The organism is Pedobacter terrae (assembly GCF_900100705.1).
Classification (GTDB): Bacteria; Bacteroidota; Bacteroidia; order Sphingobacteriales; family Sphingobacteriaceae; genus Pedobacter; species Pedobacter terrae.
On record NZ_FNCH01000001.1, the window covers coordinates 367,848 to 724,660 of the forward strand.

Annotated in this window: 304 protein-coding genes, 3 tRNA genes, 2 other RNA genes, 4 pseudogenes and 1 riboswitch (1 of these 314 only partly in view); of the genes and pseudogenes, 156 read left to right on the forward strand and 157 right to left on the reverse strand. The window is 38.3% G+C overall.

The genetic code is table 11. The features are described from left to right. A protein-coding gene (locus tag BLR60_RS01600) for a nucleoside phosphorylase (protein ID WP_090496303.1) crosses the window boundary here: on the forward strand, positions 1–424 show its final stretch. The gene continues 437 nt to the left of window position 1, outside the view; 424 of the gene's 861 nt are visible here — the last part of the coding sequence; its start codon lies off the left edge, out of view; the stop codon is at positions 422–424. Positions 425–887: 463 nt separating this feature from the next. Here BLR60_RS01600 and BLR60_RS01605 read toward each other — a convergent pair whose 3' ends face one another. Together BLR60_RS01605 and BLR60_RS01610 are read right to left on the reverse strand one after the other, a co-directional pair. Continuing rightward, positions 888–1,283, reverse strand: coding sequence for a DUF1398 domain-containing protein (locus BLR60_RS01605; protein ID WP_090496304.1), 396 nt, complete (start codon positions 1,281–1,283; stop codon positions 888–890). Between the two features lie 3 nt (positions 1,284–1,286). Continuing rightward, positions 1,287–2,336 carry an aldose epimerase family protein gene (locus BLR60_RS01610; protein WP_090496305.1) on the reverse strand — a complete coding sequence of 350 codons (1,050 nt, stop codon included), beginning with the start codon at positions 2,334–2,336 and terminating at the stop codon, positions 1,287–1,289. A gap of 75 nt (positions 2,337–2,411) precedes the next feature. Here BLR60_RS01610 and BLR60_RS01615 point away from each other — a divergent pair, with 75 nt between their 5' ends. The 3 genes from BLR60_RS01615 (at position 2,412) to BLR60_RS01625 (ending at position 5,923) form a co-directional block, all read left to right on the forward strand. Then, positions 2,412–3,584, forward strand: a complete 1,173-nt coding sequence (locus tag BLR60_RS01615) for a galactokinase (RefSeq protein WP_090496306.1) — start codon at positions 2,412–2,414, stop codon at positions 3,582–3,584. Positions 3,585–3,640: 56 nt separating this feature from the next. Continuing rightward, positions 3,641–4,171 (forward strand): RNA methyltransferase, encoded by a 531-nt coding sequence (locus tag BLR60_RS01620; RefSeq protein WP_090496307.1) that lies wholly within the window; start codon positions 3,641–3,643, stop codon positions 4,169–4,171. Positions 4,172–4,582: 411 nt separating this feature from the next. Beyond that, complete coding sequence (locus BLR60_RS01625) at positions 4,583–5,923, forward strand: OmpA family protein (RefSeq protein WP_090496308.1); 1,341 nt, start codon at positions 4,583–4,585, stop codon at positions 5,921–5,923. 143 nt (positions 5,924–6,066) lie between these two features. Here the strand turns inward: BLR60_RS01625 and BLR60_RS01630 are convergent, their stop codons facing one another. Beyond that, complete coding sequence (locus tag BLR60_RS01630) at positions 6,067–7,368, reverse strand: DEAD/DEAH box helicase (RefSeq protein WP_090496309.1); 1,302 nt, start codon at positions 7,366–7,368, stop codon at positions 6,067–6,069. Between the two features lie 870 nt (positions 7,369–8,238). Here BLR60_RS01630 and BLR60_RS01635 point away from each other — a divergent pair. After that, entirely contained in the window at positions 8,239–9,255 is a 1,017-nt protein-coding gene (locus BLR60_RS01635; protein ID WP_090496310.1) for a S66 peptidase family protein, read from the forward strand. Positions 9,256–9,419: 164 nt separating this feature from the next. Continuing rightward, on the forward strand, positions 9,420–9,506 hold the full coding sequence (locus BLR60_RS01640; protein WP_090496693.1) for a type II toxin-antitoxin system YoeB family toxin: 87 nt from the start codon (positions 9,420–9,422) through the stop codon (positions 9,504–9,506). A 48-nt stretch (positions 9,507–9,554) separates the two neighbouring features. Here BLR60_RS01640 and BLR60_RS01645 read toward each other — a convergent pair whose 3' ends face one another. Then, on the reverse strand, positions 9,555–10,871 hold the full coding sequence (locus BLR60_RS01645; protein ID WP_090496311.1) for a nicotinamide mononucleotide adenylyltransferase: 1,317 nt from the start codon (positions 10,869–10,871) through the stop codon (positions 9,555–9,557). Between the two features lie 385 nt (positions 10,872–11,256). Next, on the reverse strand, positions 11,257–11,691 hold the full coding sequence (locus BLR60_RS01650) for an Hsp20/alpha crystallin family protein (RefSeq protein WP_090496312.1): 435 nt from the start codon (positions 11,689–11,691) through the stop codon (positions 11,257–11,259). A 76-nt stretch (positions 11,692–11,767) separates the two neighbouring features. On the opposite strand from BLR60_RS01650, the gene BLR60_RS01655 reads away from it, so the two are divergent. Next, entirely contained in the window at positions 11,768–12,259 is a 492-nt protein-coding gene (locus tag BLR60_RS01655; RefSeq protein WP_090496313.1) for an acyl-CoA thioesterase, read from the forward strand. Positions 12,260–12,428: 169 nt separating this feature from the next. On the opposite strand, the gene BLR60_RS01660 is transcribed toward BLR60_RS01655, so the two are convergent. Together BLR60_RS01660 and folB are read right to left on the reverse strand one after the other, a co-directional pair. Further along, complete coding sequence (locus BLR60_RS01660; protein ID WP_090496314.1) at positions 12,429–13,832, reverse strand: FAD-binding oxidoreductase; 1,404 nt, start codon at positions 13,830–13,832, stop codon at positions 12,429–12,431. A 1-nt stretch (position 13,833) separates the two neighbouring features. Beyond that, positions 13,834–14,202, reverse strand: a complete 369-nt coding sequence (folB, locus tag BLR60_RS01665; RefSeq protein ID WP_090496315.1) for a dihydroneopterin aldolase — start codon at positions 14,200–14,202, stop codon at positions 13,834–13,836. A 114-nt stretch (positions 14,203–14,316) separates the two neighbouring features. Here folB and BLR60_RS01670 point away from each other — a divergent pair, with 114 nt between their 5' ends. The 5 genes from BLR60_RS01670 to BLR60_RS01690 all read left to right on the forward strand — a co-directional run bounded on the left by BLR60_RS01670 (position 14,317) and on the right by BLR60_RS01690 (position 19,320). After that, complete coding sequence (locus tag BLR60_RS01670) at positions 14,317–15,507, forward strand: acyl-CoA dehydrogenase family protein (RefSeq protein WP_090496316.1); 1,191 nt, start codon at positions 14,317–14,319, stop codon at positions 15,505–15,507. 2 nt (positions 15,508–15,509) lie between these two features. Further along, the gene (locus BLR60_RS01675; RefSeq protein ID WP_090496317.1) at positions 15,510–18,158 is read left to right on the forward strand and encodes a DUF3857 domain-containing protein; all 2,649 of its coding nucleotides are present in this window, start codon (positions 15,510–15,512) and stop codon (positions 18,156–18,158) included. Further along, on the forward strand, positions 18,145–18,525 hold the full coding sequence (locus tag BLR60_RS01680; RefSeq protein WP_090496318.1) for an SRPBCC domain-containing protein: 381 nt from the start codon (positions 18,145–18,147) through the stop codon (positions 18,523–18,525). Before BLR60_RS01675 ends, BLR60_RS01680 begins: the two co-directional genes overlap by 14 nt. Before the next feature lie 162 nt (positions 18,526–18,687). After that, complete coding sequence (locus BLR60_RS01685; RefSeq protein ID WP_090496319.1) at positions 18,688–18,903, forward strand: hypothetical protein; 216 nt, start codon at positions 18,688–18,690, stop codon at positions 18,901–18,903. 225 nt (positions 18,904–19,128) lie between these two features. After that, a complete protein-coding gene (locus BLR60_RS01690; RefSeq protein ID WP_088302624.1) occupies positions 19,129–19,320 on the forward strand; it encodes a pinensin family lanthipeptide in 192 nt (63 codons plus the stop codon). A 39-nt stretch (positions 19,321–19,359) separates the two neighbouring features. Here the strand turns inward: BLR60_RS01690 and BLR60_RS01695 are convergent, their stop codons facing one another. The 4 genes from BLR60_RS01695 to BLR60_RS01710 are packed head-to-tail and all read right to left on the reverse strand — an operon-like array spanning position 19,360 to position 27,037. Next, positions 19,360–21,255, reverse strand: coding sequence for a lanthionine synthetase LanC family protein (locus tag BLR60_RS01695; protein WP_090496320.1), 1,896 nt, complete (start codon positions 21,253–21,255; stop codon positions 19,360–19,362). Positions 21,256–21,260: 5 nt separating this feature from the next. Beyond that, complete coding sequence (locus BLR60_RS01700; protein WP_090496321.1) at positions 21,261–22,142, reverse strand: thiopeptide-type bacteriocin biosynthesis protein; 882 nt, start codon at positions 22,140–22,142, stop codon at positions 21,261–21,263. After that, positions 22,135–24,807, reverse strand: a complete 2,673-nt coding sequence (locus tag BLR60_RS01705) for a lantibiotic dehydratase (RefSeq protein ID WP_090496322.1) — start codon at positions 24,805–24,807, stop codon at positions 22,135–22,137. The genes BLR60_RS01700 and BLR60_RS01705 overlap by 8 nt, the downstream gene beginning before the upstream one ends. A gap of 25 nt (positions 24,808–24,832) precedes the next feature. Then, positions 24,833–27,037, reverse strand: a complete 2,205-nt coding sequence (locus BLR60_RS01710) for a peptidase domain-containing ABC transporter (RefSeq protein WP_167354662.1) — start codon at positions 27,035–27,037, stop codon at positions 24,833–24,835. Between the two features lie 84 nt (positions 27,038–27,121). Here BLR60_RS01710 and BLR60_RS01715 point away from each other — a divergent pair, with 84 nt between their 5' ends. Genes BLR60_RS01715 through BLR60_RS01725 form a run of 3 tightly spaced genes read left to right on the forward strand, consistent with a single transcriptional unit; the run spans position 27,122 to position 32,263 of the window. Beyond that, positions 27,122–28,567, forward strand: coding sequence for an ABC transporter permease subunit (locus BLR60_RS01715; protein WP_090496324.1), 1,446 nt, complete (start codon positions 27,122–27,124; stop codon positions 28,565–28,567). Further along, positions 28,554–29,978, forward strand: coding sequence for an ABC transporter permease (locus tag BLR60_RS01720; protein ID WP_090496325.1), 1,425 nt, complete (start codon positions 28,554–28,556; stop codon positions 29,976–29,978). Before BLR60_RS01715 ends, BLR60_RS01720 begins: the two co-directional genes overlap by 14 nt. Before the next feature lie 32 nt (positions 29,979–30,010). Continuing rightward, positions 30,011–32,263 (forward strand): TonB-dependent siderophore receptor, encoded by a 2,253-nt coding sequence (locus BLR60_RS01725; protein ID WP_090496326.1) that lies wholly within the window; start codon positions 30,011–30,013, stop codon positions 32,261–32,263. Between the two features lie 70 nt (positions 32,264–32,333). On the opposite strand, the gene lysA is transcribed toward BLR60_RS01725, so the two are convergent. Beyond that, a complete protein-coding gene (gene lysA, locus BLR60_RS01730; protein WP_090496327.1) occupies positions 32,334–33,500 on the reverse strand; it encodes a diaminopimelate decarboxylase in 1,167 nt (388 codons plus the stop codon). A gap of 318 nt (positions 33,501–33,818) precedes the next feature. Beyond that, complete coding sequence (locus BLR60_RS01735; protein WP_090496328.1) at positions 33,819–35,132, reverse strand: aspartate kinase; 1,314 nt, start codon at positions 35,130–35,132, stop codon at positions 33,819–33,821. Between the two features lie 263 nt (positions 35,133–35,395). Here BLR60_RS01735 and BLR60_RS01740 point away from each other — a divergent pair, with 263 nt between their 5' ends. Then, a complete protein-coding gene (locus BLR60_RS01740) occupies positions 35,396–37,132 on the forward strand; it encodes a phospho-sugar mutase (RefSeq protein WP_090496329.1) in 1,737 nt (578 codons plus the stop codon). A 290-nt stretch (positions 37,133–37,422) separates the two neighbouring features. On the opposite strand, the gene BLR60_RS01745 is transcribed toward BLR60_RS01740, so the two are convergent. Beyond that, the gene (locus BLR60_RS01745; RefSeq protein WP_143009003.1) at positions 37,423–38,133 is read right to left on the reverse strand and encodes a hypothetical protein; all 711 of its coding nucleotides are present in this window, start codon (positions 38,131–38,133) and stop codon (positions 37,423–37,425) included. 280 nt (positions 38,134–38,413) lie between these two features. Between BLR60_RS01745 and BLR60_RS01750 the strand changes: the two genes are divergently transcribed. The 10 genes from BLR60_RS01750 (at position 38,414) to rnpB (ending at position 45,181) form a co-directional block, all read left to right on the forward strand. Further along, positions 38,414–38,623 (forward strand): hypothetical protein, encoded by a 210-nt coding sequence (locus tag BLR60_RS01750; RefSeq protein WP_143009004.1) that lies wholly within the window; start codon positions 38,414–38,416, stop codon positions 38,621–38,623. 544 nt (positions 38,624–39,167) lie between these two features. Then, positions 39,168–39,452: a hypothetical protein gene (locus BLR60_RS01760; protein ID WP_143009005.1), complete on the forward strand. Its 285-nt coding sequence runs from the start codon at positions 39,168–39,170 to the stop codon at positions 39,450–39,452. A gap of 239 nt (positions 39,453–39,691) precedes the next feature. Continuing rightward, positions 39,692–40,462, forward strand: a complete 771-nt coding sequence (locus tag BLR60_RS01765; protein ID WP_090496334.1) for an MbnP family protein — start codon at positions 39,692–39,694, stop codon at positions 40,460–40,462. Positions 40,463–40,488: 26 nt separating this feature from the next. After that, the gene (locus tag BLR60_RS01770) at positions 40,489–41,499 is read left to right on the forward strand and encodes a cytochrome-c peroxidase (RefSeq protein WP_244155560.1); all 1,011 of its coding nucleotides are present in this window, start codon (positions 40,489–40,491) and stop codon (positions 41,497–41,499) included. Further along, entirely contained in the window at positions 41,462–42,439 is a 978-nt protein-coding gene (locus tag BLR60_RS01775; RefSeq protein ID WP_090496335.1) for a transporter, read from the forward strand. The genes BLR60_RS01770 and BLR60_RS01775 overlap by 38 nt, the downstream gene beginning before the upstream one ends. A gap of 10 nt (positions 42,440–42,449) precedes the next feature. Next, positions 42,450–42,881 (forward strand): hypothetical protein, encoded by a 432-nt coding sequence (locus BLR60_RS01780; RefSeq protein WP_090496336.1) that lies wholly within the window; start codon positions 42,450–42,452, stop codon positions 42,879–42,881. A 115-nt stretch (positions 42,882–42,996) separates the two neighbouring features. After that, complete coding sequence (locus BLR60_RS01785; RefSeq protein WP_090496337.1) at positions 42,997–43,257, forward strand: YHS domain-containing protein; 261 nt, start codon at positions 42,997–42,999, stop codon at positions 43,255–43,257. A 158-nt stretch (positions 43,258–43,415) separates the two neighbouring features. Continuing rightward, positions 43,416–44,066, forward strand: a complete 651-nt coding sequence (locus tag BLR60_RS01790) for an SCO family protein (protein WP_090496338.1) — start codon at positions 43,416–43,418, stop codon at positions 44,064–44,066. Between the two features lie 133 nt (positions 44,067–44,199). Continuing rightward, complete coding sequence (locus tag BLR60_RS01795; protein ID WP_090496339.1) at positions 44,200–44,628, forward strand: c-type cytochrome; 429 nt, start codon at positions 44,200–44,202, stop codon at positions 44,626–44,628. A gap of 170 nt (positions 44,629–44,798) precedes the next feature. Continuing rightward, positions 44,799–45,181: RNase P RNA component class A (rnpB, locus tag BLR60_RS01800), an RNA gene on the forward strand. Here rnpB and BLR60_RS01805 read toward each other — a convergent pair. Further along, positions 45,181–46,062, reverse strand: coding sequence for a polyphosphate kinase 2 family protein (locus BLR60_RS01805; RefSeq protein WP_090496340.1), 882 nt, complete (start codon positions 46,060–46,062; stop codon positions 45,181–45,183). The genes rnpB and BLR60_RS01805 overlap by 1 nt on opposite strands. Positions 46,063–46,203: 141 nt before the next feature. Here BLR60_RS01805 and BLR60_RS01810 point away from each other — a divergent pair, with 141 nt between their 5' ends. From BLR60_RS01810 to BLR60_RS01820, 3 genes are all read left to right on the forward strand, one after another. Next, complete coding sequence (locus BLR60_RS01810) at positions 46,204–48,660, forward strand: transglycosylase domain-containing protein (RefSeq protein WP_090496341.1); 2,457 nt, start codon at positions 46,204–46,206, stop codon at positions 48,658–48,660. Between the two features lie 175 nt (positions 48,661–48,835). Beyond that, a complete protein-coding gene (locus BLR60_RS01815; protein ID WP_090496342.1) occupies positions 48,836–52,009 on the forward strand; it encodes a peptidase MA family metallohydrolase in 3,174 nt (1,057 codons plus the stop codon). 817 nt (positions 52,010–52,826) lie between these two features. After that, positions 52,827–53,303 (forward strand): hypothetical protein, encoded by a 477-nt coding sequence (locus BLR60_RS01820; RefSeq protein ID WP_143009006.1) that lies wholly within the window; start codon positions 52,827–52,829, stop codon positions 53,301–53,303. A 116-nt stretch (positions 53,304–53,419) separates the two neighbouring features. Here the strand turns inward: BLR60_RS01820 and BLR60_RS01825 are convergent, their stop codons facing one another. Beyond that, complete coding sequence (locus BLR60_RS01825) at positions 53,420–53,770, reverse strand: GIY-YIG nuclease family protein (protein ID WP_090496344.1); 351 nt, start codon at positions 53,768–53,770, stop codon at positions 53,420–53,422. Between the two features lie 132 nt (positions 53,771–53,902). Between BLR60_RS01825 and BLR60_RS01830 the strand changes: the two genes are divergently transcribed. The 4 genes from BLR60_RS01830 (at position 53,903) to bioD (ending at position 57,017) form a co-directional block, all read left to right on the forward strand. Further along, the gene (locus BLR60_RS01830; RefSeq protein ID WP_090496345.1) at positions 53,903–54,679 is read left to right on the forward strand and encodes an XRE family transcriptional regulator; all 777 of its coding nucleotides are present in this window, start codon (positions 53,903–53,905) and stop codon (positions 54,677–54,679) included. Positions 54,680–54,759: 80 nt separating this feature from the next. Continuing rightward, on the forward strand, positions 54,760–55,212 hold the full coding sequence (locus tag BLR60_RS01835; protein ID WP_090496346.1) for a hypothetical protein: 453 nt from the start codon (positions 54,760–54,762) through the stop codon (positions 55,210–55,212). Between the two features lie 74 nt (positions 55,213–55,286). Then, the gene (locus tag BLR60_RS01840; RefSeq protein ID WP_090496347.1) at positions 55,287–56,408 is read left to right on the forward strand and encodes an aminotransferase class I/II-fold pyridoxal phosphate-dependent enzyme; all 1,122 of its coding nucleotides are present in this window, start codon (positions 55,287–55,289) and stop codon (positions 56,406–56,408) included. After that, a complete protein-coding gene (bioD, locus tag BLR60_RS01845; protein WP_090496348.1) occupies positions 56,409–57,017 on the forward strand; it encodes a dethiobiotin synthase in 609 nt (202 codons plus the stop codon). Positions 57,018–57,068: 51 nt separating this feature from the next. Here bioD and BLR60_RS01850 read toward each other — a convergent pair whose 3' ends face one another. From BLR60_RS01850 to BLR60_RS01885, 8 genes are all read right to left on the reverse strand, one after another. Further along, positions 57,069–57,764, reverse strand: a complete 696-nt coding sequence (locus tag BLR60_RS01850; RefSeq protein WP_090496349.1) for a GDSL-type esterase/lipase family protein — start codon at positions 57,762–57,764, stop codon at positions 57,069–57,071. Between the two features lie 25 nt (positions 57,765–57,789). Continuing rightward, the gene (locus tag BLR60_RS01855; protein WP_090496350.1) at positions 57,790–58,689 is read right to left on the reverse strand and encodes a glycerophosphodiester phosphodiesterase family protein; all 900 of its coding nucleotides are present in this window, start codon (positions 58,687–58,689) and stop codon (positions 57,790–57,792) included. Between the two features lie 191 nt (positions 58,690–58,880). Continuing rightward, a complete protein-coding gene (locus BLR60_RS01860; RefSeq protein ID WP_090496351.1) occupies positions 58,881–60,290 on the reverse strand; it encodes a calcineurin-like phosphoesterase C-terminal domain-containing protein in 1,410 nt (469 codons plus the stop codon). Between the two features lie 67 nt (positions 60,291–60,357). Continuing rightward, positions 60,358–61,998 carry a DUF5689 domain-containing protein gene (locus BLR60_RS01865; RefSeq protein WP_090496697.1) on the reverse strand — a complete coding sequence of 547 codons (1,641 nt, stop codon included), beginning with the start codon at positions 61,996–61,998 and terminating at the stop codon, positions 60,358–60,360. 22 nt (positions 61,999–62,020) lie between these two features. Beyond that, positions 62,021–63,586, reverse strand: coding sequence for a SusD/RagB family nutrient-binding outer membrane lipoprotein (locus BLR60_RS01870; protein WP_090496352.1), 1,566 nt, complete (start codon positions 63,584–63,586; stop codon positions 62,021–62,023). Between the two features lie 11 nt (positions 63,587–63,597). Beyond that, positions 63,598–67,095 carry a SusC/RagA family TonB-linked outer membrane protein gene (locus BLR60_RS01875; protein ID WP_244155561.1) on the reverse strand — a complete coding sequence of 1,166 codons (3,498 nt, stop codon included), beginning with the start codon at positions 67,093–67,095 and terminating at the stop codon, positions 63,598–63,600. A 118-nt stretch (positions 67,096–67,213) separates the two neighbouring features. After that, positions 67,214–68,218: a FecR family protein gene (locus tag BLR60_RS01880; protein ID WP_090496353.1), complete on the reverse strand. Its 1,005-nt coding sequence runs from the start codon at positions 68,216–68,218 to the stop codon at positions 67,214–67,216. Between the two features lie 301 nt (positions 68,219–68,519). Next, positions 68,520–69,086 (reverse strand): RNA polymerase sigma factor, encoded by a 567-nt coding sequence (locus BLR60_RS01885; RefSeq protein ID WP_090496354.1) that lies wholly within the window; start codon positions 69,084–69,086, stop codon positions 68,520–68,522. A 498-nt stretch (positions 69,087–69,584) separates the two neighbouring features. Between BLR60_RS01885 and BLR60_RS01890 the strand changes: the two genes are divergently transcribed. From BLR60_RS01890 to BLR60_RS24760, 6 genes and pseudogenes are all read left to right on the forward strand, one after another. Continuing rightward, positions 69,585–70,343 carry an ROK family protein gene (locus BLR60_RS01890; RefSeq protein WP_090496355.1) on the forward strand — a complete coding sequence of 253 codons (759 nt, stop codon included), beginning with the start codon at positions 69,585–69,587 and terminating at the stop codon, positions 70,341–70,343. A gap of 87 nt (positions 70,344–70,430) precedes the next feature. Next, positions 70,431–71,846, forward strand: coding sequence for an NADP-dependent phosphogluconate dehydrogenase (gene gndA, locus BLR60_RS01895; protein WP_090496356.1), 1,416 nt, complete (start codon positions 70,431–70,433; stop codon positions 71,844–71,846). A gap of 29 nt (positions 71,847–71,875) precedes the next feature. Continuing rightward, complete coding sequence (zwf, locus tag BLR60_RS01900; RefSeq protein ID WP_090496357.1) at positions 71,876–73,390, forward strand: glucose-6-phosphate dehydrogenase; 1,515 nt, start codon at positions 71,876–71,878, stop codon at positions 73,388–73,390. 109 nt (positions 73,391–73,499) lie between these two features. Then, positions 73,500–74,225 (forward strand): 6-phosphogluconolactonase, encoded by a 726-nt coding sequence (gene pgl / locus BLR60_RS01905; RefSeq protein WP_090496358.1) that lies wholly within the window; start codon positions 73,500–73,502, stop codon positions 74,223–74,225. 45 nt (positions 74,226–74,270) lie between these two features. After that, positions 74,271–74,585 (forward strand): annotated as a pseudogene (locus BLR60_RS01910) (DUF5655 domain-containing protein); the annotation flags it as partial. Between the two features lie 41 nt (positions 74,586–74,626). Beyond that, positions 74,627–74,785: a hypothetical protein gene (locus BLR60_RS24760; RefSeq protein WP_167354663.1), complete on the forward strand. Its 159-nt coding sequence runs from the start codon at positions 74,627–74,629 to the stop codon at positions 74,783–74,785. A 78-nt stretch (positions 74,786–74,863) separates the two neighbouring features. Here BLR60_RS24760 and BLR60_RS01915 read toward each other — a convergent pair whose 3' ends face one another. The 3 genes from BLR60_RS01915 to BLR60_RS01925 all read right to left on the reverse strand — a co-directional run bounded on the left by BLR60_RS01915 (position 74,864) and on the right by BLR60_RS01925 (position 78,476). Further along, positions 74,864–75,745 (reverse strand): Ppx/GppA phosphatase family protein, encoded by an 882-nt coding sequence (locus tag BLR60_RS01915; RefSeq protein ID WP_090496359.1) that lies wholly within the window; start codon positions 75,743–75,745, stop codon positions 74,864–74,866. Further along, positions 75,745–77,805 carry a polyphosphate kinase 1 gene (ppk1, locus tag BLR60_RS01920; protein ID WP_090496360.1) on the reverse strand — a complete coding sequence of 687 codons (2,061 nt, stop codon included), beginning with the start codon at positions 77,803–77,805 and terminating at the stop codon, positions 75,745–75,747. Before ppk1 ends, BLR60_RS01915 begins: the two co-directional genes overlap by 1 nt. Before the next feature lie 101 nt (positions 77,806–77,906). Next, a complete protein-coding gene (locus BLR60_RS01925) occupies positions 77,907–78,476 on the reverse strand; it encodes a hypothetical protein (RefSeq protein WP_090496361.1) in 570 nt (189 codons plus the stop codon). Between the two features lie 75 nt (positions 78,477–78,551). On the opposite strand from BLR60_RS01925, the gene BLR60_RS01930 reads away from it, so the two are divergent. From BLR60_RS01930 to BLR60_RS01945, 4 genes are all read left to right on the forward strand, one after another. Next, the gene (locus tag BLR60_RS01930; protein ID WP_090496362.1) at positions 78,552–79,043 is read left to right on the forward strand and encodes a YajQ family cyclic di-GMP-binding protein; all 492 of its coding nucleotides are present in this window, start codon (positions 78,552–78,554) and stop codon (positions 79,041–79,043) included. Between the two features lie 127 nt (positions 79,044–79,170). Continuing rightward, positions 79,171–79,617, forward strand: a complete 447-nt coding sequence (locus tag BLR60_RS01935; RefSeq protein ID WP_090496363.1) for a GNAT family N-acetyltransferase — start codon at positions 79,171–79,173, stop codon at positions 79,615–79,617. A 61-nt stretch (positions 79,618–79,678) separates the two neighbouring features. Continuing rightward, a complete protein-coding gene (locus tag BLR60_RS01940; protein WP_090496364.1) occupies positions 79,679–80,275 on the forward strand; it encodes a DUF4142 domain-containing protein in 597 nt (198 codons plus the stop codon). Positions 80,276–80,530: 255 nt separating this feature from the next. Beyond that, a complete protein-coding gene (locus BLR60_RS01945; RefSeq protein ID WP_090496365.1) occupies positions 80,531–82,132 on the forward strand; it encodes a S8 family peptidase in 1,602 nt (533 codons plus the stop codon). 318 nt (positions 82,133–82,450) lie between these two features. Here BLR60_RS01945 and BLR60_RS01950 read toward each other — a convergent pair whose 3' ends face one another. The 6 genes from BLR60_RS01950 to recQ all read right to left on the reverse strand — a co-directional run bounded on the left by BLR60_RS01950 (position 82,451) and on the right by recQ (position 90,336). Then, positions 82,451–84,574: a xanthine dehydrogenase family protein molybdopterin-binding subunit gene (locus BLR60_RS01950; protein WP_090496366.1), complete on the reverse strand. Its 2,124-nt coding sequence runs from the start codon at positions 84,572–84,574 to the stop codon at positions 82,451–82,453. Between the two features lie 2 nt (positions 84,575–84,576). Then, positions 84,577–85,560: an FAD binding domain-containing protein gene (locus tag BLR60_RS01955; RefSeq protein ID WP_090496367.1), complete on the reverse strand. Its 984-nt coding sequence runs from the start codon at positions 85,558–85,560 to the stop codon at positions 84,577–84,579. Continuing rightward, entirely contained in the window at positions 85,557–86,180 is a 624-nt protein-coding gene (locus BLR60_RS01960) for a (2Fe-2S)-binding protein (protein WP_090496368.1), read from the reverse strand. The genes BLR60_RS01955 and BLR60_RS01960 overlap by 4 nt, the downstream gene beginning before the upstream one ends. Before the next feature lie 339 nt (positions 86,181–86,519). Beyond that, positions 86,520–87,239: a YqjF family protein gene (locus BLR60_RS01965; protein WP_090496369.1), complete on the reverse strand. Its 720-nt coding sequence runs from the start codon at positions 87,237–87,239 to the stop codon at positions 86,520–86,522. Then, positions 87,239–88,051: a 3-deoxy-8-phosphooctulonate synthase gene (kdsA, locus tag BLR60_RS01970; RefSeq protein ID WP_090496370.1), complete on the reverse strand. Its 813-nt coding sequence runs from the start codon at positions 88,049–88,051 to the stop codon at positions 87,239–87,241. Before kdsA ends, BLR60_RS01965 begins: the two co-directional genes overlap by 1 nt. Before the next feature lie 95 nt (positions 88,052–88,146). Continuing rightward, entirely contained in the window at positions 88,147–90,336 is a 2,190-nt protein-coding gene (gene recQ, locus BLR60_RS01975) for a DNA helicase RecQ (protein ID WP_090496371.1), read from the reverse strand. A 91-nt stretch (positions 90,337–90,427) separates the two neighbouring features. Between recQ and BLR60_RS01980 the strand changes: the two genes are divergently transcribed. Both BLR60_RS01980 and BLR60_RS01985 read left to right on the forward strand, forming a co-directional pair. Further along, a complete protein-coding gene (locus BLR60_RS01980) occupies positions 90,428–91,396 on the forward strand; it encodes a KpsF/GutQ family sugar-phosphate isomerase (RefSeq protein WP_090496372.1) in 969 nt (322 codons plus the stop codon). Positions 91,397–91,411: 15 nt separating this feature from the next. Next, a complete protein-coding gene (locus BLR60_RS01985) occupies positions 91,412–92,503 on the forward strand; it encodes a mannose-1-phosphate guanylyltransferase (RefSeq protein ID WP_090496373.1) in 1,092 nt (363 codons plus the stop codon). Positions 92,504–92,791: 288 nt separating this feature from the next. Here BLR60_RS01985 and rlmB read toward each other — a convergent pair whose 3' ends face one another. Then, positions 92,792–93,556, reverse strand: a complete 765-nt coding sequence (rlmB, locus tag BLR60_RS01990) for a 23S rRNA (guanosine(2251)-2'-O)-methyltransferase RlmB (protein ID WP_090496374.1) — start codon at positions 93,554–93,556, stop codon at positions 92,792–92,794. Between the two features lie 200 nt (positions 93,557–93,756). Here rlmB and dnaB point away from each other — a divergent pair, with 200 nt between their 5' ends. Continuing rightward, a complete protein-coding gene (gene dnaB / locus BLR60_RS01995) occupies positions 93,757–95,319 on the forward strand; it encodes a replicative DNA helicase (protein WP_090496375.1) in 1,563 nt (520 codons plus the stop codon). A gap of 271 nt (positions 95,320–95,590) precedes the next feature. On the opposite strand, the gene chrA is transcribed toward dnaB, so the two are convergent. Next, positions 95,591–96,808 (reverse strand): chromate efflux transporter, encoded by a 1,218-nt coding sequence (chrA, locus tag BLR60_RS02000; RefSeq protein WP_090496376.1) that lies wholly within the window; start codon positions 96,806–96,808, stop codon positions 95,591–95,593. Positions 96,809–96,844: 36 nt separating this feature from the next. Further along, positions 96,845–97,180, reverse strand: a complete 336-nt coding sequence (locus tag BLR60_RS02005; RefSeq protein ID WP_090496377.1) for a tetratricopeptide repeat protein — start codon at positions 97,178–97,180, stop codon at positions 96,845–96,847. A gap of 130 nt (positions 97,181–97,310) precedes the next feature. Here BLR60_RS02005 and BLR60_RS02010 point away from each other — a divergent pair, with 130 nt between their 5' ends. The 5 genes from BLR60_RS02010 (at position 97,311) to BLR60_RS02030 (ending at position 102,553) form a co-directional block, all read left to right on the forward strand. After that, positions 97,311–98,048, forward strand: a complete 738-nt coding sequence (locus BLR60_RS02010) for an electron transfer flavoprotein subunit beta/FixA family protein (RefSeq protein WP_090496378.1) — start codon at positions 97,311–97,313, stop codon at positions 98,046–98,048. A gap of 108 nt (positions 98,049–98,156) precedes the next feature. After that, entirely contained in the window at positions 98,157–99,125 is a 969-nt protein-coding gene (locus BLR60_RS02015; RefSeq protein WP_090496702.1) for an electron transfer flavoprotein subunit alpha/FixB family protein, read from the forward strand. A gap of 100 nt (positions 99,126–99,225) precedes the next feature. Further along, positions 99,226–99,843, forward strand: a complete 618-nt coding sequence (locus BLR60_RS02020) for a bifunctional nuclease family protein (protein WP_090496379.1) — start codon at positions 99,226–99,228, stop codon at positions 99,841–99,843. A 185-nt stretch (positions 99,844–100,028) separates the two neighbouring features. Further along, entirely contained in the window at positions 100,029–101,408 is a 1,380-nt protein-coding gene (locus tag BLR60_RS02025; protein ID WP_090496380.1) for a nucleoside permease, read from the forward strand. A gap of 17 nt (positions 101,409–101,425) precedes the next feature. After that, positions 101,426–102,553 carry a DUF3667 domain-containing protein gene (locus BLR60_RS02030; protein ID WP_090496381.1) on the forward strand — a complete coding sequence of 376 codons (1,128 nt, stop codon included), beginning with the start codon at positions 101,426–101,428 and terminating at the stop codon, positions 102,551–102,553. Between the two features lie 70 nt (positions 102,554–102,623). Here BLR60_RS02030 and BLR60_RS02035 read toward each other — a convergent pair whose 3' ends face one another. The 8 genes from BLR60_RS02035 to BLR60_RS02070 all read right to left on the reverse strand — a co-directional run bounded on the left by BLR60_RS02035 (position 102,624) and on the right by BLR60_RS02070 (position 109,267). Beyond that, positions 102,624–103,913 carry a citrate synthase gene (locus tag BLR60_RS02035; protein ID WP_090496382.1) on the reverse strand — a complete coding sequence of 430 codons (1,290 nt, stop codon included), beginning with the start codon at positions 103,911–103,913 and terminating at the stop codon, positions 102,624–102,626. A 133-nt stretch (positions 103,914–104,046) separates the two neighbouring features. Then, complete coding sequence (locus BLR60_RS02040; protein WP_090496383.1) at positions 104,047–104,577, reverse strand: DUF3347 domain-containing protein; 531 nt, start codon at positions 104,575–104,577, stop codon at positions 104,047–104,049. 96 nt (positions 104,578–104,673) lie between these two features. Continuing rightward, a complete protein-coding gene (locus BLR60_RS02045) occupies positions 104,674–105,222 on the reverse strand; it encodes a hypothetical protein (RefSeq protein WP_090496384.1) in 549 nt (182 codons plus the stop codon). A gap of 150 nt (positions 105,223–105,372) precedes the next feature. Then, positions 105,373–105,879 carry a hypothetical protein gene (locus BLR60_RS02050; RefSeq protein WP_090496385.1) on the reverse strand — a complete coding sequence of 169 codons (507 nt, stop codon included), beginning with the start codon at positions 105,877–105,879 and terminating at the stop codon, positions 105,373–105,375. A 106-nt stretch (positions 105,880–105,985) separates the two neighbouring features. Next, positions 105,986–106,924 carry a tRNA (adenosine(37)-N6)-dimethylallyltransferase MiaA gene (gene miaA / locus BLR60_RS02055; RefSeq protein ID WP_090496386.1) on the reverse strand — a complete coding sequence of 313 codons (939 nt, stop codon included), beginning with the start codon at positions 106,922–106,924 and terminating at the stop codon, positions 105,986–105,988. Next, on the reverse strand, positions 106,924–107,706 hold the full coding sequence (locus BLR60_RS02060) for a PDDEXK family nuclease (protein ID WP_090496387.1): 783 nt from the start codon (positions 107,704–107,706) through the stop codon (positions 106,924–106,926). The genes miaA and BLR60_RS02060 overlap by 1 nt, the downstream gene beginning before the upstream one ends. 51 nt (positions 107,707–107,757) lie before the next feature. Beyond that, the gene (locus tag BLR60_RS02065) at positions 107,758–108,120 is read right to left on the reverse strand and encodes a hypothetical protein (protein WP_090496388.1); all 363 of its coding nucleotides are present in this window, start codon (positions 108,118–108,120) and stop codon (positions 107,758–107,760) included. Positions 108,121–108,172: 52 nt separating this feature from the next. Then, positions 108,173–109,267 (reverse strand): MBL fold metallo-hydrolase, encoded by a 1,095-nt coding sequence (locus BLR60_RS02070; RefSeq protein WP_090496389.1) that lies wholly within the window; start codon positions 109,265–109,267, stop codon positions 108,173–108,175. A 213-nt stretch (positions 109,268–109,480) separates the two neighbouring features. On the opposite strand from BLR60_RS02070, the gene BLR60_RS02075 reads away from it, so the two are divergent. Beyond that, a complete protein-coding gene (locus tag BLR60_RS02075) occupies positions 109,481–110,497 on the forward strand; it encodes a LacI family DNA-binding transcriptional regulator (RefSeq protein ID WP_090496390.1) in 1,017 nt (338 codons plus the stop codon). 21 nt (positions 110,498–110,518) lie between these two features. Here the strand turns inward: BLR60_RS02075 and BLR60_RS02080 are convergent, their stop codons facing one another. After that, positions 110,519–111,454: a helix-turn-helix domain-containing protein gene (locus tag BLR60_RS02080; protein ID WP_090496391.1), complete on the reverse strand. Its 936-nt coding sequence runs from the start codon at positions 111,452–111,454 to the stop codon at positions 110,519–110,521. A 102-nt stretch (positions 111,455–111,556) separates the two neighbouring features. Here BLR60_RS02080 and BLR60_RS02085 point away from each other — a divergent pair, with 102 nt between their 5' ends. Continuing rightward, positions 111,557–113,629 carry a TonB-dependent receptor plug domain-containing protein gene (locus BLR60_RS02085; RefSeq protein WP_090496392.1) on the forward strand — a complete coding sequence of 691 codons (2,073 nt, stop codon included), beginning with the start codon at positions 111,557–111,559 and terminating at the stop codon, positions 113,627–113,629. A gap of 24 nt (positions 113,630–113,653) precedes the next feature. Beyond that, positions 113,654–114,712: an HmuY family protein gene (locus tag BLR60_RS02090; protein ID WP_090496393.1), complete on the forward strand. Its 1,059-nt coding sequence runs from the start codon at positions 113,654–113,656 to the stop codon at positions 114,710–114,712. A gap of 366 nt (positions 114,713–115,078) precedes the next feature. On the opposite strand, the gene BLR60_RS02095 is transcribed toward BLR60_RS02090, so the two are convergent. From BLR60_RS02095 to BLR60_RS02110, 4 genes are all read right to left on the reverse strand, one after another. Beyond that, complete coding sequence (locus BLR60_RS02095) at positions 115,079–115,258, reverse strand: hypothetical protein (RefSeq protein ID WP_056096518.1); 180 nt, start codon at positions 115,256–115,258, stop codon at positions 115,079–115,081. Positions 115,259–115,441: 183 nt separating this feature from the next. Then, positions 115,442–116,026: a biliverdin-producing heme oxygenase gene (locus BLR60_RS02100; protein ID WP_090496394.1), complete on the reverse strand. Its 585-nt coding sequence runs from the start codon at positions 116,024–116,026 to the stop codon at positions 115,442–115,444. Positions 116,027–116,101: 75 nt separating this feature from the next. After that, positions 116,102–116,521 (reverse strand): response regulator, encoded by a 420-nt coding sequence (locus BLR60_RS02105; RefSeq protein WP_090496395.1) that lies wholly within the window; start codon positions 116,519–116,521, stop codon positions 116,102–116,104. Further along, positions 116,522–118,735: an ATP-binding protein gene (locus BLR60_RS02110; protein WP_090496396.1), complete on the reverse strand. Its 2,214-nt coding sequence runs from the start codon at positions 118,733–118,735 to the stop codon at positions 116,522–116,524. A gap of 142 nt (positions 118,736–118,877) precedes the next feature. On the opposite strand from BLR60_RS02110, the gene BLR60_RS02115 reads away from it, so the two are divergent. Further along, positions 118,878–119,246, forward strand: a complete 369-nt coding sequence (locus tag BLR60_RS02115) for a response regulator transcription factor (RefSeq protein ID WP_090496397.1) — start codon at positions 118,878–118,880, stop codon at positions 119,244–119,246. A 3-nt stretch (positions 119,247–119,249) separates the two neighbouring features. Here BLR60_RS02115 and BLR60_RS02120 read toward each other — a convergent pair whose 3' ends face one another. Genes BLR60_RS02120 through BLR60_RS02125 form a run of 3 tightly spaced genes read right to left on the reverse strand, consistent with a single transcriptional unit; the run spans position 119,250 to position 120,609 of the window. Beyond that, the gene (locus BLR60_RS02120) at positions 119,250–120,059 is read right to left on the reverse strand and encodes a mechanosensitive ion channel family protein (RefSeq protein ID WP_244155563.1); all 810 of its coding nucleotides are present in this window, start codon (positions 120,057–120,059) and stop codon (positions 119,250–119,252) included. Between the two features lie 18 nt (positions 120,060–120,077). Continuing rightward, positions 120,078–120,227, reverse strand: coding sequence for a hypothetical protein (locus BLR60_RS24765; protein ID WP_167354664.1), 150 nt, complete (start codon positions 120,225–120,227; stop codon positions 120,078–120,080). Positions 120,228–120,240: 13 nt separating this feature from the next. Next, complete coding sequence (locus BLR60_RS02125; RefSeq protein WP_090496399.1) at positions 120,241–120,609, reverse strand: SpoIIAA family protein; 369 nt, start codon at positions 120,607–120,609, stop codon at positions 120,241–120,243. Between the two features lie 137 nt (positions 120,610–120,746). Here BLR60_RS02125 and BLR60_RS02130 point away from each other — a divergent pair, with 137 nt between their 5' ends. Continuing rightward, positions 120,747–121,865: an alpha/beta hydrolase gene (locus BLR60_RS02130; protein ID WP_090496400.1), complete on the forward strand. Its 1,119-nt coding sequence runs from the start codon at positions 120,747–120,749 to the stop codon at positions 121,863–121,865. 123 nt (positions 121,866–121,988) lie between these two features. Here BLR60_RS02130 and ku read toward each other — a convergent pair whose 3' ends face one another. Then, the gene (ku, locus tag BLR60_RS02135; RefSeq protein WP_090496705.1) at positions 121,989–122,759 is read right to left on the reverse strand and encodes a non-homologous end joining protein Ku; all 771 of its coding nucleotides are present in this window, start codon (positions 122,757–122,759) and stop codon (positions 121,989–121,991) included. A gap of 216 nt (positions 122,760–122,975) precedes the next feature. Here ku and BLR60_RS02140 point away from each other — a divergent pair, with 216 nt between their 5' ends. After that, the gene (locus BLR60_RS02140) at positions 122,976–125,246 is read left to right on the forward strand and encodes a glycosyltransferase (protein WP_090496401.1); all 2,271 of its coding nucleotides are present in this window, start codon (positions 122,976–122,978) and stop codon (positions 125,244–125,246) included. Positions 125,247–125,739: 493 nt separating this feature from the next. On the opposite strand, the gene BLR60_RS02145 is transcribed toward BLR60_RS02140, so the two are convergent. Then, positions 125,740–127,206 carry a glycoside hydrolase family 130 protein gene (locus tag BLR60_RS02145; protein ID WP_090496402.1) on the reverse strand — a complete coding sequence of 489 codons (1,467 nt, stop codon included), beginning with the start codon at positions 127,204–127,206 and terminating at the stop codon, positions 125,740–125,742. Positions 127,207–127,353: 147 nt separating this feature from the next. Between BLR60_RS02145 and BLR60_RS02150 the strand changes: the two genes are divergently transcribed. Further along, positions 127,354–128,454, forward strand: a complete 1,101-nt coding sequence (locus tag BLR60_RS02150) for a sensor histidine kinase (RefSeq protein ID WP_090496403.1) — start codon at positions 127,354–127,356, stop codon at positions 128,452–128,454. On the opposite strand, the gene BLR60_RS02155 is transcribed toward BLR60_RS02150, so the two are convergent. Continuing rightward, positions 128,440–129,543: a metallophosphoesterase gene (locus BLR60_RS02155; RefSeq protein ID WP_090496404.1), complete on the reverse strand. Its 1,104-nt coding sequence runs from the start codon at positions 129,541–129,543 to the stop codon at positions 128,440–128,442. The two genes, BLR60_RS02150 and BLR60_RS02155, sit on opposite strands and share 15 nt — an antisense overlap. 89 nt (positions 129,544–129,632) lie before the next feature. On the opposite strand from BLR60_RS02155, the gene BLR60_RS02160 reads away from it, so the two are divergent. The 3 genes and pseudogenes from BLR60_RS02160 (at position 129,633) to BLR60_RS25380 (ending at position 132,589) form a co-directional block, all read left to right on the forward strand. After that, positions 129,633–130,589, forward strand: coding sequence for an alpha/beta hydrolase (locus tag BLR60_RS02160; RefSeq protein ID WP_090496405.1), 957 nt, complete (start codon positions 129,633–129,635; stop codon positions 130,587–130,589). Positions 130,590–130,649: 60 nt separating this feature from the next. Next, on the forward strand, positions 130,650–131,852 hold the full coding sequence (locus BLR60_RS02165; RefSeq protein WP_090496406.1) for a DUF763 domain-containing protein: 1,203 nt from the start codon (positions 130,650–130,652) through the stop codon (positions 131,850–131,852). 59 nt (positions 131,853–131,911) lie between these two features. Continuing rightward, a pseudogene (locus tag BLR60_RS25380) lies at positions 131,912–132,589 on the forward strand (DUF763 domain-containing protein). A gap of 549 nt (positions 132,590–133,138) precedes the next feature. On the opposite strand, the gene BLR60_RS02175 reads toward BLR60_RS25380, so the two are convergent. Together BLR60_RS02175 and gltB are read right to left on the reverse strand one after the other, a co-directional pair. Further along, positions 133,139–134,605, reverse strand: coding sequence for a glutamate synthase subunit beta (locus tag BLR60_RS02175; protein ID WP_090496407.1), 1,467 nt, complete (start codon positions 134,603–134,605; stop codon positions 133,139–133,141). 3 nt (positions 134,606–134,608) lie between these two features. Beyond that, complete coding sequence (gene gltB, locus BLR60_RS02180) at positions 134,609–139,108, reverse strand: glutamate synthase large subunit (protein ID WP_090496408.1); 4,500 nt, start codon at positions 139,106–139,108, stop codon at positions 134,609–134,611. A gap of 415 nt (positions 139,109–139,523) precedes the next feature. On the opposite strand from gltB, the gene ffs reads away from it, so the two are divergent. After that, positions 139,524–139,623: signal recognition particle sRNA small type (gene ffs, locus BLR60_RS02185), an RNA gene on the forward strand. 91 nt (positions 139,624–139,714) lie between these two features. Further along, the gene (fsa, locus tag BLR60_RS02190; protein ID WP_090496409.1) at positions 139,715–140,374 is read left to right on the forward strand and encodes a fructose-6-phosphate aldolase; all 660 of its coding nucleotides are present in this window, start codon (positions 139,715–139,717) and stop codon (positions 140,372–140,374) included. A 1,486-nt stretch (positions 140,375–141,860) separates the two neighbouring features. On the opposite strand, the gene BLR60_RS02195 is transcribed toward fsa, so the two are convergent. Next, positions 141,861–142,367, reverse strand: a complete 507-nt coding sequence (locus BLR60_RS02195; RefSeq protein ID WP_090496410.1) for a D-glycero-alpha-D-manno-heptose-1,7-bisphosphate 7-phosphatase — start codon at positions 142,365–142,367, stop codon at positions 141,861–141,863. Between the two features lie 665 nt (positions 142,368–143,032). Between BLR60_RS02195 and BLR60_RS02200 the strand changes: the two genes are divergently transcribed. From BLR60_RS02200 to BLR60_RS02300, 21 genes are all read left to right on the forward strand, one after another. Next, a tRNA-Lys gene (locus BLR60_RS02200) sits at positions 143,033–143,105 on the forward strand. 356 nt (positions 143,106–143,461) lie between these two features. Beyond that, complete coding sequence (locus BLR60_RS02205; RefSeq protein ID WP_090496411.1) at positions 143,462–143,797, forward strand: hypothetical protein; 336 nt, start codon at positions 143,462–143,464, stop codon at positions 143,795–143,797. 692 nt (positions 143,798–144,489) lie between these two features. After that, entirely contained in the window at positions 144,490–145,308 is an 819-nt protein-coding gene (locus BLR60_RS02210; protein ID WP_244155566.1) for an alpha/beta fold hydrolase, read from the forward strand. Beyond that, on the forward strand, positions 145,295–147,337 hold the full coding sequence (locus BLR60_RS02215; RefSeq protein ID WP_090496413.1) for an ATP-binding protein: 2,043 nt from the start codon (positions 145,295–145,297) through the stop codon (positions 147,335–147,337). Before BLR60_RS02210 ends, BLR60_RS02215 begins: the two co-directional genes overlap by 14 nt. A 7-nt stretch (positions 147,338–147,344) precedes the next feature. After that, positions 147,345–148,460: a sensor histidine kinase gene (locus tag BLR60_RS02220; protein WP_090496414.1), complete on the forward strand. Its 1,116-nt coding sequence runs from the start codon at positions 147,345–147,347 to the stop codon at positions 148,458–148,460. A 19-nt stretch (positions 148,461–148,479) separates the two neighbouring features. Next, a complete protein-coding gene (locus tag BLR60_RS02225; RefSeq protein WP_090496415.1) occupies positions 148,480–148,839 on the forward strand; it encodes a response regulator transcription factor in 360 nt (119 codons plus the stop codon). Next, entirely contained in the window at positions 148,839–149,939 is a 1,101-nt protein-coding gene (locus BLR60_RS02230; protein WP_090496416.1) for a HEAT repeat domain-containing protein, read from the forward strand. The genes BLR60_RS02225 and BLR60_RS02230 overlap by 1 nt, the downstream gene beginning before the upstream one ends. Continuing rightward, positions 149,926–151,353 (forward strand): glycosyltransferase family 2 protein, encoded by a 1,428-nt coding sequence (locus BLR60_RS02235; RefSeq protein WP_090496417.1) that lies wholly within the window; start codon positions 149,926–149,928, stop codon positions 151,351–151,353. Before BLR60_RS02230 ends, BLR60_RS02235 begins: the two co-directional genes overlap by 14 nt. Positions 151,354–151,390: 37 nt before the next feature. Beyond that, positions 151,391–152,650: a YaiO family outer membrane beta-barrel protein gene (locus BLR60_RS02240; protein WP_208600549.1), complete on the forward strand. Its 1,260-nt coding sequence runs from the start codon at positions 151,391–151,393 to the stop codon at positions 152,648–152,650. A gap of 128 nt (positions 152,651–152,778) precedes the next feature. Then, positions 152,779–153,522 carry a glycoside hydrolase family 16 protein gene (locus tag BLR60_RS02245; protein ID WP_244155577.1) on the forward strand — a complete coding sequence of 248 codons (744 nt, stop codon included), beginning with the start codon at positions 152,779–152,781 and terminating at the stop codon, positions 153,520–153,522. A gap of 1,584 nt (positions 153,523–155,106) precedes the next feature. Next, on the forward strand, positions 155,107–155,991 hold the full coding sequence (locus BLR60_RS02250; protein ID WP_244155567.1) for an alpha/beta hydrolase: 885 nt from the start codon (positions 155,107–155,109) through the stop codon (positions 155,989–155,991). Between the two features lie 122 nt (positions 155,992–156,113). Beyond that, complete coding sequence (locus BLR60_RS02255) at positions 156,114–157,016, forward strand: SDR family oxidoreductase (RefSeq protein ID WP_090496421.1); 903 nt, start codon at positions 156,114–156,116, stop codon at positions 157,014–157,016. A gap of 44 nt (positions 157,017–157,060) precedes the next feature. Then, on the forward strand, positions 157,061–157,975 hold the full coding sequence (locus BLR60_RS02260) for a helix-turn-helix domain-containing protein (RefSeq protein ID WP_208600550.1): 915 nt from the start codon (positions 157,061–157,063) through the stop codon (positions 157,973–157,975). 376 nt (positions 157,976–158,351) lie between these two features. Beyond that, on the forward strand, positions 158,352–160,052 hold the full coding sequence (locus BLR60_RS02265) for a ribulokinase (RefSeq protein WP_090496423.1): 1,701 nt from the start codon (positions 158,352–158,354) through the stop codon (positions 160,050–160,052). Then, on the forward strand, positions 160,049–160,750 hold the full coding sequence (locus tag BLR60_RS02270; RefSeq protein WP_090496424.1) for an L-ribulose-5-phosphate 4-epimerase: 702 nt from the start codon (positions 160,049–160,051) through the stop codon (positions 160,748–160,750). The genes BLR60_RS02265 and BLR60_RS02270 overlap by 4 nt, the downstream gene beginning before the upstream one ends. 380 nt (positions 160,751–161,130) lie before the next feature. Further along, positions 161,131–162,624: an L-arabinose isomerase gene (gene araA / locus BLR60_RS02275; RefSeq protein WP_090496425.1), complete on the forward strand. Its 1,494-nt coding sequence runs from the start codon at positions 161,131–161,133 to the stop codon at positions 162,622–162,624. A 463-nt stretch (positions 162,625–163,087) separates the two neighbouring features. Next, positions 163,088–163,852, forward strand: a complete 765-nt coding sequence (locus tag BLR60_RS02280; RefSeq protein ID WP_090496426.1) for an SDR family NAD(P)-dependent oxidoreductase — start codon at positions 163,088–163,090, stop codon at positions 163,850–163,852. Between the two features lie 34 nt (positions 163,853–163,886). Continuing rightward, a complete protein-coding gene (locus tag BLR60_RS02285) occupies positions 163,887–164,741 on the forward strand; it encodes a fumarylacetoacetate hydrolase family protein (RefSeq protein ID WP_090496427.1) in 855 nt (284 codons plus the stop codon). Between the two features lies 1 nt (position 164,742). Beyond that, a complete protein-coding gene (locus BLR60_RS02290; RefSeq protein ID WP_090496428.1) occupies positions 164,743–165,072 on the forward strand; it encodes an L-rhamnose mutarotase in 330 nt (109 codons plus the stop codon). A gap of 12 nt (positions 165,073–165,084) precedes the next feature. After that, positions 165,085–165,906 carry an amidohydrolase family protein gene (locus tag BLR60_RS02295; RefSeq protein ID WP_090496429.1) on the forward strand — a complete coding sequence of 274 codons (822 nt, stop codon included), beginning with the start codon at positions 165,085–165,087 and terminating at the stop codon, positions 165,904–165,906. Positions 165,907–166,252: 346 nt separating this feature from the next. Continuing rightward, the gene (locus BLR60_RS02300) at positions 166,253–167,422 is read left to right on the forward strand and encodes an alpha-hydroxy acid oxidase (RefSeq protein ID WP_090496430.1); all 1,170 of its coding nucleotides are present in this window, start codon (positions 166,253–166,255) and stop codon (positions 167,420–167,422) included. Positions 167,423–167,802: 380 nt separating this feature from the next. Here the strand turns inward: BLR60_RS02300 and BLR60_RS02305 are convergent, their stop codons facing one another. Then, positions 167,803–168,954 carry an aldose epimerase family protein gene (locus tag BLR60_RS02305; RefSeq protein WP_090496431.1) on the reverse strand — a complete coding sequence of 384 codons (1,152 nt, stop codon included), beginning with the start codon at positions 168,952–168,954 and terminating at the stop codon, positions 167,803–167,805. A 201-nt stretch (positions 168,955–169,155) separates the two neighbouring features. Between BLR60_RS02305 and BLR60_RS02310 the strand changes: the two genes are divergently transcribed. The 6 genes from BLR60_RS02310 to BLR60_RS02335 all read left to right on the forward strand — a co-directional run bounded on the left by BLR60_RS02310 (position 169,156) and on the right by BLR60_RS02335 (position 173,566). Next, complete coding sequence (locus BLR60_RS02310) at positions 169,156–169,827, forward strand: HAD family hydrolase (RefSeq protein ID WP_090496432.1); 672 nt, start codon at positions 169,156–169,158, stop codon at positions 169,825–169,827. Between the two features lie 2 nt (positions 169,828–169,829). After that, positions 169,830–170,528, forward strand: a complete 699-nt coding sequence (locus tag BLR60_RS02315) for an NUDIX hydrolase (RefSeq protein WP_090496433.1) — start codon at positions 169,830–169,832, stop codon at positions 170,526–170,528. A gap of 208 nt (positions 170,529–170,736) precedes the next feature. Continuing rightward, positions 170,737–170,809 (forward strand) — tRNA-Lys (locus tag BLR60_RS02320). A gap of 248 nt (positions 170,810–171,057) precedes the next feature. After that, a complete protein-coding gene (locus BLR60_RS02325; protein WP_090496434.1) occupies positions 171,058–172,275 on the forward strand; it encodes a site-specific integrase in 1,218 nt (405 codons plus the stop codon). Between the two features lie 80 nt (positions 172,276–172,355). Continuing rightward, complete coding sequence (locus BLR60_RS25025; RefSeq protein ID WP_208600551.1) at positions 172,356–172,859, forward strand: DUF6922 domain-containing protein; 504 nt, start codon at positions 172,356–172,358, stop codon at positions 172,857–172,859. After that, positions 172,817–173,566, forward strand: a complete 750-nt coding sequence (locus tag BLR60_RS02335) for a nucleotidyl transferase AbiEii/AbiGii toxin family protein (protein ID WP_090496435.1) — start codon at positions 172,817–172,819, stop codon at positions 173,564–173,566. The genes BLR60_RS25025 and BLR60_RS02335 overlap by 43 nt, the downstream gene beginning before the upstream one ends. Here the strand turns inward: BLR60_RS02335 and BLR60_RS25390 are convergent. From BLR60_RS25390 to BLR60_RS02365, 7 genes and pseudogenes are all read right to left on the reverse strand, one after another. After that, positions 173,540–173,752: pseudogene (locus BLR60_RS25390) on the reverse strand (relaxase/mobilization nuclease domain-containing protein); the annotation flags it as partial. The gene BLR60_RS02335 and the pseudogene BLR60_RS25390 overlap by 27 nt on opposite strands. Next, positions 173,742–174,119 carry a plasmid mobilization protein gene (locus BLR60_RS02340; protein ID WP_090496436.1) on the reverse strand — a complete coding sequence of 126 codons (378 nt, stop codon included), beginning with the start codon at positions 174,117–174,119 and terminating at the stop codon, positions 173,742–173,744. The gene BLR60_RS02340 and the pseudogene BLR60_RS25390, both read right to left, overlap by 11 nt. Positions 174,120–174,393: 274 nt before the next feature. After that, positions 174,394–174,699 (reverse strand): hypothetical protein, encoded by a 306-nt coding sequence (locus BLR60_RS02345; RefSeq protein ID WP_090496437.1) that lies wholly within the window; start codon positions 174,697–174,699, stop codon positions 174,394–174,396. Continuing rightward, on the reverse strand, positions 174,696–174,959 hold the full coding sequence (locus tag BLR60_RS02350) for a helix-turn-helix domain-containing protein (RefSeq protein WP_090496438.1): 264 nt from the start codon (positions 174,957–174,959) through the stop codon (positions 174,696–174,698). The genes BLR60_RS02345 and BLR60_RS02350 overlap by 4 nt, the downstream gene beginning before the upstream one ends. An 18-nt stretch (positions 174,960–174,977) precedes the next feature. Beyond that, a complete protein-coding gene (locus BLR60_RS02355; RefSeq protein WP_090496439.1) occupies positions 174,978–175,250 on the reverse strand; it encodes a helix-turn-helix transcriptional regulator in 273 nt (90 codons plus the stop codon). Positions 175,251–175,427: 177 nt separating this feature from the next. After that, on the reverse strand, positions 175,428–176,177 hold the full coding sequence (locus BLR60_RS02360) for a hypothetical protein (RefSeq protein WP_090496440.1): 750 nt from the start codon (positions 176,175–176,177) through the stop codon (positions 175,428–175,430). A 116-nt stretch (positions 176,178–176,293) separates the two neighbouring features. After that, positions 176,294–176,548, reverse strand: coding sequence for a hypothetical protein (locus BLR60_RS02365; RefSeq protein ID WP_090496441.1), 255 nt, complete (start codon positions 176,546–176,548; stop codon positions 176,294–176,296). A gap of 72 nt (positions 176,549–176,620) precedes the next feature. Here BLR60_RS02365 and BLR60_RS02370 point away from each other — a divergent pair, with 72 nt between their 5' ends. Further along, complete coding sequence (locus BLR60_RS02370) at positions 176,621–176,869, forward strand: hypothetical protein (protein ID WP_090496442.1); 249 nt, start codon at positions 176,621–176,623, stop codon at positions 176,867–176,869. A 21-nt stretch (positions 176,870–176,890) separates the two neighbouring features. Here the strand turns inward: BLR60_RS02370 and BLR60_RS02375 are convergent, their stop codons facing one another. From BLR60_RS02375 to BLR60_RS02390, 3 genes are all read right to left on the reverse strand, one after another. Then, entirely contained in the window at positions 176,891–178,024 is a 1,134-nt protein-coding gene (locus BLR60_RS02375; protein ID WP_090496443.1) for a hypothetical protein, read from the reverse strand. After that, positions 178,011–179,963, reverse strand: a complete 1,953-nt coding sequence (locus BLR60_RS02380; protein ID WP_090496444.1) for an AAA family ATPase — start codon at positions 179,961–179,963, stop codon at positions 178,011–178,013. Before BLR60_RS02380 ends, BLR60_RS02375 begins: the two co-directional genes overlap by 14 nt. Positions 179,964–180,679: 716 nt before the next feature. After that, the gene (locus tag BLR60_RS02390; RefSeq protein ID WP_143009007.1) at positions 180,680–181,078 is read right to left on the reverse strand and encodes a hypothetical protein; all 399 of its coding nucleotides are present in this window, start codon (positions 181,076–181,078) and stop codon (positions 180,680–180,682) included. Between the two features lie 183 nt (positions 181,079–181,261). Here BLR60_RS02390 and BLR60_RS02395 point away from each other — a divergent pair, with 183 nt between their 5' ends. Continuing rightward, entirely contained in the window at positions 181,262–183,553 is a 2,292-nt protein-coding gene (locus BLR60_RS02395; RefSeq protein ID WP_090496447.1) for a hypothetical protein, read from the forward strand. Positions 183,554–183,986: 433 nt separating this feature from the next. Here BLR60_RS02395 and BLR60_RS02400 read toward each other — a convergent pair whose 3' ends face one another. Genes BLR60_RS02400 through BLR60_RS02415 form a run of 4 tightly spaced genes read right to left on the reverse strand, consistent with a single transcriptional unit; the run spans position 183,987 to position 189,376 of the window. Further along, entirely contained in the window at positions 183,987–185,948 is a 1,962-nt protein-coding gene (locus BLR60_RS02400) for a leucine-rich repeat domain-containing protein (RefSeq protein WP_090496448.1), read from the reverse strand. 6 nt (positions 185,949–185,954) lie between these two features. Next, positions 185,955–186,365 carry a hypothetical protein gene (locus BLR60_RS02405; RefSeq protein WP_090496449.1) on the reverse strand — a complete coding sequence of 137 codons (411 nt, stop codon included), beginning with the start codon at positions 186,363–186,365 and terminating at the stop codon, positions 185,955–185,957. Beyond that, the gene (locus BLR60_RS02410) at positions 186,337–187,920 is read right to left on the reverse strand and encodes a hypothetical protein (RefSeq protein ID WP_090496450.1); all 1,584 of its coding nucleotides are present in this window, start codon (positions 187,918–187,920) and stop codon (positions 186,337–186,339) included. Before BLR60_RS02410 ends, BLR60_RS02405 begins: the two co-directional genes overlap by 29 nt. Then, positions 187,907–189,376, reverse strand: a complete 1,470-nt coding sequence (locus BLR60_RS02415) for a hypothetical protein (RefSeq protein ID WP_090496451.1) — start codon at positions 189,374–189,376, stop codon at positions 187,907–187,909. The genes BLR60_RS02410 and BLR60_RS02415 overlap by 14 nt, the downstream gene beginning before the upstream one ends. Before the next feature lie 1,015 nt (positions 189,377–190,391). On the opposite strand from BLR60_RS02415, the gene BLR60_RS02425 reads away from it, so the two are divergent. The 5 genes and pseudogenes from BLR60_RS02425 (at position 190,392) to BLR60_RS02440 (ending at position 195,239) form a co-directional block, all read left to right on the forward strand. Further along, the gene (locus BLR60_RS02425; RefSeq protein WP_143009008.1) at positions 190,392–191,246 is read left to right on the forward strand and encodes a hypothetical protein; all 855 of its coding nucleotides are present in this window, start codon (positions 190,392–190,394) and stop codon (positions 191,244–191,246) included. Positions 191,247–191,792: 546 nt separating this feature from the next. Continuing rightward, a pseudogene (locus tag BLR60_RS25170) lies at positions 191,793–191,954 on the forward strand (gfo/Idh/MocA family oxidoreductase); the annotation flags it as partial. Next, positions 191,920–192,387, forward strand: coding sequence for a hypothetical protein (locus BLR60_RS02430; RefSeq protein WP_208600552.1), 468 nt, complete (start codon positions 191,920–191,922; stop codon positions 192,385–192,387). The pseudogene BLR60_RS25170 and the gene BLR60_RS02430, both read left to right, overlap by 35 nt. Before the next feature lie 588 nt (positions 192,388–192,975). Continuing rightward, the gene (locus tag BLR60_RS02435) at positions 192,976–193,779 is read left to right on the forward strand and encodes a porin family protein (RefSeq protein WP_090496454.1); all 804 of its coding nucleotides are present in this window, start codon (positions 192,976–192,978) and stop codon (positions 193,777–193,779) included. A gap of 29 nt (positions 193,780–193,808) precedes the next feature. After that, positions 193,809–195,239 carry a hypothetical protein gene (locus tag BLR60_RS02440; protein ID WP_090496455.1) on the forward strand — a complete coding sequence of 477 codons (1,431 nt, stop codon included), beginning with the start codon at positions 193,809–193,811 and terminating at the stop codon, positions 195,237–195,239. Positions 195,240–195,542: 303 nt separating this feature from the next. On the opposite strand, the gene BLR60_RS02445 is transcribed toward BLR60_RS02440, so the two are convergent. The 5 genes from BLR60_RS02445 to BLR60_RS02465 form a co-directional block, all read right to left on the reverse strand. Further along, positions 195,543–196,520, reverse strand: a complete 978-nt coding sequence (locus tag BLR60_RS02445; RefSeq protein ID WP_090496456.1) for a PorP/SprF family type IX secretion system membrane protein — start codon at positions 196,518–196,520, stop codon at positions 195,543–195,545. 1 nt (position 196,521) lies between these two features. Beyond that, complete coding sequence (locus BLR60_RS02450; RefSeq protein WP_090496457.1) at positions 196,522–197,448, reverse strand: T9SS type B sorting domain-containing protein; 927 nt, start codon at positions 197,446–197,448, stop codon at positions 196,522–196,524. A gap of 24 nt (positions 197,449–197,472) precedes the next feature. Beyond that, positions 197,473–198,219, reverse strand: coding sequence for a hypothetical protein (locus BLR60_RS02455; RefSeq protein WP_090496458.1), 747 nt, complete (start codon positions 198,217–198,219; stop codon positions 197,473–197,475). Between the two features lie 17 nt (positions 198,220–198,236). Next, the gene (locus BLR60_RS02460) at positions 198,237–200,816 is read right to left on the reverse strand and encodes a DUF11 domain-containing protein (RefSeq protein ID WP_143009009.1); all 2,580 of its coding nucleotides are present in this window, start codon (positions 200,814–200,816) and stop codon (positions 198,237–198,239) included. Between the two features lie 658 nt (positions 200,817–201,474). Then, positions 201,475–203,622 (reverse strand): GH92 family glycosyl hydrolase, encoded by a 2,148-nt coding sequence (locus tag BLR60_RS02465; protein ID WP_090496460.1) that lies wholly within the window; start codon positions 203,620–203,622, stop codon positions 201,475–201,477. A 220-nt stretch (positions 203,623–203,842) separates the two neighbouring features. On the opposite strand from BLR60_RS02465, the gene BLR60_RS02470 reads away from it, so the two are divergent. Next, the gene (locus tag BLR60_RS02470; RefSeq protein ID WP_167354666.1) at positions 203,843–206,131 is read left to right on the forward strand and encodes a glycoside hydrolase family 95 protein; all 2,289 of its coding nucleotides are present in this window, start codon (positions 203,843–203,845) and stop codon (positions 206,129–206,131) included. Positions 206,132–206,161: 30 nt separating this feature from the next. Here the strand turns inward: BLR60_RS02470 and BLR60_RS02475 are convergent, their stop codons facing one another. The 3 genes from BLR60_RS02475 to BLR60_RS02485 all read right to left on the reverse strand — a co-directional run bounded on the left by BLR60_RS02475 (position 206,162) and on the right by BLR60_RS02485 (position 209,181). Beyond that, positions 206,162–206,353: a hypothetical protein gene (locus BLR60_RS02475; protein ID WP_090496462.1), complete on the reverse strand. Its 192-nt coding sequence runs from the start codon at positions 206,351–206,353 to the stop codon at positions 206,162–206,164. Then, the gene (locus BLR60_RS02480; RefSeq protein ID WP_244155568.1) at positions 206,337–207,536 is read right to left on the reverse strand and encodes a GAF domain-containing sensor histidine kinase; all 1,200 of its coding nucleotides are present in this window, start codon (positions 207,534–207,536) and stop codon (positions 206,337–206,339) included. Before BLR60_RS02480 ends, BLR60_RS02475 begins: the two co-directional genes overlap by 17 nt. Positions 207,537–207,756: 220 nt before the next feature. Next, entirely contained in the window at positions 207,757–209,181 is a 1,425-nt protein-coding gene (locus BLR60_RS02485) for a glycoside hydrolase family 125 protein (RefSeq protein WP_090496464.1), read from the reverse strand. 271 nt (positions 209,182–209,452) lie between these two features. On the opposite strand from BLR60_RS02485, the gene BLR60_RS02490 reads away from it, so the two are divergent. Further along, positions 209,453–210,640 (forward strand): acetyltransferase domain-containing protein, encoded by a 1,188-nt coding sequence (locus BLR60_RS02490; RefSeq protein ID WP_090496465.1) that lies wholly within the window; start codon positions 209,453–209,455, stop codon positions 210,638–210,640. 25 nt (positions 210,641–210,665) lie between these two features. On the opposite strand, the gene BLR60_RS02495 is transcribed toward BLR60_RS02490, so the two are convergent. The 3 genes from BLR60_RS02495 to mutS all read right to left on the reverse strand — a co-directional run bounded on the left by BLR60_RS02495 (position 210,666) and on the right by mutS (position 214,557). Further along, positions 210,666–211,133, reverse strand: a complete 468-nt coding sequence (locus BLR60_RS02495; protein WP_090496466.1) for a TlpA disulfide reductase family protein — start codon at positions 211,131–211,133, stop codon at positions 210,666–210,668. Positions 211,134–211,345: 212 nt separating this feature from the next. Continuing rightward, positions 211,346–211,873 carry a C40 family peptidase gene (locus BLR60_RS02500; protein WP_090496467.1) on the reverse strand — a complete coding sequence of 176 codons (528 nt, stop codon included), beginning with the start codon at positions 211,871–211,873 and terminating at the stop codon, positions 211,346–211,348. Positions 211,874–211,944: 71 nt separating this feature from the next. Continuing rightward, positions 211,945–214,557, reverse strand: a complete 2,613-nt coding sequence (gene mutS / locus BLR60_RS02505; protein WP_090496468.1) for a DNA mismatch repair protein MutS — start codon at positions 214,555–214,557, stop codon at positions 211,945–211,947. Positions 214,558–215,188: 631 nt separating this feature from the next. Between mutS and BLR60_RS02510 the strand changes: the two genes are divergently transcribed. Beyond that, on the forward strand, positions 215,189–215,503 hold the full coding sequence (locus BLR60_RS02510; RefSeq protein WP_090496469.1) for an HPF/RaiA family ribosome-associated protein: 315 nt from the start codon (positions 215,189–215,191) through the stop codon (positions 215,501–215,503). A gap of 106 nt (positions 215,504–215,609) precedes the next feature. Here BLR60_RS02510 and BLR60_RS02515 read toward each other — a convergent pair whose 3' ends face one another. The 4 genes from BLR60_RS02515 to BLR60_RS02530 all read right to left on the reverse strand — a co-directional run bounded on the left by BLR60_RS02515 (position 215,610) and on the right by BLR60_RS02530 (position 219,351). Then, on the reverse strand, positions 215,610–216,335 hold the full coding sequence (locus BLR60_RS02515; RefSeq protein WP_090496470.1) for a menaquinone biosynthetic enzyme MqnA/MqnD family protein: 726 nt from the start codon (positions 216,333–216,335) through the stop codon (positions 215,610–215,612). A gap of 160 nt (positions 216,336–216,495) precedes the next feature. Beyond that, complete coding sequence (locus BLR60_RS02520) at positions 216,496–217,119, reverse strand: histidine phosphatase family protein (protein WP_090496471.1); 624 nt, start codon at positions 217,117–217,119, stop codon at positions 216,496–216,498. A gap of 96 nt (positions 217,120–217,215) precedes the next feature. Continuing rightward, a complete protein-coding gene (gene mqnE / locus BLR60_RS02525) occupies positions 217,216–218,409 on the reverse strand; it encodes an aminofutalosine synthase MqnE (protein ID WP_090496472.1) in 1,194 nt (397 codons plus the stop codon). 447 nt (positions 218,410–218,856) lie between these two features. Continuing rightward, the gene (locus BLR60_RS02530; RefSeq protein ID WP_244155569.1) at positions 218,857–219,351 is read right to left on the reverse strand and encodes a hypothetical protein; all 495 of its coding nucleotides are present in this window, start codon (positions 219,349–219,351) and stop codon (positions 218,857–218,859) included. 124 nt (positions 219,352–219,475) lie between these two features. Between BLR60_RS02530 and BLR60_RS02535 the strand changes: the two genes are divergently transcribed. Then, positions 219,476–220,591, forward strand: coding sequence for a trans-sulfuration enzyme family protein (locus BLR60_RS02535; protein ID WP_090496474.1), 1,116 nt, complete (start codon positions 219,476–219,478; stop codon positions 220,589–220,591). A 48-nt stretch (positions 220,592–220,639) separates the two neighbouring features. Here BLR60_RS02535 and BLR60_RS02540 read toward each other — a convergent pair whose 3' ends face one another. Beyond that, positions 220,640–221,659 (reverse strand): hypothetical protein, encoded by a 1,020-nt coding sequence (locus tag BLR60_RS02540; protein WP_143009011.1) that lies wholly within the window; start codon positions 221,657–221,659, stop codon positions 220,640–220,642. Positions 221,660–221,863: 204 nt separating this feature from the next. Then, positions 221,864–221,974: riboswitch (SAM riboswitch) on the forward strand. A 260-nt stretch (positions 221,975–222,234) separates the two neighbouring features. On the opposite strand from BLR60_RS02540, the gene BLR60_RS02545 reads away from it, so the two are divergent. From BLR60_RS02545 to BLR60_RS02555, 3 genes are all read left to right on the forward strand, one after another. After that, complete coding sequence (locus tag BLR60_RS02545; protein WP_090496476.1) at positions 222,235–223,566, forward strand: O-acetylhomoserine aminocarboxypropyltransferase/cysteine synthase family protein; 1,332 nt, start codon at positions 222,235–222,237, stop codon at positions 223,564–223,566. Positions 223,567–223,596: 30 nt separating this feature from the next. Next, complete coding sequence (locus tag BLR60_RS02550; protein ID WP_090496477.1) at positions 223,597–224,655, forward strand: homoserine O-acetyltransferase family protein; 1,059 nt, start codon at positions 223,597–223,599, stop codon at positions 224,653–224,655. A 132-nt stretch (positions 224,656–224,787) separates the two neighbouring features. Beyond that, positions 224,788–226,032: a homoserine dehydrogenase gene (locus tag BLR60_RS02555; RefSeq protein ID WP_090496478.1), complete on the forward strand. Its 1,245-nt coding sequence runs from the start codon at positions 224,788–224,790 to the stop codon at positions 226,030–226,032. A gap of 75 nt (positions 226,033–226,107) precedes the next feature. Here BLR60_RS02555 and BLR60_RS02560 read toward each other — a convergent pair whose 3' ends face one another. From BLR60_RS02560 to BLR60_RS02575, 4 genes are all read right to left on the reverse strand, one after another. Then, positions 226,108–226,452, reverse strand: coding sequence for a hypothetical protein (locus BLR60_RS02560; protein ID WP_090496479.1), 345 nt, complete (start codon positions 226,450–226,452; stop codon positions 226,108–226,110). A gap of 2 nt (positions 226,453–226,454) precedes the next feature. Next, positions 226,455–227,255, reverse strand: coding sequence for a type II toxin-antitoxin system antitoxin SocA domain-containing protein (locus BLR60_RS02565; RefSeq protein WP_090496480.1), 801 nt, complete (start codon positions 227,253–227,255; stop codon positions 226,455–226,457). A 112-nt stretch (positions 227,256–227,367) separates the two neighbouring features. Continuing rightward, the gene (locus BLR60_RS02570; protein WP_090496481.1) at positions 227,368–227,817 is read right to left on the reverse strand and encodes a hypothetical protein; all 450 of its coding nucleotides are present in this window, start codon (positions 227,815–227,817) and stop codon (positions 227,368–227,370) included. A gap of 35 nt (positions 227,818–227,852) precedes the next feature. Further along, positions 227,853–228,623, reverse strand: a complete 771-nt coding sequence (locus BLR60_RS02575) for a queuosine precursor transporter (protein WP_090496482.1) — start codon at positions 228,621–228,623, stop codon at positions 227,853–227,855. A 198-nt stretch (positions 228,624–228,821) separates the two neighbouring features. On the opposite strand from BLR60_RS02575, the gene BLR60_RS02580 reads away from it, so the two are divergent. The 6 genes from BLR60_RS02580 (at position 228,822) to BLR60_RS02605 (ending at position 235,096) form a co-directional block, all read left to right on the forward strand. Next, positions 228,822–230,048 carry a multidrug effflux MFS transporter gene (locus BLR60_RS02580; RefSeq protein WP_090496483.1) on the forward strand — a complete coding sequence of 409 codons (1,227 nt, stop codon included), beginning with the start codon at positions 228,822–228,824 and terminating at the stop codon, positions 230,046–230,048. A 181-nt stretch (positions 230,049–230,229) separates the two neighbouring features. Further along, positions 230,230–231,375: a methionine aminotransferase gene (locus tag BLR60_RS02585; protein WP_090496484.1), complete on the forward strand. Its 1,146-nt coding sequence runs from the start codon at positions 230,230–230,232 to the stop codon at positions 231,373–231,375. A gap of 20 nt (positions 231,376–231,395) precedes the next feature. Next, positions 231,396–232,199 (forward strand): nitrilase family protein, encoded by an 804-nt coding sequence (locus tag BLR60_RS02590; RefSeq protein WP_208600553.1) that lies wholly within the window; start codon positions 231,396–231,398, stop codon positions 232,197–232,199. Between the two features lie 159 nt (positions 232,200–232,358). Next, complete coding sequence (locus BLR60_RS02595; RefSeq protein WP_090496485.1) at positions 232,359–233,393, forward strand: glycosylasparaginase; 1,035 nt, start codon at positions 232,359–232,361, stop codon at positions 233,391–233,393. Between the two features lie 31 nt (positions 233,394–233,424). Then, positions 233,425–234,309 (forward strand): YegJ family protein, encoded by an 885-nt coding sequence (locus BLR60_RS02600; RefSeq protein WP_090496486.1) that lies wholly within the window; start codon positions 233,425–233,427, stop codon positions 234,307–234,309. Positions 234,310–234,325: 16 nt separating this feature from the next. Next, on the forward strand, positions 234,326–235,096 hold the full coding sequence (locus BLR60_RS02605; RefSeq protein ID WP_244155570.1) for a copper homeostasis protein CutC: 771 nt from the start codon (positions 234,326–234,328) through the stop codon (positions 235,094–235,096). 57 nt (positions 235,097–235,153) lie between these two features. On the opposite strand, the gene BLR60_RS02610 is transcribed toward BLR60_RS02605, so the two are convergent. The 3 genes from BLR60_RS02610 to BLR60_RS02620 all read right to left on the reverse strand — a co-directional run bounded on the left by BLR60_RS02610 (position 235,154) and on the right by BLR60_RS02620 (position 237,413). Beyond that, complete coding sequence (locus tag BLR60_RS02610) at positions 235,154–235,546, reverse strand: DUF983 domain-containing protein (RefSeq protein ID WP_090496487.1); 393 nt, start codon at positions 235,544–235,546, stop codon at positions 235,154–235,156. A 148-nt stretch (positions 235,547–235,694) separates the two neighbouring features. Beyond that, entirely contained in the window at positions 235,695–236,276 is a 582-nt protein-coding gene (locus BLR60_RS02615) for a Crp/Fnr family transcriptional regulator (protein ID WP_090496488.1), read from the reverse strand. Positions 236,277–236,426: 150 nt separating this feature from the next. Further along, complete coding sequence (locus BLR60_RS02620) at positions 236,427–237,413, reverse strand: D-alanine--D-alanine ligase (RefSeq protein WP_090496489.1); 987 nt, start codon at positions 237,411–237,413, stop codon at positions 236,427–236,429. 200 nt (positions 237,414–237,613) lie between these two features. On the opposite strand from BLR60_RS02620, the gene BLR60_RS02625 reads away from it, so the two are divergent. From BLR60_RS02625 to BLR60_RS02650, 6 genes are all read left to right on the forward strand, one after another. Continuing rightward, positions 237,614–238,384 carry a PASTA domain-containing protein gene (locus BLR60_RS02625; protein ID WP_090496490.1) on the forward strand — a complete coding sequence of 257 codons (771 nt, stop codon included), beginning with the start codon at positions 237,614–237,616 and terminating at the stop codon, positions 238,382–238,384. A gap of 17 nt (positions 238,385–238,401) precedes the next feature. Beyond that, positions 238,402–239,457: an endolytic transglycosylase MltG gene (gene mltG / locus BLR60_RS02630; protein ID WP_090496491.1), complete on the forward strand. Its 1,056-nt coding sequence runs from the start codon at positions 238,402–238,404 to the stop codon at positions 239,455–239,457. Further along, positions 239,457–239,861, forward strand: coding sequence for an acyl-CoA thioesterase (locus BLR60_RS02635; RefSeq protein WP_090496492.1), 405 nt, complete (start codon positions 239,457–239,459; stop codon positions 239,859–239,861). The genes mltG and BLR60_RS02635 overlap by 1 nt, the downstream gene beginning before the upstream one ends. A 12-nt stretch (positions 239,862–239,873) precedes the next feature. Continuing rightward, positions 239,874–240,863, forward strand: coding sequence for a YihY/virulence factor BrkB family protein (locus BLR60_RS02640; protein WP_090496493.1), 990 nt, complete (start codon positions 239,874–239,876; stop codon positions 240,861–240,863). 94 nt (positions 240,864–240,957) lie between these two features. After that, positions 240,958–241,042 (forward strand) — tRNA-Ser (locus BLR60_RS02645). Positions 241,043–241,532: 490 nt separating this feature from the next. Continuing rightward, positions 241,533–242,081: a phage integrase SAM-like domain and Arm DNA-binding domain-containing protein gene (locus BLR60_RS02650; RefSeq protein WP_167354667.1), complete on the forward strand. Its 549-nt coding sequence runs from the start codon at positions 241,533–241,535 to the stop codon at positions 242,079–242,081. 166 nt (positions 242,082–242,247) lie between these two features. Here BLR60_RS02650 and BLR60_RS02655 read toward each other — a convergent pair whose 3' ends face one another. The 6 genes from BLR60_RS02655 to BLR60_RS02680 all read right to left on the reverse strand — a co-directional run bounded on the left by BLR60_RS02655 (position 242,248) and on the right by BLR60_RS02680 (position 249,042). Beyond that, positions 242,248–243,102, reverse strand: coding sequence for a lantibiotic dehydratase C-terminal domain-containing protein (locus BLR60_RS02655; RefSeq protein WP_090496495.1), 855 nt, complete (start codon positions 243,100–243,102; stop codon positions 242,248–242,250). After that, positions 243,102–243,869: a glycosyltransferase family 32 protein gene (locus BLR60_RS02660; protein ID WP_090496496.1), complete on the reverse strand. Its 768-nt coding sequence runs from the start codon at positions 243,867–243,869 to the stop codon at positions 243,102–243,104. Before BLR60_RS02660 ends, BLR60_RS02655 begins: the two co-directional genes overlap by 1 nt. A gap of 16 nt (positions 243,870–243,885) precedes the next feature. Continuing rightward, on the reverse strand, positions 243,886–246,480 hold the full coding sequence (locus BLR60_RS02665) for a glycosyltransferase (protein WP_090496497.1): 2,595 nt from the start codon (positions 246,478–246,480) through the stop codon (positions 243,886–243,888). Positions 246,481–246,597: 117 nt separating this feature from the next. Then, the gene (locus BLR60_RS02670) at positions 246,598–247,200 is read right to left on the reverse strand and encodes a hypothetical protein (RefSeq protein WP_143009012.1); all 603 of its coding nucleotides are present in this window, start codon (positions 247,198–247,200) and stop codon (positions 246,598–246,600) included. Between the two features lie 8 nt (positions 247,201–247,208). Then, positions 247,209–247,973, reverse strand: coding sequence for a hypothetical protein (locus BLR60_RS25030; RefSeq protein WP_090496499.1), 765 nt, complete (start codon positions 247,971–247,973; stop codon positions 247,209–247,211). Positions 247,974–247,998: 25 nt separating this feature from the next. Beyond that, positions 247,999–249,042, reverse strand: coding sequence for a glycosyltransferase family 2 protein (locus BLR60_RS02680; RefSeq protein WP_090496500.1), 1,044 nt, complete (start codon positions 249,040–249,042; stop codon positions 247,999–248,001). A 263-nt stretch (positions 249,043–249,305) separates the two neighbouring features. On the opposite strand from BLR60_RS02680, the gene BLR60_RS02685 reads away from it, so the two are divergent. Genes BLR60_RS02685 through glf form a run of 3 tightly spaced genes read left to right on the forward strand, consistent with a single transcriptional unit; the run spans position 249,306 to position 253,985 of the window. Beyond that, positions 249,306–251,537 carry a peptidase domain-containing ABC transporter gene (locus tag BLR60_RS02685; protein WP_090496501.1) on the forward strand — a complete coding sequence of 744 codons (2,232 nt, stop codon included), beginning with the start codon at positions 249,306–249,308 and terminating at the stop codon, positions 251,535–251,537. A 14-nt stretch (positions 251,538–251,551) separates the two neighbouring features. Continuing rightward, complete coding sequence (locus BLR60_RS02690; RefSeq protein ID WP_090496502.1) at positions 251,552–252,862, forward strand: putative HlyD family type I secretion protein; 1,311 nt, start codon at positions 251,552–251,554, stop codon at positions 252,860–252,862. 4 nt (positions 252,863–252,866) lie between these two features. Continuing rightward, a complete protein-coding gene (gene glf / locus BLR60_RS02695; protein WP_090496503.1) occupies positions 252,867–253,985 on the forward strand; it encodes a UDP-galactopyranose mutase in 1,119 nt (372 codons plus the stop codon). 945 nt (positions 253,986–254,930) lie between these two features. Here glf and BLR60_RS02700 read toward each other — a convergent pair. Beyond that, positions 254,931–255,761 (reverse strand): IS982 family transposase, encoded by an 831-nt coding sequence (locus BLR60_RS02700; RefSeq protein WP_090496715.1) that lies wholly within the window; start codon positions 255,759–255,761, stop codon positions 254,931–254,933. A gap of 638 nt (positions 255,762–256,399) precedes the next feature. Then, positions 256,400–256,609: a winged helix-turn-helix transcriptional regulator gene (locus BLR60_RS25175; RefSeq protein ID WP_262502242.1), complete on the reverse strand. Its 210-nt coding sequence runs from the start codon at positions 256,607–256,609 to the stop codon at positions 256,400–256,402. A gap of 240 nt (positions 256,610–256,849) precedes the next feature. Here BLR60_RS25175 and BLR60_RS02710 point away from each other — a divergent pair, with 240 nt between their 5' ends. Further along, the gene (locus BLR60_RS02710; protein WP_167354668.1) at positions 256,850–257,353 is read left to right on the forward strand and encodes a dihydrofolate reductase family protein; all 504 of its coding nucleotides are present in this window, start codon (positions 256,850–256,852) and stop codon (positions 257,351–257,353) included. A 242-nt stretch (positions 257,354–257,595) separates the two neighbouring features. Here BLR60_RS02710 and bla read toward each other — a convergent pair whose 3' ends face one another. The 5 genes from bla to BLR60_RS02735 form a co-directional block, all read right to left on the reverse strand. Then, positions 257,596–258,459 (reverse strand): subclass B3 metallo-beta-lactamase, encoded by an 864-nt coding sequence (gene bla, locus BLR60_RS02715; protein WP_090496505.1) that lies wholly within the window; start codon positions 258,457–258,459, stop codon positions 257,596–257,598. A 24-nt stretch (positions 258,460–258,483) separates the two neighbouring features. Next, the gene (locus tag BLR60_RS02720; protein ID WP_090496506.1) at positions 258,484–259,662 is read right to left on the reverse strand and encodes a serine hydrolase domain-containing protein; all 1,179 of its coding nucleotides are present in this window, start codon (positions 259,660–259,662) and stop codon (positions 258,484–258,486) included. A gap of 112 nt (positions 259,663–259,774) precedes the next feature. After that, on the reverse strand, positions 259,775–260,566 hold the full coding sequence (locus BLR60_RS02725) for a hypothetical protein (RefSeq protein WP_090496507.1): 792 nt from the start codon (positions 260,564–260,566) through the stop codon (positions 259,775–259,777). Positions 260,567–260,590: 24 nt separating this feature from the next. Further along, complete coding sequence (locus BLR60_RS02730; protein WP_090496717.1) at positions 260,591–261,220, reverse strand: carboxypeptidase-like regulatory domain-containing protein; 630 nt, start codon at positions 261,218–261,220, stop codon at positions 260,591–260,593. A gap of 13 nt (positions 261,221–261,233) precedes the next feature. Continuing rightward, positions 261,234–261,821, reverse strand: coding sequence for a hypothetical protein (locus BLR60_RS02735; protein ID WP_090496508.1), 588 nt, complete (start codon positions 261,819–261,821; stop codon positions 261,234–261,236). Positions 261,822–262,040: 219 nt separating this feature from the next. Between BLR60_RS02735 and BLR60_RS02740 the strand changes: the two genes are divergently transcribed. Genes BLR60_RS02740 through BLR60_RS02750 form a run of 3 tightly spaced genes read left to right on the forward strand, consistent with a single transcriptional unit; the run spans position 262,041 to position 265,232 of the window. Then, positions 262,041–264,044: a tetratricopeptide repeat-containing sensor histidine kinase gene (locus BLR60_RS02740; RefSeq protein ID WP_090496509.1), complete on the forward strand. Its 2,004-nt coding sequence runs from the start codon at positions 262,041–262,043 to the stop codon at positions 264,042–264,044. Next, complete coding sequence (locus tag BLR60_RS02745; protein WP_090496510.1) at positions 264,037–264,666, forward strand: response regulator transcription factor; 630 nt, start codon at positions 264,037–264,039, stop codon at positions 264,664–264,666. Before BLR60_RS02740 ends, BLR60_RS02745 begins: the two co-directional genes overlap by 8 nt. A 29-nt stretch (positions 264,667–264,695) precedes the next feature. Continuing rightward, positions 264,696–265,232, forward strand: coding sequence for a hypothetical protein (locus BLR60_RS02750; RefSeq protein ID WP_090496511.1), 537 nt, complete (start codon positions 264,696–264,698; stop codon positions 265,230–265,232). Between the two features lie 59 nt (positions 265,233–265,291). On the opposite strand, the gene BLR60_RS02755 is transcribed toward BLR60_RS02750, so the two are convergent. Beyond that, positions 265,292–266,269 carry an NmrA/HSCARG family protein gene (locus tag BLR60_RS02755; protein WP_090496512.1) on the reverse strand — a complete coding sequence of 326 codons (978 nt, stop codon included), beginning with the start codon at positions 266,267–266,269 and terminating at the stop codon, positions 265,292–265,294. A 96-nt stretch (positions 266,270–266,365) separates the two neighbouring features. Here BLR60_RS02755 and BLR60_RS02760 point away from each other — a divergent pair, with 96 nt between their 5' ends. Continuing rightward, positions 266,366–266,749 (forward strand): winged helix-turn-helix transcriptional regulator, encoded by a 384-nt coding sequence (locus BLR60_RS02760; protein WP_090496513.1) that lies wholly within the window; start codon positions 266,366–266,368, stop codon positions 266,747–266,749. A 29-nt stretch (positions 266,750–266,778) separates the two neighbouring features. On the opposite strand, the gene BLR60_RS02765 is transcribed toward BLR60_RS02760, so the two are convergent. Next, positions 266,779–267,471 (reverse strand): response regulator transcription factor, encoded by a 693-nt coding sequence (locus tag BLR60_RS02765; protein ID WP_090496514.1) that lies wholly within the window; start codon positions 267,469–267,471, stop codon positions 266,779–266,781. After that, positions 267,458–268,912: a sensor histidine kinase gene (locus BLR60_RS02770; RefSeq protein WP_090496515.1), complete on the reverse strand. Its 1,455-nt coding sequence runs from the start codon at positions 268,910–268,912 to the stop codon at positions 267,458–267,460. Before BLR60_RS02770 ends, BLR60_RS02765 begins: the two co-directional genes overlap by 14 nt. Positions 268,913–270,017: 1,105 nt before the next feature. Between BLR60_RS02770 and BLR60_RS25395 the strand changes: the two genes are divergently transcribed. Further along, the gene (locus BLR60_RS25395; protein ID WP_394333547.1) at positions 270,018–271,406 is read left to right on the forward strand and encodes an outer membrane beta-barrel family protein; all 1,389 of its coding nucleotides are present in this window, start codon (positions 270,018–270,020) and stop codon (positions 271,404–271,406) included. Between the two features lie 259 nt (positions 271,407–271,665). Here the strand turns inward: BLR60_RS25395 and BLR60_RS02780 are convergent, their stop codons facing one another. The 13 genes from BLR60_RS02780 to BLR60_RS02840 all read right to left on the reverse strand — a co-directional run bounded on the left by BLR60_RS02780 (position 271,666) and on the right by BLR60_RS02840 (position 286,475). After that, positions 271,666–272,367 (reverse strand): sulfite exporter TauE/SafE family protein, encoded by a 702-nt coding sequence (locus tag BLR60_RS02780; protein WP_090496517.1) that lies wholly within the window; start codon positions 272,365–272,367, stop codon positions 271,666–271,668. After that, on the reverse strand, positions 272,364–272,792 hold the full coding sequence (locus tag BLR60_RS02785; protein ID WP_090496518.1) for a FixH family protein: 429 nt from the start codon (positions 272,790–272,792) through the stop codon (positions 272,364–272,366). The genes BLR60_RS02780 and BLR60_RS02785 overlap by 4 nt, the downstream gene beginning before the upstream one ends. 123 nt (positions 272,793–272,915) lie before the next feature. After that, positions 272,916–274,295, reverse strand: coding sequence for a cytochrome c oxidase accessory protein CcoG (ccoG, locus tag BLR60_RS02790; protein ID WP_090496519.1), 1,380 nt, complete (start codon positions 274,293–274,295; stop codon positions 272,916–272,918). Then, the gene (locus BLR60_RS02795) at positions 274,279–275,247 is read right to left on the reverse strand and encodes a cbb3-type cytochrome c oxidase N-terminal domain-containing protein (RefSeq protein WP_244155572.1); all 969 of its coding nucleotides are present in this window, start codon (positions 275,245–275,247) and stop codon (positions 274,279–274,281) included. Before BLR60_RS02795 ends, ccoG begins: the two co-directional genes overlap by 17 nt. After that, complete coding sequence (locus tag BLR60_RS02800; protein WP_090496520.1) at positions 275,234–275,416, reverse strand: hypothetical protein; 183 nt, start codon at positions 275,414–275,416, stop codon at positions 275,234–275,236. Before BLR60_RS02800 ends, BLR60_RS02795 begins: the two co-directional genes overlap by 14 nt. A 3-nt stretch (positions 275,417–275,419) precedes the next feature. Beyond that, the gene (gene ccoN / locus BLR60_RS02805; protein WP_090496521.1) at positions 275,420–277,561 is read right to left on the reverse strand and encodes a cytochrome-c oxidase, cbb3-type subunit I; all 2,142 of its coding nucleotides are present in this window, start codon (positions 277,559–277,561) and stop codon (positions 275,420–275,422) included. A 72-nt stretch (positions 277,562–277,633) separates the two neighbouring features. Then, a complete protein-coding gene (ccoS, locus tag BLR60_RS02810; RefSeq protein ID WP_090496522.1) occupies positions 277,634–277,813 on the reverse strand; it encodes a cbb3-type cytochrome oxidase assembly protein CcoS in 180 nt (59 codons plus the stop codon). Then, entirely contained in the window at positions 277,810–280,194 is a 2,385-nt protein-coding gene (locus tag BLR60_RS02815) for a heavy metal translocating P-type ATPase (RefSeq protein ID WP_090496523.1), read from the reverse strand. The genes ccoS and BLR60_RS02815 overlap by 4 nt, the downstream gene beginning before the upstream one ends. Positions 280,195–280,206: 12 nt before the next feature. Next, the gene (hemN, locus tag BLR60_RS02820; protein ID WP_090496524.1) at positions 280,207–281,553 is read right to left on the reverse strand and encodes an oxygen-independent coproporphyrinogen III oxidase; all 1,347 of its coding nucleotides are present in this window, start codon (positions 281,551–281,553) and stop codon (positions 280,207–280,209) included. 2 nt (positions 281,554–281,555) lie between these two features. Continuing rightward, positions 281,556–281,981, reverse strand: a complete 426-nt coding sequence (locus BLR60_RS02825; RefSeq protein WP_090496525.1) for a Rossmann-fold NAD(P)-binding domain-containing protein — start codon at positions 281,979–281,981, stop codon at positions 281,556–281,558. A 412-nt stretch (positions 281,982–282,393) separates the two neighbouring features. After that, positions 282,394–283,425: a response regulator gene (locus BLR60_RS02830; protein ID WP_090496526.1), complete on the reverse strand. Its 1,032-nt coding sequence runs from the start codon at positions 283,423–283,425 to the stop codon at positions 282,394–282,396. Positions 283,426–283,434: 9 nt separating this feature from the next. Then, entirely contained in the window at positions 283,435–284,637 is a 1,203-nt protein-coding gene (locus tag BLR60_RS02835; protein WP_090496527.1) for a PAS domain-containing sensor histidine kinase, read from the reverse strand. A 56-nt stretch (positions 284,638–284,693) separates the two neighbouring features. After that, positions 284,694–286,475: a hypothetical protein gene (locus tag BLR60_RS02840; protein WP_090496528.1), complete on the reverse strand. Its 1,782-nt coding sequence runs from the start codon at positions 286,473–286,475 to the stop codon at positions 284,694–284,696. Between the two features lie 276 nt (positions 286,476–286,751). Between BLR60_RS02840 and BLR60_RS02845 the strand changes: the two genes are divergently transcribed. Continuing rightward, entirely contained in the window at positions 286,752–287,765 is a 1,014-nt protein-coding gene (locus BLR60_RS02845) for a zinc-binding alcohol dehydrogenase family protein (RefSeq protein WP_090496530.1), read from the forward strand. 63 nt (positions 287,766–287,828) lie between these two features. Here the strand turns inward: BLR60_RS02845 and BLR60_RS02850 are convergent, their stop codons facing one another. Beyond that, complete coding sequence (locus tag BLR60_RS02850; protein ID WP_090496531.1) at positions 287,829–288,218, reverse strand: response regulator transcription factor; 390 nt, start codon at positions 288,216–288,218, stop codon at positions 287,829–287,831. A gap of 42 nt (positions 288,219–288,260) precedes the next feature. After that, complete coding sequence (locus tag BLR60_RS02855; protein WP_090496532.1) at positions 288,261–289,025, reverse strand: DeoR/GlpR family DNA-binding transcription regulator; 765 nt, start codon at positions 289,023–289,025, stop codon at positions 288,261–288,263. Positions 289,026–289,182: 157 nt separating this feature from the next. Between BLR60_RS02855 and BLR60_RS02860 the strand changes: the two genes are divergently transcribed. From BLR60_RS02860 to BLR60_RS02880, 5 genes are all read left to right on the forward strand, one after another. After that, on the forward strand, positions 289,183–290,751 hold the full coding sequence (locus BLR60_RS02860) for a glycerol-3-phosphate dehydrogenase/oxidase (protein ID WP_090496534.1): 1,569 nt from the start codon (positions 289,183–289,185) through the stop codon (positions 290,749–290,751). 37 nt (positions 290,752–290,788) lie between these two features. Continuing rightward, positions 290,789–292,279: a glycerol kinase GlpK gene (gene glpK, locus BLR60_RS02865; protein WP_208600554.1), complete on the forward strand. Its 1,491-nt coding sequence runs from the start codon at positions 290,789–290,791 to the stop codon at positions 292,277–292,279. Positions 292,280–292,431: 152 nt separating this feature from the next. After that, positions 292,432–293,172, forward strand: coding sequence for an MIP/aquaporin family protein (locus BLR60_RS02870; protein WP_090496538.1), 741 nt, complete (start codon positions 292,432–292,434; stop codon positions 293,170–293,172). Between the two features lie 461 nt (positions 293,173–293,633). Beyond that, complete coding sequence (locus BLR60_RS02875) at positions 293,634–294,311, forward strand: 3'-5' exonuclease (RefSeq protein ID WP_167354669.1); 678 nt, start codon at positions 293,634–293,636, stop codon at positions 294,309–294,311. Further along, positions 294,301–295,752 carry a DUF294 nucleotidyltransferase-like domain-containing protein gene (locus BLR60_RS02880; RefSeq protein ID WP_090496542.1) on the forward strand — a complete coding sequence of 484 codons (1,452 nt, stop codon included), beginning with the start codon at positions 294,301–294,303 and terminating at the stop codon, positions 295,750–295,752. The genes BLR60_RS02875 and BLR60_RS02880 overlap by 11 nt, the downstream gene beginning before the upstream one ends. A gap of 430 nt (positions 295,753–296,182) precedes the next feature. Here the strand turns inward: BLR60_RS02880 and rplT are convergent, their stop codons facing one another. The 10 genes from rplT to BLR60_RS02930 form a co-directional block, all read right to left on the reverse strand. Continuing rightward, positions 296,183–296,527, reverse strand: coding sequence for a 50S ribosomal protein L20 (gene rplT, locus BLR60_RS02885; RefSeq protein ID WP_025144714.1), 345 nt, complete (start codon positions 296,525–296,527; stop codon positions 296,183–296,185). A 75-nt stretch (positions 296,528–296,602) separates the two neighbouring features. Then, entirely contained in the window at positions 296,603–296,803 is a 201-nt protein-coding gene (gene rpmI, locus BLR60_RS02890; protein WP_029279105.1) for a 50S ribosomal protein L35, read from the reverse strand. 29 nt (positions 296,804–296,832) lie between these two features. Next, positions 296,833–297,402 (reverse strand): translation initiation factor IF-3, encoded by a 570-nt coding sequence (gene infC / locus BLR60_RS02895; protein ID WP_051691975.1) that lies wholly within the window; start codon positions 297,400–297,402, stop codon positions 296,833–296,835. A 17-nt stretch (positions 297,403–297,419) separates the two neighbouring features. Further along, the gene (thrS, locus tag BLR60_RS02900; RefSeq protein WP_090496544.1) at positions 297,420–299,345 is read right to left on the reverse strand and encodes a threonine--tRNA ligase; all 1,926 of its coding nucleotides are present in this window, start codon (positions 299,343–299,345) and stop codon (positions 297,420–297,422) included. A gap of 117 nt (positions 299,346–299,462) precedes the next feature. Then, positions 299,463–299,954 carry a hypothetical protein gene (locus tag BLR60_RS02905; protein WP_090496545.1) on the reverse strand — a complete coding sequence of 164 codons (492 nt, stop codon included), beginning with the start codon at positions 299,952–299,954 and terminating at the stop codon, positions 299,463–299,465. 6 nt (positions 299,955–299,960) lie between these two features. Next, the gene (locus BLR60_RS02910; protein ID WP_090496720.1) at positions 299,961–301,052 is read right to left on the reverse strand and encodes an acyltransferase family protein; all 1,092 of its coding nucleotides are present in this window, start codon (positions 301,050–301,052) and stop codon (positions 299,961–299,963) included. A 189-nt stretch (positions 301,053–301,241) separates the two neighbouring features. Further along, on the reverse strand, positions 301,242–302,141 hold the full coding sequence (locus BLR60_RS02915) for a hypothetical protein (protein ID WP_090496547.1): 900 nt from the start codon (positions 302,139–302,141) through the stop codon (positions 301,242–301,244). Between the two features lie 907 nt (positions 302,142–303,048). Then, entirely contained in the window at positions 303,049–303,786 is a 738-nt protein-coding gene (locus BLR60_RS02920) for a (Fe-S)-binding protein (RefSeq protein ID WP_090496549.1), read from the reverse strand. A gap of 22 nt (positions 303,787–303,808) precedes the next feature. Continuing rightward, positions 303,809–305,116: an MFS transporter gene (locus BLR60_RS02925; RefSeq protein ID WP_090496551.1), complete on the reverse strand. Its 1,308-nt coding sequence runs from the start codon at positions 305,114–305,116 to the stop codon at positions 303,809–303,811. Positions 305,117–305,269: 153 nt separating this feature from the next. Then, positions 305,270–307,168 (reverse strand): RecQ family ATP-dependent DNA helicase, encoded by a 1,899-nt coding sequence (locus BLR60_RS02930; protein ID WP_090496553.1) that lies wholly within the window; start codon positions 307,166–307,168, stop codon positions 305,270–305,272. Between the two features lie 115 nt (positions 307,169–307,283). On the opposite strand from BLR60_RS02930, the gene BLR60_RS02935 reads away from it, so the two are divergent. The 3 genes from BLR60_RS02935 (at position 307,284) to BLR60_RS24630 (ending at position 311,912) form a co-directional block, all read left to right on the forward strand. After that, the gene (locus BLR60_RS02935) at positions 307,284–308,252 is read left to right on the forward strand and encodes a PDDEXK nuclease domain-containing protein (RefSeq protein WP_090496554.1); all 969 of its coding nucleotides are present in this window, start codon (positions 307,284–307,286) and stop codon (positions 308,250–308,252) included. 16 nt (positions 308,253–308,268) lie between these two features. Further along, complete coding sequence (locus BLR60_RS02940) at positions 308,269–311,496, forward strand: amidohydrolase family protein (RefSeq protein ID WP_244155573.1); 3,228 nt, start codon at positions 308,269–308,271, stop codon at positions 311,494–311,496. A 152-nt stretch (positions 311,497–311,648) separates the two neighbouring features. Further along, positions 311,649–311,912, forward strand: a complete 264-nt coding sequence (locus BLR60_RS24630) for a hypothetical protein (protein WP_143009013.1) — start codon at positions 311,649–311,651, stop codon at positions 311,910–311,912. Between the two features lie 218 nt (positions 311,913–312,130). Here BLR60_RS24630 and BLR60_RS02945 read toward each other — a convergent pair whose 3' ends face one another. Further along, a complete protein-coding gene (locus BLR60_RS02945; protein ID WP_090496556.1) occupies positions 312,131–314,341 on the reverse strand; it encodes a B12-binding domain-containing radical SAM protein in 2,211 nt (736 codons plus the stop codon). A 241-nt stretch (positions 314,342–314,582) separates the two neighbouring features. Between BLR60_RS02945 and BLR60_RS02950 the strand changes: the two genes are divergently transcribed. Continuing rightward, the gene (locus tag BLR60_RS02950) at positions 314,583–315,299 is read left to right on the forward strand and encodes a hypothetical protein (protein WP_143009014.1); all 717 of its coding nucleotides are present in this window, start codon (positions 314,583–314,585) and stop codon (positions 315,297–315,299) included. A 47-nt stretch (positions 315,300–315,346) separates the two neighbouring features. Here the strand turns inward: BLR60_RS02950 and BLR60_RS02955 are convergent, their stop codons facing one another. Continuing rightward, positions 315,347–316,537 (reverse strand): BaiN/RdsA family NAD(P)/FAD-dependent oxidoreductase, encoded by a 1,191-nt coding sequence (locus BLR60_RS02955; RefSeq protein WP_090496560.1) that lies wholly within the window; start codon positions 316,535–316,537, stop codon positions 315,347–315,349. A gap of 54 nt (positions 316,538–316,591) precedes the next feature. Between BLR60_RS02955 and BLR60_RS02960 the strand changes: the two genes are divergently transcribed. Further along, positions 316,592–317,731, forward strand: a complete 1,140-nt coding sequence (locus tag BLR60_RS02960; protein ID WP_090496561.1) for a 5-(carboxyamino)imidazole ribonucleotide synthase — start codon at positions 316,592–316,594, stop codon at positions 317,729–317,731. A 91-nt stretch (positions 317,732–317,822) separates the two neighbouring features. Continuing rightward, on the forward strand, positions 317,823–318,341 hold the full coding sequence (gene purE / locus BLR60_RS02965; protein WP_090496563.1) for a 5-(carboxyamino)imidazole ribonucleotide mutase: 519 nt from the start codon (positions 317,823–317,825) through the stop codon (positions 318,339–318,341). Between the two features lie 68 nt (positions 318,342–318,409). On the opposite strand, the gene BLR60_RS02970 is transcribed toward purE, so the two are convergent. Next, positions 318,410–318,973, reverse strand: a complete 564-nt coding sequence (locus tag BLR60_RS02970; RefSeq protein WP_090496724.1) for a YqgE/AlgH family protein — start codon at positions 318,971–318,973, stop codon at positions 318,410–318,412. A 46-nt stretch (positions 318,974–319,019) separates the two neighbouring features. On the opposite strand from BLR60_RS02970, the gene pdxH reads away from it, so the two are divergent. From pdxH to BLR60_RS02990, 4 genes are all read left to right on the forward strand, one after another. After that, a complete protein-coding gene (gene pdxH, locus BLR60_RS02975) occupies positions 319,020–319,670 on the forward strand; it encodes a pyridoxamine 5'-phosphate oxidase (protein ID WP_090496564.1) in 651 nt (216 codons plus the stop codon). Between the two features lie 93 nt (positions 319,671–319,763). Next, entirely contained in the window at positions 319,764–320,657 is an 894-nt protein-coding gene (locus BLR60_RS02980; protein WP_090496566.1) for a 3-hydroxybutyryl-CoA dehydrogenase, read from the forward strand. A 32-nt stretch (positions 320,658–320,689) separates the two neighbouring features. Continuing rightward, positions 320,690–321,712 carry a Holliday junction branch migration DNA helicase RuvB gene (gene ruvB, locus BLR60_RS02985; protein ID WP_090496568.1) on the forward strand — a complete coding sequence of 341 codons (1,023 nt, stop codon included), beginning with the start codon at positions 320,690–320,692 and terminating at the stop codon, positions 321,710–321,712. Between the two features lie 410 nt (positions 321,713–322,122). Further along, positions 322,123–323,631, forward strand: a complete 1,509-nt coding sequence (locus BLR60_RS02990; RefSeq protein WP_090496570.1) for a bifunctional GNAT family N-acetyltransferase/carbon-nitrogen hydrolase family protein — start codon at positions 322,123–322,125, stop codon at positions 323,629–323,631. Positions 323,632–323,692: 61 nt separating this feature from the next. Here the strand turns inward: BLR60_RS02990 and BLR60_RS02995 are convergent, their stop codons facing one another. Next, complete coding sequence (locus tag BLR60_RS02995; protein WP_090496572.1) at positions 323,693–323,899, reverse strand: hypothetical protein; 207 nt, start codon at positions 323,897–323,899, stop codon at positions 323,693–323,695. A 136-nt stretch (positions 323,900–324,035) separates the two neighbouring features. Here BLR60_RS02995 and queG point away from each other — a divergent pair, with 136 nt between their 5' ends. Further along, positions 324,036–324,971: a tRNA epoxyqueuosine(34) reductase QueG gene (gene queG, locus BLR60_RS03000; RefSeq protein ID WP_090496574.1), complete on the forward strand. Its 936-nt coding sequence runs from the start codon at positions 324,036–324,038 to the stop codon at positions 324,969–324,971. Between the two features lie 370 nt (positions 324,972–325,341). On the opposite strand, the gene BLR60_RS03005 is transcribed toward queG, so the two are convergent. Beyond that, on the reverse strand, positions 325,342–327,201 hold the full coding sequence (locus BLR60_RS03005; RefSeq protein WP_090496576.1) for a M1 family metallopeptidase: 1,860 nt from the start codon (positions 327,199–327,201) through the stop codon (positions 325,342–325,344). A gap of 87 nt (positions 327,202–327,288) precedes the next feature. Continuing rightward, a complete protein-coding gene (locus tag BLR60_RS03010; RefSeq protein WP_090496578.1) occupies positions 327,289–328,242 on the reverse strand; it encodes a 3'-5' exonuclease in 954 nt (317 codons plus the stop codon). A gap of 183 nt (positions 328,243–328,425) precedes the next feature. Here BLR60_RS03010 and BLR60_RS03015 point away from each other — a divergent pair, with 183 nt between their 5' ends. The 3 genes from BLR60_RS03015 (at position 328,426) to BLR60_RS03025 (ending at position 333,455) form a co-directional block, all read left to right on the forward strand. Further along, entirely contained in the window at positions 328,426–330,399 is a 1,974-nt protein-coding gene (locus BLR60_RS03015; RefSeq protein ID WP_090496580.1) for a transglutaminase family protein, read from the forward strand. A gap of 1 nt (position 330,400) precedes the next feature. Beyond that, complete coding sequence (locus BLR60_RS03020; protein ID WP_244155574.1) at positions 330,401–332,308, forward strand: DUF3857 domain-containing transglutaminase family protein; 1,908 nt, start codon at positions 330,401–330,403, stop codon at positions 332,306–332,308. A gap of 361 nt (positions 332,309–332,669) precedes the next feature. Continuing rightward, positions 332,670–333,455 (forward strand): murein L,D-transpeptidase catalytic domain family protein, encoded by a 786-nt coding sequence (locus tag BLR60_RS03025; RefSeq protein ID WP_090496583.1) that lies wholly within the window; start codon positions 332,670–332,672, stop codon positions 333,453–333,455. Here BLR60_RS03025 and BLR60_RS03030 read toward each other — a convergent pair. Beyond that, positions 333,452–333,904, reverse strand: coding sequence for a hypothetical protein (locus tag BLR60_RS03030; protein ID WP_090496585.1), 453 nt, complete (start codon positions 333,902–333,904; stop codon positions 333,452–333,454). The two genes, BLR60_RS03025 and BLR60_RS03030, sit on opposite strands and share 4 nt — an antisense overlap. A 201-nt stretch (positions 333,905–334,105) precedes the next feature. Here BLR60_RS03030 and BLR60_RS03035 point away from each other — a divergent pair, with 201 nt between their 5' ends. Next, complete coding sequence (locus tag BLR60_RS03035) at positions 334,106–335,959, forward strand: DNA topoisomerase 3 (protein WP_090496587.1); 1,854 nt, start codon at positions 334,106–334,108, stop codon at positions 335,957–335,959. A 1-nt stretch (position 335,960) separates the two neighbouring features. On the opposite strand, the gene BLR60_RS03040 is transcribed toward BLR60_RS03035, so the two are convergent. From BLR60_RS03040 to BLR60_RS03055, 4 genes are all read right to left on the reverse strand, one after another. Continuing rightward, complete coding sequence (locus BLR60_RS03040; RefSeq protein ID WP_090496589.1) at positions 335,961–337,874, reverse strand: AAA domain-containing protein; 1,914 nt, start codon at positions 337,872–337,874, stop codon at positions 335,961–335,963. A gap of 69 nt (positions 337,875–337,943) precedes the next feature. Beyond that, a complete protein-coding gene (locus BLR60_RS03045; protein ID WP_090496591.1) occupies positions 337,944–338,327 on the reverse strand; it encodes a DUF3037 domain-containing protein in 384 nt (127 codons plus the stop codon). Then, on the reverse strand, positions 338,305–339,096 hold the full coding sequence (locus BLR60_RS03050; protein WP_090496726.1) for a HipA family kinase: 792 nt from the start codon (positions 339,094–339,096) through the stop codon (positions 338,305–338,307). Before BLR60_RS03050 ends, BLR60_RS03045 begins: the two co-directional genes overlap by 23 nt. Positions 339,097–339,583: 487 nt before the next feature. After that, positions 339,584–339,772 carry a hypothetical protein gene (locus BLR60_RS03055; RefSeq protein ID WP_090496593.1) on the reverse strand — a complete coding sequence of 63 codons (189 nt, stop codon included), beginning with the start codon at positions 339,770–339,772 and terminating at the stop codon, positions 339,584–339,586. Positions 339,773–339,884: 112 nt separating this feature from the next. Here BLR60_RS03055 and BLR60_RS03060 point away from each other — a divergent pair, with 112 nt between their 5' ends. Genes BLR60_RS03060 through BLR60_RS03070 form a run of 3 tightly spaced genes read left to right on the forward strand, consistent with a single transcriptional unit; the run spans position 339,885 to position 341,252 of the window. After that, positions 339,885–340,265, forward strand: coding sequence for a hypothetical protein (locus BLR60_RS03060; protein ID WP_090496596.1), 381 nt, complete (start codon positions 339,885–339,887; stop codon positions 340,263–340,265). A 44-nt stretch (positions 340,266–340,309) separates the two neighbouring features. Continuing rightward, complete coding sequence (locus BLR60_RS03065) at positions 340,310–340,513, forward strand: KTSC domain-containing protein (RefSeq protein WP_090496598.1); 204 nt, start codon at positions 340,310–340,312, stop codon at positions 340,511–340,513. A 1-nt stretch (position 340,514) separates the two neighbouring features. Then, on the forward strand, positions 340,515–341,252 hold the full coding sequence (locus tag BLR60_RS03070) for a DNA-formamidopyrimidine glycosylase family protein (protein WP_090496600.1): 738 nt from the start codon (positions 340,515–340,517) through the stop codon (positions 341,250–341,252). A 202-nt stretch (positions 341,253–341,454) separates the two neighbouring features. Here BLR60_RS03070 and idi read toward each other — a convergent pair whose 3' ends face one another. The 4 genes from idi to BLR60_RS03090 form a co-directional block, all read right to left on the reverse strand. Next, a complete protein-coding gene (idi, locus tag BLR60_RS03075; protein WP_090496603.1) occupies positions 341,455–341,991 on the reverse strand; it encodes an isopentenyl-diphosphate Delta-isomerase in 537 nt (178 codons plus the stop codon). Continuing rightward, the gene (locus BLR60_RS03080; protein ID WP_090496605.1) at positions 341,992–342,828 is read right to left on the reverse strand and encodes a phytoene/squalene synthase family protein; all 837 of its coding nucleotides are present in this window, start codon (positions 342,826–342,828) and stop codon (positions 341,992–341,994) included. Then, complete coding sequence (locus tag BLR60_RS03085; RefSeq protein WP_244155575.1) at positions 342,825–343,721, reverse strand: MerR family transcriptional regulator; 897 nt, start codon at positions 343,719–343,721, stop codon at positions 342,825–342,827. Before BLR60_RS03085 ends, BLR60_RS03080 begins: the two co-directional genes overlap by 4 nt. 189 nt (positions 343,722–343,910) lie before the next feature. Then, positions 343,911–344,186 (reverse strand): hypothetical protein, encoded by a 276-nt coding sequence (locus tag BLR60_RS03090; protein ID WP_090496610.1) that lies wholly within the window; start codon positions 344,184–344,186, stop codon positions 343,911–343,913. Between the two features lie 448 nt (positions 344,187–344,634). Here BLR60_RS03090 and BLR60_RS03095 point away from each other — a divergent pair, with 448 nt between their 5' ends. The 4 genes from BLR60_RS03095 (at position 344,635) to BLR60_RS03110 (ending at position 347,971) form a co-directional block, all read left to right on the forward strand. Next, on the forward strand, positions 344,635–344,988 hold the full coding sequence (locus BLR60_RS03095; protein WP_244155578.1) for a response regulator: 354 nt from the start codon (positions 344,635–344,637) through the stop codon (positions 344,986–344,988). 10 nt (positions 344,989–344,998) lie between these two features. Continuing rightward, positions 344,999–345,628 (forward strand): hypothetical protein, encoded by a 630-nt coding sequence (locus BLR60_RS03100; RefSeq protein ID WP_090496614.1) that lies wholly within the window; start codon positions 344,999–345,001, stop codon positions 345,626–345,628. Positions 345,629–345,756: 128 nt separating this feature from the next. After that, a complete protein-coding gene (locus BLR60_RS03105; RefSeq protein WP_090496616.1) occupies positions 345,757–347,130 on the forward strand; it encodes an exonuclease domain-containing protein in 1,374 nt (457 codons plus the stop codon). A 424-nt stretch (positions 347,131–347,554) separates the two neighbouring features. Then, a complete protein-coding gene (locus BLR60_RS03110) occupies positions 347,555–347,971 on the forward strand; it encodes a VOC family protein (protein WP_090496618.1) in 417 nt (138 codons plus the stop codon). Positions 347,972–348,041: 70 nt separating this feature from the next. Here the strand turns inward: BLR60_RS03110 and BLR60_RS03115 are convergent, their stop codons facing one another. The 4 genes from BLR60_RS03115 to BLR60_RS03130 are packed head-to-tail and all read right to left on the reverse strand — an operon-like array spanning position 348,042 to position 351,136. Beyond that, the gene (locus tag BLR60_RS03115) at positions 348,042–348,356 is read right to left on the reverse strand and encodes an aminotransferase class III-fold pyridoxal phosphate-dependent enzyme (protein WP_244155576.1); all 315 of its coding nucleotides are present in this window, start codon (positions 348,354–348,356) and stop codon (positions 348,042–348,044) included. A gap of 46 nt (positions 348,357–348,402) precedes the next feature. Next, the gene (bioA, locus tag BLR60_RS03120; protein WP_090496622.1) at positions 348,403–349,704 is read right to left on the reverse strand and encodes an adenosylmethionine--8-amino-7-oxononanoate transaminase; all 1,302 of its coding nucleotides are present in this window, start codon (positions 349,702–349,704) and stop codon (positions 348,403–348,405) included. Positions 349,705–349,710: 6 nt separating this feature from the next. Beyond that, entirely contained in the window at positions 349,711–350,163 is a 453-nt protein-coding gene (locus BLR60_RS03125; protein WP_090496624.1) for an NUDIX domain-containing protein, read from the reverse strand. Beyond that, on the reverse strand, positions 350,150–351,136 hold the full coding sequence (locus BLR60_RS03130; protein WP_090496626.1) for a cation diffusion facilitator family transporter: 987 nt from the start codon (positions 351,134–351,136) through the stop codon (positions 350,150–350,152). The genes BLR60_RS03125 and BLR60_RS03130 overlap by 14 nt, the downstream gene beginning before the upstream one ends. A gap of 114 nt (positions 351,137–351,250) precedes the next feature. Here BLR60_RS03130 and BLR60_RS03135 point away from each other — a divergent pair, with 114 nt between their 5' ends. Continuing rightward, on the forward strand, positions 351,251–352,447 hold the full coding sequence (locus BLR60_RS03135; protein WP_208600555.1) for a pyridoxal phosphate-dependent aminotransferase: 1,197 nt from the start codon (positions 351,251–351,253) through the stop codon (positions 352,445–352,447). Positions 352,448–353,414: 967 nt separating this feature from the next. Here BLR60_RS03135 and BLR60_RS03140 read toward each other — a convergent pair. After that, complete coding sequence (locus tag BLR60_RS03140; RefSeq protein ID WP_090496628.1) at positions 353,415–354,659, reverse strand: ABC transporter permease; 1,245 nt, start codon at positions 354,657–354,659, stop codon at positions 353,415–353,417. Positions 354,660–354,860: 201 nt separating this feature from the next. Here BLR60_RS03140 and queA point away from each other — a divergent pair, with 201 nt between their 5' ends. Together queA and BLR60_RS03150 are read left to right on the forward strand one after the other, a co-directional pair. Next, complete coding sequence (gene queA / locus BLR60_RS03145; RefSeq protein ID WP_090496630.1) at positions 354,861–355,910, forward strand: tRNA preQ1(34) S-adenosylmethionine ribosyltransferase-isomerase QueA; 1,050 nt, start codon at positions 354,861–354,863, stop codon at positions 355,908–355,910. 58 nt (positions 355,911–355,968) lie between these two features. Then, complete coding sequence (locus BLR60_RS03150; protein WP_090496632.1) at positions 355,969–356,634, forward strand: 2-C-methyl-D-erythritol 4-phosphate cytidylyltransferase; 666 nt, start codon at positions 355,969–355,971, stop codon at positions 356,632–356,634. Positions 356,635–356,813 lie beyond the last annotated feature (179 nt).

Sequence of the window (356,813 nt, forward strand, 5' to 3'; positions counted from 1 at the left end):
TCAGCAATTATCTGACGATGAACAACTTTTGCTGGATGATATCAAGACTCACTTTAGTAAACTCAACAATATCAATCCTTACTTAACTGCTGCAGATGATGGCCTGTTAAATACGATTGGAAAGGATATGGTTCATGGTATTACCATTACTGCACCTGGTTTTTATGCTCCGCAGGGTAGAATCGTAAGGGCGAAAAATGCGGTTCCGGATTTTATCGGCTTAATTAATAGTTTTAAGCGCAACCAGCACCGCATTACCAATTTAGAAATGGAAACAGCTGGAATTTACGCTCTGGCTAAAGTTTTAGGGCATAAAGCACTCTCCGTTAATGCTATTTTAGCCAGCAGGGTAAAATTCGAATTTAGTAACGAACCGAATAAAATTGTAGAAAAAGCAATTAAAACGGTATTGGAAAGGATTTAATTAGCTAAGTTCTACAATTAATCTTCCTTTTTTGTAGAAAACTTTAATTATAACACTCGTCATCCCGAATTTATTTCAGGGTCTTTCCTGTTAATAAAATATGACCGAGAAGTAGCTGCAAAAAATTGAAAATAATATTTCTTACCTATAAAATGAATTCACGATGACGAATGGGTATAGCAATTTGAACATCATAAAAAGGAGCCTGCCTCAAAATACAGATTCAATAATAGCAAGAGAATTAAATTTGGCGATGTCGTCATGCTCAGCTTGATCCGATAGCTATCGGATGGGCATCTTAATGCTTTGGTATGAACTTATTTAGTTGCTGTTCTAGCGCATTAAGATTAGCTTCGCTGAGCACTTCGTGGTTCCCGTTTTCACGGGAATGACGCCCTTTCAAAATATTATTCTGCCAAAAATCTCCAAAATCATTTCGGAGACAGCCTTTATTTAATATTTTCTAAACCTGAGGAATATTTTCCTTTACCAGTTCATTCCCTTCGGCATCTACATAAGTACAAGTCATCTCATCCAGATCTGTAACCCATTTTTCTACCCCCGCATCTGCAGCCTGCTTACAAAATGTAAGATAATCGGTTTCACCCTGTTGATGTACTTTTAGCGCATGTTCCAGTTTTCCTGCAGACGATTCTTCATTGATTATTAAAGTTGGGTACTCATCTGGACTTACTTGCTGCGCATTATCCTCATCATCAAAATAAATAGCCAAGCCATTACTTACGTAAACATCATTCCGCTTCACGCCCAATTCCTTAATTTCTTTTATAAACTGCGGAAGATCTGCGCCAGACTTAACTTTTGATGTTGCTGCCTGTATATTTTCAATGGTAAACATAACTTATTTATTTAATGAAACTTTGTAAATTGTTGTTTGCGTATACAGTTCATCTGGTCTTAAAATCGTACTCGGGAAGGTTGGGATATTAACTGCATTTGGATGATGTTGCGTTTCAACACAAAAGGCATCAAAACCATTATAATCTTTACCACCCTTTCCATTTTTTACTTCCAAATATTTTGCGGTATATAAATGCGCTACCGGTTCTGTCGTATAAACGCTTAAAACTAAACCGCTTTCTTCTTCAATTGTTTTGCTGGCCAGTGACAAATCGCCATAAATCTTATCCAAAACAAAAGTTTGATCGTAACCTTCATCTTTATTCCAATCTTGCCCCATTGCTTTTGATTTAGTAAAATCTAACGGTGTGCCTTCAACAGGGATTAGCTTTCCCGTTACCGAATAATTATCGTCCTGCTCTAAATAGTGCGATGCAAAAATCTGTTGCTGATGGTTTTTAACATTTCCACTTTCAGGAGCCAGATTAAAATAACCATGGTGCGTTAAGTTTATTGCAGTAGCTTGATCTGTTTCTGCTTCATAACTTAAAATCAATTCATCATTTTCGGTGAGTTCGAAAGTTAAATCAACAATCAGGTTTCCCGGAAAATTCTCTTCTCCATCTACGCTTTCATATTGCAGGGTAACCGATGATTGCGGTCCATCCATAATTTCAACAATATCCCAAACTTTTTTATCAAAGCCTACTAAACCACCATGAAGCGTATTCTCGCCGGCATTTTGAGCCAACTGATAGGTTTTATCATCAATGCTAAATTTTCCATTTTTTATGCGATTGGCATATCGGCCAATTATAGCCCCTAAATATGGGTATTTTGCCAAATAAGCGGGGTTTAAGTATTCGTCAAATGTATCAAAGCCGAGAACGATATCCTGGTTTTCACCTTTCGCATTCTTCACTACAAATTGGTTGATAATGGCGCCATAATTAAATATTTTGACGTAAGTACCTTTGCTATTGGTAAGTTCGATTGCGATAACTTCTTCGCCATCAATAATTTTTCCGGTTGGTATTTGCTGAACGCTCATAAATTGTAACTTAGGGCTTTTGTTTTCAAACAAACATACCATTATTAATGCTTTTTATAAATATATTTTAGCCCAATGAACATTAACCTACAGGAAAAATTTGCAGCGCAATACCATAAAAATGCCGAAGCTATTTATTTTACACCTGGGCGGGTTAACCTGATTGGAGAACATATTGATTATAATGGTGGCCTGGTTATGCCCTGTGCCATCTCTTTAGGCACCTGGGTAGCCATTGCACCAAACAACGAAGGTAAATTCAGGTTTAAGAGTTTAAACTTCGATTTAGAAGCAACAGTAAACAGCAACACGGTAAACGATAAGAATGGTACTACCTGGGCGAATTATCCTGTTGGGGTAATTAACGAATTTATAAAAGACGGCAGGGAAATCAATGGTTTAGACTTTCTCTTTTACGGAAACATTCCAATCGGATCAGGACTTTCTTCTTCCGCTTCTATAGAAATCGCTACTGCCTATGCACTAAATACCTATTTAAATCTGGGTTACGATAAATTAGCACTTGTTAAAATCGCCAAACGTGTAGAGAATGATTTTATTGGTTTAAATTCTGGTATAATGGATCAGTTTGCGGTTACTTTCGGAGAAGAAGATAAAGCCATTGTTTTAGACTGTGATACCTTAAAATACAAAATGGTTGATGTTGATCTGGGCAATTATGTTGTGGCCATCATTAATACCAATAAGCCGCGCGAACTGGCAGATTCAAAATACAATGAACGTGTTGCAGAATGTCAGGCTGCATTAAAGTTACTAAATGAGGAAATTACACTTCACTATCTTTGCGAACTTAATGCAGAAAAGTTTGCGTTACACAGCCATTTAATCAACGATGAAACCCTATTAAACAGGGCTACACACGTAGTTAAAGAGAACGACCGCGTGCATTTAGCCGCTAAAGCATTAAGCGGAGGTGACTTAACGGCTTTTGGTCGATTAATGTATGCTTCTCATGAATCTTTGCGAACATTATATGAAGTAAGCGGAAAAGAATTGGATGCGGTAGTAGATTTCTGTTCGGATTATAAACATGTAATTGGTGCCCGTATGACGGGTGCCGGATTTGGTGGCTGCGCAATAGCTTTGTTGGAGAAAGGTTATGAAGAAGATTTTGCAAAACACTTAACAGATTATTACGTAGATAAAATTGGTTATCCTGCTACAATTTATGTTAGCAATATTAGTGATGGTCCACATTTAGTAACAGATACAATCGGACAAACATAGATTTAAATATTTCCAAATTGGTGTAATCTATTAATCGGTGTAATCTTTTTAAAATAATGAGAAAATTAAAATTAGACGAGTTAAACCGTCCGGATATTGAAGCTTTTAAAACACAGGAGAAATTGCCTGTGGTAGTCGTTTTAGATAATGTGCGTAGCATGCACAATGTAGGTTCGATATTCCGAACCGCAGATGGTTTTGCACTTGAAAAAGTAGTTCTTTGTGGCATTACTGCACAGCCACCCCATCGCGAAATCGAAAAAACGGCTTTAGGTGCCACGCAATCTGTTGATTGGATTCATTATGCTGATACCGTGCAGGCAGTTGATGCGTTAAGGAGCCTGGGTTATGAAATTGTGGCTATTGAGCAGGCCGAAAATAGTACCATGCTGAATACTTTCAAGCCCGATCCCAATAAAAAATACGCCCTAATATTCGGTAATGAAGTTGATGGCGTTAGTGATGAAGTAATGGCTAAAATTGACGAATGCATTGAAATTCCGCAATTTGGCACTAAACACTCTTTTAACATCGTAATTTCTGCAGGGATCGTATTTTGGGATTTCTTCGCTAAATTAAGGTTATGATATCTTCAATTTGATTATTATCTCATAGCTTACCAAATGCAAAACCTAATAGGTGATTTATTCTCCTTTCACCATAAATAGTCTCAAATAGTTTATCAATATTTTGTACAACCCAGGTATATAGGCTAATCTTAAAATAGATAGATGACCCATAATTAGGGAAAAAAGCTATCTGTTAAATAAAATTTTACCGGGGAAATATTGATCCCAGAGCCCATAATGTATAGTATTTTATACAGTAAACTATAGGGCATTAACCATTACGTAACTTTTTTGTGAAATAAAATTAACATACTAATATTCTGATAATATGTCATTTGCGTAAAAAACATGTTATTTGGCAGGATTTTTTCTTAGACTATGCAAAACAGTATGATAGAAAAACTGTTAAGAGACTAAAAATATAATAACATGAATACGAGAATTACAAAATCAACAATGTTGGTTGCATTATTAGGTTTATCATCACAATTATTTGCCCAGGACACACCAACAACTACAAGTACTACAGGACGTTTCTCTCCTAAAGATTTCCGTACCTGGTCAATAGGTGTAAATGGAGGTTTGCTAACCCCAAGAACTATTTTTGGTAATGCTAACCACCAATTTCAAACTCCGGTAGAACACATCGGTTACGGTGGTTACATTAAAAAACAAATTTTACCTCAATTAGGCATTCAAGCAGATTTCCTTGCAGGTAAAGTTGAAGAATTAAGAATTGCAAATGGTGTTGATGCTGCTGGAAATACTACCTATGCTGCAAATACTGGTTACAAAACAAATATCCAATGGTCTGGAGCTTTATCAGCAGTTTGGAATGTTGCAAACATTAACATTAATAATGAAAATGCGGTAATTATCCCTTACTTGAAAGCGGGTGCAGGTTACATGTCATCTGGTGCTACTACTATGCCAGCTAATACGCAAGACGCAGGTTATTACAGAGAAGGCTGGTTTGTACCGGTAGGTGCCGGTTTGAAATTGGGTGTTGCGAAAGGCATTAATGTAGATTTAGGTTACGATGTAAATTTTGTTAAATCTGCTAAATTTGATGGCGTTAACACCGGTGGTAATGACAGATTTGCTTATGCACACGCAGGTTTAGAATTTGCTTTAGGCAGTAAAGAAAAACCTCAGTTACAAAATTACAGTTCATTAGCAAACTTGCGTAAAGAAAGTGCTGAAGAAAGTACAGAATTAAGAAGAGCATTATCAACAGCTGAGCAAAATGCACAACGTGATAGAGAGCAATATGCTAAAGATCTTGGCGATGATGATAATGATGGTGTAGCAAACAAATTTGATAAATGCCCTGGAACTGCTTCAGGTACAGTTGTTGATGGTTCTGGTTGCCCAATCAAAGTTCAACGCCAAATCATTAAAGAAACTAAAGTTATTACTGAAGAAGACCGTAAAGTAGTTAGAGATGCGATTTCTAACTTAGAGTTCGATTTAGGTAAATCAACTATCCGTTCTAAATCATATTCAACTTTAAATCGCGTTGCTGGTTTATTGGTAGACAAAAACTTTAGCTTAAAATTAGCTGGTCACACTGATAACACTGGTGGTAGAGAGTTAAACTTACGTTTATCTAAAGACAGAGCTGAATCAGTAAAAGCTTATTTAGTATCTCAAGGTGCAAATGCATCTAGAATTGAAGCTACAGGTTACGGACCTGACCAACCAATTGCAACAAACAAAACTGCAGATGGCCGTCAACAAAACCGTCGTGTAGAGTTTACTTTATACTAGTCGTAAATAACGGTTAACTTAAAAGCTCCTCAGATTAATTTCTGAGGAGCTTTTTTATTTATTAGAAATCGTCATCCTGAACTTGTTTCAGGATCTTTATTGGCGGAATAGGCCCTGAAATAAATTCAGGGTGACGCCTTTCATTAAGACAATCCCTTTTTATTCTTATAAGTCATTTTGGCTTTAGCGCCAGCACTGTAATTGTAGTTTTTTAAATTGCTGGCTTTCTTTTCGTGAAATGCTGCACCACGCTCAGAAGATTCATCATCTTCTTGTGCACCTTTCTTTTTCTTTGGTTTATCCGCAGCATCAACCACTTTCAAATTTTCTGGCAATTCCATTACCTCGAGTTTCTGGCCAATAGCCTGCTCGATTTTTTTTACTTCAATCAATTCAATATCTGTAGAAAATGTAATAGCTACCACGTCTTCATTACCATGCTTAACAATGCGCTGAATTAAAGTTTCTTTTTGCTCCGGCAATTCAAAGTGAAAGATGAAAGGTATTCCTTCGATATTAAGTTCGCCTAAATTTTCATTGGCTACAATTAAAACCCTGGCTTCTGGATTATTTTTAAAGTCTTCAATATCATCATAACCTTTATCATCAAAAAATAGCGACCGGTAAATGCTGATCTCACCTTCTTTATGCTGATTAAAGTTTTTATAGACTGTTTGTGCGGTTAAACGAGTGTTGACGAAAACCACAACTTTATCAAAAACCTCCGTATCGCTCAATAACAAAGTTAATAGATTTAGCTTTGTTCTGAAATTCGGTACATGATAAAGCATCTGCTGGTAAACCTCTGCCTGCTTCTCACCTATTTCATCTACCTCAATGGTGGCAGCCGAATCTTTCATAAAAGGCGAAATCATATGATTCAATTTTTCGTGCATTACCTCTGTAAATACCACATGCTGAGATTTATAAGCACTATTTGCTAATTCTACAACGGGTAATTGCAAGCCCTTTTTAACAATAAGCTCTGCATTATCTACGATAAACAATTGTATTTTATTGGTGTTGAGGGCGAGCTTTAAATACAATGCCCGGGCACGATCTGGTACGGCAACAATAATATCGCATCCATCCGTAATCTCATTCATTTGCGTTTCAATGGTACCCCGGCTATCAATTCCTAAAATTCTGAAAGTGCTGTTGCGGTTCAATAGTTTAAACTGTTCCAAAACATGGTCTACATGCTCAACGTCAGGTACTAAAATCAATGCTCTTGGTGCTTCCTCAAAAGCATATTTCAACTTCATTAAAGTAGCTAAAACATAAGTTGTTGTTTTTCCCGAGCACTCCGGTCCCACCGCTATAACATCCTGGCCACCTAAAATGCGCGACATTGTTCTGGTTTGGATTTCTTTTGGAGTTAAAAATCCTGCATCAGTCATGGCCGCTACAAGTGATTTGCTAAGTTTTAATTTATCTAAAGACACGATTACTATTTTAATGTTTGAACTACAAATATCCTTAAAATAATTATCTTTTCTAATATTGAATTCAACTGCATTAAATAGACGTTAAATGCGTCTTGATACAACACTCATCAGTATCCATAGCACTTTACCCTGATTCTGCTTAATCAGGCAAGATTGGTGATCTTATATTTGTTTTGTTGTTAGCATAGGCTATCCGCGATGGGTAGCCTTTATCTTTTTATTTAGTTTGCTGTCATCCCGAGAGATAATTTATTTTACAAAAATCAATTTGGTTGACAGTATTAATCCACGCGTAAAAATCCCTTAAGTTACGTCCTTTCGAGCGGAGTGCAACGCAATCGGGAAATCCAACTAAATGGATCTCTTTCCAGAACGTTCGTGACTATGCTACAGTCAAAATGACGACCTTTCTATCGGTGTCCTGTCTGTATAGCACCGCGAAAGATCTCGACTAAATATGCTAACTTTTTGATTATTTAGAAGCGCAGTTTCAGTGCCTATGGTTAGGGGTTGGTCCTGCTGTACACTGCAATCTTTTTGGAAATGTATTCACAAATACAATATGGTTTAGCCAAAAAGTATTTCCGCTTCCATCAGGGCTATTTAGCAAATACAGTGATTCAGAAAAGTAATGGCTACACAGAAAGTTCTTTCATGAACAATGGGTATTAGATGATAAAATTTTTTTCAAATCCCAAAAACATTTTATTTTATTTGGGGTTATTTATATAATTCACATTATACTAATCTTTTACAGATTAATTTGTTTGGTTTAAAAAAGGGATTTATGGATATAAATCCCTTTTCTTTTTATGCCATAATTTTAAACCCTATATTTAGCCATATCAATTTCACTACCCTATTTAGATGAATAGAAAACATTTCCTTTCTTCGTTTATTGCGGCTACTACCATTCTTCCGAGCTTGAGAACTTTAGCTATTGAAAGTGAAAATTCGGGGTTTAAAATTCCTCCATATTTAAAACCTGGAGATACTATTGGAATTAGCAGTCCGGCGGGATACATTACACCGGAACAGATCCAGCCTTCGGTTGTACAAATGCAAAGTTGGGGTTTTAATATGAAAATTGGAAAAACCATTGGCAAGCGCGATTTTACTTATGGTGGAACGGATGAAGAAAGGTTGGCTGATTTTCAGGAAATGTTGGATGATCCGGGCATTAAAGCCATAATGTGCGCCCGTGGCGGTTATGGTTTCGTACGCATTATCGATCAGCTCGATTTTTCGGAATTTAACAGAAACCCCAAATGGATTATCGGTTTCAGCGATATCACAGTGCTGCATTGCCACCTCGCCAAAAATTTTGGCATTGCTTCTATCCATTCTAAAATGTGCAACAGTTTTCCTGATGATTGGGCTAAAGCGGAGCCCATACAGATCGAAACGATCCTCTCGATAAAGAACGCTTTGATTGGTGAAGAAATGGGTTATCATGCTCCATCAAACAGCAATAACCGTTTTGGGAAGACTGAGGCAATATTGGTTGGTGGTAACCTGAGCATTATCGAAACACTTGCCGGCAGTCCATCAGATTTAGATACAAAAGATAAAATCTTATTTATAGAAGATACCGGCGAATACCTCTACAGCATTGATAGAATGTTATGGAACTTAAAACGAAGCGGCAAACTTAGAAACCTTAAAGGATTAATTGTTGGCGGTTTTAAAGTTAAACCCGATGATGCAGGTGAAGAATTTGGCAAAAGCATTTACGATATTGTGCTCGAAAAGGTAAAAGAATACACCTACCCTATTGCATTCGATTTTCCTGTTGGTCACCAACGGAATAATTTTGCGCTCAAATGCGGTGCGAAGCATGTATTTATGGTAAATGAAAATGGCTCGGTATTGCGGACGTTTTAATTGCATCACCGCACTGATAAATTTATGCCTTTTATTTAGCGACTAATTACGGTTAAAATAATTTTGTATTTTAATAATAAAGTATTATTTATGACTATAATCGCACATCCTAAAAATTAAAAGCAAGAGGCCGCAATTGAGGCTGTCCTAAAAGCTTTCCTGAAATATTAAAGTTTGAACTATCAGGACTTTGGTCACGACGGATTAATCAAAAAGATCATTTAATTTATAAAATGGACGAGATACTATAACGTTACTATAATCTCAGCATAAGGCCCCACTACAGTAACAAATAAATCCTAAGCAGTTTTTACTTCATCTTCATTGTAATCCCTAATATCTGTAATATAACCATTAATCAATAGAAAATCGAATAATGGTTTAGCTTCCGGTGTAATCGGCATATTCTGCGTTGTAATTACCTGATTAGTCTTTTTGTCCAGGAAAGGATAAGCAAATAACCGCACATTGGTATTAAACATATCGTTTACGTAACTCAACAACTGACCGGAATAGTTGTCACCGGGGAAGTTTTTAGCATTAAATACGAATTTTAAGTTATTAATGTTTGTCGCTAAGCCAACACTTTTTGGCTTACACCTGGCCAGGTACTTGGCAAGGCGATTGTGACGGGTAAAATTAGAAACGATCACAATATTTCCGGTGTCGCACATTTCCTGCGTACGTCTAGCTACGGTTTCTAAATCGATATCATCTGGTGTTTCTTGCGTATCGGTTAAAACATTGGTTGCTAAAACCTCAATCATTACTGCCAGGTTGCCCTCTTCTACTTTATTGGTACGTTTAAACTGATCTGTAGCTTTATTAAAAAGGTTAAAGTTAGGTAATGACTTTTGGCCGTATTTGGTCCTTAAAATCATGATATCCTTTTTGTACAAAAGATCTTTAGCTTGGCGGGGATGTGCATCAGCATCGAAAATGGCTGCTGCTGAGAAATCTTTCATAATCATATACAGATTAAGTAAGATATTGTCTACTCCTGGAAATGCCGGACCTTTAACCGAAATTAAATCGATTTCTACCGACCCGATGGTTAAATTGTCAGCCAGGGATTCGACCATTATTTTGGGGTTCTGATAATAATAGAAAGCGGCATAAAGCAAGTTTACTCCAATAATACCCAGCACACGCTGTTGCATATTTACGTCGGTATCTAACAAACGGACGTGAAAGAATATTTCGTTAGGTAAACCTCCCGGCTCATTTTGAAACCGGATTCCCACCCAACCATGCGGTTCGTTGGTGCGTTTATAATTTAACGTAGTTACAGTATCAGCAAAGGCAAAAAAAGTACGGCTTTCGTATTTTTCGCCTGATAAACGCTCGTTGAGTAAGCCAAATTCGTGGTCCAGCATTTGCAAAAGGCGGTTCTGGCTAACATAACGACCATTTGTTTCTGCTCCATAAATGGCATCGCTAAAAGTCATGTCATAAGCCGACATGGTTTTGGCTACTGTTCCAGATGCTGCACCAGCATTAAAAAAGTTTCTAGAAACTTCCTGTCCCGCTCCAATTTCAGCGAAAGTGCCATAAATTCTCGGGTCAAGATTTATTTTAAGTGCTTTGCGTTTAGTATCCAGAATTTCTCTTTCCATGCCGCGAAAATACAAAAAATTGAGGTTAAGCTAATTTTAAGTCTGTAACTTAAAATCAATCTAAATACTTAGATAACTCCATAGCCTCTAGCTAGCCTTATTTCGAGTAAAGTGTAGCAGAATAGAGAACCTAATACCTTTATTCAGTTGATAGATTGAGTTTTGCTGAGCATTGCGTGGTTCTCCACTTCGGTCGAAATGACGACCGTTTAAAAAAATAAGGTTAATGCCATCCAGCATTAACCTTATAAAACCTAAACCTAAACTTAAATTATTATGAAACCTGCATCAGTCACCAATCGCATCTACAACAATACCTGGATGCAAGCTTCATAACCTTTTAAAACTAAACTATTATGAAAAATCCTCTACTGAGAATATTTTATTATGATACTACAATTTCTCTGTGCTGTAATTTAGCAGTATCTTTTTTGCTGATATTGATTGATAAAATACCATCTTTATATTCAGCGGTGATATTATCACCATCGGCAGTATCTGGTAAATTAAATGATCTGGCGAATGAGCTGTAATCAAATTCTTTACGTGTAAAATCTTTAGCTACCTGGGTTTCATCTTTTTTAACCTCTGCCCAGACAGAAAGCGTGTCTTTTTTTAAATTAATCTGAAAGTCTTCTTTTTTCAAGCCCGGCGCAGCCAACTCAATTACATATGCAGCATCATTTTCATAAATATTTACATTTGGAGATTTATCAACCATTTTGTTTTTACTTACGGCATCGCTAAACAATGACTCAAAAACATTGTTAAAGTAAGGAGCAGTGTTGCGGGTTCTGTTGTTAAAATTTACAAGTGTCATATCGCTTATTCTTTAATTTTCTAATTTTTAAATTGATAATTCATTCTATTCAACTTATATACCAATTCAAATATTTATGATTTTTAAGACATTTTGGCAAAATAAATCTAAATCGAAAGACAAATTGACAGAAATTAGAGCGTTTTCAGACAAATTCAACTATAAAACCAATATTCATATGCGTTTTATCGATTTTGATTTGATGGGCCACGTAAATAACTCGATTTACTTTACTTACCTCGAAATTGCCAGAACCAAATATTGGGAAGAAATTATTAAATGGGATTGGAAAAAAACTGGAATCGTAATTGCACATGCCGAACTGGATTATATTTTACCAATTGTAATGAACGATAAAATTGCCATCCATGTGAAAACATCAAGGATCGGTAGTACGAGTTTTGATTTAGAATATCAAATTGTTAAACTTAAGGGAAGTGAAGAGATCATTTGCAGCAAAGGAAAAACGGTGTGTATAGCGATAGATTACGCCACAGGCAAACCGACAGCAATTCCGGAAGAAGAAAAACAGAAAATGCTGGGTTTTGAGCAGTTGAGTAATAAATAGTTGTCTTACCAGACTTGTTTACTAAGTTATAAACTCAGTTTTATTCATGAATCTGTAGAGACGCTGTGCTTAACTCTACGGACATAAGGGGCGTCATGCTGAACGTGTTTCAGCATCTTAAAAACAGTAATTAGCAAGGCCCTGAAACAAGTTCAGGGTGATGGATAAATTAATCAGGCATAATCTTCCCAGGGTTTAATATTCCATTTGGATCGAAAACATTTTTAATTCCCCTCATTAAATTAAGGTGGATTTCTGAGTACTTAATCGGCATAAATTCCTTTTGAACCAGGCCTATTCCATGTTCGCCGGATAATGTCCCACCTAAAGCGGTTGTGAGTTCAAATATTTCAGCAATACCAAATTTGAGTTTGTTCGTCCAGTCTTCATCACTCATGCCCGCCTTAATAATATTTACGTGCAGGTTACCATCGCCTGCATGTCCGTAACAAACACTCTCAAAGCCATATCTGGTACCAATTTCTTTAATACCGTTAACCAGCTTTGGTAAGGCCGCGCGGGGAACAACTGTATCTTCTTCCTTATAAACCGAATTTGATTTAACCGATTCGGCCATTGTTCTGCGCATCCGCCACAATTCCTCTTTTTGTGTTGCAGTATCCGCAAATAAAACTTCGGTACAGTTATGTTCTTCTAAAACCACATTTGTTTTCTCGCAATTTTTAAAAATATCATCCAGGTCATCCCCATCAAACTCAATCATTAACAATGCCGCTACATTATCTTTCAAATCAAATTTAATATCGTCGAATTTGATTACCCACTCCACTCCTTTCCGTTCCATAAACTCCAGGGCTGATGGGGTAACTCCTGCCCTGAAAATGGCTGAAACTGCCGCGCAAGCATCTTCATTTGTACGGAAAGAACCCATCATTAAAACAGATTGGCCAGGTTTTGGCAAAAGCTTAGTGACAATTTTGGTCACTACACCTAAGGTACCTTCCGAACCGATCATTAGTTGGGTCAGATTATATCCTGAAGCATATTTAAGTGTATTCGCACCCGTCCAGATGATCTCGCCATTAGGTAAAACTACTTCCAGATTTAAAATGTACTCGCGTATGGTACCATATTTTACCACCCTGGGGCCGCCAGAACCATGCGCTACGTTACCACCAATAAAACAAGATCCTTTACTGCTGGGATCAACCGGGTATAAGAGACCTTTTTCGGCTACTGCATTAATGAATTCCTCCGTAATCACTCCTGGCTCAACAGTAGCCTGTAAGTTTTCGGTATCAATATCCAGTATGGCTTTAAACTTTTCCATTGATAAGGAAACCCCGCCATAAATTGGCAAGGCAGCTCCACTTAAGCCGGTGCCGCCTCCCCGGGGAGTAACCGGAACATGATGAGCATTGCAGATCTTTAATATGGCTGAAACTTCTTCTGGCGTAGTGGGTTTTACCACAACCTCGGGCTGATAGCGCAAATCTTCGGTCTCATCATGGCTATAATTATCCAGACTTTCTGCATCGGTAAAAACTTTATCAGCACCAATTGCTGAAGTGATTTCTGCTAAAATTTCGGTATTTATACGGGTAAAATTCATTTTAATCGGCTGCTGAATAACTAAGTTTAACAAATGAATGGCCTATTTGTCCGGGCATCGGCGGATTAAGCTTTTTCATACTTACATCAATCTTTTCTACAAACGGATACCGTTCCATCACTTTTATGACGATATTATTCAAAACGGTTTCCAACAGCTTTTGGGTATTTTTCATTTCCACTTTGATAATGCTGTTCAGGTCTTCATAATTAACGGTTTGCGCCAGTTCATCGTCAAAACCTGTCGGCGTAAATTCGGTTGTTAAGTCAATAATAAAATGATTTCCAGTTAGTTGCTCTTCGGGATAATAACCATGCAAAGCAAAGCATTTTACATCTTTTAAAGCTACGGTTTGTTTAAAACGGCTCATTTATTTTCTTTAAGCTGCTAAATTAAATTTTTATTCATGAATATAATGCCCATTGTCGTAAATTGTTACCTTTGAAATGGACGCTGTTCCTTAACCAGAATAACACGAAATTACATGAGCAAATCAGTAAAAAAAGACCTGTATGAGGCGCCAGACTATTATTTATTGGATGAATTGTTAACCGATGAGCACAAATTAATCCGTGCTACGGCCAGAGATTGGGTAAAAAAAGAAGTGAGTCCAATTATTGAAGATTATGCACAAAAAGCAGAATTTCCAAAACATTTAATAAAGGGCCTTGCTGATATTGGTGCTTTTGGCCCTACCATTCCGGTTGAGTATGGTGGTGCCGGGCTGGATTATACGGCATATGGGATTTTGATGCAGGAAATAGAACGTGGTGATTCAGGCATTCGGTCAACCGCGTCTGTTCAGGGCTCATTAGTAATGTACCCCATTTATGCTTATGGAACTGAGGAACAACGAAAAAAATATCTTCCCAAACTAGCTAGTGGCGAAATGATGGGCTGTTTTGGTTTGACAGAACCAGATCATGGCTCCAATCCGGGTGGTATGGTAACCAACATTAAAGACGCTGGCAGCCATTATATTTTAAACGGCGCAAAGATGTGGATTAGCAATGCACCTTTTGCTGATATTGCTGTGGTTTGGGCAAAAGATGAATCCGGCAAAATCAGGGGTATGGTGGTAGAACGTGGAATGGAAGGATTTTCAACCCCTGAGACACACCATAAATGGAGCTTGCGTGCATCGGCAACAGGTGAATTGGTTTTTGATCATGTTAAAGTCCCAAAGGAGAATGTTTTTCCTGAAATCAGTGGATTAAAAGGTCCGTTAGGTTGCTTAAATCAAGCGCGTTATGGTATTGCCTGGGGCGCTTTGGGTGCAGCAATGGACTGTTATGATACTGCTTTGCGTTATTCCAAAGAGCGTATTCAATTCGGTAAACCTATTGGTGGTTTCCAGTTGCAACAAAAGAAACTGGCTGAAATGGTGACCGAAATTACCAAAGGTCAATTGTTGGTTTGGCGTTTGGGTGTATTGAAAAGTGAGAACAGAGCATCGGCCGAACAAATATCTATGGCCAAAAGGAACAGTGTAGAAATTGCACTGGATATTGCCCGGAATGCCCGCCAAATGCTTGGCGGAATGGGTATCACCGGCGAATACTCGATTATGCGCCATATGATGAACCTAGAATCCGTTGTGACTTATGAAGGTACACACGATATACACTTACTAATTACGGGAATGGATGTGACCGGATTAAACGCTTTTAAATAAATATGATTAAAAAAATTACGCTCTTATTTTGCATTCTTTTAGTGGCCAATTTCGCTTTTGCACAAAAAGAAAAGGTTGTTGTAAATGCGAAATTGCCTGATTGGCTACAAACAGTAAAGGTGGTAAACAGTAAACCCGTTTACAAAAATATTCAGGATGGATATTATCTTTTTCTTTTTGAGAAACAGAACAATTTAGAAACAAAAGAACAGTATTCGCACATTATAAGAGAAATCAGTAATGGTACAGGTGTTCAAAATGGTTCTGAAATATCTGTTTCTTATGATCCAAGTTATGAAAAGCTCGTATTTCACAAATTGACGATCTGGCGCGACAATAAACCAATAGATAAACTCATTTTACAGAACTTTAAAATCCTGCAAAATGAAAAAGAATTATCACGGTTTATATACAGTGGCTTATATACGGCTTACTTAATATTGGATGACATTAGAAAGGGTGATCGGATTGAATACGCTTACACGATCAGAGGAAGTAATCCCGTGTTTCCTAAGTACTCTAACACCATTTATTTCGAGGGAAGCAGTCAGATTGTTAACGTTTATAATAACATCATTTTCAAACCAGGCAGAAATATCCGGACTAAGAATTTTAATAGGGTACCTCCTTTAAAAAGATCTGTTGTAAAAGGCCTAAATGTTTTTGAATGGCAAAATTCAATGTCAAAAACCTACCCAGCCAATGATTTTGAGCCTTCAGATTTTGATCCGTTTGCAAGGGTTCAAATATCAGAATATAACAATTGGCAGGAAATTGTAGATTGGGGACTGAATTTACAGCAGTTTAACACTAAAAATTCTCCTATTATAAACGAAAAAGTAGCAGAATTAAAACTTAAAGCCAAGGGAAATAAGGAAAAGTATCTTGAACTGGCAACGAGATTTGTGCAGGATGAAATAAGATACATGGGCATTGAGATCGGTGAGTATTCGCACCGCCCAAATAGTCCGGAAAAGATATTAAAGCAACGATATGGAGACTGCAAAGATAAATCAACTTTGTTATGTAATTTATTAAAAGCCAATGGTATTAACGCATATTCTGTATTTCTTAATACTTATCTTAAGAAAGAAACCGCATCATTGTTACCTAGTCCCAGCGTTTTTAATCATGAGACAGTCGTTGTAGAATTTGAGGATAGAACAATTTACATCGATCCAACGGTTGCCAATCAGCGTGGACCTATTTTTAGTAATTACTTTCCGTACACCGCGAAAGTTTTGGTAATAAAAGATGGAAATAAAGAATTAACTGAAACGGCTCAACAGAACCTTGGTAAACTAAAGTCATTAGTCGTTTTTAATGTTGGCGATACGGCTGGTACAAGCAAATCTACGCTTCGTATTACCAGCGATTATTCGAACAATTATGCTGATAATTTTAGAGAAAATTTAAATAATGAGGGAGCAGATAATATTGAAAAATCTTATGTAAAGTATTATTCAAATCTTTATCCTGGTTTAACCATAAAAGATCCGATTGAGATCAAAGATAATGAAGCTGCAAATATAATATCTGTAACTGAAACGTATGAAATAGATAGTTTATGGACACGCAGCGAAACTGATCAATCGAAACGTTTGGCTTATTTTTATGGAGATTTGATCAATGACCAGATTATATCGATCAAGAAATTTAGAAATGCTCCGCTTTCGTTAAAATTTCCATGTACCATTGAACAGGAAGTAAGGATTATCCTGCCTGAAATTTGGAGTTTCGAGAATGAGAATATAAATATTGATAATGAGAATTACAGGTTTGTATACAGTGCAAACGCAAAATTCAATACTTTAACACTAACTTATTATTACCAAAATTTCACTCCTATTTTACAAACTAATAGCATAAACGGTTATATAAAGGATAGTAAAGAAATACTTAATACACTATCTTATGGCATTTATTGGGGTGGAGAAGGCACTGTTGAAAATGAAGGACTAAATCTCAAATTACTTGGAATCGGATTTATAGCACTTTTACTCTCCATATTTATTGCTATTTATCTTTATACCAGAAAAACTGAATTTAATCTGGATTCAATTAAAAATGCATGGAGATTAGGGGGCTGGTTAGCTATACCAGGCATCGGCATTACAATAAATCCACTGATTATACTGGTTGCGGCATTAAAGCAGGATATTTATACCGATAAGATCTGGCAGGGCATCCAACTAAATGCGCATTCGCTTTTACTTAATATGTCGGTAATATTTACAGTTGTATTTAATGTGATGTTATTTGTTTTTAGCATTTTTATATTAGTATCTTTTTATAAGCGAAGAGATTTTTTTCCAAAATATTACATTGCCTTCCTTATTTTTTCATTCTTGATTACTTTATTGGATACGATAGCAAGTATTTATATTAATAAGCTGGTAAATAACGAAATTTTGGGCACTTCAGAATTTTATTCTGTATTAAGAATTGGTATTTTTGCTGCCATTTGGATCGCCTATTTCATAAAATCGGAACGTGTTAAACAAACCTTTGTATTTTCTTATCCCGATTCGGACTGGAGAGATGCAGTAATTCAGGATTTAAATGAAAATTTCAGCCATCAGAATTTAAAAAAGCAAGAAATTATTGAACAGCAAAAAACAATAGAAACAGTAGAAAATGAAAGACTTTAAAAAATATATCTACATACCCGCCCCGCCCGAAGAAGTTTATTTAGCCCTTACCAAAGACATCAGCATGAAACTATGGACTGGTGCCGAAGTAGAGTTTGAAGAAGTGCCAGGAACTGAATTCTCTTTATGGGATGGTGATATTACAGGTAAAAACATCGAATTTACTTATGGCAAGCAAATTGTGCAGCAATGGTATTTTGGAGAAGAAAATGAACCTTCTATCGTGACGATCAAACTTCACGAAGATGGGAAAGGAACTTCACTGGAATTTCGGCAAACCAATATTCCTGATGAAGACTATAAAGATTTTACAGAAGGAATCCAGGAGTATTATTTAGGCGGATTAGTTGATTTCTTTGAAGAATAAATCGAAAATGAAAAATAAAGTACTTTGTTGTACATTAAACGTTTTTCTGTTCCCTGGAAATGGCATATCATGTTAATTATGCGCAAAAAATAAGCGTTGGCTATTCATTTCAATAAAAACATATTAATGCGATCGCTGTTCTGATAATAAAAAGCAAATATTATGAACAGAACATTAGGAATTATATTAATGGTTGTAGGTATTGCCATGCTCATTTGGACTGGATTCTCTTATACTAAAAAAGAAAAAATTGTTGATGCGGGCCCTATTCAAATATCGGCAGATAAAGAAAAGTCTGTGAATTGGCCACCCTATGTTGGCGGGATCATTTTAATTGCAGGTGTTTTTGTATTCATCGCATCTGGAAAGCGAAAATAACTCAACTGTCTTTTTTATCTCTTCATTTTCTTCCTGTCTCCTGTTGAGCAAACACCTTCAGTTTGTAATAAATCTGGTTGCCTAAATTTTATTGCAACAATGTAGCGATAAATATATATTTTATTTTGCAACATAGTTGCAATTGATTATCTTAGTACTGTTGCAACCGGGGATAAGCCGAAACCCCGTAACCACCAGTAGGCATCATATTTAATCACTTATTTTATGAAAAATCAATCAGAAAAAATCACATTGAGCTTAGAAGACCTTCAGTTAGAAAGTTTTGTAACCAGTATTGACAGTGAAGTTGCGATGCGTTTATCGGGTGGTTTAGGTAATGTATCAGAACCTACGCACACTGAACAAACAGATGACCATCATACCCCACCGGTAAGATGCACCACGGTAATCTGCTAGTTAATTAATTTAATTTCAAGGCGCCAAATGGCGCCTTGTTTATTCCTCTACACATAAAAAACCACTCTTTAACAACAGGCGGATTTGCAATACAATTTTTTGACTGATTTGTTCCTTTTCAGTAGTTGGTTTAAAATATCCGTGGGTAATTTCATCAATTAATTGGGATGTTTTCATTTTCCTGTTAACCAAAGATTCAACGATGATGGCTGAAAAGGTTCCGATTTTAATTTCTTCAACACCACTTTCATGGCTATATAAAAGAAGCATATTACCGTTTTCATCTTCTCCGAAATATCTTACATGATCATTTAGTTTTAAAGTCAATGCAATGAAATCGGAATCTGATTTTTGACTGGCACTTTCTGCGTTTTTCTTAAGGTGAATGTTTTGTTGCTGATAACTAAAATAACCTTTATGAAGTTTCCATAGCTTCAATAGCGCTGATTCCAACCGGAATGATTGTGCGATTGATTCATGCACTCCCGCCATCTGGCTGATTCTGACAGCTAACACATCACTAAATTCATCAATATTCTTTACTTCATACAATGCACCAATGCGGATACCTAACAGATCAAGTTTTCCAATAGTTCTTTTGAAGTATGACGAGAAAATCTTCCGTTTAATATCAACCATTGAGAATCGTCTTTCCAGATTAATTATTTTCGCAGGTTTGGGTAAAGTAGGTTTTGCGACTGAATCGGATTGATCGCCAGCTATCAGTTGTAAAAGCACATAACCTACACCGGCTTTTCCGGAGAAAAGACCATAATCATCTGGTCCACATGATAGGTACTCGTTGTAGCTGTTTGTTTTTCGATATTGTGTAATGGCTCCTTCAATCATATCACAAATATGATCAGCTATTCCCTCTCTGTCGTTATTGCACATCAAAAACGGAATCATTCCGCTGTAGCCGCTTACCAAAGTGAAATCTGGCCGGGGTTTGTTTTGAAGATCTGATAAACATTTTTCAAGTATGCAGTTACACTGCTTCGAATAAAGCTCTTTTTGAGTAAGCTTAAATGCAAGACTCCTTGATAAACCTACTCCCGCCGCTCCATGTGCCCAGGCATTTGCCCCTGCCATATCTGAAATAAAAGTTTCCAGTTGCCAGAGATGTGCGCCTGGTTTGGAAAGTTCATAATTGCCTATCCGCAAATCAAGCCAGTTATTTGCCGGGGCATGATAATACTGCATTTCATAAGCCAATGCTTCTTCCGCCAGATACAACAAACCTGGTTCATCGAAATACATGCTCAATTGCATGAGACAATATGCAATACCTGATGCGCCATGAGAAAACCCGGTCATGCTATCGTATGCCTTTTTCGATTGATGATAATCCCATTTCAAACCCGACCCTGATACCCTTGCTTCCTGAATTAACCGGTCTAAGAGCAAATGGATCAATTGTAAAACTTCTCCATTTTGGCTGTGGTGATAAAGTAGCGTAAATACCAGTAAATTACCTGTATAGCCACTTAATAAATCTGCTTTCAGTAATTGCGCACTAAGTTGAGTGTGGTTGGATAATGTCAAAAACAATGCATTATCCAGATATTTCTGAATTCCGGTTGCTTCGTAAATCTTTAAATTTGTATAAATTACTCCACCAAGTCCGGTGTAGAATGCAAAGAATTTGGGTTTGAGGATGGCTTCAGATTTCATCATTCTGTTCATCATTTTATCAATTAAACTGATGTGCGCTTCGCTTTGATCGAAACGATAAAGTTCAAGAAAGAATAAAGCAATGCCACAATTGCCATTAAAAATGTCATAGCTTTCCTGAAAGTCATATTCATCCGGATTAATGTAATAAGGCGTGGGCCACCAGGCTTCATCTGCGGTTTCCCTTTTATTCAAAAGCAAATCATTCTTTAATTCATGAAGATGATTGGTGAAAACTTCAATCTGAGCGGCTGTAAACATAGATTTTAATTTGAATGGTACACTTGAAAAATATATTCGATGCAGGTTTTGATCACATACATCAGGTAAGCTTCTTCCTGATTGGCAATGCCCAGGCGATTATTGGTCATGTGCATCAGGCTTGAAACGATTTCCTGGAACTTAAATTCATCAAATTCTGCTGTTTTATACTGATCCATAACTTTCTGGCTGCACGTCATATACTTTGCTAAATCATCATAAAGACTGTTTGCGGCAAGTTCTTCCCAGAAAGAGGCAGCTGCCAGGCAAACTGTTTCTTTTTTGGATAAAAATGCCTGTTCAAATTGGTGAAGCCAAAAGGCTTTTTCATGATCCCCGGAAAAATCTGGCCGATAAAGTTTAGGTAACCATCCGTTTATAAAAAAATCGCATAGCCTGATGATTTTTTCAGGCTTTAATCCGGCACAGAATAACAGAACAAGATGAAGCTTTACCGCCTCTAAAGTAACCTGACTGCTATTTTTCCTAATCAGTAACCAGTTTAAAACATAGGCAGATGATGCGGCAAAATGCTGTTCTGCCCAGGTAATACTTTCCACGTTCCCATAACGGATAATCTCCGGATCGTACTTCATGGAAAGAACTTTTTCCACCTGGAAAGAAGTGCTTTGAAATTGACAAAGATCATTGCTTAAAGAACTGCTAATCTGCTCATGGTAAAACGAGTTGGCATGAAGTCTCAACCGAATATGACTCCCTCCTTCCCAATATCGGATAAAGAACCAGGGCGAACCTGCAAAAAAACAAAATTTCCATTTACTGATGAAGGGCGCAATGGCCTGTATTAAAAGCTCATCAGCATTTCCGGCATAATAAATATGCAGACTGAGCCAGGTATATTTGGTTGATTTGATTGTGCTATCCATTATACCACTGAATTAAATATTCTTTAACTCCACTTTCCATAGGTACCGGAAGCACTTCTTCTATGGTAATGTTATTTCCAGCTCTTGCCAAAAGTCGTTTAAACATCGACACAAACAGCGGCTTATCTAAAGCTAAATATTGTGGTTTATAGTCATCATGCAAGCCTTCCTTTTTGTTGATTTCGCCATCTGCAGTTTTGTTTTGGAAAGCGCGTTTTCTTAGAAATAAAAAGAAATTTGATGGTATTTTATATGATTTGAACCAGTTATGTAGGCGAATAAAATATTCAAAATCCGTCTCTGTTTGTTGCTGAACAGGAATTACGGCAGTTTTTATTCTCCATGTTTTTCTCCTGATGATTAATGTTTCTTCAAATGTGATCCTCGGAAGCAGGTAAACGTCTGGCGCTGAATCTGCAAACCTGCCTTGATCATACTGATCTATCAGCTGGATAAAAGGCTGTAATGAAATCCTTGCATCAGGATTAAAGTGCGCCAATAACTGGTATAAGTTGGAACGGTTATAAAAAGATTCCAAACTCAAATCATAACTGTAGAGTTCATGATCATTCAGCCATAGTTTAAGGGTGTTCGAATCCGAATCAAGGCAAACCCTTAAATCACCAACATTAATTTGCTGATCTGCAGGATAGATATTATTTCCAGAGGGAAGCGTCAGCTCGCGACTAAGCAAGGGAGGGTGAATGTTTGCGTTAAAGGTTGAGGCATCATTTAGTTCAGCTTTAATAACTCCTGGATTTAATGACTCATTTTGAGCGATAAAATCTTCCTGTATTTTTGAATCAAACAAAGACAGAAATCTTCCGCTTACCTTTCCCATCCCAGGTAAAAGTGAATTGATTACCCCGTAAAGCTGAACTCGTTCCCCGCACGCATAAAATTGTACAAAAGCGCCTGCCGATAAAATTTTCCCAAGATCAGATTGAACAGGTAAGTCTGCGAAAAAATCAGCGGTTAGGTTTAATGTATCATCTAAAATCGTTTGTTGCGCCAATTTGGCAAGAACAGCTGTTTTCCAGGGCATTGGATCTGCTAATGCCTGGTTATTCTGGTTTACCTGCTCCTTTTCGGGCTTTTTAATATAAAAATAGTAATCCCGGTAAAACTCGGTTATTTTTATCTTTTCATGTTCAGGATAGTGTTTAATATAAAAATCGCGCATCTTGATCCGCTCTTTTCGCATCACATCAAGCGGCAGCAGAAATTTGGCAAGCGCATTCGTTTTAGAAACAAACTCCGCTATCTCTTTTTCAGGCAATACTTCAGTTACATCTGTAAAACAATCTTCAAAAAAAATATTGCGTGCCGAAAAATAGTAAGGAATAAAGTTGTTCGTTAAAAAAGCCTCTTGGTTTTGAGATTCTTTTTCTCCGATGATTTTTTTCTCTTCAGCACTCGTATAGTAAGGTAAGTTTGCTTCTTTCTGTAATGGAAGAAAAGTGCTGTTTACTGCTCTTTCTGCCTGCTGTAAAATCACATGGCGTTCATCAGTTCCTGCTGCTGCATAGCTTTCGCGATGGACTTGCAATGTTTCGAAAAGGCTGATTAAAGACTTTAACGAGTGGTTTTTCTCTGGTACAGATTTAAAAAATGCCCATAGTTTTACATCCCAGTTTTCCTCCATCCCTGAAAAGCCAAAGCCTGGCTCGAACAAGCCGGTGTCGATCAATTTTATGATATAAGCTTTAATGCTTTCGTGGCTGGCATTTTCTACATGATCTGACAGATATTTTATTAATTCTGCTATAGTAACTGACTGGTAGTTTTGATGAAAGTAATTGACAATCAACAGTTGCAAGCCATTTGCAGGCAATTGTTGAAAGGATTCAATGTTATTGAAATTAGTTAGGAATTGTATTTTATCACGTTTAATTTCTGCTGTGATATTAATTTTCAGCAATAAATATTCATTCAATAACGGATGTTGCCTCAGTATGGATCGCAAGTATTCGAAGAGAATATTGTTGAGCTTCAGCTTACTCTGCACCTGAGGGTTTTTATTTGAATGGTTTACAGGATGAGTACTAGTGGTCATCACGCCAGTAAAAGTAAAGCTGCTAAATGGCGAAGTTTTGAAAGCCATCCGGCTGAGATACCGCAATAAGCTAAATTCCATTCGCAGTTCTTTTTGTTTAAAATTTTCCGGATCTTTTTTTACAAAACTTTTGAGTTGGGTATAAAGCACCGGGCTGGATAACATTAAGCCATTTTGCAGCGCCGGGTTTAATACCATTTGCTGAACAATTTTTTGATGTAATGTTGATTCGTGATTAAATAGCTTCTTGTTTACCTCAAAAAAATTGTTGATCAGGGATTCATTTAACAGGTAAGCTTCAAAATATTCAGATAATGATTTGGCATTCAAGCCTTTGATAAGCGTCGATTGTGCTGCATCTACCCGCTTGTTGTTAAATATTTTCCTTTTAAGATTGATTAACTGTTGCCTTAACTGATCGTCGGTTTGTTCACTGATGATTGGAAATAAGGCATCACATAAAGTATTTTTTAATTCTTCCCTTCTTTTGAGGTAATCATCGTGTGTTTCTATCAGCTTTTTGCCTTGATTAAATGTAAGTTGATTGAATACATCGTGGTTAAGATTCGCATATCGAACCAAGGAATAAGGGAAAATTCTGACTGACATAAGATGGATTATAGTTAATGGAAGATCATTGGCCGAGTTCAAGTTGATTTTTGATCAGGTGGTAATAGTGTCCTTTGATTTGAAGTAGTTGCTGATGTGTACCAACTTCTTTAATTTCACCTTGCTGAAGCACCACAATTTGGTCTGCATTTTTTACCGTGCTGAGCCGGTGAGCAACGATCAGCACCGTTTTACCCTGAAAAAAAGTATTGAGATTATTTACGATGGAAAGTTCATTCTGTGCATCTAATGAATTAGTGGCCTCGTCAAGAAAAACATAATCCGGATTACGGTAAATCATCCTGGCGATTAATAAGCGTTGTTTCTGGCCTTCACTTAAGCCAAATCCATCTCTACCCACTACGGTTTCATAGCCGAAGGGCATTTTCAGGAAGAAAGCATGCATATTGGCCATTTTAGCTGCCTCATGAAGACGATTAAAATCTTTAACTTCCGCACCTGCGAAAATATTATTGGCGATGGTATCCATGAAAACATACCCATCCTGCATCACTACACCGCAATATTTTCTCCATGATCTGGCATTAATGGCTTCGATTTTTTGCTTGCCAATTTTAATACTCCCTGCGGAAGAAGCATAAAATTTGAGTAACAGTTTAATTAATGTTGTCTTCCCGCTGCCACTGGTACCCACAATAGCCGTTACTTTTCCAGCTGGAATTTTCAAACTGACATTTTTTAATACTTGCGCACTGTGCTTGCCCCCGTATTGGAAAGATATCTGATCCAGCACGATATCTACTGGTCCATCCTCATTCAATTCCTCATCTACGCCAAAATCTTCTTCAGTTTCTTGTTGCACTTCATCTATACGCAATAAACTGAATGCTGCATTTTGCGAAACCCTCGAAAACTCCACCAACTGGTTTACCGGAGCATTTAGCTGTCCACAGATATAAGTAATGGCCAGCATGCCACCCAATGTTACCTGATCATGGATCACCAGCATGGCTGCAGCATAGGTGATCAGCACGTTTTTTACCTCATTAATAAAAGCACCAACACCCTGCATCCGCTGATCAAGTTGCAATGCTTCAAGTTTGAGATCGAAAGATTGATCTTGTAATCCTTCCCAAAGCTGTTTTTTTTCTTCTTCACTCCCAGTTAATTTGATTTCCTGCATGGCATAGAAAATTTCCAGGAGCAGTTGCTGGTTAGCAGATAGTACCTTGAATTTTTTCTGATCGATCATTTTTCGCTTCTGTTGAAAAGAGTTAGACCAGATTACGCTGATGCCAGCGCCGACAATAAATAGCAGAAAAATCTGCCAGTTGTAATGCAGCAAAACGCCACCAAGTACAATTAAGGTAATTGCCGATAAAATAAAATTGATGAGTGAATTGGTTAGAAATTCCTCTATGCGTTGATTATCGTTCACGCGCTGCATATTGTCTCCTGCCTGCCGGTTATCAAAAAATGAGAAGGGCAATTTCATCAGTTTTGCCAGAAAATCTTTAAGCATGGTGATGCTGGTTCGGGCACCAATTCTAAATAACAATCTTCCCCGAACAAAATCCATCAGCATCCGGCCAGAAAAAAGCATCAGCTGTCCTAAACAAATCAGTAATAACAAATTGGTATTTTTTCCTTGAATTCCCTTATCTACAATCATTTGGGTTAGCAAAGGGATCACGAGCGAGAAACCACTGGCCAGCGCCAAACTCACCGCTATCGGGAACCAGCCTTTTCGGTGTAATTTTAGGTAAGGAATCAAGTTCCACAATGAAGTTTTATGCTCCGGCTTGCTATCCATTTCATGAAATGAACGGGTTGCCTCTAATAACAATACCCGGCCAATCTGTGTATCATCATTAATATTCCAGCCCGATAAAAATGCAGCCGTATCTAATTTTATTTTGCTGTTAAGCGCCGGGTCTGCAAGATAGACTGATTCATTATTTACTTCATAAACCACTACATAATGTTCTTTTTGCCAGTGCACTATGCAAGGCATAGGTAATCTGTGTAGTTTATTATATTCCAATTCGGCAGCCATGGTTTTGAAGCCAATGTTCTCTGCGGCATCAATTAAATCAAGCATTGTAGTGCCCTGCTTCCCAATTTTGCAAAGCTTTCTTAAATGCTGCATGGAAAAATTCTTACCGTGATAGCGAGCAACCATTTTAAGGCAAACCGGGCCACAATCCATGGCATCTGGCTGCTTATAAAACGGGTACTTTCTCCTGCGGATAAAATCTTTAAGCATCATAAATTTTAAAAACCGTAAATGCAATGTTGTTGCAAATATGTAAAATATAATGCAACTTTGATGCATTATTAAATTAATCTTTTAATGAAAAAAAACAACACTGCCATTTGGCAGATGCTGATAAAAAAAGAGTTACTGGTGATTTACCGGAACAAGACAATGCTCATCTCCACGGTAATGATCTGGACACTTTTTGTCGCGGCTGCCATTTGTACCTATTTAGATTATCAATCGGCGCACAAACAAAGAATTGAGGCCAATACAATTTTCAGCCAGCAATGGGCGCACCAACAACGCAATCCACATGATGCCGCACACTTTGGCACCTACCTTTTTAAATCGATTAATCTGTTAAACGTATTTGATACAGGCCTAAATGATTATACCGGGAATACCTACCGTATTGAAGCCCATGTGCAACACGAACCTGATGCGGCAAATGCGGAAGGAAATGATAGTTCCATGCGTTTCGGCAGGCTCACACTTGCTTTGATTTTGCAATTGCTCATTCCGTTGCTCATCCTTTTCATCACAGCAACCAGCATGACCACGGAAAAAGAACAGGGTACATTGAAAATGCTGCTGGCTCAGGGATTAAGCACTTCAAGGTTAATATGGGTTAAGGTAATTTCAAGTTACCTTTTTATCGTAACGGTGGTTTTACCAATTTTTTTACTGATGACCATGATGTTATTAGCTTCTCCCGGATCTGACATACTGCTTACCAGATTACTTTGGATGATATTAGCATTTCTATTGTATTTTTTATTCATTGCCTTGCTGGGCATATTGATTTCAGCCTGGAGTGGTAATTCTGGAAAAGCAATTTTAACTGCGTTGAGTTGCTGGATATTAATGAGCATCATTTCGCCGAAATTACTCACCGGAATTGCCGATCATAGCTATCCGCCAATGTCTCGCGCCGCTTTTACTGAGCTTGTTGAACAGGGCTACAGAAAGGGGCTTAACGGCCATGACCCCTATGCAGAACGTGGGGAGCGTTTCGTTAAAAATATTCTTAAAAATTACCACGCAGACTCCGTTAGTGAACTTCCATTTAATATTGAAGGTTTAACATTTCAATACCATGAGGATTATCGTAATATGGTGTTTAACCATTATATGGCGCAGGTAGCGCAACAGTTTGATAAACAACAGAACTTTTTAACAATAGCGGGAGTCTTTGATCCGTTTATCTCCATCAAACGGATTTCCATGGCCCTCTCTGGTACCGACTATTATCATCACCAGTACTTTTTTAAACAGGCCCAAACTTACCGCAATCATTTAATTAAAAAGCTGAATCTGCAGCTGGCCATGCACAGTAAAGATGTAAAGGGAGAGTATATCTTGGGTCCTAAGTATTTTGCACGACTTCAAAACTTTGATGATCAGCTTCCACCTATCCATCACGTGATCCAGTTAAACCAGATTGGCCTATATGCTATAGCCGGATGGATTCTGCTGCTCGCCGCATTGCTTCAGTTTATTGCTTCACGTTCTCTAGCCCGTTATTATGAACTTGCTTAAAATCGTATTTACGTTTGAACTGCGTATGCTTCGCAGACAGCGATTGGTATTGTGCTTAATTGCTTTCTTCTTTCTAACGGGTCTTTACAGCATCTATGATGGTTACCATTTAACCAAAAAACAACTTACGGCTATAGATAGTCTGGAACGAAATTACGATCAGAAATTTAATGAGCTGGCTAAAAATTTTACGGCAGATACCACTACATCAGCAGGAAAAACCAGCTATGCACAGGCAGGAATTCCATCTGTGATTGAATACCGGAATCCACTCAATGCGATACACAAACCTGCAACACTATCGTCACTATCTGTAGGACAAAGGGACATATTACCTTATTATGAAGTGATTACCAGAAAACGAAATGCAGTAAATGCGCCCAATGCTGAAATTACCAATCCGGAAATGCTGGCCGCCGGAAACTTCGATCTCGCCTATGTGATTATTTACCTTTTTCCATTATTGGCTATCGCATTATCGTATAATACCTGGTCAAAAGAGAAAGAACAACAAACTGATCGCCTATTGGCTGTTCAGGGAAAGCATCTTGAACGCATCATCGTTTATAAACTTGGCTTTCGTTTTACCGTAGTGGCTTTACTGGCCTGGTTGCTGAGTGCTATCGGAATCATAAGTGACTCGCAGCTCAGCTCTTTTAACCTGACTACTTCTTTATTATGGTTTTTTGCCGTTACAGTATATCTGGCATTCTGGTTTTCGACCTGTTTACTGCTGATCAAACTCGGTAAAAGTTCTGCTGTGAATGCGCTTTACCTACTGGCTGCTTGGTGCTTCTTTCTCCTGGTATTGCCGGCCATTACCAATGCCTTTATTCGCCAGATATATCCTATTCCATTAAAAATGGATGAAGCCGTTGCTTTAAGGGAAAACAGCGAAGCCATTTGGGCAATGCCTAAACAAGCACTTATCGATACGTTTTACGCTAATCATCCAAATTATAATTCCTTAAAAAGTGCTACGGATACCAGCGATAACAGCACCGTTCGGTTCAGTGCCTATTATGATCTTCTAGGAAGGAAAATGACTTCGGTGATAGCACGTTACAATCAGTATCCGCGAAAGCAAAATTTGATTTCAGCTAAACTAAGTTGGATTAATCCGGCTACGAAAACACAATACTTACTGAACTCAATAACAGAAAGTGGCCTGACGGATTATTTATCTTATCAAAACCAGGTAAATCATTTTCAAAAAACTTGGGTCGATTTCATGACAGATTATATCATTCATAATAGAACTTTAAGCCTGGCTGACTTACACCATCTTCCCGAATTTAAAATGCAACCGGCTCCGGGAAAGAACACAAATATCTTAACAGACATCTTTGGGTTGCTGATTATCTCCCTATCTATCCTATTCTTAAGTACAAAAATCAAATTACCATTATAACAAAATTACCATCAGTTTAATAAATCACAGAAATGAAGAAAAAACTTTACTTGTTATTAATCATCCTTATTTACATTCCCCAGCTATTTGCACAACAGCAAAGCAAAACGAAATCTACCTTAGATTCTAACAGAACGCAACAGTTGAGAGAAATTAGTATTGCTGGAAAAAAAGCTGTTAAACTACGAAAAGACACCTTATCTGCAGCCTTGAGAATGCAGATTCCACTTCTTCAGATGCCCCAGAACATTATTAGTATTTCCGCTGCATTGATACAACAGCAAGGAAGTTTTCAATTAAAAGACATGGCTAGGAATGCCAGCGGAATCTATTTCGGATACAACAGTTCGCCTTTTGACAATTCTGCTTCCATTAAAATCAGAGGATTTAATGCCGCTACCACCATTAACGGGATGCCCAGCCGACTAGTGCTTGGTGCAACACTTGACGATGAAGCGCTAATTGAAAATCTGGAATTTATTAAAGGTCCGGCCGGATTTATCAGTGCTGTTGGCGAACCCGGTGGAACATTAAACATTTCTACCAAAACACCAAAAGAAAAGTTATTGAATGTGCAGCTTACGGGAGGTAATTACAACCTTTTCAGATCCACCGTTGATGTTGGCAGCAAAGCTTTAGATAAAGGGTTTTCTTACCGTTTCAACGCAGCATATCAGCGGCAAAATTCTTACCTGAACAATATGAAAACGGAGAAATATGTGATTGCTCCGGTAGTTCAGTATAACTTCAGCCTACGGACTTATGTCATTGCCGAATATAACTACATTCGCGGTGAAGTAAAAAATGGTTCATCGATTAATAAACTTCGCCAGGATAAAGATGTACTTCAAGATCCGATTGGCGTAAATTACAGCGCGGGCATTGGCCTTCCGTTGAGTGTTGCACAAACACATACGGGCAGATTTGTAGCCGTTCATAAATTCAACTCGAACTGGCAGTTAACTTCCCAGTCTAATTATGTGAAGGCTCCTTCTACGCAATGGTATATGGTTTCATCAAATAACAGAACTTCAATCAGCTTTGATGATGCGGGTAAAACTAAGCGTATATCCAGCAATTCTAATTTGTTAGGTGAAACCTATAACACCAACCTATTTCTTAATGGTAAATTTAACACCGGGCAGTTTAAACATACACTTTTGGTCGGTGGCGATTATACTAAAGGAAAAGATTCACTTTCAACCTATTATGGAACCAGTCCTATCGCGTTCGACCGCAACAATCCGAATTATGATGTAGACCCAAATACGGTAGCTGTAACCAAAAGATCCATCAGGCAGGAAAATAACATTCATTACACTGCGGCATACGTTTATGACAACATTGCCTTAGATAAATTTCTACTGACTGTTGGAGCGCGGTATACGGAATACAGAAATCAGAATATTTTAACCACCACAAAAGGTCCACGTACGCCTGATCAATACAAGCAACATGCCTTTTCACCTCGTTTAGCACTAACTTTTACTCCTGATTCTACTTCTTCCATCTACTTTTTGTATGACCAATCTTTTGTTCCGCAAACGGGTCAGGTAGTAACGGAAACTGCGGCCAGTGCAACCGCAGGACAGCGGACAGTTACTGGAACAAGGCCTATAGACCCTCAATTCGGAAATAGCTTCGATCTTGGTTTTAAGAAAAAATGGTTTAATGGAAAGCTGCTGACCACCATAAATGGTTTCCACTCAGCAAAACAAAATGTATCTGCTAGGGACTTTAGAAGTTACACCTCTGCTGCGGGCGCTATAGCTTATTACCTGCAATTGGGTGAAGTAGTAAGTAACGGGGTTGAAGTTGACGTGATTGGAAACATCACCGATCGCCTTTCATTAGTGGCGAATTACACCTATGTAGATGCTAAAATTACCAAAGACAATAACCTTGATCCTACGCCAGACAATCCCTCTATTGTAGGACAAAAAATGCCTGATGTGCCTCAACAAATTTTTAATACCTGGATTCAATACAGTATTCCATTGAAGGGATATAATAAAATTTCACTGAGTGCCGGCCAAACCAGTATTGCAAAACTATCTGCAATTAGTCAGCGTGATGTTTTCTTGCCCAATTACACCAAGTTCGATGCTGGGCTGAGCTTTACAAATCCGAGGTATTGGGTTAGGGTAATTGCAGATAACCTGGCGAATAAACGTTATATTTCTTCCGGAGATATTACAACTGATTTCCCATATACCGGAAATAACTATTTCTTTGTTGAAGGAGAGCCCTTTAATATCAGGTTTTCTGTTGGCCTCAGGTTTTAACACCTTTTTTCCTAAATAAAAAGATCGCCGATACGTTTGCAGCATTTGCTTCATGTATCGGCGATTGATATTAGATTTCGTTACTATAAACCGATCTTATGGTATCCCTAAGGTTATATTTCGAGGCCATTACTTCACCATAAGCACCTGCACTACGGATGGCAAAAATATCACCTCTGAAAGATTCGGGCTGTTCCACTTCTTTACCAAAACAATCAGTACTCTCGCAGATCGGTCCAACAATGTCATATTTAACTGAGATTTGAGATTTGATATTTGAGATTTGAGACAAATTTTCGATTTTATGATAGGCTTGATACAATGCCGGACGCATCAATTCTGTCATGCCTGCATCTAAAACCACAAAGTTTTTCTTCTTTCCGTTTTTAATGTACAATACACGGGTAATTAAAGATGCTGATTGGCCAACCAGGGCCCTACCTAATTCAAAATGAACTTCCTGATTTGGTTTTACTGCTAAGAAATCTTTAAATATTTTGAAGTAAGATTTAAAGTCCGGTATCTGATTATCAGGGTTATAGTAGTCTATACCTAAACCACCACCAACATTTAAAACTTCTACAACAAAACCTTTGTCTTCAAACCAGGTACAAAATTCATTTACGCGGACACAAAGGTTTTTATAAACATCCAGATTGGTAATCTGTGAGCCGATATGAAAATGAATGCCGATAAATTTCAGGTTTGGAGAGGCTTTTAAGGTATCGGCACATTCGGGTAAATCCCATGAGTTGATCCCAAATTTATTTTCATCTAAACCTGTCGTAATATTATGATGTGTATGTGCATCAACATTTGGGTTAATGCGGATGGCTACCTGAGCAATTTTACCTTTTTTAGCGGCAAGTTCATTTAATACCGCTAATTCCTGGATAGATTCTACATTAAAACAGAAAATATCAAGGTCAAGCGCCTCATTAATTTCTTTATCAGATTTACCGACTCCGGCAAAAACGATTTTTTTATTGTCGAAACCTACTTCAACTGCTCTTCTTACCTCGCCAGCACTTACACAATCTGCACCAAAACCAATTTCTTTGACCTGGTTTAACAGTACAGGATTGAAATTTGCCTTTAATGCATAATGGATATGAAATTGATATGGAGCTGCTGCATCTGCACAAGTGTGCAAGGTTTTTTGTAACAGATCGGTGTCGTAATAGTAAAAAGGCGTTTCAATATTGTTAAACTTTGATATATCTTTATCGGCGAACATGTTCAGATTCCTTATTATAATTTTAATTTTATTCTTTGGGCTAATTTATTTTGGTAACTACCTGGATTTAAAGCATGGAAGAATTACCCGTAAACAATACAATGGAAAAATCCGATTTTTTATCGTACTACTTCTTATTGTACTGTTTCTTTTATTTATCAAAAAATGAAGATAGCAGCAGCCATATTTATCGTTCTTATTCTTTCTGCCGGATTGTATAACTCTTACAAAAAATATAGAAACGGATTATTACCAGCAAACTTTCTGGCTCTTCATTGCCTTATCGGATTGCTGCTTGTAATAGGTGCTTTTTTCCTCTTATTCGAATAATCTATTGTGTAAGCTTCTTAGCGCTTCTGTCTTATATTCACTCAAAATTAAAAGCGAAACATTATAGTTACTTCCACCGTAAGAAATCATGCGGATCGGAATATGTTTTAAACCTTCTAAAACCCTGCTCGCAAAACCATGTTTCTCTGAACCGAAATCGCCCACTACACATACAATACTGTGGTTGGTATCTACCTCAACGGTTCCAAAACTTTCCAGTTCTTCGATAATCTGTGGTAAATGCGCTGTTTCATCAATGGTTAACGATACGGCCACCTCGGAGGTGGTAATCATATCAATTGGTGTTTTATAACGTTCAAAAACCTCAAAAACCCTGCGTAAGAAACCATAAGCAAGCAACATGCGGCTTGATTGGATGCGGATTGCCGTGATACCATCTTTGGCAGCTATTGATTTAATCCTGCCTTTTTCGCTATCATGGGTAATTAGAGTACCGGCAGCTGAAGGTTCCATTGTATTTAATAAACGAACCGGAATTTTATACTTTTGGGCAGGGAAAACAGACTGCGGATGCAAAATCTTTGCGCCAAAGTAAGCCAGCTCCGCTGCTTCATCAAATGATAACTGGGCGATTGGTTTGGTACCTTTAACAATGCGCGGATCGTTGTTGTGCATGCCGTCGATATCTGTCCAGATCTGAACTTCTTCAGCCAGAATTGCGGCGCCTAACAGTGATGCGGTATAGTCACTTCCGCCACGACGTAGGTTATCTACTTCGCCAAAACTGTTGCGACAGATGTAGCCTTGCGTAATGAATAATTTATTGTCTTTATGCTGCTCCAATAACGGCATTAAGTGTTTCGTGGTAAACGGAATATCAGGTTCATTATCTTCATCAGTTTTCATAAAATCCAAAGCAGGTAACAATACCGATGGTACGCCAATAGATTTTAAATAAATATGATATAAAGTGGTAGATAGTAACTCACCTTGGGCCAACACTACTTTTTCCTCAATTGAAGTGAAAATATCATTTGCTAATCCAGCTAAGAAACTGAAATGATAATCAATTACTTCATTACCCTGTTCCTGAAATTCCGCAGCAGGCAATAACTCAACAACAAAAGTTTTATATTTTTGATATAGATTTTCAACACACTCACTTCCCTTCTGCTTATCTCCAGCTAAAAAATAATTTGCAATTTCTACTAAACTGTTTGTAGTCCCAGACACGGCTGATAAAACTACAATCTGTTCTTCATTTGGATTAATGATATCCAATAACTTCGTCATGCGCTCAGGACTGCCTACAGAGGTACCCCCAAATTTTAATATTTTCATCTGTTTATAAATTGTTTTTACCTATAATTAAAGGACAGCAACCTAATTGTTTTTGCAACTATTTTAAAAAAGTTACAATCGCCTCACATTAATACTGGATTTTCTTTATTATTGTATCGGGGCGTGAAATTAAGCAAAAGCAGCTTAAAAGCAACACCCTCAACAAAATAAAATTTGGATGAGTTGAAATAAATGAGTTTCAACGAAACATCATTCAATAAAATTTGTTCAACACCAGATATTAAATTAAAAATAAAAGTTCAATGCAAGCAATTGACCAATCAACGCAAGCCACAATTAATCAGTGGTTAAGTGGGAATTATGACGAAAATACCAAGGCAGAAATTCAGGCCCTTGTAGATAAAGATGCAACTACCGAGTTAACGGATGCATTTTATAGAAGTTTAGAGTTCGGAACAGGCGGTTTACGCGGCATTATGGGTGCAGGTTCTAACCGTATAAATAAATATACCATCGGAACGGCTACCCAGGGCTTGGCCAACTACTTAAATAACAAATATCCGAATGAGAAAATTAAAGTGGCCATTGCACATGATAGCCGCAACAACTCTGATTATTTTGCAAAAATTACTGCAGATGTGTTCTCAGCAAATGGCATATATGTATACTTTTTTTCTGCATTAAGACCAACACCAGAGCTTTCTTTCGCTGTGCGCCATTTCGGCTGCAAAAGTGGAGTAATGTTAACCGCTTCGCATAACCCTAAAGAATATAACGGTTATAAAGCTTACGGTGCTGATGGTGGCCAGTTCACCTCTCCAGATGATAAGTTGGTTATTGATGAGGTAAATAAAATTAAAAGCATAGATGAAGTAAAATTCGACCGTATTGATGCCAATATTCAACTGATTGGCGAAGAGGTTGATAAATTGTATTTAGATGGTATTACTGCACTTTCAATCTCTCCCGAAGCAATCAAAAGGCAGCATGATCTAAAAATTGTGTACTCTCCTATTCACGGAACAGGCATTACATTAGTTCCAAAAGCTTTAGCGCAGTTTGGTTTTACAAATGTTACCATTGTTGAAGAGCAAAGTACACCAGATGGCAATTTCCCAACGGTGGTGTATCCTAACCCTGAGGAAAAAGATGCATTAACCTTGGCAATGAACAAAGCAAAGGAAATTGATGCTGATTTAGTTTTAGCAACCGATCCTGATGCTGACCGCGTGGGTATCGCTGTAAAGGATAATGATGGCGAATGGGTATTGCTTAATGGTAACCAAACGGGTAGTCTGTTAATTAATTACTTACTATCAGCCTGGCAAGACAGTGGTAAGTTAGATGGTAATCAGTTTATTGTAAAAACCATTGTAACCTCGAACCTGATCGAAGAAATTGCCAAAAAGAAAAATGTAGAATACTACAATACCTTAACCGGATTTAAATACATTGGTCAATTAATGACCGAATTGGAAGGTAAGAAATACTTTATTGGCGGTGGTGAAGAGAGCTACGGTTACCTGATCGGTGATTTGGTACGCGATAAAGATGCGGTAGTTTCTGCGGCTTTTATCTCTGAAATGACGGCATACTATAAAGATAAAGGCGCTAGTTTATACAATGCCCTATTGGATATGTATGTAGAATATGGCCTTTATAAAGAAGATCTGGTTTCGCTGACCAAAAAAGGTAAATCAGGTGCCGAAGAAATCAAAGCCATGATGGTTAAATTTAGAGAAAATCCTCCTGCAACATTGGGCGGCTCTAAAGTATCGGTATTAAAAGATTACGAATTAGGACAGGAAACAGATTTGGCAACTGGAAAAGTAACCAAACTGGATTATCCTACTTCAGATGTGTTACAGTTTATTACCGAAGATGGTAGCATTGTTTCTGCACGCCCTAGTGGTACTGAGCCTAAGATTAAATTCTATTGCAGCGTAAATGCACCTTTAGCAGATAAAAAAGATTTTGATTCTGTTAATAAGCAATTAGAAGAAAAAATCAAAACAGTTATGGCTGATTTACAGGCATAATTTTAACGATTAATTATATTTGTATTTATCGCCTTAAGCCTGCCGAAACGCCTTTTAAACATTCACAAGAGGTTCTTCGGCAAGCTACCACTGACAGATCCGCTAGTGCGGTCGTATTCCCGCGCATACGGGAATCTTGATGCAAGCGCTTTAAGATTCCCATCCGATAGCTATCCGATCAAGTTGGGACGATTTCTTTTTTAGAGACTTTTTTGAACTTCACTGGTCTTAGCATCTTGCTAAGACCTTTTAATTCTTATAGAGGTACGGATTAGTACGGAGGATTCCGATCAATCAATTAACTCTTTAACATTTTTCTTAGAAATATAAATAATAGCAGGTTCGTTTTTTTCAGCTGAAGCAAATTTTCCGGTTGTTTTATCATATATAGCCCTGGTGGCTGAAACATATAATCGCCCCGCCCCGTCTACATGTATATTGGTAATCTGATTATCAAAAGGAACTGAAAGTATTTTTGAAAATCCATTAGTAAATACCTCTATATCACTTTTCAAAACATAACCCGAACCGTTTGCTGGTTCACCTTTAAAAGGTTCTATATTTTCTTTCAGCTTGAATTTAATCTGATTATTTAAAGAAACCGTCGCGAATTCCTGCGCTCTTTGTTCAGAGACATTATATTGACTACATCTTTTCCAGGTAAAACCTTTGTCTAGTGTAAAAAACTGGCTAAATGTAGCAAGCAATTGATTGTCTTTGTTTTTAAGACTATTGGCCTCTAGTGCAAAAATTGTATCTCTAACTGATAAAAATCCATAAATAGGCTGATGATTAATTTTTGTTTTCTTCCATGTCTTAGCCTTATCGGTAGTTTGATAAATCTCGGTAAGGGTAGATACCATTAAAGTATCATCAATGTTGCCGTAAATGGCATGAGCCTCTTTCCCGTTGGCAATTTCGACCCTGGTCCAGTTTGGATCGTTAAAAGTTGGTGGTGCCACAGGAAGTTCCTTTTTGGCGCAAGATGATAATACTATCATTAACGCGATAGTTTTAAATAATTTCATAGGTTTCATTTTTGTGTACGGCAAGATAACTTAAATTACTTTTAAACTAAACAATGGCTACGATCATCAAGGAGTTTTTCAAGTTTTTGCTCAACTGATTACTAAATCAGCGCTAAGATGATTGAGGAGTTTTCCATTCCTTCCATAAATTTTTGGACAAAGAATGAGATAAATCATGATAATATATTTTATGCGTTTAAATCCCAATAAAAATAGATTGCTTATATATTTACAAGTTCAAAAAGTTAGAATCATGACAGCAATAATTTTGAAAAACAATATAGAGCAACGCAAAATTGATGCGTTATTAGACTTTTTAAAGTCATGGGATATCGATGCAGAATTAAAAACTACTGATAAATTGGAACCATCCGATGCAGCGGAGTTTTCGTTATCTCAAGGCATTTGGAGTGATTATGATGTTAACTCGGAAGAACTTAGAGATCAAGCCTGGAAAAGATAATGGCTCTTTTTGATACAAATATCTTTATTGAAATTTATAAAGGAAATTTTAGTGTTATCGAAACTGTAAAGAGCATTGGCCAAAACTGCATTGCAGTTTCAGATGTTACCTGTGGAGAATTACTATATGGAGCAAGAAACAGAAAGGAATAAGTTTAATCAGAAAAGATATAGATAGTTTGGTGGTTCTGCCCATTTCTTCTCCAATATCAAAACAAGCAGTAAAATTAATAGAGCAATTTTCTTTATCACACAATCTTAATCTGCCAGATGCGCTAACTGCATCTACCGCAATGTTTCATGATTTAGAGCTTTACACATTAAATCTCAAAGACTTTAAATTCATTGAAAATATTACCTTATATCAGGTAAAACCTCACCTATAATATTAAAATCAGTCACTTTTTTATTTTTCTTTGCTGCAATCAATTTCTTTAATACTTTTGCAGCGCAATACCATGTTCAAAAAAATCTTAATATATCTGATCATTACATGCACTGTTAGCAACGGTTTCATGCAGCTGGTGATTTATTCAGGTTATCAAATGAACAAAGAATATATTACCAGTGTATTTTGTATAAACAAAGCACATCCTGAACTGCATTGTGATGGACAGTGTTTCCTGGCTAAAAAGCTGAAAGATTTAGACGGTAAAAACAAACAGGTACAAGAAAACCTGAAAAGAGTTGTAGAAGCTGAGCCTCAGTTTCAAACAATAGCAATAAATCACTATCTCCCTTATTTCTTCATCACTTCAGAAAGTCTTTATATCGAAAAACCGGTTAAAGATCTTTCCATTTCTATTTTTCATCCACCGAAAACGGTTTAAGTAAATTCTTTTGTTTTTACGTGTTGGTATCGATCTCGTACAGTTTTAAGTATTACATCCTGAGCGAAGCCAAACCTTAAAACCCGTAAAAACAGTCATCATTTCTGATGAAGTGTGGTCGTGAATTTCCGGGATAACTATCTAATGGTATAGATTCCGCGACTACATTATTTTCCGTTCGAAATGACGACCTGGCCCAGGCTAACACAAATTATTTTCACTTATCCAATTTTCTAAAAATGAAATTATCACCATACTTTTTGGCATTGTTATGCCCTATAATCCTATTATCTTCCTGCAAAAAAGACAGCAATGAGGTTACTGCAGATGCTAAATCTACATTCTCAATCGAGTTTGAAAATCAGGTAAACGGAAGTCCGTTAGTTTTAAATACCACTACGTACCAAAATGCCAAAGGCGAAGATTTTAAAATCAACGTATTTAAATATTATGTAAGTAATATCAAATTAAGCAAAGCCGACGGAACGACTTATCTTATACCTGAAAGCTATTTTTTAATCGATGCTTCAAAAGCAGAATCAACAAACATTACTTTGAAAGATGTACCTGTTGGAGATTATACCAAAATCGAATATACTATTGGAGTAGATTATGCCCGTAATTTTGCTGGTGCCCAAACAGGAGCTTTGGATCCAATAAATGGCATGTTCTGGACATGGAACAGCGGCTATATTTTTGTTAAATTGGAAGGAACGTCGCCACAATCGCCGGCAACGGGAAATACACTTACTTTTCACATTGGGGGTGTTACCGATCCAAACAATACGATCAAAACATTTGCTACCGAGATTAATGCCGCAAATCCACTTCGTGTACGTACAGATGGCAAACCAAACATGCACTTTATTGTGAATGCTGCCGCGTTATTTACAGGTAAAACAGATATTAGTTTCTCGACCTTGTATTTCACTATGGGGGGAGCAAATTCAGTAATTGTGGCCAATAACTATGCGAATGGCCTATTTCGTTTAGATCACATTCACAATTAATGTTAAGGAAAATAACTGTCTTCGCAATGCTTCTGTTAAGCATTGCGTTGATGTATGCCTGTAGTAAGAGCGAGGATGAGGTAACGCCGGAAGAAGAGAAAATTGCTTTTTCGGTTCCTTCCAACTTTCCAGCTCCGGCATATAATTTTGAAGACAATAAATTAAGTAACGCAGGATTTGCACTGGGTAAAAAATTATTTTATGATGCCAGATTATCTGCAGATAAGAGCGTTTCCTGTGGAAGTTGCCATCAGCAATTTGCAGCCTTCACTCAACTTGATCATAAGGTAAGCCATGGTGTAAACAACTGTCAGGGAAAGCGTAATACCCCGCCCCTTTTTAATCTGGCCTGGCAAAAAGCATTCTTTTGGGATGGTGGTGTGAAAAACATCGAAACCTCTCCTTTGAATGCCATTACAGACGCCTGCGAAATGGGCACGGATATCCAGACCATCGTTGCATTGCTAAAAAATACGGCGCCATATCCTGATTTATTTAAACAGGCTTTCGGTTCAACAGAAATCAACTCACAGCTCATTTTGAAGTCGATTGCCCAGTTTACAGCGGTGTTGGTTTCTGGTAATTCAAAGTATGATCAAGTAATCCGTAAAGAGGCTGGCGCTTCATTTACAGCTTCGGAACTTGCTGGTTACAATTTGTTCAAAGAAAAATGTACTTCCTGTCATGCAGAGCCGTTTTTTACTGATTTTTCTTACCGAAGTAATGGGTTGGATTTGATGAGTGCAGATGAAGGACGTTCACACATTACAGGCTTAGCTTCAGATTTTGGAAAGTTTCGCGTACCTACTTTGCGCAACATCGAATATACCAGTCCATATATGCATGATGGCCGTTTTTACAGTTTGGATGAGGTATTGGAGCACTACAATTCTGGCGTTAACGCATCTACCAATCTCGACACCCAATTGAAAAATGGCATTCCGCTAAGCACTACAGAAAAAGAGCAGATTAAAGCATTTTTAAAAACATTAACAGACAATGAATTTATCAAAAATAAATTATTCGCTGAGTCGTAAATTATTAATTATAATTTTAGTACTCACCAGCAGCCAGGTAATTGCCTGTGATATCTGTGGCTGTTTTATGGGCATTACGCCCTATTATAATCGAAACAGCATCAGCCTTTTATACCGTTACCGTTCGTTTAATGGTTATGAAGGGCAATCACATTCTCTGTTCCCGAATGGCGGAAATTTCTTTATTCCAGCCCGAAGCCAGGATTCACCCATAACAAATCATGCGGGCAATCCCAGTGACTATGAGCTTTATCGCTCGTTAGAGATCAGGGGGAAATATTTCATCAACAGCAAACTGGAAGTTAATGCCATTTTACCTTATGTTTCCAACAGTGAGCGTTACAACGGCTATACCTCTTCTATTTCAGGTCTTGGTGATATCAATTTATATGCAGGTTATCATTTGGTGCAGAAACTGGAAGATAATTTTAAACAACAGTTAATTGCAGGAGCCGGTATAAAATTACCAACCGGAGAAAATAATTTAAAAAATACGGAAGGCATCCGCTACTCTTCGCTGATGCAGGCTGGAACCGGTAGTACTGATGGTTTTGTGTATCTGAATTATATGGTTGGATTGGGCAAATTTGGTGCCAGCCTGAACACATCATACAAGGTAAACGGAACCAATAGTCGCGATGAAGGCATTGCGAACAGTACGACCAGTTTCTTGAATATCTTTTACGTCCAAAGAATTGGTAAGGATGTTCAGATCATGCCATCTGCACAGTTTTTTTATGAGTATTCTGGTGGCGAAAAGTATAAAGGCCAAAAAACAGGTGAGCACGTAATGAATAACCTAATGGGTGGTGCAGGTATTGATGTTTTTTATAAAAATGTGTCGTTAAATGCCGGATTACAAAAGAATATCTGGGAAGCCGAAACCGATCATCCGATGAGTGCAGGCAAAGTATACGTTGGAATTTCTTACAATTTTTAAATTACAGAATATGAAAAGATTAAATATGGCAATACTAGGTTTGTTAACCGTTTTTTTTATTGCTTGCAAAACTGAGCCGGACGCTAAAGCGGTTCGCCAGGAAGTATTAAATATCCACGATAAATTGATGAATGATGGCGAGAAAGTTATCAGGAATAAAATGAAGTTAGATACACTTTTGGTTTCAAACCGGATAAAGCTTTCACCGGATTCGGCTGCGTTAAAACAAAAAATTGTTAGCTTAATCACACAATTAAATGCTGCTGATGAAAAAATGATGGATTGGATGCATTTCTTTAAAGATGAATTTAAAGGAAAAACCGCACAGGAAGATCTTGACTATTATAAAGCAGAAATGGTAAAAATCAGGGCGGTTGAAGATAGTTATATCAAAGTAACTAAAGCATCTGATTCATTGATAAGCAAATATAACGTAAAATAAAAAATAGTCCCGAGTCGGAAGTCTGAAAGTCAGGAGTCTGAAGATATGGAGCTTAGCAGTTCATCTGTCAAACTAAATCTTTAGACTGCCGACTTTATGCTAAAACAAATTCAAAATGAAAAAATCAATCTCAGCAATAATCCTAATTGGATTAGCAACATTAGCGCTAAAATCAAATGCTAATAATATAATCGACCATCCAAAAGCAAATCTGATCGATTCAGCAAAAAAAGTAGTAACAGATCCTGTCTGCAAAATGAAGGTGAAAGCTGGTGCATCAAAAAATGCAGTATATCATAAAGTTACCTATTATTTTTGTTCAGAAAGCTGTAAGCAAAAGTTTGTGGCAGAGCCCGCCAAGTACATGAAAAAATGAGTTGCGTTCAGGAGTCGGAAGACCGAGGTCGGAAGAGATAAAGCCATAGGTTTTAACCGTCTGAACTTTCAATTTTCTGACATCTGACCCCGGACTTCATTAAACAATTAATTTCATAAGAAAAATACCTCGTATATTTACATTTTTAAAATAACATCATGAATAAAATCACTATTTATTTAGCTACGTCTCTACTGGCTGTTTCTATATTTACGGCATGCAAACAAGAAAAAAAACTTCCATTTTATGGCGAGCGCCATGCTGAAACCGTTAAAGATGCCACTGGCAAAGAGAAAATAGATACCGTTTACCAAACCATTCCCGATTGGTCTTTCCTGAACCAGGACAGCGTGGTCACAACAAATAAAGCAACAGATGGCAAAATTTATATAGCCGATTTCTTTTTTACTTCGTGTACAACCATTTGCCCTACTATGCACCGTAATTTAATGACAGTTTATAATGACTTTAAAACCAATCCAGATGTGATGTTTGTATCACATACGATTGATTTTAAATATGATAAGCCTCATGTTCTGAAAAAATATGCTCAAAAACTAGGTGTGGATGGTCCAAAATGGCAGTTTCTTTATGGTACTAAAGATAGCGTGTATACTTTGGCCGAAAAGAACTACTTAGTTGCTGTTGGCGAGGATAGTACGGCTAAAGACGGTTATATTCATCAGGGGTATCTGGTTTTGATTGATAAAGACAGACGGATCCGTGGAGCTTATGATGGTACCAAAGCAGATCAGGTAGAACAATTAAAAAAAGATATTCCAGTTTTATTGGCGGAATATAAAAAGTAATAATCTAAGTCGTCATCTCGACTGACCGTAATGGGGAGACCTATCTATCTAGCCATTAGATTCGCTGAGCACTCTATGCTTCTCGGCTCCATTTAATTCAGCTCGACATGACGATTTTTACAACAAAACATCTATGCGCAAGTACATCATTAGTTCAATTTTTTTTCTTTTTATTACAGGCATCGTTGTTTCCTGCCAAAATCAGGAAACCATCGATTTGCAAAATTATATGTCTAACGGAAAAGATATCTATAAAAATAAATGTCAGAACTGTCATGGTGAAAACGGTGAAGGTTTAGGTCAGCTGGCACCTCCATTAACTGATTCTGTATTTCTAAAGGCAAACAAATCTCGTTTGGCCTGCATCATCAAAAATGGCGCCAATGAATCTTTAATCGTTCATGGTAAAGAATATAAAGAAAAAATGCCAGCTTTCCCCGAACTGGCAGATATCGATGTGGCGCAGGTAATGGTTTATGTTACCAATTCGTTTGGTAACAAACAGGGATTTGTACCTTACTCCCAGGTTTCAAAAGATTTGCAGAATTGTAAAATTCCTTAAGTATTTATTTCAGGGTCTTATGGGTATCCACATCGATGCTGACCACGAAGTAGCTACAGGGCAAATGAAAACAATATCTCTACCTGTAAAATAAATTCATCATAACGATATCCAAAGATAAATCTTTACATTTTTCGCCTTTGTGCTTAAAAAAAACCATCTTTGCACAAAATGCAGGTTGTTCTATCGCTGTTTCGAATAAAATCGGAAGAGAGGAAAGTCCGGGCAACGCAGGGCATCCCGCTTTCTAACGGAAAGGGGTTCAGGAATGAAAACCTGGGCTACGGATTAGTGCAACAGAAAATATACCGCTACGGCTTCACGTCGTAGTAAGGGTGAAAACGTGCGGTAAGAGCGCACGAGCATTGCAGGCGACTGTAGTGGTTTGTAAACCCCGGGAGTTGAAAGACCAAATAGGCTAACGTACGTAGGGCTGCCCGTCCGATGTTAGTGGGTAGGTCGTTAGAGATAAACGGCAACGTTTATAGTAGATAAATGATAGAAATCCTGAGCAATCAGGAAACAGAACCCGGCTTATAGACCTGCATTTTTTTATTCACCTAATAAAATACGCTTGGTTTCTCCGAGTTTAGCTTCCTCCTCCTCATCTAATACAGGAAATTTCAGATCAAGGCTTTTCAACTTATCTTCAATAATTTCACTTATTGTAAGCCTTGCAAACCATTTCTTATCTGCAGGTATGATGTGCCAGGGAGATGCGATTGTACTGGTTTCGTTAATTGCATCCTCATATGCATCCATATATTTATCCCACAAAGCCCTTTCTTTAATATCTCCCGAAGAAAATTTCCAGTTTTTAGCAGGATCATCAATACGTTCTAAAAAACGTTTTTTTTGTTCATCCTGGCTCACATTTAAAAAGAACTTCAAAATTACCGTGCCATTGTCTGTTAAATGTTCTTCAAAATTTTTGATACTCTGATAACGCTGTTGCCAAAAGCTTTTGTTGATCTTCTTAACATCATGAAAACCTGGAATATTTTCACTTAAAATGTACTCCGGATGCACTTTGCAGACCAAAACGTTTTCATAATGCGAACGGTTATGGATCCCTATCCTACCGCGTTCTGGTAAGGCTTTATAATGTCTCCACAAAAAATCGTGGTCATATTCTTCTGGTGTAGGTGTTTTAAAACTATAAACCTGACATCCTTGCGGATTTAATCCGCTCATTACATGCTCAATCGCACTGTCTTTACCAGCCGCATCCATCGCCTGAAAAATAATCAGAACAGCATGTTTTCGGGAAGCATACAATTTCTCCTGTAAGTGATTTAACTCTATTTTCGAATTTATCAGTGCATCTTTAGCTTTTTCTTTGTTATAACCGCCTGTAAAATCAGTTTTATGGTTTTTCAATGAAAATTTCTTATCCCCTTGTACAATTAATCCTTTAAATTCGTTTTTCATCATTATATATTATTTTTAGCTAAATCGAAGCATCGATAATTTAAATATAGAACTAAAAAATAAGTAAATTAAATACGTTAATTTGCATATAGAGTTTTTTATATTTAACGCCACAGCTTTTACCTAAAGATTATCTTATCCAATATGTTTAAAGAGATAAAAAACAAGTACTTACGTTATTTTGCAATAGTTTTATTTTTTATAATAATTTTCTTTTCCGCCCTGCAATTAAACTTTTTATGGTTATTTGGTTATTCGCCAAGTGTTCGTGATATAAAAGCACCTACCCTGCGTGTGGGTTCGGAGCTGTACACTGCCGATGGAAAACTGATTGGCAGATACTTTAAAGAAAACAGAACGCCCGTAAATTATGATGATATTGCACCTAGCGTAATACATGCGCTGGTTGCTACAGAAGATGTACGTTTTTATAAACATTGGGGTATTGATGTGCAAGCCGTTGGCCGCGCTGTTATAGGTTTTGGAAAAGATGGCGGTGCGAGTACCATTACCCAGCAATTGGCGAAAAATCTTTACCGTACACGTTACAATAAATCGCAGGGGTTATTGATAAAAATACCTTTGGTAAGAACCTTGATTGTAAAGCTAAAGGAGTGGATGACAGCGGTAAAGTTAGAAGCTAACTACTCTAAAAATGATATCATTACCATGTATCTGAATACCGTATCTTTTGGTAACAATACCTATGGTATAAAAACCGCCAGCCGGATTTACTTTGATAAAGAGACAAAAGATTTGGCTACTACAGATGCGGCTATGCTTGTGGGCATGTTAAAGGGTACTACATTATATAATCCAACCAAAAATCCTGTAAAAGCCTTAGAAAGAAGAAATGTGGTACTTGCGCAAATGAACAAGTATAATTACCTCAGCAAAGATAGCTTAACACAACTATCAAAGGAGCCTATTAAACTAAAAGAAGGTAAAATGCAGGATGGTAGTGATGGCGATTCTTATTTGAGGGCAGCTGTGGCGAAATATTTAGAAAAATGGTGTACGGATAATGGATATGACCTTTATGAAGATGGATTAAAAATTTACACCACTATTGATTCGAAGCTTCAAAAATATGCAGAAGAGGCTGTTGCAGATCAGATGAGGATTTTGCAGCGCAGATTTTATAGCGTATGGGGAAACGAAGATCCATGGTATGATTCAGAAAAAAAGAAGGTCGATTATCCGGACAGAGCGATGAAAAACCTGCCGATTTATGCGCTTTTGCAAAAGAAGTTTCCTAATCATCCGGATTCTGTTACCGCCTATTTCAATAAAAAGAAAAAAATGCAGATTTTCACCTATAAAGGCGATCGCGATACCTTATTCTCTACTTTAGATTCCATCCGTTATTATGGGAAAATCATGAATACCGGAATGATGACCATGGAGCCTGCAAGTGGTAAAATTAAAGTTTGGGTGGGTGGTATAGATCATAAGTTTTTCAAGTACGATCACGTTAATCAATCTAAACGTCAGGCAGGTTCAACCTTTAAACCATTTGCTTATCTAACGGCTTTAGAACAAGGGATGAGTCCTTGCGATAAATTTACCGACAAACCGGTTAAAATCGCTTATCAGGATAAGGGTGAAACAAAATATTGGGAGCCTAAAAATGCCGATTACAGTGTTTCTTACCGTGAAATGAGTTTACGATGGGCAATGGCAAAATCAGTAAATACGATTACTGCACAGGTAACCGAAAAGGTGGGCTGGGATAATGTAGTTAAGTATGCGCATGAGTGCGGCATTGACAGCCATTTAGAGTCTGTACCATCTGTAAGTTTAGGCTCAAATGATGTTACTGTTTACGAAATGGTAAAAGCCTACGCTACATTTATGAATAAAGGGATTAAAACAGACCCTATTTTAGTAGAAAAAATTACCGATCAGGATAACAATTTAATAGATGAATTTAAGCCTAAAACAAAAAGGGTTTTAACTGAAGAAATTGCCTGGTTAATGACTTATATGTTCCGCGGTGGCATGGAAGAACCAGAAGGCACTTCACAAGCACTGTGGGAATGGCCAGATTTGTTCAGAAAAAACAATCAGATTGGTGGTAAAACAGGTACTTCATCTGATTATGTAGATGCCTGGTACATGGGACTAACCAAAGATTTGGTCACCGGTGTTTGGGTGGGCTGCGATGAAAGAACGGCGCACTTTAAAAATGGCGAACAGGGAGAAGGATCGAGAACGGCCTTACCAATTTTTGCCAGGTTTATGGAAAAAGTATACCTCGATCCAAACTCAGGTTATACTTACGGACCCTTCCCTAAAGCAACAGTTGATATTACCCGTACTTACAATTGTCCTAGTCCAACAATTGTTAGGGATACTACATCAACTGACAGTGTAGCTGTTGATTCTACTGATTTTACTGTTCCCACCGAAATACCAGTTACTACTGAACCGATAAACAATGAACCTGATGTTAAAAAAGAAGAAAAGAAAGCAGAGCCTGCTCAAAGTCCCGTTACCCCTACGGTTCCACTTACCAGAAAAGAAGAACGCGAACTGAGAAGAAAACAACGTCAGGAAGAAAAGGAAAAAAAGAAAAACGAAGAAACCAATCAGCAATAGTTTTTTTGGATCGAAACAACTAGAAATAGTTCACTATGTATGTGAAATAGATAATAGGATTTTAAAAAATTGTTAAATTTTTAATACTCTTTTAAACAATTATTACTTTTATTTCCAGATTTCTTACCATTTCATTTTCGTAAATTTTTGAACAATTATTACTAAAACCACATATATGAAAATAGGCTCTACTTTATTAAGGCGATATTTTTCTTTATTGCTTTTGCTTATTCTTTCTTTTTCAGTTAAAGCCCAATACTTCGGACAAAATAAAGTAAGGTATAAAAAACTAGACTTTAAGGTTTTACAAACACCCCATTTTGAGATCTATTATTATATCAAAAACGATAAACTTTTAAAACGTTTTTCGCAAGATGCCGAAACCTGGTACAAAATGCACCAGGAGGTTTTTAGAGATACTTTTTTAAAGAAAAATCCTATAATCCTATATAATAACCACCCCGATTTTCAACAGACAACTGTGCTTAACGGCGAAATTGGAATTGGTACAGGTGGAGTAACCGAGGCATTAAAAAATCGGGTAATTATGCCGGTTATGGAGCTAAATAGTCAAACCAGGCACGTGTTAGGCCATGAACTTGTTCATGCTTTTCAATACCATCTCCTGCTGGAAAAAGATTCGATTAGTTTAGAAAACGTTGGACAAACGCCACTATGGATGGTTGAAGGGATGGCCGAGTATTTATCAATCGGAAAGAAAGATGCATTTACTTCCATGTGGATGAGAGATGCCATGTTAAACCGTGATATTCCTTCATTAAAAGATTTAACCAATTCTAATAAATATTTTCCTTACCGTTATGGTCAGGCATTTTGGACCTACATCGGTTCACAATACGGCGATACCACGATTGTTCCACTGTTTAAGAATACTGCAAAATATGGCTATGAAAATGCGATCAGGTATACCTTCGGCTATGATGATAAAACATTATCGGGCTTATGGAAAAACTCCATCGACGCACATTATAAGCCAATGTTGAAAGCCGATAGTTCGCAGATCAAAATTACAGGTACAAAAATTATTGATAATAAAAATGCAGGCAATATGAACGTTGCCCCTGCCCTAAGTCCCGATGGAAAATATTTGGCATTTATGTCTGAGAAAGATCTTTTTGGTATAGATTTATTTCTCGCAGATGCTAAAACCGGTAGGATTATCAGAAAACTCAGCAGCCAGATCTCCAATGGTCACATTGACGATTTCAACTTTATAGAATCAGCCGGTGCGTGGTCGCCGGATAGTAAACAATTTGCCTTTAGTATCTTCAGTCATGGTAAAAACCAGATGATGATCATTAATGTCTCAAACGGAACTACAGTTTCTCAAACGGCAATGGGTCAGGTACAACAGTTTGGTAATTTAACCTGGTCACCAAATGGAAAAGATATTGCTTTTTCGGGTATGGTTGAAGGGCAGAGTGATATATTTTCTTATAATCTCGATACCAAGGCAGTTACCCAGATCACTAACGATGTATATTCTGATTATGCCCCAAATTACTCACCTGATGGTAAAAAACTGGTATTTTCGTCAGATAGAGCAGCCATTCAAGCCAATGTTACTAATGCCGTGTTACCAATAAACCTTGCCGTTTATGATATTACGACTAAAACGGTCAGCAATTTGGACGTTTTTCCGGGAGCCAATAACCTGAATGCACAGTTTTCTTCAAATAGCCAAAACATCTATTTTTTATCAAATAGAGATGGCTTTAGAAATTTATATAAATACAACTTTGCCGATAATACTGTTGATCAATTAACTGATTATTTTACAGGAATTAGTGGAATTACCGAATTTTCGCCTGCAATTTCTGTCTCTACAACTGATGATATTGTATACAGCTATTATCGCTACCAACGTTATACTTTGTATAATGCTAAGCTAAGCAGTTTCAAGGCGAAAAGGATTGGCAATCAGGAAGAAAATTTTGATGCCGCTATCCTTCCACCTATGGAGAACATTGGTGTAAATATTATCAATTCTAATTTAAATAACTTTGACCGTTTCGAGAAAATAGTGGCTGATTCGATGAAAACGGTACCTTATAAACCAAAATTCAGGTTAGATTACCTGGCAAATAGCGGTGTGGGTGTTTCAACCAGCCGTTTTGGGACTGGTGCTTCTGGTGGTATTGTAGGCATGTTCAGCGATATATTGGGTACGAACCAGATTATAGCTAATTTATCGGTAAATGGAGAAATTTACGATTTTGGTGGCTTGGTGGGTTATATTAATCAAAAAAGCAGAATCAACTGGGGTGCCGCCGTTTCGCATATTCCTTACGTATCTGGTTTTAGATCTTATGGTTATCAAAATATACCCACAAGTGATAATACGACTATAAATGCCCTGGCAGACAGAACAGACATTATCAGGACTTTCGAAGATCAGCTGCAGGTTTATGGGGCCTATCCATTTAGTAAAATACATCGGTTTGAGTTGGGCGGTGCATTTTCTCATTATAGTTACAGGGTAGATCGATATAGTAATTTTTATAATTCGGCCGGGAACTATATTGGTTCAGACCGTAGCAGGATTTCTAACGATGTAGCTTCTAATGATTACGGTATTCCATTTAACTCTTTTACGCTATATCAAATAAATGCAGGCTTTGTTGGAGATAATTCAATATTTGGGCTTACTGGTCCACTCGATGGTTTCAGATATCGTGTAAGTGGCGAAAAATATTTTGGTACTTATAATTTTGCAGGTGTAACGGCCGATCTTCGTAAATATTGGAGGGCTAAACCGGTAACTTTTGCGGTAAGAAGTTATAATACCTTAAGAATCGGTAAAGATGCAGACAGGCTTTATCCGATGTATCTGGGTTATCCTTATCTGATCAGGGGTTATGAATCAAACTCTATTTATAAAAGCACTTCCGCTCGATCAACAGGATCTTTTGATATTAACCAGTTAACAGGAAGTAAAATAGCTGTATTTAACTTCGAAGTTCGTTTGCCATTTACAGGACCTAAAAAGTTAGCTGCTATACCTTCTAAGTTTTTGTTCACCGACCTGAATTTATTCTTCGATGCGGGATTGGCCTGGACCAACGATACTAAAGTGAAGTTTAAAAGTGAACCAACTTACACTACTGAACCTGTTTTAGATGCAAATAAACAACCTACAGTTGACGATAAGGGAAACCCGGTTACTTATCAGGCTACAACAGAGCGTGTGCCAGCAATGAGTGTTGGTATATCTTTGAGGGTGAATGTTTTTGGATATTTTGTATTAGAACCTTATTATGCGATCCCTTTTCAAAGAAAAGATGTTAAAACCGGAGTATTTGGTTTAACGTTTGCGCCAGGATGGTAAGAATTGAATGATGACTGATTGGATGATTAAGTAAATGGCATTTTCTTTTAAATTAGATGAAATGGAAATGACTATACCATGTGTTACCTATTAAAGACTATAAAATGGAATATATGGGAGAAGGGAGATTATTAAGATTATAACAAATAGTGAAGATCCATATTTAAGAAATGAAGAATCATTATTTTTAAAATATGGAAAGGGTGGAATATCTGTACCCGGCATCACACTATATCTTCCAGGAGGTAGAAATTTAGAAACCCAGGGATTTATGATGTGAAGTAATATAAGAATAATGATATGATAATATTGGTTTTATTTATTCAGATAGCCAGTATAATATTTTATTTCAGAATCATAGCGGAGAGTTATACTGACCATGAAAGTATTTGGGAAAGGTGGCTTTGGTATCTTGTAACGGGGCTTAACCTACTTTTTATCTTTCGTTTTATTTTTGTACAGATTAATTTTTCTTACGGATGGTACGACTAAATTATGGAATTTATTTCATTAGGGATTTCTCTATTTATAGTGATTCCAACTTTACTATACTACCTCATAAAGCGTAATAGATACAAGAAAAATTAATATTATAAGGATTTATGTTGTAAAGTAATGTGAAAATCTTCTATTATCGTAATTAAATAATGTAAAGCGATTACTGCTTACAACCCAAGAAAATATGAAATTTTTCACTCCTTTTTTACTCAGTTGTAGCTGTCTGTTTGCTCTTTCTTGTCAGAACAAGTCAGAAGATTCTATATTATATAAACTGCTTCATACTGAATATACTCATGATACTATAAATACCGTAAATATGCCCGATAATTTAGGTGTCATATATAAATTAAAAACTGAATTAGAAAAAAATGATGTAGAATTAACCACATATACAACTGATAAATCAAAAGAAGAGTATAGCTTTATTTTCGATTGTGTGAAGCATATTCAATATCATATTAATATGAAAGGGATGCGGGTTTACTCAATTAAAACTAGGTCAAAAAAAACCAAGTATAATCGGAGAACAAAGATCAATCGAAGTAATAAAAGTTTTTCGAGCTATTATTACAATTTTCACATTCGTATTTATGAATTTAAAAATAATGAAATTGCCAAAAAACAATTTGAAATTTTAAATAATGCTTCCAAGTCTGGCGAAGGATATTGTAATCGTAATTTTAACACTCAGTTTGTTTTGAAAAAGAATGAAATATTTGAGTTCGAAACAATGGATGATAAATCAATAAGTTTCATGAATAAATATATCATGTTTATAGATGATAAACTATAATTATTGCTTGAATGATGAGGCTCAATAATCCTTTTCATTCAAGCATTTTTTTTAACATATTTATAAATCATGATTTCTGATAAAATTCAATCTGTAAACATCAACCTTAAAACTAACTAAGACAGGCTTGTAAATGATAACTTAACCTGGTTATTGATATTCCGGTGTAAAAGAATATTTTCGAAATCAAGGCCTATAGTTAAATCAATCCAATCTGGATTACAAGATCTTACCAGGCGTTCTTTCTGCATACGTGTAAACCGGCTTATTGACTTAAAACGCACCAAAGCCTGTGCTTCTGTTTTAAACTCCTCAAAATAAACCAGGCGGGTTAATTGTTGCCCATTATCAAAAAACAAGTTTGGCATCTGTTTGTAGAAATCCAGTGTCTTTATTAAATCAGAGCTCATGCCCACGTGCATACTTGTACGATTTCTGTCGGTAACGATATAAACAAACTTTTTCATGATCTTATGTTTAAAATTAAAACTAAACTAATTAGTATGTGTTCTTGCAAATCAAAATAATATTACTAACTTTATGAGCATAAAATTACTAACTATTTTAGTAATTCCAAATTTATTTTAAAATTTATTTTTATGTCAAATATTTCAAATAATTTAAAGTACCTCAGAAAGAAAAAAGGCCATACGCAGCAGAATTTCGCTGATATCATGGAAATCAAGAGATCGCTTATCGGTGCTTACGAGGAAGACCGTGCGGAACCTAAATATGATTTGCTAAAAAAAATAGCCGAATACTTTGATCTTACTATTGATGAATTCATCAATGAAAAAATATCTGACAGCTGGAAGCCTAAACCAAAAAGCCAGGGATCTAACTTAAGGGTACTGAGCATTTCTGTTGATCAGAAAGACCGCGAAAATATCGAACTGGTTCCGGTTAAGGCAAGTGCCGGTTATTTAAACGGCTTTTCAGATCCTCAATATATAAGCGATCTGCCTAAATTCCAACTCCCTTTGGCTGCATTAAGACAAGGCACTTTCAGGGCTTTCGAAATCATGGGCGATAGTATGTTACCTGTTCAACCAGGAAGTGTAATTATTGGCGAGTATATGGATAACTGGAATGAGGTAAAAACCGGCGAAACTTATATTGTGATTAGCAAAAATGAAGGTGTAGTATATAAAAGAGCAGGTAACCGTTTCAGAGAAAACAAAGATTTGAAACTGATATCCGATAATAAAGTCTACGATGCCTATACCATAGCCGCTGATGATATCCTGGAAATCTGGAAAGCTAAAGCCTATATATCAACCTCATTGCCTGAACCTGCACCAGACCCAACTATGGAAACCTTGACGCAAATGATGGCGCAGATGCAGAAATCAATTTCCCAATTAAATAAAAATTAACATTTTTTTAACATGTGCCGGTTAAACCCTTTGTGCTTTTATCTATCTATTGATTTAACAAACACATAAAAACACATCACATGAAAAAGGTAATTTTAACAGTAGCAATTGCAGTAATGGGCTTAACCGCTGCATTCGCTCAAGACAGTACAAAACACGCAAGAAGGGCAATGCCTAAAATGACTGCCGAGCAAAGGGCAGAAAAAGTAACTTCCAGATTGCAGAAACAATTGAGTTTAACCACTGATCAAAAAAGCAAGATTTACGCCATTGAGTTAGAAAATGCAAAGAAAATGGAAGCCTGGAGATCTGCTGATAAGGGTGACATGAAGGGAAAAATGAAAGAGCGTAAAGCAGCAATGGATGAGCAAAAAACTAAAATAGATGCCGTTTTAACCGCAGATCAAAAAACTAAAATGGATGCGTTTCGTGCCGAAGCGAAAGAGAGAGGTGAAAAAATGAGAAAAGGCATGGGTGACAGAGGTAGAAAAGACAAAGCACCGGTAGTTTCTAATCCGCCTGCACAAGGATAAATTTTAAAAACAGTAATTAATTATATTTTTGAAAGCGTTTCGATTATTCGGGACGCTTTTTTTACTTTTGAGGAATGCGTAAAATTGAACAGTTTATTGGCGGTAAGCTTCAGGAGCGGAAAGATCAGCTTTCGATCAGGAATTTATCAACAAACTCCCCTCCTGTTGATTTTTGTTCTAATGATTATTTAGGTTTTGCCAGATCTGGTGAATTACAGCAGATGATCAACGCTACCCTGGCGTCAATACCTAATTACCTGAATGGCGCTGGTGGTTCGAGATTATTAATTGGAAATACACATTTTACAGAAGAAACTGAACAATTTATTGCCGATTTTCACCAGGCCGAAAGTGGATTGATCTTTAACTCTGGTTATGATGCCAATGTTGGGCTCTTATCCAGCATACCACAACGTGGCGACACCATTATTACGGATGAATTGATTCATGCGAGTATTATAGATGGCTGTAGATTAAGCCATGCTACGCGTTTTAAGTTTCATCATAATGATATAAATAATCTGGAAGATAAACTTAAACTCGCCAAAGGGAACATATTTGTGGTGGTAGAAAGCGTTTATTCAATGGATGGAGATATTGCACCATTATTAGCGATATCTGATCTTTGCGAGCGTTATTCTGCCAATCTGATCGTAGATGAAGCCCATGCCACAGGCGTTTTTGGTGAAAATGGACAAGGATTAATCAATCAGCTTAACTTAACGGATCGGGTATTTGCCTGCATTGTAACTTTTGGAAAAGCCCTGGGTGTGCATGGAGCTATTGTTTTAGGTAGTAGAAATTTGCGGCATTACCTTATTAATTTTGCCAGATCATTCATTTACACCACTGCGGCCCCGATTCATAATATTGTTGCAGTTAATTGTGCCTATCAGCACTTATACCGAGTTGACCTGCAGCCCATCCATCAAAAAATTGCTTTATTTAGAAAATTATTAAAAGAAGATCAGATCGAGGCCATTGATAGCGAAAGTACCATCCAGGGTATTCTGTTTTCATCAAACGAAGCAACCAAACAGGCTGCTGTCATCTTGCAAAGCAAAGGTTTTGATGTACGGGCCATATTAAGCCCAACGGTAGCATTAGGCAAAGAAAGGCTCAGGATCTGCTTGCATACCTTTAATACTGATGAAGAAATTATTTCATTGGTTAATCATCTTAAAGAATTAAATTAAATGAATAAATATTTTGTCACAGGCATTGGAACAGGCATCGGAAAAACATTAGTAAGTGCTATTTTAACCGAAAAACTAAAAGCCGATTATTGGAAACCGATCCAATCTGGCGATTTAGATACCAGCGATAGTATAACAATAGATCGTTTAATTACTAATACACAAACGGTTATCCATCCCGAAAGTTATAGATTGACACAACCCCTGTCGCCGCATTTATCAGCCAGGTTGGATGGTGTTCACATTGATCTGAATAGGATCAATATGCCTTTAACCGATAACAACTTGATTATTGAAGGCGCTGGCGGTTTGATGGTACCTTTAAATGAAAACGAACTCATTGTAGACCTGATCAAGAAGCTGGAAGTAGAAGTGATATTGGTTTCACAAAATTACCTGGGCAGTATTAACCATACCTTATTATCAGTCAGTCTGCTAAAACAATACCAAATTCCGATTAAGGGTATCATTTTTAACGGAGATGAAAATAAGGAGACCGAAAGATATATTCAGCAGTATAGCCAGGTAAAAGCATTGGGCCATGTGCCTCAATTAAGCCATATTGACCAGGATCGGGTAACAATTGCCGGCGATTATATCTCGCTTTAAAGCTTCATAAATTAAAAGATCTCGCAGATTTTAAAATCTGCGAGATTTAAATTAACGTTCCGTTAAGTAGCCGCTTTTTTTTAGAAAATCAGCCCAAATCTGATATCCGGCAGGAAGAAGATGTAGACCATCTTTTGTAAGCTCTGCCTTTAAATGTTTATTCTGATCAATAAAATTTGGGTACAGATCGATCACGATTACATTTTTAGCTTCAAATTTTCTGATTTCATCATTAAGCCAAAGAATATGCTCGTCTTTGCCATAATGTTTCTTAAACTTTTCGAAAGCAGTATTAACAGGTAATAGTGTATTGAAATAAATTTTTGTTTTCTTCGATCCTTTTCTGATTCTGGCCGTCATGGTTTTATAATTCCTTAAGATCACGCTATCCGGAATGTCCCTGGAGATGTCGTTAATACCGATTAAAATAAAAATCTTCGCCGGCTTACCCTCAATCACATCTTGCAAACGATCTAATACACCAAAGGTAATATCGCCAGAGATACCCCTGTTTTTAGCCTGTGGAAGATCTAAAAGTTTAGCCCAGTCTGCTCCGGCAGTGATGCTGTTACCTAAAAAAATAATATCTTTTTTTGATTTTGGATCTGCTTTAAACTTAGCCACCAGTTCAACGTATTTAGCCGGACGGTAGGTACTGTCCCATTTAACCACCTGGGCAGAAGCTGCTGTGAAAATAAAAATAAATAAAATATTGGTGACTAGTACTCTATTTAAAAGTGGTTTCATCTTATTTTTTTGTAATACTGAAATACTATTTCGCCTGAACTAAAATATTAGGATAATCGGAAATAATCCCATCTACATGTAAAGCTTTTAATTTTTGAATGTCGGCTAAGGTATTAGCTGTCCAAGGTATAATTTTTACGCCATCGGCATGTGCCTTTTTAACCAGTTCTTCATTCACCATTTGCCAAACCGGACTTAAAATAAACGGCTTGAAACCCAAATCGGCCATATTTTCTTCGTACGTTTTTTTATTGGCCACCAGGAAAGAAGTTTTTATTTTGGGGTATTTCTCATGGATAATCTGGATAGTCCTTTTATCGAAAGATTGGATCACTACAAAATCAGCGATCTTTTTCTTTAAAATTACATCCATCAAAAGTTTAACAAATTCTTCAGGTTTAGGATTGGTAATCCCATCACCGCTTTGGCTGCATTTAGTTTCAATGTTATAGAAAAAGGGCTTTCGTTTATTTTTTTTAATATCTCGCTGTACGGCATCAATCAGATCAGCGAGTAAAGGTAAATTCGTTTTTACTTTTACTTGCTGAGGAAAAAGATCGTAATATTTTGTTCCTAAATCAAATTGTTTAATTTCAGCATAATTCATTCCGAAAATCGGATATTTCCTGGCATCAGTTGCTGGGATATCCTTTCCATCAGGTGTAAGCATAAAAGCCGGGCTCAGGTAATCATCATGGGTTACCACTACTTTACCATCCTTTGAAATATGTGTATCCATTTCCAGGGTGGTAATACCATCGATTTTCACGGCATTTAACATGGCTTCAATGCTATTTTCAGGCATTAAGCCACGTCCGCCACGGTGTGCTTCAGCACTAAACGCGGGGAATTTAACTTCTTGAGCATTTGATTTTAATGCCCATGAAGCCAGAAGAATAATTATTGCTGTTTTTTTAAGGTTCATATCAAAAAAGGAATTTTAAAAGGTCTTAGGAAGTTAATTAACTGTCGGATGGTAACATCCAACAGCACAATACATTAATTTATGAGCATTTTTGGTGGCGTCAGATGTTGCATCTGACGCGATTGATTAAAGAAATTAATTTTAAAGATGGCTAATTGTCGGTACCTCTTTCCGCATGGCCAGCATGATTATCAAGCATCAACTTCTGCTTCAAATTTTTCTCCGAAACGATCGGTGGCTACTACTTTTACTTTTTTAACTGCAGGTTCAAAATGTGCCAAAAATAAATGATCTGTAGACTCTGGTTCAACAAATGGCCTGGGGTTTGGTAATTTATCGCCTTTGTACAATTTTACCGCTAAAGGATCAAATCCATCCTGAATAGCCAGATTACCCATCGCTTTTCCATCTAAAAAATATTCTACTTTCCATTCCGGATCATAATTCCAGACATTAGCGATCAATCTTTTCTGATTGGTTAGGGTATCTACATAAATGCTCAACTGTTTTTTCCGGTCTTCGCCCGTTGATTTATAATACCATTTTAAATCTGTTCCATTTACCTCGTAAACGCCATAACCGCGCGGTGTTCCGTCGCCACAAATAGGCCCCGTCCACCAACCTCCACACACTGTGCCATGGTTATGCTCATAAATACTATTTTTAATTACATTTTTATTAAAATGCGTATGACCCGACATAATATGCACGTTTTTGAAATCTTTCAAAACAGCATAAAAATCATCATTGTTTTTTACAGAGTTATGTACAGGAATATGCAGACAAATGATAATTAGGGCATCTTTTGGAACAAACTGTAGATCTTTTGCCAGCCATTCTAATTGTGTTGGCGTAATGTATCCATCATAAGTACGCTCTGCACCCAGATAACGTACATCATCTAAAACCACATAATGCGCCTTCCCCCTATTAAAAGAATAATATGTAGGTCCATAATGCGCCTGAAAAGTACGATCAGAGGTATCATCGCCGCCCATGCGGTAGTCCATATCGTGGTTGCCAAGGCACTGGAAAAAAGGAATCCCGATCTGCGCAATAGCTTCATCGTAAGCTGAAAAAAGTGCTAAGTTATCCCATACCAGATCACCTACGCCAATGCCATGAACAGGGGTTTTACCCATTCCTTTTACTACCTCACGGGTATCCGGCACTGAAGTTTCCATCATCTGCTGAACATCTTTTTTATTCTTTACCTGTGGGTCTGCCCAAATGATAAAGTTATGTTTATTGTCGTTCTGCTTTAAGGGTTTAAGGTCGAAGTTTAATTTACCTGCTGCATCTGGTTTGTAATAATGACGGGCAATACTGCTTTCGGTTTTAAACTCATAACCCGAGGGTGTACTGATCCAGACAAAACGAGCCAATTCGTGAAGTTTAATCTCATAGTTGCCGCTTTTATCGGTTTGTACCACGCTGTAACCATCGGAAATGACCACACCAGCTACGGCTTTACCTTTGCTGGTTACGGTACCGCTAACAAGTCCATCAACAGAGAATAGTGATGAAGGAAAGGATTTTAAGCTAACAAATAAGGTAGAGGTTAATAAAGTTGATTTTTGTATAAATGATCTTCTGTTCATATTGATGTAAGAATGGGATTATAAACTACACAGAAAACCTAAAGGCTTTCTGTGTAATTAGGATAGTTTATTTTAATCTGGTAGGCGGAATGGTATCTGTGCGGATATATTCTCCCGTTACCCCATTTATAATCTTTATCAAAGATGTTCCTTCAATGTCTTCGATGGTTGATGAGGTACTAAGATCAATATCAGATTGACTTCTGGCTTTAACCCATTTACCAAGCGACGGATTATAAACACCACCAAGCTTATTCCAAAATCCCTGATCGGCAGGTAGCTGATAATTAAAGCACAGGGTATTTACGCCACTTCTGTAATAAGGCTGAGGGGCAAGCGTAATGGGGTTTATCTTATCATAGAAATCGGTATTGGCGATCTTATAACCTACTGAAGGCGCATTGTACAAACTTCCTCCACTACCTATAAAAATCACATCTATCGGGGCAGTATTAACATCAACTTTAGTGCCTTCAAAAATGGCAAAACCTGATGCATTACCCGAATTTGCAAATAAACCAGATGTATACAAGCCAAAACCATCGCCATTACCTGCAGGCGCTGTTGCAGGAGTCGCTACCGTGTAATTTTTAGCCTTGATCCAATTTGCAGATGCAATCGATTTTGATTTTGATCCATTGATCATTTTTGATGATCCGCCAACATAAAAGAAGGTGCCTTTAGCTGCTTTACCGGAAGTCAGATCAAATTTATAGGTTCTTGATACTAAACCTGCTGGTGTTTTTAATGCATCTGCACCGGTTGCCCATCCTTTGGTCGGAAACACGCCTGTTGGTGATGATGCGCCTGCATTATTTGTGACCACTACACAGAATGGCGTTATGGAAAAATCAATATCCCTGGTGGCCATAAACTGCATATATTCGTAATTTCCATCAGCACCTTCCGCATCAGCCATGTAACCTGTAATAATAGCCGATGCGATATCTGGAGTAGCGCTTAAGGCAATAGCATCTTTAATGGTACGCATTCTCTGGTGTGGTTTTAATGCGCCGTTAGCGGCAACACTATTAAAAATGATTCCGTAATAATTTCCGTTAAAATTAAGTCCGCCCGAATTTGCAAAAGTTGCGGTTGCTTCGGTATGCAAGGTGAAATTATCGAAACCATCATTTATGGTTTTATCACCTGCATAGGTATCATTAGGGCCGGCGCCAGGCTCAAATCCAGCTTTTACAATGGCCACAAGCGTACTTTCATAATCATTTGGTTTAGCCAGAATAAAACTGCTGCCTACCCTGTTGGGTGGGATGGGTACATTAGATGCAATTTTAGTAACGGCATTGGCCTGAACACCGGTAACCTGCAAAATTCCATCTACTCTTTTCAATACTGCACCTTCAACTTTTATGCCCACAGAATCGCCAGGGACATATTTAGCGGCATCAGCACCAATTGAAAGAGAAATACCTCTTATTAAACCTAAGCGGCGTTTATCTTGTATAATAAGCAACCCTTCTGGCAGGTTTTTACCTGAATGATCTGATATGACCACACCGGTTATGCTGCTTGAACCAAACATGTTTTCTTTTGTAAGGGTAACATCTGATCCTTTGTACAGGTTTCTTAAATCGTACAATGGTACATAATCACCAATAACACCGCCAGGATAATTAGATTTTTTACACGCAGACCACATCAGAGCCAGCGAGAGAAAAGTTACACTATAAAATATTATCTTTTTCATTTCGATCATTTTTAATTATTGGTTACGGTTTCTGCCACCATACGTTCGTATTAATTGCATCGGGGCCTTGTTGTGCTACTGCCAACTGGTAATTTGTTGGGTTAGCAGATTGTACATAAACCGGATAGGTCATTCTGGCCGGCATTGTACCACCATTTCTTAATCCAGGCCCTTTTGGTAGAACCGGATGCCCGGTACGACGGTATTCGAACCATTGTTGCATATCAACCAAAAACAGCGCGAAATATTTCTGTAAGTGGATTTGTTCCATTTTGCCTTCGGTAGATTGTGTATTGTCCCAGTCTATATCCGCATCAGTAACATATTTGGTAAAGGCTGCCGATGTAGTTGAAGTGGTAAATGCAGGTACCCAATAATTTATGGCATTGGCAATGCCTGCGTTATAGTAGTTTGCTGCTGATCCATTGATCCAACCTTTTAGTGCAGCTTCTGCTAAAATGAACTGAAGCTCCGCGTAGTTCATCAAAATACCTGTTTTAGATGATTGTTGTAAAGATTTAGCGCCATATGTACCGCTGCCAAGAGCCTGATCATATGAATAAAAATAAGCCTGCTTAACCACGCCTGCACCAACGGCATAACCACTTGGCACACCCGAATAACCCTGAAGCCCCTGGGCAATCCCTAATCTGTTTGCGCCACCATCGCCGTTTGGTGAATTAGCATCGATACGCGGATCGGCCCAATCTCTTAAATGCTCAATAAAAAAGCTGCCAATCGCAGGCGATCTGAAATCCTGCACCCTCACCGCATTTACATAGGGATTTACATAGGGATCGGTTCCCGTTAAACCTGTCCAAGGTAAAGTTGCCGATTCGCTGTTGTTGGCCATCACAGGGTAGTTGCCCGGGTTGGTATCTACAATTTCTTTAATTTTGGCAATTGCCTGCGCAGAAACTTCAGATTTGCCCGATACCCTCAACAATAACCTTAAGTACAGCGAATTACAAAACTTACGCCATTTAGCCACATCGCCTTTAAAAACAGGATCGCTTGAAGGTGCAATGGCTTTTCCTGCGCTTAACAAGGTATTGGCTTCTTCAAGTTTTTTAAACATGTCCAGATAAATATCCTTTTGTTTATCGAATTTTGGTTCTAAAACGCCAGTATTTCCTTGATTGGATTCAAAATAAGGGATATCACCATAAGTATCAGATAACATGGAATAAACCCATGATTGGCAGACCAAAGAAATCCCCTGGTAAGATTTATTTTCCATTCCGGGTTTGCCAGCTAATTTATAAATATCTTTAAAGTTGGTGAGCTGAACATACCAGGCATTCCATAAATAATCAGAAAAGGTGCTTCTGTATTCGTACCTGAATACGGTTCCATCACCATCACTGATACTTACGGTTACCTGCATCAGTTCGTTGTTAAAATTACGGTTGCGGATCATTCCGTAAGTTAATGTATTAACGAGAGCCGGTGCCAACAGTTTCTCAGGAGTGGTTGATGTGATATTGATCGGATCAGTGTTCACTTCCTGAAAATTCTTATCACATGAGGAAAGTGTAGTTGCCGACACCACCAAAGCTGCAATAATTTTATATAGATTCTTTTTCATATTTTAAAAGATTATATGCCAATTGATAAATTGAAACCAAAAGTTCTGGTCGATGGAAACTGACCGATCTCAAATCCGGTAACGATATCAGAACCGCTAAGCGTTCCAAATTCCGGATCGAACATTGGCCAGGGCGACCAGATGAAAAGGTTACGGCCATAAACGCCGAAAGTTGCAGAGGATAGACCGATCCTTTTCAGAAAACGCGCATTAAACCTATAATTTAAAGAAGCTTCCCTGAATTTAATAAAATCGGTACTAAATGTACTGCCCTCGGCATTATCAGCACCAGCATGCGAGCGGTAATATTCGTCAATATCATAAGCAACAGTGGTATTTGAAACGTAAGAGCCATCGGCTAATTGGACTACGCCATTACCTACAATACCGTTATACCTACCTGGCAACGTGCTGGTTAATTTACCTTGTTCAACCAATTTGTAATTTAACAACGAGTGTGCAACAGCGCCAACCTGTGCATCGAACAACACGCTTAAACTGATGTTTCTGTAAGCAAAGGTACTTCCGATACTGAATTTGTATTTAGGCATGGTATTACCAAGGTAAACCACATCATTCGTTATTTTTGCAAAACCTGTTGTGGCATCATAAACCACATTGCCCTGCGGATCGCGGACATACCCCCTGCCGTATAAATCGCCCATGCTTCCGCCAACTTTTGCTACAATCTGTCCGCCGGCTACAGGACCGGTACGGAGAATGATCGAACTATCTGTTAAGGCTTTGATTACATTTGAATTTGAAGCAAAAGTGGCGTTCATTGTCCATTTAAAACCGCCTTTTGTAACCACTGGTGTTCCGTTTAAGGCTACCTCAACACCCGTATTATTTACCTGCCCCGCGTTGATCAATGCCTGGTTATAGCCAGTCGAGCGGTCAATAATTCTGGTTAAAATCTGGTTTTTGGTATTTCCCGCATAAACAGCAACATCAAAACCCAACCTGCCTTTAAACAAACTTACTTCGGTACCTACCTCGTAAGTGGTCGTTTTTAATGGTTTTAAATTTTCGTTTGGTAAAATGGTTGGGTTTACAAGAGCGCTATCAGGATAAGTACCGTTCGATGCAAGAGAATAAGTATAGGCTGTACGATAAGGTGTGGTACCACCGCTACCTACCTGCGAAACTGAAGCCCTTAATTTAGCAAAACTAATTGCTTTAGGCAGTTTAAAGAATTCGGAAAGCACGAAACTGGTGCTGATTGCCGGGTAGAAAAAGCCAACATTATCGGTTCTGGTGGCGGTAGCCAATACACTGCTCCAGTCTTTACGTCCGGTAAGCTCTACATACCAGTAGTTTTTGTAGTTGGTAGATAAAACCCCGTAAAAACTATTGATTCTGTATCGGCTGGTATCGGGAATAGAAATTAATGAATACAGGTTGTTGGTTAACTCGTAAATATTTGGTACGGTCAAGCCATCGGCACGTAAATCCGATTTATTGTATTTGTTCCTAAGCTCGCTACCACCCAATGAAGCATTGATGCTGAAATTTTTATTGATTTTTTTATCATACCTTAACAAGAAATCAATATTGGTTTCCTGCGCATTAATCTGCTGTTGACGCGTTGAACCTTTAGGTAAACGACTTCCCGAATCGTAAGGACGGTCTTGGGCACGGTGTTCGTTTGAATAATCAATACTAGACCTCAATAATAGGCTTAACTCTTTTGTAAACTGGTAACTGGCCTGAATATTTGCTGTTACATTATTACGTCCGGTTCTATTGATAAACTCGTTAACAACCGCATAGGGGTTTTCCGGGAACGAACTGAACGGATATTTGATTACTTTATTTTCCTGTCCATTTGCCCAATAATTTTTAATCCAATCCAGGCTGGCATTCGGTTGCCAGAAAATAAACCAATACATTAACGATTGATTACCATAACCTGCACCAGGTAAGTTATCGCTAAACCGGTTACCATAATTGATTTTAGTGGCAATTTTTAATTTAGAGGTAACATCAGTATTGGTTGATAAAGTAAGTGTGGTACGCTCTATCCCGGTATTAGGTACAATCCAGGTATTGTTCTGGTTGGTAACAGAAAAACGGGCGGTGGTGTTTTTGTAACGGCCATCTAAACTCAATGAGTTGGTTAAATTTTCACCTGTGCTAAAGAAATCCCTGATCTGGTTTTTATAAGGTACCCAAGGTGTGCGGGTTTTGCCGGTGGTTTGTGTAATGGGGTCGTATTGAAAAAACAGCTGTCCATCGAAACGTGGTCCGTAGGCAGAACTGGTTCCGCTTGTGCTCGCACCATCTGCAGTTGTACCATACGAATAATAGGCTGCACCATCTACTCCCTGGCCATACTCATATTGCAGATCCGGCCAACGGTTAACTTCTTCGAAAGATCCGTTGGAAGTAAATCTGATATTTACTTTTTTATGTTTTGAATTACCTGATTTAGTGGTAATAATAATGGCTCCATTTGCGCCACGCTGGCCGTACAAAGCTGCGGCTCCGGGACCTTTTAATACGGTAACACTTTCAATGTCCTCTGGGTTGATGTCGTTTATAGAGCTTCCATAATCAGCCGGCATGTTATCACTTCCGGTACCATAAACGCCGTCAGAACTGTTGGCCGTACGTCTACCCCCACTGTTGTTGATGACTACCCCATCTAAAACAATCAACGCTTCATTATCACCTGTGAGGTTATTCTCCCCACGTAAAATGATTTTGTTTGAACCCGCCGGGCCACTATTTGATCTGATTAAATTTAAACCGGCAACTTTGCCCGAAAGGGCATCTGTCCAGTTGGTCGAAACAGCTTCCGTTAACTGGTTGCTATCAATTTTGGTTACTACATATCCCAAAGCTTTTTCCTGCCTTTTAATACCTAAAGCAGTAACCACTACTTCATTTAGTGAATGGTCAGCCTGGACCAATTTAAAGTTAATATTAGTTGTTCCACCAACGTTAACCTTTACTTGTTGTCTTTTGGCAATTTCATAAGATATAAACCTCGCCTCAACCGTATAAATACCCTGGGCAACATTAAAACTATATTCGCCATTGTTATTGGTTTGTCCAACCGCGTTAAGTTCAATAATTTTAATGGTAGCCGCTGGAATAGGCTCATTGTTTTCATCAACAACTCTACCGTTAATTTTACCGGTATTGATTTTTTTTGCTGTAATGAGGATGTTGCCTGCGCCACTCGCTTTATAGGTAAAAGGCATTCCCTTTAAAAGCAGATCGAGTACTTCATAGAGCGATCTTGTCCCGCGCGAAACATACACTCTTTTCTGATCATCAAGTTGGTTGTTATTATAGGCAATGTGATTGCCGCTAAGCTTTTCTAAAGTTTCAAAAGCTTTTTTTAATGTTATACCATCCGCTTCGAATAAAAACTTTTTATCACTTTGTGCATAGGTATATAGAGAGAAAGAGAGCAGATTCAACATTATGATGGTTATAATCACCATAATTTTTGAGGGATACTGATGGAAGTTTTTAATCCACCGGGTATTAATTTTCATAACTTTACTAAGTTTTACTTTGTCAAATGAGTATACAGTTTGTAAGGCTTGAAATGTGTCCAGCATTTCGGGCCATTTTTTCGGTTTAGTAATTTTATATCATATCTATCTTTATAGTTTATCGTTCATAAATGATTACTTTGTTTTCATAGATGGTATATTTTGAGTTAGATAGCTTAGCAATTACATTCATAATCTGTTCTACCGAACATTTATCGAATTTTGCAGTAAGCTTTACACTTTTTAAAGCTTTTGATCTAATTTCGATATCAAGATCGTACTCACGGGCAATCACCTCCGCAATTTCGCTTAGGGGTTTATCGTAAAAAAAGATTTTGTATTCCCTCCAGCTATCAAAATCGATTGCATTTACATGCTTTTTGGTAGCCTGTCCATTATTTTCATTCACGCTAAGTTGTTCATTTGGTAAGAGGAACTGTACAGGTGCTGTTTTATCTTTATTTTTAAATAACACCCCCACTTTACCTGTTTGCACCGTGATGGTGACATCTTTTAAAGATGGATAAGCATTAATATTAAATGAAGTACCCAGAACGGTAGTACTTACTTTTCCAGTTTTTACTATAAAAGGCTGCTTGCTGCGGTGCTGCACATCAAAAAAAGCTTCTCCTGATAAATAAACAATACGCTTGTCTGTATTAAAATTTAGTGCGTAGCGGATTTTACTATCGCCGTTTAAATAAATGTTGGAACCATCGGGCATGGTTACCAGTCTTTTCTGCCCACGTGGATTGTAAATTTCATGGTATGCAATAACTTCCTGTTCTTTTGAATGAAAATTATTAAAATAAAGCACTGGTAACAAAGCGATCACCATGATTGCGGCGGCTATGGTTAAGTACTTCCGGTAACTGATTTTTTTTACAATTGGCGGGTGTACCGAACTATTTTCAATATGTTGTTGAATGGCCGACCAGTTTTTTTGCTGATTAACGGCTTTGTTCAGCGAATAATCTGCTGCTTCAAAGGCCTGTAAGGTTTCCCTGAAAATCTGTTGATTCTCCTCGCTGCTTCCTACCCAGATCAGTAAATCAGTTAAATCTTCACTGCCAATGGTTTTCTTGCTGTAATGTTCTATTAATTTGTAATAACGTTCGTCCATTTAGTAATGCTGTTCTGCATGTAAGACAGATTATGGGATGCGCATACGTAGCGAAAAAGATCAAGTTATTGTTAACAAATCGTTAAGTGTAAAGAGTTGTTTATAAACCTCAGTCAACTATTAAGTTAAAGGGCTGTCTTATCGAGAAAATCTGAATGTTTTTCAATGAGAAAAGATAGGCCAGCGTTGCAGCGTCTTATAGCCGTGCCATTTAATACATCCAGATGAAAAAAATGTGATCCGCTTTTATCACATTCAGGTACCGTAACCTGTTACCAAAATCTTAGCGAAGTATAGCAAATTAAATAGCCGATCGGTCGGCAGTGAGCGATCTAAAGTTTTTGACGGCTTGGTATAATAGGGTTTCTACCGTTCTTACAGAAATATCCAGTACATCAGCAATGATAGTTTTTTCGAGCATGTCGATGCGGCTCATTAAAAGCACTTCCCTTTGCCGATCTGGCAAAAGGTTAATTAGCCCTATAATTTCGCAATAGGATTCTCTGCTGGTTAGCTGTTCGTGAGGGTTTAAATAGGAGTCCGGATAGTCAAGTGTATCATCACGATCGGTGATACTTAAAACAGGGAGCTTTACACGTTGAATTTCATTAAAGGCTAAATTTTTAGCTGCGGTGAACAGGTATTTTTTGACTGACCTGATCTGAAGATCATTTTTTTTATCCCAAAGCTTCATAAAAAGATCAGCAATAAGTTCTTCAGCCTTATTGTAATCTTTAATGTAAATAGAGGTAAATTTGCATAAAGCGGGATAATACCTGTTAAAAAGTGTTTCTAATGCCAGGCTGTCCCGATTTGCCACTAAAGACATTAAATCTTCATCACATTTACTTAAATATACATCCTTCATCTTGCCAGCAAAAGTAGCCCGGCAACGTTACGGTAATATTAAATAATCTTTTCGTTTAGGTTACCTATGTATTAATTGTGTTGGATTGGCAGTTTAAAACGTGTTTCTTATACAGGTTATTCAAAGAAAAATTACGTTTGGGAATGATCAATCCTACAAAAGGAAATATTAAAAATTCAATAATATTAAAATTGTAGAAGAGATAACCAAATACCAATATCAACCTGAAGCATTCGAGGTCATACATCCACTTGCGCTGTTCTAATAAGGCCCCAATATTAATGAGTGTCACCAAAATAAAAATCAATATGGTGTGATTAATATATTTTCTAACCAGCCCAATTTACCGTCATAACAATTTATATCTTTTCGTTTAACGAAACAAACTTAAATATATGGATCTTATCGTTTAAATTATCGCAATAAATTAATCAAACTTCATTTAATGTTTGCCATTTTAATTTATTTGTAGAACTTCGGAATTATAAATACAAAATTATGGCTACAGAGAAAAAAGCTGCAAACAACAATATATTATCTATTGATATAGGTGGTACAAGTATAAAAACGGTTCTTTTGGATGAAAGTGGGATGATGCTTACCGAATATTTAAAAAGTAAAACGCCACCAGAAGCTACTCCTAAAGATATTGTTTCAGGTATTGTTGAATTAATTAAGTCTTTTCCTGACAGCTATAATCGCGTATCAATTGGTTTTCCAGGTTATGTTAAAAACGGTGTCGTTAAAACCGCACCTAACCTGGCTAAAAATAAATGGGCAGATGTTGATCTCGCACAACGTGTTGCCGATGTGTTAGGCCATCCTGTACGTTTAGTGAATGATGCCGACCAACAGGGTTTAGGCGTAGTTGATGGTAAAGGCTTTGAAATCGTTTTTACAGTGGGTACAGGTTTTGGAACAGCACTATTGTTTGATGGTGATTTGCTCCCCCATTTAGAACTGGCGCATTTTCCGATCAATAAAGAAGAGGATTACGACGATTATATCGGGAATAAGGCTTTTGAAAAAATTGGTGTTGACCGCTGGAATAAGCGGTTAAAAAAGATCATCGAAATTTATAAAACCGTTTTCAATTATGATACATTATATATTGGCGGTGGCAATTCTAAACACATAGACTTTAAATTAGAAAGCAATATTAAAATTGTAACCAATAGAGACGGCATTAAAGGAGGTGCTAAACTTTGGAAACTGGCCGATAAGTATAATATTTTCACTGTTGAGCCCAAAAAATAATTGAGGTTTTATTACAATCATTTAACAACAATAACATCAATATTAATTTGTAAACCCTAATTTTGGGTATATTCTAAAACACAAAAAATGGCAAATAACGATTCTGAAAAATATAAATTGGGAATGATCGGGTTAGGCACAATGGGCCGTAACCTATTATTAAACATGGCTGATAAAGGCTTCTCGGTAACCGGATACGATAAAGATACCAAAATGATTGCTAAGCTCGAAGAAGAAGGCAAGGCACATCATTTAGAAGGCTTTAACGATATTGAAAGCTTTATTTCGAGCTTACAAACCCCGCGTACCCTGATTTTATTGGTGCCAGCAGGCCCGATTGTAGACAGCGTTATTGCCGAGTTAAAACCACTTTTAAGCAAAGGCGACATCATTATTGATAGTGGAAACTCTCATTTTACCGATACCAACCGCCGTGTTGATGAGTTAGAGAAAGATGGTCTACACTTCTTCGGAATGGGTATTTCTGGTGGTGAGGAAGGTGCACGTTTTGGTCCGAGTATGATGCCCGGCGGCGATAAACAAGCATACAATGTAGTAAAAGATGTTTTTGATGCTGTAGCTGCAAAAGTAGGCACAGACCCATGTGTAACCTATATAGGTCCTGGTGCTTCTGGTCACTTTGTTAAAATGGTACACAATGGTATTGAATATGCGATTATGGAGCTTATTGCCGAAGTATATGGCATCCTAAAAAATGGCTTAGGGTATTCAAATCAAGAAATTTATAAAGTATTTAAAAAATGGAACGAAGGCAGGTTGCAATCATTCTTACTGGAAATTACAGCCGAAATTTTCTTATTTAAAGATACCGAGACGCAAAATGATCTATTGGATCAGATCAAAGATGAAGCGCGTTCAAAAGGTACCGGAAAATGGACTTCGGAAGTTTCAATGGAACTTCAGTTACCTATACCAACCATTAACGAAGCTGTTTCTAACCGCGATTTGTCTAAATTTAAAGCCCTTAGGGTTTCGCTGGAAGATGCCTTTGGCAAAAAAGACGCTAAAATTGACGTGACTGTTGAGGAGCTGGAAGATGCATTTTACTTCTCGATGATCAGTGCTTATGCTCAGGGAATGCATTTATTGGTTCAGGCATCAAAAGAATACCAATACGATTTACAATTGCAGGAAATTGCCAAAATCTGGCGTGGTGGCTGTATCATCAGAGCTAAATTCTTAGAAGATATTTATCAGGCTTATGATAAAAACAATGCTCTTGAGCATTTATTTAGTGATGCAGGTATTCAGCACATCATTAAAGGCACCTTAGCTGGTACACGAAAAACAATTGGTGCCTGTATCAGTTCGGGCTTGGGTATCCCTGCCTTTGCTTCTACCCTAACCTATTTCGATACGATTACTACAGGTAGAATGCCTTCTAATTTAATTCAGGCACAAAGAGATTTCTTTGGCGCACATACCTTTGAGCGTATTGATAAAGAAGGCGTATTCCATGCCGATTGGAATAAATTATCTTAACCTATTACACTCACGAACAAAAACATAAAATGAAAGCCAAAACCGCATTAAACCCGACCATTTTTGTAATATTTGGTGGAACAGGCGATTTAAATAAAAGAAAATTAGCACCTGCCCTGTATAACCTGTTTATGGAGGGCTATATGCCTGATCAATTTGCCATTATAGGTACAGGAAGAACCGAATTTACCGATGATAGTTACAAAACTGCATTGGAAGAAGCGGTGAACGAGTTTTCACGTACCGGAAAAGTTAAAAAAGATAAATGGGAAAATTTCGGAAATACGATTCACTACTGCCCTACTGATTTTGCAGAGCCAAAAACTTTCGAAAACCTAAAAGCGGCAGTAGAAAAATATCAAAAAGAGTTTGGTGCAGGTACACAGGTTATTTTTTACCTTGCAGTAGCACCTAATTTCTTCCCTATTATTGCAGAATGTTTGCAGAAATATAAACTGACGCAAGATGAAGACAATAGCCGTATCGTTATCGAAAAACCTTTTGGCCATGATTTAGAATCAGCAAAAGAACTAAATGCCCTATTGAGCACTATTTTCACCGAAAAGCAGATTTATCGTATTGATCATTACCTGGGTAAAGAAACGGTACAAAACATGATGGCTTTCCGTTTTGCCAATGCCTTGTTCGAGCCATTATGGAACAGGTCGTATATCGATCACGTTCAGATTTCGGTAACTGAACAATTAGGTGTGGGCGATCGCGGAGGTTATTACGAAGGTTCTGGTGCCTTGCGGGATATGATCCAGAATCACCTCTTGCAATTACTTTGTTTGGTGGGAATGGAAGCACCAATTAATTTTGATGCCGATGAAATCAGGAACCGTAAAGTGGAGGTTTTAAGAGCAATGCGTCCTTTTTCTGCTGAAGATATCCGTTTTCACACCGTTCGCGGTCAATATAGCAAAGGCTGGGTTGAAGGTAAGGAAGTTCCGGGATACCGCCAGGAAAAAGGTGTTGATCCTCACTCTAATACCGAAACTTTTGCTGCAGTGAAATTCCATATCGATAACTGGAGATGGCAAGGTATTCCTTTCTATTTAAGAACAGGAAAACGGTTAAACCAAACTTCATCATTAATCACGATCCAGTTCAGAGATGTTCCACATCAGATTTTCTCTTCAGATGTAACTGAAAACTGGCAACAAAACAGGTTGGTTATCAGCATACAGCCGGAAATGAGTATCCGTATGCAGGTACAGGCTAAAAGACCTGGTTTAGATATGGTATTAAACCCTGTTGATATGGTATTTGACTATAAAGGAACTTACGAGGGCGATACACCAGAAGCCTACGAAACCTTATTATTGGATGCCATGATGGGTGATCAAACCTTATTTATGCGCGGCGATCAGGTAGAAGCTGCGTGGGAATTGGTGATGCCTATTTTAAACACATGGGAAAGCAAAAAATCAATCAACTTCCCTAACTACCCTGCCGATAGCTGGGGACCGGAAGAAGCGGAAGCACTTATTGCAAGAGATGGTTTCCATTGGTTTAACCTGCCATTAAAGAATAAAGAATAATTTATCCACTGCGCGTCACCCTGAATTTAGTTCAGGGCCTTTTCAAATAGACGCTGAAATAAATCCGATAGCTATCGGATCAGCATGACGACTTTATTATTGATAAAAAATGAATCTACTCATATATAAAACATTAGAAGAACTAAACCAGGACCTGGCAGATTATGTAATTAAAATTGCAGAAATGTCTATCGAAGAAAACGATCGCTTTAATTTTGTACTTACAGGCGGTAGTTCTCCTAAAGCACTTTACCATTTTTTGGCCACCGAAGGGCAGCACAGAATTGATTGGGAAAAAGTATACTTCTTTTTTGGCGATGAACGTAATGTTCCGGCCAACGATGATAACTACAATGGACTAATGGCCAAAAAAACGATTTTAGATCCGTTAGGGATTAAAGAAGATCATATTTTTTACGTAGATACTACTTTGGCTCCGGAAAAAGCAGCTATTGAATATAAAAAAGCAATCGACAAGCATTTTAATGGCGAAGATCCAGTTTTCGATTTAATTCTATTGGGCATGGGCGATGATGCACATACGGCTTCAATTTTTCCGCACACTACTTTGGTGAAGGATGAAGAAGTAAATGTAGCGGCTGTTTATGTAGAAAAACTAGATACGTATCGCATTAGTTTTACTGCTGCATTGATTAACAAAGCAGATAATATTGCCTTTTTAGTGTTCGGTGAGAATAAAGCTGAAGCACTTAAACATGTAATTGGCGATGCGGAAAAAAATCCTGATCTGTACCCTTCTCAGCTAATCGATCCGATTGACGGTAAATTAACCTGGTTTACCGACGTAGCTGCAACGAAATTATTGGAAGATTAAGAGATGATGTTTTCTGAAGAAAAACATTTGTAAGACTTCTTAAACGGAAAAACGGAATATACCTTAGGTTTATTCCGTTTTTTTATGGAGCAATTGACCAAAATCGGCGAAATTAATCTTCATACTACCAGATCGATGATAGCCATCGAATCCAGAATACCTTTTGCATACATTACACAGTTGGGGAAAAACTTTATTCATTTAGTTATTCCTTGCAGTCAACCTTATGAAGATAACCTTTGCTTCACTAAGATTGTACAGGTACCAGGAACGAAGCAGTTTAACCACCATTTGAGAATTTATTTCAAGGAAGATATTAATGACGAGGTGAAAGATTTTTTGAAAATGGCTATGGGATGAGTGACGTCAATATGAGTTTGTTTTAGGGTTATGTACCTAGAATGAAATTATATCTCAGACAGATCCTGAAACAAGTTCAGGATGATGAGGCAGAGAGAGTTTTCTTCAGGTTTTATCATTCTACACCAAATTCGTCATTGCGGGAAGGCTTTTTAAGCAGACGAAGCCTGCCTGCTGCAGACAGGCAATCTTTATATTAAGGATGATAGGATAGATTTCCCCGCCTGTACGGGCGGGCGCTACGGCCTAAATGACGGATCTGATGGAGTAAAATGGTTTTAATCCAGCTTCTCCTCTATAAGCAATTTAATAATTCCATCAGCCATACCCACTTTAGGTACATAAATCTGTTTTATACCGGTCCATTTCATTAAGGTCAGGTAAATCTCGCAGGCCGGGATAATTACATCTGCACGATCAGGGTTTAAACCCAGTGTATGAATCCTTTCTTTCAGCGAATAACTGGTTAATTTGTTATACATCGAATTCAGTTTCTGCAAGGATAAAGGTGCATTTTCCTTTTCATCAGACATGCGGAACAATTTATTGATATTACCGCCGGTACCAATGCCAGCTAAATGCTTATAGGCTTTGGTATGCTCTTTTACCCAATCTTTCATTTCTTCCCAGGTTTCTTCTTTATCCTGGTTGTCAAGCATTCTGATTGTGCCAATATTAAAAGATCTCGATGCCTCGGGCGTACCATTTACAAAAACAGATAACTCGGTACTACCACCACCCACATCAATATACAGGTAATTTTTATTTTCATCTAACTCTTCCTCTATATGGTTGGCATAAATAATATTGGCTTCCCGCTGCCCCTCTATAATCTCTAAAGTAATATCTGTTTCTTTTTTGATCAGTTTAACAATATCTTCACCATTTCGCGCCTCGCGCATGGCAGACGTTGCACAGGCTAAATATTCAGAAACATGGTAAACATCCATTAAATTTTTAAAAGCAGTCATCGTTTTAACCAGGTCTGCAGATTTTTTCTCCGAAATATATTGATCCAGGAATGCATCGTCGCCCAATCGGAGCGGCACACGTATAAGGGTGTTTTTTTTGTACTTATATTTCCCGTCTTGTTTGCTAATATCGGCAATGAGTAACCTCACGGCATTCGAACCGATATCTATAGCTGCGTATCTTAACATTATGATTGATGCTTGGTTTTTAAATAATTGTAGATGTCTACCTGCGCCCTTATCTTTTTACTTAATCTGTTTTTATGGTATCTGTTATTGTTTAAGGCATTAATTTGCCTCGATTTGGTATTATCTTGTAGCTGCAGGTCGATAATGTCTTGTATCTCCTGTTTCACATCATGATCCAGTACTGGAAAACCAACCTCAACACGATGTTCGAAATTCCTGCTCATTAAATCTGCAGAAGATAAATACATATCGTTTTTGCCATTATTACCGAAGATATAAACCCGGGCATGCTCCAAAAATTTATCAATAATGCTGATAGCAGTAATATTTTCGCTAAAGCCCTTTACACCGGGCACCAAACAGCAGATCCCGCGGATAATGAGCTGAATTTTAACTCCGGCATTACTCGCATCATAAAGTTTGGAAATAATGCCTTCATCAGCTAAACTGTTTACTTTTAACATAATATAAGCAAGTTTGCCCTGCTTGGCATTTCTGATTTCGCGATTGATAAAATTAACCAGTTTAGAGCGGCTCTCCAGAGGAGAAACAATCAGGTACTTGAAGCCCTTGGTTACGGTACGCTTGCTCAAAGCATCAAAAAGTTTAACCAGATCGTTGGTGATTTCTTTCCTTGCTGTGAAAATGCTATGATCGCAGTATAAACCTGCAGTTTTTTCATTAAAATTTCCGGTTGCCAGGTTTGCGTAGTATACAGGTTTATCTTTTTCGATCCGTTTAACCAGGCAAATTTTAGAATGTACTTTGTAATCCGTTAAACCATAATTTACTTTAACCCCTTCTTCCATTAAGCGACTTGTCCAGTAAATGTTAGCCTGTTCATCAAAACGGGCTTTAAGTTCTAATAAAACAGAAACAGCTTTACCATTTTTGGCGGCGTTGATTAAGGCGTTGATTACTTTCGAGTTTTCTGCTAACCGATATAAAGTAATCTGTATTTCGGTTACTTTCGGATCAATTGCTGCCTCACGCAAGAACAAGATGATATAATCGTATGATTGGTATGGCAGGTTTACCAAGTAATCACGCTTTGCAACTTTATTAAACATGCTTTGCGTTCTATGCAGGTCGTGAACCTTAAGCGGTATGTTCGGCGCATATTCCAACTCTTTTTTGCCCACATTCGGGAAGGCAATAAAATCGCCAAACTTGTGGTAGCGGTTTCCCGGAATTAAACTTTCAGCTTCCAGCTTGAGCTTATTTACCAGTACCGTAAGCATGTTCAGGGGCATGGCCGAATCATAAAGCAAACGCATGGGTTTGCCTTTTTTGCGCTTCTCTAAACTGTTTTTTAAATCATCAATAAATTTATCATTAATGTTTTTATCAATATCCAGTTCGGCATCACGTGTTAACTGAATGGAATAAGCCTCTAAATTATCGTAAGTAAAAACATAAAATATATCGTCCAGGCAATACCTGATAATGTCTTCTGCAAGAATAATAAACTTTAAGTCGTTTGTTTCAGGCAGCACCAAAAACCGGGGTAAATTTGGTGGAATTTCAATAAGCGCATATTTCTCTTTAACCTTTGTGTCCTTTTTGGAAAGTTTAACAAAGAAATACAGATAACGGTCTTTCAATTCTGGAAAGGGTTTATCCATATCCAGCATGATAGGAACCAGGTTAGATAGAATCTTATCCCTGAAATGATTTTTTACGAATTCTCCCCTGCTCACATTCAGTTGAGTATCGTTTAATATAAAAATCCTGTTTTGAGCGAGTTCATTAATTAAAGTAGCCTGAAAGAGCTGGTCGAACTTTCTTTCCTGTTTTACAACAATATTTTTAATCTCGTTAAGAATTTTTTTAGGATTAAAGCCCAAAAGTGCCTTCGCCTTATCATTCAGATTAGTTAACCGGGTTATGGTGGCTACTCGTACCCGATAAAACTCTTCTAAATTGGAAGAAAATATAGATAGAAATTTAATCCGTTCAATCAGCGGAACAGTTTCGTCAGCCGCTTCTTGCAGTACACGTTCATTAAAGTAAAGCCAACTAATTTCACGGTTAAAAAATGGGATTTTCTTACTGGTCATTTAAAAAAAATAAAAAATCCCTGCCAAAACAGGGATGTTCAAAACTGCACATTAATTTGTTAAATCGATGTTAATTCATTTACATGTTAACGTTAACAAATTTATTTTTTAGCTGGTGTTTTTACAATTTTCTTAACTGCAGGAGTCGCTTTCGCAGCTGTTTTTTCCGCAATCTCAGTCGCTTTTTCCGGCGCTTTGCCTGCTACTTTTTTAGTCGTTTTAGCGGCTTCATTTACAGCTTCTTTAGCTATTACTACAGGTTTCGCCAAAACTTTCTCTGCTTTTTCTTCCGTTTCTATTGTCGCAACTTTAATACTTTGTACTACCGGCTTCGCTTTTGCCAGCGCTTTTTTTACCACTTTTTCAGCAGATTTCTCAGATTTACTTACCGCTTTGGCAACAGGTTTTTTTACTTCCTTTGCTTTCTCTTTGGATGTCTGTAATAAATCATCAATTTTTTGCCCCACATCAGCTTTTACAACAGTAAATTTTTTAGTTAGTTTTTTAGCTACCCGCTTACTGGCTTTACCCACCTCCGTACTAATTTCAGATACATCATGACCTAAACTTTTAATTACAGCTAAGAATTGGGTAGTAATTGATTGTTCAAGTTGTTTTATAGCTTCTTTTTTTATAATCTTTTTTTCGGACTTCGGCTTAGTGGTTTTCATATTATTTTCGTTTTTTTGTGAGACTGGATTAATTTCTATTAAATCTACTTATTTTTTTACTTTAAAGCTAAAACCATGCCTTCTTTTGATATTGTAAGTAAAGTTGATGCGCAAACATTAGACAACGCCATTAACAATGCTAAAAAAGAAATTCTTAACCGATTCGACTTTAACGGATCAAAAAGCACGATCGATCTGGATAAAAAAACAAATGTAATAACTATTGTTACTGAAGACGATATGCGCCTGAAAGCTATTGAGGGGTCTATCATTTCACGGATGATGAAGCAGAATTTAGATCCGAAAAGTTTAAACTTTGGTGATGAGCATCAGGCTTCTGGTAACATGATCAGAAAAGAAATCAGCATTAAAGAAGGTTTAGATAAAGAAGCAGCCAAAAAAGTGGTGGCCAAAATCAAGGCGAGTGGTTTAAAAGTTCAACCTGCTATCATGGATGATCAGGTTCGGGTTACGGCAAAGAAAATTGATGATTTACAGGCCGTGATCAGCCTTTGCAGGACTGAAGATTTTGATCAGCCATTACAGTTTATCAATATGCGCAATTAGAAAGCTTAACTGTCTAAACTGGTTAATAGTTTAACTGCGGAAGAGGCTTAGGAAAACTAGCTAATTCTTTAAGTGCTTTTGAAAGAATTCATTCATTTAATCATTCAAAATTCAATCATTAATCAAAATGGAAATCAGCGAAAACGGCTTTATATTTTCCGATCAAAAGGCGCTTTTAGATATCGAAGCAATACATAATTATTTAAGCAACGAATCCTATTGGGCCAAAGGTATTCCCTTAGCTACTGTTAAACGATCTATAGAAAATTCACTTTGCTTTGGCATTTATAAAGATCAGGAACAGGTAGGATTTGCGCGCTGGATCACTGATAAGGCAACTTTTGCCTGGCTCTGCGATGTTTATGTTAAAGAAAACTACCGCGGCTTGGGTTTATCTAAAAAAATGATGTCGTTTATGATTTTCCATCCAGATTTGCAAGGCTTGAGGCGTTATCAACTGGCTACATTGGATGCTCACGGACTCTATGAGCAATTTGGCTTTTCAGCGATTCAAAATCCGGAAAGACAAATGGGCATCGTGATTCAGAACGCATATGATCAGGGAGCAGAATAGATAAAAAAAACCTTTTTTAAACTCTCTTGTTTTCCATACAAATCAAAATATAAAGGAAAACATGAAAAAGATATTTTTATTATCCACCGCTTTTGCATTAGCGCTTTCATTTCAGGCTTGCCAAACTGCAGACAAAAAATCGGCAACGACTAAAGACAGCGTTTCTGGCGATACAACTATGGTAAACGGTAACCACGTAGCCGGATCAGAGAGCACTGAATCGGGTGTCGATGAGGCAGGTGCAACATTTTTAAGGAAGGCTGCTGTAGGCGGTATAATGGAAGTTGAAGCAGCTAAAATTGCGGCTAAAAATGCACAAAGTGCAGAAGTAAAAGATTTTGCGGCCAAAATGCTTACCGACCATACCAAAGCTAATGCAGAATTAAAAGCTTTGGCAATAAATAAAAAAGTGATTACGCCTGATGCCTTACCAGCTGATGAACAGATTCATTTGGATGGTATGAAAAAAATGACCGGTGCAGCGTTTGATAAACATTATATGGATATGATGGTTACCGATCATGAAAAAACAGTTGCCTTATTTAAGCAAGGTACTGAAAACCGCGACCAAAGTATTAAAGAATGGGCAGCAAATACCTTAAAAGTAATTGAATCACATAACGAAATGGCCAAGAAAATTGTGGCTGGTTTAAAATAGATTATTAAGGTATCTTTATATTTAGTAGTCGTCATGTCGAGCGGAGTGCACGAAGTTGGGAAATCTTTTCAAATAGATCTCTCCCCGCCTGTACGGGCAGGCATTACGTAAAGCTCAGTTCGGTATGACGGCTTTTTTTATTGGGAACCTGCCTTAAGGAGTGCGAAAATATGCCAAAAAGTATTTAATTTGAATACAATTTCTTTCAATAAGAAATTAAAATTAACTTTCGCCGTTTAATACGAAAATACATAAATGAATAAGAGTAAAATTTTCAGAGTGCTGTTCGGTATTGCGCTCGCTAGTGTGGTACCAACTTTGGCCAATGCACAAAAAGCCAATTGGCAAAATCTCGACCTTAAAAGTGATAGCACATTCGGAATCAGTACCGAAAAAGCATATAAAGAACTTTTAAAAGGTAAAAAATCTGTTAAAGTTATTGTAGCGGTAAATGATGGTGGTGTAGAGGCTACACACGAGGATTTGAAACGGATTATGTGGGTAAACACCAAAGAGATCCCCAATAATGGCAAGGATGATGACAAAAATGGTTATATCGATGATGTTAATGGCTGGAATTTTATTGGCGGACCTAAAGGATCTGTCAATTTCGAAACTTTAGAGTTAACCCGTTTGGTTCGTCGCGATCAGGTGCGTTTTGCTAATACCACAGATGCGAATGTAGCAGAAAAAGATAAAAAAGATTTCGAAGTTTTTAAAGCAGAAAGAGCCGATTTGGAAAAACAATTAGCAGAGGCTAATGAAAATCTGGCAGGTATTACGGGTTTTAAAAATGCTTTAGATGGTGTGGTAAAGAAAATCGGTAAAGAAAATCCAACTGCAGAAGATTTTAAAAACTTTAAACCTACTAATCAAGTTGAAGGCAGAATCCAAAATGTATTGAGTCAACAATTAGAAAAAGGCAGTTTTAAAGATTTTTACGAAGATCAGATCGTAGAAGGTTTGGATTATTACACACGCCAGGCCAAATACAACTTAAATATTGATTATGATCCACGTTCCATTGTTGGCGATGATCCTAACAATGCTAAGGAGCACTTTTATGGCAATAATGATGTTGCAGGTCCTGATGCTATGCACGGTACGCACGTAGCAGGTATTATTGCCGCAGATAGAACCAATAAACTTGGTATTTTAGGCGTGGCCGATAATGTTGCTATTATGGGGGTTCGTTGTACGCCAAATGGTGATGAAAGAGATAAAGATGTGGCTAATGGAATCCGTTATGCGGTTGATAATGGTGCCAAGGTAATTAACATGAGTTTTGGTAAAGCTTATAGCTGGGATAAAGCCATAGTTAACGAAGCGATGAAATATGCGGCATCTAAAGACGTATTGATTGTACAGGCTGCAGGTAACGAAAATAAAAATATCGATGTAGAAAATAATTTCCCTAACCACAAAGATTTAGATGAGAAAACTATTGCATCATGGATAACAGTTGGTGCTTCTGGCCCTAAAGATGACGAAACACTAAAAGCAAGTTTCTCTAACTTTGGTAAAGCACAGGTAGATGTTTTTGCTCCGGGTGTACAGATTTACTCTACTGTACCAGGTTCTAAATACAAAAACTTAGACGGAACCAGTATGGCCTCTCCTGTTGTGGCAGGTTTAGCTGGTTTAATCCGTTCTTATTATCCAAAATTAACGGCAGCGCAGGTAAAAGAAATTATTGTAAAATCGGTTACTAAGGTGGATCACAATGTTGAGTATGCCAAAGGTGAAGGACCAGATGCACAGAAAGTTTCTGTTCCTTTTTCCGACCTTTGTATTAGTGGCGGAATTGTGAATGCTTACAATGCATTAAAATTAGCAGCAACTTATTCAGGTAAGTAAGTCTATAACTATCCTGTTTGTCATTCTGAGCGAAAGCGAAGAGCGGACGAACAAAAAATGCGTTCCATTGAAAAGTGGAACGCATTTTTTGTAGATTAAAACAAAATTCTACCTCGAAGCCTAAAGAAGTCAAGTTTTTTAAACCCGAACTCTGTTTATAAAATTAGGCTCAACCAATCCACCATGATGAATTCATTCTACAAGTAGAAATAGCGCTTTCAAATGCCTTGCATCCTTTAACAGAAAGACTTTGAAATAAATTACCTCCGGTGAGCTCGCTAAAGGCTCGGTTCAGGGTGACGACCGCTTAGCGAATGACTACGCCAATATCTTATCAGGTGTGATGGGTAATGTCCTAATCCTCTTACCAGTGGCATTAAAAACGGCATTAGCCACCGCTGCAGAAAAACCGATCAAAGCAATTTCGCCCATACCTTTTGCCCCCATCGGATTAATGTAGGGATCGGGTTTATTAATAAAATTAACATCGATTTCCGGTACATCGGCATTTACCGGTACATGGTAATCAGCAAAGTTGTTATTGATGTATCTTCCATAACGGTGGTCGATTATTGATTCTTCGGTTAGGGCCATACCTATTCCGCCCACTGCACCACCGACCATCTGGCTTCGGGCTGTTTTCGGACTTACAATAGTACCTGAATCGCCAACAGAAACAATTTTATTGATCTTCACTACTCCTGTTAAGCTATTTACCTTCACCTGTACAAAATGAATGGAGAACGAATACATGGAGTAGCTATCTTTTTCTTTCCCGCTCTGGCTCTCTTTGGTAATTTCTATTTGAGGGAGATTATTCTTTTTTAATACATCAACAAAATTAGATGTAGCATCCATATTTGAATTTGCTGCCAGTTCTGCAATGGTTGACTTTAATGCTACGCAAACGTCATTCACGGCCGAGCCTACTGTAGATAACGTAGCTGACCCGCCTTGACTTGGTGCTGGTGGTAAGGATGAATCGCCCAATTCGAACGTAATTTTATTCACAGGAATATTCATTAATTTATTGGCAATTAAAGTCATGCCGGTTCCTGTTCCGGGACCAATATCGCTGGTTGCACTTTGTAAAAGCAGCGATCCATCGGCTTTCAAAATTCCTTTTACGCTGGCTTTACCCCTGTTGGCATTAAATACACCAACACTTACCCCGTAGCCTGTTTGCCATGGTCCTTCAAGCAAACTACCCGGTTTGTTTTTCCGGTTGCGCCATCCTATTTTATCTGCCCCTATTTTATAGGCTTCTTTAATATTTTTGCTGGAAAAGGGTTTATTTTTTTGCTGATCGGTTTCAGGATCGTTTTTAATCCTAAAATCCAGTGGATCCATATCTAGCGCATGCGCCATCTCGTCAATCGCGCTTTCCAATGCGAAAGCACCTGTGGCCTCACCCGGTCCGCGCATCCAGATTGGTACACCTAAATCAACAGGTACAATGACATAAGAAGTATTTACATTATCACATTGATACATAAATTTCGCCATGTTCACTACACCTTCAGTAAAGTTCTCATAAGTAGATGTCTCCCCGTAGGCTCTATGCGTAATGCCTGTTAATTTACCATCCTTATTGGCACCTAACCCAATGGTTTGTATGGCCGCTGGCCGATTACCCACCATGGTAAACATCTGCATTCTGGTAATCACCACTTTTACGGGTTTGCCAATATGTTTAGAGGCCATTACCGTTGCAATTTCCAGCGGCCAGGTCCGCAGGGCCATGCCAAAGCCACCACCCACAAACTCCGAATTTACCTGGATATTTTCCATCGGAATTTTAAAAACGTTTGCAATAGTACCCTGCGTAGCTTTTACACCTTGTGTTTTGGCGTAAACAGTGAGCTGGTTATTTGGTCGCCAATCGGCAATAATCCCATGTAACTCCATAGGATTATGTGTTTCAATGGGTAAAAAGTATCTTTCTTCGAGCTTTACCTCTGCAGTTTTATAAGCATTTTCTTCACCACGTTTATAATCAGCCTGTCCCTGTAGTTTTTTAGCCTTTGGATCTTTAAGTGCTTTTTCGAAATCGGTATTAAATGTTTCATTAGCGTAGGTGGCTTTAACCAATGAAGCAGCATAAGTTGCCCTTTCAAAAGTATTCGCAACAACGATAGCTATAGGTTGTCCGTTATAAAAAATCTTATCGGTATAGAAAATCTTCATCTGCGGGCCACTTTCCTGCTCATAAGCAGCAGCCGATGGTTTATTCAGGTGTGAAATCACAGCAATAACGCCCGGAGCTTTTTCGGCGGATTTGGTATCAAGTGAAGTAATTTTTCCTTTGGTAATGGTACTGGTTACCAAAACACCATAAGTTAAACCTGGTAATTCATATTCGGCAAAATACTTGGCTTTTCCGGTTACTTTTAAGAATCCATCTACGCGATCGTTCTCATCTTTTAACATGTTCTTTTCCATAACTAGGCTTTTGATTTTGCAAGGTTCAACGCTTCAATAATCGTATTAGGTGCCAGTTTTAATTTGAAGTCGTTACCTCCAAAGCCTTTAGCATCCTTCATGGCCAATTGTGCCGCCTGCTCAAAATTCGTTAAGCTAGCTTCTTTTCCTTTTAAAAAAAGCTCAGATGCCGTTAAACGCCAGGGTTTATGTGCCACCCCACCCATGGCCAACCGAACATCAATAATTTTATTATCGACGGTTTCAAAAGCTGCCGCTACCGATACCAGTGCAAAAGCATAAGAAGCCCTATCCCTAACTTTAAGATAATGGTAGTTTTTAGCCAGATTATTAATAGGAATCTCCAAACCGGTAATCATTTCATCAGCCTTTAAGTTATTGTCTAATTGGGGTGTATCTCCAGCTAAGCGATGAAACTCTTTAAATGGAATTTTGCGTTCGCCTTTTGCATTTGCCAATATCACTTCAGCGTCTAAAGCAACTAAAGCGATACACATATCGCTGGGATGAACCGCAATACATTGGTCTGATGTTCCAAAGATAGCATGCATGCGGTTAAAACCTTCCATAGCTCCACATCCGGTTCCGGGTTGGCGTTTATTACATGGCATTTCGGTATCATAAAAATATCCACAACGTGTACGCTGCATCATATTACCGCCAACAGTAGCTACATTTCTCAACTGCGCCGATGCGCCTGCCTGTAAAGCCCATGAAAGTAAAGGTAGTTTTTCTTTAACCAAGGCATGGTCTGCAACCGCTGTATTGGAAGTCAGCGCACCAATGTAGATTTTATTTCCCACCTGCTTGATTTCTTTCAGCGGGACGTGGTTGATATCAATGAGTTTTTCTGGTGCGGTAACACCTCTTTTCATCAGATCGATTAAGTTGGTACCACCTGCAAGAAATTTTGCGTTTTTATCTTTAACTAATAAAGCAATTGCCGATTTTACTGTGGTTGTTCTGAGGTATTGAAAATTGATCATATGGTTTGACCTCCTTCCTTAACTTCAATAATTGCATCAACTATGTTTGGGTAAGCGCCACACCTACAGATATTTCCACTCATGTATTCACTTATTTCTGCCCTGGAGTTAGTGTGGCCTTCGCGGACACAAGCTACGGCCGACATGATCTGGCCAGGTGTACAGTAACCGCATTGGAAACCGTCGTGTTTGATAAAGGCAGCCTGCATAGGGTGTAGCGTATCGCCATTTGCCAAACCTTCAATCGTGGTAATCTTCTTTCCCTCATTCATTACCGCTAAGCTCAGGCAAGCGTTTATCCTTTGTCCATCTACATGAACAGTACAGGCACCACATTGGCCATGGTCACATCCTTTTTTAGTACCTGTTAAGTGTAATTCTTCGCGCAGATAATCTAAAAGTGTTACCCTAGGCTCAACTATTGTTTGATAAGCCTTATTGTTTACCGTAAGCTTTAGTGGGATTTTCTCAAAAAGCTCAGCGAAACGTTCGTCAGCATTATTTTCGGCTGCTTTGATTGCGGCACCGGGCGTTAGTGCAATAGCCGTAATTACTGAACTTTTTTTAAGGAAATCGCGCCTGCTATCGCCTTGATTTGGTTTCTGATCGGAAGATTTCATAGTTGGATATTTATAAATGGATGCATTCCCAGAATCTTCTTTATTATAAATTCATCGATAAAATTACCTCGGTTCTCCGGTATTTCCATCTTTAAATTTAATATAAAAATTAAAGTAATTTCCTTTAATTTGATAGGTAAAAGAAAAGTTACGCCCAGGAGATAACATTAACAAATATAATAACCAATTATGCCGCTTATTGTTCGAACTTGTGTACTACAATATTGCTTCTTATGCGTCCGAAATACACTTGAGCGCATTTTTGGTTTCACGAGAAAATTAAAGCAAATTTAGCGTGGTCATTATCACGCATTTGATTCAAATGATGATAAAATTAATCTAAAATTGTTTTCCCTTAAGCACCTTAATTTCTGATCCTTCTGCTAAGAAAACAGAATCTGGCTGGGCATGATTTAAGAAAGCAAAATCATCTCCATAATTTATTCCAAAATCGGCATTGATTTTATAACTTTTCACGGGATAGGCTTGCCAGCGCGGATGTTCTACCCCATACTCCGATATTTTGTTGTGACCAATGTTGGTATAACCCCAGTAATGCTCTGTGATAAATTCTTCTTCGCTACCCGGTCTAATTTCTTCTGCCTGGGCATCTGCAATTACCTTAAAATTATTCCATGTTTTATTTTTCCAGAGATAATCCACCTCAAGCTCGTTTTCCTTCGCTATCCAAACATGTTTCATTGGTAAAGTTTGGTAATTTTCTTTATAAATGGTATTTGCAACAAGTGTTATTGCGGGTAAAGCGACAATTTCTTTAACAAACACAACTCCTCTTTTCCATTCTTTACCGTCTTTAAACCGAACATAAAAGCGCAGGTTAACTTCCTCAAAATTGGTATGGAATGGAATATTAAAGCCTCGTAACTTTACATTAACAAACATAAAACCAACCAAGCTAACGTAGTATTTCCCTTGCCAGGTATCCAGTTCAGTATATGGAGGAAGATATTTTAAAAGAATTTGCTGATCAACCGCATATTGCGCAAGTGCCAACTTACGCCATTCTGCAGTTAAGAAAACCCCTTTGTTAGCCGCCATTAGATAACAGCTTGTCTTAAGCGAACTAATTTGATTAAAGTTTCTTCAAGCAAATCAAGGTGAAGCATATTGGCACCATCTGATTTCGCATTTGCAGGATCAGGATGTGTTTCTATGAATAAGCCATCTGCACCAACTGCAATGGCTGCTTTGGCAATGGTAGAAATGAGTTCTGGTTTACCACCAGTAACACCGCTGCTTTGGTTAGGCTGTTGTAAACTATGTGTACAGTCCATTACTACCGGCACACCAAAACTTTGCATTTCTGGTAAACCACGATAATCTACAATCAGGTCCTGGTAACCAAAGGTATTGCCCCTATCCGTTAAGATGACTTTATTGTTGCCAGCTTCTTTTACTTTTTCGACAGCAAATTTCATTGATCCAGCCGATAAAAACTGGCCCTTTTTTACGTTAACTACCTTTCCGGTTTCGGCAGCAGCAATTAACAAATCGGTTTGGCGGCATAAAAATGCAGGAATCTGCAATACATCCACATAAGCAGCAGCCATAGCTGCTTCACCGCTTTCGTGAATATCGGTAACTGTTGGCACACCAAATTCTCTACCAATTCTTTCTAAAATCCTTAAGGCTTTTTCATCACCAATGCCCGTAAAAGAACTCCCTTTGCTCCTGTTTGCCTTGCGGTATGAACCCTTAAAAATATATGGAATCTGCAGTTTATCGGTAATCGTAATAATCTTATCAGCGATTCTCATGGCAATATCTTCGCCTTCAATAGCACATGGACCAGCCATTAAAAAGAAATTTCCCGAATCTGTATTTTTTAATTTATCTAAATAGTTAAGCATAGTTGGGGTATGAGGTATGAGATTTGAGATGTGAGATGTGAGATTTGAGAGGTAAGTTTTTCTCAAATCTCACATCTCAAATCTCACATCTGGTTTTAGTTTCCTAATTCTGACATGAATTTAATCCGCATCAATTGAATTTCTTCTCGGGTGTAATCGGTTTCACCCAGTTCATTAAGCGCTTCATCTATAGAATCGCTTTCAGCTGCTCTGAAATAGTCAAAAACCTCATCCTGTCTATCATCGTCAATTACTTCATCAATGAAATAGTTCAGGTTAAGTTTAGTACCAGAGTTTACAATCGATTCTACTTCTTTCAGGATTTCTTCGTAAGTGATGCCTTTGGAATCAGCAATGTCTTCCAAACCAATCTGTCTGTCTATATTTTGGATAATTGAAACTTTCATCTGCGATTTATTGGCCTGCGTTTTAATAATCAGATCAATAGGCCGTTCGATATCATTATCCTCCACATATTTTTTGATCAATTCGATAAAAGGTGTCCCGAATTTCATGGCTTTACCCGAACCTACACCAGAAATCTGGCGAAGCTCTTCCATCGTAATGGGATAATGCGTACACATTTCCTCTAAAGATGGATCCTGGAAAACCACAAATGGTGGCACACTTTTCTGTTTCGCAATTTTTTTGCGTAGCTCTTTCAGTAAAGACAGAAGATGGGTATCCAAAGCACCTGAACCTTGTTTTACATCATCGTCATCATCGTCGGTGCCGTTTTCTATTGGTTCATTCAGTATAAATTTCAGGCTATAAGGATTAACAATAAAATCTCTTCCCTGCTTGGTTAACTTTAATAAACCGTAATTATCGATATCCTTAAAAAGGAAATTATTTAAAACCGCCTGGCGGATAATTGACTTCCACATCAATTCGCCATCTTCCTTGCCAATTCCAAATTCAGGAACCTTACTGTGTTCGTATGCGATGGTTTGTGCTGTTTCTAAGCCCAGGAAAACGTTTAGCAAGTGTGCATCGTCAAATTTCTCTCCGGATTTCTCAATAAACTTTAATAAGGTAGATAACTGACTTTCGGCATCGAACTGTTTTTTAGGCTTTTTGCAGTTGTCGCACATGCAGTTACAGCCAGTTTCGTTAAAGTTTTCGCCAAAATAGTGAAGAATTTGCTTACGGCGGCAAACGCCAGATTCTGCATAATCAATCACCTCCTTTAATATCTGCGTACCAATCTCTCTTTCAGAAACTGGTTTATCTTTCATAAACTTGGCCAGTTTATCTACATCTTTTTGAGAGTAGAAAGCAATACATACCCCTTCGCCACCATCACGTCCGGCCCTGCCCGTTTCCTGGTAATACCCCTCCATGCTCTTCGGCACATCGTGGTGAATGACAAAGCGAACATCGGGTTTGTCGATTCCCATACCAAAAGCAATGGTTGCAACAATTACCTCGGCATCTTCCATCAAAAATTTATCCTGCGTTTCTGCCCTAACCTTTGGATCCAGGCCTGCATGATATGGTAATGCACTTATTCCGTTAAGGTTTAAAGCTTCGGCCACTTCCTCTACTTTTTTACGGCTAAGGCAATAGATAATTCCTGATTTACCCGGATTAGACTTGATGTATTTAATAATCTCTTTGGTAATATCTCGTTTAGGGCGGATCTCGTAAAATAAGTTCGGCCGGTTAAATGAAGATTTAAACAATGTTGCTTCCGTCATACCCAGGTTTTTCATAATATCCTGTTGTACTTTGGGCGTAGCAGTGGCGGTTAGTGCAATAATTGGAATATTATTCCCTAAACCGGCAATAACCTGTTTAATCTTGCGGTATTCTGGCCTGAAATCATGTCCCCATTCAGATATACAATGCGCTTCATCAACGGCAACAAAAGAGATTTTAATCAGGTTTAAAAAATCAATATTATCCTGTTTTGCCAAAGACTCTGGCGCAACATACAATAATTTAGTCTGACCGCTTAAAAGGTCAGATTTAACTTGTGTAATTTCAGATTTGTTTAAGGATGAATTAAGAAAGTGAGCAATACTGTCATTTCCACCAAAAGCCCTTAATTGGTCTACCTGGTTTTTCATTAATGCAATCAATGGAGAAATCACAATTGCTGTTCCCTCGCTCATTAAAGCGGGCAACTGATAGCAAATAGACTTTCCTCCGCCTGTAGGCATAATCACAAAAGTATTATTGCCTTCTAAAATATTGGTAATGATCGACTCCTGATCACCCTTGAAATTATCAAACCCGAAGAAATTTTGTAGGTTATCAAATAACGACTTTTTCACGTCCATTTTGTGTAATAAAATATGCGATGCTATTTTTGTATCCAAAATAACATAATTTTACAAGAATTTCAAGTATTAACAAACAATTATTTTCTCTTTGAAAAGTAAAAAATCTATAATCCAATCAGCTATAGGCACTTTAGCGCTCGAAGCAGCAGCAATATTAAATGTTGCCAGGAATATTAACGACGATTTTGAAAAAGTTGTATCAAGCATTTTAAATGGCAAAGGTCGGGTAATTGTAACGGGCATAGGAAAAAGTGCAATCATTGCGCAAAAGATTGTGGCTACTTTTAATTCAACTGGTACACCTGCCATTTTTATGCATGCTGCAGATGCTATTCACGGCGATCTTGGGATGATCCAGGTGGATGATATCGTGATCTGTCTTTCTAAGAGTGGAAGTACGCCAGAAATTAAAGTGCTTATCCCCTTATTGAAAACATCGGGCAATCTTCTGATTGGGATGGTTGGGGAATTAAATTCTTTTTTGGCTGAGCAGGCTGATCTGATTTTGAATACTTCTTTTGAAAAAGAAGCCTGTCCACATAATTTGGCGCCAACAACCAGTACTACTGCGCAATTGGCATTGGGCGATGCCTTAGCCATTTGTTTGTTAGAATGTAGAGAATTTAATGAATCAGATTTTGCAAAATATCATCCGGGCGGTTCATTGGGTAAAAAACTGTATTTAAAAGCTGGTGATTTGGCGCTGTCCAACGAAAAACCTGCTATACCCCCATCTGCTTCAGTTAAAGATGTACTGATAGAAATTAGCAAAAACCGTTTGGGAGCTGTAGTTGTTGTAGATAGCGATGATAAGGTGCTTGGCATTATTACCGATGGCGATATTAGGCGGATGTTGGAAAATAACAGTAGTATTGCAGACTTAAAAGCAGAAGACATCATGGGCAGAACGCCTAAGAGCATACAATTTGACGCCTTAGCTGTTGATGCCTTAGCTATTATTAGACAAAACAATATAACCCAGCTGTTAGTTCTGGAACAAAATACTTACTTTGGCATCATCCATTTACACGATCTTTTAAATGAAGGCATTGTGTAATTTTTAAATTATAAAATGAATAAAGACTATTATGCATTAATTATGGCCGGTGGCGTTGGAAGTCGCTTTTGGCCGGTAAGCAGAACGGAGTATCCAAAACAGTTTATCGATTTTTTCGGTGTTGGAAAAACGCTCATTCAAAGTACTTACGAAAGGTTCCTAAATATCTGTCCTCCTGAAAATATATTTATTGTTACCAACGAAATCTATTCTGATCTGATTAAACAACAATTACCGCTGTTAACAGATAACCAGATTTTAGCCGAGCCTTTAATGAGAAATACAGCACCTTGTATTGCTTATGGAAGTTTAAAAATAGCAGAGTTAAATCCTAATGCAACCATTGTAGTTGCACCTTCAGATCATACCATTGCCAATATTGATGGCTTCGTAGACTCTATTGAGCAATCTTTAGAAGCTGCATCAAAAAACGATTGTTTAATTACCTTGGGAATTAAGCCTAACCGTCCTGATACCGGTTACGGATATATTCAGCATACCGATTATGTGCTTAATACCGATACTGATCTGCATAAAGTTAAAACCTTTACCGAAAAGCCCAATTTAGAATTGGCAAAATCATTTTTGCAGAGCGGCGATTTCTTATGGAATGCAGGTATCTTTATTTGGTCGGCTAAAGCGATTTTGAATGCTTTCGAAAAACACCTGCCAGATATGTATGAGATATTTAATGTGGGAAGATCTGAATTGAATAAAGCCAGCGAAAAAGAATTTATTAACAATGCCTATCTTCAATGTACCAATATTTCAATTGATTTCGGAATCATGGAGAAAGCAGAAAATGTTTACGTGCTTCCATCTGATTTCGGCTGGTCTGATTTAGGAACCTGGGCCTCCATTTATGAAATGGCTGAGAAAGATTATGTAGGTAATGCGGTTATCCCTTCAGAACAAGTTTTGATGTTCGATTCATCAAATTGCATGGTGAATGTTCCAAAAGATAAACTGGTGATCTTACAAGGACTGCATGATTACATTGTGGTTGAAAACAATAACATGCTCATGATCTGCCCAAGAAATGAAGAACAAAAGGTTAAAGAGTTTGTGGCAGAAGTTAAATCCAGATTTGGAAACAAGTTTATATAGAGCGGTATAAAGTGAGAGGTAAAATGGATGATGTGCATAGTTTCATCATCCATTTTGCATTTTAACATCTTATTTTAACTTTATAAAAGATCCTGAAAAAAGTACCATTGTCAGAATCCATTAGGGCGGTCGTCATTCTCGCGCAGGCGGGAATCTTAAAGCAATTGCACCCATCTCACCTTTTCCATTAAATTTTGCTGATAGATCCTGAAACAAGTTCAGGATGACGGATTTGGTTGGATATAGATAGCTGAAACGAATTCCATCATCCATCTCCCCTTTTACATCTTACATCCTCTGTCTAACTGCTTCGTATAAAATTACCCCGGCAGCTACCGAAACATTTAACGATTCGATTTTTCCGGCCATTGGTATTTTAGCCAAATGATCGGCTACCCTTAAAAGATCATTAGATATTCCTTCATCTTCTGAGCCCATTACAATTGCTGTAGGCATGGTATAATCTGGGGCATAAATAAAATCATTGGTTTTTTCGGTACAAGCTACAACTTGTAAGCCACTTTCCTGCAGAAATAAGCAGGTTTTGTGCAGGTTGGCATGGCGACAAATCGGAATGCTGAATAATGCACCTGCAGACGTTTTAATCGCATCAGCATTAATCTGTGCCGCATTTTTTAGTGGAACAACAATGGCATGAACACCTACACAGGCAGCTGTACGTGCTATGGCGCCCATATTTCTAACATCAGTTACACTATCTAAAACCAAAATTAACGGTACTTCACCTTTTTCGAAAACTGCAGGAACAATATCCTCAATATTTTGGTAGGTAATTGGAGAAATTACTGCAATTACACCCTGATGATTTTTCTGCGACATGCGGTTCAGTTTCTCCACCGGAACCGAGTTTAAGGGAATTAAAGTATCTTTTAGAAGGGCTTTGAGTTCCAGGAAAAGTTCGCCTCCCAGACCGCGTTGCTGATAAATGGTTTCAATGTCTCTTCCTGCTTTAACGGCTTCTATTACGGCCCTAATGCCAAATACAAACTCATTATTCTCTTTTGCCCGTTGCGGTCTTCTAAAATTATCCATGTTTCGAAATTGTTAGGCAAAAGTATTCAAATAAAATGTTTTAGCCCTAAACAATGTGTTCCTTATTAACATTTAATTGTTTAAAAATTTTTACGGCACCATAAATCCGATAAAATTTAATCTGATTATGCTTCAATTTGTTAACAAACAGCTAGTAACTAATTCAAACAACCGCATCAAAATTTGATTACTTTTGTGGAATGAGTATCGATAACGAACAAGGCGGAAAGAACAGTATGACTGCTAGAAAAAGCAGGTTAAGTAATACCATAAGTTCACAGGGGAAAATTCCTCCACAGGCATTGGATCTGGAAGAAGCCGTTCTTGGGGCATTAATGCTCGAAAAAGATGCACTTTCTGCTGTAATTGATGTTTTAAAACCTGAGGTTTTTTATAACATTGCCCACCAGAAAATTTTTGAAGCAATCCATATTCTATTTCAGAAATCGAAGCCGGTAGATATTTTAACCGTAACTGCCGAGTTGCGTACTTTAGGTTCTCTGGAAATGGTAGGCGGCGCTTATTACATTACGAGTTTAACCAACCGTGTTGCTTCTGCAGCGAATATAGAATTCCATGCACGTATTATTTCTCAGAAATACATTCAGCGTGAGCTGATCAGAATTTCGACCGAAATCATTACAAATGCCTACGAAGATACTACTGATATTTTCGATCTTTTAGATCAGGCGGAGAAAGGCCTTTTTGAAATTGCCCAGAATAACCTGCGTAGAGATACGCAAAAGATGGACGATATTATTAAACAGTCGTTAGCTACGCTTGAAGAACTTCGTACTAAAACTGATGGTTTAACAGGGGTGCCAACAGGTTTTACCGGATTAGATAGAATAACTGGCGGATGGCAAAAGCAAGATTTAGTTATTATTGCGGCCCGTCCGGCGATGGGAAAAACGGCTTTCGTACTAACTTGCGCAAGAAATGCCACTGTAGATTTTGCAAAACCTACTGTCGTGTTCTCGCTGGAGATGTCGTCAGTTCAGCTGGTTAATCGTTTAATTTCCGGAGAAGCAGAAATTGAGCAGGAAAAAATCAGAAAGGGAAATCTACAGGAATGGGAATGGCAGCAGTTACACAGTAAAATTGGCCGTTTAACCGAAGCTCCCCTATTAATTGATGATACGCCTGCACTGAATATCTTTGAATTCAGGGCAAAATGCCGGAGATTAAAATCGCAATACGACATCCAATTGGTAATTGTCGATTACTTGCAGTTAATGCATGGTAAAGGCGAAGGAAAAGGCGGTGGTAACCGTGAGCAGGAAATTGGTAGTATTTCAAGAGCGCTAAAATCGGTTGCTAAAGAATTAGATGTACCGGTGCTTGCCCTATCACAATTAAGTCGTGCGGTAGAGAGCAGGCCAGGTTTACAGGGAAAGCGACCAATGTTATCCGATTTACGTGAATCGGGTTCAATTGAGCAGGATGCGGATATGGTATTATTCTTGTACCGACCTGAATATTACGGCATTACCGAAGATGAGCAGGGAAGGTCGCAGGCTGGTATCGGTGAGGTGATTATTGCAAAACACCGTAACGGTGAAACCGGAATTGTACCACTTAAATTCGTGGGTAAGTTTGTGAAGTTTACGGATCTGGAAGATGATTTTAATGCGCCACCAAATTCATTTGCTGCAGATCCTTCCGCTGGAATGTATCCCTCACAGGATTTTGAAAAACAAAGCAACGTGATTATACGTCCTTCTAAAATGGACGATTATAGTGATGATGATCCACCTTTTTAATCCTCTTTATCCTCTTTGATCGTCATTTCGAGCGAAGTGCAGCTTAGTCGAGAAATCTATAACATGGTTCAAAGATTTAGTCTGTAATGGAATGGTTAACTCAATCAAACTCTTCTCATTTCAGAATCAAATTATAAAAGAATCCCTTGCAATTTTACCAATTGCAAGGGATTTTTATGCCTAAAGGCTTTTTTTACAAATCAAAAAGCAAGCCTGCATTAAAACTTGATCTGTTCAATCTGATCTGGTAATTTTAAAACAATGTTCCTGATTAAAGGATGTATCCAATAAGAATACCTGCCAATACAATAATCGGCGGACTTACTTTAGTGAAATTAAGCAATAGAAATGTAGCGAGCATAATACCCAAAAACAACCAGTTAAAGCCCATTGGTATTAGTAATAGTACAAAAGCAGCAATAATAAATCCAACACTAACGGCATTGATTCCGGAAAGACTATGGCGGATTCTGGAAATTTTTTTCAGGTCATCCCAAAAAGGTACAATAAATAGCACAAGAATTAGGCCTGGTAAATTAATCCCGATCACACCAATCAATCCGCCTAAAATCTGACCCCATAATCCATATCCAAAATTCTTCATGCTTAACGCACCTAAGTAGCTGGTAAAAGAAAACGTTGGACCAGGTAAGGCTTGCTGTAAGGCAAAACCCGATAAAAACCCGGATGAAGGCAGGTAATGTTTCATCTCTACAAACTCGGTAAACATTAAAGGAACAAGCACCTGCCCTCCTCCAAAAACCAATATCCCGTTACGGTAAAAGTTTTCGAGTAAACGGATAGGTAAACTGAAGGGAGAAGTTCTGTTTATAATTGCGCCTACCAATGCGAACAAAAGTAAAGCACCAAGAAAATAGATCAGTTTACGGGGGTTGATATTTGAAAAAAGTTTAACCCTTAATTCTGTTTCTTCTTTCGGTGTCTCAATAGCCGAAGAGATCATTCCGCCTATTAATATGGATAATGGAAATACATAGGCATTTTTTAAAACCAATGTAGCAATAACCGAGGCAATGGCCAAAAATATGGAAACCTGTGAGGATAAAACCTTTTTGCCAAGTTTCCATGCACCATAAGCTACAATGCCCAGTGCAATCGGCTGAATATATGCTAAGATATAGGTAAACTTTTGCTTTTGATCAAGCAAGGCATAACTGATTGCTGCAAAAGTCATTACAGTTGCCGTGGGCAATATCCAGATCAGGAAAGTAATAATGGCCAGTTTAAGCTTTCCAACTTTCCAGGCTATTCCAACCAGGGTTTGTGTAGATGCGGGGCCAGGGAGTACCTGGGCCAATGCATTTAACTCCAAAAGTTCCTCTTCTGAGATAAATTTGGTGCTATGAACAAAATATTTGAGTAATAAAGACAAGTGCGCCTGCGCCCCTCCAAAAGAGGTGAATGTAAAAAAAACAACATTCCTAATAAACAGCCACTGCTTTTTGGCAGCGATAGGTTTGTTTTGCATTAATTTAAACTGATAACTGTTAACTTGAAAACTGACCTAATCATCCTCATAATCCAATCCGGCAGCTGTATTATAAGCGCCCTGTAATTCAGAAAAAGCATGCATATCTCTTTTATTTCGGGCGACCTGCATTCCCTTTTGATAAATTTCGATTGCTTTCTCTTTTTGGTCGTCTTTTTCCAATAGCTTGCCTAAATGATAGTAAGTACCTACGTAATCAGGATGTTTATCGGTTAACTGAAGGTAAAAAGAATAAGCCTTTTCTTTATCATTTTGAGTGTTATACTCTGTGGCTAAGGCATATAGTATAAATGGATCGTTAGGATCGCTTTCTAAAAATTCCAATAACTTACTTAAACGGGTGGATGACATTTTATTTCCTTGCTTTTTTAATTAAATTTGCAGAAAGACCTTATATAATAATCATATCGTATATGGACTGATCAATAGTTAAACAATTTTAGTTCGAGATCGTTCATAACAATAAAACCACTATTAACATATGAAAATATTAGTTTGTATCAGTAACGTGCCAGACACAACAACAAAAATAACTTTTACTAATGATAATACCGAATTCAATACGTCAGGAGTTCAATATATTGTTAATCCGTATGATGAAATCGCTTTATCACGTGCAATTGAGTTAACGGAAGGTGGAAAAGGAACGGTAACAGTAATCAATGTTGGCGAAGCAGCTAACGATCCAACCATCAGAAAAGCATTGGCCATTGGTGCCGATGATGCGGTTAGGGTAAATGCAGCTCCCAGAGATGCTTATTTCGTGGCTAAACAAATTGCAGCATATGCAAAGGATAAAGATTTTAATCTTATTTTAACAGGTCGCGAATCAATTGATTATAATGGTAATCAGGTTGCCGCTATGGTAGGAGAATTTTTAGATATTCCTTCAGTATCTATTATCAAAAAATTAGATATCGATGGCGATAATGCAACGATAGAAAGAGAAATTGAAGGTGGTAAAGAAATTTTAACTGTTTCAGGTAAATTTATTGCCAGCTGTGCTGAAGGTGTAGCGGAACCTAAAATTCCGAATATGCGTGGTATTATGAGCGCCAGAACCAAACCATTGAATGTGGTAGATGCGGTTGATGCTGAAGCAGTAACCAAAGTAACTAAATATGAAACCCCTGCTCCGCGTGGAACCGTAAAATTAATTCCTGCAGATCAAACGGAATCATTAATTGACCTTTTACATAGCGAAGCTAAAGTAATCTAGTTACTTGGCAGGTTGCAATGTTCAGTTGCCAGTTTATAAAGAGATAATAAATAAAATTAATTCATTGTAAAATTAAATTCCCAAATGAGGGAATTTCGGGATAAAAATATGTCAGTATTAGTATATGTAGAACAAGCTGAGGGTAAATTTAAGAAATCTGTTTTTGAAGCCGTATCTTATGCCAAAGCCATTGCCGATCAACAATCAACCAATTTAACTGCTATTTCTATTGGCGATGTAGCCGACAGCGAATTGAAAGAATTGGGTAAATACGGTGCATCAAAAGTGTTGAATGTAAGTGCCGATCAATTAAAGACGTTTGTAAATCAAGCTTATGCAAGTGTTATCGCTGCAGCAGCTGAAAAAGAAGGTGCAGATATCATAATCTTATCTAATTCTTTCTCTGGTAAAGGTTTAGCTCCACGTATTGCAGTAAAACTTAAAGCAGGTTTAGCAGATGGTGCAGTAGAATTACCAAGTACTGATGGTAAATTTTCAGTTAAGAAAACAGCTTTCTCTGGTAAAGCATTTGCTATTACCGATTTAACATCAGCTAATAAAGTGATTGCTTTAAATCCTAACGCATTTGGTGTTAAAGAAAACGCTACCGATGCAACGATAGAAAACTTTACTGCAGATGTTAAACAATCAGATTTAGGAACGGTTATTAAAGAGATTGTTAGGGCAACTGATAAAGTATCATTACCTGATGCAGAATTAGTGGTTTCAGCTGGTAGAGGACTGAAAGGACCTGAAAACTGGGGTATGATCGAAGAATTAGCGGGTTTATTAGGGGCTGCTACTGCCTGTTCTAAACCGGTATCTGATGCAGACTGGAGGCCGCATTCAGAACACGTTGGTCAAACCGGTATTGCGATTAGTCCTAACCTTTACATTGCTATCGGTATCTCTGGCGCTATTCAACATTTGGCTGGTGTGAGTTCATCAAAAGTAATTGTTGTAATCAATAAAGATCCGGAAGCGCCTTTCTTTAAAGTGGCAGATTATGGTATTGTAGGCGATGCTTTTGAAGTTGTACCCAAATTAATTGAAGCATTAAAAGCACATAAAGGATAGTATATTATAGACCTTATAGGTTTTTAAACGGCGTAGCCCTCAATGAGGCCGTTGAAAACGTAAATACTCCGAATTAAACCTATAAGGTCTTACCACAAATATGAAAAAAGTTAAATTAGATATTGTAGGTTTATCTTACAGCCAGACCCAATCTGGTGCTTATGCCCTGGTTTTAGGAGAAGTAAACGGACGCCGGCGCTTACCGATTATTATCGGTGCATTTGAAGCTCAGGCTATAGCGATAGAAATTGAGAAGATGACCCCTAGCAGGCCATTAACACACGATTTATTCAAATCAATGGCTGATACTTTTCATATCAATATCAAAGAAATTATCATATACAATTTGGTTGACGGTGTTTTTTACGCAAAATTAATTTGTAGCGATGGTAAAAATACACATGAAGTTGATGCCAGAACATCTGATGCTATTGCTTTGGCTGTTCGGTTTAATGCCTTGATTTACACTTACGAATTTATTTTGGCTTCTGCAGGAATTGTGATAGAGGGTAATGACTTTCTTTTCCTCGAAAATATGGATTCTATTGCAAAAGAACCTGAATCCGATAACTTACCAAGTTCAACAAACCAGCAACCGGGCTTCGGTGATTTAACATTGGAAGAACTTCAACAAAAATTACACGATGCTATTGCCGAGGAAGCTTATGAAAAGGCAGCAAGGTTGAGAGATGAATTGAATAAACGCAGTAAATCTTAAGATCAGCATATCTTAGGTGTTATCCTGTTAAAATCGCCCCTAATTTTTTCTCCAATCACATTTGTAAAAGCTAAATTCTAAAACGAGCCAGATTATTTAAAATAATTTAGGCTCATTTTGGATTATCATTCAAAATAGTTCTATATTCAGCTTTTACTTTCAATCATTCAAACTAAAATATTATTATGAATGTTAAGTTTCGCTTAACGATAATGAGTTTCATGCAATTCTTTGTGTGGGCTGCCTGGTTAATTACAATTGCAAATTATTGGTTTGGAACAAAGCAATGGGACGGGGCAGACTTTGGAATCATTTTCTCTACAATGGGTATTGCGTCGCTATTTATGCCTACCATAACCGGAATTTTAGCCGATAAGTGGATAAATGCAGAAAAACTTTATGCCATTTTGCATCTTCTATATGCGGCAACCATGTTCTACCTGCCTCAGGTGAATGATCCACATACTTTTTTCTGGGTAATACTGGTAGCCATGTGTTTTTACATGCCAACCATAGCCTTAAGCAATTCGATAAGTTACACCACTTTAAAAAACGGTAATTTCGATGTGATCAAAGACTTTCCGCCCATTAGGGTTTGGGGTACCATTGGTTTTATTGCGGCCATGTGGATTACCAATTTAACCGGTAATAAAGCTAGCGCCAACCAGTTCTACATTGCAGGCATAAGCGCCTTATTATTGGGCGTATACTCCTTTACATTACCAGCTTGTAAGCCTTTAAACTTAATTAGCGATAAGAAAACATTTGCGCAAAAACTTGGGCTTGAATCTTTTAAGCTTTTTGCCGATTACAAAATGGCTTTATTTTTTATCTTTTCCATGTTTTTAGGTGCTGCATTACAGTTAACCAATGCTTATGGAGATGTTTTCCTGGATGAATTTAAATTATTTCCTGTTTTTGCAGAGTCATTTGTAATAAAATATTCTACGATCATCTTATCAATTTCGCAAGTTTCTGAAACGCTTTTTATTCTGGCCATTCCTTTCTTTTTGAAAAGATTTGGTATTAAATGGGTTATTGCCATTGCCATGTTTGCCTGGGTACTTCGTTTTGGTTTATTTGCCTACGGAGATCCATCAACAAACCTTTGGATGATTATCACATCATGTATCGTGTATGGAATGGCATTCGATTTCTTTAACATCTCGGGATCGCTATTTGTAGAGACATCAACAGCACCGAAAATACGCTCCTCTGCACAGGGTTTATTTATGATGATGACTAATGGCTTCGGTGCCGTATTTGGTAGTTTGGTTTCAGGCTGGATGATTAGCCGTTTCTTTACCACTTATTACCATACTATTGGTTCGCTCTCTAAATATGTTAAAAGTGATGCAGACAATGTACACCTGCTCAAATTTCTTAAAAATAAAGGAATAGATGTATTGCCAAACGGCGATTTGAGCAGGGCTTTGGATGTAAAAGACTGGCATAACATCTGGCTAACTTTTACCATTTATGTACTGGTTATTGCCATTGTTTTTGTGGTGATATTTAAACATAAACATACCCGGGCAGAAGTAGAAGCCATTAACCATTTATAATTTGCGATTAACCTCTTATGTCAGCTGGTAAATATAGAAAAGAACACAATTGCTTAAACTGCGGTGCTCATGTTGAGAAACATTATTGCAGCGATTGCGGTCAGCCAAATTTAGAATTAAAAGAAAGTTTCTGGGCTTTTATTAGCCATAGTATTGCACATTACTTTCATTTTGACAATAAGTTTTTTCAAACGCTTGCCCCGCTCCTAACCAAACCCGGTCAGGTTACACTCGATTATTTAGCAGGCAAAAGAGCACGGTACATTAATCCGGTAAGCATGTACATTTTCGTATCAATTGTTTACTTTTTAGTGGCTTATTCGCCAGAACATGTTGAAAGAGAAAATAAGCACAAGCCTGTTACTGCTGCTCAATCTCAAAAAAGAAAAGCCACACTTGATAGTGTACAAAAAGTACTTAAAGATGCTGGAATAGTTAACACTGGCACTGGCATAATTAACAAAACCACATCTAAAATCACTGAAGATTTTGATCGTGAAGATTTTAAAAGTTTAAGTTTTAAAGATCAGACGATTACTTTGGATAACCTTAAAAAGCATAATAAAGCTAAAAAATCAGATTCGCTAACTGAAGTAATTTCAAAATTTAGTAAAATTCATGATGACCGTAACGACAGTACATATGCGGCATATTTAGCGAGACAAAAAATACTTCAACCTCAGGATAAGGATAATTGGTTTGACAGGTTGATAAAAAAACGTGCCATTACAATTGGGGAGAAATCAGAGGTTATTCAAGAAACTTTGGAGCATAACCGTCCAAAACAATACTTTTTGCTGATGCCACTCCTGGCATTGTTTATCATGTGGAATTTTAGAAGAAATCATATCTATTACCTTGATCACTTGATATTTACAATACACGGGATGACTGCTTATTTCATTGTATCAATATTAACAAGGCCATTTATTAAGTATGTTTTTGGAACCGAAGGTATAATGTTTACCATTATAAAATTTGGCGTATTTGCTTGGATTTGCTGGTATATGTTTAACGCTTTAAAAGTATTTTATCAACGTAAAAAGGTTATAGGCAAAATGTTCTTGATTGTCATCCTTTATTACGTGTCACTTAAACTTACAGAAATGGTTATGCTAAATTTAATTTATTACGTGGCCACCTAGATGAAACTATAAGACATAAAAAAAGCTTCAGAAATTTCTGAAGCTTTTTTTATGAATTTGTGAATATAAATTATTTCCTGTCTTTAAGCTCAACAAATTCCCTATCGGTTTCGCCAACGTAAATCTGACGTGGACGGCCTATTGGCTCCTTATTTTCGTGCATTTCTTTCCATTGTGCAATCCATCCAGGTAAACGGCCTAAAGCAAACAGAACGGTAAACATTTCAGATGGAAAACCTAATGCGCGGTAAATAATACCCGAATAGAAATCTACATTCGGATATAACTTACGGTCGATGAAATATTGATCAGTTAACGCTGCTTCTTCTAATTTTTTAGCAATTTCTAAAATCGGATCATCAATACCTAAGTTTTCTAAAATATCATCGCAAGCTTTTTTAATGATTTTAGCTCTTGGATCGAAGTTTTTGTAAACCCTGTGTCCAAAGCCCATCATGCGGAATGGATCATTTTTATCTTTCGCTTTTGCAATCCACTTCTCCGTATCGCCGCCGTCAGCTTTAATCAATTCAAGCATATCAATTACCGCCTGGTTAGCACCACCATGCAATGGTCCCCACAAAGCTGCAATACCAGCAGCAATTGAAGCATATAAATTACAATCAGAAGAACCTACAATTCGAACTGTAGATGCTGAACAGTTTTGCTCGTGGTCTGCATGCAGAATTAGCAATTTGTTCATCGCATTAACAACAATTGGGTTCACATCATAATCTTCTGTACGTTGCCCAAATGTCATCCAAAGAAAATTGGTTACATAGTCATATTTATTTTTTGGATAAATAAGAGGGTGACCCAATGATTTTTTATAAACGAAAGAAACAATGGTTGGGAATTTAGCCAGGAGTTTAATAATGGTTAAATTCTGCTCTTCTGCCGTTTGATTTGGTTTTAAACATTCCGGATAGAATGTAGATAATGAGAAGATCAGTGAGCCCAGTTGACCCATAGGGTGAGATCTTGATGGATAACCATCAAAAAACTTCTTCATATCCTCATGAATCAGCGTATGCTGACTGATATCAGCCTGTAAATCTTCCAGTTGCTGCTGCGTCGGAAGATCACCGTAAATGATCAGATAAATTACTTCTAAAAAACTCGACTTAGCCGCAAGTTCTTCAATAGAATATCCCCTGTATTTTAAAATGCCTTTTTCACCATCTAAAAAAGTGATTTTACTTTTTGTAGAACCAGTATTTTTAAAACCAGTATCTAAAGTTACGAAGCCTGTTAAATCTCTTAATTTAGAAATATCAATGGCCTTTTCATCTTCTGTTCCTGTTATTACTGGCAATTCTACTGTCTTACCATCAACTTTTATCTCTGCAATATCTGACATATTATTGTATTGTGTTTATAGCTTTCTAAATTATATAAAATTAATATACATGCATAACAAATCTGTTAAATTAATATGAATAATTGGTCAAAATGAAGTAACAATCATGCTTAATTTAACTGATGTTCAGCAGTTATTTTGCTTTAATTTCTTCGGCAACTCTACCGCATTCCAACATCTCATTACCATAATAAGGGTTTTTAATTTCCTTTTCTGTTGATAGCCAGTCTCCTCCATCTCCTTTATTCGCCATTGGGCAATGTTGAACATATATTGTGCCTTTTTCTATTTCTGCATTTTTTAGTAAAGCGATGATATCGGCACTTAAAACGGTGAAATCTTTACGTTGTACAACCAGGTTATTACTTGATGCAATTTTTTGAGCTATTTCTGCAGTTGGTTCACAACCCTCATAAGCAGCTAAACTGTTTTTTAATACGGCAGCAGTTTTTTGCGCGCTTGCAGCATCAGATTTTACCAGCGCATTTTTTAAATCTACATAATTTGTAAATATGGCTAGTTTCTTTTCGTCTTTTATCGAAACCTCATTTTTAACAGATGCAGCATCAGTTTTGGTGGAGTCTTTGGTTTCTGTAGATTTTTTCTCTGCCTGACTGCAGGCCATTAAAGTAGTAAGTATGGCTATCCCGAATATTTTTTTCATGGTATTTGGTTTTCGGTTCAAAATAGCAATTAATATGGTAAATAAACAAAAAAGTCCCAATTTTCATCGGGACTCTAAGATTATATGATGTTTGAATTATAATTTAAAATTGTAAGCCAATCTTAATGCATACTGGCCTGTTTTTCTAAAATAGGTTGCTGACGAACTATCGTTTACATAACCTTCATATCTAACACCAGCATCAAAACCGCCGAACTCATAACCTAAACCACCGGAATAGATAAAGTTCGTTTTGCCACCATCTTTTATAGCAAAGCCTGCACCAGCTTCTGTTGCCAAATACATTCTTTTAATTGGGAATACTTTAACACCGCCTTTAGCAGGAATAAAATCAACATCAATAGCATTATTTTTTGCCATTAATTTGGTGTAACCACCTGAAGCAGTAAGGGCAACATATGGCGTTAAATCCCACTGCAATTTTAAATCAGCTCCATAAGCATAATCCATTGGTGATTGATCACGAAAGAGTCCACCGTTAACACCAACTCCAATTTTAAAAGCCATTCCTTTCGGAGCCGGATTTGGATCAGTTTCTGTCATGGTTTGCGCTTTTAATGTAGTAGTTGCAAACACGGCTACAGCAGTGGCTGCTGTAGCGAAAATTTTAGTAATCGTTTTCATATTCGATAAAATTAAGTTAATACTAAGGTTTTGATAGATATACGTAATATGATTTCATTCGGATTTACTAATTTTCATTTTTTTCAGAAATAATAATAAATAAAAAAAGCCCCAGCGATAGCTGGAGCTTTAAGTATAAGGTAAGTGATCTTACAAACTAAATCCGTAAGCTAAACGAATACCCGCAAATCCCATACTTCCATTATTTGAATAACCCTCATATTTAGCAGCTAGATCTAAGCCATTGCTCCATGAATATCCAATAGCAGGAGAATAAACAAACGAAGTTCCCGAACCTTTTTCGGTTCCAAATCCAGCGCCAAGTTCAGCTAATCCATAAGCACCAGAGCCTGAATCGTTAAAGAAATATTTAGCGCCAGCTTTTACAGGGATAATTCCAAAACTTCCACCACCATAAGAGTCTTTTCTAGAAAAGTTATTATAACCCGCAGTTACAGGAATTGATAATTGTTTGTCAACATTAAATTGGTATCTGATATCGCCACCAATAACCAAACCTACGCCAGTTGTTGTTCCAGCCCCTACATTAAGTCCTATACCTAAATTTCTAGGAGCTGTTTGAGCATTAGCATTTGTAGTAAAGAGTAAAGCCACGACAGCTGCTGAAGTAGCAATGATTTTAGTAATTGTTTTCATTTTAAGCTATTATTTTTGAGTTAAATTATATGCTTCAACAAATACAAAGGTTGTGCCAAAACGGCTTTTTTGATGTAATTTAGGGGATAAGTTATCTTAAAATGACCTATCTTGTTAAATTTTCATTAACTGAAACTTTTTCAAGGATTTTCTGTTTTAGAAGGTTTGTCGATTCAGATGCATCAAGCCAAATAATCTCTACACTGTCCTTTTCCATTTTTCTAAAGAAGGTATTTTGTCTTTTTGCGAACTGACAAATGGCGGTGCCAAGTTTTAATTTTAACTCTTCAAAGGTTGATAATCCATCAAGGTAATTCACAATAAATTTGTATTCCAGTCCGTAGAAGATTAATATATCTTTACTAATGCCCTCTTTCAGTAATTCCATTACCTCTTCTATTAAGCCGGCTTTGAATCTTTCGTCCAGTCTGTTTAGAATTTTAGCCCTGGTTACTTCAACTTCATTCTTCAACCCGAAAATAACCGGTTTAAGCACTGGTCGGTCTACAGTTTCCAATGTGTGATCTTTTAAATAATCTGCTATTTCTAAGGCCCGGATCAATCGTTTTTTTGATGATAGATCAACATGATCAGTACTTGGGCTCTCCATACTTTGCAAAGTTAAAATCAACTCTTCCTTTGATAATAAATCTAACTGATCTCTCAAGGGTTGATTGACGGGAACTGCAGTATATGGCTGACGCTGCAAGAGGCTGTGGATATACATGCCTGTTCCGCCACAAAGGATGGGCATGCTTTTTTTTTGCGTTATGGATTCGAATGCCTGGTAGAAATCGTTTTTAAAAGCATCTACATGATAACGTTCGCCAGGTGGTAAAATATCAATTAAATGATGTGGAATGGTTTTGCCATTGATATGGTACTCTTGCAGATCTTTGCCGGTGCCAATGTCCATTTGTTTAAATACCTGACGGCTATCTGCACTAATAATTTCTCCATTTAAAGCATCCGCTACGCTTACAGCCAGTTTGGTTTTCCCGGAAGCGGTGGCTCCTAAAATGATGATAAGATTATGCTGATCCATTAAAATTGGAGAATAAATTTTAAACTTCCTGTATTAAACACCTCCTGTGCAAAAGCCTCATCAGCTTTTTTTAGCTGGCGGGTGAGATTTTCATCCAGCACATAAATCTGCGGTTCCAAAACGGCCGTTTGCATAAAACCTAATTTAATATAGGCCTCTCCTGCCGACCAGTCGCGATCTGCATAAGTCATCAAGTCGTTAGGTTGATATGTCACTGCAAAAAAAGAAATGAGTTTACTTAATCCACCCGTAATGGAATAACCCGCTTTAACTGCAAACCTGATCAATTCTGCAGATTTGTAATTTTCGGTATGGTTCATTTTGCGTAATGCCGAAAAAGTTGCAACAGCTACCAGTTGATCTTTTTCAAACAAACCAATTTTGTAACGGCTGCTAACAGTGCCCTGCAAATGATTTTCAATTAAAAAAGTATCGGCAACTGGTTTGGTAATTTTTGCTATTCTGGTTTTTCTACCGTGAATGCGGCTATTTTTGCCAAGCAAAGATTTTATTCTTGCTAATACCTGATCTGGTTTTGCTAACCACAGGTCTTCCCAAAGGTGAATAAGTTTTAAGCCTTTTTGATAATGTCTTTCTTGCAGTTCAATAAGGTCTTGTGGAATAAAGCTGTTTTTTAAACAAACCAGATGGATGATGAGTTGATGATCAATCCGCAATAACCGAAATCCGGCTTCTGTAAAAAAAAAGCACCCAATTTTATGATCAGCAAGAGCCAAGCTAAATTGATGGTGCCAGTTATTTTCAAAAGTTAAATTATTCAATCAGTAGAATGTTATTCAGAAATATCTACTGCAAATTTAACCATCAGATTGTTAAATCCATTCTTTTTCTTTAAAGTTCGTATGGATAATCTCGATTAAAGTTTCTACTTCCTTTAACTTTTCATCATCAAGTGCCGAAATTTTTAACCCCGCTTTCTTATCGCCAAAATCGGATAGATGATGGTTTTCTGCAGAAAATTCATCTGTATTGATTTTAACTTCCACTGCATCCCCGTTGATATAAACACCTGCAAAAAAACGCTCAGTTATTTTTTCTCCGCTTAATTCAATATTTTTTTCACTATACAGATCGTATCCGTTTTCCGAATTTTCGTGCACCGTATATCCGCGGGTGGCATAGGGTTGTAATCCGGCTCTAATGGTCTGAAAAATTTCTACAAGATCGGTTTTCATAATGGTATTTGATTTTGATATTAAACACGCCAGTACAGTTATTGTTTAGTTTTTATTCTTTTAGCCACCAATTTTCAGTCGGTAAATATTCGTTCAAAATAATGGTTTCGCCCAATTTTGGGGTAACCAATGGAAGCTGTTTTGCCGCTGCAGCTAAAACCACCCTTTTAACAGGTTCGTTCCAGGGGTGCATGGCTAAGCTAAATTTACCCCAATGCACCGGCATTAAAATTTTCGCTTTTAAATCAATTGCAGCCTGTACCGTTTCTTCAGGAAACATATGGATATATGGCCAATAAGCATTGTACTGTCCGCATTCAATTAAGGCTAAATCAAAAGGACCGTGCTCCTCACCTATTTTGGCAAAGTGTGTATCATAACCAGAATCGCCGCCCAAAAAAAGTCGGAAATTATCAGTTTTTAATACGAAGGCCGACCAAAGTGTCTGATTCCTTTTAAACTTTCTCCCGGTAAAGTGCCTGGCTGGAACTGCTGTTAAATGCAGATTGTTAAACAATGTTATTGATTCGTTCCAGCTCAGTTCACTTATCTTTTCTCTATTAATTTTCCAATGCTCCAGATGTGAACCTACGCCAAGAGAGGTAACGATGCTTTTAACTTGTGGTGAAATTTTTAAAATACTCTCATAATCCAAATGATCATAATGATCATGGGTGATGATGAGGACATCTATATTTTTAAATTCTTCAGCCTTCACAATATTTGTACCCAAAAAAGCCTTACTTCCGATAAATGAAAATGGAGAAGGGGTTTTGCTGAATATAGGATCAACCAGGATCCTTCGACCGTTTATTTTAATCAGGTAAGATGAATGTCCAAACCAGATAATTTCAGGTGCATTTCCCTTCGGACCGCCATTTATGTTAGGTGAAATGCATGGAAGCGCTTTACCTGGAGCCTTGTTTGGATGTTTTTCGAAAAAGAAAGCATTTAAGATTTTAAAAAAGCTTACACCTTCTGGCTGCATTAAGGTTATTGACTCGTTTTGCAGGGCACCATCGCGATAATTACTGAGGTTGCGGATTTTTTCTAGCCGTAATCCCTTAGGCAAACGCCCAAAAACCGGAAGATTGGTTATAATGAGGAATGCGATGACTATAAAAAGTAAAATGTATATGATGATCATTTTTGAATTAAAAGCAGCCAAAATATGAATATGATTTTAAAAATGAAGTCGCCGCTGTATATATGACGTGTGGATTACAGGTTGAGGATGAACTCTTCCCATTCTTTGTCAAACAAGGCTTATGAAAGAAAGTAAAAAAACAACGCAAACGTTTGATTAATTTTGTATCATTTTATATTGAAGCAATTTTAATGTAGTAGTTTAGTAGGCATCATGCAGTCGAAACCAACAACCATCAAAGAAATAGCCAAAATCTTAAATATTTCTCCATCCAGTGTTTCAAGGGGACTGCACGATCATCCGAGCATTGGTGCGGTTACCAGAGATAAAATTAAGCAGCTGGCCAAATCGCTAAACTACGAGCCTAACAAGGCAGCCATTCTTTTTCAAAAAGGAAAAACCTATACCATTGGCGTAATTTTACCAGAGCTATCAGAACACTTTTTTTCCATCGCAATTTCTGCGATTGAAGATGAAGCGATCAAGAAAAATTATACAGTAATTTTTGCCCAGTCGCACGATCGTTATGAGCAGGAAGTAAAGCTTGTTGAAAAAATGAAGAATCAACGTGTTGATGGTTTATTGGTATCCATCAGTAAAGACACTTCTAATTTTGATCATTTCGAAACACTCAATTCTTTTAATATACCGGTTGTATTTTTTGATCGGATACCACCGTTTAAGAATGTGCATTACGTTGCCTGTAGCTTAGAAACTGCAACAGTTAAGGCAGTTACCTATCTTTTAAGGAAAGGACACCGGAGCATAGGAATGATTAACGGGCCCAATACTTTATATGCGAGTGATGAGCGCAAAGATGGCTATAAACTGGCCATTACCTCTAACCGCTTAAAATTCGATCCATCATTGATCTTAAATTGCGATTTGACTGAACAGGGTACCATAGATGCAGCCGAAAAGTTTTTAAACCATAAAAGAAAACCGACGGCTATCGTCGCCTTTAATGATTATGTGGCGCTATTTCTGATCAAATACCTCAAAAAGCTAGATATAATTCACAATTTTGATATTGTGAGTTATGCAAATTTGCCTATCATCGGTTATTTGGATCATTCACCTATAGCATCGGTAGAGCAATATCCGTATTTGCAGGGTCAGAAGGCTACAAATATTCTATTGGATCTTATTCATAGCCCTAATGTTAAACACCAGGCCTATTACAATACGATTGTAGATGCCGATCTGATTATAAATGATGTAAGAGGATAGACAAACGTTTGTGCTGCATTTTTAGGTTTTGTTTAAACTTCCTGGTAAAATATGATATTGCTTTTTAAAAGCGGTAATGAAATGTTGCGCATTTTTATAGCCTACCAAAAAAGAAACTTCATTTACCGTTTTCTTTTCTTTGGATAGCAGATGGTGGGCTTTTTCCATTCTGATTTTATACAGGTACCCAAATACCGTATGTCCGGTTAGTTCTTTAAAACCTATTTTAAGCTTATAATCATTAATCCCTACTTTACGGGATAACGCTATTAAAGAATTCGGTTTTTGTAAATCGCCCTCCACCAATTGTTTGGCTAGCATAATTTTTTCTATATCATCTTCTTTTATTACGCGCGTTTCCTTTTTTAGTAGTTGATTAAAATATGCAATGATCAAGTCGAATATTCTGGCTTCCAGAAATAGGCGTTTTATCCTCCCCTCGTACCTGGGCTGGATGATTTGCTGCAATACCAATCCGATTTCCGGTTTAATTGATTTTTGGATTGCCGTTTTGATATTGTAAATAGGTTCTTTGCCTGTTACCCGGCAAAAATACTGCTCTGTGAGCTGTATGTAAACGTATCTCGTTTTTTCTTTTATATTAAATATAATAGAATTAAACCGACCCACATTAAAATCCTGCTCATTTTTAACCAGCGATAAAAAATTAGATTGTCTATCGCTATTACAGTAACTCATCGCACCGCTCAAACAAAATAAAAGACCGATATGCTGTGGAGAAGATTCAAAGAAAAAGCGCTGATCCATTTGAGGATCAATCTCGGCAATGGTAATATGAACCCCACTAAACCATTTTAGGATTATCTTTAAACTGAAACGATCTGTAGCGAGTTCCGTTACCGTTTCTTCTACATCTTTAACCCCATTAAAATTTTCAAGGTATTTATACTCATAAATAACTTTTCGTTTCGGGTACGTTGAGAGTTTAATTTCCATATTTATTTAATCCGTTTAGCGGTATTAATTATCCGTTTAACGTTATCTGCTATTAGTGATTATCTACAAATTTGCATAATTATTTATAATTAGTCTAAATAAATGAAAACATATTTGTCAATCGCTTTATCACTTTATGGATTTATTGCTGTCGCTCAGGAAACTAAAGTGGATACAACGAAGGCAAATGATTTAAAAGATGTGGTAATTACCGGGCAGTACGGTCCACAGACCTTAAGAAATTCGGTGTACAATGTGAGAATGATCAGTGCAGAACAAATTAGTTTAAGGGCAGCAAGCAATGTACAACAGATTTTAAATACCGAACTCGGTTTTCGGTTTAGCAATGATTTAACCTTAGGTACAACTGATGTTTCTTTAATGGGGATGACGGGCAGAAATGTAAAAATACTTTTAGATGGCGTACCCATGGTAGATAGATCAGATACACGGGAAAGTTTAAATCAGATAGATATTAATACGATTGAACGCATTGAGATTGTAGAAGGACCAATGTCTGTAGTGTATGGAGCTGATGCATTGGCCGGTGTAATCAATATCATTACCAAAAATCCGGGTAAACAGTTCTTAAATTTATCAGCACGGGTTCAGGAAGAGACTGCAGGCAAAGAGTATGAAGTTTTATCAGGAAAGGGAAATCATCTGCAGCACATCACTGCCAATTGGAAGAACAACAATTGGAGTTTGCTGGCAGGTTTTACCCATAATGATTTTGGTGGCTGGAATGTAGCAGACAAAAAGGCTACCATACAAGAAGTTGCCGCAGTTACCAACCGGTGGAAACCAAAAGAACAATATCTGGCCAATACTAGAATAGGTTACCGCCGTCATCATTTCAGCATTTGGTATCGTTTGGATGGACTGACGGAAGATATTGATGTGCGGGCTGGTTTAAACCCGAATAGTTATAAGGGATTGCTACAAACTTATCGCACAAACCGCTATACCCAACAGCTTCAATCCGCATATAAAATCAGCAATAAACTGCAGCTGTCGGCTATTGCAGGCTTTACCAAACTCGATCGTGCCACTAAAACGGTTATCCACGATTTTACCAATAATACAGAAGTATTATCAAATGGTGCAGGCGAACAGGATATTGCCAGGTTTAATTCTGCCATTTTTAGGGGAACAGCAGTTTATATCTTAAATAATTTGGTATCATTTCAACCGGGTTTCGAATATAATCGTGATGCTGCCAGCGGACAAAGAATAAGTGGTTCGCCTGTAATTAATGATTATGCCGCTTTTGTTACAGCTGAAATTAAATTGGGGGAGATAATAAACATCAGACCGGGATTGCGATTTATCAAAAACTCCGTTTACGATGCACCTCCGGTAATTCCATCACTAAATGCGAAATTGATGTTAACCAAGAACCTTGATCTGCGTTTGGCTTATGCGAAAGGTTTTCGTTCACCAGCCTTGAGGGAATTGTATTATGATTTTGTAGATGCCAGTCATAATATTTGGGGCAATCCCAATTTAAAAGCAGAAGAATCGAACAGTTTTAATGGCTCTTTGGTGTGGACAGGCGCTCGCGACCAGCGTGTCGAATTCCGCACTACTTTAACCGGATTTTATAACCTGGTTAAGAATAGGATTGATTTTGGCTTATCTCCTACTAATAATTCCATAACCACTCTAATCAATGTGTCTAAGTACAAAACCGCAGGTGGCACTTTGGATAATGCGCTCACTTTTAGAAAAAGTTTGCAGGTTTCGCTTGGGCTATCCTATATCGGCAGATATAATGAGTTAAGCGAGAACGATCACCTACAAACGCCTGAATTCGCCTGGGCTACAGAAGTAAATTCGAATGTTACTTATACTTTTCCAAAGATTAGCGGAAGTATCAGCTTATTTTACAAATATACAGGTAGCTTACCAAGCTATCAGCTTTCTACAGAAAACAATGCCTCTACGGCAAAACTAGTAAAAATTGGTTCTTTCCATACAGCAGATTTAATGCTGAACAAAAACCTGTTTAAATTTTTAACCATTAATGCAGGTATTAAAAACCTATTTAATGTTACACAATTAACCAACGGTTCAACCGCAACTGGTGGGGCACATAGTACGGGTGGTGATGTTCCATATAGTTATGGTCGATCGTATGTGCTTGGGCTAACCTATAACTGGAATAAACTTTAACCATAATAACATAATTAAAACAAGATGAATAAACTTAACTTAATGATCGCATTTGCTGTTGTAATGATAACTTTTACAGCCTGTAAAAAAGATTCGGATGAACCTATTGTGGTTGTTCCGCCATCCGATGGCAGTACTTTAACGCTTAATGGTAAAACAGCAGAATCCAATTACACCAACATTGTATATGTAGATTTTAGTACCGATAAGCAAATTGCTGTTGATCGGAAAAGCTTTAACATTGGCTTAACTTCTGATGGTAAATTTAGAGTTGTGCTTAACCCTTCTTATCAAACGACTGCAACGGCAACATCTAAAACTGATATTAACGCTGTTACATTGACAGATCCAGGAACAACAGTTAATTTAAATCATGATATCATGGATCCGCTTACTGTGTCGCTGGTTGATTATTGGGATGGAAATATCACTAAAACAGCTTTCGCTGAAGTAAGTGCTACCGAATCCGAAAACAAGGTTTATTTATTAAGCTACGAAGGAAATAAGGATAAAGACAAATGGTTTAAATTAAAAGTTACTCGTAATGGATCTGGTTATAAAGTTCAATATGCCAAACTAAACGAAACTGTAATAAAAACTTTGGATGTACCTAAAAGTGCTGATTATAACCTGGTTTTTGTTTCATTAGAAAACAATAAAGTTGTTCAGGCTGAACCAGCAAAAAGTGCATGGGATATTTCATGGAGTTATAGTACTTCAAATTCTGGCTTAGGCTCGCCTTATTGGGTTCAGGATTTTGTATCCATTAATAATTTAGGTGGGGTAACAGCTGCAATGGTTTCTAAAAAAGATAGCTACGCGACATTTGTTGAAGCTGATTTGGCTGGTATAACCTTTCTATCTGTAAAAGATGTAATTGGAACAAATTGGCGACTTACACAACCAAGCACAGTTAATGGTATTACAATGCCAATAGGAGTAAAATCAGATACTTTTTTCCTTATTAAAGACGGATCTGGAAACGTTTACAAGCTTAAATTCAACAGCTTTACTTCTAACGATGGCGGCACGCGTGGTATGCCAGTGATCGAATATAAACTGGTTAAGAAAGGTTCGATTTAGGCTAAGGCTTATACCTATAAAAAATATGTTTTGTTAGTTGGATAGATGCTCTCCGCGATGGGGAGCTTTATCTTTTTAGGGGCTTTTGTGTGTTACAGATCCACGAGGTTTAACCATAAAAGACCGTCATTGCCAGCGGAGTGCAACACAGTCGATAAATCTATCTGGATATCTCCGTTGCACTTTAGGAGATGATGGCCGCTTTAAAGTCAAAAAAGGCCCTGAAATAAGTTCAGGGTGTCGTTTCGGAAGACTTATGAGGTCTCGCCATCGCACCTCCCTTTTAGACCTCGTCATACGAATCTGTTACAAACGCAAAAGGGTTCTGGCATACCAAAACCCTTTTTGTTTCATACTCGCGAAATATTATTTTCCAGAGTTTTTCTTTTCAGTTACTTCTGCACGGATTTCTTGTGCTAAAACTTTAAGATCTTGCATTGCTTTACGCACACGAGTACCAGCAGCTGCATTGCCAGCATTATAAAATTTTTCTACATCTGCTTCGATAGCAGCAACAGCAGCTTTAACTTTTGAGAATTTTTCCATCGCTAATTGATGTTTTAAGGTTTAAAAAATTTATTTTTTTTCAATAATACATATTTACCTCGAATTAACAACAGAAAGCAAATTTTTATTTAAAAGAAGTTTTGCACATTTTCACAATCAAAAAAATGCCCTGACACTTATTGTAGCCACATTTTTAATAATTTCAAGTCAAAATATGGTTACTTACGCAATTTGCTCAGCGAGGCTGATCAGGTTATTGAAGGTTTTGTTGGCACTATTGATACAGCGTTGGTAATCGGCTTCTTCCACCCGCTCATTTAATACGCTAACAAAATTTTTCCATTTTGTGCCAAGCTCCTCACCATAAATACCATAATAATTTAAGCCATTTTCGTGGTTTTTAAAATTCGGATTGGCTAGAATATGCCTTTTAATTACATTACCGCCTAATGTTGCCCCTTCCAATACATATAATGCGCCTAAAACTTCTGCTGTATTTTTTTTAGGAACAAACAGTTCAAAAGCTAATTCCGGCAAGGTTAAACTGTTTATATTCCAATAATCTAAGTCTTTTGTTAAAGCGTTCAGTTTCAATCGATCTTTCATTTCCAGTTGCTCCGCAATAGCTGCGTCAAGCATATTTGCTAATTCATTCTCTAACCTCTGGTGAATAATATAATTAATGGTTAAAAGCTTTTTATACTGATCTATACTTAAAGAATTATTCATAATCTCGTTAACGAACATTAACGATTCTAATGTTTTATGGTTCTGTGCAGTTTCGGTTCTTAATAAATTGGCAATCATAAAGGGGGATCTTGTTTTGAAATAGAAAAGATCCGGACTTCATAGCCGAATCTATCTATATAATTTTATTATATTTTAATTTAACCTCAAATGTCGGTTAAACCAAAAGTCGTGTACCGAATGCACACATTTAACCAGGTTCTCGTAACCATCGGGTTTGGTAAGGTAGGCATTGGCCCCAAATTCTATTGATGCTTTTACATCGTCAGGATTATCAGATGTAGAAAATAAGATAACGGGTATTGTTTTCAGATAAGGAATATCCCGTATAAATTTTAATAAATCCAAACCAGATAAGCCTGGCAAATTCAGATCAAGCAAAATTAATTTTGGTTTAGTTTTATTTTCTGCAAAATGCTGCAGTTTTTTTAATGCTTCTGCCCCATCTTCAACTATAGTTAGATTTAATGTATCCTTCACTTCATGTACAGCACTTTGCATAAAAAACGCATAATCTATATCATCCTCTACATAAAATATATCTGGTGTTTTCATTTATCTGTTTTTAAAAGCTACAAAAAAAGTTGATCCTACATTTAGCTTACTCTCAAACCAAACCCTACCGTGATGTTTCTCTATAATCCTTTTTACTATAGCAAGTCCCACTCCGGATCCTTCAATATCCTTTACATTATCCATACGCTTAAAAAGCTCAAAAACTCTGTCGTAATAACGGTTATCAATTCCTATACCATTATCTTTTACCGAATAGATAATCTCTCCTCCATCTATATACGCAGAAACCTCTACTTCTGGTTTGCTGGCCGCCGAAGAGTATTTAACAGCATTTCCGATTAGGTTTGTAAAAACCTGCGTAATCATGGTTTTATCTCCTTTTATATTTGGGAGTTGTCCTAAAGTTAACGTAACATGATCTGCTTTATAGGCCGACCATATTTCATTTTTGATCTCTTTTAATAGCAATTCTACATTAACTGTCTCAAAGTTAATTTCAGAACGGCCAACCCTTGCTAAATTTAAAATTTCCTTAATTAACAAGTTCATTTTATCGGCACCCACCAATATTCTGCTTAACATTTTTTTACCTCCCTCATCTATGCTCTTATTTTTAAGCATCAGCTCTGCGTAGGTTTTAATAGAGGTAAGTGGTGTTCTTAAGTCATGCGATATGGTATAACTAAACGTATCCAATTCTTCGTAAGCGGCCTGCAGCTTTTCATTCAGTAATCTAATTTCGTTCGCCTTTTTATTAATATCTGAAATAATAATTTCGCGGATCCTTAATACCGAGGTAATTTCTTCAGCCATCCATTTTTCAGAAGTATTGTTAACTACTTCCGACCAGATTTCGAATGATTTGCGTGGAGACAGGCTCATCAAACCATTTTCTGAGGATACTACGGGTTTATCTGGATTTCCGGCCCAGTTTACATTGCTAATCATTTCTGGTTTGAACCAAATGATCATTTCGCCCATTTCTTTGTTGATCACACAGGACAGAATGCCGGAAGCTATGGCTTTATATTTCTTGGCAGGAGAAAATATTTCAGATAAACGATGTGTATAGTATATCGACTCGTCGTTTGTAATTTTTAGCCATTCTGCAAGTTCTCTTATATCTTCTTCTAGCGGTACATTTCCAATCGCTCTGAGTTCTTTTTCAAAAATGATTGCCACTCCGGTAGCTTTTGTCGCATCTAAAATGGTTCGCTTGTGGGTGGTTATGGCTTCGATTAAATACTTGTCGCGGTTTAAATGCTCTGAAAGTATATTTGCAGTACTTTTAAATTGTTCAATAATCTTTGCATCTTCTTCTTCCTGACGATATTCAAGTGCTGAAGAAAGAATTTGTCCGATGAGTTTGGCACCTTCCCGTGCCTTATAATCTATAAATTTAGGGCTATAATTATGGCAGGCAATTAAACCCCAAAGCTCACCATGAGAAATTAAGGATATGCTAAAACTAGAATGAACACCCATATTTTTCAAATACTGAATGTGGATGGGCGATACCGCCCGTAAACCTCCGTTTGTTAAATCAAGCGATTCATTTTCTTTAAACGTAATAATTTTCGAATCGGCTATACTCACATCGGCAATTAACCTGGTTAAATTTAGTTTATACAACTCCCTGGCCTGCTTTGGAATATCAGATGCGGGGTAGTGTAAGCCAAAAAATGATTCTAAATCTGCTTCTTTTTCTTCTGCTACAACTTCGCCATGGCCATCTTCTAAAAATTTATAGACCATAATACGATCGTAATTGATCAGCCTTTTTACCTCTTTGGCTGCGCCCTTTAACAAGGCAAAAATGTTTTTTCCCTGAAGCATGGATGAGGCAGAGCGGCCAATGGAACTTTGAATATCAAACTGTAATGTAACAGGTTCAAACTCCAACAACCAATCGTTTGTTGAAGAGGAAATAATGAGGTAAAATGGCTTTCCGTTAATTTCCAGGGGATGTGGACTGATGGCATCGAAACTTTTACGGATGATACCAAGCTTTAGCAAGTCTTCAATATTGAAGGCCGAATCTTGTTGCTTAATCAAATCATTTAACTCAGCGAGCGGTTTATTTAATAAGCTTTTAGCCTCTTTTTTTAAAAAATCTCCTGTATTCTCACTGATATAGGCAATGGTAGTGCTATTCTTATCAACAGCTACAAGAAAACCATGTGATTGAATTTTACCCGGTATATGGATCGGCTCATGATCACAATTAGTTAGGTCTACAGAAAATTTAGTCATGTGTGTGATATTGCAGCATATTTAATCTCGCAAATTAACGAATATAAAGCCAAATTTTAGAATGTCTCTAATTTGATAAATTCGGATTTGAGATTTATTTTTTATTATATATTTGTTTGAAATTAAAAAAATCATTTAAACTTTGGCAAAGAAAAATATTTTGGTAATCGAAGATAACCATGCAATCCTAGATGTTATCACGCTTATTTTAGAAAGCGAAGCTTTCAATGTTGACGGATTAAACAAAGGTGCAGATTTCATCAACCATGTCCTGGAATTTAATCCAGACGTAATAATTATGGATATAATGCTTCCTGACGTTGATGGAAGGGTGCTTTTAAAGGAACTTAAAGATGCTGAAGCAACAAGGAATATTCCGGTTTTAATGATCTCTGCCCGTTACAACGCAAGCAATTATACAGTTGATGGATTAGAAGCAGATGACTTTATGGCCAAGCCCTTTAACATCGATGAGTTGATGGATAAAATCTATGCTTTGTTAAAAAAATAATTTTTATTCTGGCATACCTGGTAGTCTTACTCCTCCGAGTTTTAAGTTTTTCATTAATGCTTCCAGAAAAGCAAGTTTAGTATCTGTAAATCCATGAGCTTTTATCCAAACATTTAAATTTGCTTTAAAGCCGTTATCTTCCAAACTAGATACACCAATCCTCCGTTCAGGAGTTTTTAAACAGTCACTAAATTCATCAACTGTTTGATTAAAAATGGAAGCAACTTGTTGGTAATCTATTCCGTAGCTAAATTTAATTTCCACATCTAATCTCCTGGTGCCTTCTCTACTGATATTGATGATCACTTCATTGGATAGTTTACTGTTAGGGATTACCACGGTTCTGTTATCAAATGTTTTAACAATAGTATAAAATATTTGAATTGAAGTAACTGTCCCTTCCTGGCCTTGCGCAATAATATTGTCACCAACAACAAATGGTTTCAGTAATAAAATTAACACTCCACTGGCAAAATTCTGAAGTGTACCAGATAAAGCTAAACCTGCTGCAACACCAATACCACCAATAAGCACCGTTAAAAAAGTAAGCTGAATGCCAACAATCTGCATTATGGTAAGTACGAGCAATACACGTAAAGTAATGAGTATTAAACTGGTTAAAAACGGTCGTAATGATGGGTTGATATCCTTACGGTGCATACCACCCTGCATCCATTTTCCCAACAGCTTAATTAACCACAAGCCCAAAATGAGCAGTATTATACCTAAAATTAGGGAAGGTCCCTTATCAATTATCCAATCGTAAGCTTTATCGTAAAAATGATCAATATTACCAGTATCAATCTTCATCATAGTATTCGCTATATCTTATTACTCCTTTTGTTTGGCTGACTTTTCTTTAGTTACATCAACTTTTTTGGCATCTTTAGCCGATGTAATTTTATCGTTAGCGCCTTTAGCTTTTGCATTTTCCGGTGCAGTAGCCTTGCTACTTTCTGCCGATGTTTTAGAATTTTTCATATTTTTTTTATCGTTAATCTTCAGCATTGAGCCAGGCTTTCGCCTCTTCTATTTCTTCTGGTTTAAAGCCTTTAGATTTGCCAGGCGTGGCGATGGTGAAAACATCAGTAAACCACTCTACTCCTTTTTCAGCACTTACAACTGCAATTTTTTTCCATTTATCGAAGTTTTGTAAGCCCGCTTTAACATCTTGCACCCATGCACCGGCTGTAAAGTTTTTAACATCAGTTTCTAACACCAATAAATACCTGATTTCTTTAAACCGATCTGCGGTTCTTTTCAAACCTGTTAATAACACACTCTTTATATCTTCACTGGTCACTTCTCCTGTGGCTCTTACGCCAAAAATATGATCTGGTAATCCTGTTATTTCCGTTAGCATCACTATAGTTTATTTAAGAACATATTAATCGCTCAAGAAGTTTGCCATTTATTAAAATTCAGAAATTTGTATGATCGCAAAAACACTTGTTGCAACGATTGTGTTATAGAGCCATATTTAAAAAATAAAATAACGTTATGAAAACCAACTTGTTGAAACCTATTATCTTTTTTTGCGGAACGGCCATTTTTCTTTCAGCATGTACTAGTGAAACAGAAAAATCTACTACTGCAGATTCGACTATAACTGATTCTACCAGAAATGCGGCACTAAAACCTGTGGGACCTGCGCCAGAATGGGGGAAAACCATAAAACCTGAAATGCAGGTGATAATAGAGAAATTAAGCAGTTATGGGGATAAACCCTTAGAAACTTTAAGTGCTACTGATGCGCGTAAGAATCATGCACCAACCGATGCGGTAATGGATTTGATGAAACAGAATAACATGGTTGTTCCTGTTGCTACGGTAGATACAGCAGGTAGGGATATCGATGTTGAAGGAGGTAAAATCCATTTACGCATTTACACTCCGAAAACAGGGAGTGGACCACACCCACTTATTGTTTATTATCATGGTGGTGGCTTCGTTATTGCTAATGTAGATGTTTACAATGCTTCAGCCCAGGCTTTAGCTGAACAGGTTGGTGCAATTGTAGTTTCTGTAGCTTATCGTTTAGCTCCTGAGAACAAGTTTCCTACGGCTCATAACGATGCATTTGCAGCTTATGAATGGGCAATAAAAAATGCGGTAGACTTAAAAGCAGACCCGGCCAAGATTGCAGTGGTTGGCGAAAGTGCAGGTGGAAATCTGGCAGCAAACGTTTCCATTATGGCCAGAAATAAACACATTATGCTTCCTGTACATGAAGTTTTGATTTATCCTATTGCCCAGGCAGATATGAATACGGAATCTTATACAATGTATGCAAATGCAAAACCTTTAAACAAAGCCATGATGAACTGGTTTACGGAAAAATACCTGAATAGCATGATTGAAGCGCAAGATTCCAGGATATCATTAATTAATGCAGATTTAAAAGGACTTCCGTCAACAACCATTATTACGGCCGAAATAGATCCTTTACATGATGATGGCGTAATGTTGGCTGCTAAACTGAAGGCTGCTGGTGTAAAGGTTAACGCTAAAAATTATGAAGGGGTAACACACGAATTTTTTGGGATGTCGCCTCTTGTGCCGGAAGCAAAAGCCGCCCAGGCTTATGTCGCCGAACAATTAAAAGCTGCTTTTAAGTAAAGTGAATAGCATTGAAGTGAAAAACACTTCAATGCTATCTTTTACGGCGCTACGCATAAAAGCGTTGAACACTCCCAAACCCCCAGCTCCCAATTCTCAACTCCAAACCGGACTCCCAACTCACTATGCTCCTTTCTTCGAGCCCAAGCTCTGCATCAACTGATCGTATAAATCATCACTTGAAGCTTTTTGAGGTTTCATCTTTTTAACTGTAGCTCGTTTTCCTTTAGCTTTTGCTTTAATAATTTTCAATAACTCATTGCTGTAATCATCTTTAAAAGTACTCAGGTCAAATTTCGAGCTATACTGTTTAATCAGCGCCAATCCCACATCCATTTCTTTTTTGGTAATGCTGATATCATCAACTTTATTAATCTCAGATAAGCTCCTGATTTCCTGATTAAACCTGATTTTTGTGATGACAATAACATCTTCCATGGGATGAATCACACAAAGATTTTCAGTATTCCTGAGTACAAACCTGGCCACACCGGCTTTGCCGGATTTTTGTAATGCTTTCAGTAATAAACTATAAGCTTTTCTTCCCTGTTTTTCAGGCTCCGTATAATAAGACGTTTCGTAATATATGGGATTGATATCTTTTATATCAACAAAATTCTCTAACTCAATAATCTTCGTTTTCTCAGGCGCAGCCTCTTCAAAATCGTGCTTATCCAATATCACATACCTGTCTTTTAGAAAGTAACCTTTCACAATTTTGTCGTAAGGCACCTCTTTATGGGTATTTTCGTTCACCCTCAAAAATTTAATCTTCGCCTGATCACGTTCATCAAGCATATCTAAATCAAGGTTACTATTCTGGACACCGGAAAACAACTTAACCGGAATGTTTACCAAACCAAATCCAATCGAACCTTTCCATATTGATCTCATAGCTAAATGTTTAAATTTATCTATTAACATGTGTATAAAACTTATTGTTTTGAGTTTATTGAGAGCAAAACGTCTAAACAACAAACTATTTAAATTATATAATGTTAATTAATTATCAACCTTACTGAAATACTTGTGAAACCATCATTCTTTTTCAAAGTAATAAAGGGAATAGAGAGATCATGATTGTAATTACCATTGAAAACATTTAAAAAGATGAAAATAGCCTATATTTCTACCTATCCGCCCCGTGAATGTGGCTTAGCTACCTTCAATCAAAATCTGGTTAATGCTTTAAGTTTAAATCCTACTTACGATGCCAACAAGAGTTTTGTCGTTGCGATGAATGAGTCGGATGATGTGAACGAACACCAATACCCAAGCGAAGTAAAATTTGTTATCCGACAACAAAACCAACAAGATTACCTGGAGGCTGCCGATTTTATCAATAACAGTGATGTAGACACCTGTATCATTGAACATGAATTTGGCATATACGGTGGCAATAGTGGTGTGTTTTTACTTTCACTAATTAATAGGTTAAAAAAGCCGTTCATTACCATTTTACATACGGTTTTAAAAGAGCCGAATTTTATGCAACAAACCATTATCAAGGAGATTGCAGCTAAATCGGCTAAACTGGTGGTAATGAGCAAAAAGGCAGTAATGTTTTTAACCAGTATCTATCAGATTCCGAAAGCTTCTATTCAATTGATAGAACACGGTGTGCCGGATTTAGAGCCTATTGTAAATAATCAAATTGCACAAAGTGAATTATTTAAGGGTAAAAAAGTGCTTTTTACATTCGGTTTAATTAGTAGAAACAAAGGTTTAGAAACAGTAATTAAGGCGTTACCAGATATTGTAGCCAAACATCCTGATGTTTTATATATGATTTTAGGCAACACCCATCCTGGTGTAGTAAAACATAATGGCGAAGAATATCGCGACAGTTTAAAAGCACTGGCGAAGGATTTAGGCGTAGAAAAAAATATTGTTTTTGTTAATAAATTCGTTTCGGAAGAAGAACTTCATCAGTATTTAACAGCATGTTGTTTATACATTACACCTTATTTAAACGAAGCGCAGATTACGAGTGGCACTTTATCTTACGCTATTGGTGCGGGGGCGGCGGTAATTTCTACTCCGTACTGGCATGCACAAGAGTTGTTGGCCGATAACAGAGGTAAATTGTTTGATTTCAAAGATCATCATAAACTGGCAACTATTGTTAATGACCTTTTGGGTGACAACGATAAATACCAGGAACTGAAAAAAAATGCTTACGAATATGGATTAAATCTGCGTTGGCCAGCTATCGGAAGCATTTATCTTAATGTATTGAATGAGGCCTTATCAGCCGAGGTTAAAGCGAAAAGAGCGATTCCGCCGATTATAGATGTAGAAGGAATGCCGGCTTTAAATTTAAACCATATTGCCTTACTTACAGACGATACCGGAATTATTCAACATGCTCGCTTCGGTATTCCAAATTTAAAAGAAGGCTATTGTATTGATGATAATGCAAGGGCATTAATTATGTCTTTAATGGCTGTTGAGCAGGATAAAAACAAAAGGGCGTTATCTTTCATGCCAATATACCTGAGTTTTATCCAATACATGCAAACCGAAGATGGAAATTTCAGAAACTTTTTAAGTTTTAACAGGCAATACTTAGATGAAGTAGGTTCTGAAGACTCTTTCGGCAGAACCATCTGGGCATTAGGATATTTAGTCTCCAGTGCCCCAAATAATTCGTATCGCGAATTTGGTCGGGAATTGTTCTCTCATTCGATAAAACACTTTAAAGAACTTAAATATTTAAGAGGAAAGGCTAATACAATTATCGGTTTATCTTATTACTTACATGCAAATCCCGGAGATGAACTGATTAGCCAGGAAATTAATATGCTTGCGGCTGCATTAGTGGCCTCTTACAAAGACAATAAAGATGGCGGCTGGCACTGGTTTGAAGACATTTTAACCTACGATAATGCAATTTTACCTCTTGCACTGCTTCATCATTACGAAGTTACAGGTAACAAAGAATCATATCAGGTTGCCATGGAGAGCATTGAGTTTTTAAATAGTTTTTCTTTTGAAAACGGATACCTTAATCCTGTTGGAAATGACGGCTGGATGAAAAAACATGGTCAAAACCCGATTTATGATCAACAGGCTATAGAAACAATGGCTATGGTTTTATTGTATGCAAAAACTTTCGAGGTAACCAAAGATGATCAATACCTGAATTTGATGCATATGAGCTATAAGTGGTTTTTAGGCGAAAACAGCCTTCATATCCCTTTATACGATTATGAAACCCATGGTTGTGCGGATGGATTACAGTTTAACAGTGTAAATAGAAACCAGGGTGCAGAAAGCACATTGGCCTATTTCATCTCACATTTAGCTATATTAAAAGCAGCTGAAGTTGAATACGAAACTTTATCCTCGCCATTAATGGAGGCAAATAAAATTAGCTAGCATTTAGACTACCTGTGAAATATTAAAGCTGATTCCTTCCGAATCAGCTTTTTCTTTGTATTCTCTTTTTTTATATTGGAGAGCCAAGGCCAATCTACTTTATATTTAATTTCGTGTTTCAGTATTTATTATAAAAAATATCAGACTGCATCAAATTTTACCTCTAATTTGTCATGTTGAGGCTGTCGAAACGCCTTTGATACCTTCATAATAGTTCTATCACTACTTATGCCGAAACTTCGGAAAGCTACCATTAACAGAATCCTTTAGTGTGGTCGTCATCCGATGGTTATCGGATCTCGTGCATGCGGGATGCTTAAAGCGCTTGCATTAAGTCCCATCCGATAGCCATCAGATCAAGTTGGGAATGACGATCTCTTGAGGATATTATCTAATGAATGTATCTGTTAATCATATTGATTTTGATAGCATAAATTAGTCCTTAGGATGCCATTTACGCTATTATCTAATAGCGTAAATGGCACTTGCAAAATTAATTGTTCTCTAATAACCTGTTTAATAGCAATTCTAAATTAACCGTAGCAAATGATGAACTGTAATCTGATAAACCATAAGGTATAATCAATTCACCATTACTGATGATGGATCCGCAGGAGTAAACCACATTTGGCACATAACCCTCTCTTTCATCATTATTCGGGATAATTAATGGCTCTTTCAGGTGTCCTATTTCAATACTAGGATCTTCCAGATCCAGCAAACTTACACCAATGCAGTATCGCCGCATTGGTCCCACTCCATGTGTAATAACAAGCCAGCCTTTCTCTGTTTCTATAGGTGAGCCACAATTCCCGATCTGCACCAGTTCCCAGTCATAGCGGGGTTGCTTTAAAAGAACAGGGTTTTCCCAAACATTTACCTTATCAGAAAACATCAGGTAATTGTTCCATCCATCTATCCGGCTCATCATCACATATTTCCCATTAATTTTTCGCGGAAATAATGCCAGATTTTTATTTTGTGCACCATCACCATAAAGCGGAATCACTTTAAACTCGTAAAAATCTTCGGTTTGAACGAGTTTAGGGATAATTAGAGAGCCATCAAAAGCAGTATAGGTGGCATAATACAGTACTTTCCCATCATCTTTAATAAATTTAACAAAACGCGCATCTTCAATACCTTTGCGTTCAAATTCTGAAATAGGGAAAATTACACGATCAGAAATATCGGTATCTTTTGAAAAAGTAATGGTGTGATAGGTGTCTGATAACCAAAGTATTTTATCGTACTCAATTAGGCGTGATGGATTTTCCTGATATAAACTTTTAGAATCTTTAATGATATTGCTTAAACTGGTGTATTCAAATTTATCATCAAGTTTCGATTCAATTTCTTCTAAAACAGCGGGATCAATCTGTGCATAAGCCGCCTTTTTCAGGAATAATTTCTTGACATAAATGGCATTTTTTACGACCTCTGCCTCATCAACATAATTACCAACCGGTAACACCTGGATGTTATTATTTTTATCAATTAAGGCACGGCGGAAAACAATTGATGAAATGTGCCCCTCGCCTACAGCCCTAAAGCTGATAATTACTCTTTTTTCGCCTTCAACTAAATCAGTTTGATCAGGATCATCAACAATGCTCGGATTAAAAAAAGCGGCCGATTCTATTGAATATTCATGTGTAAAGTAAGCACCAATCAACAATCTGGTGTATTCATCAATATCTTCGAATGACGTGCCTAAGGCTAAAAATTGTTTTTTTAATTTTTTACAATGTCTGGTTAAGATTTTGGTAATGTTCCGGTGTCTTTTAGAATACTCTTGCAGTATAGGCGATATTAATGAAAATACTTTATCGTCCGGAAATTCTAAAACCTTACGGATTACTTCTAATGCTCTCTCCTCTCCATTAAAAAAAAAACGTGCAATAACTCTCTTTGTATCTGGGTTTACCTTAACAGGTTTACGTTCTATGTATAATCTCATTATTTATCTGTTTTTGATGTTAATTTTTAATGCTTTCTGCTCCATAATCTCCAACCTTATAACAACTAAATTTAACGATTAATTGTTTATGGTATTGTACATAATTTCTACCTTTAGCTATTCATCTATTTATTAAGTGTACCAAAAATGCAATACGAAAAAGCAGAGCGAGATATTTTTTCAAATGAAGCCATGCGTTTGAAAAAGCTGGATAATTATGAGATTTTAAATACCCATGCCGAAAATGCTTTTGACCAGATTTCGAAATTGGCTGCAGAAATATTTGACGTACCATTTTCCGGCATCTGCTTTGAAGGCAATGGTTGTTTTTTCGTAAAATCCGAGCTTGGTGGATCGGCTCTGGAAATTATTCAGGATCGGGACAGCGCCAGATTTGCTTTTTTTGCTTCAGTGCCAATCGTATCGGCTGATGATTATCGTCTTGGTTTGATTTACGTAGCGGATAATAAATTTAAATCTGCTGACGCAAGGCAGTTAAACATGCTACAGCATCTAGCTGATATGGTTGTGGAAAAATTGGAGTCAAGAATGGCGATTAGAAGAACTTTAAGGGCTTATGATGATCGTTTGCATGTGCTTGTTCATGATCTTAAAAACCCAATGACCACAATCACACTTCAATCTGAATTACTGGGACGTATTCCTGGTATTGACGACAAAACATCTTTAATCGCTGGTAAGATTAATATGCAATCGAAAAAAATGATTGATAATCTGAATGGTATTTTAAGCGCCGCCCGGAAAGAAGTAACTTCATTTAAACCTAAAAAAGATAAAATAGATTTAAAGCAGATACTGGAAGAGGTAAAACAAGAATTTACGCTATCGCTAGAACGCAAAAATCAAACAATTTTGATCGATATTCAGGAACCTGTTGAGGTTTTTGCTGATGCTGATAAAATTGCTATGGTTTTTAGTCAGCTGATCGATAATGCGATCAAGTTTTCGCCAATAGGGAATGAAATTCTTATAACCCATCAAATTGCTGATAATGAGATAACTGTTTTGATCAAAGACACTGGTGTGGGTTTAACTGAAGAAGATTTGGAAAAAGTTTTCCTGAAATTTGCTCCATTGACTTCTGTAAGCACTAGTCGTGAAAATAGCTATGGATTGGGATTAATTACTGCCAATGCACTTGTTGAAATTCATAAAGGGAAATTATGGGCAGAAAGCGAGGGAAAAGATTTGGGCGCTACTTTCTACGTTACGTTACCCATCAAATAGGTTTAAATCTGATAAATCACTGATTTTCATTTCTTCCAGTAAAATCCTTTCGGGTATAGCATTTCTATGGTAAGACCATTTGATCAATCTGATAAAACCATCAGCTATTTCAATACCCGTGATATCGCCATCACTAAAACAACAGCATCCGCTGTTAAAATACCCAGGCTTGTATTTACCGAAAAGTGGGGCTTTATCTCCTTCTTTTATCCTTTTATGAAGCTCGGCATTTAAAAAAGCAACATCACTGGCATTTCTCTCTTTTTCGGCTTTGTTTAGTTTTACATAAATCCGTTCCAGATGTGTTAACGAGGCGAACACTGGCTGGTGGGTGTGCCCGGTAATTAAAGCAATATTTTCCCTGGTCATTACCCAATCGTACACCAAAGTGTTGTGCACTGTTTTAAGCTGATTATCGTACGCGGGTGTATTAAGGTTAATTTGAAGGTACGACTGTAACGGTGCCCATATGGTACTTACAAACCATTTACTAAACCAGTTTCCGTCACTCTGTAAGTCGCCCTGGTGCCCGTGCGTGAGGAAAATATCAAGTTTACCTTCTTTTAGGGGCATCCTTAATATCGCACCTTCATAAATACGAATGACTTCTCCGTATATTCTTTTCAGGTTAAATTGAGATAAAGGATCGTTGTCCCAATACAAATCGTGATTGCCAAATATTTTGGTGAAATGATTTTTGCCAATAAAGGCTTTCTCTGCTTCGAATGTATCTTTATTGTGTTTTATTACCGATTCGAGTAAATTCTCCCAAAGTTCCTCGCTATCACCCAAATTTATATAGTGGAAATCCTGTTGATGATAGTATTCAAGCGCCTTTAAGTAATTCTTTTCGGCTAAAGTGAAATCATCTGCATCATCGCGGGCACCTTTATGTTGATCTGATAAAACGATGAATTTATCAGTGTCTGTAACTTCGAAAATCAGTCCCCGTTTTCCAGGGCTGAGGTTAATAGTCTCATAAAGTTTATTTAAAGCTTCATGGATGCGTTTACGGTTAGGGTTTGAACCAAACTTATTCGACATGCGAATAATCCAGGCACTAAGTAAACGTTGTAAAAATTTTCGCATTAATCTGGTGCCGCATTAAAGTTTAAACTTAACAAAATATAAGTTCAAACGTTTCATCGGCGGCTAAACTATTCCATATATTTACCTTTATGAAATTTCTAACCTTAATTTTCATGTGCTGTTTTACCGTAAGTCAGGCGCAAAAAATACCTGCTGATACTTCATTCAGTATATATTCTACGTATATTAAAGAAAAAAAGAAACGCCCTTATATTACTATTGCTTATCCGTTAAAAATGGGTAATTTTAAAGTCAAGCGCAATATTGTTTATGTCAAATATCCAACAGGGAATTTATTGCTGGATGTAATTTATCCAAAGAAATCTAAAAAATCAACACCCGCAGTTTTGTTTGTTTTTGGTGGTGGGTGGCGTTCTGGTAATCGTGCCCAAAACATCCCATTGGCTCAGAAAATGGCGCAAAACGGTTATGTTGCCATTACTACTGATTATCGCTTATCTACCCACGCACAATTCCCGGCAGCAGTTTATGATTTGAAAAATACAGTGAGATGGATAAAAGCAAATGCGGCAGAATTTAATATAGATACCAATAAAATTACGGTAGCCGGATTTTCTGCAGGTGGGCAATTGGCTGCTTTAATTGGTACAACCAACCATGATCCTCAGTTCGAGAATGAAAAAATAAATAACCACAGTAGTAACGTCCAGGCTGTAATTGATATAGATGGGATACTGGCTTTCGATCATCCTGAATCTGCTGAGGTGAGTACAGATCCTAACAGGAAATCTGTTGCGGCGATTTGGCTTGGTGCAGATTTAAAGGAAAATCCAAGGTTATGGCATAACGCATCACCGTTAAATCATGCTGGTCAAAATTCCGTTCCAATACTATTCATCAATAGTTCTACTGCCCGATTTCATGCAGGTAGAGACGATTTAATTGCAAAAATTAAGCCTTTTGGTATTTATTCTGAAGTACATACACTTCCGGATACACCCCACCCCTTCTGGTTATTTAATCCCTGGTTCGAAGAGGTTTCCAAAATAATGATCAAATTTTTAGATCAGCAGTTTAAAGATTAAATTTAACTGGTTTCTAACTAAATTTCAATTTAACAAAAGATATTACTAAATTTGTTAGTATTGAAACGATCAGGAAGCGCAGATTTACCATTGCATTACGGCCATGTTCCCCCTTGGCTGGCACAGCGCATGTCTACACTTGGCCTCGCAATTACAGAAGCTATTCTGATGGAATATGGTAAGGCAGAAGTAATACGTCGATTAAGCAGTCCGTTTTGGTTCCAGAGCCTGGGTGCAGTAATGGGGATGGATTGGCATTCTTCAGGAATTACCACATCAGTAATGGGTGCGTTAAAAAAATCGATTAATCCTTTATCTAAAGAGCTGGGTATCTACATTTGCGGAGGCAAAGGAAAGCACAGCAGGGAAACCCCAAATGAACTTTTAAAAATTGCCGATAAAACAGGTTTAAATGGCACAGAATTGGTCCGGGCGAGTAAACTTAGCGCGAAAGTGGACAATACAGCCATTCAGGATGGATTTCAATTGTATCTTCATAGTTTTATTTTAAGCAGTGAAGGCGATTGGGCCGTGGTGCAGCAAGGCATGAGCGATAGCAGCTCAACAGCAAGAAGATACCACTGGCATTCTAAAAACTTAAAATCTTTTGTAGAGGAACCACATACAGGGATCTGTGGCATTAACCAGGGGCAGATCCTGAATCTAACGGCTACCAATGCTGATCAGACAAGGCAAAGCATGATGAGTATTACAGCGGAATCGCCCACACGGATGCTTAATGAAATACAAAAGTTAGTATTACCCAATCATCATGAAGTAAAAGCAAAAGATGTAGATTTAAAACGTTTAGGAAGCATATTGTGGCTGGCACAGGAAAAACAACCAAAAGACTTTGAGGAACTGTTATTACTGGAAGGCATGGGCCCAAGAACGCTACAATCTATGGCTTTGGTGAGCGAGGTGATTTACGGCACTCCTTCCCGGTTTACTGATCCTGCACGTTATTCTTTCGCGCATGGTGGTAAAGACGGTCACCCCTTCCCTGTTCCGGTAAACGTTTATGATGAAACAATAAGTGTTTTGCAAAAAGCAATTGATAAGGCGAAGATTGGCAATACTGATAGGCAACAAGCAATAAAATCACTTCATCAAATTGCCCGCAATGCTGAAAAAAACTTTATACCTAGTATGGATTTTGAAAAAGTGATTCAAAAAGAACGCGCTGAAAGCTGGAAATATGGTGGTAGAACAGTTTTTGGGAAAGAAAAACCGCCAATAAATGAGCAGTTGAAGTTGTTTTAAACTTTAAAATAATCCTCGTTTGCAACGAGGATTAGTGAGATTCGCATTTGTAATGCGGAATGAAACTTAATGGCGATGAAATCGCCTTTCTCATCCATCCTCGTTGCAAACGAGGACGATATGGACAGATCCTGAATCTAACGGCTACCAATGCTGATCAGACAAGGCAAAGCATGATGAGTATTACAGCGGAATCGCCCACACGGATGCTTAATGAAATACAAAAGTTAGTATTACCCAATCATCATGAAGTAAAAGCAAAAGATGTAGATTTAAAACGTTTAGGAAGCATATTGTGGCTGGCACAGGAAAAACAACCAAAAGACTTTTAGGAACTGTTATTACTGGAAGGCATGGGCCCAAGAACGCTACAATCTATGGCTTTGGTGAGCGAGGTGATTTACGGCACTCCTTCCCGGTTTACTGATCCTGCACGTTATTCTTTCGCGCATGGTGGTAAAGACGGTCACCCGTTCCCTGTTCCGGTAAACGTTTATGATGAAACAATAAGTGTTTTGCAAAAAGCAATTGATAAGGCGAAGATTGGCAATACTGATAGGCAACATGCGATAAAATCACTTCATCAAATTGCCCGCAATGCTGAAAAAGACTTTATACCTAATATGGATTTTGAAAAAGTGATTCAAAAAGAACGCGCTGAAAGCTGGAAATATGGTGGTAGAACAGTTTTTGGGAAAGAAAAACCGCCAATAAATGAGCAGTTGAAGTTGTTTTAAACTTTAAAATAGTCCTCGTTTGCAACGAGTATTAGTGAGATTCGCATTTGTAATGCGGAATGAAACTTAATGGCGATGAAATCGCCTTTCTCATCCATCATCGTTGCAAACGAGGACGATATGGAGCCGAAGAATTTTTCCAAACACCATTTTTTCTCACGACATTAATAAATCTGTGTTCAGCGCATTTATTATCTGTTGTTAATTCATTCCGTGGTCTCCGTGTTTCCGTAGCGAAAAATCATTCACAACTAAACGGATGATGGATGCTGAAACAAGTTCAGCATGACGACCACAGATAATAAACGTTTGTAATGAGGGCAATATCATCCCTTAAAGAATCGTCATCCTGAATTTATTTCAGGATCTATCCAATAATTATATGTCAACAAGTATTCATTCCGTGATTTCAGTACGTCCGTGGCAGAGAATTAATTAACTACTAAACAGCATAATAGATACTGAAACAACTTCAGTATAACGGCCTCATAAAAACAAAAAAGGTCGTGGTTTGCACCACGACCCAAAAAATATAAATTTAAAACCTATTTAAGCATATGCCACTGCATCTTTAGATGCCAGTTTAGTTGCGCCCATTAAGTATTCATCTACCTTGCGGGCAGCTTCTCTACCTTCTGAAATGGCCCAAACCACTAATGATTGTCCGCGGCGAACATCACCAGCAGCAAAAATCTTGGCAATATTGGTTTGGTAGGTATATTCAGATGCCTTTACGTTTCCGCGGTTATCCAACTCCACACCTAGTTTTTCAATTAAACCTTCCTTTTGAGGATGCAAAAATCCCATGGCTAACAGCACGAGTTCACATGGAAGATCCCTTTCGGTACCAGCAACTTCTTTGAATGTAACCGGACGCCCGTTCGCATCAATTTCCCATTCTACATCAACTACTTTTAATGCTTTAAGGTTGCCTTTATCATCAGCGATAAAGTTTTTAGTATTAACGGACCATGCTCTTTGCGCACCTTCTTCATGAGAAGAAGTATTTTTTAACAACATCGGATAATTTGGCCAGGGCATGTGATCGTTGCGTACCTGAGGAGGCATTGGCATAATCTCGAATTGTGTAACTGATTTTGCTCCATGACGGTTTGAAGTACCGATACAGTCAGATCCGGTATCACCACCGCCAATTACAATTACATTTTTACCGGTAGCCATAATATCTTCTGCTTCGACAGCTCTGCTTGCTACACGTTTATTTTGTTGTTTCAAAAAGTCCATTGCAAAATGCACGCCTTTAGCCGAACGGCCATCAATGGGTAGATCGCGTGGAATAGTTGAACCGCCTGCCAATACAATCGCATTAAAATCGCGCAACAAAGTACCTATTTCTACATTTTCGCCTACATTGGCATTGCATTTAAAAATGATGCCTTCTTCTTTCATCAAATCAATACGGCGATCTACCACATTTTTCTGTAGTTTAAAATCTGGAATCCCATATCTTAATAAACCACCCGGGGTATCATCCCGTTCGAAAACGGTAACTTCATGTCCAACTTTATTTAACTGAGCAGCAGCGGCTAAGCCTGCAGGACCTGAACCAATTACGGCCACTTTTTTACCCGTTCTGATTAAAGGTGCCTTAGCTTTGATAAATCCTTTTTCGAAAGCAATCTCAATGATGTGCTTTTCAATTTCCTCAATAGAAACCGGTGGCCGGTTAATACCTAATACACATGCTGATTCGCAAGGCGCCGGACAAATTCTACCGGTAAATTCTGGAAAATTATTGGTGCTTAATAAAATATTGGTCGCTAATTCCCATTTTTCCTGATAAACAGCGTCATTAAATTCTGGTATCACATTACCCAGCGGGCAACCTGATTGGCAGAAAGGTACGCCGCAATCCATACAACGGGCAGCTTGATTGTTTAATTCTTGTGGAGGTAAACTATTTAAAAATTCACCATAATGTTTTACACGCGTTGCAGCCGCTTCTCTGGTGGGTGCAACTCTATCGTATTCTTGAAATCCTGTTACTTTTCCCATGGCCTAGTGTGTTTTTACTTGTTGGTTACGTTTGCTTAAAACTGCTTTGTATTCTTTAGGGAATACTTTTACGAAATGAGCCGATTGAGTTTTCCAGTCGCTTAAGATAAACTCAGCTACCCTGCTATCTGTTAAGCGGATATGTGTTTTAAGCAAAGCTAAAATACGCTCTTCATCTTCTGCCTGAAGTGGATCTAAATCAACCATTTCTTTGTTGCATTTGCGTTCAAAGGTTCCATTGGCATCATAAATCCAGGCCACGCCACCACTCATACCAGCAGCGAAATTGCTTCCAGTGTCACCCAGAATCAGCACTTCACCTCCTGTCATGTATTCGCAACCATGATCGCCTACACCTTCAACAACGGCTGTTGCACCAGAGTTACGTACGGCGAAACGCTCACCCGCTTTACCACGGGCAAATAGTTCACCAGAAGTTGCACCATACAGGGCCACGTTACCGATAATAATATTTTGCTCGGGAACAAAAGTTGAGTTTGAGAAAGGATAAATAGCCAGTCTCGCACCTGATAAACCTTTACCTACATAATCGTTCGCCTCACCTTCTAATGATAACGTTACCCCACGGGTATTAAAAGCGCCGAAACTCTGACCGGCAGAGCCGACAAATTTGAAGTTGATCGTATCTGGAGGTAAACCAGCACCTAAATGAACTTTTGATATTTCATTCGATAACATGGTACCTATTGAACGGTCAGTATTTTTCACCTCAAAGCTGGCAAATATAGGTTCGTTATGATCAATAGCAGGTTGTGCCGCAGCAATTAACTGATGATCTAAAACCTGGTCTAAACCATGGTCCTGACTTTCTGTATTATAAAGAGGCAGACCATTTTCTTCCGCTTTGTATAATATGGCGGATAGATCAAGGTGCTTCAATTTCCAGTCTTCGGCAGGCAGTTCGCGTAATTTTAAAATATCAGCCTGGCCAATCATTTCGTTAATGGTTCTGAAACCTAGTTCAGCCATGATCTCACGTAATTCTTCAGCAAGGAAATAAAATAAGTTCACCACATGGTCTGCATCACCGGTAAATAACTTTCTTAACTCCGGATCTTGTGTTGCTACACCAACCGGGCAAGTATTTAAATGGCATTTGCGCATCATAATACATCCCGAAGTAACTAAAGCTGCTGTAGCAACTCCCCACTCTTCTGCACCCAATAATGCTGCAATGGCAATATCTCTACCTGTTTTAAGCTGACCATCTGTTTGTAAAACGATACGGTTACGCAGCTTGTTTTTAACTAAAGTTTGGTGTGCTTCTGCTAAGCCAAGTTCCCAAGGCAAACCAGCATGCTGGATAGAGGTGAGCGGCGAAGCACCGGTACCACCATCGAAACCAGATACCAGAATTACATCGGCATGCGCTTTGGCGACACCAGCAGCGATAGTACCTACACCAGCCTTAGAAACCAGTTTCACATTGATCCTGGCTGCGCGGTTGGCATTTTTCAGATCGTAAATTAACTGTGCTAAATCTTCTATCGAATAAATATCGTGGTGTGGAGGAGGCGAAATTAAACCTACACCTGGCGTAGAGTGGCGGACTTTCGCAATCCAATCATCTACTTTATGTCCAGGTAACTGCCCACCTTCTCCTGGTTTAGCACCCTGAGCCATTTTAATCTGTAACTCATCAGCATTGGTTAAATAATAGCTCGTTACACCAAAACGTGCAGAAGCAACTTGTTTAATTGCTGAACGCATGCTATCGCCATTTGGCAATTTGGTATAACGCATTTCATCTTCACCGCCTTCTCCGGTATTGCTCTTTCCGCCGATACGGTTCATGGCAATGGCTAAAGTAGAGTGTGCCTCATGAGAAATGGAACCGAAAGACATAGCTCCCGTTGCAAATCTTTTTAAAATGGCTTCAGTTGATTCTACTTCATTTAAAGGTACAGATGGGCGGCTATAGTTAAATTCGAACAATCCACGGATGGTGTAAGCCTGTTGTGTTTGCTCATTCACCAATTTAGAGTATTGTTTGAAGATATTGTAATCGTTTTTACGTGTTGCGTTTTGTAATAAGTGGATCGTCTGCGGATTAAACAAATGCGCTTCACCTTTACGGCGGAATTTATAAGTTCCGCCTGCTGGCAATAAGTTTTCGGTTTGTGTTACCGGGCCAAAACTGCGGTGATGTTTAATTAACGTTTCTTTGGCAATTTCATCCAGCCCTAAACCACCAATACGTGAAACTGCACCGGTGAAATAAGTATTCACGACTTGTTTATTTAAACCTAAAATTTCGAAAATCTGTGCACCTTGATAAGACTGCAAGGTAGAGATGCCCATTTTAGAGAAAATTTTAAGTAATCCACTGTTTACGGCGTAGATATAGTTTTTAGTCAACTGCTCAACTGATAAACCTGACTCATCTTTAAACTCATTAATGGTTTCTAAAGCCAGGTAAGGGTTGATTGCGGTAACACCAAAGCCCAATAGCGTAGCAAAATGATGTACCTCCCAAATATCACCAGCCTCTATTACAATACCTACTGCACCACGGTATCCTTTGCGGATTAAATGATGGTGTACTGCCGAAACCGCCAATAAAGAAGGCATTGCAGCATGTTCAGAATCGATAGCTCTATCGGTTAATACAATCACCTGGAAACCATCCTCAACCGCGTCAACGGCATAACGGCACAAACGGTCTAAAGCTTTTACCATAGCGCCAGGTTTACCATCAGCCCTGAAATAAGTCTGTAAAGTTTTCGCCTGGAAAACACCGGTATCAATACTTCTTAATTTCTCTAATTCCTGGTTGGTTAAAATCGGATGTTTAATGGCAACGCAATGTGCCTGTAATGGATTTTCTTCCAAAAGATTGCCGTTACTACCCATAAAGCTGGCCAAACTCATCACCACCTTTTCACGGATCGGGTCTATCGGCGGATTGGTTACCTGGGCAAATAATTGCTTAAAATAAGATGATAAGTGTTGTGGACGTTTTGATAATATAGCCAATGGTGTATCTGTACCCATTGAACCGATTGGTTCTTTGCCTTCAATGGCCATTGGTTTAAGCAAAAGATCTATATCTTCCCTGCTGTAACCAAAAACCTGCTGATATTTAAAAATAGACTCGGTAGATAAACCGGTGAACATTACACGTGGCTCAGGTAATTCCTCCAAACGGATCTGGTATTGATTAATCCAATCGCTATAAGGGCTTTTACCACAAACTTCTCCTTTAATTTCGTTATCGCTGATAATTCTGCCCTGCTCCATATCCACCACGAACATTTTGCCAGGCGTTAAACGGCCTTTTTCAATAACCGTACTTTGGTCGATGGCTAATGCACCAGCCTCAGATCCCATAATTACACGGTCATCAGAAGTGATGGCATAACGCGAAGGACGGAGGCCATTACGGTCTAAAGTAGCACCAATTAATTTACCATCGGTAAAAGCAATGGCTGCAGGCCCATCCCATGGTTCCATTAAAGTGGCGTGGAATTCATAAAATGCCTTTTTAACAGGATCCATATCTTCGTTTCCATCCCATGCCTCTGGCACCAACATCATTAATACATGAGGCAGGCTTCTCCCTGAGTGAAGCAACAATTCAATAACATTGTCTAAACAGCCTGAATCTGAATTGGTTTCGTCGATTACAGGCAATAGCATATCCAGTTCTTCTGGTGTGAAGTAAGCAGAAGCAAAAGACTTAACACCTGCTCTAAACCAGTTTAAGTTTCCCTGCAAGGTATTGATCTCCCCATTATGTGCGATAAAGCGGAAGGGTTGAGCTAACCTCCATGAAGGGAAAGTATTAGTCGCAAAACGCGAGTGAACCAAACCTAAAGCAGAAACCATGCGCTTATCGGTAAGATCGGTAAAATAGGTGCGTACCTGTAATGAAGTTAACTGACCTTTGTATATAATGGTTTGTGCGGAAAGCGAAACAATGTAAAAATCTTTACCACCATGAACGGTATTTACAATCAGTTTGATCAGGTAATTTTTAAAAACATAAAGTTTGCGTTCGAAATCTGCACCTGGTGCCACCGCGTATGGGCGGGCAATAAATACCTGCTCAATTTCCGGCTCAACGGAAAGGGCCATGTTGCCGATATCTGTTGTGTTGACATCAACTTTTCTAAAACCTAAAATTTCAAGGCCTAGCTTTTCAGCCGCACGGTAAATTAGTTCTCTGCATTCTTCTCTGGATCTGATATCCTTAGGCATAAATAACATACCCACACCATAATTATTGGTTTCTGGTAGGCTAAAGCCCGCTTTTAAACATTCGTCGTAAAAAAATTCGTGAGGAATCTGAATCATAATACCTGCTCCATCGCCTGTATTTGGTTCTGCTCCACATGCCCCTCTATGATCTAGATTCTCTAAAATAGTAAGTGCATCAGAGATGATTTGATGCGATTTCCGCCCTTTCACATGCGCAACGAACCCAATACCGCAGGCATCGTGTTCAAATTGCGCATCGTACAATCCACTGTTTGGTTCCATTCTTTGCTCGTTAGTTGTTAGTGTATAGGAAACACTAAGTTAGCAAAAACATACATTAAATTACAGAGTTGTTATGATTTTTAGGATAATTTTAGCCCTTAAGCAATTTAAAGTATATATATTAAAAAAATGACAATAGAATAGGTGTATTTTTGCTTAATTAATAATGAAGACATTTCGTATCAAATATGGTTTTTGAGCGTGAATTCTAAGTAAATCGTTTTAAATATAAGGTTTATTTAGAAGTGCGGTAGTTGCATAGCAAAGCCTATCCTGTAATATCATTAAATGGCATTTCCTCCAATCATTACGGATTTTAATTTTATTAATTTACTAATCAGCTACATAGCTTAAAAGTGAAAAAAAATGCAAAAATGCATTTTGGGAAACAACTTCTTTTTCTACCTTTGTGGCCGGGCAAGTCTTTTACGACCAGCTCCCTTTGAACTCCCCCAGGGTGGGAACACAGCAAGGGTAGAAGGTTGTAGCGGTGCGATAGAAGGTGCTTGCCCTTTTTTTACCCCCTTAATCCCCTGAAGGGGGGATACTAAATTCTTCAGGGGTTCTAGCAGCAGAACCTAATAATCATTTTAAGAATTTATAAACATGAAATTTTTTATTGACACAGCAAATCTTGATCAAATCAAAGAAGCGCAAGATCTTGGCATTTTAGATGGCGTAACCACCAACCCTAGCTTAATGGCTAAAGAAGGTATTACCGGCGAAGAAAATGTAATTAACCATTATAAAGCAATTTGCGATATCGTTGACGATAATGTAAGTGCAGAAGTGATTTCGACCACTTTTGATGAAATTATTAAAGAAGGTGAAGCGCTGGCAGCTTTAAACCCGAAAATTGTAGTTAAAGTTCCAATGATTAAAGATGGTGTTAAAGCCATTAAATATTTCTCTTCAAAAGGAATCAAAACCAATTGTACTTTAATTTTCTCTGCCGGACAGGCTTTATTGGCGGCTAAAGCAGGAGCTACTTATGTTTCTCCATTTCTGGGTCGTTTAGATGATATTTCCAGTGATGGTTTAGTTTTAATTGAAGATATCAGAACTATTTTTGATAACTACGGTTATGAGACCCAAATTTTAGCAGCATCAATCCGCGGACCATTGCACATTGTAAACTGTGCTAAACTAGGTGCTGACGTAATTACTGCACCGTTAGCAGCTATTGTTGGTTTATTAAAACATCCGTTAACCGATAGCGGTTTAGCTACATTTTTAGCTGACCACGCTAAAGCGGCGGGTAAATAAGTTTGGAGTATTGAGCTTGGAATGTTGAGTTCCAGGCACATACAAAAGTCCTGAATTAAGTAATAATTTAGGACTTTTTTGTTTAATAAATTTAATGAATAAGAATTCCTTAGGGCTTGCTACCTGAGCATTTTGCTTATTCCAAACTCCAAACGCCAGACTGGGCTACATATTTTCTTTTCAATACTTTAGTTAAAGTCTTTAGTCCTAAGTCTTATGTCGGATTTCCGGTTTAAGGCTTAGGATTTTTTTGTTATGGACATTTTACAAAATCTTAATGGGTAAGTGTGTGGAAGGATTTCGTAAGTATGAGTAGGAAAATCGTAATAGAATTTCAGTAGCTTACGACTGACGAAGTTACCCACCACTCCTTCCCTTTCTAAACTCCATCGGTCATTGCGATTTTTTGGAGAGCAGAAGCAGTGCGAATCGGTTTGTAAAGTCCTGCTTTCATTGTATTCCGGTAATTTTTTGATAATGATAAATATTCGGAAACCGGAATGCCATTTCAATCAGGTCTAGGTGGCCAGGGCATCTTACGAAATCTCAAAGGGTCAGCGCGTGGAAAGATTTCGCAGGTATGAGGTTGGGAAGCCTAATAGGATTTGAGGAGCTTTTGACTGACGAAGTATTCATCGGCTCCTTCTCCTTCTAAGCTTCGTAAGTCATTGCGATTTTTTGGAGAGCAGAAGCAGTGCGAATAGGTTTGTAAAGTCCTGCTTTTCATTATATTCCGGTAATTTTTCGATAATGATAAAATATTCGGAAACCGGAATGCCATTTCAATCAGGTCTAGGTGGCCAGGGCATCTTACGAAACCTTAAAGGATCAGCGCGTGGAAGGATTTCGTAAGTATGAGGTGGGGAAGCCTATGAGGATTTCAGGAACTTTTGATTTACGCCGTTACTATTCACTCCCTCCCTTTTCTAACTTCGTAACTCATTGCGATTTTTTTGGAGAGCAGAAGCAGTGCGAATCGGTTTGTAAAGTCCTGCTTTTCATTATATTCCGGTAATTTTTCGATAATGATAAAATATTCGGAAACCGGAATGCCATTTCAATCAGGTCTAGGTGGCCAGGGCAGCTTACGAAATCTCAGCGGGCAAGCGCGTGTAAGGATTTCGTAAGTATGAGGTGGGGAAGCCTATTAGGATTTCAGAAACTTCTAACTGACGAAGTATTCATCGGCTCCTTCCCTTTCTAAATCTGGTAAGTCATTGCGTTATTCTGCGTTAACGATGGAAACGGCATCCTTTTTGGACGCCATCCTGAGCGTAGTCGACCGGCAGCCAAAAAGATACAGTGTACAGCGTGTTAAAACGCCCAAATCATTAGAATGGATAATGTAAGATGGATGATGTAAGGTGGAGATAGGCAAATTGCAGGTTACATCTCCCATATTACATCCTTTTCTGACCATTAAGAAGTTCAGATCATTAATGTTGGTATGGGCGATTTGCTTACTCCAAACTCCTAACCCTGAACTCTAAACTAAAGATTCTCTTTTCAATACCTCTTTCACCTTCTCATAACTGATCTGCTCATCCGGTTCAATCAATATGCCCTTCACTCCTGCCCCATTTGCGGCATCTACGTCTCTTGGTTTATCGCCGATCATCACAGATTGTGAGGGATCAATATCGTACATATCAATGGCATCTAAAATCATTCCTGATGCGGGTTTTCTACATTTACACTCCCCGCCAACCGTTGGATGATGCGGGCAATAATAAAAGCCGGCAATATCAGCCCCTTTAGCCAAAAAAGCATTACGCAGCATTTGGTGCATAATGGCCAGTTCCTGCTCGGTATAGCGCTTTAAAGCAATACCGCCCTGGTTTGTAATTACAATCAACAAATAACCCTCATCGAACAGTTTTTTTAATACAGGGATTTGGTAATCTAAGATTTTAAAATCTTCCACACGGCAGATGTAATCGTATATTTCGTGGTTAAGTACACCATCGCGGTCGAGAAAAATAGCTTTGTTCATTATTGAGATATGAGATTTGAGAAATGAGATTTGAGACTCAGATCTCGTTTTATAATTCGCCAAAATAACTGAAAATTAAGGACAAAAGAAAGCCCGAATTTAATAAAGCCCGGGCTTAATCATTATTTTAATGATCTAATTATTTCAAGTTTAACCCTGCTGTATGCCCTCTAATTGCGAAATATAAGATGTATAAGTAACAAGAAAATACGGTTAAAAGATAGGCCAATTGAAAGTTAACATATAATTTTTCATTTAAGAAGCCATATCATAAAGGCATTAAAGCTCCTCCTTCAATTCCCATAATCATAAATAATGACCGGTTTTGGTCTCCGTGTTGGGATTGGTTTTGTTGTTTTTAGCATAAAGTTTGGTTCGGTTTATTTGTTTGGACCAGACTAAACAATAATTTTTAATAAATATGGATCACAGTTTCGTAATTTAAATTTAATATTTCTCTTTAAACTGAACTCATTCTGGATGTATAAATTTAGGCTAAGCCTAGGAAAAATTATCAAATCTATTCAAAAATAGAAAGGCCGAATAATTAATTTACCTATAAATCAATACACTAACACCTTTCAGTATTTTTTATTTGCATGAAACAGTCTGTAACCCTATATTTGCACCACTTTAAAGAAAACGGTTAACGTTTATATAAAGTAGATTCCGTAGCTCAGCTGGTAGAGCATTACACTTTTAATGTAGTGGTCCTGGGTTCGAATCCCAGCGGGATCACAGAAGATAGTATCAAAACTACGTAAAAGCTTGCAAATCAAATGATTGCAAGCTTTTTTGTTTTACCGGAAACACCAAAATATGCAATAAATCGCATAAAAAAAGTGAGTGATTCGGTGAGTGGTTTTACAGAGTGGTATACTCACTAGAAATGACGTAAGTTATTGACTTACATAAAGTTCAATCATTGAACGACTTGATACGATTAGACTGCAAGGCTAACTTTGTTAACTTTAAATCAGTCGATTATGAAAACTAATTTCAGTCTGCTCTTCTACCTGAAGAAACCAAAAAACTATCTTAAAGGTGCTGTTCCTGTTTATCTAAGGATTACCGTTGACGGAAAACCTGTGTAAATGTCCGCCAGCAGAAAATGTGAACCGGAATTGTGGAACACCAAAGCGGGTCACATGATCGGCACAAAAGAAGATGCCAAAACCTTAAATTCCTATCTCGACAAAATGAAAGCAGGTGTCACCGCTGCCCATACTTCTTTATGCCTAGAAGACGCAGAGATATCCGCTGAAAGCGTTAAATGCAAGTATCTGGGCAAGGCCGAAAAAATGCACACCATTATGGAGGCCATTAAAATCCACAACACAAACATGGCCGCACTTGTGGAGAAGGAAGATTATGCGGAAGGAACTTTCAATCGAGCGAAGATATTTTTGGAAAGTTGTAAGCTTCTCTAGTATCTCCATATCCAGCGCATGGCTTGGATTAAATGGGTTTTTATGCTCAATAAAATTAATACGCCGTAAACGATCTGCCACACATAGCTCGATGGATCACCCAGGCTTTCATCGGACAGATTCTACGCAGGATACGTTGAGTTCTCAATAAATAATAGTTAATAATGCCAGATAGAAGCATTGAAAATCGTCTTCAACACTATCATCTATATTATAGGCCAAGTTCTCAAGAATATCATCTTGTTTAAATCGCGCCTAAGTCTTTTAGTTCATCGCTTCTTTTTTCGAAATGTAAAAAATGGGAAAAGTTCATTAAATTGAACTTTTCCATCAAATAACCCATTGGAAATTTCGAACCATTTTATCAAATATTTGAAACGGTTAGAAAGCAACTGACTTAGGAAGAAAACCTTCGATTTCATGTGTACCTGCTCGATTAAAGATCAAGGCCCCTCATGTATCATACCGACCCAGTCAAGTATATTTTAGCTGTAAGCTTAGTCGTAATGATGTAGAAATAACTAAATGAAAGCATGCACTTTCAAATGTCATTCTGTTGATAAACCTACGGGTTATAATGAAAGCGATTTGCTATCAGTATTGAATAAACCGTAAAATTAATTTGTTTATTTATTTAGGGTTCCCTAACTTACATGCATCGGTATACATTATTTAATTTAGAGACACTAACTTTGGAATTACCAACGTCACTTGTAAACAAATACAACTTAAAAGTTGAGGGGAATCTGGAAGCAGCCCAAACTTTAGTTTTTGCACATGGGTTTGGAACAGACCAGACATCCTGGCGCTTTGTTAAGGAAGCTTTTTCGGAGAATTATCGTCTGGTATTATATGATAATATAGGTGGTGGCAAGTCTGATCCAAATGCCTTTAGTCCGATTAAATATCAGGAGCTTAACACCTATGCCTCCGATTTGCTTGAAATCGTAAACGTTTTGAACCTGAAGAGTGTAGTACTAGTTGCACATTCTGTAAGCTCAATGATTGGGATTTTAGCAGCAATAAGGAATCCCGCAGCTTTTTCAAAATTAATTCTTGTCGGTGCATCTCCACGTTACCTGAATGATGAAGACTATGAAGGCGGATTCTCCAGAGACGATTTAGACGTGCTTTTTAAATCAATGACAGCAAACTACTATGCCTGGGCAAGTGGGTTTTCATCTGTAGCAATGCGTAATTACGAAAAACCCGAACTCGGCAAAGAATTTGCCAGCACGCTATCTGAATTACAACCAAATGTAGCATTGTCGGTTGCTAAGGTTATTTTTCAGTCGGATTGTAGATTAGCGCTACCAACGCTCAAAAATAATGTCCTAATTATACAGATGAAGAACGATGTTGCGGTGCCTGAGGCAGTTGGACGTTACCTCCATACACATATTGAGCACAGTAAGCTACTTGAAATTGATGTAGAAGGCCACTTTCCCCAGTTGAGTGCTCCAGATCTGTTGAGTGTAGCGATCGAATCATTCTTAAATGAACAAAATTAATCAAACATTCTGGCTTCGACAGATAGTTGAGTACATGCGATGCCTGGATCAGGTAGAGAATGCTGATGCAAAAGATATCCTTGATACGCCGCTACGGAAACTTCAGGAGCTATCTTCTGCCAATAATATTTTCTTTATCGAGTTGAAAGATGCAGTAACCGCTATTGTTACCTATGCTTTTCCTGGCCCCGCTTCGCTGACTATGATTGATCCGAGCCTTTTTGAGAATATATCCGGGACAATGCCGATATACTTAAATGGCGTGCCATTTTCGGAGCTAAATACTAGAAATAGTGAAATGGGAAGTACTATAGTCCTTCCGCTAATGAACTCTAATCCTCGCAGTTGTGTAGTCTTGATATGGCATGAACCAATTAAATTCAGTCCAGAATTTAAAGAGTTCATTGAAATATCCTACTCGGTGTTGCGACGTGTAGCAAGGATATCAGCGGCTTTTTATTCCATTGAGCAACTTGAAGTCTATTTTAACGCAATTCTACAGACTGTACCACAAAGCATCATATTTATCGACGATTCTGGCAGCCGAAGTTGGGTAAATGAAAATGCTTCACGACTGCTTGATTTGCCTTCGGGCATCATAGAACCGGGTTTGTTGCATAGCAAAATGCAATCGTTCAGAAGTCTTGCAAGTAACAGAGAAGAAATTTTTGAGCGCGGAATGGAGATTTTTCAGTTGGGTCGAAAGGTTACAGGCGATTGGAAATGGATCTATTCAGATCCTGAACCTCGCGTACTAAATGTTTACTGTACCCCTGTCGAATCTAAAAGTATACAAGGAGTATTGTGGATGTTCGATGACATCACAGATAAACACTTTGCTGATCAGGAAATACACGATCTTAACATCAAGTTAAAGCTGGCGAGTGATTACAAATCACAATTTCTGGCCAATATGTCTCATGAACTCCGTACCCCTTTAAACAGCATTATTGTTTTGGCTGACCTGTTATCAGAAAATAATGAATGTAATTATACCAGCAAACAAGTTGGTTATGCTAAGATAATTTCGAATGCAGGTAAAGATTTGCTATACCTCATCAATGACATTCTCGATCTTGCAAAAATTGAAGCGGGCAAGATGGACCTGAATTTTGAAGCTGAAAGCACCAAGGAAATAGTGCAGAGTGTTCAAGGGCTATTTACAGAGGTTGCGCACTCAAAAAATATAAACTTTAGTATAAAGGTATCACCGTTGCTACCGAACTTTATAATGACAGACCGGTTGCGGCTTGCTCAGATTTTTAAAAATTTGCTTTCAAACGCTTTCAAGTTTACTCCGGAGGGCGGAAGTGTAGAATTCAGTCTCGACTGTAAACCTGAGAAAAATATTTTAGTGGTGCGGGTTTCAGACAATGGAATCGGAATCGACAGCAACAAGAAAAATGAGATATTTGAGGCCTTTAAACAAGCAGATGGGACTACGAGCAGAAACTTTGGAGGCACCGGGCTTGGTCTTTCCATAACCAAAGAACTGGTGTGGCGATTTGATGGAAATATTTTAGTTGAAAGTGCACTTGGGCTCGGAAGTACATTTATTATAGAGATGCCTTTAAAGAGAGCCGAGGAAGTAATGGCCGATCAGGTTCCATTGCCAGCAAGTTCGGTACACCCAATAAGTGAACCTGATCCAACCAAATATCAGGAATTAAACCAGAGGAGAATTTTAGTTGCAACTGGTGATATCCGTGAGGTTTTCTTATTCAATACAGCTTTGACAAATTGTGGGGCTTTCGCCAAACATGCTTCGTCAGTAGAAGAACTTAAACAAGAGCTGCTGATAGAGAACCCGGAAATTATCATTCTGGATTTAAACGTCTTCAGTGTTGATGCGGGTGCATTAAAAGCACAATTACGTAATGAGAGACAAGCATTGAAAATTATTGCACTTTCGGCCACTGCCCTCCAACCAGAAGAACTTGTAAGTGCAGAACTGGATGCAGTGCTTCATCGCCCGGTAGATGCATTACATTTGTTAAATACAATAAAACATTTATTAAAATCTACATAACACAGCTATGTCAGCAAGGAAATTTCCAATTCTGCTGGTGGATGATATCCCGGCTAACTTAGAGGCACTTGAAGGTATGCTTCAAAGTGAAACCAGAACGTTTCTAAAAGCGGGCAGTGGTACTGAAGCCCTACAGCTCGTAATGAAGAATAAAGATATCGGGCTGATATTACTTGATGTACAAATGCCAGATATGGACGGGTTTGAAGTGGCCCATTATGTTAAATCTTATAAACCCTCTAGTCTGGTACCCATTATTTTTGTTACGGCTATCAGCAAAGAAGAAAAATTCATTATGAAAGGCTACGATCGCGGAGCAGTTGACTACTTGTTCAAACCGCTGAACGTAGATATCACTCGATCGAAAGTTGAAGTATTTGAAAAATTATACTTGTTTCAAAGGGTGCTGCTAGACAGCTTAGCCGAGAACGAGCAGGTAAATAGCAAACTTCAGCGATTTACCAACATTGTAGCCCACGAACTAAAATCGCCACTAACCGGAATGATCTCCTTAGTGGAGTTACTACTGGAGGATGAACGGCTGTTGGTCTTGGATGGTATTCCAGAATACTTAAACTTACTATCTAATGCTGCTATGCGGTCTTCAGAGATGATCGACCATCTTTTGCAAGACTCGAAGGTGGCCAATGCTAAAGTTGTTGTGGAGATGGTAGATACCAATGATCTTGTGTCAGAAATGATAAAATTACTATTTACCACCAGGCCAGCGGAAACAATTATTCATGAAACGCTTCCTGTATTTCAAACGAACAGATTAAAACTACAGCATGTATTCCATAATTTGATCAGTAACGCTATAAAATACAATGATAAACAAACTATTAAAATCGAAGTAGGAAGTATAGAGAAAGAGCGTTTTTATGAATTCTTTGTGAAGGATAATGGTCGCGGGATCAAAGAAGAAGATTGCAAAAGAATCTTTGAACTTTTTGAAACTGCAGGTCCATCAACGGAAAGTGAAACAGCCACAGGGGTCGGTCTGAATATTGCAAAGATGTATGTTGAAGAACAAGATGGAAAAATCTGGGTCGATTCCTCACCAGGAATAGGAAGCTCCTTTTACTTTCAATGGAAAAAGGCTGATTCAAATAGCAATAATTAAACCCTTAACATGTATAATTATGAAACTTCTTATAATTGAAGACGACGTACTCATCAGAAAAACAGTAGAAATGAAATTTCGTAAGGAAGGCTTCGAGGTAGTTGCTGCCATTGATGGCAAAGACGGGATGGAGAAATTTAAAACCATAGATCCTGATATCGTACTAACAGATATCATGCTGCCTTATATAAGTGGGTTGGAGATTGTACGTGCGATAAAATCAGGGCCTGATAAGCCTATACCCGTGATTGTCTTTTCTACCATGGGGCAGGAAGCGATGGTAGAAGAAGCTTACCGCTTAGGTGCTGATGAATTTGTGAAAAAGCCCTTCAGTCTGGCCGAACTTGCAATTAGAGTTAAAAGACTAACTAAAAATTGATGTCAGCTAAAGATTTATTTGGTTTAATTAAGGAAAGCAATACATTCACATGGCTTATTATGGCTTCCGTGCTTTTTTTTTCGACCGCTCTGATGATCATTCTGGCCACACTCCTTTACCAGATTATAAAAAGAAAACGCCTTAATAGTCGGCAGTCTTTAGAAGACACCCTCAACGATTGGATTGCTAAAGTATTAGCATTTGAAGATGAATTCTTACCAATGCCTGAGCAGCTATCTGTCTATTTTAAAAACACTGAATATCACCCTTATATTACAGCACAATTAATTGTAATCAGAAAAAACATTTCTGGGACTGCATTACATAAAATCATTAATGTTTATGAGCAATCTGGACTAAAAGCAAGTTCGGTGGAAAAACTGCGAAGTAATTCCTGGCAGGTCAAGGCACTTGGAATCTATGAACTGTACATGATGATGCAGAAGGATATGCGAGTTGAAATTAGTAGATATACCAACAGCAAGGATGATTATGTACGTGCGGAAGCACAAACAGCCATGATAAGTTTTGAAGGCTTTTCAGGCTTAAAATTTTTGGATACCCTAACAAGGCCACTAACGGAGTGGCAGCAGCTGAAATTAACCGAACAACTTCTAACATTGAATACGGAGCAAATTGTTGGTTTGGAAACATGGCTCCAGTCGAGCAATGCCCAGGTGGTTATTTTCGCATTGAAACTAGCGGCTAATTTTCAGCAGCTGCAATTGCATGAGGCAGTTGTGAATTGTTTGTCCCATGAACACGAAAAAGTAAGAGCAGAAGCTATTTTTACCCTTACCAAAATAGCAGATATTTCAACACCAGACCGGTTAATTGAACAATATGTTACTGAAACTGATTTTAATAAGCGAAACATACTTATTTCGTTACGTTCCATCTCTGGTGATGAGCAGTCCATCTTTCTTCAGGAACAGTTGAACAATGCTAACAATGAAATCAAGTTGCTTGCTGCCCTTGCCCTATTAAATACCTGTACGCATGCAGAACAGATCCTGATGGAAAAAGCGAAGCACCAGCAAGATCCCTACCGTATGATTTTTTTGCATGCTAAAAGAGAACTAACGTATGATCTGGATTAATCTGATTTCCGGTGTACTGACGGGAACTATTCTTGTATACTCCGTTGCATTATTAGTTTTTTATACTTTTATTGCCTTGTATTCAATCGGCGACACAAAGCGATACCTATATAAAAACGCATTTACTGATTACCGCCTGTTAGCCTCGTCGGCTCAATTTCCTTCGGTGAGCATTTTGGCGCCTGCTTATAATGAATCGGCGACGATTGTAGAGAACGTTAAGTCGCTCCTTTCACTTTATTATTCTAATCTGGAGGTTGTGATTATTAACGACGGCAGTAAAGATAACACCCTGGAAACTGTTATTCAGGCATACGACCTGGAAATAGTTGATTTTTATGTCAATTATAAAATTCCAACAAAAGATGTGCGAGGGGTTTATAAAAGTCGCAATCCGGTCTATAAGAACTTATTGGTGGTCGATAAGGTCAATGGTGGAAAAGCAGATGCGCTTAATGTAGGTATAAACACGTCCAGTCACGATTATATTATTTGCATTGATGTAGACTGTGTACTTGAGCAGGATGCAATTTTGAAAATGATGAAGCCGTTTCTTGAGGAAACGGATCAAAAAGTTATTGCCTCGGGCGGGGTAGTTCGTATTGCAAATTCTTGTGTGATTGAAGATGGTAAACTCATAGAAGTTCGATTGCCGGAAAGTTATTTAGCCCGAATGCAGACACTGGAATATATCCGTGCATTTCTTTTAGGACGTATGGCCTGGTCGCGATTAAACGGGCTTTTGTTAATTTCAGGCGCCTTTGGCGCATTCGATAAAGCCCTGGCAATTAAGGCCGGAGGATATGATGTGAATACAGTTGGTGAAGACATGGAGTTAGTGGTACGCATGCGCCGGATGATGGAGGAAGCAAAGCTACCCTACCGGGTAACTTATATTCCTGACCCACTTTGCTGGACTGAAGCCCCTACTAACAAACTTATTTTAGGAAGACAACGGAATCGATGGACAAGAGGCACTATAGAAACGCTAAAGTTTCACCGGGTAATGTTTTTCAATTATAAGTATGGCGTACTTGGACTCCTCAGCTATCCCTACTGGTTTTTCTTTGAAATGCTGGCGCCTGTAGTGGAGTTCGTTGGGTTTTTCGCTTTCATCATACTAACATTATTAGGCCTGATAGATTGGCACATGTTTGTTGGCTTACTACTATTTATTTTAAGTTTCGGGTACATGTATTCAACCTTTGCTATATTCATTGAAGTTGCCACATACAATCAGTACAAAAGATTGAGAGATACCGGAAAACTTATTTTAGCTGCGTTTTCAGAGCCGTTCTATTTTCACCCTTTTGTGGTCCTATCTGCAATCAGGGGTTACCTGGACTTCATCAGAAAAAAGCATAGTTGGGGGGAAATGACCCGACAGGGATTTAACACTAAAAAGAATAGCTGATCCCGAATCTGGTAAAAATGACTTAAAAAGACGATATATGTTTGAAAAACTGAGCCTATTTGGATATTATATAATGCTCCTGCTGAATTTACTGGTCGTTCTGCCAGGTAGAGCACAGCAGCAAGACGAAGGAAAAGAGGTGCTTTTTGAACAAGCAAAGAAGGCCGCATTCGATCAGAAAGATTATAATAAAGCAATTGAACTCACGAAAAGAGTACTTGCAAAAAATCCTGAGGTTATCGAGTATACCATTTTCTTGGGGAGGCTTTACACCTGGAGCGAAAAGTTGGACAGCGCCCGCAAAACATTCAGATATGTCTTAGAAAAAATGCCAGCACATGAGGATGCCACTTTAGCTTATGGAAACCTGGAGTACTGGAATAGTAACCCTGCAATTGCTTTGAAAATAATTGAACCAGGCCTTCGGGCCTCCCCAACATCAAGTTCGTTATTGCTATTGAAAGCACGGGTACTTCATTCTTTGAACCGAGCTCCTGAAGCCGGCCTTGTTCTTTCGCAATTGTTAAAAATCGATCCGAAGAACTCAGAAGCAAGGGCATTGGCAAACATTATTAAGGAAAAAAGTTCACTAAACAAGATTAACCTAAGCTATGATTACATTTATTTTGACGAACAATTTGAGGATCCCTGGCAAATAGCAAGTGTAGGATATGCGCGTCAGACCAAATTAGGCGCGATAGGAATTAACCTGAATTATGCCAATCGATTCAATGATAATGGTTTTCAGGCAGAACTGGAAGCTTATCCCAAAATATCCAAAACCTTTTACGGCTATGTATCGGGCGCCTATTCTGCGAACAAGGGGGTCTTCCCCGGATACAGGGCTAGCTTCTCCTTATTTGCAAACCTACCTTCCGCCTTTGAAGGGGAAGTTGGTGTCAGGTTTATACATTTTAGTCAAACAAACACCATATACACTCTTGCGCTGGGAAAGTACTACAAGAATTACTTGTTTAACATACGGACATATCTTACACCATCTAAAAACAATATTGCACAGGCCTACTCAATGAACGTCAGGTACTACTATGGAGGTGCGGATGATTATTTAAGTGTAAGCGCAGGAACTGGAATCTCACCTGATGATACCCAGAATAATGTGCTTCTAGATTCCAGTTACCAGCTTAAATCTACAAATCTCTCAGCAGCATATCGGCACGCGATAAATTTTAAAAACGTCTTCAGTATTGGTTTGACCTGGTTCAATCAAGAATATAAACAACAGAAATGGGGAAATCAGTATAACATTAATTTAACTTATCAGTTTAGATTATAAGAATGATTAGCAAAGCTTATTTTAACCTACTGGGGTGAAACACTAATTCTTTTTATTGTATCATGGTAGTAGCTTAGTTCGCAATGTCCGTATTAAATTCCTTTAAAATAGTAATTGTATTGTTGCTTATGATAGTCGCTTCTACATCTTTTTCGCAAGAATTATTTGACAACTTTAGTGGCGAAAAGCTGGATCGCTCCATTTGGAAAGCTGCAAATCGGAAATGGGGCGAGCATGAAGCAGGTATCAGTCACGGAGGAGTGGTACCTGCTAATGTGTATTTGAAAGACGGGAAATTGGTGATTTGCGGAAATGGAGATCTGTATACGGGAGCTGTTAAAGGCCATGGACAGTCTCAACGCGTCGGCGGCGCAATATCTACAAGAAGGCGATTTGGACCTGGACGGTATGAGATTTGTGCAAAAATTGTTCCTAAGCTTGGTGTACTATCAGCATTCTGGACATTTTACTATAAAAACAGAGACATGAACCATGAGATTGATATAGAAATTCCAGCTATTGATTCATCAGGAAATTATAATCTCAATTGGGGAACTTTCGCCAGCTGGAAGGGCCTTTCTGCGGGCGACAATGGCAGTATTAATAAATATCTGGGAAATATAACCGATGGTAACTTCCATATATTTCGGTTCGATTGGTTTGCAGCAACAGATGGTGAGCCATCAAAAGTAAATTGGTATGTAGACAACAAATTGCTTTATACGTCTTCTGAATCAATTCCAGATAAACCGTCACATTTCTGGGTAGGGGTTTGGTTTCCCTGGTGGATCGGTTCGGCCGATTTCGAGACAGAATTCATGTTTATAGATTGGGTAAAAATAAGTGCTATCTCCCAAATGTCAGGTAATTAAAAGTGAGTGATTTGTAAACCGGCATTGCGCCGCCTTTGTAGTTCTTGCAGTGTTTATAGCTTTTTGACACCGTAATTTGTAAACCTCAGAGGAATGGAACCAAAATCTGCGTTTAGAACACTTCGAAGATATTTGATTTCACCCTAAAAACACAAATGCCGCTGTACTTATCGTATGGCGTATTGTAGACCCAGACTTACTAAGGTCGAGCCATCAAATTTTATGGACATAAACATGTACGCTATCAATTCCTTAATTCCGAATCGCTGACTAGAAGATTTAGAATCTTCTAGTCAGCGATTCGATCCCGGCGTAGGTTCCCCTACTGGTGACCGAACCAATCTTCGTTTCCATGCGGTATAGCCATATAAAAAATAGGCGAAAACCAAAAAAAACTATCTGCTATAAAGAAGGGTCGTACACCAAGTCCGAGTCGAATCTAAAAAATAAGATCATTGAATCTAGATTTACATTTTTTAGTATAAAATGCTATATTTATGTATAGCATTTGCAGCTATTCTCTATTAAATAAAAGGTGCGTTATTCGGGGAGTTCTGATTTCAAACCACTCAAAAATATTGCAAACGTTGATTTTTACACGAGGTGTAAATCCCAGCGGGATCACAGAAATCCTCCAACGAAAGTTGCAGGATTTTTTGTTTAAAAGGATTCCGCTATGCTAAAATCCCAAAGTCGTTTTTGCCCCTACCCGGGCTGCTCCGACACAGCGATACACCCACTAAACCTTAGGCTAACCTTCTCTTTACCTCTTATTAAGTTATTGTTTACCTGCCAATTGAAAGCGAGGTAAATCTTCAACCGATCTGATCTAAACCAGGGCTAAAACTCAACCGAAGTAAGTGTAAAGTAGCATGCAAGCAAGTACGAAGCAGACCTGGCCGGAAGGTGGCCTAAACGTGGGGTAAATGTGGCGTGAAGGTGGAATGGGAATATTCTTTTTGGAGTTTTTTAATCAGACGGATCGATTTGGATGATCATCCCTTTTTGATTATCCTAATATACTAAAATTATGGCTAGCCAAAATGGAATGATTAAAATTAATGGACAAGGGATGTTTTTTTATCGGCTTTATGTTTGTTGAAAAAAGATTTCTGAACCACAGCTTTATGGTATTTCATCAACGGGTTAACGTGAGGCTATATCAAAAATATTTATGCTGGCCCACTAAGCAAATAATATTTTGAGACGTTGTCATTCCCAATTTATTCTTTGATAACTTTCTCTCCAGGTACGGTGATATAAGGTATTGTCGTGATTACCGGAAGACGAAACTGCAGCTTTATAAAAATCAGGGTAAGTTCCCCATGCAGCTACAGCCATTCTTGTACATCGGTGAAAACACTGCCGCAAACTATACCTTTGAAATAAACGGGATGGATAGGCTTAGTAAGTAAATCAGCACACTTTTTAACTGTCTTAAATCAGCTTAATGAGCATGTTTTGCCTACCCTAAATTAATCCAAAACCGAAAGTCAATCACATATTTTTCCAAATTGAGTGAATAGATCTGAAGAAATTCTTAATTTTCAAAAAAAATCTAATCAACAAAGCGGATTGTTCTTAATGAAAATAAAATTGTACGCCTATAAAATATTGCTCTTTACATTGCTCATTTTTTGTAAACTAATGGCTTCAGGGCAAATGACAAACCAAAAGTTGGTAAGCACTAATAAACCTTTTGTTTTAGGCCACATAGATGAAATCCAATCAAAAGCATTAGCGGAGAAAAGAATCCTGAACATATATCTTCCCGAAGGTTATAAACAATGCGACACCACAAAATATCCGGTAATCTATTTGCTTGATGGTTCTGCTGATGAAGATTTTATTCATATCGTTGGGCTTGTACAGTTTAACAGTTTCGAATGGGTAAATCAGGTGCCAAAATCAATTGTGGTAGGCATTGCTACAGTTGATCGTAAAAGAGATTTTACTTTTCCAACATCGATTGAGCGCGATCAAAAAAGCTACCCCACTACCGGCCACTCTGATCAATTTATTTCTTTTATCGAAAAAGAACTTGAACCTTATATCCAGTCAAAGTATAAAACGAATTCCAATAAAACCATTATTGGTCAATCTTTAGGAGGTTTGCTTGCTGCTGAAATTTTAATTAAAAAACCTATACTTTTTAATCAGTACATCATCATTAGCCCTAGTATATGGTGGGACAATGGCTCCTTGTTAAACCAGGAATCAAAAATCAACGGAAGTAATTTTAATCAGCAGACTAAGGTTTATATTGCGGTTGGGAAAGAAGGTTTAACACCAACCGAAGTACCTCGGGTAATGGAAGTTGATGCAAATTTGCTGGCCGAAAAGATCAAAGGTTTTAAAAATGTAAAAGTGTATTTCGACTATTTACCACAAGAAAACCATGGCACAATCATGCATCAGGCGGTTTCCAATGCTTTTAAATTTCTATATCCTATCGCTAAAAAGGATTAGTACCAGTTAAATGCTTCACGATCAATATAGACAGTAAATCACTTTCGGCTACAAGAAACTACTTTTCGGCTACAAGCGTGCAGAAACCAAACCTGAACTTTGTTTCATTAAATGATATCAAGATGAAAGTATTTGTTACAGGTGCTACAGGTTTCGTAGGAACCGCCGTAGTACAGGAATTATTAGCCAACGGGCACCAGGTTTTGGGTTTGGCCCGCTCGGAAGAATCAGAAAAAAAATTGCTTGCAGCCGGGGCAGAAGCACTGCGTGGAGATTTAAACGATTTTGAGGGTTTAAAATCAGGCGCTATCGCCTCGGATGCAGTGATTCATTTAGGGTTTGTCCATGATTTTACAAAATTTGAAGAAATGTGTAAACTTGATGGAAAAGTGATTGAAGCCATAGGTGAAGCTTTAATGGGAACAGATAAACCGTTTCTCATCACGTCGGGAACTGCACTTTTTTCAAAAAACGGAATTACAACTGAAAAAGATCTTTCTGTAAACAATCCTTATCCCCGAATCGCAACAGAAAATGCAGCTGATGCTGTAGCCGCAAAAGGTGTAAAAGTTGCCGTGATAAGACTCTCACCCTCCGTTCATGGTAAGGGAGATGTAATTGGTTTTGTTCCAACCTCCATTAATATTGCAAAAGCGAAAGGAAAGGCTGCAATGATTAATGATGGTCGTAATTTTTGGCCGGCTGTTAATGTTCTGGATGCAGCTAAATTGTACCGGTTAGCCCTGGAAAAACCTTTTATAAGCGGAATAAGATATCATGCAGTTGCCGAACAGGGAATTCCGTTTAAAGAAATTGCAGCTTTTATCGCCGAAAAATTGCAGCTCCCAATTGTTTCCTTAACAAATGATGAAGCAGCAGCACATTTCGGCTGGTTTGCACATTTTGCAAAACTTGATAACCGGACTTCAAGTGAAGCAACTCGGGCAGCTTTAGGCTGGACTCCTCAATACCCAACTTTGATGGAAGATTTGCAAAGTGGTGTTTATTTCCAGGAGGTAAAATAGCCTGTACCTTTTAAATTCATTAAATTTGATTAAATATTAAACTGATGTCTGATTCGCCAATAAGAATAAAAACCATCTCTCAATTCCATACTTTACGTGGCCTCCCAAAGCCCAAACATCCGCTCATCAGTGTGATTAATTTTGAAGATATGGCGCCGGCCCGGGAAAGTGTGAAGCAGCGTTTGATGTTTGATTTTTATATGATTTCTGTCAAAAGAGATATGGATCATAAATATAGGTACGGACAGCAGGATTATGATTTTGATGAAGGTGTAATGTTCTGTATGGCACCACATCAGATACTAAGTGTGATACGGGAAGAGAATGGCAAAAATCCGTCCGGATGGATGATGATGATCCATCCGGATTTTCTATGGAATACCCCATTGGCGGGCGCGATCAAGAAATATGAATTTTTTGATTATTCCGTTAATGAAGCCCTATTTTTATCGGAGGAGGAAGAGATAAAAATTCAGCAGATCACTGATAATATCAAACAGGAATACCAAACCAACATTGATCAATTCAGTCAGAACATTATTATTTCTCAGCTGGAAACACTTTTGAATTATTCAGAGCGGTTTTATCAGCGACAGTTTATTACGCGTCGCAAATCGCATCATCAATTTTTAGAACGACTGGAAATACTGCTCAAAGATTATTTTGAAGGAAATAATCTCAAAGAACATGGCTTGCCAAGTGTTCGTTTTCTTTCCGAAAAATTCAATATGTCGCAATACTACATGCGGAGTCTTTTGAGAACGTTAACCGGACAAACTACCCAACAGCACATCCACGAAAAGCTCATAGAAAAAGCCAAAGAAAGACTCTCTACAACTGAACTTTCCGTGAGTGAAATCGCTTATGAATTAGGTTTTGAGCATTCTCAATCTTTTAGTAAATTATTTAAAGCTAAAACTGATATTTCGCCGCTCGAATTCAGGAAGTCCTTGAATTAAAATGATGCTCATTCCTCTGGTTACTTACAGCAGTAAAAGGTCTGATTTTTTTACTATAAATGTTTGCATTGAGATTAGATATCTGTCAAAAGGAATCGTCAATCTGCATGCTCATAACGGCAGAATGCAAGGTAATATCCCGCTTCTCACGGCAAGAGAAACGCAGCGACCATTTTTAGACAGTTTTCAATGCTTATAAATTCGCTATCCTATTCCAAAAAAGGAGTAATCTTTAAAAAATGCCTAAATTAATAGCGCTGGAATTCTATAATTAATCGTACTCCCGTTTAGGTAAAAATTGATGTTTTTAATTAAAAGAATAATTAAATTTTTTAATTCAAATAAATAAACGTTAATTAGACATTTATTTATTGTTATGAGCAAAGCAAACTATGTAATTGGAGTAGATTATGGGACTGATTCTGTCCGGTCTGTTCTAGTCGATACCGCAGATGGAAAAGAAATTTCGGCCTCTGTTTTTCTTTATCCGAGATGGCAGAAAGGTTTATATTGTAAACCCGCTGTTAACCAGTTCCGTCAGCATCCCTTAGATTATGTTGAAGGTTTAGAACATACCATAAAAGATTGTTTAGCCAAAGCCGGCGGTGCAGAAATTGCATCTCTGGTAAGAGGTATTTCAGTTGATACCACCGGTTCCAGCCCAGTTGCAGTTGATGCCACAGGCACTCCCCTGGCCTTAACACCTGGTTTTGAAGAAAACCCAAATGCCATGTTTGTGCTTTGGAAAGACCATACAGCAGTTAAAGAAGCGGCAGAAATTAACGGGCATGCTACCCAGTTCAAAACCAATTATTTAAAGTATGTGGGCGGAATTTATTCGTCTGAATGGTTTTGGGCAAAGCTATTACGTACCTTAAGGATAGATCAGTCTGTTCGGAATAGTGCGCAGTCTTGGGTAGAGCATTGTGATTGGGTGCCGTTTTTACTTTGTGGAGGCAAGGATGTGACAACGATGAAAAGAAGTCGTTGCGCTGCCGGACACAAAGCCTTATGGGCCGAAGAATTTAACGGCCTGCCACCAGAAGATTTCTTTAGCAGTCTGGATCCGCTTTTGGCTGGTTTCAGAGATAAATTATTTAATGATACCGACACTTCTGATGTTGCCGCAGGCAACTTATGCGAAGAGTGGGCAAACAAACTGGGCTTAAGTACCGATGTAGTAATTGGTGTAGGCGCTTTTGATGCACACATGGGCGCAGTTGGCGGACAAATTGAACCTTATTATTTAAGTAAGGTAATGGGTACCAGTACCTGCGATATCTTAGTGGCACCTAACCAGGATTTGGATGGTAAATTGATTAACGGGATCTGTGGACAGGTTAACGGTTCTGTAATTCCGGGTATGGCAGGTTTAGAGGCAGGTCAATCTGCTTTTGGCGATGTATACGCCTGGTTTAAAAATTTAATCAGCTGGCCATTAAACCATTTGCTAACTGAATCTGCATTGATTGATGAAGCTACGGCGATTGCGCTAAAAGAAGAGCTGGAAGCTAAGATTATTGCCAATTTAAGTAAACAGGCTGAATCTTTAGACGACGAAGACTATGCAGAACTGGCTGTAGATTGGTTAAACGGCAGAAGAACACCAGATGCCAACCAGGAACTAAAAGGTGCCATTACCGGTTTGGGCTTAGGTACCGATGCTCCGCGGTTTTTCCGCGCATTGGCAGCAGCAACCTGTTTTGGTGCCAAAGCCATTGTAGATCGTTTTAAAGAACAGGGCGTACCTGTAAAAGGTATTATTGGCATTGGTGGTGTGGCTAAAAAATCAGCTTACATTATGCAAATGATGGCCGATGTACTCGAAATGCCTATCCGTATTCACCGTTTTGAACATACCTGCGCTTTGGGTGCGGCCATGTTTGCCGCAGTAGCAGCCGGCATCTACCCCAATATTGAGGCTGCCATGCAAGCCATGGGTACTGGTTTTGAAAAAGAATACAAACCTAACGCAAAAAAGCAAAAGCTTTACCGCCAGCATTACCAGCAATATTTAGGCCTTGGCCGTTATTTGGAGAAATACAGCAAAAAAGACGTTAAACCTTATTTATCATGAGCAACTATCAGGATATAAAGCAACAGGCTTACGAAGCCAATATGCAGCTGCCCAAATTGGGCCTGGTACTGTTTACATTCGGTAATGTAAGTGCTGCAGACCGCTCAAAAGGCGTATTTGCGATTAAACCCAGTGGTGTACCTTATGAAGATTTAACACCTGACAAAATGGTGATTGTAGATTTTGACGGGAATACGGTTGAAGGTACACTTCGCCCCTCTTCAGATACAAAGACCCATGCGGTTTTGTACAAACACTGGGAAGATATTGGTGGCGTAGTGCATACCCACTCTACTTACGGTACCGCATGGGCACAGGCACAAAAAGCCATCCCAATTTTTGGTACCACCCATGCCGACCACTTAACGGTAGATATTCCATGTGCGCCGCCAATGGACGATGCCATGATTAAGGGCAATTACGAATATGAAACGGGTTTCCAGATTATGAATCATTTTGAAAGTCTGGGCTTAAGCCATAAAGAAGTAGAAATGATTTTAGTAGGCAACCATGCACCTTTTACCTGGGGCAAAACGGCCGAAAAAGCAGTTTACAATAGTGCAGTGCTAGAGGCCGTGGCACAAATGGCTTTGTTAACCCAACAAATTAATCCACAGGCACCTAAGTTGAAAGATTCGTTAATTGAGAAACATTATGAGCGTAAGCATGGTGCCGGAGCTTATTACGGACAGCAGTAGTGAGTTTGGATTCTTTAGTTTGTAGTGGTGAGCATTTGAAAAACCATTGCAGTGGTGCGCGGGTAACGACGTCCCTGCCATACGCTGTAGTCCGATGAAACCCTCGAAACAAGCAGGCACACCCTAAATTAAATACAAAAAATTGCTTAAATCGGGAGCTGCCGCTACTGTCGGTTTAGTATGGTAAGGTATACCCGGGTAACCTAAACCTGATTGGAGTGAGCATGAGCCTTACCGCAGGTGGGCGAATAAAACGCAAAGCAGGACTATCCTAACCGATGAAAACAGGAGCCGACTTTACTAAAAAAGAAAAGAATATTTCGGTGTTTAGGAAAAAACCGATAGTAAAAACAAAAATTTAAAAAACAACATAAAGCATAATGATTGATTTAAAAAAATTACAGGTTTGGTTTATTACCGGCACACAACATTTGTACGGTGAAGAAACCTTAAAACAAGTAGCAGAACATGCACAGCAAGTGGCTGATTCATTGAACCAAAACCAAGATATCTCTGTTTCGGTGGTTTACAAGCCAATTGTAAAAACAACAGAGGAAATTTTTGAAACGTTACAACAGGCCAATATTGATGAAAACTGTATTGGGGTAATGACCTGGATGCATACCTTCTCGCCCGCCAAAATGTGGATCAGGGGCTTAAATGTATTGCAAAAACCTTTGCTCCACCTGCATACCCAATTTAACCGTGATATTCCCTGGAATACCATTGATATGGATTTTATGAACCTGAACCAGAGTGCACACGGCGACCGCGAATTTGGCTTTATGGTTTCGCGTATGCGTAAAGACCGTAAAGTGGTGGTTGGGCATTGGCAAGATGAAGAGGTAGCCAAACAAATTGATACCTGGTGCAGGGCTGCGGCCGGATGGAACGATTGGCAGGGCGCTAAATTTGTACGTTTTGGCGATAACATGCGCTTTGTAGCCGTTACCGATGGCGATAAAGTGGAAGCAGAAATGAAATTCGGTTTTTCTGTAAATACTTATGGTATTGGCGATTTAGTAGCCGTGATTAATGGAATTGATGAGGAAGCTATTCAGGCTTTGTTAAATGAGTATGAAGCTACTTATGAAATGGCTGATGATTTGAAAGCTGGTGGCGCAAGACATCAATCGGTTTACGATGCAGCTAAAATTGAGTTGGGATTACGTAAGTTTTTGGTTGATGGCGGCTTTAAAGGTTTCTCTGATACCTTTGAAGATTTACATGGAATGATTCAGTTGCCAGGTATTGCAGCGCAGCGTTTGATGGCGGATGGTTACGGTTTTGCCGGTGAGGGCGACTGGAAAACTGCAGCTTTGGTACGTGCATGTAAGGTAATGGGCGCTGGTTTACCAGGTGGAAATGCATTTATGGAAGATTATACGTATCATTTCGATCCGGCAAATGCAATGGTATTGGGTTCGCACATGCTGGAGGTTGATGCCAGTTTAGCTTCAGGAAAAGCAAGTTTAGAAGTACACCCGCTTGGCATTGGTGGTAAGGCCGATCCGGCTCGTTTGGTATTTAACGTAGGTGGTGGCGATGCGCTTAATGCTTCGTTAATTGATATGGGTAACCGCTTCCGTTTGCTGGTAAATGAAGTTAAAGCTGTTGAAGCGGAAAATGACCTCCCTAACCTACCGGTAGCACGTGTGCTTTGGAAGCCACTTCCGGATATGAAAACGGGTTGTGCAGCATGGATTTATGCCGGCGGAGCACACCACACCGCTTATAGTCAAAACTTAACTACCGAGCACTTATCAGATTTTGCCAATATTGCCGGTTTGGAATACATCAACATTGGCGCCGATACTAAAATCAATCAATTCAGGAATGAATTGCATTGGAATGAGGTATTTTATAAAGGCTAAGCTAAACAAACCTTAAATTATAAAAAGCCGATAATGATCTAAATTATCGGCTTTTTTTTAGCAATTATACTCTGAATTTCTTTGCCGCGATCAAATCGCTGTTCCCGTTCATCCGCGTTACAAACGCGGACGATTTTATTATTCTTATGCAATCGTCATCCTGAACTTCCGCCAGGCCAGTCGGACGGGTGTATCAGGATCTTTAAATGAATATGCTCATTTTATAGATGCTGAAATAAATCCGATAGCTAGCTATCGGATCAGTATGACGTCATTGGGTTAATTTATGGCTAAAATTTAATTTTCCATACTCAACAGTAGTGAAATATTTATTTTAAGCTGCCCTTTTCGATTGGATTATCCAGAACGGTGTATGACAATATTTGTTAATATTTAGGCAAGAAGATAAAATTTTTAGTAAAGAATATTTATTTTATTTGTAATCTAATCATTTATCATACACATGTTTTCACTCAAAAATAAAAAAGCGGTAGTTACAGGAGGCGGAAGTGGAATTGGCAGGGCTATAGCAACTATATTGGCTAAGCAGGATGCCGAAGTTCACATCATTGAACTGGGGATTGCACAAGCAAAAGATACACTCGATGAAATTGAAGCAGCCGGTAAAATGGCTTTTAGTTATGCATGCGATGTTTCAGATCACCAGGCGGTAAAAACTGTTTTTGAGCAGATTGGAAGTATTCATATTTTAGTCAATAACGCGGGCATTGCGCATATTGGCAAAGCCGATACTACTGAAGAAAGTGATTTCGACCGGGTAATGCGGGTAAATGTTAAAGGGGTTTACAATTGCCTATATGCTGCTATTCCACAAATCCGCTCGGCTGGCGGAGGCGTAATCATCAATATGGCCTCTATTGCCGCCTTAGTAGGCTTGCCAGACCGTTTTGCTTACAGTACCGCGAAAGGTGCGGTAAAAGCCATGACCATGAGTGTAGCCAAAGACTATATCGGCGAAAATATCAGGTGTAATTCTATTTCTCCGGCAAGAGTACATACGCCCTTTGTAGATGGTTTTTTGCAGAAAAACTATCCGGATCACATTCCTGAAATGTTCGAAAAATTATCCAAAACCCAACCGATTGGCCGTATGGCTAAACCTGAAGAAATTGGTGCACTTGCTTTATATCTATGTAGCGACGAAGCTGCGTTTATTACCGGTTGTGATTACCCGATTGACGGTGGATTTACAACCTTGAACAATTAATATTATTTTTAAATACAAAATATAAATTCTTAACATGAAATTAATAAGATTTGGCGAAGCAGGAGCAGAAAAACCGGGCGTAATTATTGGTGATAATTACTTTGATGTATCTGCATTGGTGAGCGATTATAACGAAGCTTTTTTTGGTGGAGATGGTTTAGAAAAGCTAAAATCAGCTATCGCATCTGTTGATTTGCCACAAATAGATAAAGGCGTACGCTTAGGCCCGGCTTTGACCCGCCCATCCAAAATTGTCTGTGTAGGCTTAAACTATAAAGATCATGCCGCCGAAACCAATGCGCCTATTCCAACCGAGCCCATTTTGTTCTTCAAAGCTACATCAGCTATTGTCGGCCCGAATGATGATCTGATTATTCCTAAAAATAGTAAAAAAACCGATTGGGAAGTGGAACTAGCTATTGTTATTGGCAAAAAAGCCAGTTACGTAACCGAAGAAAATGCTTTGGATCATATTGCAGGTTATGTATTGCATAATGATTATAGCGAGCGCGAATTCCAGATAGAACGTAATGGACAGTGGGTTAAGGGAAAAAGTGCCGATACTTTTGCGCCAATCGGGCCATTTATTGCCACACAAGATGAAATTGCAGATGTACATAATCTACGCCTTTGGTTAACTGTTAACGGCAAAACGTTACAGGATGGCAATACCTCAAACCTGATTTTTAACATACCCTTTATGGTTTCATACATCAGCCAGTTTATGACCCTTTTACCGGGAGATGTGATTACCACAGGTACACCCGCTGGTGTAGGTTTAGGGCAAAAACCAGCGCCCTGGTATTTAAAACCTGGTGATGTGGTAGAGCTGGGTATTGACGGTTTAGGAACCAGCAAACAAATAGTTAAAGCTTACGCTGAAAATTAATATGAATAGATATTGCCTGGCACTTGATCTGGTTGATGATCCAAAGCTTATCGAAGAATACAAGCAATATCATCAGTCGGTTTGGCCAGAAATTAAAGAAAGTATCAGCTCTTCCGGAATCGAAAACACGGAAATATACCTCACAGGTAACCGCCTGTTTATGATTATGAAGGTAAATGAAAGCTTTTCATTCGAAGCCAAAGATACAGCCGATCTGGCTAATCCGAAGGTACAGGAATGGGAAACCCTGATGTGGAAATTCCATTCTTCTTTACCAGGGGCTAAACCTGGCGAAAAATGGATCTTGATGGACCAGATATTTAAATTGTAATACCATTATAAAATGATTGATACCCACGTACATTTTTGGAATTTCGATCCGGTTAGAGATAACTGGATTAACGACGATATGAAAATCATCCGCAAGGATTTTGCTCCCGAAAATATTTTGGATATTTATAGTGAGTTAAATATTAAGGGATGTATTGCCGTACAGGCGAGCCAGTCGGAAGAAGAAAACCATTTTCTCCTGAAACTGGCAGCGCAGCATGAAATTATAAAAGGTATTGTGGGCTGGGTTGATTTGCTTAATCCCCATCTGGATGAGCGTTTAAGCTACTGGCAAAATTATAAGACCATTAAAGGCTGGCGACATGTATTGCAGGCCGAGAACCGTGATTTTATCCTGAATCCTGTTTTTATTGCTGGCGTTAAGCAGTTAAAAAAATACAACTATACGTACGATTTGTTATGCTACCACAATCAATTGGAAGCCATTATACAGCTGGTTGATCAAATTCCCGATCAGCCATTTGTACTAGACCATTGCGGCAAACCGGATGTAAAAAGTCAGGATTTAAAGAAGTGGACAGCAAACATCAACACTTTGGCTGCAAATCCACATGTACAATGTAAAGTATCAGGCCTTTTAGCCGAAGCTGATTGGCAAAACTGGACGGAAAAAGAACTATTCAATTGCTTTGATGTAATATTTGAAGCGTTTGGCCCTGAACGCGTCATGTATGGTAGCGATTGGCCGGTCATGCTGATTAGCAGGCCTTACCAGGAGTGGTTTAATCTGGTCAATAAATACACAGAAAGATTTACCGTTGCGGAAAGGAGACTAATCTTTTCCGATAATGCGAAAGCTTTTTATCGGGTTTAATATGCTTGATTCTTATAATTGCCGTCATCCTGAACTTGTTTCAGGAACTATTAAATTTAGTAAATAGGAAATAAGCATGAAAGATGCTGAAACAAGTTCAGCATGACGAACCTCGCCTGCTTGGATGCTTTTGAAAAGAGTGTAATTCAACCTCATTACAAAGCACTGTATTAGGATATCATATTTTATGGTGTAATTCTAATTATTCCTTACTGGTGTAAACAAATAATTAATGATATCCAAAACCGATCGATACAAAATAGCAGATAGTGCAGGATGGAAAATATCATACAAAACATTAGTTTTCATTTTTTAAAACACCATCTGACCAACACCATATTTAATTATGAGTAAAAAGATTACATTCCCCTATAATCCTCAATTCCCTTCTGTAGCCGATTTAAGAAAAAAAGCAAAATCAAGAATCCCTAAATTTGCTTTTGATTACCTGGAGGGTGGTTGTAATGAGGGACTTAATTTATCGAGAAACGAGAGCGACTTCGATAATATTTACCTTAAACCAAATTATTTACGTGTTGGTGGAGATATTGATATGTCGGTCGAGCTTTTTGGACGTAAATACAGCACGCCTTTTGGTATTTCACCTATCGGTTTACAAGGTTTAATGTGGCCGAATGCACCTGAAATTTTAGCTAGGGCTGCCGCTAAAGCCGATATTCCGTATACTTTGAGTACGGTATCAACGAGTAGTATCGAACGCATTGCAGAGGTTTCGGAAGGAAAAGCCTGGTTTCAGCTCTATCATCCTACAGAAAATAAATTAAGAGACGATATTTTATCACGTTTAAAGGCGGTCGAATGTCCGGTTTTAGTGGTGCTGGTAGATGTTCCTGCTTTCGGTTTAAGGTATAAAGAAATTAAAAGTGGTCTTTCCATACCGCCAAAAATGTCGGCAAGTAATATTTTACAGGCTTTCGCAAGACCGTTGTGGGGCATTAAAACACTGCAGCATGGCATCCCCTCTTTTGCGACCTTGAAACCATACATGGAAAAAGGAATGGATATGTCGCAACTGGGACAGTTTATGAACCGAACGTTTACCGGTAAAGTCGACATCGAAAAGGTTTCGGCCATCCGCGAAATCTGGAAAGGACCATTGGTATTAAAAGGCATAGCCACCGATGAAGATATGCAGGCTGCTATTCAAATTGGTGTTGATGGGGTAATTGTTTCCAATCATGGTGGAAGACAGATTGATGCGGGTGAATCATCGATCAACTCTTTAATTAAACTCGCCGGAAATGATGCCTATAAGTCAAAACTGAAGATCATGCTGGATGGCGGAATCCGTTCGGGGGTTGATTTAGCCAGGGCACATGCGGTAGGTTCTGAATTCAACTTTATGGGCCGTCCGTTTATGTATGGCGTTGGCGCTTTAGGTGATGAAGGCGGTGAACATACGATCAATATGTTTAAAACCCATTTATACCAGATTATGCAGCAACTTACGATAGAAAAAATCTCTCAATTCCCTGAAAGGTTATTGGAAGTATAAACGTCATTTATTTATCTTTATTGGCTCTCAATGTGTTTCGGTTGGTGTGACACTAACCGATAGGTGAATAAATAAGTACCTCCCGAGGTCGTCATTTTGAGCGGAGTGCAACGCAGCCGAGAAATCTTTCTCTGTAGATTCTCTCATTTAATTGTTGTTGTATAACTAATAACTAATAACTAATAGCATTTTGTTAGTCAATTACCTTAATGCTTAGGTAGCTAAGCGTTAGTGATCATTGTCTCAAAACACCTCTGTTTATTTCATTGGCTACCGCGATGTGTTTCGGTCGGTATAATACTGATAGATAATAAAAAAAGACCTCACAGATTTTAAAATCCTGCGAGGTCTATCATACAATAAATCCTTAAACAATAACCTTATTTCGAGAACTTATAAGTTGTACTGGTTTTATAGGTTTCGCCCGGTTTAAGTACGGTTGAAGCAAAATTAGGATGGTTTGGTGCATCTGGGAAATGTTGTGTTTCTAAACAGAAAGCCGAACGGTGCGGGTAAGATTTACCACCTTTACCATCTTTATCAGCGCCTGTTAAGAAATTGCCACTATAAAATTGTAGGCCTGGCTCGGTAGTAATAACGGATAAAACAATACCTGTTTTTGGGCTTTTAACTACAGCAACAGGTGTTTTACCATCATGATGGGTTAAAGCAAAGTTATGGTCGTAACCTTTACCAAATTTCAACTGTTCATCCTTATCGCCAATCTGTTTGCCAATCAATTTTGCTTTATTAAAATCGAAAGCAGTACCTGCAACAGGTTGTAATTTTCCAGTCGGGATTAATGTTGAGTCGACCGGCGTATAAGTGTTGGCATCAATCATCAGTTCGTGATCCAAAATTGTACTGTCACCTTCGCCGTTTAAGTTAAAATAAGCGTGATTGGTTAGATTTACAATAGTTGTTTTATCTGTAGTGGCTTCATAATCAATTTGCAGTGAATTGTCGTCAGTTAAAGTATAAATCACCTTAACATCCAATTTGCCAGGATAACCTGCTTCACCGTCATTAGAAACATAGGTCAACTCCAGTTTTGTGCTATCCAGTTGTTTGGCATCCCATACTTTGCCAAAAAAGCCATCAGTACCACCATGTAAGGTATTAACCCCATCGTTAAGCTGCAGCTGGTATTCTTTTCCTTCTAAAGTAAATTTGCCTTTGCCAATACGGTTTCCGTAGCGGCCAATCAGGGCGCCAAAAAACGGTTCGCCTTTTTTACGGTAAGCACCTACACTATCATAGCCCAGCACTACATCCGTTAGTTTATTGCTTTTATCGGGCACCAGCAATGAAACTATCCTTCCACCGTAATTGGTAATCGATACCGAAGCTCCCTGTTTGTTTTTCAACGTATAAAGTTTAACTGCTTTACCATCAATGGTGGTGTTGTATTTTAATGAGTCTTGCTGTGTGCTGCTTGTTGCACCTTTATCGGCTTTAGGGTTACAGGCGTTAAAAGCAAGGGCTAAACATAAGGTAGCCAGTGGTAATGCCTTAAGAAATGGTTTTTTCATCAGTTATTATTTTTTTAAGTTGATGAAGCGATCGTGATTTTTACTTAGCAAAACTCCTGATGCTTTCATATAGATTTATTTTTGGTTCCAGCTAAAGTAGTAAAAAATAATTAACGTCAGGTTAACGATTATCATATTATTTCTGTTAATATTGATCCTCATTCCTTACATCAAAAAAAAATCACATAATTTAGCAAGCATATGCGCGATTTAAATTTCAGCCCTAAAGCTTTTCTCTTCGATTTAAACGGAACCATGATCGACGACATGGAGTATCATACCCTGGCCTGGTACGGTATCATGACCGAAGATTTAGGTGCAGACCTGGATTATGCAAGTGTGAAAAAAGAAATGTATGGTAAAAATCACGAAGTGCTGGAGCGCGTTTTTGGTAAAGATAAATTCAGTCCTGAAGAAATAGAACGTCTTTCAGTAGATAAGGAAAAGCGCTACCAGGCAGGTTATTTACCGCATTTGTCTTTAATTGCTGGGTTGGACAACTTTTTGGAGCGCTCTAAGGCTGCAAAGATTCCGATGGCCATTGGCTCGGCAGCTATTCCTTTTAATATTGATTTCGTGGTAGATGGTTTAAACATCCGCCATTACCTGGAAGCAATTGTAAGTGCAGACGATGTGCAACTGAGTAAACCCGATCCGGAAACCTTTTTAAACGCTGCAGCTGCACTTGGTGTTGCACCGGCCGATTGCCTGGTTTTTGAAGATGCCCCTAAGGGTGTAGAATCAGCTTTGAACGCAGGCATGCAATGCCTTGTATTAACCACTACGCACACTCTTAAAGAATTTGACGGTTATCCAAATATTTTGGGCTATATTAACGATTACAACGATACTAAATTAAATCTGCTTTTTTAAACATGGGAAAATATTTAAATCAAAAACCTGTACTGGTCGCTGTTGACTGCATTATTTTTGGTTACGACGGTGAGCAATTGAAACTTTTGGTTATTAAACGGGCCATCGAGCCAATAAAAGATCAGTGGAGTTTGATGGGCGGTTTTATCGGCGAAAATGAAAATCTGGATGGCGCCGCGAAACGGATCCTCCTGGAGCTTACCGGCCTGCATGACGTATATTTAGAGCAGCTGCACGCTTACGGTAGTCCCGACCGCGATCCGATTGAACGTACGGTATCGGTAGTATATTTTGCCCTGATTGATATTAATAAATACAGCAAGCAGATTAATGATCAATATCATGCCGAATGGTTTAAGGTTAAAGAGGTACCAGAACTGATTTTTGATCATAACGATATGGTTAAAGCAGCGATGGATAAAATCCGCTACCAGGCTGCCCTCCACCCTGTTTTGTTTGAGTTATTACCAAAACGTTTTACCATACCACAATTGCAGGCTTTATATGAACAGGTTTACGATGCCCCAATTGATAACCGCAACTTTATCCGTAAAATAACGGCCAGTGGTTTGCTTATCAAACAAAATGAAAAAGATAAATCGAGTTCCAGACGTGGTGCTTTCTACTTTAAGCTCGATAAAAATAAACATAAAGCGCAGTTTCAGTCGTTTTTGAACTTTATACCCAAAGGAGCTAAATAAGAAATTTCAGTTTTATTAACCGTCATTTTGCTATTTGATAATTTTTATTTAAAAAGGAAAAAAATATTTTCTGACTTAGCATTTTTAAAATCAAGGGATTACAAATATATCACCTAATTTTAACGCTAAAGACCAAAAACATTTTATAAAAACATTTGCAAAGAAAGGATTTATCTCTATATTTGCACCTCCTTAAACAAAAGGAAATGATTCCGTAGCTCAGCTGGTAGAGCATTACACTTTTAATGTAGTGGTCCTGGGTTCGAATCCCAGCGGGATCACACCAAAGACTATCAAAACGTATAAAACCCTGCAATCGCACGATTAGCAGGGTTTTTGCTTTTAGGGAATTGCCAAAAATCGCATGAATTCACAAAACTTTGGTGAGTGATTCGGTGAGTAAGGCAAAACGGTTAAATTGACTCACCGAATGGTATATAACCATCTATTGAACAGGTTGTTATAAACTGAACATCTTGTGTAGATTTAGTTGCAAAGCTATATTTGTTTCACCTTTAATCGTTAGATTATGAAGACCAATTTTAGCCTGCTTTTCTATCTGAAAAAGCAAAAGAACTATGTGAGTGGAAATGTGCCTATCTACATGAGGATTACCGTAGAGGGAAATCGTGCAGAGATGGCCACCAATCGGGACTGCGATCCCAAAAGATGGAATGCCAAGGGCGGCCGAGCCATCGGCTCAAAAGAAGAGATCAAGGTGTTGAACACCCATCTTGACCAATTGCAGAATGCAGTCTATTATGCCCATCAACGTGTTTTCGATATGGGTTTGCCGATTACCGCCGATACCATCAAATCAAGTTATCTAGGTACGCTTATTAATTCACATACCCTATTGGAAGCGGTTGCCGATCATAATTTAAAGATGGAACAGCTTGTAGGTAAAGATTATGTGCGTGGCACATTGAACCGTTATAAAGTTTTGGAAAGACACCTTAAGGTTTTTATCCCTTTGAAATATGGTGTAGCCGATATGGACATTAGAACTATCGACCAAGCATTTCTCAACGGATTTGATCATTACCTAAGGTCTGATAAGAACTGCGCGAATAATTATGTGGTAAAAAACATCAAAAACCTCGGGAAAATCCTTCGCATCTGTATGGAGAATGAATGGATAGATAAATCACCATTTACAGCTTATAAAGGCAAAACGAAGAATGTTGACCGCTTTTATCTGAACAAAGAGGAATTGGCTCATATCGCGGGAAAAGAGTTTTTATCTGAGAGATTGAAGCAGGTAAGAGATGTTTTTATCTTCTGCTGTTTTACTGGTTTGGCTTATGTCGATGTCTTCAAACTGAAACAGGAGAATATCAGAAAGGGAATTGATGGCGACCGATGGATCTTTACCAATAGGCAGAAAACCAAAACAAGATCGTCGGTTCCGCTACTGTCAACAGCCGTTGAGATTGTCGACAGGTACGCAACCAACAAAGTTTGCCTTAATAAAGGCTTGCTTCTTCCTGTTCCCAGCAACCAAAAGATGAACGAATACCTTAAAGAAATTGCTGACCTGTGCGGAATTGAGAAAAAACTTACCTCACACATTGCCCGCCATACTTTTGCGACCACGGTTACCCTGTTGAACGGTGTACCAATAGAGAGCGTTTCAAAAATGCTTGGACACACCAATATCAGGACTACACAGCATTATGCTAAGATTTTGGATATCAAGGTAAGCGAAGACATGGCAGTGCTAAAGAAAAAGTTAGCTATGATATAAATCAATAAATTTAATAATCACAGCCAACTGACAAATATTTAAAAATATTAGGCATTAATTCCTGTTTTGATTAGATTTGTATGATGTTAAAGGAATTGAACAAAAGAGTAATCGTTGTGCACTGGAAAAGATTTGCCAGTACAGATATCGATGTGTTTTCAAGCCTCAAGGGATTTTGCGACAGCTACCCAACCTATAACTATCATACATTGAACAACTATCTTTCGAAAAAAAAGGTTCCATTCGAAAACGATGAAATCAAAATTGAAAGACATCCACTGATACAAAAGGTCAGAAGACCAGACCTTCCAAAGGTACTGTTCTGGGACTTTGATTTCGAGAAACTGGACTGGAGCAGGAGTTACAAAACGGTTATCGAACGGGTGCTTGATAAAGGCAATACAATGGATTGGGAGGAGATGATCAGGTTTTATGGTAGAGAAAACGTAATCCGAGCCCTCAAAGAAGACATCACCTATCTTTCTGATATGACCATGGAGGCCGTTTGTAAATATTTTCAGTTGGAAAAAGAAAAACTCAGATGTTACACAAAGAAACAGTTACACCAGGGACACTGGATCTAATCCAGACACTGATGCAAGACCATCAGCTCAATTCCTTTTACCTTGTAGGTGGTACCGCACTATCTTTAAGGATCGGACACAGGGAATCCATAGATATCGACCTTTTCAGCTCTTCGGATTTTGATGGTGATGGACTCGCCGTACACTTAAGGAACAGCTATGGCGCAGATGTAAAACGCCACAAGGGCAACTATGTAAGTGGTAGTATTGGCGAAGTTGATTTTGATTTTATCTCGCACAAGTATCCATCTATCAGACCAATAGAAACCATTGAAGGCATAAGGATGATGTCCAATCAGGACATATCGGCCATGAAGATCAATGCAATTGTAAATAGCGGGCAAAGGATCAAGGATTTTATCGATATGCATTACCTGTTAATGGAAATGCCTTTGAATGAAATATTGGATTACTACTGCCAGAAATACCCAAATGTCGACCCTAACACTGCTAAGTCGTCTCTAATGTACCATAACGATATCGACTTTAATGTTCCAGTAAAACTGATAGACGGAAAGCTAAAATGGCAGGATGTGCAGAAAAGTATTTTAAAGGCAGTACGTGAATACACAAGTCTACTAGAAAGCAGGGAATTGTACCGTAAGCTTCAGGAAACAAAAAACACCCATCTTCTGCATATACTCTTTGGCATGTTCCAACATGACCTTATCGGTCAGTTTGGGCAGGTCTTCCCTACTCCAACTTAAAACCAGATGCCTAACCGCCTTGCCCATTTCCGGCCTCATTTTTCTTTGCAGGTTAAAATCATTGGTTAGCGTGGTGGCGTTCTGCATCCTTACACCCTCGGCAAAAAGAATTTTTGCTTCGGGCTTATCCACGATGTAGCGGATACAGCCCCCGAAGCTTCTTCCTGTAATTGGTTTACCGATCATGGCTGTTGAGTTTGGTTAATAATTCTTCGATCTGCCTGATCAGCGCCTGGCATTTTAAAGCCAGCGTAGGCAAGCCTTCCACATGGGCAAGGTGGGTCAACTGGTTGAGGTTATTCGCCATTCCTGCTAACATCCTGAACCATCCGCTTTCCTCGGGGGTAAAGCGGGGGAAAACCCTGGCACTCTTTGCCGCTCTGCGGAACCATTCACTTGGTTTCAGCCCTGCATTTTTCGCCCGTTGCCCTATCAGTTGTTTTTCTGTAGGGGTTAACCGGATCATGAGCAGATCACTACGGCTGATCTTTTTTTTAGGTCTGCCAGGTACCCTTTTTTTCTTTAGTTCACTATTGGCTGTCGCTGTTTTCATCCGCTATTTTCCTTTCAAAATCTGTGGTAGATCCTTTCTTAATTCCTTTTTTTAACCGACCAACGGGAGCGAGTCCGGGGCATCCCTTTAGGGTGAATCCGGGTTTTTGTATAGGAAAAACATTAACTCGCTCCCTACAAAGCGCATAAGTTTGACGTGCTAAAAGCTTCGGCAAATCTTAGCGGTTTCCATGCCCTGATGGCTCCTGTAAGGGGCGTCAGGACTCAAACTTCGCCGGGATTTCCCGGCTCCTTTTTTTGATCTGCTGCCCTAATCAACCGGGTGGCCAGTAAACCAGGCTGCCCCTGATCGGGTGGTAAGATGGCTGGTAGCGTATGTAACCAAATGCATCTAGTTCTTTGATGCATTTGTGGTATGTGGCAATTGATGCAATCCGGCTATAGGCCATCAGCTTTTTGCGGGTAACGGCAAAGGGACTGGCAAATCCGCCATGATGCCAGCAGACAAAAAGTGCGGCAAACAGGCTGACATGGGTGGCCAACATCCGGCTGTCTGCCGCCATGCGCCTGATCAGTTTGCTGTAGTCCGCCGTCTTGTTATGGATGCCTGTTTCTGTCATTGGTTACCTCCCTCTAGTAACCTGGTAATGTCTTCCAGTTTGTAATACATCATGCCTCCAATCTTTGTAAATCGTAGCGTACCGTTAATGCGCAGGTTTTGCAGGGTTCCCGGTGAGATGTTCAGCAGCTTGCGCACTTCGGCGCTTTTTAGCCATTGTTTACTTTGCCTGTCTTCCGGTTTAATGAGCTGCCTGATCTCGGCCAGCATTTCAGTCTTTAACTGTTTTAAATCTTCCTTAGTGATGATCTCCACGTGCATAATAATTCCCTCCTTAAATTAATCTGTAATGTCTTGTTGCATGATTTTAAGCACTTCGCTTTTTTTGAAATACACACGCCTGTGCAGGCGTAAAAAGGGCAGCCCCTTTTTCATCCATTCGGAAAGAGTAACCAGAGAAACGCCTAATTCGCCTGCTAGTTCCTGTTTGGACAATAGGCGTTCTTCCTGTTCCTGCCTGGAACTGCCGCCCGTTTTAAAATGCTCTTGTAATTCTGCCCGCAATGCATCCCGGATGCACTGGCTAAGGGCTTGTTCATTGATAATCTCCATAGCCTTTGTTTTGGGACAAAAGAATGCTATGGAAATGGCTTACCTGTACCATAAAGATTTTTATGGTAACTTGAGGATGTTTAAATTAAGTTGGTATTCAATCGCAATAAACTTAATATCAAATTGATACGATTTTAAAGTATAAAAGATTTACGATCATCTATGAATGCTTTTTTCCTATCTTTTTTTAGGTTTTATCTCAAAAATCTTCTGATCCATTGGAACAAGGCGGGTTCTCCCGCTAGAATTTTCCCTGTCTTTTGAAAAATAACTGCGTACCCGTTCCATGTCCAGCTCCTCTTTATCTACCCGAAAATACTTACATATCATCTTGACCCATACAATCGGAAATTTTGTAAGCATCAGCTTCTCTTCCTTGATTTTGAGATCAATCAATTGGTTAAAAATGTCATAAAGGGTCAACAGATGACCTTTAGGAATATCAATATATTGTTTGGTTTCCAGCTTTTTTGCAGTACTTAGATCATTTTTTAATTTGGCAATTTCCGATTGTTGCTTCCTGATTACTTCGTGCTGATCGGCGATAATTTCAGGGAGGGTCTTTTGGGTATGCCACTGGTCAATGGAGCGAAGATACTTTTGGAAAGTTGTAAGCTTATCTAGTATCTCCATATCCAGCGCATGGCTTGAATTAAAGGGGTTTTTACGCTCAATAAAATTAATACGCCTTAGCACAATCTGCCAGACAAAAGTGAAAAATTCCTCTTCACCATCTGACTTTTTTCCTAGAAAATAAACAAGGTGATATTGATAAAATGCCCGATATTCCAGTTCGGGTAATGTAAATAGTTTTTTGATGAAAAGATTATCCTCGAATCCATTTTTCAACCCCGTGAAAACACCTATATCATATGGATGGGGATTGAGGTTAAAGGCTTCGTGCGGTTTGAAATATTTATTGGGCATGGTTTCCGGCTTAGTTTTTTTAATGAATTATAATCATTTTCTACTTAAACTTGGCATTTATTAAACATTGTCAATAAGATAGTATACTTTATTTGGCAATTGATCATTGATAATAACTAATAAGTACTGAAACCATTTATCCTCATGTGCAATCTCCTTAATAGTTTATCCCAGTTTTGCTGTATGAAAAGACCTGGTTTATTGGCCGTCATAATTCGGTTTTTAATAATAACAAGAAAGCCAAGATATGACATCAATAATCCTTCATTAAAGGCATCTGCTTTATAGCAAAGCACTGCGTTTCTTAATAAATGTTTGGCATTATCCGGAAAAAGCCCAACTTCAATCCATCCTTCAATTTTAAGCTTCATATTGTTTTATATTAGCTAAAATAAAAGAAGTTTCCATGATTAAGAATTCTTAATTATTTATAAATTGGCGATATGAACGTATTTCAAAAAGAATGGATCGAATTACTGATCAAACAAGATTTCCCAGAATGGAATATTGGTGAAGATGGAAATGATATTTTGGTGAAAATTCCGGACAGCCAGGATCTACAACTTGTAATAGACAATTTCCCAGAAACAATTTTGGCTATACAAAGTGAAATCACAAACCCACCACGAAGACTTAAGTTTTTAATTGGCAATTCTAAGACTAGTGGTTCATTCGAAATTAACCCTAAATAATAATTAAATAGCCTTTAGAGGCTATTTAAAAAATTCAGGAATAACTTGCCCTAATACGTCTTTTGTGAGTTTTGCCATGGGTCTTTTATTATAATCATGTTCATGGTAATAATTCCCAAAATAGAACTGGTAAAATTCAGACTTATTAGTGCTTAAGGTGCCAAATAGTTTTTTCAATGAATTTGCCTGACCTCTGCTGTAGACATCGGCTTTGTGTACCAATTCACCAACAATATCGGTGTGTGCATTGTAGACATCCTCAATCTTGAAGAGATTGTTATTACCCTCAGTTGAAGCACTTCCAAAAATTTTTCTCCTTTTGGGATTAAAATTTGACATCGCGTCCTGTAAAACCACTTTGTAATTCCTAGAATCACTAATATTCGGATATAAATCTGAGATCACAATTCTAAAAAGCGCATCAGAACCAAATCCATCTAAGTAAGGATGTAAGTGAGTATCATGCATTATTGTAGTTGCATTCTTTAAAGTACAGTTACAATAATAACAAGACGGGATCAGGTTATAAAAGTTCAGCGGAAGAAACGGGTGTTTAGACTGTGAGAAAAAATGATCATAAGTTGGACGGATAATCTGTTGCCCACCTTCCTTCATCACCGTATTAATGTAAACCCTGTTACAATATGGGCAAGCATTTAAGCCAAGCTTGGTCGAAATGTCATAAGAAAAAGCACCAAACAAATCGTAATCAAGAATGATATTAAGGAATTTGAAAATAGTTAAATCATCATCTTGCTTATTAATGTTAAAGTATGCCTGCAAAGCTAAATCCTTATCATAGGCTTCCAGCGGTTCCACCAAAATAAGTTCTTTAAGGTTACCCTCATCCTTTAAAAAGGCTAAAATATCATAGAGTTTCTGAGGATTGGCAGTAATCCAAGGTTCAACATTTGCAGGTATTGCTAAGTTATGATCGGATGCTCTCTTTATTTTTAGCGTTAAAAAGAAAGATAAGATTGAATTTTTAGTATTACCATTTACGGGTGAATCTATTACCTCCTGAAAATTAATTTTTTGAGTAAAATAATCAAGCGCAATCTCTACGAATTCAATACGAGTGTTAATCTTAGGTATTATAGCCTTATAATACGTATTAGCGATATCTTTTAACGCCAGATGTTCAATTTTGATCATTTTTCTTCTGGTTTCTAATGCTCTTTAACATATCGAGTTCGGTAGAACGCGATTCAATAATTTCATCTATAAGATTAAAATCAGCTTTAGAAGCTACCAGTTCAAGTATCTTGGTCTTTAAAAACTGCTCACCAATTAGGTTAACTTTGTTTTTATAAACTTTATGATATTTTTCTCTCGTAATTTTTCTTGTCTTTTTAATCTCCTTAATCAATCCCTGGATATACTCCCTTGCATGTTCACCCATCAACCCATCCTGTAAGAAAAATGAATTGGTAAACAATTCGTGAATGTTTGCTCCAAGTGTTTCTGTTTGAATTTCATCGCTTGGCAGGCCACAATTGCCAGAGTCATCTTTTCGAAGAAAAACTAAATTCTGTTTAGGAAGATCAGAAACTATAAAAGGTGAATGTGTTGTTAATATAATTTGAACCTGATTCTTTGCAAACATAATTTTTACACAATCTAACAGCCAGGTCAAAAAGAATTTTTGCCATTGGGGGTGAAAATACAATTCCCCTTCATCAATCAGTAGCATCAAAGGTTTATCTTTTACTGCCCTCTTTATTTCATGCAAGCGGGAAAAGAAATTTAGTTGAGCCTCTTCGCCAGCACTCAGGCCATCGTAGCCCCAACTGTAATTTAAGAAAATGATATCTTCCGTATGTTTTAATTGAAATACATTGAATATAAGACCTAAAAGATTATAATCTATTTTAAATACAAAACTTTGCAAATCTTTTAAATAGAGATTATCATCAATCATGGTAGCCTTATCAAGGGCATTCTGTAATTTTTTACCTAAAATCTGATGAACAATCTCCACCTGCTCGTCATCCTGCTTTATCTGTAGTCCATCCATGAATTTTCGAATCTCAGGAAAAACCTCCTCTGCATTCTCAACCAAGTCTTTAAGTGCATCCTTAACCGCATCTCGGCCTTTAAAATTCTCATCTTTTAGGATATTATGACGGATCGAATGATAGAATGCACATAAATAAAGTATGTCTACAAAGGCTCTTTTTTTATCCAAATCAACATACAACTGATTGGTCGCTTTTTTGTGAAACGCGGCCAGTCCAGCATTATTAAAATATAAGCTATGCTGCCCGTCGTTGTCAATAAGATAATCGTAATCATCAAAGTTAAAGCTAATGGTCATTTTTTCTGGAAGATTTAGCTTATGAATCAATACAGCATTAGCTGGTGCGGCTAAAAAGCGAACATTACTTTGTAGCTCCTCATTATAGAAATCAGTTAAATGGGAATGATAAAGTAATATCTTTTTGTCAATTTTAGCTGGTTTTTGAATTGCTTTGTTTTCAAGCTTGGTAACCTGTTTATTTAAATACTTATCAAGTAAGAACGTGGTAGAATAATTCTGAATCCCATGATAAATGCTTTCAGGATGCCTCTCAAAACTATTGGTAACATAACCACAAGCCATGTTTTTAAACTCGAAATTAAGTCCGTTAACACGGCCATGATCATCAGCCATACGGTTAATATTATAGGGCCTGGGGTTTTCAAATTTATATTTACCGGAGGCCTGATTTGTCGTTTTTAAAGTTACTGGTAGCGCCATCATTTCCTCTACACCTCCTTTTTGATAAAAATAGGTAGAAACGACTTTTGATTCTGGATCTAAAAAGGAAAAGATTAATGGACACGTTAAGCGTGGCAGACGACCATACAACATTTTTATACAATGCATTAACGTCGATTTTCCAGATCCATTTTTTCCAACTATTCCAGTTACACTAATGGATGCTCCTTCAAAAATATCCTGGTAATCTTCATTTAATGTAATATCGATATCGAACCAATATCCATTGTCATTAGGCTTCGGGGTAATAGTAAAGTTAAGATCAGAACTGAAACTGAATCCTTGCTGTTTAATCTTTCTATAGTCAAGAATCCAAAGGTATAAGAGCCGCATAATTAAATATTTTTGTTATTCTCAAATGTAGACATCTAAACCAAAATTTACTAATTGCTATCTTAAATTATGTTGCCATTACCAGTCGGAGCATTTGCTATAGCTATCGAATCAAAATCTTTGTTTATGTATGATATAAACTCTTTATTACGAAATATGTAAAAACGAACTCTCAAAATACTTTAGAAAGGATGGTAGCTACTGCCGGGAGTCGAATAAAAAAACAAGCTTACCCATTTAGATACAAACTGTTATATTTAGATTATAGCATTTGCAAACAAAAGTTTTTTGAAAAAAAAGGGGCATTATTTGGGGAGTTCGAATTTCAAAGCCAATTAAAGATATTGCAAACGTTGATTTTTACACGAAGTGGAAATCCAGCGGAACAAAAAAAACAAAACACTGTAAGTCAATAACTTACAAGTACTTATTTTATACAGTCAATTTCAATGACAGTTTTAATAAATATATCTCATCAATACTCTATTATCTTAAGATAATATTTTCGCATTTTATTATTCAAATTGTATACGTTAGGAGCTAAACTAGGCTACCAAAACAAATTATGTGATTATATCCTGCATTAAAAATCCCTTTATCAATCTGAATATCTCCTATATGCATTTCGATTCAAAGCTTTGTAAGATTATTAGCTAAATTTGAGGCTAACAATAATAAAATCACTAACCCACATATTAATCAAATATACTTTACTACTATTTAAATTCTATCAGATCACCTGTATTAGAAAAGCGATAATCGAAACGGCCAAGACGCAATACTACGTCACCTGTTCCATTGCCGCTGATGACCTGATAACGTCCATAATTAATTTCCTGAAATGCCAACCTAGTTATCGGATACCCATAATGACAAACTCGGATCATATGGAGGTTAACCAAACCGCTATCATAGGTATGCAAGGGAATGAATTCATTGCCAAAAGCGTTAGGAATTGCTGACCAGGCCTTGGATTGGATATTGATTTCCTTTTGCGCACCAAAATCGTCGCCCGACCGGTACTTATAAGCAGCACGGGCCAGAATATCATAAACCGTTTTATTGACCTGTTTTAATTCTTTAAGCGTAGGCAGAGGCGTCACCTCCCTATTCAACGGCCTGTTCGAAAGGACGCTGCATGAGACCACTTAACCAGCAATAAAAATACACGGTAAAAGACCCATAGCTGATATGGTGCTTTTTGTTTCTTCTTGCTGAAGTTTTTAAGAAAACATTTGGACAGAGTTTATTTTTATATCAAATTTGTTAAAAATTTAACTCTCCAAAACATTAACGTTATGACGCTCACAATCTCTGGTCACTTACAATTGTTAAGTACCGAAAATACGGGTACAATTGCTGCATTAAATGGGCAGCAAAAAGTACTCGCCACCACCTCTACTACTGCCGACGGCCGCTTTACGCTGAATGCGGTGATTACTGATCCCGGATGCAGATTATATGGTTTTCCAGGACAATCGTTAACCGATGACGCCATCGCTTCAACGCTACAAACAACAGGCGCGGTGCATTATGAAGCCCTGATTCCTGAGACCAGATCTCCCTGGATTACTTTATACCTGAATGCGGGCTCATCCATGGTAGCTGCGGCCCACAGAGCCAATGTGGAGGAAAACGAAGTACAAAAAAAGGTAAAATCTTTACTTTTCGGGGAAGCTGTTGGTTTATTTATGCCCGGATATACTGCCGATTTCATTGCACACATTGCTCATCCTGAAGTTTTCGATGCCAGTCTGTTCCTGTCAAAATCGTTGGAGGCAGGCGGACCAGACGCCCTGTCAGATCAATTGCTAAATCAAACTGATCCAGAAAAGAATGGAACACCACTGTTCGCAACACCAAAGGCAGCATCTGTGGGGACAGAAGCGCCGATATCAGCAACTGAAGCCCCTTCAGCTATTATAATTCCGCCTTCTGCCACCTGGGCATGTAATGTTCCACAGTGGATGGATACATTGGATGCTGAAGGTGGGGTATATACAGACACGATGACCACCCTATCCGAAGTGTCTGATGGTCTTGCCGCGAGCGTCGGAACTGAAGCTGCCGGACTTAGCCTGAAGGATCTGGCAACCAACATCGGTAAATCAGCCGCAGGAAGTCTGGTTTCTTTCGCAGCTTCCCAGCTTTTTGGCCTGTTGGAAGGATGGATTTTTGGACAACCTGTAAATCCGGTATTGGAAATACTGCAAAACATCTCAAAACAATTGCAAACGGTGATCAATAACCAGATACAAATGCTGAATGACCTTAATGCAATTATGAATGTATTGCACACCATCCAGCAAAATGCCATTTTAGAACACTTAACTCAGCCGCTAACCACGATTCAGACGAACGTACAAAACGCGTATAATTTTAGTATCAGCAGCAATTCCGGGGTCCCGTCTGCAACGCTGACAACCGCTGCCGGTAACATCACCGACCCCAATGTGGGGGTCATCTGGGCTTTGCAGGACATGCACAATCTGATTACCGGGGCCAGCGGTGAGATGCCACTTCCCCAAGCCGTATTTCAGTGTTATCCAAAGCTAGCCAGTGTTAACGGACTGAACCAAAATTTCCTTTCTAATGAGAACTTTTATTTAAAGATACAAGGCCTGTATCACTACTATGCAAGTGTCCAAACTCAGGGCGTTCAATTGGTCATGCAAGCGTACAATTATCTGGAGAACCAAAGTATTTCTAACAATAGTACCCCATATCCCGCAAGCCCCTATGCAATCAGTTATTACAACAACTGGCTCATCGGTGGATCAACAGCAAACGGTGCAACACCGAACCTGGTCATCCAGCGCGAGGGGTATCGTTCCTGCTTTCAAACCTATTATCAAAACTTTCAGGGATATATGGGTGCACTACCGGATGATATGGCAATTTGCCTGATTCCGCATTCCCGCGGACAAGTAGCCCCTATTTACTACAGCATTGAAGGGGGATTTTTGGTGCTTGGCTATGTGTCGTATTTATTGCGAATCTGGACAGGTGGGACAAACGTACTTGATAATCAGCAGTTTGGAACACTTGGAAACTGGGGGTTGCCAGCGGTTTTACAGAACGCTTTTCACTATCCATCTCCGCAAGATCTTAAAAATATGTTAGGACAAGGCCTGGGCAGTGGGTTTTACAACGGAAATTATTATTCTTACCTGCACGATCAGGGTTTTACAGACGATTCGGCAACATATGGCACTAATTATTTCCAGCAGGTTACCATATGGACGAATACCTATGGCAATTATTATTCGGGCAATTTCTGGCGATATAATTGGCCTTCATGGACACCCGCCTATAACCCGATCGATATTCATAACGTCAAGCTCCAAATGGAAGGTATGACACCTCCCCCACCACATTATTGCGGGATTCAAGGTACGCTGCCAATCGGCATACAATTACAAGGAAACACGACAGGTAATTTAAATACAGGTTTTTATTCTTCTAATCCATACCATCCGCATCAGGACGCGGCGGCCTGGGACGCACCAACCAACCAGATTTACGGTGGGTTGATCGTTGCTGAGGTCAGCACTTTTACAGGTGAACCTCATCCTAGCTTAAAAGCATAAGATCACTAATAAAGTGGTTCGAGTTTTGTGCCCAGCGGGTTCACATCTAGGGACAAGTCAGAAAACATCTGATTTGTCCTATTTTTTTGCCTTGTAAAGTCTTTTCAAACAGCAAAATAATACTCCATTGATTCTCAGGAGTAAAAACTTCTAAAAGTGATTATTCTAGTCAAGTAATGTCAATGACGATTGGTTAGAACGCACTTCTCGCTTCTTTCAGATTATAGAACTTATTATTGATAATCTGAAACGATTAACAGCCGTGCTAGGGCCGCAGATGGAGTTGGTTACATACGCGTGGTCAAATCGAATCCTTATTTTGCAGTTCTATCCATATTAGGCGTATGTATCAATTTGTTCCCGTAGGCACTAAAGGCTTGGAGGGTATAGTCATCAGGAACTTAATTTTTTTTAAAAAAAAAGGGATTGGATTTTAGGAAACGAAATAACCAAAACTAGTGTAAAAAATCTTTCCTTTTGCGATGCTGATCACATATTTAAGGTGATCTAGTGTTAAATTGGGGATACCACTAAGCCTCAATATAACCCCAAACTTCATATGAACTATATCATCGGGAATTAGACCCACATTGGTACTATTTAAGTTGATCTCGGTTATCGCCGTTAAAGGAATGATAGCTTTAGGAAATGTTTTGAGCTGGGTAACGGCCAAATTTAAAGTTTTTAAACCATCTAATTCGGCAAATGTTTCGGGTAAGGTTTCCAGCTTGCTATAGCTTAAATCGATCTCTTTCAAGTTTTTCAAGTTTCCAATGCTATTAGGAAGGGTTTTCAGGCTGGAAGATTGCGCGTTGAAATAGCTAAGTTGCAATAGATTGCCAAAACTCTCCGGTAGTGATTCAGCTTTTCCGCCGAGCATTAAATTGTTCAGTTTACTCAAATTTCCAAAGCTGTTAGGTAGCTTGGTAAAACTGCCATGAAGCGTTAAACGTTCGAGGTTAGGCAAATTGCCAAAGTTTTCGGGTAATGATTGAAGCCCGGTTCCGTTTATTGATAGCGTTTTTAAAACTGTTAGCCCGGCAAACGAATCAGGCAAGCTCCTTAGTTTATTGCTCGTGATTTCGAACGTCTCTAATTTTTTTAAGTTGCCAATGCGCGATGCTAGCACGACATCTCCACTAGCTGAATCATCAAAATTCAGTCTAAGGAAGGTTAATGCGGTGCATTCTGCCAATCGCTGAGGAAAGGCGGAACTTCTGCATACGAGCTCAACATGTTGCAGTGCTTTGAGTTCTCCAATATCTTCTGTTAATGCATTAATTATTGTTTTCAAGGTTTTTAGGCTGGACAAACTTCCTAACGTGCCATTAAAATTGACATAGCCGGCATGTAAAACAGAGAATGTTTCGAGCGCCTTTAAATTTGCGAAAGATTTCGGTAAGATAATTTCGTTATAAGGAGATGCGGTGTTTCTTGGCGAAAAGATCAATGTTTTGAGTTTGGCAAGGTTCCCAAAATTTTCTGGAAATACCGTACTTTGCCCCATGCCATCCATACTTAAGTCTTCTAAATCTCTGTAATACTCACCAAAAATCTTGGGGATTTCGGCTAAGCTTGATCCGCCCAGAGTGAGCTTCCTGAGCTTTGTAAATGAGGTTAAGGCCGGGTAAACATTTGGCTGCTCGAAGATCCAGGCGATTCCTGATGCCTGGAGATATAATTCCAATACATTGCCCTGGTTATCTTCAATAACCCTGCCGTCGCCGCGGGATAGCTGCAGTTCAAAAAGGCCCTCATCCTGTGTATAATTTCCAGTTTTAAAACCTGTCTGATACTTAAAGGTTTTACCTGCATAAATATAGGTGTAAGTAGCGGTATAGTGGGTGTTTGCAAAGGCATGTATTTCTATACTCGGTTTTTTGTTTGCAGGCTCGGCTAAACCATCAAAGGATCTGGATATCAGGTAACCGTAAGACCCTTCGAACGACCAGGTGCCTCTGTATTTTGGATTTACAGATAAGGTCCGTATTGTTTGAAATTTACTGGAAGTTTCATCCTTAATCTCGATTGCTGGTTCTGGTATCTTAACCTTGGTTTGAAGGACACTTTCGGTTCCATCTTTGGCCCAATGTTTCCATTCCAACACATATTGTTCCCCCGGAATTCCCTTGAATTTGCTAAATGGGCTATTTTTCTGTTCGATAACGACAAAATTGGCCACGACTAAGCCGCTTATTACCTTCCATTCGCCCCGTTCGCCGCTTTGTAAAACCCTCGCATTCAAACTCACACTGAAATCTTCTAGGGCAACTTCAGAGGGTCTTACTTCAGGAACATATTTATCTTGAAGTACCATTACTTGTTCTTCTTTACTGCAGGATTGAAGAATAACCAGGAAAATTACAAAGACAAGTTGTTGAAATTTTAATTTCATGAGCGTTTAAGGATTAGTACCAAAAGAATAAACATCAGAATAAGCTTCCCTGGAAGTATTTGCATCTTTTACTAAAATCTGATAAAAATAAGTTTTGTTGGGAGTCAAATTATTAATGAAAACTCCATATCGATTTAAACTCATTTGATAAGCATTTGTCTGAATCGTTTGAGCATTTTGAATAATCATAGCCTTGCTTTCTGCAACTTTTACAATAACTTCGGTGTAAGGGAATTCTTGTAAAGTAAACTGAATATTATAGGCACCATTGGTATAGGTTACCACTGGATTTACCTGTGCAAAAGCATCAATAGTAACCTCAACAGGCTGTTTTTTGCAGGATCCTAAAACCAGTAGAAAAAAGAGGACGTATATGGCCCGACCGTTTCTAACGGCCTTTGTTAATGGAGATTTCATAAACCTTTTGATCTGCGAAAATATGATGCTTGTTGTTATAGTTGAACAGCCCACTGATGGATATACTGGAAAAGCTGTTTTTAACGTACACTTGATAAAGTTTTTTCTCTGTGAGATCGAATATCTTATAATCGTCTGCCGCCACTGCGAGTAAAATCTTTTGATTGTAGTCGCACACGTATCTCACATTAAAACGCTCTGGAGAAACATCCGTTCCTGCTTGGTAAAATGGCTCTAGCGTAAACTGATCTGTTATTTTGAAAATAGCAAACGTAGCGCTCAGCTTGTAACCCTGGTCATACACTGGTTTAAGCCCCAATAAATACAGCTGATTATTGATTGATATGAAATGATAGTTTAGTATCGGTGTACCTAGTCCAGGCAATTTATCGAAACGCTCAGTAGTTTTATTGTAATGATAAAGATAATCGTCTATTTTACTTGGTGAACCTGGCGATACGATGCCATTGTTCATAATACTGAAGGTTAGATAAAGCTCACCTTTATGGGTAAAGTATTCGCTGTTCAGGATAGTTCGGCTGGTATTGGGATAATGGTACTCCTTAAAAGCAAATATAGCCCACTTACTCGTCGCAGGTTCATAAGCACAGCCTTGGGGATAGTTGTAATAGTCTGATATATTCGCAGGATTGGGTGCGTATCCTCTGGCTATTGGAGGAAAAAAAAGCTTTCCATTAAACTCAAAGGCGGTAGGCAGCGCAAGATAAGGATCGATGTTGCCAGGAGGAATAGGTTCTATAACCGACATCCGCTGCTCTGGATCATTCCATTTTACAACCTGCTCGCCATAAAAGTAATAAAGTTCATTTTGAAACACCGAAGGTGGATATCCCCGCAAACTCGTCAGCTGAAGATTCATCCAATAACGGTCGCCATTATAAACAAAGGGAACTGATTGCCAAAACACCTCTTTTCCTTGATAAGTAGCCTGTACAGGATAGTTCACATTTTCTACTGAAAACGTACCTTGAATAACGATCCTATAGCGCGTACCCGATATATGTACAGGATATTGTAGCTGAGTTTTATTGAGCATCACCGTAAATTCCAATTGAGAAAGATTAATATTCTGCAGGTTTTCTCCCTCAATTTCTAGGTTAAAGTTACCTTGATCATCATAACTTATACTTGGACTGGAAATGTGGAATGCAAATCTGGCAGCTTCTTCTGATAGTGTTTTGATATTATACTCTTTACTGTCAGGTATTTCGGTACCATTAACTTTAAAATAAACCTTAATCGCATACTCTGTATTGGCCGACAAATCTTGAAGTGATAATTTTAATCCCTCCTTAGTACGGACGGCCGGCACCCGCTGTGTGCTACTTGGATTGCCTTTTTTATAATAAATAACGCCAGTTGCTTCATACCCAAAACTCGATAGGTTATAGCTAATGTCGATCTGGTTGTTGGTAATAGATGCTACAAAAACATGCTCTACCGAAATTCCTTCGCTAGCTGGTTTTGCATCTTTCTTACACGACCAGCATGCAAATAGCAATGCTAATATCAAAAATGACCTATATTTTCCCATTGAGACCGGTTTTAATAAAAATGAAATTTTTGTTTGTGTACGTATAAGTAGTAAAGTAGTTTAAGAAGATGTTGTAAGTTCCATCGCTATTGTCCGTAATGCCGCTCACTGCATGATAGGGAAGATCAGTGTAATTCACTTTAGACTTGATGTTCATAGAGCTGTCTAAAATATATATGGCCGAATAAGAAACGAATCCAGAGCCTGTGCGCTGACCTAATATTACCACCTCACCACTCGCGTTTAAAAAAACCTTTTTAGCTAAAAGCCCGTCTGATGTTTGATTCTTCTTGATCACATTTCCTTCGCTGTCGAACTTAAAAAACCTCAGAAAAGCATAATCATTATTGTGCCCAACCAGGTATAAATTGTCTTCCTTATCTATTGCCAAAGAAGTCATGTTAAAGCCCCAGTTAGATTCGCCCGGAAGGGTACCATCAAACAAAAAGCTTTTGACAAACAAACCCTGAAGATCACATTTATGAATACGTATATTGGGATACCTGTCGCTGCGGTCAACAAAAATATAGTAGATGTTTTTCTTGGAATCTACCTTAATGTCAATTATACTTCCTATTTTATCGGTATTCTCTCTGATCCAGCTTAATGCTAACGTATTAGGGTTTATGCACAAGAGTGTTCCTTGTTGTGTGCCAATAAGTAGTTCTTGGCTTGAGTTATAATAAATACACTGGAAAATCAGTTTGTTGAGGGTAGTACCATATGATTTTCGCTCAATAATTTCGCCATTGGTGGTAGAAAACTTGATTAGAAAATCCCCTAGCGCTAAAATCGCTTCTTGTTCCTCATGGTGTAGTATCAGTTGCCAGGCGGCATATATAGAGGGGGTGTTGTAGTTCTTGGGTGAAAGTAGTTTATACCAAAGCATGTTGCCCTGCGCATCAGTTCTGAAGATGAGGATCTTATTGGACTCATCGTCGAAATAAGTGTCGTGACTGAGATTTTTAACCAACAGGTGACCACCATCTGAAAACCTTTGAACTGCGGTTGCACCGCCTATCGACGAAAAACTATGCAAATTGTATTCTCGGTAAGTGCTTAATTGATCGGTGCTACGACTCAATGTGCTAGTAGTTATAACCTGAGATACTTCCTGACCATCAGCAGTTGATGCTACAACTTTAAGAGTGTACTTTTGACCACTCAGCAAATTGATCGCGCTGTATTTTGTTGTGCTGATCCCCTCCATCACTTTCTTGTCATCTACATAAATAGCATAACTAACAGGCTTGTAGTATGAGTTTTTTACCGGTTTCCATTGCAGCTCTATAAACTGGTAACCTGCGCCAGAAACTTCAATATTTAAGGCAGAAAAGTCTTCAGTATGCTGAACAAAAACATCTTCTTGCACAAGTGCAGTGTCCTTCTTACAGCCTAATTGTATAACTACTGCGAATACGAGCAGAATGAGAAAGATTCGCGAAGGAGTGATCATATAGAGCGTTAACTTTGGTTTGGTTATTTCAACAAAAATAGAAAATTATTTGATTTTTTTCAGGGAGGAATTTGAATGGAAGCGACTAAGTTGATTGGGTATTTCGGCAAGTGACGGATCAAGCGGAAAAGTTGGGGGATTATAAAAAGAATCTGTTTTGTCTTCTGCCCCTGAACAACTGCTGCAACTCTTATTACCTGAAGTTTTACTTGATTATTTCAATCTTAAAGAGGTCGGTTCAGATGGTGGGATGCTGTGCATCTTCGTGGAAGAAAAGAAATATCATTCCCGAAGAATACCTCAAAGAAAACCTTTACGCTAAAGGCAACAGGATGCGTTTTCTCTATCTGCTATCCCAGCAAGGAATATGCATAGTCGCTAGTTTCCAATTTTGACATAGTTATAATACAATGTCTTTTTTGAGCGATATGTTGATGAAGTTGGATACCTGTACAGCGGGTATTGCTCATGCTGGAATTGACAGAACGATGAATGATCCGGCGCTATCTTACCTTGTTATCAGGAAGAAGTGAGAAAGATTTTTAAGCTTAGGTATCATCAATGCTTAATAATGGGAAAGACAAAGTTTTCACACACTAATTATGAAAGAGCTTTGATCAAATCTGCAACTGCACTCACTTGATGGAGTAACTTAGCATTAGGGTAAAAAGACGGGATAAATATGGGAGAAACACCCTAACTATTGCTATAACCCTTCTTTAACTTCACATTATCCATTTAACAAATCTCAAAAATATGACTGAAACCCAGATTACCAGAATTGTCATTGAAGAAATTGACATTCTCAGCAACTTCACTGAACTTGACATCAAAGCGTTGTATAGTCCTCCGGAAACGGACCCTAAACTATCCAAATTTTTCTCCGCTTCATTGAAGTCAATCTTAGCTCCAAATCTTAAGCGACGTATGCGTTTTATTAAGAGCACCGAACTCACAAACGATCTATTTGTATCGATAAAAACGATTAACCAGTTAGTAAAAGCAATAAAAAACTATGACACATCTAACATTTAGAAATAAGCGGAATTTGCTTTTTGCAATAGCGTTACTATTCTCGTTACCAAGCATGTCGCAGGATAGAATATTTTCTATAGGCTATACGAAAAATTTCATTAGTAGCGATTCTTCCAATGTATCTTTCACAATTGATCTAAATAGGATTCCGGGAAAATCAGAAGGTCCCGGCACCTTCTACCTAATTAACATCCCGGCATTAGAAAAACTAAACTTTTTTGTAAAACCGACGGCGGATGTTAATCTTGGCAGCTATACTACCTTGACGGCAAATAATGTTTCAATAGGTCTCCCTCTTGGTTTTTCAAGAAAGCTTAATAAAGATACTCCTAACACAACATGGGGTACACTATGGGGTAGCTTTGAAATTGGTCCGGATTTTATAGCCGACAAAACTTTTAACAATTATCTGTACTATCTTTCTCCGGGATTCGCACTTAATTACAGTTATACAAGTACAAACGAGACAGTTGTTGACTTTGGTGTTGGTTTCAAGTATGGATTTGGTAAACGACTTCAAAGTGTAGAAACAAAAGCAACTAACTCTTATGGAAAATATGTCATTCCAATTGGGTTAGCACTTAATGCTTTTAAAGCAAAAGACGATTCTTATCATCATTTAAAACTATCAGGAATTTACAAGTACAACCACATTTTGAAAGATGAACTAAGTATTGGCACAGGCAAAGACAAAAATTATTTACAGTTTAAACTAGATTACTATTTCATGAGTCAGCTAGGAATTAATGTTACCTACACATCCGGTTATGAGGAACCTTTGTTTAAGAAGGTCAATTCTTTAGCTTTTGGTATAACGTTCGCTCGAAAAGGGTAAATGTATTTTGTGATTGGTTATCAAAATGACTATAGGTAATTATACCTTCTCTAACAGCCACTATGTAAATCGAGTGGCTGCTTTTTTTTAAACGATTTCGGTTTCATGGAAAATTTCCTCCAAAGTCTTGCTGGCACTATTACAGACTTTAGAGGTAACACGGCGCAGTACAGTGTACATCAATTAACGTCAAGGTTTTTATAATCTCCATACTTACAGCCTGAAAACAACATATTTATCCATTTCTTTACTTGTCGTTTCAGTGATAATATTTTTGATAACCCACTATCAAATCGTAGGGTAATATCCCCTGTTGAATGTCAACCTTACTCTTTTGCATTTAATATAGTGCAGTAGCCTAGAATCACTTAGCATTTTTGGCCGAGTTCGGGGTTTTGCGGGGACTGAGCCAATCCCAGTGGAATCACACAAATTTTCGTTAGTTCTTAGGCTCCTGCCGGCGTCGATTTATGCCATGTGGCTTGGGCCTGCAAATAAAGAGCATTCAATGCCAGCAGATATCACTTCAATTTTCGATGGTTTTGGGATTATGTCGGTGGGTTAATGACCGACTGGGGTGTGCATTTATTGGATTATGGCTTGCTGGGTATGAATTCACCTGTACCAAAAACCATATCTGCACTAAGTGGCCGCTTTGCCTATAATGATCTGTATGAAGAAACTCCTGATACGCTCTACCTTATATGAGTATGACAAGTTCAACATGGTATGGGATTCTGCCATGTGCATCGATAACGGCTCTTATAATCGCAACCATTGGATTGCATATATCGGTAACAACGATGCGCTGATTCTCAATAGGCAAGCCTGGGAGGTTATTGAAGAAAAGGTAAGCTGCAATAAAGTGAGCAAGCCTTTTGTTAAATCCTCAGATAATGGACTGGACAATCATATGGTTAATTTCTTTAGTGTGGTCAGGTCCAGGAAAAAAGAAGAACTGAACTGCTCTGTACGGGATGCTGCACATGTAGCTACCGTTGCCCATATGGAAAATATTGCCTTCAGAAGCGGACAAAAATTATCATGGAACAATGTCAAACACCAGTTTACAGACCAGCAGATCGACGATAAATACCTGCTGGCAAATGATCACAACGGTTACAGCTTACCCAAAGTTTAGCGTTACAATTTAAACAGGATTTATACTTCATTTGATGATACCGCAGACCAATAGACCCGATTCAAATTCAGGCTACACACAAGCAGCGGTTTTTCAAGTATCATCAGCCGTTTTTCCTGACTTAAATGGTGGAAACAGCTCCTTTCCAACATCTATAAATGATTAAAAGTGCGAGAACATATCTAATAATTATGTTGAACACCTTACATGCTCACTACTGACAATTAATAAAAAGGCTGCTTTGAATAAGTAGTCCTTAATGGGATCGACATACGGAACCGCAAAAAACTCCGGTTTTCTGGTATGATGAATATGTGTTCTAAAAATGCACTAAAATGCAACCATCATGCACTAGGGCTCCTATAGAACACGAATAAGGATCGGAGGAAGTTGGGATTTCTTCGCGCTTAAAGAATACGCGGGATAGAAACAACCAGGCATTGAGACACATCTGCTACCTCGATACGCTGCAATTAATACAACACTATTTTAAAAAATCAGCAAGTAAAAAAATAGAAATCTTAAAAATAAAGCATCAACTATATTATTTAGAAATTTTTTCTAACTTCGCCGACCAAACAAAACTTAATGCGCCCTCTAATTCCAAAGTTGCAATTTTTTGCAATTTGTAAGCTTTATTCCGCTTCTATACTAGGCTTCGTCTCCGTTTTTTCATTTCTTAATACCGCTAATGCTCAAAGCAAGGCTGATACGACTATTGTTGAATCTACCCTTTCTAAATTCGAGATTGGTATTGCCGGAGGACTCACGGTAAACAAATTTAGCAACGGTCAGCCACAAACCGGCATTAATACCGGATATGTTGCCGGAGTGCTGGTTACCTACAATATTTATAAACAATTCAGCCTTCAGTTGGAAGCCAATTTTATTCAACAGGGCGGCCAATTATTAACTTTTAAGGACGACACACGATTTGGGTTGCCGGAAGATTTCACGACAAAAAATGTGAAAAACAGTTCCGTGCACTTAAATAGCCTGAATATACCATTGCTTCTCAGATATAGCATTCCGTTAAAGAAGGATTGGAAACCTGCCGTATACATTGGTGGCAGCTATGCCTATAATTTTAATGCAACAGCGCGCTATCAGAAAACCGGAGATTTATTGCCTGGTGAAGACATTATTTCCACTGTATCAGACTCAGAAAATGTAACCAGCAGGTATAATAGAGATAGAATTAACTTACTGATTGGGGCAGATTTGCGTTTGCCATTATTTAGCAAGGTGAAATTACTATTAGAATTCAGGTACCTCGCTGGCGCAACTCCGGCAAGAGAAAGTTATTCTTATATGGAGAAGGTTGGTTTCGGAAGCGATATCAGATCCAACTCTTTTGTATCCAAACTTGGCCTCCTCATTCCGGTACAGTAACCGAAAAATCTTAATCCAGAACTATTTATATGAAATTAAAATTTACCAGACTATTTTTAGTCGTCCTGGCACTCTATGCCACAGGTTGTTCAAAGGACGAATTTTCAGAAGCAGATGCAATTGCTGCTCAAAAGGAATTACTTTCGCTAAAATACCAGCATGAACTGGATTTAGAGACTTTAAAACAGAAAGGTGCGAACGCACTTCAGCAGTTGATTAACACCGCTGCGCTTCAGCAATTAAAATTGAATGATAGCCTTGCCCGTACAAATGCTATTGCTGCTGCTAAACAAGATTATAGTGTTGCGGTTACTGATGTAGTGACCAATGCTCCGGTTGCTGACGCGGATGTAATTGTTTCATCAGAAGGAAAGCTTTTCTCAACCAAAACAAGTGCACAGGGTATAGCTACTTTTACTTCTTTATACTTGTTCCCCACCAGTACATTCCTAATCACCAAAACGGGCTATGCAGCCACGCAGATTATGCGTAAGGACATCACTTTAGGAACGGCCAAATTGTGGAATACAGCTGAATTATTAAATGAAATTTCCGGAACGTTATACATTGATACTGACTTAACGAATACTACACCAGAAAAAGTTGGTGCAAATGTATTGGTTACTGCATCTACATCTGTGCCTAATGGATTCAATGGTAACTATAGTGTACAATTTCCAACGTATACTACGGCAACGGGTACTTACTCGCTAAAGTTACCTGCCGCTCCGGGGGGATATTCGCTTAGTTTTGCACAAGTAGAAGCCGACCAGAAATTGTATGTGTATGGTACAGAAGATAATGATATCAATGCTACGCCTTTTCAATTGCCTTATGCAGCTTCCATTAAAACCTATTTTAACGTTAATTCTTATGGTGCAAATGTTCCAAGCATTGTTAGTCCGCTCTACCTGAAGTTTCCGAAAGACAAATTGGGCAGGGAACTTTACATCCAGATAAATGGGAACTACAACAATACTGCTTACTTAAGCGCTGTTACCGACGGCTACCAGTTAGAGCGCCTTAACATCTCCAATTATAATTATTATAATGGCATTTCATATGATTTGAACCAAAGCACGTTTGACGCAAATACAAAATTAGATGTTTCTGTTGTTGACATTACAGGTAGTCTTGTTAAAAGCCAACCACTTCTAGGTGCTACAACTAACATTGCTGGAAAACTGGTGCTGACCAGTTCTCCAGAAGGTGGATATGGATACGTTCATTTGAGAAGAGATGCAGCTGGCCAGATCGTAGCGAACGCTAAAGGCTTATTTTCAAGAGCTACTCTTTATGATACTTATCAAAATTTATATGTTTTGACTTTTAATTCTGGTTTGAACTTCACAACAAATTCAGGCACCAGTTTAAACTACCTCCTACCTAATAAAGGAGATAAGAAAATAGTCAACTTCTACTATGGCTCAGGCGAAAGCAGAGTTAAGAGGGTATATTAATCTATTATTGTTTTGAAAATTTCAACCCCTGTAAGTACCCACTCGCAGGGGTTTTTATTTACTAAAAAGTTTTTCGATAGTGAGCTGGGGTAAGTGATACGTCCAATATCCAGTCGCCCGTATCAAGATATTTTTTTTTGGTTAAATCCGCAATTAATTGGTTCGGGTTTTGTAACAACAGGTTCACACGATAACCTTCTTCAACTTATGGAGAAGGTTTTTGTTTTAAGATGCTTATTAATCGTTGATAGCAGAAACAACTCATGATACCGTCTGTTGTTTCAATGTATTCACTCCATAGTTTTAAAAATAGCAGAAATTCAACTGTCTCTCTTTTAAAGTAAAAAAATTATAACTGATAGAAATTTCATGCGTAGAACCTGCATAACCAGCCAAATTGCTCATGCTATGATCGTAAGAATAGCCTAACCTTAAACGTTGGCTGATAAATATTTCTGTCATCCCGATAAGCGCATTATTGTTGCGGAGATCACCTTGCAATGCTGGCTTGTTATAAAGTTTAATCCCGGTTCTATACCCTGCGCCAAGCCAAACCATTTGCTTAAACAAGAAAAAAGCATTTATATCCAGTACAGTTGGCCCTTTAATATCATCCTTAATTAAAAAGAAAGGTTTAAAGTCTATCAAATATTTCTCTATCGGAATTAAGGTCCCTCCGGTTAAATAATAATGTGGTTTAGGTGTTGGAAAGTTATAGTCTAGAGATTTTTTATCTAAGATATATTTACCTATTAAATTGTTGACTGATGCGCCTATATACATTTTAGGTGTAGAGAAAAACACCCCTGCATGCATGTCTGGAAGTATTTGTTTAACCGTACCGGTTGGAATATAATTATCAAACAGATCCCTGGGATTTAACCTATCTCCATTTAAGCCAGATTGCATAACGCCAATACCCAATCCGAAAGCAAGTTTTGAAGTTTGCTCTTCATTAATAGGTATCCGATAGGCATAACTGGCAAATGCAGATATGGTTTTCTGCGCACCCAACTGTTCTGCACTCATTATTAAAGATAACCCCACTCGCTCATTTGGCATTAAGGCATCTGCAGCAAATGAAAAACTTTCGGGTGCACCCTCGATGCCAGTCCATTGGTTTCTGTGAGTGGCATTTATATTTACCCGTTCCCGATAGCCAGCGTAGGCCGGATTGATATAAATGCCATTGAAAATATATTGGCTATACTGTGCATCTTGTTGGGCAAAGCATTGAGCTGACACACACAACAATAAAATAAACTTTGCTAATTTCCACATATCAATCTTTTATCAATGTTATCCAACCTGTAGTACTTCTTTCGCTTCCATCTTTTGCTTTGATCTTTAATAAGTAGTAATAAGTACCCTCATTTAAACCATTTCCATTCCAGTCATTTTTATAAGCGCCTTTACTATTATAGACCTCATTGCCCCACCTATTAAAAATAAATAAGGTATGATTTGGATATAGCTCCAGCCCATCGATAATAAAAACATCATTTTTGCCATCACCATTTGGCGTAATTACATTGGGTACCACCACTTCCTCAATAATCTCTTTCACATCTGTAGATACATTGTTTGCCAAATTTGGATCCGGCTCCACAGCAGTTACATTTGCTGTATTTATTACCTTTCCTGCTTTAATTGCCGCAGTTTTTAGCGACAAAACTAATTTTTGATTATTTGCCAAAGCAGGAATTTTCCAGGAGATCAACTGATCAACTACTGTAACTTCTCCAGTCGGCTCTCCTGTAAAACCTAAGTATTTCAAGTTTCCAGGTAATCTATCTATCACTTCTATTCCTGTAGCAGTAGTATTTCCATTGTTCTGTACTGAAATTTGATATTCAAAGCCTTCACCCGGCCCGACATATCGCGTTTCAGAAATTTTGCGGACTTCTAAATCTGCATATTCAATTATTAACAAAAAGCCATCCGACAAGTCAGATCTACATCCCTCAGTACTTATAGAAACCACCTGGTATAAACCCGACACACTTGCGGTGTAAGTTGCCCCTGTAGCATTGGCAATAGGCCTCCCATCTCGATACCATTGGAACGAGTAAAGTCCAGCTTGATTTCCTACTGCAAAATTGATTGATGAACCCAAACGGATTCGAACAACATTAGGATTTGTTTGTGCAAATGCCCAGTTTGTTAGGAGTAGGAAGAATGCCAGTAATATGTACCGTTTGATGTTCAAACTAGTGATCTGTAATAGTCAACATTATTGGATAACGATGGTAGGTTTAACAGGTTTTGGCGTTACCGTTACAGTTTGTGGTGCGGTAGCTGTAACCTCACACCCTCTATTATCGCCAGATTTGAGCACACCAGTATTGGCCGTAGTTAATACATATTTTACCGTAGCGTTAAATACATAAGTACCAGCAACAGTAGTATTAAGGGTAAATTTGTTTACATCTGTTTTCGAACCATCATCAGCACCAATTCCAGAAAGCGGATTTACATTAGTTCCGTCCTTAGTAGCCGACCAAACGTAAGCATACTCTATACCCGCAGGCAATGCTTGTCCGGGTGTAGTAGCCGTTGCAGTGATTATAGAGCTTAAACTAGAATTTTCACCACAATAAGAAGTATTGTTTGCAGTAAGAGCCAGCGTTTTGCCTGGCAGTTGATACACTTGAAAAGGAGCAGATACCTCTCCAAAACAACCAGCTGAAGATTCTATCATACTGGTATAATTATGCACACCAGTGGCAAGATTGTTTGGTGTTACATAATTAGTTTCGTTAGCTGTTCCATTAAAGGTTTTAGTAGCTACTTCAGTACCTTCTAAATACCAATGGACTTTGTCGCCAGCTGATAAAGTACTTTCTTCTGGGGTGTGAAGGGTTGCAGTTCCTCCATCACACAAATAAACTGGATAGTAAGTTTGTGCCTCACTCTTTGCATTTACACTCAAAAGGATAATAAATGCAGCAAAAATTGATTTGATAAACGTTGTTTTCATTGTTCGGGTGATTTTTATTAATTGTTTAACTGAATATGTGCTTTGTTAGGTTTAGGTAGAATATTTACGGTTACGGCTAGATTTTTTGCCTGACTACAGTTTGTTGTTAGATCTTTAACCGATAGTAATTGGTAGGTAAATGTGCCGGTACTACTTAAAGGTATGACAACCGTTGCTGTAGCTGAATTTGAAGATGTGGTAATGGTTTGTACAGTACCATTGTTAACCGTGTAGCTAAATTCATAAGCACCCAAAGCGCCGGAACCAATAAAACTGATTGCTGGGTTATCATTCGCATCAACGCAAACGCTCAGAGGACCATTTGCTGTAGCATCCGGCAAGGTATTAGCCCTTATAATTACATTAGTTTGGGTTCTTTTAGTGTTTAATGTTTTGATATAAAATGTTTGTATACCAGCAGAAGATAGGCTACCGCTTATTGTTCGGTTTCCTGAAGCGTCTTGTAAACTCAGTGCCGTTGGTAGCGTTGAGTTTTCAAATTGTGTTCCATCGGCAGATAAAGGATAGCTTACAGGCACAATATTATTTCCCTGGCATACCTCTTGCCCATTAACTGTATTGTATTTGATGTTGTTACATAAGCCAATGCCAGAAGAAGCTCCGTTTAAACATTCTTCATCTGCGTTTACCGGGCCTGAAGCGTTATTGCCTGTAGCATCTGGATCGGTTAAATCGGCAGGCCTTAATATGCTTGCCTTTGTGTTGCTAAATGTTTGATCATAACTTCCTGTAAAAGTAGCTACAACAATAAAATCGATAACAGCCTGGTTAGGCAAGTCAAGCAATGCGGTATAGCCTTGTGCGGTAGTTATACCATTATTTACAGTTACGCCTACACTTGCATTTGCTGTTGTTACCAGGCCAATGGTTAACCCCGCTGGTACTGCAATCGATAAATTTGATCCGTTAGCAGCTGAAGGACCATCATTTTGAACCCTAACCGTATAAGTGATGGTTCGATCCGAAAAATACTTAGCTAAATCTGGATTAACTGACTCTATTTTTAAGTCTGCTTTTAGTATTTCTATATTAACTAACTGCGTTGTTTTTCCACTTTCTATATATGTCCAGGTATCCATTGAACGGCTATCCCCAAATTGATTTGCGGTACTATAAGCACCAAACTTATGCCCATTCGTATTACTACTTACACCAGTTAAATTCGTTACCGGATTAGAACTATTACGGCCGGCTACACCCGCATTAGTGATGTTTACATCATCCCAATAAACAATATCACTGTATTCTGCTGGATTAGTATTGGCAGGATTTACATTATAACTGGTATTGTTCTCTATTAATTCGATAATAATTCCCTGTGGATTGATTTCCATGTCTATGTATGGAAAATGAACCTCAGCCGACCTTAAGAACGTTTGCACCAATGGGGTAATAGGACCTGGTGGTACTAAATTTCCATTACCGTCTTTAACATCCCAAAATATTTCATTATAACCTTGAGCAGCAGAACCATTAATAACACGACTGGCACTATTGGCTATCGGAATGGTAATCTGGTAACTACCTGATGAAGAAGCCGTGAAGGATATTTTCGCTCCTTTATAGCTTATTTTGCTATCGGTTCCTTCAACACCGGTAAATTTTAAATCTGTAATGATTGGTAAAACAGCAATTTTCTTGAGCCATGTAGTTTGGTTTGCCGCAGTAATATAAGCTGCGCCTATTGGCGGTAGATCAGCATTGGGCTGATTATAGAAAATTTTATGTGTTTTATTTAAAGCATCATCAGGAGTTCTGGGATCATGAAGCCCAGCAAGAGCGTCCTGCGTAGATGCATCTAAACTTTTGTAAGTAGCTACCCCATTTACAGCAAAGCCATTGTTATTAGAAAAAAAAGTAAAAGCCCAACCGTTATTACCATTGGTTTTTACGCGATAGGCTCTCCCATCTTCGGTAAGAATATAATTGGTTACATTAAATCCTTTTGCACTACTCGTAAAGTTGTTATTAATACCAAGGTTTAGCACATTGGTATAAACCCGACCTTTAAGCCAGCCCGAATTTTCCGAATTTCTTACCGAAACATCCCAAGCAGCTATATAATTTGCTGTGTTACCCGTTGCCTGGGTCCAATTCGCATTTGCTGAAATATCGGGCGCGGTGATATCGCTACTATTACCATTTCCTACCGGCGCTACAAATTCTACTTTCCAAACCCCTTCATTTGCTGCAGTAACTACAACCGTAATTGGTGTATAGCCACCAGCACCTAATGGTCCTGCTAACTCTGCTGTTCTACTGGAAATACGACCCACGCCACCCGTTGCGACATTATAAGTAACGATAGTTCCATTTGGCGAAGTGACGATTATTTGTCCATTGTTTATTCCCAGGGCACTTGAGGCTACTGCAATTGTCTCGTTTGCTTTGGCATAAACAAAGTGAGCTCCTTTAGTTTTAAAAGGATACCTGTCTGTGAAATTAACATTGTCGGTGTTTGCATATAAAAATGCCCTATTACCTATTGCTCCAGCTGGGTAAAGATCCTTACTGCCTTCTGCAGCAGATTTTAAAGTACAAAGAGAAAGTAATAAAAAAAGTAAGCCACACAGCAAAAGCCGTGCAGTTAAGGAGGATAGCTTTAATATGTCTAAACGCCTGACACAATACATAATTCAAATGAGTATGCACTACAAGAGCGTGACTGTTGTAAAATAAACATAGAAAAAGGGATGTGGGTAAATCGTTAATATACTACACAAAAAAGTATAAATTTGAATTGGTAAATATATTCTACAATTTGGGGAAATAAAAGTAATTATGTAGAATGTATTACCCAATTATCTGTTATACAATTTCGATAATGAGATAAAAATATACATTATATTACTTATTCTAAGCATATGATGTTATTTATAATTTTTGGCACGATATATATTAACATAAACCAATCATTGGCACTTTCTTAAGTTGCATTGTTTTCAAAAAAAAAGAGGCTGCTCTCGCAACCTCTTTATAGCTTATCTTGCTACACGGTCATTAAATGCTTAGCTTCTATCGCTTCTTTGTAAGGCTTGCCCTTGTCATCCCGTTGAAGAGCTTTTTCTTTCAAATCGTCAACTAGGTTAGCGTATTCTTAAACCGGACAGTCGTTGCCAAAGGACTATAATTTCATCAATCAGATTTAGTAGACCAATATTTCAAATGAATGATAACGAAGAAAATTTCCAATCAATCCTAGCTGATTATAAAAATTCTTTAACAAACATAATTTTACTTAGTACCAATTTCTACCTTCCCACCATATTTAAACAGATCATGAGAGATAAAATATCCATTGCTTACTTTCCCGTTTACTTTAATCTGATTAATCGCCCTGCCCTTGCCCGGTTTGGTAATCGTTAATAATTTCCCGGTACTGGTTTTCCATTTAACTTCATCAAAAAGCGGGGCAGTAACTAAATATTCCGCATCAGTTGCAGAAAAGGGATACAAACCTAAGGAGCTGAATACATACCAGGCAGACATTTCGCCGGCATCATCCATTCCAGAGAGCGCCAAACCATCATCACCGATACCGTATAATTCGTTTAAGATTTTATCAATGATTTTTTGCGATTTTTCTGGCTTTCCAATAAAGGTATAAGCGAAAGGTGCTTCATGATCTGGCTGGTTGCCCTGGCAATATTGTCCAATCATGGTTTCTACATTACGGGCAATATATTTCGGGTTCCACGGTACCGTAAACAGGGAGTCCAGTTTGGATTCGAAGCCTTTTGCACCGCCATAAAGTTCGATTAAACCTTTCATATCATGCGGCGCATAAAATGAAACCTGCCATGCATTGGCTTCTCTGTACATATACTCGTAATAAGGATATTGTGGATTGAAAGGTTTGATCCAATCGCCATTTTCTAATCTGCCCCTCATAAACCGCGTAGCCGGGTCGAACATGTTTTTATAATTCTTAGATCGGGTCATCAGCGTGTGGTAATTACTGCTGTCGCCTAGTTTTTTAGCAATTTGAGCCAGCGAATAATCATCATAAGCGTACTCCAGCGTTTTAGAAACACCTGCTTTGGCTTTGGTTTCTACATGTGGATTTTTAACATCAGGATCCGAAATATATCCTTTTTCTATATATTCTTTCACAAACGGACGGGCTCCACCAGCCACATTGGCATTGCGTAACAAAATCTGGTAGGTGCCTTTGACATCGAAATCATCGATTCCCCTCAAATAAGCGCCTGCAATGGATGATGCACCATGATCTCCATGAAAAAAAGTGGGAATAAAACCCGTTTTATCGCCAACATCTTTCATGGATTTAATTACATCAAGGGTTACTTTAGGCGTAATCAGCCCTAAAAGCACATCTTTATTGCGGTAGGTATCCCAAAGTGATGGTTCTGTATAATAATTGAAATTTCCCTTCACTACGTTGCGTTTTGCATCTCTAAACTCACCGTTAACATCGCTTCGCAAAGCTGGCCATAAAAAAGACCTGTACAGGCAGGAGTACAACATCTGTTTTTGTTTTTCTGTTCCGCCCTTTACCTGGATGTTGGATAAAAGTGCCTCCCATTTTTCAGTCGCCTCCCGGCGGATCTGCATAAAAGTTTTATTACCGATTTCTTTTTCCAGATTTTCTTTAGCATTGGCTATACTTACAAATGATAAGCCGATTTTTAGCTCGACTGGTTTTTTGTCTCCATCGGCGAGGTGCACAATGGCATAACCAGAGCGTTTGCCTTCTTCCGTGATATCAAGTTGATCGATCTTTCCGTTTACCACGGCATAAAAATATACGTTTTCGCCTCCTTGAAAGCCCTGTATGGCCGACGGACCGTCTTGCGCAATATTCCATGTATTAACTCTGCTGTTGGCTTTACCCATACTGAACAGAATTTGCCTGTCGGTATTATCTTTGTAGGTGTATTCATGAAATCCACATCTCAAAGTTGAAGTAAGCCTAACATTTACCTGGTAGTCATCCAGATAAACCTGGTAAAAGCCCGGTGCAGCACTTTCTTTTTGGTGAGAAAATTTTGATCCAAATTTTCCGTTCGGTTTGGATAGCGGTAGAATGGGAATATTACATAGGTTCCAGTGGCCTTTATTGGTATGTGCAAAACCGTAAATGGTATCATCTTCGTATTCGTAGCCGGCACCAGATCCAAATTCCGTAATCGGGCTCAGCTGCACCATCGCATTCGGCAGAGAACTGCCCGGAAAGGTTAAACCCGCCCACGATCGCCAACCTTCAGGCAGCTCATACCCTAAAATGTTAGGATCAGTTAAAGGTGCCGTGCCAATGAAAGTATTTACGTATGGCGTTAATTTAGTTTGTGCCTGAGCTCGGCTCAAATTCACAACACTCAGTATTAAAAGGATGGTTAAGGATTTGGTTAGCAATTTCATTTCACATAAAACGTTTTAGTTTTCTATCAAATATATAAAATCTCTTAAAGTCCTCTATAAAATATCAGAATAGTTACTCATAAATTTAACGGATTCTCCATGCTGGGTGCTTAAATAGTTGAATAATTTGCCAAATATCGGGATGCTTTATTGCCTGGCTTTCCCTGCCTCCACTTCTATTTTATATATCTTTGATTTACACACTAATCAAATAACCAACATGCTTTTAAACTACAGGCAAAACATAGTTTGCACCCTATTATCCTGCTTACTGCTCTGCTGCTTTATCAACCAGCTTCAGGCTCAAAACAAAGAAGATGCAGCTTTTACAATGTGGGATAATCAACCTGCAAAGCAATGGATGACTGAGGCCTATCCTATTGGCAATGGCCGCATAGGCGGGATGATTTTTGGTGGTGTAAATCAGGAACACATCCAATTTAATGATAATACGTTGTGGACAGGCGATGAAAATGACCGTGGCACTTATCAGGCTTTTGGTGACCTCTTTATTGATTTTGATAACAAAGACCAGCAATTTACCAACTACAGTCGCAAACTCGATATGACTAGGGCTGTACATACCATTAATTATACCCAAAATGGCATCCAGTTTAAACGCGAGTATTTTTGTAGTTTTCCGGATAAAGTGATGGTGCTGCGCTTTACGGCAAACCAGAAAAACGCTTACTCGGCAGTTATTGACTTAAAAGATGCGCATGACGGCAAAATAACGGCCAGCGGAAATATCATTCAGATCACTGGTAAATTGCCAAATGGCATGACTTACCAAGCTACTGCTATAGTTAAAGTAGAAAATGGAAAGCTTGAGTCGGTAAAAGATGGTAATAATGAGCAGTTAAAAATAACAAATGCTGATTCGGTTACAATAATTCTTACTGCCGCTACCAATTATAACAACAAACGCGAGCAAAACTGGAAAGGTGAAGAGCCAGCGCCTAAAATTGCGCGTATCTTAAACGCGGTTAAAGCCAGGCGTTACGATAAACTTTTAAAAACGCATATTCAGGATTACAGCAATTTATATAACCGACTTGCGATAAACCTTGGAATGAGTGATGCAGATACCCAAAAGCTACCTACATACCAAAGGTTGATCAACTATAAAAAAGTTGCCGACCCGGCCCTCGAAGCTTTAATTTTCCAATATGGACGATATCTATTGATTAGTTCGTCAAGGCCAGGTGGTTTGCCTGCCAATTTGCAAGGCCTTTGGAACGAAAGCAACAACCCGCCATGGGGCAGCGATTACCACTCCAACATCAATATACAGATGAATTATTGGCTGGCTGAGCCGACCAATCTTGCTGAGTGTATGATCCCATACCTGGATTACATTAATAGCATGAGAGCAGTGAGTGCCATTGCCACCCGCAGGCAATATCCCAATACCAGGGGATGGACCGTAAAAACCGAAAACAATATTTTTGGCGGCATGAGTTTTCTGTGGAATACACCAGGAAGTGCCTGGTATGCACAGGCGCTTTGGGAACATTATGCTTTTACAAACGATAAAAATTACTTAAAAAATTTCGCCTACCCGATTATAAAAGAAATCGCTGAATTTTGGGATGATCATTTGAAACGAAGACCGGACGGTACGTTGGTATCGCCAATGGGCTGGTCGCCGGAGCATGGACCAACTGAAGATGGGGTAACGCATGATCAGCAAATCGTGTTTGATCTGTTTACCAACTATATTGAAGCCGCTGATGTTTTAGGCATTGATGCCGAATACAGTAAACATATTGCAGACCTTAAAGCGCACTTACTGAAACCCAAAATCGGGAAATGGGGCCAGCTACAGGAATGGGAAACTGATCGCGATGATCCTACTGATCAACACAGGCACGTTTCACAGCTCTTTGGTTTACATCCCGGAAGAGAGATCAGTACCATTAAAACACCAGAACTCGCAAAAGCAGCCAGGGTAACTTTAACTGCCCGTGGCGATGAATCAACGGGTTGGTCGATGGCCTGGAAAATGAATTTCTGGGCACGTTTACAGGATGGAAGCCATGCTTATAAGATCTTACAAAATTTTATCACGCCAGTTGGTGGCTCGGGTACCGATTATAACAACGGTGGTGGTATTTATGCCAATCTATTCTGTGCGCATCCACCCTTTCAAATTGATGGGAACTTTGGTTACATAGCCGGTATTTCAGAAATGTTGTTGCAAAGCCAGGCAGGCGAATTGCAACTCCTGCCTGCGCTACCCGATCGATGGGCTAAAGGAAGTATTAGAGGTTTAAGGGCCCGTGGAAACTTCGAAATTACCGATCTGCAATGGAGGGATAACAAAGTGGTGGCTGTAGCCATCAGATCTTTATCAGGCGAGAACTGTGTGATCAGGAGCCCAAATCAGTTAAAAGGAAATGTAAGAGGCATAAATGAGCAAAAATCAGGCAAAGATTTTAGGTATAGCTTTAAAACGCAGGCTGGAAAAACCTACTACTTTAACTCATTATCGGAGTTTGGTCAATAATCAGTTCTAATGGCTGATTAGAATACGGAGTTAACAAACCTGTTTAAGTTTTCTTACTTCGATTTCGCCATGAGCCAATACAAAACGGAACATTAAAAACTCGTCTGTTTCGCTGATTTCCACATTTTGAATGATGCCAGATTGCTTTTCATTGGTAATTGCATCGCCAGCTTTCAGTTCCAATAGTGTAGAAGTAGGCAAACTATCACTTAAAATTGTCATGTGTAAAAGGTATATTTAAAGTGAAACAAGTTTGTTCAGGCGTAGAAGATACATCCAGGGTACCATCGTGTGCGTTGGCAATTTCTGAGGCAATATAGAGACCTAAACCTAAGCCTTTTTGACTGGGTTCTACTTCTCCCCTCGAAAATGGCTGAAAAAGGCGCTCCATTGCAGCATCCGGAATTTGTTTCCCTTGATTGGTTACACAAAGATTAAACTCCTTTTCGCTGCTAAAAGCAGTAATTAAAACTGTAGAATCTGATGGAGAATAATTTAAAGCATTAGCCAATAAATTAGAAAAAAGCTGTGCCACACGTTTTCCGTCTGCATGAACAGGATGATCAAAACTAAAATTCACCTTAATATCCCTTAATGGCCAAATGGCCTGCAATTCTTCTATCACCTGGAACAATAGCCTCTCCAAATCTTCATCTGCTGTTCTACTGAGTGTAATTCCCCCACCTAAACGCCCGCTGGCAAAGTCGAGCATATTTTCAATCAGACCATTCATTCTAAATGATGAATCTCTGATAATTTTAATAATACGACCGGTACGTTCATCTAAATTCGACCGCGATAAAAGCTGTGTACTATTCGATATCGCATTTAGTGGATTTCGTAAATCGTGACCCAAAATAGCAATAAACTGATCTCTTAAAACAGCTATTTCTTGTTCTTTTTTTAATTCTCTTTCTGTTTTAGCCAGTTCTTCCAGTGCATCTAAATGAAAGGCAATCAGGTCAGCAAACATGGTAAACATACCAGTTATTGTTGGATTTTTCAGTTTAGCCGGTTTGGGGTCAATGGCACAAAGTGTACCGAAAAACGTGCCGTTTTTTAGTATGATCGGCACGGAGATATAGCTTTGAAAACCGTACATTGATGGTGTATGGTGATGTGCAAAATCGGGGTCTTCAGCCACATGATCAATGATAACGGCCTGTTTATGTTGTCTGATCTCATTACAGATTGTCGTCTCCAGTTTAAGCTCACCCCCTACAGCTATTCCAAAATTTATTTCATCGCGAACCGCGCAAACTGTCCAGGTATCAGACGTTACTCTGGCCACTGCCGAAAAGCCCATTCCGGTAGTTCTGCAAACAATTTCTAAAATATGTGCGACTGCGGGAATTTTATTTATGGCTTCTATGTTGGTAAGGATGATTTGATCGGAATGTAGCAAGACTCGATGATTTTTGAGCAAATTACAAATATTTTGACTGATAAAAAACTCAGGCCTCCTGTTCTGACATGTGTTTTACATAAATCGGCTTAATTAAGGGTAAATTGGATATTAATACAGGTATAGCGTCAGTTAATGCTATAAAATAAGAATCCATATTGATCAGTTAAGGAATAGAATAAAATCCCTTATAAATACTGATCAATATGGCTGTTAATGGTTATGCTTTTAACAAAGCTGGTTTTTCATGATAGGTTCTCCAAAGCAACTCACCAAATAAGGTGTTAGACCAGGCAAACCAAGCCCTGGTAAAGTTGGCAGGATTATCTTTATTGAAAGATTCGTGCATAAAACCTTTACCTGCATGCGTTTTACGCAAAGTATCTATACAATATTTAATCTCTGCATCATCTTTAGAAGTTAATGCACGCATGGTGATGCTCATCGGCCAGATCATGTCCTGACCCGCATGCGGACCGCCAATGCCTTCTGCCGCAGTACCTTTAAAGAAATAAGGATTATCTTTAGAAAGCGCAAATTTCCTGGTGTTCTGATAAATCGGATCTTCAACTTTCATGGCACCCAGATAAGGCAAGCCTAATAAACTCGGCACATTCGAATCATCCATTAAATACGAACTGCCAAAACCATCCACCTCGAAAGCGTAAATTTTGCCATATTTTGGATGGTTTACAACAGCATGTTTCTGAAGTGCAGCATTTACCTCATCAGCAAGATTTAACAAGTTACTTTCTAAAGCCTTGTCGCTGTTTAGGGCTTTAATCATTTCTGCTGCCTGTTTTAAGCTAGATACGGCAAAGAAGTTAGATGGAACAAGGAAAGGAAAAATAGTAGCATCATCACTCGGACGAAATGCAGAACAAATTAAACCAACCGGGTTTACCGGAAAACCATATCCCGCCATGGGTAATGAATCAGTAGGTTGTGTGGTTTCCCGCTGGAAATGGTATGGTCCTTTATCTGTTTTGCGTTGTTGCTCTTTAAAAGTTTTTAAAGTAGCTTCAATTCCTTTTTTCCAATTGGCATCGAATGGTGTTTTATCGCCTGTTTTTTTCCAATAGTGATAAGCCAGGCGGATTGGGTAACACAGGGAATCGATTTCCCACTTGCGCTCATGCACACCTGGCTGCATATCGGTTTTATCGGTTTTCCACTCGCCTACTTTATTGGCATCGCCATAAAAAGCATTGGCATACGGATCTTTTAAAATGCATTTGGTCTGATGGATGATTACCCCGGCAATTAGTTTTTTTAGTGGCTCATCTTCATTTACAAATTGCAGGTAAGGCCAAACCTGGGCTGAACTATCGCGTAACCACATGGCATCAATATCGCCAGTAATTACGTAAGTATCAGGTCTGCCGTCTTTCTCACCATGATAAACCGTGGTATCTAAAGTATTTGGGAAACAGTTTTCAAACAGCCAGGCCAATTCAGGATTTTTAACATTTGCCTGGAAAGTTTTAATGGCAGCGTCTACCGCCTTACTTTGAAAATGTCTTTTCGCAGCAGCTACACGTACCACAGGAAATTCTGGTGCCAGATTAGCTGCGAAAGAAAATTTTGATGCAACCACTCCTGCCCCTAACAAGCCTGTGTTTTGTATAAATGTTCTTCTTTTCATTATGATTATGATGATATTTTGGTTTAATTTTTATTGAAGACCCCCGATACAGTATGGATTCACATCACTTGCAGCGCTGGCATATTATTCGGTTAGTCCTTAACAAATATTAGGATTATTTTTCGAACATCAAAATCATGATGGTCAATTTAACTATTCCTAAATCGATTTTCTTATGCAATATTTAGAATAAATTCAGCTTGTGTTCTTTTGATAAGGTGATTGATTATGGATATAAAATAATATATTTAAACAACCAAACCTGATTTTTATGGATGCTGATCACGTTTCACTGTCTAAACGTATTTTATCTATTGATATTCTTCGCGGGTTAGTGATGATTATTATGGCATTGGATCATACCAGAGATTTCTTTCATATAGGTGCCATGACAGCCGATCCGTTAAACCCTGAAACCACCACAGGGATATTATTTTTTACCCGGTGGATTACACATTTCTGTGCACCAACCTTTGTTTTTTTATCGGGTTTATCTGCTTATTTATCTGCACAGCATAAAACGGCAACCGAGGGGTCTAACTTTTTGTTAAAAAGAGGCTTGTGGTTAATATTGGTTGAAATTATAGTGATTACCCTAGGCTTAACGTTTAATCCATTATACCATTTTATTATCCTTCAGGTGATCTGGGCCATTGGCTGGAGTATGCTATTTTTAGCATTGGTTAGCCGTATTTCAACAAAAAGCGTACTTATGATAGGCTTAATTTTGGTTTTCGGACATAATCTTTTTAATTTATTTCCTGCTCCGGCAGATCCGGACGGTGGTTTGATCCTAAAAATTTTCTTTACCGCATCCGGAACAGTTGTACCACTATCCGGCAATCATTTGGTCGGTATTTTTTATGCCATCCTCCCATGGACAGGAATCATGTTTTTAGGTTATGGGTTTGGTGCATGGTATAAAAAAGGTTATGCCGCCGAACGCAGGCAACGAAATTTACTGTTTCTAGGCTTATTTACGATAGGTTTGTTTATCTTCCTGAGATTAATCAACGTATATGGCGATCCTGCCCCAAGAAAAGAATATCAAGATTTCTTTAAAAATGTACTTGCTTTTTTTAATGTGAGCAAATATCCACCGTCACTACAATATGCCGCATTGACTTTAGGTCCGGCTATCCTGTTTTTAGCTTTAACCGAAAACCTGAATAACTGGTTTACCAGGATAACGGCTGTATATGGCGCTGTACCTTTCTTTTATTATGTACTGCACTTTTATCTGCTTCATGCCCTACTTGTAGTTCTATTTTTTGCCGCAGGGTACACGAGCAAGGATATCGTACAAATTCCGTTCTGGTTTAGGCCAGCTACATTTGGCTTTGGTTTGCCCTTTGTTTATTTAATATGGTTTTGTGTAGTGGCGTCCCTATATCTTCCTTGCCGATGGTTTAAAAAATACAAGCAGACACACAAGCAATGGTGGCTAAGTTATATTTAGCCTCTTAAACATTTAACAGATTCATTTATTTAAAGTTTAACAAAGCCATATTAAGTTCATTCTCTGTAAACGCTTTCTCATAAAACTGTCTCTTTTTCTTATTTACAAATAAGGTAGCAGGAATAGCACCCGACCATTTTTTGTCGATTCGTTCTGTATATTGTTGCTGATCCGGTTCGTTTAAGAGAAACACCTCAGCATTAATGCTGTTCTGCTGTACAAATGGAATCACTGTTTTTTGTAATTTTGATTTAAAATCCAAGCTCACCAAAATTACCTTCACCGGCTTTTTTAAGTTGGCTAATCTTAGTTTCTCAAAGTTCGGCAACTCAGCTACACACGGGGAGCACCAGGTTGCCCAAAAGTTAATCACGTATGTAGTATCTTTTCCGTTGGCCATACGTTTATCCAAATCATCTAATTTGAGTAGCTTTACCTGTGCATTAACAGAATAAGTAATTAAAGATAAGCAGATTAGGAGAAACAGACGCATAAGTGGACAATGAAATTTGTAGTGGTTTTTTGTTTTACCATCCGTGATCTAAACAGTTGTTCGTCATTCCCGCGCAGGCGGGAATCTTAACGAAGCCTGCTAAGCCTTTGAGATTCATGGATAGGTCGGTAATTAAGAACCTGTATTAAAGTTTTCTCCCCGCCGGTACGGGCAGGCATTCCGTTGCACTCCAGTCGAAATGACGACATATATCAATTCACCGATCCAGATTTAACCAGCACACGTTGATAAGCAGGTAAATTTAAGTCATCAACAATCACTCCCCTGGTAGTGCTTGCATGTACAAAAAAACCGTTATTGAGGTAAACGCCAACATGGTCTACGTCATTTCCGCCGAAGGAAAAAAACACCAGGTCGCCTTCTTTCAGCCTCTCAATATTTTTATGTTTCACCATATTTGCCTGATCCCGCGAAATTCGTGGTAGCGTTACCCCATATATTTCTTTCTCCAGTAAAAAAGCGAAGCCAGAACAATCAATCCCACCTTTATCTAAGCCTCCAAAACGGTATTTTACACCTGTCCAATCGGTAATGAAACGATAGAGCGATTTGCTTTGTAAATTGGCCATGGCGTCAGCCGCTTTTGCTGCCTTCGTATCACTTTTAACGGTGTATTTTCTGGTACCGCAAGAAGAGAGGAAGAATATGATAGCTACTAAAAAGAATAAGTTTGTTTTCAGGCGGACGGTAAAAGGCGTATGGTTTAAGGTGAGCTGCATAAATATGATGTTAATGTATTAGCGGTTAAAATGTTTGTCTTTAAAACTTACCCCCTAACCGCTAACCCTTCTTAATTCTTAATCAATCGTTGTATTTCATCCAGTTTTAACAAAGCTTCTACAGGTGTTAACGCATTTACATCTAAATTATTTAGCGTATCACGAATTTTTACCAAAATTGGATCGTCAATAGCGAACATCTGTAACTGGTAAGCCTGGTTCTGAACTTTTTTTATACTGTCTTTTATGCTCTGTCCTTCTGTACGGTCTATTTCCAGTTTTTTCAGAATCTCGTTCGCACGGCCTATTAACTTGGTTGGCATACCGGCCATTTTCGCCACATGTATACCAAAGCTATGTTCACTGCCGCCAGGCACCAGTTTCCGTAAGAAAATCACCTTATTGGTCATTTCTTTTACCGATACATTGAAGTTTTTAATCCGTGGCATGGTGTTGGCCAGTTCATTTAGCTCGTGGTAGTGGGTAGCGAATAAGGTTTTTGGTCGTGCTGTTGGGTGCTGATGTAAAAATTCGGCAATGGCCCAGGCAATTGAGATACCATCGTATGTACTCGTTCCGCGACCAATTTCATCCAATAAGATCAGGCTATCGTCTGAAATATTGTTCAGAATACTTGCGGTTTCATTCATTTCTACCATGAATGTACTTTCTCCTGAAGAAATATTATCTGATGCCCCTACACGGGTAAAAATCTTATCTACTATACCTACCTCTGCATCTTTTGCCGGAACAAAAGAACCCATTTGTGCCATCAATACAATCAGTGCAGTTTGCCTTAAAATGGCCGACTTACCTGCCATATTGGGACCGGTGATCATAATAATCTGCTGACTATCCGTATCGAGATATACATCGTTGGTAATGTATTCTGTGCCCACAGGCAATTGTTTTTCTATTACCGGGTGGCGGCCACCTTTAATATCAAGCACTTTATTTTCCGTAACTTTTGGCTTGTTATAATGGTTTTTAGCCGCCAACTGCGCAAAACACAATAAACAATCAAGTTGAGCAATTAAATAAGAATCAAGCTGGATTGGTTTGATGTAGCTGGCGGTTTCGTACATCAGTTCGTTGTACAAACGGATTTCGATGGCCTGTATTTTTTCTTCCGCACCTAAAATCTGATCTTCGTATTCTTTCAGTTCTGGTGTAATGTACCTTTCGGCATTTACCAAAGTCTGTTTACGAATCCAGCCTTCCGGTACTTTATCTTTATGGGTATGGGTAACTTCTAAATAGTAACCGAAAACATTATTAAAGGCGATTTTTAGCGATGGAATACCTGTTGCTTCTGCTTCTCGCTTTTGGATCTGAACCAGGTAATCTTTGCCACCAAAAGCAATTTTACGCAAACGGTCTAAATCTTCGTCAACCCCATCGGCAATTACATTTCCTTTAATCAGCAATGCCGGTGGCTCGGCCTGCAATTCCCTTTCTATCCTTTCGCGGATGGCCAAACAAGGATTTAACTGATCCGCTATCTTAATTAGGAAAGGATTTTTAGATTCTGCAGCCAGTTTTTTAACAGCCTCAATATGATAAAGTGCACGTTTTAAAGCAACCAGTTCCCTCGGACCAACCCGTTGCAAACCTACTTTGGAAATCAAGCGTTCTAAATCGCCTATCTGTTTAATGTGGGAAAGAAATTCTTCCTGTAGCGTTTCGTTAGATACAAAGTATTCTACCATTCCCAGACGCTCCTGGATAGGTTTCAACTCTTTCAGTGGCATAATAATCCACTTCTGCAACAAACGCGCACCCATCGGGGTACAGGTATGATCCAGGATATCGAAAAGGGTTACAGCATTATCGTTAGGCGAATTCACCAATTCCAGGTTGCGGATGGTAAAACGGTCTAACCACATATAGCGGTCTTCCTCTATACGGCTAATCGAGGTAATGTGCTGTAGATTGCGGTGTTCTGTTTCACCTAAATAGTGTAAAATAACACCGGCGGCAACAATTCCACTTTGTAAACGCTCTACCCCAAAACCTTTTAATGAAGACACTTCAAAATGTTTCATCAGGGTTTCGTTTCCGAAATCAGTGGTAAAAGGCCATTCATCTAAACCAAAAGTGTAAAAACGGTCGCCGAAGTTTTCGGTAAAAACTTGTCGCTTTGATTTCTGAAAAATAACTTCTGTTGGCTTAAAGCCTTGTAAAAGTTTATCGATATAATCGCTGTTTCCTTGTGCAATCAGGAACTCACCTGTCGAGATATCTAAAAATGAAACGCCCAATTGTGTTTTATCGAAGAAAACGCAGGCCAGGAAATTGTTCGATTTCTGGTTTACAATGTTATCGCCATAAGCCACACCCGGTGTAACCAATTCGGTAACACCACGTTTTACGATGGTTTTAGTCGTTTTAGGATCTTCAAGCTGATCGCAAATGGCCACGCGCTGCCCTGCCCTAACCAGTTTAGATAAATAGTTATCCAAAGAGTGGTGTGGAAAACCAGCCAGCTCTAAAGCACCTCCATTAGGGCCGGTCCCTCTTCTGGTTAATACAATGCCTAAAATCTGTGCCGTTTTAATGGCATCTTCGCCAAAGGTTTCATAAAAATCGCCAACCCTAAATAGTAAAAGTGCGCCCGGATACTTCGCTTTTATCGCGTTGTACTGCTGCATTAACGGGGTTTCTTTATTTGTGTCTTTAGCCAAAACTGAAATGAGTTTACAAAAGCCATAAAGATAACACGAATAAGTATTTTACAACTGTTTTGTTGAAAAGTTGAAAGATTGTTTAAAAGAGGTGGTTAATCGTAGGGTATCACAATTAACCGGTGATAACAATTTAAACAGTTAACCGCTATTTGGAAATGAAGGGTTCTGTGCGTTTGGGCGTATGTAGTCCTGTTATCCGCTTTACTTCGTTACACTCCGTGCCCGCTCCTACCAGGTTTAGGTACAAAGGTCTGTCTAAGCCAGCTGCATAATAATTTTCTTCCTTCAGCAGTTAACCAGTTTATACAGTTTAAACAATTAACCACTATTTGGAAAATGAAGGGTGCTGTGCGTTTCGGGGTATGTGGTCCTGTTATCCGCTTTACTTCGTTACACTCCGTGCCCGCTCCTATCAGGTTTAGGTACAATGGTCTGTTTTAAGCCAGCTGCATAATAATTTTCTTCCTTCAGCAGTTAACCAGTTTATACAGTTTAAACAATTAACCACTATTTGGAAGTGATAGGTACAATGATCTGTTATAACCGGTTGTATAAATTTAACACTAATTAAAAACGTTTCTTATAGTTGTGTGTTACGTTTATATAATTTAACCTAATATTTTTAATTATGACGATCCAACTGAATACCGACAAAAATTTAACCATACACCAGGAATACGACGAAAAAATTCAAACACAGTTAAATGAAGGTTTGAGCAGATATAGCGATTTAATCACGCGTCTGGAGGTACATTTATCTGATGAAAATGGCAGTAAAGAGGGTTTAGACGACAAAAGATGTTTGTTAGAGGCCAGAATAACCGGAAAAGAACCTTTAGCCGTTACTAATATGGGTAATACCTACGATTTAGCCATTACAGGTGCTTTAACCAAGCTGAAAAGTGCACTGGAAAAAGTGGCCGGGAAAATGAAATCGCATTAATCAAAATGTTTATCGTCATTCCCGCGAATACAGGAATCTTAAAGCCTTTAAAATGCATTAGGATTCCCAATCAAGTTGGGAATGACGAATCTACAGAATAAATTATTTACAGCTGTTCAATATATCCCAAAAACAGATCCAAAGCTTTCTTTCTATCTTCTGTAACATCAAATTGCAATTTATGATATAAATAATCTTCCAGATCGAAGTTAGGTGATGCTGGTAACTCCTGTAAAACCTCTTTTCTATGGTTTAAGCCAAATTTTAAAGCGGCATTAAACTCATCTTTAAATTCTTGCGAAATTTCTTTATTGGCTACCCAGGCTGCATACATGAATGGTAAACCAGTAAATTTTTTCCATTCCGCTCCCATATCATAAGCATAATCAAAATCATCTTTCTTTCCAAAGGTCCTATCGCCGATCAAAACAAAAGCATCTGTTTTTGCGTCAGGATCAGTTGTGAATTCCACTTCTGTTTTCCAATGGAACTTCAGCAATACTTTCGCTAAATTATTGGAGGTACGCGAGTGGGCATCCAGCCTCACCGTTTTAATTTCCTGGGCTGGAACTTCACTAAAAATAAACACAGAATTTACGCCGCCATCACTTCCTATACAATAATCGGCTACAATGTTGGCATTTGGAACCAAGGGAATGGCTGCTACTGGCATTAAACCGATATCGGCCTGACCATTAATAACTTTGGCCGCGCAATCTGAAGGAATATCTAAGCTTAAATCAATTTTATTGATAATATCCGAATGTTCTAATCCGTATATAAAAGCTTTAGTATTGGTATAGGCAACAGCCGATATTTTAATCTTATTCAAGTTGTTATGTTTTGCGCTTCGCGTTAAGCGTATTATTAAATTACTAAACCGTCTAAACGGACGGCTTCCGCCATGGTTCGTGTCCTCACGAACCATTATATAAATCCCTTTATCTTGCCAACAGATCCTGAAACAAGTTCAGGATGACGAACTGATAAAGTTATCCAGCCACTAAACCATCTAAATGCACGGCACTATTAAACTCGAGTACAGTAAACTTACCATCTTCAAAACCCATTTTATAAAGCACGGTATTCTGATGTGGAAATTCGGTCATTTCGCTTAATGGTCTGCCCAACAATAAGCACAAGAAAACCCGCATTGCCCTACCATGCATACAAAGCAGTACCGTTTTTTCTTCAGGACGGGTCATCAAAACTTCCATCGGTTGTTTTAAACGTTCGTAAACATCCTGCACGCTTTCGCCACCTTCAAAATGAGCGGTATAATCTCCATTTTCCCAGCTTTGCAACATCTCCCGAAAAGCCTCACGCGCATCTTCAGTATTTGGTTTTCCTTCCCAAATGCCCCATGCCAGCTCATCTAATCCCGAAAGTTTTTCCCAGGGCAATTTGGCATCAATGAACTTCTGCACCGTTTGCCAGGTACGTTTTAAATCTGATGTGTAAATCTTATCGAAAGGAACATCCTTGTATTTTTGATAAAAAGCCTCGGCTTGTGCCCTTCCTAAATCATTTAGATCAGAATCTATACCTCTGCCCTGTACTATGCCTTGTCTGTTAAGTTCCGTTTCGCCGTGGCGTATGATGTATATTTCTTTCATATATAAGTTATTGAATGAGTGCGTTTTGAATGATTGAATGTAAATCTAACCCCGTTATTCTAAACACTCAATCATTTCCTCATTCTATCATTCATCTTAATTCACCACCGGTAGTTTATAGTATTGTGGTTTTTTCTCTTCCTCAAAAACAACGTTTTCAAAATCCGTAACTACGTTGTATAAAGTATCGCGTTCTATTGCTTTTCTCCCTACTTGTTTGATCAGTTCAACCAATTCTTTCGTAGTCATTGCAGGCGTTTGCTCTTCAGCACCGGCCATCGAATAAATTTTGGTGGTATCATCTAAAGTTCCGTCAATATCATCAACACCATAGTTTAAGGATAACTGTGCTGTTTCGCGACTGATCATCGCCCAATAGGCTTTAATATGATCGAAGTTATCCATATAAATCCGGGCAATGGCGTAATTTCTTAAATCTTCAATTACTGAAGATTCAGGTACATTGCTCATCTGGTTATGCTGATTTCTGAATTTTAAAGGAATAAAAGTTTGGAAACCACCGGTACGGTCCTGCAGTTCGCGGAGCTTTTCCATGTGATCTACGCGGTGCCAATATTTTTCGATATGGCCATAAAGCATGGTTGCATTACTGCGCATGCCCAGTTTGTGCCATTCTTCATGTATATCTAACCACTGCTGACCGGTACATTTATCTTTGGCAATCTGCTCTCTTATTTCTGGATGAAAAATCTCTGCCCCTCCACCTGGTATCGATTCCAGACCTGCTTCTTTCATCAAACGCATACCGGTTGCGTAATCAATCTTAGCTTTTTTGAAAATGTAATGGTATTCTACAGGTGTTAAGGCTTTCACATGTAAATCCGGACGATGTTGTTTAATAGCAGTAAACAAGGCCGAATAAAATGCCACATCATATTGTGGAAGCACCCCTCCTACAATATGTACCTCCGTTACCGGTTCACCATCGTATTTTTTAACAATATCTAGCATTTGCTCCATCGTTAAAGCCCAGCCTTCTTCTTTTTGCTTGATTAAACGGGAGTAAGAACAAAATTTGCAATCGTAAACACAAAGATTCGTAGGCTCTAAATGGAAATTTCGGTTGAAATAAGTTTTGTCGCCGTGTTTTTGTTCGCGTATAAAGTTGGCTAGAACGCCAAGGTAGCCCAGTTCTGCATGTTCATAAAGATACACACCTTCATCAAATGTAATGCGCTCTCCGTAAAGAACTTTGTGTGCTATGTTTTGTAATTCAGTTGATAAATTGGTATCAGCTAATATTTTTTCAACTTGCTCAGTTGTATTCATTCCTGATTTATTTTGAACAAAAATACAACAATGAGCCGATTTGAAAATCATTTTCTTGTAACAAACCGCGGTTTTTGAATGTGGAGTGAATTAATGAACCACGGATCAAAACAGATAAACACAGATTTAATACTTTATTTTTATAAACCTTAACTAACTTCGTCATCTGGACTGAAACGCAATGGAATGCCTGCCCGTACAGGCGAGGAGAGATCTAACTAGACTAATTTTCAGAGTGTTAAGTATGCAATGAAGTAAATGGACTAAATTTTTGTCTTACGATAATTAATAAATAAAGCCCTTAGACTCCGCTCAGCGTCACAAAGCTATCTCAAACTATCATAGAAAAGTTCTTGGGTACAATTCACTGTCTTAGAAGCAAACCATCAGCATAAAAAAAGCACCTCTTTTCAGAAGTGCTCTCGGGTATGTTTTTCAGTGTTAGATTTATCTTGCAGCAGGCGTAAAAGTTAATACGATATTTGCAGTTTTACCACCAAATTCGATTGGCGATTTCAAAATCATTTGTGTGCTCGAAAGATCAGTTAATATCAAACGGTAGCCCTCTGTTACGTTTTTAGCTTTATCACCTTCATAGATTTTTTTAAACTGGAAGGTTTGATCTTTTGGTGCAGCTGACCAGAAAATGGTTTGCATTACCGAACCACAAGCGCTTGATGCAGGTAAAGTGTAAGAACCATTACCGCTATTGGTTAAGTTCCATGTACTTCCCTCGAAACATTTGTAAGATTTTTCTCCAAATAATCCCTGAACAGCGCCATCAGGCAAGCCTTCTAAAGCTACATTACTTACTACCCACTCGCGAACAACTGTACCTCTGCTACCGGTTACGCCTGCAGTTACTCTTTTTGCCGTATTACAACTTTGTAACATTACTAACGTGGAACATGCAATTGCGATAGCTATAAATAATCTTTTCATTTCCTATGTAATTTTAATTTTGTCAAACTTGTTACATAAATCTTGCCAAAACCGTTACGAACCTTAAATTAGCGCCAAATTATTAAATTGCATCCCGAGATCACTTTGTTCAAAATCCTTTATCATGAAACCAGAAACCCTTGCTATTCACGCCGCTAATCTTGTAAAAATCAATACAGGTGATGTTACACCGCCAATTAATCTATCTACTACATTTTTTCGTGATGAAGACGGTGGTTATCCTGGCGGACACATGTATAGTCGGGTAAGCAATCCAAACCGGTCTGCTTTAGAAAACACTGTAGCTAAATTGGAATATGGCGAAGATGCGGCAGCCTTTTCCTCTGGTAATACCTGTGGTTTGGCTTTATTTCAGGCTTTGAAACCCGGCAGCCATATTATTGCACCGGATGATATGTATTGGGGCATTAAAAAACAATTACTGACTATTTTTAACGATAGTCTGGAGTTTGACTTTATTGATCAGACCGATTTAGATCTGATAAAATCGAGTATTAAACCCCATACCCAACTGATTTGGATCGAGACACCATCCAATCCACTATTAAAGGTTACCGATATTGAAGAGATTGCCAAAATTGCTAAAGCTAAAAGTATTGCATTGGTGTGCGATAGTACATTTGCTTCTCCCATTTTACAAAATCCGATTCTATTGGGAGCAGACATCGTGATGCATAGCAGTACAAAATACCTTGGCGGCCATAGCGATGTATTGGGTGGTATTTTAGTGACAGCTAAAAAGGACGAACTGTGGGACAAAATCAAAAATATCCAGCAAACTGGTGGAGCAGTTCCCGCTCCATTTGATTGTTTTCTGTTGACAAGGAGCATAAAAACCCTGGCCTATCGTATGAAAGGCCATTGTGAAAATGGAAAGATGGTAGCTGATTATTTAAATAACCATCCAAATGTTGAAGCTGTATTTTATCCGGGATTAGAAAGTCATCCACAGCATGAAATTGCTAAAAAACAGATGAAAGATTTTAGCGGGATGATGTCGTTTTTAGTTAAAGGCGATGTAGCAGCCGCTCATAAAGTGGTCAATAAAGTTAAATTGTTTGCACAGGCTACCAGTTTAGGCGGCGTAGAAAGTTTAATCGAACACCGTTATTCAGTAGAGGGTCCTGATAGCAAAACACCTAAAAATCTGCTCCGAATCTCTGTTGGATTAGAGCATGTGGATGATATTATTGCCGATTTAGCGCAGGCGTTAAGCTAAAGTTTTCTATAGTCCTATAAGGTTTCTGAAACCTTATAGGACTAAAATCTATTTCGGATTACAAACCGTAATTAACTTCAAAGAATAATTTGCCTCCAATGGTTCATTGGTCTGTGCTAAACGTTGCGAACCTGTATTCGCAGGGCAAGCAATGTCTCCTGCTGCATCATAAACGAGCCTGTTCCCGTTTGCTAGCAATTCTTTTGGTACATATACCTGTACTTTGGTAACTGAATAACCTGAAGGGAAATAACGCACATAATAACCGTCAGGATGTTTAGTCCAAATGCCGCTTGGTACATCGCTTCTTGGCGGAGCCATTCCTGCAATGATAGCATACTTCTCCATCTCGGCATAAGTATAATTACCGGAAGACACTAACTGACGGATATTATTTTCTGCCTCAAAAACAGCCCTCACGCCTGATGGCAATTGGTCTTTCGCCTTTTCCATGACATCGAAAGGCAAAATACCCAGGGCGCCACCTTCTAACTGTGTAAGTTGTTTAGGTGTTAATAGTTTAAGGGCAGTTACTTTAACTTGCCCGTTGTAATCAACAAATTTTGTTTTGGCTATAATCGTCCAGAGTAATGCTTGTATATCATGCTGTTCTACTTCGGGGTGTTTCTCTGCACTTTTCAAAACAGCAACCACAATCTCTTCTTTCGGGCCTAACACCGGAGCAAACATGTAGCCATCGCCTTTGGATGGCGCGAAAGTTCCGGCCATTAAGCAATAACTTTTATTGGTCATCTCATAAAGTCCCTCACAAAGCACAAAACCGCCCTCTGGATTTTTAGGTAATAGATACAAGGGTTGAGCTTTTAAATTTAAAGATGTAATAAAATCAGGCATTTTTTCACCTTCCCTGCTTACATCCTCAAAATTCGTGGTAATGGCCGCAGGCTGTTTCAAAAACTTGTCTACTCCTAAAGCCTTTGCACCCTGCACAGTGCCGATTTTTAATAATTTGTCTTTTAAACCGCCAAATTGAGCATTTGCAGTGCTAAAAGATATTACTGTGAATAGCAGGCCTAAACCCAGAACGCTTGTATTTTTCATCATCATATTTAGATAGGTAGCGCAAACTTAGAATTTTAAGCGTTAATTTTATATGAAAAGTTTTATTTATCAACTGAACCACTAAAATACATTGCTCATTTTCAGTTACTTATTTTAAATTCAAAATTTTATTTTGTATATTAAGAATAATTTTAGACATTTGAAATATTATTTGGCGGATAGCTGAATAAAAGTCAATCTTCACAGGTTGATTTATAAAGAAGTGGCGAGAGACTGGCTCGATGACCCACTGGCAACCCTCAGAGAGAGAAGGTGCCAATTCCTGACCGGGTAACATGGTGTTATCTGGAGATATAAATTAGAACTGATGCAAACATTAAATCTTCAATCGCTTAGCGGAACTAACGCAAACCTTAAAAAGGTAGAACAAACTTCTATTTCTTTTATTTGTGGCCACATGCCTGCGATGATTTGTATGTGCTGTTGCATACAGTAATTTAAAAATCTTCCTTTTTTGTTTCTTTCAAACTGGAAGGTCCCGGATAATCGGGATACGCCCTGCCGTTTTAGGATTAACTTAAGCTCCTTATCTGATCATTTAACAATTAAAAACAGAAATTATGTCAACATCATATAAATTTGAAACTTTACAATTACACGCTGGCCAGGAAATAGATCCAACTACAGGTTCAAGAGCGGTGCCAATATATCAAACCACTTCATACGGATTTAACAGCGCCGAGCATGGTGCCAATTTATTTGCATTAAAAGAGTTTGGTAATATCTACACCAGAATCATGAATCCGACCAACGATGTTTTCGAAAAACGTATTGCAGCTTTAGAAGGTGGTGTTGCAGCTTTGGCAGTAGCATCTGGTCAAGCTGCTCAATTTATTGCGCTGAATAATATTTTAGAGGCTGGAGACAGTATCGTTTCTTCTTCACATATTTATGGCGGAACGTATAATCAGTTTAAAGTAGCTTTTAAACGTTTAGGTATTCATGTAGATTTTGCGAATCCGGATGTACCGGAAGAATTTGAAGCTAAAATTACCGATAAAACCAAAGCCATCTATCTTGAAACCATTGGTAACCCGGCATTTAGTGTACCTGATTTTGAGAAAATTGCGGCCATTGCTAAAAAATATGATCTTCCTTTAGTGGTTGATAATACTTTTGGTGCAGGGGGCTATTTGTTTAAGCCCTTAGAACATGGTGCCAACATTGTGGTAGAATCTGCAACGAAATGGATCGGTGGTCATGGAACAAGTATTGGCGGTGTAATTGTTGACGGTGGAAACTACAATTGGGGCAACGGAAAATTTCCTCAATTCTCTGAGCCTTCAGCAGGGTACCATGGTTTAGTTTTTAGCGATGTTTTTGGTATTGGCGGGCCGTTTGGTAATATTCAGTTTATCATCCGTGCACGTGTAGAAGGATTAAGGGATCTTGGTCCTGCCCTATCGCCTTTCAATTCTTTTCTGCTGTTGCAAGGATTGGAAACCTTATCACTTCGCGTACAGCGCCACGTTGATAATGCCCTTGAACTGGCTACCTGGTTAGAAAATCATCCGCTGGTTAAGGAAGTACAATATCCGGGATTAGCAAGCAGCAAATACAATAATCTTGCGAAGAAATATTTAAGTAACGGTTTTGGTGCCGTACTATCTTTCGAATTAAATGGAAGCAAGGAAAACGCCACGCAGGTGATTGATCATTTAAAGTTGGTTTCGCATCTCGCTAATGTGGGCGATGCCAAAACATTGATTATACAGCCATCGGCAACAACCCACCAACAATTGAGCGAAGAAGAACAATTGGCTGCAGGTGTAAAACCAAATGCCTTAAGGGTTTCAGTCGGTATTGAACATATTGATGATATCAAGGCCGATTTTGAGCAGGCTTTTGCAGCCATTAATGCACAGATTTCTACAGAGCGTTTATTAGCCTAAGCCCGTTTATTTTCCGAATACAGCAAAACAATGAGTACAGCATCAACATATCATTACAATAAACAGTTTAAACTAGAAAGCGGAAAAAAAATCCGTAACCTACAGGTCGCTTATCAAACTTATGGTAAATTAAATGCCGCTAAAGATAATGTAATTTGGGTTTGTCACGCACTTACGGCCAATGCTGATGTTTTTGAATGGTGGGAAGGTTTATTCGGTCAAAATGCGTTGTTCAATCCAGAAGAGCATTATATCATTTGTGCCAATGTTTTGGGTTCGCATTACGGCAGTACCAATCCGTTAAGTACCAATCCGGTAACGGGCTTGCCTTATTACCTTTCGTTTCCGCAGTTTACCATCCGCGATTTGGTATCGGCACACCAGTTATTGGCTTCGCATTTAGGAATTGATTATATAAAATTATTAATCGGCGGATCTTTGGGTGGGCAACAAGCGGTGGAATGGAGTATTTCGGAGCCAAATAAAATTGAAAACCTGATCCTGATTGCTACTAATGCAGCACATTCTCCCTGGGGGATTGCATTTAACGAAAGTCAGCGTTTAGCCATTACTACCGACAGAACTTTTTACGCCAACCAACCAAACGGTGGTAGCAAAGGTTTAAAAACAGCGCGTAGCATTGCACTATTAAGTTATAGAACCTATAATGCCTATGGCAGTACACAGGTAGAAAGTGTAAACGATAAGACTGACAATTTTAGATCGTCTTCTTACCAGAATTATCAGGGTGAAAAATTGATTAACCGATTTAATGCATATAGTTATTATTATTTAACCAAAGCCATGGACAGCCATAATGTGGGGCGTAACCGCAAGAGTATTGGTGATGCATTAAAATTAATTAAGGCGAATACCCTGGTTATTGGAATAGAAAACGATGTATTATTTCCGCTTTCAGAGCAGAAATACCTGGCCGATCATATCCTTGGGGCAGAATTTTGTGCCTTGCATTCTGATTATGGACACGATGGTTTTTTAATCGAAACCAATGCTTTAACCAATGTAATCGGAAACTTTATGAAAGAAAGCCGTAACAAGAAAATAATCAAACTACAGCATACGGCTTAAAAAGGTAGAGGGTTGAGGGGATAAAGGTAGAAGGTAAGAAAACTGGATACCGGAATAAAATTTTAAAAAAATACAAAAATAAGAACAGCTATATCGGTGTAATCCACCTATCTGTATAATCACTTTATAACAATGAGTAAGAATTTAAAAATCGGTTTATTTGGTTTTGGTGTTGTAGGACAAGGTTTATTGGATATTATCCAAAGCCAGAACCTAAACCTGGAGATCATTAAAATCGCGATAAAAGATCCAAGAAAAAAACGTACCCTCAATAAGGATCTGTTTACTACCGATCGAAACGAGATACTGAACAATACGGAGATTAATACAATTGTAGAATTGATCAATGATGCCGATGCGGCGTATGAAATTGTAACTACAGCATTAAAAAATGGCAAAAATGTAGTTTCCGCCAATAAAAAGATGATCGCCACACACTTAAAAGAGTTGGTAGATTTACAACAAAAGCACGGAACATCCTTATTATATGAAGGAGCAGTTTGTGGCAGTATTCCAATTATCCGCAATTTAGAAGAGTACTACGATAATGAATTATTCCATGCTTTGAGTGGAATTTTTAATGGCTCATCTAATTATATTTTATCAAAAATATTCAATGACGGACAAAGTTATGATTCGGCATTAAAAGAAGCACAGGATTTAGGCTTTGCCGAAACCGATCCGATTTTAGACGTAGGTGGATACGATCCGAAATATAAACTGGCCATCGCTACTGCACATGCCTATGGCTTATTTGTAAATCCTGATGTCATTTTAAACATCGGGATACAAAACCTATCCAACAATGATATTAAATATGCGCGTGAGAAAAACTTTAAAATTAAGTTGGTTCCTACAGCACGCAAAGTAAACACAAAAGATATCGTGACCTATGTGCTTCCCAAGTTGGTAGCGAAGGATGATTTCCTTTATAACGTAGAAAATGAATACAATGCCGTAGCCGTTCAGGCGGCTTTTGCAGATAAACAATTCTTCTATGGTAAAGGTGCGGGTGGCCATCCTACCGGTGCTGCTGTACTTTCTGATATTGCGGCTTTACGTTACGATTATCGTTATGAATACAAAAAATACCATTCAGAAAATGGTGTAAAACATACAGCGGAAATTCTTTTAGAAGTCTATTTGCGTTACGCAGATGAAGATCTGATTACTTTACTGGAATTTGATAATATTAGTGAGCGTTATGCGGCCAGTAGTTATAAATATGTGGTGGGTACGGTTAAGTTAGAAAGTTTGATTAAAAACCGCGATTTGCTTTTAGATCAATCTGTTTTTGTGGCTTACACCGGCAGACAGATTTATAAACAGGAGCAATTGAGTGAAAATGTTTTTGCCTCAGAACTAGCAAGCCTGTAATTTATTTTTAAGGTTAATTTTTTTTATTTGTTTTGTTGTTAAGTATAAAGGTTGGAGCGAGTCCGACCTTTTGCGTTATTTAAAATTGTCTAGAATACGCTGCCTGTCTTCGTTTTCCTTATCGTTTTTATGATAAAGCTCAATAAAAACAATCTTTTTTTCTTCTTCGAAATAAGCATAAATCAATCTCAAGCCAGAGTTTACTCCCCGTCCTTTTAAACTATCACAGGTAATTTTTTTAATTTTAATTACACATGTAATAATATCTAAATTATCAATACGAAAGCTAAAAGGATTGCGTTCATCAGGCTTTACCCTTAAAATTATCTTTACATCTTCCAAATCAGATTGCAAGCTACGATATCGCTTCAAAAGCTTTTTTAGATCCTTATCAAATTCGTTTAGTGATTCGAAAACCATAGTTAATCGTTATCATCTTCATCATACACCCGAACAGAATAAGGTAGTTCCCGATAGAAAGCTAAATTATAACTGATATCTTTACCTTCTTCAGTAACTTCCCAGGGTAGATCTTTATGCGAATAATCGCTTATGGCTGTGGCAGACCAATCGCTCATCTGCTCAATCACTTTATCTATAACATCCTTTTCGCTGGCTTTAAGTCCGGTTAAATCAGCTTTTTCAAGTGGCAGGTAACGCTTTTGCGGAAAACCTTTAAATTCTGTTTTGATCCGTTGAAGCTGATTGGCATCTATCATTTGACTGATGATAGCATCTAATTTTTGAGGAACAGGGCCATATGGCAACTTTTTATACCTCGCTCCTGTTAAATGCTCTTCGTACAACTCGTAATAATTGAAATCAGAAAAATAAAGAAGTTTATATAGTACGGTTTCACCCACATTAGGTTTGCCGGCACAACGCTCTAATATATAAAGTAAAACATTTTTAAATTTATTTATATTTAAGGTTGGAACAGAAACACGTTCTGAGGTAACCTTCTCTTGTGATGTGCCAGATGGCTGCAAACTTTGATTGGACAGAAAAGCCTTGGTCATAAAATCATCCAGTGAAAAACCTAGCGCTATGGAAATTTTTTGCATTTCAATTAGGCTAACGCCGCGGTTTCCCAACTCGATCTGTGTTAAAGACGGCCTTGAAATGGCGATACTTTTGGCTAAATCTTCTTGAGAAATACCTTTTTTTGATCGTAGGCTGGCGATTCTTTCCCCAATTTCTTTTTTCGATAGTTCGTATCCCATAACACAAAGCTACGAAATGATTCGAAACGAAACAACGAAATGATTCATTTTAAAACAATATTGTTTTAAAATGTTCCTCAACTTTCAGAAATACAGATCGAAGAAATGCTTATTATTTTATTTTGATGTATTTTTCAATGATTACACGGTCTACCCCAGCCTTTTCCACCTTCTCTACACCTTTCTGAATCAAGGTATCATGATGGATGGAGAGTTTGAACTTAAAATGCTTGTCTTCCCAATTTTTGTCTTTATAATATTCAAGGTGCTCCGCGTAATCATCGCCCTTTAAAACGTAGGTTCCACCTCCTGCGTCAAAACCAGTGCTATCCTTCGGATCAAGGCTATGTTTCAAAAAAGCAAAATGGGTGTTATTGAATAGTTTGATCATTTTTACTTTTCCGGAATAATCAGTGGTTTGGCTGTTTCCATTTTCGATTGTTGTAGCCGATAACAACTGCCAGGTACCCTGAATATTTAGCGCCGAATCTTTTTTGTTTCCATCTTTATTTGCACATGAAAATAAGAAAAGCACTGCTAATAGCATCAATATGTTTCTCATAAGTTAGATTATTTGGTATTGAGTTGTTTTAATAATTATCCCCTGCCTGCCATTTTGATCAGTTTATGTGCAAGGTCTTTGCCTAAATAACGATCTATGATAGCATGTACAAGATATAAAATTGGAGTCATTAAAATGGCAACAATAAATTTATAGGTATAATTCACCAAACCGATTGCGGCAACCATTTTCCAGCTGTAGTGGTATTGTGGGTTTAAATAAAATGCGATGAAAATCACCACAAAACTATCAATTAGCTGAGAAACCAACGTAGAGCCCGTAGCACGCAGCCATAGCGCACGTTCACCGGTTAGTTTTTTAATGCGGTGGAAAATGAGCACATCTGCCATCTGCCCGATAATAAAAGCGGTGATGGAACCTGCGATAATCCACATGCCCTGTCCAAAAATCCCGGCAAAAGCATTATTCATATTTAAGTCTTCACCATTAATTTTTTGGTGTACCCAAAAATCGGCAGCACTTAAATGCATCGATCCCCATACCACCAAAAAGGCAAAAGCGATTAAAATGGAGGTAAGTATAGATAAAAAACGAACCTGCTTTACGCCAAAATATTCGTTTATAATATCTGTCATGATGAAAATAATGGGCCAGGTTAATACACCGGCAGACATTACAAAAGACAGATTTGGAACACCAAGCAAATTGATATCGAACTTTTTAAAACCCAGCGTTTCTTCAACACTGAACAATTTAACGCCAATAAATTCTGATAATATAGCATTTGCTACGAAAAAACTACCCAGAATGAGTAGCAAACGGCTTTCTTTTGTCTTAAAAGTCATAGACTATAAATCTATAAATAAATAGCAGATTTAACACACCGATCTTCACATTTTTAACATAGATGATAAAACGCTTATAGAGTAGCCTCTTTATGGTCTATGGATTAAAATATGATTTTTACAATCATTCGACCATAAAAATAGGTTAGCAACATAAATCTCCCAATCTTTGCGCCATCAAAAACCGGTAATCTTTTCATGGCTAAAAAACAACATTTCTATCTTATACTCATTTTAGGCTCATTGGCTGCTCTTGGCCCTTTTTCAATCGACATGTATTTGCCTGGCTTTGTTGATATTGCAAAGGATTTAAAAAGTACCGAATCTACAGTAGCACTCTCTTTATCCAGCTTTTTTATCGGAATTTCTGCTGGCCAGTTATTGTACGGTCCGCTGTTGGATAAGTTTGGACGGAAAAAACCGCTATACTTTGGGTTGGCGCTTTATATTTTTGCTTCCTTTTTATGCTTGGCGGTAACTGATGTAAACCAATTGATTGTTTTACGTTTTGTACAGGCCATTGGAAGTTGTGCCACTGCAGTAGCCTCAGTTGCTATGGTAAGAGACCTGTTTTCTGTAGAAGAAAGCCCAAAAGTATTTGCTTCTTTAATGTTGGTGATCGCTGTTTCGCCTATGCTGGCCCCAACTGCCGGTGGTTATTTAATTTCGGCCCTGGGCTGGAAATATGTATTTGTATTTTTAGGGTTGATGGCTATTTTAATGCTCCTGGCTTCAATATTTAAATTACCAGAAAGTTATAAACCAGACCCGAATTATTCTTTAAAACCAAAGCCAATTTTAACCAATTTCTTTACCGTTTTGAAAGAGCCGCAATTTTACACTTATGCTTTAATCAGTTCAATTACCTTTTCAGGCTTATTTGCGTATGTATCTTCTTCGCCAACCGTATTTATGAAAATATACGAAGTAAGTAAAACTGGTTATGGATGGATTTTCGCCTTATTATCGATTGCCTTTATTGGGGCAAGTCAGGTAAATAGCTTCATATTAAGATGGTTTACCAGTAAAAAAATTGTCACCTACGCGCTAATTGCACAATGTATTTTCAGTTTAATGTTTTTGATTTTTGCTTTAAATAATTGGTTGAATTTATATTCTACCATAGGTTTCATTGCATTGTTTTTGGCATGTTTAGGCCTGATTAATCCTAATGCCGCCGCCTTGTCACTCGCACCATTCTCTAAAAACGCGGGCAGTGCATCTGCACTTATGGGTGCCTTGCAAATGGGTTTAGGTGCCCTGGCTTCGGTAATGGTAAGTTTATTTAGCGAACACTCGGTAGTACCGATGCCTTTGGTTATGACAGCCGCGGCGTTTATCGCACTTTGTTGTTTGTTAATCGGCAGCAGGTTTATCACTAATGAAGTAGAGGCATCAGGTGATGCTGCCGTTGCAGCGCATTGATCGATAAGCTGAAATAGAATCTGCCAAGCCAAGTGTTTAACTTAATTCAATGCTATAAATTTAATGTAAGCGTATAACACTTTTGCAAATAATTCCAATAGGTACAATCTCAATCATTTAGCAAGGCTTATCGCATAGGTTTTTAAGTCTTAAGCTTTTTTTTCCTATTTTCGCTTATAAGATGCTTCATATACAATCTAAACTTCCTGGCATAAATACCACCATTTTTTCGGTGATGAGTAAACTTGCCGCTGAACACAGTGCCATTAATCTTTCTCAGGGATTTCCAGACTATGCCTGCGATCCGAAACTAATAGAATTGGTGAATAAAGCCATGAAAGATGGTTTTAATCAATATGCGCCAATGCCTGGTTCTGCTTTTTTAAAAGAAACCATTGCAGAGAAAGTTGAAAAGCTTTATGACATCAAGTATAATCCTGATACAGAAATTACGGTTACAGCAGGTGGAACGCAGGCCATTTTTACCGCACTGGCAGCCATTATCAATGCTGGTGATGAGGTTATTATTTTTGAGCCGGCTTACGATAGCTATGCGCCTACGGTTAAATTGCTGGGTGGCCTGGTTAAAACTTATGAACTTGCCCCGCCAAATTATGCAATTGACTGGGATATGGTTAAGAAGTTGTTTACGGTAAAAACAAGAATGATCATCTTAAATACCCCACAAAACCCTACAGGTAGTATTTTATCATCAGATGATATGAAATCGCTTATTAAACTTATTAGCGGCAGCGATATTGTGATTTTAAGCGACGAAGTTTATGAACACCTCATTTATGATGGACAAAAACACCAGAGTGTAATGTGCTATCCAGAATTGAGGCAAAGAAGTTTTATTGTGGCCTCTTTCGGCAAGCTTTTACATGCTACGGGCTGGAAACTGGGGTATTGCCTTGCCCCGGAGGATTTAACCAAAGAATTTAGGAAGGTACACCAATTTAATGTTTTCAGCGTTAATAGTCCCATGCAGCAGGCCATTGCCGAATACATTAAAGAACCGGAAAATTATAACGAAATTAGTAGTTTCTTTCAACAGAAAAGGGATTACTTTAGAAATCTCCTGGCCGAAAGCCGCTTTAAACTTTTGCCTTGTAATGGTTCGTATTTTCAATGTGCAAGTTATAGCGATATCAGCGACGAAAAAGACACCGATTTTAGCATCAGGTTGATCAAAGAATTTGGAGTGGCCACCATTCCGGTTTCTGCATTTTACCAAAAAGCAACTGACCATAAAATTATCAGGTTCTGCTTTGCTAAAGAAAATGCTACGCTCGCCTTAGCTGCAGAAAAACTTAAAAAGATTTAACCAGACTAAACCGATATACCATGGAAGCACCTGTTTACACCCAAATTGAAAATCTGAAAGTAACTGTTTTTCAAGCTTATCTTTTTTGGGAAAACATCGAGAAAAACCTTTTGAATCTGGCGCTGAGATTATCGATGGGTGTAAGGGAGAAAACGGATATTATTATCTTGCCCGAGATGTTTAATACGGGTTTTAGCATGAATTCTGAAGCTTTGGCCGAAGAAATGGGTGGAAAAACAATGCAATGGATGCAGAAAATGGCGCATCAGTACAATTGTGTTGTTACAGGAAGTTTAATTATTAAAGAAAACGATCAATATTTTAACCGCCTGATCTGGATGGAGCCAGATGGTAAAAATCAGCATTACGATAAACGCCACCTGTTTGGTATGGGTAATGAAGATCAGCATTTTAGTCCAGGTAAAGAAAAACTCATTGTAGAACTTAAAGGCTGGAAAATCAGGCTGGCCATTTGTTACGATTTAAGGTTTCCGGTTTGGTTACGTAATGTAGATCAGGAATACGATATCCTACTCCTGGTGGCCAACTGGCCTGATAAACGTTCGGCACACTGGAAGGCATTGATTCCAGCCCGGGCGATAGAAAACCAAAGTTATGTAATTGCGGTGAACCGTGTTGGACATGATGGAAACCAGATTTACCACAGCGGATTATCGATGTGTCTCGATCCATATGGCAATACTGTTTATTATAAACCAGAAGATGAAGATTTGTATACTTTCAGTATCAACTACGAAGAACTGGTTAAGGTCAGGAGACAGTTTCCATTTTTAAAAGATGCCGATCATTTTACAATTGAATAGTACGCAATGATCAAATCACACTGTAAGACCATAGTAAAACGATTAATTATTTCAAAATACTGATCATCAAATCGCAATTAGCACGATTAAAGCGATTTAAAAATATCATAATCAACCACTTTGTTAAATAAACCATAAACCAGTTAATCAACCCTCTACATGTTTAACCGCCGTAAATTTATAAAAGCTTCTGCCCTATCAGCCGGACTGATGGCTATTGATAAAAGCAGTATCGCCAATGCTATTCCAAATAAATCGTCAAAAGCAGCAAATTTTCCCATTGTCATTTCTACCTGGGATTTTGGAATTGCGGCAAATGCTGATGCCTGGAAAGTTTTATCGTCTGGCGGTCGCGCTTTAGATGCAGTAGAACAAGGTGTTTGGGTACCGGAAGCCGATGAAAAAAATCAATCTGTAGGTTATGGCGGTTTGCCCGACCGTGATGGTCATGTTACGCTTGATGCCTGTATTATGGACGAATTGGGTAATTGTGGTGCTGTTTTGGCACTAGAGCATATTAAACATCCCATCTCGGTAGCACGTAAAGTGATGGAAAAAACGCCGCACGTTATGTTGGCTGGTGATGGCGCTTTACAGTTTGCATTGGAACAGGGTTTCAAAAAAGAGAACCTGCTTACCCCTGCCAGCGAAAAAGCATGGAAAGAATGGCTAAAAACGGCGAAATATGCGCCGGTAATGAATATCGAAAATAAACTTTACGAAAAAGCAGCGCCGCAAAAATTGCCAGGAAATCAATACAACCATGATACCATTGGAATGTTGGCTATTGATGCGATGGGTAATATTTCTGGCGCCTGTACCACCAGCGGCATGGCTTATAAATTACATGGTAGAATTGGCGATAGTCCGATTATTGGCGCTGGCCTTTATGTAGACAATGAGGTTGGCGGTGCAACATCAACCGGTGTAGGCGAAGAAGTGGTACGGAATGTAGGCTCCTTCCTGGTGGTAGAGCTGATGCGCCAGGGTTATGCGCCGGAAGCAGCATGTAAGGAGGCAGTAATGCGTATCATCAAAAAAAAGCCGGAAACGGCCAAAAACATACAGGTAGGATTTTTAGCCATCAATAAAAAGGGCGAATATGGTGCTTATGCCATCCAACAGGGCTTTAGTTATGCCGTTTGCAATGCTGAAAAGCAAGATCTTTTAATTAAAGGTAAAAGTTACTATTAGCATCATTAATCTCTCCAATAACAAGCAATAAATGGGATTGTTATCTAAAATTTTCGGCAAAAAGAATGTAGAAGAACGTAAGGGCGAACCTGATATGGTTTATATTTCAAACGAAGATGAGCGTATGCGTTGGGCGATTGAAAAGGCTGGTTTAACACTTTGGTATTTCGAAGAAAGTCTTTCCAATCCACAACCACATCAAGCTTACTTCTCGGTTAAAGCTCATATCAGAGACGGGGAATATAGCGAGCATATTTGGCTTACTGAACCTCATTTTGACGATGAAGGAAATCTGTTTGGTACCGTTGGTAACGATCCTGTTGATGTGAAAACGGTTAAATTAAATCAAAAAATTGGTATTTCTGGTGATGATATATCGGATTGGATGATTATTGAAAACGGTCGTTTAATTGGTGGCTATACCATTCGAGCAATTAGAGACGGCCTGGCTGAGAAAGATAAAACTGCATTTGACGATAGTATAGGTTTATACATTGATGAAGGTGTAGATCATTTCAAAGTTAATCTGGAGACGCCTGAAGGTGCCATACTTTCGATTGAGAAGGCTTACATCAATAAAGACATCGATGCAGCAATGGATTGTAAAGATTTTTACGAAGAAGCGAAATCTTTACTTTCGGGGATGAACATGGCAGTTGAAATTGATCAGGATATTATCAACGAAACGGCCGAAGTGCTGAAACTGTCTTTCATCAATAACATTGAAGCGCATGGCTTTCCTGATTTCTCAAACATTAAAAATGCATTTCCAGAACGTAAAAAGGTTGATGAGACACATTGGGTAATTACTGAAGTGTGTTGGTACCCGGATGGAGGAAAGTCTGTACAATTGCTAAATACCTTTAAATCGCCAAAGGGATGGGTAGTTCTAGGTCCGGCGGATTCGATAGAATAAGATGGCTTAATAATAAATGAATATGAATATTGTTCCTGGCTTAGAAGTTTGTGCCAATTCTTACCAATCGGCATTGGCCGCCCAAAATGGCGGAGCAAAAAGAGTAGAATTTTGTGATAACCTGGCAGAAGGTGGTACTACACCAAGTTATGCCCAGATTGCATTAGCCAAGAAAAATCTCTCTATCGAAGTTTGGCCGATTATACGTCCACGTGGAGGAGATTTTTTATATTCTGAAATGGAATTTGAAATCATGAAAGAGGATGTAAAGGTTTGTAAATCATTAAATTGCGAAGGTATAGTTACTGGAATACTTAAGGCTGATGGCACGATCGACAAAGAACGCTGTACGGAACTTATTAATCTGGCCAAACCTATGGAGGTTGCTTTCCACAGGGCATTTGATATGAGTAACGATATGGATCAGGCGCTGGAGGATTTAATTTCCCTTCAAATAAAAAGAGTACTTACTTCAGGAGGTGCTTCTTCTGCAATGCTAGGGGCAGAAAAATTAGCAAAGCTGGTAAAAAAAGCAGCGGGACGGATTACAATCATGCCTGGTGCCGGAATTAATGAAAGCAATATCCACAAACTGATTGAGCAAACCGGTGCTACAGAATTCCATGCCTCTGCCAAGGAATTTGTTTCCAGTAAAATGGAATTCAGAAATACAGAAACCAAAATGGGCAGTATTGAAGACGAATACCGGTACGAACTCACCTCGGAAACCAAAGTGAGCGCATTGGTTGATAGTATAAATGAAGCTTTTAAAATAGCATCTGCTTAATAGCGATCGTAAAAATTATATTAAATATCAAATCGCCTTTTACGTTAGTTTTTAATGCTAATCACCACTTCTGGGCACATAGTGTAACCCAGGTGTAAGGTAGTGAAGCAAAATCACTCTCGAATAGCGGTAATTAATGGGCGATAACAACAAAACACCGGCTAAAATTAACCCCACATAGTACCACAGATTCTCATATACTAAGTCTAAACCTAAAACATAAGAAGCTACACCAATGGAAATGATTTCTGCAACATTCATGGCATAACTTACAAACATTGCTACATAGAAAAAGCCAGGTTCGCGCTCAAATTTCAAATTGCAATGTGGGCAGTTTACATTTGTTTTTTGTAGCCTCAATGAGTAAGCACTACCTGTAAAAATATCACCCTTGCGGCATCGTGGACACTTACACTGTACAAAAGCCTGGAATTTCGTTAACTCTGCCATAATCTCCTAATTTGATCCTACAAAGATAAGCCTAAAATTAAACACTTATTTATGATCTAGGTCATGTTTGAGGTATTAGTCTAATAATTTAACAGCTTATTTATCATTAAATATCCTGTTGTTAACTGTACAAATCACTGAAGCATGGCTAAACCTTAACAATTTTTCCTTTAACGGTTTTAATCAGGCCTTTCCCGGCTAGTAGTTTCATTCCCCGGATAACAGTTTCTACCCTCAAACCAGTCATGTCGGCTAGTTCTTGACGTGTTACTCTTAAATTTTCGCCTGCCTTAATATCGGTAAGAAGGTAATTGATCATTGTTAACAAACGGTGATCAGCCTTTTCGCTCGCCAGCTCCTCCAGCATCATCGATTTATAAAACAGGCGGTTACTTAAATTGCGGATCAGCTCCATGCTAAAGTTAGGCTCGTTTTCAATCAGCTTGAAAAAATCTTCTTTATTTACCGAAATAATCTGCGAATCTCTACTGGCAATAGTGAAAGCTAAATAAGGTCGATCGGTTAACAAGGCCGGTTCGCCAAAATATTGACCTGTTTTAAAAACACCTTGAATAAATTCTTTCCCTTCATCGCTCACGGTAACCATACGCACCTCGCCTGACTTGATAAAATACACATAGCGGGGCTGCATTCCAGGCTCATAAATAACCGAATCTTTTGGATAGCTTTTGAGTTTTAAACCTTTATCAATCAGTTTCTGGATGTTCATTGGTGTGCAGGTTTTGGCGGAATAGCATGTATCTACATAACATTTAAAACAACGGCCTAAAAAGCCTCGTTAAAAGCAATATATCCACAAATGCAAACGCTACTATTTAAAGATTCTTCATTGCATTCAGAATGACAAAATTGACGCAGGCTAGCCTAAAGTTTCCTTCATTAAACGGGTATAGAACTCTTTTAAGGTAATGCCCATTGCTGCTACCTGCTGTGGAATAAAACTCGTTGCGGTTTGGCCGGGAATGGTATTAATTTCAATAAAATAAAATTTATCGGTTCCTTCCTCCAGAAAGTAATCGATACGCACCACGCCCCTACAGTTCAGTTTTTGATAGACCTCTTTTACCAACTGTTGCACACGGCTTAGCTCTTCAGCATTCATTCTGCCAGGGGTAATTTCCTCGGTCGCGCCTGGTGTATATTTGGCTTCGAAATCGAAAAACTCATTTTGCGGAATCACTTCTGTTGCAGGCAAAACGATAATTTGTCCGTCTGAACCAAAAATGCCGATTGAAAACTCCCTGCCGCTTACAAACTCTTCGATTAAAATCTGTGTATCCTCTTTAAATGCTTTTTCAATCGCTTCTTCCAGATCATCAGCATGTTTTACCTTAGTCATGCCGATACTGCTTCCTCCACTATTGGGTTTAACAAAATAAGGCAACCGTAAATCCTGCTTAATCTGATTTAGATTATAGTTTCCACCTTTAAATATCTGAACAGATTTTGCGGTATACAGGTGATCAATATCTGCCACAATAGCTTTGGTATAACCTTTATTCATGGTGATGGATGAAGTTAATGCATCGCAGGTAGTATAAGGAATACCCAACATATCAAAATAGCCCTGTAATTTTCCATCCTCACCAGGAGAACCATGTATAGCTATAAAAACACCATCAAACTTAATTTTTCTTCCTTCCAGCGTTAAGGAAAAATCATTTTTATCAACTTCAATTTTAACAGAATCTGCAGGTTCATAAAACCAACCTTTTTCGTTCAGCATAATCTTATACACATCGTATAAATTAGGGTCGATATTTTGAGCAATAGTGGCTGCGCTTTTTACAGAAACAACCCATTCGCCTGTGGTACCGCCTGTTAGCAATGCTATCGTTTTCTTCATGTTAAAAATCCTTTTATAAATAGAAATTGAATATAAATATATCCTCAAAAATATAAATATCTTTGTGCTTTAGTATGTTTGGAGGAGAATTATTGAAGGAGTGAGTGATTGAATAATTGGGTGAAGAAAAGATTCGATAATTCAATCCATCATTAAAATAGTTACATTTGAGCTTGTACGCATAACCCAAATTAAGATTCATGTCTAAATTTATAGAGTATTTAAAAACCAAATCGTTTAGAAACAACATTTTAGCGGCTATAGTTACTGTTATAGTGCTGCTACTGATTGCTTTTTTTAGTTTAAGATATTACACCAAACACGGACAGGGCCTTAATGTACCTTTGGTAAAAGGTTTGTCTTTTGAACAGGCCGTAAAAAAACTGGAAGATGCCGGACTAAAATATGAGGTGGACTCTGTTTTTATTATGGATCAACCTGCCGGAATGGTAATTGATCAGGATCCTGACCCCAATACTTTTGTAAAGGATAACCGTACCATTTATTTAACCATTAATGCGGGCAAAACGCCGAATACAAAATTCCCTGATATTGCGTTTAAAACTTTAAGAGAGGCACAAGCGATTATAGAGAGTTCGAGGTTAAAACTTGGCGACACCACCTATAAGCCGGATGTAAGTCGTGATGTGGTTTTAGAAGCCTCCTTTGGTGGTCAACCGATAACAGCCGGGCAGGTAGTGCCTGTTGGTTCGAGAATTAACCTGGTATTAGGCGATGGACGTGGCAACGAAGAAGTAGATATCCCACAGTTAATGGGCTTAACCATCGATGAAGCTAAATTTAGCCTGAGAGGATCTAACCTGACGCTAGGTAACATCCTATATGACGGGCCGATTACCGATAGTGCTGCTGCAGTGATCACTAAACAAGACCCAATGTTACTTGATTCGGTAACCAAAGTGCCAATAGGTACCAGAATTAACATTACGCTATCTAATAAACAACCATAAACAAGTATCATTGACAGATGACTGAAGTAGAAAAAAAGAACATGAGTACAGGTAAAAAAGCGGCTATAGTTATTGCGCTTGTCGTTATTTTAATTGCCGGTTACTTTGCGTTGAATATTTACAGGCTTTATTTTGCCCCTAATGTTACCGAAAATCAAAAATATTTATACATCAAAACCGGAAGCAGCTATGATGATTTGGTTGCGGAAATTAAAAAGAAAGATCTGCTAAAAAGCATGTCGTCTTTTACAGCTGCTGCCGGAAAAATGAATTTAGCAACAACTGTTAAACCAGGACGTTACCGTCTGAAAAAAGGGATGACCAACCGCACGTTGATCAACATGATCAAAGCCGGAAACCAGGACCCTGTTAAATTAAAATTCCATAACATCCGGAAGAAAGAAAATTTTGCAGCCTATCTGGCCAGCAACCTGGAAGCCGACTCGTTAAGCTTTATCAAGGTATTGGATTCTACTGCGCTGATCAGCAAATATGGTTTTAACCAGGATAATGTGTACGCCATGTTTATCCCGAATACCTATGAAATGTACTGGAATATTTCGCCGGTTGATTTTTTTGAGCGCATGCATAAGGAGTATGAGAAATTCTGGACGGCAGACCGTAAACAAAAAGCAGCAAGTTTGAACCTTAGTCCTGCACAGGTGTACACGTTGGCTTCAATTGTAGACGCAGAAGCACTTTATGATAAAGAGATGCCAATTATTGCGGGTTTGTATTTAAACCGTTTAAATAAAGGGATATTGCTTCAGGCCGATCCGACGGTGATTTTTGCCAATGACGATTTTACAGTAAAAAGGGTAACCGGAAAATTATTACGGGTGCAATCGCTTTATAACACCTATAAATATGCAGGTTTACCTCCCGGCCCGATTATGATGCCGAGTATTAATGCCATTGATGCCGTGCTTAACCGCGATAACAACAATTACATCTACATGTGCGCTAAGGAGGATTTTTCAGGTTACCATAACTTTGCCGAAACCAAGGCTGAACATGAAATTAATGCAAAGAAATACCGCGAAGCGTTAAACAAAAGAAATATATTTAAATAATGTTTAGCCACAGTACAAAAATCAGGGTTCGTTATGGCGAAACCGACCAGATGGGTTATATGTATTATGGCAATTATGCACAGTACTACGAAGTAGGCCGGGTAGAAATGTTGCGCAGTTTAGGCATGAGCTACAGCTCAATGGAAGCTGATGGTATTATGATGCCCGTTTTAGAATTAAAGTGTAAATACATAAAACCTGCTCTTTACGATCAGGAAATTACCGTAAAAACAATCATTAAGACCTTGCCGGGTGTTAGGATCTTTTTTGAGTATGAGTTGTATAATGAAAAAGAAGAGCTGATTAACATTGGTTCAACCACATTGGTTTTTGTTGATATGAAGAAAAATAAACCGACAAATCCACCCGAAAATTTTATGGAAAAGTTATCGGTGTTTTTTTAATTAAACAATATAATGGAATGGTTACACAGGCAGTTATTACATCTTAAACTCTATTCTAGATTTGTAGAATGGACTAAAGGGTGTGTTTTGCCTGGTTTTAGCCCACTACCTTTATATACCGTCGCGACATTTTTCTTTCGGGAAATCGGAAAAGATGCCTTGGTAAACAAGTCATCATCTTTAGCATACAGTTTTATGCTGGCTATTTTCCCGGGGATTATCTTCCTGTTTACCCTGATCCCCTTCATCCCGATTAAAGGTTTCCAGGATCAGCTTTTAAATTTAATTCAGCTGGTATTGCCGCACAATGCATTTGATGCCTTTGAAGCGACCTTAAAAGACATCATTAAAAATCAAAATCGTGGCTTATTGTCTTTCGGTTTTTTATCCGCACTATTTTTTGCCACCAACGGGGTTAAAAACCTGATGAAGGCTTTTAATAAATCATCAACGATTATCGAAACCAGGGGCTGGATCAAACAACGTTTTATTGCACTTGTACTAACTATAATTATCTGCTTTTCGATCATCATCTGCATTAGTGCAATGGCCCTGGGTGAAGTTTTGCTGAACAAAATTAATGATGAACTGCACCTGAAAGACAGTTTTTTGATCTATACCATCAAATTTACCCGTTGGGCATTATTGGCAATTTTGTATTTCATTACTATTTCCATTTTATACCGTTACGGACCCTCCCACACAAAAAAATGGCGCTTATTTAGTGCAGGTTCCTGGCTGGCCACTATCCTGGCCTTCCTTACCATTTGGGGTTTTTCTTTTTACATTAACCATTTTGCTTCCTACAACAAGGTTTATGGCTCTATCGGAACACTGATTGTAGTGATGATCTGGCTTTACCTCAATTCATTAATTTTACTGATCGGTTTTGAACTGAATGCTAGTGTTGATGTGAGCAAAAGAAGTGTGAAAATTATCCGCCCGACCTTTAATTTGTTCAAAAAATCGGAGCCAATTGAGGAAAATATACAGAAAAAATAATTTTTTCTCCCTCTGTGTTAAGTAATTATCAAGTTTATATAAAAAAAAAGCTTTCTGAGTTTGCAGAGTTACGCTGAGTTTGTACTTTTGCAGCGGAGAGCTGGCAGAGTGGTCGAATGCGGCAGTCTTGAAAACTGTTGACTGTAACAGGTCCGGGGGTTCGAATCCCTCGCTCTCCGCAGAAAAATTAAAGCCTGAAATCATAATATTTCAGGCTTTTTTGGTTTTTCTAAAACATATTCTAGCGCAAATCGCAACGCCTGCGGCCTAAGCACATTGGTCTGAATGAGCTTTCATTACATCAATCTCAAATCAACCGTTATTTTCCCATTCCAGTTCGGTTTATTATTTTAATCCATAACCCAGTCAAAAGCTCGCAAATCGTATGATAGCGGGCTTTTTTAATTTTCGGAAGCACCAAAATATGCATAAAATAGTATACTTGAGATGAGCAATTCGGTGAGTAAATTCAATTTTGAATAGTGCGTACTCGAAACGACATAAAACGTTAATCCACAGCATGTTCCGAAGATATACATCTTGATTTTTAATGACTGCAAAGCTAGATTTGTTACACTTTAAGGTGAGTCATTATGAAAATTAATTTGAGTTTACTCTTTTACTTGAAGAAGAGAAAAAGTTACAAAAACGGCCCTGTAGAGGATTACGGTGGACGGAAGGCGTTCCGAAATTACTACAGGACGCTCCTGCGAACCGGAGAAATGGAGTATTTCGGCAGGTAGATCGTCCGGAAAAACGGAAGAGTCCCGAACCCTAAACGCATATCTGACAGATCTAAAAACCAAGGTTTACGAAATCCATCGTCAGCTTGTCCAGAAAGATGAAATTATCACAGCCGATATCATCCGCGACAGATTTTTGGGAAAAGAAGAAACACCAATTACACTGGTTAGTGTTTTTGAGGAACACAACCGCAAGGTTGAAATTCTGGTAGGCAGCAAATACACTAGTGGCACAGCCGAGAGATACCGTACATCTCTCAAGCACACAATTAACTTTCTTCAATGGAAGTATGAGGTGAGTGATGTACCCTTAAAGAAAATCAACCATCAATTCATAAGTGAGTATGATTTTTATTTGAGAGCTGTACGCAAATGTAACAATAACTCAGCTGTCAAGTATCTAAAAAATTTGGAAAAATTATCAGGATCTGTCTTGCCAACGAATGGATGTCTGTTAATCCATTTTAAATTATAAACATAAGGTTAAACCAGTTGAACGGGAATATCTTACCGAAAACGAGATCAGTATTATAGCCAGCAAAGCAATGGTGAGTGATCGGCTGGAACAGATACGGGACATTTTCCTCTTCTCGTTTGACCTCAAAAAATGTGTACAATTTCTGGAATACATAAAAATTAGTTTAAGGTAAGCTAATCATGTATCTGTAAAGTAAAAATGTACAAAAATAAGGATGAAGATTCAGATCCGCGCCTAACTGTTCCTGAAAAAGATAGATAATATCCAAAAACAAAGAGTTAAATTCTTGGTGAGTTACTTGTTTATCTTTTAAAAAACCACCTAGAGGATTGAGCCAGGTAAGTGTGGAGGTTACATAATTTTCCATGAAATCCTGCCATATTTCTGGAACACCAGACGCAGCGAGATCCAAAGGGAATAGCTGTCTTTCCAACATAACAGTTTCTCTTATTGTCTTCCGTGACAGCATTAACGTAATTATCTCCCTTAATTGTAACTCCATCTTACGGCAATCACTAAAGTAAGTGTGCAAGACTGTCATTAGGACGTATACTGAGATTCCAACTTTAAATTCATCTCCAAATTCCCCATCTATTTGACTTGCTATAATATTGGTAAATATACTTCTGATTTGAAGTAGCTCACTCGAGTCGAAAACAGAGGTTTGCTGATTAAATGGTCTATAGATAGCCATCTTTACAGCATTATTTTCAAAATTCATAAAAAAGCTATCCATGGGGAACTTCTGAACCAAATTTTCTGAGGGATAATGGATTAGGTATTCCGAAATATTCTCTTTAAGAACGCTTTCGAAGCCCAAATTTTGATTACCTTGCACAGTTAACTTAATATGGTGTCCCTGATCTTCGCTAAGATGCCAATAAAAGCAGTTAATTTTTTTTCCTTTAATACACCCATCCAGCTCAGGAATTAAACATTGCCTTATGAGTTGTTCCCAGCGAGAATTGTGATAGAAAATGGAAAAATATGATTCTTTTTTGTTTTCTGATAAGATCATTAGCTTATTGATTTTAAGTGCTGTAATGCATTTTCTTTTGCTGTTTCAAAAATCTCTAATGGAACTCGTGCAGCCGGTGCAGTGCCATTCCCATTCCCCTGCCATCTCCAGGAACCTTGATGTATGTGAGCGGCATATTCCCCAAAATAACAAGATTCTTCAATATGCCCTGGTTGGATGCATATCCTTCCCCCGTTCAATAGTAATTTGACATCTGGAAACTTATCCACTGTGTGATGGTATATATTTGTGAGTGCCCCCGGCCCTGCATATTCCAAAACCTCTTCTTCGGTATGAATGGCGTGATGGCTATTTTCTAATATGTATATCAACATTTCAATCCAAAACGGGTGACTTGGCTTGCTGCCAAACATATAGTTGGCTATGCGCATCTGGTGGGTATGTCCAAGATAAAAAGCTTGAGCTGCAGATATTGTTTTCTCCTCGGCCAATACTAGGTTTTCAGAAGCTAAATCATCTAAACGTTTTAAACAAAGCATATCCATATCCATATAGAATCCGCCGTAGATATAAACCAATATAATTCTGAAAACATCTGCTTTTTGAACGGTGAGTTCCTGCATGTCAAACCAGTTGAAAAGATATGGTACATGCTCCTGAATGAGTCTGGTCGCAGAATCCATATCATAGACATTCACTTCCCAATCCGGATGGGTATTTTTGATCCTGTTAAGACAATATTTAAATACGGTTGGCTGTGGCTCCTTATTATTGAGATAGACACAATGTATTTTTTTTGGTATCATTTGATAAATGCTAGGATTAGTTCAAGGACTGATTCTGATCTTCTTTAACAGCTTTCCACCAGCTACCAAAAAAATAGTGCACCGCATGCGCCCGATCCAATCTTTCTTGGATCTCTTCAGTGATTTCTCCGGACAGGACATCCCGGCTTTCATGCATGCTCAGCGGAGAGATACGCTCGGCTGAAAGAATTTTCACGTTGGTTTTTCCCGGAAAGCTTTTATACAATTTGGTAAGAAAAAATGGTCCAGTAGTATTCAGGGTATTCAATACCGTGTTCTCATTTCTGATCTGGATTGTGGCGATTGATTCACAGAGAAACTTGAAGAAATTATTTTCTGGTGTGCAGCCCATAAATGCATTGCTAACGATTAAATCCATGTAAAACTTCTTGCAATGATCTTCAGGTTCACTTCCAAACACGACGCTGTTTCCCTCCAATAACTCTTCTACATTTTGAATGCATTCATAATCCATATCTACAAAAAGACCGCCGTATTGATAAAGGATAAAGTATTTTACAGCATCAGCTTTTTGTATGGCTGAAGGATACTGTTCATAGATGGGTAAAAAGGAAGGAAAGAAGTTTTTGATAAAATCATAGTTCATTTGATCTGTCCACAATTTGTATTCCCAATTTGGATGGTGTTCCTTCCAAGTCTGAGTGAGTATCTGATAATGCTTTGGAGGCTGATCATTCTTCCAGGTTTGATGGATAATTTTTGGGATGTTGTCAACTGATTTCTTTTGACTAACCCCCTTAAACTCTTTTTTTGAGTCAATTACACGATCAAAAAAAGATATAATTTCTTCAATGTGATAATTAAAGCTTAAAACTTCTCTTTTCTTCCATATCTCCTGCCTCATATCATACATCTTCTCTCTATCGCCAAGTTGAAGAGCAAGGTCATCAAAGGAATTATAAAAAATTCCAAAACCATGTTTTTTTGTGAAGGATTGGGATGCACAGATATGTTGCGTATTATCACGCTGGATCATTGGCAGCCCGGCAGCTCCTAAGGTTGACATTCTGGCGGCATAGTTAAGATCGAGCCAGTTTGCTTTCATCATTTCCCCGTTATTTTCTGAATCGAAAATATGAAGCCAGCCAGCGTCGTATTTAGAAAGTTCAACTACCCAATTTTGAGGTGTACAAACCGGATGCAAATGCAAATATCCTGGGGCTAGTGCATTCGCTTCTTCAATCCATGTTTTATACACACTGTGGTAAAAATCTCCATAGATATGTAAATGGATCTTTCTCCGCGACAGTTCTTGTATATCTATTGGAGATAGTCCGAGGGGTCTTCCGGGAACAACTGTATGGATTTCACCATCAAGCTGTGACAACAATGGACTTGGTTTTCCCTTGAATCTATCGATGTGAGGCAGATCGCCATCGAGAATCATACTGAGCGGGGTCTCAAAATAAAAAAATTGCTCATACCATATTTTAATCTCCTGATTGAGGAAAATGGTTCCATCTGCATATTCAAAAATATCAATCATTTGATCCCAAAGACCTTTTTGCCTGCAGAAAAATGGACCTTCTTTAAAGTGCCATACAAAAGGAATTTCAAGGTTTTCACGAATAACCCTGTGTATAAATGGTATTGCCTGAAAATTTAGAAGTGCATAAATGATGTCGGGTTTGATTTCCTTAACATGCTCCTGCCAGTTTTCTTTAGGCACATCAATAATATTTCCAAATGGCAGTGGGCCAATAGCGTTAAAAAAAGAGGGGCTACCCGTCCATAACCCATATAGCTGATGTCCCTTTTCTTCAAAGGCCAGAACTCTTTCGGCGTTATAAGCTAACTCACCAACTAGTAGAATCTTTAATCCTGATCTTTGAGGAGAATTTTGAGGGTTATCAAACTCCAAATATTCAGTATGCTCATCAATCATCCCCCCAAACACGGAGTTATATTTAAGCTTTTGATTGATGTTGTAAAACTGTTTATATAAATTGATTCCTCCACCCCAACGCTCACTAATGATTTTGTGCCGCTGACTGGGATGGGAAGTCCATTCAGATGTAATTTTCATAGTGAATTTTGGCACAGTTCCTATCAGTAATCTATTCCAAAACATTAGATTTAGGCTGTCTGTAACTAACTCATTCCTTTCCATCCACCGCGTTTCTGTTTTTTGGTGCATAATCTGGACTAATTGGTATCCAATGTCTGCAAACGGTCCAAAACATTTTTGTCCAGCACTGCCATTATTATTATCCTGATAGTTATACTTTGCCCCTGAACAAAAAAATGTCCCTTCGGGATTGGCTTCTGCTAAGTTCCATAGCGACTGCAAGTGATCGGAAAAATAAAGATCGTCCGAAGGCAAATAGCTGATATAATCGTATGATGCATTTTCCAGTCCAAGGTTAGCTGCAGTACCAAGGCCCTTATTGTTTTTATAAAAAAAATACTTAATACGTTTATCACCAAGATATTTTTCTATCAATTCTACTGTACCGTCAGTGCTTCCGTCTACTATTATGATAAGCTCCCATTCAAGAAATGTTTGGATCAGTAAACTCGTTATTGCTCTAGATATAAAGCTCACCTGATTATAGGTGGGCATGATTACGCTAATTCCTTTTCTTTTCATTTAATTTTAAAAAAAAGCGACCAGATACAAAATATGCATTTGGTCGCCAATGTATAATAAGGTTGTTCAATATTCCAAACCAATAGAAAGAGACAAATGTATTTAAATTATACCCACCTATTGATTTTTTCGAAATTTCAGAATACCGGAAGCCTCCCTAACCAATTGTAAAGCTTTGTCCTTCGCAGCATCTGTGAAATAAAATACGATTGTAAATTCGCCTTTACCTTTCCTGGCAGCTAAGACATACCTATCGTTATTATATTTATCTAAGAATGCGTCAGAACAGTTTTTTGTGTATTCCACTGCATTATCGGCATTAAATTTCTTATCGGCCTTCTGCTGGTGGTACACCAAGGAGCTGAAATGGAGGGAGTCGGCTTCACTTTTCTGTCTTTTAAGAATATTGGAGACGGGTTCATAATATTGCTGTCCCCGATCCCTTATAAAATCCCCAAATCCTATAATAATGCTGCTGTCTTTATTAATAACAGAATATACAAGCGTTGTGGTTTTGTTATAAAGATCATCCTTACATTTAAAACTTGTAGTGGAATCCTGTTCAGAAAAACCAGCTGGCAGCGTGTACTCTAAATTTAATTCGTCCAAGCATATTTTGAAAATTCTGTCATACTTTTGGCAAAACGCAGACATTTGTAAAAAGGTTACAAAAGCTGCGCAAAGCAAAATAGGTTTAGGATTGAAGGTATGTATTTTCATGATGATTACTAAATAGCGATTAGGTAATTTGTACCTGCAAGGTCTCCACCTGTAACATTACGCGTGACTTTTGCGGTTGGGTCATAAATTTCATAAGTACCGTCTCCATTTCTGCAGTTGATAATGATGGAATGACCTTCACCGTCCGGTCCTTGGTTGGCCAAATTGGCAAGAACTCTTTTGCCTGAAGTAAGTGTTGCATTTAGATTGCTTGGGGCAACGGATTGTACACTGAAATAGTTCGACATTAAGTTGAGCATGATATCTGTGCTTGTAGTCACCCCTGTCATTACTCCTTGACTATTTCGATTAATCATGTTATCACTATTCTGAGACCTGTAATAGTTTAACCAGTGTTCTTGTGAATATTGTGTTCCACCGTAGATTCCGCTTAAATATGTGAGCGTATCAAAAACGCAGTTTCCATAGGGTGTTGCATTTGTACTTGAATAACCTCCATAACCACCATAGCTACCGTAGCCGCCAGAACCAGAACCCCCAAAATAATTTGGATCTTCCCACCAATTCGTATAACCTCCATAGCCTCCATATTGGCCATAGCCTCCATAACCTCCGTTGTTTCCACCACCTGGAGAGTAGCTTCCCGCAGGAGGTACATATCCATTCTGCATTGCCGCGTACATGTCTTCCCAGGAATTATAAGCTCCGTAGTTACCGGTCCCCCCTTTTAGCATCGATAGATCAGACTGATCGATCAATGTCATTTCTTCCCTTAATGCGTCGAGGGAAAGTTTCAGTGTTACTTTTTTCATAATTTAGAGTTAAATGTTAATAGATTTAGATTTGATTATTTGGTTGATGAGGCAAGCTTGAAAAATTCTTAAACAGGTTACCTTTGTGTATACGCTTATTTTTTACCTTTATCAGTCCCTTTTTTGTGTTTTCATCCATAATCAGCCTATTGGAAAGTTGATGAAAAAAAAACAATGCCTCTTCACGCAGCGTTTCAGATTCAATCTTATAAAAACCTGGATGCTGAGTTAATTGGTCCTGTTCGCTCCCAGCCCATTGACCATTCACCCAAGATTTTTCGAGAATGGAAAAGTGATAATGCTGTAATGAGTTTGAATTTATTTTGCGTTCCAAGCTATTGTAAACGAAGTTATTGATCATAGTTGCGCTTTTGGTTGTTCCATCTTGGAAAAGGAAAAGTAACTCCGAAGTGTAGGCATTAATATACCTGATAAAAAAATCAATGAGATAAAATCCTTCTTTGGAATTTAACATCCGCTCTTTATTGGAGTGAGGTATAGCCCTAAGGAATAATGGGTTTGCAATATCTATTTTATGAAGTCCTGATCGTCCCAAACGACAGATCAGATCAATGTCTTCAAAACCATAATGTTTCATCCTTTCATCATAACCGCCGATTTTCATAAAATTATCTTTCATCATACAAATTCTCCCAAGAACATCATTTCTACCTTGCGATATATAATAGGTAGTCATAAATACATCGGTTCTGTTTTGGAAAACTTCATTAACATACTGCGCAAATCCCGGGCCTGTAAAATTGTCTGCATCAATATTACAGATCACATCACCGGTAGCCAGGGAGGCAACCAGATTTCTTGAATGTGCCCAGTCGTAGAACTGAACAGAATCAATTCTATAGTATACGATCCTGCCATTATACAATTCATCCTGGTAAGAATCCCTGATATATTTCTCCAATTCATCCGAGGAGTTATAATCAAGAATCACAAATTCGAGATTTTTGTAATCCTTATTGTCAAAAAGATTCTTCGGGAGAGTCTGTCTGAGATAGAACAATCTATTCATGCAGGTAGTACAGAACGAGATTTTGATATCACTCATCATAGAAATTATGGTCCGGTAAATTATTAACTGTTGCTATGACAAGAAATTTCTGCTTTCGAGCATTCCTGATAAATATGAATCAAAGAAAAAAATTGACACAAAAAGATCGAAGGGACTGAAGCCAGCGAAGCGTGGTTTAGAGTTTTCATGAGAGCGGTTAAACTAAAACGTTTTTATATTTGGTTAAATATTATTAGTGTAATATTAAGAATTACTTCTTACATTTAAAAGCTTTTCAAAATAAAAACCAAATATTAGCTCTCATGATAAAACGCTTTCCTCTCGATAGGCAACTGGACGTAATGGACTGTGGCCCTGCCTGTCTTAAGTCAATCGCCAAATTTTATGGTAAATTTTACTCCCTGCAGTTTTTAAGAGACAAATGTGGCATCTCTAGGGAAGGAGTCTCGTTTATAGATCTGAGTTACGCCGCTGAGAGCATTTCACTCCGCAGTCTAAGCATAAAATCAACTGTCGAAGATTTGCATACTAAAATTCCGTTACCTTGTATTGTTCATTGGGATGATAGTCACTTTATTGTAGTCTACCGGACCACTTCTAAAAGTATATATGTTTCCGACCCAGCCAAAGGTCTTATCAGATACAGCTATAAAGAATTCAGAAATAAGTGGTATAAAAAAGAAGAAAACTGGAACATGGGGGCTTTACTGGCACTCGAACCACAGTCGGAATTCTTTCAAAGGGAAGAATCTGAAAAACTAAATAGGAAGAAGAGCTGGGAAAATCTCGTTAGTTATTTCAGTCCTTACAAAAAAAACTTTGCGAATTTGTTTTTGGTGATGCTTATCGTCACCATCCTCCAGGCTGTACTTCCTTTTATATCGAAGTCGGTGATCGATGTTGGTATCCAAAGAAACGATGTCGATTTCATTAATATTATTTTAATTGCCAACATTGCCATTATCTTAAGTATTACACTTTCCAATGCGGTTAGGGATTGGATACTGATCCATATCACCTCTAGAATAAATATTGCTTTGATTTCTGATTATCTGATGAAACTAATGAAATTGCCAATCACATTTTTCGAAACTAAAATGACCGGCGATATTCTTCAACGGGCTAATGATCATGAACGGATCAGGAGTTTTATTATGAATAACTCCATTAACATGATATTCTCGGTACTTACCTTTTTCATATTTGCAATCATACTTTGGATCTATAATACATTCATATTCTATACTTTTCTGATAGGAAGTATTCTTTATGTTAGCTGGGTTTTAGCTTTTCTGAAAATCCGGCAAAGGTTAGACTGGAATTACTTTGAGCTGATATCCAAAAACCAAAGTTATTGGGTGGAAACAATCGAAGGTATGCAAGATATTAAGGTTAATAATTACGAAAAGGCCAAAAGGTGGAAGTGGGAAAATATTCAGGCCCGGCTATATAGGGTAAACTTGCGAAGTCTTAGCATAAACAATATGCAGAACTTGGGCGCACAGTTTATTGACAGCCTTAAAAATCTGTTGATTACTTATTTTTGCGCTAAAGCAGTTATAGCGGGTGAGATTACCTTCGGGGTTATGATATCTACACAATTCATTATAGGTATGCTAAGCGGCCCTGTACAGCAATTTGTACAGTTTATTATCTCCGCTCAGTTTGCCCATTTGAGTTTTCTACGGCTAAATGAGATTCATGAACTTGAGGAAGAAGATGATGAAACCGGGACAAACGATCTTGAACTCACTGTCAATAAAGATCTGACTTTACATCAAGTTTATTTTGCATACAACCATCACTCCCCTCCTGTACTTAAAGGGATTAATCTGGTCATTCCTGAGGGGAAGGTTACCGCTATTGTTGGTGACAGCGGCAGCGGAAAATCAACCCTATTAAAACTTTTGCTGAGGCTTTATCGTCCAACGCATGGGGAAGTATTAATTGGTGATATGAACGTAAACAATATTGGTTTGAGGCAATGGCGGGATAAGGTTGGAGTTGTTATGCAGGACGGAAAAATTTTTAATGATACCATTTTGAATAACATCGTACTCGATGATGAAAAAATTGACTACGAAAGATTGAGGCATGCAGTTGAAACAGCCAACATTGCGCAAGAAATTGAGCGTTTGCCCCTTGGTTACAAAACGATTATGGGTGAAATGGGTAGAGGGCTTAGTGGTGGGCAGAAACAACGGGTACTGATCGCGAGAGCTTTGTATAAAAATCCTGATTTTCTCTTTTTTGATGAAGCGACCAACTCTTTGGACACGATAAATGAACAGAAGATTATCTCGTCATTGGAAACGGTGTTTAAAAACAAGACGGTGATTGTTGTGGCGCATAGGCTTAGCACCATAAAAAAAGCTGATCAGATTATTGTGATGCGGGATGGGAATATTGTAGAACGCGGTACCCATGAATCTCTCATGAAACTCAAACTGAGATATTCCGAACTGGTTGCTTCTCAAATGGATTTAATTGGAACGGTACCGATAAACCGAGCTGAATCAAACGCCACACTATAATTATTAGCAGAAAAATGGAAAATAAACTTAAAAATATTCAACGTACTGAAGAAGTTCAGGATATTATCGAGAGAATGCCTGCAGCTTTTGGATTTCGTATTACCATTGTGGTGATGATTATTGTAGTAAGCTTCCTGTTATTCGGTTGGATCATAAAGTATCCGGATGTAGTGGCGGGCAGTATTGTTATCAATGCTTCGTCTTCCCCCGTAAAATTAGTTTCCAATACCAATGGAAAAGTGATGTTAAAAGGCTTGCGTAATTACTCGGTGGTTAAGGAAGGCGATTATATTGCTGTGATCAAAAACAGCGCCGACCCTAAGGATGTATTATTTATAATGGACAAATTAAAAAAGATTAATTTTTCCAAGGATCTACACTCATCTGTATTGAACAGCTTTCCCCGAAATCCAATCCTTGGGGAATTGAATTTGAAATATTTTACATTTCTCAATGCCTTTTTCAAGTCTGTCCAAGAAAAAGAAAGTAACCTCTACAGTAAGCAAAATGATCTACTTATATCTATGGCAAATGATTATAAGGGAATTATCGAGATCACCGATAAACGGCTTAAAATGAGTGAATCGAGCCTTGATCTTGTTAAAAAATCCTATCAAAGAGATTCAATACTTAGCGCAAAGAAAGTCCTCGCTGAATCAGATAATGATCGATCAAACATGTCCCTGATTTCTGCAAAAGATGCGCTACAGGCAATGTTGAAAGACATTACTCTTACAAAAAGTCAATTGGCTCAAACAGAAAACCAGCTCCAACAAAATCAGATGCAAAAAATATTAAAAGAAAAGCAGCTTGAGATTGACCTGGTAACAGCTTACACAGAACTGGAGAGTGCAATCGAATCATGGGAACAAAAGTATGTTTTCAAGGCCCCCATAGCTGGTAAGGTACAGTTCACAAAGTTCTGGACTGAGAATCAAGCTATTCAAGCCGGAGAGGACTCCTTCACAATAGTCCCCCAAGAAAGTGACATAGTTGGACAGATGACTTTACCGGCTTCAGGGGCAGGAAAAGTAAGAATTGGACAGGAAGTATTAATAAAGCTAGCTGACTACCCATATCTTGAGTATGGAAATGTCAAAGGGATTGTTAAATCAATATCACTCTTAACAAATCCCTTAAAAATCCAAAACAACGAAATCGAAACCTATCTGGTCAATGTGAACCTTCCGGGTGGGTTAAAAACAAATTATGGGTCTCAGCTACCGTTCAGATTTGAAATTAAGGGTTCAGGAGAAATTATTACAAGCCCAAGAAGATTAATTGAGCGGCTATTCGATAACTTAAGGTATAAGCTAAAAGAATAATTCCATGGAAAAGTTATATGATTATGTGATTATTGGTTCTGGTTTATTCGGTTCCGTGTTCGCTCATGAGATGACAAAAAGGGGAAAAAAATGTCTTGTCATTGAAAAAAGATCACATGCTTATGGAAATCTGTTCTGCGAGAAGATTGAAAATATAAATGTCCATAAATATGGTGCGCATATTTTTCACACCAGTGATGAATCAATATGGAGCTATGTCAACCAGTTTGTCAAATTCAACAATTTTGTAAACTCTCCACTTATTAATTATCAGAATGAGCTCTACAATCTGCCATTTAACATGAACACTTTCTATAAGCTATGGGGAACTGTATCTCCACAGGACGCCAAAGCTGTGATTGCGGACCAGATCGCAAATCTCAATTTCACAAAAGCTACAAATCTTGAAGAACAAGCCCAATTACTAGTGGGAACTGATATTTATAATATGTTCATTAAAGGTTATACAGAAAAACAGTGGGGTAAAAGACCAAGTTTGCTCCCTGCATCCATTATCAAACGAATTCCCGTTCGCTTTACATACAACAATAATTACTTTGACGATCATTATCAAGGCATTCCAATAGGCGGTTACAATGCCTTAATGGAAAAATTTTTAAATGGAATCGATCTTCGACTCAACTGCGACTATTTTTCTGACCGGACATATTTCGAATCCCTTGGAAAAAAATTAGTTTTTACTGGGAAAATCGATCAATTTTTCAATTATAAATTTGGTGTTTTGGAATACCGGAGCTTGCGTTTCGAAAACAAGATTTTGCCAATTGAAAATTTTCAGGGAAATGCTGTTGTAAATTATACTGATGCTAATATCCCTTTTACAAGGATTTACGAGCATAAGCATTTTGAATTTGGCTCCCAACCCTCGACAGTGATTACGAAGGAATATCCAATCTCCTCTTCTACTGATAGAGAACCATATTATCCGATAAACGACTCTTTGAATATGACTATTTTTAATCAGTACAAGGAAGTGAGTAAAGACTTTCCAAATGTCATTTTCGGAGGAAGATTGGCTGAATACAAATACTATGACATGCATCAGGTTATAGGATCAGCTTTGACTAAGATGAAACATGAACTTAAGCTGGCGTATGTATAAACAGCATCTCTAAGAATAGCTGTCTGTGTATTTCGGCGATAATAAATGTTGATACCTCTGCCGTTTACCACTGAAAGAGCCGTTTAAATAAAAATGCATACCCTATTGGGGTCAACCAAAATGGTCTTTCCACTGGAATGATCTGTTAGTTAAATTTACCGTTTTAACGAACAAATAGTCATAACCAGTGAAATACTGGTCTTCTTGGCCGATGCAAGCTCTACGAATTTTTACATTACTGGACCGCTTTATCTTCGTGTTTTTCAAAATTGCCGAAATGAACATAGTTCATTAACCTGATCTCTTTTCCAAAGTACACTTTTCAGATCGGATTTTACAAAATTCGTGAATATGGTTTGACATCGTTTCACCAGCAAACAGAAAATAATTTGAAAGTGCTCAGAATTACTCTCCTAAATCTTACAATTATATCTCATCAGAGTACTTTTAATAGTTTTGTTAATATTAGTCAATTAAATCACCGCATTTTACCACAAGCTGGCGAAAAGAACTGGATGTTAGCTCAATCGAGCTACAGAAGAAAAGTTCGAAGGCTTTGTAATGACCCGGGCGTTGACTTTCCTAGCATTATCCCAGTAACATAAAATTTCATTCATCACTTTAAATTCATCTCTGATATAGAGTCTACCCAACCAGCTTTTTATAGATGCTCACTTAGTCTTTATTTAATATTTATTTTGTGCAGATCCGGCTATTTTCATATCTTTATAGTAAAGAATTTGCATTAAAAAAATAGAGATGAGTTTTTGGTGCCTGAACGCTCAATAAAAACTAAAAATTACTGATTTTCAACACACTTTAAGCCAAGGTTCGACTCCCTTCGGTTCCTTCCGAAATAAAATTACCAGATTATATGACCAGTAGCAGTAGGTTGTATTATTAACATCACCAGTTAAGCATTGCTTAATTAACTCAAGTTGTTAGTTATGGTATTATTTTATTTATAGTAAAAGCGAAGATAAACAGTGTTATCTTCAATAGCCATCCTTTGAAAGTTACAGCATGAAGTTTTCTGAGGAACAAACCTTTAATCTCCCTAATCGTTGTTTCTACCCTTTTACGCATATATTCCTTAATAAAGGCAGCGCTTGCACTGTCTTTTCTTGTTGCATTTGATTTGCGGTGTACCTTTAAAGCTATCTGTTCTGTTTCCATTAATTGATCTTCAATTTCGTAGTTGGTATAAGCCGAATCTGCAAATATCTTGCTTTCAGCAGGCAGTTCAAGAGGCAGTTTCCTTAATGCCTGTGCATCATGTTCACTGCCTGGAACAAAACCAAATTCAACCGGAATGCCATCTTTGGTAATCAATAACTGAACTTTTACACCATAAAAATATCTTCTCATACTGGTTTGCTTACCATGCCATTGCTTTCCCTTTAATATTCGGGTTTTCAAGATGCGGATATTATCACATACAGCAACCGGAAAAGAATCCAATACATAATTCATTTCGCAGCTGATATACTTTAAGTAATAGCCAATCTGCATAAATAGACTGTATATTAGTTCAGCAAGGGAATGTAAGCGACGGTTAAAACGGCTTTTATCAAGCATCCTACGTACCATTCCTGTCATTTTCATAAACTGCCGTGCTTTATCCTGATGCCTGCCAAAATATAATGAGGAGACTACCGCAGTTGTAATAATCTCACTGTCGCTAACCTGTCTGCGACTATCTTCATAATGATGGCTTGTTTTCAACAAACCATCTATAAAACAAAATATTCCTATAATTTTATCACTCGTAAGCATCATCATTGGTTCTTTAGTTGTGGTAAACCAAAGTTCTTAGTTTTGATGCTTACTTTTTTATATTAACTAGCAACTTGAGTTAATTAATTAAAATTTCTATCTTTACAGAATAGCATTTGCAGTAAAAAATCAAGGTGAGCAATTCGGTGAGTCACTCATCGAATATATCTATTAAACCATATTAAAGCAGGATTTCAGCCCCGGGTTCGGGAGCCTCGCTCTCCGCCAAATGCAAAAGATAAATTCTTTACATTGCATTAAACGATTTAAAGCCTATAATTTTACAAGATTATAGGCTTTTCTTTTTTTAGTACACATGCAAAAATTTTCATAATCTATGTGGCAGAATTCCAAACTATGGAAAAATACCAGTTACAAACTACTTATATTCAACGCGATTGTGTGTTACCGTTAAAGTCTAATCAAAAATAAATGCTTAATTAAAAGAAATTGCTGCCTTATGCAATATAAATTCAATGCCGACGACGCACAGGGCAAGGTGCAGATTTGCGAGTATGGTGATACTTAAAATATAGTAGGTTTCTATCCAACCAGGAGTAAGAGCAAATACCCGCATACAGATTAACCTTCGAAGATTAGCTTTGTTTAGATGATTTTGGTATTCAACTTAACTAGCTTCACATTTGATTTTCACCCCATTTTTTTAATTGCCCAATTAAAGGGATCAAACTTTTCCCTGTACCGGTTAGTGAATATTCCACTTTTGGAGGCACTTCGTGATATACTTTCTTTGTGAGAAGCTTATCGTGTTCTAGTTCGCGTAAAGTCTGAGTTAGCATTTTGGGGGTAATACCATTGATTATTTTTCGTAATTGCCCATACCGCATTACGTTTTAATTTTCTGCAATATACCAGATAATTCGTCCTTTATATTTCCCTCCTATTCGCTTAAAAGCGAAATCCACAGGACATTCGATCTTAGGAGATTTTTTATTTTCCATTTTTTTGATTTTTTTATCGCTGATAATCAGCATTAATATCCTTCTGGTTTGTAGGTTACTTAAAAGTGCATACTTGTGTTAATGTATAATATGACTGAAATTTATATCAACAAAAATATATTTTTTATGAAAACAACGGTAATAATCACAATTTCTGCAAATGGTAAAATTTTAGTCGCCGATAATGAAAAGCATCAGGCACCACAGGAGGTTTTTAATTTTTTTATGGATAAAGCAAAGTCGGCAGGTAATATCATTTTGGGCAGCACAACGTACAAATTATTTACGACGATCTTTGGTTTAAAGGATTTCTTGTCAGCATTGGACGTTGTTGTACTGTCAAACAAATTAGCGGAATCATCTGACTACAAAGTTGCACGCAGTCCAAAAGAGGCGCTGGACTTTTTAAAAGCCAATAATCATCAAGAAGCAATTGTGCTGGGTGGAGTTAGCGTATACAATTCATTTATAAACGAGGGTCTTTATGACTTACTTTATCTGACTTTGATTCCGATCCTTATTGGTGATGGAGGGGATATTGCAACAAAAAATGACCTATTTACACCGCTATCTGGCATGAAATGGGAAGTGGTTACGGACAATGTTTTAAGAGTTGAATTAACTAAGTAGTCGCTTGCGACATAATAAGCAGACATTGTCACAATCAATAAGGCAATCTCTTTTCGTTACTTATACTTACGTGTTGTCGTCTCGGTTAAATTAAAATCTTTCCATAGAGGGTCAAAGTTTTATGGTATCCCATTATCTTATCCGTCGGCTAACTGATCGGCATTTAAACTATCACAGGCATGCTAACTCCTATTGCCCTGTCGGGTGTAGGTATTATGAAAGCCTCAACAGACTATATTTTATCACTTCCCAATCTTCTTATCATACTCAACCTGAAGTTCATCCAAATAATCATAGAAGTTTTTTACATCCATAAAAACAGCTGGATTATATGGATCCCCGGGTTTGTGTTTTTTGAGGAGGTCAAACTGCGAGCCGTGTGAGGCCACCCAGAGATCGAACTTTAAGTTTTTCATGCTCCGCAATGTATAGGCGTAATCTTTTGCAATTTGAGGATAGGCAGTAACTTCTGCAAATTTTTTATCCGTTACGATAGTAGGTAAATTGGCAATCAGCACCCTGTACTTTCTCTTTTGGTCGTTAGTGGTGAGCAGAAAACTGCATGAACCTTTGGTATGCCCGGGGTGGTGAAGCATGATTAATTCCATCCCTCCTAGCCTGATGATATCCTTATCATGCAAAATACGGTCAACTTTTACAGGTTTGAAAACAGCAACCTTGCCATCCAGATCATAATCAGAACGGCCACCATCAGCTGCTACTTGCGCATCTGCATAATCGACCATAAATTTTGCACCTGTTGCTTTTTTGATGGCAGCCATGGCGCCCAGGTGATCAAAATGCGCTTGTGTAGTCAATAAGATTTTAGTGTCTGATAGTTTAAATCCCAGCTTTTTAATACTTTCTTCGATAAGCTTTTCTGACGATGCCAATCCCGTATTGATGAGGATATTTCCTTTCGACGTAACGAGCAGATAACAAGCCAGATCGGCCGTGCCCACGTAATATAGGTTACCCACAATGCGAAATGGCGGAAAAGGCTTTGACCACTCCGGGTGATTTTTGGATGATGGTTCATGCACTTCTTGTGCCTGCATAGCGCAGTAGCCAAAAGAAATGAGGATCAGTAACAGGATTTTTTTCATATATCTTTTGATCAGATTTAAATCTTATTTTCTAAGTTCAACGCCATAGCGATAAAGATCTTCGTAGATTTCGAAGAACTTATTTTCTTCTTTTTCGCTCAAGGATGTATTGATAAATAAGATCACGGCAACTCCTTTATTCAGATCTGAAAGCATAAAAACCCTCACCCCTGGGTCAGACCCATTATGCCCTATTCTGGTAGCGCCCATTTTGGTTGCCCAGAAAATACCCGAATTTAATGTTTTAGATTTCACATTTTCAGGTTTATGGGTTTCATCAAACTGGAACCGGAGCATTTCTTTAACGGTTTCTGCTTTTAATACCTGTTTGTTTTGATATCTTCCATCACTTAACAGGCAGATAAAGAAATGACTGAGGTCATCTACCGAGCTGCGCACGCCCCCGTCTGGATAGGTGGTGCAGCCGTACAGAGGAATTTCCTGAATTTTATTATCCGTTTTGTCATAAAGTTTGGTATGTTTTTTCAGATTAACTTCTGATAAAAACCATCCAGTATCCTCCATTTTTAATGGATTGAACAGGTATTTTTTGCTGTAATCATTCAGTTTTTGACCAGTCCTGATTTCGACAATATAACCGGCCAGCGCAGCCCCAATATTGGAATACTCACGGAATGTTCCGGGTTTGTGATCCAGAAAGTTTTCTTTCGAATAGTACTGTCCGCCAGGCATAAAATATTGCTGCAGAAAATCGCCCAATGCCTGAGGAGAATCTTTTCCATTAAAGTAAAGGCTATCAGTGTAGAACGGATACCTATCAGTAAGGCCCGAAGCATGCGTAGCTAAGTTTCGCAGGGTTATTTTGTCTTCCGGAAAATAAGGATTTCGAATTTTGAAAGGAAGATAGTTATTGATATCCTCATCCAGTGAGAGTTTGCCTTGTTCTACTGCTCTCATCAGGCAGGCACCGGTTACCGTTTTAGAAACGGATGCAATGTTCATTAAAGTCGACGTGGTGAAAGCCGCTCCTGTTCGCTGATCTGAAAATCCGTATCCTTTTTTCCAAGCTACTTTTTTATTGATAATAATGGCTGCACCAAGTCCCACAATCCCACTTTCAGACATTTTTTTTCTAATCACACTATCAATGTCCGTTTTACCAGCATGATTTTGTGCGGAAACATTTGTATTAAGCAGTAATGTTATCGAACAAAAAAGAAAGATGTATTTATAATCGTTCATAAAATTGATTTTCGAAATTTAAGTTAAAAATTTTATGATTGGTTTATTTAAATAAATTGATTTAGCATTTTCATCATTTCGTGTTCAGGCTTTACGCTTACCTCATCATTAACTATTTCTTAAAACCAGCAACCTGAAAGTTACTCACCAATACCTTTGCACCATTATCATATTGCCACGGAGCCGATATATAAAAGTTTTTAGCCGCTCCGGGACTAAACAAAACAGTATCGGCAAGTTTGATATTGTTGAGGTAAACGGCCATCTGTTCTCCATTCACCGATAGCACAACATGAAGTGGACGGTCAAGCCATGGTGCAAGGTCAAAAGTGGTGCCTACGAACTTTTCGGGTTTATTACTGCCAATATTTACCTGATCGGTATCGTAATAGTGCAGTTGTACATAAGTACCGATATTGCTTTCGTGCTGGCGGACACTATTATCACTTGCAAAACCAAACGACATTGGCGCAATGTCTTTGATCTGGTCTGCTATTGCAATGATATCAAACGATAAGGTAAACTGCTTAGGGTAATTGAGCTGGCGGGAAAATTTGTAAATAGCCTTATCCTTTATATCCATCCATTTGCCTTTTTGGCCATTAATGGTTACTATACCGGCTACACCGTTTGTTTTGAAACTGGTGGCCGTTGCACCAGTTTCAAATGCTGAAAAATCTTCTGTAAGCATAGCAGAATCGCCAATAACAATATTGCTGTTTCCGGAGCTAATTATTGCTTTAGGTTTTGTAGAAACAGTATTTTTATCAACTTTTTTTTCGATGGCTTTCGATGCTTTCTCTTTGGCTTTTTCAAACAGTCCACCTAGCTGGGCATGTACTTCAACCCCTGATAACAACAAAAGCATAATTGTTATCCCTATACTTATTTTAGCTGTTTTCATATAGTAGATTTACGGTTTGTGAATTTAGTGCAACTTAACCTTCACCATCTCTCCATTTTCCTTTACCTCCACGAATGCCTCGATCCTGTCCTCCTTATTTTTGTAATATTCTTTTTTCTCATAGTAATCGGTTCGTCCACCATAATTGTTATAGCCTGAACCCGTATAGGCATTATAGGTACCTCTCAGCGTATAATCTAACATACCCTGCAAAAAATATTTACCAGGTTTCATATCTGGAAAGGTAAATTCTCCATCACTATTCGTAATCGCTTCAAGCCTGTATCTGTAAGCCTGGTCTGAGAGATAGACAAAGCGTTTCCTTCTAATGCTTTCTTTATCTTTTCTAAGCTGGTACCATTCTTCAAAATAAGGTGTAACCGGAAAAAGCACTATTTTTATTTTATTGGCAAGTATACGGGGTGATAACGGGACGCCATACCCCAGCGGATGTTTCTGCCTGGTAAAGGCTACACCTTTGATAACAGCAGTGCCCCTGGCCAGCATTTTTTTGGCCAGCAGGGAGTCGAACGCCATTTCAGGACGGAAAACTTCCACCTTGTCTTTTTTTTCTGGTTCTTTATACTGTGCAGAAACTACAGCTGTTGCTGATACTACATAGAAAAGTGTAAGGACATATTTTTTAAGCTTCATGATATTATTGATATTAAGGATTAATAATTGTTTCGTAAGGAAGATTAAATGTACCATCGGTAATGTTAATGGCCTCTCCTGCACTGTTTCTCACCGTTCCGGAAAAGGCACCTTTGATACCCGTTTTGCTGATCGCTTCAATTTTTACGGTAAATACATCATTGCTAGAAGAAGTATTGTAGACCAGCGTACCATCGCTCTTTTGTATGGCATAACGAGCAATCATATCTTTTTCAACAGGTGTGGCATACGTTCCTGCAGTAATATTGCCACCAAGCCTCCAGAGCTCAAAATCCAGCGATGGCGGAAGAGGACCTGATCCGGAATAAGAGGTCTCATCACCACCAATAACGATATGTTCGAACCGGTTATCATCACCACCTCCCTGAAAATTCACACTGTGGAAGTTTACGGCTTTTCCGCCAATCTTTGCACGGAAATAATAATCTTCACTGGGTGTGCCACCGCCATCATCTTCCTTTGAGCATGCCGAAAGACATATGGTGATAATGATAATACACAGGGCTGCCCAAAAACTGCTTAAGGGCTTTCGGATCAGGTTAGCTTTGGGTGAAAAAGCTTTCGGGGGTAATATTTTCATAGTTTTACGCGCATAATAGTATAAGGTCAAAGCTATTGCAAGTATCAGCCAAAAGAAATACCAGTTTTTACCGTTTTTCATCTACTGGTTTTTCGGTATTTTTTATTAAAGCTGCAGGAAATGATGATGGGCAGGAAATATGTCTGATATTTACAGGTAAATTTGCCCTACCGGAAAGATAACCTGATCTTCGACAGGTGAATAACGTAATTTTTGAGCATGACCAGATTTTTTTTATTCCTGATAGTGATTTTGATCTCATTTAAATCTGTTGGTCAACAGCAGGTTCCCCTTAATGAGCAGCATTATCTCGACAGTCTGCAGCACATTCTGCAGAAGAAAATTACAGATAGTTCAAGAGCGAGCACCAATTTTCTATTGGTAGAATATTGGAAATTTAAAGATACCTTAAAGAGTAAAGCCTATCTGGAGGCAGGTACAGCTGCCGCTAAAAACGATAAATTTTTAAATGCACTGGCACTTTTTTCTAAAGGGCAGTATTATTTTAACTGGAACAAAGCAAAGGCATCCGATGCTTTCAAAAAAGCTGCAGAAGCACTTTCTCCATTCAACACTAAAATTGCCTATGCCAAGCAGGCTGCATCATGGTATAATTATGCTTTGATGAATGTAGACAAAATGGGTTATGGTTTTATGACGAAAATAACTCTGGAAAAAGCTATTCCTATTATAGAAAAAACGGGCGATCCGGCACGCATCGCTTACTATTATACGCAGCTTTCCACTATTCTGATGAACAACTACCAGTTTTCAAAAGCAACGGCCTATAATGAAAAAGCCATCGCCTTACTGGAAACCAAAAATCCTGGTTCTACCGATCTGTTGTTTTCCTATCTTTCAGGGGTAAGCATCTATTGTTATGACAACAAAGCCGACAAAGCCCAGGTACTTCTGGAAAAAGCACAACGGCTGCTGAAGCCATACCCCTCCTCTTTAAACTATCCAATATACTATTATAATGAGGCGCTGTACTATACCACTAAAACATTATACAATAAAGCACTCGCAAGTATAGCTAAGGGGATTCCGCTAGCTAAAAAGTATAACCAGAAACAGATTTACCAGCAATTTTTTTTCAGCAGATATGATATCTATCAGAAGCAGAAAAAATATGCCGAAGCCCGACAGATATTACTGGATATTGTTAAGGAAGGAACTTTGACCGCCAAAATTAATGACAGGGCGGAGATTTATTCGGAACTGGCCAAAGTAAGTGAGAAGCTGGGTGATTATAAAGAAGCATATCGCTGGCTCAGCCAATACAGACAGGCCAGTGACAGTATCAACAGCGACCAGACAAAAGTAAAAATCAATGAGCTGGAAACAAAATACAATAACGCAAAGAATCAGCAAAAAATACAATCGCTTCAATCGGAGAATAAACAGGTACAGCTTAATACCCGTAATGAACGTTTATATAGATTTATACTGGGTTTAGGATGCCTCTTTCTGCTTCTTTTACTGGTTTTTGTTCTCCTTACTGCCCGGAGCAGCCGTAAGCTGGCACAGCAAAAGGAGATTAATTATAAGCAACAGCTTAGCGAAATGGAAAGAAAACAGCAATTAAAGATCACAAAAGCGATGCTTGAAGGTGAAGAGCTGGAAAGAGAACGCGTGGCAAGGGATCTTCACGACGGCCTCGGTGGTATGTTATCTGGCGTTAAAATTGGTCTTTCGGGCTGGACAGATACCCAACCGACTATCTCTGAGGACAAAGACCTTCACCGAATTATCGGTCAGCTCGATACTTCAGTTACGGAACTGCGACGTATTGCCCGCAACATGGTGCCTGAGACCTTATTAAAGTTTGGGCTTGAAACCGCATTAAAAGACCTCTGCGAATTTTATATGCGTGATGGTTTGCGCATCACTTCAGAAATGTTTGGCATTCAAAAAGATATTGCAATGAATGTGCAGCTCAATATTTACCGGATTGTTCAGGAACTCATCTCTAATGCGATTAAACATGCCCACGCAGACAACCTCATATTGCAGTGCAGCCAAAACGAAAATACCATTTTTATTACCTTTGAAGATAACGGACGTGGCTTCGATATGGATACACTTGCTGATAAGACAGGAATGGGGCTGGATAATCTGAAGAACCGTATCGCCTTTTTGCAGGGAAAATTTGAAGTGCACTCTGCTCCTGGCGAAGGAACCAGTATAGATATAGAACTTAAAACCAATATCAATGAATAAACTGCGTACGGTTATAGTAGATGACCATCCCATTGTTATTGAAGGGCTGAAAACACTGCTTAAAAATGAAGACAACCTGGAGGTTATAGGCGGCTTCTCAAATGGCACACAACTGCTCTCTTATTTGGAGCGTAACCCTGTAGATCTAATACTGCTGGATGTTACCTTGCCCGATATCGGTGGTATGGAACTTTGCCAGATCATCAAAGCGCAATTCTCTGCTACCACTATATTAATCCTGAGTAACCATACCGAGCGAAGCATTATTATGCAGACTATACAAAACGGTGCCAGTGGCTATCTGCTTAAAAACAGTTCACTTGATGAGCTTAGGCAATGTATTGCATCCGCTGTAACAGGAAATATCTGTTACAGTAAGGAAGTAGTTGAAATTATTAGCCGACCGACCAAAAACCAGTTGCGCAATACGCCACAGCTCACCAGAAGGGAAAAACAGATTCTATCATTTCTGGCTGAGGGAAAAACCAGTCAGAATATTGCTCAGGAACTATTTCTAAGTCCGCTGACTGTAGATACGCATCGTAGAAACCTGATACAAAAATTTGAAGTTAAAAATGTGGCCGAATTAATAGCCGCTGCCCACCAGCAACAATTGTTGTAAATTATTGATTAATAATTTATTATAACACTATGAGTACATCCGCATACAGATTAACATTTCTGTTTCAATTTTTAGCATTATTCTCTTTTGCACAGCAAAATGCTGGACTTAAAACCCTTTTAAACAAAAAACAGGAGTTCATTTTCCCTCAAACGCCTAAGAAGATTTCAGCGATATTAGGGGTAAAAACGGTATTTTATGAAGATGCTAACGAGCAGCCCTATGCCAGCTGGCTAACCAAATCGGGGCTTGAACTTTATTGTAGCCTTAAAGAAGATAAAAGTATAGATGAAATGTTTTTCAATATTAAAGATGATAGACCTATTGTAGTAGAGGGCTTGCCTTTTAATTTAGTGATGAACAGGACCACTTCTCAACAAATTATGTTAAAATTTAGCAAGTACCAAATCAAGAAAGAAAAACTTGATGAGGATGCTGAATATCCTGGAGGCATAAGACTTTTTTTTAAGAAGGGCGATCGTTTTATCACCCTTCTTTTTGATAGGAAAAACCTCCTTAAATTTTTATCGATCACAAATGAGATCATCGGTCCAGCCGTTAATTGATTTTGGAAAGGGGTTTCTATATTTCGCCCACATTTTCATAAAAATTCACTTGATTTTATTTAGTATATCAGTTTCTGGCCCTTCCAATTGGTTTTGCGTAAAAAGGCTTCCCAGTTTAAGGTGCCAGGATCGATCTGCCGGCTCCATTCCAGATCCTGGTCTTTACTGAAATAGCCGTATTCCACGGCAAATTCTGCCATGCCTAAAATTTCACGTACTAAAATTTCATTGGAAGCAAATTCCGGAAAATGCTGGAGCATTTCATGCCTTTTATATGCCGAACTGTATGCTGCTTTTATACCTGTAACTTTGGTAAAGGTATCCACCATTTCCTGTGGTGAAATGATATCACCAATTACAGGTAAGGATTTACCAGCATATTGATCCGGATTTGAAAGAATCTCTAAAACCGCAGGTCCGGTTGCAGTAAGCGGATCTACGAATGGTGCTGCGAAGTCTTTTGGTAAATAAATTGGAAATATAAGTGTATCGCCTTTTAATTTAGGCGTATAAAATTCCATCAGGTTCGTAAAAAAGAATGCCATGTAGATAAATGTACTTTTAACAGGCAATGTGCGGATATATTCTTCTATTCTGGCTTTATCTGTAAAATGCGGTGCGAATAATTTTCCTCCGGTTAACTTATCTATATTCTCCAAACTACTGAAGATGATCTGCTTTACGCCCGCCTCAACGGCTGCGTCTGCCAGTTCTTTACCCAAATCAAACTCGTAGTTAGCTGGCGGGGCAATGTTCGGCGTCATTAGAAAAATGCTGTCAGCACCACGGAAGGCTTGTGTAAAATCTTTTTTATACCCGGGGTTAAGTGGTAAACTTATCAGCTCAACGCCTTGTTCTGCCAGCTTAATAGCTTCAGGGGCATCGAGCCGGCGGGTTATACCCCGTATCCGGTAAGCGCCGCTTGCGAGTAGCGCACGGGCAACACTATAACCTTGTTTGCCTAAAATTCCGACGATGACGATAAGCGGTTTTTCAACTTGTAGAGTAGTTTTGTTTTCTGTTGATGTATGTGACATTTTCTAATTTATTTATACTATCATTAGTATAGTTGCAAAAGTATTTTTAGTAATATACATTTGCAATAACTATCAAAATAGATAGGCTAAGAAACAATGACAAAAACAGAGTGTGTAGGTGATTATGTGAGGCTAAAAGGCAAAACATACCCTTGTACGGTAAGCCTGACCATGGATTTGATTGGTGGAAAATGGAAGGCCGTAGTTTTATATCATTTAAAAGGCGGACCTAAACGGTACAATGAGCTTCGTAAGGAGATGCCATCCATTACGGAGATGACGCTAAGTCTTCAATTAAAACAGTTGGAGAAAGATGGTTTGGTACTCCGGAAAGTGTACGGCAAAAAGCCGCCAATTAAGGTGATTTATAGTTTAACCGATTTTGGAGAAGGTTTTATTCCCGTTTTGGAGGCCATTACAAACTGCGGCAACCATGTGGTGAGTGCATATGGAGAGTTTATTAAATCTGATTGCGTTTAATGCGCTCGCCTGAATATGATTTAACATAATCAACAGATCAGCTTATAGCCCACTCCCCTTAAACTCATGATCTGAATTTCGGGTTCAGTTTTTAACAGCTTCCGCAGGTGGGCCATAAAAACATCCATGCTACGGCCGTTATAAAAACTGTCTTCACCCCAAATTTTGATTAGCGCATGCTCACGTTCCAGAATGTTGTTGCGGTTTTTCAATAATAATTCAAGCAATATGGTTTCTTTATAAGAAAGTGAATATTCGCCAACTGATGTTTTTATCCTTTGTGTAAGGGCATCGAGTTCACAACTGCGGAATTGGTATTTGCGAATCGCCTCAGTGTTATCCTTTTGTGCATGCCCAAATCTTTTTAAAAGCGATTCCATACGTACTAAAAGTTCATCAATGCTAAAAGGCTTCTTAAGGTAATCGTTTCCTCCACTTTTAAAGCCCATCACCACATCTTCCGTAAGGGCTTTTGCACTCAAAAATATAATGGGGATGTTGGGGTCTGATTTCCTGATTTCGGCAGCCAGCGTATAGCCATCTTTCTGAGGCATCATAATATCAAGGATACAGATATCGGGTTTATTTTCCTGAAATTGTGTCCAGGCGAGTTGGCCGTCCAAAGCCAGATTCACCTCGTAACCGCTACTGCTTAAGCCGTCGAAAACAATACGTGCCAGAAAAGGCTCGTCCTCTGCGTACAAAACTTTAATTTTCTTCATACAGTGGCAAAATAACCATAAAATTACATCCCTTTCCTGCTTTGCTGTGTAAATCAACACGGCCGCCATGCAGCGTTATAACCTGTTTCACATAGTGAAGGCCTAAGCCAGATCCTTTTACATTATGTATGTTATCCTGGTTAAAAATCCTGAAAAACCGCTCAAAAACCTGCTGCAGATAAATTTCATTTATACCGGGCCCATTATCTTTAAAACTGATCGTTAATTGACGATCAGCAATACTAAAAGACACTTCAATTTTGGCCCGAGCCGGAGAATACTTTAATGCATTATCAATCAGATTATAAAAAACATTTGAAATATGCATGGCATCGCCTTTGATAAATAATGGTTCATCAGACGGCAAAAATACCAGTGATGCATTTTTCGCCTTTACCTGCACATCCATGGCAGAAATTACCTGTTGCAGTATTGGTTGGACATCAATCAGGCTCAACTGTAATTGGGTTTCTCCAAGGTCCATCTGCTCCTGTTTAAGTACCTTTTCAATCATGGACTGCAAACGCTGTAATTCGTGGACACTGATATTGATGTAATTCTCCAGTTTTTCTGGCTGATCTATTAAATGATATTTTTTAATGGATTCGAGCGCTACTGAAATTGTAGATATTGGTGTCTGCAGCTCGTGTGTCATATTACTGGTAAAAGTCAACTTCGCCTGTGCATAAAGCTGCTGGTTTTTCATCAGCCTGATGAGCAGATAAAAGGCTGCGGCGGTAAGGAAGAGCATTAGAAAAGATGATATCAAGTAATACCGCATCTGAAAAACAATTAGCCAGGTAATGGAAGGAACAATAAGTTGATACCTGTTCTGAAATTTAAGGTTATAGGTATATTTACCACTTACGAAAGCAGAAAGGGTTTGAGCAGGCAGCTGTCCCTTGATCAACCTCCCGTCTGAATAGTCATAAAGTGCATAATTTCTATTGATATGCCAACCCAATTGATCCAGCCGATGGTTCACCAAACTATCCATTACCTTTAGGTCACGCTGATCTTGCAATGAAACTTCCCGTTGCGATTTTCCATTGGTGACAGCTGAAGATTTATGATCGAATTTTAATTTAGCATCATTTAGAAACGACATTTTCATTTCTACTACCGAGCTATCATTGGTGATCCCATAATGGAACTGGCTTCGCAAATTGTCAACCTTTAGTTCATCAAAGGCCTGCCTTAATGCCGACCACTCCTGAGAAAGGAAAAACTGTTGGAAACGGCCACTTTTTTCGTGTCCTTTAGCGATAGTTCGATAGCTTATCTGCTTGGAAGCATCACTTACTATGGATTCCAGTGTTGTCTGCAATGATTTTTTTTGGGCCAGGTACAACTGCCGGATCCAGGCACACTGCAAGCAAAGGCTGATGACCAGTGTGATCACCGCTAATGGAAAAACATATTTAGACCTCAGCCATTTCATTCCCCTAAAATGAACAAATGATTTTATTGATGGAAGTACAAGCTGAAGATTTAACCTTAATTAACCAAGCTTAACTTTGCTTTACATGGTTAGCCATTAGTTTTGAACCATGAAAAAGTTAAGCATACTCCTATTCTTCTGCCTCCCATTAATGGTTTCTGCCCAATTGCACAAAGGTTTGGTAACCGATAAAAACGGAGCACCCATAGATGGGGTAAGCATTGGCCTTCGCCACGCAGATTCTACCGTAGCGGTACAAATTTCAAAAATTGGCCTATTTAGTTTCCAGCAGCCGTTAAATGGCTATTATGTTTTATCGCTGAAAGCTGTTGGATACAAGGATATAAGCAAACCGCTTCATCTGCCTATGGATTCGATCATAATCGTGATGACTAGTGATGATAGGACTCTGGATCAGGTAACAATATCAGCTTCAAAACCAGTTATTGTCAGAAAAATAGACAGGGTAATATTTAATGTCGAAAATAGCATAGTGGCCAGCGGCACAACGGTATGGGATGCCTTGGGTAAAGCACCTGGTGTACAAACGAAGTTCGATGGTGGGATAACTGCCAACAATAAGGGTGTAGTTATTTATATGGACGATAAACCTATCAGGCTATCAGGCGAAGATCTGGTAGCATATCTCCGCAGTTTACCTTCAGATCATATTGCTAAAATAGAAATTATAGCCAATCCTACGGCAAGGTATGATGCCCAGGGAGGTGCAGTAATCAATATTATTTCTAAAAAAACAAAAGGCGATGGCTATAACGTGATACTCTCAGGCGGTTACACACAATCTACGTATAGCAGCTACAATCCGAGTATGGTATTTAATGACCGGAAAGACAAGCTAAATGTGTATGGCAGTTATGGCTATAGCCGACGCAAAAAAGACCATACGGAAAGTGAATATGTCATTTTTGATTCGCCAGGAAATTATGCTGACTGGAGGAATGAAAAAGTTGGCCTACGCACAGGAAATGCCAATAGTTATAAAGTTGGTGCCGATTATAATCTTACTGATCAACAGTTGATTGGGGTATTGATAAACGGCTACAATGGTGCGAGCAACAGACCAAACAACACATTAACCACTATCATGAACAACCACTCAGCTCGACCCGATTCTATTCTTAATACCCAAAATGTTTCCACTGGAAAAGCCAGTCAATATAGTTTTAATCTCAATTACAAAGTCAAGTTAGATAACAATGGCCGCAATATCAATGTGGATCTGGATTATGTACCCTATCAAAATATGAATAGCCAACAGGTAGATACGTATGGATTTTTAGGTAATGGCAATCCACTGCCTAATCAATATCACATTTTTACCCCATCTAATCAAAATATTGATATTTATTCATGGAAATTAGATTATACAGATAAGTTCTGGAAGAAATGGACATTTGAAGCTGGTCTAAAATATAGCAGTATCGTTACGCGCAACCGCTTTGATTTTTATAATAATCCATCTACTGGTCCTCAATTGGTAAATAGCCGCAGCGACCGTTTTGAATATACCGAAAATATATCGGCCATTTACGCCAGCATTACCGGAGATGTTGGCAAGTGGAGTTTTGAGGGCGGGTTACGTGGCGAATACACCCGTACAAATGGTAAATCGATCGCATTAGACACCAACAATAAGAATAACTATTTCAAGCTCTTCCCTACACTTTTTGTGGTCTATAAAGTAGATAAAGATAATGAAGTCAACCTCAACTATAATTCGAGGATTAGCCGGCCTGAATATTGGAGACTTAATCCTTTTAAATCTTATACAAGTCCTTACACCTACCTGGAAGGAAACCCTGCCTTACAACCAGCTTTTATATACAATGGCGAACTGGGCTACACCTACAAACAGCAATACAATGTTTCATTTTACCTCAGGCGCGTGGTTGATTATTTTAGTAATATTACGGTACAGGATAACATATCAAAACTCTTTTATGATACGCAAAGAAACCTCGATTTAAGTCAGGAAATCGGTTTTTCAGCTTCCTTTCCAATTAAAGCAGCCAAATGGTGGGAAATCAACAACTATGCGCAGGGATCTTATCGTCAGGAAAAGTCGGGATATTTGCAGGCGCGCTACAATTATCATGTCTGGGGCATTTACCTAAGCTCTAATCATGCTTTTACCTTAAATAAGGCTCAGGGTTTGAAAGCAGAAATCAGCGCATGGTACTCTTCCCCTACCATACAGGGTATTTACAAACTGGCAAAACTTTATGATGTGAGCGCAGGCATGAGCAAAAGTATATTAAAAAGCAAAGGGACTTTAAGACTAGCTGTAAACGATATTTTCTATAGTAATACTTATCGCATTGATGTAAATTATGAGAATCAACGTAATGGTTTTTATGAGAAAAGCGATACCCGCAGCGCTACTTTAAGTTTTTCTTACCGGTTAGGGGGAAATCCAACGGCTGCCAGAAAACGGACTTCGGCCAGTGAAGAGGAAAAGAAACGCACACAGTAGTGAATTAGGTTCATTAGATCACTGGTAATTAGGTTCGTTTTACATCGGTTAAAAAGTATTGGTTCTGACAGAGATCGTCATTTCGACCGCAGTGCCTGCCCGTACAGGCGGGGAGAAATCTTTTAACCCATTTCACAGATTTCTCGACTGCGTTGCACTCCGCTTGAAATGACGACCGTATTATAAAATTTATCTAAATCTTAATTATTTAAATGGTTCATGATTAAATCGGTTAATCGACCCTAAACTCCAAACTTACCTATCTACACTCTATTGAATGACCGTAGCCGCCGGTACTATTAGGAGAAAAAAATGGAATGCCCAAATCGGCGGAACGCAAAATAAGTAAAGCGCCCATAAAAAGCATTAACCAGGGAATCAGTCTGTTGGTGTTAAAACGGATGTACTTTTTCAAAAAGATTCCCCCAAGAGAGATCATCAGCATGAGCGGTGTGGTGCCCAAACCAAAAAGAAACATGAATGTAGCACCAGATTGCGTATTGCCTGTATTTAAGGCTGTTGCCAGGGCTAGGTAAACCATTCCGCAAGGAATAATGCCATTAAGCATGCCTGCAAATAATCCCCATAATTTTAAATGGAATACCTTGCCCATTATCTTGCTTAATGGATTCATGGCTTTTATCTGAAGTGCAGAAAATCGGTTTTTATATTTTTTATTAAATTGTAAGGTGGTGAATAGGATTAATACCGAACCAATGATAATACTTAATGTCTTCTGATCGCTAAATAAGCGTATGCTGTTTCCTAGTAACCCAACCATAAAACCTAAAAAGATATAAACTGTAATTCTACCCAGCTGATATAACAGAAGCTGAACGGCACTTGAAAAGAAATTCTGTTTTCTAAAGGGCATGCCCAGCATAATCGGTCCGCACATCACCGCACAGTGGAGGCTTCCGAACAGGCCCATTAAAAATGCCAATGGCAAATAGGCTGTCATAAGGTAATATTATTTTTAAACAGATACGTTTTGCCATTAGTACCCCATGAAAGGTTGATAAACCACATTCCTTTGGCCATTCGAGTTCGGTCTACCAGGATTAGATGTGAAGTTCCGGTTGTATTTCCTTTTAGTTTAACATCATCATCACTGTTGGCGGCCCGCATAAGCACCAGTTCATATTGCGCACTGTCTTTTAACTGTATCACCAACTGGGTATTGGTAATGGTAATTTTAGGTTTAGCATCATCCTGTAATACATGCTGTTTGGCATCATATTCCGCGTTATAATTGATCCCCTTTTCGTAATAATTTTCTTCGATCAGGGCATCCCTACCGTGCATATGGAACATATAAACCACCATCGCTACAATAAACATCATAAATGCAAACATCCCCATTACTATTTTCGTTCCCCAATTCATACGTTTTTGTTTTAAATTTTAATTACTGAATGATTGAGTTTTGAATGAGTGAATGTTCAAAGGCAAATCCCAGATTCAATCACTCCCTAAGTCTATCATTTACTAATTCGCTGATTCTGTCATTCAATCATTCCCTTCCGGCGGTGCAAAAAAACTCGTTTTTGCAGTACTCACTACCTCGCCATTGGCAATCACTTCGAAAACTGCATCTGTTTTATATTTTTTAACAGAATTATTTTTCCTGATCAGAAAGAAAGTGAGGTGTGCGGTACCTTCTTTTGGCAGTACAGTTGCCTTTTGGATAAAATCGATCTGATCGTTACGATCCTGCGACCTGAAAGTAAATTTTACCGCTTTATTCGTTTTGTTTACCAGTTCTGCATTGTAAAGGTTACTGGTTTTATCTGTTCCTCTGTTTTGGTATAAAGTGCCGCTCGCCCTTAAAACCGTGGTTTGAATATTTTCCCTTTTATAAATTAGTGAGGAGAAAACCAGTATGACAACGAACAAAACCGCGGCATAACCATATGATTTTAAAGCGATTTTGTAAGGTTTACGTTCAGCAATAAAATCCTGGTTAAAGAAACCGATCAGGTTTTTAGGTTTCCCTATTTTTAGCATCACCTCATTACATGAATCGATACAGGCCGTACAATTCACACATTCGAGCTGAGTTCCTTTCCGGATATCAATCCCGGTTGGACAAACCTGTACACAAAGTCCGCAATCAATACAATCGCCTGTTTTTTGTTCAATGGCATCTCGTTGTAAACGGCCACGGGGTTCGCCCCTTGTAAAATCATAAGCTACAACCAGGCTTTGGTTATCAAGTAAAACACCCTGGAGTCTACCGTAAGGACAGATTACAGTACATACCACTTCGCGTACATAAGCAAATACACCATAGAAAATGAAGGTAAACAGCCAAATGGATACAAAACCCGAAACATGTTGCGCAATAGGCTCTGTGATGATTTTATACAGCGCATCTGAACCGATCATATAAGCCAGAAAAGTATTGGCAATGGCAAAAGAGATCAATAGAAAAATAAAATGTTTTACACCTTTTTTCCATATCTTTTCTGTGGTCCAGGGCCCATCATCCAGTTTCTTTTGCTTATTTGCATCACCTTCTATCCAGTATTCTATCCTGCGGAAAACCATCTCCATAAAAATGGTCTGCGGACAGGCCCATCCGCACCAAAGCCTGCCCAATACCACCGTAAAACAAACAATGAAGATGATAAAGATGAGCATAGCGAGCGCAAACAGGTAAAAATCCTGTGGGGTAAAAATCAAACCAAAGAAAACAAATTTCCTTTCGATGAAATTCAACAAGACCAATTGCTCGCCATTAAATTTCAGAAACGGACAAGAAAACAGAAACAACAGCAGTACATAACTAACCCATTTGCGGTAGGTATACAATTTACCCGACGGTTTTTTAGGGTAAATTGTTTTTTTGTCCCTGCTCTTATTTCCGGGTTTATTTTTTGGTAACATCGGCTTGATTTACACTGTCTTTTGCTGCTTTCATCTCATTATCTTTTACGTCTTTTGCTTCGTATTTTTCGCCCTGCGGGGCTTTTGCACCGGCGGGATTACTACCATTTAACGAAAGGATAAAATTAGCTACGGCACTGATCTGTTTAGGGTTAAGGTTTTTCTCCCAGCTGATCATTCCCTTTTCAGGTACACCGTATTTAATGGTTTTAAATACATTGTTAATGCCTCCACCATGTAACCAGTAATCGTCGGTTAAGTTAGGGCCAATTACACCTTGCCCTTTATCGCCATGGCAAACCACACAGTTGGCATTAAATATGGTTTTTCCTTCTTCCAGTACCGTTGGCGTATTATCAAGCTTTACTGAATTTTCGTCGATGATATTGGCTGATTTTTCGAGAAATGCAGCTTTTTCTGTTTTCGCTTTGGCCATTTCGTTTTCATATTCTTTATCCTGAAGATCTCCATAACCACCGATGTGGTAATAAAATAGATAACATGCAGCGAAGATCATTGTGCCAAAAAAGAGAAAGTTAAACCAGGCTGGCACTGGGTTGTTCAACTCTTTGATGCCATCATAAGCGTGATCAATGACCAGGTTCTTTTCTTCCTCAATAGGTTTTAAGCCCAATAATTTTGTCCAGATGGATGGTTTTACGTTTTTCTGTTTCAACCAGCTATCATAATCAAGTGCTTCCTCTTTTACAGGTCCGTTGTATTTGGTAGGGTTTAACTGTTCCTGATACATTACTTTAAACGCATTGAGCAGTGTCAGCGAAACAAAAAGCAGTACCAATGCAAACAGCAAAAGCAGTATAATGAGTATTTCAGTTTGGCTTAGTCCTAATCCAGCCTGAGAAGGAGCTATTGCTTCTGCTGTTTTTTCTTCCGCAGCATAAGTGACCACAGATAAAAACAGTGAAAATAATAATAGTTTAATCTTCTTCATATGGATTGGTTTTATGGTCTTGAAAAGGGATTTCGCTCATGGTTTTGATATGGTTTTTACTTAATTTGAAGAGGTAAACCCCAACAATTACAAAAAACAACATGAACATAAGCAGAGAGGTAACGAGGTATATTTCGCCGCCGGCTAAATCTTTAATCTGATTGAACATATTTTATTGATTTGAAGGAATGGTTTCTTTATTGGCTTTAATATCAGTACCCAATCGTTGCAGATAAGCAATAATGGCTACAATTTCACGGTCGCTTTTAACCTTAATGTTATTTTGTTTCAGGTCTGATGTAATTTTCTCCGCCTGAACTTTTAAATCATCATTGGCATGTTTATCATATCCTTCAGGGTACGGAACGCCCAGTGTTTGCATAGCCCTGATTTTACTGGCAGTGGTATTGATATCCAGTTTCTGCTCAATAAGCCAAGGATATGGCGGCATAATACTTCCGGGCGACATTGAGGTCGGATCAACCAGGTGGTTATAATGCCAGGCATCAGAATACTTTCCGCCTACGCGGTGAAGATCCGGCCCTGTACGTTTACTGCCCCATAAAAACGGGTGATCGTAAACAAATTCTCCTGCCTTACTGTATTCGCCATAACGTTCGGTTTCTGAACGGAAAGGTCGCACCGTTTGCGAATGGCAGTTTACACAACCTTCTCTGATGTATAAATCCCTGCCCTGCAGCTCAAGTGCAGTATATGGTTTTACACTTGCAATGGTAGGTACGTTAGATTGAATGGTGAAAGTTGGCATCATTTCTACCATTCCCCCAATCAGGATAATGATCAACGATAATACCATGAATTTCATTGGTTTACGTTCCAACACCCTGTGCCAGGCTTTATCTGCCGGACTGCTGTCTACCACAATTTTAGTTAAAGGCATGGCTTCAGCTGCTTCGTTGGCTACCAGTTTAGCACCAAGCATGGTTTTCGCCAGGTTATAGGTCATTACAATTACCCCGGTTAAATAGAGCGCACCGCCGATAGAGCGTAAAACATGCATCGGGATAATCTGTAAGGTAGTGGCCAGAAAATTAGGATATTTCAATAAACCTTCAGGGGTAAATTCTTTCCACATCAATCCTTGCGTAAAACCTGCCCAATACATCGGGATGGCGTAAAAGAGGATGCCCAAAGTACCGATCCAAAAGTGGAAGCCAGCTAGTTTTTTAGAGTACAGTTCTGTTTTATAAATACGTGGGATTAACCAGTACAATACACCGAAGGTTAAAAAGCCATTCCAGCCCAAAGCGCCAACATGTACATGGGCTACAATCCAATCGGTAAAGTGTGCTACCCCATTTATTTGTTTTAATGATAATAAAGGACCTTCAAAAGTGGCCATACCATAAGCAGTAAGCGCAACCACCATAAATTTGAGTGTCACATCTTCCCGTACTTTATCCCAGGCACCACGAAGCGTCAACAAACCATTAATCATACCGCCCCAGCTTGGTGCAATTAACATGATGGAAAAAGCAACGCCTAGTGACTGTGCCCAACCCGGTAATGAAGTGTATAATAAGTGATGGGGACCTGCCCAGATATAGATAAAAATGAGCGACCAGAAGTGTAAGATACTCAGTTTATAAGAATAAACAGGTCGACCAGCCATTTTTGGCAAGAAATAATACATCATGCCCAGGTAAGGCGTGGTGAGGAAAAACGCTACGGCATTATGTCCGTACCACCATTGTACTAAAGCATCCTGAACGCCTGCATACAAATAGTAACTTTTCATAAAAGAAACAGGCAGCTCAAAAGAGTTTACAATGTGTAATACCGCAATGGTTACGAAAGTGGCGATGTAAAACCAGATCGCCACGTAAAGATGGCGCTCTCTTCTTTTAATAATGGTCCCGAACATGTTGATACCAAATACCACCCAGATTAGGGTAATGGCAATATCAATTGGCCATTCGAGTTCGGCATATTCGTGTGAAGTGGTAAAACCCAGTGGAAGGGTAATTACGGCTGATAGGATAATGAGCTGCCAGCCCCAAAAATGGATTTTGCTAAGCACGTTGCTAAACATCCTGGCTTTAAGTAAACGCTGTAGCGAATAATAAACGCCCATAAAAATGGCATTTCCAACAAAGGCGAAAATTACAGCATTGGTGTGTAAAGGCCTGATTCTACCAAAGGTGGTGTACTGGTTACCCAGGTTCATGGCCGGTTTAAAGAGCTGCATGGCAACCAGGAGTCCAACGGTCATTCCTATAATTCCCCAAACCAGGGTGGCAATGCCAAAGTTTCTGACAATCCTGTTATCGTAAGTAAATTTTTCTAGCTGCATAATAGAAGCGGAATTTTGTATGTTTTGTACACCAAAGGTATCCTGCAGCCTGCTGATAAAGGATGATAGCGGTTAGCTGGAAAAGTGATCTTCTTCACTTTTTTCGGCAGTCACTTCATCATCAAACAATATGCGCATACCTGGGGTGTGTACATCATCGTTTTGTCCGGTTTTATATGCCCAAAAGAAAGCACCCAAAAAAATGAGTGCCATTAAAACGCTGCAGCCAACTAAAAAATAAAGTATGTTCATATCAGTTTGTTTTTACGGGCAAACCAGCGGGTAGCCAGGGTGGTGAATAAAATAATGGTAACAGTACTAATGGGCATCAGTATTGCTGCAACCAACGGATAAAGTGTTCCCTGTACCGCATAGTAGATTCCAATACAATTATAGGCAATGGCAATAGCAAAACTGATTTTAATCACTTTAAGCCCATCTTTACTAAGCTGAATAAAGTTTGGGAGGTAGTTCAATGCGTTCCCTTGTAGAATGGCATCACAACCTGGCGTAAAATTATTGATATTATCGGTTAAAGCTATCCCAAAGTTGCTTTGCTTTAAAGCGCCGGCATCATTTAGCCCATCGCCGAGCATCAATACATTATTTCCCCTTTCCTGAAGGCTTAAAACAGCTTCGAGTTTCTGGTGTGGACGCTGGTGAAACCTAATGGTTGTTTTTTCAGGAAAAATAGTCTGCAGCATGGAATGGTCTTTATCGGTATCGCCTGATAAAACCTGGAGTTCAAACTTAGAGAGTTTCGAAACCAACTGCCCCAACCCGGCACGCCATTGCTGTTTAATATCAAAACAACCTTTATAAGTATGGTCGATCAGAATATGTACACCAGTTTCACCAACCGGTTTTACGGCTACCGGCAGCATCGATAAATGACCGGCATAAATAACATGGTTGTTTATTTTAGCAGATAAACCTTTACCCACCAATTCTTTATAATCTTTAAGCGAATAAAATCTTTCAACATTTAAAGCCTTTAAAATATGCCGGCTTAAGGGATGGGTGGAGTTGCGCAACAACGAAGCCACAATCCTTTCTTCCTCGTCTGTTAGATATCCGCTAAAAGAAATTTCGGCATTTTCATTACTGGTTAAGGTACCCGTTTTATCAAAAATCAGGGTATCGCATTTGGACAGTTCTTCAACCGCATCAGTATTTTTTACATAAAATCCTTTTTTATCAAAAACAGATAAAATGGCTGATAAAGTGAATGGCGTGCTTAAAGCCAGTACGCAGGGACAGGCCACAATAATAACCGCAGTAAATGCCGACCAGGCTTTGTGGCTATCATGCTGAAACAACCAATAACCCGTAGCTGCAAAAGCGATCAGAAAAACACCGAGACTGAAATATTTCGCTACAGAATCGTTAAAATTCTGCTTTTCGGTATTGCTTTTATAATGCTCGTTGTTCCAGAGTCCGGTAAGGTAACTTTGCGAAACGGGTTTGATTACTTCGAGTTCAATAGCTTCGGTGGTTTGCCTCCCTCCTGCATAAATGATTTCACCCAGTACTTTATGGATCGGTTCCGATTCGCCGGTAACAAAACTCATATCCACCCAGGCATCACCCTTCATTAAGATGGCATCTGCAGGCACCAGTTCTCCATTTCTGATCCACAATCTGTCGCCTATTTTAACGTGGTTAATAGGCACAGGTTTTTCTTTGCCATTTTGTAAGGTAGTAACTGCAATAGGAAAATAAGAACGGTAATCGCGGTCGAACGAAATGTGGTGGTAGGTACGCTGTTTAAGCCATTTACCCATTAAAAGTAAAAAAACCAGCCCGGTTAAGGTATCAGCAAAACCTGGTCCGGTGGAAAAAATGACTTCAAAAGCAGTACGTAAAAACAATACCGCAATAATGAGTGCTAAAGGCGTATCTAAATTGATGTGTTTATGTTTGATACTGGCAATGGCCGAGGTAAAATAATCGCGTCCACAGTAGAAAGCCGCAGGGATAGAAAATGCCAGGTTTAACCAACCGAATAAGTACTGAAACTGTTTTTCGAAACCCGATAAACCAAAGTATTCAGGAAAACTGAAAAGCATCACATTCCCCATTAAAAATCCGGCAACAGCAATTTTCAGCACTAAAGCTTTGTCAACCGAACTGCTGTGTGCCTTTACTACATCCTGAAGACTGATTAAAGGTTCATAACCAATCTGATTTAAAGTTTCGACCAGATGTTTAAGTGAAATCTCCTCATGGTTAAAGTGGATGGTTACCTGCTTTTTAAGAAAATCAATCCGCGAGCTGAAAATAGCCGCATTGATTTTATACAGGTGTTCTAATAACCAGATACAGGAACTGCAGTGGATGGCAGGAATGTAAAATGTAATGATGCTCGAATGCTCATGTTTATAATCAATCAATTGATCAATAATTTTAGGATCATCGAGGTATTCCAGATGGCTTTCATTTTTTAACTGTCTCCCAGGCGTATTGTTGTACACATAATAATTGCAGAGGTTGTTTTCTGAAAGGATTTTGAAAACAGCCATACAGCCCGCGCAGCAAAAATCTTTATCGTCTGTTTGATATTTTACCTTGGGCAGATCTTCTCCACAGTGGTAGCAAATGGCTTTAGTTGCGGTTTTACTTTGATCTTCCATTGTAATTGTTGCTTATATTGATGAACTGAAAAGTTGTGTTTTAGGTTGTTTAAGCCATAATTTCTCGTCGAAGGCCATACAAACATTTCGAAGGAAGGATTTTCCTCTGGTAGTAATCCTGATTTCTTTTTCAGTTACCAATATTAGCTTATCATGCAATAAAGGCAAAAGCCGTTTATGAACCTGTTCCGGAATGCTATTGTTGTAGGTAGTATTGGACCTGCACATGATATTAAGAATATGTTTTCTTACAGCAAGGTCTTCATCTGTTAAAAAATGTCCTTTTTCTACAGGCAATAACTGCTGCGCAATTTTTTTCAAATAAGCCTCTACCGTTTTAGGATTTTGCGCAAAGGCGGTCCAGCTATCACTGATCGATGAAACACCAAGTCCGATGAGTAAATGGGTATGCTGACTGGTATAGCCCATAAAATTACGGTGGAGTTTATCGGATGCCATCGACTGAAACAAGGGGTCACTTTTCAAGGCAAAATGGTCCATGCCTACATCTTCGTAACCGGCATCAAGCAGTAGCTTTCTGCCAAATTGGTAAAGTGCAAATTTTTCATCTCCTGCAGGGATATCCTTTTCAGTATAATGCCTTTGTCCGGGTTTTATCCAGGGCACATGCGCATAACTATAAAAGGCAATACGGTCTGGTTTCATGCTGATCACATCGTTTACCGTACGCTCCAACCCCTCAATACACTGGCCAGGCAGCCCGTAAATCAAATCGAAATTGATTGATGTATAACCGGTTTCCCTTGCTTCGTTGGTTACTTGGGCTACTTGCTCTGGTGTTTGAAAACGATTGATTAAAAACTGTACTTTAGGATCAAAATCCTGGATTCCTAAGCTTAATCTGCTAAATCCGAGTTGGTAAAGGGTTGTTAAATGCGCTTTGGTCGTATTGGCCGGATGAGCCTCAAAAGAAAGTTCGGCATCGGGAGCCAGGCTTGCATTCTGCATGATGCCATTAATGAGGAGCTCTAGATTTTCTGCACTAAAAAAAGTAGGCGTTCCACCACCAAGATGTAATTCCTTTAGTTTAGGTTTCTCCTGTAGGGCATCTACATACATGCGCCATTCTGCAAGTACAGCATTGATATATGGCAACTCTACTGAATGATTTTTGGTAATACGGGTATTACATCCACAGTAGGTACACAGGCTTTCGCAAAAAGGCAGATGAATATACAAACTGATTCCTTCGTCTTTATAGCTTGCATAGGTTTCCGTTACCCTATTCAGCCATTCGCCTGCACTGAAGTTTTCGATATCCCAGTACGGAACAGTTGGATAACTGGTATAGCGCGGAGCAGCAACATTATATTTTTTAAGCAATTCTGCACTTTCCATGTTTACAGCTTTTTAGTGGTTGCACATTCACTCTGGCAACAGCAGGCTTTACCAACGCATTTACCGGCTGCCCACTGATCTAGATTTTTGATCACCTGTTCCATCCTTGCCTTGGTATCAGCCTGATCAGCGGGTAAAGGAACGTTAGCCACTTTCATACCGGCCAGCCCGGCGGTGGTAAGGTCGAGATGATCTGTTTGTGAAGATGAAGTAGCAATGTATTTGATACCGAGTGTTCTAAGTCCTAAGATCATATCACTACTTAGTTCGTCATTGTTAAAAACCAAAAGCGCCTCTTTACCGGTTGCAAATGAAAGCGTATCGGCTGTTAAGCTATTGGCTATGATGGTGATATCGTGTTTTTTGTAATTGGCAAGTACCAACCATTCCTTTTCATCGGGCTTAATGTTGTAAGCTATAGCTTTCATATACAGTATTTATATATGCAAAACTATGGAGGAAGCGTAAGGCAACAGGTGAGGATGCTTAGAGAAAAAAATGATAATGGTTACTTTTTTAGTCTGAGGTCTTGAGTCTTGAGTCGGTTGAATAGTGATCAATAAAACAAGTTTGGAGTTTGGAGAGGATTAACCGATTTAAAATGAGCCAGTGAAATAATTTAGAAGTTAAGATTTAGATAGATTCTATAATACGATCGTCATTTCGACTGAAGCGTAGCGAAATGGAGAAATCTTTGAACTTAATTAAAAGATTTCTCCCCGCCTGTACGGGCAGGCACTGCGGTTGAAATGACGATCTCTGTGGGAATCAATGACCAATCCCCAGTTAACCGATTAACCAATTTAAACAGTTAACCAGATGAACAATGAGCCAAACACCTTACTGCTTAATATTCCTGAGTTTTTCGATAGATAAAATATTAATGGCATTACCGGTTTTATCAATCAGTTTTTCATCTTTAAAATCAGCCAGCATTCTGCTTACAGTTTCACTGGCGGTGCCCACCAATGCAGCAAGATCATCTCGCGAGATCCGGATGGTACAGGTATCAGTCTTCCCATCGCCAAATTTTGTAGCCACCTGCAGTAAAGCTTCAGCTACTCTTTTTCTTACTGATGAGTAAGCCAATTGAAGCATCTGTTTTCCTTTATCACGTACATTACCAGAAAACAGACCAATAAATGTTTTAGATACAGCCTGGTGATTTAACAGGTATTCCATAAAATCCGCTTTTGGAATATGGATAATTTCTGATTCGGTGAGTGTAGCTGCGTTTTCTGCATAGAATTCGCCATTGCATAAACTTTCGTAACCAAAAAAATCGCCATCATGGTAAAGTCCTGAAGAGAGTTCCCTACCATCTTTAAAACGTTTGTAAGTTTTCACCTGCCCTTTATTTACATAATACAGGTGTGTAGGCTCATCACCTTCTATATAAATTACTTGTTTGCTGTTTACCGCTCTCGGTTTTCCTTTTTTGCGCAGCTCTTCCATTACTGTTTCACCGTTGCTATCTGTTGAACTAAAACCGGCGGCTTGTTGCTTTTTCTTAAACCTGCTTTCTATGGCTCTAAAAAGTTCGGTATCATCAAAAGGTTTAGTGAGGTAATCATCGGCACCCATTTCCATACCTTTCCGCATATCTGCCCGCTCCGTTTTTGCCGTAATGAAAATGAAAGGGATATTGGCCGTTTTCGGATTTTTGTTCAACAGGTACAAAACACCATATCCATCCAACTCCGGCATCATAATATCGCACAGAATTACATCAGGCAAATGATTGACAGCCATTTCTACACCGATTTTGCCGTGTTTAGCCATAAAAGTTTGGTAACCTGCCAAATCGAGCACTTCGGCAGTACTTTCCCTGATGTCGTCATTATCTTCAATAATTAAAACTTTTTTGTTCATGGGATCAATCTAAAATTGTAAAATGGTTTCTACAGGAAAAGTAAGCTTAAATACCGTACCAGAATGCTGCTCGCTATTGCAGGTTACTGTTCCGTTCATCAGGCTAACGTATCTTTTCACAATGTTAAGCCCCAGCCCTGTTCCCGGAATATCGCCGGTATTGTGTGCCCTGAAAAATGGTTCAAAGAGGTTGTCCTGATCAGCAGCTGGAATGCCAATGCCATTATCTTTTACCTCTAAAATCAGTTCATCATTTTTTAAAATGGAATTGAACTGGATGAGTGTATCCTCACCACTATATTTGATTGAATTGGAAATGAGGTTGATGATACAATTTTTCAACAGGTTCGGATCCAGGTAAACCTCGGCGGTTGTTCCGGTATGTTCGTAAATAATATGCTGGTTCTGTTTGGTCATCATCTGCATCTCTTCTGCTATTTCTTCTGCAAAGCTGATGATGTTAAAAGCCTGTGCCGATGCCTCCACTTTACCTGCTTCAAGTTTTTCCAGCGAAAGGAAATCATTTAATATCGTAGTGAGGTTGTTAATGGAGTTTTTGATTTTCAGCGTATGCTTTTCTACACTGGCCACATCCTGTTTGACGGTATATTTATCAATTAAAGATGCTGATAGCTGGATGGAACTAAGGGGCGTCCTGAATTCGTGCGATGCCATAGATACAAACCTGGTTTTAAGCTGATTTAACTCTTTTTCCTTTTGAAAAAGTGCACGCATATTTTCTTTTGCCATTTCAAGTTCTGATACAAGCTTAACGAGGTCTCGTGTACGCTCCTTTATCTTAACTTCCAGTTTTTCAGTATAACTTTTAATCTGTTCTTCGTTTGCCTTCTCTTTACTTAAATCGTGAATAAACCCCGTATAAATTTTACGGTCGCTAAATTTGATCTCGCTCACGCCTAACCTGAAAGGAAATATAGAGCCATCTTTACGCTTGCCAGAAACTTCTCTACCGATGCCGATAATATGTTTCTGCCCGGTATGTTCATACCTGGAGAGGTATTCATCATGGCGCGAATGATCGGGTTCAGGCATCAGAACCGAAATGTTTTTGCCCACCAACTCTTCCCTTTGATAACGGAAAAGCTCAAGTGCTGCAGGGTTTAAATGTTCTATAATTCCCTTTTCATCAATAGTAATAATCCCATCAATAGCGTTTTCAATAATCGCATCCAAAAATTTCGACCTATCCATTATATGTTTTAAGTATATGTCAGTAAATATAGAAAAAGTATTACTGATCTCTTTTCTTAACCAACAATCAGTGCGTCGAGTTTATTTTTAGAACTGGCCAACTGTTCATATAATTGCATAAATTCATCAGATGCCTGATCTGCCATTTCGCTGAAAAGTTTTTTATAATAATTGATTCCTTCTGTCAGCTGCAGTTTAAATCCATTTAATTGTTTTATTTTTTTATCGCTGAAATGCTGCAACTGTTGTTTAATATCTTCCTGTAGGTAATCGATATAGAGATTAAGCTCTTTGATAAAAACGTGAGGACGCTCTACCTGCTCCAAAAGGTTGACTTTGCCATAAATATGACCAACCATCTCATCAAAAGCGTATAGATCAGAGAAATAAGCCAGGTTTGGCCCCGGACATATGGCTACGGCTTTATTTTCTTTTGGTTTAAGCATATCGTATTTGAGGTAAGTAGACGAACAGAGCCCTTCGCAAAGGCATATTTTTCCGGTAACCTCTTTGAATTTTTTTTCGTACTCTTCAGCAGTTAACCCGGCCGTTTGAAGGCTTTTGATCTTTAAGTGCTGATATTCCCGCGATGCAGTGCAAATGGCTTGTTCGGTAAATTCGGTATTGTTGCAGAGGTATTTCTTGGTGCACGGACTGCCTGGTCTGCCCTTTTCAATCCGCTCGGTCCGCTGCTGTTCTACGGTACTGTTTCTGAAATTATTAAAGCGAATGCCCAATGGTGAAGCGTCGCTCAAATAAAAATCCTTTTCGGTCGCGCCCGTGAGTTGTGCTAAAGTATCCGCATCAACATTGGTTACTTCTGGCACCAATAAAAAAGGACTTCCCCAACCTGTGGCATCAAGCTGATAATGTTGCAGCAAAAAGTGATGTTCTGCAGCGGTTCCGATTCCGCCCTGAACGGTAATTTTTTGTTGGGGTTCTTTTTCGATCTGAATTCCTTTTTGCTCAATAGCAACCTGATACATCTCAAAAAGCTCCTGATACATGTCTCTTCTTTTCGTTTTAAATTCTTCCAGGATCGGGCCTAACAGATAACCTTCGGTAGCAAATGCATGACCACCACAGTTTAAACCCGATTCAATTCTGAATTCGGATACCCACAATCCTTTTTTGGCCAGAAATTTAGCCTGGATCAAAGCAGACCGGAAATCGCTTACTTTTAAGATAATCCGCTTTTTTAATGAAGCATTCTGATCTGGCAAAAAGTCTGCGAATTGCTCCATATAGCTGTATAATTTAGGATTCATGCCTGCAGAAAGCACCACTGAAGCATTGAGTTTACTCTCAGCAAAACCGCGTAAAGCAGCCAAAGCATCTGTATGAGTATCACCAGTATATTCGCCATCAACATAGTTCATTTTATCTACCTTGGCCATAATATTAACATCAATGCTACCCAGGCGCATTGCATTTTTTAGTACAGATTGAAAGATCTGTTTGGCTTCTCCTTCAGGATACTCCATCATCAGTTCGTAACCATGTTTCAGCTTTGAGGTATCAGGCAAGAGTTCGAAATAACGGCAGATATCGCTTCCCTCTATAAAATTCTGCTGTTTTAAAGTTTTAAAATCCTGATAAATGCACTCTGATAAAAAGTTGAGGTATGCGGTGATCCGTCTGCTGCGACTATCGGCTTCATTTTTACCAATGGGCGTGTAATGTATTAATCTGTTTTGCGAATGATAAGCACGCATCCGCTCCACCAATTCGTCATCAACAATAGAGAGTACGGAGGTAATGCCATACCGGGCAACTTTTAAAGGGGTATCAATAGAGTAACCCAATCCTAAAACGGGAATATGAAATGAATGTGACATGGTGTTTTTGATATAAAATTGGCTTTCAATAGGCCGAAGGCCAAATATTTTCTACAGCAAAACTACTTTGCATTAACGGAGGTTATGGTGATATGGCTCAATCCAAAAAATGAGCGCGATCACTTTTTTAGCCTGGTGTTTCTACGTATCAGATATTCTAATTTCGAAAGCCATTTATTGATCCACATATGACACCGATTCTGGATCTTCTTTATGATAACAGTTTATATTTGCGTTAGCAAAAAGAATATTTTAGGATAAAAATAAAGATCAACAATGAAAGCTATAGGATTTAAAACTTCACTGCCAATAAGTGAAAACGAAAGTTTTATCGAATTTGAAACGCCTGTTCCAAAGCCAGAGGGACGAGATTTACTCGTCAAAATAAAGGCCATCAGCGTAAATCCGGTTGATTTTAAGATCCGCCAGAACAGCGCGAAAGATACCGTACTGGAAAGGCCCAAAGTAATTGGCTGGGATGCTGTTGGAACAGTTGAAGCGATTGGTGAAGGTGTTTCGCTTTTCAAAACCGGAGACGAAGTATATTATGCCGGAGATTTAACCCGAAGCGGCTCGAATACAGAATACCAATTGATTGACGAGCGCATAGTGGGTTTAAAACCAGAAAAATTAACTAATGCTGAAGCCGCCGCAATGCCATTAACTGCACTTACAGCCTGGGAATCGCTTTACGACCGTATTCGCATCAGCGAACAAAAAGATAAAGGAAAAAGCGTCCTGATTATTGGTGGTGCAGGTGGCGTTGGCTCCATCGCCATACAATTGGCCAAGAAGATTAGCGGTTTGAAAGTGATTGCTACATCGTCGAGAGCAGAAACAAAAGACTGGTGTAAAGCCATGGGAGCAGATGTGGTGGTAGATCATAAAAACCTGGTTGAAGAAATGCGTGCTGCAGGTTTAAAGGATGTAGATTTTATTCTTGACTTTGTAGATCTGAACAGTTATTGGGATGACGTTGTTGAGCTGATTAAACCACAAGGTCATATTGTATCGATAACTGGGTCAGCAACACCTATTGCGCTAAATAAATTAAAAAACAAAAGTGTTACTTTTTCATGGGAACTGATGTATACCCGTTCCATGTATCAAACTGATGATATGGAACAGCAGCACCATATTTTAAACGAGCTGGCCAAATTATTGGACAATGGCACGCTTAAAACTACATTAAACCAAACACTAAAGGGGTTTACGGCAGAAAACTTAAAAGAAGCTCACCGCTTACTGGAAAGTGGCAAAACCATTGGTAAGGTGGTTATTGAATACTAGAAAAAATGCACAAAAAAAGAGAGAAGCCGGTTAAGCTTCTCTCTTTTTTTTACCCTGTTTCAACTAAACTTTAGTCCTGTTTTCTGAACTTCTTTTTAACTGCGCGTTAATGCGTTCCAAAACATCGTAAATATCGAAAGGTTTGCTAATGAAATCATCGGCGAATGCATCAATTGCTTTTTGCTCGCTATTGTTCTGTGCAGACATTACAATAATAGGGATGTGTTTGGTAAATATATCAGTTTTTAAATCTTCGCATATTTCTGCTCCGTTTCCATCCGGTAACATTACATCTAACAAGAAAAGATCAGGCATTGCATCCTGGATATTTTTCTTAAGCTCTGCAAAAGATGAAGAAAGCTGTAATTCAAATCCCTCCTCTTTTAACAGGATTTCAATCACGTTTCTGATTTCCTGATCGTCTTCTAAAATGTGTATTCGTTTTTTTTCCATGTTCAAATTATATGTTTGGTATGTCCGTTCGCGTGGAATGCGCTACACGATAGTAACAGTAACACCCAAGCCCTCTAAATGTTTTACAATTTGTTCAGAAATTCCCTTATCTGTGATAATGTGGTCAATTTCTTCCAATCCGCATATCTTTCCAAAGCCTCTTTTTCCAAATTTAGTAGAATCGGCCAGTACAATTGTTTTTTGCGATGCGCCGATCATTTTGCGGTTTAAATGTGCCTCCATGGCATTTGTAGTCGTTATTCCAAAATCCAGATCAATGCCGTCTACCCCTAAAAATAGTTTATTAAAATAAAAATCCTGCAAAACCTGCTCCGCATAAGCCCCCATAACCGACGACGAACTTTTTCTAAGTATGCCACCCAACTGTATCACTTCAATACTTGGCTCACGCATTAATTCAAGCGCAACATTTAATGCTGAAGTAACCACCGTTAAATTTGTTGCAGGGGCAATATTCTTCGCAAAATATAATACGGTGGTTCCCGAAGCGATTACAATAGAATCATTATCATTCAGCAATGCTGCTGCAGCCATCCCGATTTTATTCTTTTCGGTAGATTGTATTTTTTCTTTTTCGTTAACGGGACGGTCAACCGTATAAGGGTTATTTATGGTTGCACCACCATGTGTTCTAAACAGCAGGCTCTTGTCTTCCAGTAGTTTTAAGTCCTTTCTTATTGTTACAGAAGATACTTTCAGTTCCTTACATAAATCCACAACATTTATGTATTGATCTCGTTGCAGGCGACTTAAAATAAACTGGTGCCTCTCAGCCAAATTCATCATAGTATATTAAATTAGCGTGCTGCAAATTAGCAATAAAAACATTCTTTAATATATTTTAAACAAATATTTAATAAATTTTTAACCCTTCCACTGTATTATTTCAATCGCAATTTCTTATAATTACGAATTATTTCGTTTTGTTATTTTTTAAACACCAATGAAGAGATTACATGTCCATCATTTTGAAGACAACATCATTTGGGACTTCATTATCATTGGCGGCGGTGCTACAGGCTTAGGCACGGCTTTAGATGCAGCAAGCCGGGGCTATAAAACCTTATTGGTAGAACAAGCTGATTTTGCCAAAGGAACATCAAGCAGAAGTACCAAACTGGTGCATGGAGGCGTTCGCTACCTTGCACAGGGCGATATTGGTTTGGTTAAACATGCTTTGAAAGAACGTGGTTTATTACAACAAAACGCTAAACACTTGGTAGATAAAGAAGAATTCCTGATTCCCTGCTATGATTGGTTTTCTGTTGTAAAATATTTAACCGGACTTACCCTTTACGATTGGCTGGCAGGTAAATATAGCTTTGGCAAATCTAGGTTTTTCTCGAAAAAAGAAACCTTAACTAGGATGCCTGGTATTAAGGAGAAGGGATTAAAAGGAAGCATCAGGTATTATGACGGAAAGTTTGATGATGCCCGTTTGGCGATCAACATTGCACAAACTGCCATTGAGAAAGGCGCATCATTATTAAACTACACCAAAGTAACAGGACTATTAAAAAGTGGCGATACGGTTACCGGTATTGAAACAGAGGATACGATAACAGGCTCAACAGCCAAATATAATGGCAAAATTGTCATTAATGCAACAGGTGTATTTGTTGATGATATCCTGCACATGAATAATCCTGATACTAAAAAGATGGTCCGCCCCAGTCAGGGTGTACATGTAGTATTGGAGAAAAGCTTTTTGAATAGCGAATCGGCCTTAATGATCCCTAAAACAACTGATGGACGAGTTTTATTTGCCGTTCCATGGCATGAACATTTACTGGTAGGCACAACTGATACTCCATTAAATAAGCATAGCCTCGAGCCGCGCGCTTTAAAAGAAGAAGTAGATTTTATCATGGATACTGCGGCAGCCTATTTTAATCGCAAGCCGATGGAAAAGGATATTTTAAGTGTATTTTCAGGTTTACGTCCATTAGCCGCCCCCACAAATGGCGATGGAAACAGTACAAAGGAAATTAGCAGAGATCATAAACTGATTGTTTCTGCAAAGGGATTGATTACCATTACAGGTGGAAAGTGGACTACTTATCGACTAATGGCAGAAGAAACTGTGAATTTAGCCATTGCGCATGCAGGTTTAAAACCGAAAGCATGTGTAACACAAAATTTAAGCATACATGGCAGCGTAGCTGATACAGGAAAGGGTCATTTAGCCATATATGGATCAGATCGCAGTAATATTGAAGCCTTGATCAGGCAAAATCCAAACCTTGAAAAGCCTTTACATCCATCCTTTCCTTTTACAGAGGCCGAGGTGGTTTGGTCTGCCAGAAATGAAATGGCAGAAACTGTAGAAGATATTTTGAGCAGACGACTTAGGATATTATTTATTGATGCACAAGCTGCAAAAGATATGGCACCAAGGGTAGCCTCGCTCCTGTCTAAAGAATTATCTGCTGATGAAAACTGGGAAGCCGATCAAATTGAAACTTTTAATAAATTAGCCGATGGTTACCTTTATCATCAACCTATAAAATAAGCCAGGAAGGTATAGCCCCCTAACCAAATTTTTAATTATGAGCACATACATCTTATCCATCGATCAGGGAACCACGAGTTCGAGAGCCATTATATTTAATTCCAATGGCGAAATTGTGTCCATTGCCCAAAGGGAATTCACACAGATTTATCCTAAAGCGGGGTGGGTAGAACATGATCCAATGGAAATCTGGTCTACGCAACTGGCTGTTGTAACAGAAGTAATCGTTAAAGCAGGCTTAACCGTAAGCGATGTTAAGGCTATCGGAATTACCAATCAACGCGAAACTACTGTGGTTTGGGATAAGGAAACCGGAAAACCTATTTATAATGCCATTGTATGGCAAGACAGACGTAACGCTACCTATTGTGATGAAATTAAAGCACAGGGCTTGGCCGATAAAATTCAGGCAAAAACCGGCCTTATCATAGATTCTTATTTTTCTGCAACCAAAGCCCGATGGATTTTGGAAAATGTTGAAGGTGCAAGAGAAAAGGCTGAAGCAGGAAAACTGGCTTTTGGCACCATTGATACCTGGTTAATATGGAAATTAACAGCGGGCGAAAAACATGTAACCGACGTAACCAATGCCTCCAGAACCATGCTTTACAACATTCATACGCTAAGCTGGGATGAAGAATTGTTGGAACTTTTCTCTATACCCAAAACAATGCTTCCTGAAGTAAAATCATCGAGCGAAGTTTATGGTGTAACTGCCGGACGTATATTAGCCGCAAAAATCCCCATCGCAGGCATTGCCGGCGATCAGCAATCGGCACTTTTTGGGCAAATGTGTACCGAAATCGGAATGGTAAAAAACACCTATGGCACGGGCTGTTTCATGTTGATGAATATTGGTGAAAAACCAAAAATTTCCGCCAATAACCTATTAACCACTATCGCCTGGCAAATTAACGGCGAAGTAAATTATGCTTTAGAAGGGAGTATCTTCATTGGTGGCGCTGTTGTACAGTGGCTTCGTGATGAAATGGGGCTAATTTCCAAATCAGCAGATATAGAAACGTTAGCTAAAAAAGTTAAAGATACAGATGGCGTTTATGTTGTTCCTGCTTTTGCGGGATTGGGTGCTCCACACTGGGATCAACATGCACGCGGTACGATAACCGGATTAACCCGGGGAACAAACAAATCACATATTGCCAGAGCAGCGCTGGAAAGCATTGCCTATCAAACAATGGATGTGTTGAAAGCAATGGAAGCAGATGCAGGCGTAAATATTACCGAGTTAAGAGTAGATGGTGGCGCCACAGCCAATGATTTGTTGATGCAGTTTCAGGCCGATTTGTTGAACTGCAAAGTAATCAGACCAGATGTAACAGAAGTTACCGCTATTGGCGCTGCATATCTTGCGGGCTTAGCTACCGGTTTCTGGAAAAGTGTTGATGATATCCGGTCGCAATGGAAAATTAACAGAACTTTTATTGCAGAAGAAGGAATTGATAATACCGAAAGAATAAAGGGCTGGAACAGGGCGGTAAAAGCGGCAAGGGTAAATGCAGAAGACTAGTAAAAAACGGATTCGTCACCCTGAATCGAGCCTTTGCGAACTCACCGAAGGTAATTGATTTCAGGGTCTTAACTTTATGAATAGACTGCTTCTTACGAATCGCCTTATACCTAATTAAACCTAATCAATTATAAAACGCTTAATTTTTTACAATGAATGTATATCTTTCAGAGTTTATTGGTACAGCACTAATGATTCTTTTAGGAAACGGTGTAGTGGCTAACGTAGTACTTAAAGGTACTAAAGGGAATGATGGTGGGTGGATGGTCATTACAACGGCATGGGCACTTGCCGTATTTATAGGCGTAGTTGTCGCCGGGCCCTATAGCGGGGCACATTTAAACCCGGTTGTAACCCTCGGACTCGCCATTGGAAAAGGATTTACCTGGGCATTGGTTCCATTTTATATTATGGCACAGTTGGCTGGGGCCATGACTGGATCTTTTCTGGTTTGGCTGTTGTATAAAGACCATTTCGACGCCACTGATGACCAGGCTTTAAAGGCTGCACCTTTTGCAACTGCTCCGGCCATCAGAAACATTTCCTCAAATTTATTATCAGAAATTACTGGTACTTTCGTTTTAATATTTGTGATCTTTTATTTTACCGATGCCAGTATGGGCACAAAAGAAACCGTTGCCACACCTATTGGTTTAGGCTCAATTGGTGCCATTCCGGTAGCATTTTTAGTCTGGGTAATTGGTTTGGGCTTAGGCGGCACGACCGGATATGCCATTAATCCGGCAAGAGATTTAGGGCCAAGGATTGTACATTTTTTAATCCCAATGAAGGGAAAAGGAAGCAGCGACTGGGCTTATGCCTGGGTACCCATTGTTGGACCTATTATTGGATCAGTTTTGGCTGCAACTGCATTTTTATTGATTAGTAAATAATGATTGAAAATCGTCATCTTCACACAGGCGCAATCCCGAAAGTTCGGGATATCTATCTATCTATCTATCTATTCAGATTTAGCTCTTTGGTAATCTCGGTTTCATTGTATTCCGCTATCATTGACAGCATCCATTTTGATCAGTCGTCATCCGATAGCTAGCTATCGGATCTCGCACATGCGGGAACCACAACGTGCCCAGCGAAGCTAATCTTAAAGTGCTACCATTACTATTATTCATAAGTTTTCCTTTTCTGATGGACAATCATGATACAGCGTGGTTTCCATTATATAGCTATCGGATGACTATCCAACGGGAAGATTCATGGAAGCTGAATTCTCATTCTTATGGAGTTACACCTTAAATCGTTTCTCAAATGACCTGCAATTTAATTATGCAACTACCGAATAATAGTTATCTTTGAAATAACATCGCGCTACTATTTACCTAACCAATCAGAATTGCAAGCATACTTCCTTGTTGTTGATACCGAAACTTCGGGCCTGCCTAAAAATTGGACGGCACCTTATTCTAAAGAAAAAAACTGGCCCTACATTGTCCAAATTGCCTGGATTATTTATGATCAATCCTACCAGGAGATTAGGCGGGAAAATCACTACATTAAAAACATCGATTTCAGCATTGATAAGGCTGCGTTAAAAATTCATAAAATTACGCCGGAATATCTACAAAAGCATGGGGAAAACAAAGAGAAGGTGATGTTGCATTTTGCTGAAGATATAGAAAGATACAAACCTCTGGTTATCGGGCATTTTATTGAACTTGATTACCACATGGTAAATGCTGAATTATACCGGATCGGTAAAGAAAATATATTTAAAAACCTGACTTTCTTTTGTACAATGAAAGCAAGCGCTCCTTATATAACCAATACGGTGATCAGCCATTTAAAATTGGATAAATTTTATACCATTTTGTTCAATGAAGCACCCGAAAACAGCCATAATGCTTTATCTGATACGTTAAATACGGCAAAGATTTTCTTTCATCTTTTAAAAACAGGTAAAATTAGCTTAACTTCAGTCTACCATCAGGAACACACTTTTAACATGGAGAAAGAAGAGAGAAAAGAATTTTCGTTTAAAAGAATTTTACAGGAACTTTTTAATGGAAGATAAACTAGCTGATCAAATTTATACCGCCCGTATTGGAAACATTACTTTCAGAAAAATTGTGAGTTGCAGTCCGGGCACACCAATTTTTGAAGCGGCCATTAAAATGTCGGAGCAAAAAACCAGCTGTCTTTTTATTAAGAATGAACAGGGCGATTATCTGGGTTTTGTAACTGATATTAATTTAAGAGATAATGTAATTGCCAAGCGACTCGATTCAAATCTACCTATTGATGAGGTGATGGATACCCATATTGTGACCATAACACCGGATGCCTATGTTTACGAAGCGATATTGATGATGTTCAGTAAAAAATCGCGCTATCTGTTGGTAAACGACAAGGGAAATTATGTTGGCTTTCTGAGCAGAAACCGTCTTTTAAGCGAACAGGCTGAGTCGCCATTAGTTTTTATCCAATCAGTAAAGTCGGCTGTAAATACCAGCGATTTAAAATTAAAGTGGCAGAAAGTGCCGGGTATTGTATCGCAACTGCTCAGCAGGGGTGTACATTCGAAAATTGTAAACGAAGTAGTTACCACTATTGCTGATACCATTTCCTTTAAAATTATTGAGGATGTTATTGCCAAATTAGGTCCGCCACCCGCAAAGTTTGTATTCATGGTTTTGGGTAGTGAAGGGAGAAAAGAACTGAGTTTAAAAACAGATCAGGACAATGCCATCATTTATGAAGATACCGATGAAGAGAATAGAGCCGCTGTAAGGACCTATTTTCTAGACCTGGCTACCCAGGTTTCTGATAAATTAAATTTTGTGGGCTTTGTATACTGTGATGGCGATTATATGGCTACCAATCCAAACTGGACCCATTCACTATCGCACTGGAAGTATAATTATAAAAACTGGATAGAGGAAGCGTTGCCAGAAACTGCTGTAAAATTTGCCGCATTTTTCGATTGCAGGGCTATTTATGGCGATCTGGCTATTATGGAAAGTTTAAGGTCTTTCGTTGATGAGGAATTACAGAAACCAATAGAAAAATTCTATGTGTACCTGGCCAAAAATGCTCTACTTTATGAGCCACCCCTCACCTATTTTAGAAATATCAGAACCCAAAAAATCCACAAAAAAGAGGTGTTTGATATTAAAACAGCCATGACCCCTATTGTAGATTTGGCAAGGGTTTATGCTTTACAGAACAGGATTTTCCAGAAAGAAAATACCGGCGAACGTTTAAAGGCTTTAAGAGAGTTGGGCGTATTTAGCGAAAATCAATTTAATGAACTTTCACAATCATACTATTATTTGATGGGTTTAAGGTTGAAACATCAGGCCAACCTTATTGTTAAAGACCAAGCCGCCCCTAATAATTTTATTGAAATTGATAGTTTAACTAAAATTGAAAAGGTAACGTTGATTGAAATCTTTAAAATAATCCTCAACTTTCAAAGCGGAATCAGAATGAAGTTTACCAATACGTTGGGGTAAGTGTTGAAGGGTTAAGAGCATAGCGTTTGGCGTTTAAAGACTTACTCGCAAAGCTATCCATCAAAGTGTCTATTATAAAGCAGCGGGAGTTCCCCTCCCATACGTCATTTCGAGCGGGGTGCAACGAAGTCGAGAACCCGAAGGCTCAGCGAAGCTAAATCTATTCCAAAGCAATTTCATCTAGACATCTCCATTCCACTACGTTTCATCCGATAGCTATTGGTTTTATTCCAGTATCTATCACGCTATCAATACCTTAACAGAAAATACCCTGAAATAAATAACCTTCGGTGACTCGCTAAGGCTCGATTTACTACGTAGCTTTCCGCTGCGCTACAGGTCAGGGTTGACGATCCTTCTTTTAAACAAAAAAGGTTCCGATTTGCATCGGAACCTTTTTTAAATATGATTATCGCTTAAGCGAAAATTTCTATTTTACTGCATCAATTACAGCTTTGAAAGCTTCTGGGTGATTCATTGCTAAATCAGCCAATACTTTACGGTTTAAACCGATTTCTTTTGAAGCTAGTTTACCGATTAATTGAGAGTAAGAAATACCGTGTTGACGTGCACCAGCGTTGATACGTTGGATCCACAAGCCGCGGAATTCTCTTTTCTTAACTTTACGGTCACGGTATGCATATTGCAAACCTTTCTCTACTGTGTTTTTAGCAACAGTATAAACCTTACTTCTTGCTCCCCAATAACCTTTGGCTAAATTAAGGATCTTTTTTCTTCTTCTTCTCGAAGCTACTGCGTTTACCGAACGTGGCATGTTGTTGTTGTTTTTTGGTAAGCGGCGTTCCGTTTAATCGGAAACTTAAGGCCTGATACCTGGTGAATTAATAAATTACTTTCCGATACAAAGCATACGTTTAACGTTACCCATATCAGCATCAGATACGATACTTGCTTGACCTAAGGCACGTTTACGTTTAGTACTCATCTTGGTTAAGATGTGACTTTTGTATGCGTTGTTTCTTTTGATTTTACCTGTTCCAGTAAGCGAAAAACGCTTTTTAGCACTGGAATTGGTTTTCATTTTTGGCATAACCTGTTTTTTAATTTATAAACCTATTTTTATTTTTTTGCTACTTTAGGCGCAACTGTAAGGAACATACGTTTACCTTCTAACTTAGGTAACAACTCTACTTTTCCTACATCTTCCAAAGCCTGGGCAAATTTTAACAATAAAATCTCTCCCTGCTCTTTGTAAACAATTGCTCTACCTTTAAAATGCACGTAAGCCCTAACCTTCTCACCGTTCTCTAAAAAGCTTACTGCATGCTTTAATTTAAACTGGAAATCGTGATCGTTGGTATTAGGACCAAAACGGATCTCCTTAATTACAGTTTGTTTTGCATTAGCTTTAATTTCTTTCTGCTTTTTCTTTTGCTCATAAACAAATTTACTGTAATCAATAATTCTACAAACTGGCGGTACAGCGTTTGGAGAAATCTCTACCAAATCCAATTCCAGTTCATCAGCAAGTGCCAAAGCTTTCGCCAAAGGATAAATCCCCGGTTCAACATTATCGCCAGCCAAACGCACTTCAGGCGATTTTATATACTGATTAATGTTATGCTCTGCTTCTTTTTTCTTAAAAGGTGGACGTGGCCCCCTGTTAAATCCTGGTCTTCCTAATGCCAAATGTGTATTATTTTAATTTAAACTGTTATTTCTTTTCTTAATAAATTATTGAACTCTTCCAAGGTCATTTCGCCTAAATCTCCCTCACCGTGTTTACGAACAGAAACTTTACCTTCTGCCATCTCTTTATCGCCGATAATGAGCATGTACGGGATCTTTTTAACTTCCGAATCGCGTATTTTGCGGCCGATTTTCTCATCACGAAAGTCAATCAGCCCGCGAATATCGGAATTATTTAGTTCATCTAAAACTTTTTTTGCATATTCTTCATATTTTTCTGAAATCGGAAGAATAATAAACTGTTCAGGACTTAACCATAACGGGAAGTTTCCGGCACAATGTTCGATCAAAACGGCAATAAATCTCTCTAATGAACCAAACGGCGCACGGTGAATCATTACCGGTCTGTGCTTTTGGTTATCACTACCAGTATATTCCAGTTCGAAACGCTCCGGTAAATTATAATCAACCTGAATAGTACCCAACTGCCATTTTCTACCCAAAGCATCTTTCACCATAAAATCAAGCTTAGGGCCATAAAATGCCGCTTCGCCATATTCTACAACAGTATTTAAGCCTTTTTCTGCAGCAGCTTCGATGATAGCCGTTTCTGATAATTTCCAGTTTTCATCAGAACCAATGTACTTCGATTTATTCTCCGGATCTCTTAACGAAACTTGTGCAGTATAGTTTTCAAATCCTAACGATTTAAATACATAAAGTACTAAATCGATCACCTTTTTAAACTCCTCTTTCACTTGCTCAGGCATGCAAAATAAGTGTGCATCATCTTGAGTAAAGCCGCGTACACGGGTTAAACCATGTAATTCGCCACTTTGTTCGTAACGGTAAACGGTACCAAACTCTGCAAAACGAACCGGAAGATCTTTGTAAGAACGTGGTTTTGTTTTATAAATTTCACAGTGGTGTGGGCAGTTCATCGGCTTTAAGAAGAACTCCTCTCCTTCCTGCGGAGTTTTAATCGGCTGGAAAGAATCTTTACCATATTTCTCCCAGTGACCTGAGGTTACATATAAATTTTTATGGCCGATATGTGGTGTTACTACTTGCTCATAACCTGCTTTAGCTTGTGCTTTAGTTAAGAAATTAACTAAACGTTCGCGCAAAGCAGTTCCTTTTGGCAACCATAACGGTAAGCCCATCCCTACTTTTTCTGAGAAAGCAAAAAGTTCGAGCTCTTTTCCCAGTTTACGGTGATCGCGCTTTTTTGCTTCCTCAATCATTAAAAGATATTCGGTAAGCTCGCTCGCCTTAGGGAAAGTTACACCATAAATACGGGTTAACTGTTTTTTAGTTTCATCGCCTCTCCAATAAGCACCAGCCACATTCATCAGTTTTACCGCTTTTACAAAGCCAGTATTCGGGATATGTGGACCACGGCATAAATCGGTAAATGAACCTTGAGTATAAAAAGTAATTTTACCATCCTCAAGGCCATCAATTAAATCTAATTTATACTCATCACCCTTTTCAGTAAAGTATTTTACCGCATCAGCCTTGCTTACACTTTCGCGAACAAAAGTTTCCTTTTGTTTGGCCAGTTCGATCATTTTGGTTTCAATGGCTTTGAAATCGTCCGAAGAAAATTCGCGGTCTCCAAAGTCTACATCATAATAAAAACCAGTTTCAATTGCCGGACCGATACCAAATTTAGTACCTGGATAAAGTGCTTCTAAAGCTTCAGCCATTAAGTGAGCGGATGAATGCCAAAAAGTCGATTTTCCGGCGGTATCATTCCAGGTCAATAATTTTACTGTTGAATCAGATTCGATTGGTCTTGTTGAATCCCAAACTTCGCCATTAACCTCGGCAGCTAATACGTTACGGGCTAAACCCTCAGAAATTGACAATGCAATTTGATGGGCAGAAGTGCCCTTTTCATACTGACGGACAGAACCGTCAGGTAAAGTAATGTTAATCATCTACAACTATGATTTAAATTTTAAATAAAAAAGTTTTAAAGATCACTTACAAGGTGATTTTATTTTGTACAAATCTACGAAATTTATACTGTTATTCAGCATTTAGGCTTAAAAATCTTACTTAGGCTGCAACCCTACTTCCTGCAAATAAACTTGCTGTATGGCTAATAAACTATCTGGGTATGCATTAAGTTTTTTATATTGAACATTGAGCTGCGCATAGTATTTTCCCTTTTCATCAACAGCTTTTGCCTGCAACATCTGTTTCGCTGTTTTACCATAGTCATTTATAGCCTTAAGATATTGTATTATACCTTCGTTAAATTTTGCAGCTGCCTTACTGGGTTGTAACCTTTCCATGTTCCGGAGGTTTATCTGCGAATTGTTGATGAGATGATTAGCCTTGTTTGATAAGTAAATTGAATCGGGAAAACCCTTTGCGTATACCCTCGAAGTATCTTTGAAAACGCTGTCTGCTTCATCAATCTGCTCCATCTGCCTTAAAAAAATGGAAGTTACTTTTTCGTTATACGCATAATCATTTGCTGAATTGCAACTAAAAAACAGTATTAAGGACAGAGAAAGCAAGGTATGTTTTAAAAAATTCATAGCCAGTTACTTATTGCTTAAAAATTTTTGTTTAAGGTATTTACGTAAGGGAATATCCAAAAACCTCATCACGAGATAAGAGAAAACGATTAAAAGCAATACCGAAACCGGGATAACCACCCACTGTAAGGAAGTTGATGGTTGAACATCCTCTACATAGGTTAAGAATATCCATAAAAATGGATAATGTACCATATAAAGTGGGTATGATATTTCGCCTGACAGATTACAGACCTTTTTAAACGATGGATTTAATGTTGTGCCTGCACCCAATGCGACTAAAAGTGGAAAGTAAAATATCACCAGAATCGGTTCGGTAATCCAGTTATATTTATCATTAAAAGGAACTAAAAATGCCGTGAGCAAAAGCGCGGTCATACCTAAAAAGCCAAGTTTATTTTTGATTATCCAATTTAAACGGTAAACCAGCATACCAGCTGTAAAAGAAAAAAGCACACGCGCTCCACCGTCCCAGAAATTCTGTCCACCCCAGCCACCGCCTATATTAGTGGCATTTACGGCAACATAACAAAGACATACCGCACCTATAAAAACCAAAGCCATCAATGATTTTTTGCCTAACCGATAAAGTACGAAAATGTAAAAAATATTGGCAATGTATTCCCAAAACAGCGACCAGGCCGGCGCATTTAAGCAGAACAAATTGGTATATCGCTCTGGCATGGCTGGGTAAGGTATTAAAAAAGCGGATGATAAAAACAAAAGCAAGGTTTTTCCGAATCCATAAACTTCGTAAAGATCGCTGTATGGATCAACCAGAAAAGTGATCAATCCTAAAACAGAACCGATAAATACCAGCGGATGCAAACGGATAAGCCTTAATTTAAAAAATTGTGTAATTCCGATGTGCGGCGCACGGCTATCGTATGCATAAGCGATTACAAAACCCGACAAACAGAAAAAAAAGTCTACAGCAAGAAAGCCATGAGAAAGAAAATTTTCGTTGTAATTGGTAATTACGATTTCCATAAAGTGATAGATCACCACTACAATGGCAGCTACTCCCCTTAGTCCATCTAAAATTTCGAAATGCTGTTTAGTCGCTAATAAGTTTGTCTTGTTTTCTGCTGTAATCACTTTTGCCAGGTTATATCTCAACCCAATAATAGTTATTCTTCAAGCGGATGCAAAGGCTAAAAATAACTCTTTCAAAAATGATACAAAAAAAGCCCTGAATGCTTACACTTTCAGGGCTTTATTATAAGACTTCAGCAGTTAGCCTGCGGGCTGGCCGAAAGCACAAACGTCGGAAGTCTTGAGGAATGATTAATTGATTCCAAATCCTCTTCCCGGACCGCCGCCACCAGGTCTGTTTTGTCTAAAACGTTTCATCATGCTCTCCATTTTAGTTTTATATTCTTCAGGCGTAATCAGTTTTGCTTTTTTAGGCGCAGTAACATCTTTAGCACTTACATTTCTATATTCAATACTTTTGGCAATTGTGCTGTTTCCCCGTCCCTCAATAGCCAATACAATACCTTCTGTCCACATATTTGGATTTGGAGAAAAATCGAAACCTAAATCGTTGGTATACCAGATTTTGGTTTCTTCCACCACATTTTTATCCATATCTAAAATTTTAATCGCCCTGGTCGATCTTACAATGGCCTGGTGACAGGTAAAACCTAAAATCTGTTTGGTTGAGTCTGTTTTAACTACGTCAATTTTTGGTGCCTGGGCAGGTTGTGCTTTTGTACTGTCTTTAGAATTGCCACCTCCCATTCTGAACGAAGAAATGGGGCCGGAAGTAGAAAGGGTTAACTTACCTGGCATATAATAAGTGGTATCGTTCAGGTCGAATACTTCTGTTAAGCTTTTATCAGCAAAGGTGTAATAATATTCGCGGTTGCCACCTGCACCACCAAAACGCATCATCATCCTGCCCATTCCTCCTCCGCCGCCGCCTGCACCGTTACTATCTTCAGTATCTTCAACCGGCATATAACTGGCGTTGGTTGCCGTAAATAATAACTCAAAATTGGTTTTGCTCGATGAAGGCATTCTGGCTTTCATCTGATCGGTTAACTGAATACCACTGGCTGAAGCCATGGCGGCAGGGTCTACCGTGTTTTCGAATTGTATAGCGCCTGAAGTTTTTTTCTTTTGGGCATTTGCCAAAGATACAATTGATAAAAATCCAAGTAAAGCGACGGTTATTTTTTTCATTATGATTTTGTTTTGTGAGTTGGATACAAAAGCCTTAAAAAGGTTTAACAAAGATATTTTAGATTGTAACGTAATCTTGTTAAATTGTGTTAAAATCAATACCTGGATTGGCTAAGCAAGCTGTTTTAAGACAGATGTAATTTAATTTTTACATTTTTTTGGAAAGCAATTGCAGTGGTTCTTTGGTTGCGATAGTCCTGCCCTCTGCTTAATCCCAATTAAATACACCTCATTATGTTAAAATTGATCTTTAAATCGGGATAACGCTGACGGTCAGGTTTATTTAACCTAAAACAGTGATTCTTTGCCAAAAAACTTAACGAATGACGGCCTGTGAGGACACAGACAATGGAAACAAAATCAATACCTGGATTGGCTAAGCAAGCTGTTTTAAGACAGACGTAATTTAATTTTTACATTTTTTTGGAAAGCAATTGCAGTGGTTCTTCGGTTGCGATAGTCCTGCCCTCTGCTTAATCCCGATTAAATACACCTCATTATTTTAAAATTGATCTTTAAATCGGGATAACGCTGACGGTCAGGTTTAGTTAACCTATAACAGTGGTTCTTTGCCAAAAACTTAACGAATGATGGCCTGTGAGAACACAGACCATGGAAACAAAAATCAATACCTGGATTGGCTAAGTAAGCTGTTTTTAGACAGATGTAATTTAATTTTTACATTTTTTTGGAAAGCAATTGTAGTGGTTCTTCGGTTGCGATAGTCCTGCCCTCTGCTTAATCCCGATTAAATACACCTCATTATTTTAAAATTGATCTTTAAATCGGGATAACGCCGACGGTCAGGTTTATTTAACCTAAAACAGTGATTCTTTGCCAAAAAACTTGACGAATGACGGCCTGTGAGGACACAGACCATGGAGACAATAAAACCTTCGGGGTTAAGTTAATATTCGGTACTCTCCAGCCAGCCGTTACACAATACATCGGCAATGTGCATGGTTTTGATTGGATGATTATTTTTATCGATATAGCCTTGCAAGTGTAACAGACAAGATAAATCAGTAGAAATGATATAATCAGCACCTTGCGCCAGGGCATGATTTACTTTCTGCTCGGCCATGGCCGATGAAATGGCATCGAATTTAACGGCAAATGTCCCACCAAAACCACAGCACATATCGTTATCCTCCATTTCAATCATTTCCAAACCATGAACTTTAGACAAGAGCTGACGGGGCTCATCCTTGATTTTACATTCGCGCAAAGCACTGCACGAATCATGATACACCGCTTTACCTTCCAGCTCTGCACCGAAATAATCTTTTTTAGCCACATTCACCAGAAAATCGGACAACTCCCATATGTTTGATTGCAAACTACGGCATTTGTTATGTACAATGGTATTGGTAAAAAGATCATTAAATCCACCTTTTACCATTCCTACACATGACGCTGATGGTGCTACAACATAAGTATTTTCGGTAAAATCATTCAGAAACTTCGTGCCCACTTCTTTAGCTTCATCCCAATACCCAGCATTGTAAGCCGGTTGGCCACAACAGGTTTGTTTTGAATTGTAGCTTACCTCGCATCCCGATTTTTCTAATAACCTTAAAGTATTAAAAGCCGTTTCAGGATAAAGTTGATCTACAAAACAAGGCACAAATAATTCTACTTTCATCATATTCTTTACGACTGCAAACTTACAATTTTGCTGGTTCTTTGCGTTCGATTTTCCTTAAGATTACCAAAAAGATTAATCCTACCATAAAAAATGATGCCAAAGCAATAATGGAATAGCGAATATTTCCCGTTAAATCTTCAATATATGCAAAACTAAAAAGGCCGATTACAATGGCCAGTTTTTCGGTTACGTCGTAAAAACTAAAAAATGAAGTGGTATCTTTTGTATCAACTGGAAGGTACTTAGAATAGGTGGAACGTGATAAAGACTGAATTCCGCCCATAATAAGCCCTACAATTGCCGCCAGTGAATAAAATTGATATTCGTTTGTAATGTAGTAACCATAAACACAGCAGCCTATCCATAACAAAACAACCATAATCAGCACGTTTATATTCCCAGTTTTTTTTGCGAGAAACGACATCAGCATGGCTCCGGGAATGGCGACCAATTGAATAATCAATATCACGGCAATAAGTTTAGCAGTGCCTAATTTCAAAGTCTTTTCTGCGAAGCCAGCAGCAGCAAGCATGATGGTTTGTACGCCCATGGAGTAGAAAAAGTAAGAAACTAAAAATCCTTTTAATACTTTCATTTCTTTTACCTGCGTCCAAACTTTTGATAGTTCGCTAAAGCCGTCTTTAAAAATATTGGTTTTTACCTTGTCATGTTGTGGCGTTCCATCGTGAAGTACCGAAAAAGGAATCTGTGAAAAACCGATCCACCATAGCCCAACCAATAAAAATGATAACCTTGGCGGGAAAGAAGCATCAGCAATGCCAAACCATTCAGGCTTTAACACAAATAAAAAACAGATGAGCTGAAGGATCACTGAACCGATATATCCATATGAAAAACCCTGCGCACTTACACGGTCCTGATGTTCTTCGCTTGCTATTTCTGGCAGATACGAGTTGCTGAACAATACACCGCCAATATAACCCATTGCTGCCAAAGCAAACAAAATGATGCTCATTTCAAGGGTATCTAATTTAAAAAAGTATAAACCGATACATGCCGCCCCGCCCATATAGGTAAAGAATTTCATGAACGATTTTTTATTGCCTCTTCTATCTGCTATTGAGGAGAGTATGGGCAAAACAAAAGCCATCACCAGATACGCAAACGATAAGGCATAATTAGAAAGTGAGGTGTTTACAAAGGTTCTCCCAAAAAAATCTACTTTATCACCATGTTCTTTAGTGGTGGTGATAATGGTATAATACGCTGGGAAAATGGTAGAAGTGATGACGAGGTTATAGGCAGAGTTTGCCCAATCGAAAAATGCCCACGAACGGATGGTTTTCTTGTTGTTTTTTGTTATCATTTGTTTTTTCGCTTCGCGGAAGGTTATACTGGCTGTTTGATTGCAAGCATTAAATAGTTCATTACAAAACTAATATTTTATTGCTAACTTGAGCGGCATTTTTCTCACATCTCACATCTCACATCTCACATCTCACATCTCACATCTCACATCTCACATCTCAAGATAATACTTCTTCCCATCTGTTTTAATCTTACCGGCATCTAATAATTCTCTAATGGTATCAATTCTTTCCCCTTCAGTACCATTTTTAATATGGGTAACCAAATCATCGAGACTCAAAGGCTGTTGCTGAAGTAAAGAAATAATTTCATAATCTATTTCTTCACGTAGCGAATGATGGTTTTCGTCTCTTTTTTCAGCCAGGCAAACGTCGCAAACGCCACACTTTGTAGCATGGTGCTCATCAAAGTAATGAAGCAACTGTATGCTTCGGCACAAATTAGACGAAGCATAGCTTACCACGGCATTGATCTGTTTGTGTAGAATTTCCTTTCTCAGCTCCAGGTATTTTACATCCAGATCAAAATGATCCATATCTACCCTTGGTCTAATATATTGTAACTGTGGCTGATCTGTTTGCTGGATATAGGTAAGCAACTCAATTGTTTGTAATTTATCCAGCAGCGCGATAATGTCTTTATAAGACAAGCCTGTTCTCTTGGCTAAATCTGCCTCGTTAATTTTAACAAAACCGTCAAAAGCACCTCCATAAGAGCGCAAAATGGTCTTGATAATGCCATCATAAGCTTTATTTTCGATCTGAAAACGATAAATATCCTCATGACTGGCGATAAACATTATTCTTGAAGGTAAAAATACACTTTCTGAAAAAGTAAGATAGCCATCATGCTCGAGAAACTTAAGCGCAGAAATTGTTTTTAAAACACTAACATTAAATCGTTTACAAAAATCAGCGATATCAAAAGCAAAGGTCAAGCCCTCACCGGCGCCAAATGCCAATTGAAAATAATTGCCCAGGTAATGATAGGTTTTTCTGATTTCATCCGGAGAAGGAAAACTGTCTAAATATCGCGATTCTAAGCTCATGATATCGGATTGATTGGCCAATAAAACCGCATAACTTCTTTTTTCATCGCGCCCTGCCCTGCCAGCCTCCTGGTAGTAGGCTTCTAAACTTTCAGGTAAATCCAAATGCACTACAAAACGAACATCAGCCTTATCTATACCCATCCCAAAAGCATTGGTAGCCACCATAACCCGGGTTTTGTTATTCTTCCATTCTTCCTGCTTTAAAAAGCGTACATCACGTTCTAAGCCGGCATGATAAAAATCGGCTTTAATCCCATTTCGGTTAATAAAATTTGACACTTCTGCAGTTTCACGGCGGTTGCGAACATACACTAGACCAGTGCCCTTAACATTTTTGCAAATATCAATGAGCTTTTTATATTTATCTTCATTACCGAAAACCACATAACTTAAATTATCCCTGGCAAAACTTTTTACAAAAACCTGCGGGTCTTTCATTTCAAGTTTCGCAACAATATCTTTACGCACAAATTCGGTAGCTGTTGCAGTAAGCGCTAAAACCGGGATATTTGGCAAGATTTCGCGCAGTTTGGATAATTGTAGGTATGGTGGACGAAAATCATAACCCCATTGCGAAATACAATGTGCCTCATCTACCGCTATCAGGTTCACATTCATATAGGAAATACGAACCTGCACTAAATCAGACAATAAACGCTCGGGAGATAAATAAAGAAACTTAATTTTTCCGTAAATACAGTTATCTAGCAAGATGTCGATTTCGCGTTTACCCATGCCGGCATAAATGGCAATGGCTTCGATACCTTTCGATTTTAGGTTCTCCACCTGATCTTTCATCAAAGCAATCAACGGAGAAACCACAATGCAGATTCCTTCTTTTACAAGTGCAGGTACCTGAAAACAGATTGATTTACCACCACCTGTTGGTAAGAGCGCTAAAGTATCTTTGCCATCTAAAACCGAAGCAATAATCTCTTCCTGTAAAGGTCTGAAAGCCTGGTGCCCCCAGTATTTTTGTAAAATCTCTATTGCTGTCATAAATCGGCGATATCAAAACTATACATTTAATCCAAAATCGCCACCTATTATTGTTGGAAATTGAAAAAATCATCTATAGAAAAGATTATTAACTTTGCTAAATAAGAAGGATTAAATGTTAGACACGCAGTTTGAAGATATTGTCAGCTTAATTAAAAATGCTAGGGCAGCGGCATTGAAAACTGTTAACTATACATTAATAAATTTATACTGGAATATAGGTGAGTATATACACAACAAAGTTAAAAATGCCGAATGGGGACAATCTGTTGTAAGACAGTTAGCAGCATTTTTATCAAAGAATGAACCCGATTTAAAGGGCTTCTCTGATAAAAATCTTTGGCGAATGAAACAGTTTTATGAAAGTTATAAAGATTACCCAAAACTCTCAACGCTGCTGAGAGAAATTAGCTGGACTCACAACCTGATCATTCTTTCCAGGTTAAGATCAATTGAGGAAAAAGAATTCTATTTAAAACTTTGTCTAAAAGAAAAATATAGTAAAAGAGAGCTTGAAAGGCAGATATCTGCTAGTCATTACGAGAGATCTATAATGGGAAATACAAAACTCTCACCAGTGGTGAGAGTTTTACAAAACGAGATTGAAACTATATTCAAAGATACGTATGTATTTGAATTCCTTAATCTTTCCGAACCTCACAGCGAAAACGATCTACAGAAAAATTTAGTTTTAGAAATGAGAGATTTCATTCTTGAACTCGGAAAAGACTTTTTGTTTATTAGTGAAGAATATAAAATACAGGTTGGCAATAGCGATTTTTATATTGATTTACTTTTTTATCACCGGGGTTTACAATGCTTAGTCGCCTTTGAATTAAAGGTAGATAAATTTAAGCCTGAACATTTAGGTCAGTTAAATTTCTATCTAGAAGCCTTAGATAGAGATGTTAAAAAGCCGAATGAAAATCCAAGTATTGGTATTCTTCTCTGTAAAGATAAAGATAACGAGGTGGTAGAATATGCATTGAGCCGAAGTCTCTCCCCTACTTTGGTATCCGAATATAAAACACAACTACCCGATAAGAAAATACTTCAAAAAAAAATACACGAATTGTTCAAATAACCATCCAATCCTCATAATGAAACACCTTTATTTTCTATCTGCTCTTTCCTTATTATTTTTCAGTGCTCATGCCCAGGAAAAAAAATGGGATGTTGAAAAATACCAGGGCACCACGAAAAACTTTACCTTAAATACAGATGAAGGCACCTGGATGAACCTGGATGTAAGTGCCGACGGACAGGAGATCGCTTTTGATTTACTGGGCGATATTTACGTAATGCCAATTACAGGTGGTGTTGCCAAATTAATTAGTGGTGGTATTGCCTGGGATGTTCAGCCACGCTTTAGCCCTAACGGAAAATACATTTCTTACACCAGCGATAAAAGTGGTGGAGATAACATCTGGATCATGAACCGGGATGGTTCTGGTAAAAAACAAATTACCAAAGAAAGCTTTAGGTTATTGAACAATGCCACCTGGATGCCAAATAGTGAGTATATTATTGCGCGTAAGCATTTTACAGCAAGCCGTTCGCTAGGCGCAGGCGAAATGTGGATGTATAGCATAAATGGTGGTGATGGCCTGCAGTTAACTAAACGAAAAAATGATCAGCAAGATGCAGGCGAGCCAAATGTTTCGCCAGATGGCCGTTATGTTTACTTTAGTGAAGATGTGAGTCCGGGACCTAATTTCGAATACAGTAAAGACCCTAACGGAACCATTTATGCCATTCGTCAACTAGATTTAACAACAGGTAAATTAAATACGTTGATTGATGAACAGGGCGGTGCTTGTCGCCCGCAGGTTTCTCCTGACGGAAATTTAATGGCTTTTGTAAAACGCGTAAGGTTAAAGTCTACCTTATATGTGCAGAACCTTAAAACAGGAGAAGAGTGGCCAATAAATGAAGATTTATCGCATGATCAGCAGGAAACATGGGCCATTTTTGGGGTTTATCCTAATTTCGCCTGGACGCCGGATAGTAAAAGCATCATTTTCTATGCGAAAGGAAAAATCAGAAAAATAGAAATTGGTACGTTGATCAACACCATCATACCCTTTCAGGCCAATACCATCCAAACCGTACAAAAATCCTTACATTTTGAGCAGCAGGTTTTCAGTAATGAATTTTCTTCAAAAATGTTAAGGCAGTTAACTACCTCGCCCGATGGAAAAATAGTTATTTTTAATGCAGCAGGATACTTGTACAAACAGGAATTGCCAGTAGGAAAACCAGAAAGGTTAACCAACGGACTGGATTTTGAATTTGAACCTGCCTTTAGTCCCGATGGAAAATACGTTGTTTACACTACCTGGAACGATGAATTGCGTGGAGCAATCAAACGTACAGATGTAAAATCGGGAAAAACTATTATGCTAACCGATGAAAAAGGGTTTTATTATTCGCCACAATATTCTACTAAAGGAGATAAAATTGTTTTCAGAAAAGGAAGTGGAAACGATGTTTTAGGCTATAACTTTGGCAGGGGTACGGGTATTTTTATCATGCCTGCCAGTGGGGGCGCTAAAACTTTGATTTCGGATAATGGCATCCGCCCTCAGTTTAATAATACTGATACCCGCATTTATTTCCAGAGTTATGCTGATGGTAAAAAAGCACTGAAAAGCATCGACCTGAACGGGGCAAACGAAAAAACTCATTTTACTTCTCAATATGCGAATCAGTTTGTGATTAGTCCAGATAATAAGTGGCTGGCATTTAATGAATTATTTAACGTTTACATCACACCGATGATCAATATCGGAACAGCACAGGATGCATCTGCGGGAAACAACGCTATTCCGGTTACAAAAGTAACTACTGATGGCGGAACATATATTCAATGGAGCGCGGATAGCAAAAGTCTGCACTGGACCTTAGGCCCAAAATATTATACCATCGATGTAAATAGTGCCTTTAATTTTGATGGAACTACGCCTAAAACCGAAGCTTCGGCGGTAGACATTAACTTAACATTAAAATCTGACGTCCCTACCGGAACAGTTGCATTAAAAGGTGCGAGGATTATTTCAATGAAAGGCGATGAAGTGATTGAAAACGGGACCATCATTACCGATGGAAATAAAATTATGGCAATAGGTAAAACAGATGCAGTAAGCATTCCGGCCAATGCCAAAGTAATTGATGTTAATGGTAAAACGATTATGCCGGGCATAGTTGATGTCCATGCCCACCTCCGTACTAGTCCGGATGGAATAACGCCACAGAGCGATTGGAGTTATATGGCTAACCTGGCTTTTGGTGTAACCACTTCACACGATCCATCGAGCAATACCGAAATGGTTTTTAGCCAAAGTGAAATGCTCAAGGCAGGCAGAATGGTTGGCCCAAGGGTTTATTCTACAGGATCTATTTTATATGGTGCAGATGGCGATTTTAAAGTGGTGATTAACAGTTTGGATGATGCATTGGCTAACCTACGCCGTTTAAAGGCGGTAGGTGCATTTTCAGTTAAATCATACAATCAACCACGCAGAGAGCAGCGTCAACAGATTTTAGAGGCAGCCCGTCAGCTTAAAATGGAAGTTGTACCTGAAGGTGGTTCCACATTTTTTACCAACATGAACATGGTTGCAGATGGGCACACCGGCATTGAACATAGTATTCCAGTTTTGCCAGTGTATAAAGATGTGACTTCCCTTTGGAACAATACAGAAGTAGGCTATACCCCTACTTTAATTGTGGCTTATGGTGGCCAATGGGGCGAAAATTATTGGTATGACAGGACCAATGTTTGGGAAAACGAAAAATTAATGACTTACACACCCCGTTCAATTATTGATGCACGCGCAAGACGCAGAACCACTTCTGAGTACAGTGATTACAACCACATTGAGGTTGCGAAAGCCACCAGGCAAATTGCTGATGGCGGTACTAAGGTTAACCTTGGTGCGCATGGGCAGATTCAGGGTTTGGGAGCGCATTGGGAGCTTTGGATGTTGGTTCAAGGTGGCTTTAGTCCGCTGCAGGCCATAAGAGCTGCAACTTTAAATGGTGCAGATTATTTGGGTATGAATAAAGAAATCGGTTCATTAGAAGTGGGTAAACTGGCTGATATGGTTGTTATGGACGCTAATCCTTTAGATGACATCCGCAACTCTGAAAAAATCAAATATGTAATGATCAATGGCCGCCTTTATGATAGTGCCACCTTAAATGAAGTAGGAACCAGGGAAAAGTTAAGGGGTAAATTGTGGTTTGAGAATGCGAAAGGAAATGGCTACATTATTCCAAATGGAGAATCTGAAACCTGGACGTTTACGGTTCCGCATTGTGATTAATAAAAAAAAATGTCACAGTGCCTAAGCATCTAAGGAATATAAGATACATATCAGATTAAATGATCGCTTTTTGATTATCTAGTCAAATAATAAACGAATGAATCGTTATCTGCATGAGATATTATATTACGTTAATAAATCTTTTTTAACACATGAAGCCGAACAAGCTCTACACTATAGCATCCATTATATTCTTACTCTTAAGTATAGCGGTTTTCTCTTACAGCGGGTATTATATCTTGGGTATCCAGACCGTAAACTTGTTTTTAGCACTGATCGCCATGGCCTATATCACTGCTTTTATAGCAGTGATGAAAGACCGGAAATCCGTTATATCCTGGTTATTACTGATCGTAAATTCGATTATACTCATTTGTATTATCTATTTTCTCACGCATTTTAAAATGAAGATGTAATAATCTGTGCTTTAATTTATGATTTGTGCTTACAGTCCTTTCTAAACTTATTTACAAGCGGGCGTCACCCTGAATTCATTTCAGGGTCTAATAACTGGAAAGATGCTGAAATAAATTCAGCATGACGATCGAGTTAGGCAAAGCAAATAAAAAAAAGCAATATAGCGCAGGGACAATAGAACATAAGGTTGCGCTTGTTTGGAAAGAGCCTAAGCAAATTATAGCACCAACAACCCGTATTCTCTTAAGGTCTTGATCGGTTTCGAATACCAGAAAAGTTCAAAATTTTCCAATTCTGATTCAAAATCGGTTTTAATTTCTTGAAAAGTATATACCTTTTCATTAGAGATCGAAATTTTACCTAAAATGGCCGTTAACCATTCGCCTTCTTTTTTATTCGTCTGAACGGTAAACGTCTCCTTTTTATCATGAAAAGTAATTGCGGCCATTTCCCAGGTATTTCCTTTTTTCGATTTTGTAAAATATGCTGAGGATGGCTTCCCTCCTATCCATACTACTTTCGCAGTTGGTTTAGTACTAAACTGAGCGCCGTCATTTAATGCTTTTTCAATAAAGTCAGCAGGAATTTTTGTTCTTGGAATCTTAAAATCGAACCAATCTTGCAGGTCGTAATCAAAGCAGATCCCATGCATAAAATTGAAAAGTGATTTTTTTAAACCAAAACTGAATTTATGATGATCAATCCCGGTTTTATCAGTATAATTAATGTCGTTATTGGCAAAAGATCCGATGACCTCCGTATCTTTAACTACGCCGAATTTTTCGGGGTACATCCCCACCGGGCTATGCGCTGTCATGGCAAACTGGTGCCAAAAGCCAGATTGTAATATGCCTACTTCAAATAACTGTCGCACCATTTCTAAGCTATCCACCGTTTCTTGTATGGTTTGCGTAGGATAGCCATACATTAAATACGCATGTACCATAATTCCCGCATCAGTAAAGTTACGGGTAACTTTGGCCACTTGTTCTACCGTTACACCTTTATCAATCAGTTTTAACAATCGATCAGAAGCGACTTCCAGTCCGCCTGAAACTGCAATACAACCAGATGCCTTTAATAACAAACACAAATCCTGTGTAAAACTTTTCTCAAACCTGATATTAGTCCACCAGGTAACCGCTAATTTTCTTCTGATAATTTCAAGCGCCACTTCGCGCATTAGTGCTGGTGGGGCCGCCTCATCTACAAAATGAAACCCATTTTGACCTGTTTTGGCATATAAATCTTCAATGCGGTCAACAATTAACCTGGCTGCAACAGGTTCATAAACTTTAATGTAATCCAGTGAAATATCGCAAAAGGTACACTTACCCCAATAACAACCATGTGCCATGGTCAGTTTGTTCCAACGTCCATCACTCCACATGCGGTGCATTGGGTTAACAATTTCAATTACCGAAATGTATTTATCTAACAGTAGGCCGGTATAATCCGGTGTACCTACATCCGCTTGTTTATAATCATTTCGGAAAGCATCATTGCGGTAAACTACTTTACCATTTTCAAGCAGAAAAGTTCGTTTATAAAAGTGTGCCTCTGCCGGGATAGGGTGTATGATATTATGATATAACAATTCGATCGGAAGCTCACCGTCATCCAGCGTGATGAAATCAAAAAATTCAAAAACACGCGCATCAGATAAAGATCTTAATTCGGTATTGGGAAAACCGCCACCCATAGAAACTTTGATTTCAGGATAGTTCGCCTTTATCCATTGTGCACAGCGAAAAGAACTATATAAATTGCCCGGAAATGGAACAGAAATTAAAAATAATTTAGGTTGAATCGTTTCAATTTTATCTTTTAAAACTGAGATTAAGATCCGATCGATATAAGTTGGTTCTTTTGATAAGGCTGTATATAACTCATCAAAAGAATTTGCGCTTCTGCCCAAACGTTCAGCATAACGGCTAAAGCCAAAATTTTCATCAATACGTTCAACAATATAATCAGATAGGTCTTCGAGATAAAGCGTGGCCAAATGTTTGGCTTTATCCTGTGTACCCATGGCACCAAAAGCCCAATCTAATTCTTCTAATTGCGAAAAACGTGAAGCCTGGGGCAAAAAAATATCGCTACAGATCTGTAAAGCCAAGGTCGGATTTTTGCCTTGTAGAAAAGCGATTACCGCGTTGATGGTTTTTAGATATTCATCCTGTAAAGCAAAAATACGTTTGGCATTGTCACTTATGGGTTTTTGATCTCCTGCAACCTGTTCAGTATAATGGAATAAATCTTGTAATCCTTTTTTAGAAAACAACTCTAAAATCACCTCAATGCCCAAATCAGCCTGAGTAGCGGTTATACCTTTGGTATTCAGAAAACCCTTTATATACGCCGTTGCCGGATATGGAGTATTCAGTTGGGTAAAAGGCGGCGTAATGGCAAATATTTCGGTTTTCAAAAGAAATTGTTTTTCTGCAAAAATACGGGAATTTTTATACAGTCGTCACCCTGATCCGATAGAAATCGGATTTATTTCAGGGTCTATTTTTTAAAAAAAGAGGCCAACCAAGAAGTGGAGTGACCCCAAAAAGTTAGAAGTTAATGAAATAATTCAGCATGACGAGTTGCTGATATGATTCAATTAAACTAAAATATCAATCCAGACGTTCTATCCTTATATCAATACCTTTTCTGCCTGAATGAAAGTTTTTTGTTTTTACATCATAATGCTCTGTGCGCAATTTAGCTTTGCACAAAAAACATTTGTCTTCCCTAAAATTAAAACACAAGGTTCTTCTGTTGAACAGCTTACCCCACCAGACTGGACCATTATAAACCGGGTATATGGCGATTTAAATAACGATGCTTCAGATGACTTGGCAGTGGTTTTTGAGTATAATAAGCCAATCGATGAAACAAGAGTATATGGCGATAATAATACCGATATTATAAAAGAAACGCAGAAACCCAGGATCCTGGCCATCTTTTTTAAAGATAAATTAACAGGTGCTTTAAAATTATCTACGCAGAATAATGATTTTATTTTACGTTCTGAAGAAGGAGGTAAACTGGGCGATCCGCTGCAGCAGATGGCGATCAAAGATCAACAGCTTTATCTCCGCTTTAAAGGCGGATCAGAGTGGCGCTGGGAATTGGGTTATACCTTTAAATTTGAAAACAAAGATTGGTTTTTAACGAGCGCCATCAATCTTTACTTTAATCAAAATACCGGCGATATGACTGAAAGGGTTTATGATTTTAAAACCCGTGAATTATTTACCACTGTTGGTAATCTGCACCGAAGGGATATTGCTAACCGAAGAACAAGTGAAGTATTATATTTTTCGCAGCTCAGAACCTTTAAAACCTTTAAAAAGCCATGGGCATGGGAAATTATGCCGAATGTTTATTTGTAGCGGACCAAACCTATCAGGTTTTTGAAACTTGATAGGTTTAATAATCATTAAATATTCTGTGCAATTACAAAACCACTGGCCCAGGCCCATTGAAAATTATAACCTCCAAGCCAGCCCGTTACGTCTAAACATTCGCCACCAAAAAACAGGTTCGGAATCTTTTTACATTCCAAAGTTTTAGAAGATATTTCGCTGGTATCGATTCCGCCCCGCATTACTTCGGCTTTATCATAACCTTTATCGCCCGCAGGTTTAACTTTAAAATGGTGGATCGTTTGTTCAATTAAGTAAATGTCTGCATTTGTAAGCGCGGCAACCGGTTTATTTAGCGGTAAAAATTTGCCCAATGCATCAGTAAATTTCTTAGTATAAATCCGGTTTAATAATGTAGACAACAAAGTTTTGCCATTCGTTTTTCTTTCTACATCCAGTAACGAGACGATACTTTGATGTGGTAGCAAATTTAAATTAACCGTCTCACCTTTTCTCCAAAAGGACGAAATCTGCAAAATAGCCGGACCGCTCAATCCCCAATGGGTAAACAGAATATTTTCTTCAAACGAAATTTCGTCGTTACTTACTTCGCAAAAAACGCTGTTGCCCGAAAGCTGTGCAAACCACTCTTCATCTTTTCCGGTAATGGTTAGCGGAACCAAGGCAGGTGCTGTTTCAATAATTTTAAGATTGTGTTTGCTGGCAAAACGTAAAGCAAAATCGGTAGCACCCATTTTTGGAATAGGTAATCCTCCTGTTGTAATTACCAGTTTTTCGGCAGTTAAAACAACGGTTTTGCCGTTTTTCTCATAACTTACTGTAAAGCCTCCAGGCAATATTTCAATATCCTTTACATCGGCACTACATCGGATTTCCTGTCCAAAATCTTCACAAATAGAAGTGAAAACCTGCACCACATCTTTTGCATTTTTATCATCAGGAAATAATTGCCCTAAAGTTTTTTCTTTGCCTTCAATACCATAGGTTTCGAAAAAACTAATGGTATCGTCTACCGTCCATTGAGTAAAAGCTGACTTCACAAAATGCGGGTTGGCCGATATAAATTGCTCAGCTGATGCATGTTGGTTGGTGTAGTTACAACGACCTCCCCCTGAAATTAAAATTTTGGCGCCAGGCTTTTCCTTTTTCTCCAGCAAAATTACTTTCTTGCCTAAATAGCCTGCTTGCACCGCACACATCAATCCGCAGGCACCTGCCCCAATAATTATTGCATCAGCATTCATCAATAAAATTTATTATGGTTACTTTTGCACAAAAGTAGCATTATTTTCAAGGGCATGGCAAAACAGATTAGCGAATTAAAATTAGGTATTTTAGGCGGCGGACAATTGGGCAGAATGCTCATTCAACAAGCTATTAACTACAATGTAACTACATTGGTTTTAGACCCGGATCCTGATGCTCCCTGTAAACATATTTCCAATTACTTCGAAAACGGCTCAATTACCGATTTTGATACCGTTTACAACTTCGGGAAGAAAGCTGATATCATCACGATAGAAATTGAAAAGGTAAATATTGAGGCACTTGAGCAGCTCGAGAAAGAAGGCAAAAAAGTATTTCCACAGTCGAGGGTAATCCGTTTAATTCAGGATAAAGGTGTACAAAAACAGTTTTTTAAAGAAAATGATATTCCCACCTCTCCTTTCCAGATTGTAAATACAAAGGAAGATATGGAAAACTGCAATATCCCTTTTCCATATATTTTAAAGCTGCGTAAGGATGGTTATGATGGCAAAGGAGTAATGAAAATCAATAGTGCTGCCGATCTGGACAAAGCTTTCGACGCACCCTGCATTGTTGAAAAACTGGTCGATTTTGAAAAAGAAGTGGCTGTAATTGTGGCACGCAATGCCAATGGCGATGTAAAAACTTTCCCAATGGTAGAAATGGAATTTAATCCGGAAGCTAATTTAGTTGAGTTTCTGATTTCGCCCTCAACTTTTGCTGAAAGTTTGCAACAAAAAGCAGAAAACATCGCCAAGAACATCGCTTCCGCAATGAATATTACCGGAATTTTAGCGGTGGAGATGTTTGTTTGCAGAGATGGCGAGTTATTGGTTAATGAGGTAGCTCCCCGTCCGCACAATAGCGGTCACCAGACGATTGAGGGCAACTATGTTTCTCAATTCGAACAACATTTACGCTCCATTTATAACCTGCCACTTGGCAATACGGGCAGCATAACCAATGCCATTATGATCAACCTGCTTGGAGAAAAAGGTTTTGACGGTGTTGCCAAATACGAAAATCTGGAAAAAGTACTTAGCATTGATGGCATTTATGTTCATTTATATGGCAAAAAGTACACTAAACCTTTTCGTAAAATGGGCCATGTAACCATTGTTGATATCGACAGGGAAAAAGCCATTGAAAAAGCACGGTTTGTGCAAAAAACATTAAAGGTAATTGCCTAAGCCCCCCTAGCCCCCTGAACGGGGAATTAATAGCAGGGTGGTAATACAAAAAAGCTTAAAGGACAAATAAATATAAGATTAAACGACATATATGAACGTTGGAAATTCAAAGTCCCCTTCAGGGGATTTAGGGGCATTAGTTGGAATTATAATGGGGAGCAAATCAGATTTACCTGTGATGCAAGATGCCGCCGATGTATTAAAAGAATTTGGAATAAACTATGAGATTACGGTTGTTTCTGCACACAGAACACCAGAACGTATGTTTAATTACGCTAAAGAAGCACACAAACGTGGCTTAAAGGTGATTATTGCAGGAGCTGGTGGTGCTGCTCATTTACCTGGAATGGTGGCTTCTATTACTACTTTACCCGTAATCGGTGTTCCGGTTAAATCATCAAACTCCATAGATGGTTGGGATAGTATTTTATCTATTCTACAAATGCCAAATGGTATTCCGGTTGCAACAGTAGCCTTAAACGCGGCTAAAAATGCAGGCTTATTAGCTGCGCAAATTTTAGCAACGGCTGATGAATCTTTAACAGTTAAAATGCAGGCTTATAAAGATGAACTGAGAAGAAAAGTTGAAGAAAGTGCTGATAGTATTTAGTTTGGAGTCGCAAGTTGGGCGTTTGGAGCAATAGTATTAACTCAAAACTCTAAACACCCAACTCCACACTAGTTAAGACTTGGATCTACCGGAAAATTACTGATATGTGCATACTTTGGGCCTAAATTCATAATTACATCGCGCCAAAGTTTGTCATCATCGTTACTAAAAATAAGGTCCGCATTAAAAATATCACTTACCATCCAGGCATTTTGTTCCAATTCGCGGTCCAACTGCCCCTGATCCCAGCCCGAATAACCCATAAAAAATTTTACTTCATCCGCTCGTATCGCATTGGTATTGATCAGGATCTTAAGGGTTTCGAAATTTCCGCCCCAGTATAAACCATCGCCAATGGGTTCGCCACTTTGTAGCTTGTCATAACACCTGTGTATAAAATGTAAAGTATCGGCAGCAACTGGACCGCCGAAATAGATGTAATTTTTGGCATCCCACAAATCGGGTATTACATCGTTCAATACCAGGTTTCCTACCTGGTTAAGAATATAACCTACAGTTCCTTCATCACCATGTTCGGTTAATAATACAACAGCTCTCTTAAAATTAGGATCGGCCATAAAAGGTTCTGAGATGAGCAAACGGCCGGTTTTTGGTTTTATATTGTTCAGCATGATGATAATCATTTGTTACACCGTAAAAGATGCCTATTTTTGTTAAATGCAAGTTACAAATGAATTTCTACAAAACCTGCGCCAAGATTACAAAAGCGCTTCGCTAGACGAATCTGACGTGGATCAAGATCCAATTGTCCAGTTTCAAAAGTGGTTTCAACACGCGGTTGATGCCCAGATATATGAACCTAATGTAATGACTTTGGCCACAGCCGATAAAGCTGGCCGTCCAGATGCCCGCATTGTCTTATTAAAAGGTGTTGATGGAGATGGATTTAGGTTTTTTACTAATTACCTGAGTGCAAAAGGGAAAGAACTAAAACGCAACCCTTATGCAGCTTTGGTATTCTTCTGGCCTGAATTGGAAAGACAGGTAAGAATTGAAGGAACTGTAGAAAAATTAGATAAAGAAACTTCGGAAGCTTATTTCAATACCAGACCAATTGCCAGCCAGATTGGCGCTGTAGTTTCGCCGCAAAGCCAGATTATTCCGAACAGAACATTTTTGGAAGAAAAAGTTGAAGAACTTAAGGCTAAAAGTGCCGACAAAGGTGTTGCTAAACCAGCGCATTGGGGCGGTTATATTGTTAAACCAACAAGAATAGAATTTTGGCAAGGCAGAAGAAGCCGGTTGCACGATAGGATAAACTTTGAACTGATAAAAGGAAACTGGACAAAAACCAGGTTGGCACCATAAGGTGATTTATAAAAATCAAATAGATCAGCTTACAGCAAGATCTTTATTAACTAATCGTTTATTCGTAAATTCTCTTTTTCTAATCTTTAAAGGATGAAACAAATCGCAGTTATAGGATCTGGCACCATGGGAAATGGCATTGCTCATACCTTTGCACAATTTAGTTATAAGGTTAACCTGATTGATATCAATCAAGCCGCATTGGATAAAGCCATACAAACCATTACCAAAAATTTGGATAGACAGGTTGCCAAAGGTACCTTAACAGAAGAGCAGAAAGCTGCCTCCTTAAATAATATTACTACCTATACTTCCATAAAAGACGGTGTTCAAAATGCCGATTTAATTGTGGAAGCTGCTACGGAGAATGTAGACTTAAAGCTAAAGATTTTTAAGGATTTAGATGAATATGCGCCTGCACATGCAATTCTGGCCTCCAATACTTCTTCTATTTCCATTACACAAATTGCTGCTGTAACCGGCAGAGGTGAACAAGTGATCGGCATGCACTTTATGAATCCGGTTCCGGTGATGAAGTTAGTAGAAGTAATAAGAGGTTATGCCACCAGTGACGAAACGACCAGTACCATTATGTCACTTTCTCAAAGTTTGGAGAAAGTTCCTGTTGAGGTAAATGATTATCCGGGTTTCGTGGCTAACCGTATTTTAATGCCTATGATCAACGAGGCCATTTATACTTTATATGAAGGTGTTGCCGGTGTGCATGAAATTGATACCGTAATGAAACTCGGAATGGCGCACCCTATGGGGCCTTTGCAATTGGCCGATTTTATTGGATTGGATGTTTGTCTGGCTATACTGAAAGTATTACATGATGGTTTTGGCAATCCTAAATATGCGCCTTGTCCACTACTAGTTAATATGGTGGCCGCAGGTAAAAAAGGTGCTAAAACGGGTGAAGGTTTTTATCAATACACTTCAGGATCAAAAGATCTTATTGTTTCTGATAAATTTAAGAAATCCTAATTTTTTTAGCATTTAATTTTATATTTGCGGTTATGAATGAACACCTGGATCCTGAAGCAAGCAACCTGACCCCTACCGATCGCGATATTGAAAGGGTTTTAAGGCCGCAGGCTTTTGAAGATTTTACCGGACAGGAAAAAGTGATGGAAAACCTGAAGATTTTTGTTCAGGCGGCAAAACTTCGTGGTGAAGCGTTAGACCATGTTCTATTACATGGTCCTCCGGGATTAGGTAAAACCACGCTTTCTCATATCATCGCCAATGAAATGGCAACTGGTATCAAAGTAACCTCTGGTCCGGTATTGGATAAACCAGGGGATCTGGCTGGTTTATTAACCGGCCTGGATGAAGGCGATATTCTTTTTATTGATGAGATCCACCGTTTATCTCCGCTTGTAGAAGAATATCTGTATTCGGCCATGGAAGATTTCAAAATTGATATCATGCTCGAAACTGGCCCGAATGCACGTTCCGTACAGATATCGCTTAATCCTTTTACATTGGTTGGCGCCACTACGCGTTCCGGATTGTTAACAGCTCCTTTAAGAGCCCGTTTCGGAATTAATGCACGTTTAGCTTACTATGATGCTAAACTGCTCACTACCATTGTACTCCGATCTTCAGATATATTAAAAACGCCAATCAGCGATGAAGGTGCTTATGAAATTGCCCGCCGTAGCCGTGGTACACCCCGTATAGCCAATGCTCTTTTACGCAGAACGAGAGATTTTGCACAGATTAAAGGAAATGGAACGATCGACACCGAAATCGCCAGATATGCATTAAACGCTTTAAACGTAGACGAACATGGGCTGGACGAGATGGATAATAAGATTCTGGTTACGATCATAGATAAGTTTAAAGGTGGTCCGGTAGGTTTAAAAACCATTGCAACAGCTGTTGGAGAAGATGAAGGCACGATTGAAGAAGTATATGAACCATTTTTAATTCAGGAAGGTTATATTATGCGTACTTCCCGCGGACGGGAAGTTACCGAAGCTGCTTACAAGCACTTAAAGAAAAATTTCCCTGGCCAAACGGGAAAGTTGTTTTAACAGTCTTGCGCTTCTCCAGCTCGGTCGTCATTTCGACCGGATTGCAGCGGAATGCCGGCCTGTGCGGACAGCCCGTACAGGCGGGGAGAAATCTATTGAACTGAACTCAAAGATCTCTCCACTGCGGTCGAGATGACGACCATACCAGACGAACATACTAAAAATTAAACGTCATTCCCGCGCAGGCGGGAATCTTAATGCAAGCGCTTTAAGATTCCCATCCTATAGCCATCGGATCAAGTTGGGAATGACGATTGCTTGAGGAATATTATCTAATAAAATTTCTGTCACTCATATTGATTTTTATAAAATAAATTATCCCTCAGAGTGACGCCACTTTGAAAAATATATAATCCATTTGAACATTTAAGCCCTTTTGGTGTTCATAACATAGAAATCAAACATTAATTATGAATATTGAATTACGTAAACTAACGCTCGAAGATTACGCAGATCTTAAAGAATCAATGTTACAGGCCTACGACAGTATGGGTGGTTCCATCTGGCCAAAATCCAGCATCGCAAAACTTATAAATATTTTCCCTGAAGGGCAGCTTTGTATTGCTGTTGATGATAAAGTAGTAGCCTGTTCATTGGCTATTATTGTGGAATATGATGAATACGGCGACCGGCATACTTATAAATTGATCACTGGTGATTATTCTTTTACCACACACGATCCCAATGGCGATACACTTTACGGCATCGAAATTTTTGTTCACCCCGAATATCGTGGTTTGCGCTTAGGACGAAGACTGTACGAAGCCAGGAAAGAACTCTGCGAAAGCCTTAACCTCAAAAGCATTATTGCCGGCGGACGAATTCCCGGTTATCATCAATATGCCGAAAAGTTGAGTCCGAGGCAATACATAGATAAGGTAAAGGCTAAAGAAATTTATGATCCCACACTTACTTTTCAGATCTCAAATGATTTTCACGTTAGGAAGGTATTAAAAAATTACCTGCCAGGCGATAAAGAATCAAAAGAATATGCCACCTTAATTGAATGGAATAACATTTATTACCAGGGTATTGATGCTTCGGCTCGTTCGGCCATGACCATCCGTTTAGGTTTGGTGCAATGGGAAATGCGTTTGTTCCCAAATATGGAAGCATTTTACGAACAGGTAGAATTTTTTGTAGATGCTTTGAGTGGTTACAAATCAGATTTCGTGATGTTCCCTGAGTTATTTAACACACCGCTGCTCCAACCATATAATCACTTGCCAGAAATTGAGGCCATGCGTAAGCTTGCTGAAAAAACGGGAGAGATTGTACAGAAAATGCACGAATATTCGTTAAGCTACAACACCAATATTATTACTGGTAGTATGCCGCTCATTGAAGACGGCAAATTATACAATGCCACTTACCTTTGCCACCGTACCGGTAAAATAGATGAATACAGGAAAATTCATATTACGCCAAATGAGCAAAAATATTATGGCATGATTGGTGGCGATAAAGTGCAGGTTTTTGATACCGATTGTGGTAAAGTCGGTATTTTGATTTGTTATGATGTAGAATTCCCTGAATTGAGCCGTATTTATGCCGAGCAAGGCATGCAGATTTTATTTGTACCCTTTTTAACCGATACCCAAAACGGTTATACACGAGTTCGTCATTGCGCGCAGGCAAGGGCAATAGAAAACGAGTGTTATGTGGCCATTGCCGGCTGTGTGGGCAACTTACCGAAGGTAAATAATATGGATATTCAATTTGCCCAGTCAGCAGTTTTTACCCCTTCTGATTTTGCTTTTCCAACTAATGCCATTAAAGCAGAAGCGACACCGAATACAGAGATGGTATTGGTGGTAGATGTGGATCTCCATTTATTAGACGAACTGCATCATTATGGAACGGTAAAGGTGCTAAAAGATAGACGCAAAGATCTTTACCAGGTTAAACTTTTAAAATAAGCACTATAAAAAAATGCCGGTCAACTTCATGTACCGGCATTTCATTTTAATCTAAAGCTAATTATTTTCTCATCACAAACCAGATAATCAGGCCAACAATTATAGCTATTGGGATCACCCATTTCAACGCCTGCCCTGCTCCATTCTCGTCTTTTTCTGTAACCGCAGGTTTTGCTGGTCCCGGATCTTCTTTATGATTTTCATAATCTTTTTCTATCGGTTTCGGAGCTGCTCCTGATTCCGTATGTTGTGGATCTATATTTTCCATAGCAATTTGCTAAAAGCTCTCCCTTTCTAGTTGTTACACCAATCAGGCGAACCATAATTAATTAATTTAGTTTCTGCATGTAGAACAAGCGATTAATAAAAATGTTTTAAATCCTAAGCCTTATCTTTGCAAATCGGTGTATAACAATCATGTAAAATATAGCCAGCTAATTAAAGAAGAAGCCTTCCGTTTGGGCTTCTTGTCCTGCGGTATTGCTAAAGCCGAATTTCTTGAAGAGGAGGCGCCCCGTCTGGAAAACTGGCTCAATCAAAACCGACACGGTGAAATGAAATATATGGAAAATTATTTCGATAAACGCCTTGATCCCCGATTACTGGTTGATGGAGCCAAATCGGTAATTTCCTTATCATTAAACTATTACACAGAAGAAAAACAGTCGGATCCAAACGCGCCTAAAATTTCCAAGTATGCTTACGGACAGGATTACCACACGGTAATTAAAGAAAAATTAAAAGAACTCACCCATTTTATTGAAGAAAATATCGGAGAAGTTTCTGGAAGGGCATTTGTAGATTCTGCTCCGGTTTTAGACCGTGCCTGGGCTAAAAAATCGGGAATTGGTTGGATCGGAAAAAATTCCAACCTGATTAGCAAAACGGACGGTTCGTTTTTCTTTCTTGCGGAATTGATCGTTGACCTTGAACTGGATTACGATCATCCTTATCAGGCCGATTATTGTGGAAGCTGCACCCGCTGCTTAGATGCCTGCCCTACTGATGCCATTATTGCACCACAGGTTGTAGACGGATCGAAATGTATCTCCTATCTTACTATTGAACTTAAAAATGAAATCCCTAATGCGTTTAAAGATAAAATGAGCAACTGGATGTTCGGCTGTGATATCTGCCAGGACGTTTGCCCATGGAATCGTTTCGCTAAAACGCACAATGAAGATGCCTTTAAGCCAGAGAATGGGTTGCTGGACTTAAATGCAAAAGACCTGATGGAAATTACGGATGATGTTTTTAAAAAGGTTTTTAAAGGATCAGCAGTTAAGCGCACCAAGTTCACTGGATTGAAAAGAAATATAGATTTTTTGAAAAGTGAATAATCTAAAAGCTATTCTAAAGATCTTAAAACAAATCAGAATGGAAGTCTCCATAAAACACTTAGTATACCTAAGTTTGATTTGACAATATCTGCTGAGCTGTTTTACAAACAATTTTATTTTCCGATCGTCACCTTGATCCGATAGCTAGCTATCGGATTTATTTCAGGGTCTATTTGCAGTTAAGATGCTGAAATAAATTCAGCATGACGACCCTAGCAGTATAAAAGATAACATATTTAAAAATAACCGAAATTAGGTTTGTATTCTAGAAACATTTCAAGGTAACCATACCTTAATGTTATAACACAGCTAAGCAGGTAAAACTTAACCAAACAGTGGCTTGGAATAACCTGACTATCATAAAGTTCATCTATTTCACAGGAAAGCTGTTATCACTTTTAACCTTATCCGGTGTGTGCGGGTTCCCCATCACGACTTTAGATAACTTTTTATTAGTTGTTATATTTATTTTAACCTGTCGATCGCCTTTTTCCCATACGCCAATCGTACTGTGATTTTTTTCTATCGTACCGTCTTCAAAGGTTAGCGTCAAATCAATAGGCAAAGGCTTAACACTTTTATTTTCAACACTTATAGTATATCCACCTGAAGCTTTATCTACTGCTTTTATAGCTAGATCGGTCACCCCATCTTCAAAAAACCAAGCTTTCCAAAACCAGTTTAAATTTTTCCCGCTGCCCGCATTTATGCTGTTAAAGAAATCGTATGGCATCGGATGTTTGCCATTCCAGTTTTGGATGTAGGTGTGTAAAGCTTTCGTAAACAATTCATCGCCAAGATAATCCTTAACATATAAATAAGCCAAACCCGGTTTTGGATAAGAATTGGTGAAAGATCCTGATCCTTTCAAGTCAGGTGTTAAGGTCATTATAGGCGTATCATCCTTCCCGCCAGAAGACGAAGCGGTTGGCTGTACACCATATTCATCCACAATGGTAGAATCAATCATTGGTGATATGAGCCACTCACCAATAGTTGCCCAACCTTCATCCATCCAACCATATTTGGTCTCATTTATACCCATATAAAATGGGAACATGGTATGAAAAATCTCATGATCTGTTAAGGTTATGGCATCCGTACGATTATCAACCGGATTATCATTAACCATCATAGGGTATTCCATCTGATCTAAACCATCAAATATTGTTTCATGGTTGTACGGAAAAGGCCATTTCGGAAAAGTATAACTCATGGCTTCTACCGTTTTACGGGCAAAATCTATTACTTCATAATAATCTTTATGCTTTGGGTTAAATACCGCATCTACCCTTGTTCTTCTTTTTGTTTTAGGATCAACCACCAAACTGCTTGATTTCCATAAATAATGATCACTCAAAGCAAAAACAAAATCGGTCACATTTTTAGCTTCAAATTTAAAAGTATTAGAAGCTTTAGGTTGCGTTACTTTTTTATTGGCTAAATCTGCAACGGTGATTACATCAATTACAGCATCATTTTTTTCTGCAGTTAACATCCTGGAAACAATATCTTTCTGGAATACCTCCGAAGGGTTTTTCAAATCACCAGTTGCCCAAACGCCGTAACCACCTGGTACTTTAATGGAAGCATTAAACTGATCAAAATCGTTGTAAAATTCTTCGGCACCTGTATATGGGAACTTATTCCAGCCATCAATATCATCGTAAACAGCAATACGCGGAAAACAGTAAGCTACAAAGTACGAGCCTTCATCCACCTGTCCTGTACGCACATGTGATCCTTTATTTAAAGTATAACTATAATCAATAGAAAAATTAATGGTTTTGCCTGGTAAAATCGCAGGAACATTAACAGTCATATTTGTTCCATTAATTTTAAAATCAGTAACTGATTTTCCGTTCGCTGCTAATTTTTCTATAGCCACACCATCACCCAGGTCAGAGGCTGCCATTTTCGATTTTCGTGGCGTACCCTTTTTATATAAATTTGGATATAACTTAAACCAGATTTCCTTCAAAGTATCCGGGCTGTTATTGGTGTATGTTACCTGAACTTTTCCCTTTAACAATCTGCTGGCAGGATTAAAATCTACATTCAGATCGTATTTAGACGTGTTTTGCCAATAATTCTTCCCGGGTTTACCATTTGCATTTCTGGTTTCTTTTTGATAGGCCTTCTGAAAAACCGGTTCTATCGGTAGTGTAGTTTGTGCACTTGCATAAATTACAGCGCAAAATAACAGGCTAAATATTTTTATAGATTTCATTTTTTGAGCTTAGGGCTAAGTGCAATGCGCATAGCGTTTAACGTCAATTAAACATTTTAAACAATTAACCGGTTCACCAGTCAACTATTACTTGCCAAACTTCATTTTTAACTGCTCTAACATATCCGAATTGATTGGTTGAGCGGGCTTTTCTGGCTTCGGCTGAGGTTTCTGTTGATATTGAGGTTTATTTGCAGGTGTGTTATGCTGAGGTCGTGCCGGTCTGTTTTCATTTTTCTTTGCATTGAAATTTGCCCACTCCTCATCTAATTTCTTCTTTGTGTATAATGGGAAGTCGCCATTTTTCATCCAGGCATAATAACTCGGCTCTACCGAAAATACCTGCGCAGTAGTTTTCCCTTTGTGCTTGCCAAAGTTAAAACATACCTCATCAGTATCATTGTAAACCAAACGACCGGCAAAATCTACAGGTTTATTTATATTGGTAAAGATATGCAGTGCGTCCACATCATTTACAACCGGAATGCTCTTTACACCTTGTTTACTCTCAAACTCAGTTTCTTTATACATTTCCAACTGGCCGAGTAAAACTTTATAAGTAGCAATTACATCAGCCTCTGCAGCATGTGCATTAATTAAATCTTCCTGACAATAGAATTTATACGCTGCCTTTAGGGTACGTTGCTCCATTTGGTGAAATATATTCTGTACATCAACAAATTTGCGGTTGCTCATGTCGAAATCCACTTCAGCCCTTAAAAATTCTTCCAAAAGCATTGGGATGTCAAATTTATTCGAATTGTATCCTGCCAGGTCACTATCACCAATAAATTCAGCAATTTCTGCTGCTAAAGTTTTAAAGGTAGGCTCGTTAGCAATGTCTTCATCATAAATACCATGTATTAATGACGTTTGCAGAGGAATTGGCATTTCCGGATTTACGCGCCAGGTTTTAACAAGTTCAGAACCATCTGGCATAGCTTTTAAAACCGCTATTTCAACGATTCTGTCAGCTCCAACATTAACTCCGGTAGCTTCTAAATCGAAAAATGCTAAGGGGCGCTTTAAATTTAATTTCATTTCTTAAGATGTGAGATTGGCGACATTAGATTTGAATCGGAATGTCAAATTCTTTTTTTCAAAAGTGCTAAAAAGGTTTCATTAGTTCGGTAAAACGGCCTTATTAATTTATAAATTTAATTGTCAAATTATTTTAGAATATTGGTTGCTAAGATTAAATTGCGAAAATTTATATACGCTCAGATGAACAAGACATTAGCCCTGTTATCACTTCTATTTTTATCGTTAACCATTCATGCTCAAGATTTTAAATTCGGATCAATTACTTATGATGATTATGAATTCGACAGAAAGAAATTAGATAGTAATGCTAATGCGATCGTTTTAAAAGAATTCGGCACCGCATCTATACAAAGAGATGATATTACAGGAAGTTTGGAACTGATTTTTGAACACCATGTAAAAATTAAAATCTATAATAAAGAGGGCTTTAAAGAGGCTAATGTTGTAATTCCAACCTATAAAGATGAATCCCGCGAAGAAACGATCAGTGAATTAAAAGCTTCTACATTTAATTATGTAGACAATAACTTTGTAGAAACCATTATGGATAAAAAGGCTGTGTTCACTGAAAACAGGTCAAAATATACCAGACTCACCAAGTTTACACTCCCAAACCTTAAAGAGGGCGCCGTTATTGAATATAGTTATAGGTTAAAATCCCCCAACTTATTTAATTTCAGAACGTGGGAGTTTCAAAGCAATATTCCAAAGATAATTAGCGAGTATCTGGTTTTCATTCCGGGTATTTATAATTACAATGTATCCCTACGCGGTTTTCAAAAATTGACGGATCAAAAAGTTGAACTGAGCAAAGAATGTTTAAGGCTATCGGGCGTACCAATTGATTGTTCAAAAATCAATTACATGATGAAAAATATCCCGGCATTTATTGAGGAAGATAATATGACCGCGCCCAGCAACTTCAAATCAGCCATTTATTTTGAACTTTCTGATGTTCAGAATTTAAACGGCAGTAAAACTTCCTACACCAAAACCTGGAAAGATATTGATTATGAGCTGTCGTCTTATAAAACACTGGGCGATCAGATGAAACGGAAAGATGTTTTTAAAGACTTCATTCCAGAGATCACAAAAGGAAGTCTGACAGATTTAGACAAAGCAAAAGCCATTTATAATTATATCAAAAAACAGATCAAGTGGAATAATTACTATGGAAAATACGCAGAAGATAACATCAAAAGGGCACTGGAAAATAGATCGGGCAACGTAGCTGATATTAATCTGAGTTTAATTGCAGCACTTTCTGCCGCCGGTTTAGATGCAGAAGCCGTGATCCTTTCTACGCGTGATAATGGAACGGTAAACAAACTTTATCCGGTAATGAGCGATTTTAATTACCTGATTGCCAAAGTAAATATTGCAGATAAGAGTTATTTATTAGATGCTACAGAACCATTATTGCCTTTTGGTTTACTGCCGCTACGCTGCATAAACGACCAGGGAAGGGTAATCAATTTGAAAAAACCATCTTACTGGATCGATCTAACTGCCAGCCAGAGATCTACCACCAATTATGTAATGACTGGAAAGATGACGACTGATGGAAAAATTATTGGTACTTTAAATACCTATACCATGGGTTATGCGGCATATGGAAAGCGTAAAGAAATACTTAAATACAATTCTCCGGATGAGTATGTAGAGAAACTCGATGAGCGTTTAACCAGAATAAAAATACTGGATCATCAAATTTCGAACCTGGATAGCGTTGAAAATTCTTTGATAGAGAAATATGAAGTAGAGTTTACCATAAACGATGGTTCAAACAAAGATCAATTTTATTTTAGCCCGTTTTTTATCAATACCATTTCGAAAAACCCATTTAATTTAAACGAACGCACCTACCCTGTTGATTTGGGCGCAGCATCTGATGAGCGCATCACTGTTAATGTAGTTTTACCAGAAAAATACCAATTGCTGGAAAAACCGAAAGATATGGCTATTGCTTTGCCAAACGCCGGAGGAAAATATCTATTACAGACAAAGATGGAAGAAAACACCATTTCAATGAGTCAGATTTTACAGTTTAACAATGCTATTTATCAGCCGTATGAATACCTCTATTTAAAGGAATTTTACAGCAAAATCATCCAGAATCAAAAAACTGAGTTTTTATTAAAAAAGGCAAATTAAAATGAGATCCTTATTCGCCTGCCTCTCCTTGTTTCTAGTATCAGTTGCAGGCTTTGCTCAAGACAACTATGATGTTGATTTAATTCCATCAAACCTCCGTAACCGCGCCAATGCCTGTATCCGTAAAGAGGAAACAACTGTCGACATGCGCTCTCCCGATAACGTAATACTTAATGTCAAAAAAGCCATTACCGTTTTTAACCAAAATGGTGAAGATGAAGCCCGTTTGGTTATCTATTACGATAAAAACATTTCGATTAAAAGCATTAAGGGAGAGATTTACAATAGTGTAGGGAAACTGACCCAAAAATTTTCCCAAAATGATTTCTTAGACATGAGTGCCGCAGATGGGTTTTCACTTTTTATTGATAGCCGTGTTAAACACTATTTACCATCAATAAATGAATATCCTTACACGCTGGTTTACAATTATGAAGTTAGAAATAAACAAAACTTAATTATTCCTGATTGGACACCTAAACCGTCAGACGATGTTTCGGTAGAAAAAAGTACTTACACCTTTATCTGCAAGCCAACAGATCAGGTAAGAATTAAAGCCAAAAATTATAACGGAACACCGGAAGTTATAATGGCTGAAAAGCAGAAAAAGACGATTTGGACAGTGAATAACATACTGGCTGCAAGACCTGAATCCTACAGTCCGGCACGCGAAACTTACACCACCAACATACAGATTGCGCCACAAACTTTCTACTATTATAATCATAAAGGCAGTTATACCAATTGGAAGGAACTTGGCAAGTGGATTTACGACGACTTATTGGCTGAACGCAAAGCCTTGCCTCCTGCTACGATTGAGATGATTAAAGATCTGGTAAAAAACGAAAAAACAGAAAAAGATAAGGCCCGCAAAATTTACCAGTATTTACAAGATAAAACAAGGTACATCAGCGTTCAGATTGGCATTGGTGGTTTTCAGCCCATTGCCGCAAGCGAAGTAGACCGATTGGGTTATGGCGATTGCAAAGCTTTGGTCAATTACATGCAAAGTTTGCTTAATGCTGCCAATATAGCTTCTTATTATTGTGTGGTATCTGCTGGCTCTGAAAAGAAAAGCATGGATCCAACATATGCCAGTATGGATCAAGGTAATCATATCATCCTGTGTATGCCGTTAAAGGGCGATACCACGTGGCTGGAATGTACCAGCCAAAAAATCCCATTTGGTTTTTTGAGCGATTTCACAGATGACAGACTGGTGCTGGCCTGTACCGAAGAAGGTGGAAAATTATTGCATACACCAAAACTAACTACTGCTGAAAACTTACAGACACGTAAGGCTGAGTTAAAGATTCAACCAGACGGAAGTATCTCTGGCAAGATGAGTACGCTTTATGCTGGCTCACAGTATGAAAAGCAGGAAACACTGATTGGTAAACCGATAACAGCGCAACATAAGTTATTAAAAGAGACTTATAATATTGATAATATAGATTTTGAAACGGTTTCGTTCGCTCAACGTAAAGACATCAACCCTAAACTCATGGAGGATATAACCGTCAATATCAGAAGTTATGCACCAGTGAACGGGAATAAAATGTTTTTACAGCTTAATGCTTTTAACGTAAAACGTTCGATCCCGGAAATAAAAAACAGAACACTCCCTGTTTACATCAACCGTGGTTATACAGATGAGGACACCATTATTTACACCCTGCCTGATAATGTAAATTCGGAATTAATTATTGGGCAAAATAAAACTTTTAAAAGTGCATTTGGCGAATATGCCTGCAAAGCAAGTATAGAAGGAAATAAATTAACCTACTATCGGAAATTTATTTTAAACGATGGAACATTCCCCGCAGAAAAATATGCTGAATTTTCGAAATTTATAAACGACGTAAATGCAGCAGACTATTTAAAATTAGCCCTTAGCTTAAAAAAATAATCCCTAAACCAATACCGATAATCATAATCAGGTACATCAAAATTTCTGTGGTGGCAAATTTCTTGTATTTGGTCCAGAAGGAATAATTATTGTCGCTGTTTGGCATTTTTATTTACTTTATGCGACAAAAATAAGTAAATAGATTTAAGTAAAAAGATAATATTTCAGTCTGCCACCGATGTAAAAAGAAATACTTCAATACTAAATCGATTTTTTCATTCCTAAAAGCTATACAATTTTTCATCTAAAAGATAACGATTTAGTAAAACATCATGTATTTTTAGAAATACAAGTGAAATGTGAGCAATATTTAGACATCACTATCGTTTAAAAAAAACTAGATCAAATTAAACCAAACTGAATGAAGAATTACATCCTGGGCATTGCTACGATTTTTTTAGTGGGTATGAGCATTGTCGGAACAAGTTGGAAAGCGAAAGATCGTCTCCAAACACAACAAGATGCCATTAAAAATATAGCGGCAGACAGTCTGTACAATCAGTTCATTATCAATATTTACCACGAAATTCATTTAGATTCTGCGGGATTGAATGAACAGGTTTTCGAAAAGGCATTAACCGGATTTTATAACCTGAAGTATTCCGGTTTATTACATGCCAAATCGATTTTAACCATTGCTGATTTCGATCAGGAAAGCACCAAAAAACGCCTGTACATTATCGATTTGGCCAGTAAGAAGTTAATTTTAAATACCTGGGTGGCACATGGACAAAACAGCGGTGGCGATAAACCTTCATCATTCTCAAATAATATCAACTCAAACCAGAGCAGTTTAGGCTTTTATTTAACTGGCGAAATTTATTATGGCAAACATGGCCGTTCGCTTAAGTTAGATGGCATGGATCAAGGCTTTAACAGCAATGCCAGAGAAAGATCAATCGTGGTTCATGGCGCAAGTTATGTGAGCCAGAAAAGTATAGATGAATTGGGTAGATTGGGCAGAAGCCAGGGCTGCCCTGCTGTTCCGGCTAAACTGGCAGATCAGGTCATTAACACCATTTCAGATCGAACAGTGCTTTTTATCAATAACTCCGAACAGGTATATTACTCTTCTTTCTTAAACGAAACGCTCGCAGCAAGTGTAGCTTTAAACCAGCTGCAGGTTTTTGCATCCAAAATGGATTAATGATGTTTAATATTTTTTGCGTTTAGTTTTTTTGGCAAAATGCTAATGAAAAGTGATTGGCTGCCTGCCAGCAAATCCCATACCCAACGGTTGCTGTCAACCGATTTCTCTCCACAATCTACAACTTCGGCACGCTTAAGCAGTTTTTTAACCAAAGCCTGAATCCATTTTATCTTTATAATACGGTTGAAGTGCAAACCCAAATAATCACAGTATACATGTACCAGAATTTCTACAATGAGCGAGGCATTAGAAATAGCGAGCGCCTGGTTAAAATGCTGCTCATAATCAGCCTTGATCGCGTTTACCAAAAGCTCAAACCGTTTTAACCTAACAGCTGCTGTTCCTTCCAGATAAGCCCAAAGCTGTGCATCACTGTACACACGGATTAACTTTGGCTCTAGCCCAACTGTAATTTTATTTCCTTTCAGTTCGTAAATTTTATCCATTCATCAAAATAATTGCAGTGATTAGACGGAGATATTACTGAATTGTTAATCAATCCGATATAAAAACTGCCGATCTAAATGATGGACAAAGTTATCTGATAATTGTTTACCAAAAGATGCATCAGAAGGTATTGTGAGTAATTTTTTAAAGCTATTGCCGATATTTTAATCATCTTTGTGTTTGAAAAGACAAGCCCATTCATGAAGATTGTAATTGCAGAAAAGCCTTCTGTTGGTCGCGAACTTGCTAAAGTTTTTGGCGCAACCACCAGAAAAGATGGATACATTGAAGGTAAAGGATATTCTTTTACCTGGGCATTCGGGCATTTATTACAATTGGCACCTCCTCAGGATTATGGTTTTATTGGTTGGAGGAAGCAACATTTACCCATGCTTCCGCAAAAGTTTAAACTAGCCGTTAGAAAAATTAAAACAAAAGATGGTTTTGTAGAAGATCCGGCGGTACGGAAACAATTAGACACCATCAAAAAACTTTTTGATGAGGCCAGTGAAATCATAGTGGCAACGGATGCGGGGCGTGAGGGTGAATTGATTTTCCGGTATATTTATTATTACCTGAAATGTAAAAAACCTTTCAAACGGCTCTGGATCTCCTCACAAACAGATGAGGCCATAAAAGACGGGTTCAGGAATTTAAAACCGGGAACAGACTACGATACTTTATTTAATTCGGCCCATTGCCGCTCAGAGTCTGACTGGCTGGTGGGAATGAACGCTACACAGGCACTGAGTATTTCTGCCGGCAATAGAACAGTTCTATCTTTAGGACGGGTACAAACGCCTACCCTGGCGATGATCTGTGCACGCTTTTTAGAGATTAAAAACTTCGTTCCTCAAACCTATTATCAGATCAGCATTTTACTGGCTAAAGATGAACAGGTTTTTAAAGCCATATCAACCTCGAACTATAAGGAAAAAGAAGAGGTAGAAAAGTTGTTTGCGCTGGTAGAAGACGTGGCCTCTGGCTTTCCAATGGGTGGAAACATTACTGCCGTAGAAGCCAAACCAAGAAAAGAACCACCTCCGCTATTACATGATCTGAGTAGTTTGCAGCAGGAAGCCAACAAGAAAAAAGGATATACTGCCGATCAAACCCTTAATATTCTACAGAACCTTTACGAGAGTAAATTGGTTTCTTACCCCCGTACCGGATCGCGCTATATTGGCGATGATGTTTTTGCTGGCGTTCCGGATCTGATTGCAAAATTCACCGAGCATGCGGATTTTGGAAAACAGGCACAATTCCTGCAAACCATTTCTTTAAATAAGCGAAGTGTTAATGCTAAAAAAGTAACCGATCACCATGCCGTTTTACCAACTGGCGAACAGGCTTACGGATTGAGTACGGATAAACAAGCCGTATACGATATGGTTGTTGGACGTATGATGGAGGCATTTCACCAGGAATGTATAAAGGAGTTAACCAAAATAACCATTCAATCAGGCGTTACCTTTGTCGCCAATGGAACAGTAATCCGTTCTGCAGGCTGGCGTGCAGTTTTTAACGACCCTGAGGATGATAAAAAGGACGAAGACAATGCTGCGTTGCCAAAGGTTGCTGTGGGTGAACAATTGCCGATTACCGAAAAATCCCTTTTAGAAAAGCAAACCAAGCCTAAGCCCATGTATAACGAAGCTTCATTATTAAAAGCGCTCGAAACTTGTGGTAAAGAGATTGAAGATGAGGAATTACGTTATGCCATGAAAGATAGTGGTTTGGGCACACCGGCAACACGGGCATCTATCATAGAAACTTTAATTACCAGAGAATATATAACCAGGGAAAAAAGGAATCTTGTGCCCACCAATAAAGGTTTGGCTGTTTACGAAGTAGTGAAAGACAAACAGATTGCCCAGGCTGAACTTACGGGTCAGTGGGAAAAAAGACTGGAAGAAATCCGTTCCGGTTCATCAGTAAAAGATTTTAAATCCGAAATTACGGAATATACCAAAACCATCACACACGAATTGTTAATTGCAGGTGCTAGTATATCCGGCAAGCTCGAAGAAAAAAAGAAACTGGAAAAGGTTTAGCCTACAGGTCCATAAATTCCCAGGCACTATGGTAGGCATTTAGTTCTTCTGTGTAGCGGATAAATTCAGCATAAAAGCTTGATTTCGATAAGGTAGCACTATCGCCAATCACCACCAGCTTTTTCCTTGCCCTGGTCATTGCCACATTCATTCTTCTTGTATCCGATAAAAAGCCTATAATTCCATCGCTGTTACTCCTCGTTAAGCTAATATAAACTACATCCCGTTCCTGTCCCTGAAAGCTATCAATGGTATTTACCGCAATTTTATTGCGATATGGAATCAAAAAATCATTTTCCTGAACCAGGGCATTTAATAGCTGAACCTGCTGTTTATATGGAGAAACAATCGCAACTGATGGAAAACTTTCCACTGAGATTTGATTTGCTAAACCAGTAACCAAATGCGTTAAATGTTTAACCAAAAATGATGCTTCCTCAGGATTGATGGTGCTTGTTCCGTCTAATTTCTCATCGTAACTACAGCCTGCCGTATCAATAAACTGGATCGGTTCATCACCAGTAAATAATAAACGATCTGCAACAGATTGATGGGCTGTTAAAGCATTTTTATAAAATACCTGAGATGAGTAACCCATAATAGCGGTGTTCATCCTATACTGTTCATTTAACAACACAACAGATTCTGGATGAAGATGTACTGCCTTTTCTAATAAAGTATTACTTAAGCCATTCCTGGCAGCCTCATTCGATTTGATGGTTGGCGAGAGCTGGAAATGGTCGCCAGCCAATATCACTTTCTGCGCCTTCAATATCGGTATCCAGCATGCTGGTTCCAAAGCCTGGCCAGCCTCATCAATCACAATGGTATTATACTTTAAATTCCGAACGGTATAATGGTTAGCCCCTACTAAAGTGGCGGTGATAATCTGTGCTTTGCCAAACAGATTATCTATAATGTACTGCTCCGTTTTTTCTACTTCTTTTCCAATTTTATGTGCTTCATCAAACAAGGCCTTGCGTTGTTCGCGTTCTGCTTTGCCAAAACTCCGCTTGTATTTGTGGGCCATGTTTTTATACTCACTGGCCTGTTTTTTTAAAGCTTTAATGGTTCTCATCTCCGGATGATCGGCCATTTGATGATCAAGCGTAGCTGCCAATAACTTTTCCGAAACTCTTGCAGGATTACCCACACGGATTACTTTTAGTCCTTCGGCGGCTAACTTTTCCGTCAGTAAATCAACAGCGGTATTACTTGGTGCTACCACCAGAATTTTTTGGTCGCTATGTTTAATCAATGATTTTATAGCATGCACCAAAGTCGTTGTTTTTCCGGTACCTGGCGGACCATGAACTACGGCCAGATGATCTGCTGCGATAATTTTATTTACCGCCAATTGCTGCGAGTCATTCAGCGTATTGGGAATAATAAATTTCTCCTCTCCACGAAAGGATGGCTTTTCGCCCGCGGTTAAAATGCGGATCAGTTTATTTTCTGATTCATTTTCGGCTAAATTTGAAGCTTGCTTAAGTGCATGTTGCATCTCGTCGTAGCTGTTATTATCAAAAAGTAAATCTACACCAAGTTTACCATCTCTTGTCCAATCTGGCAACTCATCTACGCGAAAACTGATTTTCATCCTGCTACCACTCTGATGATTGATAATTCCCTCCAGCCGATCTTCCTTGGCATCATGATTGGAAAATAACACCACAGCAGCACCAAAACGGAACTGATGAGAAAATTCCTGATGAGTAGTCCTTTCCAGCTCTACCGTTAAATAATCGCCGCGGCCTATTTCAGTATTTCTGATGGCAATAGGATACCATGTTAAACCCAAAGCCCTCCTATCGGCAGCCGAGGTGTTTTCAGTAAGTTTTAAGTATGATTGTAAATCTTCGTTCCGCTCGGTATCAAGCAGATCCTGAAGCTTTTTAAAATATTCTTTTGGCAAGGATAAGGGGTTAATGGGTTAATTGCTATATTGCTTGATAACGGAAAACTGCAAATTTTAAACTGCTTATTATAGAACCAGCTCCTGGTGTAACCTTAGTAAAGTCTCCTCGGCATCATCACAAAAGCCGGGATGCACTTTTGAGCATTGCACTACAGTACTTCTGGTGGCCGTAAGCCATCTAAAACGCGAAGCCTGGTCATATTGGCCAATGGGACCTGATCCTGCTGCAGCCGTACTTATTCTTTCAAAAGCACATAAATTTTCTTGTAGTTCATTTAGATCTATTTCTGCAGAAAAAGCCTTTATTCTTTTCTCATCCAGCGCAAAAATACTTCTCAAAAACTTTTGCCGGGCACAAAATAAAATGATGCCCACATTCATAAATTCCTCGCGTTCTACCCTTGGCATCACGCGGATGACAGCGTACTCAAATAAGAATTTCCCTTGCATGCTGTGCTTCATTTAAAAATATAGTAGAATGCGCTAACCTGGTCGAAAGGAAATGTTTATAGGCATTGCGATGGGCTGCTTTGCTCTCAAAGTTCGTTTCCCCTTCCAGCCAGTCATCAGGAATCAGGTCAATTACCGCGGCTATCTTTTCAGGATTAAGTAATTTACTAAATTCTTCATTTACGATTTCCAATTCAGAGGCCCATGGCAATAATACATGGTCTTTCACCAAAGAGAAAGGTTTAATGGCCTGTTCTTCCCAATTTTGCCAGGTATGGTGAAAATACAATGCAGCACCATGGTCTATTAACCAAAGTTCTTTATGCCACAGCAGCATATTGGTATTGCGGCAGGTGCGGTCCATATTGGTTAAAAAACAATCAAGCCATACAATTTGCGAGGCGAGTTTGGCATCCACAGTAGTTACTGTTGGATCGAATGTAATTGCTCCCGATAAATAGTGTAATGCCAAATTTAACCCTACACTGGCTTTTAGCAAGTCCTGAATTTCTTCGTCGGGCTCTGTTCTCCCAAAAGCTTCATCCAAATTGGCAAAAACCAGTTCAGGTACGCGCAATCCCAGGTAGCGGGCAATTTCTCCGCCAATCAATTCGGCAATTAAAGCCCGGGTGCCCTGTCCTGCTCCTCTAAATTTCAGTACATATAAAAAGTTATCATCAGCCTCTGCAATGGCGGGCATAGAGCCACCTTCGCGCAAAGGCGTAACGTATCTGGTTACATTTACCGTTCTCAGTTGTAAATCGTTCATATTTGAAGATAGAATAGCCATTTTATTTATTCAGGCGCAATTCTAAACTTGATGCAAATTTAGCAGATTTACAACAATAAATTGGTCAAAGTTTAGCCGGAAAGATTTTGATTGAATATAATGATTAATATTCTTTTAGATATTATAAGAAGAATAGAAAGGTAATCTGTGAATCTATAACGGTTTCTATTAAATTAAGGAATCTTATTTTAAGCTATAATTATACTTGCCATTGGCGATAATAACTAAATAATGTCGCCATTGCGTGGAGTAAAGACAAAGCCTGCCTGCAACAGACAGGCGATATTTCCTGCCTGACATACATTCAATTAAGATTGGTTCGCCGGTTGAAAAAACCTTCTCGCAATGACGATTTCTTGAAAAACCAAAGGGCCTTTAATTCAACTCTTCATAATTAAATCTTTTTATATATGGATAACTACTAATAGGTGTGCAAAGCTCAGTCATCTAATTATTGTAACCCATATTAATCGTGCCCCAGATAGGCAATGCCTGCAGGCGTTATCGCAGCTGACCATTGCACCGATTCGCGGTTAATTTTAATCAGGCCCATGCTTTCTAATTCTTCATACTCCTCTTCCATCCCGCCTAAAACCGAAGAACTCACCTGTTGATTGATTACCTCAAGTAGAGATATGATTTCTGATCTTTCCATAACATTAATGAATTAGCTATAGTTTAGTTAACATAAATATACTTAAAATGTTTATTGGTTAATAAACATTTTCAAGGGATTAAGGTTGTATTGATACCCCAATTCAATTACGATGGAAACACACCTTTATTACCTTTTTTTTATGGCCTTGCCCGTAGCCTGTATCGCCTGGACAGTTACCAAGGAAGAGATCTTCAGAGAAGCACGTGAATTTTGTGTAGACCGTTCTAAAAACTGCAATAAGTTGGTAAAAAGGAAGTTTTTTTATGTGTTTACATGCGAATACTGCTTTAGTCACTACGTAACGCTGATTTTGCTTTTTATTACCAAATTCACTTTAATTTATCCAGACTGGCGCGGCTATATCATTTCCTTTTTTTCGATAGTATGGGTAGCCAATGTTTACATGAGTTTATATAACATTATCCGTATTGATCTGAAAAAAGAAAAAATCAAAGTTCAGAAAGAAGAATCAGCACTTAAAAATGATTGAAACCAATCGTAATGGTTGCTGTTCTATAAAGATAATCTGCTTTTATGCCATCATCAGTAATCAAATATTTCAGTTATGATGAAGCTACAAAAACATTAAAAATCATTTTTGTAACCAACATGGTTTATCTGTACCAAAATGTTCCCGTAAAGGTTTATAAGATGTTAAAAGCATCCGGATCAAAAGGGCGATATTTTAACAGCAACATTAAGGATAAATTTAAATTCCAGAAAACAGAGGAAGAATAATATGCCCGAAGGTCCGTCAATCGTAATATTAAAAGATTTAATCAGGGAACTCCATCTGGGTAAGCCAGAGGTGCTTGAAGTTACAGGTAATGCAAAAAATTTTGATAAGGATAGATTGCTCCATCAAAAGGTTGAAGGTTTTAAGAGCTGGGGAAAACATTTTCTGATCTGTTTTAACGATTTCACTGTCCGGATCCATTTTATGCTGTTTGGCAGCTATCTAATTAATGGACGAAAAAAAACACCCGTAAAACTGGGACTTATCTTTAAAAAAGATGAATTAAATTTCTACACCTGCAAAGTAGACCTATTGGAAGGAAATGTTAAGGAACATTATAGCTGGGAAAACGATGTGATGGCTGACGAGTGGAGTAGCAGTGCGGCGATTAAAAAGTTAAAAGAAAAACCAAATGCACTGGTTTGCGACGTATTACTTGATCAGCAAATTTTTAGTGGAGTGGGCAACATTATTAAAAATGAAGTTTTATATCGTACCCGTATACATCCCTTAAACAAAATTGAGGATTTACCACCTGCAAAATTGAAGGCATTGGTTAAGGAAGCCAGGAATTATAGTTTCGATTTTTTGAAATGGAAAAAGGACAATACCTTAAGTAAACATTGGGAAGTATATAGCAAAAAAGAATGCCCTCTCCAGCATAAAATAGACAAAAGGGAGCTGGGCAAAACACACCGCCAGACTTATTTTTGCGAGAAATGCCAGAAAACTGTTAAATGAAATGAAAATGTCTCGGAATGAAGTATTAAGTAATTAACTATAAATAACTAACTACTAATAGTTTAACCTATATAATGGTTGCACTAACTATAATCTTAAAGTAAAAGAGATGTTTTATTCAAATAAAATATTTGGATTTTTATAAACTAGCCCTATATTTGTACCCGAGAGCGTTAATTTAGATACGGGTATATGGCTTAGGCTATATGCCCGTTTTTTGTTTGGCTGTTGATGCGTGTGCGATTACCTCATCCAAACAGATTCTTAACCATGGTGTATAGGCACTTGGATTCACCGCGATATCCTTTTTCAGAGTATCTAAATCTACATATTTAAAAGACTCCACTTCTTCTTTGTTGATAACCGGAAATTCATCACTCATACCAAAATAAACGTGGTCTATTTCATGTTCAGTTAAGCCGTTTTCAAATGATGCCTTATAGGTAAATTTAAACAGAAAGTTTAATTCACAATCCATACCCATTTCTTCCATCAACCTTCTTGTAGCGGCATGGGTATTACTTTCACCGATCCGAGGATGGCTACAACAGGTATTCGTCCATAAGCCTCTCGAATGATACTTGCTCATCGCCCTTTGCTGCAGCAACAATTCGCGTTTAGAATTAAAAATAAAAACAGAAAAGGCACGGTGTAATAAACCTTTTTCGTGTGCTTCCATTTTATCCATCTGCCCTTTCGGCACATCATTCACATCAACCAGAATAACTTGCTCTTCCATTTAAATTACATTTAACTTATTACGGATAATCGAGTCGAACATCAAACCCACTTTATGGGTATTCGAAATCCTGATCCGTTCGGTCATGATCTTTTCGGCGCTTAAACGCTTTATTTTCGTGAATAATTTTTTATAATAGATGTAAGACAAATATACGCCGTTTCTTGATGTAGCCGGCAGCAGCTTAATACCGGTTAATGCCATAGCAAATTCGTCCTCAATCTCTTTTTCTATTTCTCTTTTTTGTCGATCGCAGAATAAGGCCAGATTAACATTGGGAAAATAATTTCGGCTAAGTGTTTGGTGATCGGCTTTAACATCCCTTAAAAAATTAACCTTTTGAAATGCAGATCCCAATTTCATGGCATAAGGTTTCAGATACTCGTAATCTACATCGCCTCCATGGGTAAAAACTTTTAAGCACATCAATCCTACTACCTCAGCCGAGCCCAAAATGTAATCGTTATAAAGTTCTGGTGTATATTCTTGTGTAGAAAGATCCATTTCCATGCTTCTCAGAAAAAGAACAATCAATTCTTCCTTAATCTGGTATTGATTAACAACCTTTTGAAATGAATTTAAAATAGGATTCAGGCTAATGCCGAGGTTAATGGCCTCAAAAGTATCTTCCTTAAACTTTGCCAGTAAAAATTTTTTGTCATATTGATGGAAGCTATCTACAATTTCATCTGCCAAACGCACAAAGCCGTAAATAGCATGTATGGGTTGACGTATTTCTTTACCGAGAAAATAAATACCATAAGAAAAGCTGGTGCTATATAACTTAGTGGTAAGGCGGCTACAATGGCCAGATAATTGATCAAAGAGTTCTTTCATGTATGAAGAGGTGATTCTATAGTTTTTTCAAATTCATCGAGCGTGCCAATCCAGTGGATGTGATCGATATGGTTCAGCTTACCAATAACGTCACTATTACCAGCAAGATGAATTTTTGCGGTTGAGCATATTTCAGACAATTCGTCTATGTAATGTTGTGCTGCAGGTACCAGTCGGGATTTGATCATAAAAAGCATAATATGGTCTACCTTTAAGGTTGAAAATATGCGCTTAATCGAATCCAGTGGGACTTTGCTGCCTAGAAAAATAACATGGTGATGTTGCATCCTCAGCATATAGCTGGCAAAAAGCAACCCGATATCGTGATCCTCGTCTTCAGGTAAAAAAAGCAGCCATTTCTGACCAGAATGCGCTGCTAAGGGAAGATTATTGATATGGGTAAATATTTTCTGGCGAATGAGATTGGATAAAAAATGCTCATGTGCAGGGCAGATATCGTCTTTTCTCCACATTAATCCCAGGCGTAACAACAATGGATAAATAATTTTCCGGTAACAGTCAGCTAGACCGAATTGCTCAATACTCTTATCAATTAACTGGTTAAAAGATTGCTCATTAAAAGCCAGTCCATATCTGATCAATTCACCTACGTAATAATCATCATTCTTATCCTCAGAAGAATAATAAAACTGTTGATCGAGAAGTTCATCAATTTCGCTATCAGAAAGGCTGCAGATTTTAGAAATTTTTAACCCACTTTTATTTAAACTTACAATATTTAACAGTTTTCTAAGCTGCTGATCATCATATAACCTTGTATTTCCCTGAGATCGCAACGGACTCAACGCATGGTAACGTTGCTCCCAGATCCTGATGGTGTGAGAATGGATGCCCGAAAGCTGCTCAAGATCTGCGATGGAGTAAGTCATCATTATTTTGTTTAAATATATCTAATAAAAAGTTAAACAAAAAGAAGAAGGAAAAGTTTTTTTTAGGAATGTACAACGAATTTAGCTTAATCATCAGTTTTATTTGCTCAGGTAAGCTGAAACGCCAGAACGAAAAATAAATGTTTATAATAGAATAACCCCCCAAAGACCGGAAGACTAAGGAATAATAGATTAAAATATCTTTTCAGTAAGCAACACTCCTCTTTCGCCATTACCGGTTTCTATAGTGTGCACATTTTTGTAAGAATGACTTAAGAAATCGTAGCCATGCTCTCTTTGATTAATTGCTACCGTGCTTAACGGATAATTTAAGTTGGTTTGCATACATAGCAAACTACCATTCGCCAGCAGGAGAAAATCGCAATCGTAACCCTGTTCCTGAAGTTCAATAACCTTTTTTGTAATGGACACATTTAATCTGTTCGTCGTGCTGATGCTGTTTTTCATGGGAATATGTTTTAGATAATCAGGTATAATTATTCTGCATATTAAATTTAGGCTATTAATCAATAGTATCCAAACTATAATATATTATTATTCAATTAATTAAGTATTTTTTCTGATAGTTTTCTACGCTATGATGTTTTTTTCGTGAAACATATGCATCATAAAAAGAATCCCTTTAAAATAGAAAACGTAAAGTTTAAAACTAATTGCGGTATAATCATCCCCTATATTAACCAGTAAAATACCCTATACCGTTTCAGACACCTGCATAGAACGCTTTACAAATTTTTAGAGAACAATTTGTTACATGGAAAATCTCTCCAACGTAACATTTCTAGTTATTAGCAGTTTCTTCTCTATATTTTGACGTAGAATCGAAACATTACTGCCAAAACATTGTATTAGGATAATCTATTTATTAATAATTGATTGATCTGTTTTGAAAAGAGTGTTGGTTGTGGATGATGATCCAGATGTATTAGAAGTTTTCCAGGAAGTATTAGAAACTGAACATTATAAAGTTTACCCATTACTTTCGCCGAGGTATATTTTTAAAACCATTAAAGATTTTAGACCCGATTTGATTATTCTGGACATTATGTTGAATGGAATGGATGGGCGTGCTGTGTTTAAAGAGTTGAGACAGAATACGGAAACAGCAGGCATACCCATTATCATGGCATCAGCGAGGTATGATGAAAATTACATCGCATCTCAAAAATACCATCCAGACGATTATTTGGAGAAGCCCTTCAACATTGCAGATTTGCTCCGAAAAGTAGGTGCATTAATGGAAAACTAAAAAATCAGATATGAAACTAAAATTATTTACCCCCCTTTTACTGCTGTTTATACTGGCATCAACCAAAATAATAGCACAAAAAAGGCCCGACAAACTCTACTCTATGAGTGGAATTGGATTTGCATTCCCCATGGGCGAAACGTCAGACTATTTCAAGCCCAAATTTTCAACATCATTAGGTTTAAATTTAGGTTTGGGCGATGGCGGTTTATTTCTTTATCCAAAAGTAAGTTTACATGCTTTCACTTTTAACCAAATTACGCCTGATGCAGGATATACTTATACCCTGCAAAAAGGAAGAGCTACCACCTATTTGTTAAATGTAGCATTAGGTTATCGTAAAATTGTAAACAAATGGGCGTTTTATGGTTTCGCAGGTGCTGGTGGAGGATTCATCCTTACCCCTCAAGTCGCGGTTAATTCATCAAGTTTACAGGTTATACAGGAAAATAAATCTAATGGTTTAGGTATTGCCGAAGGTGGTGCCGGTATTGAATACAATATTGGTGGCGCTAATTTGTTTGTTGAAGCCAGTTACATGTATGGTTTTAGTAAAATTCAAAACAGGACTTTTAATACGGTGCCTATATCTGTGGGTATTAAACCTAATTTAAGTAAGCTGCTTAATAAACTTAAATAGCCATTACATACCCATTATGGGAGCGGTTACGTTTAAATACGTAACCGCTTTTTTTATGCTAAAGAAATAATCAAAATAATTGCCATACTAATTATTTTAGCATAAATTTGTAATTCAAATTATTTTTAATGTTATACGCAGTTGTAGATATCGAAACCACTGGTGGTCATGCCTCAGCAAATGGTATTACCGAAGTGGCCATTAATATTCATGATGGCAACGAAATCGTTGAATCTTATACTACGCTGATTAATCCTAAGCAGCCTATACCCGTTTACATTACGGCGCTTACTGGCATTGATGATCAGATGCTGATGAACGCACCAACATTTGATGATGTCGCTTTACAAATTTATCAACTCTTAAACGATAAAGTTTTTGTAGCACACAATGTAAACTTTGATTATTCTTTTTTAAAGCATCATTTAGCAGCTTCAGGCTACGATTTACAATGCAAAAAGTTGTGTACAGTAAGATTGAGCAGAAAGCTGATTCCGGGTAAATCTTCTTATAGTTTAGGCAAGCTTTGTACAGCCCTGCAGATACCGATTCAAAACCGGCATAGGGCCGCGGGAGATGCAGATGCAACCAGTATATTGTTCAACTTATTACTGGAATACGATCAGGAAGGTATAATAGCAGAAATGCTGAAGAAAACATCGAAAGAGCAGGTTTTACCCCCTCATTTAGATAAAGCTTCCATTTTGAGATTGCCAGATAGGCCTGGAGTATATTATTTTAAAGATAGTAAAGGCAAAATCATTTACGTTGGGAAGGCTAAAAACCTGAAAAAACGCGTAACCAGCCATTTTACCGGTAATACACCGAACCGACAACGCCAGGATTTTTTACGTACCATCCATCATGTAGACCATGTAATTTGTGGTACCGAGCTAATGGCGCTGATTTTAGAAGCGAATGAAATTAAACGTCTCTGGCCTGAAAACAACCGGGCGATGAAACGTTACGAGCATAAATATGATTTATACGTATTTGAAGATCAAAACGGCTATTTGCGCTTAGCGATAGATAAACATAAAAAGAACAATAACGCCCTGCAAAGTTTTAACAGTTTACTGGAGGGGTACAATTTTTTAAATCAATTAATAACTAAATATCAGCTTTGTGCAAAGCTTTGTTATTTACAAAAAACCGCGACCAAATGTTATGCGCACGAGAATGGTCAATGTTTTGGTGCATGCAGTGGAATAGAAACTGTAGCCGTTTACAATAAAAAGCTCAATGCGGCATTAACTGATGTTCAAAACCAGCAACCAAGTTTTGCATTGGTGGATGAGGGCAGAAAAGAACACGAATTTAGCTGTTTAGTAGTAGAAAACGGGAAATTTTATGGGATGGGTTATTTTACAGATAAAAATTATCTATCGGATGGATTGGCAACAGTTAAAAATGATCTGTCCACCTATCAGTCTAATAGTTATATTTTAAATTTAATACTCAATTACGCTGAACAATACCCGCAGAAATTGTATAAATTATAATGAATTGCCTTAAAATTCTATTTGAAAGGTAGTCATTACCTACTGGCATACGGTGTAGATACATCTTTAAGCACAATTAAGCCGCTATGCTAGTTGGTTTAAGATATTCCCCCCTTACCGAAGAACATTGTCAATCCCGAGAGCTGGGGAAATCAAAAAAAACAGATGCAGTCCAGATAAATCGGCATTAACCAACCTGAGACGCATGAGCTCAGGCATTAACAACAAAGTCCAAGCTAATTTTAAAGCCTATTGCATTAAGATTCCCAATCTAGTTGGGAATGACGATCCCTCGTATATAGCTTGCTAAAAAAAACATGCTGATTTAATAATTGTCTCAAACACCCCTGTAATTTTTCGTTTTTAGCAAGGTTAACTCCAAAATCCGTTCCCTATCTTTACATTCAACAAAAGATAAAACGTTATGACAAAATCACTTTGGATAAATCTTCCGGTAAAAGACATTAATAAATCAAAAGCATTTTTTAGGCAACTTGGTTTTACGCTTAACCTTCAATATGGCGTGCGTGAAGATTCGGCCTGCTTTTTAGTAGGAGAAAGCAATTTGGTCATTATGCTTTTCGAAGAAGACCTTTATGAGAGTTTTGTAGGAACCAGCATTGCCGATAAACGTAATGGCAGCGAAGTATTATTCTCCTTTGATGCAGAAAGTCCGGAAGAAGTAGATAGTCTTGCACAAAAAGTGGTAGCTGCCGGTGGCACACTTTATGGCGAACCTGGCTATAAAGATGGCTGGATGTATGGCTGTGGTTTTGTTGATCTGGATGGTCAAAAATGGAATATCCTTTACATGGACATGAGCAAAATGCCTTTGGGTTAATTTTTTTTAAAGAAATATAAGTCGCAGTCACATTTCCTGGTCGTAGCGTCGCGCTACGACCCAAAAACACTTAAATTTCTACTAAAGCCGATTTTATAGCTTCGTAAATATAATCAAGATCTTCATCACTGATGATATCTGGTGGAAGGATATAGATAATATTGACCAATGGTCTTAATATAATTCCTTTTTCTAAAAAATAAGAATACAATAAGTTACGAAGATTACTTAAATAAGAAGTTTCATTACCTGTTTCCCACTCAATGGCAATAATGGTTCCTGTTTGCCTTACGGCTTTAACTTTAGGGTACGCTTTAATCTCCAATAAAAATGCAGCGTGTTTAGCCTCAATCCTTTTAATATTGGCCAATGTTTCTTTCTGCAATAAAATATCTTTCTGGTCGTAGCGTCACGCTACGACCCAAAAACACTTAAATTTCTACTAAAGCCGATTTTATAGCTTCGTAAATGTAGTCAAGATCTTCATCACTGATGATATATGGTGGAAGGATATAGATAATATTGCCCAATGGTCTTAATATAATTCCTTTTTCTAAAAAATAAGAATACAATAAGTTACGAAGATTACTTAAATAAGAAGTTTCATTACCTGTTTCCCACTCAATGGCAATAATGGTTCCTGTTTGCCTTACGGCTTTAACTTTAGGGTACGCTTTAATCTCTAATAAAAAGGCAGCGTGTTTAGCCTCAATCCTTTTAATATTGGCCAATGTTTCTTTCTGTAATAAAATATCCAAACTTGCTAATGAAGCAACACAGGCAATCGGATTTGCAGTAAAAGAATGTCCGTGGTAGAGTGTTTTTAATTTATCTTCACTTAAAAAAGCTGTAAATATTTCATCCGTACAGGTAGTGATTCCCAAAGGCATCGTACCACCGGTTAAACCTTTACTTAAACAGATAATATCAGGCTTATTGTCAAGTTTCTCGCATGCAAAGTAAGTACCGGTCCGTCCAAAGCCGGTCATTACCTCATCTGCAATAATTAAAATCCCTGCTTGCTTACTGGCAGCAATTAGTTCATCAAGGTATTTTGCTTCATACATCAGCATCCCCCCAGAACCTAAAATTAAGGGTTCAAAAATGAAACAAGCGGTATCGGTAAGCTGTGAAATGTAAGATGTAAGATGTGAGATATTGTCTTCATTAGGCAGATCGATAAAATCGACATCAAATAATAAACTATTGAAAGCATCAGTAAAAATACTGCGTCCGCTTACCGACATGGCACCAAAAGTATCACCGTGGTAGGCATTTTTGAAGGCCAGAATTCGGGTTTTAGGTTTCCCCTTGTTATCCCAATACTGCAGACACATTTTTAAGGCTACCTCTACCGCTGTTGATCCGTTATCAGTGTAAAAAACTTTATCTTGTTTGCCTGGTAATATGGGTAATAACCTTTCTGCAAGCAACACGGCAGGCTCATGTGTAAAACCTGCAAAAATTACATGTTCCAATATATTAAGCTGTTCTGCTACCTTTTTTGCGATATGTGGATGTGCGTGCCCATGAATATTCACCCACCAGGACGAAACTGCATCGATATACCTTTTGCCATTTTCGTCAAACACATAAACACCCTCTCCCTTTACAATCGGGATGTGCGGCAATGCATTTTTCATTTGGGTATAAGGATGCCAGATTACTTTGCTATCGCGTTCGGTTAAATTGAGTTCGGAACTTGGCGTTTGGAGTTTGGAGATATCTGACATAAAAATTTACAATTTACCTAAATATTGGTTCTTTAAGAGCTGGACTACGGTTTTATCTGTTTTAAAAGTGATTTCTTCAATATTTAAATCTTCTATCTTCACCCACCTGAAGGCCTGAAGAATTTCTCCCTCTCCATCGAAATCGTAGATTTTATCTTTAAAAGTCAATTGCAGGGGTGCTTTTTCTGTAACCAGATAATACACACTAATTACCTGACTATCATTAAAAGATGATTTTTCATAAAAATCGGTGGTGTAAAAATGTGATAGTACGTCAATTTCGGCTTCACATTCTTCCACAAATTCACGCTTTAATCCATCAATCAGGCCTTCGCCCAACTCTAAACCACCACCAGGAAATTTACTAAAACGAAATCCGTATTCTTCTTCATCACTCACCAAAACCTCGTTATTGTGGTTAATTAAAAGTCCGTAAACGCGGACATTAAAGTAGCTCATTTTCGAAATGCTTTTTATTTTTAATTACGATTTCAGGTGTCCACACAATTTCTTTTTTAAAAGACTCTGCCCTTACCGGACATTTGCTCATGTGGCAATAATGACAGCACTCGGGCAAACAAGGGTCAGCATGGATAAACAGCTCAGCTTTGCGCACGCCATTTGAATTAATCAGTTCATCAATCTGAGAAATTTCCCGGTGAACCTGATTTAAATCGAAATAATAGGGCAATGTTACATGGCAATCAATATGAAATTCAGGACCATATTGCTGGGTACGTAGATTATGTACATCAATCCAGGGATTATGCCGGTTCTTTTGCAACACTTCCACTACTTCTTCAACCAGGGTAAAATCGCTTTCATCCATCAAACCACCTACTGAACCACGGGTAAGTTTATAGCCAGAATAAACAATGTAAAAGCCTACCAAAAAGGAAAGTAAGCTATCCAGCCAAATAATATTTGTTAACTGAATTAAAATCAGTCCGATTACAATCGCTACACTAGTATAAGTATCCGTTAACAGGTGTTCACCATCGGCCTGCAAAGTGATCGAATGCTCCCTTTTACCTATTTTGATTAAGTACAGGCCAACAATCATATTAATCAGCCCGGTAATGCCAATAATTAACGTTCCGGTTAATAACTCGCCCACCACATGCGGATAAATGAGGTTATATGATGACTTGAAAATAATTACCACGCCGGCAATCAAAATCAATATCCCTTCCACAAAAGCAGAAAAAAACTCAACTTTTCCGTGCCCATAAGGATGATTTTCATCGCGGGGACGTGTACTCAGGTAAATGCTATAAAAAGCGAAACTACCGGCTATTACATTTACAATACTCTCTGCCGCATCGGTTAAAATCGCATTAGATCCTGTAATAAAATATGCAACAAACTTGGCCAACATCAGCACCACACTCACCACCAGTGAAATTATTATTGCTATCTTTTTTACCGACACGAGAATATTTTTTTTCAAAAATACGCTTATCGGATAAATTAAATGAGAAAAACTATGTCTTTTTTAGTGCAGAATAATATTTGGTTTATATATTTGCGCTCAAAGTAATTAACCATGAGCACCTTATCTAAAAGAATCAACAGTCTATCAGAATCTGCAACCCTTAAAATGACCAAACTTGGCCGCGAACTAGCTTCAAAAGGCATCAATATAATCAGTTTAAGCGTTGGTGAGCCCGATTTTAATACGCCAGACCATGTTAAAAATGCTGCTAAACAAGCATTAGATGACAATTACACCCGATATTCGCCAGTACCGGGCTATCCAGATCTGCGCCAGGCCATTGTAAATAAGCTAAAGACAGAAAACAACCTGGATTATGATATTTCTCAGATTGTGGTTTCAACAGGTGCAAAACAATCTTTATCCAATGTGATCTTAACCCTGATTAATCCGGATGATGAAGTAATTATCCCAACACCTTACTGGGTTTCTTATTCGGAGATGGTTACCCTGGCAGAAGGGAAATCTGTTTTTATCGATACAGATATAGAAAGTAATTTCAAAATCACCCCTGCCCAGTTAGAAGCGGCCATTACGCCGAAATCGAAATTATTTATGTTTTCTTCACCATGTAACCCAACAGGTTCGGTTTACAGTAAAGAAGAACTGGCGGCTTTAGTAGAAGTTTTCGAGAAAAACCCTAATATCTATATTCTTTCTGATGAGATTTACGAGCATATCAACTTTGTTGATAAACATGAATCTATTGCACAATTTGACAGCATTAAAGATCGTGTAATCATTGTTAACGGTTTCTCTAAAGCTTTTGCCATGACGGGTTGGAGACTAGGATACATCGCTGCTAATAGAGAAATTGCAGCGGCCAACGATAAATTGCAGGGACAAACCACTTCTGGCACATGTTCTATTGCACAAAGAGCCGGAATTGTAGCTTACGAGCAAGGTTTGGCTAGCGTTTTAGAAATGAAAGAAGCGTTTTTACGTCGGAGAGAATTGGTTTACAATCTTCTAAATGAAATTCCGGGTGTAAAAACTAATCTTCCAGATGGTGCTTTTTACTTTTTTCCTGAAATCAGCTCTTTCTTTGGTAAAAAAGATGCCGACGGAAATGTGATTAAAGATTCCTCAGACCTGGCTTTGTATTTATTAAACGTAGGTCACGTAGCAACTGTAGGCGGCGATTCGTTTGGTAACAATAACTACATCCGTTTATCTTATGCCGCGTCTGACGAAAGTTTGGTTGAAGCGTTAAGAAGAATTAAAGAAGCTTTAGGTAAATTAGCCTAGTCGACTGGCTGTTTTCAGTTAACAGATTTTAATTAACTTCATATAAGAAAATTCCATGTTAATTATGTTTAACATGGAATTTTTTATTTATATCACCGTTATCTCAAGAAAGAAGGTTTGTCATCTCGACTGATGCCCAGTCCCGAACGTTCGGGAGAGCGGTCTATTGCAATAGATTTCTCGACTGCGTTGCACTCCGCTCGAAATGACGATACGGTGTTTGAAAATGAAAGTCAGTATTTCTTCCGATGCTACAGCCCTTATCCTAGTGGTTGGTGTCGCACCCACCACCTAATGATTTATTTTATCATTTGAAAATGAAAGCAAGTATTTCATCGGGAACTGTAGTCCTTCTTTCCGTTCCTAGTCCTCTCCCGATGAAAAATCGGGATTGCGGGCTATCCACTGCAATAAGGTTTATGGATCGCAGACCCGTGTAAATGCAAACAGCCAAATGATAACTGCAAACTGGTAACTGCAAACTGATAACTGCAAACTGTCTTAGCTTCTGATCTAGTGGTCGGTGTCGCACAGACCACCTAATGATATTTAATTATTTGAAAATGAAGGCCGCTATTTCATCGGGAGTTGTAGTCCTTCTTTCCGCTACTAGTCCTCTCCCGATGAAAAATCGGGATTGCGGGCTATCCACTTCAATAAGGTTTATGGATCGCAGACCGTGCAAATGCAAACTGTACAAACTGGCACCTGTCAACTGGTAACTGCAAATTATCCTATCCTAATGGTTGGTGTCGCGCCGACCACCTAATGATTTCTTTTATCATTTGAAAATGAAAGCAAGTATTTCATCGGGAGCTATGGTCCTTCTTTCTGTTGCTAATCCTCTCCCGATGAAAAATCGGGATTGCGGGCTATCCACTTCAATAAGGTTTATGGATCGCAGACCGTGTAAATGCAAACAGCCAATGGATAACTGCAAACTGGTAACTGGTAACTGCAAACTGTTCTAGCTTCTGATCGCCTCAACAGGGTCTAATCTCGAAGCCGCGTACGCTGGCCAAAAACCAGAAATTGTACCGATAATAATGGATATTCCAATGCCTAAAGCAATATTATTTAAGCCCAATATGATATGAAAGTCTGTGGCTGCCCCAATACCCAACGCGAGCAAAAAGACGAGTAACAACCCCAGTAAACCACCTAAAATACAAAGTGAAATAGACTCGAAAATAAATTGAAGCAAGATAAAATAGTTTTTTGCACCCAGTGATTTTTGGATACCTATAATATTGGTCCGTTCCTTAACTGATACAAACATGATATTGGCAATACTAAAACCGCCAACCAAAATAGAGAATCCACCAATTACCCAACCGGCAATATTTACCATCTTAAACATCGAATCTAACTGGTTAGAAATAATGGTCGTTTTATTTAGCGCAAAATCTTCTTCTTTGCCAGGTTTAATTCTATGGATGGAACGCATTAAACCCTTTAATTCGCTTTCAACTTCTTCTAAACTCACATTATCTTTACCACGAACGGTAATTTGTGGACCATAACGTTCATTTTGGATATCTAAAACACCTTTTGCAAAAGCAATAGGAATATTTACATTTTTATCAAGAGAAGTACCTAACATATCTTCCCCCTCTTTTTTAAAAACACCAATCACAGTTAACCTTCTCCCTAAAATCTGTACTTGTTTACCCACTGCCGCATCTCCATTAAAAAGTCCATCGGCTATATCAGAGCCTAAAATACAAACAGGGGATCCATTTTTACTTTCATTTTCAGTAAAATAACGTCCATCCTGAAGCTCGAAATTCCAGGTTTTATTAAAATCATGCGATGCCGCCCAAACCGAAATTCCTTCAACTGAGTTACTTCTGTATTTGATAACCCTATCGCTAGCTGATATTTCGAATGTAACGCCCTGAGCATTTTCAATTCGCTCGCGGAGCGCTTCAAAATCCCGCAATGAAGGCTGAGGGCGGTTCATATATTTCCACCAGGGGTAATTGTCACCAAAACTCCAGGGCCATTTTTGAATATAAATAGTATTAGAGCCAAGTTTATCTACACTGGCCTGCAACTTTCCACGAAAGGTATCTACCGCAGAAAATACAGCTATAATGGTAAAAATACCGATCGTTATAGCCAGAAGCGATAACATGGTGCGTAATTTATTCTGGCGCAATGCATCAAATGCAAATCGGAAACTCTCGCCTATCAGCCTAAAGATTATCATAATTAAAAGTTAGATGCAAAGCATTTGAAAAGGTTACAGTTTATCTTCAAAACTAGTTAATTTAATGTCTATCCATGCAATCATAGTACGGTATAATTTGATTTAAAATGATCAAAACATAATGTATACAAATTGCGTTTGATAAAATACGGAAAAGAAAAATTAAATTCGTATTTTTGCACCTCAAAAAATTCATCAAGAATGAAATTATCACAATTCAAATTCAACTTACCTGAATCGTTAGTAGCCAATAATCCGGCAGAACAACGCGACGAAGCTCGCCTAATGGTTTTACACAAAGACAGCGGTAAAATTGAACATAAAATTTTCAAAGACGTTTTAGGTTATTTCGATGACAAAGACGTCATGATATTAAATAACACTAAGGTTTTTCCTGCACGTTTATATGGTAATAAAGAAAAAACCGGTGCAACCATTGAGGTTTTCTTGTTACGTGAATTAAATAAGGAATTACGTTTATGGGATGTGTTGGTAGATCCGGCACGTAAAATCCGCGTAGGTAATAAGTTATACTTTGGCGACGACGATTTACTGGTTGCGGAGGTTGTAGACAACACTACATCACGTGGTCGTACCATCCGTTTCTTGTTTGAAGGTACAGACGAAGAATTCAGAAAAAATGTTGAAATTTTGGGTGAAACTCCTCTTCCTAAGTACATTAAGCGTAAAGCTACTGCTGAAGATAAAGAACGTTATCAAACTATTTTCGCTAAGCACGAAGGTGCAGTAGCAGCTCCAACTGCAGGTTTACACTTCAGTCGCGAATTGATGAAACGTCTTGAACTTAAAGGTGTAGAATTTGCTGAAGTAACTTTACACGTTGGTTTAGGTACTTTCAGAACAGTTGAGGTAGAAGACTTAACCAAACACAAAATGGATTCTGAGCAGTTTATTATCGAACCAAAAGATGCGGGCATTGTAAACAAAGCGATAGAAGAAAAAAGGAAAATCTGTGCGGTAGGAACTACGTCTATGCGTGCTATCGAATCGGCTGTTTCTGCGAACAGAACATTAAAAGCGGCTAACGACTGGACCAGCAAGTTTATCTTTCCTCCTTACGACTTCAGTATTGCAAATTCTATGATTACCAATTTCCATACACCAGAATCTACTTTATTGATGATGGTAAGTGCATTTGGCGGATACGAAAATGTGATGAACGCATATGAAGTTGCAGTAAAAGAAAAATACAAATTTTATAGCTATGGGGATGCCATGCTAATTATATAAGTTTTGTGGTTGGCGTTTGGCGGTTTAGCGCTAAACGCCTTACCCTAAACGCTCAACTATGAAATACTACGCTATAATTGTAGCAGGCGGTTCTGGAAATCGGATGCAAACAGAAACCCCGAAACAATTTCTACTGCTTAAAAACCTCCCGGTTTTAATGCACACCATAAAGGCCTTTGCGGCAAGCGATACACAACCCAAAATTTTATTGGTTTTAAATAAAGATCAACAGGCTTACTGGGACAGGTTATGTAAAGAATTTAATTTTCATATACCACACCAGGTTATTGATGGTGGTACAGAACGTTTTCATTCGGTTAAAAATGCGGTTTATACGATTGAAGAAGATAGCTATGTAGCCATCCACGATGCCGTTCGTCCGCTCGTCTCAAAAACACTGATTGATAGCTGTTTTACTGAAGCAGTCAAACAGGGCAATGTTATTGCAGCGGTACAATCCAGCGATAGCGTACGTTTACTTAAAAACAGCAAAACATCGGCTTTAAAACGCGATGAAATCTATTTGGTGCAAACACCACAAACTTTTAACCTTAATATCCTTAAAGAAGCTTACAAACAGGAATTCAGCACCCATTTCACAGATGATGCAAGTGTTGTAGAATCTATCGGGTATGAGATCAATATCATTGAAGGAGAAAGAGCGAATATTAAAATTACCTATCCAATTGATTTGGAACTTGCAGAATTGTTATTAAAAACCTGAGTTCGGCTATTAATATTGCCTCTTAGTAGCTTATGCCGTCTTTTTTCATTGCGTCACCCTGATCCGATAGCTCCTATGTTTACAAATGTTTAATTTAGTAAGCATAAAGTGAAAAGGATCGAGAGTAGACCGATGGCAAAATAACTCATGAAGTATATTGACCGATAGATACTACCTCT

Coding starts and splice junctions, on each gene's coding strand:
- BLR60_RS02755 (WP_090496512.1), bottom strand. CDS start 266,269: ATGTCACATACATCAACAGAAAACAAAACTACTCTACAAGTTGAAAAA.
- BLR60_RS25025 (WP_208600551.1), top strand. CDS start 172,356: ATGATGTTAAAGGAATTGAACAAAAGAGTAATCGTTGTGCACTGGAAA.
- BLR60_RS02270 (WP_090496424.1), top strand. CDS start 160,049: ATGAGCAACTATCAGGATATAAAGCAACAGGCTTACGAAGCCAATATG.
- BLR60_RS03005 (WP_090496576.1), bottom strand. CDS start 327,201: ATGAAATCTATAAAAATATTTAGCCTGTTATTTTGCGCTGTAATTTAT.
- BLR60_RS01660 (WP_090496314.1), bottom strand. CDS start 13,832: ATGAATTTTACCCGTATAAATACCGAAATTTTAGCAGAAATCACTTCA.
- hemN (WP_090496524.1), bottom strand. CDS start 281,553: ATGGAAAGTGCAGAATTGCTTAAAAAATATAATGTTGCTGCTCCGCGC.
- BLR60_RS02035 (WP_090496382.1), bottom strand. CDS start 103,913: ATGTCAGATATTGCAGAGATAAAAGTTGATGGTAAGACAGTAGAATTG.
- BLR60_RS02160 (WP_090496405.1), top strand. CDS start 129,633: ATGAAATTTCTAACCTTAATTTTCATGTGCTGTTTTACCGTAAGTCAG.
- BLR60_RS01705 (WP_090496322.1), bottom strand. CDS start 24,807: ATGTCAGTCAGAATTTTCCCTTATTCCTTGGTTCGATATGCGAATCTT.
- BLR60_RS02950 (WP_143009014.1), top strand. CDS start 314,583: ATGAAAGTTTTTTGTTTTTACATCATAATGCTCTGTGCGCAATTTAGC.
- BLR60_RS02295 (WP_090496429.1), top strand. CDS start 165,085: ATGATTGATACCCACGTACATTTTTGGAATTTCGATCCGGTTAGAGAT.
- BLR60_RS01825 (WP_090496344.1), bottom strand. CDS start 53,770: ATGAAAAAGTTTGTTTATATCGTTACCGACAGAAATCGTACAAGTATG.
- BLR60_RS02145 (WP_090496402.1), bottom strand. CDS start 127,206: ATGAGATTATACATAGAACGTAAACCTGTTAAGGTAAACCCAGATACA.
- BLR60_RS01780 (WP_090496336.1), top strand. CDS start 42,450: ATGAAAAGATTAAATATGGCAATACTAGGTTTGTTAACCGTTTTTTTT.
- BLR60_RS01700 (WP_090496321.1), bottom strand. CDS start 22,142: ATGGATAGCACAATCAAATCAACCAAATATACCTGGCTCAGTCTGCAT.
- BLR60_RS02765 (WP_090496514.1), bottom strand. CDS start 267,471: ATGAAGAAAATTAAAGTTTTGTACGCAGAGGACGAGCCTTTTCTGGCA.
- BLR60_RS02925 (WP_090496551.1), bottom strand. CDS start 305,116: ATGATAACAAAAAACAACAAGAAAACCATCCGTTCGTGGGCATTTTTC.
- idi (WP_090496603.1), bottom strand. CDS start 341,991: ATGGAAGAGCAAGTTATTCTGGTTGATGTGAATGATGTGCCGAAAGGG.
- BLR60_RS02860 (WP_090496534.1), top strand. CDS start 289,183: ATGAAGAGATTACATGTCCATCATTTTGAAGACAACATCATTTGGGAC.
- BLR60_RS02785 (WP_090496518.1), bottom strand. CDS start 272,792: ATGAATTGGGGAACGAAAATAGTAATGGGGATGTTTGCATTTATGATG.
- BLR60_RS02595 (WP_090496485.1), top strand. CDS start 232,359: ATGTTTAACCGCCGTAAATTTATAAAAGCTTCTGCCCTATCAGCCGGA.
- BLR60_RS02625 (WP_090496490.1), top strand. CDS start 237,614: ATGTCTAAATTTATAGAGTATTTAAAAACCAAATCGTTTAGAAACAAC.
- BLR60_RS02490 (WP_090496465.1), top strand. CDS start 209,453: ATGGATGCTGATCACGTTTCACTGTCTAAACGTATTTTATCTATTGAT.
- BLR60_RS02080 (WP_090496391.1), bottom strand. CDS start 111,454: ATGGAAATTAAACTCTCAACGTACCCGAAACGAAAAGTTATTTATGAG.
- BLR60_RS02725 (WP_090496507.1), bottom strand. CDS start 260,566: ATGAAAACAGCTAAAATAAGTATAGGGATAACAATTATGCTTTTGTTG.
- BLR60_RS02095 (WP_056096518.1), bottom strand. CDS start 115,258: ATGGAAAAATTCTCAAAAGTTAAAGCTGCTGTTGCTGCTATCGAAGCA.
- bla (WP_090496505.1), bottom strand. CDS start 258,459: ATGAAAAAAATCCTGTTACTGATCCTCATTTCTTTTGGCTACTGCGCT.
- BLR60_RS02915 (WP_090496547.1), bottom strand. CDS start 302,141: ATGAAAAAAATAACCGTCGCTTTACTTGGATTTTTATCAATTGTATCT.
- BLR60_RS01865 (WP_090496697.1), bottom strand. CDS start 61,998: ATGAAAAAGATAATATTTTATAGTGTAACTTTTCTCTCGCTGGCTCTG.
- BLR60_RS02105 (WP_090496395.1), bottom strand. CDS start 116,521: ATGAAAACACCAGATATATTTTATGTAGAGGATGATATAGATTATGCG.
- BLR60_RS02240 (WP_208600549.1), top strand. CDS start 151,391: ATGTTTGAAAAACTGAGCCTATTTGGATATTATATAATGCTCCTGCTG.
- BLR60_RS02315 (WP_090496433.1), top strand. CDS start 169,830: ATGGGAAAATATTTAAATCAAAAACCTGTACTGGTCGCTGTTGACTGC.
- BLR60_RS02375 (WP_090496443.1), bottom strand. CDS start 178,024: ATGATCAAAATTGAACATCTGGCGTTAAAAGATATCGCTAATACGTAT.
- BLR60_RS02360 (WP_090496440.1), bottom strand. CDS start 176,177: ATGCCCAATAAATATTTCAAACCGCACGAAGCCTTTAACCTCAATCCC.
- BLR60_RS03010 (WP_090496578.1), bottom strand. CDS start 328,242: ATGAAATTAAATTTAAAGCGCCCCTTAGCATTTTTCGATTTAGAAGCT.
- BLR60_RS03030 (WP_090496585.1), bottom strand. CDS start 333,904: ATGGATAAAATTTACGAACTGAAAGGAAATAAAATTACAGTTGGGCTA.
- BLR60_RS02235 (WP_090496417.1), top strand. CDS start 149,926: ATGATCTGGATTAATCTGATTTCCGGTGTACTGACGGGAACTATTCTT.
- BLR60_RS01805 (WP_090496340.1), bottom strand. CDS start 46,062: ATGATGAAAAACGAATTTAAAGGATTAATTGTACAAGGGGATAAGAAA.
- BLR60_RS03150 (WP_090496632.1), top strand. CDS start 355,969: ATGAAATACTACGCTATAATTGTAGCAGGCGGTTCTGGAAATCGGATG.
- BLR60_RS02845 (WP_090496530.1), top strand. CDS start 286,752: ATGAAAGCTATAGGATTTAAAACTTCACTGCCAATAAGTGAAAACGAA.
- BLR60_RS01950 (WP_090496366.1), bottom strand. CDS start 84,574: ATGGAAAAGAACATGTTAAAAGATGAGAACGATCGCGTAGATGGATTC.
- BLR60_RS03105 (WP_090496616.1), top strand. CDS start 345,757: ATGTTATACGCAGTTGTAGATATCGAAACCACTGGTGGTCATGCCTCA.
- BLR60_RS02335 (WP_090496435.1), top strand. CDS start 172,817: ATGTTACACAAAGAAACAGTTACACCAGGGACACTGGATCTAATCCAG.
- BLR60_RS02970 (WP_090496724.1), bottom strand. CDS start 318,973: ATGCTGAACAATATAAAACCAAAAACCGGCCGTTTGCTCATCTCAGAA.
- BLR60_RS25030 (WP_090496499.1), bottom strand. CDS start 247,973: ATGAAAAAAGTAACACTGAAACTTTCCCTCGACGCATTAAGGGAAGAA.
- BLR60_RS02685 (WP_090496501.1), top strand. CDS start 249,306: ATGATAAAACGCTTTCCTCTCGATAGGCAACTGGACGTAATGGACTGT.
- ruvB (WP_090496568.1), top strand. CDS start 320,690: ATGAATGAACACCTGGATCCTGAAGCAAGCAACCTGACCCCTACCGAT.
- BLR60_RS02265 (WP_090496423.1), top strand. CDS start 158,352: ATGAGCAAAGCAAACTATGTAATTGGAGTAGATTATGGGACTGATTCT.
- BLR60_RS01835 (WP_090496346.1), top strand. CDS start 54,760: ATGAAAAAGGTAATTTTAACAGTAGCAATTGCAGTAATGGGCTTAACC.
- BLR60_RS02545 (WP_090496476.1), top strand. CDS start 222,235: ATGTCAACATCATATAAATTTGAAACTTTACAATTACACGCTGGCCAG.
- BLR60_RS02465 (WP_090496460.1), bottom strand. CDS start 203,622: ATGAAATTGCTAACCAAATCCTTAACCATCCTTTTAATACTGAGTGTT.
- BLR60_RS02575 (WP_090496482.1), bottom strand. CDS start 228,623: ATGACTTTTAAGACAAAAGAAAGCCGTTTGCTACTCATTCTGGGTAGT.
- BLR60_RS02140 (WP_090496401.1), top strand. CDS start 122,976: ATGAAAATAGCCTATATTTCTACCTATCCGCCCCGTGAATGTGGCTTA.
- BLR60_RS01890 (WP_090496355.1), top strand. CDS start 69,585: ATGGCTACAGAGAAAAAAGCTGCAAACAACAATATATTATCTATTGAT.
- BLR60_RS02085 (WP_090496392.1), top strand. CDS start 111,557: ATGAAAACATATTTGTCAATCGCTTTATCACTTTATGGATTTATTGCT.
- BLR60_RS02580 (WP_090496483.1), top strand. CDS start 228,822: ATGGCTAAAAAACAACATTTCTATCTTATACTCATTTTAGGCTCATTG.
- BLR60_RS03045 (WP_090496591.1), bottom strand. CDS start 338,327: ATGCAAGGGAAATTCTTATTTGAGTACGCTGTCATCCGCGTGATGCCA.
- BLR60_RS02215 (WP_090496413.1), top strand. CDS start 145,295: ATGAACAAAATTAATCAAACATTCTGGCTTCGACAGATAGTTGAGTAC.
- BLR60_RS01915 (WP_090496359.1), bottom strand. CDS start 75,745: ATGTTAAGATACGCAGCTATAGATATCGGTTCGAATGCCGTGAGGTTA.
- BLR60_RS02030 (WP_090496381.1), top strand. CDS start 101,426: ATGTCAGCTGGTAAATATAGAAAAGAACACAATTGCTTAAACTGCGGT.
- mqnE (WP_090496472.1), bottom strand. CDS start 218,409: ATGAATACAACTGAGCAAGTTGAAAAAATATTAGCTGATACCAATTTA.
- BLR60_RS02150 (WP_090496403.1), top strand. CDS start 127,354: ATGCAATACGAAAAAGCAGAGCGAGATATTTTTTCAAATGAAGCCATG.
- BLR60_RS02550 (WP_090496477.1), top strand. CDS start 223,597: ATGAGTACAGCATCAACATATCATTACAATAAACAGTTTAAACTAGAA.
- BLR60_RS03135 (WP_208600555.1), top strand. CDS start 351,251: ATGAGCACCTTATCTAAAAGAATCAACAGTCTATCAGAATCTGCAACC.
- BLR60_RS01635 (WP_090496310.1), top strand. CDS start 8,239: ATGAATAGAAAACATTTCCTTTCTTCGTTTATTGCGGCTACTACCATT.
- BLR60_RS02655 (WP_090496495.1), bottom strand. CDS start 243,102: ATGATCTTATCAGAAAACAAAAAAGAATCATATTTTTCCATTTTCTAT.
- BLR60_RS02470 (WP_167354666.1), top strand. CDS start 203,843: ATGCTTTTAAACTACAGGCAAAACATAGTTTGCACCCTATTATCCTGC.
- BLR60_RS02665 (WP_090496497.1), bottom strand. CDS start 246,480: ATGAAAAGAAAAGGAATTAGCGTAATCATGCCCACCTATAATCAGGTG.
- BLR60_RS01775 (WP_090496335.1), top strand. CDS start 41,462: ATGAATTTATCAAAAATAAATTATTCGCTGAGTCGTAAATTATTAATT.
- BLR60_RS01940 (WP_090496364.1), top strand. CDS start 79,679: ATGAAAAAGATATTTTTATTATCCACCGCTTTTGCATTAGCGCTTTCA.
- BLR60_RS01675 (WP_090496317.1), top strand. CDS start 15,510: ATGATTAAAAAAATTACGCTCTTATTTTGCATTCTTTTAGTGGCCAAT.
- BLR60_RS01985 (WP_090496373.1), top strand. CDS start 91,412: ATGAATAAAGACTATTATGCATTAATTATGGCCGGTGGCGTTGGAAGT.
- BLR60_RS02175 (WP_090496407.1), bottom strand. CDS start 134,605: ATGGGAAAAGTAACAGGATTTCAAGAATACGATAGAGTTGCACCCACC.
- BLR60_RS02195 (WP_090496410.1), bottom strand. CDS start 142,367: ATGAACAAAGCTATTTTTCTCGACCGCGATGGTGTACTTAACCACGAA.
- BLR60_RS02610 (WP_090496487.1), bottom strand. CDS start 235,546: ATGGCAGAGTTAACGAAATTCCAGGCTTTTGTACAGTGTAAGTGTCCA.
- BLR60_RS02280 (WP_090496426.1), top strand. CDS start 163,088: ATGTTTTCACTCAAAAATAAAAAAGCGGTAGTTACAGGAGGCGGAAGT.
- BLR60_RS02250 (WP_244155567.1), top strand. CDS start 155,107: ATGAAAATAAAATTGTACGCCTATAAAATATTGCTCTTTACATTGCTC.
- BLR60_RS24760 (WP_167354663.1), top strand. CDS start 74,627: ATGAAATTATATCTCAGACAGATCCTGAAACAAGTTCAGGATGATGAG.
- BLR60_RS01710 (WP_167354662.1), bottom strand. CDS start 27,037: ATGATGCTTAAAGATTTTATCCGCAGGAGAAAGTACCCGTTTTATAAG.
- BLR60_RS02850 (WP_090496531.1), bottom strand. CDS start 288,218: ATGGAAAAAAAACGAATACACATTTTAGAAGACGATCAGGAAATCAGA.
- BLR60_RS02530 (WP_244155569.1), bottom strand. CDS start 219,351: ATGAAAAGATTATTTATAGCTATCGCAATTGCATGTTCCACGTTAGTA.
- BLR60_RS02260 (WP_208600550.1), top strand. CDS start 157,061: ATGTCTGATTCGCCAATAAGAATAAAAACCATCTCTCAATTCCATACT.
- BLR60_RS01870 (WP_090496352.1), bottom strand. CDS start 63,586: ATGAAAAAGAATCTATATAAAATTATTGCAGCTTTGGTGGTGTCGGCA.
- BLR60_RS01935 (WP_090496363.1), top strand. CDS start 79,171: ATGGAAATCAGCGAAAACGGCTTTATATTTTCCGATCAAAAGGCGCTT.
- BLR60_RS01685 (WP_090496319.1), top strand. CDS start 18,688: ATGAACAGAACATTAGGAATTATATTAATGGTTGTAGGTATTGCCATG.
- BLR60_RS03055 (WP_090496593.1), bottom strand. CDS start 339,772: ATGGAAAGATCAGAAATCATATCTCTACTTGAGGTAATCAATCAACAG.
- BLR60_RS01880 (WP_090496353.1), bottom strand. CDS start 68,218: ATGGACGAACGTTATTACAAATTAATAGAACATTACAGCAAGAAAACC.
- miaA (WP_090496386.1), bottom strand. CDS start 106,924: ATGGATCAGCATAATCTTATCATCATTTTAGGAGCCACCGCTTCCGGG.
- BLR60_RS01795 (WP_090496339.1), top strand. CDS start 44,200: ATGCGCAAGTACATCATTAGTTCAATTTTTTTTCTTTTTATTACAGGC.
- BLR60_RS02745 (WP_090496510.1), top strand. CDS start 264,037: ATGAATAAACTGCGTACGGTTATAGTAGATGACCATCCCATTGTTATT.
- BLR60_RS02680 (WP_090496500.1), bottom strand. CDS start 249,042: ATGATGAGTGATATCAAAATCTCGTTCTGTACTACCTGCATGAATAGA.
- BLR60_RS02590 (WP_208600553.1), top strand. CDS start 231,396: ATGGAAGCACCTGTTTACACCCAAATTGAAAATCTGAAAGTAACTGTT.
- BLR60_RS01945 (WP_090496365.1), top strand. CDS start 80,531: ATGAATAAGAGTAAAATTTTCAGAGTGCTGTTCGGTATTGCGCTCGCT.
- gndA (WP_090496356.1), top strand. CDS start 70,431: ATGGCAAATAACGATTCTGAAAAATATAAATTGGGAATGATCGGGTTA.
- ppk1 (WP_090496360.1), bottom strand. CDS start 77,805: ATGACCAGTAAGAAAATCCCATTTTTTAACCGTGAAATTAGTTGGCTT.
- rlmB (WP_090496374.1), bottom strand. CDS start 93,556: ATGGATAATTTTAGAAGACCGCAACGGGCAAAAGAGAATAATGAGTTT.
- BLR60_RS01810 (WP_090496341.1), top strand. CDS start 46,204: ATGTTTAAAGAGATAAAAAACAAGTACTTACGTTATTTTGCAATAGTT.
- BLR60_RS25395 (WP_394333547.1), top strand. CDS start 270,018: ATGAACAACCACTCAGCTCGACCCGATTCTATTCTTAATACCCAAAAT.
- BLR60_RS02835 (WP_090496527.1), bottom strand. CDS start 284,637: ATGGATAGGTCGAAATTTTTGGATGCGATTATTGAAAACGCTATTGAT.
- BLR60_RS02025 (WP_090496380.1), top strand. CDS start 100,029: ATGAATGTTAAGTTTCGCTTAACGATAATGAGTTTCATGCAATTCTTT.
- BLR60_RS02130 (WP_090496400.1), top strand. CDS start 120,747: ATGAAAACCAACTTGTTGAAACCTATTATCTTTTTTTGCGGAACGGCC.
- BLR60_RS02740 (WP_090496509.1), top strand. CDS start 262,041: ATGACCAGATTTTTTTTATTCCTGATAGTGATTTTGATCTCATTTAAA.
- BLR60_RS02155 (WP_090496404.1), bottom strand. CDS start 129,543: ATGCGAAAATTTTTACAACGTTTACTTAGTGCCTGGATTATTCGCATG.
- BLR60_RS02070 (WP_090496389.1), bottom strand. CDS start 109,267: ATGATCATCATATACATTTTACTTTTTATAGTCATCGCATTCCTCATT.
- BLR60_RS24630 (WP_143009013.1), top strand. CDS start 311,649: ATGAAGCCGAACAAGCTCTACACTATAGCATCCATTATATTCTTACTC.
- BLR60_RS01770 (WP_244155560.1), top strand. CDS start 40,489: ATGCTTCTGTTAAGCATTGCGTTGATGTATGCCTGTAGTAAGAGCGAG.
- BLR60_RS02690 (WP_090496502.1), top strand. CDS start 251,552: ATGGAAAATAAACTTAAAAATATTCAACGTACTGAAGAAGTTCAGGAT.
- BLR60_RS02600 (WP_090496486.1), top strand. CDS start 233,425: ATGGGATTGTTATCTAAAATTTTCGGCAAAAAGAATGTAGAAGAACGT.
- BLR60_RS01715 (WP_090496324.1), top strand. CDS start 27,122: ATGAAAAAAAACAACACTGCCATTTGGCAGATGCTGATAAAAAAAGAG.
- BLR60_RS01605 (WP_090496304.1), bottom strand. CDS start 1,283: ATGTTTACCATTGAAAATATACAGGCAGCAACATCAAAAGTTAAGTCT.
- BLR60_RS01790 (WP_090496338.1), top strand. CDS start 43,416: ATGAATAAAATCACTATTTATTTAGCTACGTCTCTACTGGCTGTTTCT.
- BLR60_RS02350 (WP_090496438.1), bottom strand. CDS start 174,959: ATGCACGTGGAGATCATCACTAAGGAAGATTTAAAACAGTTAAAGACT.
- araA (WP_090496425.1), top strand. CDS start 161,131: ATGATTGATTTAAAAAAATTACAGGTTTGGTTTATTACCGGCACACAA.
- BLR60_RS02660 (WP_090496496.1), bottom strand. CDS start 243,869: ATGATACCAAAAAAAATACATTGTGTCTATCTCAATAATAAGGAGCCA.
- BLR60_RS02620 (WP_090496489.1), bottom strand. CDS start 237,413: ATGAAGAAAACGATAGCATTGCTAACAGGCGGTACCACAGGCGAATGG.
- BLR60_RS02635 (WP_090496492.1), top strand. CDS start 239,457: ATGTTTAGCCACAGTACAAAAATCAGGGTTCGTTATGGCGAAACCGAC.
- BLR60_RS01840 (WP_090496347.1), top strand. CDS start 55,287: ATGCGTAAAATTGAACAGTTTATTGGCGGTAAGCTTCAGGAGCGGAAA.
- BLR60_RS01760 (WP_143009005.1), top strand. CDS start 39,168: ATGAACAAAGAATATATTACCAGTGTATTTTGTATAAACAAAGCACAT.
- BLR60_RS02015 (WP_090496702.1), top strand. CDS start 98,157: ATGTCAGTATTAGTATATGTAGAACAAGCTGAGGGTAAATTTAAGAAA.
- fsa (WP_090496409.1), top strand. CDS start 139,715: ATGAAATTTTTTATTGACACAGCAAATCTTGATCAAATCAAAGAAGCG.
- BLR60_RS02565 (WP_090496480.1), bottom strand. CDS start 227,255: ATGGGATACGAACTATCGAAAAAAGAAATTGGGGAAAGAATCGCCAGC.
- BLR60_RS02455 (WP_090496458.1), bottom strand. CDS start 198,219: ATGAAAACAACGTTTATCAAATCAATTTTTGCTGCATTTATTATCCTT.
- BLR60_RS01725 (WP_090496326.1), top strand. CDS start 30,011: ATGAAGAAAAAACTTTACTTGTTATTAATCATCCTTATTTACATTCCC.
- BLR60_RS01610 (WP_090496305.1), bottom strand. CDS start 2,336: ATGAGCGTTCAGCAAATACCAACCGGAAAAATTATTGATGGCGAAGAA.
- BLR60_RS02830 (WP_090496526.1), bottom strand. CDS start 283,425: ATGAACAAAAAAGTTTTAATTATTGAAGATAATGACGACATCAGGGAA.
- ku (WP_090496705.1), bottom strand. CDS start 122,759: ATGAGATCAATATGGAAAGGTTCGATTGGATTTGGTTTGGTAAACATT.
- glf (WP_090496503.1), top strand. CDS start 252,867: ATGGAAAAGTTATATGATTATGTGATTATTGGTTCTGGTTTATTCGGT.
- zwf (WP_090496357.1), top strand. CDS start 71,876: ATGAAAGCCAAAACCGCATTAAACCCGACCATTTTTGTAATATTTGGT.
- BLR60_RS03090 (WP_090496610.1), bottom strand. CDS start 344,186: ATGAAAAACAGCATCAGCACGACGAACAGATTAAATGTGTCCATTACA.
- BLR60_RS01740 (WP_090496329.1), top strand. CDS start 35,396: ATGCAAGCAATTGACCAATCAACGCAAGCCACAATTAATCAGTGGTTA.
- BLR60_RS01885 (WP_090496354.1), bottom strand. CDS start 69,086: ATGAAGGATGTATATTTAAGTAAATGTGATGAAGATTTAATGTCTTTA.
- pgl (WP_090496358.1), top strand. CDS start 73,500: ATGAATCTACTCATATATAAAACATTAGAAGAACTAAACCAGGACCTG.
- queA (WP_090496630.1), top strand. CDS start 354,861: ATGAAATTATCACAATTCAAATTCAACTTACCTGAATCGTTAGTAGCC.
- BLR60_RS02365 (WP_090496441.1), bottom strand. CDS start 176,548: ATGAAGCTTAAAATTGAAGGATGGATTGAAGTTGGGCTTTTTCCGGAT.
- BLR60_RS02290 (WP_090496428.1), top strand. CDS start 164,743: ATGAATAGATATTGCCTGGCACTTGATCTGGTTGATGATCCAAAGCTT.
- recQ (WP_090496371.1), bottom strand. CDS start 90,336: ATGGACGTGAAAAAGTCGTTATTTGATAACCTACAAAATTTCTTCGGG.
- bioA (WP_090496622.1), bottom strand. CDS start 349,704: ATGTCAGATATCTCCAAACTCCAAACGCCAAGTTCCGAACTCAATTTA.
- BLR60_RS02435 (WP_090496454.1), top strand. CDS start 192,976: ATGCGCCCTCTAATTCCAAAGTTGCAATTTTTTGCAATTTGTAAGCTT.
- BLR60_RS02475 (WP_090496462.1), bottom strand. CDS start 206,353: ATGACAATTTTAAGTGATAGTTTGCCTACTTCTACACTATTGGAACTG.
- lysA (WP_090496327.1), bottom strand. CDS start 33,500: ATGTTCGCCGATAAAGATATATCAAAGTTTAACAATATTGAAACGCCT.
- BLR60_RS03065 (WP_090496598.1), top strand. CDS start 340,310: ATGCCATCATCAGTAATCAAATATTTCAGTTATGATGAAGCTACAAAA.
- BLR60_RS02870 (WP_090496538.1), top strand. CDS start 292,432: ATGAATGTATATCTTTCAGAGTTTATTGGTACAGCACTAATGATTCTT.
- BLR60_RS02205 (WP_090496411.1), top strand. CDS start 143,462: ATGTCCGCCAGCAGAAAATGTGAACCGGAATTGTGGAACACCAAAGCG.
- BLR60_RS02380 (WP_090496444.1), bottom strand. CDS start 179,963: ATGCGGCTCTTATACCTTTGGATTCTTGACTATAGAAAGATTAAACAG.
- BLR60_RS02700 (WP_090496715.1), bottom strand. CDS start 255,761: ATGCTTACGAGTGATAAAATTATAGGAATATTTTGTTTTATAGATGGT.
- BLR60_RS03050 (WP_090496726.1), bottom strand. CDS start 339,096: ATGAACGATTTACAACTGAGAACGGTAAATGTAACCAGATACGTTACG.
- BLR60_RS01965 (WP_090496369.1), bottom strand. CDS start 87,239: ATGGCGGCTAACAAAGGGGTTTTCTTAACTGCAGAATGGCGTAAGTTG.
- BLR60_RS02780 (WP_090496517.1), bottom strand. CDS start 272,367: ATGACAGCCTATTTGCCATTGGCATTTTTAATGGGCCTGTTCGGAAGC.
- dnaB (WP_090496375.1), top strand. CDS start 93,757: ATGAGTATCGATAACGAACAAGGCGGAAAGAACAGTATGACTGCTAGA.
- BLR60_RS02485 (WP_090496464.1), bottom strand. CDS start 209,181: ATGAAAAGAAGAACATTTATACAAAACACAGGCTTGTTAGGGGCAGGA.
- glpK (WP_208600554.1), top strand. CDS start 290,789: ATGAGCACATACATCTTATCCATCGATCAGGGAACCACGAGTTCGAGA.
- BLR60_RS01960 (WP_090496368.1), bottom strand. CDS start 86,180: ATGAAATCTTCCGATCAGAAACCAAATCAAGGCGATAGCAGGCGCGAT.
- BLR60_RS01655 (WP_090496313.1), top strand. CDS start 11,768: ATGATTTTTAAGACATTTTGGCAAAATAAATCTAAATCGAAAGACAAA.
- BLR60_RS02760 (WP_090496513.1), top strand. CDS start 266,366: ATGACAAAAACAGAGTGTGTAGGTGATTATGTGAGGCTAAAAGGCAAA.
- BLR60_RS02355 (WP_090496439.1), bottom strand. CDS start 175,250: ATGGAGATTATCAATGAACAAGCCCTTAGCCAGTGCATCCGGGATGCA.
- BLR60_RS01695 (WP_090496320.1), bottom strand. CDS start 21,255: ATGTTTACAGCCGCTCAGATTGAAGTTTTCACCAATCATCTTCATGAA.
- BLR60_RS02220 (WP_090496414.1), top strand. CDS start 147,345: ATGTCAGCAAGGAAATTTCCAATTCTGCTGGTGGATGATATCCCGGCT.
- BLR60_RS01745 (WP_143009003.1), bottom strand. CDS start 38,133: ATGATAGTATTATCATCTTGCGCCAAAAAGGAACTTCCTGTGGCACCA.
- purE (WP_090496563.1), top strand. CDS start 317,823: ATGAACGTTGGAAATTCAAAGTCCCCTTCAGGGGATTTAGGGGCATTA.
- BLR60_RS01955 (WP_090496367.1), bottom strand. CDS start 85,560: ATGATCAATTTTCAATACCTCAGAACAACCACAGTAAAATCGGCAATT.
- BLR60_RS02520 (WP_090496471.1), bottom strand. CDS start 217,119: ATGAAAGAAATATACATCATACGCCACGGCGAAACGGAACTTAACAGA.
- BLR60_RS01720 (WP_090496325.1), top strand. CDS start 28,554: ATGAACTTGCTTAAAATCGTATTTACGTTTGAACTGCGTATGCTTCGC.
- BLR60_RS01750 (WP_143009004.1), top strand. CDS start 38,414: ATGACAGCAATAATTTTGAAAAACAATATAGAGCAACGCAAAATTGAT.
- rpmI (WP_029279105.1), bottom strand. CDS start 296,803: ATGCCAAAAATGAAAACCAATTCCAGTGCTAAAAAGCGTTTTTCGCTT.
- BLR60_RS01860 (WP_090496351.1), bottom strand. CDS start 60,290: ATGAACAGAAGATCATTTATACAAAAATCAACTTTATTAACCTCTACC.
- BLR60_RS02045 (WP_090496384.1), bottom strand. CDS start 105,222: ATGAAAACGATTACTAAAATTTTCGCTACAGCAGCCACTGCTGTAGCC.
- BLR60_RS02005 (WP_090496377.1), bottom strand. CDS start 97,180: ATGTCATCCACCCGTTTAAGTAAGTTATTGGAATTTTTAGAAAGCGAT.
- BLR60_RS01620 (WP_090496307.1), top strand. CDS start 3,641: ATGAGAAAATTAAAATTAGACGAGTTAAACCGTCCGGATATTGAAGCT.
- BLR60_RS02430 (WP_208600552.1), top strand. CDS start 191,920: ATGAAGAAACTCCTGATACGCTCTACCTTATATGAGTATGACAAGTTC.
- gltB (WP_090496408.1), bottom strand. CDS start 139,108: ATGGAACCAAACAGTGGATTGTACGATGCGCAATTTGAACACGATGCC.
- BLR60_RS02395 (WP_090496447.1), top strand. CDS start 181,262: ATGACGCTCACAATCTCTGGTCACTTACAATTGTTAAGTACCGAAAAT.
- ccoN (WP_090496521.1), bottom strand. CDS start 277,561: ATGCAGCTAGAAAAATTTACTTACGATAACAGGATTGTCAGAAACTTT.
- BLR60_RS02125 (WP_090496399.1), bottom strand. CDS start 120,609: ATGCTAACGGAAATAACAGGATTACCAGATCATATTTTTGGCGTAAGA.
- BLR60_RS03140 (WP_090496628.1), bottom strand. CDS start 354,659: ATGATAATCTTTAGGCTGATAGGCGAGAGTTTCCGATTTGCATTTGAT.
- BLR60_RS02340 (WP_090496436.1), bottom strand. CDS start 174,119: ATGAAAACAGCGACAGCCAATAGTGAACTAAAGAAAAAAAGGGTACCT.
- ccoS (WP_090496522.1), bottom strand. CDS start 277,813: ATGAACATACTTTATTTTTTAGTTGGCTGCAGCGTTTTAATGGCACTC.
- BLR60_RS01615 (WP_090496306.1), top strand. CDS start 2,412: ATGAACATTAACCTACAGGAAAAATTTGCAGCGCAATACCATAAAAAT.
- BLR60_RS02800 (WP_090496520.1), bottom strand. CDS start 275,416: ATGTTCAATCAGATTAAAGATTTAGCCGGCGGCGAAATATACCTCGTT.
- BLR60_RS02990 (WP_090496570.1), top strand. CDS start 322,123: ATGAATATTGAATTACGTAAACTAACGCTCGAAGATTACGCAGATCTT.
- BLR60_RS02255 (WP_090496421.1), top strand. CDS start 156,114: ATGAAAGTATTTGTTACAGGTGCTACAGGTTTCGTAGGAACCGCCGTA.
- BLR60_RS02560 (WP_090496479.1), bottom strand. CDS start 226,452: ATGGTTTTCGAATCACTAAACGAATTTGATAAGGATCTAAAAAAGCTT.
- BLR60_RS02090 (WP_090496393.1), top strand. CDS start 113,654: ATGAATAAACTTAACTTAATGATCGCATTTGCTGTTGTAATGATAACT.
- BLR60_RS01830 (WP_090496345.1), top strand. CDS start 53,903: ATGTCAAATATTTCAAATAATTTAAAGTACCTCAGAAAGAAAAAAGGC.
- BLR60_RS02795 (WP_244155572.1), bottom strand. CDS start 275,247: ATGAAGAAGATTAAACTATTATTATTTTCACTGTTTTTATCTGTGGTC.
- pdxH (WP_090496564.1), top strand. CDS start 319,020: ATGCAAGTTACAAATGAATTTCTACAAAACCTGCGCCAAGATTACAAA.
- BLR60_RS02995 (WP_090496572.1), bottom strand. CDS start 323,899: ATGGAAAATATAGATCCACAACATACGGAATCAGGAGCAGCTCCGAAA.
- BLR60_RS02110 (WP_090496396.1), bottom strand. CDS start 118,735: ATGACTAAATTTTCTGTAGACCTAACTAATTGTGATCATGAGCCGATC.
- BLR60_RS01925 (WP_090496361.1), bottom strand. CDS start 78,476: ATGAAAACCACTAAGCCGAAGTCCGAAAAAAAGATTATAAAAAAAGAA.
- BLR60_RS02710 (WP_167354668.1), top strand. CDS start 256,850: ATGAAAACAACGGTAATAATCACAATTTCTGCAAATGGTAAAATTTTA.
- BLR60_RS01650 (WP_090496312.1), bottom strand. CDS start 11,691: ATGACACTTGTAAATTTTAACAACAGAACCCGCAACACTGCTCCTTAC.
- BLR60_RS02325 (WP_090496434.1), top strand. CDS start 171,058: ATGAAGACCAATTTTAGCCTGCTTTTCTATCTGAAAAAGCAAAAGAAC.
- BLR60_RS02770 (WP_090496515.1), bottom strand. CDS start 268,912: ATGAAATGGCTGAGGTCTAAATATGTTTTTCCATTAGCGGTGATCACA.
- BLR60_RS03085 (WP_244155575.1), bottom strand. CDS start 343,721: ATGATGACTTACTCCATCGCAGATCTTGAGCAGCTTTCGGGCATCCAT.
- BLR60_RS01850 (WP_090496349.1), bottom strand. CDS start 57,764: ATGAAACCACTTTTAAATAGAGTACTAGTCACCAATATTTTATTTATT.
- bioD (WP_090496348.1), top strand. CDS start 56,409: ATGAATAAATATTTTGTCACAGGCATTGGAACAGGCATCGGAAAAACA.
- BLR60_RS01875 (WP_244155561.1), bottom strand. CDS start 67,095: ATGAAAATTAATACCCGGTGGATTAAAAACTTCCATCAGTATCCCTCA.
- BLR60_RS01625 (WP_090496308.1), top strand. CDS start 4,583: ATGAATACGAGAATTACAAAATCAACAATGTTGGTTGCATTATTAGGT.
- BLR60_RS01735 (WP_090496328.1), bottom strand. CDS start 35,132: ATGAAAATATTAAAATTTGGGGGTACCTCTGTAGGCAGTCCTGAGCGC.
- BLR60_RS02305 (WP_090496431.1), bottom strand. CDS start 168,954: ATGAAAAAACCATTTCTTAAGGCATTACCACTGGCTACCTTATGTTTA.
- BLR60_RS02960 (WP_090496561.1), top strand. CDS start 316,592: ATGGCAAAACAGATTAGCGAATTAAAATTAGGTATTTTAGGCGGCGGA.
- BLR60_RS02410 (WP_090496450.1), bottom strand. CDS start 187,920: ATGGGAAAATATAGGTCATTTTTGATATTAGCATTGCTATTTGCATGC.
- ccoG (WP_090496519.1), bottom strand. CDS start 274,295: ATGTTACCAAAAAATAAACCCGGAAATAAGAGCAGGGACAAAAAAACA.
- BLR60_RS03025 (WP_090496583.1), top strand. CDS start 332,670: ATGAAGAATTACATCCTGGGCATTGCTACGATTTTTTTAGTGGGTATG.
- BLR60_RS02570 (WP_090496481.1), bottom strand. CDS start 227,817: ATGAGAAACATATTGATGCTATTAGCAGTGCTTTTCTTATTTTCATGT.
- BLR60_RS01815 (WP_090496342.1), top strand. CDS start 48,836: ATGAAAATAGGCTCTACTTTATTAAGGCGATATTTTTCTTTATTGCTT.
- BLR60_RS03080 (WP_090496605.1), bottom strand. CDS start 342,828: ATGAAAGAACTCTTTGATCAATTATCTGGCCATTGTAGCCGCCTTACC.
- thrS (WP_090496544.1), bottom strand. CDS start 299,345: ATGATTAACATTACTTTACCTGACGGTTCTGTCCGTCAGTATGAAAAG.
- kdsA (WP_090496370.1), bottom strand. CDS start 88,051: ATGCTTAACTATTTAGATAAATTAAAAAATACAGATTCGGGAAATTTC.
- BLR60_RS02040 (WP_090496383.1), bottom strand. CDS start 104,577: ATGAAAAAAATATTCGGGATAGCCATACTTACTACTTTAATGGCCTGC.
- BLR60_RS02345 (WP_090496437.1), bottom strand. CDS start 174,699: ATGACAGAAACAGGCATCCATAACAAGACGGCGGACTACAGCAAACTG.
- BLR60_RS02720 (WP_090496506.1), bottom strand. CDS start 259,662: ATGAACGATTATAAATACATCTTTCTTTTTTGTTCGATAACATTACTG.
- BLR60_RS02840 (WP_090496528.1), bottom strand. CDS start 286,475: ATGTCACATTCATTTCATATTCCCGTTTTAGGATTGGGTTACTCTATT.
- BLR60_RS02825 (WP_090496525.1), bottom strand. CDS start 281,981: ATGAAAGCTATAGCTTACAACATTAAGCCCGATGAAAAGGAATGGTTG.
- BLR60_RS02500 (WP_090496467.1), bottom strand. CDS start 211,873: ATGCAGCTCACCTTAAACCATACGCCTTTTACCGTCCGCCTGAAAACA.
- BLR60_RS02815 (WP_090496523.1), bottom strand. CDS start 280,194: ATGGAAGATCAAAGTAAAACCGCAACTAAAGCCATTTGCTACCACTGT.
- BLR60_RS02540 (WP_143009011.1), bottom strand. CDS start 221,659: ATGATGATGAAAAATACAAGCGTTCTGGGTTTAGGCCTGCTATTCACA.
- BLR60_RS02405 (WP_090496449.1), bottom strand. CDS start 186,365: ATGAAATCTCCATTAACAAAGGCCGTTAGAAACGGTCGGGCCATATAC.
- BLR60_RS01765 (WP_090496334.1), top strand. CDS start 39,692: ATGAAATTATCACCATACTTTTTGGCATTGTTATGCCCTATAATCCTA.
- BLR60_RS02225 (WP_090496415.1), top strand. CDS start 148,480: ATGAAACTTCTTATAATTGAAGACGACGTACTCATCAGAAAAACAGTA.
- BLR60_RS02955 (WP_090496560.1), bottom strand. CDS start 316,537: ATGAATGCTGATGCAATAATTATTGGGGCAGGTGCCTGCGGATTGATG.
- BLR60_RS02415 (WP_090496451.1), bottom strand. CDS start 189,376: ATGATCACTCCTTCGCGAATCTTTCTCATTCTGCTCGTATTCGCAGTA.
- BLR60_RS02535 (WP_090496474.1), top strand. CDS start 219,476: ATGAAACCAGAAACCCTTGCTATTCACGCCGCTAATCTTGTAAAAATC.
- BLR60_RS02930 (WP_090496553.1), bottom strand. CDS start 307,168: ATGACAGCAATAGAGATTTTACAAAAATACTGGGGGCACCAGGCTTTC.
- BLR60_RS02605 (WP_244155570.1), top strand. CDS start 234,326: ATGAATATGAATATTGTTCCTGGCTTAGAAGTTTGTGCCAATTCTTAC.
- BLR60_RS02495 (WP_090496466.1), bottom strand. CDS start 211,133: ATGCGTCTGTTTCTCCTAATCTGCTTATCTTTAATTACTTATTCTGTT.
- BLR60_RS02730 (WP_090496717.1), bottom strand. CDS start 261,220: ATGAAGCTTAAAAAATATGTCCTTACACTTTTCTATGTAGTATCAGCA.
- BLR60_RS02940 (WP_244155573.1), top strand. CDS start 308,269: ATGAAACACCTTTATTTTCTATCTGCTCTTTCCTTATTATTTTTCAGT.
- BLR60_RS02075 (WP_090496390.1), top strand. CDS start 109,481: ATGCAGTCGAAACCAACAACCATCAAAGAAATAGCCAAAATCTTAAAT.
- BLR60_RS24765 (WP_167354664.1), bottom strand. CDS start 120,227: ATGAAAAATTCTAAAACATCGGCAGAAAGTAGCAAGGCTACTGCACCG.
- BLR60_RS01690 (WP_088302624.1), top strand. CDS start 19,129: ATGAAAAATCAATCAGAAAAAATCACATTGAGCTTAGAAGACCTTCAG.
- BLR60_RS01820 (WP_143009006.1), top strand. CDS start 52,827: ATGCCCGATAATTTAGGTGTCATATATAAATTAAAAACTGAATTAGAA.
- BLR60_RS02445 (WP_090496456.1), bottom strand. CDS start 196,520: ATGTGGAAATTAGCAAAGTTTATTTTATTGTTGTGTGTGTCAGCTCAA.
- BLR60_RS02065 (WP_090496388.1), bottom strand. CDS start 108,120: ATGAAAACCGATCTTGTAGAAATTTTTCAGACCATTAGAGCCGGATTA.
- BLR60_RS02880 (WP_090496542.1), top strand. CDS start 294,301: ATGGAAGATAAACTAGCTGATCAAATTTATACCGCCCGTATTGGAAAC.
- BLR60_RS01670 (WP_090496316.1), top strand. CDS start 14,317: ATGAGCAAATCAGTAAAAAAAGACCTGTATGAGGCGCCAGACTATTAT.
- BLR60_RS02640 (WP_090496493.1), top strand. CDS start 239,874: ATGGAATGGTTACACAGGCAGTTATTACATCTTAAACTCTATTCTAGA.
- BLR60_RS02920 (WP_090496549.1), bottom strand. CDS start 303,786: ATGAAAGTAGAATTATTTGTGCCTTGTTTTGTAGATCAACTTTATCCT.
- BLR60_RS02400 (WP_090496448.1), bottom strand. CDS start 185,948: ATGAAATTAAAATTTCAACAACTTGTCTTTGTAATTTTCCTGGTTATT.
- BLR60_RS02615 (WP_090496488.1), bottom strand. CDS start 236,276: ATGAACATCCAGAAACTGATTGATAAAGGTTTAAAACTCAAAAGCTAT.
- BLR60_RS02010 (WP_090496378.1), top strand. CDS start 97,311: ATGAAAATATTAGTTTGTATCAGTAACGTGCCAGACACAACAACAAAA.
- BLR60_RS01785 (WP_090496337.1), top strand. CDS start 42,997: ATGAAAAAATCAATCTCAGCAATAATCCTAATTGGATTAGCAACATTA.
- rplT (WP_025144714.1), bottom strand. CDS start 296,527: ATGCCACGTTCGGTAAACGCAGTAGCTTCGAGAAGAAGAAGAAAAAAG.
- BLR60_RS01930 (WP_090496362.1), top strand. CDS start 78,552: ATGCCTTCTTTTGATATTGTAAGTAAAGTTGATGCGCAAACATTAGAC.
- BLR60_RS03015 (WP_090496580.1), top strand. CDS start 328,426: ATGAACAAGACATTAGCCCTGTTATCACTTCTATTTTTATCGTTAACC.
- BLR60_RS02020 (WP_090496379.1), top strand. CDS start 99,226: ATGAAAAAAGTTAAATTAGATATTGTAGGTTTATCTTACAGCCAGACC.
- BLR60_RS02370 (WP_090496442.1), top strand. CDS start 176,621: ATGAACGTATTTCAAAAAGAATGGATCGAATTACTGATCAAACAAGAT.
- BLR60_RS02855 (WP_090496532.1), bottom strand. CDS start 289,025: ATGATGAATTTGGCTGAGAGGCACCAGTTTATTTTAAGTCGCCTGCAA.
- BLR60_RS02555 (WP_090496478.1), top strand. CDS start 224,788: ATGAGTAAGAATTTAAAAATCGGTTTATTTGGTTTTGGTGTTGTAGGA.
- BLR60_RS25175 (WP_262502242.1), bottom strand. CDS start 256,609: ATGCGGTATGGGCAATTACGAAAAATAATCAATGGTATTACCCCCAAA.
- BLR60_RS02285 (WP_090496427.1), top strand. CDS start 163,887: ATGAAATTAATAAGATTTGGCGAAGCAGGAGCAGAAAAACCGGGCGTA.
- BLR60_RS02935 (WP_090496554.1), top strand. CDS start 307,284: ATGTTAGACACGCAGTTTGAAGATATTGTCAGCTTAATTAAAAATGCT.
- BLR60_RS02245 (WP_244155577.1), top strand. CDS start 152,779: ATGATAGTCGCTTCTACATCTTTTTCGCAAGAATTATTTGACAACTTT.
- BLR60_RS02750 (WP_090496511.1), top strand. CDS start 264,696: ATGAGTACATCCGCATACAGATTAACATTTCTGTTTCAATTTTTAGCA.
- BLR60_RS02980 (WP_090496566.1), top strand. CDS start 319,764: ATGAAACAAATCGCAGTTATAGGATCTGGCACCATGGGAAATGGCATT.
- BLR60_RS02050 (WP_090496385.1), bottom strand. CDS start 105,879: ATGAAAACAATTACTAAAATCATTGCTACTTCAGCAGCTGTCGTGGCT.
- chrA (WP_090496376.1), bottom strand. CDS start 96,808: ATGCAAAACAAACCTATCGCTGCCAAAAAGCAGTGGCTGTTTATTAGG.
- BLR60_RS01855 (WP_090496350.1), bottom strand. CDS start 58,689: ATGAACCTTAAAAAAACAGCAATAATTATTCTTCTGGCTTCATGGGCA.
- BLR60_RS02120 (WP_244155563.1), bottom strand. CDS start 120,059: ATGATGAAGATTGATACTGGTAATATTGATCATTTTTACGATAAAGCT.
- BLR60_RS02510 (WP_090496469.1), top strand. CDS start 215,189: ATGACGATCCAACTGAATACCGACAAAAATTTAACCATACACCAGGAA.
- BLR60_RS02735 (WP_090496508.1), bottom strand. CDS start 261,821: ATGAAAATATTACCCCCGAAAGCTTTTTCACCCAAAGCTAACCTGATC.
- BLR60_RS01680 (WP_090496318.1), top strand. CDS start 18,145: ATGAAAGACTTTAAAAAATATATCTACATACCCGCCCCGCCCGAAGAA.
- folB (WP_090496315.1), bottom strand. CDS start 14,202: ATGAGCCGTTTTAAACAAACCGTAGCTTTAAAAGATGTAAAATGCTTT.
- BLR60_RS03060 (WP_090496596.1), top strand. CDS start 339,885: ATGGAAACACACCTTTATTACCTTTTTTTTATGGCCTTGCCCGTAGCC.
- BLR60_RS03100 (WP_090496614.1), top strand. CDS start 344,999: ATGAAACTAAAATTATTTACCCCCCTTTTACTGCTGTTTATACTGGCA.
- mltG (WP_090496491.1), top strand. CDS start 238,402: ATGACTGAAGTAGAAAAAAAGAACATGAGTACAGGTAAAAAAGCGGCT.
- BLR60_RS02585 (WP_090496484.1), top strand. CDS start 230,230: ATGCTTCATATACAATCTAAACTTCCTGGCATAAATACCACCATTTTT.
- BLR60_RS01645 (WP_090496311.1), bottom strand. CDS start 10,871: ATGGAAAGAGAAATTCTGGATACTAAACGCAAAGCACTTAAAATAAAT.
- BLR60_RS03035 (WP_090496587.1), top strand. CDS start 334,106: ATGAAGATTGTAATTGCAGAAAAGCCTTCTGTTGGTCGCGAACTTGCT.
- BLR60_RS02310 (WP_090496432.1), top strand. CDS start 169,156: ATGCGCGATTTAAATTTCAGCCCTAAAGCTTTTCTCTTCGATTTAAAC.
- BLR60_RS03070 (WP_090496600.1), top strand. CDS start 340,515: ATGCCCGAAGGTCCGTCAATCGTAATATTAAAAGATTTAATCAGGGAA.
- BLR60_RS02905 (WP_090496545.1), bottom strand. CDS start 299,954: ATGAATTTTTTAAAACATACCTTGCTTTCTCTGTCCTTAATACTGTTT.
- BLR60_RS02440 (WP_090496455.1), top strand. CDS start 193,809: ATGAAATTAAAATTTACCAGACTATTTTTAGTCGTCCTGGCACTCTAT.
- BLR60_RS02100 (WP_090496394.1), bottom strand. CDS start 116,026: ATGATTGCCAATTTATTAAGAACCGAAACTGCACAGAACCATAAAACA.
- BLR60_RS02300 (WP_090496430.1), top strand. CDS start 166,253: ATGAGTAAAAAGATTACATTCCCCTATAATCCTCAATTCCCTTCTGTA.
- BLR60_RS02425 (WP_143009008.1), top strand. CDS start 190,392: ATGACACATCTAACATTTAGAAATAAGCGGAATTTGCTTTTTGCAATA.
- BLR60_RS02230 (WP_090496416.1), top strand. CDS start 148,839: ATGTCAGCTAAAGATTTATTTGGTTTAATTAAGGAAAGCAATACATTC.
- BLR60_RS02670 (WP_143009012.1), bottom strand. CDS start 247,200: ATGAAAATACATACCTTCAATCCTAAACCTATTTTGCTTTGCGCAGCT.
- BLR60_RS03125 (WP_090496624.1), bottom strand. CDS start 350,163: ATGAGCTACTTTAATGTCCGCGTTTACGGACTTTTAATTAACCACAAT.
- BLR60_RS03110 (WP_090496618.1), top strand. CDS start 347,555: ATGACAAAATCACTTTGGATAAATCTTCCGGTAAAAGACATTAATAAA.
- BLR60_RS03020 (WP_244155574.1), top strand. CDS start 330,401: ATGAGATCCTTATTCGCCTGCCTCTCCTTGTTTCTAGTATCAGTTGCA.